This window comes from Micromonospora sp. NPDC048905, assembly GCF_040649655.1.
Lineage (GTDB): Bacteria > Actinomycetota > Actinomycetes > Mycobacteriales > Micromonosporaceae > Micromonospora.
Genome location: NZ_JBEZFV010000005.1, coordinates 110,343 through 481,011 on the forward strand (window position 1 = coordinate 110,343; position 370,669 = coordinate 481,011).

Annotated in this window: 335 protein-coding genes, 1 tRNA gene, 1 other RNA gene and 6 pseudogenes; 204 read left to right on the forward strand and 139 right to left on the reverse strand. The window is 72.1% G+C overall.

Annotated elements, in window-relative coordinates:
- Positions 1 to 76: 76 nt before the first annotated feature.
- Complete coding sequence (locus tag AB0C01_RS15010; RefSeq protein WP_357244882.1) at positions 77 to 664, reverse strand: TetR/AcrR family transcriptional regulator; 588 nt, start codon at positions 662 to 664, stop codon at positions 77 to 79.
- A 74-nt stretch (positions 665 to 738) separates the two neighbouring features.
- Here AB0C01_RS15010 and AB0C01_RS15015 point away from each other — a divergent pair, with 74 nt between their 5' ends.
- Positions 739 to 1,155 (forward strand): nuclear transport factor 2 family protein, encoded by a 417-nt coding sequence (locus AB0C01_RS15015; RefSeq protein ID WP_357244884.1) that lies wholly within the window; start codon positions 739 to 741, stop codon positions 1,153 to 1,155.
- On the forward strand, positions 1,152 to 1,355 hold the full coding sequence (locus AB0C01_RS15020) for a heavy-metal-associated domain-containing protein (RefSeq protein ID WP_357244886.1): 204 nt from the start codon (positions 1,152 to 1,154) through the stop codon (positions 1,353 to 1,355). Before AB0C01_RS15015 ends, AB0C01_RS15020 begins: the two co-directional genes overlap by 4 nt.
- Positions 1,356 to 1,384: 29 nt before the next feature.
- Here AB0C01_RS15020 and AB0C01_RS15025 read toward each other — a convergent pair whose 3' ends face one another.
- A complete protein-coding gene (locus AB0C01_RS15025; RefSeq protein ID WP_357244888.1) occupies positions 1,385 to 1,798 on the reverse strand; it encodes a hypothetical protein in 414 nt (137 codons plus the stop codon).
- Positions 1,798 to 2,256, reverse strand: a complete 459-nt coding sequence (locus tag AB0C01_RS15030) for a hypothetical protein (protein ID WP_357571390.1) — start codon at positions 2,254 to 2,256, stop codon at positions 1,798 to 1,800. The genes AB0C01_RS15025 and AB0C01_RS15030 overlap by 1 nt, the downstream gene beginning before the upstream one ends.
- Positions 2,257 to 2,323: 67 nt before the next feature.
- Here AB0C01_RS15030 and AB0C01_RS15035 point away from each other — a divergent pair, with 67 nt between their 5' ends.
- Positions 2,324 to 2,875 (forward strand): DinB family protein, encoded by a 552-nt coding sequence (locus AB0C01_RS15035; RefSeq protein WP_357244892.1) that lies wholly within the window; start codon positions 2,324 to 2,326, stop codon positions 2,873 to 2,875.
- 5 nt (positions 2,876 to 2,880) lie between these two features.
- Here the strand turns inward: AB0C01_RS15035 and AB0C01_RS15040 are convergent, their stop codons facing one another.
- Together AB0C01_RS15040 and AB0C01_RS15045 are read right to left on the reverse strand one after the other, a co-directional pair.
- On the reverse strand, positions 2,881 to 3,633 hold the full coding sequence (locus AB0C01_RS15040) for a hypothetical protein (RefSeq protein ID WP_357571391.1): 753 nt from the start codon (positions 3,631 to 3,633) through the stop codon (positions 2,881 to 2,883).
- 93 nt (positions 3,634 to 3,726) lie between these two features.
- A complete protein-coding gene (locus tag AB0C01_RS15045; RefSeq protein ID WP_357571392.1) occupies positions 3,727 to 4,467 on the reverse strand; it encodes a 3-oxoacyl-ACP reductase family protein in 741 nt (246 codons plus the stop codon).
- 229 nt (positions 4,468 to 4,696) lie between these two features.
- Between AB0C01_RS15045 and AB0C01_RS15050 the strand changes: the two genes are divergently transcribed.
- From AB0C01_RS15050 to AB0C01_RS15060, 3 genes are all read left to right on the forward strand, one after another.
- Complete coding sequence (locus AB0C01_RS15050; protein WP_357244898.1) at positions 4,697 to 5,326, forward strand: HAD-IA family hydrolase; 630 nt, start codon at positions 4,697 to 4,699, stop codon at positions 5,324 to 5,326.
- A gap of 73 nt (positions 5,327 to 5,399) precedes the next feature.
- Complete coding sequence (locus AB0C01_RS15055) at positions 5,400 to 5,879, forward strand: N-acetyltransferase (protein WP_357244900.1); 480 nt, start codon at positions 5,400 to 5,402, stop codon at positions 5,877 to 5,879.
- 105 nt (positions 5,880 to 5,984) lie between these two features.
- The gene (locus AB0C01_RS15060) at positions 5,985 to 7,127 is read left to right on the forward strand and encodes a polysaccharide pyruvyl transferase family protein (RefSeq protein ID WP_357244902.1); all 1,143 of its coding nucleotides are present in this window, start codon (positions 5,985 to 5,987) and stop codon (positions 7,125 to 7,127) included.
- Positions 7,128 to 7,135: 8 nt separating this feature from the next.
- On the opposite strand, the gene AB0C01_RS15065 is transcribed toward AB0C01_RS15060, so the two are convergent.
- Positions 7,136 to 7,342 carry a hypothetical protein gene (locus AB0C01_RS15065; RefSeq protein ID WP_357244904.1) on the reverse strand — a complete coding sequence of 69 codons (207 nt, stop codon included), beginning with the start codon at positions 7,340 to 7,342 and terminating at the stop codon, positions 7,136 to 7,138.
- Between the two features lie 83 nt (positions 7,343 to 7,425).
- Between AB0C01_RS15065 and AB0C01_RS15070 the strand changes: the two genes are divergently transcribed.
- The 3 genes from AB0C01_RS15070 (at position 7,426) to AB0C01_RS15080 (ending at position 12,299) form a co-directional block, all read left to right on the forward strand.
- Complete coding sequence (locus AB0C01_RS15070) at positions 7,426 to 7,944, forward strand: DinB family protein (protein ID WP_357571393.1); 519 nt, start codon at positions 7,426 to 7,428, stop codon at positions 7,942 to 7,944.
- A 97-nt stretch (positions 7,945 to 8,041) separates the two neighbouring features.
- The gene (locus tag AB0C01_RS15075) at positions 8,042 to 11,323 is read left to right on the forward strand and encodes a DEAD/DEAH box helicase (RefSeq protein ID WP_357244906.1); all 3,282 of its coding nucleotides are present in this window, start codon (positions 8,042 to 8,044) and stop codon (positions 11,321 to 11,323) included.
- Between the two features lie 73 nt (positions 11,324 to 11,396).
- Positions 11,397 to 12,299, forward strand: a complete 903-nt coding sequence (locus AB0C01_RS15080) for an SWIM zinc finger family protein (RefSeq protein ID WP_357571394.1) — start codon at positions 11,397 to 11,399, stop codon at positions 12,297 to 12,299.
- A 4-nt stretch (positions 12,300 to 12,303) separates the two neighbouring features.
- Here AB0C01_RS15080 and AB0C01_RS15085 read toward each other — a convergent pair whose 3' ends face one another.
- The gene (locus AB0C01_RS15085; RefSeq protein ID WP_357244910.1) at positions 12,304 to 12,561 is read right to left on the reverse strand and encodes a DUF3040 domain-containing protein; all 258 of its coding nucleotides are present in this window, start codon (positions 12,559 to 12,561) and stop codon (positions 12,304 to 12,306) included.
- 432 nt (positions 12,562 to 12,993) lie between these two features.
- Between AB0C01_RS15085 and AB0C01_RS15090 the strand changes: the two genes are divergently transcribed.
- The 5 genes from AB0C01_RS15090 to AB0C01_RS15110 are packed head-to-tail and all read left to right on the forward strand — an operon-like array spanning position 12,994 to position 19,307.
- Positions 12,994 to 15,105: a DUF1800 domain-containing protein gene (locus tag AB0C01_RS15090; RefSeq protein WP_357244912.1), complete on the forward strand. Its 2,112-nt coding sequence runs from the start codon at positions 12,994 to 12,996 to the stop codon at positions 15,103 to 15,105.
- A gap of 8 nt (positions 15,106 to 15,113) precedes the next feature.
- Positions 15,114 to 16,496 carry a DUF1501 domain-containing protein gene (locus tag AB0C01_RS15095; RefSeq protein WP_357244914.1) on the forward strand — a complete coding sequence of 461 codons (1,383 nt, stop codon included), beginning with the start codon at positions 15,114 to 15,116 and terminating at the stop codon, positions 16,494 to 16,496.
- Positions 16,493 to 17,911, forward strand: coding sequence for a ferredoxin reductase family protein (locus tag AB0C01_RS15100; RefSeq protein WP_357571395.1), 1,419 nt, complete (start codon positions 16,493 to 16,495; stop codon positions 17,909 to 17,911). Before AB0C01_RS15095 ends, AB0C01_RS15100 begins: the two co-directional genes overlap by 4 nt.
- Positions 17,912 to 17,923: 12 nt before the next feature.
- Complete coding sequence (locus tag AB0C01_RS15105; protein WP_357244918.1) at positions 17,924 to 18,535, forward strand: FMN-binding protein; 612 nt, start codon at positions 17,924 to 17,926, stop codon at positions 18,533 to 18,535.
- Between the two features lie 49 nt (positions 18,536 to 18,584).
- Entirely contained in the window at positions 18,585 to 19,307 is a 723-nt protein-coding gene (locus tag AB0C01_RS15110) for an FAD:protein FMN transferase (RefSeq protein ID WP_357571554.1), read from the forward strand.
- Positions 19,308 to 19,600: 293 nt separating this feature from the next.
- On the opposite strand, the gene AB0C01_RS15115 is transcribed toward AB0C01_RS15110, so the two are convergent.
- A complete protein-coding gene (locus AB0C01_RS15115; protein WP_357244920.1) occupies positions 19,601 to 20,272 on the reverse strand; it encodes a bifunctional DNA primase/polymerase in 672 nt (223 codons plus the stop codon).
- A 248-nt stretch (positions 20,273 to 20,520) separates the two neighbouring features.
- On the opposite strand from AB0C01_RS15115, the gene AB0C01_RS15120 reads away from it, so the two are divergent.
- The 7 genes from AB0C01_RS15120 (at position 20,521) to mctP (ending at position 27,226) form a co-directional block, all read left to right on the forward strand.
- Positions 20,521 to 21,750 (forward strand): helix-turn-helix domain-containing protein, encoded by a 1,230-nt coding sequence (locus AB0C01_RS15120; RefSeq protein WP_357244922.1) that lies wholly within the window; start codon positions 20,521 to 20,523, stop codon positions 21,748 to 21,750.
- Between the two features lie 16 nt (positions 21,751 to 21,766).
- Positions 21,767 to 22,339, forward strand: a complete 573-nt coding sequence (locus AB0C01_RS15125) for a flavoprotein (protein WP_357244924.1) — start codon at positions 21,767 to 21,769, stop codon at positions 22,337 to 22,339.
- Positions 22,340 to 22,422: 83 nt separating this feature from the next.
- The gene (locus tag AB0C01_RS15130; RefSeq protein WP_357571396.1) at positions 22,423 to 23,295 is read left to right on the forward strand and encodes a Nif3-like dinuclear metal center hexameric protein; all 873 of its coding nucleotides are present in this window, start codon (positions 22,423 to 22,425) and stop codon (positions 23,293 to 23,295) included.
- The gene (locus AB0C01_RS15135) at positions 23,285 to 24,022 is read left to right on the forward strand and encodes a C4-type zinc ribbon domain-containing protein (RefSeq protein WP_357244928.1); all 738 of its coding nucleotides are present in this window, start codon (positions 23,285 to 23,287) and stop codon (positions 24,020 to 24,022) included. Before AB0C01_RS15130 ends, AB0C01_RS15135 begins: the two co-directional genes overlap by 11 nt.
- Positions 24,023 to 24,025: 3 nt before the next feature.
- Complete coding sequence (locus AB0C01_RS15140) at positions 24,026 to 25,168, forward strand: bifunctional RNase H/acid phosphatase (protein WP_357571397.1); 1,143 nt, start codon at positions 24,026 to 24,028, stop codon at positions 25,166 to 25,168.
- 166 nt (positions 25,169 to 25,334) lie between these two features.
- A complete protein-coding gene (locus AB0C01_RS15145) occupies positions 25,335 to 25,577 on the forward strand; it encodes a DUF3311 domain-containing protein (RefSeq protein WP_238647498.1) in 243 nt (80 codons plus the stop codon).
- Positions 25,577 to 27,226, forward strand: a complete 1,650-nt coding sequence (mctP, locus tag AB0C01_RS15150) for a monocarboxylate uptake permease MctP (protein WP_357571398.1) — start codon at positions 25,577 to 25,579, stop codon at positions 27,224 to 27,226. The genes AB0C01_RS15145 and mctP overlap by 1 nt, the downstream gene beginning before the upstream one ends.
- 284 nt (positions 27,227 to 27,510) lie before the next feature.
- Here mctP and AB0C01_RS15155 read toward each other — a convergent pair whose 3' ends face one another.
- On the reverse strand, positions 27,511 to 27,969 hold the full coding sequence (locus AB0C01_RS15155) for a MarR family transcriptional regulator (protein ID WP_357571399.1): 459 nt from the start codon (positions 27,967 to 27,969) through the stop codon (positions 27,511 to 27,513).
- A 54-nt stretch (positions 27,970 to 28,023) separates the two neighbouring features.
- On the opposite strand from AB0C01_RS15155, the gene AB0C01_RS15160 reads away from it, so the two are divergent.
- Positions 28,024 to 29,256, forward strand: coding sequence for an MFS transporter (locus AB0C01_RS15160; RefSeq protein WP_357244936.1), 1,233 nt, complete (start codon positions 28,024 to 28,026; stop codon positions 29,254 to 29,256).
- 29 nt (positions 29,257 to 29,285) lie between these two features.
- Here the strand turns inward: AB0C01_RS15160 and AB0C01_RS15165 are convergent, their stop codons facing one another.
- On the reverse strand, positions 29,286 to 30,047 hold the full coding sequence (locus AB0C01_RS15165) for a sulfite exporter TauE/SafE family protein (protein ID WP_357571400.1): 762 nt from the start codon (positions 30,045 to 30,047) through the stop codon (positions 29,286 to 29,288).
- A 130-nt stretch (positions 30,048 to 30,177) separates the two neighbouring features.
- Here AB0C01_RS15165 and rnpB point away from each other — a divergent pair.
- The 4 genes from rnpB (at position 30,178) to AB0C01_RS15185 (ending at position 33,578) form a co-directional block, all read left to right on the forward strand.
- An RNA gene (gene rnpB / locus AB0C01_RS15170) (RNase P RNA component class A) lies at positions 30,178 to 30,593 on the forward strand.
- A 343-nt stretch (positions 30,594 to 30,936) separates the two neighbouring features.
- Complete coding sequence (locus AB0C01_RS15175) at positions 30,937 to 31,632, forward strand: hypothetical protein (RefSeq protein ID WP_357571401.1); 696 nt, start codon at positions 30,937 to 30,939, stop codon at positions 31,630 to 31,632.
- A gap of 387 nt (positions 31,633 to 32,019) precedes the next feature.
- Positions 32,020 to 32,553, forward strand: a complete 534-nt coding sequence (locus AB0C01_RS15180) for a hypothetical protein (RefSeq protein WP_357244942.1) — start codon at positions 32,020 to 32,022, stop codon at positions 32,551 to 32,553.
- A 68-nt stretch (positions 32,554 to 32,621) separates the two neighbouring features.
- The gene (locus AB0C01_RS15185; RefSeq protein WP_357571402.1) at positions 32,622 to 33,578 is read left to right on the forward strand and encodes a threonine/serine dehydratase; all 957 of its coding nucleotides are present in this window, start codon (positions 32,622 to 32,624) and stop codon (positions 33,576 to 33,578) included.
- 17 nt (positions 33,579 to 33,595) lie between these two features.
- Here AB0C01_RS15185 and AB0C01_RS15190 read toward each other — a convergent pair whose 3' ends face one another.
- The 6 genes from AB0C01_RS15190 to AB0C01_RS15215 form a co-directional block, all read right to left on the reverse strand.
- Complete coding sequence (locus AB0C01_RS15190; protein WP_357244946.1) at positions 33,596 to 34,030, reverse strand: hypothetical protein; 435 nt, start codon at positions 34,028 to 34,030, stop codon at positions 33,596 to 33,598.
- Positions 34,031 to 34,096: 66 nt separating this feature from the next.
- The gene (locus AB0C01_RS15195) at positions 34,097 to 34,771 is read right to left on the reverse strand and encodes a PhzF family phenazine biosynthesis protein (RefSeq protein WP_357244948.1); all 675 of its coding nucleotides are present in this window, start codon (positions 34,769 to 34,771) and stop codon (positions 34,097 to 34,099) included.
- Positions 34,772 to 34,779: 8 nt separating this feature from the next.
- Positions 34,780 to 35,274, reverse strand: coding sequence for a nuclear transport factor 2 family protein (locus AB0C01_RS15200; RefSeq protein ID WP_357571403.1), 495 nt, complete (start codon positions 35,272 to 35,274; stop codon positions 34,780 to 34,782).
- A 43-nt stretch (positions 35,275 to 35,317) separates the two neighbouring features.
- Entirely contained in the window at positions 35,318 to 35,653 is a 336-nt protein-coding gene (locus tag AB0C01_RS15205) for a glyoxalase superfamily protein (protein WP_357571404.1), read from the reverse strand.
- A 40-nt stretch (positions 35,654 to 35,693) separates the two neighbouring features.
- Positions 35,694 to 35,885, reverse strand: a complete 192-nt coding sequence (locus tag AB0C01_RS15210) for a DUF397 domain-containing protein (RefSeq protein ID WP_357571405.1) — start codon at positions 35,883 to 35,885, stop codon at positions 35,694 to 35,696.
- On the reverse strand, positions 35,872 to 36,678 hold the full coding sequence (locus AB0C01_RS15215) for a helix-turn-helix transcriptional regulator (protein WP_210927892.1): 807 nt from the start codon (positions 36,676 to 36,678) through the stop codon (positions 35,872 to 35,874). Before AB0C01_RS15215 ends, AB0C01_RS15210 begins: the two co-directional genes overlap by 14 nt.
- A 344-nt stretch (positions 36,679 to 37,022) precedes the next feature.
- On the opposite strand from AB0C01_RS15215, the gene AB0C01_RS15220 reads away from it, so the two are divergent.
- The 5 genes from AB0C01_RS15220 to AB0C01_RS15240 all read left to right on the forward strand — a co-directional run bounded on the left by AB0C01_RS15220 (position 37,023) and on the right by AB0C01_RS15240 (position 38,959).
- A complete protein-coding gene (locus AB0C01_RS15220) occupies positions 37,023 to 37,298 on the forward strand; it encodes a hypothetical protein (RefSeq protein ID WP_357571406.1) in 276 nt (91 codons plus the stop codon).
- Entirely contained in the window at positions 37,295 to 37,570 is a 276-nt protein-coding gene (locus AB0C01_RS15225; protein WP_357571407.1) for a hypothetical protein, read from the forward strand. The genes AB0C01_RS15220 and AB0C01_RS15225 overlap by 4 nt, the downstream gene beginning before the upstream one ends.
- A gap of 56 nt (positions 37,571 to 37,626) precedes the next feature.
- A complete protein-coding gene (locus tag AB0C01_RS15230; protein ID WP_357571408.1) occupies positions 37,627 to 37,983 on the forward strand; it encodes a hypothetical protein in 357 nt (118 codons plus the stop codon).
- Positions 37,980 to 38,387, forward strand: a complete 408-nt coding sequence (locus AB0C01_RS15235) for a MerR family transcriptional regulator (RefSeq protein ID WP_357571409.1) — start codon at positions 37,980 to 37,982, stop codon at positions 38,385 to 38,387. The genes AB0C01_RS15230 and AB0C01_RS15235 overlap by 4 nt, the downstream gene beginning before the upstream one ends.
- Positions 38,388 to 38,785: 398 nt before the next feature.
- On the forward strand, positions 38,786 to 38,959 hold the full coding sequence (locus AB0C01_RS15240; RefSeq protein WP_357571410.1) for a hypothetical protein: 174 nt from the start codon (positions 38,786 to 38,788) through the stop codon (positions 38,957 to 38,959).
- A 1-nt stretch (position 38,960) separates the two neighbouring features.
- On the opposite strand, the gene AB0C01_RS15245 is transcribed toward AB0C01_RS15240, so the two are convergent.
- Together AB0C01_RS15245 and AB0C01_RS15250 are read right to left on the reverse strand one after the other, a co-directional pair.
- Complete coding sequence (locus AB0C01_RS15245) at positions 38,961 to 39,881, reverse strand: expansin EXLX1 family cellulose-binding protein (RefSeq protein WP_357571411.1); 921 nt, start codon at positions 39,879 to 39,881, stop codon at positions 38,961 to 38,963.
- 193 nt (positions 39,882 to 40,074) lie between these two features.
- Positions 40,075 to 40,668, reverse strand: a complete 594-nt coding sequence (locus tag AB0C01_RS15250; RefSeq protein ID WP_357571412.1) for a TetR/AcrR family transcriptional regulator — start codon at positions 40,666 to 40,668, stop codon at positions 40,075 to 40,077.
- 120 nt (positions 40,669 to 40,788) lie between these two features.
- Here AB0C01_RS15250 and AB0C01_RS15255 point away from each other — a divergent pair, with 120 nt between their 5' ends.
- The 3 genes from AB0C01_RS15255 to AB0C01_RS15265 all read left to right on the forward strand — a co-directional run bounded on the left by AB0C01_RS15255 (position 40,789) and on the right by AB0C01_RS15265 (position 43,950).
- Complete coding sequence (locus AB0C01_RS15255; RefSeq protein ID WP_357571413.1) at positions 40,789 to 41,625, forward strand: SDR family oxidoreductase; 837 nt, start codon at positions 40,789 to 40,791, stop codon at positions 41,623 to 41,625.
- A 156-nt stretch (positions 41,626 to 41,781) separates the two neighbouring features.
- Entirely contained in the window at positions 41,782 to 43,008 is a 1,227-nt protein-coding gene (locus AB0C01_RS15260; RefSeq protein ID WP_357571414.1) for an epoxide hydrolase family protein, read from the forward strand.
- On the forward strand, positions 43,009 to 43,950 hold the full coding sequence (locus AB0C01_RS15265) for a redoxin family protein (RefSeq protein WP_357571415.1): 942 nt from the start codon (positions 43,009 to 43,011) through the stop codon (positions 43,948 to 43,950).
- Here AB0C01_RS15265 and AB0C01_RS15270 read toward each other — a convergent pair.
- Positions 43,937 to 44,821 (reverse strand): transglutaminase domain-containing protein, encoded by an 885-nt coding sequence (locus AB0C01_RS15270; protein WP_357571416.1) that lies wholly within the window; start codon positions 44,819 to 44,821, stop codon positions 43,937 to 43,939. The two genes, AB0C01_RS15265 and AB0C01_RS15270, sit on opposite strands and share 14 nt — an antisense overlap.
- A gap of 435 nt (positions 44,822 to 45,256) precedes the next feature.
- Here AB0C01_RS15270 and AB0C01_RS15275 point away from each other — a divergent pair, with 435 nt between their 5' ends.
- Positions 45,257 to 45,430: a hypothetical protein gene (locus tag AB0C01_RS15275; protein ID WP_357244982.1), complete on the forward strand. Its 174-nt coding sequence runs from the start codon at positions 45,257 to 45,259 to the stop codon at positions 45,428 to 45,430.
- A gap of 27 nt (positions 45,431 to 45,457) precedes the next feature.
- Here the strand turns inward: AB0C01_RS15275 and AB0C01_RS15280 are convergent, their stop codons facing one another.
- Both AB0C01_RS15280 and AB0C01_RS15285 read right to left on the reverse strand, forming a co-directional pair.
- Entirely contained in the window at positions 45,458 to 45,976 is a 519-nt protein-coding gene (locus AB0C01_RS15280) for a hypothetical protein (RefSeq protein WP_357244984.1), read from the reverse strand.
- 37 nt (positions 45,977 to 46,013) lie between these two features.
- Positions 46,014 to 46,658 (reverse strand): GrpB family protein, encoded by a 645-nt coding sequence (locus tag AB0C01_RS15285; RefSeq protein WP_357244986.1) that lies wholly within the window; start codon positions 46,656 to 46,658, stop codon positions 46,014 to 46,016.
- A 74-nt stretch (positions 46,659 to 46,732) separates the two neighbouring features.
- Between AB0C01_RS15285 and AB0C01_RS15290 the strand changes: the two genes are divergently transcribed.
- Both AB0C01_RS15290 and AB0C01_RS15295 read left to right on the forward strand, forming a co-directional pair.
- On the forward strand, positions 46,733 to 47,065 hold the full coding sequence (locus AB0C01_RS15290; RefSeq protein WP_357571417.1) for a helix-turn-helix transcriptional regulator: 333 nt from the start codon (positions 46,733 to 46,735) through the stop codon (positions 47,063 to 47,065).
- Positions 47,026 to 48,009, forward strand: coding sequence for a hypothetical protein (locus tag AB0C01_RS15295; RefSeq protein ID WP_357571418.1), 984 nt, complete (start codon positions 47,026 to 47,028; stop codon positions 48,007 to 48,009). The genes AB0C01_RS15290 and AB0C01_RS15295 overlap by 40 nt, the downstream gene beginning before the upstream one ends.
- Positions 48,010 to 48,012: 3 nt before the next feature.
- On the opposite strand, the gene AB0C01_RS15300 is transcribed toward AB0C01_RS15295, so the two are convergent.
- Positions 48,013 to 48,510 (reverse strand): NUDIX domain-containing protein, encoded by a 498-nt coding sequence (locus AB0C01_RS15300; RefSeq protein ID WP_357244992.1) that lies wholly within the window; start codon positions 48,508 to 48,510, stop codon positions 48,013 to 48,015.
- A gap of 176 nt (positions 48,511 to 48,686) precedes the next feature.
- Between AB0C01_RS15300 and AB0C01_RS15305 the strand changes: the two genes are divergently transcribed.
- From AB0C01_RS15305 to npdG, 4 genes are all read left to right on the forward strand, one after another.
- Positions 48,687 to 48,890 (forward strand): hypothetical protein, encoded by a 204-nt coding sequence (locus AB0C01_RS15305; protein WP_357244995.1) that lies wholly within the window; start codon positions 48,687 to 48,689, stop codon positions 48,888 to 48,890.
- An 82-nt stretch (positions 48,891 to 48,972) separates the two neighbouring features.
- Positions 48,973 to 49,857: a histone gene (locus AB0C01_RS15310; RefSeq protein ID WP_357571419.1), complete on the forward strand. Its 885-nt coding sequence runs from the start codon at positions 48,973 to 48,975 to the stop codon at positions 49,855 to 49,857.
- An 83-nt stretch (positions 49,858 to 49,940) separates the two neighbouring features.
- Positions 49,941 to 51,371, forward strand: a complete 1,431-nt coding sequence (locus AB0C01_RS15315; protein WP_357571420.1) for an RNB domain-containing ribonuclease — start codon at positions 49,941 to 49,943, stop codon at positions 51,369 to 51,371.
- Between the two features lie 87 nt (positions 51,372 to 51,458).
- Positions 51,459 to 52,157, forward strand: a complete 699-nt coding sequence (gene npdG, locus AB0C01_RS15320) for an NADPH-dependent F420 reductase (RefSeq protein WP_357245001.1) — start codon at positions 51,459 to 51,461, stop codon at positions 52,155 to 52,157.
- Positions 52,158 to 52,288: 131 nt separating this feature from the next.
- Here the strand turns inward: npdG and panB are convergent, their stop codons facing one another.
- Positions 52,289 to 53,134, reverse strand: coding sequence for a 3-methyl-2-oxobutanoate hydroxymethyltransferase (gene panB / locus AB0C01_RS15325; protein ID WP_357571421.1), 846 nt, complete (start codon positions 53,132 to 53,134; stop codon positions 52,289 to 52,291).
- Between the two features lie 188 nt (positions 53,135 to 53,322).
- Complete coding sequence (locus tag AB0C01_RS15330) at positions 53,323 to 55,080, reverse strand: NAD+ synthase (RefSeq protein ID WP_357571422.1); 1,758 nt, start codon at positions 55,078 to 55,080, stop codon at positions 53,323 to 53,325.
- 287 nt (positions 55,081 to 55,367) lie between these two features.
- On the opposite strand from AB0C01_RS15330, the gene glnA (AB0C01_RS15335) reads away from it, so the two are divergent.
- The 4 genes from glnA (AB0C01_RS15335) to AB0C01_RS15350 all read left to right on the forward strand — a co-directional run bounded on the left by glnA (AB0C01_RS15335) (position 55,368) and on the right by AB0C01_RS15350 (position 58,524).
- Positions 55,368 to 56,717: a type I glutamate--ammonia ligase gene (glnA, locus tag AB0C01_RS15335; protein WP_354974466.1), complete on the forward strand. Its 1,350-nt coding sequence runs from the start codon at positions 55,368 to 55,370 to the stop codon at positions 56,715 to 56,717.
- Positions 56,718 to 56,807: 90 nt separating this feature from the next.
- Positions 56,808 to 57,233, forward strand: a complete 426-nt coding sequence (locus tag AB0C01_RS15340) for a DUF350 domain-containing protein (RefSeq protein WP_357245007.1) — start codon at positions 56,808 to 56,810, stop codon at positions 57,231 to 57,233.
- A gap of 79 nt (positions 57,234 to 57,312) precedes the next feature.
- Positions 57,313 to 58,005, forward strand: a complete 693-nt coding sequence (locus AB0C01_RS15345) for a WYL domain-containing protein (protein ID WP_357245009.1) — start codon at positions 57,313 to 57,315, stop codon at positions 58,003 to 58,005.
- A 147-nt stretch (positions 58,006 to 58,152) separates the two neighbouring features.
- Positions 58,153 to 58,524: a VOC family protein gene (locus AB0C01_RS15350; RefSeq protein WP_357245011.1), complete on the forward strand. Its 372-nt coding sequence runs from the start codon at positions 58,153 to 58,155 to the stop codon at positions 58,522 to 58,524.
- Positions 58,525 to 58,734: 210 nt separating this feature from the next.
- On the opposite strand, the gene AB0C01_RS15355 is transcribed toward AB0C01_RS15350, so the two are convergent.
- On the reverse strand, positions 58,735 to 59,253 hold the full coding sequence (locus tag AB0C01_RS15355) for a hypothetical protein (RefSeq protein ID WP_357245013.1): 519 nt from the start codon (positions 59,251 to 59,253) through the stop codon (positions 58,735 to 58,737).
- A 184-nt stretch (positions 59,254 to 59,437) separates the two neighbouring features.
- Here AB0C01_RS15355 and AB0C01_RS15360 point away from each other — a divergent pair, with 184 nt between their 5' ends.
- Positions 59,438 to 60,319 (forward strand): virginiamycin B lyase, encoded by an 882-nt coding sequence (locus tag AB0C01_RS15360; RefSeq protein ID WP_357571423.1) that lies wholly within the window; start codon positions 59,438 to 59,440, stop codon positions 60,317 to 60,319.
- Positions 60,320 to 60,404: 85 nt separating this feature from the next.
- On the opposite strand, the gene AB0C01_RS15365 is transcribed toward AB0C01_RS15360, so the two are convergent.
- Positions 60,405 to 61,340, reverse strand: coding sequence for an LD-carboxypeptidase (locus AB0C01_RS15365; protein ID WP_357571424.1), 936 nt, complete (start codon positions 61,338 to 61,340; stop codon positions 60,405 to 60,407).
- Between the two features lie 98 nt (positions 61,341 to 61,438).
- On the opposite strand from AB0C01_RS15365, the gene AB0C01_RS15370 reads away from it, so the two are divergent.
- Both AB0C01_RS15370 and AB0C01_RS15375 read left to right on the forward strand, forming a co-directional pair.
- Entirely contained in the window at positions 61,439 to 62,206 is a 768-nt protein-coding gene (locus tag AB0C01_RS15370) for a type 1 glutamine amidotransferase (RefSeq protein WP_357571425.1), read from the forward strand.
- On the forward strand, positions 62,206 to 65,226 hold the full coding sequence (locus tag AB0C01_RS15375) for a bifunctional [glutamine synthetase] adenylyltransferase/[glutamine synthetase]-adenylyl-L-tyrosine phosphorylase (RefSeq protein WP_357571426.1): 3,021 nt from the start codon (positions 62,206 to 62,208) through the stop codon (positions 65,224 to 65,226). The genes AB0C01_RS15370 and AB0C01_RS15375 overlap by 1 nt, the downstream gene beginning before the upstream one ends.
- Positions 65,227 to 65,231: 5 nt before the next feature.
- Here the strand turns inward: AB0C01_RS15375 and AB0C01_RS15380 are convergent, their stop codons facing one another.
- Positions 65,232 to 66,899 (reverse strand): hypothetical protein, encoded by a 1,668-nt coding sequence (locus tag AB0C01_RS15380; RefSeq protein ID WP_357571427.1) that lies wholly within the window; start codon positions 66,897 to 66,899, stop codon positions 65,232 to 65,234.
- A gap of 44 nt (positions 66,900 to 66,943) precedes the next feature.
- On the opposite strand from AB0C01_RS15380, the gene mptB (AB0C01_RS15385) reads away from it, so the two are divergent.
- Both mptB (AB0C01_RS15385) and mptB (AB0C01_RS15390) read left to right on the forward strand, forming a co-directional pair.
- Entirely contained in the window at positions 66,944 to 68,344 is a 1,401-nt protein-coding gene (gene mptB, locus AB0C01_RS15385; protein ID WP_357571428.1) for a polyprenol phosphomannose-dependent alpha 1,6 mannosyltransferase MptB, read from the forward strand.
- Between the two features lie 80 nt (positions 68,345 to 68,424).
- Positions 68,425 to 69,876 carry a polyprenol phosphomannose-dependent alpha 1,6 mannosyltransferase MptB gene (gene mptB / locus AB0C01_RS15390; protein WP_357571555.1) on the forward strand — a complete coding sequence of 484 codons (1,452 nt, stop codon included), beginning with the start codon at positions 68,425 to 68,427 and terminating at the stop codon, positions 69,874 to 69,876.
- Between the two features lie 69 nt (positions 69,877 to 69,945).
- On the opposite strand, the gene AB0C01_RS15395 is transcribed toward mptB (AB0C01_RS15390), so the two are convergent.
- The 3 genes from AB0C01_RS15395 to glnA (AB0C01_RS15405) form a co-directional block, all read right to left on the reverse strand.
- Complete coding sequence (locus tag AB0C01_RS15395; RefSeq protein ID WP_357571429.1) at positions 69,946 to 70,929, reverse strand: hypothetical protein; 984 nt, start codon at positions 70,927 to 70,929, stop codon at positions 69,946 to 69,948.
- Positions 70,926 to 71,291, reverse strand: a complete 366-nt coding sequence (locus AB0C01_RS15400; protein WP_357571430.1) for a helix-turn-helix transcriptional regulator — start codon at positions 71,289 to 71,291, stop codon at positions 70,926 to 70,928. The genes AB0C01_RS15395 and AB0C01_RS15400 overlap by 4 nt, the downstream gene beginning before the upstream one ends.
- A 112-nt stretch (positions 71,292 to 71,403) precedes the next feature.
- The gene (gene glnA / locus AB0C01_RS15405; protein WP_357245031.1) at positions 71,404 to 72,828 is read right to left on the reverse strand and encodes a type I glutamate--ammonia ligase; all 1,425 of its coding nucleotides are present in this window, start codon (positions 72,826 to 72,828) and stop codon (positions 71,404 to 71,406) included.
- 262 nt (positions 72,829 to 73,090) lie between these two features.
- Between glnA (AB0C01_RS15405) and AB0C01_RS15410 the strand changes: the two genes are divergently transcribed.
- On the forward strand, positions 73,091 to 73,489 hold the full coding sequence (locus AB0C01_RS15410) for an RDD family protein (protein ID WP_357245033.1): 399 nt from the start codon (positions 73,091 to 73,093) through the stop codon (positions 73,487 to 73,489).
- 509 nt (positions 73,490 to 73,998) lie between these two features.
- On the opposite strand, the gene AB0C01_RS15415 is transcribed toward AB0C01_RS15410, so the two are convergent.
- On the reverse strand, positions 73,999 to 74,685 hold the full coding sequence (locus AB0C01_RS15415) for a DUF4191 domain-containing protein (protein ID WP_357571431.1): 687 nt from the start codon (positions 74,683 to 74,685) through the stop codon (positions 73,999 to 74,001).
- Between the two features lie 206 nt (positions 74,686 to 74,891).
- Here AB0C01_RS15415 and AB0C01_RS15420 point away from each other — a divergent pair, with 206 nt between their 5' ends.
- Together AB0C01_RS15420 and AB0C01_RS15425 are read left to right on the forward strand one after the other, a co-directional pair.
- Entirely contained in the window at positions 74,892 to 75,062 is a 171-nt protein-coding gene (locus AB0C01_RS15420) for a hypothetical protein (RefSeq protein WP_357245037.1), read from the forward strand.
- 116 nt (positions 75,063 to 75,178) lie between these two features.
- Entirely contained in the window at positions 75,179 to 78,070 is a 2,892-nt protein-coding gene (locus AB0C01_RS15425) for an AAA family ATPase (protein WP_357571432.1), read from the forward strand.
- Positions 78,071 to 78,128: 58 nt separating this feature from the next.
- Here AB0C01_RS15425 and AB0C01_RS15430 read toward each other — a convergent pair whose 3' ends face one another.
- Together AB0C01_RS15430 and lipA are read right to left on the reverse strand one after the other, a co-directional pair.
- Positions 78,129 to 79,808, reverse strand: coding sequence for a hypothetical protein (locus tag AB0C01_RS15430; RefSeq protein WP_357571433.1), 1,680 nt, complete (start codon positions 79,806 to 79,808; stop codon positions 78,129 to 78,131).
- A 53-nt stretch (positions 79,809 to 79,861) separates the two neighbouring features.
- Positions 79,862 to 80,860 (reverse strand): lipoyl synthase, encoded by a 999-nt coding sequence (gene lipA, locus AB0C01_RS15435; protein ID WP_357245043.1) that lies wholly within the window; start codon positions 80,858 to 80,860, stop codon positions 79,862 to 79,864.
- Between the two features lie 453 nt (positions 80,861 to 81,313).
- On the opposite strand from lipA, the gene aspS reads away from it, so the two are divergent.
- On the forward strand, positions 81,314 to 82,600 hold the full coding sequence (aspS, locus tag AB0C01_RS15440) for an aspartate--tRNA(Asn) ligase (RefSeq protein ID WP_357571434.1): 1,287 nt from the start codon (positions 81,314 to 81,316) through the stop codon (positions 82,598 to 82,600).
- Positions 82,601 to 82,740: 140 nt separating this feature from the next.
- Here the strand turns inward: aspS and AB0C01_RS15445 are convergent, their stop codons facing one another.
- From AB0C01_RS15445 to AB0C01_RS15460, 4 genes are read right to left on the reverse strand one after another with little or no spacing between them, the layout of a single operon-like run.
- The gene (locus AB0C01_RS15445) at positions 82,741 to 83,847 is read right to left on the reverse strand and encodes a pyridoxal-phosphate dependent enzyme (RefSeq protein WP_357571435.1); all 1,107 of its coding nucleotides are present in this window, start codon (positions 83,845 to 83,847) and stop codon (positions 82,741 to 82,743) included.
- Between the two features lie 33 nt (positions 83,848 to 83,880).
- Positions 83,881 to 84,522 carry a lipoyl(octanoyl) transferase LipB gene (gene lipB / locus AB0C01_RS15450; RefSeq protein WP_357245049.1) on the reverse strand — a complete coding sequence of 214 codons (642 nt, stop codon included), beginning with the start codon at positions 84,520 to 84,522 and terminating at the stop codon, positions 83,881 to 83,883.
- Between the two features lie 10 nt (positions 84,523 to 84,532).
- Positions 84,533 to 85,825 (reverse strand): hypothetical protein, encoded by a 1,293-nt coding sequence (locus AB0C01_RS15455; protein ID WP_357571436.1) that lies wholly within the window; start codon positions 85,823 to 85,825, stop codon positions 84,533 to 84,535.
- 46 nt (positions 85,826 to 85,871) lie between these two features.
- On the reverse strand, positions 85,872 to 87,704 hold the full coding sequence (locus AB0C01_RS15460; RefSeq protein ID WP_357571437.1) for a DUF2079 domain-containing protein: 1,833 nt from the start codon (positions 87,702 to 87,704) through the stop codon (positions 85,872 to 85,874).
- Between the two features lie 226 nt (positions 87,705 to 87,930).
- On the opposite strand from AB0C01_RS15460, the gene AB0C01_RS15465 reads away from it, so the two are divergent.
- Positions 87,931 to 89,166: a PHB depolymerase family esterase gene (locus tag AB0C01_RS15465; RefSeq protein ID WP_357571556.1), complete on the forward strand. Its 1,236-nt coding sequence runs from the start codon at positions 87,931 to 87,933 to the stop codon at positions 89,164 to 89,166.
- A 79-nt stretch (positions 89,167 to 89,245) separates the two neighbouring features.
- On the opposite strand, the gene AB0C01_RS15470 is transcribed toward AB0C01_RS15465, so the two are convergent.
- Positions 89,246 to 89,941 carry an LLM class flavin-dependent oxidoreductase gene (locus AB0C01_RS15470; protein ID WP_357571438.1) on the reverse strand — a complete coding sequence of 232 codons (696 nt, stop codon included), beginning with the start codon at positions 89,939 to 89,941 and terminating at the stop codon, positions 89,246 to 89,248.
- 73 nt (positions 89,942 to 90,014) lie between these two features.
- Positions 90,015 to 90,914 (reverse strand): TIGR01777 family oxidoreductase, encoded by a 900-nt coding sequence (locus tag AB0C01_RS15475; RefSeq protein ID WP_357571439.1) that lies wholly within the window; start codon positions 90,912 to 90,914, stop codon positions 90,015 to 90,017.
- Positions 90,915 to 91,224: 310 nt separating this feature from the next.
- Between AB0C01_RS15475 and AB0C01_RS15480 the strand changes: the two genes are divergently transcribed.
- Positions 91,225 to 92,076, forward strand: coding sequence for an NmrA family NAD(P)-binding protein (locus AB0C01_RS15480; RefSeq protein WP_357571440.1), 852 nt, complete (start codon positions 91,225 to 91,227; stop codon positions 92,074 to 92,076).
- Between the two features lie 55 nt (positions 92,077 to 92,131).
- Here AB0C01_RS15480 and AB0C01_RS15485 read toward each other — a convergent pair whose 3' ends face one another.
- Positions 92,132 to 93,130: an aldo/keto reductase gene (locus tag AB0C01_RS15485; RefSeq protein ID WP_357571441.1), complete on the reverse strand. Its 999-nt coding sequence runs from the start codon at positions 93,128 to 93,130 to the stop codon at positions 92,132 to 92,134.
- A 56-nt stretch (positions 93,131 to 93,186) separates the two neighbouring features.
- On the opposite strand from AB0C01_RS15485, the gene AB0C01_RS15490 reads away from it, so the two are divergent.
- Positions 93,187 to 93,600 carry a MerR family transcriptional regulator gene (locus AB0C01_RS15490; RefSeq protein ID WP_357571442.1) on the forward strand — a complete coding sequence of 138 codons (414 nt, stop codon included), beginning with the start codon at positions 93,187 to 93,189 and terminating at the stop codon, positions 93,598 to 93,600.
- Here AB0C01_RS15490 and AB0C01_RS15495 read toward each other — a convergent pair.
- Both AB0C01_RS15495 and AB0C01_RS15500 read right to left on the reverse strand, forming a co-directional pair.
- Positions 93,528 to 93,824, reverse strand: a complete 297-nt coding sequence (locus AB0C01_RS15495) for a hypothetical protein (protein ID WP_357571443.1) — start codon at positions 93,822 to 93,824, stop codon at positions 93,528 to 93,530. The two genes, AB0C01_RS15490 and AB0C01_RS15495, sit on opposite strands and share 73 nt — an antisense overlap.
- A gap of 57 nt (positions 93,825 to 93,881) precedes the next feature.
- Complete coding sequence (locus tag AB0C01_RS15500; protein ID WP_357245067.1) at positions 93,882 to 95,219, reverse strand: low temperature requirement protein A; 1,338 nt, start codon at positions 95,217 to 95,219, stop codon at positions 93,882 to 93,884.
- Between the two features lie 212 nt (positions 95,220 to 95,431).
- Between AB0C01_RS15500 and AB0C01_RS15505 the strand changes: the two genes are divergently transcribed.
- The gene (locus AB0C01_RS15505) at positions 95,432 to 96,367 is read left to right on the forward strand and encodes an SDR family NAD(P)-dependent oxidoreductase (protein WP_357571444.1); all 936 of its coding nucleotides are present in this window, start codon (positions 95,432 to 95,434) and stop codon (positions 96,365 to 96,367) included.
- A gap of 64 nt (positions 96,368 to 96,431) precedes the next feature.
- Here AB0C01_RS15505 and sucB read toward each other — a convergent pair whose 3' ends face one another.
- The gene (gene sucB / locus AB0C01_RS15510) at positions 96,432 to 98,261 is read right to left on the reverse strand and encodes a 2-oxoglutarate dehydrogenase, E2 component, dihydrolipoamide succinyltransferase (protein WP_357571445.1); all 1,830 of its coding nucleotides are present in this window, start codon (positions 98,259 to 98,261) and stop codon (positions 96,432 to 96,434) included.
- Between the two features lie 68 nt (positions 98,262 to 98,329).
- Entirely contained in the window at positions 98,330 to 99,760 is a 1,431-nt protein-coding gene (gene lpdA, locus AB0C01_RS15515) for a dihydrolipoyl dehydrogenase (protein ID WP_357571446.1), read from the reverse strand.
- A gap of 140 nt (positions 99,761 to 99,900) precedes the next feature.
- Here lpdA and AB0C01_RS15520 point away from each other — a divergent pair, with 140 nt between their 5' ends.
- On the forward strand, positions 99,901 to 100,227 hold the full coding sequence (locus AB0C01_RS15520) for a hypothetical protein (protein WP_357245075.1): 327 nt from the start codon (positions 99,901 to 99,903) through the stop codon (positions 100,225 to 100,227).
- A gap of 84 nt (positions 100,228 to 100,311) precedes the next feature.
- On the opposite strand, the gene AB0C01_RS15525 is transcribed toward AB0C01_RS15520, so the two are convergent.
- The gene (locus tag AB0C01_RS15525; protein ID WP_357245077.1) at positions 100,312 to 101,886 is read right to left on the reverse strand and encodes a leucyl aminopeptidase; all 1,575 of its coding nucleotides are present in this window, start codon (positions 101,884 to 101,886) and stop codon (positions 100,312 to 100,314) included.
- A gap of 162 nt (positions 101,887 to 102,048) precedes the next feature.
- On the opposite strand from AB0C01_RS15525, the gene gcvT reads away from it, so the two are divergent.
- A complete protein-coding gene (gcvT, locus tag AB0C01_RS15530) occupies positions 102,049 to 103,179 on the forward strand; it encodes a glycine cleavage system aminomethyltransferase GcvT (protein ID WP_357571447.1) in 1,131 nt (376 codons plus the stop codon).
- A gap of 141 nt (positions 103,180 to 103,320) precedes the next feature.
- On the opposite strand, the gene AB0C01_RS15535 is transcribed toward gcvT, so the two are convergent.
- The 3 genes from AB0C01_RS15535 to AB0C01_RS15545 all read right to left on the reverse strand — a co-directional run bounded on the left by AB0C01_RS15535 (position 103,321) and on the right by AB0C01_RS15545 (position 107,427).
- Complete coding sequence (locus AB0C01_RS15535) at positions 103,321 to 104,616, reverse strand: DUF2314 domain-containing protein (RefSeq protein WP_357245081.1); 1,296 nt, start codon at positions 104,614 to 104,616, stop codon at positions 103,321 to 103,323.
- Positions 104,617 to 104,681: 65 nt separating this feature from the next.
- A complete protein-coding gene (locus AB0C01_RS15540) occupies positions 104,682 to 105,455 on the reverse strand; it encodes an adenosylcobinamide-GDP ribazoletransferase (protein WP_357571448.1) in 774 nt (257 codons plus the stop codon).
- The gene (locus AB0C01_RS15545; protein ID WP_357571449.1) at positions 105,445 to 107,427 is read right to left on the reverse strand and encodes a bifunctional adenosylcobinamide kinase/adenosylcobinamide-phosphate guanylyltransferase; all 1,983 of its coding nucleotides are present in this window, start codon (positions 107,425 to 107,427) and stop codon (positions 105,445 to 105,447) included. Before AB0C01_RS15545 ends, AB0C01_RS15540 begins: the two co-directional genes overlap by 11 nt.
- A 303-nt stretch (positions 107,428 to 107,730) precedes the next feature.
- Here AB0C01_RS15545 and AB0C01_RS15550 point away from each other — a divergent pair, with 303 nt between their 5' ends.
- Both AB0C01_RS15550 and AB0C01_RS15555 read left to right on the forward strand, forming a co-directional pair.
- Positions 107,731 to 107,931: a hypothetical protein gene (locus AB0C01_RS15550; RefSeq protein ID WP_357010793.1), complete on the forward strand. Its 201-nt coding sequence runs from the start codon at positions 107,731 to 107,733 to the stop codon at positions 107,929 to 107,931.
- Positions 107,931 to 108,731: a site-2 protease family protein gene (locus tag AB0C01_RS15555; RefSeq protein WP_357245089.1), complete on the forward strand. Its 801-nt coding sequence runs from the start codon at positions 107,931 to 107,933 to the stop codon at positions 108,729 to 108,731. Before AB0C01_RS15550 ends, AB0C01_RS15555 begins: the two co-directional genes overlap by 1 nt.
- A gap of 49 nt (positions 108,732 to 108,780) precedes the next feature.
- Here the strand turns inward: AB0C01_RS15555 and AB0C01_RS15560 are convergent, their stop codons facing one another.
- From AB0C01_RS15560 to nadA, 6 genes are all read right to left on the reverse strand, one after another.
- Positions 108,781 to 109,779 (reverse strand): aldo/keto reductase family protein, encoded by a 999-nt coding sequence (locus AB0C01_RS15560; RefSeq protein ID WP_357245091.1) that lies wholly within the window; start codon positions 109,777 to 109,779, stop codon positions 108,781 to 108,783.
- A 45-nt stretch (positions 109,780 to 109,824) separates the two neighbouring features.
- On the reverse strand, positions 109,825 to 114,621 hold the full coding sequence (locus AB0C01_RS15565; RefSeq protein WP_357571450.1) for a WG repeat-containing protein: 4,797 nt from the start codon (positions 114,619 to 114,621) through the stop codon (positions 109,825 to 109,827).
- A 384-nt stretch (positions 114,622 to 115,005) separates the two neighbouring features.
- Positions 115,006 to 115,566, reverse strand: a complete 561-nt coding sequence (locus tag AB0C01_RS15570; RefSeq protein ID WP_357245094.1) for an XRE family transcriptional regulator — start codon at positions 115,564 to 115,566, stop codon at positions 115,006 to 115,008.
- 230 nt (positions 115,567 to 115,796) lie between these two features.
- Entirely contained in the window at positions 115,797 to 116,390 is a 594-nt protein-coding gene (locus tag AB0C01_RS15575) for a DUF3043 domain-containing protein (protein WP_357245096.1), read from the reverse strand.
- A gap of 113 nt (positions 116,391 to 116,503) precedes the next feature.
- Positions 116,504 to 117,859, reverse strand: coding sequence for a UDP-N-acetylglucosamine 1-carboxyvinyltransferase (gene murA / locus AB0C01_RS15580; protein ID WP_357245098.1), 1,356 nt, complete (start codon positions 117,857 to 117,859; stop codon positions 116,504 to 116,506).
- Positions 117,860 to 118,072: 213 nt separating this feature from the next.
- A complete protein-coding gene (nadA, locus tag AB0C01_RS15585; protein WP_357571451.1) occupies positions 118,073 to 119,272 on the reverse strand; it encodes a quinolinate synthase NadA in 1,200 nt (399 codons plus the stop codon).
- A 68-nt stretch (positions 119,273 to 119,340) separates the two neighbouring features.
- On the opposite strand from nadA, the gene AB0C01_RS15590 reads away from it, so the two are divergent.
- The 3 genes from AB0C01_RS15590 (at position 119,341) to AB0C01_RS15600 (ending at position 122,181) form a co-directional block, all read left to right on the forward strand.
- A complete protein-coding gene (locus AB0C01_RS15590; RefSeq protein WP_357571452.1) occupies positions 119,341 to 120,480 on the forward strand; it encodes a glycerate kinase in 1,140 nt (379 codons plus the stop codon).
- A 169-nt stretch (positions 120,481 to 120,649) separates the two neighbouring features.
- Positions 120,650 to 121,018: an iron-sulfur cluster insertion protein ErpA gene (gene erpA, locus AB0C01_RS15595; RefSeq protein ID WP_357245104.1), complete on the forward strand. Its 369-nt coding sequence runs from the start codon at positions 120,650 to 120,652 to the stop codon at positions 121,016 to 121,018.
- Positions 121,019 to 121,200: 182 nt separating this feature from the next.
- A complete protein-coding gene (locus tag AB0C01_RS15600; protein ID WP_357245106.1) occupies positions 121,201 to 122,181 on the forward strand; it encodes a carbohydrate kinase family protein in 981 nt (326 codons plus the stop codon).
- A 106-nt stretch (positions 122,182 to 122,287) separates the two neighbouring features.
- Here AB0C01_RS15600 and AB0C01_RS15605 read toward each other — a convergent pair whose 3' ends face one another.
- Both AB0C01_RS15605 and AB0C01_RS15610 read right to left on the reverse strand, forming a co-directional pair.
- Positions 122,288 to 122,521 (reverse strand): sulfurtransferase TusA family protein, encoded by a 234-nt coding sequence (locus AB0C01_RS15605; protein WP_357245108.1) that lies wholly within the window; start codon positions 122,519 to 122,521, stop codon positions 122,288 to 122,290.
- A complete protein-coding gene (locus tag AB0C01_RS15610) occupies positions 122,518 to 123,669 on the reverse strand; it encodes an aminotransferase class V-fold PLP-dependent enzyme (RefSeq protein ID WP_357571453.1) in 1,152 nt (383 codons plus the stop codon). The genes AB0C01_RS15605 and AB0C01_RS15610 overlap by 4 nt, the downstream gene beginning before the upstream one ends.
- A 291-nt stretch (positions 123,670 to 123,960) precedes the next feature.
- On the opposite strand from AB0C01_RS15610, the gene coxB reads away from it, so the two are divergent.
- Both coxB and AB0C01_RS15620 read left to right on the forward strand, forming a co-directional pair.
- A complete protein-coding gene (gene coxB, locus AB0C01_RS15615; RefSeq protein ID WP_357245111.1) occupies positions 123,961 to 124,932 on the forward strand; it encodes a cytochrome c oxidase subunit II in 972 nt (323 codons plus the stop codon).
- 9 nt (positions 124,933 to 124,941) lie between these two features.
- Positions 124,942 to 125,367 carry a cytochrome c oxidase subunit 4 gene (locus tag AB0C01_RS15620; protein WP_357245113.1) on the forward strand — a complete coding sequence of 142 codons (426 nt, stop codon included), beginning with the start codon at positions 124,942 to 124,944 and terminating at the stop codon, positions 125,365 to 125,367.
- A gap of 200 nt (positions 125,368 to 125,567) precedes the next feature.
- On the opposite strand, the gene AB0C01_RS15625 is transcribed toward AB0C01_RS15620, so the two are convergent.
- From AB0C01_RS15625 to AB0C01_RS15640, 4 genes are all read right to left on the reverse strand, one after another.
- Positions 125,568 to 125,774, reverse strand: a complete 207-nt coding sequence (locus AB0C01_RS15625; protein ID WP_357245115.1) for a hypothetical protein — start codon at positions 125,772 to 125,774, stop codon at positions 125,568 to 125,570.
- Positions 125,775 to 125,984: 210 nt separating this feature from the next.
- Positions 125,985 to 127,046, reverse strand: coding sequence for an anthranilate phosphoribosyltransferase (gene trpD / locus AB0C01_RS15630; protein WP_357571454.1), 1,062 nt, complete (start codon positions 127,044 to 127,046; stop codon positions 125,985 to 125,987).
- Positions 127,047 to 127,136: 90 nt separating this feature from the next.
- Positions 127,137 to 127,532: a hypothetical protein gene (locus tag AB0C01_RS15635; RefSeq protein ID WP_145779657.1), complete on the reverse strand. Its 396-nt coding sequence runs from the start codon at positions 127,530 to 127,532 to the stop codon at positions 127,137 to 127,139.
- A gap of 108 nt (positions 127,533 to 127,640) precedes the next feature.
- Entirely contained in the window at positions 127,641 to 128,570 is a 930-nt protein-coding gene (locus tag AB0C01_RS15640) for a cytochrome c oxidase assembly protein (RefSeq protein ID WP_357245208.1), read from the reverse strand.
- 99 nt (positions 128,571 to 128,669) lie between these two features.
- On the opposite strand from AB0C01_RS15640, the gene AB0C01_RS15645 reads away from it, so the two are divergent.
- From AB0C01_RS15645 to AB0C01_RS15665, 5 genes are all read left to right on the forward strand, one after another.
- Positions 128,670 to 129,269, forward strand: a complete 600-nt coding sequence (locus AB0C01_RS15645; RefSeq protein ID WP_357245119.1) for a heme-copper oxidase subunit III — start codon at positions 128,670 to 128,672, stop codon at positions 129,267 to 129,269.
- A gap of 70 nt (positions 129,270 to 129,339) precedes the next feature.
- Entirely contained in the window at positions 129,340 to 130,179 is an 840-nt protein-coding gene (locus AB0C01_RS15650) for a cytochrome c (protein ID WP_357245121.1), read from the forward strand.
- A gap of 64 nt (positions 130,180 to 130,243) precedes the next feature.
- A complete protein-coding gene (locus tag AB0C01_RS15655) occupies positions 130,244 to 131,332 on the forward strand; it encodes a Rieske 2Fe-2S domain-containing protein (RefSeq protein ID WP_357245123.1) in 1,089 nt (362 codons plus the stop codon).
- Positions 131,329 to 132,960 carry a cytochrome b N-terminal domain-containing protein gene (locus AB0C01_RS15660; RefSeq protein WP_357571455.1) on the forward strand — a complete coding sequence of 544 codons (1,632 nt, stop codon included), beginning with the start codon at positions 131,329 to 131,331 and terminating at the stop codon, positions 132,958 to 132,960. The genes AB0C01_RS15655 and AB0C01_RS15660 overlap by 4 nt, the downstream gene beginning before the upstream one ends.
- A gap of 192 nt (positions 132,961 to 133,152) precedes the next feature.
- Complete coding sequence (locus tag AB0C01_RS15665) at positions 133,153 to 133,839, forward strand: DUF4142 domain-containing protein (protein ID WP_357571456.1); 687 nt, start codon at positions 133,153 to 133,155, stop codon at positions 133,837 to 133,839.
- A gap of 62 nt (positions 133,840 to 133,901) precedes the next feature.
- Here AB0C01_RS15665 and AB0C01_RS15670 read toward each other — a convergent pair whose 3' ends face one another.
- From AB0C01_RS15670 to AB0C01_RS15690, 5 genes are all read right to left on the reverse strand, one after another.
- Positions 133,902 to 134,189: an Lrp/AsnC ligand binding domain-containing protein gene (locus AB0C01_RS15670; RefSeq protein WP_357571457.1), complete on the reverse strand. Its 288-nt coding sequence runs from the start codon at positions 134,187 to 134,189 to the stop codon at positions 133,902 to 133,904.
- A 96-nt stretch (positions 134,190 to 134,285) separates the two neighbouring features.
- Complete coding sequence (locus tag AB0C01_RS15675; RefSeq protein WP_357571458.1) at positions 134,286 to 135,155, reverse strand: sugar phosphate nucleotidyltransferase; 870 nt, start codon at positions 135,153 to 135,155, stop codon at positions 134,286 to 134,288.
- Positions 135,152 to 135,694 (reverse strand): NUDIX domain-containing protein, encoded by a 543-nt coding sequence (locus AB0C01_RS15680; protein WP_357245131.1) that lies wholly within the window; start codon positions 135,692 to 135,694, stop codon positions 135,152 to 135,154. The genes AB0C01_RS15675 and AB0C01_RS15680 overlap by 4 nt, the downstream gene beginning before the upstream one ends.
- 53 nt (positions 135,695 to 135,747) lie before the next feature.
- Positions 135,748 to 137,541: an HD domain-containing protein gene (locus AB0C01_RS15685; protein WP_357245210.1), complete on the reverse strand. Its 1,794-nt coding sequence runs from the start codon at positions 137,539 to 137,541 to the stop codon at positions 135,748 to 135,750.
- Positions 137,542 to 137,668: 127 nt separating this feature from the next.
- Complete coding sequence (locus tag AB0C01_RS15690; protein WP_357245133.1) at positions 137,669 to 139,423, reverse strand: DEDD exonuclease domain-containing protein; 1,755 nt, start codon at positions 139,421 to 139,423, stop codon at positions 137,669 to 137,671.
- Positions 139,424 to 139,550: 127 nt separating this feature from the next.
- Between AB0C01_RS15690 and AB0C01_RS15695 the strand changes: the two genes are divergently transcribed.
- The 4 genes from AB0C01_RS15695 (at position 139,551) to AB0C01_RS15710 (ending at position 143,929) form a co-directional block, all read left to right on the forward strand.
- On the forward strand, positions 139,551 to 141,020 hold the full coding sequence (locus tag AB0C01_RS15695; RefSeq protein WP_357245135.1) for an NYN domain-containing protein: 1,470 nt from the start codon (positions 139,551 to 139,553) through the stop codon (positions 141,018 to 141,020).
- A gap of 207 nt (positions 141,021 to 141,227) precedes the next feature.
- A complete protein-coding gene (locus AB0C01_RS15700) occupies positions 141,228 to 141,446 on the forward strand; it encodes a hypothetical protein (RefSeq protein WP_357245137.1) in 219 nt (72 codons plus the stop codon).
- A gap of 102 nt (positions 141,447 to 141,548) precedes the next feature.
- Complete coding sequence (locus AB0C01_RS15705; protein ID WP_357245139.1) at positions 141,549 to 142,808, forward strand: M48 family metallopeptidase; 1,260 nt, start codon at positions 141,549 to 141,551, stop codon at positions 142,806 to 142,808.
- Entirely contained in the window at positions 142,805 to 143,929 is a 1,125-nt protein-coding gene (locus tag AB0C01_RS15710) for a glycosyltransferase family 4 protein (protein ID WP_357571459.1), read from the forward strand. The genes AB0C01_RS15705 and AB0C01_RS15710 overlap by 4 nt, the downstream gene beginning before the upstream one ends.
- Positions 143,930 to 143,936: 7 nt before the next feature.
- Here the strand turns inward: AB0C01_RS15710 and AB0C01_RS15715 are convergent, their stop codons facing one another.
- From AB0C01_RS15715 to AB0C01_RS15745, 7 genes are all read right to left on the reverse strand, one after another.
- Positions 143,937 to 144,599, reverse strand: a complete 663-nt coding sequence (locus AB0C01_RS15715; RefSeq protein ID WP_357571460.1) for a lysophospholipid acyltransferase family protein — start codon at positions 144,597 to 144,599, stop codon at positions 143,937 to 143,939.
- 20 nt (positions 144,600 to 144,619) lie between these two features.
- Entirely contained in the window at positions 144,620 to 145,204 is a 585-nt protein-coding gene (locus tag AB0C01_RS15720; protein WP_357245145.1) for a TetR/AcrR family transcriptional regulator, read from the reverse strand.
- 299 nt (positions 145,205 to 145,503) lie between these two features.
- Complete coding sequence (locus tag AB0C01_RS15725) at positions 145,504 to 147,162, reverse strand: bifunctional diguanylate cyclase/phosphodiesterase (protein ID WP_357245213.1); 1,659 nt, start codon at positions 147,160 to 147,162, stop codon at positions 145,504 to 145,506.
- Between the two features lie 79 nt (positions 147,163 to 147,241).
- On the reverse strand, positions 147,242 to 148,051 hold the full coding sequence (locus AB0C01_RS15730; RefSeq protein ID WP_357245147.1) for an SAM-dependent methyltransferase: 810 nt from the start codon (positions 148,049 to 148,051) through the stop codon (positions 147,242 to 147,244).
- A gap of 188 nt (positions 148,052 to 148,239) precedes the next feature.
- A complete protein-coding gene (locus AB0C01_RS15735; protein ID WP_007072219.1) occupies positions 148,240 to 148,908 on the reverse strand; it encodes a response regulator transcription factor in 669 nt (222 codons plus the stop codon).
- 7 nt (positions 148,909 to 148,915) lie between these two features.
- The gene (locus tag AB0C01_RS15740; protein WP_357245149.1) at positions 148,916 to 150,604 is read right to left on the reverse strand and encodes a GAF domain-containing sensor histidine kinase; all 1,689 of its coding nucleotides are present in this window, start codon (positions 150,602 to 150,604) and stop codon (positions 148,916 to 148,918) included.
- 14 nt (positions 150,605 to 150,618) lie between these two features.
- Positions 150,619 to 152,433 (reverse strand): long-chain fatty acid--CoA ligase, encoded by a 1,815-nt coding sequence (locus tag AB0C01_RS15745; RefSeq protein WP_357571461.1) that lies wholly within the window; start codon positions 152,431 to 152,433, stop codon positions 150,619 to 150,621.
- Between the two features lie 186 nt (positions 152,434 to 152,619).
- Here AB0C01_RS15745 and AB0C01_RS15750 point away from each other — a divergent pair, with 186 nt between their 5' ends.
- From AB0C01_RS15750 to AB0C01_RS15775, 6 genes are all read left to right on the forward strand, one after another.
- Entirely contained in the window at positions 152,620 to 153,075 is a 456-nt protein-coding gene (locus tag AB0C01_RS15750; protein ID WP_357571462.1) for an SRPBCC family protein, read from the forward strand.
- Positions 153,076 to 153,106: 31 nt separating this feature from the next.
- Positions 153,107 to 153,811 carry a hypothetical protein gene (locus AB0C01_RS15755; protein WP_357571463.1) on the forward strand — a complete coding sequence of 235 codons (705 nt, stop codon included), beginning with the start codon at positions 153,107 to 153,109 and terminating at the stop codon, positions 153,809 to 153,811.
- A gap of 70 nt (positions 153,812 to 153,881) precedes the next feature.
- Positions 153,882 to 154,829, forward strand: coding sequence for an ROK family glucokinase (locus tag AB0C01_RS15760; protein WP_357245157.1), 948 nt, complete (start codon positions 153,882 to 153,884; stop codon positions 154,827 to 154,829).
- A complete protein-coding gene (locus AB0C01_RS15765) occupies positions 154,826 to 155,533 on the forward strand; it encodes an endonuclease/exonuclease/phosphatase family protein (protein WP_357571557.1) in 708 nt (235 codons plus the stop codon). The genes AB0C01_RS15760 and AB0C01_RS15765 overlap by 4 nt, the downstream gene beginning before the upstream one ends.
- A 116-nt stretch (positions 155,534 to 155,649) precedes the next feature.
- The gene (locus AB0C01_RS15770; RefSeq protein WP_357571464.1) at positions 155,650 to 157,056 is read left to right on the forward strand and encodes an NAD(P)-binding domain-containing protein; all 1,407 of its coding nucleotides are present in this window, start codon (positions 155,650 to 155,652) and stop codon (positions 157,054 to 157,056) included.
- Positions 157,057 to 157,074: 18 nt separating this feature from the next.
- Positions 157,075 to 157,902, forward strand: a complete 828-nt coding sequence (locus tag AB0C01_RS15775; protein ID WP_357245161.1) for an alpha/beta fold hydrolase — start codon at positions 157,075 to 157,077, stop codon at positions 157,900 to 157,902.
- 76 nt (positions 157,903 to 157,978) lie between these two features.
- Here AB0C01_RS15775 and AB0C01_RS15780 read toward each other — a convergent pair whose 3' ends face one another.
- From AB0C01_RS15780 to AB0C01_RS15790, 3 genes are all read right to left on the reverse strand, one after another.
- Positions 157,979 to 159,505: a trehalose-6-phosphate synthase gene (locus AB0C01_RS15780; protein ID WP_357245163.1), complete on the reverse strand. Its 1,527-nt coding sequence runs from the start codon at positions 159,503 to 159,505 to the stop codon at positions 157,979 to 157,981.
- Positions 159,506 to 159,663: 158 nt separating this feature from the next.
- Positions 159,664 to 160,515: a DUF308 domain-containing protein gene (locus AB0C01_RS15785; protein WP_357245165.1), complete on the reverse strand. Its 852-nt coding sequence runs from the start codon at positions 160,513 to 160,515 to the stop codon at positions 159,664 to 159,666.
- 225 nt (positions 160,516 to 160,740) lie between these two features.
- Positions 160,741 to 164,289, reverse strand: a complete 3,549-nt coding sequence (locus AB0C01_RS15790; RefSeq protein ID WP_357245216.1) for an adenylate/guanylate cyclase domain-containing protein — start codon at positions 164,287 to 164,289, stop codon at positions 160,741 to 160,743.
- Between the two features lie 139 nt (positions 164,290 to 164,428).
- Here AB0C01_RS15790 and AB0C01_RS15795 point away from each other — a divergent pair, with 139 nt between their 5' ends.
- Complete coding sequence (locus AB0C01_RS15795) at positions 164,429 to 164,626, forward strand: hypothetical protein (protein WP_357245167.1); 198 nt, start codon at positions 164,429 to 164,431, stop codon at positions 164,624 to 164,626.
- Positions 164,627 to 164,699: 73 nt separating this feature from the next.
- Here AB0C01_RS15795 and AB0C01_RS15800 read toward each other — a convergent pair whose 3' ends face one another.
- Positions 164,700 to 165,392, reverse strand: coding sequence for a Crp/Fnr family transcriptional regulator (locus AB0C01_RS15800; protein ID WP_007463121.1), 693 nt, complete (start codon positions 165,390 to 165,392; stop codon positions 164,700 to 164,702).
- A gap of 270 nt (positions 165,393 to 165,662) precedes the next feature.
- On the opposite strand from AB0C01_RS15800, the gene AB0C01_RS15805 reads away from it, so the two are divergent.
- The 5 genes from AB0C01_RS15805 to AB0C01_RS15825 all read left to right on the forward strand — a co-directional run bounded on the left by AB0C01_RS15805 (position 165,663) and on the right by AB0C01_RS15825 (position 169,358).
- Positions 165,663 to 166,166, forward strand: a complete 504-nt coding sequence (locus tag AB0C01_RS15805) for a polyadenylate-specific 3'-exoribonuclease AS (protein ID WP_357245169.1) — start codon at positions 165,663 to 165,665, stop codon at positions 166,164 to 166,166.
- Between the two features lie 89 nt (positions 166,167 to 166,255).
- Positions 166,256 to 166,759 carry a pyridoxamine 5'-phosphate oxidase family protein gene (locus tag AB0C01_RS15810; RefSeq protein ID WP_357250927.1) on the forward strand — a complete coding sequence of 168 codons (504 nt, stop codon included), beginning with the start codon at positions 166,256 to 166,258 and terminating at the stop codon, positions 166,757 to 166,759.
- A gap of 171 nt (positions 166,760 to 166,930) precedes the next feature.
- Positions 166,931 to 167,959 (forward strand): 6-phosphofructokinase, encoded by a 1,029-nt coding sequence (locus tag AB0C01_RS15815; RefSeq protein ID WP_357251422.1) that lies wholly within the window; start codon positions 166,931 to 166,933, stop codon positions 167,957 to 167,959.
- A gap of 117 nt (positions 167,960 to 168,076) precedes the next feature.
- Positions 168,077 to 168,895, forward strand: coding sequence for a pyrroline-5-carboxylate reductase (gene proC / locus AB0C01_RS15820; RefSeq protein ID WP_357250930.1), 819 nt, complete (start codon positions 168,077 to 168,079; stop codon positions 168,893 to 168,895).
- A gap of 112 nt (positions 168,896 to 169,007) precedes the next feature.
- Positions 169,008 to 169,358 (forward strand): DUF2203 domain-containing protein, encoded by a 351-nt coding sequence (locus AB0C01_RS15825; protein WP_357250933.1) that lies wholly within the window; start codon positions 169,008 to 169,010, stop codon positions 169,356 to 169,358.
- A 151-nt stretch (positions 169,359 to 169,509) separates the two neighbouring features.
- On the opposite strand, the gene AB0C01_RS15830 is transcribed toward AB0C01_RS15825, so the two are convergent.
- The 3 genes from AB0C01_RS15830 to AB0C01_RS15840 all read right to left on the reverse strand — a co-directional run bounded on the left by AB0C01_RS15830 (position 169,510) and on the right by AB0C01_RS15840 (position 171,860).
- Complete coding sequence (locus AB0C01_RS15830) at positions 169,510 to 170,214, reverse strand: class F sortase (RefSeq protein ID WP_357250936.1); 705 nt, start codon at positions 170,212 to 170,214, stop codon at positions 169,510 to 169,512.
- Entirely contained in the window at positions 170,184 to 171,053 is an 870-nt protein-coding gene (locus AB0C01_RS15835; protein ID WP_357250939.1) for a DUF4397 domain-containing protein, read from the reverse strand. The genes AB0C01_RS15830 and AB0C01_RS15835 overlap by 31 nt, the downstream gene beginning before the upstream one ends.
- Before the next feature lie 138 nt (positions 171,054 to 171,191).
- Positions 171,192 to 171,860 carry a methyltransferase domain-containing protein gene (locus AB0C01_RS15840; protein WP_357571465.1) on the reverse strand — a complete coding sequence of 223 codons (669 nt, stop codon included), beginning with the start codon at positions 171,858 to 171,860 and terminating at the stop codon, positions 171,192 to 171,194.
- A 119-nt stretch (positions 171,861 to 171,979) separates the two neighbouring features.
- Here AB0C01_RS15840 and AB0C01_RS15845 point away from each other — a divergent pair, with 119 nt between their 5' ends.
- Entirely contained in the window at positions 171,980 to 173,581 is a 1,602-nt protein-coding gene (locus AB0C01_RS15845; RefSeq protein ID WP_357571466.1) for a glycosyltransferase 87 family protein, read from the forward strand.
- A gap of 27 nt (positions 173,582 to 173,608) precedes the next feature.
- On the opposite strand, the gene AB0C01_RS15850 is transcribed toward AB0C01_RS15845, so the two are convergent.
- Complete coding sequence (locus AB0C01_RS15850) at positions 173,609 to 174,283, reverse strand: NADPH-dependent F420 reductase (RefSeq protein ID WP_357250945.1); 675 nt, start codon at positions 174,281 to 174,283, stop codon at positions 173,609 to 173,611.
- A gap of 375 nt (positions 174,284 to 174,658) precedes the next feature.
- Positions 174,659 to 175,147 carry a glutathione peroxidase gene (locus AB0C01_RS15855; protein WP_357250948.1) on the reverse strand — a complete coding sequence of 163 codons (489 nt, stop codon included), beginning with the start codon at positions 175,145 to 175,147 and terminating at the stop codon, positions 174,659 to 174,661.
- 168 nt (positions 175,148 to 175,315) lie between these two features.
- On the opposite strand from AB0C01_RS15855, the gene AB0C01_RS15860 reads away from it, so the two are divergent.
- The 4 genes from AB0C01_RS15860 (at position 175,316) to AB0C01_RS15875 (ending at position 180,269) form a co-directional block, all read left to right on the forward strand.
- Positions 175,316 to 176,947, forward strand: a complete 1,632-nt coding sequence (locus AB0C01_RS15860) for a glycosyl hydrolase family 18 protein (RefSeq protein ID WP_357250951.1) — start codon at positions 175,316 to 175,318, stop codon at positions 176,945 to 176,947.
- A gap of 182 nt (positions 176,948 to 177,129) precedes the next feature.
- The gene (locus AB0C01_RS15865) at positions 177,130 to 177,654 is read left to right on the forward strand and encodes a hypothetical protein (RefSeq protein WP_357250953.1); all 525 of its coding nucleotides are present in this window, start codon (positions 177,130 to 177,132) and stop codon (positions 177,652 to 177,654) included.
- A gap of 68 nt (positions 177,655 to 177,722) precedes the next feature.
- On the forward strand, positions 177,723 to 179,129 hold the full coding sequence (locus AB0C01_RS15870) for a class II 3-deoxy-7-phosphoheptulonate synthase (RefSeq protein WP_357250956.1): 1,407 nt from the start codon (positions 177,723 to 177,725) through the stop codon (positions 179,127 to 179,129).
- A 108-nt stretch (positions 179,130 to 179,237) separates the two neighbouring features.
- On the forward strand, positions 179,238 to 180,269 hold the full coding sequence (locus AB0C01_RS15875; RefSeq protein ID WP_357250959.1) for a GntG family PLP-dependent aldolase: 1,032 nt from the start codon (positions 179,238 to 179,240) through the stop codon (positions 180,267 to 180,269).
- A gap of 122 nt (positions 180,270 to 180,391) precedes the next feature.
- Here the strand turns inward: AB0C01_RS15875 and AB0C01_RS15880 are convergent, their stop codons facing one another.
- Positions 180,392 to 181,273, reverse strand: a complete 882-nt coding sequence (locus AB0C01_RS15880; protein WP_357250960.1) for a deoxyribonuclease IV — start codon at positions 181,271 to 181,273, stop codon at positions 180,392 to 180,394.
- Positions 181,273 to 183,255 carry a Stk1 family PASTA domain-containing Ser/Thr kinase gene (gene pknB / locus AB0C01_RS15885; RefSeq protein ID WP_357571467.1) on the reverse strand — a complete coding sequence of 661 codons (1,983 nt, stop codon included), beginning with the start codon at positions 183,253 to 183,255 and terminating at the stop codon, positions 181,273 to 181,275. Before pknB ends, AB0C01_RS15880 begins: the two co-directional genes overlap by 1 nt.
- 177 nt (positions 183,256 to 183,432) lie before the next feature.
- Between pknB and AB0C01_RS15890 the strand changes: the two genes are divergently transcribed.
- On the forward strand, positions 183,433 to 183,822 hold the full coding sequence (locus tag AB0C01_RS15890) for an Rv2175c family DNA-binding protein (RefSeq protein ID WP_357250966.1): 390 nt from the start codon (positions 183,433 to 183,435) through the stop codon (positions 183,820 to 183,822).
- A gap of 129 nt (positions 183,823 to 183,951) precedes the next feature.
- Here AB0C01_RS15890 and AB0C01_RS15895 read toward each other — a convergent pair whose 3' ends face one another.
- Both AB0C01_RS15895 and AB0C01_RS15900 read right to left on the reverse strand, forming a co-directional pair.
- A complete protein-coding gene (locus tag AB0C01_RS15895) occupies positions 183,952 to 185,034 on the reverse strand; it encodes a polyprenyl synthetase family protein (protein ID WP_357250969.1) in 1,083 nt (360 codons plus the stop codon).
- Between the two features lie 58 nt (positions 185,035 to 185,092).
- Entirely contained in the window at positions 185,093 to 185,512 is a 420-nt protein-coding gene (locus AB0C01_RS15900; protein ID WP_357250972.1) for a helix-turn-helix domain-containing protein, read from the reverse strand.
- 244 nt (positions 185,513 to 185,756) lie between these two features.
- On the opposite strand from AB0C01_RS15900, the gene metF reads away from it, so the two are divergent.
- Complete coding sequence (metF, locus tag AB0C01_RS15905) at positions 185,757 to 186,674, forward strand: methylenetetrahydrofolate reductase [NAD(P)H] (RefSeq protein ID WP_357250975.1); 918 nt, start codon at positions 185,757 to 185,759, stop codon at positions 186,672 to 186,674.
- Positions 186,675 to 186,718: 44 nt separating this feature from the next.
- Positions 186,719 to 187,408: a CDP-alcohol phosphatidyltransferase family protein gene (locus AB0C01_RS15910; RefSeq protein WP_357250978.1), complete on the forward strand. Its 690-nt coding sequence runs from the start codon at positions 186,719 to 186,721 to the stop codon at positions 187,406 to 187,408.
- 10 nt (positions 187,409 to 187,418) lie between these two features.
- On the opposite strand, the gene crtI is transcribed toward AB0C01_RS15910, so the two are convergent.
- Genes crtI through AB0C01_RS15940 form a run of 6 tightly spaced genes read right to left on the reverse strand, consistent with a single transcriptional unit; the run spans position 187,419 to position 192,666 of the window.
- Complete coding sequence (crtI, locus tag AB0C01_RS15915; RefSeq protein WP_357571468.1) at positions 187,419 to 188,906, reverse strand: phytoene desaturase family protein; 1,488 nt, start codon at positions 188,904 to 188,906, stop codon at positions 187,419 to 187,421.
- An 11-nt stretch (positions 188,907 to 188,917) separates the two neighbouring features.
- Positions 188,918 to 190,042: a glycosyltransferase family 2 protein gene (locus AB0C01_RS15920; protein WP_357250984.1), complete on the reverse strand. Its 1,125-nt coding sequence runs from the start codon at positions 190,040 to 190,042 to the stop codon at positions 188,918 to 188,920.
- Positions 190,039 to 190,875, reverse strand: coding sequence for a carotenoid biosynthesis protein (locus AB0C01_RS15925; RefSeq protein ID WP_357571469.1), 837 nt, complete (start codon positions 190,873 to 190,875; stop codon positions 190,039 to 190,041). The genes AB0C01_RS15920 and AB0C01_RS15925 overlap by 4 nt, the downstream gene beginning before the upstream one ends.
- A complete protein-coding gene (locus AB0C01_RS15930; protein WP_357250990.1) occupies positions 190,872 to 191,423 on the reverse strand; it encodes a GNAT family N-acetyltransferase in 552 nt (183 codons plus the stop codon). Before AB0C01_RS15930 ends, AB0C01_RS15925 begins: the two co-directional genes overlap by 4 nt.
- Positions 191,420 to 192,181: a monooxygenase gene (locus AB0C01_RS15935; protein WP_357571470.1), complete on the reverse strand. Its 762-nt coding sequence runs from the start codon at positions 192,179 to 192,181 to the stop codon at positions 191,420 to 191,422. Before AB0C01_RS15935 ends, AB0C01_RS15930 begins: the two co-directional genes overlap by 4 nt.
- Positions 192,178 to 192,666 carry a YbaK/EbsC family protein gene (locus tag AB0C01_RS15940; RefSeq protein ID WP_357250996.1) on the reverse strand — a complete coding sequence of 163 codons (489 nt, stop codon included), beginning with the start codon at positions 192,664 to 192,666 and terminating at the stop codon, positions 192,178 to 192,180. Before AB0C01_RS15940 ends, AB0C01_RS15935 begins: the two co-directional genes overlap by 4 nt.
- Before the next feature lie 444 nt (positions 192,667 to 193,110).
- Here AB0C01_RS15940 and AB0C01_RS15945 point away from each other — a divergent pair, with 444 nt between their 5' ends.
- From AB0C01_RS15945 to AB0C01_RS15985, 9 genes are all read left to right on the forward strand, one after another.
- Complete coding sequence (locus AB0C01_RS15945; RefSeq protein ID WP_007463070.1) at positions 193,111 to 193,560, forward strand: SAV_6107 family HEPN domain-containing protein; 450 nt, start codon at positions 193,111 to 193,113, stop codon at positions 193,558 to 193,560.
- A 114-nt stretch (positions 193,561 to 193,674) separates the two neighbouring features.
- Positions 193,675 to 194,400 (forward strand): hypothetical protein, encoded by a 726-nt coding sequence (locus AB0C01_RS15950; protein ID WP_357250999.1) that lies wholly within the window; start codon positions 193,675 to 193,677, stop codon positions 194,398 to 194,400.
- Complete coding sequence (locus tag AB0C01_RS15955) at positions 194,397 to 196,085, forward strand: DNA polymerase Y family protein (protein WP_357571471.1); 1,689 nt, start codon at positions 194,397 to 194,399, stop codon at positions 196,083 to 196,085. Before AB0C01_RS15950 ends, AB0C01_RS15955 begins: the two co-directional genes overlap by 4 nt.
- A 42-nt stretch (positions 196,086 to 196,127) precedes the next feature.
- On the forward strand, positions 196,128 to 199,493 hold the full coding sequence (locus AB0C01_RS15960; protein ID WP_357571472.1) for an error-prone DNA polymerase: 3,366 nt from the start codon (positions 196,128 to 196,130) through the stop codon (positions 199,491 to 199,493).
- Positions 199,494 to 199,586: 93 nt separating this feature from the next.
- Positions 199,587 to 199,763, forward strand: coding sequence for a hypothetical protein (locus AB0C01_RS15965; protein ID WP_357251008.1), 177 nt, complete (start codon positions 199,587 to 199,589; stop codon positions 199,761 to 199,763).
- An 18-nt stretch (positions 199,764 to 199,781) separates the two neighbouring features.
- The gene (locus AB0C01_RS15970) at positions 199,782 to 200,531 is read left to right on the forward strand and encodes a methyltransferase domain-containing protein (RefSeq protein WP_357251011.1); all 750 of its coding nucleotides are present in this window, start codon (positions 199,782 to 199,784) and stop codon (positions 200,529 to 200,531) included.
- Positions 200,528 to 201,694 (forward strand): nucleotide pyrophosphatase/phosphodiesterase family protein, encoded by a 1,167-nt coding sequence (locus tag AB0C01_RS15975; RefSeq protein ID WP_357571473.1) that lies wholly within the window; start codon positions 200,528 to 200,530, stop codon positions 201,692 to 201,694. Before AB0C01_RS15970 ends, AB0C01_RS15975 begins: the two co-directional genes overlap by 4 nt.
- 62 nt (positions 201,695 to 201,756) lie before the next feature.
- Positions 201,757 to 203,016, forward strand: coding sequence for a DNA polymerase IV (locus AB0C01_RS15980; RefSeq protein ID WP_357251017.1), 1,260 nt, complete (start codon positions 201,757 to 201,759; stop codon positions 203,014 to 203,016).
- A gap of 116 nt (positions 203,017 to 203,132) precedes the next feature.
- The gene (locus AB0C01_RS15985) at positions 203,133 to 203,531 is read left to right on the forward strand and encodes a DUF3040 domain-containing protein (RefSeq protein WP_088988398.1); all 399 of its coding nucleotides are present in this window, start codon (positions 203,133 to 203,135) and stop codon (positions 203,529 to 203,531) included.
- A gap of 296 nt (positions 203,532 to 203,827) precedes the next feature.
- Here the strand turns inward: AB0C01_RS15985 and AB0C01_RS15990 are convergent, their stop codons facing one another.
- Genes AB0C01_RS15990 through AB0C01_RS16000 form a run of 3 tightly spaced genes read right to left on the reverse strand, consistent with a single transcriptional unit; the run spans position 203,828 to position 208,674 of the window.
- The gene (locus tag AB0C01_RS15990; protein WP_357251020.1) at positions 203,828 to 206,305 is read right to left on the reverse strand and encodes a DUF3488 and transglutaminase-like domain-containing protein; all 2,478 of its coding nucleotides are present in this window, start codon (positions 206,303 to 206,305) and stop codon (positions 203,828 to 203,830) included.
- Positions 206,306 to 206,321: 16 nt separating this feature from the next.
- Complete coding sequence (locus AB0C01_RS15995) at positions 206,322 to 207,620, reverse strand: DUF58 domain-containing protein (protein ID WP_357251023.1); 1,299 nt, start codon at positions 207,618 to 207,620, stop codon at positions 206,322 to 206,324.
- A gap of 1 nt (position 207,621) precedes the next feature.
- Entirely contained in the window at positions 207,622 to 208,674 is a 1,053-nt protein-coding gene (locus tag AB0C01_RS16000; protein ID WP_357251025.1) for a MoxR family ATPase, read from the reverse strand.
- A 403-nt stretch (positions 208,675 to 209,077) separates the two neighbouring features.
- Here AB0C01_RS16000 and leuS point away from each other — a divergent pair, with 403 nt between their 5' ends.
- Positions 209,078 to 211,918 (forward strand): leucine--tRNA ligase, encoded by a 2,841-nt coding sequence (gene leuS / locus AB0C01_RS16005; protein WP_357571474.1) that lies wholly within the window; start codon positions 209,078 to 209,080, stop codon positions 211,916 to 211,918.
- 126 nt (positions 211,919 to 212,044) lie between these two features.
- Here the strand turns inward: leuS and AB0C01_RS16010 are convergent, their stop codons facing one another.
- Genes AB0C01_RS16010 through AB0C01_RS16025 form a run of 4 tightly spaced genes read right to left on the reverse strand, consistent with a single transcriptional unit; the run spans position 212,045 to position 215,469 of the window.
- Complete coding sequence (locus tag AB0C01_RS16010; protein WP_357571475.1) at positions 212,045 to 212,830, reverse strand: phosphotransferase; 786 nt, start codon at positions 212,828 to 212,830, stop codon at positions 212,045 to 212,047.
- 2 nt (positions 212,831 to 212,832) lie between these two features.
- Entirely contained in the window at positions 212,833 to 213,516 is a 684-nt protein-coding gene (locus AB0C01_RS16015; RefSeq protein WP_357571476.1) for a VTT domain-containing protein, read from the reverse strand.
- Positions 213,513 to 214,232, reverse strand: coding sequence for a glutamine amidotransferase (locus AB0C01_RS16020; RefSeq protein WP_357251035.1), 720 nt, complete (start codon positions 214,230 to 214,232; stop codon positions 213,513 to 213,515). The genes AB0C01_RS16015 and AB0C01_RS16020 overlap by 4 nt, the downstream gene beginning before the upstream one ends.
- On the reverse strand, positions 214,222 to 215,469 hold the full coding sequence (locus AB0C01_RS16025; RefSeq protein ID WP_357251425.1) for a MurT ligase domain-containing protein: 1,248 nt from the start codon (positions 215,467 to 215,469) through the stop codon (positions 214,222 to 214,224). The genes AB0C01_RS16020 and AB0C01_RS16025 overlap by 11 nt, the downstream gene beginning before the upstream one ends.
- 355 nt (positions 215,470 to 215,824) lie before the next feature.
- Here AB0C01_RS16025 and mraZ point away from each other — a divergent pair, with 355 nt between their 5' ends.
- From mraZ to AB0C01_RS16155, 26 genes and pseudogenes are all read left to right on the forward strand, one after another.
- Positions 215,825 to 216,256, forward strand: coding sequence for a division/cell wall cluster transcriptional repressor MraZ (gene mraZ, locus AB0C01_RS16030; protein WP_357251037.1), 432 nt, complete (start codon positions 215,825 to 215,827; stop codon positions 216,254 to 216,256).
- Between the two features lie 205 nt (positions 216,257 to 216,461).
- A pseudogene (rsmH, locus tag AB0C01_RS16035) lies at positions 216,462 to 217,571 on the forward strand (16S rRNA (cytosine(1402)-N(4))-methyltransferase RsmH).
- Positions 217,561 to 218,166 (forward strand): hypothetical protein, encoded by a 606-nt coding sequence (locus AB0C01_RS16040; protein WP_357251040.1) that lies wholly within the window; start codon positions 217,561 to 217,563, stop codon positions 218,164 to 218,166. The pseudogene rsmH and the gene AB0C01_RS16040 overlap by 11 nt, the downstream one beginning before the upstream one ends.
- 3 nt (positions 218,167 to 218,169) lie before the next feature.
- Positions 218,170 to 220,377 carry a penicillin-binding protein 2 gene (locus AB0C01_RS16045; RefSeq protein WP_357571477.1) on the forward strand — a complete coding sequence of 736 codons (2,208 nt, stop codon included), beginning with the start codon at positions 218,170 to 218,172 and terminating at the stop codon, positions 220,375 to 220,377.
- Positions 220,378 to 220,468: 91 nt separating this feature from the next.
- Positions 220,469 to 221,992, forward strand: coding sequence for a UDP-N-acetylmuramoyl-L-alanyl-D-glutamate--2,6-diaminopimelate ligase (locus tag AB0C01_RS16050; RefSeq protein WP_357571478.1), 1,524 nt, complete (start codon positions 220,469 to 220,471; stop codon positions 221,990 to 221,992).
- A complete protein-coding gene (gene murF / locus AB0C01_RS16055; RefSeq protein ID WP_357571479.1) occupies positions 221,989 to 223,386 on the forward strand; it encodes a UDP-N-acetylmuramoyl-tripeptide--D-alanyl-D-alanine ligase in 1,398 nt (465 codons plus the stop codon). Before AB0C01_RS16050 ends, murF begins: the two co-directional genes overlap by 4 nt.
- The gene (gene mraY, locus AB0C01_RS16060) at positions 223,383 to 224,507 is read left to right on the forward strand and encodes a phospho-N-acetylmuramoyl-pentapeptide-transferase (RefSeq protein WP_357571480.1); all 1,125 of its coding nucleotides are present in this window, start codon (positions 223,383 to 223,385) and stop codon (positions 224,505 to 224,507) included. Before murF ends, mraY begins: the two co-directional genes overlap by 4 nt.
- 310 nt (positions 224,508 to 224,817) lie before the next feature.
- Positions 224,818 to 226,260 carry a putative peptidoglycan glycosyltransferase FtsW gene (locus AB0C01_RS16065; RefSeq protein WP_357251428.1) on the forward strand — a complete coding sequence of 481 codons (1,443 nt, stop codon included), beginning with the start codon at positions 224,818 to 224,820 and terminating at the stop codon, positions 226,258 to 226,260.
- Positions 226,260 to 227,366 carry an undecaprenyldiphospho-muramoylpentapeptide beta-N-acetylglucosaminyltransferase gene (murG, locus tag AB0C01_RS16070; RefSeq protein WP_357251053.1) on the forward strand — a complete coding sequence of 369 codons (1,107 nt, stop codon included), beginning with the start codon at positions 226,260 to 226,262 and terminating at the stop codon, positions 227,364 to 227,366. The genes AB0C01_RS16065 and murG overlap by 1 nt, the downstream gene beginning before the upstream one ends.
- Positions 227,363 to 228,928 carry a UDP-N-acetylmuramate--L-alanine ligase gene (gene murC, locus AB0C01_RS16075; protein ID WP_357571481.1) on the forward strand — a complete coding sequence of 522 codons (1,566 nt, stop codon included), beginning with the start codon at positions 227,363 to 227,365 and terminating at the stop codon, positions 228,926 to 228,928. The genes murG and murC overlap by 4 nt, the downstream gene beginning before the upstream one ends.
- The gene (locus tag AB0C01_RS16080; RefSeq protein WP_357251059.1) at positions 228,925 to 229,743 is read left to right on the forward strand and encodes an FtsQ-type POTRA domain-containing protein; all 819 of its coding nucleotides are present in this window, start codon (positions 228,925 to 228,927) and stop codon (positions 229,741 to 229,743) included. The genes murC and AB0C01_RS16080 overlap by 4 nt, the downstream gene beginning before the upstream one ends.
- Positions 229,744 to 229,988: 245 nt before the next feature.
- Positions 229,989 to 231,104, forward strand: a complete 1,116-nt coding sequence (gene ftsZ, locus AB0C01_RS16085; protein WP_357251061.1) for a cell division protein FtsZ — start codon at positions 229,989 to 229,991, stop codon at positions 231,102 to 231,104.
- Positions 231,105 to 231,113: 9 nt separating this feature from the next.
- Entirely contained in the window at positions 231,114 to 231,857 is a 744-nt protein-coding gene (locus AB0C01_RS16090; protein WP_357251064.1) for a YggS family pyridoxal phosphate-dependent enzyme, read from the forward strand.
- 189 nt (positions 231,858 to 232,046) lie between these two features.
- Complete coding sequence (locus AB0C01_RS16095; RefSeq protein ID WP_357251067.1) at positions 232,047 to 232,739, forward strand: cell division protein SepF; 693 nt, start codon at positions 232,047 to 232,049, stop codon at positions 232,737 to 232,739.
- A 31-nt stretch (positions 232,740 to 232,770) separates the two neighbouring features.
- Positions 232,771 to 233,076, forward strand: a complete 306-nt coding sequence (locus AB0C01_RS16100; RefSeq protein WP_030334503.1) for a YggT family protein — start codon at positions 232,771 to 232,773, stop codon at positions 233,074 to 233,076.
- Between the two features lie 44 nt (positions 233,077 to 233,120).
- Positions 233,121 to 233,927, forward strand: a complete 807-nt coding sequence (locus AB0C01_RS16105; RefSeq protein WP_357251070.1) for a DivIVA domain-containing protein — start codon at positions 233,121 to 233,123, stop codon at positions 233,925 to 233,927.
- 80 nt (positions 233,928 to 234,007) lie between these two features.
- Positions 234,008 to 234,391: pseudogene (locus AB0C01_RS16110) on the forward strand (hypothetical protein); the annotation flags it as partial.
- 165 nt (positions 234,392 to 234,556) lie between these two features.
- Positions 234,557 to 234,802, forward strand: a pseudogene (locus tag AB0C01_RS16115) (hypothetical protein); the annotation flags it as partial.
- Between the two features lie 10 nt (positions 234,803 to 234,812).
- A complete protein-coding gene (locus AB0C01_RS16120; protein WP_357251073.1) occupies positions 234,813 to 235,118 on the forward strand; it encodes a DUF167 domain-containing protein in 306 nt (101 codons plus the stop codon).
- Between the two features lie 22 nt (positions 235,119 to 235,140).
- Positions 235,141 to 236,640 carry a potassium/proton antiporter gene (locus AB0C01_RS16125; protein WP_357571482.1) on the forward strand — a complete coding sequence of 500 codons (1,500 nt, stop codon included), beginning with the start codon at positions 235,141 to 235,143 and terminating at the stop codon, positions 236,638 to 236,640.
- Positions 236,641 to 236,870: 230 nt separating this feature from the next.
- Positions 236,871 to 237,290, forward strand: coding sequence for a TraR/DksA C4-type zinc finger protein (locus AB0C01_RS16130; RefSeq protein WP_357251079.1), 420 nt, complete (start codon positions 236,871 to 236,873; stop codon positions 237,288 to 237,290).
- A gap of 65 nt (positions 237,291 to 237,355) precedes the next feature.
- A complete protein-coding gene (lspA, locus tag AB0C01_RS16135) occupies positions 237,356 to 237,970 on the forward strand; it encodes a signal peptidase II (RefSeq protein WP_357251082.1) in 615 nt (204 codons plus the stop codon).
- The gene (locus AB0C01_RS16140; protein ID WP_357251084.1) at positions 237,967 to 238,911 is read left to right on the forward strand and encodes an RluA family pseudouridine synthase; all 945 of its coding nucleotides are present in this window, start codon (positions 237,967 to 237,969) and stop codon (positions 238,909 to 238,911) included. The genes lspA and AB0C01_RS16140 overlap by 4 nt, the downstream gene beginning before the upstream one ends.
- Before the next feature lie 42 nt (positions 238,912 to 238,953).
- Positions 238,954 to 239,985 carry a hypothetical protein gene (locus tag AB0C01_RS16145; RefSeq protein WP_357251086.1) on the forward strand — a complete coding sequence of 344 codons (1,032 nt, stop codon included), beginning with the start codon at positions 238,954 to 238,956 and terminating at the stop codon, positions 239,983 to 239,985.
- A 74-nt stretch (positions 239,986 to 240,059) separates the two neighbouring features.
- Positions 240,060 to 241,865 (forward strand): AAA family ATPase, encoded by a 1,806-nt coding sequence (locus AB0C01_RS16150; RefSeq protein ID WP_357571483.1) that lies wholly within the window; start codon positions 240,060 to 240,062, stop codon positions 241,863 to 241,865.
- A 269-nt stretch (positions 241,866 to 242,134) separates the two neighbouring features.
- Entirely contained in the window at positions 242,135 to 242,848 is a 714-nt protein-coding gene (locus AB0C01_RS16155; RefSeq protein WP_357571484.1) for a DUF2567 domain-containing protein, read from the forward strand.
- Here AB0C01_RS16155 and AB0C01_RS16160 read toward each other — a convergent pair.
- Positions 242,763 to 243,467: an LON peptidase substrate-binding domain-containing protein gene (locus AB0C01_RS16160; protein ID WP_357251095.1), complete on the reverse strand. Its 705-nt coding sequence runs from the start codon at positions 243,465 to 243,467 to the stop codon at positions 242,763 to 242,765. The two genes, AB0C01_RS16155 and AB0C01_RS16160, sit on opposite strands and share 86 nt — an antisense overlap.
- 92 nt (positions 243,468 to 243,559) lie before the next feature.
- Between AB0C01_RS16160 and AB0C01_RS16165 the strand changes: the two genes are divergently transcribed.
- Genes AB0C01_RS16165 through hisD form a run of 3 tightly spaced genes read left to right on the forward strand, consistent with a single transcriptional unit; the run spans position 243,560 to position 247,913 of the window.
- The gene (locus AB0C01_RS16165) at positions 243,560 to 245,470 is read left to right on the forward strand and encodes an HAD family phosphatase (protein ID WP_357571485.1); all 1,911 of its coding nucleotides are present in this window, start codon (positions 243,560 to 243,562) and stop codon (positions 245,468 to 245,470) included.
- Positions 245,467 to 246,576: an aminotransferase class I/II-fold pyridoxal phosphate-dependent enzyme gene (locus AB0C01_RS16170; protein WP_357571486.1), complete on the forward strand. Its 1,110-nt coding sequence runs from the start codon at positions 245,467 to 245,469 to the stop codon at positions 246,574 to 246,576. Before AB0C01_RS16165 ends, AB0C01_RS16170 begins: the two co-directional genes overlap by 4 nt.
- Positions 246,573 to 247,913, forward strand: coding sequence for a histidinol dehydrogenase (gene hisD, locus AB0C01_RS16175; RefSeq protein WP_357571487.1), 1,341 nt, complete (start codon positions 246,573 to 246,575; stop codon positions 247,911 to 247,913). Before AB0C01_RS16170 ends, hisD begins: the two co-directional genes overlap by 4 nt.
- Here the strand turns inward: hisD and AB0C01_RS16180 are convergent.
- Together AB0C01_RS16180 and AB0C01_RS16185 are read right to left on the reverse strand one after the other, a co-directional pair.
- Complete coding sequence (locus tag AB0C01_RS16180) at positions 247,900 to 250,845, reverse strand: trypsin-like peptidase domain-containing protein (RefSeq protein WP_357571488.1); 2,946 nt, start codon at positions 250,843 to 250,845, stop codon at positions 247,900 to 247,902. The two genes, hisD and AB0C01_RS16180, sit on opposite strands and share 14 nt — an antisense overlap.
- Before the next feature lie 2 nt (positions 250,846 to 250,847).
- Positions 250,848 to 251,252, reverse strand: coding sequence for a hypothetical protein (locus tag AB0C01_RS16185; protein ID WP_357571489.1), 405 nt, complete (start codon positions 251,250 to 251,252; stop codon positions 250,848 to 250,850).
- Positions 251,253 to 251,386: 134 nt separating this feature from the next.
- On the opposite strand from AB0C01_RS16185, the gene AB0C01_RS16190 reads away from it, so the two are divergent.
- From AB0C01_RS16190 to hisF, 9 genes are all read left to right on the forward strand, one after another.
- Complete coding sequence (locus AB0C01_RS16190) at positions 251,387 to 251,560, forward strand: hypothetical protein (RefSeq protein WP_357571490.1); 174 nt, start codon at positions 251,387 to 251,389, stop codon at positions 251,558 to 251,560.
- The gene (hisH, locus tag AB0C01_RS16195; protein ID WP_357571491.1) at positions 251,557 to 252,189 is read left to right on the forward strand and encodes an imidazole glycerol phosphate synthase subunit HisH; all 633 of its coding nucleotides are present in this window, start codon (positions 251,557 to 251,559) and stop codon (positions 252,187 to 252,189) included. Before AB0C01_RS16190 ends, hisH begins: the two co-directional genes overlap by 4 nt.
- A gap of 36 nt (positions 252,190 to 252,225) precedes the next feature.
- Positions 252,226 to 252,549, forward strand: a complete 324-nt coding sequence (locus tag AB0C01_RS16200; RefSeq protein ID WP_355032713.1) for a hypothetical protein — start codon at positions 252,226 to 252,228, stop codon at positions 252,547 to 252,549.
- A gap of 14 nt (positions 252,550 to 252,563) precedes the next feature.
- A complete protein-coding gene (gene priA / locus AB0C01_RS16205) occupies positions 252,564 to 253,289 on the forward strand; it encodes a bifunctional 1-(5-phosphoribosyl)-5-((5-phosphoribosylamino)methylideneamino)imidazole-4-carboxamide isomerase/phosphoribosylanthranilate isomerase PriA (RefSeq protein WP_357251113.1) in 726 nt (241 codons plus the stop codon).
- Positions 253,286 to 253,675, forward strand: coding sequence for a RidA family protein (locus tag AB0C01_RS16210; RefSeq protein ID WP_357571492.1), 390 nt, complete (start codon positions 253,286 to 253,288; stop codon positions 253,673 to 253,675). The genes priA and AB0C01_RS16210 overlap by 4 nt, the downstream gene beginning before the upstream one ends.
- An 80-nt stretch (positions 253,676 to 253,755) precedes the next feature.
- Entirely contained in the window at positions 253,756 to 254,202 is a 447-nt protein-coding gene (locus AB0C01_RS16215) for a MarR family transcriptional regulator (protein WP_357571493.1), read from the forward strand.
- A 5-nt stretch (positions 254,203 to 254,207) separates the two neighbouring features.
- On the forward strand, positions 254,208 to 254,639 hold the full coding sequence (locus tag AB0C01_RS16220; RefSeq protein ID WP_357251120.1) for an organic hydroperoxide resistance protein: 432 nt from the start codon (positions 254,208 to 254,210) through the stop codon (positions 254,637 to 254,639).
- A 46-nt stretch (positions 254,640 to 254,685) separates the two neighbouring features.
- A complete protein-coding gene (locus AB0C01_RS16225; RefSeq protein ID WP_357251123.1) occupies positions 254,686 to 255,684 on the forward strand; it encodes an NADP-dependent oxidoreductase in 999 nt (332 codons plus the stop codon).
- Between the two features lie 73 nt (positions 255,685 to 255,757).
- Entirely contained in the window at positions 255,758 to 256,525 is a 768-nt protein-coding gene (gene hisF, locus AB0C01_RS16230) for an imidazole glycerol phosphate synthase subunit HisF (RefSeq protein WP_357251126.1), read from the forward strand.
- A 5-nt stretch (positions 256,526 to 256,530) separates the two neighbouring features.
- Here the strand turns inward: hisF and AB0C01_RS16235 are convergent, their stop codons facing one another.
- The gene (locus AB0C01_RS16235) at positions 256,531 to 256,980 is read right to left on the reverse strand and encodes a hypothetical protein (RefSeq protein WP_357571494.1); all 450 of its coding nucleotides are present in this window, start codon (positions 256,978 to 256,980) and stop codon (positions 256,531 to 256,533) included.
- Positions 256,981 to 257,082: 102 nt separating this feature from the next.
- Positions 257,083 to 257,754, reverse strand: coding sequence for a hypothetical protein (locus AB0C01_RS16240; protein WP_357571495.1), 672 nt, complete (start codon positions 257,752 to 257,754; stop codon positions 257,083 to 257,085).
- A gap of 59 nt (positions 257,755 to 257,813) precedes the next feature.
- On the opposite strand from AB0C01_RS16240, the gene AB0C01_RS16245 reads away from it, so the two are divergent.
- Positions 257,814 to 259,271 (forward strand): PLP-dependent aminotransferase family protein, encoded by a 1,458-nt coding sequence (locus tag AB0C01_RS16245; RefSeq protein WP_357571496.1) that lies wholly within the window; start codon positions 257,814 to 257,816, stop codon positions 259,269 to 259,271.
- Positions 259,272 to 259,338: 67 nt separating this feature from the next.
- Here the strand turns inward: AB0C01_RS16245 and AB0C01_RS16250 are convergent, their stop codons facing one another.
- From AB0C01_RS16250 to AB0C01_RS16260, 3 genes are all read right to left on the reverse strand, one after another.
- Entirely contained in the window at positions 259,339 to 261,165 is a 1,827-nt protein-coding gene (locus AB0C01_RS16250) for a long-chain fatty acid--CoA ligase (RefSeq protein WP_357251137.1), read from the reverse strand.
- A 126-nt stretch (positions 261,166 to 261,291) separates the two neighbouring features.
- Positions 261,292 to 262,167 carry a terpene synthase gene (locus tag AB0C01_RS16255; RefSeq protein ID WP_357251140.1) on the reverse strand — a complete coding sequence of 292 codons (876 nt, stop codon included), beginning with the start codon at positions 262,165 to 262,167 and terminating at the stop codon, positions 261,292 to 261,294.
- 199 nt (positions 262,168 to 262,366) lie between these two features.
- Positions 262,367 to 262,996 (reverse strand): TIGR03085 family metal-binding protein, encoded by a 630-nt coding sequence (locus AB0C01_RS16260; RefSeq protein WP_357251143.1) that lies wholly within the window; start codon positions 262,994 to 262,996, stop codon positions 262,367 to 262,369.
- 173 nt (positions 262,997 to 263,169) lie between these two features.
- Here AB0C01_RS16260 and AB0C01_RS16265 point away from each other — a divergent pair, with 173 nt between their 5' ends.
- The 3 genes from AB0C01_RS16265 to AB0C01_RS16275 all read left to right on the forward strand — a co-directional run bounded on the left by AB0C01_RS16265 (position 263,170) and on the right by AB0C01_RS16275 (position 267,791).
- Positions 263,170 to 265,053, forward strand: a complete 1,884-nt coding sequence (locus AB0C01_RS16265; RefSeq protein WP_357251146.1) for an ABC transporter ATP-binding protein — start codon at positions 263,170 to 263,172, stop codon at positions 265,051 to 265,053.
- 114 nt (positions 265,054 to 265,167) lie between these two features.
- Entirely contained in the window at positions 265,168 to 266,949 is a 1,782-nt protein-coding gene (locus tag AB0C01_RS16270; RefSeq protein WP_357251149.1) for an ABC transporter ATP-binding protein, read from the forward strand.
- Between the two features lie 92 nt (positions 266,950 to 267,041).
- On the forward strand, positions 267,042 to 267,791 hold the full coding sequence (locus AB0C01_RS16275; RefSeq protein WP_357251152.1) for a DUF2470 domain-containing protein: 750 nt from the start codon (positions 267,042 to 267,044) through the stop codon (positions 267,789 to 267,791).
- Positions 267,792 to 267,794: 3 nt separating this feature from the next.
- Here the strand turns inward: AB0C01_RS16275 and AB0C01_RS16280 are convergent, their stop codons facing one another.
- From AB0C01_RS16280 to AB0C01_RS16290, 3 genes are all read right to left on the reverse strand, one after another.
- Positions 267,795 to 268,391, reverse strand: coding sequence for a TetR family transcriptional regulator (locus AB0C01_RS16280; RefSeq protein WP_357571497.1), 597 nt, complete (start codon positions 268,389 to 268,391; stop codon positions 267,795 to 267,797).
- A gap of 95 nt (positions 268,392 to 268,486) precedes the next feature.
- On the reverse strand, positions 268,487 to 269,242 hold the full coding sequence (locus AB0C01_RS16285; protein ID WP_357251158.1) for an ABC transporter permease: 756 nt from the start codon (positions 269,240 to 269,242) through the stop codon (positions 268,487 to 268,489).
- Complete coding sequence (locus AB0C01_RS16290; protein ID WP_357571498.1) at positions 269,239 to 269,994, reverse strand: ABC transporter ATP-binding protein; 756 nt, start codon at positions 269,992 to 269,994, stop codon at positions 269,239 to 269,241. The genes AB0C01_RS16285 and AB0C01_RS16290 overlap by 4 nt, the downstream gene beginning before the upstream one ends.
- Before the next feature lie 556 nt (positions 269,995 to 270,550).
- Here AB0C01_RS16290 and AB0C01_RS16295 point away from each other — a divergent pair.
- The 4 genes and pseudogenes from AB0C01_RS16295 to AB0C01_RS16310 all read left to right on the forward strand — a co-directional run.
- Positions 270,551 to 270,874 (forward strand): annotated as a pseudogene (locus AB0C01_RS16295) (phosphoribosyl-AMP cyclohydrolase); the annotation flags it as partial.
- Between the two features lie 180 nt (positions 270,875 to 271,054).
- Entirely contained in the window at positions 271,055 to 271,486 is a 432-nt protein-coding gene (hisI, locus tag AB0C01_RS16300; RefSeq protein WP_357251429.1) for a phosphoribosyl-AMP cyclohydrolase, read from the forward strand.
- 58 nt (positions 271,487 to 271,544) lie between these two features.
- Positions 271,545 to 273,098, forward strand: a complete 1,554-nt coding sequence (locus AB0C01_RS16305; RefSeq protein ID WP_357251164.1) for an anthranilate synthase component I — start codon at positions 271,545 to 271,547, stop codon at positions 273,096 to 273,098.
- A gap of 115 nt (positions 273,099 to 273,213) precedes the next feature.
- The gene (locus AB0C01_RS16310) at positions 273,214 to 273,804 is read left to right on the forward strand and encodes a Trp biosynthesis-associated membrane protein (RefSeq protein ID WP_357571499.1); all 591 of its coding nucleotides are present in this window, start codon (positions 273,214 to 273,216) and stop codon (positions 273,802 to 273,804) included.
- Positions 273,805 to 273,832: 28 nt separating this feature from the next.
- Here AB0C01_RS16310 and AB0C01_RS16315 read toward each other — a convergent pair whose 3' ends face one another.
- Entirely contained in the window at positions 273,833 to 274,102 is a 270-nt protein-coding gene (locus tag AB0C01_RS16315) for a hypothetical protein (protein ID WP_357571500.1), read from the reverse strand.
- A 487-nt stretch (positions 274,103 to 274,589) separates the two neighbouring features.
- On the opposite strand from AB0C01_RS16315, the gene trpC reads away from it, so the two are divergent.
- Genes trpC through trpA form a run of 3 tightly spaced genes read left to right on the forward strand, consistent with a single transcriptional unit; the run spans position 274,590 to position 277,471 of the window.
- Positions 274,590 to 275,393, forward strand: a complete 804-nt coding sequence (trpC, locus tag AB0C01_RS16320) for an indole-3-glycerol phosphate synthase TrpC (RefSeq protein WP_357251431.1) — start codon at positions 274,590 to 274,592, stop codon at positions 275,391 to 275,393.
- A gap of 34 nt (positions 275,394 to 275,427) precedes the next feature.
- Entirely contained in the window at positions 275,428 to 276,666 is a 1,239-nt protein-coding gene (gene trpB, locus AB0C01_RS16325; RefSeq protein WP_357251173.1) for a tryptophan synthase subunit beta, read from the forward strand.
- Position 276,667: 1 nt separating this feature from the next.
- Positions 276,668 to 277,471, forward strand: coding sequence for a tryptophan synthase subunit alpha (trpA, locus tag AB0C01_RS16330; protein ID WP_357251176.1), 804 nt, complete (start codon positions 276,668 to 276,670; stop codon positions 277,469 to 277,471).
- Positions 277,472 to 277,531: 60 nt separating this feature from the next.
- Here the strand turns inward: trpA and AB0C01_RS16335 are convergent, their stop codons facing one another.
- A complete protein-coding gene (locus AB0C01_RS16335; protein WP_357571501.1) occupies positions 277,532 to 278,122 on the reverse strand; it encodes an NUDIX hydrolase in 591 nt (196 codons plus the stop codon).
- A 101-nt stretch (positions 278,123 to 278,223) separates the two neighbouring features.
- Here AB0C01_RS16335 and lgt point away from each other — a divergent pair, with 101 nt between their 5' ends.
- Together lgt and AB0C01_RS16345 are read left to right on the forward strand one after the other, a co-directional pair.
- A complete protein-coding gene (gene lgt / locus AB0C01_RS16340) occupies positions 278,224 to 279,396 on the forward strand; it encodes a prolipoprotein diacylglyceryl transferase (RefSeq protein WP_357251181.1) in 1,173 nt (390 codons plus the stop codon).
- A 15-nt stretch (positions 279,397 to 279,411) separates the two neighbouring features.
- The gene (locus AB0C01_RS16345) at positions 279,412 to 280,599 is read left to right on the forward strand and encodes an NAD(P)/FAD-dependent oxidoreductase (RefSeq protein WP_357571502.1); all 1,188 of its coding nucleotides are present in this window, start codon (positions 279,412 to 279,414) and stop codon (positions 280,597 to 280,599) included.
- A gap of 177 nt (positions 280,600 to 280,776) precedes the next feature.
- Here the strand turns inward: AB0C01_RS16345 and AB0C01_RS16350 are convergent, their stop codons facing one another.
- Positions 280,777 to 281,622, reverse strand: a complete 846-nt coding sequence (locus tag AB0C01_RS16350; RefSeq protein ID WP_357571503.1) for a GNAT family N-acetyltransferase — start codon at positions 281,620 to 281,622, stop codon at positions 280,777 to 280,779.
- 164 nt (positions 281,623 to 281,786) lie between these two features.
- On the opposite strand from AB0C01_RS16350, the gene gltB reads away from it, so the two are divergent.
- The 4 genes from gltB (at position 281,787) to AB0C01_RS16370 (ending at position 290,133) form a co-directional block, all read left to right on the forward strand.
- Positions 281,787 to 286,472 (forward strand): glutamate synthase large subunit, encoded by a 4,686-nt coding sequence (gltB, locus tag AB0C01_RS16355; protein WP_357571558.1) that lies wholly within the window; start codon positions 281,787 to 281,789, stop codon positions 286,470 to 286,472.
- On the forward strand, positions 286,465 to 288,000 hold the full coding sequence (locus tag AB0C01_RS16360) for a glutamate synthase subunit beta (protein WP_357251189.1): 1,536 nt from the start codon (positions 286,465 to 286,467) through the stop codon (positions 287,998 to 288,000). Before gltB ends, AB0C01_RS16360 begins: the two co-directional genes overlap by 8 nt.
- Before the next feature lie 174 nt (positions 288,001 to 288,174).
- A complete protein-coding gene (locus AB0C01_RS16365) occupies positions 288,175 to 289,554 on the forward strand; it encodes an MFS transporter (protein WP_357251192.1) in 1,380 nt (459 codons plus the stop codon).
- A 69-nt stretch (positions 289,555 to 289,623) separates the two neighbouring features.
- Positions 289,624 to 290,133 carry a hypothetical protein gene (locus AB0C01_RS16370; RefSeq protein ID WP_357251195.1) on the forward strand — a complete coding sequence of 170 codons (510 nt, stop codon included), beginning with the start codon at positions 289,624 to 289,626 and terminating at the stop codon, positions 290,131 to 290,133.
- A gap of 170 nt (positions 290,134 to 290,303) precedes the next feature.
- Here AB0C01_RS16370 and AB0C01_RS16375 read toward each other — a convergent pair whose 3' ends face one another.
- Positions 290,304 to 291,839 (reverse strand): M1 family metallopeptidase, encoded by a 1,536-nt coding sequence (locus tag AB0C01_RS16375; protein WP_357251197.1) that lies wholly within the window; start codon positions 291,837 to 291,839, stop codon positions 290,304 to 290,306.
- Positions 291,840 to 292,009: 170 nt separating this feature from the next.
- On the opposite strand from AB0C01_RS16375, the gene AB0C01_RS16380 reads away from it, so the two are divergent.
- From AB0C01_RS16380 to AB0C01_RS16395, 4 genes are all read left to right on the forward strand, one after another.
- Positions 292,010 to 294,706 (forward strand): hypothetical protein, encoded by a 2,697-nt coding sequence (locus tag AB0C01_RS16380; RefSeq protein ID WP_357571504.1) that lies wholly within the window; start codon positions 292,010 to 292,012, stop codon positions 294,704 to 294,706.
- Between the two features lie 98 nt (positions 294,707 to 294,804).
- Positions 294,805 to 297,390 (forward strand): FtsK/SpoIIIE domain-containing protein, encoded by a 2,586-nt coding sequence (locus tag AB0C01_RS16385; protein WP_357571505.1) that lies wholly within the window; start codon positions 294,805 to 294,807, stop codon positions 297,388 to 297,390.
- 2 nt (positions 297,391 to 297,392) lie between these two features.
- Positions 297,393 to 298,307 carry a hypothetical protein gene (locus tag AB0C01_RS16390; protein WP_357251205.1) on the forward strand — a complete coding sequence of 305 codons (915 nt, stop codon included), beginning with the start codon at positions 297,393 to 297,395 and terminating at the stop codon, positions 298,305 to 298,307.
- Positions 298,307 to 298,744 (forward strand): hypothetical protein, encoded by a 438-nt coding sequence (locus AB0C01_RS16395; RefSeq protein WP_357571506.1) that lies wholly within the window; start codon positions 298,307 to 298,309, stop codon positions 298,742 to 298,744. The genes AB0C01_RS16390 and AB0C01_RS16395 overlap by 1 nt, the downstream gene beginning before the upstream one ends.
- 14 nt (positions 298,745 to 298,758) lie before the next feature.
- Here AB0C01_RS16395 and AB0C01_RS16400 read toward each other — a convergent pair whose 3' ends face one another.
- Genes AB0C01_RS16400 through AB0C01_RS16410 form a run of 3 tightly spaced genes read right to left on the reverse strand, consistent with a single transcriptional unit; the run spans position 298,759 to position 300,148 of the window.
- Positions 298,759 to 299,220: a hypothetical protein gene (locus AB0C01_RS16400; protein WP_357571507.1), complete on the reverse strand. Its 462-nt coding sequence runs from the start codon at positions 299,218 to 299,220 to the stop codon at positions 298,759 to 298,761.
- Complete coding sequence (locus tag AB0C01_RS16405) at positions 299,214 to 299,930, reverse strand: hypothetical protein (RefSeq protein WP_357571508.1); 717 nt, start codon at positions 299,928 to 299,930, stop codon at positions 299,214 to 299,216. Before AB0C01_RS16405 ends, AB0C01_RS16400 begins: the two co-directional genes overlap by 7 nt.
- The gene (locus AB0C01_RS16410) at positions 299,927 to 300,148 is read right to left on the reverse strand and encodes a hypothetical protein (RefSeq protein ID WP_357571509.1); all 222 of its coding nucleotides are present in this window, start codon (positions 300,146 to 300,148) and stop codon (positions 299,927 to 299,929) included. The genes AB0C01_RS16405 and AB0C01_RS16410 overlap by 4 nt, the downstream gene beginning before the upstream one ends.
- Positions 300,149 to 300,414: 266 nt before the next feature.
- Between AB0C01_RS16410 and AB0C01_RS16415 the strand changes: the two genes are divergently transcribed.
- The 9 genes and pseudogenes from AB0C01_RS16415 to AB0C01_RS16455 all read left to right on the forward strand — a co-directional run bounded on the left by AB0C01_RS16415 (position 300,415) and on the right by AB0C01_RS16455 (position 312,094).
- Positions 300,415 to 300,633: a winged helix-turn-helix domain-containing protein gene (locus AB0C01_RS16415; protein WP_252418405.1), complete on the forward strand. Its 219-nt coding sequence runs from the start codon at positions 300,415 to 300,417 to the stop codon at positions 300,631 to 300,633.
- Between the two features lie 338 nt (positions 300,634 to 300,971).
- A complete protein-coding gene (locus AB0C01_RS16420) occupies positions 300,972 to 301,235 on the forward strand; it encodes a DUF6244 family protein (RefSeq protein WP_203151784.1) in 264 nt (87 codons plus the stop codon).
- A 342-nt stretch (positions 301,236 to 301,577) separates the two neighbouring features.
- On the forward strand, positions 301,578 to 302,021 hold the full coding sequence (locus AB0C01_RS16425; RefSeq protein WP_357571510.1) for a hypothetical protein: 444 nt from the start codon (positions 301,578 to 301,580) through the stop codon (positions 302,019 to 302,021).
- Positions 302,022 to 302,026: 5 nt separating this feature from the next.
- Entirely contained in the window at positions 302,027 to 302,476 is a 450-nt protein-coding gene (locus tag AB0C01_RS16430; RefSeq protein WP_357571511.1) for a hypothetical protein, read from the forward strand.
- A gap of 250 nt (positions 302,477 to 302,726) precedes the next feature.
- Positions 302,727 to 306,218: a DEAD/DEAH box helicase family protein gene (locus AB0C01_RS16435; RefSeq protein WP_357571512.1), complete on the forward strand. Its 3,492-nt coding sequence runs from the start codon at positions 302,727 to 302,729 to the stop codon at positions 306,216 to 306,218.
- Positions 306,215 to 307,750 carry a restriction endonuclease subunit S gene (locus AB0C01_RS16440; RefSeq protein ID WP_357571513.1) on the forward strand — a complete coding sequence of 512 codons (1,536 nt, stop codon included), beginning with the start codon at positions 306,215 to 306,217 and terminating at the stop codon, positions 307,748 to 307,750. The genes AB0C01_RS16435 and AB0C01_RS16440 overlap by 4 nt, the downstream gene beginning before the upstream one ends.
- A 23-nt stretch (positions 307,751 to 307,773) precedes the next feature.
- Positions 307,774 to 309,246 carry a class I SAM-dependent DNA methyltransferase gene (locus AB0C01_RS16445; RefSeq protein ID WP_357571559.1) on the forward strand — a complete coding sequence of 491 codons (1,473 nt, stop codon included), beginning with the start codon at positions 307,774 to 307,776 and terminating at the stop codon, positions 309,244 to 309,246.
- 40 nt (positions 309,247 to 309,286) lie between these two features.
- Positions 309,287 to 311,515, forward strand: a complete 2,229-nt coding sequence (locus AB0C01_RS16450; RefSeq protein ID WP_357571514.1) for a DUF262 domain-containing protein — start codon at positions 309,287 to 309,289, stop codon at positions 311,513 to 311,515.
- A gap of 175 nt (positions 311,516 to 311,690) precedes the next feature.
- Positions 311,691 to 312,094: pseudogene (locus AB0C01_RS16455) on the forward strand (hypothetical protein).
- 9 nt (positions 312,095 to 312,103) lie between these two features.
- Here AB0C01_RS16455 and AB0C01_RS16460 read toward each other — a convergent pair.
- On the reverse strand, positions 312,104 to 312,550 hold the full coding sequence (locus AB0C01_RS16460; RefSeq protein WP_357251207.1) for a nitroreductase family deazaflavin-dependent oxidoreductase: 447 nt from the start codon (positions 312,548 to 312,550) through the stop codon (positions 312,104 to 312,106).
- 109 nt (positions 312,551 to 312,659) lie between these two features.
- On the reverse strand, positions 312,660 to 313,478 hold the full coding sequence (map, locus tag AB0C01_RS16465; RefSeq protein ID WP_357571515.1) for a type I methionyl aminopeptidase: 819 nt from the start codon (positions 313,476 to 313,478) through the stop codon (positions 312,660 to 312,662).
- Positions 313,479 to 313,578: 100 nt separating this feature from the next.
- On the opposite strand from map, the gene AB0C01_RS16470 reads away from it, so the two are divergent.
- Positions 313,579 to 313,845: a helix-turn-helix transcriptional regulator gene (locus tag AB0C01_RS16470; RefSeq protein ID WP_357251211.1), complete on the forward strand. Its 267-nt coding sequence runs from the start codon at positions 313,579 to 313,581 to the stop codon at positions 313,843 to 313,845.
- 139 nt (positions 313,846 to 313,984) lie between these two features.
- On the opposite strand, the gene AB0C01_RS16475 is transcribed toward AB0C01_RS16470, so the two are convergent.
- Positions 313,985 to 314,971 (reverse strand): SEC-C domain-containing protein, encoded by a 987-nt coding sequence (locus AB0C01_RS16475; RefSeq protein ID WP_357571516.1) that lies wholly within the window; start codon positions 314,969 to 314,971, stop codon positions 313,985 to 313,987.
- A 105-nt stretch (positions 314,972 to 315,076) separates the two neighbouring features.
- A complete protein-coding gene (locus AB0C01_RS16480) occupies positions 315,077 to 316,543 on the reverse strand; it encodes an MFS transporter (RefSeq protein ID WP_357571517.1) in 1,467 nt (488 codons plus the stop codon).
- 207 nt (positions 316,544 to 316,750) lie between these two features.
- On the opposite strand from AB0C01_RS16480, the gene AB0C01_RS16485 reads away from it, so the two are divergent.
- The gene (locus AB0C01_RS16485; RefSeq protein ID WP_357571518.1) at positions 316,751 to 317,326 is read left to right on the forward strand and encodes a helix-turn-helix domain-containing protein; all 576 of its coding nucleotides are present in this window, start codon (positions 316,751 to 316,753) and stop codon (positions 317,324 to 317,326) included.
- Between the two features lie 7 nt (positions 317,327 to 317,333).
- Here AB0C01_RS16485 and AB0C01_RS16490 read toward each other — a convergent pair whose 3' ends face one another.
- Positions 317,334 to 318,692 (reverse strand): pentapeptide repeat-containing protein, encoded by a 1,359-nt coding sequence (locus tag AB0C01_RS16490; RefSeq protein ID WP_357571519.1) that lies wholly within the window; start codon positions 318,690 to 318,692, stop codon positions 317,334 to 317,336.
- Between the two features lie 162 nt (positions 318,693 to 318,854).
- Between AB0C01_RS16490 and AB0C01_RS16495 the strand changes: the two genes are divergently transcribed.
- Together AB0C01_RS16495 and AB0C01_RS16500 are read left to right on the forward strand one after the other, a co-directional pair.
- Complete coding sequence (locus AB0C01_RS16495) at positions 318,855 to 321,062, forward strand: M48 family metalloprotease (RefSeq protein WP_357571520.1); 2,208 nt, start codon at positions 318,855 to 318,857, stop codon at positions 321,060 to 321,062.
- 12 nt (positions 321,063 to 321,074) lie between these two features.
- Complete coding sequence (locus AB0C01_RS16500) at positions 321,075 to 321,467, forward strand: hypothetical protein (RefSeq protein WP_357571521.1); 393 nt, start codon at positions 321,075 to 321,077, stop codon at positions 321,465 to 321,467.
- A gap of 25 nt (positions 321,468 to 321,492) precedes the next feature.
- Here AB0C01_RS16500 and AB0C01_RS16505 read toward each other — a convergent pair whose 3' ends face one another.
- The gene (locus AB0C01_RS16505; RefSeq protein WP_357571522.1) at positions 321,493 to 322,365 is read right to left on the reverse strand and encodes an aldo/keto reductase; all 873 of its coding nucleotides are present in this window, start codon (positions 322,363 to 322,365) and stop codon (positions 321,493 to 321,495) included.
- A gap of 173 nt (positions 322,366 to 322,538) precedes the next feature.
- On the opposite strand from AB0C01_RS16505, the gene AB0C01_RS16510 reads away from it, so the two are divergent.
- The 4 genes from AB0C01_RS16510 (at position 322,539) to AB0C01_RS16525 (ending at position 326,949) form a co-directional block, all read left to right on the forward strand.
- Positions 322,539 to 322,904: a YciI family protein gene (locus AB0C01_RS16510; protein ID WP_088949307.1), complete on the forward strand. Its 366-nt coding sequence runs from the start codon at positions 322,539 to 322,541 to the stop codon at positions 322,902 to 322,904.
- 133 nt (positions 322,905 to 323,037) lie between these two features.
- Positions 323,038 to 324,414 carry an FAD-binding oxidoreductase gene (locus tag AB0C01_RS16515; RefSeq protein WP_357251234.1) on the forward strand — a complete coding sequence of 459 codons (1,377 nt, stop codon included), beginning with the start codon at positions 323,038 to 323,040 and terminating at the stop codon, positions 324,412 to 324,414.
- A gap of 205 nt (positions 324,415 to 324,619) precedes the next feature.
- The gene (gene pyk, locus AB0C01_RS16520; RefSeq protein ID WP_357251236.1) at positions 324,620 to 326,068 is read left to right on the forward strand and encodes a pyruvate kinase; all 1,449 of its coding nucleotides are present in this window, start codon (positions 324,620 to 324,622) and stop codon (positions 326,066 to 326,068) included.
- On the forward strand, positions 326,065 to 326,949 hold the full coding sequence (locus tag AB0C01_RS16525; RefSeq protein WP_357251239.1) for an acyl-CoA thioesterase II: 885 nt from the start codon (positions 326,065 to 326,067) through the stop codon (positions 326,947 to 326,949). The genes pyk and AB0C01_RS16525 overlap by 4 nt, the downstream gene beginning before the upstream one ends.
- A 47-nt stretch (positions 326,950 to 326,996) precedes the next feature.
- Here AB0C01_RS16525 and AB0C01_RS16530 read toward each other — a convergent pair whose 3' ends face one another.
- Positions 326,997 to 327,665, reverse strand: coding sequence for a YceI family protein (locus AB0C01_RS16530; protein ID WP_357571523.1), 669 nt, complete (start codon positions 327,663 to 327,665; stop codon positions 326,997 to 326,999).
- A gap of 256 nt (positions 327,666 to 327,921) precedes the next feature.
- Here AB0C01_RS16530 and AB0C01_RS16535 point away from each other — a divergent pair, with 256 nt between their 5' ends.
- Both AB0C01_RS16535 and AB0C01_RS16540 read left to right on the forward strand, forming a co-directional pair.
- Positions 327,922 to 328,386 carry an Rrf2 family transcriptional regulator gene (locus AB0C01_RS16535; RefSeq protein ID WP_357011130.1) on the forward strand — a complete coding sequence of 155 codons (465 nt, stop codon included), beginning with the start codon at positions 327,922 to 327,924 and terminating at the stop codon, positions 328,384 to 328,386.
- Between the two features lie 323 nt (positions 328,387 to 328,709).
- The gene (locus tag AB0C01_RS16540) at positions 328,710 to 329,759 is read left to right on the forward strand and encodes a sulfite exporter TauE/SafE family protein (RefSeq protein ID WP_357571524.1); all 1,050 of its coding nucleotides are present in this window, start codon (positions 328,710 to 328,712) and stop codon (positions 329,757 to 329,759) included.
- Positions 329,760 to 330,339: 580 nt separating this feature from the next.
- Here the strand turns inward: AB0C01_RS16540 and AB0C01_RS16545 are convergent.
- Complete coding sequence (locus tag AB0C01_RS16545; RefSeq protein ID WP_357571525.1) at positions 330,340 to 331,779, reverse strand: pyridoxal-dependent decarboxylase; 1,440 nt, start codon at positions 331,777 to 331,779, stop codon at positions 330,340 to 330,342.
- 252 nt (positions 331,780 to 332,031) lie between these two features.
- Between AB0C01_RS16545 and AB0C01_RS16550 the strand changes: the two genes are divergently transcribed.
- A complete protein-coding gene (locus AB0C01_RS16550) occupies positions 332,032 to 334,332 on the forward strand; it encodes a cellulose binding domain-containing protein (RefSeq protein ID WP_357571526.1) in 2,301 nt (766 codons plus the stop codon).
- A gap of 200 nt (positions 334,333 to 334,532) precedes the next feature.
- On the opposite strand, the gene AB0C01_RS16555 is transcribed toward AB0C01_RS16550, so the two are convergent.
- Positions 334,533 to 335,543, reverse strand: coding sequence for an LLM class flavin-dependent oxidoreductase (locus AB0C01_RS16555; RefSeq protein ID WP_357571527.1), 1,011 nt, complete (start codon positions 335,541 to 335,543; stop codon positions 334,533 to 334,535).
- A 72-nt stretch (positions 335,544 to 335,615) separates the two neighbouring features.
- The gene (locus AB0C01_RS16560; protein ID WP_124815755.1) at positions 335,616 to 336,095 is read right to left on the reverse strand and encodes an Lrp/AsnC family transcriptional regulator; all 480 of its coding nucleotides are present in this window, start codon (positions 336,093 to 336,095) and stop codon (positions 335,616 to 335,618) included.
- A gap of 111 nt (positions 336,096 to 336,206) precedes the next feature.
- Here AB0C01_RS16560 and AB0C01_RS16565 point away from each other — a divergent pair, with 111 nt between their 5' ends.
- The gene (locus AB0C01_RS16565) at positions 336,207 to 337,358 is read left to right on the forward strand and encodes an aminotransferase class I/II-fold pyridoxal phosphate-dependent enzyme (protein WP_357571560.1); all 1,152 of its coding nucleotides are present in this window, start codon (positions 336,207 to 336,209) and stop codon (positions 337,356 to 337,358) included.
- On the opposite strand, the gene AB0C01_RS16570 is transcribed toward AB0C01_RS16565, so the two are convergent.
- The 3 genes from AB0C01_RS16570 to AB0C01_RS16580 form a co-directional block, all read right to left on the reverse strand.
- Positions 337,359 to 338,009 (reverse strand): NAD-dependent epimerase/dehydratase family protein, encoded by a 651-nt coding sequence (locus AB0C01_RS16570; protein ID WP_357251257.1) that lies wholly within the window; start codon positions 338,007 to 338,009, stop codon positions 337,359 to 337,361.
- 92 nt (positions 338,010 to 338,101) lie between these two features.
- Positions 338,102 to 338,911, reverse strand: a complete 810-nt coding sequence (locus AB0C01_RS16575; RefSeq protein ID WP_357251260.1) for a transcriptional regulator — start codon at positions 338,909 to 338,911, stop codon at positions 338,102 to 338,104.
- Positions 338,884 to 338,960 (reverse strand) — tRNA-Leu (locus AB0C01_RS16580). The genes AB0C01_RS16575 and AB0C01_RS16580 overlap by 28 nt, the downstream gene beginning before the upstream one ends.
- A 105-nt stretch (positions 338,961 to 339,065) precedes the next feature.
- Between AB0C01_RS16580 and AB0C01_RS16585 the strand changes: the two genes are divergently transcribed.
- The 8 genes from AB0C01_RS16585 (at position 339,066) to polA (ending at position 349,032) form a co-directional block, all read left to right on the forward strand.
- Positions 339,066 to 339,689 carry a response regulator gene (locus AB0C01_RS16585; protein WP_088991522.1) on the forward strand — a complete coding sequence of 208 codons (624 nt, stop codon included), beginning with the start codon at positions 339,066 to 339,068 and terminating at the stop codon, positions 339,687 to 339,689.
- A 50-nt stretch (positions 339,690 to 339,739) separates the two neighbouring features.
- Positions 339,740 to 340,933 (forward strand): hypothetical protein, encoded by a 1,194-nt coding sequence (locus AB0C01_RS16590; RefSeq protein WP_357571528.1) that lies wholly within the window; start codon positions 339,740 to 339,742, stop codon positions 340,931 to 340,933.
- A 209-nt stretch (positions 340,934 to 341,142) separates the two neighbouring features.
- Entirely contained in the window at positions 341,143 to 342,309 is a 1,167-nt protein-coding gene (locus tag AB0C01_RS16595; protein ID WP_357251266.1) for a branched-chain amino acid ABC transporter substrate-binding protein, read from the forward strand.
- A gap of 109 nt (positions 342,310 to 342,418) precedes the next feature.
- A complete protein-coding gene (locus tag AB0C01_RS16600; protein ID WP_357251269.1) occupies positions 342,419 to 343,369 on the forward strand; it encodes a branched-chain amino acid ABC transporter permease in 951 nt (316 codons plus the stop codon).
- On the forward strand, positions 343,366 to 344,556 hold the full coding sequence (locus AB0C01_RS16605) for a branched-chain amino acid ABC transporter permease (RefSeq protein WP_357374450.1): 1,191 nt from the start codon (positions 343,366 to 343,368) through the stop codon (positions 344,554 to 344,556). Before AB0C01_RS16600 ends, AB0C01_RS16605 begins: the two co-directional genes overlap by 4 nt.
- A 43-nt stretch (positions 344,557 to 344,599) precedes the next feature.
- A complete protein-coding gene (locus tag AB0C01_RS16610) occupies positions 344,600 to 345,466 on the forward strand; it encodes an ABC transporter ATP-binding protein (protein WP_357251444.1) in 867 nt (288 codons plus the stop codon).
- Positions 345,456 to 346,166 carry an ABC transporter ATP-binding protein gene (locus AB0C01_RS16615; RefSeq protein WP_357251275.1) on the forward strand — a complete coding sequence of 237 codons (711 nt, stop codon included), beginning with the start codon at positions 345,456 to 345,458 and terminating at the stop codon, positions 346,164 to 346,166. The genes AB0C01_RS16610 and AB0C01_RS16615 overlap by 11 nt, the downstream gene beginning before the upstream one ends.
- A 166-nt stretch (positions 346,167 to 346,332) precedes the next feature.
- Complete coding sequence (gene polA, locus AB0C01_RS16620; RefSeq protein WP_357251278.1) at positions 346,333 to 349,032, forward strand: DNA polymerase I; 2,700 nt, start codon at positions 346,333 to 346,335, stop codon at positions 349,030 to 349,032.
- A gap of 387 nt (positions 349,033 to 349,419) precedes the next feature.
- On the opposite strand, the pseudogene AB0C01_RS16625 reads toward polA, so the two are convergent.
- The 4 genes and pseudogenes from AB0C01_RS16625 to AB0C01_RS16640 form a co-directional block, all read right to left on the reverse strand.
- Positions 349,420 to 349,767: pseudogene (locus AB0C01_RS16625) on the reverse strand (DUF3140 domain-containing protein); the annotation flags it as partial.
- Positions 349,754 to 349,972 (reverse strand): DUF2945 domain-containing protein, encoded by a 219-nt coding sequence (locus AB0C01_RS16630; RefSeq protein WP_357251280.1) that lies wholly within the window; start codon positions 349,970 to 349,972, stop codon positions 349,754 to 349,756. The pseudogene AB0C01_RS16625 and the gene AB0C01_RS16630, both read right to left, overlap by 14 nt.
- Before the next feature lie 52 nt (positions 349,973 to 350,024).
- A complete protein-coding gene (locus tag AB0C01_RS16635) occupies positions 350,025 to 350,627 on the reverse strand; it encodes a Uma2 family endonuclease (RefSeq protein ID WP_357571529.1) in 603 nt (200 codons plus the stop codon).
- Between the two features lie 56 nt (positions 350,628 to 350,683).
- Positions 350,684 to 351,490, reverse strand: coding sequence for a class I SAM-dependent methyltransferase (locus AB0C01_RS16640; protein WP_357379516.1), 807 nt, complete (start codon positions 351,488 to 351,490; stop codon positions 350,684 to 350,686).
- A gap of 470 nt (positions 351,491 to 351,960) precedes the next feature.
- Between AB0C01_RS16640 and rpsA the strand changes: the two genes are divergently transcribed.
- Together rpsA and coaE are read left to right on the forward strand one after the other, a co-directional pair.
- A complete protein-coding gene (rpsA, locus tag AB0C01_RS16645) occupies positions 351,961 to 353,472 on the forward strand; it encodes a 30S ribosomal protein S1 (protein WP_357069728.1) in 1,512 nt (503 codons plus the stop codon).
- A gap of 417 nt (positions 353,473 to 353,889) precedes the next feature.
- Entirely contained in the window at positions 353,890 to 355,071 is a 1,182-nt protein-coding gene (coaE, locus tag AB0C01_RS16650; RefSeq protein WP_357571561.1) for a dephospho-CoA kinase, read from the forward strand.
- Between the two features lie 2 nt (positions 355,072 to 355,073).
- On the opposite strand, the gene AB0C01_RS16655 is transcribed toward coaE, so the two are convergent.
- Positions 355,074 to 356,852 carry a hypothetical protein gene (locus AB0C01_RS16655; RefSeq protein WP_357571530.1) on the reverse strand — a complete coding sequence of 593 codons (1,779 nt, stop codon included), beginning with the start codon at positions 356,850 to 356,852 and terminating at the stop codon, positions 355,074 to 355,076.
- A gap of 584 nt (positions 356,853 to 357,436) precedes the next feature.
- Here AB0C01_RS16655 and uvrB point away from each other — a divergent pair.
- From uvrB to AB0C01_RS16675, 4 genes are all read left to right on the forward strand, one after another.
- Positions 357,437 to 359,545, forward strand: a complete 2,109-nt coding sequence (gene uvrB / locus AB0C01_RS16660) for an excinuclease ABC subunit UvrB (protein WP_357251298.1) — start codon at positions 357,437 to 357,439, stop codon at positions 359,543 to 359,545.
- Between the two features lie 75 nt (positions 359,546 to 359,620).
- Positions 359,621 to 360,664: a helix-turn-helix domain-containing protein gene (locus AB0C01_RS16665; protein WP_357571531.1), complete on the forward strand. Its 1,044-nt coding sequence runs from the start codon at positions 359,621 to 359,623 to the stop codon at positions 360,662 to 360,664.
- A gap of 304 nt (positions 360,665 to 360,968) precedes the next feature.
- Positions 360,969 to 361,337 carry a VOC family protein gene (locus AB0C01_RS16670; RefSeq protein WP_357251303.1) on the forward strand — a complete coding sequence of 123 codons (369 nt, stop codon included), beginning with the start codon at positions 360,969 to 360,971 and terminating at the stop codon, positions 361,335 to 361,337.
- 176 nt (positions 361,338 to 361,513) lie between these two features.
- On the forward strand, positions 361,514 to 362,371 hold the full coding sequence (locus tag AB0C01_RS16675; RefSeq protein ID WP_357251306.1) for a helix-turn-helix transcriptional regulator: 858 nt from the start codon (positions 361,514 to 361,516) through the stop codon (positions 362,369 to 362,371).
- A 128-nt stretch (positions 362,372 to 362,499) separates the two neighbouring features.
- On the opposite strand, the gene AB0C01_RS16680 is transcribed toward AB0C01_RS16675, so the two are convergent.
- A complete protein-coding gene (locus AB0C01_RS16680) occupies positions 362,500 to 362,793 on the reverse strand; it encodes an antibiotic biosynthesis monooxygenase family protein (RefSeq protein ID WP_357571532.1) in 294 nt (97 codons plus the stop codon).
- Between the two features lie 83 nt (positions 362,794 to 362,876).
- Between AB0C01_RS16680 and pnuC the strand changes: the two genes are divergently transcribed.
- From pnuC to AB0C01_RS16695, 3 genes are all read left to right on the forward strand, one after another.
- Complete coding sequence (gene pnuC / locus AB0C01_RS16685) at positions 362,877 to 363,533, forward strand: nicotinamide riboside transporter PnuC (RefSeq protein ID WP_357571533.1); 657 nt, start codon at positions 362,877 to 362,879, stop codon at positions 363,531 to 363,533.
- Positions 363,530 to 364,654, forward strand: a complete 1,125-nt coding sequence (locus tag AB0C01_RS16690; RefSeq protein ID WP_357571534.1) for an AAA family ATPase — start codon at positions 363,530 to 363,532, stop codon at positions 364,652 to 364,654. Before pnuC ends, AB0C01_RS16690 begins: the two co-directional genes overlap by 4 nt.
- Before the next feature lie 315 nt (positions 364,655 to 364,969).
- Positions 364,970 to 365,968 carry a TerC family protein gene (locus tag AB0C01_RS16695; RefSeq protein ID WP_357251316.1) on the forward strand — a complete coding sequence of 333 codons (999 nt, stop codon included), beginning with the start codon at positions 364,970 to 364,972 and terminating at the stop codon, positions 365,966 to 365,968.
- A gap of 71 nt (positions 365,969 to 366,039) precedes the next feature.
- Here AB0C01_RS16695 and AB0C01_RS16700 read toward each other — a convergent pair whose 3' ends face one another.
- The gene (locus AB0C01_RS16700; protein WP_357571535.1) at positions 366,040 to 367,020 is read right to left on the reverse strand and encodes an NlpC/P60 family protein; all 981 of its coding nucleotides are present in this window, start codon (positions 367,018 to 367,020) and stop codon (positions 366,040 to 366,042) included.
- Positions 367,020 to 368,117 (reverse strand): dipeptide epimerase, encoded by a 1,098-nt coding sequence (locus AB0C01_RS16705; RefSeq protein WP_357251322.1) that lies wholly within the window; start codon positions 368,115 to 368,117, stop codon positions 367,020 to 367,022. The genes AB0C01_RS16700 and AB0C01_RS16705 overlap by 1 nt, the downstream gene beginning before the upstream one ends.
- A gap of 44 nt (positions 368,118 to 368,161) precedes the next feature.
- On the opposite strand from AB0C01_RS16705, the gene AB0C01_RS16710 reads away from it, so the two are divergent.
- Complete coding sequence (locus AB0C01_RS16710; protein WP_357251325.1) at positions 368,162 to 368,959, forward strand: tyrosine-protein phosphatase; 798 nt, start codon at positions 368,162 to 368,164, stop codon at positions 368,957 to 368,959.
- Here the strand turns inward: AB0C01_RS16710 and AB0C01_RS16715 are convergent.
- Both AB0C01_RS16715 and AB0C01_RS16720 read right to left on the reverse strand, forming a co-directional pair.
- Entirely contained in the window at positions 368,928 to 369,629 is a 702-nt protein-coding gene (locus AB0C01_RS16715; RefSeq protein ID WP_357251327.1) for a lysoplasmalogenase, read from the reverse strand. The two genes, AB0C01_RS16710 and AB0C01_RS16715, sit on opposite strands and share 32 nt — an antisense overlap.
- Positions 369,630 to 369,683: 54 nt before the next feature.
- Entirely contained in the window at positions 369,684 to 370,535 is an 852-nt protein-coding gene (locus AB0C01_RS16720; protein ID WP_357571536.1) for a serine hydrolase, read from the reverse strand.
- Positions 370,536 to 370,669 lie beyond the last annotated feature (134 nt).

Genomic DNA, 370,669 nt, shown 5'->3' on the forward strand with positions numbered 1-370,669 from the left:
TTTCTCAGCCGGGTCATGTCGCCCATCGTTGCCGATCGAGGCTCGGCCGCGGCCGCACCTCAGCGTCCGCGGATGATCACCTGCTGGGTCGCAGCAGCCTGATCAGGACGGTACGCAGCGCGTCGGCGGCCTCGGCCCGGGACATCCGGCCGGCGTCGACCTCCTCGCCCACGGCGTGGCCGATCTTGATGGTGATCGCGGCGAGCAACCCGGCCGGTAGTCCACTGTCGAATTCGCCGCTCGCCTGTCCGCGCCGGACCACCCGGTCGATCCGGTCGGCGACCGGCGCGTGCCGTTCCTCGTCGACCTGCGGGCTCACCGGCAGTGACGCGATCTGCTGGGTCAGGCCCGGATAGCGCTCGGCGATCTGGGTGCCGGCCGTGAGGACGCGGATGAGCGCGTCCGGGGCGGGTCCGCGGTCCGGCTCGGCGGCGTCCATCGCGGCGACGGCCTCGTCGGTGATCCGTCGGACGACGGCCACCATCAGGTGCTCACGGGACGGGAAGTGGGCGTAGACGGTCTGCCGGGTGACGCCGGCGGCACCGGCGATGGCGTCGAGGCTGGCGTCGGGCTGCGCGTCGAGCAGTCGGAGCGCCGCGTCGAGGATCGCACCGCTGTTGCGGCGCGCGTCCGCGCGGCGGTTGCGGTCCGCTGAACCACTCATCTCTTACACCTTGCCAAAGTTGTTGAGGGTCGATATTTTACAAGCTGTAAAGCTTCGACCGAAGGATGGGTGAGATGAAGGCTTCCGACGGCACTGACCCGAAGGAGTTCATCGCCAACTTCTTCACCTCTTTCATGCACGATCTGGTCCGTGGCGACGAGGATCCGGCGACGGTCGTGGACCGCTACCACACGCCCGACATTGTGCAGGTCGCCGACGGCCACCTGATGGACCGCGCCAAGCTCATCGCGCACACCCGCCCGGCCCGCAAGCACCAGACCGGCGCCCGGTGGGAGGTGCACGAGGCGATCGCCGACGGGGACCGGATCGCCGCCCGCTACACCCTGCACTTCCAGACCCCCAAACGGGTGGGCAGTGTGGACGTGTACTTCTTCGGGCAGTTCGCTGACGACGGGCGGATGCGGCAGGCGCACATGCTCACCCGTGCCGTTCCCGTCCGGGCCAGCGACGAGGAGCAGCTGTCGACATGACCGTCAGCAGCTATCGCGTGATCGGTATGGCCTGCGGGCACTGCGCGGGCTTCGTCACCGAGCAGATCGAACGGATTCCCGGTGTCACCGACGTGGCAGTGGACGTCGAAGGTGACACCGCCACGGTGACGAGCGACCGACCTCTCGACATCGCCGAGGTGCGTGCCGCCGTCGAGGAAGCCGGCTACGAACTGCCCTGACGCCTGCCCCCCGGGACGGACCGTGCGCGTCAGTGTGCGGGATCCGTCAGGTCCCGGGTGACGATCGCGAAGCGATGCGCGAACTCGACGGCTGCGTCGAGGTGGAGACTGGTGACGGGCGAGTCCACCAACGGTGGGGTGTCGCGGCGAACCACGAAGCGGGTCCGCACCAGCGTGTCGTCCGGGCCCTCCTCGTCGATGTCCATCAGCTCGGGCGGCGTGCCCGGGCGACCGCTGCCCGAGGCGGTCCAGCGGTACCGCAACTCCAACACGCCGTCCTCGGGGCAACTCCAGCTCAACTGGCTCACCGAAGCGCCACCGGCGGCGTTGGCCCACGCGCTCCAGCCGGTGCCGTCACTTCGCAGGCACACCCAACTGGACTCCAACGCGCCGTAGTCGTACGGGCCGCTGTCCCACAGCCCGACGAGGATCTCGTCGGGCATCAGGAGTCGCTGCCCAGGTTGAGCCGTAGGGCGTGCATCGCCACCTCCTCGAACGACGTGTCGAACACCTCGACGCTCACGTCGTCGGCGAGAACCTCGACGAGGTCTTCGTGGCAGACCACGAGGAAGTGGCGCAGCTGCCGCCAGCCCGAGGATGTCTGATCCGGGAACGGCACCGCGTTCTGTGCCTCCAACCTGCCGGGCCACGGAGAACCCTGCACCTCGTAGAACCCGTACTCCCAGTCGGGGTCGTGGAGAGGGTGACCGGGCAACGCCTCGTCGTTCGGATAGCCGAAGAGCACCTGCGTGAAACCGACGAAGGTGGCCATCGCCACGCGGTGCGGCGCCCCGGCGACGAAGACGAGACGACAGCTCCGCTCGTCCGCCAGCAGCAGCTCGGCCGACCCGGCGGGCGACGGAGAAACTCCCAGGTCCAGCAGGACCGCCTGTGGCCTCACCCACCGAATTCTATTCGGGTCCACGCGGGATGGACCGACCCCGATCGGCCCGTTAGCCTCGTCCACCATGACCAACGTGGACGAGGACGGTCACCCCGAGCCGCCGATCGCGGGCGACGAGACCGCCACCCTGTTGGGTTCCCTGGACCGCCAGCGCGCGACCCTCGCGTGGAAGACCGGTGGGCTCGACGCCGACAGCCTGCGGGCGACGCTCGGCCCGTCGTCGATCACCCTGGGTGGGCTGCTCAAGCACCTGGCCTTCGTCGAGGATCTCTACTTCTCGCTGAAGCTGGCCGGGCGCTCACCGGGAGCACCGTGGGAGACGGTCGACTGGGCCGCGAACCCCGGCTGGGAATGGCGCTCCGCCGCCGAGGACACCCCGGAGCAGCTCTACACGCTCTGGCGGGAGGCGGTGGCCCGTTCCCGTGCCACCGTCGCCGAGCTGCTGACTGACGCCGGACCGGAGCAGTTGGCCCGGGGTGAGTGGCCGGACGATCGCGTACCGAGCCTGCGCCGGGTCCTCGTCGACCTCATCGAGGAGTACGCCCGGCACGTCGGTCACGCCGACCTGATCCGGGAGTCGGTGGACGGGCTCACCGGCGAGGACCCGCCCCGCTGAGGGGTTCACGTCAAGGTCGCGTGCAGCCGATCCAGTTCGCGTTGGGTGCCGATGGCCTGGCGGTGCTCGGGGTGCTCCACGTACTGCCGAACCGTGTTCGCGAGGAACGCCGGGTCCACGTGCAGCCGCCCGACCGGCAGCGGATACGGGTGGGGCGGCTTTCCTGGCGCCGCGGCCAACCGCATCAGGGGGATGCTCGCGGCCCTGCGGGGCGGAGGAGGCGGACCACCCGGCAGTAGGCGATCCCAGGGCAGGAAGGTCCGCCTGACGAGGCCCTGTTCCGTGATGCCATCGCGGTCCAGGGTGAGCATTGGCCGGTTCAGCAGCAGGGTGAGCGCGATACCGCCCAGGACGACGGCCGCGACAGCGATGGCCAGCGCCACCGCGCCCGTGGTCCGGACGAGCTGCGCGCGATCCCCGCCAGCGATCCGTTCGGTCTGCACGAAAGCCGCCGCGATCCAGCCAAGAACCATCGACCAGGAGCCCATCCACGCGGGGCTCGCCGGCGCGACGAAGCGGTGCCGCTGCGGGTCCACCAGCCAGGTCGCGGGCCGCCGGTTGCGTCTGGTCAACAGGGCGTAGCCGACCCACGGCACCAGGAGCGTGCCGGAGAGGACAGCCATCCACGCCAGGAAGGCGACGCCACTCGGGTCGATCCGCCAGGTCACCGGCCTGAACCACAGTTCGGCGCACACCCGCAGGGCGAACGCGGCCACGGCGAAGGGCCAGACCAGCAGGCGTGCCGCGCGCAGGGGCATGGCCGGCACCGTAGGCCGTCCGGTCAAGCCGTCCAGCGGGTCGAACCTGAGGTCGGGCGGCGCCGGAGGGCGCGGCGACGCCGCCCGGGGTCCTCAGCTGGTGAAGCCGCCGTCCACGTTGACCACCGCGCCGGTCACGTACCCGGCCTCGGGGCTGGCCAGGTGCGCGACGGTGGCGGCGATGTCGGCGGGCCGAGCGTAGCGGCCGACGGCGGTGAATCCGCTGATGGCCGCCGCGTTCGGTCCGTCCGCCGGGTTGGCGTCCGTGTCCGTCGGCCCGGGGTTGACCAGGTTGACGGTGATGTCCCGTGGTCCCAGCTCGCGGGCCAGGCCCCGGGTCAGGCCGACCAGAGCGGTCTTGCTCATCGAGTAGAGCGTCAGCCCGGGGAAGACGGCCCGCTCTCCGACGTTGCTGCCGATGCTGATGATCCGTCCGCCTTCGCCCAGGTGCCGCAGCGCCGCCTGCACGGCGACGTACGGCGCCCGGATGTTCACCGCGATCGTCCGCTCCACCTCTGCCATGCCCAGTTCGTCCACGGCGCCGACGAGGAAGACCGCCGCGTTGTTCACCAGGATGTCCAGCCGACCCAGGTCGGCGACCGTCCGGTCGACCGCGTCCCGCACGGCGCTCGGGTCGGCGCCGTCGGCCTGGACGGCCAGTGCTCGCCGGCCGAGCGCCTCGATCTGCCGCACCACTGTCGCGGCCCGCTCCGCGTCCTGTCGGTAGGTGAACGCCACATCGGCCCCGTCCTGGGCCAGGCGCAGGGCGATGCCGGCCCCGATGCCGCGGGAACCACCGGTCACCAGGGCAACCTTGTCGCTGAGTGTCGTCATGCAAACGATCATGCGGCCGTGCCGACCTCCCGGTCTGGCGGCGATCGGACCCCTCGTTCCCACCTCCAGGTCCGATACCCGCGACCGCACCCACCCAGCCTCAAGATCTGCGCAGCTTCAGGGATCGTGCTGCCTCAACGGCCGACGAGACAGCAGGAGCACCGAAGTTGCGCGGATCTTGGGCTGCGGGGGAGGGTGGCCTGGGGACCGGGCGACGGGGAGGGTGATCGTGGGGCTGGGTGGCATCGGGGCGGTGCTGTTCGACATGGACGGCACCCTCGTCGACTCCGACGCCGCCGTCGAGCGGGCCTGGGAACAGTGGGCCGCCGAGTACGGGGTCGACCCGGCGGCGGCGTTGACGATCGCCCATGGCAGCCCCGCAGACCGGACCATCCGCCGCCTGCTGCCCGCGCTCGACGACACCACTGTCGCCGCGGCGGCGGCGCGGCAGCTCGCGTTGCAGTACGACGACCTGTCCGACGTGGTGGCCACCCCGGGGGCGCACGACCTGCTGACCGCGCTGGCCCGGCTGGGACTGCCCTGGGCGGTGGTGACCAGCGCCGACCGGCGGCTGGCCGAGGCTCGGCTCGGTGCCGCCGGCATCATCGCTCCCGTGCTGGTCACCGTGGAGGACGTGCGTGTCGGCAAGCCGGATCCGGAGGGTTACCGGCGGGCCGCCGCCCGGTTGGGCGTACCCGTGCCGCGGTGTCTGGTCGTCGAGGACGCCGAGGTGGGCCTGCGGGCCGGTCGGGCCGCCGGCGCGATGACCGCCGCGCTGAAAGGGCTCGATGGCGACCTGCGGCTCGACGACCTGACGCAGTTGACGCGCCACCTGGACCCGTCGCCCACCGCGCGCTGACCGGCGAACCCGGTGGCGTACCCGGGTCGGATCTGCTGCACTCTTCCCCGTCGACGACGGAGGGGAGGACTCGGTGGAGTTGACGCTGACACCGATGACGGAGCAGGACCTGGCCCGGTTGCTCGGGGAGCTGGAGCAGGCGTACGCCGAGGACCTGGTGGCGCACCGGGGGTTGACCCCGGAGGCGGCCCACGAGCGGTCGGCCACCCAGATCCGGGAGTCGTTGCCGGCGGGCGCGGCGTCCGAGAGGGCGCTGCTGCGGGTGGGCCGGGTCGACGGCATCGAGGTCGGTTGGATCTGGGTGACCCTGCCGACGACGGCCGCCCCGAGCCAGGCCTGGATCGACAACATCGAGGTGCATCCCGCGCAGCGGGGACGCGGGTACGCACGTCGGATGATCCAGCTCATCGAGGCCGAACTCGCCCAGCTCAACGTGCCCGAGCTGGGTCTGAACGTCTTCGGTACGAACACCGCGGCGATCGGGCTCTACCGGAGTCTCGGCTTCGAGGTCACGTCGCAGCAGATGGTGAAGCGGATCGCCGCGGCGGGCTGAGCCGGCGGCGCGGCCCCGGAGCGACCCCAGGCCGGTCCCCTGGGCAGGACTGTTCACCTGCCCAGCGGGAAACCGGCGCGGACCGCACCTGGGGAGGAGCGACGGATGACGCACGGTGTCGGACTGACCATCGGTGTGCTCGGCTCGTACGGTGGGCGAAACCTCGGCGACGAGGCGATCCTCACCGGCCTGCTCACCGATCTGCGTACGCAGGAACCAAACGCCCGGATCATCGTCTTCTCCCGTAACCCGGAGCACACGCGGGCCGCCCACCCGGACGTCGAGGCGGTGCCCTGGGAAGGCGTCAGCCGCACCGACTCCGCCCTCGTCCTGGCCCAACTCGACCTACTGATCCTGGGTGGCGGCGGCATCCTCTACGACCGGGAGGCCCGCCGCTATCTGCGGGTGGTCCGGGTCGCACAGGAACGCGGCCTGCCCCTGATCACGTACGCGGTGGGGGTCGGGCCGCTCAGCGACGCGGTGGACACCGGCATGGTCCGGGAGACGCTCTCCGGCGCGACCCAGGTGACGGTCCGTGACCAGGAGTCCCGGATGGTGCTGGAGGAGGCGGGTCTGCTCAATCCGATCACGGTCACCGCCGACCCGGCGTTCCTCCTGCAACCCGAGGACTTCCCGGCCCACCTGCTCGCCGAGGAGGGGGTGCCGGTCGGTAAACGGCTGGTCGGGATCAGCGTGCGGGAGCCGGGGCGGGCCGCCGAGCGGCTCGACGTGGACGGCTACCACCGGCTGCTGGCCCAGATCGGTGACTTCCTGGTGCACCGGATCGACGCGTACGTGCTGTTCGTGCCGATGGAACGGGACGACATCCGGCACGCCCACGGGGTGCTCTCCCACATGGTCGCCGCCGATCACGGTCGGATCCTGCACGGCACCTACTCGCCGCAGCAGGTGCTCGGACTGATGCGCCACTTCGACCTGGCCGTCGGCATGCGTCTGCACTTCCTGATCTTCGCGGCGATGGTCGGCACACCGTTCCTGCCCCTGCCGTACGCCGGCAAGGTCTTCGACCTGGCCCAGCGGCTCGGCGTGCCGGCGCTGCGCGGCGTGGAGCGGGAGGTCGAGGGGCCGCTGTTGGCCGAGGTCGACCGGCTGTGGGACGAGCGGGAGCAACGCGCGGAGGCCACCGCCCGACGGGTGGCCGAGGTGTGCGAGCAGGCGCGGGGCACCTCGGAGGTCACCCGCGGGGTGCTGGAGGGCCTACGCAGCCAGGCCCTCACCCGGGTCTGAGTGGGCGGTCACACGGCGGGACCCGTCCACCGGTAGCGCCACTCGCGGGCCTCTTCGTGGGCGGTCTCCAGCTCGTAGATCTGTGCCTGCGCCAGCCCACCCGAGCCGAGGTGGTGGTGGGTCAGCGGTGGACGGCCGTTGCTGTCCAGTTCGACGGTGATGGTCTGCCCGTCCGCCGTGCCGCCGACGAGAAGGATCCGCACGGATGAAGCCATGCGCCCATCCTGCCCGTCGTGCCGCCCGCCCGCAGCGGATAGCGGGGCAGCGGGGCGACCCGACCCGTGGCTAGGGTCGGCGGATGGAGCAGACGATCGATCCGACGCTCGGCCCGGTGCTCGCCCGTACCGGCGACGAGCGCGCCGTACTGGACTCGTTCCTCGACTTCCACCGGGCCGTGCTGCTGCGCAAACTACGCGGTCTCTCCGACGCCGACGCGGGCCGACGGCTGGTGCCCTCGGCGACCACGCTCGCCGGGCTGGTCAAGCATCTGACCCTGGTCGAGCGGAACTGGTTCCCGACCCTGCTGGCCCCCGAGCCGGGCGACGTCTACCTGACCTCGGAGGAGGATGCGGTGGCGAGCTTCACGCTCGGTGACCAGGACACCGTCGCCGAGCTCACCGAGGCGTACGAGCGGGCCTGCGCCCGATCGCGGGCGTTCGCCGCCCGCTTCGACCTCGACCACGTGGTGCCGCACCCACAGCTCGGCGAGGTGTCGCTGCGCTGGATTCTGGTGCACCTGATCGAGGAGACGGCCCGGCACGCGGGTCACGCCGACATCCTGCGCGAGCTGACCGACGGCGAGTGCGGCGCGCTCTGATCCTGCGGCCACCCGACGTGCCGGTCTGCCGGTGGGTGCCGACGCCAGCCCGCGGGGGCCGCCTATCCTGGGCGCGGGCGGCGACGAGGAGGAGCAGGTGCTGGTCATCCACGGGCTGTGGCTGCCCGGCGACGACTCGACCGGCGGCCTCGCCGTCTGGGCCGAGGACAGCGCCGCGCCACAGGCGCCGACCCGGTCCGGCCGGCCGCCCCGGGAACGCCCGCACCCCTTCGCCGCCGGGCACGCCGACCTGGTCGCCGTCCTCGCCGACGCCGCCGAACCGGCCCACCCCGGCACCGCGCTGCTCACCCTGCCCACCCGGGCGGGCGCGCCGGTCGACTCGCCCGAGCTGATCCGGACCGCCGTCGCACCCCCGGCCCGCGGCCGGCTCACCCTGGCCGGGTGGCGCGTCCCCGTGCTGATGTACGCCCCAGACGACGCGCTCTCGCTGCTCCGCGCCCTGGACGACCTCCCGGCGGTGCCCGGGTCAACCCTGCGCCACCTCGCCGACCTGGCCGACTTCGCCGCCGACCTGGTGACCCGCGGTCGAGTCCTCCCCGGCGTCGCCACGACGGCTGTCCCGTCGGCGAGCGGGGTGGCGGCAAACAGGACGCCGGCGGTCGTCGCGTCGCCGGGCAGGACGTCGGCGAGCGCAGCGGCGGTCAGTGGCACGGTCGCAGGGGCGTCGTCAGGCGGTTCCGTCCAGGTGCCGGCCCAGGCGGTCTGGCGTCCGCTGCTGACCGGCACCGACGCCGCCTGGGCGCGCTCGCTGGCGCTGGCCCTGCCGCCAGCCGCCCGAGCCGCCGTGGACTCCGCCACCCTTGACCCGGCCGGCATCGCGGCCTTGGCCGGTGGTTCGGGTGGGAGCGAGTTGACCGCGGCCGAGGTCGTCGCGGATGCGCTCGACGCGCTCACCGACGCCGCCGCGCGGGCCGCCCTGGCGACCACCACCCTGGCCCGGGGACTGCGCCCGGGTGGCCCGGCACCGGCCTGGTTGGCGGCGCTCGCCGGCCCGCAGCGTGACTTCACCGTCGATCCGACGGCGTTGGCCACGCTGCGCGAAGAGCTGGACGCCTGGCAGCGGGACGCCGCCGGCGGCCCGGTGCGGGCCAGTTTCCGACTGGTGGAGCCGGCCCCGGACGAGGTCACCGAACCGATCCTGGCGACCCGACCGGCGCCGAACGACATCGTGCCGGCGCCGGTCGAGTCGGTCGGTGGTGGGCGTTGGCGGCTGGAGTTCGGGTTGCAGGCCGCGGACGAGCCCGGCCTGCACGTCGACGCCGGGCAGGTCTGGCGGGCGCCGCAGACGCTCGGCGGCCTGGCCGGCCGGACGACCAGCCCGCAGGAGACGCTGCTCGCCGAGCTGGGCCGGGCCAGCCGGCTCTGGCCGGACCTGGACGCCGCACTGCGCACCGCCGCCCCCGAGGCGATGGACCTCGACGTCGAGGGGGCGCACCGGTTCCTCAGCGAGGGCGCTCCGGTGCTGCACGCGGCCGGGTTCGGGGTGCTGCTGCCGTCCTGGTGGCAGCGCTCGTCGGCGCGGCTCGGCGCCCGGCTGCGGGCCCGCAGCCGCACCGCGCCCGGCACGGTCGGTGGCATGGAGGCCGGTGTCGGGCTGGATGCCCTGGTCGACTACCGCTGGGAGATCGCCCTCGGGGACCAGCCGCTGTCCGCCGAGGAGCTGGCCGCGTTGGCGGAGATGAAGACCCCGCTGGTACGGCTGCGCGGCCGGTGGGTCGAGCTGGACCCGGGGCGGCTCGCCGCCGGTCTGCGGCTGCTCCGCTCGGCGGGCGAGCTGACCGTCGCCGACCTGCTCCGCCTCGGGCTGGCCGACGGTGAGGCCACCGGGGCGCTGCCGGTGCTGGAGGTGACCGCCGACGGGGCGCTGGGCGACCTGCTCGCCGGTGCGGTCGAGCGTCGGCTCACCCCGCTGGACCCACCACCGGGCTTCCAGGGGACGTTGCGGCCGTACCAGCAGCGTGGGCTGGCCTGGCTGGCGTTCCTGCGCTCACTCGGCCTGGGTGGCGTGCTCGCCGACGACATGGGGCTGGGCAAGACGGTGCAACTGCTCGCGCTGCTCGCCGGGGACCCACCGGAGGCCGGACCGACGTTGCTCGTCTGTCCGATGTCACTGGTCGGCAACTGGCAGCGGGAGGCGGCCCGGTTCACCCCGCAGCTGCGGGTGCACGTACACCATGGGGCGGAGCGGGCGCGGGGGGCGGAGTTCACCGCGGCCGCGCACGGCGCGGACCTGGTCGTCACCACCTACTCGGTGGCCGCCCGCGACGCCGCCGACCTGGCCGGCATCGACTGGCACCGGGTGGTGGTGGACGAGGCGCAGGCGATCAAGAACGCGTCGACCCGGCAGGCCGAGGCGGTCCGCGCGCTGCCCGCCCGGCAGCGGGTGGCGGTGACCGGTACGCCGGTGGAGAACCGGCTCGCCGACCTGTGGTCGATCATGCAGTTCGCGAATCCGGGGTTGCTGGGGCCGGCGGCGACGTTCCGCAAACAGTTCGCCGAGCCGATCGAACGGCACGGCGACGCCGAGGCCGCCGAACGGCTCCGGCGGATCACCGGGCCGTTCGTGTTGCGCCGGCTCAAGACCGACTCGTCGATCATCTCGGATCTGCCGGAGAAGCTGGAGATGGAGGTGCTCTGCAACCTCACCGCCGAGCAGGCCGCCCTGTACCGGGTGGTGGTCGACGACATGCTGGCCCGGATCGAGACAAGCGACGGCATCGAGCGACGCGGCCTGGTGCTGGCCACCATGACCCGACTCAAGCAGGTCTGCAACCACCCGGCCCAACTGCTGCGTGACGGCTCGCCCCTGGAGGGCCGCTCCGGCAAGCTGGCCCGGCTCACCGAGATCATGGAAGAGGTGCTGGCGGCGGGGGAGCGGGCACTGCTGTTCACCCAGTACGCCGAGTTCGGCGCGATGCTGCGGGGTCACCTGTCGGCGCGGTTTGGCCGGGAGGTGCTGTTCCTGCACGGCGGCCTCGGTAAGGCCGAACGGGACGCCATGGTGCAGCGCTTCCAGTCGGCGGACGGTCCGTCGCTGTTCGTCCTCTCCCTCAAGGCCGGTGGCACCGGGCTCACCCTGACCGCCGCCAACCACGTGGTGCACGTGGACCGGTGGTGGAACCCGGCGGTGGAGGACCAGGCCACCGACCGGGCGTTCCGGATCGGGCAGCGTCGACGGGTGCAGGTCCGCAAGTTCGTCTGCGCCGGCACGGTCGAGGAGAAGGTGGCCGCGATGATCGCGGACAAGCGCAGCCTCGCCGAGCGGGTGGTCGGCACCGGCGAGCAGTGGATCACCGAGCTGTCCACCGGTCAGTTGCGGGACCTGTTCACCCTGGAGGCCGGGGCGGTGGTGGAGTGAGCGAGCGGAGCGCGCGAACCATCAGGCACAGCGTGGTGCCTCACGCCGGCGCGGAGCGCAGCGGAGCGCTGGCGTGACCGACTTCGCCGACTACGGGCGCCCCCGCCGGGTCGACGGGGGACTGCGGGCACGCAGCGCCCGAGGGGCGATCGGTCGCTCCTGGTGGTCGCGGCGGTTTCTGGAGGTGCTGGAGTCGTTCGCGCTCGGCACCCGGCTGACCCGTGGTCGGTCGTACGCGCGGGCCGGCCAGGTGCTCACGCTGGACATCGCGCCCGGACGGGTCAGCGCGGTGGTGCAGGGCTCTCGGCCGCAGCCGTACCAGGCATCCATCGCGCTGAAGCCGTTTCCGTCCGCGCTCTGGTCCCGGATCGAGGCGGAGCTGGCCGGCCAGGCGTTCTTCAGCGCCCGGCTGCTCGCCGGGGACCTCCCCGACGAGTTGGAGGAGCTGTTCATCGCCGCCGGCGCGCCGCTCTTCCCGACCGGCGTGGACGAGCTGACCCAGCGGTGCAACTGCCCCGACTTCGCCGTGCCGTGCAAGCACCTCGCGGCGACGTTCTACCTGCTGGCCGAGGCGTTCGACGCGGACCCGTTCGAGCTGCTGCACTGGCGCGGTCGATCCCGTGCCGAGTTGCTCGACGAGTTGCGTGCCCGGCGGGTCGAGGCCACCGGAACGGCCCTGCCACCCGCCCTGGTCGATCCACCGTCCGAAGCGGACGACGAGGGATCGACTGTGGACGTCGTGGCACCCGTCGGTGCGGCCCGTGCGCTGGCCGGTCTGCCGGCAACTCCGCTGGCCGACGCCGCGGACCGGTTCTGGATGCCGCCGGTGCCGCTGCCCGATCGGCCACCCCGGCTGGCAACCGGCCCCGACCTGCTGCTGCGCCAGCTCGGAGCGCCAGCGCCGGCCATCGGCGGGCCGGGACTGCTCGAACGGTTGCGCCGCGCGTACCGGGCGTTCAACCCGGCCGACCGGTGAGCCGTCACGTCCACCGGCGGCGGAACCGCCACATGACCGCGGCGTTGGCCACCAGCACCACCGCGCAGATCGCGCCGGTCAACCGACCGGCGAACACGGCTATCGCCGGCAGCGATGCCCACAGCACGATGGTCAACAACATCAGGTAGCGGCCCCTGCGGGCCCGGGCCCGGTGGTCCAGCCGGTTGAAGAAGGCCGGGTCACTCTCCCGGAGCTGACGGGTGATCTGGTCGAATCTGCGCTGATCCTCTTTGCTGAGCATGGCGCTGCCTTCCCCTCACGCGTTCAGCGGTTCGGCGGCATACCCGCTGCTGCGGCGGCTCACGCTCACCCGCTGCTGCTACTTTTCCGCCACGTGAGGTCACCTCATGTCCGGCTTACCCAAACCTTAAGTTTGCCTGTGGTGGTGAACGACGCGGAACGTGTCGCGTGTGGCGGCGCGGTCCGGTCTGTGCCCGGCTGCCGCGCGTCCGCCCTGCTGGGAAGCTCCGCGCCCGCCCGGCGCCCGGCGCCCGACCGCGATGCCGCACTGAGCGCTGTCTTAAGTGCCCTCGCGAGGGTGTTCAGCCCACCTTGAAGGCACCTGAGTGCTTGGTTACCTTGCCGTAGCAACCCCCCTCAGGCAACAGTCGCCGCACCTGCCGCACCTGCCCGGTCGCAGCTTCCGGCGCTCATCAGAAATCGGGATTGGTACATGGCCGACCAGAATGTGCCACCACGCCGACCGCGGGACGACCGCGGTTGGGACGGACGCCAGCACCACAACGCGGACGGCTACGGCGACCCCAGCACGTCCGCGCCCTACGGGTACGAGTCGCCCCACCCCTACCAGGGCGGCTACCCCGCGCAGGCCGACCCGCGCGAGCAGTACGGCGACGGTTACGCCCACGCCGGACACCCCGCACCCGGCCCGCGTGGACCGCAGTGGGTCGGCCCGGAGGGTCTCGGCCGGCCGGCGCCGGCGCGACCGGCCGGTGCCGGACTGCCCGCTCTGGACGATGACGACGACTCGGGCCGCAAGGTCGGCCGGCGCAAGGCCGTGTTCGCCCTCGGCGGCACCGCTGCCGTCGTCGCCGGTGGCGCGGCGCTCGCCATGACCCCGCAGATCCGTGGCCTCTTCGGCGACGAGACGACGGCGGCGGCGAAGGCTGGCGACGCGACCGGCAGCACGGTGACCGACGGCACCGCGGCGCGGCCCAGCGGCCAGCAGCCCAGCACGGTGCGGACGTACACCGAGCAGAACGAGAGCTACATGGGCTCCCGGGCCGGCGAGGCGTTGAAGAAGAACGCGCCAACGACCGGACGGACCCTGTCCGGCCCCGCCGCCGCCGCCACGTCGACCAAGGTGACCGTCAAGACGGTGCTGGCCAAGGACCCGATCCTGCACCTGGCCCGGCGCGCCACCTTCGGACCGACGCCCGAGGTGATCGCCGACATCAAGAGCAAGGGTATCGACGCCTGGATCCGCGCCCAGTTGGAGCCGGACAAGATCGAGCCGAGCAAGGCCGAGTTGAAGCTCGCCGAGTTGCCGACCCTGAAGCTCGACCCACAGCAGTTGCGCGCCCAGCGGGACCAGCTCAACGACCAGGGCGCCCAGCCGGAGCGGGAGATGGTCGACGCCACCATCGCCCGGCAGATCTGGTCCAAGCGCCAACTGTTCGAGGTGATGGTCGACTTCTGGAACGACTTCCTGCACGTCGCCGCCGACTTCGACGGCGGCGAGGCCTACCGCAACTCGTTCGACCAGGACGTCGTGCGCAAGCACGCGCTGGGCAGCTACCCGGAGATGCTTGTCGCCGCGAACAAGCACCCCGCGCTGCTGATCTACCTGAACCAGAAGGACTCCCGCAAGGACGCGATCAACGAGAACCTCGCCCGGGAGAACCTGGAGCTCTACTCGGTCGGCGTCGACGGTGGTTACGAGGAGCAGGACGTCCGGCAGGCGGCGATGCTGCAGACCGGCCGCGGCATCGACCGCGAGGGCAAGTACGTCTTCAAGCCCGAGCAGCACTACGTCGGCAAGGTCAAGATCCTCGGCTTCACCCACGCCAACGACTCGCTGGACCCGAAGAAGGCCGACGCGGCGATCGACGCGTACATCGCCTACATCGCGCTGCACCCGTCGACGGCGAAGTACGTCGCGCAGAGCCTGGCGACCCGGTTCGTCTCGGACACCCCGCCGAAGTCCCTGGTGGACCGGCTCGCGAAGACGTACACCACGAACAACGGCCTGATCAAGCCGGTGTTGATGGCGCTGTTCTCCTCCTCGGAGTTCTGGGCCGGTGTGGGCCAGAAGGTGCGCCGGCCGATGGAGTACCTGGTCGCCACGTACCGCACCCTGGGTGTCTCACCGGAGGCGTCGCCGAAGCACAACAACGGCGACAACAAGCGCACCCCGTACGCCCGGGGCCTGCGGCAGATCCACGACAAGCTGCGCGAGCTGGGCCACTTCCCGATGGGTCAGCCCACCCCGGACGGCTACCCGGATGTCTACGTCGCCTGGACGTCGGCCGGCACCATGGTCAACGGCTGGAACGAGGCGGGCGAGATCATCGGCGGTTACCGCACCACCTTCACGTACACAGCCCCGGAGAAGTTGGTCGCCGCGCCGCCGGCCACCGCCGGGGCGTACGTGGACGCGCTCTCCCAGCGGCTGGTGGGTCAGAAGCTGAGCACGCGGGAGAAGGACCTGATCCTCAATGTGGCCGGTGTCCCGCCGACTGCCAAGGTCGACGCCACGTTCAACGGGGCCATCACCGCCGTCGCGCGGGCGATCCTCGCTTCCCCCCAGCACCACCTCCGGTGAGGCACCCGATGGAGAAGACTGTGTACAACTCTTTCCCCCTGCACCCCGAATGCCCCGACGTGCGACGGCTGGCCGACAACCCGGCCGAGGCGTTGCTGCGCGCGGAGGCGGACATCGTCGCCGCCGAGAGCGCCGCCGAGCGGGACCGCTACCGCACCCTGGAGAATCTGGAGGAGGCGCAGCAGGACGGTCGTGGCGTCACCCGCCGGACCTTCGTCGTGGGTGCCGCGGCCACCGCCACCGCCCTGGCCACCGCCCAGTTCGTCACCACGTCGGCGTCGTTCGCCGCGACCCCGACCGGCACCCTGATCCACGTCTTCCTCTACGGCGGCCTGGACGGGCTGAGCCTGGTCGCGCCGGACAACGACCCCGTGCTCGCCAAGGACCGTCCCGACCTGCTGCTCGGCAACGACTCGTTGGCCCTGGACCGCGGGTTCAAGATGACCAGCGCGTTCAAGCCGTTGGAGAAGTGGCTGGCGGCCGGTCAGCTGGGCTTCGTCCCGGGGACCTCGGACCCGCGCCTGTCGCGCAGCCACTTCCAGGCCGCGGACGCCTGCAACCTGGGTGGCCTGCCCAACGAGACCGGTGGCCGGGGCTGGCTCGACGGCCTCGTCGACCACCTGGGCAAGGGCACCGCGTTCCGCAGCGTCGGCATCGGCAGCACGCTGCCCCGTTCGCTGGTGGGCACCAACGGCGCCCTGTCGCTGAACAACGTGGGATCGCTGCGGCTCAACGGCGACCAGAAGTACCGGGCCGCCACCGAGGCGGCCATCCGGGGGCTCTTCACCGGGATCAACCACCCGGTGGAGGAGGCCGTGCAGGAGGGCATGGGTGCGCTGGCCACCGCCCAGCAGTTGGCGGCCAAGCCGTACGAGCCCGCCGAGGGCGTCAAGTACGAGGGCGTCGGCAACTCGTTCAAGCAGCTCGCCCAACTGATCAAGGGCGGCGCGAACGTCCGGGTCGCCACCGTCGGGATGGGCGGTTACGACACCCACGAGAACCAGGGCACCGCCGCGGGCGGCCAACTGCACCGCAAGTTGAACGAGCTGGCCACCGCGATGGCGGCCTTCTTCACCGACCTCGGTCCGCAGGCCGCCGACGTGACGATCATGGTGTCCAGCGAGTTCGGTCGTCGGATCCGCTCCAACACCGGCGGCACCGACCACGGGCACGGTGGGGTGGTCACGATCCTCTCCGGCAAGAAGCTGGCCGGTTCGCTGCTCGGCGACTGGAACGGTCTGGACAAGCCGGACTCCGGTGACGTGCCGGAGTACAACAACATGTTCAACGTGTACGGCGCGGTGGCCCAGGGCCGGTTCGGGCTCACCAACGCGGAGGTCGAGAAGGTCTTCCCCCGCCAGAAGTACGCCCCGATGAAGCTGTACGCGTGACGTACCCGCACACCCACGCCGCCGGCCGTCGTACCGGGACCTCGTCCCGGCACGGCGGCCGGTCGGCTGCTCCCGTACCCCCGCAGGTCCCGGACCGGCGCGGACCCGGCGGCCGGCGGCTGCTGGGCCTGCTGCTCCTGGTCGGCCTGCTCGCCAGCGTGCTGCCGTGGTGGCTGGGCACCCCCGCCGGTTCGTTGCGCAGCACCGCGTCCACCGTCACCGCGGCCGGCCGGATCAGCGGTCTGATCGCCGGCTACCTGCTGCTGGTGCAGGTGCTGATGATGAGCCGGCTGCCGGTGCTGGAGCGGTGGATCGGCGGTGAGCAGATGGCCCGCTGGCACCGCGACGTCGGCGCCACCCTGCTGGTCGCCGTGCTGGCGCACCTGTCGCTGATCATCGTCGGCTACTCGGACCTGCGGAACCAGTCGCTCCTCGCCGAGGTCGGCACGCTGCTCGGCGACTACGAGGACATGGTGTCGGCGTTCGTCGCCGCCGGCCTCATGATGCTTGTCGGGTTCAGCAGCATCCGGGGGATCCGCCGGGCGCTGCCCTACGAGATGTGGCACCTGCTGCACCTGTCCAGCTACCTCATCCTGTTGCTCGGCTTCGGCCACCAGTTCGCCCACGGCGCGCAGCTGTACAAGCCCGGTCCGGTGCGCACCGGCTGGATCGCGCTCTACGTGCTGGTGGTCGCCGCCCTGCTCTGGGGCCGGGTGCTCGCGCCGTTGGCGTTCAACCTGCGCTACCGGCTGCGGGTCGCCGACGTGGTCGCCGAGAGCCCCGACACCATCTCCATCTATCTCACCGGCGAGCGGCTCGGCCGGCTGACGATGCTCGGTGGCCAGTACTTCCGCTGGCGTTTCCTCACCCGGGGCTGCTGGTGGCAGTCGCACCCGTTCTCCGTCTCCGCCGCCGCGAACGGCCGCTGGCTGCGGCTCACCGTCAAGGTCGTCGGCACGCACACCGCGGACCTGCGCGACCTGACCCCGGGCAGCCGGGTCTGGGCGGAAGGCCCATCGGGCACCTTCACGGCCGCGCACCGGGTCCGCGAGCGGGCACTGCTGATCGCGGGCGGCAGCGGCATCACGCCGATCCGGGCGATGCTGGAGGAGCTGCCGCCGGGCGCGGCCCTGATCTACCGGGCCCGTACGCCCGCCGACGTGCTGCTCAGCCGTGAGCTGGACTGGCTGGCGCAGGAGCGGCACACCTCGGTCTGGTACGTCATCGGCTCCCGCGACGACCCCGGTCCCCGTCAGCTGATGAGCCCGGACGGGTTGCGGCAACTGGTGCCCGACGTGGCCCGGCGCGACGTCTACCTGTGCGGGCCGCCCGGCCTGGTGGAGCAGTCGGTCCGCGCGCTGCGCGGCGCCGGTGTGCCCCGACGGCAGATCCATCTGGCCACGTTCGAGTTGTAGGAAGGCATCCCCATGCGTCGCGCGTTGCTCGCGATCACCGGCCTGGCCGCCAGCACCACCGCGCTCGTGGTGTTCAAGGGCTCGCCGGGCGCCACCCAGGTCGCCCAGAACCTGCCGACCGCCCAGCCGGTCAACCCCACCCCGCAGGGTGTCGACCCGGCCGCCGAACCGCCCGCCGGCGCGACCGCCGAACCGCCCGCCGGGGCACCGACGCCGTCGGTGAAGCCCAGCGCGCCGTCGTCGGCCAAACCCACCAAGAGCACCACCCGGCCGCCCAGCACCCCCCGTGCCACCACGAAGGCTCCCTCCGCGCCGCGGACCACCACCAAGGCGCCGGAGTCGACCACGCGGCGGGTCACGGGGCCGGGCGTGGACAACGAGTACGGCTTCGTCCAGGTGCAGATCGTCGTCTCCGGCACCCGGATCGTCGAGGCCGTCTCGCTGTCGCTGCCCAGCGGCGGCGAGTCCGACATCCACAGCGACGACGTCAGCAGCAGGTACGACGGCACCGGCGGCGAGGTGGTGCAGAAGCAGAGCGCCAACGTCAACACCGTCTCCGGCGCCACCGAGACCAGCAACTCCTACAAGCAGTCCCTGCGGGGCGCGATCGAGCAGGCGTTCTGACGTGCCGGCCGCGATGATCCGACCCGGGCTGTGCCGGGTCGAGCAGATCATGGGTACGGCGATCACCCTGGACCTGGCCGACGACCTGCCCCCGGCGGCCCTGCACGAGTTGGCCGACGACGTCTTCGCCTGGATGCGCGAGGTGGACGCCCGGTTCAGCACGTACCGGCCGGACAGCGAGGTGTGCCGCTTCGACCGGGGTGAGGTGCTGCTCTCCGAGGCGTCCGCGGATCTGCGGTTCGTGCTGGAGGCCTGCGCGGACCTGTGGGGTGCCACCGACGGCTTCTTCGACGCGTACGCCACCGGGCGGCTCGACCCGTCCGGCTTCGTCAAGGGTTGGGCCGCTCAGGTCGCCTCGGATCGCCTGCTCGCGGCCGGCGCGGCGAACCACTGCGTGAACGCCGGCGGTGACGTGCGGGTGCGCGGCCTCTCCCCGGCCGGGGCGCCGTGGCGCGTCGGCATCCGGCACCCCTGGGACGCCATGGCGACCTGCCTGGTGCTCACCGGCACCGACCTGGCGGTGGCCACGTCCGGCGTCTACGAGCGTGGCCGGCACGTGCTGGACCCGCGCCGGGGCGCCCCGGCCAGCGGGTTGCGCTCGGTGACAGTGGTCGGCACGGACCTCGGTGTGGCCGACGCGTACGCCACCGCCGCCCTCGCCATGGGAACACCCGGCCTCGGCTGGCTGAACGGCCTCGACGACCACACCCACGCGGTGGTGACCGACGACGCCCGCCAGTACGGTTCCGCCGGCCTGCCGCTCACCGACTAGAAGGCCGCGCAGCCCGGCCGGGGCTCCTAGCGGACCGGGCGGTGGGTGCCGGCCGGGCGGGAGCCGGTGGGGCGTGGGCGGCCGGGACGCGAGCCGGACGGCCGGGTGCCGGCCCACCGGTGGCGTGGGTGGCTGCGGCGGGGCGGTTCGGTGCCGCCGGGATGAGGCGCCCTGTCGTTCGTGGACATCGTTCCCCCGTTCGTGGCGCGCGTTCGCGCCGTCTCCCTGTCAACGAGGACCGGCGCCCCGGCGACGCTGTCGGGCACCTGATGGAATCGCCGGCCCGGCACGTCTCACCTGCCTCGTCGGGGCAGTGGCAGGTGACCGGGGAGCAGGTCGGGGGCGAGCGTCACCCCGGCGGCGCGCAGCGCCCCGATCAACGTGTTCTGCACGAGGTACGAATCCGGCAGCTGCCAGCGGGCCTGCTCGGGGGCGACCGCCCAGCGGACCGTGCCCTCCGGCAGTCGGGTGGGCGGCGCGGGGACCCACGAGCCCGGCCCGTGCCGGACCACGTGGAAGCAGTGCTCCAACTCCGGCCGGAGCGGGTCACCGGGGCGGACCAGGAACATCCACCGCCCGGTGGGGGTGACCAGCACCGGTCCTCGTACGCCGGTGCCGGCCGGGTGGATCTGCACCGCGTCGAGCACGTGCCGGCCCAGGTGGGCGGGCACCTCCAGCACGTCGAAGGCCCGGCCGGTGGGCAGCAGCACCCCGTGTGGACGGTTCCGCCACCAGGTGGCCACCCGGGCCGGGTCGGCGCTGGCGGCCAACTCCCAGTTCTCCAGGGCGGGATGGCAACCCACGGTGGGACAGCCGGCCCGGCCGCAGACGAAACGGCTGCGGGCCAGACAGGCCCCCGGCGTGACCTCCCACCCGTGCGTGGCGTACCGCATGGCGACCCGGCGCAGCCGGACTCGTTCCAGCGGTGACAGTTCGGCGACGCGCGGTCCGACGTTCCCCCACATGTGTGCCATCTCCCCTCGTCGGGCCCGGCGGTCGCCAGGTCGCATGTCGAGCACCGTCACTGCCGTAACCCACGATCGTTGAGGTTGACGAACGGCTCGTGCAACTTGCACGAAAAGTACGAGGACTGGCTGTACGGCTGACGTACATCGTGTGCGACCAGCGAAAACCTGAAAGCGAACGGCCGTCGTCGCACCCGCGGACATCGCCCCGGCTCGATCGGTCGGCGGCGGCAGGGGAGGATGGGCAGATGGACGAGCTACCCATAGGACGGCGAGTGGCGTACTGGCGGGGACGCCGCAAGATGTCCCAGCAGGTCTTCGCCGACCGCCTGGGAAAGTCCAAGAGCTGGGTGGACAAGGTCGAACGCGGCGTCCGCCGGTTGGACAAGTTCTCCGTCCTCTACGAGATCGCCGACATCCTCCAGGTCGACGTGCAGCTCCTGCTGGGCAAGGACCCGGAGCGCCGCACCGACGCGCTGAACTGCATCGACCAGGTCGAGGTGCAGGAGATCCGGGCGGCGCTGGAACGCTACGACTCGATGAGCGCGTACTTCGACGCGGTGCCGTGTCCGCCGCCGCTTGACGACCTGCGCAAGGCCGTCAACCACGCCTGGCTGACCTACCAGTACGGCCGCTACGGCATGCTCACCCGGGCGCTGCCCAAGCTGCTGCGCGACGCGCAGGCCGCCGACGCCGCCTACGGCGGTGACCGGGCACCCGAGGCGGCCCACCTGCTCGGGCAGGTCTACCAGATCGCCTCCTCGGTGCTGCGCAAGCTCGGCGAGTGCGACCTCGCCTGGTTGGCCGCCGACCGGTCGATGGCGGTGGCCCAGCGGGCCGACGACCCTCTGCTGGCCGGCATCGCGACCACCCGGGTCTGCAACGCGCTCGTCGCGATGGGCCGGGCCCGCCCCGCGCTGGAGCTGAACGTCCAGATCGCCAACCGGCTGGCCCCGGGTGGGAGCAACGGGGTCACCCCGGCCCGCCTCTCCGTCTACGGGATGCTGCTGCTCCAGGGTGCGATGGCCGCGTCGCGCATCGGTGACACGGCGAGCGTCGACGACCTCATCAACTGCGCGCAGGAGGCCGCCACGCTGCTCGGCGGCGACCACAACCACTACTGGACGTCGTTCGGTCCGACGAACGTCGAACTGCACCGGGCCGCCGCCGCGGTGGAGCTGGGTGACGGGGGGCGGGCCGTGGAGGTGCACCAGATGCGCATCGCGGAGCCCGCCTTCAACGCGCTGCTGCCCGAACGTCGCGCCCACCACCTGCTCGACATCGCCCGCGGGTACGCCCAACTGGGCGACGTGGCGAACGCCGGCGAGATGCTGCTGCTCGGTGACCGACTCGCTCCGTCGGAGGTCCGCTGCCGGCCGATCGCCCACGAGGTGATGTCGGACATCCTTCGTCGCACACGTGGTGCGCCGCCTTCTCCGGTAGCGGAGTTGGCTGAGCACATGGGAGTAGGGGTATGAGCGCGGAGCCGGTGTGATGGCCGGTTCAGCACGCCACAGCGGGCACCGCCAGGTGCTCTACGTCATCGCCTGCGGTTCACCGCTGGCCCGGCACGTCGGTCGCCTGGTCGACCTTGCCCAGCAGGATGGTTGGGACGTCTGCGTGGTCGTCACCCCGGACGGGGCGAAGTTCGTCGACCAGGCCGCACTGGCTCGGCAGACCGGCCACCCGGTGCGGACGCACTACAAGAATCCCGGTGACCCGGACGTGTTGCCGCCCGCCGACGCCATGATCGTCTGCCCGGCCACCGTCAACACGGTCAACAAGTGGGCGGCCGGGATCACCGACACCCTGGCGCTCGGGTTGCTGGTCGAGGCGCAGGGCAAGGGCGTCCCCATCGTCGCGGTGCCGTACACCAACGCCGCGATGGCCGTCCACCCCGCGTTCCGCGCCGGGGTGGCCCGGCTGGCCGAGTGGGGCGTCACGGTGCTCTTCGGTGACCACGTGATCGCCCTGCATCCGCCCGGCACGGGGGAGCAGTACCTGCACACCTTCCCGTGGGCGATGCCGCTCGCCGCCCTGGACGCCGTCTCCGTGAGCGCTGCCTGACGCTCACCCGTACGGCCTGCCCGCGACCCGGCCTGGCCGGGTGTCACCGCTGGACCGCCCCCGCGCCGGTAAGCTGGCCCGCCGTGAGCACTAGCAGATCCGCCCCCACGGTGACCGAGGTGGTGGCCGAGCTGGAACGGCGCTATCCACCGGCCTGGGCCGAGGAGTGGGACCGGGTGGGCCTGGTGCTCGGCGAGCCGGCCGCCCCGGTCCGCCGGGTGCTCTGCGTCGTCGACGTGGTGCCCGAGACGGTCGCCGAGGCCCTCGCCGCCGACGTGGACATGATCGTCGCGCATCACCCCCTGCTGCTGCGCGGGGTCTCCTCGGTGGCTCCGACGACCTTCAAGGGCCGAATCATCCACCAGCTGATCCGGGCCGGGGTGGCGCTCTACGCGGCGCACACCAACGCCGATGTGGCCGCCCCGGGCGTCTCCGACGCCCTCGCCGCCCGATTCGGGCTGACCGGGCTGCGTCCGCTGCAGCGGCCCGCGCCCGGCTCGGCCGCCCACGGCGACGACCGGGGCTTCGGCCGGATCGGGGAGCTGCCCCAGCCGATGACTCTCGCCGAGCTGACCCGACACGCGGCCGCCGTGCTCCCCGTCACGTCCTGGGGAGTTCGCGCGGCGGGGGATCCCGGGCGTATGGTTCGTACCCTCGCCGTCAGCGGCGGGTCGGGGGACAGCTTCCTCGGCGCCGCGACCGCCGCCGGGGTGGACGCGTTCCTCACCGCCGACCTGCGGCACCACCCGGCCGGCGAGCACCTCGCCGCCGATGGTCCCGCCCTGATCGACGCCGCCCACTGGGCGACCGAACGACCGTGGCTGGACGACCTGGCCGCCCTCCTGCGGGAGGCGCTGGGCGTCGAGACGCTGGTGTCCGACCTGGACACCGACCCGTGGACCGTGCACGCCGCCGCACCCGCTGTGGACGACAAGGAGCCCGACCGTGAAGGCTGACCCTCAGGTGCAGCGCCGCCTGCTCGACCTCCAGGCGATCGACACCAACCTCGCCCAGCTCGCGCACCGCCGGCGTTCGCTGCCGGAGCGGGCCGAACTGGAGTCGCTGGCCCGGGAGTTGTCGTCGTTGGAGGATGAGCGGGTCCGCGCCCAGGTGGCGGTCGACGACCTGGACCGGGACATCGCCCGGTTGGAGAAGGACGTCGAGCAGGTCCGCGCCCGCAAGGAGAAGGACGAGAACCGGCTCGCCGCAGGCACCGGCCCGGCCCGGGAGTTGGAGGCGCTCCAGCACGAGCTGGTCTCGTTGAACCGGCGCCAGGGCGACCTGGAGGACGCCGAGCTGGAGCTGATGGAGCAGCGCGAGACCGCGCAGGGCGTCCTGGACGGCGTGGAGCAGCGGCTGGCCGAGACCCGGGACAAGCGGGCCGCGACCGAGCAGCGCCGCGACGACGCGATGGCCGAGATCGCCAAGGAGGAGGAGTTCAAGCGCGGCGCCCGTCAGCCGCTCGCCGCCGACCTCCCGGCCGACCTGGTCACCCTCTACGACAAGATCCGCGCGGACACGGGGTTGGGTGCCGCACTGCTCACCATGGGCCGCTGCGGCGGCTGCCGGCTGGACCTGTCCGGCGCCGACCTGGCCCGGATCCGCAAGGCCGCCCCGGACGACGTGGTCCGCTGCGAGGACTGCCGGCGGATCATGGTCCGCACCAACGAGTCGGGTCTGTAGGTCGTGGCCCCGCGGGTTGTCAGCATCGAGGCCGACGGCGGTTCCCGGGGCAACCCCGGCCCCGCCGGCTACGGCGCGGTGGTGCGGGACGCGGAGACCGGCGAGGTGCTCGCCGAGCGCTCCGAGTCGCTCGGCACGGCGACGAACAACGTCGCCGAGTACCAGGGACTGATCGCCGGGCTGACCGCCGCCGCCGAGCTGGGCGCCGCCGAGGTCGACGTCCGGATGGACTCCAAGCTGGTGGTCGAGCAGATGTGCGGTCGGTGGCAGATCAAGCACCCCGGCCTGCGACCCCTCGCCGCCGAGGCGGCCGTGCTGGTGGGCCGCTTCGCCGCGGTCCGGTTCGCGTGGATCCCCCGCGAGCAGAACCGGCACGCCGACGCGCTCGCCAACGCCGCCATGGACGCCGCCGCCGGCCGACCCGCGCGGACCCCGACGACGGGCCAACCTCCGGCGACGCCCGCGACGGGCAGCGACCCGGCCACCGCGCCGGCCTCGTGGGAGCCGCGGCCGTCGTTCACCGCCACCCGGCTGATCCTGGTCCGGCACGGCGAGACCGAGTACACCGAGCAGCGGCGCTACTCCGGCCGCGGCGACGTGCCACTCTCCGCGAAGGGCCGGGCCCAGGCCCTGGCCACCGGCGCCCGGGTGGCCGCGCTGGCCCCGTCCGTCGCGGCCGTGCTCAGCTCACCGTTGTCCCGGTGTACGGCCACCGCGGCGGCGATCACCGAAGCGCTCGACGGCGACGTGCCGGTCCGCACCGAGGACGACCTGATCGAGTGCGACTTCGGCCAGTGGGAGGGTCGCACCTTCACCGAGGTGCGCGAGCAGTGGCCGGGGGAGATGGACGCCTGGCTCGCCTCACCCCGGATCGCGCCGCCGGACGGGGAGTCGTTCACCCACGTCGCCGAACGCGCGCATCGCGTCGTCACCGGGCTGGTCACCGCGTACCCCGGCGAGACCGTGGTGGTCGTCTCGCACGTCTCGCCGATCAAGCTGGTGCTGCGCGACGCCCTCGCGGCCGGCGACGGGTTCCTGCATCGGCTCTTCCTGGACGCGGCCGGCATTTCGGTGCTCGACATGTGGCCCGACGGCGGCATCGCGGTCCGCACGGTCAACGACACCGCCCACCTCGCCGCAATCTGAGCCGGCGCTCCTCGCACGTTCCCGCCCGGCTGGTCGGTCACGCCGTTCGGCGCAGCCGGTCGGCCGTTCGGCGCAGCACCCTCCGGGCGGGTCAGGTGACCGCCGTCACAGAGTCGTAGCCTCCGGCCGTTACATCGAGAGCCTCGACTCCCCGGAGGTGTGTCAGATGGCTGCACCGGAACCGGAGGCGCCGACCACGGCGCCAACCAGGGCGAAGGACCACAGCCCCTGGAACTGGTTGCTCTTCATCCCCATCGTGGTGCCGCTGATCCCGGTCTTCTTCAATGGCGACTCGCCCCGGGTCTTCGGCTTTCCGCGCTTCTACTGGCTGCAACTGGCGTTCATCCTGCTTGGCGTCGGCACCACGACGCTGGTCTACCAGATGACGAAGAAGCGGGGTGGTTCCTGATGTGGCGTGACCATCTCACCGAGATCATCGTCTTCTCGTTCCTCTTCCTGCTGGTGAGCGTGATGGGCTTCGTGGCCGCCCGGTGGCGGGCGCCGAAGGACATGGCGCACCTGGACGAGTGGGGGCTGGGCGGGCGCAGCTTCGGCGGCTGGATCACCTGGTTCCTGGTCGGTGGTGACCTCTACACCGCGTACACCTTCGTGGCGGTGCCGGCTTTGATGTTCGGTGCCGGAGCGGCCGGGTTCTTCGCCGTGCCGTACACCATCGTGATCTATCCGCTGGTGTTCCTGGTGCTGGTCCGGCTCTGGTCGGTGTCGCACCGGCACGGGTTCGTCACCCCGGCCGACTTCGTCCGCAACCGGTTCGACTCGCCGGTGCTGGCCCTGCTGATCGCGATCACCGGCATCGTGGCCACCATGCCGTACATCGCGTTGCAGTTGATCGGCATCGAGGCCGTGCTCAAGACGATGGGGGTCACCGGCGACAACGCGGTGGCCCGGCACCTGCCGATCATCATCGCGTTCGCGATCCTGGCCGCGTACACCTACCAGTCGGGGCTGCGCGCGCCGGCGCTCATCGCGTTCGTCAAGGACAGCCTGATCTACATCGTCATCCTGGTGGCGGTCGTCTACCTGCCGTACAAGCTGGGTGGCTGGGGGGACATCTTCGCCGCCGCCGACGCGAAGTTCGACGCCTCACCCAGCCCGAACGACGGCATCCTGCTCAACGGCAACAACCAGCTCCAGTACGTGACGTTGGCGCTCGGCTCGGCGTTGGCGCTCTTCCTCTACCCGCACAGCATCACCGGTGTGCTGGCCAGCCGGAACCGTGACGTGATCAAGCGGAACATGTCGGCGCTGCCCGCGTACAGCCTTCTGCTCGGGCTGATCGCGCTGCTCGGTTACATGGCCATCGCGGCCGGTGTGAAGCCGCTGCCCGGCGCGAAGGAGGGCACGGTCGACAGCAACACGGTCGTGCCGCTGCTGTTCGACCAGCAGTTCCCGGACTGGTTCGCCGGTGTCGCGTACGCGGCGATCGGCATCGGCGCGCTGGTGCCCGCGGCGATCATGTCGATCGCGGCGGCGAACCTGTTCACCCGCAACATCTACAAGGAGTACCTGAAGCGGGACGCCTCCCCGGCCCAGGAGGCCAACGTCTCGAAGATCACCTCGCTGGTGGTGAAGGTCGGCGCGGTGGCCTGCATCGTCTTCCTCGACCCGCAGTTCTCCATCGACCTCCAGCTGATCGGTGGCGTGATCATCCTGCAGACGCTGCCGGCGGTGGCGCTGGGTCTCTACACCCGCTGGTTCCACCGCACCGGCCTGATCGTCGGCTGGGCGGTCGGCATGGGGCTGGGCATGTGGATGCTCTACCAGGTGGCCAGCCCGACCCGGAAGCACTTCGGTGGCTCGGCGTTCCCGCTGTCCGAGTTCGGGTTCGACACCACCAAGACGATCTACGTCGGCATCGTGGCCGTGGCGGTCAACCTGGCCGTGGCGGCACTGGTGACGCTCGCGCTGCGGGCCGCGAAGGTCGAGGAAGGGGTCGACGGCACCGAACCGGACGACTACTTCGCCGACGAGGGCGACCCTCGGGTCACCCCCGGTGCCGATCGCGACGCCGACTCGGCCCGCGAGCCGGTCGCCTGACCCCAGGCACGTACGCCCGGGCGCCGACGTGTGTCGGTGCCCGGGCGCACCTGTCCCGCGCCCTGTCCCGCGCCCGCGTCGCTCGCGTCTCCCGCGTCGCTCGCGTCTCCCGCGTCGCTCGCGCCTCCCGCGTCTCCCGCGTCGATCTTGCAGTTGTGGTGCCCAGCAGATGGTGATTCCGTCCTTTTGTCCCCCACCACAACTGCAAGATCGACGGGCCGGGGTGGGGTGGGCCGGGGTGGGGTGGGCCGGGGTGGGCCGGGGCGGGGTGGGGTTGGCGCGGTCTAGCGGCGGTTGCGGTTGATCAGGGCCTGGTTGAGGCGGCTCAGCAGACTCGCCAGGGTGGCCCGGTCCTCGGTGGTCCAGTCGGCCAGCATGTCGCCGTAGAGCCGGGTGCGGGCAGCTTGCACGACGGCCATCCGCTGGAGACCGGCCGGGGTGGGGGAGATGACCGTGCCGCGGCCGTCGGACGGGTCCGGCGTACGCGTGATGAGGCCGTCGCGCTGAAGCGCGGAGACCTGCCGGGTCACGGTGGAGCCGTCCAGGTTGAGGCGGTCGGCGAGCGCGGAGACGTTCTGTGGGCCGGCGTCGGCCAGGTGGCGCAGGATGACGTACGCCGCGCGGTCCAGCACCCGGTGCTCGGCGGTGCCGGTGGCCCGCCGGGTGGCCTCGCCGAAGCGCATCAGCAGGGCCACCTCGGTCTCGATCTGGCCGAGGGTGGTCTCGTCGTGGTCGTCGCTCATAGCTGTATGATACAGAATAAGTACCTGTACGATACAGCTAGTTGGGGAGTCGGAGTGGATCGGCGTACCGAACCGAACCGCAGTGCCATCTACGCCACCACGCTGGTGGCCTTTCTCGCCATCGCCGGCATCGCCGTCGTCGACCCGATCCTGCCGGCCATCGGCGAGGCGATCGGCGTCAGCGCCTGGCAGGTCGAGTTGCTGTTCACCGCGTACATCGCGGTCATGGCCCTCGGCATGATCCCGGCGACGCTGGCCAGCGGCCGGTTCGGCTTCAAGCCGGTGCTCATCACCGGCGTCTCCGTGGTCGGCCTCGCCGCGATCCTCGCCTCGTTCAGCGACAACATCGTGCAGCTCTCCGTGCTGCGCGGTGTCTGGGGGCTGGGTAACGCGATGTTCTTCGCCACCGCCATGGTGGTGCTCGTCAACCTGGCCGTCGACCGGGAATGGGTGGTCGGCCTCTTCGAGACCGCCCTCGGTCTCGGCTTCGCCGTCGGACCGCTGATCGGTGGCCTGCTCGGCGAGGTCAGCTGGCGGCTGCCGTTCTTCGTCTGCGGCGTCTTCATGGTCCTCGCCCTCGGCGTGGCCTCCCGCAAACTGCGCGAGCCCACCAACCGGCAGGCCCCGGTACGCGTCGGCCAGATCTTCGCCACCTACCGCCGGCCGGCGTTCATCGCCCTCTGCGTGGTGACCGCCGCGTACAACTTCGTGTTCTTCGTGGTGCTCGGCTACACGCCGCTCTTCCTCGGCCTGGACGTCATCCCGCTGGGGCTCGCCTTCACCGGCTGGGGGCTCGGCCTGGCCGCCGGCATCATGGTGATCGGCCACCGGCTGGCCCACCGCATCGGCGCGGTGCAGACCGTCGGCGTGGCCATCGCCGGGCTGCTGGTCTGCATGGTCCTCTTCGCCACCTCCCGCAGCACCGCCGAGGCGCTCGTGGTGCTGGTGCTCGCCGGACTCTGCATGGGCCTGGCCAACGCCAACCTCACCGACCTGGCTCTCGGCCTCGGCTCCAGCGACCGGCGCGTCGCCACCGGCGCGTTCAACCTGGTCCGCTGGGGTGCCGCAGCGCCAGCACCGATCATCTCCGGCAAGCTCGCCGAACACTCGCTGTCGTTGCCGTTCTGGGTCGGCTTCGGGGTCCTCGCCGTCGGCGTGCTGGTCTACCTGGCCTTCGCGCACCTGATGGCCGCCGGCTACGGCGAACGGGTGCTCTGGTCCCGCTGGAACCGCGCCGCCGCGAGCACCGAGAACGCCGCCGAGGAACCGGTGGGCGAGGCGTACTGAGCGGGCACCCGCCGCGCCCTGCGGGAGGCTCAACTCAGGGCGCGCCAGAGCAGGTACAGGCCGATCGTCGTGCCGAACACCACGATCAGCGTCTTGAGCAGCACCGGCGGCAGCCGGCGCACCAGCCGGGCGCCCGCGTACCCCCCGATCAGCGTGGCCGGCGCGACCACCGCGACGGCCGTCCAGTTCACCGGGCCGAACACGGCGAACACCACGAGCGTGGTCAACCCGACAAGCGCGGAGAGCAGATTCTTGATCGCGCTGACCCGCGCCAGGGTCGCATCCAGCACCAGGGCCAACCCGGCGACCAGCATCACCCCGAGGGCCGCCCCGAAGTACCCGCCGTACACCGCACCCAGCGCGACCATCGTCTGCACCGTGACCGTCCGCTGGCGCGGGGACAGATCCCGGGGGTGACCGACCAGCCGGCGCAGCGGGTCCTGGAAGGCCAGGACCGCGGTCGCGCCGAGGACCAAGAAGGGTACGACCAGCTCGAACGCGCGGGCCGGGGTGGCCAGCAGCAGCAGCGCGCCGAGAATCGTGCCGACGATCGTGGTGGGCAGCAGCGTGGCCAGGGCGCGGGGGCGCGGCAGGTCCATCCGGCTGCCGGCCACGCTGGCCAGGTAACCGGGGAACACCGCGATGGAGTTGCTGACATTCGCCGCGACCGGGGGCAACCCGACCGCGATCATCGCCGGAAACGTGATCAGTGAGCCACCGCCGGCCACCGCGTTGACCGTGCCAGCGGCGAGTCCGGCAGCGAGCAGCAGCGCGGCGTGGGAGAGATCCATAGCCCCACGAGGCTAGCCGCTGCCCGACCGGGAGGGCCCGCCGGACCGCCGCCCTTGAGCAGCGCGATCTTGTGCAGGCGGGGCGGCAATACCGGCAGTGCGTCCGTCGTTAGGATGAGAGCGCGACGGACGAGTCGACCGGGCGGTCGCGTCGGCGGGCTTCGGCCCGCCGCCGAGGAACGTCCGGACTCCACAGGGCAGGGTGGTTGTTAACGGCAACCCGGGGCGACCCGCGGGACAGTGCCACAGAAAACAGACCGCCGACCCCATCGGGGACGGTAAGGGTGAAACGGTGGGGTAAGAGCCCACCAGCACCCCGGGTGACCGGGGTGGCTCGGTAAACCCCACCCGGAGCAAGGCCAAGCAAGGGCCGTCACCGCAAGATGACGACCCGGCGCAGACGCTTGAGGGCTGCCCGCCCGATGTCTGCGGGTAGGCCGCTGGAGCCTGCCGGCAACGGCAGGCCGAGATGGATGGCCGCCGCCGGCGCAAACCTTTCGGGGTACGCGCCGCGCACAGAATCCGGCGTACAGGTCGACTCGTCCGTCGCCCACCAGCTCAGAGCCGTGATCAAGGCCCTGACCTGGTCGCATGTTCTGACGCTGGTTGGCGTTGACGGTCAACATTGGGCGACGTTTGACGCCCTGACGCACTGAGCGCGCCCTGATCTTGGGGCAGCACCGTCAGCTTGGGAACTCGCTGGGGTGCCGGTCCGGGCCGAAGTCAACGGACCGCGCTCCTGGTCACGGTGCCCGTGGTTGACCGCCGTTCCCCGTGGCTTCCCGGCGCGACGGGCACGTAGGGGCACGCACCAACGTACCGGCGTCACCAGCCAAGCTCAGTCAGCCCGCACCAGCGCGAGTGGCTACGCCTCTGCGAGGATCGGCAGATGCCCCTCCTCGGCTATCTCAACCGCTTCCGCCCACCGGTTGATGCATCCGTGCTTGTCGACGCGACGCCGTGGCTTACTGACCCCTTGTTCTGGCCGGCGTTCCTGCTCTCCGTGGGCGGCTCCTACACGGCTGCGGTGGCCTTCGACCTCGATCCGGCAGATGTCGAGGTCTACGCGGAGGAGATGCACCAGCACGGCATCTGGCCCGTCATCTCTCTGAACCTCGCCCAAGGCCACCGCATGCACATCCTCTTCCGCAACTACGAGGACGATTCGGGATGGGACTACCTGCTTCAGCAAGCGGGATCCGACGACGTGATCACCGCCGCGTCGCTGGAGGGCGGTTTCCACGGGCCGGCACTCTCCTGGCCCGAGCTGGTCAGGACAGCGAGTCAACCGGACCCGAAGCACAGTCAGGCGGAACGTCTCCTCCTGCTCCTTCCTGCTGTGGGCGATGCTGCCATCCCGCGCGGAGCCAAACAGATGGTAGCGGCGGCCGTCACCGCTGTAGGCGCTCAACGGCGACAGAACGAGGTTGCCGGGGAGCTGCTGGCCGGAAGCAATCGATTCTGGGGCGACAGCGATTGGACAGAGCAGAAGGGGCTGCCCGTCTGCCTCGGCCACCACGGCCCTCGTCACCTGGGAGCGCCGGCTGACCGCCTTGCCCTGCTGGCCGAGGCCTTCGGCAGCTAGACCCGAGGAATACGACGAGAAGACGGGCCGACCTCGATCCCGAGTCCGCGTTGCCGAGGCCGGCTGCGGTGCGGTGCGTCGTCAAGGCGTTCCGGGATGAGTCCTATGCCTCGTCGGGGCCGCTGGTCCTGGTCTCGACCGAGCCTGACAGCGTAACGGCCGAGGACGGAACGGCCGTCTTCCTCGTGTCCCCGGACCTCTTAGGCCCGACGGCGGCCCGATAGTGGCAGTGCGATCCGGCCGGCTTGTCTCCAAGCGGTTGCATCGTCGAGGCTCCCTGATTTCTCCAGACGCGACTCGTCCGTCACCTACCAGTTCAGCCGCCCTAATCCAGGCCGCCAGGTTTTATGGTGGCGTGCCCCGGGAGCGGGGGTGTGGACTAGGCGGATGTCCTCGTATCTGGATTTCTTCGCTGACTTCGCGGTCAGCGGCATGGTCCTCGGCGTCGGTCTCGGCTCCCGTCCGGACGACTGGCCGGGCGTACTGGGGTCCGATTTCGATGAGGGGTCGTGGAACGAGCGCCACCTGGTGCGGCAGTTCGGGATCGTCGACGCCAACTTCCATGACGGGTCGGGCGAGTGGATCTGTGATTGCGTCAACGTCAAGCCGGAGAAGTTGCATCGGTTCGACGACATGGTCCCCGAGGTGATCGGCAGCCGGTACGGGAGCTTCCCGCCCCGGGTGCCGTTCGAGGAGGTGGCCGACCGGCTCGTCAGCGCGGGCGTGGAGATCTATCACGTCCGCCGTGTGCATCTGGCTTCCCTCGAAATGTATTGGATACCGGAGGGCAAGGTCATCTTCTCGTTGATCTCCGAATACCAGCTGGAAGACCTCCCCGCGCTGCGGCTCGGGGACGTTTTCGAGGCGTACACCCAAACAGGCGTCGACCTTCGGTCGGAGCAGTTGACCCGGTACCGCTGATGGGGCTTCACGTCGATTGCTCCTGAGCCGCGGGCAGGCCCGTGCCGCCGCTGTGGCACGCTTCGGTGATGATCGAGCTCGCGGACATCGAGGCGGCTGCCGACCGGATCGCCGGCCAGGTGGTCCACACGCCCACCGTGCCCAGCCCCGGCCTGTCTGAGCTCCTCGGCGTGCCCGTCACCGCCAAGCTGGAGCTGCTGCAACGTACCGGGTCGTTCAAGGCGCGTGGCGCGGCGGCGAAGCTGCTCGTCCTGGACGACGCCGAGCGGGCGGCGGGCGTGCTGGCGGTCAGTGGCGGCAACCACGGCATCGCGGTCGCGGTGATGGCCGGCGCCCTGGGCGTGGCGGCGACCGTGGTGATGCCCCGGACAGCGCCGGCGCGTGCCGTCGAGGTAGCCCGCGCGGCCGGTGCCGACGTCCATCTGACCGACGGCATGGCCGCCGCGTTCGCGCTCATGTCCCGGCTGCGGGAGGACGGCCTGACCCTGCTGCACCCGTTCGACGACCCGGTGGTGCTCGCCGGGCAGGGCACGGTCGGACTGGAGCTCGCCGACGACGCCGGTGAGCTGACCGACGTGCTGGTCAGCGTCGGCGGCGGGGCACTGATCTCCGGGGTGGCCGCGGCGCTGCGGGCACGCCGGCCGGGGGTACGGATCTGGGGTGTGGAGACCGAGGGCGCGCAGGCGATGTCGCAGGCCCTGGCCAAGGGTGGGCCGGTCGAGGTGCCGCTGTCGTCGATCGTCACCACGCTCAGCGCGCCGACCGTCTCGCAGCTCACCTACGACCACGTGACTGCCCTGGTCAGCGACGTGCTCGTGGTCTCCGACGCCGAGGCGGTGCGGGGGACGGTGGAGTTGGCCGAGCATGCGAAGGTCTGGGCCGAGCCGGCTGCCGGATGCCTGCTGCCGGCCGCCCGCCGGGTACGGGAGCGGGTGGGTGACGATGCCCGGTTGGGCCTCGTGCTCTGTGGCGGCAACTCCACGGTCGCCGACGTGGCGTCGTGGACGGCACGCCTGGGGGCCTGAGCGCCCTCGGGTGATCCCTACGGCGTGGCTTCGTGCCCCGGCATCCCGTGGCTACGCCGTCGCTCCTTCATCTCCGCTTCGTAGATGTGCCGCCGTCCGCCGGCCAGCTTCTCCCGCGCATCCCGCTCGATCTCCTGGAACGTGGCGTAGTAGCCGTCGTCGAACTCCTCCACGATCTGGAAGGTCCAGCGGCCGGGCAGGAGGTTCCGGCCCAGTAGCTCTTTCTCCACGCGGTTGGCGACGTCGTCGTGACCCGCGTCGCGCAGCAGCTTCACCACCCGATCGAGGGTGAGGTCGGCCCCGCCCACGAGCTGGTGCGCCGAATACAGGTGGCCGCGTACCCGATGGATCGTCTCCATCGCCTTGCTGAGTTCGCCCAGCGCTTCGACTGTGGTGTCGTCCAGCCCTGCTGGGCGGGAGTGCTGTTCGTCGGTCGAATCCTTGCTATTCACGACATTCCCCTACCCGCTGGGGATCCTGCTACTCGTACCCCACTGCTCCTCGCTCCGGAATCTCATTCAGAGGGAGCGGATTTCCTCGAGGACGACTCGGCCGCCCACCTCGACGGTGTCGTCCGGGCCAGGTCGGGTCAGGATCTGCGATCCCTTGCCCTGCCTGATGTCCAACGCGCGGCGCAGTTCGGCGGTGAGCACGATCGCGGACGCCCCGGTGGCCTCATCTTCGATGATGCCGTCGCCCCGGCGGGGAAATCCCCTGGTACGTACCCGACCGGCGGTGCGGTCCTGCCACGCCCACGCGTACAGCCATCCCTCACCGGGCGGCGGAGCCGGCAGCCCGTCGACCACCTCGGCCGAGGCGTACTGCTGCATGAGCCTGTCGGGCGCCCACTGCGCGCGACCCCTGATCCAGGTGAACTCGCCGTCCTGCCAGGTTGGCACCGGACCCGCCGGCGGGTGCAGGACTGCCGGGCCGGCGTGGAGCCGACTCAGCAACCAGGACGTGCCCACCAGGGGATGCCCGGCAAACGGCAGCCGCACGCTCGGCGTGTGGATGTCGACGACCCCGCTCCCGGCGTCATCGACGAAGACGGTCTCGCTGAAACCCAACCGCGCGGCCACGGTTTGACGGTCCTGCCCAGGAGCCACGGCAGGGCCGTCGAGAACAACGCCGAGCGGGTTCCCGTACCGACCGCCGGGACCGCAGAACACCCGGAGTACGTGGAGAGCAGGCACAAGCGATGCTATCGAGGCGCGGCGCGCGGCATGATGCGCCGTTCCCCGGTGTCGGCCATCGAGTGCAACATGCCGGCGGCGAGCGGGATGAGCCGGGCAAGACCGGGTTGGTTGTTGCGCCGGGCCAGTTCGGGGCCGAGCCTGGTCATCAGCCGGGTCAGCGCCGGCAGAGGGCGGATGAAGAGCGTGATCTCGCTGATCAGGCCGTCGGCGGCCAGGCGGAGGCGCTGCGCTTCGTACAGGCGCCGGTCGCCGATCCGGGCTTCGTAGAACAGCGCCACGGTACGACCCTCGGCGACCTGATCGGTGTAGGTGATGCCCTCGATCGTGGCCAGGGCCACCTCAAGCAGGTCGCGTACCTGTTGGCGACCGTGGAAGGCGAACTGCTCGGTGATCGGCGAGACCAGTGTGACGTCCGGGCTGAGAGCGGCGACCGCCGCCGCGGCGTCACCTGCCTCGCCCGCGGCACGCCATGCGGCGACTGCATGGTACGGCTGATTCACCGATACTCCTTCCGAGTGGGCGCCGTCGATGACGGCGGGAGGCTCATCGGTGCAGTGCCCCGATGCGGAGCCGGTTGCCGTCCGGGTCGACCACCTCGAACTCACGTCCCCAGTCCTTCTGCCCGACGGCTCCCACGCCGCAGGCAGCCGCCGCAGCATCGATGTCGTCGACGTACAGGTACAACAGGGTGTCTGGCCGCGCATCCCCGGTGTGCTCCGACAGATGGATCTCCACACCGCCGCGGGCGATGCTCACGTAGAGCGGTAGGTCAGGGGCGAACCGGTGCTCCCACTGCTGCACGAAACCAAGGCGGGAGTACCACATCGCGGCGGCGTTGGCGTCCGTGGTGCGGAGGACAGGCGCAAGGCGTTCGGTCATCCAGGCAGTCTGGCACCGAGGTGCGACGAGAGGGCTCCGGTTACCGCCGCTCGGCGACCTGAGCGACGAACGCCCGCCAAGCCGCCGGGGCGAAGGTCAGTGCCGGGCCGGCAGGGTCCTTGCTGTCCCGAACGCCGATGACGCCGGGCAGGTTGTCGGCGATTTCGACGCAGTTGCCCCCGGACGATCCGCTGCGCCGGGACTTGCGCCAGGTGGCGTTAGTGAGGTCCATGATCGCTGTGCACTTCCTTCATCAGCTCGTTGGACTGTCGGCGCGGGAGCGCTTCGTTCCGTACGTTCTCCCACCTCGTCTGAAGAGTATGTAGCCCATCTTCGCTGTCGACCACGATCCCGCCCAGCTGATTTTCGAGGTGCCCGACCCATGTTCCGTCGCTGGCCCGCGCCAGCGCGAACGGTCCGGACAACCCGATGTGGAGGCCGGCTCCCGCCGGGATCACGTGCACGTGGACGTGCGGCAACTCAGCGACGGTGATGAGGTGCGCGACCTGCTCCGCCATGATGCCGGCGTGCTCGTCGCCGGCGCGACGGAGCGTGGATTCATCCAGCACGGCTACCACCTGCGGCGGCGTGTCACCGGTCAGGATCTTGTGTCGGCTCATGCGAGCGCTTACCTGCTGGTCCACCTCAGTGGCTGACATGAGGTCGTTCAGGCGCATCACCACGCGGGCGTAGTTCTCGGTCTGGAGTAGCCCCGGGATCAGTAGTGGCTCGAAGAGGCGAAGTTGTCGCGCGCCGCGCTCGGCGTCCAGCCATGGCAGGAACCACGACGGTGCGCCGAGTTTCACCACCAGTCGTCCGAACAGCCCGCCGTTACTGAAGGCGCGGTCCGCTCCCCGGATGAAGTCGATCGTCAGCGCCCGGGTGCCGCTCTCCACGGCGCTGACATGCGATGCGCTGAAGCCCGCTGCCCGGCCGAACGCCTCCTGCGTCATTCCGGACGCTCCACGGGCGCGGCGGATCTCACTCACGATGAAGTCCGCGAGGGGACTTGGCACATCAGCCATGCAACGCTCCTCAGATCGGAGATCCGCTTCCTGAGATTCCCCACCGGTCGGGCGTGTTCTGCCAGGTCAGCCCAGACGCCGGGCGCACCTGTCGAGCGTAGTCGTCTCCACAGCAGAGTGTCACCAGGCGGCGCGGCCGTAAGGACGAAGAGGTCTGGCGGTCGCGTTCGTAGCGGGGCCGCTCCCGGTGGGCGAGCACTCACGGGAGCGGCCCCTTCCCAACGACACCAGGGGGAGACCGTGTCCGACAACATGCCCGAGAAGCGCAAGCCCCCGAACCCGGATGCACCAGACGGCGTGAGCCGCGCTGTGGCGTACCCCAGGGGGTCGTGGTGATCGGGTCGATGAGGGCCGGCGATGTGGTCCTCCTGACCACGGCGGCGAGCGTGCAGTTCCTGCGCCCGATCTTCGTGCGCGTGATCCGTGAGCTGCCCGAGCGGCACACGTACGACGGTTGGGTGTGGATTGAGGGGTACGAGCTGAACGCCGCCGGTGACGCGGTGGCGCGGCGAGAGTTGTACGTGCTGCGTGCGGGCGTACGGCTCCAGGCCCAGCCCGCGGCACCGACCAAACCCGCCAGGCGCCGGCCCGTCCGCCGGGGTTCGGTGCGGGTCGGATGACCGCCCGCCCTCGCCCACACCTGCCGATGCGCCCGGCGTGGCTGTGCCGAAACTGCGCCGCGCCCTGGCCGTGTGGCCGGGCTCAACTGGATCTCGCGGCCGAGTTCTACGGTCATTCGATCGCCCTGGCGTTCTACCTGGCCGCGTCGATGCACGAGGCGATCGACGACGTACATGGTCTGGGTCTGCGTCCGAACCTGCCGGCCATGCACGCCCGGTTCCTCGGGTGGTTGTCCCTGGCCCGACGGCCTCGCCGGCCCGGTCGAGCCTGAGGTCCCGTGCGTCGGGCTTGCATCTGATACCTGGGTACAGGCTTACCGTCGACGGTATGAGTGATCGCCACGTCACGACTGACGACGCCCGGGTGCCGGAGGCGTGCACCCTCCCGACGGCGGAACGGCCGCTGCGGCTCGCCGAGTTCGATCAGTTCTGCGCCGCTGCGGTGCGGGGCCTCGACCGGCTGTCGGCGCGGCACCTGCGGTTGCGGCTGGATGGTGGTGCGCGGGCCGAGGAGATGGCGCGGGACCTGACGGCCCGGGAGTCGTCCTGCTGCTCGTTCTTCACGTTCGACCTCTCCCGGCCGGACCCCGACTCGCTCTCGCTGGACGTCCGGGTGCCGGCGGCCCACGTCGACGTGCTCGACGCCCTCGCCGAACGGGCCGTGTCCCTGCGGGATCAGAGGTGACCGGGTCGGGCCTGCGCAGCGGTCAACTGGCCGATGCGGCAGGAGTCAACCAGCAGACGCTGCGCTACTACGAGCGCCGAGGTCTGCTCGACTCGCCGCAGCGGTCGCCGGGCGGGCACCGGCTCTACCCGCCCGAGACGGTCACCCTGCTGCGGGTCATCAAGGCCGCGCAACGCCTGGGATTCACCCTCAAGGAGGTTGCCGACCTGCTCGACGCCGGCCGGCACCGGGGCCGGTCCGACACCGGCCTCCAGGCGCGGGCCAGGGAGAAGCTCATCGAGGTCGAGCAGCGGCTGGCGGACCTGACGGTCATCCGCGACACCCTGCGGGACGCCATCTCGGCCGGTTGTGACGACCTGGTCGCCTGCGCCGACAGCGCCTGCTGCCCCCTGCCCCTCCGGTGATCGGATGGATCAACTCCGGGGCGGGAAGCCGTGCTCACACTGACCAACGACTGTCCGAGCCGATTGTGCGAGGTCGCCTAGCCTCGGCTCGTGGACGACACACTCCTTCGCCGGCTCCGGGTCGAGCAGGCCCGAGCGCTGCTCGACAACGCCGACCCGCACCACGCGGTGATGCTGGCCTGCGACCTGCTGGTGGCCGGCGTCGACGGCGAGGCCGTGGTGGCGCTCGCGTCGGAGTCAGCCCGGACACTGCCGGTGCATGACGCGAACCGGCGCCTGGCGGCGGTCCTCGCCGAACTGGGGCTCGGGGAGCCAGACCTGCCAACCGCGGTGGCACTGATCGCGGCCGACACCGCCGAGCGGATCCTCGACGGGAGCATCACCGCCGAGGTGGGGACGTGGGATACGAGGGCAGCCAACTGGACGACCTGCTTCCGGCCGTCAGCGCGCTGGCCAGTCGTCTTGAGGACGACCTCCACGGACGGGCCGACGACGAGCTGCGGACCCAGCTCGCCGCGCTCGCGCGGACCATCCTCAACCGCGCCCGGACCCAGGCAGGTAAGGGCGGGTGAGTCAGCAGCGGGGGGCGTTGAGCGGGGCGGCACCGGCGAGCGCTTCGACGGTCGCCGTTGGCGCGACCGATTCGGACGGGGTCGGCGAGGGCGCGATGCTGGGGGACGGCGGGGCCGAGGGCGAACTGCTGGGCGTGGGGGCGGCGAGGGCGGCCGTACTGCGTTGGACCTGCTTCGTGACCATCCGGATGGCGGTGGCGGTCGCCTGGCGCCCGTACACGTCGGTGACCCTGATGCTGTACGGCCCGGGGCCGAGGCCGCCCTCGACGGTCCAGTAGTTGTCACTCTGGCGGGCCGCCTTGCGGAAGCCGCCGCCGGGTCCCTTCGCCTCCACCGACCGGAGCGGGTTGCCGTGGTTGCCGACCTGCACCGCGAACCAGTACCGCGAGGCGCCACCCTTCATCCGGAAGGTGAGGCCGCCGTCGAGCGGAGGGTTCACCACCGCCCGGTACGTCACCTGCGCGATGCCCTGCGCCCGATCGGCGATCTTGGCGAACGCCTCGTCGGAGAGGTCGATCTTGCCGGTACCGCACCCGCCGCACTGGTCCATGACCATGACCCGGACGCTGCCCTTCGGACCGGTCACGTCCAGGTAGCTGCCGCAGGCCGCGGACCCCGAGTACGCCGACGAGCCGAGGGCCACGTAGAGCCGGTCTGCCGGTGGACCCGGGAAGGAGCAGTTGCCGCCCGAACGGCCGGCGTCGTAGAAGCTGGCCTTCGCCTTGTGGACAGTGTTTCCCGTCGGTGGGGCGGCGCAGGCCGGGGTGGCGCCGCCGCGGACGGCGAGGGTGATGCCGAGTACGGCGGCCAGAGCGGTGACACCGGCACCGGCCAACAGGTGTCTGACCCGCCGAGTTCGCCGGGGTGTGTCGTTGGTGCCGACCGGGGTGTCGTTCTCGGGAGCCGCGTCTGGTGCCGTCACGGCGCCTGATGTTGCCGCAGCATGGCGGGGCAGCGCAAAGTCGTCGGGCGAACCGTCACTCGTCGCGCCGGCGGGGTCGCAATCCGCTCAGGGGCGGCGGGGGCGGCTCGGTCCACTCGGCTTCACGGAAGGCGGGGTCTCCTGTGGCCCGGGATGGGCTGGTTTCGAGGAAGCCGAGTGGATCAAGCGGTGGTCATGGGCGGGGGCGTAATCCGCTCAGGGCGGTGGTGACGACGAGGTCGGCGTACTCGGCGGTGAGCGGGCCGCTGCGGTGCAGCCATCGGCTGAGCAGCGGTCCCCAGATCAGGTCCACCGCCACGTCCAGGTCGATGTCCTCGGCCAGTTGTCCGGCCTGTTGGGCGCTGCGCAGGCGCTGCCGTTTCGCCTGTTTCAACGGCCCGTCCAGGCGTTCGGCGTAGGCGGCCGCCAGCTCGGGGTCGAGCGCGATCTCGGTGGCCAGGGCGCGCATCGGTTGCTCGTAGCGGGGATCGTTCATCTCCTCGACCGTGGCGCGGAGCACCAGGGTCAGGTCGGCGGACAGGTCGCCGGTGTCCGGCAACGTCGGCGGCCCGCCCTCGGTGGCCTCGCTGAGCATGAGGAAGGCGTCGAAGATGACCGCGCCCTTGGACGGCCACCAGCGGTAGATGGTCTGTTTGCCGACGCCGGCGCGCGCGGCGATGCCCTCGATGCTGACCTTCGCGTACCCGATCTCCTGGAGCAGGTCGAAGGCCGCGGTGAGGATGGCGCGTCGGGAGGTCTCTCTCCGGCGGGCCGTGTTGGGCGTCATGGGGCACCACGATATCAGCGACGAGACGAACCGTCTCGTCTTGACGGCAGGCGTGGCGCGGCCTAATCTCCTTCACAACGAGACGGACCGTCTCGTCTCGCTTGGAGAGTGGAGACCGACATGCGTACCTGGTTCATCACCGGCGCCAGCCGCGGCCTGGGCCGCGCCTTCGCCAACGCGGCGCTCGACCGTGGGGACCGGGTGGTCGCCGCCGCTCGGACCATCGCCCGGGAGGACTTCGACGAGCGGTACGGCGACCGACTGCTGACCCTGACCCTCGACGTGACCGACCGGGCGGCGGTCTTCGCCGCCGTGGCCGTCGCCGTCGAGCACTTCGGACGGCTCGACATCGTCGTCAACAACGCCGGGACCCTGTCCATGGGAATGGTCGAAGAGTTCACCGAGGCACAGGCGCGAGCCCAGTTCGAGGTCAACCTGTTCGGGGCGCTGTGGGTCAGTCAGGCGGTGCTGCCGCACCTGCGCGCCCAACGGTCCGGCCACATCGTGCAGGTGTCCAGCATCGCCGCGCTCGGCGGTTTTCCGAGCACCGGCATGTACAGCGCGAGCAAATTCGCACTGGAAGGCATGAGCGAGGCGTTGGCAATGGAGGCGGCCGCCTTCGGCATCACACTCAGCATCGTGCAGCCGGGCGGTTACTGGACCGACCTCTACACCAGTCTGAGCGCCACCACTCCGATGGAGGACTACGCGCCGCTGCGCGCCGAACTGGAACGACAGTGGGCGGAGGGGTCGATCGACAGCGAGCCCCGGCTGGCCGCCGAGGCGCTGCTGCGCCTGGTCGACAGCGACGACCCGCCGCTGCGGCTCCTGCTCGGAAGCATGGTCTACGACCTGGCGTTCGACATCGCCCGCCGACGGATGGACACCTGGGCAGGCTGGGAACAGGTCAGCCGGGCCGCCGAGCACGCCGTGCCCGCCCCCGAGCACGACAACTGAGGGACTGCTCGTATCGCCACGAGCCCGGGGCGCGGCGTTCTAGGCTCCGAGATATGGCGGCGGCGTGCCCATCTCGAATTGGCGCACAGGTCCGGGCAGTGCCCTCACCCCATGATTCCCCTCACGAGGCGCAAACCTAGACGGAGAGGAACACGCATGGCTGTCAAGACCAAGACTCGCCCCGGCACCACGGAGATTCGGCCGTTCTCGGTCGACATTCCCCAGGCGGACCTGGACGACCTGAAACGGCGCATCGGGGCGACCCGCTGGCCGGACAAGGAAACGGTGGACGACCAGTCGCAGGGCGTCCCACTCGCCACCATTCAGGCCGTCGCCCGCTATTGGGAGAACGAGTACGACTGGCGCAAGGTCGAAGCGCGAATGAACGCCGTACCGCAGTTCATGACCACCATCGACGGCGTCGACATCCACTTCATCCACGTGCGCTCGAAGCACGAGGACGCGCTGCCGCTCATCGTGACCCACGGGTGGCCCGGATCGGTGATCGAGCAGATGAAGATCATCGAACCGCTGACCGACCCCACCGCCCACGGTGGCAGTGCGTCGGACGCCTTCCACCTGGTGATCCCGTCGTTGCCGGGCCACGGTTTCTCCGGCAAGCCGACCGAGTCGGGCTGGAACCCGGAGAAGATCGCGGCCGCCTGGACCGAGCTGATGAAGCGTCTCGGCTACTCGCGGTTCGTCGCCCAGGGCGGCGACTGGGGCGCCGTCATCGTGGACCAGATGGGTAAGCAGGCGCCGCCGGAGTTGCTCGGCATCCACACCAACATGCCCGGTGCGGTCCCACCCGAGATCGACCTGTTGTTCCAGGGCGACACCACGGGCGCGAACAACGCCATGGGCTCGCTGCCGTCCGGCCTGTCCGCCGACGAGATGCGCGCTGCCGAGGAAGTCAACTACGTCTGGAAGCACGTCGCGTACGCCCTCATGATGGCGACGCGTCCGCAGACGCTGACCGGGTTGGCGGACTCCCCGGTCGGTCTGGCGTCCTTCCTGCTCGACCACGACGCGAAGAGCCTGGCCCTGATCGCACAGGTCTTCGACGGGGCCACGGCGGGCCTCACCCGCGACGACATCCTGGACAACATCTCGCTCTACTGGTTGACGAACACCGCGGTCTCCGCATCCCGGCTGTACGCGGAGAACAAGCTGTCGTTCTTCGCCGCCAAGGGCGTGACCGTCCCGGTCGCCGTGAGTGTCTTTCCCGACGAGCTGTACGAGGCGCCGCAGAGCTGGGCCGAGCAGGCGTACCCCAACCTCATCTACTTCAACAAGCTCGACGTGGGCGGGCACTTCGCGGCCTGGGAGCAGCCGAAGATCTTCTCCGAGGAGCTTCGCACCGCCTTCCGGTCGCTGCGCTAGATGGCCGTGCACCTGCCCCCGCTGAACGGGGCGGCCGAGTGGCTCAACTCCGAGCCACTCGGCCCCGCCGACCTGGGTGGGCGCGTCGTCCTGGTCAACTTCTGGACGCTGACCTGCATCAACTGGCTGCGCCAGGAGCCGTACGTGCGGGCCTGGTCGCAGGCCTACCGCGACGACGGGCTGGTCGTCGTCGGGGTGCACACCCCCGAGTTCGGATTCGAGCACGAGGTCGACTGGGTGCGGCGGGCGGTGGCGGCCCGATCGATCGACTACCCGGTCGCGGTCGACAACGACTACGCGATCTGGCGCGCCTTCGCCAACCAGTACTGGCCGGCGCTGTACTTCGTCGACGACCACGGGGTAATCCGCGACGAGCACTTCGGCGAGGGGCGCTACGAGCAGTCCGAACGGGTGCTCCAGCAACTGCTCGGCATCGAGCGCGACCCCGTACCCGTCAGGGGGCTCGGCCCGGAGGCGGAGGCCGACTGGGGCAATCTGCGCACGCCCGAGACGTACCTCGGTTTCAGTCGCGGCGAACACTTCGCGTCGCCCAACGGCCCGGCGCTCGACGAGCGCCGCGCCTACCAGGTGCCGGAGAGCCTCGGCCTCAACCAGTGGGCATTGGCGGGGGAGTGGACGATCGGGTCGGAGAACGTCGTGCTCGACCGGGCCGGCGGCGGCATCGCCTTCCGGTTCCACGCCCGCGACGCGCATCTCGTGCTGGCCCCCGGGGCGGGAGCGTCGATCCCGTTCCGGGTGCTGCTCGACGGGACGCCTCCCGGTGCGTCCCACGGCGTCGACGTCGACGAGGCCGGCAACGGCGTGCTGGAGGACGGCCGCCTCCACCAGCTCATCCGCCAGGACGGCGCGGTCCGGGAGCGGACCCTGGAGATCACGTTCGACGAGCCCGGCGTGGCGGCGTACGCCTTCACCTTCGGCTGACGCGCAGATCGACAGTTCTCACCGTGTCCGAGACCGGTGAGAAGCTGCGTATCCGAGCGCCGGGACGCAGGCGGCTGTCGGTCGCGTACCGGTCGGTGAGCGCCTTCTCCGCTGCCTCGTCGCCGCCGTCGGCCTCGAGCAGCAGGGCGGCGATCTCGTCGGTGAGCGTGAGGTCGGCGTTGGCGAGGTCGTCGGTCATCGCGCCGAAGCGGTCCCACAGCAACAGCTCGTCCTTCTGCCGGTGAGCGAGTTCCTGGATGACGTAGTCGTGGATGAACCAGGCGCCGCGGATCGGGGATTCCGGGGCCACGCCGTAGGCGTCCGGGTCGATCGTCCCGGCCCGGTACGCCGACCACACCCGCGCTGCCGAGTCGAAGAGCCCTGCCGTCGGGTCGATGTCGTAGCCGTCGAACTGCCAGTCGCCGGCCGGGTCGAGTTCCGGGTCCGCCCACACCCAACGGTGGCCGTCCCAGTACTCGACCAGTACGTGATCATAATGCCAGCCTGGGGTGAGGTAGGAGGCGAAGCCGACCCGGCTGCGGCTGGGAATGCCGTGTTGGCGAAGCACCGCCACCGCGAGCAACGTGTGGTCCCGGCAGCAGCCGGCCACCCGGTCGACGGCCGGACGCTCGGCGGTGAGTGGCAGCGGAAAGCGGGACTGGTCCGTGTCCAGGATGCGGTCCACCCAGCGGCAGTTCACCTCGTCCAGCCGGCTGTCGGGCAGCTCGACGCCGCCCGCGCGGTAGTGGACGATCACGTTGCGGGCGGTCGCCGCCACGGCGGGGATGTCGGTCGCCACGGCGTCGAGGAGCCCGCCGTGCCGACCGGGGTCGCTGTAGGGGGAGTGGCTCCGGTAGTCATCGAGGTCCATGGGACCAGTCTCCGGTCTGCCACCGTGTCAGGGTCAACGCCGCCGGATTTCGCGCATTCTACGATCGGCGGGTGCACATCACCCCTTCCAGCCCCATCGACGTGCCGCAGGTCTTTCCGGCGGTCGCCCCCTTCGCGCGGACGACCGTCCGGTTACATCCCCGCCCGGGTTCGCCGACAGCGGAGCAGAGTTCGGTAGGCGGCCCGCTGCTGTGGCCGGCCGACGAAGCCTGGCCGATGTGTGACGGACCGGAGCCCGACGACCACTACCGCGACTGTCCGGGTGAACCGGCGGCGCCGCTGGTGCCGGTGGTGCAGTTGCTGGCCGAGGACGTGCCCGAGGTGCCGTTCCTCGCCGGCACGGACATGCTTCAGGTCCTGTGGTGCCCGTTCGACCACGAGCCGTGGACGACACCACGAAAAGCGGTGGATTCCGGTGGAGGATCGTCCGGCGATGGCCGGTTGGGGATGGGACACCGACGACGATCACCCGTGGCGGACGATCCAGAACCCGAGCGGGCTCATGCTGGGCGACGTCGGCGGCATCTACCTCTTCGTCTGCACCGCCTGCCCCACCAGGCCGTTCGACTACCGCTTCGACTGTTCCTGACGACTTCCGGATGGCCAGCCGACGCGCTCACCTGCGGGTGAGCGGGACCGGTTGCCCCTGGCGTACGTCGAGGACCACCCGCTTGCCCAGCGGTTGGGCCAGATTGAGGGTCGCGGTACGCGGCGAGCCCATGAGGTCGCACACCTCGCCGCCGTTGTGGTGCTGTGCGATGACGATGACCACGACGGCGTTGGCCGACTCGACCGACTCCGCGTGGTAGTCGGCGCCACAGCGTCCGGTCGCCGGCCCGAAGGTTCCGGTGAAGCCGACGATCAACTGCGTACCGGCCCCGGTCGTGGCCGCCGATTCGATGGCGATGCCCGGCGGGGAGTTCCACGGTGGGGGTGTCGGGGTGACGGCGTCAGCGCCACCTGCGTCGATGAAGGCCTGGTCGTACCGGGCCAAGCCCTCCCGCGCCTGCTGACGCAGCTCAACGAGGCTCTCTCCGCGGGGTAGCGCAGCGTCGACCGTGGCGTTCGCGTCGGTGTCACAAGCAGCGAGCATCGCCGCCGCCACCACCCCGGCGACCCAGCGCCATCGCACCATCGAAGACCCCTTTTTGGCAGAGTGACCGCCAGGATTATCAACCGTCGGCCCGGGTCGTGGCGCCCCGCTGCTCGACCTCGGCTGCTGCCTCCGAGGCGGCGAAGATGCGCGCGTAGATCTCGTCGATGACCTCGTTCTTCGCCAGGCTGTACTCCCGGGGCCGATGGGCGGTGTCCCGCGCGAGGCGTCGTTTCGTCGCGGCGTACCGCTCCCGGTCGTGTGGGTGCGTGCGCAGCCAGTCGCGGAAGAGCCGGTGCCGGACCGGTTCCGGCGCACCCCGCGGCCACACGTGCAGGTTGACGTCCTCGGCGGAGCTGAGCAGCATCCGGTGCCCGTGCCACCAGGGCTCCCGCAGGACGAGCCGGTAGCCGAGCCGTTCCAGGGCGGGAAGGTAGCCGGCCTCCTCGGCGGTGTCCTCGATGACGAGGTCGACGTCGATGACGGGCTTGGCGGCGAGCTGCGGCACCGCCGTGGACCCGACGTGTTCCAGGCTGATGATCAGCCCGCCAAGCGCCTCGGTGAGCGACGACCGGACGGCGCGGAACCGCTGCGCCCAGGCCGGGTCGTACTCCTCGATGACGACGGACTCCCACGTCCGTGGCGGCTCGCCCACCAGGCCGGCGTCGACCTGTTCGGGGGTGCCGTGGAAGCGCTGCACGACGTCCTGCGGATACTCGGCCACGCCAACCTCCCGACGACGCAAAGTCCGCCAGGATACGACCCCTACCCTATGTAGAGTTCCGATAAAGTGGTCGGATGCGGATCACCATTCCGATCGCGAAGGTGCTCGCGGCGCTGCTCGCCGAGCCCGACGAACAGCGCTACGGGCTGGACCTGATGCGACTGACCGGCCTGCCCAGCGGCACCCTCTACCCGGTGCTGCACCGGTTGCAGGGCGCCGGCTGGCTGGCCGCCGACTGGGAGGCGATCGACCCCGTCGCGGCCGGCCGACCGGCCCGCCGCTACTACCGCCTCACCGCCGACGGCGTGGCGCAGGCCCGCCAGGCGCTCGCCGACCTGCGTGCCGCGATCCCCGACGGTCGCCGCTCGTGGGGCGGCACCGAGCCCACCGGGGCGCCGGCGTGGTGACCCGGCGCATCGCCGTGTTGCTGCTGGCGTTGGCCGCGCGCCGCTGGCCGGCCGACGTCCGCGACGACCTGCGCCGCGAGTGGGCCGCCGAGCTGCACGTCCTCGCCGAGAACGGCCGCTGGACGACGATGCTCGGCTTCGCGGCGAGCCTGGCCGTCAGCCGTGCCGGTGCCTCACTCGTCGACCGCACCCTGGCCCGCGGTCGCGTCGGTCGCAGCGCCGCCGCACTGCTGCTGTCGCCGCTCGCCTGCGTCGGGATCGTGCTCGGCAGCGGGGCCGCCATGTACCGGGCCGAGGTCTGGCTGACGGGGCCGAACTGGTTGGAGCGGGCGCAGAAACCACTCTGGGCGGCCGTCACCGTCGGGCTGGCGGTCCTGCTGGCGGTGTTCGCCGCGCGCTGGGCCCGGCACACCGCACTCGACGGCCCGCTGCGCATCGCGCTCGGCGTGGTGCTCCCGGTCGGTGCGACAGTCATCGTGCTGATGCAGCTCATCGGCCCGGAGGACCTGGCCGCCGTACCCGGTCTGCTGCTCTGGTTGGCCGGCCTGACCCTCGCGCTCTGGGCCGCGGCGAGCCTCGCCGCCCGGGGTCGCCTCCGCGCCGCCTGGTGGGTGGGCGTCCTCGGCGCACTCGTCGCCGCGGACCTTGCGGTGATCCTCGTCGTCGTCGACACGTACCCCACCGCGATCGGCGCGGGGCCGACGATCCACGCGCGGGAGCACGTCGACCCGATCTCCGCGCCGCTGTGGCTCTTCGCCTGTTGGACGGACTGGAACTTCGGCCTGCCCCGGCCCATCGACTGGGAGATCTTCCTGATCACCAACCGGGTGCTGGTGGAGCCCATGCTCTACCTGGCCTGCACGCCGTACGCGCTGGCGTACACCATCCGGGCGGCCCGGTCCGCGCCCGTCGCGCCGGTCGCCCTCGCGCCGACCCCGGTGTGAACCTCAGTCGGGTACGTCGTCCCACGTCGTACCCGGCTCCAGGTAACCGGCCAGCTGGTTCTCGCGCAGCGCGTACGCGATGACCAGCAGGGCGTGCTTGTCCAGCTCGGGCAGCCGGTCCAGCGGAAACCACCGCACGGCCAGCGACTCGTCGTCGTTGACCCGGGCGGTGCCGGCGACCAGCCGGCACAGGAACCCCAGGTTCAGGTATTCGCAGCGGTCCCCGTTCGGATACGTGTGCGGGTGTGACACGGCGCTGGACATCCGCACCGGGGCGACGTCCAGGCCCGTCTCCTCGCGTACCTCGCGGACCAGCGCGGTGGCCGGCTGCTCGCCCGGCTCGACGAAACCACTGATCACCGACCAGCGCCCGTCGTCGGCGCGCTGGCCGAGCAGCAGCTCACCGGCGTCGTTGCGGATGACGGCGCTGACGCTCGGCAGCCAGAGCAGGTCGTGACCGACGTGCTTGCGCAACCCCACGATGTAGTCCGGTGTCGCCATCCGACGATCATAGGTGTGCGCCCACAGCGGGGCTCACCTGCGCACCTTCTGGTTTTCCAGTCCCACGCGTTTCGCCGTTTCGGCCCGACGAACGCCATGCATATCTACTGTGGAGAGGGTCGGCGACTTGTGCGATCCGGTGGCGGCCTGCCGGTTCGCGGTGCACAGTGATTCCCATGAGCGACAGCGAACGTGGTGGGCAGTTCTACTGGTGCACCCGGCATCACCGGGTCGAGACGGACGCCAACGTGTGTCCGGCGAAGCACGTTCTCGGCCCGTACAACTCGGCGGCCGACGCGGAGAACGCCCTGCAGCGAGTGCAGGAGCGCAACGAGGCGTGGGATGCCGAGGACGCTCGTTGGGCCGGGGAGGACAAGTAGACGGCGCGGGACGTCCCGCGCCGAGGTATTTCGTGCTCCGCGAGGACGCACGCGAGAGCACGTCCCCAAGGAGGGAACCACGATGGCCGAAGCACAGCAGGCCACCACCCGCCCGACCGTCCGACGCACCACCGCGAAGAAGACCGCCGCGGCCGAGCGGAACACGGCGGCGAGCCGGACCACCCCCGTGCGCAAGTCCACCGCGGGTGCGGCGGCGGCGAAGGCTCCGGCCCGGAAGGCCGCCGGCGGCGCGGGGCGCGCCCCGGCGAAGAAGACCACCACGGCGGCGAAGAAGGCCCCGGCGAAGAAGGCCACGACCAAGGCCACGAGTACGGCGGCGAAGAAGGCCCCCGCGAAGAAGACCACCACCCGCGCGACAACCGTCGCGGCGAAGCGGGCACCGGCGTCAGCGAAGCGGGCACCGGCGTCAGCGACGCGGGCTTCGGCGTCGGCGACGCGCAAGACCACCGCCGCCGCGAACAAGACCACGGGCACGGCGAAGAAGACCACCAGCGCCGCGAAGAAGACGACAAGCGCCGCGAAGAAGACCACAAGCGCCGCGAAGAAGACCACCGCCTCGGCGGCGAAGAAGACCACCGCCGCGGCCAAGGCGCCGGCGCGGAAGACCGCGACCAAGGCCTCCGCCGTGAAGAAGACAGCGGCGAAGAGGACGGCGGCGACGAAGACGGCCGCCAAGAAGGCGCCCGCGAAGAAGACCGCGTCGACAGGTCCCAGCGGCGGCGCCCGCAAGGCCCCGGCGAAGAAGGCCCCGGCCGCGAAGGCGACGGGCACGTCGTCGGCCACCGCGCGCAAGGCGGCGGCTAAGAAGGCCCCGGCGAAGAAGACCGTCGCGGCCAAGGCCCCGGCCCGCAAGGTCACCGCCCGCAAGTCACCGGCCCGCCCTGCCGCCGCCCGCGCCACCGCACCCCGGAGTACGCGCAGCACCGCCCGGAAGGCGACCGGCTGAGCACCTGTCGCCCCGGCTCGCCGGGGACATATCTCGGCCGGTCACGGGAAGCGGATCACCGGCGGCGCTGTCAGGATTGACCCGTGGTCATTCGACGCGTACTCGCGCCCCGCATCGACTTCGGCGCGCTGCGCCGCGAACTCGGCCTGTCGGAGGAGTTCCCGGCCGACGCCCAACGGGAGGCCGACGAGGCGGCCGGAGCGCCGCCTCGGCCGCCCGTCGACCGCACCGACATACCGTTCGTCACGGTCGACCCGGCCACCTCGCGCGACCTGGACCAGGCGATGCACCTCGCCCGGCGGACAGGTGGCGGCTACCGGGTGCGGTACGCGATCGCCGACGTCGCCGCCCACGTCGCCCCGGGCGGCGCGCTGGAGGCGGAGACCTGGCGGCGCGGGCAGACCATCTACCTGCCCGACGGCAACGTGCCGCTGCACCCCCGCACGCTCAGCGAGGGCGCGGCCAGCCTGCTTCCCGACGACGACCGGGCCGCGGTGGTCTGGACCATCGACCTGGACGCCGACGGCGGCACCGTGGCCGTCGAGCTGGAGCGTGCCCTGGTCCGCAGCCGGGCCAAACTCGACTACACCGGGGTGCAGGCGGCGGCCGACGCCGGGCGGCTGCCCGAGCCGATCGCACTGCTGCCCGAGATCGGCGACCGGCTGACGGCCCGAGGGCTGCGCCGGGGCGCCATCAACCTGCCGCTGCCCGAGCAGGATCTGGAACCCGACGGCGACGGCTGGCGGCTGGTGCTGCGTCCGACGGTGCCGATGGAGGAGCACAACGCGCAGATCTCCCTGCTGACCGGGATGGCCGCCGCCGACATCATGCTGGCCGGCCGGGTCGGGTTGCTGCGGACGATGCCGGCGCCGAAACCGGAGGCCGTGCAGCGGCTGCGGGCCGCCGCCGCGCCGCTGGGCGTGCAGTGGCCGGACGGCGTGGCCCCGGGTCAGGTGATCGCCGGTCTGGACGCCTCCCAGCCGCGCGCCGCCGCGTTCATCGACCAGGCGGCCGAGTTGATGCGTGGGGCCGCGTACACCGCCTTCGACGGGGAGCTGCCGGAGCACCCGGAACACGGTGGCGTGGCAGCCACGTACGCCCACGTCACGGCGCCGTTGCGGCGTCTGGCCGACCGGTACGCCACCGAGGTCTGCCTGGCCCTGCACGCGGGCCTTCCGGTGCCCGACTGGGCCCGCGCCGCGCTGCCCCGGCTGCCCGAGGTGATGGCCAGCACCGACCGGGTCGCCTCGGCGGCAGCCCGGGGAGCCGTCGAGTTGGCCGAGGCGGCGGTGCTGGAGCACCGGGTGGGCGAGACCTTCGACGCGGCCGTGTTGGACGTCGACGCCCCGCCCAACGGCAAGTCCCGCCCGCGACCACCGGGCGGCACCGTCGCGCTGGACGCCCCGCCGGTGCGCGCCCGCTGCTTCGGCCAACTGCCGCTCGGCGAACGGGTCCGCGTCCGACTGGTCACCGCCGACCCGACGGCCCGCACGGTGATGTTCGAACTGGCCTGACCCCGCCGGCGCGGCGGCCCGGCTCAGCGGGGATCGTCACAGTGCTCCGGGCCGCTGCCGGCTCGGCCCGTTTGCGAGGATGAACCCATGGCATACGACGCGAGCACGCTGCCCGACGTGTCCGGGCTGACGGTCGGCATCATCGGTGGGACCGGCGACCAGGGGCGAGGGCTCGCCTACCGGTTCGCGCGGGCCGGGCAGACGGTGCTGATCGGCTCCCGCAACGCTGAGCGGGCCGCGGAGTCCGCAGCCGAGATCGCCGCCCTGCCCGGTGTGGCGGCCACCGGCAGTGTCACGGGCGCGGCCAACGACGAGGTGGCCCGCCGCAGCGACGTGGTGATCATCGCGGTGCCGTGGGATGGGCACGCCGCCACCGTCGCCGCCCTCGCCGAGCCACTCGCCGGCCGGATCGTCGTCGACTGCGTCAACCCGCTCGGCTTCGACAAGCAGGGTCCGTACGCGCTGACCGTGGCCGAGGGCAGCGCCGTGCAGCAGGCCGCCGCGTTGCTGCCCGACTCCCGGGTCTGCGCGGCGTTCAACCACGTCAGTGCCCCGCTGCTGGCCGACCCGGAGATCGACCGGATCGACCTGGACGTGCTGATCTGCACCGAGGACCGCGAGTTGGTCGACGTGGTCGGCGCGCTCGCCGCCCGGATCCCGGGGATGCGCGGCATCTACGCCGGCCGGTTGCGTAACGCCCACCAGATCGAGGCGTTCACCGCCAACCTGATCGCGATCAACAAGCGCTACAAGGCACACGCCGGCATCCGCGTCACCGACCTCTGAGTCGAGCGGCGTGATCCACTCGGCTTCCGGGAAGTCGGGGTGTCCCTCGCACTGGGACACCCCGACCTCAAGAACACGGAGTGGATCAAGCCGCGCCGGTCGCGCCGCGCGAGACCGGCCGACGGGCCGGACTAGAAGGTGTGTTCGGCCGTCGGGAACTCGCCGCCGCGAACCTCGTCGGCGAAACGCCGGGTGGCGTCGGTGAGTGCGCCGGCCAGGTCCGCGTAGCGCTTCACGAAACGCGGCGCCTTTCCGGTACGCAGCCCGGCCATGTCCTGCCAGACCAGCACCTGCGCGTCGGTGTCCGGGCCGGCGCCGATGCCCACGGTCGGGATGGGCAGCTCGTGGGTGATCCGCTTGGCCACCTCACCGGGCACCATCTCCAGCACCACCGCGAAGGCGCCCGCCTCCGCCACCGCCCGCGCGTCGGCGAGCACCTCGTCCGCCGTGTCGCCCCGACCCTGCACCCGGTAACCGCCCAGGGTGTGTTCGCTCTGCGGGGTGAAGCCGATGTGCGCCATCACCGGGATGCCGGCGCCGACGATCGCGGCGATCTGCTCGGCGCAGCGGCGGCCACCCTCCAGCTTCACCGCGTGGCAGCCACCCTCCTTCATGAACCGGACGGCGGTGCGCAGCGCCTGCGCCGGCCCCTCCTCGTACGAGCCGAACGGCAGGTCACCGACGACAAGTGCCTGCCGGGTCGAGCGCACCACGGCCCGGACCAGCGGAAGCAGGTCGTCGGCGGTGATCGGCAGGGTGGTCTCGTAGCCGAACACGTTGTTCGCGGCCGAGTCGCCGACCAGCAGCACCGGCACGCCGGCCTGGTCGAAGATCCCCGCCGTGTACTGGTCGTACGAGGTCAGCATCGGCCACCGCTCGCCGCGCTCCTTGGCGGCGAGCAGGTCACGGGTGCGGACCCGACGGGTGAGCGGCCCGCCGTACAGCGCGGTCACCTCGCTCGGAGTGGACTCCACCATCTCTGTCTCCCTTCCTCGAGGCCGCCTGCGCGGTCCCCGGGTTCCGTCGCGATCGTCGCACCGCGAGACGGGGCGACGGCAGAGTCCAGTGCGAGATATCACTGCACCGCGCGAGGTCCGCGCCGCGCGGCCCGCGCGAGGCGACGCCGGGCCGGCCGCACCGACCCGGGCACCCAGAGGAGTACGACTCAGCCGTGCTCGCGCCACCGGTTGGTGATCGGCAGACGGCGGTCCCGGCCGAACGCCTTCATGGAGATCTTCGTGCCCGGTGCCGACTGGCGTCGCTTGTACTCGGCGGTATCCACCAGCCGCAGCACCTTGTCGACCACCGCCGGGTCGTGGCCCGACTCGACCAGCCCGTCGCGGCCCAGGTCACCGTCGACGTACCCGATCAGGATGGGGTCCAGGACGTCGTAGTCGGGCAGACTGTCGCTGTCCAGTTGGCCCGGGCTCAGCTCGGCGCTCGGTGGCTTGCCGATCGAGTTCTCCGGAATCGGGGCGGTCGCACCGCGCCGATCCGCGTCCCGGTTGCGCCACTTAGCGAGCCGCCAGATCAGCGTCTTCCAGACGTCCTTGACCGGGTTGAAGCCGCCCACCGAGTCGCCGTAGAGGGTGGAGTAGCCGACCGCCAGCTCACTCTTGTTGCCGGTGGTCAGCACCAGGTGGCCCTCCTGGTTCGACAGGGCCATCAGGATCACGCCACGGACCCGGGCCTGGAGGTTCTCCACGGCCACCCCGGACAACGACAGGTTGGCCAGGAAACCGTCCACCATCGGCTGGATCGGCTCGACGCGGTAGTCCAGGCCGGTGCGCTTGGCCAGGTCGGCGGCGTCCTCCCGGGAGTGCTCGGAGGAGTGCTGACTGGGCAGCGACACACCGACCACCCGGTCCGGCCCGAGGGCGTCGACGGCCAGCGCGGCCACCACCGCCGAGTCGATGCCGCCGGAGAGTCCGAGCACCACCGACGGGAACCGGTTCTTGTTCACGTAGTCGCGCAGGCCGAGCACGAGCGCCTGCCACACCTCGGCCTCGTCGGCCACCGGCTCGATCAGCCCGCCGGTGGCGGCCGGGCCGGACGGCGTGGGCGGAATGCCGTCCAGCGTGTGGTGCGCGACCCGCATCCCGTCGGCGATGGTCTCCGTGGTCGGCGAGGAGGTGGCGGCCGGCAGGTCGACGTCGTGCACGAGCAGGTGCTCGACGAACTGCGGGGCACGGGTGAGCAGGTCACCGTCGGCGCTCACGATCATCGAGTCGCCCTCGAAGACCAGCTCGTCCTGCCCGCCGATCATGTTGACGTACGCGATGGCGGCGCCCGCCTCGGCGGCCCGGCGGCGGACCAGCGGCAGTCGGATGTCGTCCTTGTTCAGTTCGTACGGCGAGCCGTTGATGTTGACCACCAGCCCGACGCCGGCCTGCCGGGCGGCGGCGAACGGCCCGCCGGCCTGCCACAGGTCCTCACAGATGGTCAACGCGACGTCCACGCCGCCGATCCGCACCACGGTCAGCGTGTCGCCGGAGACGAAGTAGCGGTCCTCGTCGAACACCCCGTAGTTGGGCAGGTGGTGCTTGAAGTAGCGGGCGGCAACGACTCCCCGGTGCAGCAGCGCGGCGGCGTTGCGGGCGCCCCGGCCCGGCTCGGCGTCCCCGCTGACCTGCGGCGGCCCGTCGGCGTCCAGGTAGCCGACCACGACCGGCAACTCGCCGAGGCCGTCGGCGGCGAGGTCGGCGGCGAGCCGCTCGACGGCGGCCTGGGACGCGGCGACGAAGGAGCGCCGGAAGACCAGGTCCTCGACCGGGTAGCCGGTCAGCATCAGCTCCGGGAAGAGCACCAACTGGGCACCGGCATCGGCGGCCTGGCGAGTCCAGCTGCGGACCAGGTCCGCGTTGCCGGCGATGTCGCCGACGCTCGGGTTGACCTGGGACAGGGCGAGACGCAGGGTGGGCATGCCCTCATCTTGCCCCAGCCTCCGCGCGACAATCCGTACCCTCGGACGAGATTGCCGCCACCTGCCGCGACGGGCGTCCGCGAGGCCGCGACGGCAGGAGCCCGGCCGGCACGGCGGCGGACGCGGGGCGGCCCGGCCGGGGCTCGCGCTCGCCGGGCGGGACACGAGGGGACGACCGGCGGCAGTTCGCGTAACGTCTGCGTAACCAGGCCCGGGGAGACTGGGCGATCAGGTCGGGCGCAGCCCGACCAAGGCGGACAAAAAGAGCGTCGCGAGGGGTTGGGGAAGTGGACCGTCAGCAGGAGTTCGTCCTCCGTACGCTGGAAGAGCGGGACATCCGGTTCGTCCGGCTGTGGTTCACGGACGTGCTGGGCACGCTCAAGAGCGTTTCGGTGGCGCCGGCCGAGCTGGAGGCGGCCTTCGAGGAGGGCATCGGCTTCGACGGCTCGGCCATCGAGGGTTTCGCCCGGGTCTTCGAATCGGACATGGTGGCCATGCCCGACCCGACGACCTTCCAGGTGTTCCCGTTCGAGGGCGGGGTCAGCGGCGAGAGCGCCCGGATGTTCTGCGACATCCTGCTGCCCGACGGCGGTCCGTCCTGGGCCGACCCCCGGCACGTGCTGCGCCGCGCGCTGTCCAAGGCCGCCGAGAAGGGCTTCACCTTCTACACCCACCCCGAGATCGAGTTCTTCCTGCTGGAGAACGGCCCCCAGGACGGCTCGGTGCCGACCCCGGTGGACACCGGCGGCTACTTCGAGCACACCACCCACGCCGTGGCGCGCGACTTCCGCCGCCAGGGCGTGCTGGCGCTGGAACGGATCGGCATCTCGGTGGAGTTCAGCCACCACGAGGTCGCGCCCGGCCAGCAGGAGATCGACCTGCGCTACGCCGACGCGCTCACCACCGCCGACAACATCATGACCTTCCGGCACGTGGTCAAGGAGGTGGCGCTCTCCACGGGTGTGCAGGCCAGCTTCATGCCGAAGCCGTTCACCGACCAGCCGGGCAGTGGGATGCACACCCACCTGTCGCTGTTCGAGGGGGAGCGCAACGCGTTCCACGACAGCGGCGACCCGATGAAGCTGTCCAAGGTGGCGAAGTCGTTCATCGCCGGCCTCCTGGTGCACGCCCGGGAATACACGGCGGTCACCAACCAGTGGGTCAACTCGTACAAGCGGCTCTTCCCGCAGGCCCTGCCGGACCGGATCACCGAGAGCCCGGCGTACGTCTGCTGGGGTCACCTCAACCGGTCCGCGCTGGTCCGGGTTCCCGCGTACGGCAAGCCCAACTCGGCCCGGGTCGAGGTCCGCTCGTTGGACTCGGCCGCCAACCCCTACCTGGCCTTCGCGGTGCTGCTCGGCGCCGGCCTGAAGGGCATCGAGGAGGGGTACGAGCTGCCGCCGGGCGCCGAGGACGACGTCTGGTCGCTGACCAGCGCCGAACGGCGTGCCATGGGATACGAGGCGCTGCCGGAGAACCTCGCCGAGGCCATCGACGTGATGGCCGGGTCCGAGCTGGTCGCCGAGGTGCTCGGCGAGCACGTCTTCGACTTCTTCCTGCGCAACAAGCGGGCCGAGTGGGAGCAGTACCGCCGCGAGGTCACCCCGTACGAGCGGCAGCGCTACCTGGCGCTCTGATCGCCGGGGGCTGACGCGGTTGCGTACTGCCGCTATCGTCTCGATCACCGCGCCGGTACCCCTCCGGGCGGAGAGTCGGGAGGCAAGTCGGTGCTGGAGGATCTGCTCAGCGGTGCCTGGCAGAGCGTCGTGTTCGGGATCGTCGGTGTGGGGCTGATGGCGGCCGGGTTCGGCCTGGTCGACCTGCTCACCCCCGGGCGGTTGCGGGACCTGATCTGGGTCGAGCGCAACGCCAACGCGGGGCTGCTGCTGGCCGCCAACCAGCTCGGCATCGCCGGGATCGTCTTCACCGCGATCCTGACCAGCTACAGCGACTTCGGCAGGGGGCTCGCCTCCACTGTGGTGTTCGGGCTGCTCGGGTTGGCGATCATGGCGCTGGCCTTCGTGGTGCTGGACCTGCTCACCCCGGGCAAGCTCGGCGAGGTCATCTGCTCGCCGGAGCCGCACCCGGCGGCCCGGGTCAGCGCCGCCACCCACTTCGGCGCCGCGCTGATCGTCTGCGCCTGCATCGCCTGACGGCGGTCGGTCCCGGTCCGGTCGCCGGGCCGGTCGCGTGCGGGTCCGGGCGTCGTACCCCGGTCGTAGCGTGCGGGGCATGAACCGTACGGACCGGCTCTACGCCCTGGTCGAGGAGCTGCGGGCGATGTCGCCCCGGCCGCGCAGCGCGCGCTGGCTGGCGGTCCGCTTCGAGGTCAGCAGCCGGACCATCGAGCGGGACATCGGCGCTCTCCAGGAGGCCGGTGTGCCGATCTGGGCCGAGCCGGGGCGCACCGGCGGCTACGTCCTGGACCGCAGCCGCACTCTGCCGCCGGTCAACCTGACGGCGGCGGAGGCGGTGGCGATGGCCGTCGCGCTGCACCGGCTCGACGGCACGCCGTTCGCCGGGCCGGGTGCCACCGCGCTGCGCAAACTGGTGGCGGTGCTGCCGGCCGCCGACGCCGCCGAAGCGCACCGCCTCGCCGGCCGGGTGCACCTCGTCGGCGACGGACCGGCCACGCCCGTCCCGGCCATCGTCGCCGACGCGGTCACCGCGCGGCGGGTGCTGCGCATCCGGTACGCCGACCGCGCCGGCGCGGACTCGGTGCGCGACGTCGAACCGCTGGGCTACCTCGGCAACCCCCGACACTGGTACCTGCTCGCCTGGTGCCGGCTGCGCGACGAGTTGCGCTGCTTCCGTACCGACCGGATCCGGAGCGTCCAGGCGCTGCCCGACGTGGTGGTCCGGGAGTTCCGCCCGACGGATCTGGACATCCCGCACGAACGGGTCCGCGCGTTGAGCCTGGTCTGAGGCGCATCGGCGGGCGGCGCCGACGGCCCGGTCGGAAGGAACCCCGTCGGGTGATCTGGAAACACCGACAGGACGGTGTCGCGGACGACCCCGAGACTGCTCCGGACGGCGGCCGAACGACCGGCACGCACAACCTGGAGGCAGCAGATGTCAACGACGCCCATCACCTGGTTCGAGATCGGCACCGACCGGCCGGAGGAGGCGGAACGTTTCTACGGAGAGCTGTTCGGCTGGACCTTCGAGGAGCAGGGCTCGACCGACGGCGGGTCCTACCGGGTGACCGGGGCCGGCGGGGACACCGGAATCGGCGGGGCCATCCGGGCGACCGACGGGACGTCGCCGAACTACGCGGTGTTCTACGCCGAGGTCGCCGACGTGGCGGAGACCTGCCGACGGGCCGAGGCGGCCGGCGGCCGGGTGCTGGTGCCGGTGCGGACGGCCCCGAGCGGGCTCACGTTGGCCCACCTGCTCGACCCGGCCGGCAACCACCTGGGAGTGTTCACGCCCCCGCCGGCCTGACGACCGCGCGGGCCTGACGACCGCGCGGGCCTGATGCCGCGTGCGGGCCTGACGCCGCGTGCGGGGGCCGCACTGGCGTCCCGGGGGCCGGTGATCGACTCGGTTCTCGTGATTCGGGGGTGTCGGGCTGTCGTGGACACCGCGAAATCACGACGTCGAGGGGATCAGGCCTGGGGCAGGCCCGGTGTGGCCTGGGCCTGCCCCGAAGCGCTACGCGCCGGGCGTAGCGGCGGGGGCGCCGGGGCCGCCCGGGCCGTGACCGCCGGGGCCGCCGCGCCAGCCGTGGCCGCCGTGGCCACCCGGGCCGGGGAAGACGCCGGCCTCGACGGCCTTGGTGATGGCGTCGGCCTGCTCCTGGGTGAGCTTGCCGTCCTTGACCGCCTGGTCCAGCCGTTGCTTGAGCGCGGCCTGCCGCTCCTCGGCCGACGGGCGCTGCGGCCGATCGGCCTGCCGGCGCTGCTCGCGGACCTTCTCCAGCGCGGCGGTCACCTTGTCGGTGGGCACGCCCAACTCCTTCGCGAGTGCCTCGGCGAACTCGTTCTGCCGGTCGGCCTTTGCGCCGGGAGCGGCGTCGACCTTCGCTCCGGGAGCCGGGGCGGCGCTGGCGCTCGGTGCCGGCGTCGGGGTGTCCGCGGCGAAGGCGATGGTCGGGGCCGCGATCCCCACGCCGAGGACGCCAGCGGTGGCGAGGCCGGCCAGGAGATGCTGCCGACGGATGGTGCGGGACATGCTGTCCTCCAGGAGGTCGGTGACGCTCGTGTCATCACCGACAGTGAACAGCCAGCCTGGGCGCGACCCGTGGCGAACCTGTCAGCGACCTGACAATCGGGCGGGCGGGCGGCCAATTCGGTTGCGTCCTCGTCGGCGGAGCCGTCAGGGTTGGCGATTCACCGACGGAAGGACGCAGCTGGTGATGAGCGTGGAAATTCGGGAGATACCGCTCGTCGAGCCAGGCGCCGGCCCGTACGGCATCACGGCCGGCCCCGACGGCGCGCTGTGGCTGACGCTGGTCCACGGCGGCGGGATCGCCCGCCTGGGGGCCGACGGCGCGGTACGGACCTACCCGCTGGATCCGCCGGGCGGCCGTCCGTTGATCATCGCGGCCGGGCCGGACGACGCTCTCTGGTTCACCCGCTCGGGAGACGACAAGATCGGTCGGATCAGCCTCGACGGCGCGCAGCGCACGATCGCCCTGCCGACCGGCACCGGGCCGGGTGGTATCGCCGCCGGCCCCGATGGCGCGCTCTGGTACACCGGGATGACCTCCGACACGATCGGCCGGCTGGACAGCGATGGCGCGGTCACCACGTTCCCGCTGCCGGTGACCGGGGGGTTCGCCTCGATGATCACTGCCGGCGCGGACGACGCTCTCTGGTTCACTCTGCATCAGGCGAACGCGATCGGCCGGATCGACCTCGATGGCGGGGTGACACTGCATCCGTTGCCCACCCCGGACGCCGGCCCGGTCGGCATCACACTCGGTGGCGACGGTGCCATCTGGTTCGTGGAGATCGCCGCCGGTCAGCTCGGCCGGATCACCCCGGACGGCCGGATCAGCGAATTGCCGCTGCCGGACCGGGCAGCCCGTCCGCACGCGATCGTGGCCGATCCGGCCGGCGGCGTCTGGTTCACCGAGTGGGGCGCCAACCGGATCGGTCACCGAGATCCCACCGGACGAATCGACGGCTACGACCTGCCCACCCCCGGGTCCGAACCACACGGCATCACAGTCACCCCCAACGGCATCTGGGCAGCGCTGGAAACCGGCGCGCTAGCCCACCTGCCTCTCGCCTAGCTGATCAAGAGCTTTGCGTCAGAACTCCGCCCGGAACTGACGCAAACCTCTTGATCACCGGGGTGGGGTGGGGTGGGGGGCGGGGTTACTGGACCGCGGGGGCTGCCGTCAGGGTGTTGGTGTTGACGTCGAGGGTTGCTTCGGTGCCGAACGGGACTGTCAGTTGGTTGGGGCCGTGGCCGATAGGTAGGCCGCCGAGCACCGGTACGCCCAGGTCGCCCAGGCGTTCATTGAGGACGTCGACGATCGTGGTGTCCCAACCGTCGCCGCAGTCGGTGAACTGCCCGACCGCCACGCCGGCCAACCCGTCCAGCGCGCCCGCCCGCCGCAGCTGGGTGAGCATCCGGTCGACCTTGTACGGGGGTTCCTGTACGTCCTCGATCAACAGCACCGCGCCGGTCAGGTCGGGCAGGTCCGGGGTGCCGATCGACGCGGCGATCAGGCACAGGTTGCCGCCGAGCAGGGTGCCGGTGGCGTGACCCGGGACGCGTACGTCGAAGGTCTCCTCGGTGGGCAGCGCGGTGATCGACACCGGCTCGGTCGTCATCAGCGCCGCGTGCAGGGATTCGGCGGAGCGCAGCGGGGTCCGCTCGTCCCGCCAGGCCGCCCCCGGGCCGTGCACCCCGGCCAGCCGGGCACCTCGCCACAGCGCGAACTGCAACGCGGTGATGTCCGAGAACCCGGCTACCACCTTCGGGTCGCGGCGCACGGCGGCCATGTCGATGGCGTCCACGATCCGCTGGGCGCCGTACCCACCCCGGGTGCAGATCACCCCGCGCACCTGCGGGTCGGCGAACGCCGCGTTCAGGTCGGCGGCGCGCAGGTCGTCGGTGCCGGCGAGGTAGCCGTGGCGGGCGTACGCGTTCGGTGCCGGCACCGGCCGCAGCCCCCAGCTGATCAGGAGCTCCATCCCCCGGGCCACCCGCTCCGGCGAGGTCGGCCCGGACGGTGACACCAGCAGCACCGTGTCACCAGGTCGCAGCACGGGCGGTCGGACGGCGGCGGTGTCCTCGTTGATCACAATTGCAGAGCCTAACGCCGGATCCGGGACCGGCGCCCGGCGCGCACATCCCGGTGGCGGGGCGTGGCGGCACGCGGTGCACCGGCTAGCCTCGACGGGTGGCAACCGCGCTGGTGATCGAGAACGACCCGACGGACGACGCGCGCCGGCTGGGTGAGTGGCTGACCGAGGCTGGGCTGGAGCTGCAGGTGGTTCGCCCGCACGCCGGCGACGAACTCCCCGCCGACCTGGAGGGGTACGCGGCGCTTGTGGTGCTCGGCGGCGACCAACAGGCGTACCCGCTGCCGGACGGCTCGCCCGGCGCACCGTGGTTCCCCGCCGTGGAGGGCCTGCTGCGCAAGGCGGTCCGCTACCGGGTGCCCACCCTGGCGGTCTGCCTGGGCGCACAGCTGCTCGCCACCGCGCACGCCGGGCTGGTCGAGCGGAGCCCATCCGGGCCGGAGATCGGCCCCGGCGTGGTCGGTCGGCGCGACGCCGCCGAGAACGACCTGTTGTTCCGGTACGTGCCGTTGATCCCGGACGTGCTCCAGTGGCACGCCGACGAGATCACCGAGCTGCCCCGGGGCGCCACCCTGCTGGCCGCGTCCACCCGCTACCCGCACCAGGCGTTCCGGCTCGGCGACCGGGCCTGGGGGTTGCAGTTCCACATCGAGTGCGACGCCGCGATGATCGCCGACTGGGCCACCGATTCGACCCAGCTCGCCGAGCTGGGCTACGACCCGGAGCTGGTGGTCGCGGCCTGCGCCTCGGTGCTGCCCGACGTCGAGGAGGTCTGGCAGCCGTTCGCCGCCCGGTTCGCCGCGCTGGCCCTCGGCGAGTTGGACGACAGCACGATCCGGCGCGGCCTGCCGCTGCTCGGGCACTGATGAGCCGGCCGACCAGGGCACCGGGCCGGCTCGCCCGGTACGGCTTCGGCACCGCCGACGGCGACGGCGGCGCGCGCGCCGCGGACCTGCTCGGCCCGGACGGGCTGCGGCTGTGGCGGCCGGCGGAGCAGGAGCCCGCGGACGAGTCGGCCGCGGAGTTGCTCGCCGCGCTGTCCCGGGCCGCCGACCCGGACCTGGCGCTGCGGCAGCTGCACCGCATCGTGGAGGCCGAACGCCGCACGAGCGGCGGCAGCGCCGAGTCGTCGCTGCTCGCGGAGCTGCACACCGACCCGGGGCTACGGCGGCGGCTGATCGCGGTGCTCGGCGCGTCGGCGGCGCTCGGCGATCACCTGGTGGCCAACCCCGCACACTGCCTGGCACTGCGGACCGCCCCGGACGGGCTCGCGCCGATCGCCGAGGGCCGGCTGGAGGTGACCGACGGCGATAACGCGGTGGCGGCGTTGCGGACCGCGTACCGGTTGGCACTGCTGCGGATCGCGGCGGCCGACCTGACCGCCGGGCGTGGCCTGGAGCAGACCATGGCCGCGCTGTCGGCGCTGGCCGACGCGACGCTCGCCGCGGCGTACGAGATCGCCGTCGCCGAACTGGCCGAGGGCACCGAGCGGCCCCGGCTCGCGGTCGTGGCGATGGGCAAGTGCGGCGGCGGCGAACTGAACTACGTCTCCGATGTGGACGTCATCTTCGTGGCGGCCGAGGACGCCGACCTGCCGGCGGCGACCCTGGTGGCGACCCGGCTGATCCACATCTGCGGGCTCGTGGCCTGGCCGGTGGACGCCGCGCTGCGACCGGAGGGCAACCGGGGTCCGCTGGTGCGGACCCTGGCCAGCCACCTGGCCTACTACCGCCGGTGGGCGCGCACCTGGGAGTTCCAGGCGCTGCTCAAGGCCCGCCCGGCCGCCGGTGACGTGCCGGTGGCCCAGGAGTGGATCGACCAGCTCGCGCCGTTGGTGTGGCGGGCGGCCGAACGACCCGAGGCGGTCGAGGACGTCCGCGCCATGCGCCGCCGGATCATCGACCACATCCCGCCGAAGGAGCTGGAACGCGAGATCAAGCGTGGTCCGGGCGGGCTGCGCGACATCGAGTTCGCCGTCCAGTTGCTGCAACTCGTGCACGGCCGCGTCGACGAGACGCTGCGCGAACCCGGGACCATCCCGGCGTTGCGCGCGCTCGTCGCCGGCGGCTACGTCGGCCGGGCCGACGGCGAGGCGCTGCTGCGCGGCTACCGCTTCCTGCGCAGCGTCGAGCACCGGCTTCAACTCCAGGCCCTGCGGCGTACCCACACCGTGCCGAGCGAGCCCGGCGCGTTGCGGTGGCTCGCCGCCGCGCTGGGTTTCACGGCCACGACGGGGCGCAGTGCCGTGGAGAGCTTCCGGGCCGAGTGGGTCACCCACGCCACCGAGGTACGCCGACTGCACGCCAAACTGCTCTACCGGCCGCTGCTGGAGTCGGTGGCCCGGGTGCCGGCCGACGGGTTGCGACTCACCCCGGAGGCCGCCCGGCACCGGCTGGAGATCCTCGGGTTCGCCGACCCGGCCGGGGCGCTGCGCCACCTGCAGGCGCTCACCGGCGGGGTGAGTCGCACGGCGGCCATCCAACGGACACTGCTGCCGGTGCTGCTCAGCGAGTTCGCCGACGCGCCGGAGCCGGACCGGGGGCTGCTCAACTACCGCAAGGTCTCCGACAAGCTGGGCAGCACCCCCTGGTATCTGCGGCTGCTGCGCGACGGCGGCCCGGTGGCCCGGCGGCTGGCCCGGGTCCTCGCCCTGTCCCGGTACGTCGCCGATCTGCTCGCCCGGGACCCGGAGGCGCTGCGGCTGCTGGCCGAGGAGAACGAGCTGGCGCCCCGCCCGCCCGAGGTGCTCCGGGAGGGGTTCCTCGCGGCGGCGGCCCGGCACACCGACCCGGTCGAGGCCACCCGTGCGGTGCGCGCGCTGCGACGTCGGGAACTGGTCCGGGTGGCCTGCGCGGACGTGCTCTGCCGGGCCGGCGCGCTCGCGCCCACCCCGAGCCGGCCGGACGGCGTGAACCGGCCCGCCGTCGGGCTCGTCGACATCACCGAGGTCGGCACGGCGCTCGCCGACGTCACCGATGCCACGTTGGCCGCCGCGCTGCGCGCCGCCCGGGCCAGCCAGCCGGCCGCGGCGGGGCTGCGGTTCGCGGTGATCGGGATGGGACGGCTCGGCGGGTACGAGTCGAACTACCTCTCCGACGCCGACGTGCTGTTCGTCTACGACCCACCCGCCGGGGCCAACGAGAGCGACGCCAGCGCCGCGGCGCACGCGATCGCCGAGGAACTGCGCCGACTGCTCGGCGTACCCGCCCCCGACCCGCCGCTCGGCGTGGACGCCGACCTGCGCCCGGAGGGCCGGCAGGGCCCGCTGGTGCGCAGTCTCGCCGCGTACGCGGCGTACTACGCCCGCTGGTCGCGGGTGTGGGAGGCGCAGGCGCTGCTGCGCGCCCGGTTCGTCTGCGGTGACGCCGACCTGGGTGCCGAGTTCGAGACGATGATCGACCCGGTGCGGTACCCGGCCGACGGGCTGACCCGGGAGCAGGTCGTCGAGATCCGCCGGATCAAGGCGCGGGTGGAGACCGAGCGGCTGCCGCGCGGCGCGGACCCGGCCACCCACACCAAGCTGGGTCGGGGCGGGCTCGCCGACGTGGAGTGGGCGGTGCAGCTCGTCCAGCTCCGGCACGCGGGCCGGGTCCCGGCGCTGCGCGGCACGCGTACCCTCGATGCCCTCGCGGCGGCCGAACGGGCCGGCCTGATCGACCCGGCGGACGCCGCCGAGATGGCCGCCGGGTGGTCCCTGGCCGCGCAGGTCCGCAACGCGTTGATGCTGGTCCGGGGTCGGGCCGGCGATCAGCTACCCCGGCACGGGGTGGAGCTGGCCGGGGTGGCCCGGCTGCTGGGGCGCGACGATCCGGGGGAGTTCCTCGACGAGTACCTGCGCACCGGCCGCCGCTCCCGCGCCGCCGCGCAACGGGTGCTGGAGGCGTAGCGGCGTCAGCTGCCGAGCGTGTACTCGCCGGGACCGGGCACGGTGACGGTGGTCCAGTCGCCGTCGGCGGTGACCGTGGCGTCGCCGGACGCGACAAGCCACCGGCTGTGCCGGACCCGGACGGCCACCGGGCCGGCGGTCGGTGCCCGGAAGGTCACCCTGGCGCCGTCGGCGCGGGTCAGCTCGGCGGGTGCGGCGACCAGCGGCGTCGGGTCGGCCACAGCCCACACCCGCCAGTGCGGCCCGGACCAGACCGGCGTCAGGTAGGGCAACCCGCCCTCGACCAGTTCCGCCTCGGCCCGCCCCACCCAGGACAGCGGGGCGTCCGGCAGTGCCACGTACTGCACGGCGTTCTCCGCCAGCCAGGCCCGGTAGGTGCTCGGGGTCAGCGGTACGCCGGTGCCGGCCGCGCCGGGCACGGTGGTGAAGAACAGCGGGTTGCGGTCGATGTCGGCCTGCCGCAGCCAACCCCGGGCCAGCGGCACCTCACCGAGGCGGGCCGCCTCCCAGTAGTTGCGGGTCGGCGGCACCTCGACCCGGCCGGTGAGCCGCTGCCCGGCCAGGAACGCGCGCAGCGGCGCGTGGTAGCCCGGCGCGCTCGTCGGGTCGCCGATGCCCCGCAGGTCGGCGGGGACCGCCGGCGGCTGCCAGACGCAGACCGCCACCAGCAGCGCGGCCAGGCCCACACCGCCGCGCAGCCGAGCCCACCGCGACCATCCCACCGTGGCGGCACGCGCTGCGGTGGCGCCGGTCGGGGTGGCGCTGGTCGGGGTGGCGCCGGTCGGGGTGGCGCGCGCGGCCGTCCGGCGGGCCAGGCGGTCGGAGAGCCAGGCGGGCGGGCGGGCGGCGGCGGCCAGCACCGGCAACGCGAACATCGTCACCAGGCGGGTCGCGTTCAACCCCACAGGCGTGTGCACGACGGCGGCGGCGAGCACCCCGGCGGCGGAGAGCAGCGCACCGAAGCGCACCGGCCGGTACGCCACCAGCGCCGCCACCACCAGGCTGGTCACCACCGCGCGCACCGCGTCGGTGCGGCTGATGTTCATCCAGCCGCCGTCGCCGAAGAGCACCGCCGTCGCGGCCAGCGGCACCGCCGCCGCGACACCGAGCGCCAGACCGTCGGCGTACCGCCGGGTCAGCAGCAGCGCCACACCCGCCAGGCCGACGAACAGGCCGGCCACCGGACTGGTCGCCGAGGCCAGCAGCGCGGCGACCGCCGCGAGTACGAGCCGCACCCGCCCTCGTCCGGCTCGGCGAGTGAGCGCGAGCAGCGCGGCCAGCCCGAACGCCACACCCAGGGCGTACGTGACCCGACCGGAGACCAGGTTGCCGGCCAGCGTGACCACCCCGACCAGGCTGCCCAGCAGCGGTCGGGGCACCTCGGTGCGGACCAGCAGCGCGGCCAGCGCGGCAGCCGACGCCACAAGCGCGAGCGCGCCGGTCACCCGTACGCCGAGCAGCGCCATCACCGGCTGGGAGAGCAGGCTGTAGCCGAACTGCTGCACCCCGGCGTACCAGCGCAGGTCGACCGGGGTGGGGCCGTGGGCCGCGAAGAAGTCCGCGCGAGCCACCTGCGCGGCGAGGTCCGACCCCATCAGCGGCAGGGCCAGCCAGAGCGCGGCGAGCACGACTGCGGAACCGGTGGCCACCGCCACCACCCGACTGTGCCGCATGCCCACCTCCGTACCGCGACCACCGTACTGGCAGCATGTCCGGCGTGCCTCACCACCTCGCGCGTTGGACCGGACTGGCGGGATCGGCGTTGCTGGCCGTCGCCGCGTTCCTCGGCGGCGCCCTGCCCGGCTCCCCCCTGCGTACCACCCCGGTCAGCATCTGGCAGGGCCAGAACGGTCCGCTCGTCCTCGTCGCCTGGCTGGTCGGCACCTCGCTGCTCGCCTACGCCTGGTGGGCGCTGCGGGACTCCGTGCCGTCGACGCGCTGGGCGCTGACCACCGTCGGGCTCTGGCTGCTGCCGCTGCTGATCGCACCGCCGCTGGCCAGCCGCGACGTGTACGCGTACGCCTGCCAGGGCGCCAGCTACACCGCGGGCATCAACCCGTACGAGCAGGGCGTCTCCGCGCTGCCCTGCCCCTGGCTGGACACCATCTCGTACATCTGGCGGGACACGCCCGCGCCGTACGGGCCGCTGTTCGTGGTGCTCGCCGGCGCGGTGGTGAAGGCCACCGGCTCGCTGACCGGCGCGATCGTGGTGTTCCGGCTGATCGCGGTGGCCGGGGTGGCGTTGATCGCGGTCAGCCTGCCGGTGCTGGCGCGACGCGTCGGCGTCCCCGCGAGCCGGGCGATCTGGCTGGCGCTGGGCTGCCCGCTGGTCGCCGTACACCTGGTCGCCGGCGCGCACAACGACGCCCTGATGGTCGGCCTGCTGGTCGCCGGGCTGGCGGTGATCGTCTCCCGGCCGGGCCGTCCCGGCCCGCTGCTCGCCGGCGGCGCCCTGCTCGGCCTGGCCGCCGCGATCAAGGTGACCGCGCTGGTCGTGGTGCCGTTCGCGGCGCTGGCCGCGATCGTCGGCGGGTACTCGATCCGGGCCCTGCTCCGGCACGGCGGGTGGGTGGTCGGCGGCGCGGTCGCCGTCGTGGCCGGGGTGACCCTCGCGTCGGGGCTGGACTTCGGCTGGGTCGCCGGGCTGGCCAGCGGCAGTGACGTGATCGCCTGGACGTCGCCGTCCACCGCGATCGGCCAGACCGTCGGCTACCTGGCGGTGCCGTTCGGCGGGCACATCGACGCGCTGCCGGTCACCCGGGGGATCGGGGTGGGGGTGCTGGCGCTGCTGCTGGTCTGGCTCTGGTGGCGGGCCCGCACCCGGGAGCCGCTGTGGTACGCCGCGCTGGCGTTGGCCGCCACTGTGGCCCTCGCGCCGCTGTTCCACCCCTGGTACTGGGTCTGGCCCCTCGCGGTGCTCGCGGCCACCGCCCGCCGGACCGGATGGTTCACCGTCGTCGCGCTCGTCGCGTCGTTCCTGGTGCTGCCCGACGGCACCGGCCTGCCCCGGTTCACCAAGACGGTCGGGGCGCCGCTGATGACGCTGTTGGTGATCGCCCTGGTCGTCTGGTTGGTACGGTCGGCTCGGGCGGCCCGTCAGCCGGTCGCCGCCGACTGAGGGAAGGTGCGCCGGTGACCGCTCCCGGTCCGCCGCCTTCCGGCCTGCCGCGTTCGGGTCCGCCGCCGTCCGATCCGCCACTGTCCGGTCCGTCGCGTTCCGGTCCGCGGGCGGCTCGTCTGGCCCGGTACGTGGGGCTTGTCGGCGCGGTCCTGCTCGCCGTTGCCGCGTACCTCGGTGGGGCGCTGCCCACCGCCCCGCTCGGCGCGACACCGGCGTCGATCTGGCGAGCCCCGGACGGCCCGGCGACGCTCACCTGCTGGCTGGCCGGCACCGTGTTGCTGGTCGGGGCGTGGTGGTCGGTGCGCGGGGGAGCGCCGTCGACCCGGTGGGCGTACGTCACCGCCGGGCTGTGGGCGCTGCCGCTGCTTGTCGCACCGCCGCTGGGCAGCCGCGACGTCTACTCGTACGCCTGCCAGGGCTGGACGTACGCGCAGGGCGTCGACCCCTACGCGGTTCCGGTGGCGGCGGCGGGCTGCCCGTGGCTGGACGCGGTGGCACCGATCTGGCGGGACACCCCGGCACCGTACGGGCCGGTGTTCGTGCTGCTCGCGGCGCTCGCGGTGGGCCTCGGCGGCGGGCTCACCGGCACGATCGTGGCGCTGCGGGTCATCGCCGTGGCGGGGCTGCTGCTGGGTGCGCTCTGCCTGCCGGGGCTGGCGCGTGCGGCCGGTGTGCCGGTCCGGCGGGCGGCCTGGCTGGCGCTGGCCGGTCCGCTGGTCGGGGTGCACCTGGTGGCCGGGGCGCACAACGACGCGGTGATGCTGGGCCTGCTGCTGTCCGGACTTCTGCTCGCGGTCCGCCGACCAGGTCGGCCGTCGTCGTTGCTGGTGGCCGGGGTGCTGCTCGGGTTGGCGGTGACGGTGAAGGCCAGCGCCGCGGTGGTGCTGCCGTTCGCCGCGCTGGCCGCGGTGCGGGGCCGCCCCACCGTACGGTCGTTGGCGCGCGACGGTGGCTGGCTGGCCGGCGGGTCGCTCGCCGCGTTGCTGGTCAGCTCCGCGGTGTCCGGGCTCGGGTTCGGGTGGGTGGGTGGGTTGACCCACAGCGGTGACTCGGAGCAGTGGACCTCGCCGCCCACCGCCGTCGGCCTGGTGGTGGACTACGCCGGCGCGCTGGCCGGGCGGGACCCGCAGGCGGTGCCTGTCGTCCGGGCGGTGGCACTGCTGCTGCTCGCGGTCGTGCTGGCGCTCCTGTGGTGGCGGGCCTGGCGGGACCTGCGTGCCTCGGCTGATCCGGCCTTGGCCCGCCCCCGGATCACGCTGCACGGCGCCGGCCTGGCATTGGTCGCCACCGTCGTGTTGTCCCCGGTCTTCCACCCCTGGTACGCGACCTGGCCGCTGGTGCTCCTCGCGCTCACCGCCACCCGGACCACGTGGTTCCTGCTGCCGGCCGCCGCGGCGACCTTCCTCGCCCTGCCCGACGGCACCAACCTGGCCCGCTTCACCAAGGCCCCCGGAGCGGTAGCGATGACCGCCCTGTTCCTGTCCCTGGCCCTCCTCGGCACGCTGCGCCGACGCTCCCGACCGCGTTGATCATGAGGTTAGCGGTCCTGTCGATCTCCGAAAGCCCCGCCAACCTCATGATCAATGCGCGAGTGTGCGTCAGGACTGCGCGCCGGAGGTGGGGTAGTGGCGGTCGGTGCGCTTCGTGGTCAGGGTCAGGCGGGCGCGGGCGAGGATGGTCAGGAGTAACACGGCGGGACCGGCCAGCGCGACGGCGATCGTGCTCGTGGCCAGCGCCGCGAAGCTGACGTCGCCGCGTATCGGGTCGATGGCATCGCCGAGGGCGGGCACCGCCAGGAAGCCGGCGGGGGTGAGCAGCGTGACGAGCGCCCAGCCGCCGCGGGTGTCCCCGCCGATGGCCAGACCCATGGCTAGCAGCGCCCCGGCGACCAGCAGTAACCCACCGACGGCGGGCAGGAAGCTCAACGCGGTGAAGCCGTAGTAAGTGAGACCATCGCCCGGCCGCACCAGGTATTCCGTCGCCGCTACCGCCGTCACAGCGGACAGCAGCGGCGCGAGGCGGACCGCCGTCGCGGGCCGGTCGGGCAGGGCCAACGCCAGCAGGCCGAGTATGACCTGCGGCAGCAGCACGAACAGCGGCGGCCGGAATGCGTCGAGCACTGCGGCCAACGGCGGCAGCGCCAGCGTGAGCAGGAGGGCGAGGGCGATGGCCAGCCGGGCGATCCGGCGCGACGCGACCGCGGTGGCGATCGCGGCCAGCAGCCAGCCCGCCCAGGCGATGACACCGATCGAGACGAACGGGCCGACGTGGGGTACACCCCATTCGATATTCGCCGGATGCAGCTCTGTCGTACCCCAGACACCGGCGAGGACGCTCGCGGTGACCATGGACAGCAGTGCCGCGAGGCGTACCCCGGGGGTCAGGCTGGCGACACCTGCGGCCCGCAGCCGCTGACGGAGCCCGCCGCGGAGCAGGTCCGCGGCGTCCGCGGTCGAGGGCCAGCGGCGACCCGGCGCGGCCAGGTCCAGGTAGGTGCCGACGATCTCGGTGCCGCGGGAACGCCGGTAGTCAGCGGGGTACGCGCGCAGCAGTCGCAGGTAGCGGCGCTCCAGGTCGCTCATGCCAGCCCTCCGGCCACGCGCGGGGTGGTCGGCCGGGTGGCACGAGCGCGTCGGGCCAGCCGGGCGGTGGCGGCCTCGACGTTGCGCCGTAGCCGCTCGGTCTCCGCGGTCAGGGTGCTGGTGCCGGCGGGGGAGAGCCGGTAGTAGCGGCGCAGTCGGCTGTCCACCACCTCCTCCCGGTCGACCTCGACCAGGCCGGCGTCGACCAGCCGGTCGAGCGCGCCGTAGAGGGTTCCCGGGCGAAGCGTCACCCGCCCGTCGGAGAGGGTGCTGACCTCGCCGATCAGCCCGTAGCCGTGCAGCGGCTCGCCGGCGAGCGCGGTGAGGATGAGGAACGTGGGTTCCCGCAGGGGTGTGTCCATGGCCGTAATATAACGGACGCGAAGGTATTGCGGGGGGCGGCGTGTCGGGACCAAAAACGGCCGGGCCGGCCCCGCGTAGGCGGAGCCGGCCCGGCCGGTGATCGGTGACTGCTCAGCAGTCGTAGTACATGGCGAACTCGTGCGGGGTCGGGCGCAGGCGCACCGGGTCGACCTCGTTGGCGCGCTTCCAGTCCACCCAGGTGGAGATCAGGTCCGGGGTGAAGACGCCGCCGTCGAGCAGGTAGTCGTGGTCGGCCTCCAGCGAGTCGAGCACGGCCGGCAGCGAGCCCGGCACCTGCTTGACGTCGCCCCACTCCTCCGGCGGGAGGTCGTAGAGGTCCTTGTCGATCGGCGTCGGCGGCTCGATCTTGCTCTTGATGCCGTCCAGGCCGGCCATCATCATGGCCGAGAAGGCCAGGTAGACGTTGGCCGACGGGTCCGGCACGCGGAACTCGACGCGCTTGGCCTTGGCGTTGCTGCCGGTCACCGGGATGCGGGTGCAGGCGGAACGGTTGCGCTGCGAGTAGACCAGGTTGACCGGCGCCTCGTAGCCCGGCACCAGGCGGCGGTACGAGTTGACCGTCGGGTTGGTGAAGGCCAGCAGCGACGGCGCGTGGTGCAGCAGACCGCCGATGTACCAGCGGGCCATGTCGGACAGACCCGCGTAGCCGGTCTCGTCGTAGAACAGCGGCTCACCGTTGAGCCAGAGGCTCTGGTGGGTGTGCATGCCGGAACCGTTGTCGCCGAACAGCGGCTTGGGCATGAAGGTCGCGGTCTTGCCGTTGGCCCAGGCCTCGTTCTTCACGATGTACTTGAAGAGCTGGAGCTGGTCACCTGCGTGCAGCAGGGTGGAGAACCGGTAGTTGATCTCGGACTGCCCGGCGGTGCCCACCTCGTGGTGCGAGCGCTCCACGTTGAAGCCGGTGTCGACGAGCCGGCGCACGATCGAGTCACGCAGGTCGGCGTAGTGGTCGACCGGCGGCACCGGGAAGTAACCGCCCTTGTACGCGGTCTTGTAACCGAGGTTGCCGCCCTGCTCTTCGCGGCCGGTGTTCCAGGCGCCCTCGATCGAGTCGATGTAGTAGAACGACTGGTGCGCCGAGGTCTCGTGGCGGATCGAGTCGAAGATGTAGAACTCCGCCTCGGCGCCGAAGTAGGCGGTGTCGGCGATGCCGCTCGCCGCCAGGTACGCCTCGGCCTTCTTCGCGACGTTGCGCGGGTCGCGGCTGTAGGCCTCGCGGGTGAACGGGTCGTGGATGAAGAAGTTCAGCGCGAGCGTCTTCTGCGCGCGGAACGGGTCGATGAACGCGGTGGCGACGTCCGGGAGCAGGAGCATGTCCGACTCGTGGATCGCCTGGAAACCGCGGATCGACGAACCGTCGAACGCGAGGCCGTCGGTGAAAAGATCGTCGTTGACGGACTCGACCGGCAGGTTGAAGTGCTGCATCACGCCGGGCAGGTCACAGAAACGAACGTCGACGAACTTCACGTCCTCGTTCTTGAGGTATCGCAGCAGTTCCTCGGGATTGGCGAACACACATCCTCCTGGCACGTCCACGGGGTGGCTAGGCTTCTGGCGACGCTAGGGCCAGGCGGTTGCCCGGCCGTGTCTCCGTTGTTTCTGCCGTGTTACGTCCCGCGCGGAGCGTCAGTGGCGCCCCGGTCCACGCCCCCGGCCCGCCGCGAGCGCCGTCCGACTGTGCCAGTGTAATGACATTTGATGCCGTTGGCCCGAATCAGCACGCCGTGCAGGCGACACCCGGCAAGTCCCCATCCCCGCGCGGATACCCTTGACCGCTGTGACCAATCCGCACGCCCCGGCCGCGCCGGCCACCGACCCCGGCTTCACCCCACCCAGCCTCGGCAAACGTTTCGGGGCGCTGGTCATCGACTGGGTGCTCAGCCTGCTGGTGTCAAACGTCTTCGCCGATCCGTTGCGCGACAGTTGGGCGCCGGTGCTGGTGCTGGTGCTCGAGTACGGCTTCTTCCTCGGCCTGTTCGCCCAGACGCCGGGCATGTACATCACGAAGATCCGCTGCGTGAACTGGTACGACGGAGGCCGGATCGGGGTGCTCCGCGGACTGATCCGCGGCCTGCTCCTGGCCCTCGTCGTCCCCGCGCTGATCATGGACGAGCACCGTCGGGGCCTGCACGACAGATTCGCCAACGCGGTCATCGCCGACGCACCCCGAGGCTGAGCCCCAGCCCGCCGCCGCGCTCTGCCGGCGGCCCCTCGGCCTCGCCCTCGGCCCTCGGCCCTCGGCCTCGGCAGCCGGGCTCGCGCCCGGCTGCTGGCCTAGCGCCCGCCCCCGGCTGCTGGCCTCCGGCCCCCGGCCTCGCCCCGCCCAAGATCGCGCTCGATCCCGGATTTAGTGGCCTGGAACCGCTGGGACACCACTACATCCTGGATCGAGCGCGATCTTGACCGGCGACGTGGTCTGAAGCCGCGCTTCCGGCGGCCCAGGCGTCCGCATCTGAACGAAATCGCAGCAACTTCGGGGAAGTTGCTGCCTGCGGCGTGTCTGAGACAGCAACTTCGGGGATGTTGTGCGGGTGCGGGTGCGGGTGCGGGTGCGGGGCGCCGGGGTGCGCGGCGCCGGGATAGGCGGCGCCGGGGTGCGGAGGTGCGGGGCGCCGGGGTGCGGGGGCACCGACGGGTAAGAGCCGGACCCGTTCGGGTCCGGCTCTTACGCGTACACCTGGGGGGTCAGCGGCCCCGCGACTGGCGGGAGGCGCCCGGCGGCCGCATGTTCTTCGGGATCGCGCCCTTGGGCATCTGCGGACGGGCGGTGAGGGCCTTGAGCCGCTTGTCCAGCGAGTTGACGTCCTTGCCGGAGAGCGCGCGGGGCAAACGCAGCAGCGTCGTGCGGAGCTTGCGGATCGGCAGTTCGCCCTCTTCCTGCCCGATCACGTAGTCGTGCAGGGGCGCGGAGCCGATCACCTTCGACAGCCGCCGCTTCTCCTGCCCGAGCAGGCCGCGAACCCGCTGCGGGTTGCCCTCGGCCAGCAGGATCACGCCCGGCCGGCCGATCACCAGGTGGATCATGTCCATCTGGGTGGTCGAGCTGACCGCCGGGGTCACCCGCCAGTCGCCGCGCATGTTCTCCATGATCTGCGCCGCGGCGCCGGGCTGCCCCTCGGCGGCGTTCATCATCGCCTTGTTGGACCGCAGGTTGAGCACGATCAGCACCGCGAGCAGGACGAACAGGATGCCGATCGGCAGCCAGATCCAGCTCCAGAGGATGACCGCGACCACGGTGAGGGCGAGCGGGATGAGCACCGCGGCGGCGACCAACGGCGCGAACCACCGGTCCTGCTTGGCGGTGAACTTGAACACCATCCCGATCTGCTTCAGCCGTTGGCCGAACGAGACCTTCTCCTGGGGCTTTGCCATGTCGCAGAGTCTAGTGGTCGCCGCCCGCCCCGTTGATCCGCGTCCGGGTGCCGGCCGACTGAGTACCTTACGTCGCCTCGCCGCCGCCGCCTGGCCGAGTAAGGAGGGTGCCGGCGGTGAAGATCAGGCGCTGTGCCCATGCCCGGGTGGGGCCTTCGCGCGGAGAGTCATCGGCAGAGGACGACGCCACGACGAAGGAGACCGACATGTTCGGCAACGACGCGGAATTCCTGCTCTCCCTGCACCGTACGCACGCCGCCGAGCTGCGCGCCGAGGTGGACGCGGACCGGCTCGCCCGCGCGGTGTCGCGACGTTCCGGCCGCACCTGGCTGGGCCGCCGTCAGCAGACCCGCCGCCTCGGCGACGACCGCCGGTGAGCGCGCCCGCCCCGGCGGCCACGCCCACGGCACCCGACCGGCGGGACGGCCGACCGCCGGCCGTCCCGCCGATCGGTGGGGCCGGCGCGGGCGGCCGTCATGGCATGCTCGCTTCCGTGACCGTACGCGCCGCCAGCTCCGTTATCGTCGGCCGCCAGCGTGAGCTGGCGACGTTGCGGGAGGCGCTGGCTCGCGCCGGGGCGGGGGAGCCGACCACCGTGTTGGTGGGTGGCGAGGCGGGGGTGGGTAAGACCCGGCTGTTGGAGGAGTTCTCGGCCGGGACCACCGACGGCGGGGCGCGGGTGCTTGTCGGCCAGTGCCTGGAGCTGGGCGAGGCGGGTCTGCCGTTCGCCCCGTTCGCCGCCGCCCTGCGCGCGGTGCTGCGCGTCGATGGTCCCGAGGTGTTCGCCGGGTACGAGGCGGAATTCGCCCGGCTGCTGCCGGAGCTGGGCCGGGCGCCGCTGGCCGCGCCGAGCGCCGCCCCGGTCGGCGACGCCCCGCGCGGCTACCTGTTCGACCTGGTCGCCGAGCTGTTCCAGCGGCTCGCCGAGGTCCGGCCGCTGGTGCTGATGATCGAGGACCTGCACTGGGCCGACCGCTCCACCCGCGACCTGATCGGCTTCCTGGTCCGGGCGGCCCGACCGGGCCGGCTGCTGCTGGTCTGCACCTACCGCACCGACGAGTTGCAGCGCGGGCACCCGTTGCGCCCGTTCCTGGCCGAGCTGGACCGGGTCCGTGGCGTGCACCGGGTCGAGCTGGGGCGGCTGGACCGCGACGGCACCGGCGCGGTCCTCGCGGATCTGCTCGGTGTCGAGCCGTCCACCCGTGCCGTCGACGACGTCCACGGGCGCACCCAGGGCAACCCCTTCTTCATCGAGGAGTTGGCCGTGGCCGGCGATCCGCTCGGCTGCGCGGCGCTTCCCGAGACCCTGCGCGACCTGCTGTTGGCCCGGGTGGACCGGCTGCCCGAGCCGTCCCAGCGGGTGCTGCGGATCGCCGCGGCCGGCGGCACCCGGTTCGCCCACGACCTGCTCGCCGAGGTCGCCGGCCTGCCGGACACCGAGTTGGAGGACGCGCTGCGTGCCGCCGTCGCCGCCCAACTCGTGGTGGCCGACCCGGACGGCGACTACGAGTTCCGGCACGCGCTGGTCCGCGAGGCCGTGCACGACGAGTTGCTGCCCGGCGAACACGCCCGGCTGCACGCCCGCTTCGCCGCCGCGATCGAGGCGCAGCCGCACCTGGTCGCCGTCGGCCGGGCACCGGCGGAGATCGCCCACCACTGGTACGCCGCGCACCACCACCCGCGTGCCCTGGTCGCCGCGCTCTCCGCGGCCCGCGACGCCGCCGACCGGTACGCCTACGCCGAGCAGCGTCGACTGTTGGAACGGGCGCTGGAGCTGTGGGAACTGGTGCCCGATGCCGCCGACCTGCTCGGCATCGACCACCTGGGGCTGCTGGAGCAGACCCTGGACGCCGCGATCACCGCCGGGGACTTCAGCCGGGCCATCACCCTGACCCGGGCCGGGCTGGCCGAGGTGGACGCCGACGCCGCGCCGCTGCGTGCCGCCCGCCTGCTGGACCAACGGGGTCGACTGATGGCCCTGCTCGGCAAGAGCGACGGCAGCCGTGAGCTGGACGAGGCGTACCGGCTGGCGGCCGGCGGCCCGATCGGCGTGGAGCGGGTCCGGCTGCTCGCCGACATCGCCACCCACCTGGCCAAGATCGCTCCTCAGCGGGCCGCCCAGGTGGCCGCCGAGGCGGGTGCCGCCGCCGCGGCCCTCGGCGAGGAGTTGGCCCTGCTGCCGACGCGGATCGCCATGCTCTGCCACGGTGAACGGGATCTGGAGGATGGGCTGGCCGGGCTGGCCACGGTCGAGGCCGCCGCGCGTACGGCCGGGGACACACCGACGCTCGTGCTCGCCAAGGTGTTCCAGTCGGACATGCTCTGCGAACTGGGCCGCTACGCCGAGTCCGCGCAGGCGGCGGAGGCCGGTGTGGCCGAGGCGCGGCGGGTGGGGATCAGCCGCTCGACCGGGGCGTACCTGCTGTCGAACCGGGCCGAGGCGCTGATCGCGCTGGGTCGGTGGGACGAGGCCGAGGGGGTGTGCGCGGAGGCCGCCCGGATCGACCTGTCCGGCGTCACCGGGCTGCACTGGCTCCAGGTGGGCGCCGGGCTGCGGCTGGCCCGCGCCCACCCGGGGGCCGAGGAGTTGGTCGACCGGGCGTTGGCCTTCCTGGGCCGGCCCTACCTGTGGCCCAACCACCGGCTGCCCCTGCACGAGCTGGCGATCGAGGCGGCGCTGGCCGCCGACGACAAGATCGAGGCGGTACGCGCCGCTCGCGTCGCGGTGGCCGACGCGCATCTGCCGCAACTGCCCCGGGAAGGCTGGCCGGTGCTCAGCGCCGTCGCCCGTACCGCCGCCCGGGTTGGTGATCGGGACCTGGCCGCCGCCGTCAGCGCGCTCGCCGCGGACCTGCCGGTCCGGCACCCGGCGGCGCGGGCGCACGCCGCCCAGGTCACCGCGCTGCTGGCGATCGGCGACCAGGCGCTGCCGGCCTGGCGGGCGGCGGTGGACGCGTGGCGTGCCGACGGGCAGCCGTACCCGCTCGGTCGGGCGTTGTTGGCGCTGGCCGAGACGGCCGCCGCCGGCGGCGAGCGGGACGAGGTGTCGGCGGCGGTCACCGAGGCCACGGAGATCGCCCGGCGGTTGGGCGCGACACCGCTGGCCGAGGCGGCCGCGACCCTGGCGCGGCGGGTCGGCCTGCGTGGGACGGGTCAGGGTGGGGCCGGCGCCGATCTGTTGACCGCCCGGGAGCGGGAGGTGCTGCGGCTGGTCGCCGAGGGGCACAGCAACAGCCGGATCGCCGAGCAGTTGTTCATCTCCCCGAAGACGGCAAGCGTGCACGTCTCCCGGATCATCGCGAAACTCGACGTGACGAACCGGGGGGAGGCCGCCGCGCTTGCCCACCGCCTCGGCCTGCTCGCCGAGCCCGCGCCACCCCGCTGACGAGCGCGCCAGCGGTCACCGCCGGGCCGGATGACCACCGACGGGCCGCATCCGGCGGTCAGGCCGACGGCAGGTAGATCCGCCAGCCGTCGATCGTGACCAGGCCCAGGCTGCCCGGGGCGGCGCGCAACCGCTCGTCGAGCGTGTGCGCCAACGGCGAGCCGGTCGGTGCGACCCAGGCGGGCACCGCCGCTCCGTCGACCTCCCGCCGGTACGCGGGGTAGCGGTCGAAGCCGGGGCGCAGCGCGTCGTCGACGACCGCGCAGACCACCTGCTCCGCCGTGGCGAAGGTGAGCCGGTTGCAGGTCCAGTAGCCGGCGCGGACGTGTCGTACGCCGAGCTGACGCAGGGTGGTCACCAACTCGGTGTGCCGGGCCTCGGCGGCCCGGGTCGCGGGCGCGGTCCGCGCCGACTGCCAGGTGGCGTGGCCGGCGGTGCCCAGGGTGGCCACGAGCAACGCCAGCGCGACCGGGCGGGCCAGCGCCGACCCGACACCGCGACGGTCGCCCGCGGACCGTCGGAGACCGCCACGGGCCGCCGCCCAGACCGGCCACAGCAGTGCCGGCAGGGAGATGAGCAGGCAGGACAGATAGCGGGAACTCTCCACCGGCGTGAGCCCGGCGGAACTGCTCACGGTGTACGCGCCGAGTGTGCCGACCGCGGCCAGCACCAGCGCCAGCCACACGGCCGCCGCCACCCGAGCCGGGACCTCGGCGACGCCCCCGGGGCCGCCGGCGGCAGGGACCGCGGGGTCGGTCGGGATGGCGGACGCGCGGCGCAGGGTGTGCCAGGCGGTGGCGGCGGCGAGGGCCAGCAGCAGCGGCAGGGCGAGCGCCCACCACAGTTGCCAGGTGGCGCACCGCCCGGGACCGCAGAACCCCATGCCCAGCGCAGGGCCGAGCACCAGGCCGCCGTGCAGCCGGTCCGGCCATCCCGCGCTGGCGTTCGCACCGCTGGCGGCAAGCACCGCGTGCAGCGGGTTCCGGCCGGTCAGCAGGCTGTCCAGCAGCAGCGGTGCGGCGCCCACCACGGCGGCGGCCCCGAGCAGCGCCCCGGCCGCGCCCCGCAGCTCCCGACGGCAGAACCCGACGAGCACCGCGCCGAGCGCCACGACGTACGGCAGCACCAGCGGGTCGACCCAGACCATCAGGCCGGCCAGGAATCCCCACACCGCCCAGCGGGTCAGCCGCCGCCCCGGTCGCCCGGTGGCCAGATCCACCGCGAGTACGGCCAGCGCCATCCCGGCCGCGTTCATCTCCGGATAGCCACCGCCGGCGATCAGCTGGTTCTTCACCACCCGGTCGGAGCCCAGCGCCAGCAGCGCCACCACCAGCAGCCCGAACCACCGGTCCCCGGTCAGCCGCAGCGTCAACCGCCAGGCCAGCAGCAGGAACAGCACGTACAGCGCGAGCGTGGGCAGCCGCAGACCGAGCAGCGACGGCCCACCGGCCAGGGCGAACACCGGCGCGGCCAGGTACGCCTCCAGCGCGCCCATGTACTGCTGGCCGTAGAACCAGACCGGGAAGTCCTCAGCGCGGGCGATGTGCAGCGCGGCCAACCCCATGGCGGCCTCGTCGCTGTTGGTGGGCGGCGCGGCGTGACCCAGCAGCCAGAGCCGGTAACCCACCCCGACGAGTACGACCAACCCGGTCAGCCAGCCGACCAACCCGAGGCGCGAGCCGGGCCGTGGGTGCGGGGAGCCCGCGCCACGCGGCTGCTGGCGTACGCCGAGGGTCATCGCACGATCATGACATCCGGACGCCGAACGGCCGCGCGGCGCTGCCGGCGGGGTCAGCCCGCGGTGGTGGCGACCGGGGTGGCGGCGCGGGCGTCGAGCGCCTGCTTGTAGAGCCGGCCCGCCCGGTACGACGAGCGCACCAGCGGCCCGCTCATCACCCCGGCGAAGCCGATCTCCTCGGCCTCCTCGCGCAGCTCCACGAACTCCTCCGGCTTGACCCAGCGGGTCACCGGGTGGTGCCGGGGGGTGGGCCGCAGGTACTGCGTGATGGTGATCAGCTCGCAACCGGCGTCGTGCAGGTCGCGGAGCGCCTGGGTGACCTCGGCGCGCTCCTCGCCCATGCCCAGGATGAGGTTGCTCTTGGTGACCAGACCGTCGGCGCGGGCCTGGCGGATCACGTCCAGCGAACGGTCGTAGCGGAACGCCGGCCGGATGCGCTTGAAGATGCGCGGCACGGTCTCCACATTGTGGGCCAGCACCTCCGGGCGGGAGCCGAAGACCTCGGCGAGCTGCTCGGGCACGGCGTTGAAGTCCGGGATCAGCAACTCGACGCCGCAGCCGGGCTGGAGGAGGTGGATCTGTCGGACGGTCTCGGCGTACAGCCAGGCGCCGCCGTCGGGCAGGTCGTCACGGGCGACACCGGTGATGGTGGCGTAGCGCAGCCCCATCGCGACCACCGACTCGGCCACACGACGCGGCTCGTCGGCGTCGAACTCGGCCGGCTTGCCGGTGTCGATCTGGCAGAAGTCGCAGCGCCGGGTGCACTGGTCGCCACCGATGAGGAAGGTGGCCTCCCGGTCCTCCCAACACTCGTAGATGTTGGGGCAGCCGGCCTCCTGGCAGACGGTGTGCAGCCCTTCGCGCGAGACGAGCCCGCGCAGCTGGGTGTACTCCGGTCCCATCTTGGCCTTGACCTTGATCCACGGCGGTTTGCGCTCGATCGGCGTCTCGGCGTTGCGCGCCTCGATGCGCAGCAGACGCCGCCCCTCGGGGGCTGCCGTTGCGGTGCGCGCTGCCTGGCCGGTCGTCGGCGCGGAGTGCTCGATCGTCACGAAATTGAGCCTACGCTGGACGGCAGGTGTCTATGTACGCCAGGCGACCGGCGTCACGCTCCAAACGTTGTGACGCCGGACACCGGATAGTCGAAAATGAGCGTCACACACGTGGGGATCTGGTGCTACGGTCTCCGCCAACAGCGACGACGGAGCCGAGTAGCGCGCCGACCCGCCAGTGCAGAGAGCCGCCGGTGCTGAGAGGCGGTCTGGCGCCGGTGCGCGAAGACCCTCCCGAGCTGCGGGAAGAACGGTTGCGGGTCACCCGTGCCCAGTAGAGCCCGCCCGGCTGGCCCCGGTCATCAGGCGACGAACGAGGCCCCCGCTTCGGCGGGGGCGAAGGTGTGGTGGCACCGCGAGGTTCCCGCTCGCCCACACCTCCCTGGGGCTGATGCGACGCGTCGCCACCGCAGGGCGGCGACGGCGTGGCGATCGACCGAGGAGCAGCCCGCCATGCAACGAACCCTGTCCCACCACCTGACCACCCGGATCGGCACGACCGTGCGGATCGCCGGGTGGGTGCACCGACGCCGACTGTTGAAATCGGTGGCCTTCCTGATCGTGCGCGACGCCACCGGCCTGGCCCAGGTGGTCGTCACCGACCCGGCCATCCGCGCCGAGCTGGAGAAACTCCCCGAGGAGACGGTCGTCGAGGTCACCGCGACGGTGACCGCGAACGACACGGCGCCCGCCGGGGTCGAGCTGACCGACCCGGAGGTACGGCCGCTCGGGCCGCCCGCCGTGCCGCCACCGTTCGACCTGTACCGGCCGACGCTCACCGCGAGCCTGCCCACCCAACTCGACAACGCGCCGACCGCGCTGCGCCACCCCACCCGGTCGGCCGCGCTGCGGATCTCGGCGGCGGCGGTGGCCGGCTTCCGGGCCGCACTCGACGTCCACGACTTCGTGGAGATCCACACTCCGAAGGTGGTCAGCTCCTCCACCGAGAGCGGGGCGAACGTGTTCGCGCTGGACTGGTTCGGCGGTCCCGCGTACCTGGCCCAGTCGCCGCAGTTCTACAAACAACTGATGGTCGGCGTCTTCGAACGCGTCTACGAGGTGGGGCCGGTGTTCCGGGCCGAGCCGCACGACACCGTCCGGCACCTCGCGCAGTACACGTCGCTCGACGCCGAGCTGGGCTTCGTCACCGACCACCGCGACGTGATGCGGGTGCTGCGCGACACCCTGGCCGGGATGCTGGGCACCGTGGGCGAGCGGGCCGGCGCCGCCCTGGCGACGCTGGGCGTCACACCACCGGAGGTGCCCACGGAGATCCCGGCGGTGCACTTCACCGAGGCGTTGAGGATCGCCGGCGCGCCCGCCGACGAGCCGGACCTCGCGCCCGCTCACGAACGGGCGCTGGGCGAGTGGGCCCGCCGCGAACACGGCTCGGACTTCCTCTTCGTCACCGGCTACCCGATGGCGAAGCGACCGTTCTACACGCACCCGGACCCGGCGCGGCCGGCGTACTCGAACGGTTTCGACCTGCTCTTTCGTGGGTTGGAGCTGGTCACCGGCGGGCAGCGGCTGCACCGGCACGCCGACTACCTGGCGGCGTTGGCGGCCCGGGGTGAGCCGGTCGAGCCGTACGCCGGTTACCTGGACGCGTTCCGGCACGGCATGCCGCCGCACGGTGGCTTCGCCATCGGCCTGGAACGTTTCGTGGCCCGGCTGGTCGGCGCGGCCAACATCCGGGAGGTCACCGCGTTCCCGCGCGACCTGCACCGGCTGACCCCGTAGGACCCCGTGCCGGCTGCGCGCCTGATGCCGGTGAGTCATCTTGATGACTCACCGGCATCACAGCCGACACCTGTCGACAGTCGGCGAGTCGATCGCGCAGCCGGGCCGCCTGCGGGCCGTTGGCGCGCGTGCCTCGGCGGTCACAGCCCCTTGAACAGGTGGGAGGTGGTGATCAGGACGGTCCGATCGCCAGCCGGGATGACGTCGCGTCGCCGGAGGACGTCGTAGGCGGCCAACACGGTGCAACTGCTGATCTCCCAGGTGTGCCCGTGTCGGCTCGCCCGCTCGTACCAACTGGTTGCCACGTCCTCCCGCACCACCACGACGCTGCCCGCACTCCGGGTCACCGCGGCCCGGGCCTGGACGGTCGTGCTGTCCCCGGCGATCGAGTGGAGGCTTCCGGCGCTGTCGGGGAAGCGCGCGGCGATGTCCTGGCCGGCCAGTACGGCGGACAGCCTGGGGAAGGGTTCGACCAGGTGAAGGCGTGGCAGGCGGCCGCCGGTCAGGGCGGACCACTGGGCGAACCCGAGGTGGATGCCCCAGGCCAGATCGCCACGGCTCGACGGGATCACGACGTGGTCCACCCCGGCGGGTACGGCGGCCGCCATCTCCCAGGCGATGGCCTTGTAGCCCTCGATCCCGAAGCAGCTACTGCCGATGACGATGTCGGCGACGTTGGAGACGGCCAACGTGTCGGGACGGTCGGCCGCCTCCTTGACGTACCGGATGCGTTCCTCGTCGGTGTCGAAGGTGCGCAGGTCCGCTCCGAGCCTGCGCAGCGGCTCCGCGAGCGATTCGGGCAGCCAGGTGAAGCCGGCCACCACGGCCCGGAGGCCGACGGCGGCGGCGAAGGCGGCGGTGGCCAGCCCGGCGTTACCTGACGATCCGACGACGACGCGCTCGTAGCCCGACGCCTTCGCGTGGGTCACCGCCATCGCCGCGAACCGGTCCTTGTGGGATCCGGTCGGATTCGCCGCCTCGTTCTTGACGAGCACCCCGTCGAGCCAGGGCAGCGGGAACAGCGGTGTGCGCCCCTGGCCCAGATCCGGAACGACGGGGTACGGCACCAGTTGGTCCTGGCGTACCGCCTCGGCGGGGTAACGGCAGAACAGGTTCGAGCCGTGGCCGGCGGCCGCGCAGGAGGGGCACCCGAGCGGGTAGTCGCCGACCGGATGGTGGGCACCGCAACGAACGCACTCCAGGGACGTGACCGCGGTACCGGCCGGTGGTCGTACCGCGTCCGTCATGTCACGTCCCGGCAGCGTGGCTGCGCTCGTCGGTCAGGCCGCGACGAGGGTGGCGAGTCGGCGCTCGACCACCGGGAGCACGTCGGCGACGGTGATCGGGCGGCCCAGTTCGGCGGTGAGCGAGGTGACGCCGGCGTCGCGGATGCCGCACGGCACGATCCGGTCGAAGGAGGTCAGGTCGCAGTCGCAGTTGATCGAGAAGCCGTGCAGGGTGACGCCCCGGGCGACCCGGATGCCGATGGCGGCCACCTTGCGGGCCGGCCCCCGGTCGTCCTCGGGCACCCAGACGCCGCTGCGCCCCTCGACCCGGCCGGCGGTCAGCCCGAACTCGGCGCACACGTCGATGAGCAGCTCTTCGGTGCGGCGGACGTAGGCGATCACGTCCACCGGGTCGGGCAGCCGCAGGATCGGGTAGCCGACGAGCTGCCCCGGCCCGTGCCAGGTGATCTTGCCGCCGCGGTCCACGTCGACGACCGGGGTGCCGTCCGTCGGCCGGTCCCACGGCTCGGTGCGCTTGCCCGCGGTGTAGACGCTCGGGTGCTCCAGCAGCAGCACGGTGTCGCCGCGCTCGCCAGCCACCACCGACTCGTGCAGGCGTCGCTGCTCGTCCCAGGCGGCCCGGTAGTCGAGCAGGCCGGCGCGGACGGCGGTGAGGCCGGAGATCGTCGTTGTCACGGTGTCCAGCCTAATCCCGCTCCCGGCGATCGTCCCTGGTGAGCCGTCTCACGAGGAACGCGGCGCGGCGGCGACGAACGACGAGGGCGGCGGCGAGCAGCAGCGGCACGGCCAGCGTGAGGTAGGCCCAGAGCGGGGCGGCGAACGGTGACGGCTGGCGCTCTGGCCCACCGAACGCGGCCCGGGTCAGCAGGTCGCCCGGCACCATCAGGTCGGTCGAGCCGACCGGCGTGGTCACCAGCACCTCGCGACCACCGTCGGGCGACAGCGCGGCGAGAACGGCCTGCCGGTCGGTGTCCTGCTCCGTTGCGCTGACGTACCGCAGGACGGGGTCGTCGCCGCGCCAGCCGATGACCTCGCTGACCGAGGTGCCGGCCGGCAGGGCCTGGCCGACGGCGCGGCCGGTGGCCGTGTCCAGGAACTCGATCCGCCAGGTGCGCGCCGCCGCTTCCTCGGATGTGCACCGGGGCCCGGCGCAGCCGTCGAAGGCGAGCAGCGCGAGCCGCCGACCGTCGGGATGCCAGGCGGCCGGGCCGGCGAGTTTGCGCCGGTCGCCCAGGTCGACCTGCCAACGAGGGCCACCACCGGCCGGGTCGACGACAACCAGGCGCCCGTGTTCGGCGAGTTGGGCCGGCACGTCCGGCCAGCCGGTGACCGCCACCAGGTCGCCCCCGGGTGACCAGGCCGCTGCGGTGTGCGACGCGAAGGTGCCGACGTCGAGCGTCCGCTCGGTGTCCCGGAACGGGTCGACGACGAGCAGGTCGTCGGGCTTCTCCGGGTCGTTGAGCTGCTGATTGTCCGGCCCGTAGGTGATCACGTCGTCGTCGTTGTTGCGGGTGATCAGCACGTGTTGCCCGTCCGGTGCCCAGGCCATCGGGTAGACGCCGGTGCTCCTCGTGCGGCGCTGCCGGCCGGTGGTGAGATCCAGCAGCTCGCCGGAGTACGGCCGCAGGTAGTGCCGTCCATCCGGGGAGAGCAGCCCGTGCCCCTCGCCGATGGGGATCGGGATCAGCCGGTACGCGCCGTTCCGGTCGACGAGCACCCCTGTCGACTCGAAGTAGCGGGTGCGGTCGGTGAAGAACACCAGCGCGGCCGGGCCGGCCGGGCGTTGCCCCACGGTGGCCTGCCACAGCCACGGATCGTGCACCCGGGTCGGCACCACGCCGGCCGTGCTGCCGGAAGCCGTGGTGCGGCCGGTGACAGTGCCGTTCGCGGCCGTGGCGGCCGGCGCGCTGATGGCCACCAGCCCCAGCGCGACCCCGGCCGCAGCGGCGCGCCGCAGTCGCCTGCCGATCTCTCCCATCAGCCCATTAGACGCGACGCAGGCCGGACACGATGCCCCACGCGCCCTAGCGGTCAGCCTGGGGGATGCGCCAGAGCCAGACGTCGTCGACCCGCTGCGGCTCGCCGAACAGGGCGGTGCCGGTACGCAGCAGCGCCTCCTCGTCGACCTCGAACTTCGCACCGTGCACCTGGTCGGCGAGCACCACCGTCTCGATCCGCCAGTGCCGCAGGTCCGACTGCACCTCGCGGATCGTCCCGTCGGTGACGATCGGCACCAACCCGGTGCGGCCGGCCTGGTCCATCAACGCGCTCAGGGTGCGCGGCACCGGGCCGATCCGGCCGCGCCCGTCCGGTCCGCCGGGGCCGAGGAAGAAGCCGCCGGGGATCTCGAACTCGCCCTGCCGGTGCGACAACGCGTACGCCTGCCAGCGCTGACCGTCCGGGTAGATGTCCACGGTCAACGGCACCGGGGTGAGCACGCCGTCCGGTGAGACGTAGTCCCGCCAGGTGCCGGAGGTGATGAACTCCGGGATGGGCTCCCGCTCGTCGGTCAGCAGCGGGGTGGGCAGCAGCGGCACCAGGGCCGCCGCGAACCCGAGCACCCAGGCCAGCTCGGTGGGGCGGTACCGGGGTGGCGCGGCGCGCAGTTGGTCGACGGCGTACGCCAGCAGCACGCCGATCACCGGTGCGACCACGAGCGCCAGCCGGGCCGGCAGCGCGGCGTTCACGACCGGCAGTTGCCCGAGCAGGTCGAACGGCATGGGCAGGTCGGTGCGCTGTCCGTCGACCTTGGCGACCGGCCCGAAGGAGAGCACCGTGAAGATCAGCGCGACGACACCCAGCGCCCAGAGGGTGGCCCGGCGGCCGGCGTCGGCCCACCGCCAGAGCGCGACGAAGCAGACCACGGTGAGCACCAGCAACGGGATGCCGAAGAACGAGTTCTCCTCGGTCGGGTTCGGTGCCAACGAGGTGCCCAGCCCCGCCTCGCCGGCGAGCGAGCGGCGCGGGAAGGCGGCGAACGCGGCGATGTCCTCGGAGTGGATCACCGGGTCGAAGCCGGTGCCGTGGAACCGTTGCGGCCCGGCGAAGTGCAGCCACAGCGGGTAGGACAGCAGTACGCCGGCCACCACGGCGGTCACCCCGAGTCCGCGCAGGAAGGTGGGCAGCGCGGCGCGGGCCTCGGCCCGGTTGGCCGGGTGGAGCGCCCAGATGGCGACGAACACCCCGAGCGCCAGCGCCGTGAAGAAGAGCCCCTCGGCGGCGATCGAGAACGCCACCGCGACCAGCACGCCGAGGATCACCCCGTCGCGCAGCCAGTGCCCCGCTCGGCGCAGCGCGAACAGCCGCCAGATCAGCAACGGCACCAGCCAGCCGGCGGTCCAGTTCAGGTGGGCGTTGGCGTGCGAGACCATGCCGGGGGAGTAGGCGATGAACAGGCCGCCGACCCCGGCGGCCAGCCGACTGCGGACCAGGTGCCGGGAGAGCAGCCAGTACCAGGCCAGCGCGGTGGCGAGCAGGTTCAGGGTGAGGATCACCAGGAACGTGGCGGGCGGCCCGATCAGGTACGTGAGCGGGGCGAAGACCACCGCGTACACCGTGATCGAGGTGTTCACCGCCAGGTTCACGCCGTCCGGGACGTTGATCAGATACGTGAAGAGCGGGTTGTCCCCGTGGGTGACCGCGTGCCCGCCGAACGCCAGCAGCCACTCGAAGAGCGCCTGGTCACTGGAGTTGACGGTGATGGTGCGGACGTTCGGGTCCCGCCACAGCCCACTCGTCACCCAGACGGCGAGCGCGAACGCCACCAGCACGACGATCAGGTCGGCCCGGCGGTCCCGGACGACGCGCGGCGGTGACGCGGGTGCGGGCCCGGTGGCCAGCGACGGGGAGGACGGCACGCAGCGGACGTTACCAACCGGACCTGGACAGGCCGGTCAGACCTGCAAGGAGGGGACCGTTGTTGTCGCGTGGGGTTGGCGAGGACTCGCGTCGACGGTCCGGCGTACACCTCGGCGGCCGTGAATGTGTGAGCGCGCCCCATGTCATGGCGGCGACACATCGTCGTAATGTCACGGCAATTCGACCGTGACCCAGTTCACAGTCCGCCCCTTCCAGGAGGCCGCCGTGCGCCGCTCCTCGTCCATCCTCACCCGCCTGATCGGCGTGGGCGCCGGGCTCGTCCTCGCCGCAGCCGGCGCGGTCGCCATCGCCGCACCCGCCCAGGCCGCGACCCTCACCCAGGTCACCGGGTTCGGCTCCAACCCGGGCAACCTCGCCATGTACGCCTACCGGCCGGACAGCCTGCCGGCCAACTCCCCGGCCGTGGTGCTGCTGCACGGCTGCACCCAGACCGCCGCCGGTTACTTCTCCGGCTCCGGCTGGCAGAAGTACGCCGACCAGTGGAAATTCTCCCTGATCGTCGTCCAGCAGCCGTCCGGCAACAACGCCAACTCCTGCTTCAACTTCTTCGAGGCCGGCGACACCGCGCGCGGCCAGGGTGAGGCGCTGTCCATCAAGCAGATGGTCGACCACGCCAAGGCGAACTTCGGGGTGGACGGCTCCCGGGTCTTCGTCAGCGGGCTGTCCGCGGGCGGGGCGATGAGCGCGGTCATGCTCGCCACGTACCCGGACGTCTTCTCCGCCGGATCGATCATCGCCGGCATCCCGTACCGCTGCGCCACCAGCATGGTCAACGCCTTCAGCTGCATGAACCCGGGCGCGGACAAGACCCCGGCCGCCTGGGGCGACCTGGTGCGGGGGGCGTACTCCGGCTACACCGGTCCGCGGCCCCGCGTCGCCATCTGGCACGGCACCTCGGACCCGACGGTCGCCCCGCTCAACGGCACCGAGTCCCGCGACCAGTGGACGAACGTGCGCGGCATCTCGCAGACCCCGACCAGCACCTCGTCGCTGCCCGCCAACACGAGCCTCGAGGTGTACGGCAACGACGAGGTGCGGCTCTACCGGGTCACCGGCATGGGCCACGGCACTCCGGTCGACCCGGGTTCCGGGGCGGACCAGTGCGGCACCGCCGGGGCGTACTTGCTCGACACCATCTGCTCGACGTACCGCGACGCGCTCTTCTTCGGCCTGAACGGCGGCGGCACCACCCCGACCCCCACGGCGACCCCCACGGCCACCCCCACCCCCACGGCCACCCCGACGCCGACGCCGACCCCCACCACGCCCCCGACCTGCGTGACGGCCAGCAACTACGCGCACGTGGCGGCCGGTCGGGCGTACCAGTCCGGTGGCTACGCCTACGCGAACGGCTCCAACCAGCGCATGGGCCTCTACAACACCTTCTACACCAGCACCCTCAAGCAGACCGCCCCCAACCACTGGGTAATCGGCTGCTAACGCCCCCACCGCACTGTTGCTCCTGTTGATCAAGAGGTTTGCGTCATCCGGAAGCCGGGATCTGACGCAAACCTCTTGATCAACAAGGCGGGTGCGGGCTCAGGGCAGGCGGGCGGCCCGGCCGGCCGACGCCGGCGGCCACGCAGGCCAGCTGCGCCTCGATCTGGTCGGCCCGCCACCGCGCCTCGTGCTGGTGGCCGTCGGCGAGGGTACGCCCGAACCCGGTCAGCCCGACCACGTCGGCGTGTGCGCCTGCCCAGCGCAGCAGCGTCGAGTTCGCCGTACCCATCGTCAGTGGGATCCGGTCCTGCACCGGCCGGGGTACGCGCAACACCGCCTCGCGCATCGTCAGCTCCACCGAGTCGACGGTGACCGAGGCGCCGTCGAGCAGGGCACGGACCGCCTCGGCGACGGCCACGCAACGGCGGACCCGGCCGGCCACGTCTGGGCGTTCCCGGCCCACCGCGCGCCACTCCGCCGGGGTGTGACCGGCACCGACACCGAGCCGCGCCCGGCCGCCGGAGATCAGGTCGAGGGTGGCCACGTCGGCCGCGAGCAGCATCGGCTCCCGTACTCCGAGGTTCGATACGTACGAACCGAGCCCGATCGTCGAGGTGACCGGGGCGGCGGCCGCCAGCGCCACGAACGGTGACGTCACGTCGCCGGGATGGTCGGCGGCGAGCAGGGCGTCGAAGCCGGCGGTCTCGGCTCGGCGGGCCAACGCGGCCCAGCTCGCCGCGTCGGTCGGGGTGGCCTGGAGGGAGAAGGTCGCCATTGGTCCAGCATCGGTCGACGCCAGCCCACCGGCGACCCGCCGACCGCCGATTCTGCCGAGGGCCGAACCGCCCTCAGTGCGTCAGGGCTTTTTCAAGGGCTTGGGGGAGGGTGGGGTGCTGGTACGGGTAGGCCGCGCGGGCCAGGGCGCCGGGGAGGACTCGGGCGCTGGTGAGAGCCTCGTGGGCGAAGCCGCCGAGCGCCACCTTGAGCGCCAGCGCGGGGATCGGGACGATCGCCGGGCGGTGCAGTTGTCGGGCCAGCTCTCGGGTGAACTCGGCGTTGGTGACCGGGTTGGGTCCCACCACGTTGACCGGGCCGGCGATGTCGTCGTGGTCCAGGAGGAAGCGGGTCGCGTCCAGCCAGTCGGTCATCGAGATCCACGGCAGCCACTGCCGGCCACTGCCCAGCCGGCCGGCGATGCCCAGCTTGAACGGCAGTAGCTGCGGCTTGAGCAACCCGCCGTCGCGGTCCAGCGGCAGGCCGGTGCGCAGCCGGACGACGCGTACCCCGGCGTCCTCGGCCGGCCTGGTCGCGGCCTCCCACACCCGGCAGACGTCGGCCAGGAAGCCCTCGCCGGCCGGCGCGTCCTCCTCGACGGCCCGGTCGCCGGTGTTGCCGTACCACCCCACGGCCGAGGAGTTCAGCAACGCCCGGGGACGGTCGGCGGCGGGGAGCCCGGCGATGGTGGCGGCCAGGATGGTGGTGCTGTCCACCCGGCTGGTCCGGATCAACCGCCGGTAGTCGTCGTTCCAACGCTTGTCGCCGACGCCCGCGCCCGCCAGGTTGACCACCGCGTCCGCCTCGGCGACCACGGCCGGGTCGAGCTGCCCGGCGGCCGGGTCCCACCGCCGTTCCTGCGGATCGCGCGGCGACCGACGGACCAGCCGGGTGATCTGGTGCCCGTCCGCCGTGAGCCGGTCGGCCAGCCGGGTGCCGAGGAAGCCGGACGCGCCGGCCAGAAGGATGCGCATACCCCCATCTTCGTCCAGAACGCCACCGACGGATGCGTCGAGCCGGCGACGGTGGGGTGTTCCGGCAAGAAATCCGCGCCCCCACGCCGTGCCGCCTGGAAAACGCAGGTCAACGGGCTCCCGGCCACCGAAAAAAGGCTTCCACGCAGATTCGACGGTCACCGCGTTTCCGCAGGTCAGAGCGAACGTGAATGCAGTGTTCACGATTGCTTCCGGAATCGATCTGGCTGACCATGAGTCATCCGAGAGCGCCCCCGATTGGCGGGGTCGGCTCGTCGTGCCCGCCGTCGGGCGAAACTGAGGAGGAACCATGCCGATCCTGGTGACCGGAGCGACCGGGACCGTCGGCGGCAGCCTGGTCCGGCAACTGGTCAGCGCCGGGCACGACGTACGCGCGCTGACCCGCGACCCCGCGTCGCCGGCGGCCACCGCGCTGCCCAGCGGGGTGGAGGTGGTGGCGGGCGACTTCGCCAGCCCCCACACACTGGTCGCGGCGCTGCGCGACGTGACGCGGATGCACCTGGTCGCGATGGACGGGTACGGGCCGCTGACCACCGGAGCGGAGATCCTGGAGTTGGCCCGGCAGGCCGGTGTCCGCCGGGTCACCCACCTCGGCCACAACGATCCGAGCCGGGCGGACGACGACCCGATCGAGGCACCCCACCGGCCCCTGCACCGGGCCGTCGAAAATTCGGGCCTGGAGTGGACGCACGTCTTCCCGGGCGAGTTCATGGCGAACACCCGCGATTGGGCCGCCGACATCCGCACCGAGGGCGTGGTGCGGGCGCCGTTCGGGGACTGGAACAGCGCGCTGGTCCACGAGGCGGACATCGCCGCGGTCATCGTGGCCGCGCTGACCGAGGACGGCCACGCCGGCCGGGTGTACCAGCCGACCGGGCCGGAACCGGTCCGCCGCCGGGACGCGGTCCGGATGATCGGCGAGGCGATCGGCCGCCCGGTGCGCTTCGACGAACTGACCCCGGAGCAGGCCCGCGAGCACTGGAAGGACCTCTACCCGACCGAGGTGATCGAGTGGTTCCTGGAAATGGGTAGCTATGCCGAGGACAGCGGCTGGGTCGCCCCGGACGTCGAGCAGGTCACCGGACGCCCCGGGCGCACGTTCCGGCAGTGGGCCGCCGAGCACGCGGACGACTTCCGGTGACGACGCCCGGGGCGAGGGCCGTTGACGGTCAGGCTGCGCGGAACCGGCCGGAGGGTCAGGCGGCGTGGGCCGGTCGCAGGTCGGCGAGCAGTCGCTCCACCTCGGCGTACGCCTCGGCGCTCAGCGGGCCGAGCGCCAGGGTGGCCAGGTTCTCCTCGGCCTGCGCCACCGTGCGCAGGCCGGGGATCGGGACGGTACGCGGGCTGCGCGCCAGCAGCCAGCCCAGCGCGCCCTGCGCGAGGGTCCGCCCGTCGGCGGTGAGCGCCGCCCGAACCTGGTCCACCCGGGCCGCCCAGCGTGGCGTCGGCCGGCCGTCGGTGAACCACTCCAGCCACTCCGGGGCGCGCCCGCGCACGTCGTCCGCCCCGACCGCCCGGGTCGACCCGGTGAGCAGCCCCATCGCCAGCGGCCCACGGTTGAGGCTGGCCAGGTCGTGGCTGTCGCAGACCGCCAGCACCCCTGCGTTGTCGCGCAGCACCGACTCGTCGTGCTGGATGGCGGCGCAGTGCGGACCGGCGGCGGCGAACGCCTCCGCCGCGGCGGGGTTGTCGGTGCTCCAGCCGTACGCCCGGATCTTGCCCTGGTCGACCAGGCCCTCCAGGGTGTCGACCAGGTCGAGTGCGGCGGGCACCGGCAGCTCGGCGATGTGCAGTTGGTACAGGTCGACGTGATCGGTGCCGAGCCGGCGCAGCGAGTCTTCCAGGCTGCGGACCGCGAACGTCGGGCTGGCGTCGGTGCCGAGCGCCCGCCGGGTGCTCTCCTCGCTGACGTTGCCGAACTTGGTGGCGATCACCGCGCTGTCCCGCCGGCCGGTCAGCGCCCGGCCGAGGATCCGCTCACTGTGCCCGGCACCGTAGTTGCTGGCCGTGTCGAACAGGGTCACGCCGAGATCGAGCGCCCGGTGGATGGTGCGGATCGACTCGTCGTCGTCCACCTCACCCCAGCCGTACGGCTGTCGGTCGTCGCCCCAGAGCGGTCCACCGATCGCCCAACACCCCATGCCGATGGCGCTCACCTCGATGCCGCTGCGTCCCAGCGTCCGTGTCGTCGTCATGGCGATCAGCCTCCAACCTGGAGGGCACTCCAGGTCAAGCACTACGATCTGGCGACATGAGCGGTTACGCGCCCTCGGAGGCCGCCCGCCGCAGCGGCTTCAGCCTGGACACCCTGCGGTACTACGAGAAGATCGGCCTGCTCGCCGACGTGGAGCGGACGGCGGGCGGGCAGCGGGTCTTCACCGATGACGACCTCGGTTGGCTGGTGCTGTTCCGCTGCCTGCGCGACACCGGGATGCCGATCGCGCAGATGTGCCGCTACGCGTCTCTGGCCCGCGAGGGCGAGCACACCGCCGCCGAGCGACGCGAGCTGCTGGAACAGCACGCGGTACGGGTGGAGGAGCAGATGCGCCTGCTCCAGCGCCAGTACGACCACCTCCGGGAGAAGATCCGCTTCTACGAGCGGCTGCCCGAGCCGGTACCGGAGGCCGAGCACCCCGCCGCGATCGGCTCGGCCGTCAGCCGCTGACGCGCCTCGACCCGTTCCAGGACCCCCGCCACCACCTCGTGATCGGTGCTCAGGTTCGCGATGACCGGGCGCAGTTCGGGCACCTGCTCGGCCAGCAGCCGGAACGCGCCCGCGTCCTCGCCGGGGATATCGATCATCTGATTGCCGACGGCGGCGAGCCGGTCGGCCGGTGAACCGGTCGGGTGCACGTTCGTCCCATGCTGTCCCCGCGCCTCCATGCCCACGACGGCCGTCGTGCCGGGTACACCGCGACGCTGCGCCGGAGTCTATCGGCGAACCGGTCACGGCGTGGTGGGCTCGTCGGTCTCCCGGACGTCGTGCCACCGGGCACGCCAGGCGGCCTCGTGGGCCTCGTGGGTGGTGCGCTCCTGGAAGACGGCGGCCCGCAACGCGTGCCGGGAGTCCGACATCACCATCACCTCGACAGCTACCAGCGCCACGCAGATCACTGTCGCGAGGGTGAGTGCCCCCAGCGCCGGCAGGTGCTGCCCGACCGGCAGGGCCGCCGTCAGCACCACGATGACGCCGACCCGGGTCCAGGTGACGGTGTGCAGCGTCCGCAGTTGGAACAGCATGTTGACGGCGAAGTAGCAGACCAGCCCGCCGAACAGCATCGGCACGGCCGGTCCCTCGACCCGCTCGGTGATCCCGCCGGCCGGGTCGGTGATCTTGTGCAGGACCTCCTCGTTGCCGATCGAGAACAGGATCACCCCGGCGATCATCGGCAGGTAGAGGTACGCGTACGCGTCGCGGGCCATCGCCACCCGGGGGGCGCCCTCCGCCGCGTGCAGGGCGATCCGGGCGGCCGGCCCGACGAAGTCGAAGTGCGCCCACCAGAGGGCGGCCGTGATCACGATGCCCAGTGCCGCGGCCGCCACCGCCGGCCAGGTCACCGGCTTGCCGAGCAGATTGCCGCCCACTCCGGTGGAGATGATGGACTCACCCAGCGCGATGATCAGAATGAGGTCGTAGCGCTCCGTCCAGTGCTCGGCACTCGTCACCCCCCAGCCCCAGGTGCCGACGATGAAGCCGGTCGCGTACTGCACCACCACCACGGAGATCCACAACGCGTCGCGGATCAGCGCGGCCTGGTCCGGATCGGTGATCCGCGGCGGGATCAACGCGGCGGCCAGCAGCAGCACGATGCTCACCGCCAGCTCCGGGGCGAAGCGGCGCAGTTGCCGCCGCTCCTGCGGGCTGTCCCGCACCACGTGCTGGTAGAGGATCATGTGGACGGCCCGGACCACGACGTAGCTGACGGCCACCAGCATCGGGCCGCCCGCGCTCTCCTTCGGATCGCTGAACGCCTGCGGCAGCGCCAGCGCGAACGCGAACAGGGCCACCATCGCGATCACCATGAGCACCGGCACGTAGCCCTCGCCGAGCCGGACTCGCGTGGCGACCAGGCTGTGCACCACCCAGATCCACCAGAGCACGGCGAGCACCAGAGCGGCGTGCAGCAACTGTCGGCCGGAGATATTGGCGGCGGTCGCCCGGGTGATGATGAAGAACGAGAAGACGAAGACCAGGTCGAAGAAGACCTCGAACTTGTCCACCCGGGCACCGGGGGCGATCGGGACGGCAGGACCCAGTTGCCCACCCCGCCGGTAGCTGCCCACGGTCCCACTCTGGCAGCGTCCGGCCTGGTCCAAGGCCCGAACAGCAATGGCGGGGCGGTCGAGCGTTACCTCCGGCCCGGGGCGGGAAAACGCCTGGACCGGCCTTCATTCGGTCCGGAGCGCCGTCGGTCGGCGCGGAGGCCGAATCATGGTCGCCAGCGGCCCCGGCAGACGGGCCGGCCGGTCCGACCCACCCTGGACAAGGATGGATCATGACGACGAATAACCCGATCACCACGTCATTCGCCCATACCTCCACGGCCATGGACGTGATCCGGGGCGTGGACCTCGTCGGGCGGCGGGCCATCGTCACCGGCGGATCGTCCGGCATCGGCGTGGAGACCGCCCGTGCCCTGGCCAGTGCCGGCGCGGAGGTCACCCTGGCCGTCCGCAACCCCGACGCCGGCCAGCAGGCCGCCGACGACATCACCGGCACCACCGGCAACGACCGGGTCATGGTCGCGCCGCTCGACCTCGCCGACCAGGGGTCCGTCGCCGACTTCGTCGCCAACTGGGACGGACCGCTGCACATCCTGGTCAACAACGCCGGCATCATGGCCGCGCCCCTGAGCCGGACTCCGCAGGGCTGGGAGATGCAGTTCGCCACCAACCACCTCGGGCACTTCGCGCTCGCCACCGGGCTGCGCCCGTCGCTCGCGGCCGCCGACGGGGCCCGGATCGTCTCGGTCAGCTCCGCCGCCCACCTGCGCTCACCCGTGGTCTTCGAGGACATCCAGTACGACAGGCGGGAGTACGAGCCGTGGCAGGCGTACGGGCAGTCGAAGACGGCAAACGTGCTCTTCGCCGTGGAGGCGAGCCGCCGCTGGGGCGACGACGACATCATGGCGAACTCGCTGATGCCCGGCGCGATCCGGACCAACCTCCAGCGCTACGTGAGCGAGGAGGAGCTGAACCGGCTGCGCGCCGGGAACGCGGCGGCCTGGAAGACCGTCGAGCAGGGTGCCGCCACCTCGGTGCTGGTCGCCGCGTCACCGCTGCTCGACGGTGTGGGTGGGCGCTACTTCGAGGACTGCCAGGAAGCCGCCCCGGCCACGCCGGGCGGTCGGACGGGCGTCGCGGAGTACGCGTTGGATCCGGAGGCCGCCGAGCGGCTCTGGAAGGTCTCGACCGATCTGCTCAAGAGCTGAGGACCGCAGACGGAAGGGCGCCCCGGTCGATGACCGGGGCGCCCTTCTCGGCGTTGTCGCTAAATCAGGACAGGCCCAGCTCCGCCTCGAAGTTGCCGGCCTCCAGCCGCTCCTTGATCGCGCTCAGGAAGCGGGCCGCGTCGGCGCCGTCGATCAGCCGGTGGTCGTAGGACATGGCCAGGTAGACCATCGACCGGACCGCGACGACCTCGCCCAGATCCGGGTCGTTGACCACGACCGGCCGCTTGACCACGGCACCCGTGCCGAGCATCGCCGACTGCGGCTTCGGCACGATCGGGGTGTCGAAGAGCGCGCCCCGGCTGCCCGTGTTGGTAAGCGTGAAGGTCGCCCCGGCGATCTCGTCCGGGCTGATCTTGTTGGTCCGGGTCCGCTCGGCCAGATCCGCGACCCGCTTGGCGATGCCACCGAGGTTGAGGTCACCGGCGTTGTGGATGACCGGCACCACCAGGCCCCGCTCGGTGTCCACCGCGACGCCGAGGTGCTCCGCGGCCGGGTAGGTGATCGTGCCGCCGTCCAGGTCGAGCTGGGCGTTGACGATCGGGTACGTCTGCAGCGCCTCGACGGCGGCGAGGGCGAAGAACGGCAGGAAGGACAGCTTCACGCCGTGCCGCTGCACGAACGAGTCCTTCGCCTGCGCCCGCAACTTGGCGACCCGGGTGACGTCCACCTCGACCACCGTGGTGAGCTGCGCCATCTCGTGCAGCGACTCCTGCATCCGCTTGGCGATGGCCTTACGGATGCGGGGAAGCTTCTCGGTGCTGCCCCGCTTGCCGCTCGGCTGCGGCTTCGCGGCCGGCTTGGCCGGGGCGGCCGACGGTGCGGCGGCCGGCTGCGCGGCGGCGGGAGCGGCCTTGGCGGCCTTCGCCTTCTCGGCCGCCTCGAGGACGTCCTGCTTGCGGATCCGGCCACCCACGCCGGTGCCGTTGAGCGAGGACAGGTCGACACCGTGCTCGCCGGCGAGCTTGCGCACCAGCGGCGTGACGTAGCCGGCTGCCTCTTCGCCACCACCCTGCGCGGGGGCGGACGGGCGCGGCGGCGTCGAGGTCGGCGCGGCCGGCTGCGCAGCCTGCTCGGTCTTCGCCGGCTGTGCCGAGCTCTCGGTCTCGGCCGCCGGCTCGTTGTACGACATGCCCGGCGTCGGCTCCTCGACCTTCGGCTCCGGCTTCGGCTCGGCCTTCGGCGCCGGCGCGACCTCCGCCTTCGGCTCGGGCTTCGGCTCGGACTTCGCCGGCGCGGGGGCGGCGCCGGAAACGCCGATGATCGCCAGGTCGGCGCCGACCGCGGCGGTCTCGTCCTCGGCGACCTTGATCTCCAGCACGGTGCCGGCGACCGGCGACGGGATCTCGGTGTCCACCTTGTCGGTGGAGACCTCGAGCAGCGGCTCGTCGACCTCGATGGTCTCGCCGACCTGCTTGAGCCAGCGCGTGACCGTACCCTCGGTGACGCTCTCACCCAGGGCCGGCATCTTCACCGCGGTGCCCTCGCCCGACGAGGCGGCGGCCGGAGCCGGGGCCTCGTCCTGGGCCACCTCGTCGGCGGTGCCCTCGGCGGCGGCCGTCGGCTCGGTGACCGGCTCGACCGACTCGGCCGGGGCCTGCTCCTGCGGGGCGGCCTCGCCACCGCCGGTCGACTCGCCCTCACCGGCGATGACCGCCAGCTCGCTGCCGACCTCGGCGGTCTCGTCCTCGCCGACCACGATCCGGCTCAGCACGCCCGCAGCGGGCGACGGGATCTCGGTGTCGACCTTGTCGGTCGAGACCTCGAGCAGGGGCTCGTCGACCTCGACGGTGTCGCCCTCCTGCTTGAGCCAGCGCGTGACGGTGCCCTCGGTGACGCTCTCGCCGAGCCGGGGCATGGTGACCGATACCGGCATGTTCTCCAGACTCCTTCATTCCCCTGGGGGGATCTTCGCCCGTCGCCGGACGCCGCGGTTGTGGGTGATCAGGCGTGCGCGTGCAGCGGCTTGCCGGCGAGGGCCAGGTGCGCCTCGCCCAGGGCCTCGTTCTGGGTCGGGTGGGCGTGCACGAGCTGGGCGACCTCCGCCGGGTAGGCCTCCCAGTTGTAGATGAGCTGCGCCTCACCGATCAGCTCACCGACCCGCGCGCCGATCATGTGCACGCCGACCACCGGGCCGTCCTCGACCCGGACCAGCTTCACGAATCCGGTGGTCTTGAGGATCTGGCTCTTGCCGTTGCCACCGAGGTTGTAGTTGTACGTCTTGACCTTGTCGGCGCCGTACTGCTCCTTGGCCTTCGCCTCGGTGAGGCCCACCGACGCCAGCTCCGGGTCGCAGTAGGTGACCCGCGGGATACCGACCTCGTCGATCACGGCGGGGGTCTGCCCGGCGATCTCCTCGGCGACGAAGATGCCCTGCTGGAAGCCGCGGTGCGCGAGCTGGAGGCCGGGCACGATGTCACCGACCGCGTAGACGTTCGGCACGCTGGTGCGCAGCCGCTCGTCGGTCAGCACGTAGCCGCGGTCCATCTTGACGCCCTGCTCCTCGTACCCGAGGTTGGCGGTGTTCGGGCCGCGACCGACCGCGACCAGCAGCAGCTCGGCCTCGACGGTCTCGCCACCCTGGATGGTCAGCTTGACGCCGTTCTCGGTCTTCTCGACCTTCTCGAACGGCTTGCCGACCTTGAAGTTGATCTTCCGCTTGCGGAACGCCCGCTCCAGCGCCTTCGACGACTCCTCGTCCTCGGCGGCGACCAGCCGGGGCAGCGCCTCGACGATCGTCACGTCCACGCCGAAGGACTTCCACACGCTGGCGAACTCGACGCCGATCACGCCGCCGCCGAGCACGATCACCGACGACGGCACCCGGTCCATCGTGAGGGCGTGGTCGCTGGTGACGATCCGCTCGCCGTCGACCTCCAGGCCGGGCAGGCTCTTCGCGTACGAGCCGGAGGCCAGGACGATGTTGCGGCCGGTGTAGCGCTTGCCGTCCACCTCGACCACGTTCTTGCCGACCAGCTTGCCGTGGCCCTCGATGATGGTGATCGCCTTGTTGCTCTTCAGCATGCCCTGCAGGCCCTTGTAGAGCCGGGCGATCACGCCGTCCTTGTACGAGTTGACCCCGGCCATGTCGATGCCGATCAGCTCGGCCTTCACGCCGAACTGCTCCGACTCGCGGGCCTGGTCGGCGATCTCGGCCGCGTGCAGCAACGCCTTGGTCGGGATGCAGCCGTTGTGCAGGCAGGTGCCTCCGAGCTTGCCCTTCTCGACCAGCGCGACCTTCAGGCCCAGCTGGACGGCGCGCAGCGCGGTCGCGTAGCCGCCGCTGCCAGCTCCGAGAATGACAATGTCGAAGGTCGCTTCGTTCGGCTCGCTCACGTCCAACTCCCAGGTCGCGTCGCTGCAATGGGGGGTCACGGGGGTGTAACACAGACACACCCCACCTCGGTCATCTTGTCACCACCGGGCACAGGGTGCGTACCGAGGTGCCCAACGACACGTCATCGACACGTACCCTTGGCACCGTTGTCGATGACGCACGGTGGGGGAGAGATCCGTTGGGCTTGTTCCGGCGCCGCAAAAAGGCGGCTGTGCCGAGCCATGACCGTGCGGCGAGTCGCGGCGACCTGGACCATTTGGAGAACTTCATCCGGAGTCGGCGCGGCGTCGAGGCGTTCATCGAGCCGCGGACGACGGTGACCGAGACCACGGTCATCCTGATCGCCGACGACGGGGAGTGGACCCGGCGCCGCATCGACGGCCCGGACGGCGCGCGGCGCTTCGCGTACCGGATGGGCATCCCGGTGTACGACGTCCGGCTGATGGGCTACCCGCAGCGGATGCGCGACTTCAACGAGCGGCGTAAGCGCCGCCCCGAGCGGTAACGAGCGGCGTACCCGCCGCCCTGAGTTGTCCTGAACGCGACCGGGGCGCCCTCCGGGAGGAGGACGCCCCGGGTCGGCGGATCATCAGCCGTTGGCGGCGACGTCCTCGACGAGCTGCACCAGCGTGCGGACCGGGACGCCGGTGCCGCCCTTGGTCCAGTAGCCGGTCGCCTCACCGGAGTGGTAGCTCGGTCCGGCGATGTCGATGTGCGCCCAGGCCACGTCGTCGGCCACGAACTCGCGCAGGAACACCCCGCCCTGCAACATGTGACCGGCCCGGTCCATCCCGGCGTTGACCTGCGAGATGTCCGCCACGTCGGACTCCATGCCCTTGCGTACGTCGTCGGGCAGCGGCATCGGCCAGGCCGGCTCGCCGACCGCGTCGCCGGCCACCTGGACCCGCTCGCACAGCTCCGGAGTGCCCATCACGCCCGCCACCCGCTTGCCCAGCGCGACGACCTGGCCGCCGGTCAGGGTGGAGGTCTCGAACAGGTAGTCGGTGCCGTCCGCGCAGGCGCGGGCCATGGCGTCGCCCAGGACCATCCGACCCTCGGCGTCGGTGTTGAGCACCTCGACCCGCTTGCCGTTGAACATGGTGATCACGTCACCCGGCCGGTAACTGGTGCCCGAGGGCATGTTCTCCGCCATCGGCAGGTAGGCGCTGACCGCCACCGCCGGCTTCAGCGCGGCGATCGCCAGCATGGCCGCGCCCACCGCGGCCGCGCCGCCCATGTCGGACTTCATCTCCCACATGCCCTGCGCCGGCTTGATCGAGATGCCGCCGGTGTCGAAGGTGATCCCCTTGCCGACCAGGGCGACCCGCTTGCCGTTGCCGCCGTCCTGCGGCGTGTAGGTGAGCTTCACCAGCCGCGGCGGGGCCTCCGAGCCCTGACCGACCGCGACGATGCCGCCGTAGCCGCCGGCCGCCAGCTCCGCCTCGTCCAGCACCTCGACGCCGAGGCCCGCGTCCCGGGCGGCGTCGGCGACCGCGTCGGCGAACGACGGCGGACGCAGCTCGTTCGGGGCGGTGTTGACCCAGTCCCGGGTGAGCCGGACCGCACCCGCCACCACCTGTGCCCGGGTGACCTCTGCCTGCGCGCCCGCGTCGCCCGCGTCCGGCACCGCGATGAGCACCTCGGTCACCGGCTCGCGCCGGGTCGGCTGCGGCCGGGTCTTGTAACCGGCGAACCGGTAGCCACCGAGCAGCGCGCCCTCGGCGACCGCGCGCAGCTCAGCCGACGCGTCCGTGTCGTCCGGCAGCGGCATCGCCAGCGCGACCCTGGGCGCTCCCGCCAGGGCCCGGATCGCCGAACCGGCGGCCCGGCGCAGCGTCTCCGGGGCCGGGGCGGCACCCGACGGCTCCGGGCCGAGCCCCACCGCGGCGACCAGTGGGGCGGTCACGGTGCCCAGCGTGGCCAGCTTGATGACCTCACCCGGCCCACCGGTCGCGCCGAGCAGCGCCAGCGTCTCGGTCAGCTTTCCGTCGAACGCGGCGGCGATGCTCTCCGCGCCGCTGGCGAGCAGCAGGGTGCCGGCGAGGCCGCTGGTGGCGCCCTGCTCTCCGGTCTGGCTGTGCACGCCGATCACGATCGCGTCGACGGCGAGCTCGGCCGGGTCGGTGTCGACCAGGCTCAGGTTGGTCGTGCGGGGTGATGTCACTGAAGCTACTCCGGGCGGGCCGGGCCGGTCGCGACGTCGCGTACCAGCGGTGAAGGTCTCCGGCGGAACGTACCCGCCGAACGTCATGGCTGTCCCGCCGACAGCGCCAGCGGGCTCCCGCCGATGCTAACCAGCGACGTTGCCCCCGGTAAGTTGCCACCCATGACCGACGTGACCTTCGACGCCGCCGCGACCCGGCTGCGCCGTTCCCCGCTGCACGAGCGGCACATCGCCGCCGGCGCCAAGTTCGCCCCCTTCGGGGGCTGGGAGATGCCGCTGGAGTACGCCGGCGGCGGGGTGCTCAAGGAGCACACCGCGGTGCGTACCGGGGTCGGGGTCTTCGACGTGTCGCACCTCGGCAAGGCCCGGGTGAGCGGCCCCGGCGCGGCCGACTTCGTCAACTCCTGCCTCAGCAACGACCTGGGCCGGATCGGTCCCGGCCGGGCGCAGTACACGCTCTGCTGCGACGACGCCACCGGCGGCGTCGTCGACGACATCATCGCCTACCTGTACGCCGACGACCACGTCTTCCTCATCCCCAACGCCGCGAACACCGCCGAGGTGGTGCGCCGGTTGCGCGCCGCCGCGCCCGCGCAGGTCACCGTCACCGACGAGCACGAGGGGTACGCCGTGCTGGCCGTGCAGGGTCCCCGCTCGGCCGAGCTGCTGGCCGCCCTCGACCTGCCCACCGAACACGGCTACATGAGCTTCTCCGCGGCGAGCCTGGCCGGGGTGGAGCTGACCGTCTGCCGCACCGGCTACACCGGCGAGCTGGGGTACGAGCTGGTGGTGCCGGCGGAGCACGCGGTGACCGTCTGGGATGCGCTGTTCGCCGCAGGCGAGGCGTTCGAGTTGCGGGCCTGCGGGCTGGCCGCCCGGGACACGTTGCGTACCGAGATGGGGTACCCGCTGCACGGGCAGGACCTCTCGCTGGACATCACCCCGGTGCAGGCCCGCTCGGGCTGGGCCGTCGGTTGGGACAAGCCGGCCTTCTGGGGCCGCGACGCGCTGCTCGCCGAGAAGGCCACCGGCCCCCGGCGTACGCTGCGCGGCCTGGTCGCCGTCGACCGGGCCATTCCGCGCCCGGGGATGACCCTGCACGTGGGCGACAAGCAGGTGGGCGAGGTGACCAGCGGCACCTTCTCGCCGACCCGCAAGCAGGGCATCGCGCTGGCCCTGCTGGACACGGACGCGAACCTGTCCGAAGGCGACGAGGTCGAGATCGACATCCGAGGTCGCCGAGCCCCCCTGAAGCTGACAAAACCCCCCTTCGTAAACCCCTCAGTCAAGTAACCCCACCCCTCCCGGCCCCCACCCCCACTGCCCCCGGCCCGTTGATCAAGAGGTTTGCGTCATCCGCGCCGACGAATCTGACGCAAACCTCTTGATCAACATGGGTGGGTCGGACCGGGTCGGACCGGGTGGGGTGGGGGGTTAGGGGGCGGGGGTTGGGGGTTCGCCGGAGTCCAGGACTGCCTGGGTCCAGCCGCCCTCGATGACGCCTGTCGCATCCAGGATGGCCCAGTCGACAACGTCGGTGGCCTCCACCACGACCGGGGCGCCGATCCGCACGCTGGGGTCGGTGCTGGCATCGCTGGCGCTCACGCCGACGATCCGTTCCGGGGTCTCCCACGAGGTCACGCCCGCCCAGACGTACTCCGGACCGTCGTCGCCGGGCAGGCCGTACTTGACCACCAACTGCGACTCGGCGGGCAGCTGACCGGCCACGAACCGGGCCCGCGCCTCGCCCAGCGCCGCCCGCGCGGTGGCGACCGCCCGGCTCATCGCGTCACCGGAGCGGGCGTAGCGCACGTCCGGCTGGATCCCGGAGAACAGGGTGGCGCAGGCGGCGGCGAAGTAGCGCCCGTCCGGACCCGGGTGCCCGGCCGGCGGGCGCAGGCTCAGGAACGAGTCGGCCTCCGGGTCGGTCGCCGGGTCCAGCTCCAGGCGCAGCAGCACCGGGGCCGTCGCGCCGTGCTGCTCCGGATTGCCGTACGCCACCGCGATGTCGTGCCCGGTGACGGTGGCCAGCACCGGCAGCTGCACGAACGCCGGGACCTCCTCGCCGGTGAGCCCGTCGGTCCAGTCCCGCAGCAACCGACGGGCCGCCCCGGTCATCACCGCACCCCAGGCGCGGGTGAGGTGGTCGGGCACCCCCTGGGTCTGCAACTCCAGCAGCCCGAAGCGGCGCAGTCCCTTGGTGGTGAACCACAGCCCTTCGCTGTCCGAGGAGTAGGGCACCAGCACCCAGTCGACGAGTCGGATGCGGCCCTGCTCGTCGGGGAGGGAGCGCAGCGCGGTCGCCGGGTCGAGGAACTGCAGTCCGAAGACGTCCACCACGTCGCTGTCGACGGATTCCGCCACCGCGGCCGCGACCGCGCGGGCCGCCCACTCGTGCGCGGGCGGCCAACCGGGCCGGTACTCGGCCTGCACGACCACCAGGTGGGTCGCCGCGGCCAGCCGGGCCAACTGCTCCTCGGTGGCGCCGAACGCGGTGAGCAGATCCGGCGGCAGCTCGGGGAAGTCGGCGATCGGCCGGGTGTCGACGCTCATCAGCGGGCTGTCCAGCATCTGCCGGGCCAGCCCGTGCACCGGCTCGGCCAGCCGGCCGCTCAGCGCCGCCACCGCGGTCTTCGCGCTGACCTTCGGCAGCCCCGCCATCGGCACCAGGTAGGTCGCGCTGAGCGACTCCGGCACCGGTACGGGCAGGAAGTCGTCCGTGATGAGCATTGGGTTCCCCCGGTGGCCGTGCCGGTGCTGTCGAGCCGAACGCTACCCGGCCCGCCGCGCCCGGTTCAGGCGGACATCACCAGACCCAGGTAGACCAGCGTGGTGACCACCTCGACGGTCGCGCCGAGCACGTCGCCGGTGATCCCGCCGAGCCGGCGTACCACGTGGGTCAGCAGCGTGAGCGCGACGGCGAGTGCGGCGGCGACGGCCAGCGGCCCCTGCCACGGGCGGCCCGGCACCGCGGGCACCGCCAGCAGCACGACGGTGACCGCGCCGACCGCCAGTGCCACCGGGCCGACCGTGCCCGCCACCAGCGCGCCGAGCCCGTCCGGTCGGGCCGCCGGCACTCCCCGCCGGCACGCCAGCGTGACGCCGAACCGCCCGGCGGCGGTCGCCGCGACCACGGCCGCGAGACACGCCGGCCCGGACCGTCCCACCAGGTCGGCCAGCACGGCAGCCTGCACCAGGAGTACGACCACCAGGGCGACGACTCCGAACGGGCCGACGTCCGGCTTCTTCATGATCTCCAGTGCGGCCGCCCCCCGCCGGTACGAGCCGAGCGCGTCCACGGTGTCGGCCAGCCCGTCCAGGTGCAGCCCGCGGGTGAGCAACGCGCCCACGCCGACCGTCACACCCGCGGCCACCAGTGGCGGAGCGAACGCGCCGGTCAGCAGCAGCGCACCCGCCAGCAGGGCGCCGAGCAGCGCGCCGACAGCCGGGGCGAGTGCCATCGCGGTGCCGGCGACCGGGCGGTCGATCCGCCCGGCCCGCACCGGCAGCGTGCTGAACGTGGTGAGCGCCAGCCGGGTTCCCGCGAGGAGCCGCGACTCAGCCGGCACGCCAACCCGACGCCGGCTGCTCGTCCGCCCCGGTGCTTGCCGGGCCTGGACCGGCCGGCTCCGGCTCGGCGAAGTCGGACTCGTCGAGGGTCTCGTCGAGGTGGTCCGGCGCGTCGGCGTCCGGGTCGTCGTCGCCGCCGAGCGACGGGTGGACCGGCAGAGCGGCGGCCAGGGCGAGCACCGAGCGCAGCAGCGGGAGCGCGACAAGGGCGTTCGCGCCCTCGCCGAGATCCATCCGCAGGTCGAGCAGGGGAGTGAGGCCGAGCACGTCGGCGGCGAGCCGCACCGCCGGGTGACCGCCGTGGTCGGCGAGCAGGCACCAGTGCCGGGCCTGTCCGGCCAGGTCGCGGCTGACCATGCCGGCGGCCAGCCCGACCGGCCCGTCGAGCAGCACCGGGACCCGGCGGGCGGTGGCGCCGAGCAGCACACCGCTGGCCACGGCCACGTCGCCGCCGCCCAGCTCGGCCAGGATGTCCTTGGCCCCACGCGACGAGCGGCGGGTGCGGTGCAGCGCGTCGCGGACCGCCGCGCAGCGGACCATCCACGCCGCGTCGTCGATCTCGCCGGAGTCGGTGATGACCCGGCCCAGCACGGCAGGCGGCTCCGCGCCCGCGGTCGCCGCGAGCACCGCCGCGGCCGCCGCCTCGGTGCCGGCTCCGCACGCCCCCAGCACCAGCAGCTGTACGCCGGCGTCGGCGGCCTGCTCGGCGAGCCGCCAGCCGTAGCGCAGCGCGGATTCCACCTGATCGAGCGAGAGCGCCGGCTGGTCCTCCATCGGGGCGGCGGCGGGAGTGTCCACCACCTGAAGGCTGGCCCCACTCTCGGCGGCGAGTCGCGCCAACGCGCCCCGGCCGGCGCGGGCCTGCGCGGCCCGCCGCGCCGACTCACCGGCGACGGTGCCGGCCGACGCCCCGCCGGCGTGGTCGCCGTGCAGCAGCAACACCCGTACCGACCCCCAGGCCTGGGGGGTGACGGTGCCCTGGGTGGCGGCGGCGAAACCGACCACCCGGTCCAGCACGCCCAGCCCGGCGCCCGGTACGTCCAGCGTGGCCAGTCGGTCCACCGCCTGCGGGCCCGCGTACTCGTCGGGCATCGGCAGCTCCATGCCCGGCTGGATGACCAGCCCGGTGGCCACCATCGGCAGCGCCATGGTCGGGGCCGCCCAGGGGTTGCCGGGCTCCTGGTTCGGCACGACCGGCGGCTTGTGGGTCAGCACGTCGGGCAGCTGCACCTCGGGGGTGGGTTCGGCGTCGGCCAGGCTGCCCGGGATGGCCGGTGCGGTCGCGCTGTCCGCAGCGGCCGGGACGGCGGTGCTGTCGGTGGTGGCCGGGACGGCGGTGCCGCCGAGGGTGGCCGGGACGGCGGTGCTCCCGAGGGTGGCCGGGACGCTCGCGCTGGCGGGGGCCGCAGGGGCGGTCGCGCTGGCGGCCGGCTTCAGCCAGACCGGCTGGCCGGCGACCACGAGCACCACCGCGTCGCAGGCGTCGGCGACCGCGCGGTTGGCCGCGCCCAACGCGTCGGTGAACGCCCGACCCAGCGGGGTGGTCGGCACCAGCGACAGCCCCACCTCCGGGCTCACCAGCACCACCCGGGCCGAGCAGGTGCGGATCGCCTCGGCCAGCTCGGCGATCGTCGCCACGTCGTCGGCAGGCTGGTAATCCGGGTCGAGCAGCACCGTCACCCAGCCGCCCAGGTCGTCGACGAGCAGCGTCTCGTTGGGCTCGGCGGAGGCGAGCACGTCAGCCAGCCGGCGCGGGTCCTCGGTGGTCTCCTCGGTGGTCCAACTGCCCGGCCGTCGGGCGCGGTGCGCCGCCAGCCGGGTCGCCCACTCGGTGTCCTCCGGGTCGCCCTCGGGCGCGGTGGCGACGTAACGGACCACCGGCGCGTCGGTGACCAGGGACTCGGCGAACTCGGACTTGCCAGATCGGATACCGCCGAGCACCAGGACCGTGTTCCACCCGTCTACGGACATGCCCGTACCTTAGTTCGCCTCGTCCGAGTCCGGGCACGTCGCCCCAGCCCTAGCGAAGATCGAAAACCCGCCCCGACTCCCGTCCCGCCTCCAGCCGCGCCGATCTTGCAGTTTCTGTCGCCGTGATGCGTGGAATGCCTCCTATGTCGCGGCAGAAACGCAAGATCGCGGAGGGTCGCGGTGGTTCCACGCCGCTGCCGGGATGATCTGGCCCGGGGCGAGCGAGCGGCCGTCACGCGCTGGGCCGACTACGCTTGCGAGGGTTCGTCCCACGGGGACATCAGCGGCGAGGGGAGACGCGGCATGGCGTGGAGCTGGCGGTACGAGGGCACGGACGGCCAGACGGTCGAGGGACCGGCGGAGTCGTTCAGCAGCCAGGCCGACGCCGAATCCTGGATCGGTCAGACCTGGCGGGAGCTCGCGGCGTCCGGCGTCACCTCGGTCGCACTCGTGGAGGACGACCGGGTGGACTACCGGATGAGCCTGCTGCCCACGGCCGAGTGATGGCCTACGACCGGCCGGGCGCCGACGGGCTGGTGCTCGGCGTGCCCAAGGCGGCGTTCCGGCCCAGCCCGGTCTTCCTCGGCCTGGTCGCCCTCTTCGCGGTCAGCGGGGTGCTGGCCTGGAACGAGTACGGCAACGCCCGATTCAACGTGTTCCTGTTCGTGGTGTCCGGCTGGCTGGTCTCGCTGTGCCTGCACGAGTACGCCCACGCGGTGGTCGCCTACCGGGCCGGCGACCGGGACATCGCCCACCGGGGCTACCTGACGCTCAACCCGTTGAAGTACACCCACCCGCTGCTGTCGATCGTGCTGCCGGTGGTGGTGCTGCTGCTCGGCGGCATCGGTCTGCCCGGCGGCGCCGTCTGGGTGGACCGGCACTCCATCCCGGGTCGACTGCGGCACACCCTGGTCAGCCTCGCCGGCCCGGCGACAAACGTGGTGTTCGCGCTGGTGTTGGTGGCGGTGCTGCGGATCGGCACCGAGTCGGCGGGCGGCCCGGTGGAGTTCTGGGCCGGCGTGGCCCTGCTCGCCTTCCTGCAACTCACCGCGAGCGTGCTCAACCTGCTGCCGGTGCCGGGCCTGGACGGCGGCAACATGATCCAGCCGTGGCTCAACCCGCAGTGGCGCAAGATGTACGACCTGTTCGCCCCGTACGGTTTCCTGCTGCTCTTCGCGCTGCTGTGGAACCCGCGCATCGGCGGCTGGTTCTTCGACGCGGTCTTCGCGATCGGCGACGCCCTGGGCCTGCCGTCCTGGCTCTACGCCACCGGCCTCGACCTGATCCGCTTCTGGCAGGGCTGACCCGGTCCGGCCGGCGCGAACCTCTCGCGCCGGCCGGACCGCAGCGGCGTCAGGGACGCTGTGCGGGGGACTCGGTCTTCGCCGGGTCCCGTTCGGTGACCGGCTCGACGATCTCGTCGATGGCCTTGAGTAGCCCGGCGTCGAGCTTCACCCCGGCCGCCTTGACGTTGTCGTGCACCTGCTCGGGGCGGGACGCGCCGATGATCGCCGACGAGACGTTCGGGTTCTGCAGGACCCACGCCACGGCGAGCTGGGCCATGCTGAGCCCGGCCTGCTCCGCGAGGGGCTTGAGCTGCTGGACCCGGGTGAGCACGTCGTCGTTCATGAACCGGGAGATGAAGTTCGCACCCGACTTCTCGTCGGTGGCCCGGGAACCGGCCGGCGGCGGCTGCCCCGGCAGGTACTTGCCGGAGAGCACGCCCTGGGCCATCGGCGACCAGACGATCTGGCCGATGCCCAGCTCCTCGCTGGCCGGCACGACCTCGGTCTCGATGACCCGCCACAGCATCGAATACTGAGGCTGGTTGGAGACCAGCGGGATGTGCAGCTCACGGGCGAGCGGGTGGGCGGCGCGCAGCTGCTCGGCGGTCCACTCGGAGACGCCGATGTAGTGCGCCTTGCCGGAGTGCACGACGTCGGCGAACGCCTCCATCGTCTCTTCCAGCGGGGTGCTGTAGTCGTACCGGTGGGCCTGGTAGAGGTCGACGTAGTCGGTGCGCAGCCGGCGCAGCGAGCCGTTGATCGACTCCATGATGTGCTTGCGGGACAGGCCCCGGTCGTTGCGGCCCGGCCCGGTCGGCCAGTAGACCTTGGTGAAGATCTCTAGGCCCTCGCGACGCTCGTTCTGCAACGCCCGGCCGAGCACGTCCTCGGCCCGGGTGCCGGCGTACACGTCGGCGGTGTCGAAGGTGGTGATCCCCGCGTCGAGGGCGGCCCGGACGCAGGCGTTCGCCGCGTCCTCCTCGACCTGTGAACCGTGGGTGATCCAGTTGCCGTACGAGATTTCACTGACCAGCAGGCCTGAACGGCCCAGGTGTCGGAATTCCATGTACCCGACCCTAGCCCCGGTGGATCACCATCGTCGAACGGCCGCTCAGAGCACCGGGTTGGCATCGGTCAGCAACCGATCGATCTCCGCCAACACCTCGTCGCGATCGCGGTGCACCAGGTCGATCAGTGGCTCGCCGCGCCGGTCCAGCGCACCCCACCGGCCGCCGCTGCCGACCAGGAACGCCACCGGGTGGATGACCAGCATCGGGTGCGTCGGCGGGACCAGCACCGCGCCGGTGCGATCCACCACCCCGCGCCGGCCCGCCACGTCCACCACGGCGAGCCCTTCGTCGGTGAAACCGTCGACCCGCTGGCCGTCGGCCAACTCGGTGACGAACCCGTGGTAGCGGGTGGGCACGACGATCCGGCCGGTCCGGTCGACCGCCCCCCACCCCTCGCGCCGCACCGCGGCCAACCCGCGGCGGAACTGCCGTACCTCGGCGAAGTTGGGCGCGACCTGCACCGCGCCGGTCGCGTCGATGGCCGTCCAACCGCCCTCGCCGACCACCCAGGCCAGGCCGTCGCTGAAGGGGTGCGCCGTCCGGTAGGACGGCGGGATCACCGTCGTACCGAGCAGGTTGATCAACGACCACCGGTCGGTGTCCGGCCGACGAACCCAGGCCAGGCCGTCGTGGAACGGCTGCGCCTCGGCGTAGCGGGCGGGGATGACCAGGTCGCCGTCCTGGCCGGTGTAACCCCACAGCGGCCCGTCCCGCTCCGGCACCGGGGGTCGGTCCCGGTCGAGCACCTCGTCCCGACCCCGGCGGTACGGCCCGAAGCCGTCGGCCGTGGCTCGGACGGCCACCGCGTCGAGGGCCACCCGGACCCGGTCCAGCAGTTCGGCGTCGCCGGCGCCACGCAGGTCGAGCGCCTGCTCGAAGTGCTGGCAGGCCTCCATGAGCCGTCCCTGGTCGTAACACGACCGTCCGGAGTGCTCGTGTAGTGCGGCCCGCAACCGGTCGGGTAGCTCGACCGAGTTGGCCTGGGCGAAGAGTTGGTCAGCCTCGGCGAAGTTGCCCCGCCAGCGCAGGACGTGGGCCAGCCGGGCCTGGGCCAACGAGGTCCGGCGCAGCTCGCCGGTCGCCTCGGCGTAGGTGAGGGCGAGCCGGCCGTCGGCCAGCGCGTCGTCGAGGTCGCCGAGGATCCGCGAGGCCACCGCCCGCAGGCTGAGCAGCCGGGCGCGGGCGCGGTTGTCGATGGCCGAGCCCAGCTTCTCGGTCAGCCGCCGCCGGATGGCCCGCAGGTGGTCCGGCTCGGTCAGCTCCTCGCGCAGGGTGACCGGGTCCAACCGCCAGCGGTACGCCGCGAGGACCTGCTCCGGATCACCCGGGTCGGCCAACGAGGGGCGGTTCGTCGCCGGTGCGGCGTCGCCGGGTGGTGCGGAGACCGGCGCGTCCTCCCCGCGCGGGCCGATCCTCGGGCCGGGAACGTTGGCCGCGGGTCCTGCGTGAGTCGGCGGTGTCGGCGCGGGCGGTGCGGAGATGGGCGGCGCGTAGGTCGGCTCTGCGGGCACGGGCGGCGAGGAGACGGGTGGTGCGGAGGCCGGCCCGGTGGGCGCGGGCGGCGCGTGGGCCGGCGGTGTCGGCGCGGGCGGCGCGGAGATGGGCGGTGCGGGGGTGGGTGCTGTCGACGTGGGTGGCGGGGTCGTCGGCGGTACGGAGACGGCTGGCGCGTAGGAGGGCTGTGTCGGCGCGGGCGGTGCGGAGACGGGTGACGCGTAGGCCGACTCTGTCGACGCGGGCGGCGCGGACACGGGCGGCGCGGAGATGGGCGGCGCGGACACGGGCGCGGGGACGGCGGGCGGTGCGGACACGGGCGCGGGGGTGGCGGGTGGTGCGGAAACGGGCGTTGGCACCGACGCCGGTGGTGCGGACACCGGTTCTGCGGAGACTGGTGGCGCGGAGACCGGTGCTGCGGCGAAGGGCGGCGTAGGTGCCGGGGGTGCGGAGACGGGCGTCAGGGTCGACGGCGTGTGGTCGGCCGAGACCGGTGCTCCCGAGACCGGTGCATCGTTGTCATCAGACATCGCGGACGGGGCCGGTGGGGCCAAATCGTCCGGCCGGTCGTGGGTTCGCGAGCCGTCCGTCGAGGCGGTGGCGTGCGGATCGGCCTCGGCTTCGGACGGCCAGACGTACGCCTCGGCGTCGACAGTGGTGTCGTGCGCGACGGGATCGGTGCCCTCGACCAGTTGAGCGGTGACCATCGGCTGGTCGGCCTCGGCGATGACCTCTGCCTGCTGGTGCGACGTCGCGGTGGCAGGTGCGCCGGACACGGGTCGGTCGTCGTGCGCCGTGGTGGGTCCGCCAGCCGTCTGTGCATCGTCCTGCGGCTCGTCGGCCCGGGCGTCGACTGTCGGGCGTGCGGGTGGCGTGGACACGGGCTCGGGAGCGTCAGCCGGTGCCGACCCGCCTCCGTGCTCGTCACTCGGCTCGTGGGTGACGTCGGTGGGTGGTGCCGACGGGTCGTGGTCCATCGGCTTGTGGTCCAGCGGGTCCCGATCCACCGGGTCGTGGTCCACCGTGGTCGGTGTCGTGGACAGGTCGGGCTCGCTCACCGTCGACTCGTCGTCGGCCGGCGCGGACGACTGCCGGTCCGGCGCGGGCTCGCGCGGATCCGGGTCGGCGGGCTGAGCGGGGCTGAACCACGCGTCCGGCCCGCGAACGCCCGCGACCTCGTCCGCGCCTCGAACGGGGGCGAGCGGCCCTTCCGAGGGTGGCGGCGGTACGTAGCGGCGTGGCGTGCCAGGGGCGAGCGGGAGTGCCGCCGCGTCGGCGTCCGACACCGGGGGCTCCGGTGCGGCAGGCGTCGGAGCGGGCGGGGTCGCCGCCGGGTGCGGGACCTGCCAGGTGGGCGGCGGCGCGACCGGCGGGCGTGCGTCCGCCGAAGGGGCCATCCGATCCGCCGAGTCCGGGCGCTGCCCCGAGGTGGGCCGGTCCGTGGGGTGCGGCCGGTCCGTGGGGTGCGGCCGATCCGCCGAGTCTGGGCGCTGCCCCAAGGCCGGTCGGTCGGGAGAGTGTGGCGTCGGGCGGCGGTCGGTCGGGGTGGTGCTGCCCGACGGGTCGCCGAACTGGCGGCGCTCCGGGGTGGGCTCGCCAGCTCGCCGCTGGTCCGTCGGGCGGGCGGTGGTGTCCGGGCCGGGGTAACGCGGCGGCGCGGTGGGGTGTGCCCCGACAGTCGGTGCCGGTTCGCCAGGTGTCCGGCGCTCCGGCGGAGGTGGCACCTCCGAACGCTCGTCGGGGGCGGGCGGGTCCACGGGCGCGGGCAGGTACTCCAGCCGAAGGCGTGCGGCTGGTGGACCCGAGACGGGTACGTCGGGGGCGGGGGAGATCGGAGCGGCCGGGACCTGTCGGTCCCGGTTGGGCGCGGCGGGGGAGACCGGTGACGGCGGCGGGGGGACGGGAGTGGCACGGCGAGCCGTCGACGGGGCCGTGGCGGCCGGGCGGGCCTGTCGCTCGTCGTAGCGGGACGGGGTGACCGCCTGTCGCTCGGGCCGAGCGTCCGGCCGCGACGGGGTGACCGGCTCGGCGCCGCGGTGTGGGTCCGCGCTGCGGTGCGGGTCGGTGCGCTGGCCCGGCTCCCGCGTGCGGTCCGGGCGCACGGGACCCGGCGGCGGCCAGGGCAGGCTGCCGTCCGGACGTGGGCCGGGCTGCGCACGAGACTCCCGGTACGCATTGCCGTCCGGCCGCTCCTCGCGGTACGCCTGGTCGCGAGGTCCGTCCTCGCGGTACGCGCCCGGTCGGGCCTCCTCGCGGGGACGCCGGTCCGGGTACGCCTCGGCGCGTGCCGCGGTCTCGCGGGGCTGCTGCCGGCGCGGGTCGCTGTCGGGCCGACGCCGATCGTCGTCGCGCCGGGGATGGTCGGGCAGGTCCGGCTCGGGCCGGTGCCGTCGTCCTCCGTTGGGCGACGGCGCTGCGCCGGCTCCCTCGTCCGCGCGGTAGCGCCGTTCCGGGCGGCGGCCGTCGTCGCCGGTCCGGTCCGGGTAACCGTCGGCACGGTGTCGCGTGTGGCCGTCCACGGGTGCCCACTGGTCGGCTCCGTCGGCGGTCCGGTTGTCGCCGGTCCGGCCGTCGGCCGTCCGGCCGTCGTGGTCCCGGGTGGCGCGGCCGGCGTACCCGTCGACGGGGTGGCGGTCGTAGCCGGCGGCCGGTCGCTCGTGTGTGCCGCGTCGACGCGGCACGTCGTCCGGCTCCGGCATCCAACCGGAATCGGAGCGGGGCGCGGGGGAGACCGGTGGCGTGCCGGGGTAGCCACGGTCCCGCTCGGTGGGCTCCGGGCGCTGGCGTCGCCCGTCGTACCGGTCGGGGGAGGGCTGGTCCCGGTGCCAGGCGGCCTCCCGCGCCGGACCTCGCTCGTCGCCGGGCCGGCGGTCGGACCAGGCGGTACGCCGGTCCGACTCGGCGGAGCGGCGATCGTCGCGCCGGGGCGGTTCGGGTAGTGGCCGGCGGTACGGCTCATGGTCGTAGGTGCGGGGGTCGGCGCTGTCGTTCCGGCCGTAGCTGGACGCGTCGACCGAGCGTGCGTCGCCCCGGGCTCGGCCGTAGCTCGGTGTCTCGCCCGGCTCGTCGTCGGCCCAGGATCGGCCGTGGACCGCCGGCTCCTCCGGCGGTTCGTCGGCCCAGGATCGGCCGAGGTACGTGCCGTCCGGACGGGTGGGTGCGAGCGGCGGCACCTCGGCCCGGCCGGTCACCGTCGCCCGGCCGCGCGGTGGCGGTTGGTGGGTCACCCCGATGTCGCCGGGATAGCGCTGGCCGGGGTACTGGGGGTGCCACTCGGTGGTCGGTTCGACCACCCAGGCCGGCTCGTTCGGGTCGGACCACCGGTCGGCGTAGCGGCCGCTCATCGGCCGCGCCCGTCGCCACACCCGGCCACTCGGCCGATTCTCGCCGGAGGTGAGCCGTCCGCAGCCGTCACGGACTGGTCGCCGGGCGTCCGGTCGCCGCCTGCCACGCCCCGGTGGCCGGCTCGCGTCCGCTCGCTCACGGCGTTGTCACCTCGTTGCAAATTGTCGTGCTGGGGCCTCGCGTGCCGGTCAGGTCGCCCGCGCCGGCAGGCCGTGGCTGCGGATGGAGGGTAACGGCGTGGGCTCGCTCACCGCCACTGTGGTGCCGCAAACAGGGCAAACGTTATCCGTACTGTTTCCGGCATTTAGTCCCATAACCGGACCTGGTCTCCGACCCTACCGCATTCGACGGCCGCCGGGCTCGGGCTGATCGTCGTCCTTCGGTCAGGGATGTTCGAGGATGAGGACGGCGAACGTGCCGGAGGCGAGCGCCTCGTAACGGTGCGGGGCGTCGCCGGGAAACGCCGCGTAGTCACCGGGTCCGAGCTCGATCGGGGTCGTCTCGGGGCCGACCCGCAACCGGCCGGCGGCGACCACCACGTGTTCGATGCTGCGCGGGGTGTGTCCGTCCGCGGTTCGGGCCGCTCCCGGCTCCAACTCGATCAGGTAGAGGTCCCGGCGCAGGTGCGCCGCCCCGGCGCTGAGCAGCGTGCCGGCGAAGTCGGCCTGCTCGGAGCGGACCCGGGGGCCGTCCCCGGCCCGGATCACCCGGACGGCGTCGTCGGCGGGTTCCACCAGTCGGCTGAACGGCACGCCGAGCGCCACGCCCAGCGCCCAGAGTGTCTCCACGCTCGGGTTGCCAGTGCCCGACTCCAACTGGGAGAGGGTGGATTTGGCCACTCCCGCCCGGCGGGCGAGCTCGGTCAGCGAGATGCCCACGCGTTCCCGCTCCCGGCGCAGGGCGGCGGCGATGGTGGCCAACGGGGCGGCCGGTTCCGGAGGCATGTGTCCGCTCCTCGGTTCGGCGTTCGTTGCGGCGAACAGCAGCCTGTCCAGCAGGGTGAACCCTGCGTACGGTACAACGAACAGCGCCCGCTCGGATGCCGCACGGGCGTGCTTGCCCCCGACCCGCCCACAAACGTCAGTCGACCAGCGCAGCTACGGCGAAACCGCTGCCGTCGGGGGTGCCGGGGACAGCGGTTTCGCCGATGGTGGGGCGGGGGTGGAAGTCGGGCTCAGACCTTGTCGCCGAGCTTCACCTGCGGGGCCGGGGCGCGCATCCGTCGGAAGGTGATGGACCGCATGACCGCGTAGAGGTAGAGCGAGCCCATCCGCTGGCCGGTCTTCGGGAAGCGCTCCCGGACCAACTTGCCGATCTTGCGGCAGATCAGCACCGAGTCGATGATCAATCCCAGGGCCAGCACGCCCCAGAGCACGTTGGAGATCAACCGGACCAGCGCCGGCATCTGCCCGTTCGATCCGATCAGCACGATGAACGCACCGCCGAAGAACCAGGTGCCGACGGTACGCCGTGAGTCGACCACGTTGCGGGCCAGCAGCCGCTCCGGGCCGCGGTCGCGGGGGCCGCCCTCGCGGCGGAACTCCGACGCGGCCTCGGCGCGCAGTTGGCGGCGACGTTCCCGCTCCTCCTCCTTGGTGAGGGGGCGGCTGGGACCGGCCGGGCGGCGACCGACGGTCGGCCGCTTGGGCGTCTCCCGACCCTTGGCCGGGGTGTAACCCCGGGACCGCTCGGCGGTCTCCTCGGGGGTCACCGAGGAGACGGCCTCGTCGACGAGGTCGGTGGACTTGCGGCGAAAGAGCGACGGCACGCGGCAAGGGTAGCCAACGGTCCGCGCCCGGTGCACATCGCGGTACAACGGCCGACGGCTCCAGGTCGCAGCGCGACCTGGAGCCGTCGTGGTCGAACGTCGGGGTGAGCGGGTTACGGACGCTCGGCGTGCGCGCCCAGGTCGGCGAGCTTCGCCTCGAAGTCCTCGTAGCCCCGGTTGATCAGGTCGACGCCGTACACCCGGGAGGTGCCCTCGGCGGCGAGTGCCGCGATCAGGTGGCTGAACCCGGCCCGTAGGTCCGGGATGACCAGGTCGGCGGCGTGCAGCTTGCTCGGCCCGGCGATCACCGCGGAGTGCTTGAAGTTGCGCCGGCCGAAGCGGCACGGGGTGCCACCGAGGCAGTCCCGGTAGACCTGGATGTTGGCGCCCATCGAGTTCAGTGCCTCGGTGTAGCCCAGCCGCTGCTCGTAGACCGTCTCGTGGACGATCGACAGCCCGCGGGCCTGGGTCAGCGCCACGACCAGCGGCTGCTGCCAGTCGGTCATGAAGCCGGGGTGCACGTCGGTCTCCAGCGCCACCGCGTTCAGCTCGCCACCGGGGTGCCAGAAGCGGATGCCGCCCTCCTGGCCCGGGTCGCCCAGCTTCGGCGCACGGGCGTCGGTGACCTCGTACTCGCCGCCGACCGAGCGGAAGATGTTCAGGAAGGTCATCATGTCGGCCTGCTGCGCGCCGAGCACCTCGACGTGACCACGGGTGGCCAGGGCGGCGGCCGCCCAGCTCGCCGCCTCGATCCGGTCCGGGATCGGCCGGTGGGTGTAACCGTGCAGCTTCGGCACACCCTGGATCTCGATCACCCGGTCGGTGTGGACCTTGATGATCGCGCCCATCTTCTGCAGGATGCAGATCAGGTCGATGATCTCCGGCTCCACCGCGGCGTTACGCAGCTCGGTGACGCCCTCGGCCATGACCGCGGTCAGCAGCACCTGCTCGGTGGCGCCGACGCTCGGGTACGGCAGGGCGAACTTCGTGCCGTGCAGCCCGTTCGGTGCGGACAGGTGCAGACCCTCCGGCCGCTTCTCGACCGTGGCACCGAACTCGCGCAGCGCCTGGAGGTGGAAGTCGATCGGGCGCGGGCCGATGTGGCAGCCGCCCAGGTCCGGGATGAACGCGTGCCCGAGCCGGTGCAGCAGCGGGCCGCAGAACAGGATCGGGATCCGGCTGGAACCGGCGTGCACGTTGATCTGGTCGGTGCTGGCGCTCTCCACGTTCGCCGGATCGAAGACGAGCTCGCCGTCCTCGGTGCCGTCGGTGACCTTGACGCCGTGCAGACCGAGCAGACCTCGGACCACCTCGACGTCGCGGATCTTCGGCACGTCGAACAGCCGGCTCGGGGTGTCGCCGAGTAGCGCGGCGACCATCGCCTTCGAGACCAGGTTCTTCGCGCCGCGCACGCGGATCCGCCCTTCGAGCGGAGTGCCTCCGTGAACGACCAGGACGTCGTCGGTCAACGCAACCTCCAGCGCGTCGGTGCTGCAGTGTTATTGGTGGGGCGCCTGAGCTTTCTCGCTACCCCGGATGCGGCCATGTCGAAACGGCCCGCTTGTGTCGTCGCTCCGGGCAGCATAGCCCTCGGTGACGAAAAAGGACTCGGTCACATCGGCGTGTGTGGCATTAATCGGTGATCCGGCACTTTTGCGTACCAAGAACGCTACTGACCGTGATCAGGGCGCCGTGGGTGGTGGGGTGTCCGCGCCGGGCAGGGCGAGCATCTGGTCCAGTGCCACCCGGGCGTGGTACGCGGTGTCGGGGTCCACCGTGATCTGGTTGGCGACCCGGCCCGCGACCAGCTCCTCCAGGGCCCAGACCAGGTGCGGCAGATCGATCCGGTTCATCGTCGAGCAGTAGCAGACGGCCTTGTCCAGGAACATGATCTGCTTGTCCGGGTGCGCCAGCGCGAGCCGGCGGACCAGGTTCAGCTCGGTGCCGAGCGCCCATGCCGAACCGGCCGGAGCCGCCTCGATGGTCTTGATGATGTATTCGGTCGAGCCCACGTAGTCGGAGGCGGTGACCACCTCGTGCCGGCACTCCGGGTGGACCAGGACGTTGACCCCGGGCACCCGCTCGCGGACGTCGTTGACGCTGTCGAGGGTGAACCGGCCGTGCACCGAGCAGTGCCCCCGCCAGAGGATCATCTTGGCGTCGCGCAGCTGCTCCGGGGTGAGCCCGCCACCGGGCTTGTGCGGGTCGTAGAGCACGCAGTCGTCGAGCGACAGGCCCATCTCCAGCACCGCCGTGTTGCGGCCCAGGTGCTGATCGGGCAGGAAGAGCACCTTCGACCCCTGCTCGAACGCCCAGTCCAGGGCGCGCTTGGCGTTGGACGAGGTGCAGACCACGCCGCCGTTGCGGCCGACGAAGCCCTTGATGTCGGCCGACGAGTTCATGTACGTCACCGGCACGGTCTCACCGGCGATCCCCAGGTCGGAGAGTGTGTCCCAGGCGGCCTCGACCTGATTCAGCACCGCCATGTCCGCCATCGAGCAGCCGGCCGCGAGGTCGGGCAGGATCACCCGCTGGGCGTCGGTGGTGAGGATGTCGGCGCTCTCGGCCATGAAGTGCACGCCGCAGAACACGATGTACTCCGCGTCCGGACGGGCCGCGGCCTCCCGGGCCAGCTTGAACGAGTCGCCTGTCACGTCGGCGAACTGGATCACCTCGTCGCGCTGGTAGTGGTGCCCCAGCACGAAGACCTTGCTGCCCAGCTTCGCCTTCGCGGCCGTGGCGCGGGCCACCAGATCCGGGTCACTGGGCGCCGGAAGGTCGCCCGGACACTCGACGCCGCGCTCGGTGTCGGGGTCGCTGCCCCGGCCGAGCAGCAGCAGAGCCGTCGCGGTGTTGGAGGGTTCCAGCCAGGTCGAAGTCACGTAGCCCATGGTCCCACAGCACGAGCGCGCCGCAGCTCCGCTCGGTGTGGGCTGCCACACTGCTCGGCATGCGCGTGCTGCTCTGCCCGGACAAGTTCGCCGGCACCCTGTCCGCACCGGAGGTGGCCGCCGCGGTGGCCGACGGCTGGCGCACCGTCACCGACCGCGACGAGCTGCTGATCCGGCCGCTCGCCGACGGTGGGCCCGGCTTCGTGGAGGTGCTCGCCGGAGCCCTCGGTGGCCGGCGGGTGCCGGTGGCGACCGTCGACCCGCTGGGCCGGCCGGCCGCCGGTGAGATCCTCCTCACCACCGACGGCGCGACCGCCTATCTGGAGAGCGCGCAGGCGTGTGGGCTGCACCTGCTCAGCGCCGCCGAACGGGACCCGAAGACCACCACCTCGTACGGGCTGGGCCTGCTGGTGGCCGCCGCGGTGGAGAGCGGCGCGCGGACCGTGGTGATCGGGCTGGGCGGCTCCGCCACCAACGACGCGGGAGCCGGAATGCTCACCGCGCTGGGCCTGACCCCGCTGGACCCGGGCGGCGCGGCGCTGCCGTACGGCGGGGCGGCGTTGGCCCTGGTCGACGCCCTCGACGGCGTACCCCGGCTGCGGGGCGTTCGGCTGGTCGCGGCCACCGACGTGGACAACCCCCTGCTCGGCCTGCACGGGGCGAGCAACGTGTTCGGCCCGCAGAAGGGCGCCGACCGCGCGGACGTGCTGCTGCTCGACGCCGCGCTGGAGCGCTTCGCGGAGGTGCTGGAGCGGGATCTGCCCGGCTGCCCGGCGGGGCTCGGCACGGTGCCCGGAGGTGGGGCCGCCGGTGGCATCGGCGCCGCCATCCTCGCCCTCGGCGGCGGCTGCGAGTCGGGAATCGGCCTGGTCACCCAGGCCACCCGACTGGACGCCGCGCTGGACAGCGTCGACCTGGTGATCACCGGTGAGGGGTCGTTCGACCACCAGTCGCTGCGCGGCAAGGTCGTCGCCGGGGTGGCCGGCGCCGCCCGCGACCGGGGAGTCCCCTGCGTGGTGGTGGCCGGGCAGGTGAGCACCGGCCGGCGGGAGGCCGCCTCGGCCGGGGTGACCGACGCGTACAGCCTGGTCGAGCAGTTCGGCGGTGAGGAGCGCGGAGGGCTCGACGCCGCCCTGAGCCGGCCCGCGGCGGGGCTGCACGAGCTGGGCGCCCGGCTGGCCCGGCAGTGGAGCCGCTGAGGCCGCCGACCGCCCACCACCGGGGCCGACCTGCGGCGGCGATCACGCCACGCGGGTGGGTCCGGCCGAGGCGGCGTAGGATCGGAAGCGGACCACAACCGGGAATGACTGGACGGCGCACGGCGTTGGCCAGTGCGTCCGGACCCACACCGCGCAGGGAGACTTCCACGTGACCACGCCAGCGCAGACCGAGTCGACCGAGGCCAAGGCCCCTACTTCCGTCGTCCTCACCGACGTCGCAGCGCAGAAGGTCAAGGCCCTGATCGAGCAGGAGGGCCGCGACGACCTGCGGCTCCGCGTCGCCGTGCAGCCGGGCGGCTGCTCCGGCCTGCGGTACCAGCTCTTCTTCGACGAGCGTTCGCTCGACGGTGATGTCGTCACCGACTTCGACGGTGTCGGGGTCGTCGTCGACCGGATGAGCGCCCCGTACCTGTCCGGCGCGACGATCGACTTCGCCGACCGGATCGACGCCCAGGGCTTCACCATCGACAACCCCAACGCGGGCAACTCGTGCGCCTGCGGTGACTCGTTCAACTGAGTCACACCACACAGCAGCACTGGCGGGGCCGTCCTTCGGGGCGGCCCCGCCGCGTGCTGGCCGGGAGCGGTCCCGGAGCTGGTGACGACCGGTCACCGATGTCCGACCGACGGGACGCGGACGCCGCCGGATGGCCGGGCCGGTAGGCTGACCGCGCCCTGCTCCCGACCCCGAGGGTTGACATGAAGATCGCCGTGACCGGCTCGATCGCCACCGATCACCTGATGAGCTTCCCCGGTCGCTTCGCCGACCAGCTGATCGCCGATCAGCTGCACAAGGTGTCGCTCTCCTTCCTGGTGGACGATCTGGTGCTCCGTCGCGGCGGAGTGGCCGCGAACATCTCCTTCGGCATGGGCCAGCTGGGCCTGCGCCCGGTGCTGCTCGGCGCGGTGGGCGCGGACTTCGCCGATTACCGCTCCTGGCTGGAGCGCCACGGCGTCGACTGCGACTCCGTGCACGTCAGCGAGGTGGCGCACACCTCCCGCTTCGTCTGCACCACCGACACCGACATGTGCCAGATCGCGTCGTTCTACGCAGGTGCGATGAGCGAGGCCCGCAACATCGAGCTCGCTCCGGTCGCCGACCGGGTCGGCGGACTGGACCTGGTGCTGGTCGGTGCCAACGACCCCGAGGCGATGCTGCGGCACTCGGCCGAGTGCCGCACCCGCGGGTACGCGTTCGCCGCCGACCCGTCGCAGCAGCTCGCCCGGATGCCCGGCGAGGACGTCGTGGCGCTCATCGAAGGCGCCGACTACCTGATGACCAACGACTACGAGAAGTCGCTGTTGCAGAGCAAGGCGAAGCTGAGCGACGACCAACTGCTGGACCTGGTCAAGGTCCGGGTCACCACGCTGGGCAAGCACGGTGTGGAGATCGCCGGGCGGGGCATCGACCCGATCCACGTACCGATCGCGCGGGAGATCCGGGCGGTCGACCCGACCGGGGTGGGCGACGGCTTCCGGGCCGGGTTCTTCACCGCGCTGTCCTGGGGGGTCGGGCTGGAGCGGGCCGCCCAGGTCGGCTCGCTGCTGGCCACGCTCGTCCTGGAGACCGTCGGGACCCAGGAGTACGACGTCCGCCGCGACCTGTTCGTCAAGCGCCTGGCCGAGTCCTACGGCGACGAGGCAGCAGAAGAGGTCCGCCCCCACCTGCTCCCGGCCTGACCCAACCCCCCACCCTCGCCGATCTTGCACTTTGTGTCGCCGGATCGCGACTTCTGCGCCCTTTGTCGGGGCAGAAAGTGCAAGATCGCGGGGGCGGACGGGTGCGTCAGTGGAGGCGGCGGACGTCGTAGGCCGGGCCTTCGGGGCCGTTGACGGCTCCCAGATACTCGTGGCCGCGCATCCGGCACCAGGCGGGAATGTCGACCGCCGCCGCCGGGTCGTCCGCGAGCACCCGGACCACCGTGCGCACCGGCACCTGCGGCAACCGTCGGGCCGCCGCGATCACGGGCAGCGGGCACCGCTGTCCCCGACAGTCGATCACCTCGTCCGGCATCGTCACAGCCCCACCACCCCCGCCTCGGCGCGCAACTCGGCGACGATCCCGGGCAACTCGCCGAGGAACCGTTCGACGTCCGCGTCGGTCGTCTCCCGATGCAGGCTGACGCGCACGTTGCCGTGCGAGAGCACCCCCATCGCCTCCAGCACGTGCGACGGCCGCAACGTGGACGACGTGCACGACGAACCGGACGACACGGCGAAGCCCCGCCGGTCCAGCGCGTGCAGCAGCGCCTCACCGTCGACGTAGAGGCACGAGAAGGTGACCAGGTGGGGGAGTCGGAGCACCGGGTCGCCGACCACCTCCACGTCGGGCACCTCCACCGCCACCCGCGCCCGGATCCGATCCACGAGCGCGGCCAGCCGGGTCGCCTCGGCCGCCGCGTCCGCCGCCGCCGCGCGCAGGCTCGCCGCCGCCGCCACCACCGCCGGCAGGTTCACCACCCCGGGGGTACGACCACCCTCCCGCTCGTCGGCCGGCCAGGGTGACTCCCAGCGGGTGCCCTTGCGCACCGCCAACAGCCCCACCCCGGGAGGGCCGCCCCACTTGTGGGCGCTCGCGCTGAGCACCGACCAGCCGGCCGGCAGGGGCACCCGGCCGACCGACTGCGCGGCGTCCACGTAGAGCGGCACCCCCACCTCGGCGCAGGCGGCAGCCGCCTCGGTGACCGGTTGCACGGTCCCCACCTCGTGACTGGCAGTGATCAGCGCGGCCAGCGCGACTCCGGGCGCGCGAACGGCGGCCGACCACGCTGCCAGGTCCAACCGGCCCAACCGGTCGACCGGCACGCCGGTCGCGGTCCCGCCCGCCGCCACGTGTCGCTCCGCCGCGTGCAACACCGCCGAATGCTCGATCGCGGAGTGCACGAGCGTCGACCCGACCCGGTGCCGGGCCGCCAGGCCGCCGAGCACCGCGCCGTGGGCCGCGGTCGTACCGCTGGGGGTGAAGGACACCTCGTCCGGGCGGACGCCGAGCGTCAGCGCGGTGGCCTCGCGGGCGGCGTCGAGCAGTTGTCGTGCCCGGCGGGCCTGGGCGTAGAGCTTGCCCGGGTCGGCCCAGCCGTCGTCGAAGGCCGCCAGCAGCGCCTGCCGCGCGACCGGATGCATCGGCGCGGCGGTCGCCGCGTCCAGGTAGACCGGGGATGCGCTCACAGATCCGCCTCTTGTTCGCGACTGCGGGGCTCGCAACCCCGGCTCACTCCTCGCGCTCACAGATCCGCCGTTTGTTCGCGACTGCGGGGCTCGCAAACCCGGCTCACTCCTCGCGCTCACAGATCGACACGGTATCGCGGCGGTATGCCCATCATCCCCCCAATGGGGGGTGGACAGTGACCCCACCACGGCCGAGCCCGTCATGGTCGAGTAATCTGCGACCGTCGGTGACGCCTTTGCCGCCGGTGCTGAGGAAAGACGCACCGCGGCGCGCTAGGGAGGCAGGACCAGGTGGTCGCAAGGAGTTCGGAGGTACGGCCGTCGGCCGTACGGCACAGCGCTTCGCCAGGGGTCGGTGGACGCCGGGGGCGTGGTGCTGGTCGGTTGGCCGGGCTCGGTCTCAGTGGCGTGGCGCTGCTGATCCTGCTCACGGGCTGTGATGTGGGCCAGGCGTTTGACGGCTTCGGTTGGCCGCAGGGCGGCATCTCGCCGGAGTCCAAGCGGATGTACGACCTGTGGATCGCCTCCTGCATCGCCGCGCTCGCGGTCGGCGTCTTCGTGTGGGGCCTGATCTTCTGGTGCGTCGTGCGCTACCGCAAGCGTGGCAACGCGCTGCCGGTGCAGACCCGCTACAACCTGCCGATGGAGTTCCTCTACACCATCGCGCCGATCCTGATCGTCTCCGTGCTCTTCTACTACACGGCGATCGTGCAGACCGACGTCGACAAGTTGTCGAAGAACCCGGACGTCACGGTCGAGGTCGTCGCCTTCAAGTGGAACTGGCAGTTCAACTACCGCGACGGCCAGGGCACGGAAGCTCGCACCACCGCGTCGACGCTCGGCACCAGCGAGGTCATCCCGGTGCTGGTGCTTCCGACCGGCCGGTCCATCCGCTTCGAGGAGACCAGCCGCGACGTCATCCACTCGTTCTGGGTGCCGGAGTTGCTGTTCAAGCGGGACGTCATGCCGGGCAAGATCCGCAACGTGTTCGAGGTGTCCAGCCTGGACGCCGAGGGCGCCTACGTCGGACGCTGCGCCGAACTGTGCGGCAGCTACCACGCGTTCATGAACTTCGAACTGCGGGTGGTCTCGCCGGAGAAGTACGACCAGTTCCTGGCTGCCAAGCAGAGCGGCAAGTCGACCCAGGACGCGCTGACCCAGATCGGTGAGCAGCCGTACGCGGAGACCACGCAGCCGTTCGACACCCGGCGGACGCAGGACAACTTCAACCCGGACAAAGTTCCGGCCCGCACGGGAAGCTGAGGCAGCCGCATGAAGACCGAGTGGCGTATCTTCCTGATCATCGCCGGGTTCCTCTTCGGTGCCACCATCCTCTACGGCGCCTGGACCAACGGTGCGTCCGGTGGCATCGAGTGGGTGGGCACCGTGGCCCTGCTGCTGTCGTTCCTGCTCTGCTCGATGTGCGGCGGCTTCTTCTGGTTCGTCTCCCGCCGCATCGACCTGCGGCCCGAGGACCGTCCGGACGCCGAGATCGCCGACGGCGCCGGTGAGGTCGGCTTCTTCAGCCCGGGCAGCTACTGGCCGTTCGGTCTGGCGCTGGCCGCCGCGATCGCCGCGCTCGGCATGGTGTTCTGGCAGTTCTGGCTGATCGGTGCCGGTCTGTTGGCGGTCATCTTCTCCGCCTGCGGGCTGCTGTTCGAGTACTACAGCGGCACCCGGCGCACCGCCGAGCACTGATCCACCCGGTCGTCGTCGCGACCGACCCGTACGCCACGAAGGCCCGCCTCCCACTGGGAGCGCGGGCCTTCGTCGTGGGGGCGCTCGTCATGGCGCCTTGGTCGTGGCGCGCGCCGGTGCCCAGGTGCGTGCGGTCTGGGTGCTGCGGCGCGGGTGCGGGGCGGTGCCGGTGGTGTGGTGCCGGTGCTGGGTGGTGAGTGTCAGGCGGCGTGGCGGTGGGTGGGCTGGTGGCGTCGGCGCTCAGCCAGCCGGGTGACCGGAAAGGTGAACGTGGCGATCACCACGGCGACGCCGCAGCCGGTGCAGATCAGCTCGGGACAGTCGGTGTCGTGGCCGTCGACGCAGGGCGGCATCTCGAACGGCGTCACGTCCTGGCAGACATCGCAGTAGAGCTCGCGGTGCGACACGGGTGTCTCCTTCTCACTCCAGGTGAACCACCCCCGGATGCGACAACGACGCACAACGGAAGCGGAGAAGTACTCGCCTGTAGTTTTCCACCCGGGTCCGACAAATCTCCGCCGGGTGCCGCCCGGGAGGCCAACGCAGGCTCGCCGCTGCCGCATGATCAACTCGAAATCATTGCGGTCGGGGTGTCCAGGGCTGCCGGACAGCACCGATCAGACGGGCGCCGGCCCGAGGGCGGCGGCGGTCTTGATCCAGCGGTCCAGGGTCGCGGCGGCCGCGCCGGAGTCGATCGAATCGGCCGCGCGGCTCATGCCCCCGCGAAGCGCCTCGGTCAGGTCGCCGTCGAGCGGACCCTGGGTGGCCAGCGCCGCGGCGGCGTTGACCAGCACCGCGTCCCGGACCGGACCCGTCTCACCGGCCAGCAGGCGACGGGCCACACCGGCGTTGTACGCGGCGTCACCGCCCCGCAGGTCCTGCAGGGTGGACCGGGGTACCCCCAGGTCCGTCGCGTCCAGCACGGCCTCGCGTACGGCGCCGTCCTGGGCCACCCAGACGCGGGTCGGTGCGGCCGTCGTGAACTCGTCCAGGCCGTCCTCGCCGCGCATCACGATCACCGAGTCGCCGCGGGCGGCGAAGACACTCGCCATCACCGGGGCCATCCGGGCGTCGAAGCAGCCGACCGCGCCGGCACGGGGGCGGGCCGGGTTGGTCAGCGGGCCGAGGAAGTTGAAGAAGGTGGGCACTCCCACCTCACGGCGGACCGGGCCGGCATGCCGCATGCCGGGGTGGTGTCGGGCCGCGAAGCAGAACCCGATGCCCGCCTCCTCGACGCAGCGGGCCACCTGTTCGGGGCCGAGATCCAGCGGGATGCCGAGGAACTCCAGCAGGTCGGCCGTGCCGCAGAGGGAGGAGGCGGCCCGGTTGCCGTGCTTCACCACGCGTACGCCCGTGCCCGCGACCACGAGCGCGGTCATCGTGGAGATGTTGACCGTGTGGGCGAGGTCACCGCCGGTGCCGACGACGTCGAGCGCGGTGCGGCGCACCTCCTCGGGAAGCACCACCGGCACGGCGCGACCCAACATCGCCTCGACGAGACCGGCCAGCTCAGCCGGGGTCTCACCCTTGGCCCGCAGCGCGATCGCGAAGCCCGCGATCCGCGCCGCGCTCGCCGAACCGGTCATGATCTCGTCCATCGCCCACGCGGTGTCGGCGGTGGACAGCTCCTCGCCGTGCAGCAGCGAGCTGAGCAGGTGCGGCCAGGTCCGATCGCCCATGGCGGGCCTCCCGAGCGTGCGAAGTGCGGGTGGGCTGGAACGGGCGCCGGCGGATCCGGCGCCGCGACGGTGCCGGACAGCTGGGAGACGTCAGGCGGGTGCGTGCGTCCGCAGCAGCTCGGCCACCGTACCGCCGGTGGTCACCGGGTCGAGCGGGTGCACGAGCGTGGCGTCGACCTCGGCGTACGCGGCGAGCCATCGGTCGGCGGCGCGGGCGATCACCAGGCAGGTCGGAGGAGCGTCGTCCCGGTCGTCCTTGATCTGGCGGGCGATGCCGATGCCGCCACCCGGGCTCGCCTCACCGTCGAGCAGCAGCAGGTCGATCTCGTAGTCGTCGACCAGCCGGATGGTCTCGGCGTAGGTCGACGCGTCGACGAACTCGATCTGCAGACCGGGCGCGGGCCGGGTGCCGACGGCCATCCGCATCCGATCACGGACCTGCGGGTCGTCGCTGTAGAGCAGGACGGTGCAAAGACGATCGCTCATGCCGGCACTCCGCTTCCAACCTCGTAGCTGCCCGCCGATCGTACCGGTCGACGTGACGTAGCCGACATCCCGCCCGGCGGCACCCGTCGGGCGTACCGTCCGGGCAGCTCAGGCGGGCGCGGCGTCGGCGGCGCGCTCGCGGGCCTCCTGGCGGTCCAGCTCGCGGTCGACCCGGCGGGCCTCCCGTTCGGACTGCTTGACCCACTGCACCACCAGCACCGCGAGCATGGTCACACTGACGAACTCACCACCGGCCCAGAGGATGCCGCCGGCGACCACCTGGTCCGCCTTGGGGTCGGACCAGCTCAGGTTGAGCGACGGGTACCAGTCGCCGCCGAAGAGCGTGGTGCTCTGCATGATGGTGAGGCCGAGCACCGTGTGGAACGGCACCGACAGCAGCATCAGGAGCGCACGCGCCGGGTACGGCCAGCGGCCGGGCAGCGGGTCGAGGCCGAGCAGCGGCCAGAAGAACACGCAGCCGGTCATGATGAAGTGCGCGTGCACCAGCTCGTGCGCCCAGGCGTGTTCGAGGGTGAAGCGGTACAGATCACTGAAGTACAACACGAACGGGTTGACCACGAAGATGGCGAACGCCACCAGCGGGAAGCTGTAGACCCGGGCGACGCGGCTGTGCACGATCGCCAGCAGGCGCTTGCGCGGCCCGACCGGCAGGGTGCGCAGGGCCAGGGTCATCGGCGCACCCAGCGCCAGGAAGATCGGCGCCACCATGGACAGCACCATGTGCTGGATCATGTGCACGGACAGCAGCGCGGTGTCGTAGGCGTGCAGCCCGCTGACCGTGACCAGCGCGATGCCGCCCAGCCCGGGGCCGAGGAAGAACACGGTACGGGCGACCGGCCAGCGGTCGCCCCGCAGGCGCAGCCGGTACACCCCGTAGAGGTACAGGCCGGCGGCGAGCACCAGGCCGAGGGCCAGCCAGCTGTCCAGCCGGGTCTCGGTCAGCACCGCGCCGACGGTGAACGGCGGCGGGGCCGAGGTGGCGGCTAAGATCGAATCGACGTGCAGCACGCTTTTCAGGCTAGGCCAGGCGAACCGGACCCCGTCGGTCGGGCCACGGAAGGCGCAGGTTTGCCACCCCGCTGATGGGCGGCCCCGGTCAGGGGCAATAATGACGGCGTGACTGCGGCCCCAGCCATTGACAAGAGCCGGATCCACTCTCTGACCCGACCGAACATGGTCAGCGTCGGGACGATCGTGTGGCTCTCCAGTGAACTCATGTTCTTCGCGGCGTTGTTCGCGATGTACTTCTCGATCCGCGCGGCTGCGCCGGAGCAGTGGGAGAAGCACACCGAGGCGCTGAACATCCCGTACGCGACCACCTTCACGGTGATCCTGGTGCTGTCCTCCGTGACCTGCCAGCTCGGCGTCTTCGCGGCGGAGAAGGGCGACGTGCACGCGCTGCGGCGCTGGTTCACCGTCACCTTCGTGATGGGCCTGATCTTCGTGCTCGGCCAGCTGAACGAGTACCGGCACCTGGTCGAGGACGGCATCAAGATCAACGGAGACGGGTACGGGTCGGTGTTCTACCTGACCACCGGCTTCCACGGCCTGCACGTGACCGGCGGTCTGATCGCCTTCATCATCTTCATGGTCCGTACGACCATGGGCCGGTTCACTCCGGCGCAGGCGACCTCGGCGATCGTCGTGTCGTACTACTGGCACTTCGTCGACGTCGTGTGGATCGGCCTGTACGGCATGATCTACTGGCTTCAGTGATCTTGCGCGTCACGATCCGTGCTGCTGCTCCGTCCCCTGAGACAGGTCCAACCGGTTAAGGACACCGCTCATGACTTCTGACAACGACCGCCGACGCGGTCTGCTCGCGCGGTTGCGTGAGCGGCCCGCCGCGCGCAGCAGGGGCCGCCGCCGGCTGGGCGCCGCGGTCCGGCTGATCGCCGCGCTGATGCTCGCCGGCGGCGCCTACACCGTCTTCGCTCCCGGTGCCCAGGCGCAGGACAATCCGCAGCTGACCGGCGCCGCCGCCGAGGGCAAGGCGCTGTTCGACGTGAGCTGTGTGACCTGTCACGGCCGTAACGCCCAGGGCGTGGAGGGCCGCGGTCCGAGCCTGATCGGCGTCGGCGCGGCCTCGGTCGAGTTCCAGGTCAGCTCCGGGCGGATGCCGCTGGCCCGCCAGGAGGCCCAGGCGCACCGCAAGCCCCCGGTCTTCACTCCGGACCAGGTCACCCAGCTCGGCCAGTACATCCAGGAACTCGGCGGCGGTCCGGTCGTGCCGGGCACCGAGGAGAACCTCCACGAGAACGGCAACGTCGCCGCCGGTGGCGAACTGTTCCGGATCAACTGCTCCCAGTGCCACGCCTTCGGCGGCGGCGGCGGTGCGCTCTCCTCGGGCAAGTTCGCCCCGAGCCTGCACCCGGCGACCGACCGGCAGATCTACGCGGCGATGCTGAGCGGCCCGCAGAACATGCCGGTGTTCGGTGACAACCAGATCACTCCGGAGCAGAAGGCGAACATCATCGCCTACATCCAGGAGACGCTGAAGCACGACCAGGACCCGGGCGGCTTCAACCTCGGGCGGTACGGCCCCTCCACCGAGGGTCTGGCGATCTTCCTGATCGGCATCGTGGCGCTCGTCTTCGCCAGCCTGTGGATTGCGGGCAAGTCGTGACCGAGCGGATCATCCGATTCAGTGCTGTGGCGCCGCTCGGCGCCACCCGTAGCGAGGTGACGGCATGAGCACCCACACCGAGCACCAGGCCCCGCAGGGCCAGGAGCCGCTCGACGTGAACGACCCCAAGCTGACCCGTTTCGACGTCGTTCGCGAGGGCGCGCGTCGGGACGACATCGAGATCGTCCACTACGAGCCGCAGGTGCTGCCGGGCACCAAGGCGGAACGTCGGCTGACCCGCGTGGTCGCCGGGTTCTTCCTGATCACCGGCCTGGCCGCGACCGCGTTCCTGGCCATCTACATCTGGTGGCCGTGGCAGTACGAGGCGGGCCGTGGCGGCGACAAGTGGTACACGCCGCTGCTGGGCGCCACCCTCGGCATCGCCCTGCTCGCCGTCGGCTTCGGCATCCTGACCTGGGGCAAGAAGTTGCTGCCCAAGGAGGTCTCGATCCAGGACCGGCACGAGGGGCAGGTGGACTCCGAAGGCCGCACCATCACCGGCCAGACCATGCTCTACATGGCCGACGAGTTGGGTGTGAAGCGTCGTCCACTGCTCGGCATCTCGTTGCTGGCCGGCCTCGCGCCGGTCGCCGCGGTCGCGGCGGCGCCGCTGGTCGGTGGTCTGATCTCCCAGCCGCACAAGAAGAACCAGATGTTCACCACCGGGTTCGCCTCGGCCGACGGCGGCGAGCCGATCCGCCTGGTGCGCGAGGACGGCCGGCCGGTGCGCCCGGCAGACGTCAGCGTCGGTGGCCAGGTGACGGTCTTCCCCGGCATCGAGCACGGGGTGAGCAACACCCACGCCGACTCCCCGACGCTGCTGATCCACCTCCGGGACTCCGACGCGCAGGAGTCGCGTCAGGCCAACGAGAGGATCGGCCACGGCGACTACATGTGGGGCAACTACGCGGCCTTCTCCAAGATCTGCACGCACGCCGGCTGCCCGGCCAGCCTCTACGAGCAGCAGACCAACCGGCTGCTCTGCCCGTGCCACCAGTCCCAGTTCCTGATCACCAACAACGCCAAGCCGGTCTTCGGCCCTGCCAGCCGGCGGCTGCCGCAGCTGCCGATCGAGGTGGATTCCGAGGGCTTCTTCGTGGCGAAGTCCGACTACACTGAGACCGTCGGGCCTGATTTCTGGGAGCGGCCATGAAGCGTCGAAAGTTTGACCTGGCGGCGACGCCGGGCAAGGCTGCCGTGGGAGTGGACGACCGCTTCCAGGTGGCCACCCCGCTGCGCAAGCTGCTGAACAAGGTCTTCCCGGACCACTGGTCCTTCCTGCTCGGCGAGATCGCGCTGTTCTCGTTCATCGTGCTGCTGCTGACCGGTGTGTTCCTCACCTTCTTCTACGAGCCGGCGATGACCGAGGTGGTCTACAACGGCAGCTACGCGCCGTTGCAGGGCACGCCGATGTCCGCCGCGTACGCCTCGAGCCTGGACCTGTCGTTCGACGTCCGCGGTGGTCTGGTGATGCGGCAGATGCACCACTGGGCGGCGCTGCTGTTCATGGCCGCGATCGTCGTGCACATGCTGCGGGTCTTCTTCACCGGCGCCTTCCGCAAGCCGCGCGAGACCAACTGGATCATCGGTTCGCTGCTGTTCTGGGTCGGCTTCCTGGCCGGCTTCACCGGCTACTCGCTGCCGGACGACGGCCTGTCCGGCACCGGTCTGCGGATCGCCTCGGCGATCATGCTCTCCATCCCGGTGATCGGCACCTGGGTCACCTCGTCGATCTTCGGTGGCGAGTTCCCGGGCACGATCATCATCAGCCGGTTCTTCATCGCCCACGTGCTGCTCATCCCGGGTCTGCTGCTGGCGCTGATCAGCGTCCACCTCGGCCTGGTCTTCAAGCAGAAGCACACCCAGTGGCCCGGCCCCGGCCGGACCAACAACAACGTGGTCGGCGAGCGGATGTTCCCGCGGTACGCGCTGAAGCAGGGCGGCTTCTTCATGGTCGTCTTCGGCGTCATCGCGCTGATGGGCGGTCTGTTCCAGATCAACCCGATCTGGTTGTTCGGCCCGTACGAGGCGTGGGTGGTCTCCGCCGCCAGCCAGCCCGACTGGTACGTCATGTTCCTCGACGGCTCGACCCGACTCATGCCGGCCTGGGAGATCAACATCCCGCTCGGCGACGGGTACGTGATTCCGCCGCTGTTCTGGCCGACTGTCGTGCTGCCCGGCATCCTGGTGGGCCTGTCGACGATGTACCCGTTCCTGGAAGCTCGACAGCTCAAGGACCGCAAGAACCACAACCTGCTCCAGCGCCCCCGGGACGCTCCGGCGCGGACCGCGGTCGGCGCCATGGCCGTCTCGTTCTACGTCGTGCTGACGCTCTCCGGCGGCAACGACGTGATCGCCGACAAGTTCCAGATCAGCTTGAACGCGATGACCTGGGCCGGCCGGATCGGTCTGCTGGTGGTTCCGCCGCTGGCGTACTACGTGACGTACCGGCTCTGCCTGGGCCTGCAGCAGCACGACCGGGAGGTGCTGGCGCACGGCGTGGAGACCGGCATCATCCGGCGCATGCCGGACGGTCGGTTCGTCGAGGTGCACCAGCCGCTCAGCGCGTCGAACGGGCACGCGGACGGTCACGGCGAGCTGGAGTACGTCGGCTGGGTCGTGCCGAAGAAGATGAACCGGCTCGGGGCACTCGGCCCGGCCATCCGGGGCTTCTTCTACCCGATCGAGAAGCCGGTCGAGGCGCCGGTCTCGCCGGGGCACCCGCCGGTCGAGCCCCGACCGGAACGCGAGGAGATCACCAGCGGCGACAGCCGCCGCTGACCGCCCAGACGCACCGTCACGGGGCGCCCGCCGGATTCCGGCGGGCGCCCCGTCGTATCCGTACCCCCCGCCCATCCGACCAGGAGTCGGACGGCCCTGATCGGACCGGTCGACCCCGCGCGACGGGCGATCGCAGGAATAACCCCGGTGAGCCGGGTATCCGTGCGGTCCAACGTCTCAAGGGGGGGAAGCATGTTGGGTATCAAACGCCTCGGCCTGTTGGCCGCGCTGGTACTTGTCGGTGTCGCGCCGGCTGCGGCCGCGCAGGCCGCGGCACAGCCGTCGACGCAGGACACCCAGTACCTGCAGGCGGTACACCAGGTCAACCTGTTCGAGATCACCGCCGGTGACCTGGCCCAGCAGAAGGGTCAGGACCAGGGGGTCAAGGACCTGGGCGCGATGCTGAAGACCGACCACACCCAGCTGGACCAGACGGTGCAGCAGACCGCGTCCCAGCTCGGGGTGGAACTGCCGAACGAGCCCAGTGCCGATCAGCAGGCGGTCATCGACAAGCTGAACAACGCCAGCGGGGCGGAGTTCGACCGGCTCTGGGTGACAAGTGAGCTGGCCGGCCACGTCCAGGCCATCCAGGCCACCCAGACGGAGATCTCGCAGGGCTCCGAGCAGTCGGTGGTCCAGTTGGCCCAGACGGCCCTGCCGACGCTGCAGGCGCACTATGACGAGCTGGTGCAGCTCGCCAACAAGCTGGGCATCCCGGTTCCGCAGACCAGCGCCAGCGGTACACCCAGCCCGGGTGGCACTGGCACCGAGTCCCCGGCTCCGGGTGGCACCGGCACCGAGTCCCCGGCTCCGGGTGGCGGCAGCACCGAGGCCCCGGCTCCGGGCACCACCGAAACGCCGGCTCCCAGCGTGAGCTGACGTAGCGACAGCAGACGGCCGGTCCACCCCTGCGGGTGGACCGGCCGCCGTGTGTGCGGTGGTCAGTCGGCGCTGGAGAGGCCGATCGCGAACGCCTCCTCCAGGTCGTGCTGGGAGTACGCCCGGAACGCGATGTGCGACTTGGTGTTGAGCACGCCCGGCACCTTGGAGATGCTGCCCGCGATGACCTGGGCGATCTGGTCGAACTCGCGGACCCGGACGATGGCGATGAGGTCGACGTGCCCGGCCACCGAGTAGACCTCGCTGACACCGGAGAGGCTGGCCAGGGTCTCCGCCACCTCGGGGATCGCGTCGGTGGCACAGTCGATCAGCACGATGGCGGTGATCACGGGACATTTCTCCGTTCGTCGGCGTCGTCGCCCATGCTAGATGCTCCCCGGCGGCTCGGAGACCGGGTGTGCCCGCCGGCCCGCGCCGGACTCGGCTCAGGCGTGAGCGGTGGCGGCCACGGTCAGGTCGTTCCCGGCCCGGATCGCGTCCTGAAGCCGTTCGCCGTCGCGAACGGTCGCGCCCGGCCACACCACGCTGCGGAACACGTCACCGTCCACCCGTGCGCCCGCGCCGACCACCGACTCCACGCAGCCACCGGTCACCGTGGCGGACCTGTCGACGAGGGTGCCGCCATTCGCGGCGTGCAGGTTGGCGGCCAGGTAGTCGGCGGGGGTGCCCGTGTCGTAGAAGGTGCCCGGGTAGGGCACCACCTCCAGCGCGCCCGCCGCCTCCGCCGGGCGCCAGAGGGCGCGGACCAGGTCGGAGAAGACGACAGGCAGATCGCGGACGAGCCGCCAGGGCAGCAGCGAGAAGCCGGTGAAGTTGTGCCCGGCGAAGGTGCCCGGCGCCGCCGGGTCCGCGGCGGGCTGACCGAGCAGGCGTACGGTGTGCCCGTCCCACCCGTCGAGCAGGGCGGCCACGTCCGGGCCCGGCGCGGCGGCCGGGTCGGCGAGGTACGCGTCGGCGTTGCCGACCAGCACCGGCCGCCCGCCGATCCAGTCCCGCAGGTTGGCCACGCCACCCGCGGTGCCCAGTGGCTCGCCCGGCTCGACGGACAGGTGGGCGCGGTCGCCGACGTGCGCGACCACCTGGTCACCGAGATAGCAGGCGTTCACCGCGACCCGGGCGGGGCCGACCAGGCCGAGCCCCGCGACCCGGGCCAACGCCCGATCCAGCAGCGGGACGTTGCCCACCGGGCAGAGCGCCTTGGGCACCCGTTCGGTGAGCGGACGCAACCGGGTGCCCGCACCGGCGGCGAGCACCAGCGCGCACAGCTCCGCCGGCACGGACGCCGTCCCGGTCACGGCAGGTCGTCGGGGATCGGGGGCGGGAACTGCCCGGCCAGCGGCCCGATGTCGTAGTAGGCGAGCAGCCGGGCCGTCGGCCAGGTCAGCTTGGGCAGGTCGTCCAGCGGGTGCCACGCGGCCTCGAAGACCTCCGCGCCGTCGACCGCCAGCTCGGTGCCGGACGCCGGCACCTCCGCCTCGAAGACCACGTCCACCCAGCCCTTGGCGTGCACGATCGCGTTCGGCACCGCCGGACGGAGCCGGGACGGGGGGAGTCGGACGCCGGACTCCTCGAACAGCTCGCGCGCCGCGCCCACCACCGGGGCCTCGCCGCGGTCCAGAAGGCCGGCGGGCAGTGACCAGCCCTTGCCGGGCGGCTGGCGCAGCATGAGCAGCCGTCCTGCGCCCGGTGCCTCGGAATCGCGGACCAGGGTGACCGCACCGACGATGTACTTCGGCATCGCCAGCTTGACCAGGCGCCGGCGCACCGGCAGCGGCAGCCGGTAGAAAGCCTGGTAGAAGATGGCCCGACCGGTGGCGCGGGAACGGGGGATCATGACTCCAGGCTAGTGGTCACGAATGTTCCTCGGACGCGCTGGGCCGGTCCCGGTCACTGTCGATGGTCGACCAGGTCGATGAGCTGGCGTACCACGGTGTCCGGTTCGATCACCCGGTCGAAGACCGCGACCAGCAGGGTCTCCAGGTCGGGATAGCCCAACTCCTCCGAGAGGCGCAACAGCGGCAGGTCGCTGGCGAGACCCCGGTTGTGCTGACGCAGGGTGAGCCCGATGGTCGCCCGACCCAGACGGACCTTGTCGCTGATCGTGATGCCCGGCTCGGTGTGCTCGGCGAACCACCTGTTGATCTGCATCTGGGCGTGTGGCGACTTGACGAAGCTCAACCACTCCCGCCGGGGGCCACGCGAGGCGACCCCGGCCTCGAACCCGTTGTCGCCGTCGTTCTCGGTGAAGATCTCCACCACGTCGCCCTCGTCCAGCTCCGAACTCAGCGGGGCCAGCCGACCGTTGATCCGCGCCGCGAGACAGTGGTCGCCCCGCTCGTTGCCCAGTTCGTACGCGAGGTCGACCGGGGTGGCGCCGCCCGGCAGCACGACCTGCCGACCCTCGGCGAAGACCTGGATCTGGCCCTCGGCGAGGTCGCAGCGCAACGACTCGAGGAACTGCGCCGGGTCGGCCGCGTCCGGCTCCCAGTCGAGCACCCGGCGCAGCCAGTCCAACTGCTCGGCGCGGGCCGCGGCGCTGCTGCTCCCCGAGCGGGGGAAGCGGAAGTCGGCGGCGATGCCGTACTCGGCGGAGCGGTGCATCTCCTGGTTGCGGATCAACACCTCCACCGTACGGTCCTGGGGGCCGCGGACGCTGGTGTGCAGCGAACGGTAGAGGTTGTTCTTCGGCGAGGCGATGAAGTCCTTGAAACGCCCGGGGATGGGTCGCCAGGTGCCGTGGATCGCGCCCAGCGCGGCGTAGCAGTCGGTGGCCGGGCCGTCGACCACCACCACGATGCGGGGCAGGTCGAACGGGGCGGTGTGGCCGCCGGCGATGGTGTCCTTCCAGATCGAGTAGAGGTGCCGGGGGCGCGGGCTCACCTCGGCGTCGACCCGGCTGCGCTTCAGCGCCACCTTGGTCCGGGTGACCACGGCGTCGAGGTAGGCGTCCCAGCCCGGCCGGTCGTGCACGTGCCGGGCCAGCCGGGCGTGCTCGTCCGGCTCCAGGTGCAGCAGCACCACGTCGTCCAGCTCGCGCTTGAGGGTCTGGATGCCCAGCCGGTCACAGAGCGGGACCAGCACCTCCTGGGTCTTGCGGGCGATGCGCTCCCGCGACGACGCCGAGCGCACCCCGAGGGTGCGCATGTTGTGCAGCCGGTCCGCCAGCTTGATGATCAACACGCGGACGTCCTTGGCGGCCGCCACGATCATCTTGCGGATCGTCTCCGCCTCGGCGGCCTTGCCGTAGAACGCCTTGTCGAACTTGGTCACCCCGTCGACCAGGTGGGCCACCTCGCCGCCGAAGTCCTCGGAAAGCGCCTGGAGGGTGTAGCGGGTGTCCTCCACGGTGTCGTGCAGCAGCGCCGCGACCAGAGTGGTGGTGTCCATCCCCAGCTCCGCGCAGATCTGCGCCACCGCGAGAGGATGGGTGATGTACGGCTCACCGCTCTTGCGGAACTGCCCGCGGTGCATGTTTTCCGCGATCGTGTACGCACGTCGCAGCACCGCGGGATCGGTGCCGGCGTGGATGCCCCGGTGGGTGCGCACCAGTTGGGTGACCGGGTCGGAGTCGGTGGTCGGCCAGCTGAGCAACGACCGCAGCCGGCGGGCGAGCGGCAGCTCACCCGGCTGTGTCGGCAGGGCGCCCCCCAGGGCGGCGCCGTGTCCGGCGTCGACGTCCACGAGGGACACCTCCTCACCCCGGCTCCGCGACGCCGGAACCCGGCGGCGGGAGCAGGCCCACGAATCGGGCAGGACTGCACTCCTCTAACAGCCTAAGCGAGTCGACGTAGTCCGATCGGTCAGTTGGTCATGAGCGTTCGGTCGAGAGTTGGTGAGACGCGCCGTTCTCGGCCTTCGCCAGCAGGTCACGGAAGCGCCCCGCGCCGCCCACCGGGGACGACCAACCGGAGGACATCTCGACCAGTCGGGTCTCCGGTCGTTCCAACCAGGACAGGATCCGCTCGGACTCCTCGGCGGTCGCCGCCGGCACCGGGCCGTGCCCGCCGGCCACCGTTTCGGCGGTGGCCCGGATGGTGGCCAGCGTGGGTCGCGGGTGCGCGCCGGGCGGGGACACCCCCGCGCCGGCCAGCCGGCCGTGCCGCACCAGCGCCAACTCCCAGCCGCCCCGGGCGGCCGGCCGGGCCGCGGCCAGCTCGACGATCCCGGTCAGCGCGGCCAGCCGCTGCATCCGCACGGTGGCCCGCAGCACCGCCGTCAGCCGGGACCGCACCACCGCGGCCTCCTCGTAACGCTGGTCGGCCGAGAGCACGTCGATCCGGGCGAGCAGTGCGTCCACCACCGGCTGCGGGTCACTTGTCGTGGCGGTGCGGAAGGGCCGGGCCGCTCTGTCGTCGTACTCCTCGGGGGTGATCTTGTGCTCGCAGGGCGCCGGGCAGCGACCCAGCTCGGCCAGCGCGCAGGCCGGCGTGACGGTGCGCAGCGAGAGCCGGTGCGTGCACTGGCGCAGCGGCACGGCGTCGTGGAAACCGGCGGCGGCCAGCTCCGCGGCCCGCCGGGAGGTGAACGGGCCGAGGTACGCGGTGTCGGTGGGGGAGAGGTCGCGGACGATCGAGAGCCGGGGATAGGGACCGTCGGTCAGCTTGAGCCAGACCATCCGCTCCGGGTATTTCGACCGTCGGTTGTACGGCGGGGCGTGCGCGGCGATCAACCGCAGCTCGCGGACCTCCGCCTCCAGCGAGTGCGCGCACTCCACCGCCTCGACCCGCTCGGCCGCCGCCAGCATCTCGGAGATCCGGGCGCGCTTCTCCCCGGCGGTGAAGTAGCTGCGCACCCGGGTGGCGATGTCGACGGAGGTGCCCACGTAGAGCGGGCGGTCGTCGGCGGCCCGGAAGATGTAGACCCCCGGGACCTTGGGCAGCCCCTCGGCCAGGTGCCGTTTGCGGCGTTGGGTCGGGGTGACCGCGCGGGCGAACTCGATGGCGTCGCCGACCGTGTCCACCCGGTGCCCGCCGAGCCGACCGATCAGCCCGTGCAGCACGTCGACCGTCGCCTTCGCGTCGTCGAGGGCCCGGTGGGTGGGCTGGGTGGCGGTGCGGAAGTAGGCGGCCAGGGTGCCCAGCTTGCGGTTGGGCACCTCGTCGCGGGTCAGCACCCGGCGGGCCAGCGCCGCCGTGTCCAGGACCCGGGGGTTGGGCCAGCGGTAGCCGTGCTTGGCGCAGGCCGCCTTGAGGAAGCCCACGTCGTAGGGGGCGTTGTGGGCCACCAGCACCGCGTCGGCGATGAACTCCAGGAAGCTGGGCAGCACCTGCTCGATCGGCGGCGCCGGCACCAGCATCGCCTGGGTGATGCCGGTCAGCACGGTGATGAACGGCGGGATCGGCTGCCCCGGGTTGACCAGGGTGGCCAACACCCCCAACTGTTCGCCACCGCGCACCCGGACCGCCCCGATCTCGGTGATGCCGCCGCCGTCCGGCGCGCCGCCGGTGGTCTCCAGGTCGACCACCACGAAGGTGGTCGCGTAGAGCGGCAACGCCGGGTCCACCCCGCCCACCGTCGGGTCGAGACCGGCCAGTGACTCCTGGACGTACTCCGCCTGTGCCATCGGCGGCACGCTAGCGCGTCGGTCCGACACTCGCGTCGCAGCCGTCCCACCAGTCACCATGGGGCTAGGATGAGAGATCGGCTCACTCACCGGGCGGTGGGCCCGGCCGCGGTGGGAGACTTGCCACATGCCCCTCACCGAGCCGTCCGACGACCACCTCCCGCAGGAGGATCTGGTCGCGCTCGACGGGGCCGCCAGCAACCCGGACGACAACGTAGTCAGCGCGACATCCGACGCATCCGACCCGACCACGGCGGGCGACGGCGCGGCTGGTGAGCCGGAGCCGACGCTGCCCGAGCCGACGCTGCCCGAGCCGGTCCGGCAGCGGATCGTGACGCTGACCGCCACGGTCCTGCCCACCCTGCCCGCCGACGAGGTGCCGGTGCCGTTGCGTCGGGTGGCCAAGTTCGCCCCGAACCGGCGTGCCCGGCTCGGCGCGCCGGCCATCGCCGCCCAGCTCACCGCCGACCCGCTGTTCCGGCAGCGGGTCACCGCCCGGGTCCTGGCCGACGCCGGCGACCTCGGGGCCGCCGTCGTCGAGGGCACCGCGCCCGCCGCCGCCGACCCGGTCGAGGTCGCCGCGCTGGCCTACCTGGCCCGGCCGCGCGGCTGGCGGGAGCTGATCGACGCCAGCGGTGCCGCCGTGCGTGCCGAGGCGGACAGCGCGGTCGTCGCCGAGCTGGTCCGCGAGGCCGAGCAGCGGGCCACCCGCGCCGAACACGACCGGGCGGTGGCCCGGGTCGAGGCGGAGAAGCTGCGCGACGAGCTGGCCCGCGTCCGCGAGGAGCTGGGTCAGCTCCGTGAGGAGTCCCGGCAGGTCGCCCGCACCCTCCGGGAGACCCAGGCCCGTGAACGCAAGGCCACCGAACTGCTGGCCACCGAGCGCGGCCGGGCCGCGCGCGCCAGCGCCGACGTCGACGCCGAGCTGCGCCGCGCCCGCGCCCGACTGGCGGAGGCGGAGGCCGCCGCCGGGGTGGCCCGGGCCAGCGCCAAGGAAGCCCGCTCGGTCGACGACGCCCGGCTCTGGCTGCTGCTGGAGACCATCGGCCAGGCCGCCGTCGGGCTGCGCCGCGAGCTGGCGCTCGACCCGGTCGACAAACTCCCCGCCGACTTCGTCGCCGACGCGTTCGCCGAGCAGCCGGGCACCGCTCCGGCCAGCCCCGCCGCACGTGCCCGCGACACCGACGACCCGGCGCGGCTCGACCAACTGCTCGCTCTGCCCCGGGCACACCTCGTGGTGGACGGCTACAACGTCACCAAGCGCGGCTTCGGCGAGATGTCGCTGGAGCAGCAGCGCAAACGCCTGATCACCGGGCTGGGCGGGATCGCCGCGCAGACCGGCGACGAGGTCACCGTGGTCTTCGACGGCGCCGAGCGGATGCACGGGCTGCCGCCCGCGCCGCGCGGCGTCCGGGTGCTGTTCTCCCGCAAGGGCGAGACCGCCGACGAGCTGATCCGGCGACTGGTCCGCGCCGAGCCGGCGGGGCGGCCGGTGGTGGTGGTCTCGTCCGACCGTGAGGTCGCCGACGGGGTACGCCGGCACGGCGCCTACCCGCTGGGTGCCGACTCGCTGCTGCGGCGGCTCGCCCGCTCCTGACCGCCGTCGACTCGAGTTCCATGATGTCGGGGTGTCCGACCGCGTGGGATGGCCCGTTTTCGTTGAACTGGAGTGGATCTCGCCCCCAAACGGACGGTCGGACGCGGTTTCTGTCGTACCCGGTGGTTAGCGTCGATGTGACCGACGGTGCTCGGTCGGCGACGGCAGGGTGCGCCGACCGTGCGTCGCGAGCGATCAGGAGGCGTGATGCTCATCGACTGCGACGGGTGCGCGAAGCGGGACGCCGGCTGCTCCGGCTGCCCGCTCACCGCCCTGTTCGACGAGACGTCCCCGGCCGCCGGGCTGGTCGCCGCCGAGGTGGAGGCGATCGAGGTGCTCGCCCGCGCCGGTTTCGACGTGGAGGTGTTGGCCGCGCCCACGCGTACCGCGGCGGCTCGCCGCCGTGCTGTCCGCCGGATCGCCTGAGCGCGACACCGTGCCCGGAAGCGGGCTTCTCGCGGACCATAGGATGAGCGGTCACGGCGGGAGGAGCGGCGCGATGAGCGGGGTACGACGGGCGGTGACGCGGTGACCCCGCGCGGGTGGGCGCTGCTGACCCTGGCCGGGCTGACCATCGCGCTTGTCGTGATCGCCGCGCTGCTCATCCCGTGGCACCGACCGCCGGCCCCGCGGGCCGACCAGCTCGCCGCGCTGCGTGACCTGCCGGCCGAGCAGGTGGCCAAGGGGCGGGAGTTCCGAGCCGCGCTGCGCCCGGGCGGTTACACCGCGCTCGCCGTGGGGCTGCTCGTCGCTCTCGCGCTCGGGCTGACCCCGCTGGGCAGTCGCCTGGTCGAGCTGGTGGGCCGGCCGTTCGGGGGGCACTGGGTCGCGCAGGCGGTGCTCGGTGGGCTGGCCGTGATGCTCGTCGCCGACCTGGTGACGCTGCCGTTCGCCGCCTGGCGCCAGAGCGTACTCACCCGCTACGGGTTGAGCACCAACGGCTGGAGTGGCTGGGCGGTCGACCTGCTGAAGTCGTACGCGGTCAGCGCGGTGATCGGCGCGGTGGCGCTCGTCGGCTTCTACGCGGTGATCCGGTTCGCGCCGCGCTGGTGGTGGGCGTTCGGCGCGGCGGGTGCGGCTCTGCTGGTGGTGCTGCTGTCGTTCGTGCTGCCGGTGCTGGTGGAGCCGGTGTTCAACAAGTTCACGCCGATGGAGCAGGGTCCGCTGCGTACCGAGCTGATGAGCATGGCCGCCCGCGACGGGGTGCCGGTGCGCGACGTGCTGGTCGCCGACGCGTCCCGGCGCACCAAGGCGGTCAACGCGTACGTCTCCGGTCTCGGGCCGACCCGTCGGGTGGTCGTCTACGACACGCTGCTGCGCGAGGCGACCCCGGCCGAGGTGACCGCCGTGGTCGCGCACGAGCTTGGGCACGCGAAGGACTCCGACGTGACGGTGGGCACGCTGACCGGGGCGCTGGGCGCCGCGGCGGCCGTGGTGGCGCTCTATCTGCTCGGCTCGTGGGGGCCACTGTTGCGGCTGGCCGGCGTCGACTCGGTCGCCCAGCCACGCGCGTTTCCGTTACTGCTGGCACTCGTCACGGTGGCCGGCCTGGTCGCCGCGCCGGTGCAGGCGCTGATGTCGCGACGGGTGGAGGCGCGGGCCGACGCACACGCGCTCGCGCTGACCCGTGACCCGCAGGCGTTCGAGTCGATGCAGCGCCGGCTCGGCTCGGTCAACCTCGGCGACCCCGATCCGCCACGCTGGGAATACCTCTACTCGGCCTCGCATCCGTCCACCGTCGAGCGGATGGCCGCCGCGCGCGCGTACGCCCGGGAGGCCGGCCGATGAGCCGCACACTGTTGATCACCAACGATTTCCCGCCCCGTCCGGGCGGCATCCAGTCCTTCGTGCACAACCTCGCGGTGCGGCAACCGGCCGGTTCGGTGGTCGTTTACGCGTCGAGCTGGCGGGGGGCCGAGAAGTTCGACGCCGACCAGCCGTTCGAGGTGATCCGGGAACGCACCCGGGTGCTGCTGCCCACCCCGTTGATCGCCCGCAGGGCGGCGCGGTTGGCGCGCGCGTACGACTGCGACACGGTGTGGTTCGGTGCGGCGGCCCCCTTGGGGTTGCTCGCCGCCGGCCTGCGTCGGCGTGCCGGCGTACGCCGGGTGGTGGCGCAGACCCACGGCCACGAGATTGGTTGGGCGGCGTTGCCGGCCGCCCGGCCGGCGCTGCGGCGCATCGGTCGGGGTGTGGATGTCACCACCTATCTCGGCGAGTACACCCGCAGCCGGCTGGCCCGCGTGCTGGACGGGGTGACCGAGCTGCGCCGGCTCGCCCCGGGGGTCGACGTGGACACCTACCACCCGACCGTGGACGGCGAGCAGGTCCGGGCCCGGCTCGGGTTGACCGACCGTCCGGTGGTGGTCTGTGTGTCCCGGCTGGTGCCGCGCAAGGGTCAGGACATGCTGATCCGGGCGCTCCCGGAGATCCGCCGCCGGGTGCCCGAAGCGGCTCTGCTGATCGTCGGCGGTGGTCCGTACCGGGCGACCCTGGAGAAGCTGGCCCGACAGACCGGTGTGGAGCGGGACGTGGTGTTCACCGGCTCGGTGCCGTCGGCCGAGTTGCCGGCGCACTACGCGGCCGGCGACGTCTACGCGATGCCGTGTCGCACCCGCAACCGGGGGCTCGACGTGGAGGGGCTGGGCATCGTCTACCTGGAGGCGTCCGCGACCGGCCTGCCGGTGGTGGCCGGTGACTCCGGGGGCGCACCGGACGCGGTCCGTGAGGGGGAGACCGGTTACGTCGTACGCGGGCGCGACGTGGCCCAGCTCGCCGACCGGGTGGCCCGTTTGCTCGCCGATCGGGACCTGGCCCGCCAGCTGGGCGCTGCCGGCCGGGCCTGGGTGGAGCGGGAGTGGCGCTGGGAGGCACAGGCGGAACGGATGGCGGCGCTGCTCGCCGGTTGATCGCCGTTCAGCTCTCCCGGGCCGGCGCGTAGTGCGGCACGTACTCCTGGCCGGTGAGTTTCTGGATCTCCGCCATCACCTCGTCGGTGACCGTCCGGACGTCCCGCGGCGCGTGGATCCGGTCGACGACCGGGATCGGCGGGCCGAACCGCAGGGTGACCGGATGTCGACGGGGCAGCCGTGCGTCGACCGGCAGCACCTCGGCGGTGCCGAGCACGCCGACCGGAATGATCGGCACTCCGGCGTCGCGGGCCAGCCGGGTCATCCCGACGCGGCCCCGGTAGAGCCGTCCGTCCGGGGAGCGGGTGCCCTCCGGGTAGATCGCGACCAGGCCACCGGCGCGCAGCACCGGTACGGCGGCGTCGAGAGCCCGCAGGGCGGCCCGGCCTCCGGCGCGTTCGACCGGGATGGCGCCCATCCCGGCGACGATCCGCCGGTTGAGCCAGCCGCCCGGACCGCGGCCGTTGAAGTACTCGACCTTCGCCCAGAAGGTGACGTGCCGGGGCGTCGAGGTGACAAGGAACCACTCGTCGGCGACGGACAGGTGGTTGCCGGCGAGGATGGCGCCGCCGTGTCCGGGCAGATGCTCAAGCCCCTCCACGTGGGGCCGCCAGCCCATCCGGAGCGCGGCGCCGACGGTCAGCTTGGCGACGTCGTACAGCAGGGGCACGTGTCCTCCGGGGTCGAGCTTCAGGCTCGCGCCGGGCCGAGGTGGGCCTCCAGCGCGGCGTGCAGCAGGGTGTCGTCGTCGGTGACGCCGGTGGCCAGGGGCAGGCTGCCCCAGGCCCAGAGCTGGGCGATGCCGTGCAGGTTGGCCCAGAGCGCGCCGGCGAGCACCGGCGCGGGGGCGTCGGTGGGCCGGCGCACCTGCGCCACCAGGTCGGCCAGCGCGGTGAACAGCGGCAGGCTCGTCTCGCGCAGCCGCAGCCGGCCGCTGTCCAGCAGGTCGTGGCGGAACATCAGCTCGAACATGCCGCGGTGGGCAGCCGCGAAGTCCAGGTACGTCCGGGCCAGCGCGGCCAGTCGGGTACGCGGGTCCGGGTCGACATCGCGCATCGTCTGCTCGACGCGGGCGGTGAGGTCGGCGAAGCCCTCCCGGGCGATGGCGGAGAGCAGGTCGACGTGGGTGGGGAAATAGCGGCGCGGCGCGCCGTGCGAGACGCCGGCACGGCGCGCGATCTCCCGCAGTGACACCGCCGCCTGACCCTCGTGCAGCACCAGGTCCACCCCGGCGGCCACCAGCCGACCGCGCAGGCCTGCCTCGTCCGCGTCCATAGACATTGTCTACCAGTAGCGGTAGACGCTGTCTATCTCGGTCGGCGTGGTGCTGCGCTCGTTCACCTCGTCGGTGGGCCTGTTGGACTGTCGTCGGGCGTGTCATGACCTGCCGAGTGCCGCAGGTCAACGTGATGCCTGTGAGTCATCAAGATGACTCACAGGCATCACGCTCGATGGAGATACCGGGACGGGCTCAGCCTCGCGCCGTCGAGAGTCGCCGCCCGTGCCAGGCATGCCCCGACTTCATGAAAGACGAGTGGATCATGCTCGCGCCCGGGCTGGGCCGCGCCCGGGGTTCAGCGGATGCGGGCCAGGATCCGGTCGGCGGGGGCCGGACGCCCGAAATGCCAGCCCTGGCCGGCGTCGCAGCCGATCGCCCGTAGCCGCTCGGCCTGCCCGGCGGTCTCCACACCCTCGGCGGTGACCGTCAGGTCCAACGCGTGCGCGAGCGAGACCAGCGAGGCGAGGATCCGCTCGTCGGTGCGGCCGACCGAGGGCGACCGCAGGCCGGCGACGAACTCCCCGGCGACCTTCAACTCGGTCACCGGCAGATCCCGGAGGTACGCCAGGTTGCTGTAGCCGGTGCCGAAGTCGTCGATGGCGATCCGTACACCGAGGTCGGCCAGCACCCGCAGGGCGCGGACCGGCTCCTCGGCGGTGCTCATCATCGTGCTCTCGGTGATCTCCAGTTGGAGCCGCTCCGGCGGCAGGCCGGTCTGCCGCAGGAGCGCGCGAACCTCCTGCACCAACCCGGGCCGGTGTACCTGCCGTACCGCCAGGTTGACGCTGATGAAGGGTGCGGCGACGGTACCGCCCGCCCACGCCTCCGCCTCGCGGCAGGCCTCGGCCAGCACCCAGCCGCCCAACTGGATGATCAGGCCGGTCTCCTCGGCCAACCCGATGAAGCTGTCCGGACGCAGCACCCCCAGCTCCGGGTGACGCCAGCGGACCAGCGCCTCGACGCCGACCAGGCTGCCGTCGCGCAGTGAGGTCAGTGGCTGGTAGTCCAGGTAGAACTCGCCGCGCTCCAGCGCGGCGGGGATCGCCGCGGAAAGCGCGTACCGGGCCAGTTCGCGTTGGTTGCGCTCGGCGTCGTAGAGCGCCCAGCGCGCCCCGCCGGCGGACTTCGCCCAATGCAGGGTGCTGTCCGCGGCCCGCATCAGGTCGCTGGGGTTGGCCCCGGCCACCTGACGCTCGACGATGCCGATGCTCGCCGAGATCTGCAGCTCGTGCCCGTCGACGAGCGCCGGTGTCCGGACCGCGGCCAGCGCGCTCTCGGCCAACGCCACCATGTCGTCGGTGCCGCCGGTGTGTTGCACCAGGATGACGAACTCGTCCCCGCCGAGCCGGGCCACCAGATGCTCACCCATGGCCCGACACAGCCGTTCGGCCACCGTGACCAGCAGCCGGTCACCGACCTGGTGCCCCAGGGTGTCGTTGACGACCTTGAAGCGGTCCAGGTCCAGGAAGCACACCCCGACCCGCTGCGCGCCCCGGCCGGGCTCGTTGAGCGCCGCGGTGAGCCGCTCGGTGAACAGCGTCCGGTTGGGCAGACCGGTGAGCGGGTCGTGGGTGGCCTGATGCCGGAACCGGGCCTCGCTGGCGCGCAGCGCCCGCTCGGCCTGCGTCCGGGCCCGCATGGCGGCCCGGCGGATCGACTCCTGCTCGTCGAGAGTGCGGTCGCGCAGCGCGCGGGCGTAACCGGTCGCCACGGCCGCCAGCAGCCGGGCCATCCGGTCCTCGACCTCCTCGGCCACCAACCCCAGGTCGCGCACCAACCGAAGTTGGATGACCTCGACGGTACGACCAAGCCCCTCCGCGGAGGCGATGTGCGCGGCGACCAACTCGGCACCGACCCGGTACCCGGCGCGCAGGTCGAACGGCTCCGTGAGCAACGCGCCGGCCAGTTGTGCGGTGAGCCGGTCCAGCATGGTTTCCAGCTGGGCCTGGGTCATCGGCAGGTAGCTGGTGCCGGAGACCGCCTTCGCCCAGGCGCGGGCGAAGGTGCCCGGACGGGTGGCCGCCTCGGGCGTCTCAGTCACCGAGTCGCCCGACGCCGCCCATGAAGACCGCGCGCTCGGCGTCCTCCGCGCTCTCCGGGGTGTCCGGTCGCCACTGGGGCACCCACACCACGCCGGGGTCGAGCAGCTCGAACCCGTCGAAGAGTGCGGTCAGCTCAGCTCGATTACGGATCCACAGCGGATTGTCGGTGCGTCGGTAGACCCGTTCCGCCTCGGCGCGCTCGTCGTCGCTGCGACCGTCGTCGCTGGCCTGCGACAGCACCAGATAGCTGCCGGGGGCCAAGGCGTCACGCAGCGTCCGCAGCAGCTCCGCCGGTCGGTCGTCGTCGGAGACGAAGTGCAGGACGGCCACGACCATCACGGCCACCGGTTGGCTCAGGTCGAGCAGCTTGCGGACCTCCGGGTGGGCCAGGATCGCCTCCGGGTGCCGCAGGTCCTCCTGCACCACCACCGTCCGGTCGTTGCCGGCGAGGATCTCGCGGCTGTGCGCCACCGCCACCGGGTCGACGTCCACATAGACCACCCGGGACCGCGGGTCGAGCCGCTGGGCGATCTCGTGCACGTTGCCGACGGTCGGGATGCCCGAGCCGATGTCCAGGAACTGCCGGATTCCGGCCTCGGCGAGATGGTGCACGGCCCGGCGCAGGAACGCCCGGTTGGCCTGGGCCATCAGCGGCGCCTCCGGCACCGCCGCGACCATCGCCTGCGCCGCGGCGCGGTCCGCGGCGAAGTTGTGCGAGCCACCGAGGTAGTAGTCGTACATCCGCGCGACACTCGGGCGCTCGATGTCGATGGTGTCGGGTGCCCAGTCCGGCCGCTGCATGCGATTCACCCCTCGAGTCCGCGACGCGGGCGTCGTCGCCCGCGCGGGTATTGTGCACCCGCCACGCACGCCAGACCATAGCGTGCGGGAGGTTACCCGCCGACGTCGGTCGATACGCGACGGCCCGCGCTGGCCGAAGCCGGCGCGGACCGTCGGTCGTGCGGTCCCGCTGAAGGAGCGGGGGCGGGTCAGAACTTCGGCGCGTCCGGTGCTTCGAGCAGGCCGAGCCGCAGCGCGGTCATCAGCGCCTGGGCCCGGTTGGCCGCGCCGAGCTTCTCGTAGAGCTTCGAGATGTGCGTCTTGGCCGTGGACTCGCTGACGAACAGCTGCTTGGCGATGCCGGCCACGCTCATCCCGTCGGCGAGCAGCCGCAGCACCTGCCCCTCCCGGGGAGACAACTGCGGGCCGGACGGCGCGAGCCGGCGCTTCATCGCCTCGGCCAGGTCGGCGGCGGTGAACGCGCTGGGGGAGGAGGCGGCGTGCCGCGCGGCGGCCACCACCTCGTCGGCCGGGGCGGTCTTCGGCACGAAGGCACTCGCACCGGCCTCCAGAGCACCGAAGAGCTGGTCGTCGCCGGCGTACATGGTCAGCACCACGATGCCCATCGACGCGCTGGACTTGCGCAGCGCGCGGGTGGCCTCCAGGCCGCTGCCGTCGGGCAGCCGCAGATCCATGATCACCACGTCCGGCTGCAGGGCACCGGCCTGGCGTACGCCCTCCGCCGCCGTGGCGGCCTCACCGACGACCTCGAACTGCCGGTCGCGCTCGAAGGCGTGGCGCAGGCCCTTGCGAATCAGGTCATGATCGTCAACAAGGAGGACCTTGGTGCGGGTGGCCGGTGTCGGACTTGTGGTCATCCTCGGGTTACTCCCCTTCTGGTGCTGCGCTGTCGCGCACGTTATCTCGGCGGGACGAGGTGCCAACAACCACGGCCACGGTAGTGCCGCTGGGTTGCCGCGGCCTGATCTCCAACCGGCCCCGGATACGTTCCGCCCTCTCGGCCATGATCGCAAGACCGTACCGTCCGTCGGGGCGCTGGTCAGCCATCCCCTGACCGTCATCCGACACTTCTATTTGGGCGTACGGGGGGTCGACCTCGCACGTGACCCACAAATTCGAGGCGCCGGCGTGCTTGCGCGCGTTGGTCACCGCCTCCTGGGCGATGCGCAGCAACTCGGCCTCGGTGGCGGCCGGCAGCCGGGCGGTGGACTCGTCCAGCGAGAGGTGCACCCGCAGTCCGCCGGACGCGCCCACGGTGCGCGCGTACTCGGCGATGGCGGCGGCCAGCCCGCCCTGCCGGTCCACCTCACTGCGCAGCTCGAAGAGGCTCAGCCGCAGCTCCTGGATCACCCGGGTCACCTCGGTGCGCAGCGTACGCAGGGCCTCGGCGGTCTCGTCGGCGTCGTCGAAGACGGTGGCCATGGCGTTGTCGATGCCGTAGCCGACCATCACCAACTCCTGCGCCACCCCGTCGTGGATCTCCCGGGCCAGCCGCTGCCGTTCCTCGTTGGTGGCCAGCGAGCGCACCTCGTCGAAGAGCAGCGCCGCCTCCAGCCGCAGCGCGGCCGGGCGGGTCAGCGCGGTCACCCGGGACACCACCGGAGGTGGGTACGCGTGCGCGGCGTCCGCCTCCAGCACCACCAGCCCGACCGTGCGGACCCCGGCGACCAGCGGAACGATCAGCGCGGACACGTCGCCGCCACGGTGTGAGCGGGACTGCGAGCGCGCGGCCGTCGTGGCCTGCTGGCTGGCCCAGGCGTCGGCGATGGCCGAGTCGGCGTCCAGCGTCGTCTCCCAGTCCACCCGGTCGACGCCGGCCTGGGCGAGCACCACGAGCCGGCCGCCGCCACTGGCCGAGAGCACCGCGCCCCGGTCGGCCTGGGCCACCGTGCGCAACTCCTCCAGCAGGTGCTCGGAGATGCCGCCCGGGTCCAGGGTGGCGCCGGGCAACTGCCGGGCCACCGTCCGCAGCTGGGTCAGCAGCCTGGTCGCCTCGGCGTACGGCTGGGGTTTGCCCTCGTTACGGACGGCCATCACCCGGTGCAGGGTGCCGGCGGCGTAGAGCCCCAGCGCCGCCAGGATGAGCCACTGCGCGCAGACCGCGAGGTAGCCCGGCTGGCCGAGCTGGAGCTCTCCGCCGACAGTGGTGAGCGCACCGCTGACCAGCAGGGTGGCTGCGGTGACCGCGAGCAGGGCGGTGCCCTCGGAGAAGTGGCGGCGCAGCGCGGTGACGGTCACCGGGACCGCCAGGTAGGGCAGCACCGCCGAGGCGCCGAGCCCGGCGACCGTGCCGATCGACGCCACCGCGGCCACCTGGCTCGCGGCCAGGCCCAGCACCACCACCTCGGCCACCCGGCTCAGCGGCGCGATCAGCCGGTGCTGCGGGGCCAGCAGGGACGGGAGCCCGGCCACCGCCAGGAGCGCGATCCACCACAGCTGGCTGAGGTCGCGGGTGGCGAAGATGGTCAGGACGGCGATCAGCGCCAGCATCACCAGGCGGGCGGCCGCGGCGAGGGGATGCGGGTGCGGTGCGGTGGCTGTGGATGCGGGCACGTGACGGATGGTAGTCAGCCTCGGTAGATCTCGGCGATGTCCGCCGCGTACGTCGTGTGGACGACCTGGCGCTTGACCTTGAGCGACGGGGTCAGCTCGCCGGTCGCCTCGGTGAAGTCGCGGGGCAGGACCCGGAACATCTTGATCGCCTCGGCCTTGGACACGGCCTGGTTGGCGGTGTCGATGGCGGTCTGGATCTCCCGGAGCAGGGCCTCGTGCTCGCGGAGCTGCTCGACGGGGGTGTCGGCGGGCATCCCGACGCCTTCCAGCCAGGCCGGGAGCGCCTCCTCGTCGACGGTGACAAGCGCCGCGATGAACGGCTTGCGGTCACCGACGACGACGCACTGGCTGATCAACGGGTGTGCCCGGACCAGGTCCTCCAGCACCGCCGGGGCGACGTTCTTGCCGCTGGCGGTGACGATCAGCTCCTTCTTGCGCCCGGTGATGCTCAGGTAGCCGTCGGCGTCGAGCTGGCCCAGGTCGCCGGTGCGGAACCAGCCGTCGGTGCTGAGCGTCTCGGCGGTCGCCGTCTCGTTGCGCCAGTAACCCTGGAAGACCAGCGCACCGGAGATCAGGATCTCGCCGTCGTCCTCGATCCGTACGGTCACGCCGGGCAGTGGGCGGCCGACGGTGCCGATCCGGGCGCCGGTCGGCAGGTTCGCCGCGGCGGCGGGCGAGGTCTCGGTCAGGCCGTAGCCCTCCAGGACCGTCACGCCGATGCCGCGGAAGAAGTGACCGAGCCGGGCGCCGAGCGGCGCGCCGCCGGAGATGGCGTCGCGGCAGCGCCCACCGAGCGCGGCGCGCAGCTTGCCGTAGACCAGCCGGTCGAAGACCACGTGCTGGGCGCGCAACGCCAGACCCGGTCCGCCCGGGGTCTCCAGCGCCTCGCTGTACGAGATGGCGACCTGCTCGGCGCGGGCGAAGATGCCGCCCTTGCCGTCGGCCTCGGCCTTCTGCTTGGCCGCGTTGTAGACCTTCTCGAACACCCGGGGTACGGAGAGCACGAAGGTCGGCCGGAACGCCTGCAACTCGGCGACCAGGTTCTTGGTGTCGGCGCAGTGGGCCATGGTGGCCCGCGCCTGCACGACGCCGATCTGGATCAGCCGGGCGAAGGCGTGCGCCAGCGGGAGGAAGAGCAGGGTGGACGCGCCGGCGTGGAACAGGTTCGGCAGCACCGGCACGGCGTTGGCGATGTCGGCGTACATGTTGCGGTGGGTGAGCACGCAGCCCTTGGGGCGGCCGGTGGTGCCGCTGGTGTAGATGATCGTGGCCAGGTCGTCGGCGCCGACCGCCTTGCGTCGCCGTTCGACCTCGGCCAGCTCGACCGTGGCGCCGGTGCTGACCAGTTGGTCGACCCCGCCGAGGTCGATCTGCCAGACGTGGTCCAACTCGGGCAGCCGGTGTCGGACGCCGGCGATCAGGGCGGCGTGCGCGTCGGTCTCCACCACGACGGCGACCGCGTTGGAATCCTCGATGATCCACGCGGCCTGTTCGGCGCTGGACGTCTCGTAGATCGGCACGGTGACCGCTCCGACGGTCCAGATGGCGTAGTCCAGCAGCGTCCACTCGTACCGGGTGCGGCTCATCAGCCCGACGCGGACGCCTGGTTCGATGCCGGCGGCGATCAAGCCACGGGCCACCGCGGCCACCTCGTCGCGGAACTGCCGGCAGGTCACCTCGGCCCAGACGGTGACGGCGCCCTCGGCGCCGGGGGTGGGGCGGGCGAACTGGACGGCGTCGGGCGCGACCTCGGCGTTGTCCCAGACCGGATCGGTGAGGTTGGCCGCGTCGCCAACGGTGACGATCGGCGGGACGGAGAACTCGCGCACCTGCACTCCTTCGTGCTCGCACTGGCCGGGCCGGCACCGCCGACGGGCGGTGGCTGTGTCGAAACCTACCCGGTGAGCACGGGCACACCGCTAACGCCCGGCGCTGTCCTGGCGCCCTGCGGGCCGCTGGCGGCGCGGCGGGGGCGGCGCGGCGTGCGCCCGCGGCCCGCCGGGTAGCCTCCCCCCATGGCGGACTCCTCCACCCAGTCGATCATCATCGGCGCCGCACCGGATCGGGTGACGGCGGTCATCTGCGACTTCGCGGCATACCCGGAGTGGACCGACGCGGTCCGCCGCGCCGAGGTCGTCGAGGCGTACGAGGACGGCTACGCCAGCCAGGTGCGCTTCACCATCGACGCCGGGGTGATGGCCGACGAGTACGTGCTCGCCTACGAGTACGCCGAGGACCTCTCCCGGATCGAGTGGCACCTGGTCGCTCCCTCGAAGATGCAGAAGTCCCAGCGCGGTTCGTACGACCTGGTGGGTAACCCGGACGGCAGCACGACGGTGACCTACACGCTGGAGGTCGACCTGTCGGTGGGGATGCTCGGGATGTTTCGGCGCAAGGCCGAGAAGGTGATCATGGATACCGCGTTGAAGCAGCTCAAGCGCCGGGTAGAAGCACCCGGTGCGGCGCACTGACGGGGTCGTTGGCACGGTGGAGGAGCCGAGGGTGGGCGGAACAGATCCGGGTTCGGCCCGGGAAGAGGCGGAGCGGTTGGTAGCCACCCTGCTCGCGGGGGCGCGACTGGCCTCCGCCGGCTCGGCGGGCGGCGCGTTCGGCTCGCTGGGCGGGATGTTGTCCGGTGTCCTCGGTCACAGTAACGACGCGGGGGGACGTCCCGGTACCGGCGGTGCTTTCGCCACCGGATCGGCCGAATGCTGCGTCTGCCCGGTCTGTCGGGGCATCGCCGCGTTACGAGACCCGAGTCCGGAATTCGCCGAACGGCTCGCGACCGGCGCCGGAGACCTGGCAGCGGGCGTCGCCAGCCTGCTCCGCGCGTTCTCCCCGGCGCAGCCGTCCCCGACGAGTCCCTCCGGTGGGACCTCCGAACCCTCCTTCGCGCCACCACCGGCACCCGCCGCGAGCACCGACGATGTGCTCCCCGAGCCAGCCCTCGGCGACCCGTCCAGCGCGACCGGCGACGAACACGTGTGGCGCGATGCCACCCGCAGCGGGCATGATTCTCAGCCGGCGCCGGAGCGGGATGTCTGGTCGGTCGCCACCCGGACGGCGGACCCACTCGCCCCGGCCGCCGTACCACCCGTCGACGACGCCGGGCCGGCGACCGTACCGGCACCGACCACTCATCCCGCGGTGCCCGCTTCGCGGGTGCCGGACGACACCGGTGCGCAGGCACCGGGCGACGGCGCCTGAGCGCGGGACATCCCGACCCGGACCGGCATGCCGCCGGGACCGGGCCGGACAGTAGAGGGGAGCGGCAGCGGTGACGCTGACCATCGGAGTCGACGTCGGTGGCACGAAGGTGGCTGGCGGTGTCGTGGACGACACCGGCACGGTGCTCGTGCAGACCCGACGGGACACCCCCGCCGATGACGTCGGCAAGACCCGCGACGTCATCATCGAGCTGGTCGGCGAGCTGGCGGCCGGGCGGACGATCGAGGCCGTCGGTATCGGCGCGGCCGGTTGGATCGACGCCAGCCGCTCGACTGTGCTCTTCGCTCCGAACCTGGCCTGGCGGGACGAACCGCTGCGGGAGTACGTCAGCGAGGCCGTCGGCCTACCCGTGATCGTGGAGAACGACGGAAACGTCGCCGCCTGGGCCGAGTTCCGCTACGGCGCGGCCCGCGACGCCGACGATTCCATGATCATGTTCACCATCGGCACCGGTGTGGGCGGCGGCATCGTCCTCGGCGGTGACCTCATGCGCGGCGCGCACGGCATCGCCGCGGAGCTGGGCCACATGCTGGCCGTGCCGGACGGGCACCAGTGCGGCTGCGGCCGGCTCGGCTGCATCGAGCAGTACGCCAGTGGCAGCGCCCTGGTGCGATTCGCCCGGGCCGGCGCCCGGCAGGAGCCCACCCGGGCCACCGCGCTGCTCGACCTGGCCGGCGGTGAGGTCGAGGCGATCACCGGCCCGATGGTGACCGCCGCCGCGCAGGGCGGTGACCCCGTCTCCGCCGAGGCGTTCGCGCAGATCGGTCGATGGCTGGGCACCAGCCTCGCCGACATGGCGCAGATCCTCGACCCGCAGACCCTGGTGGTCGGCGGCGGTGTGATCGACGCAGGTGACCTGCTGCTCGGCCCCACCCGCCGCTCGTACCTCGACGCGCTCGCCCAGCGCGGTCGCCTGCCGGTGGCCGAGGTGCTCCCGGCGGAGCTGGGCAACAGCGCCGGGGTGATCGGCGCCGCCGACCTGGCCCGCCGGATCTGAGGCGGTCCGGGATGGGTGTGCCGCTGCGCGTGGTGTCGTACAACATCCACAGCCAGCGCGACGACACCGCCGCGCTGGCGGCGGTCGTCCGGGCGGCGCGCCCGGACGTGGTGATCGTGCAGGAGGGGCCGCGCCGGTTCCGGTGGCGGCAGAAGTCCGCCACGCTGGCCGAGTCGTTCGGCCTGGTGGTGGTCGCCGGTGGGCTGCCCGCGCTGGGCAACCTGCTGCTGACCAGCCTGCGGGTACAGGTGCGGGGCACCCGGTGCCAACGCTTCCCGCTCACCCCCGGTCGGCACCTGCGCGGCGCCGTGTACGCCGACTGCCGGGTTGCCGACGCCCAGTTCACCCTGGCCGGGTCGCACCTGTCCACCGACCCGGCCGAGCGGCCCTCCCAGGCCGCCGAGTTCAAGCGTGGCCTGGACGCGGCGACCAGCCCGGTGCTGGCCGGGGCGGACCTCAACGAGGGTCCGGACGGACCCGCCTGGGCCACCGTGTCGCGTGGGCTGACCGACGCCGCGGTGGCAGCCGACCGGGCCGAGCGGCTCACCTACTCCTGCGCCGACCCGCGCCGCCGCATCGACGCGCTCTTCGTCGACCCGCGGATCACCGTTGTCGACTACGACGTGGTGGACACCCCGCAGACGCGTCGGGCCAGTGACCACTTCCCGGTCCTGGTCGACCTGCTGCTGCCCACCACCGGCTGACCGCCCGACCCGGTCCGAGCGTCGACGCGTCCGTTCCAGGACTGGACATCCGGCTCGGTTGTGGAGAGGATTTCGCGGCGACCGGCACGCCTGCCGTACCAAAAGGAGATGTCCCGGTGTCCACCTCCACCGACCACGGCCGGCCCGACCCGGAGGCGACCTCGTCCGCGCACAGCGGCGACGGTCGCCCGGTCTCCGACCGGGGCGACACGGTCTGCGTCATCGGGGCCGGGGCCAGCGGCCTGACGGCGATCAAGAACCTGCGCGAGCACGGGTTCGGCGTGGACTGCTACGAACGGGAGACGGGCGTCGGCGGCGCCTGGAACTGGCGGCACGACCGCAGCCCGGTGTACGCCAGCACCCACCTGATCTCGTCGAAGCCGTTCACCCAGTTCCCGGACTTCCCGATGCCGGACTCCTGGCCGGACTACCCGCACCACAGTCAGCTGCTGTCGTACTTCGAGCGCTACGCCGACCACTTCGACCTGCGCTCGCACATCTGGTTCGGCACCGAGGTGGTCCGGGTCGAGCCCGCCGAGGGTGAGCGGTGGGACGTGACCACCCGCTCCACCGGCGGGTACGGCCCGGAGCGCACCTCCCGGTACGCCGCCGTGGTGATCGCCAACGGCCACAACTGGTCGCCGAAGCTGCCCCGCTACGAAGGGCTGGAGGAGTTCCGCGGCGAGATCATGCACGCCTCGTCCTACAAGGACCCGGCGCAGCTGCGCGGCAAGCGGGTGCTGGTGGTCGGCGCCGGCAACACCGGCTGCGACATCGCCGTCGAGGCCGCCCAACAGGCGTCGCGGTGCTGGCACTCCACCCGGCGCGGCTACTGGTACGCCCCGAAGTACGTGCTCGGCCGCCCCGCCGACCAGGTGAACGACAGCCTGTTGGCGCTGCGCGTGCCGCTGCGGGTGCGGCAGTGGCTCTACCACTGGACGATGCGGTTGACCGTCGGCGACCTGACCCGCTTCGGCCTGCCCAAGCCCGACCACCGGGTGTACGAGACGCACCCGATCGCGAACAGCCAGCTCGTCTACTACGTGGGCCACGGCGGGATCGGCCCGGTGCCGGACGTCGCCCGGTTCCGCCCGTACGCCGTGGAGCTGTCCGACGGCCGCGAGATCGACCCCGAGGTGGTCGTCTTCGCCACCGGTTACCTGCCGCGCTTCGAGTTCCTCGACGCGTCGGTGTTCGGTGACAGCGCCGGGGCGGGCCGACCCACGCTGTGGCTCAACGCGTTCACCCCGGGGCACCCGACGCTGGCGGTCGCCGGCCTGGTGCAGCCGGACTCCGGACTGTTCACCCTGTCGCACTGGCAGACGGTGCTCTTCGCCCGGCTGCTCCAGGCCCGCCGGGATCGGCCGGAACGGGCCACGGCGTTCGCGCAGCGGGTGCGGGACCGGGCGGGGGAGCGGTACTCCGGGCCGGTCAAGGAGAGCAGCCGGCACTGGTTCGAGGTCGGTCACGCCGACTACCTGCGCGCCATCCAACGCGCCCTGGTCGAGTTGGAGGGCAAGTGAGCCGCCCGGTAGCCGCGAATGGAAGGCAGACCAGTGACTGAACTGCGGATCATGCGGGGTCGGGAGTGGTCGCGTCCGGTCCGACCGGCCCGGCGGGAGGTGCTCAGCGCCGTCCCCGCAGCGGAGGAGGGGCGACCCCCGCTGCTCTTCGTCCCCGGGTTCGGGCACGGCGCGTGGGCGTTCGCCGAGCACTGGCTGGGTCACGCGGCGTCGCGGGGCTTCCCGGCGTACGCGGTGAGCCTGCGTGGGCACGGTGCCAGCGAGCCCGCGCCGGAGGCGACACTGCGCGCGTACGCGCACGACGTGGTCCAGGTGGCCGCGAGCCTGCCGCGGCAGGCGGTGCTGGTGGGGCACGGCGCCGGGGCCCTGGTGGTGGCGCACGCGTTGGCCCGCTATCCGGCGCGGGCCGCGGTGCTGGTGGCGCCGGTCTTCGGCGGCTGGGGAGTGCTGGGCGCGGCGCTGCGCCGTAACCCGGGGGGCACGTTGCCCGCGGTGTTCGGTGGGCCGTTGCGGCTCAACCGTGGGCAGTTGTTCAGCCGCGAGTTGCCCGACGAGGAGGCCCGGCGGTACGTCGGGCGACTCGGCCGGGCGGGCCGGCGGGCGCAGTGGGCTCTGCTGGGCGAGCCGGAGGCCGAGCCGGCGGTGGGCGCACCGCCGGTGCTGGTGCTGGGCAGCCCGGATGACCGGGTGGTGCCGGCGTCGACGTTGACCGGGGTGGCCCGTCGGTACGATTCGGCCCCGCTGCTCTTTCCCGGAATGGGCCACGACCTGATGCTGGACGCGCGGTGGGCGGAGCCGATCGACGCGATCCTGGACTGGCTGGAGAAGGAGCCCACGGCGCGCTGAGCACCCGGACGCTCGCCGCCTTGGGGCGTCGCCGGTCCGGGCGGGGTGGGTCGTGCTCGGCGACGCCCCCGACTGGTCAGCCGCTGGTCTGTCGGGTGGTCGAGGCGGCGGTGGGGGTGGCGGGTCGTGGCACCCGAGCACCGTCGGTGGAGGTGGCGGCGTCCGGGTTGGCGTCGCTGGGAGAGGTGTCGTTGCTGGTCAGGCGACTGACCAGGGCACCGTGCTCGTCCAGCGCGTGCAGGTAGGAGCGCGCCCAGGCCCGGATGTCGTGCTCCTCCAGGTGCGCACGCATGGCCCGCATCCGTTGCGTGGTGTCGGCCGGTGCGGCCCGCAACGCCGCACAGAGGCCCTGCTTGAGCCCCTCCAGGTCGTGCGGGTTGACCAGGTACGCCTGGGAGAGTTCGGCGGCGGTGCCGGCGAACTCGCTGAGCAGCAGGGCGCCCGTGTCGTCCACCCGGGCGGCCACGTACTCCTTGGCGACGAGGTTCATCCCGTCGCGCAGCGGGGTCACCGCCATCACGTCGGCGACCCGGTAGAGCGCGGCCAACTCGGCCCGGTCGAAGGGCTGGGTGAGGTAGTGGATCGCCGGCTCGCCGACGCGGCCGAACTCGCCGTTGATCCGGCCCACCTCGCGCTCGATCCGCTCACGCAGGATCTGGTACTGGCCGACGCGCTCGCGGCTCGGCATCGCGACCTGCACCAACACCGTGTCGCGGACCTTGACGTCGCCGCTGGCGAGCAGCTCGCTGTACGCCTTGAGGCGCTGCTCGATGCCCTTGGTGTAGTCCATCCGGTCGACGCTGAGGATGACCTGCCGGGGGTCGCCGAGGTCCTGGCGTAGGCGGCGGGCTCGGGCGGCCACGTCCGGGCGGGCGGCGAGCGCGCCCATCTCGGCGGTGTCGATGGAGACCGGGAACGCGCCGATGCGGACGACCCGGTCGTCGATGCCGATCCGCCGGTCGGTGGCCGGCAGGTCCAGCACCCTCGTCACCAGTTGGGCGAAGTTGTGCGCCGCCTGCACCCGCTGGAAGCCGACCAGGTCGGCGCCGAGCATCCCGCGCAGCAACTCGGCCCGGCGCGGCAACTGCATGAAAAGCTCCGGCGGTGGGAACGGCACGTGCAGGAAGAAGCCGATGCGTAGGTCCGGACGGAGCGCGCGCAGCAGACCGGGAACCAGTTGCAGGTGGTAGTCCTGCACCCAGACCACGCCGCCCTGCTCGGTCACCTCGGCGGTCGCCTCGGCGAAGCGTTTGTTGACCCGCTGGTACGCCTCCCACCACCGCCGGTGGTGCTGCGGCTGCTCGACGGCGTCGTGGTAGAGCGGCCAGAGGGTGGCGTTGGCGAACCCCTCGTAGTGGTCGCGCAGGTCTTCGGGGCTGAGCGCGACGGTGTGCATCCGGACGCCGTCGACGTCCGGTAGGGCGGGGGGAGGCCCGGTGCCGCCGGCCCAACCGACCCAGGTCGCCGGGGTGTGTCGCAGCAGGGGGTGCAGCGCGCTGACCAGCCCACCCGGGCTGCGCCGCCACTCGCAGGCCCCGTCGGGCGCCTGACTGTCGTCGATGGGGAGGCGGTTGGCCACCACCACGAGAGAACTCTGTCGCATCTCGGGCATTCCGATCAGCAGAGGACTGACCGCCACGAGCAAGGAAAAACCGGTCAGTCAGCGGGGGAAGTGACGTACAGCGGTATTCCTACTGACAGTAAGTTACACCACTGTTACGCGCTCGGCGGGTCGGCGCCGTCCCGGGATGCGGGCCAGGATCAGACGACGGCGCCGTTGTCCGGGTCGTCGTCGTCCTCGTCGCCAGGGCGCAGCCGCCAGATCAGCGTGACGAAACCGGCAAGGATGCCGGTGAACCCGAACAGGGTGACCGCCGAGCGGTCCACCGGAATCAGCGACGGGAAGAGGAAGAGCACGAACCCGACGACCACGCCGAGCACACCGACCACCGCGTACTTGCTGACCCGGGGCAGCGGCGGCGGCGGGGGCGGGTGGTAACCCTCGTCGTCCTCGTCGTCGGGCAGGTCGGCCCCGAAGGTGTCCAGCCCGTCCAGCAGCGACGGCTCGTCCGGCCGGGTGCCGCGACCCACGGAGATCCCGGAGATGTCGGTGGCGTAGGGAAGCCGACGGGTGTCGGTGGCGGTCGGACCGGGCTCGTCGGTCCCCGAGCGGGCCAGCGGGCCGGCGGTCGGCTCGTCGCGCGCCTCCCGCTCGTCCACGTCCTCCGAGGCCGGCCACGGGCGGTCGCCGACGGCGGAGGAGGTGTGGAAGCCGGCCACGATCCGCGCCCACTCGGCATCGATGTCCGGTTCGTCGCGTGCGGGCGGCTGCTCCGGGCTGCTCTCGTCGGCGAGCTGGGTCAGATAGTCCCGGGCGGTGGTCAGGTGTGAGCGGTCGACGTAGAGCCGGTCGACCGGTCGGGCCGGGACGGTGGTGGTGCGGGTGACCGGGTTGAGGTCGGCCGAGGGCTGCAGGTAGGCGGCGATCCCGCCGGCGGCCAGCACGTCGAGCAGGTGCTCGCCGACGCGCGGATCGACGTCGCCGACGACGGCGTACTCGTTCGCGTCGAGCCCGTTGTCCCGCCGTCCCCGGCGGGCACCACCCGCTGACACCCGGACATCCCCCTTAAGCGCCTCGCGGCGCGACCCTCGACGCCCGTCCGCACGCCGTGCTCTGAATCGTGACACGTCCGGGCACCGTTCCGGGAGTGCGTTGTGTCGCGTCTTCCAAAGTCACGACTGCCGCCGCAGGTCGCGACCGGGGTTCTATGTCCGTTCTTGCGCGACCAGCGCCATCTCGGTGATCGTCGGCATTCGGGGACCGGATGGGCCTCCCGCTCAGCAGGCCACCGCGGGCCCGGTCGGGCTGATCGGCCGGCCCGCGAGCGCCAGTAGGCCGGGGGCGTCGTTGCGCAGCGCGAAGGTGCGTACCTCCGCGCGGGTCGCCCGCGCGCCGGTCCGGTCGCCGGCGCGGGTCAGCTCCGCCGCCGCGAGCGCGAGCGCCAACACCTGGTCGCTGACGTCCGGGATCCGCCCGTAGGTCTCGGCGGCGGCCAGGTGCAGCTCGGCGGAGCGCCGGTGGTCGCCGTCCGCGGCGGCCAGGGCCGCCGTGACGGTCCGCAACGCCGCCTCGGACCAGGGCGTGCGGTGCCCGACCCGGCCCAGCATCGTGCGGACCCGCACCGCCGCGCTCCGACCACTCAGGGCGGCGGCGTACGCGGCCGCGGCGATCCACTCCCCGCTGGCCAGCGCCGGCACCGCCGACCAGCTCGCGTCCAGCTCCTCGATCAGCTCCGCCGCCTCGGCGTCGCGCCCCTGCAATCCCCGGCACAACGCGGCCATGCTCAACATCGTCCAGAGCAGCCGGTGGAACCCGCTGCGCCGCGCGGTGTCCAACGCGTCGGTCAGGTCGGCCGGGTCGTCGTCGTCGCGCAGCACCAGCAGACAGCAGCGCAACCCGCGTACCTGCATGTCCCAGCTCCCGGTGGGCGTGTCCACGAACGCCTCCGCCGCTGCCAGGAGCCGGCCGAAGTCGCCGTCGAACCAGGCGCGCATCGCCTCCGCCGAGTAACTGGTGGTCAGGGTCTGACCGCTGGCGGTCCGCGCCGGCGCGGCCGAGAGCAGGGCATTGGACCGCAGCCAGTCGCCCTCCTCCCGGATCGCCCAGGCGAGGTTCTGGGTGGCCCGGGGCAGCGCCAGCAGTTGACCGGCCCGGGCGAACTCGACGATCGCGTGCAGCTCGTCCAGGCCGACCCGGTCCCCGGACTGGTAACGGGCGGTGGCCGCGGTGATCCGGGCGTTGGTGCGGGTCTCGGTCAGGCCCAACTGCTCGGCGATCTCCGCCGCCGTGTCCGCCGCTGACACGGCCGGGTCCCGCTCGTAGTTGAGCATGTGCAGCCGGCCCATCTCGGCGTACGCGTCCGCCTTCTGCGGGGTGTCCGGTAGGGGTTCGAACAGCTGCACCGCGCGGTCCAGGCAGGCCAACGCGTCGCCGCGGTCGGCCCGCAGCCAGGCGGCCTGACCGAGCAGCGTCCACGCCCGCGCGGCGCAGGCGTTGTCGCCGTGCGACAGCAGTTGGTCGGCGAGCGTGTGCACCTGCTCGGGCCCGCCGCCGGAGAGGAACGCGTTGCCGTCGCGGTAGAACGAGATCTCCGTGCTCAGCAGCTCCAACTGGAGCCGGCCCACGGGGTCGCTGTCGTCGGCCAGGCCGAGTGCCCGGCCCGCGTGGCTGGCCGCCGCGTCCAACCCGTGCAGCGCGTACGCCCGCCGGGCGGCCCGGTGCAGTGCCTGCCGCGCCGGCCCGGCGTAGCGCCGCACCTGCATGCCCAGCGAGCGGGCGATCTCGTGCGCCGCCCAACGGTGGTGGGCGAGCACCTCGGCCAGGTCGGTGTCGCGGGAGTGCGACAGCGCGTCGAGCCAGTCGGCGGCGCGCTCGTGCCGGGCCACCCGCTCGGTGCGCGGCAACCGCTGGTAGCAGACGTCGCGGACCAGCACGTGGCGGAACCGGAACTCCGCCTGCCCGGCCATCGTCGACGCGGCCTGCTCGTGCACGAAGTCGCGTTGTTCGAGTCGGCGCAGCGACCGCTCGACCGACTCGACCTGTTGCCCGAGCGCGGTGGCGACCGCGCCGGGCCAGAACTGCACCCCGACCACCGACGCGGCCAGCAGCACCGCGCGGTCCTTGGCGTCCAGCAGGTCCACCCGGTTGGCGATCACCGCGTGCACGCTCTCCGGCATGGCCAGCTCAAGCTGCTTGTCCAGCGACCACCCCCGCCCCGACTGGCGCAGCGCCCCCTGCTCGATCAGCATCCGGACGTACTCGTGCGCGTAGAGCGGGTTGCCGCCGGCCACCTCGATCAGCGGGGACAGCATGTCGGCGGAGAACGCCGCCTGGCCGAACAGGTGCGCGTACAGGGCGGCGATGCCGGTGTCGCGCAGTGGCGGCAGGGTGATCGTCACCGAGCCGGTGATCGTCCCGGCCCAGCTCGGGTCCCGATCGACAAGCTCCGGGCGGGCGGTGCAGAGCAGCAGCAGCGGCACGTCGCGGGCCGCCGCCCCGAGCAGCTCCACGAAACGCAGCATCGCGTCGTCGGCCCAGTGCAGGTCCTCGAAGACCAGCACGGTGGGCCGCTGGGCTGCCAGCGCCAGCAGGAAGCGACGCCACGCCGACTCCGCCTCCTCGGCCGGCAACGGCGTGCCGGGCAGACCGACCAGCGGGCGCAGCGCGTCCACCACCCGGTCCCGTTCGCCCGGGCCGATCAACTCGCCCACGGCGGCGGCGAGCCGTTGTGCGGCGCTCGTCGCCGGGTCGGTGTCGAGGATGCCGGCCTCGGACTTCACGATGTCGGCGAGCGCGGCGAAGGTGACGTTCTCCCCGAACGGCGGGCAGCGCCCGGTACGCCAGGTCAGCGGCTCGTCGACCAGCCGGCCGGTGTGCCGGTAGAGCTCCCGCAACAGCCGGCTCTTGCCGATGCCGGCCCGGCCGAAGATGGTGACCACCTGCGGTCGCCGGTCACGCAGCGACCGGTGCAGGGCGTTGACGAGCATCCCCAGCTCGTGTTCCCGATCGACCAGCGGTGTGGTGTCCGGCTCCCGGTCGGTGGGTTGGCGACGCAGCGGGGACAGGGCGAGCCACACCTCGGTCGGCGACGACCGGCCGCGCAGGGTGACCGGGGGCTGCTCCTCGTAGCGGATCGCGTCCTTGGTGAGCGCGTGGGTGCTGCCGCAGACCAACACCCCGCCGGGTGGCGCGACCGACTGCATCCGGGAGGCCGTGTTCACCACGTCGCCGGCCACGATGGCCTGTCCGCCGTCGCGCGCGGCGGCCACGTCGACGAGCGCCTCGCCGGTGGCCACCCCGACCCGGAACCGCAACTCGGCGCTGCCGGTCGGCGCGAACCGGGTGAGCACCCGTTGCAGTTCCAGACCGGCCCGTACGCAGCGCAGCGCGTCGGTCTCGGTGGCGATCGGGGCACCGAAGAGCGCCATCACCGCGTCCCCGATGTATTTCTCCACCACCCCGCCGTACTGGCCGACCACGCGGCGGGCGGCGGAGAAGAACCCGGTCTGCATGCCACGGACCTGCTCCGGGTCGGTGCGCTCGACGTACGGCGTGAAGTCGATCAGGTCCACGAAGAGCACGCTCACCCGGCGGCGGTCCTCCTGCGGGGTGACCGCGGCCGGTCGGTCCGCGCCCGGTCGGGGCGACCCGCAGGACGTGCAGAAGGTGACGTCCGCGGCGAGTGGGCGCAGGCAGTGCGGACACACGGCGCCCAACTCGGCGCCGCAGCCACCGCAGAAGCGGTCCCCGTCGGCGGCCGTGCGTCCACAGCGTCCACACTGCGCGGCGATGACATCCCCCCAGGAGACGAGCGGGTCGACGCCGATGGCGTCCCCTGACCGGAATTATCGCCCCCTGCGGCCGATGTCAGGTACCGGCCTGTTGGCTTGTGGACAGTCACCGACGGTGCCGACCGACTAGATTCAGGCGGCCAGATATCGAGCAGGGACCAAGGGGGACAGGTCAATGGTGTACGTCAAGTTGGAGAGCGACTGGACCGACGGCAACGGGGTCAGCCACTCCGCGGGCGACTCGGTGGACGTCGACGCCGCCACGCTCGCCACGCTGCAGGCCGAGGGCATCGTCAGCGAGCCGGTGCACGGCCCGGGTGGCGACGGCAAGGGCCCGGACAAGTGGGCCGGGCCGGGCAGCTCCGGGGTGTGACCCCACACCGATGACGCCGAAACGGCCGGGTCGCCCACTGGCGACCCGGCCGTTTCGTGTTGTTCGTGCGGTGTCAGCGGTCGTTCATGCCGGCGCGGCGGCGCAGCGCGGCCACGTCGGTCACCACGATCCGACGCCCCTCCGTACGCAGCCAGCCGCGGCTGGCGAACGAACCGATCGCCTGGTTGACGCTCTGCCGGGAGCCACCTGCCATCTCGGCCAGTTGACTCTGGTTGAGCTCGATCGTGATCATCGGTGCCTGGCTCTCGCCGGCCAACCGCACAAGCGTCTTGGCGACCCGACCTGGCAGGTCGAGGAAGACGTGGTCGGCGTTCTGCTCGGTCAGCCGGCGGATCAGCCCGCCCAGCGAGCGCATCACCGCGTCCAGGATGCGCGGGTTGGAGTGCACCAGCTCCATGAACGCGCCCCGCGAGAGGGCGAGCGCCGCGCAGTCCTCGATGGCCTCGGCCGAGGCGGACCGGGTGGACGCGTCGAGCAGGGAGACCTCGCCGAGCACGTCCGGTGGACGGATCACCGACAGCACGGCCCGCTCACCCGTGGGTGCGGTGCGGAAGACGGCCACCGCGCCGCGGCGCAACACGATGAGCGACTCGCCCGGGTCGTTCTCCACGAAGAGCAACTGGCCCTTGCGGTAGGTACGCGGAACGGCGGCGGCGATGACACGCTGCCGCACCTCGGGCTCCAGACCAGCGAACATCTCGACACCCGTGAGCGCGTCACCCGGCTCCGGCAGGCGCATCTCCACGGCCCAACCCCTCCCCGGTCATGGACCACACACTCGCTCACCGGGTGAACCTGATGGCCCTGACAAGGTGAACTGACACCGATTCGGCATCCGGTAGCGGTACACATCAGATCATGACGGTCCGGTCGCTTGCTGTACACCCCTCGAAGCACTTCCGTGACCGTCGCGAGCTGCGGCGTACCGTCATGGAAGTGCCGCTCAGGCCCGTCACCAGCGGTGCGGCGGCCCCCGCCGGGCGGGGCCGGGCGGCCGTGGGCGAGGATGGCCGGAATGGTCTACCGCTATTTCTACGACTGCGAGTTCATCGAGGACGGCACCACCGTCGACCTCGTCTCGATCGGTGTCGTCGACGAGTACGGCCGCGAGTTCTACGCGGTCTCCACGGAGTTCGACGACTCCCGTGCCGTGCCCTGGGTCCGGCGCAACGTACTGGACAAACTGCCGTCCCCGGCGGACCGGGCCTGGCGGTCGCGCGAGCGCATCCGCGACGACCTGTTCGACTTCCTGGTCGAGCCCATCCGGGACCGGCCGGGGGAGCAGTTGGAGCTGTGGGCCTGGTTCGCCGCGTACGACCATGTGGTGCTCGCCCAGCTCTGGGGTGCGATGCCGGCGCTGCCCCGGGAGATCCCCCGGTACACCAAGGAGCTGCGGCAGCTCTGGGACGACCGTGGTCGGCCCACGCTGCCGGACGCGGACGCGGCCCGGCACGACGCTCTGGTCGACGCTCGGCACAACCTGGCCCGCTGGCGGGCGATGACCTCTGGCGGGCGATGACGATCCGCCGAGCGGCGGTCGTACCGTCGTAGGTTTGACCGGTTCTGTCCCGGGCATCGGTTCGACCAGCCGATCCGAGGGAGAGTGCCATGAGCAACCAGCCGACCAGCGCCGCCGAGGCTCGGGTCCGGGTCACCGAGCTGGCCCGGGCGGCGCGGATCTGCATGCTCACCACGACCGCTCTGGACGGGCGGCAGGTGAGCCGGCCGATGGGGCTCCAGGAGGCCGAGTTCGACGGCGAGCTGTGGTTCTTCGCCTCCGCCGAGTCCGCCAAGGTCCGCCAGCTCCGGGTCAACCCGGAGGTCAACGTCGCCTTCTCCGACCAGAAGCACAACGCCTGGGTGTCGATCTCCGGCACCGCCACCGAGGGGTTCGACCGGGAGCGCGCCGAGCGGCTGTGGAACCCGCTGCTCAAGGCGTGGTTTCCCGATGGGCTGGACACCCCGGGACTCACCTTGATCAAGGTGCACGCCAGCTCCGCCGAGTACTGGGACCCAGCGAACAGCGCCGTGGTCAACCTGCTCGGCTTCGCGAAGGCCGCCGTCACCGGGCGGCCTCCGAAGGCCGGGGAGAACCACGAGGTGACGTTCTGAGCAGCGCTCGTCGGCCCGCCGCCCCGGGGCGCGCTGTCGTCGTACCGGCGGGCCGACTACAGTGCGCAGTGACGGCCCGCCCCGGGCCGGCAACGGCGCCGATGGTCTGATCTGACACATATCCTGGGGCAATTCGGGCTTTACCTGATGCTCCAGGAGGATGAGCGGATCATGCGTATCGGCGTGCTCACCGGCGGCGGCGACTGCCCCGGTCTCAACGCGGTCATCCGGGCGGTGGTCCGCAAGGGCGTCGCCACCTACGGTCACGAGTTCGTGGGCTTCCGGGACGGCTGGAAGGGCCCGCTGGAGGGTCTGTCCCGGCCCCTCGGCATCGCGGACGTCCGCGGCATCCTGCCCCGCGGCGGCACCATCCTCGGCTCGTCCCGGACCAACCCGTTCAAGATCGAGAACGGCGTCGAGCGGATCAAGGACAACCTCGCCGCCCAGGGTGTCGACGCGCTGATCGCGATCGGCGGCGAGGACACCCTCGGCGTGGCCACCAAGCTCTACGAGCTGGGCGTGCACGTGGTCGGCGTGCCGAAGACGATCGACAACGACCTCGGCGCCACCGACTACACCTTCGGCTTCGACACCGCGGTCAACATCGCGATGGAGGCCATCGACCGGCTGCACACCACCGCGGAGAGCCACCACCGCACCCTGGTCGTCGAGGTCATGGGCCGGCACGCCGGCTGGATCGCCCTGCACGCCGGCCTGGCCGGCGGCGCCAACGTGATCCTGCTGCCCGAGCGGCAGTTCGACGTCGACCAGGTGGCCGGCTACGTCGAGAAGCGCTTCCAGCACCAGTACGCCCCCATCGTCGTGGTCGCCGAGGGCGCCCAGCCGCTGGACGGCCAGATGGTCCTCGCCAACCAGGAGCTGGACTCGTTCGGCCACGTCCGCCTCGGCGGCATCGGCCAGTGGCTCGCCGAGCAGCTGGAGGCCAAGACCGGCAAGGAGGCCCGCACCGTGGTGCTGGGTCACATCCAGCGCGGTGGCACCCCGACCGCCTTCGACCGGGTGCTCGCCACCCGCCTGGGTCTGCAGGCCATCGACGCGGTCAACGACGGCGACTGGGGCAAGATGGTCGCGATGCAGAGCACCGATATCGTCCGGGTGCCCCTCGCCGAGGCCACCCGCGAGCTGAAGACCGTGCCGCTGGAGCGGTACGTCGAGGCCGAGGTCTTCTTCGGCAGCTGATCGACGGTTGACGGCACGGCGGGCCCGCGGGTCCGCCGTGCCGCGACCAGACGTTCGACGGCGTACCGGGCTCGCGGCCCGCTGCGCCGCAGCGCGACGCGAGGGGGTACGGCCGACATGTCCGCCGGGGTGCACACGGTCGCGGTCATTGGCGCGGGCAAGATCGGTGAGCTGATGCTCTCCGGGCTGCTGCGCTCGGGATGGCCGGTGGACCGGCTGCTGGCCACCGCCCGCCGGCCGGCCCGCGCCGAGGAGTTGACCGCCCGCTACGGCGTACGGGTCGTCGACAACCTGACCGCGGTGGACGAGGCGGCGGTGCTCGCGGTCTCCGTGAAACCGCAGGACGCCGCCGCGCTGCTCGACGAGATCGGCCCCAAGGTGCCGGCCGACAAGCTCGTCATCTCGCTCTGCGCCGGCCTGCCCACCAGCTTCTTCAACCGCCGGCTGCCCGACGGCACCCCGGTGGTCCGGGTGATGACCAACACCCCCGCGCTCGTCGACGAGGCGATGACGGCGATCTCGGCGGGCGCGCACGCCACCGGGGCGCACCTGGCGTTGGCCGAGGAGATGTTCAAGCCCCTCGGCCAGACGATCCGGGTGCCCGAGTCACAGCAGGACGCCGTCACGGCGCTGTCCGGCTCCGGGCCGGCCTACTTCTACCTGCTCGTCGAGGCCATGATCGACGCGGGAATCCTGCTCGGGCTGCCCCGGCAGGTGGCGCACGAACTCATCGTGCAGACCGCCATCGGCTCCGCGGTGATGTTGCGGGACTCCGGGGAACACCCGGTCAAGCTGCGCGAGGCGGTCACCTCGCCGGCCGGCACCACCATCTCCGCGATCCGCGAGTTGGAGAAGCACGGCGTACGGGCGGCGCTGCTCGCCGCGCTGGAGGCCGCCCGGGACCGTGCCCGGGAGCTGGCCGCCCAGGCCGACTGACCGTCGCGCGCCGCTGTCCGGTTGGTCCGTCTCCGCCCGTGGAGCGCTCACCGTTCTGCGCCGGTGGCCCTCGGGGTGCGTCATGGGGCCGTGTGTGCCGCATACTGGCCCGGTGTTCACACTTGCCCAGGCCCGGCACCTGGTGGCCACCCTGCAGCCGCGCGTCGACGAGTTGATCCGGGTCCGGGCCGACCTGGCTGAGCTGCAAGTCGACCTGGCCGACCACGGCGTGAGCGCGCTCGGCGGGCTGGCCGAGGTCAAGGGGCTGGAAGCTCGACTGCACGCAGTCGTCGACGAGCTGCACCAGCACGACATCCAGGTCAAGGGCATCGCCCCGGTCCTGCTTGACTTTCCCGGCGAACGCGCCGGCCGCGCCGTGCTCTGGTGCTGGCTGGAGGGCGACTCCGACGTGCGCTGGTACCACCGCGCCGAGTGCGGCTTCGCCGGCCGCCGCCCGCTCTGACCCGGCCGTCACGCTGGGTCGAGCGCTTGATCCACTCGGGGTTCTGAAAGTCGCGGCATCAGGGCGCGCCGGACACCGCGACTTCCGGGAAACCGAGTTGATCAAGCCGCACGGCGGGCGTCGGGGCGTGCGCGGGCGTCAGGCCGTGTGGTCAGCCTGCGGCGGAGTCCGGCAGTACCGGGCTGGCGGCCTCGGTCACCGCGAACACCACGACGTTGTCGCGGTAGTGCCCGCTCCGCCGGTCGAAGTCACCCCCGCAGGTGACCAGCCGCAGCTCCGCGCCGGGCGTCGGCCCGTAGACCGCCTCCGTCGGGAAGTGGTCCTTGCGGGTCCGCAGCGAGCCGGTCACCCGGAACGGCAGCCGCTGCCCGCCGCGCCACACCTCGACGCGGTCACCGGGGCGCAGCTCACCGAGCCGGGCGAACACCGCCGGTCCGCTCCGCGAGTCCAGGTGCCCGGCGAGCACTGCCGGCCCGGTGTCGCCCGGGGCCGGGCCGCCGCCGTACCAGCCGGCGGTGCCGAAGTCACTCGGCGGGATCAGCGCACCGGCCTGGTCCAGGCCGAGCACGGTGAGGGTGGAGTCGACACCGATGCGCGGTACGCGTACCCGCGTGGGTGGACCGTGTGGCGCGGGCGCGGCGGCCGTCGGTGGGCACTCGTCGGTGCAGCCGGGGTGCCAGGTCGCCGCCGGGGGCGGCGGGTCGGCGTCGGCCAGCCCGATGCCGGCGCCGGCGGTCAGGCAGACCGCCGCGCCGGCCGCGACCAGCGCGGCCGGCAGTATCCGGCGGTCACGATGCCGCCGGATCGACGGATCGGCCCGGGTGGTCACCAGGTGGTGCGCCGCCGCCGGCGCCACAGCAGCAGGGTCACCGCGACGGCCGCCGCGGCCAACCCGCCGGCCACCAGGGGGTACGCGCCGAGCCCGTTGCTGGCGGTGCCGCCGGCGCCGGTGTCCACCCCGCCGGCGGGAACGACGGTGCCGCCCTCGGCGTCGCGGCGCAGCTCGGCGGTGAGCCCGCCCTGCTTCGCGTCGAGCACCAGCAGCGAGTAGACCGCGCCGCCGGTGAGCCGCACCTCGGCGTTGGTGCTCGGCCCGTCGGCACCCGCCAGCCGCAGCCGCCAACTGCCCGGCTCGACCTGCTCATACTCGGTCGTGGAGGCGAACTGCACGTCGTTGGCGATCACCGGGCCGTCCGCGGCGGCGACGTCCAGCACCGGGGTACGCACGGAAGCCTGCACGACACGCACCTTGGCGCGGCCCTGCGTGGGCGCGCTGAGGTCGTCGTTGAGCACCCGCAGGCCCAGGTCCGCGTGTCGGCCGACACCGGCCACGGTGTACGCGTCACCGCTGGTGACCGCGACTTCGGTGGTGAGCACCGCGGGTTCGGTGGCGGGAGCGCCGGCCTCCCGCATCGCCACCGCGTACCGGCCGGGCGCCAGCTCGAAGTAGTCGGAGACCACGCCGTAGCCGACCCCGGGGAAGACCCGCGGTTTCGCGGCGCCCGGCGCGGCCAGGTAGACGTCGACGGCCGGGGTGTCCGGGGAGAGGTGGGCGAGCCGGACGTAGCCGACGGTGTCCGCACCGGTCGCGGCGCTGGCCGGCATCGGCGTGCCGGCTGCGGCGAGGGCGGTGCTGAGCAGAAGAGCGCCGGAGCCGGCCAGCAGCCGGCGGGGGGCGGTACGGAGCGTGAGCATCTCGCCTCCGGGAGCACGTTTGGTGAGCGGGCGGCAACCCAGAGAACAGGGTCCCGTGTGCGGGACTGCAACGCAAGTTGCCGCATCGATGTTTTCTGTCGCCGTCCCGACCCTCGCGTGGGCTCGGGCGGCCTGTCGCTACCGCTCCCGGACGGCGAGGAGGCCGAACAGGTCGGGAACCCCCGGGCCCGCCTCGGCGACCCGGAGCAGCCGGAGACCGGCCGCCACTGTCGCGTTGACCAGGTCGGCGAGAGGGATGTGCCAGGCGCCGACGCGTACCCGAACGCCATTGGTGTTCCAACTGTCGAAGGTGCGCGACCGGTCCGCGTACCGCGCGTCGACGACGACCCTGGGGTGCTGGCCCCGGTCGGCGAACGCGCCCACGAAGCACGGGTGCACGCCTACGTGTGCGAAGCGTCCGCCGGGGCGCAGAACCCGGGCGACCTCTCGCAACACGGCCGGGTAGTCGGGCAAGTCGGTGCTGGACAGCACACACATCGCGGCCGGCAGCGACGCGTCGGCGTACGGCAGGGCTGTCGCATCGCCCCGGGTTACCGGCAACCGCCCGCGCGCGTGCCGCAACTGCCCGCCGGACAGGTCCACGCCCACCGGCGTCCACCCCAGACCCGCCGGCACCGACGCGTGCGCGCCGGTGCCACAGCAGATGTCCAGGCAGAGGCCATCGCCCGCGCCGAGGAGGTCCGCCACGATGGCGTGTACGCGCCGGAGATAGTCGCCGCCGCCGGAGATGAAGTCCTCGTACCAGTCCGCGTGGGCGTCGTACGCCGGTGTGCTCGTCGTTCCCATCGGTCGATGCTAGGAAGCGGAGCCGTTCGTGCCGTGCCCGTTCTGCCGAGGGCAGAGACTGCCGGCGTCTGCCACCGCGGGGGCCGATGCGGGCGGCCGCGCTCGCCTATTCTCGGGCGATGCGGGATCGCCGGGTGGCGCTGGTGTGGACGGCCTTCGCCGTCGTCGCGTCGGTGTCCTGCGTGCTCGTCCTGCGGCGCGAAGACCGCCTCTCCGACCTGCACATCTACTACGGCGCACTGTCCGATCTGCACGCTGGTCGTCCGCTGTACGAGTTCCGGGCGGCCAATGGCGGGCCGTTCACGTATCCGCCGTTCGCCGCGCTCGTGCTGGGTCCGATCACCGCCGTGAGTGAGGGCGTACTCCAGGGGATCTGGCTGGTCGCGACGTGCGCGGCGGTCGTCGCCATCGCCGGGGCGGTGGGTGTCGCGCTGACCGCCCGGCGGTCCCGGCGGCCGCTGGTGGTGGCGGTGGCCGCCACGGTGCTGATGCTCTCCGCGCCGGTGCAGAGCAATCTGCGCTTCGGTCAGGTAAGCGTCTTCATCGTGTTGATGGCCCTGCTCGACGGGATGGGCGTCGGCCCGCCCCGGCTGCGCGGGATGCTGGTGGGGGTCGCCGCGGCGATCAAGCTGACCCCGCTGCTGTTCGTGGTCTACTTCCTCGCCACCGGCCGCTATCGCGACGCCGGCCGCGCGGTGGCGAGTTTCCTGGCCGGTGCGGGTCTCGCCGCGGTGGTGCTGCCCGCCGAGAGTTGGACGTACTGGACCGAGGCCGTCCGGCAGACCTCGCGGATCGGCAACCTCGCCTCGCTGGGCAATCAGTCCCTGCACGGGATGTTGCTGCGCGTCGGTGTGGACGAGACGACGTTGCCCCTGCTCTGGGGCGCTCTGGTGGCGCTCGTGTGTGCGGCGGCGTTGCTGCGGGCGCGACAGTTGGCGGTGCGGGGCCGTCCGGGGCACGCGGCCGTGCTCGTCGGCTGCGCCACCGTCGCCGCGTCCCCGGTGTCCTGGACCCACCACCAGGTCTGGCCGGTGCTCGCCGCGATGCTGCTGATCGGCGCGTCCGGTGTCACCCAGCGGGCCGCCGGCGTGGGGTTGCTCGCCGCCATGGTCGTCTCGTTGGGTGCGGTCCTCAGCCCGGTGTCGACACGGCCGGGTGTGCAGTTCCTCTTCGAGAACGCTCGCGCGATCGGCGTGAGCCTGCTGTGTCTGGTCGGCTTCGGCGGTGTCGCGGTCGCCGCCAGCCGGACGGCTCGGCGGCCGGCCGGCGGGCGGGGCTGGGTGCGGGTGGGCGTCACGGCGACGGTGGCGCTCGCGTTCTTCGCCGTGCAGCCGCTGCCCGCCGGGGCGGACCCCACCTTCAAGGCGTACGCCCTCGACGACGTGGTCAACCCGCGCTACTTCTTCGTCTGCCGTGGCCCGGTCGAGTGCGCCGCCTACGGCACCGACGCGCCGGTCACCTTCGGCACCCGCGCCGAGAAGACCAAGGTCCGGGTCAACGGCGTGGTCTCTGCGCAGGTGACCCGCCTGGAATACTATTCCGCGCCCGGTGGGGCGCCCCGGGCCATCCCGCTGCTGGACGCGTACCCGGGCAGTCGCACGTTCTCGTTCCGCTCGGCGAACATGGCCCAGGGGCGGCTCGTCGCGTACGCCTCGGGCGGCCAGCCGATCGCCAGCTACGACGAGGAACTCGCCGCCGCCCTCCGGACGGCCACCCGGTAGGCGGTCGCGGGAGGGCGGCGGGTCAGCTCAGCGGGTCGCGGCGGCCAGGGCGGCGCGCAGCTTGTCGGCGTCACCAGGTGCCGGGTGCTCCCAGTCGGTCGGGCTGGCGGAGTAGAGCGTGCCGTACGCCGGGGTGTCCGGCTGGTAGCGCCACCCCTCGGCCAGCGGGCCGACGTCCACCGCGTCGTAGCCGATCCGGTCGAGGAAGGCGGTCACCTCGGCCTTCGCGGCGGCGTCGTCGCCGGCGATGGCGAGGGCGCTGCGATCGGCGGCACCGGACGGGCGGGGGAGCGCGGCCAGGCCCTTGTAGTAGATGTTGTTGAAGACCTTGACCACCCGGGAGTCCGGCAGGTGCCGCTGGAGCAACTCGCTGCTGGTGGTCTCGCCCGAGTCCAGCTCGGGGAAGGTCCCGTCGCGCTGCGGGTAGTAGTTGTTGGTGTCGATGACGACCTTGCCGGCCAGCGGCTCGACGGGCACCGCGCGGTACGCCTTCAGCGGCACGGTGACCACCACCAGGTCGCCGACCTGCGCCGCGTCCTGTGCCGTGCCGGCGCTGGCGTGCTCGCCCAACTCCTCGACCAGGTCCTTCAGCGTCTCCGGGCCGCGTGAGTTGCTCAGCACCACGTCGTAGCCGGCGTCCACCGCCAGCCGGGCCACGGTGCCGCCGATGTTGCCACTGCCGATCAGTCCCACAGTTGTCATGTTGGTTCCCAACTCCGTCCACCCACGACGCATTCCCGACCAGTCCGGTGGGTTATTTTCGATGCCCGCTGGCGGGTAGCCGCGCGGCCTTCGTCGTTCCGGTGGGTGCCTGGTCGCGCCGCGAGCCGCCCCGCACAACGTACTGCTCGCGCTTGTCGCCGACCGGCTTCCCGCAGACATGCCACCCGACGGTGACGGGCGGTCCGTGCGGCCGGGCGCGGTGATCGCCGGTCGTCCTGCGGCGCGGACAACCCGGCAACATCGCGCTGGATCCTGGATGTAGAGGCATCCGCACTCACGGAGGCCACTAGATCCAGGATCGAGCGTGATCAAGGCGGTGCCGGGCGAGCCGGGGCGCGCCCGGGCGCTTGGGCCTCAGGCGGGGAGGGCCTTGTCGATTGCCGCCTGGAGGTCGGTGTCCTCGGGGGTGACCGTGGGGGCGAAGCGGGCGGCGACCGTGCCGTCCGGGGCCACCAGGAACTTCTCGAAGTTCCACCGGACGTCCCCGGTGTGCCCGTCGGCGTCCGGGGTGTCCACCAGCGCGGCGTAGAGCGGGTGTCGGTTGGGGCCGTTGACGTCGACCTTCTCGGTCAGCGGGAAGGTCACCCCATAGTTGACCTGGCAGAAGTCGCTGATCTCGGCGGCGCTGCCCGGCTCCTGCCCGGCGAACTGGTTGCACGGGACACCGAGCACCACCAGACCGCGCTCGGCGTAGGTGTCGGCGAGTGTCTGCAGGCCGGCGTACTGCGGGGTGAGGCCGCAGCGGGAGGCCACGTTGACGACCAGCAGCGCCTTGCCGCGGTAGCGGGCCAGGTCGGCGGGCCCACCGTTGAGGGCGTCGATCGGAATGTCGAAGACGGTCATGGCCCGAGGCTACGCGCCGACCGGGCGGTGGCCCGGAGGCGGGCGGAGCGGGTGCAATCCACACATCAAGGGAAATCGAAACATGCACATCTTGACGAAGTGATGACGCCGTGAGTACCGTCTCACCATCTCTTTTGGAAAGTTTCCTAACAGTTCGGGAGACGCCTTATGAAAAGATCGCTCCGCCGGGCCCTCTGGGCCGGTGCCGTGGTCGCCGTGACTGTCGCCGCGGTGCCGATGACCACCGCGTTCGGCGCCGGCAGTGTCACCACCACGTTCACCAGAGCACAGGACTGGGGGACCGGTCACGAGGCGAGGGTGACGGTCACCAACGGGTCGAGTGCCACCGTCACCACCTGGCGCATCGAGTTCGACCTGCCGTCGGGCACCACCATCAGCAGCGCCTGGGACGCCGACGTGACCAGCAGCGGCAACCACTACGTCGCGGTCAAGAAGAGCTGGGCCGGTGGCCTCGCCCCGGGTGCCTCCTTCAGTTGGGGTTACAACGGCACCGGCGCGTACAAGGCGCCGCTGAACTGCACCGTCAACGGCGCACCCTGCGGCGGCGGCACCCCGACCAGCCCGCCGACCACGAGCGCGCCGACCACCGCCCCGCCCACCACGGCGCCGCCCACCACCGCGCCGCCCACCACGGCACCCCCGACCACCAACCCGCCGAACCCCGGTGGCAAGAAGGTCGTCGGCTACTTCGCCGAATGGGGCGTCTACGGGCGCAACTACCACGTCAAGAACATCCAGACCAGCGGCTCCGCCGCCAAGCTGACCCACATCCTGTACGCCTTCGGCAACACCACCGGCGGCCGCTGCTCCATCGGGGACAGCTACGCCGACTACGAGAAGGCGTACACGGCGGCGGAGAGCGTGGACGGCGTCGCCGACACCTGGGACCAGCCGTTGCGCGGCAGCTTCAACCAGCTGCGCAAGCTCAAGCAGCTGAACCCGCACCTCAAGGTGATCTGGTCGTTCGGTGGCTGGACCTGGTCCGGCGGCTTCACCCAGGCCGCGCAGAACCCGGCCGCGTTCGCGGAGAGCTGCCACAACCTGGTCGAGGACCCGCGCTGGGCGGACGTCTTCGACGGCATCGACGTCGACTGGGAGTACCCGAACGCCTGCGGTCTGACCTGTGACACCAGCGGCCCGAACGCGTTCAAGAACGTGATCGGCGCGCTGCGGTCGAAGTTCGGGTCCAGCGCCCTGGTCACCGCCGCCATCACCGCGGACGGCAGCAACGGCGGCAAGATCGACGCCACCGACTACGCCGGGGCCATCGGCAACCTCAACTGGCTGATGCCGATGACCTACGACTACTTCGGCGCGTTCGCCGCCCAGGGTCCGACGGCGCCGCACTCGCCGCTCACCTCGTACACCGGCATCCCGCAGCAGGGCTTCAACTCCGACGCGGCGATCCAGAAGCTCAAGAGCAAGGGTGTCCCGGCCAGCAAGCTGCTGCTCGGGATCGGCTTCTACGGCCGCGGCTGGACCGGTGTCACCCAGGCCACTCCGGGTGGCAGCGCCACCGGCGCGGCGCCGGGCACCTACGAGGCGGGCATCGAGGACTACAAGGTCCTCAAGAACACCTGCCCGGCCACCGGCACGGTCGCCGGCACCGCGTACGCCAAGTGCGGCAGCAACTGGTGGAGCTACGACACCCCGTCGACCATCAACGGCAAGATGACGTACGCGAACAACCAGGGCCTCGGTGGCGCGTTCTTCTGGGAGCTCTCCGGTGACACGAGCAACGGCGAGCTCATCGGCGCCATCAAGGGCGGCCTCGGCTGAGCCGAAGGTCGACGCACCACCCACACGGCGGGGAGGGGCCCGCACCGCTCCTCCCCGCCCGTGAGACGACGGCCCGGTCGACGCCCAGCGTCGGCCGGGCCGCCGTTCGTTGGGTCGGACCAGCTCGATGTGGCAGACTCGCGGCTCGGCAGGTCTCGATCGCACCGTCGACGGAGGTGGTCATGCGCCCGATCCGCCGCAGGCTGGCGCCAACCGCCGCCGGGCTGATGCTGCTGCCGGTCGTCCTGGTCGGCTGCGGGATCGGCGACGACGACGCCAAGGAGAAGCCACCGGCCAAAACCGCGCGTGCCCCCGCCGAGGAGGCCGCCGCCCGCTCCCGGGAGCGCGTGCAGGCGTACCTCGACGCGATGACCGCGAAGGACGTCGCCGCCGGCCGGAGCCAGCTCTGCGCCGTCCTGCACGACGGCTTCGACCTGGCCGCCACCGGTCCCAACGGCGACTTCGCCGATCACTTCCAGGTGCCCGAGGCGGCCATCACCGCCATCCGGTCCGGGCCGCTGGGGCAGGAGGTGAGCGTGTCGGTCTCGGTCACCTCCGGCAAGCGCACCGTCGCCCGGCCGCTGGTGTTCACCGTCACCCGCCAGGGCAGCGACTGGTGCATCGCCGGAGAGGCGCCGGGTGAGCCGGACGCTTCGTCGCCGAAGGCGTCGCCTCCACCCCGCCCTGGGTCGAGTCCGGCGGGTTGATCTCCCATCTGCCGGAACCGTCCCCCTCGCCGCCCGGTCACCCCGACCGTCGCCGTACGCTTTCTGTCATGCGCCATGAGTGGCATCAGCTGAGCCATCCCGCGGTGGGCAGCCCGGGCCTGCAGACCAGCCGACCGACAGTCGACTCCGCCGAGGACGCCGCGCTCGGCCTGGATCGATGGCGGGAGCTGCCCCGCGAGCAGGTCCCGCCGTGGTCCGACCCGGCGGCCGTGGCCGCGGTCTGCAAGGTCCTCGACACCGTGCCGTCGGTCGTCGCGCCCTACGAGGTGGACCAGCTCCGGCAGAAGCTCGCCCTGGTCTGCGAGGGCAAGGCGTTCCTGCTCCAGGGCGGTGACTGCGCCGAGACGTTCGTGGACAACACCGAGAGTCACCTGCTGGCCAACGCCCGCACCCTGCTCCAGATGGCGATCGTGCTCACCTACGGCGCGTCGCTGCCGGTGGTCAAGGTCGCCCGGGTCGCCGGTCAGTACACGAAGCCGCGCTCGCTGCCCACCGACGCGCGCGGCCTGCCCGCGTACCGCGGCGACATGATCAACTCGCTGGAGGCCGACCCGGCCGCCCGGATCGCCGACCCGCAGCGCATGATCCGCGCGTACGCCAACTCGGCGGCGGCGATGAACATGCTCCGGGCGTACCTCGCCGGCGGGCTCGCCGACCTGCACGCCGTACACGACTGGAACAAGGGCTTCGTGAAGAGCTCCCCGGCCGGGGAGCGTTACGAGGCGATCGCCCGGGAGATCGACCGGGCGCTGGCCTTCATCCGGGCCTGCGGCATGACCGACGACGAGGCGCTGCGCACCGTCACGCTCTACTGCTCCCACGAGGCCCTGGCCCTGGAGTACGACCGGGCGCTCACCCGGGTCTCCGACAGTCGGGCGTACGGGCTCTCCGGGCACTTCCTCTGGATCGGCGAGCGCACCCGGCAGATCAGCGGCGCGCACATCGACTTCATCTCCCGGATCGCCAACCCGATCGGCGTCAAGCTCGGCCCGACCACCTCCCCGGACGAGGCGATCGAGCTGTGCGAGAAGCTCAACCCGGACAACATCCCCGGCCGGCTCACCCTGATCAGCCGGATGGGCAACCACCGGGTGCGCGACGCCCTGCCGCCGATCGTCGCCAAGGTCACCGCCGCCGGCGCCAAGGTGGTCTGGCAGTGCGACCCGATGCACGGCAACACGCACGAGTCGTCCAACGGCTACAAGACCCGGCACTTCGACCGCATCGTCGACGAGGTGCTCGGCTACTTCGAGGTGCACCGGGGGCTGGACACCCACCCCGGTGGCCTGCACGTGGAGTTGACCGGCGAGGACGTCACCGAGTGCCTGGGCGGCGCCCAGGGCATCGAGGACCTCGACCTGCCCGACCGGTACGAGACCGCCTGCGACCCCCGCCTGAACACCCAGCAGTCGTTGGAGTTGGCGTTCCTCGTAGCGGAGATGCTCCGTGGCTGACGCGAGAAGTGAGCTTGCGAGCCCCGCAGTCGGCAGCCGAAGGGACAACAGTGGCTGACGCGAGGAGTGAGCTTGCGAGCCCCGCAGTCGGCAGCCGAAGGGAAGATCATGGCTGATCTGTTCGTGGACCTGCGTTCCGACACGGTGACCCGACCTACGGCCGGGATGCGGGAGGCGATGGCCACCGCCGAGGTCGGTGACGACGTCTACGGCGAGGATCCGACGGTCAACGCGCTGGAGGCCGAGGTCGCGGCGCTGTTCGGGCACGAGGCGGCGCTGTTCGCTCCGAGCGGGTCGATGGCCAACCAGATCGCCCTGCAACTGCTGGTGTCACCCGGCGACGAGTTGCTCTGCGACGCCGACGCGCACGTGGTGACGTACGAGATCGGCGCCGCTGCCGCGTACGGCGGTATCTCCTCGCGGACCTGGCCCGCGGTCGGCGCGGACATCGAGCCGGAGAGGGTGGCCGCGATGATCCGGCCGGACGGCTACTTCGCCGTCCCCACCCGCGCGATCGCCGTCGAGCAGACCCACAACCGTGGCGGTGGCGGGGTGATCCCGCTGGCCACCCTGCGGGACCTGCGCGGGGTCGCCGACGACGCGGGCGTCGCGTTGCACTGTGACGGCGCCCGGATCTGGCACGCGCACGTCGCCGACGGGGTGCCCCTGATCGAGTACGGCCGGCTGTTCGACACGCTGTCGGTGTGTCTCTCCAAGGGCCTCGGCGCTCCGGTCGGCTCGCTGGTGGTGGGCAGTGCGGAGAAGATCGAGCGGGCCCGGATGATCCGTAAGCGGATGGGCGGCGGCATGCGTCAGGCCGGCATCCTCGCCGCCGCCGGCCGGTACGCGCTCGCGCACCACATCGACCGGCTGGCCGATGACCACGCGAGGGCGGCCCGGCTCGCCGAGGCCGTCGCGCCGTTCGGTGTGCTGGCCACCACGGTCCGCACCAACCTGGTCGCGCTGGACCTGACGAAGCACGCACTGGACGCGCGTGCCCTGGCCGCCGCCGCGCGTGCCGAGGGCGTACTCGTGTCGGTGCTCGGCCCCCGTACCGCCCGCCTGGTCACCCACCTCGGCCTCGACGACGCGGACATCGACCGCGCGGTAGCGGCCCTGCCCCGCATCCTCACCGCCTGAGCCCGCTCCTGGTGATCAAGAGGTTTGCGTCAGATTCCGGCTTCCGGATGACGCAAACCTCTTGATCAAGCCGGCGGAGGGCGGGGCGGCGGGGCGGCGGGGGCGGGCTTGGTGGGGCTTGGTCAGGTTGGCGGGGCCGGGCGGAGTCGGGTGAGGGTTTCGATGTCGGCCTCGTGGCCCTCATGTTTGTCGCCGCTCGGGGTCTCCACCACGATCGGGACGCCTGCGGTCGCCGGGTGGGTCATCAGCTCGGCGAAGGCGGGCTCGCCGATGGTGCCCTTACCGATGTTCTCGTGCCGGTCCCGGGTAGAGCCGCACAGATCCTTCGAGTCGTTGGCGTGGACCAGCCGCAGCCGGTCCGCGCCGACCGTGGCCACCAGGGTGTCCAGCGTCGCCGTCATGCCGCCCTCGGCAGCCAGGTCGTGGCCGGCGGCCCAGGCGTGGCAGGTGTCGAAGCAGACTCCGAGCATGGGGTGCCGGTCCACCGCGTCCAGGTAGGGTCCGAGCTGCTCCACCCGGGAGGCCAGGGACCGGCCGCCGCCGGCGCTCGGCTCGACGAGCAGCATCGGCCCACCGGCGTCGGCGGACCAGTCGAGAAGCGGCAGCAACTCCCGGCGGACCTGTCGCATCGCCGCCTCGGCGTGCCCCTCGTCCACCGAACTGCCCGCGTGGAAGACCACCGCCCGTGCGCCGATCGCGACGCCCCGACGCAGGGCGTGGGCCAGGGTCTGCGCCGACTTCTCGACCGTCGCCGGGGTGGGCGAGCCGAGGTTGACCAGCAGCGAGGCGTGGATGAACGCCGGAATGCCCCGCTCGGCGCAGCCGTCACGGAACAGGGCGTCCTGCACGGGGTCACCGCTGGGCAGCGCCCAGCCCCGTGAGTTGGAGACGTAGACCTGCACCACCTGGGCGCCGGTCGCGTCGACGTACGGCAGGGCGGCCTTGGCCAGCCCACCGGAGGTCGGCGTGTGCGCGCCCACCGGACGCGAGGTGACCGCCGGCATCAGAAGCACGTGAGGGTGACCGGGGTGCCCGGCGGCACCTGCGAATTCTCGCCCGGAATCTGGATCCGGACCACGGCGTTGGGGTTGACCGCGACCGTCACCGGGAAACCCTGGCTCTCCAACGCCTGCTTGGCCTGCTGACACGGCAGGTCGACCACCCGGGGCACGACGATCGCCGCCGGGCCCTTGCTGACGTCCAGCTTGACCTGGGTGCCCTTCTCCACGCCGGCACCATCGGCGGGGCTCTGGCCGAGGATCTCGTCCCTGGGCTTGTCGGAGTCCTTGTAGGTCTCCACCAGCACCAGGTTGAGCCGGGCCAGGGTGGCGCGAGCCTCGTTGAGGTTCTTGCCGACCAGGTTCGGCACCGTCACCGGTGCCCTGCCCCGGCTCAGGATGACGGTGATCTTCGCGCCGGGTTTGACCTCGGCGCCCACCTTGGGGGAGGTGTCCAGCACGACCCCGGCCGGCAGGTTGTCGTCGTAGCGGGAGGCACCCTTGGCCACCACCAGCTTCACGTTGACCAGGTCCGCCTCGGCGAGCTCGAACTCCTTGCCGATCACGTCCGGCACGGGGAAGCGTTCCGGGCCGAGGGAGAGGGTCAGGGTGATCGCGTCACCCTTGACGATCTTGGTGGAGGACGCCGGTTTCTGCTCCAGCACGCTGTCCTTCGGGGCCTGCTCGTCGAAGCGTGGCTCACCGTACTTCAGGGTGAGCCCGGCACGCTCGGCCTGCGTCTGTGCCTCGGCCTTGCTCAGGCTCACCAGCTGCGGGGCGTCCGTGTAACGGCCGACGCCGAACCACCAACCCCCGATCGCGGCCACCAGGCCGAGCGTCACCACCACGGCCGCGACGGCCAGCCGGCCGCGCGGGCTGGCCAGCAGCGTGCTGCGCAGCGCGGTGAGCCGGGATCCCAGCCCCGCTTCGGGCTCCGGGGCGGCCCGTCGCCGACCCGGCCCCTGGGCGGCGCCCTCGGGCAACCGCGCCCAGGACGGGCGGTCGGAAGGGCGGACCGTCGCGACCACCATTGTCGGCTGGGAGAGCGGCTCGCCGCTCACCGGGCGGAGCACGGCGGTGTGGCTGTTGGCGTCGCCCAGGCGATCCCGGGCGACCTGCACCTCGGCCAGCAGCGCGCCGGCGTCGGCGGGCCGCGCGTTGGGATCGCGCCGAGTGGCCCGCTGCACCAGGTCGTCGAGGACCGGCGGCAGGCCGGGCACCAGCGTCGAGGGTGCCGGTACGTCCCGGTCGACGTGCTGCCAGGCGACGTCCACCGGGCGATCCCCGTCGTACGGCACGCGGCCGGTGAGCATCTCGAACAGCACGATGCCGGCCGAGTAGACGTCGGTACGGGGATCGGCGCGGCCCTCGGTGACCAGCTCCGGGGCGACGTACGCCACGGTGGCCATCAACTGGTTGCCCTGCTCCTCGTCGGCGCTCGCCTCGACCGCCCGGGCCAGCCCGAAGTCGGCCACCTTGACCACGCTGTCGACCAGGTTGGCCACACCACCGGTGGGGGCCTCGGCCACCAGCACGTTCTCCGGCTTGACGTCGCGGTGCACCAGGCCGGACCGGTGCGCGGCGGCGATCGCGGCGAGCATCTGCTCGGCGATGGCCAGCGCCTCGTCCGGGTTGAGCCGGCGTCGCTCGGCCAGCACGTCGCGCAGCGTACGGCCGCGGACGTACTCCATCACCAGGTACGGCAGACCGGCGTGCGTGCCCTGGTCGTAGACCGCCACCACGTTCGGGTGGGTCAGCCGGGCGATGGTCTTCGCCTCGTCGGTGAACCGGGCCACGAAGTTGGCGATCCGGGCCCTGGCCTCGGGGGCCTGGGTCGGATGGATGATTTTGACAGCGACGGTGCGCTCAAGGCGCTCGTCGGTGGCGGTGTACACGGTCGCCATGCCACCACGGGCCACGCGACCGCGAATGCGGTAGCGCCCGTCGATCAGCGAGCCCAGCAACGTGTCGGCGACCTGAGTGTCCATCGGCAGGGAGTCTATGTGTCCAGGGGGTGAAGGTTGAACAGGATGCTACAGCCGGACGTCGAACGGGTCCGTCCCGCTGCGCTCACCGCTGCCTTATCCGCGGGCCAGCGGCGCCACGAGAGCGGTCGTCCGGGGTGCCGGTGGCCCGTTGCGACGGTGGCGTGGCAGGGTGGTCGGGTGACCGAACCCGTACCCGACCAGGCCGTGCCCAGCCTGGAGCTCGCCGGACCCGCCGACCCGGCCGGCTGGCTGACCCTGCCCGACGTCGCCGAGCGCCTCGACGTGTCGATCAGCAAGGTGCACCAGATGATCCGTGACCGGGAGTTGCTGGCGGTCCGCCGCGACGGCATCCGCCGCATCCCGGCGGACCTGGTCGCCAACGAGACCGCGCTCAAGCACCTGCCCGGCGTGCTCAACCTGCTCACCGACAACGGCTACGACGACGAGGCCGCCCTGCGCTGGCTGTACGAGCCGGACGACACCCTCCCCGGCAACACGCCGGCCGCAGCCCTCTCCGGCGACCAGGCCCGCGAAGTAAAACGCCGAGCCCAAGCCCTAGGCTTCTAGCCCCCCCACCCCACCCGGCCGCCCCCGGCTGTTTCTGCGCGTCGATCATGAGGTTATTGCCCCGCCGAGGCGAGTGGCGATGACTCCATGATCAATGCGCAGAAACGGGCCAGGGGCCGGGACGCGGGGTTAGTCGGCTCGGCGGGTTGCGGCTATGGCCAGGTCTACCAGGGCCTGGCGGGCCTCGGTGTCCAGGTCGACGGCGGTCAGGGCCGCCAGCGCGGCGTCGGTCAGCGTGACGATCCGCTGCTCGGTGCGGGCCAACGCCCCGCTCGCGGTGATCAGCTCGCGGAGCCGAGCCACTCCCCGCTCGTCCAGCTCAGGGTCGCCGAGTTGGCCCAGCAGCAGCTCACGCCCGGCGTCGTCGGTGGCCTCCACGGCCGCCGCCACCAGGTAGGTGCGCTTGCCCTCGCGCAGGTCGTCCCCGGCCGGCTTGCCGGTCAGCGCCGGATCACCGAAGACACCCAGCACGTCGTCGCGGAGCTGGAACGCCTCACCCAGCGGCAGCCCGTACGCCGAGTAGCACGCCCGTACGTCTGCCGTCGCGTCGGCCAGCGCGGCGCCGAGCAGCAGCGGACGCTCGACGGTGTACTTCGCCGACTTGTACCGGGCGACCTTGCTGGCCCGTTCCACCGAGGTGTCGCCGGTGACCTGCGTCAGCACGTCGAGGTACTGCCCGACGGTGACCTCGGTGCGCATCTCGTCGAAGACCGGTCGGGCCCGCGCCAACGACCACAGGTCCAGCCCCGCGGAGTGCAGCAGCTCGTCGGACCAGACCAGGCACAGGTCGCCGAGCAGGATGGCGGCGGCGTCGCCGAAGCCGTCCGGGTCACCGCCCCAGCCGGCCTCCCGGTGCCGTGCGGCGAACCGCCGGTGCACCGCGAGCTCGCCGCGTCGGGTGTCGGAGCGGTCCATCAGGTCGTCGTGGATCAGGGCACTGGCCTGGACGAACTCCAGCGCGGCCAGGGCGGTGAGCACCTCGTCGCCGTCGAGGCCGCCCGCGCCCCGAAACCCCCAGTACGCGAATGCCGGGCGGAGCCGTTTGCCGCCGCCGAGCACGAAAGCCTCGATCGCCTCGGCCACCGGGGCCAGGGCGTCATCCACGGCGGCGAGTCGCACGCGTTGGCCGGTCAGGAACTCGCTGAGGGCTTTGTCGACGCGCTGCCGTAGGCCGGCACGGTCGACGGGAGAGACGGGGGCAGCGTGGGTCACGTACCGACGCTAGCCGGTCGCTCCGGTCCGCGCCCCGGTGCCACGCGTAGGGCCGGTGTCAAAGCCTCTTGCCGGACCGCCGTCTGGCCTCCGCCTCGGCTCGACCGAGGACTGTGCCACCGGCCCTGGTCCCGTCGGTGCGACCGGGACCGGTGCGCCCCGCCGGTCGCGTGCCGGCCGCCGCGGTGCGGCCCGGTCCGGGGGCGCGCGTGGCGCCGGCCCGGCGGGTGCCCGCGGCGGCCTCGGTGAGGGTCACCAGCGGCACGTCCAGGACGACGGCGAGCCAGCCGAGCCAGAACCCACCGGGAACACGACGCTGTCGTTCCCACCGGGACACCTCGTGCCGGCTCAACGTCGGCACCCCGGCGGCGGCGCACAACTCGGCGGCGGCCCGCTGCTGGCTCCAGCCACGGGCCAGCCGGCACCGGGCCAGCAGCGGGCCGAGCTGCGCCGGGCGCGGCGATCGGGGCGCGGTCATGGGTCCTCCTGGCGGGCGTCGGTGCGGGTGACGACCCGCCCCGACCGGACGGGACCTGCGTCACCGCGTGTGGCTGACCCCCGCGCGGGACCCGGGCGCCGCCCCCGCCGCCCCTCCCACGCCACCCATTCCTACCTCCGGGGTACGACGCCCTCCGGTCGTCGGACCCGGCGGACGGTGCGGTAGGGGACCGCCAAGTGGAAAGCGTCTGGGTCGTGGTGGCGTCGCCCGCTAGAGTCGGGTCGTGGCGCTCGGTCTTCCCTCGGTACTCCCCAATCCGCAGCCGGCGATCGGGGAGCTCATTCGTGAGCGCCAACCGACCTTCTCGTTCGAGTTCTTCCCGCCCAAGACGGAGGCGGGGGAGACGCTGCTCTGGCAGGCCATCCGCGAGCTGGAGTCGCTGCGCCCGTCATTCGTGTCGATCACCTACGGTGCGGGCGGTTCGACCCGGGACACCACCGTGTCGGTGACCGAACGGATCGCCACCGACACCACCCTGCTGCCGATGGCCCACCTGACCGCGGTCAACCACTCCGTCGCCGAGCTGCGACACGTGATCGGCCGGCTCGCCGGGGTGGGGGTGCGCAACGTGCTGGCGGTGCGCGGTGACCCGCCGGGCGACCCCGGCGGGGAGTGGGTCCGCCACGCCGAGGGCGTCGACTACGCCGAGGACCTGGTCCGCCTGGTCCGCGACGCCGGTGACTTCAGCGTGGGCGTGGCGGCCTTCCCGTACAAGCACCCCCGCTCACCCGACGTGGCCAGCGACACCGCGCACTTCGTCCGCAAGTGCCGGGCCGGCGCCGAGTTCGCGATCACGCAGATGTTCTTCGACGCCGACGACTACCTACGGCTGCGCGACCGGGTGGCCGCCGCCGGCTGCGACACCCCGATCCTGGCCGGGGTGATGCCGGTGACCCAGATCGGCACCATCGAGCGGTCCGTGCAGCTGTCCGGCGCGCCCTTCCCGCCGGCGCTGGCGGCCCGCTTCGAGCGGGTCGCCGACGACCCGGAGGCCGTTCGCCAGCTCGGTGTCGAGCAGGCCAGCGAGATGAGCCGCCGACTGCTGGACGAGGGTGTGCCGGGCATCCACTTCATCACCCTCAACCGGTCCACCGCGACTCGTGAGGTCTGGCAGAACCTGAAGGTCGGCGCGCGGGTGTGAATGTCCCACCTGCGACACCTGATGCCCGGCACGACGGTTGATCCGTGGTGGGCACACAGCTGAACTGGGACCAGTACGCCACGGCATGGGCGCGGTTGCACGGCGGGTTCGACCCGCGGGTCGCGGCGCCGGTGGTGCGCGCCTGGCTGCGGTTCGCCTACCACGTGGGGTACGTGCTGGGGCGGCTGCGGGTCAGCCCCACCGCGGTCACCGTGGCCGGGGTGGTGCTCTGTTTCTGCGTACCGTTGCTGGTCACCCGGCCGGGAGACGGGCCGTTCCTCGGTGCGTTGTTCGTGCTGCTCGCCGCCGTGGCGGACAGCGTGGACGGTGCGGTGGCGGTCGCCACCGGCCGCACCACCCGGCTCGGCTACGTCTACGACTCGGTCGCCGACCGGCTCGGTGAGGTGGCCTGGCTGCTGGCGTTCTGGCTGGTCGGCGCGCCGGGAGCGCTCGTCGTCGCGGGTGGCGCGCTGTCCTGGCTGCACGAGTACGTGCGGGCCCGGGCGGTCGCCGCCGGCATGCGTGACATCGGCGCGGTCACCGTCGGGGAACGCCCCACCCGGGTCTCGGTGGCGCTGGCCGGCCTGGTGGTCGCCGGGCTGGCCGGCCTGATCGAGGCGGACCTGGCCGCCGGCACCATCACCATGGCGACCGCGGTGTGGGTGCTGCTGGCCGGTTTCGGCCTCGGGCAACTGCTCTCCAGCATCCGGCGCGCCCTGCTCGACGCCGGCTGAGCGGCTGGCCCTACCAGGCGGGGCCGATCTCGTCGGCGACGATCTGCGCGGAGAGGGTCACCATCGGCAACCCGCCGCCCGGGTGGGTGGAGCCACCCACCAGCCACAGCCCGTTCGCCGGGCCGCGGTTGGCGGGGCGGAGCAACCCGCCGGCGGTGCCGTAGATCGAACCGCCCGGCGCGCCGGTCGCCGTGCCCAGGTCGGCGGGGGTGCGGATCTCACGGAACAGCAGCCGGTCGCGCACGTCCACGCCGCGCCGGGCCAGCACCTCCAGGATCCGGTCGGCGTACGCGTCGGCCAGCCCCGGGCGTCGCCAGTCGACCGCGCCCGCCGCGCTGCCGTGGCGGGGGGCGTTGACCAGCACGAACCACGCCTCGTGCCCGCCCGGACGGACCATCGGGTCGTCGGCCACGGTGACGAACACCGTCGGGTCGACCGCCGGCCGGGCCCGTACGCCGCGCCCGGGGTTCCCGAAGACGGCGTCGAACTCCGCGTCGTAGTCGTCCGGGAAGAAGACGGTGTGGTGGGCCAGCCCGGTGCTGCCGGAGACACCGAGCAGCAGCACGAAGCCGGCGAGGCTGCGGTCGGTCAGCCCGGCCAGCCGACGCGGGTGCGGCAGCAGGTCACGGTAGACGGTCAGCGCGTCCACGTTGGCCACCACCACGTCGGCGGGCACCGGCGCGGTGACGCCGGCGAGGCGTACCCCGTGCACCCGGCCGCCGGTGGCGTCGATCCGGGTGACCGTGGTGTCGGTCTGCACGACCACGCCGAGGTCCAGGCAGCGGGTCAGCAGCGCGTCGGCGAGGGTGCCCAGCCCACCGCGCAGGTACCAGCCACCGAAGGCCAGCTCGGCGTAGGGGACCGCGACCAGCGCCGCCGGCGCCCGGCGCGGGTCGGCGCCGGTGTAGGTGGCGTACCGGTCCAGCATCATCCGCAGCCGCGGGTCGGACAGGTGCCCGCGGCCCAACCCGCGCAGGGTGCGGCCCGGGGCGATGGCGGCCAGGTCGCCGAGCCGCCAGGCCAACGACGCGAGATCGCGGGGGGAGTCGACGGTACGGCGCAGGATGTCGCGTTCGGAGGCCCGCCACACCCGTTCGGCGCGGTGCCACAGCCGTTGCCAGTCGGCCGCCGCCCGGTCACCGAGGGCGGCCCCGATCCGGGTGGTGAACTCCGCCGGGTCGGCGCACGAGTCCAGGGTCGGGCCGCCGCCGGGAAAGACGTGCCGGACGATCGGGTCCAACGGGACCAGGTCGAGATATTCGTCGAGCTTCGCCCCGGTCGCCTCGAACAGGTCGTGGAAGACCTGGGGCAGGGTGAGCAGGCTCGGCCCGGTGTCGAAGTGGAACGGACCGGCCGGGGTGTCGTGCGCGTACCGGCCGAGCTTGCCACCGACCGTGTCGGCGGCCTCGAAGACGGTCACCTGGTGCCCGGTGGCGGCCAGCCGGGCGGCGGTGGCGAGGCCACCCACCCCGGCGCCGACGACCACGATCCGCGCCATGCCACGCCCTCCTAGCTGACCGGGCGGCCCCGCCAGGTCAGGCGGCGTCGCTTTCGCAGATGGTACGACCGTAGGGTCAACCAACCGAGGACCACGACCGACACGGGGTGTGCGAGCGCGTCGGGCCACCACCGGCCTCCGGTCGCCCGGGCGGTGAGCACCCGTCCGGCCACCCCCAGCAGGTATGCGATGAGCGCAACCATCGACACCCGCGGAGCTGTCGAGGCGAACCCCAGCGCGATCAGCGGCGGGGCGGTGTAGAGCAGCAGCAGCGCCGCCACCACGGCCGCCGCCGCGCCCGGGTGCCCGAACGACGCCCAGAGCGACTTCGCGTACCCGTCGCGCAGTTGCGGCCAGTCGTCGTACATCCGGCAGGTGGCCAGCCGGGAGCCGTCGGCCAGGGCGATCCGCCCACCGGCGCGTTTGACCGCCCGGGCCAGCTCGACGTCCTCCAGGATCTTGTCGGCGACCGCGGCGTGCCCGCCGGCGGCGGTGTAGCCGGCCCGGTCCAGCACCAGGAACTGGCCGCCCGCCGCGGCCAGCGACGGCCGCCGCGAGCGTTCCATCGCGCGCAGCGGCAGGAACGTCAACCACAACCACTGCAACAGCGGCTGCACCAGCCGGTCGGCCGCCGTCGCCGCCACGATCCGGGGGTACGGCGACAGCAGCGTCACGCGGGCGTCGCGTAGCTCGGTGACGGCCGCCGCCACCGCGTGCGGGGCGAGCACCACGTCGGCGTCGACGAAGACCAGCGCGGTGGCGTCCGGGTCGGCCCGGGTGGCCAACTGCCAGCAGGCGTGCGGCTTGCCCAGCCAGCCCGGCGGCGGGGCGACCCCGGTGAGGAGCGTGACCCGGGGATCGTCGCCGACCACCGCGCGGACCACGTCGGCGGTGCCGTCGGTGGACCCGTCGTCGAGGACCACGACGCGCAGCCCCGGTACACCGCGTTGGGCGAGCAGGGCGCGCAGGCAGGGCGTGACCCGGGCGGCCTCGTCGCGCAGCGGCAGCAGCACGGCGACCGGCTCGTCGAGGGCGTCGGGTCGGTCGGCAGGCCGGCGCAGCCAGCGGGTGGCGTTGAGCCAGGTGTGCCCGGTCAGCGCGGCGACGGCGATGAGCAGGGCGAGCAGGACGGTCATCGGGTCGCGTCGACGCCGGGGCGGTGTGGCTGGTGGGCCTTCCGACCGGAGTCACCGCCCCGGCGGGCACGCAGGAGGGTCACCGCCAGGGGTATGGCGGTCACCGACATGCCGGCCGCCCCCCAGAGCGCCGACGCGGGCAGGTCGAGGAAGACCGCGTGGGCCAGGATGCTGGAGAAGTACGTCCACAGGTAGAGCGCGGCCATCGGGTCGTCGCGCCGGTCGGTGTGCTCGGCGGCCGATCCGGCCAGCGGACGCAGGGCGCTCATCATCAGCACCGCGAAGAGCAACCAGCCCAGGTAGTTGCTGACCGGAATGCCGGCCAGGCCGGGCAACGCGGGGGTGGCGTCCCGCCAGACCCAGTAGCCCTCGGCCACCATCTGCGGGTCGAGGAAGAGGTCCCAGGCGGCCAGCCCCACGGTGGCCAGCGCGATCCGCCGTACCCACCGAGCAGCCACCGACCTGCCGCCGCCGGTCAGCCGGACCGCCGCCAGCCAGGCCGGCCAGGCCATCCAGGTCCAGGCCAGCGGAATGATCAGCGGCACTCCGGCCAGCTTGGGACCCAGTTCCCCGGAGTAGTCGTAGCTGCCGAACGGCACACCGGTGGCCACCCCGACCGCCTCGATCGCGAACCCACCGCCGGTGGCCACCGCCACCAGCGCCGCCGCGACCCGCGGACCCCGGCTGAGCAGCGCGTGGCCCACCGAGAGCAGCCACCCGAGTACGACGGTGGCCACGGTGAGCCCGGCCCGGGTGGCGCCGGTGGTGAGCGGGTAGCAGATCTGGGCGAGCACCAGGACGGCGAGCAGTGTCCAGGAGATCCGCCGGGTCATGACGCCGGTGGCTCGAGCGGCAGATCCCGACCGAGCACGCCGAACGGTCGCTCGTCGCCGGGGAAGTGGAAGTTGCGCAGCACGTCGACGAAACCGAAGCGCCGGTACAACCGCCAGGCCCGCGAGGTCTGCTCGTCGGCCTCCGGGGTGGACAGCAGCGTGGTGTCGCCCTCGGCCATGCCGAGCAGCGCGCGCAGTTGGCCGGTGCCCAGGCCGTGGCCCTGCGCCGGTGGCCGGACGTGCAACTCGACCACCTCGAAGCAGTGGGTGAGCCAGCGCGTGCGGGTCGGGGTGTCCAGCGCCCGGTACACCTGGTCGTGCCACCACTGACCGGAGGCGCCCAGGTAGCCGTAGCCGAAACCGGCGAGGTGCCCCTCGCTGGTCAGGCTGGCGACCGCCCGGAAACCCGGCCGGCGGACGTGGGTGGCGATGTAGCCGCGTCGGGCCTCGAGCAGGTCGGTGCGGTATCCCATCGCCTCGCCGTAGACGGCCACCACGTCGTCCAGCCGCCGGACGAGATCGTCCGGCGTCCAGCGCACCAACCTCATGCCCGTCCACCCTTCACCGTTTCCGGGCCACCGTCGGCGACCCACCCGAGCACCGACCGGTCGCCGACCACGTCGCGCACCTCGAACCGGGCGAACAACTCCTCGGCGTACCAGCCCTCGGTGGGGGTTCGCATGATCGCCGCCCGGTGCTCCGGGTGACGGTACGCGAACGCCACCAGGTCTGTCGGGTCGCGCCACACGCTCACCGTGCCCTGCCAACCCAGCGGTGCCTCCCCGACCCCGAACCGGGCCAGCAACCCGGGCGCGTCGCGCAGGGCGGCGGCCACCGGCGGGATCGCCCGCCAGAAGGTGGCCGCCCGGCGTACCCGCAACCGGGCCCGGGTCAGCGCCAGCACCGGGCCGGTGACCCGGCCGCCCGCGGGCTCGCCGAACGGTCGTTGACCGGACCACTCGCCCCGGCTGCTCAGCGGACGCAGGTCGACCCGGGCCTGGGCGCGGGCGATGCGGGCCCAGGCGCGGCCGACCGGCGAGTCGTCGAAGTCGGCCGCCGAGGCGGGGGAGTCCCAGACGGTCAGCGCCGCCCACCGGGTCAGGTCGGCGTCGCCGGGTCCGAAGCCGGTGCCGGTCCCGGTGCCCAGCAGCTTGCCGAACCGGACGCCCGGGTGGGTCCGCAGCCGGCGCGGGTCCACCGCCATCCGGATCAGCGCCCGGGGCAGCGCACCGGGGGAGGTCCGCCAGACGTGCAGGGTGACCAACTCCGGTACGGCGCTGCCGGGCTCACCGGTTGGCTCGCTCACGCCACCTCGGCCGGGGTGCCGGCGGTGACCCGCAGCAGTTCGGCGTAGGTGGTCGGAAAGACCGCCTGCGGTACGCCACCCGCGGCCCAGATCTCGGGGTACGTCGCCAGCGCCGTGTCCACCAGGGTGCGCAGCGGGTGCGGGTGCCCGAGCGGGGCGACCCCGCCGATCGGCTGCCCGGTGTGCGTCCGGACGAACTCCGGGGTGGCCCGGCGCAGCCGGGTGACCCCGATCGACGCGGCCAGGCCGGCGGTGTCCACCCGGTGCGCGCCGGAGGTGAGCACGAGCAGCGGCGCGTCGTCCGCGTCGAAGATCAACGAGTTGGCGATCTGGCCGACCTCGACGTCGAGCGCCTCGGCGGCGGCCGCCGCGGTGTGCACCGCCTCGGGCAGCAGGCGGATCGTGCTGGGCTCACCGGCGCCGTCGAGCGTGCCGGCGGCGGTGAGCGCGTCCTGCACCGCCCGTACGTTCGGGTGTGGCTGCATCCCGCCATTCTTCCCGGTCCGCTGGCGCCCGGTTCAGTCGGCCGGCACGGGCGGCGCGTCACACGTTGCATTTTCGTCGGAGGGGAGGTGTACTGTCAGCAGCAGTTAGAACGAGTGTTCGATTGCCTCGAACGCCCGTTCCAACCAGCCGGAGCGCGGCGTTTCGCGGCGCCAGCTCCGGCCGGTGTGGCTCCGCGGGCCGCACCTGGGTTTCCGGGCAGTCGCGAGCCTGGTCCCGACAGGCAGGAGCGTCGCTCGCCGCCCACGACCCCCGGGCGGCGGGCGACGCACCCGCCGGTACGCCGGCCGGGTGTGGTGTGGGGAAGCGTCCACACCCGGCCGGCCACACCCGGTGCGTCTTCCTCCGCACCACCCGACCTCGGCGTCTCGTCGGTGGCATCAGCCGCCGGAGCGACGTCTCGGCCACGTGGAGGAGAGACACCCATGCCGACCAACCCGGCTCAGGCACCGACGGTGCCGGCGCACGTGCTGCCGCACCGCACCCCCGCCCAACTCCTCACGTTGGCGCGGCGCGGGCTGGTCGAGGCCGGCCAGACCCGACCCGACGGCCTGCGCTACGCGGCTGCCCACCTGGCGGCGCTGCGGGCGGCGGCTGCCCTGCTCGCCGCCCGCGCCCGGCCCGCGCCCAGTCGACGCAACCGGATCACCAGTGTCTGGGTCCTCCTCTGCGCCGTCGCTCCGGAGCTCGACGAGTGGTCCCGATTCTTCGCCGCCGGCGCCAGCAAGCGCGCCGCCGCCGAGGCCGGCATCCCCCGGGTGGTCAGCGCCCGGGAAGCCGACGACCTGCTCCGCGCCGCCGAACAGTTCGTCACGGTGGTGGAGACCGCGCTCGGCGTGGCCCACCAACCGGCCCTGGACGGCCTCGCGGCATGAGCCCGCCGTGCCACCGACCGCCCCGCGGGGGGAGCCGGGCGGGCGGTGGCACGGCGTGCCGGTCCTGAATGTGATCCACAGCAGCAGCAGCAGCAACGACGGGGGGTTGGTCCAATGGCGGGCCGCATGGTGGTCGGTTCCGCCGCACTGGCCGATCTGGTGCGCCCGGCGAGCGCACCCGACCCGGTCGGTGGCCATCGGGTGCTGCCGGTGGCACCCGAGCTGACCGGTCTGCTGCCCAACCGAGGCCTGCGCCGGGGGAGCACCATCGCGGTCGCCGCCGGCCAGCCCCAGCGCAGCGGCGGCACCTCGCTGATGCTGGCCCTGCTCGCTGAGGCGTCCCGGGCCGGCTCGTGGTGCGCCGTGGTCGGTGTGCCGACGTTCGGTGCGGGTGCGGCCGCTGAGCTGGGCATCGCCCTGGACCGGCTGGCCCTGGTGCCGAATCCCGGCCCAGAGTGGGCCACCGTGGTCGCCGCGCTGATCGACGGGGTGGACGTCGTGGTCACCACCGTGCCGGCCACGGTCTCCGCCTCGGTCGCCACCCGGCTGGCCGCCCGGGCCCGGCAGCGCGGCAGCGTGCTCGTCCCGTACGGCCGGTGGGACGGCGCGGACGTGACACTGCGGGTGGTCCGTGGAGTGTGGGAAGGGCTCGGTCAGGGCCGGGGGCGGCTGCGCCGCCGGGAGGTCACCGTCTCGGCGCGCGGGCGCGGGGCGGCCGCCCGACCCAAGGAGATCAAGGTCTGGCTCCCGGGTGACGAGCTGACCCGGGTCATTCCCCGCACGGTGCCGTCGACCGTGGGCCGACCGGCCGCGCCGCTTGCCCTGGTCGGTCGGGGGTGACCGGTTCTCCACCACGCACCCTGCTGCTGTGGTGCCCGGACTGGCCGGTGCTCGCCGCCGAGATCGTCGACGGGGTGCCGGCGACCAGCCCGGTGGCCGTGCTGCACGCCAACCGGGTGGTCGCCTGCTCCGAGCGGGCCCGCGCCGAGGGGGTACGCCGAGGTCTGCGTAAGCGGGAGGCGCAGGGTCGCTGCCCGCAACTCACCGTCGTGGAATACGACCCAGGCCGGGACGCCCGGGCGTTCGAGCCGGTGGTCGCCGCGGTGGAGGAGTTGGTCGCCGGCGTGGAGGTGGTCCGTCCGGGCGCCTGCGCGGTGGCCGCCCGGGGGCCGGGCCGCTACCTCGGCGGTGAGGAGGCGGCCGCTGAGCGGATCATCGAGCATGTCGCCCAGTCGTGCCTGGTGGAGAGTCAGGTAGGCATCGCCGACGGGGTGTTCGCGGCCGGGTTGGCCGCCCGCGCCGGCCGGGTGGTGGCACCGGGCGGGACACCGGAGTTCCTGGCCGGGTTGCCGGTCGAGGCGCTCGGCCGGTCGGCATTGGCCGACCTGCTGCGCCGGCTGGGGGTGCGTACCCTCGGCGACTTCGCCGCGTTGCCGGCCGGCGACGTGGTGGCCCGGTTCGGGTTCGACGGAGCGTTGGCCCACCGGCTCGCGGCCGGGCGCGACCACCGACCGCTCGCCGTCCGGCAGCCACCGGCCGACCTGACGGTGACCGCCGGGTACGACGAACCGATCGACCGGGTCGACGCGGCGGCGTTCGCGGCCCGGGCGTTGGCCGAACAGTTGCACGAGGGGCTGGCCGGGCGCGGGCTGGCCTGCACCCGGCTCGGCATCGAGGCGGTCACCGAACACGGTCAGGAGCTGCACCGGGTGTGGCGGCACGATGGCCTGCTCACGGCCGCGGCCATCGCCGACCGGGTGCGCTGGCAACTCGACGGTTGGCTCTCCGGCAGCAACGGCCGTACCGGCGCACGACCGGCCCGGCCGACGGCCGGCATCATCCGCTTGCGGCTGGTCCCGGACGGGGTGATCGCCCAGGCCGGCCTACAGGTCGGCCTGTGGGGGGAGGCCGGTGAGGAGCGGGACCGGGCACACCGGGCGTTGAGCCGCGTGCAGGGCATCCTCGGCCCGGAGGCGGTGGTCACCGCTGTGCTCGGCGGTGGTCGCTCCCCGGCCGACCAGGTGCGACTGGTGCCGTGGGGCGACGAACGTCTCCCCACCCGTCCCGGCCCGGCGCCGCTGCCCGGCGAGGCGGTCGCGCGTTCTGGTTCGGTGCCGCTGGCCGGTGAGTCGAGCGCCGGCGGCGCTGCCCGGGCCGGCGGTGCCGGTCGGCCTGCTGCCCGCGGCACGGGCGGGGTGCCGCCGTGGCCCGGACGACTCCCGGCGCCGGCGCCGGCGGTGGTGCTGCCCAGCCCACTCGCCGCGACCGTGCACGACGCCGCCGGCGAGCCGGTGGTGATCAGCGCGCGGCTGGCGGTGAGCGCCCCACCGGCTCGGTTGGTGGTCGGCACCGGTCAGCCGGCGGAGATCGTGGGCTGGGCCGGCCCGTGGCCGGTGGACGAGCGGTGGTGGGCCCCGGCCGAGGCCCGTCGTCGGGCCCGGTTCCAGGTCAGCCTGGCCGACGGCGCCGCCCTGCTGCTGGCCGTCGAGGCCGGGCAGTGGCTGGTGGAGGCGATCTATGACTGAGCACACGTCCCCTGGCCGTGATCGGTGCGAGGTGGCGGCCAGGTGAGCTTCCACAACCCGAAGATGCCCTGGTCGGAGTTGGAGCGGGTGCTCTCCGGGCGGGCCGGCGGCGGGCGGTCGCGTGAGGAGCGGCACCTGCACGTGGTGGACCCGCTCGCCGTGGACGCCGACGGGGGAGACTCCCCGGCCTGGAGTCGCCACCGCGAGCGGTACCAGCCGCCGGAGCTGACCCGCCCCGACGGCGTGGTGCCCTACGCGGAGCTGCACGCGCACACCAACTTCAGCTTCCTCGACGGTGCCAGTCACCCGGAGGAGCTGGCCGAGGAGGCGGCCCGGCTGGGGCTCACCGCGCTCGCCGTCACCGACCACGACGGCTTCTACGGGGTGGTCCGCTTCGCCGAGGCGGCTCGGACGCTGGGCCTGCCGACCATCTTCGGCGCGGAGCTGTCCCTCGGGCTGCCCGGCCCGCAGAACGGCGAACCCGACCCGCACGGCGCGCACCTGCTGGTGCTCGCGCACGGCCACGAGGGGTACGCCCGGCTGGCCACCACCATCGCCCGCGCCCAGCTGCGCGGCGGGGAGAAGGGCCGCCCGGTCTACGGGGAGCTGGAGCAGGTCGCCGAGGAACTGCGTGACCACGTGCTGGTGTTGACCGGCTGTCGCAAGGGGCACGTGCCGGGTGCGCTGCTCACCGAGGGCGTGGACGCGGCGGCGCGCGAGTTGGACCGGCTGACCGCGCTCTTCGGCGCGGAGACGGTCGCGGTGGAGCTGACCGACCACGGTCATCCCGTCGACGCCGACCGCAACGACGCGCTCGCCGAGCTGGCCGCCGCGGCCGGGCTGCCGACGGTGGCCAGCAACAACGTGCACTACGCCAGCCCCGGCCGGCGTCGGCTGGCCACCACCGTCGCCGCCGTCCGGGCCCGCCGCAGCCTGGACGAGATCGACGGTTGGCTGCCCGCCGCGGCCACCGCCCACCTGCGCAGCGGCGCGGAGATGGCGGCCCGGTTCGCCGCGTACCCGGGTGCGGTGGCGCGGGCCGCCGAGTTCGGCGCCGAGTTGGCCTTCGACCTGCAACTGGTCGCGCCGCAGTTGCCGGCGTACCCGGTGCCGCCGGGGCACACCGAGATGAGCTGGCTGCGCAAGCTGACCGCGGACGGCGCGCACGAGCGCTACGGGCCGCCGCAGGCGCACCCGGCGGCGTACGCGCAACTCGACCACGAACTCAACATGATCGAGGAGCTGGGCTTCCCCGGCTACTTCCTGGTGGTCTACGACATCGTCTCGTTCTGCCGTGAGCAGGACATCTACTGCCAGGGCCGGGGGTCGGCGGCCAACTCGGCGGTCTGCTACGCGCTGCGGATCACCAATGTGGACGCGGTCCGGCACCGGCTGCTCTTCGAGCGGTTCCTCGCCCCGGAGCGGGACGGCCCACCGGACATCGACGTGGACATCGAGTCCGACCGCCGGGAGGAGGTGATCCAGCACGTCTACACCCGCTACGGCCGGGAACACGCCGCCCAGGTCGCCAACGTCATCTCCTACCGACCCCGGTCGGCGGTGCGGGACGTGGCCAAGGCGTTCGGCTTCTCGCCCGGTCAGCAGGACGCCTGGAGCAAGCAGATCGACAGGTGGGGCTCGGTCGCCACGGTCGACGTCGAGAACATCCCCGAGCAGGTGGTGGAGTACGCCAACGAGTTGCAGACGTTCCCCCGGCACCTGGGCATCCACTCCGGCGGCATGGTGATCTGCGACCGGCCGGTGATCGAGGTCTGCCCGGTGGAGTGGGGGCGGATGCCCGGGCGCAGCGTGCTCCAGTGGGACAAGGACGACTGCGCGGCGGTGGGCCTGGTCAAGTTCGACCTGCTCGGGCTCGGCATGCTCTCCGCCCTGCACTACGGCTACGACATGATCGGCGAGAGCCTCGACCTGGGTGACATGACCCTGGACGACCCGGAGGTCTACGACATGCTCTGCCGGGCCGACTCGGTCGGGGTGTTCCAGGTGGAGAGTCGTGCCCAGATGGCCACCCTGCCCCGGCTCAAGCCCCGCGAGTTCTACGACCTGGTGGTCGAGGTGGCGCTGATCCGCCCCGGCCCGATCCAGGGCGGTTCGGTGCACCCGTTCATCCGGCGCAAGAACGGCCAGGAGCCGGTGACGTTCGCGCACCCGCTGATGCGCAACGCCCTGGAGAAGACCCTGGGTGTGCCGCTGTTCCAGGAGCAGTTGATGCAGCTCGCGATCGACCTGGCCGGCTTCGACGCGGCCGAGGCCGACCAGTTGCGCCGGGCGATGGGCGCCAAACGGTCGGTCGAGCGGATGACCCGCATCGCCGACCGGCTCTACGCCGGGATGGCCGAGCGGGGCATCACCGGCGAGCTGGCCGACGACGTGTACCGCAAGCTCACCGCGTTCGCCAGCTACGGCTTCCCGGAGAGCCACGCGATGAGCTTCGCCTACCTGGTCTACGCCAGCTCGTGGCTCAAGCGCTACCACCCGGCGCCGTTCCTGGCGGCGCTGCTCAACGCTCAGCCGATGGGTTTCTACTCCCCGCAGACCCTTGTCGACGACGCGCGCCGGCACGGCGTGGAGGTACGCCGGCCGGACATCAACGCCAGCGGGGCGGTGGCGGTGCTGGAATCCACCCCGGACACCCGGTGGGGCAGCGGGCCGGGGGAGCCACCGCACGCGTGGGGGCTGGGCGGCCCGGCCGTCCGGCTCGGCCTGTCCAGCGTGCGTACCCTCGGCGCCGACGTGGCCGAGCGGATCGCGGCGGACCGGGACGCCGGTGGGGCGTACCGGGACATGTCGGATCTGGCCCGGCGGGTCGGTCTCACCGCCGCGCAACTGGAGGCGCTGGCCACCGCGGACGCCTTCGCCTGTTTCGGGCTGACCCGGCGGGAGGCGCTCTGGGCCGCCGGCGCGGCGGCCCAGGACCGGCCGGGCCGGCTGCCCGGCACGGTGACCGGCGCGGCGGCCCCCACGCTGCCCGGGATGGAGGCGGTGGACCGGCTGGTCGCCGACGTGTGGGCCACCGGGCTGTCCCCGGAGAGCCATCCGGCCCGCTTCATCCGGGGTCAGCTCGACGTGCTCGGCGCGGTGCCGATCGCCCGGCTGGGCCGGGTGGAGCCGGGGCAACGGATCCGGGTCGGCGGCATCGTCACCCACCGGCAACGTCCGGCGACCGCGGGCGGGGTCACCTTCCTCAACCTGGAGGACGAGACGGGGATGCTCAACGTCACCTGCTCGCCGGGGTTGTGGCAGCGCTACCGGCGGGTGGCCCGGACCAGCGCCGCGCTCGTGGTTCGGGGGCGGTTGCAGCGGCACGAGGGGGTGACCAACCTGGTCGCCGACCGACTGGACGCCATCGAGCCGCCGGTCAGCCCCGCCTCCCGTGACTTCCGCTGAGAGAGTGACCCACATTACGGTTTCCTGGGTCGTTGGGCGGGAGACTCGTCCCGAGCGGGCAGAGCCGCCCGTGATCCGTGAGGGAGAACGACAATGACGGGAAATCACGCGTACACCGGTGGAATCGCCAACGCCCGGCGGACCCGGCTGGGCACCGGCTGGGTGCCATCGCACCTCGCCGACCCCCGCGAGTACGAGGTGACAAACGGTCCGGTGGCCAACGAGCGCCGGTCCCGGGCCGAGGACGAGGCCGAGGGCACCGACTCCTGACCCACTAGGCTCGACCGGGTGGAGCAGACCCGAGGCCGGTTCGCCGAGCCGCCGCTGACACCCCGTACCGCCGTGATCTGGTCGGTGCTCCGTGCCGAGTTGGACCGGCGCGGAGACGCCGAGCTGACCGTGCTCGACGTGGGCGGTGGCACCGGCGGTTTCGCCGTTCCGCTGGCCCGCGCCGGGCACCGGGTCACCGTGGTCGACGCCAGCCCCGACTCCCTCGCGGCGCTCACCCGTCGGGCCGCCGAGGCCGGGGTGGCCGACCGGATCGCCGCCGTGCAGGGCGACGGTGACGCCCTCGCCGGGCTGGTCGAGCCGGCCGGCGTCGACCTGGTGCTCTGCCACGCCGTGCTGGAGGTGGTCGACGACCCGACGCCGGTGGTCGCCGCGCTGGCCACCGCGCTGCGTCCCGGCGGCGCGGCCAGTGTCCTGGTCGCCGGCCGGGCCGCCGCCGTGCTGGGCCGGGCGATGAACGGGCACCTGGACGTCGCGACCGCCCTGGCCACCGATCCCGCCGGCACGGCCGGGCCGCGCGACACGCTGCGGCGGCGCTACGACGCCCCCGGTGCCGCCGCGCTGCTCGGCGCCGCCGGGCTGGTGGTCGAGGAGATCCACGGGGTACGAGTGCTGGCCGACCTGCTGCCGGCCGCGGTCGCCGACGGGCAGTCCGCCGCCCTGGTCGAGCTGGAACGCGCGCTGGCCGCCCAACCGCCGTACCGGGACCTGGCCGCCCAACTGCACCTGTTCGCCCGCCGACCGGCATGAGCGACCCGCCACCCGGGCCGCCGCTGGCGGTCCTCGGGCCGCACCACGGCGGTGGCCGTCTCGCGGACGTGCTGCCCAGCGCGCTCGCCGTGCTGGGCGTGCCCGGCTCGGCCGACCCGCTCGGGCTGGCCCCCACGCTGGCCGGGGTGCGCCGGATCGCCGTGCTGCTGGTCGACGGGCTCGGCTGGTACCAGGTACCGACCGCCGCCCCGTACGCGCCGACGCTCGCCGGGCTCGCCGCGACCACGGCCCGGCCGCTCATCGCGGGTTTCCCGTCCACCACCCCGACCAGCCTGGTGTCGCTGGGCACCGGTGCGCCGCCCGGCGCACACGGGGTGCTCGGCTTCACCGTGCGGGTGCCGGGCACGGACCGCGTGCTCACCCACACCGACTGGGCCGGCGATCCGTCGCCGCTGAGCTGGCAGCCGGTGACCACCCAGTTGGAGCGCGCCCGCGCCGCCGGTGTGACGACGACTGTGGTGAGTCGGCCCGAGTTCGGCGGCAGCGGGTTGACCCTGGCGGCCAACCGGGGCGGCGACTTCCGGGGCGCCGCCGGTGGGGACGCGGTGGCCACCGCCATGCTGGCCGCGCTGTCCGCCGGCGCCGGGCCGACGCTGGTCTCCGGCTACCACGCCGACCTGGACCGGCACGGCCACCTCAGCGGCGTCGACTCGGCACCCTGGCGGGCCGCCGCCACCGAGGTGGACGCGCTGGTCGCCCGACTGGTCGACGGCCTCCCGCCGGACGCGGCGCTGCTGGTGACCGCCGACCACGGCCAACTCGACATTCCCGCCGAGCACCGCTTCGACCTGGACGCCGACCCCCGCCTGCGCGACGGGGTCCGGGTGGTCGCCGGTGAGGCCCGGGTGCGGTACCTGCACGTCGCGCCGGGCGCGCTCGACGACGTGGTGGCCACCTGGTCGACCGTGCTCGGCGACGCCGCGCGGGTACGCACCCGCGACGAGGTGGTGGCCACCGGCTGGTTCGGGCCGGTGCCCGAGGACCACCTCGGGCGCATCGGTGACGTGGTGGTGATCTGCAACGACACCTACGCGGTCATGGCCAGCCGCACCGAGCGGCCGATGGCGTCGAAGCTGGTGGCGTACCACGGGTCGGACACCGCCGTCGAGCTGACCGTGCCGCTGCTGGTCGTGCGCGGCTGACCGGCGCACGGTCCGGCCCGCCGGCGGCTGGTGGTGTCGTACCTTCGGGTTAACCTGCCCGGATGGGCCGCAGTCAGTCGTTGCCCCGGGGTGGGGATCCGCGCTTCGGGCCGGATGCCGACGACTCCGGCAGCCCGATCCTGCACGTCGACATGGACGCCTTCTTCGCCGCCGTCGAGGTGCGCCGCCGACCGGAGCTGCGCGGCCGGCCGGTCGTCGTCGGCGGGGTGGGGCCGCGCGGCGTGGTCAGCTCGGCCAGCTACGAGGCCCGCCGTTACGGCGTCCGCAGCGCGATGCCGACCAGCCAGGCTCGGGCGCGCTGCCCGCACGCGGTCTACCTGCCACCGGAGTTCAGCGCCTACACGGCCGCCTCCCGGGCGGTGATGCAGATCTTCCGGGACATCACCCCGCTGGTCGAGCCGCTCTCCCTCGACGAGGCGTTCCTCGACGTGAACGGCGCCCGTCGGCTCTTCGGCTCCCCGGCCGCCATCGCCCGACTGATCCGCCAACGGGTCGCCGACGAGCAGGCGCTCACCTGTTCGGTCGGGGTGGCGCCGAGCAAGTTCGTGGCGAAACTCGGTTCCACCCGAGCCAAGCCGGACGGCCTGCTGGTGGTGCCCTCGGGGCAGGTGCTCGACTTCCTGCACCCGCTGCCGGTGGACGCGCTCTGGGGAGTGGGGGAGCGGGCCGCCGAGTCGCTGCGCAGGCTCGGCCTGGCCACCGTCGGCGACCTCGCCGAGGCCCCGTTGGGCCTGCTCCGCAAGGCGGTCGGCGCGGCGTCGGCGGCCCACCTGCACGAGCTGGCCTGGGGACGGGACCCACGCCGGGTCAGCCCCGAGCACGTCGACAAGTCGATCGGCGCCGAGGTGACCTTCGACGTCGACGTGGCCGACCCTTTGGAGATCCGCCGCGCGTTGCTCGCGCTCAGCGCCAAGGTCGGCGTCCGGTTGCGTGGCTCCGGGCAGGTCGGGCGCACCGTCGCACTCAAGGTGCGGCTGGCCGACTTCCGGACCGTCAGCCGCTCCCGCACCCTCGACGTGGCCACCGACACCGCCCGCGAGATGTTCGACACGGTCTGGGCGCTCTACACCGCACTGGACCCGGGCGAGCGGATCCGGCTCGTCGGTGTCCGGGTGGAGGGGCTCGCCCCGGCGCAGGGCGCGCACCGACAGCTCACCCTCGGCGCGCCCGAGCGCGGTTGGCGGGAGGCGGAAGCTGCCGCCGACGCCGCCGCTGCCCGATTCGGGCGGTCCGTCATAGGTCCGGCCAGTCTGATGGGCGACCGCGACGCTCAACGAAAGGAAAATCCACCCCACCCGTAGGTCGTCCCGCTTTCCGACGCGCGACCCCCCTCGTAGACTTGCGGGTAAGCAGTCGGATGGCTGCCACGGTCTGTCGGCCCGAGTGGGCCCGACCAACGTGACCGGGGAGGAGTGCCGTGCCGCTCTCGGAGCACGAGCAGCGGCTGTTCGAGCAGATCGAGCGGTCGCTTGCCGAGGACCCCAAATTCGCCTCGGCCGTGCGCGCCAGCGATCCGCGCTTCCATGCGCGGCGTCGCCTGCTCGTCGCCGCCGGCGTCATCATCGCTGGCCTGGCTCTACTGGTCTACGGGGCGGTGATCAAGACTCCACCGCTGGCGGTGGCGGGCTTTGTCGTCATGCTGGCCTCGGCCGCGTTCGCGGTGCAGTCGCACCGGCGAGCACAGTCACCCGACCTGCACGTGGTGGGCGGCACGACAAGTCGTCGTCGTCCCCGCGGTGGCCGGTCCGGTCGCCGGTCGTCGCTCCTGGACCGCATGGAGGACAGGTGGCGGCAGCGCCCGGAGGGGCACCGCTGAGTCAGTCCCGCCTCTGAGGCGGGCCGAACGCCGCGACGAGCGGGTCGCCGGGCGCAGCTCCCGGCGACCTGCGTCGTAGCTGCGCGCCCCTATCCCATTCGTGCTGCCCGCAGCGCCCTGCTCATGCGTCGACCCCGCACGTCCTGATCATGCGCTTGGCCTTGATCAAGCGAGTCGACGGCACCCGGAGTCGGCGGGGCAGGCCTGATGTGGCGGGACGGGCTGTCGGGCGGGGTGGCGGTCGGTGGACCGCCACCCCGGCCCTGGACGGGACGGGCGTCGCTCAGCTCGGCAGGTCAGCGGGCCGCTCGGTCCGCCAACAGCCGTCGAGGGTTCCAGCGCAGCAGCCGGTACCGGGCTCGCCCGGTCAGCGCCACCATCCGGCCGGATGTGTCCGCCATGGTGGTCCGCCACCGCAGCAGCACCGACGGCGGCAACACGGCGGCGACCAGGCGGGTGCGTCGGTCGGCCCGTGCGGCGAGCGCCCCACGGACCGCGCGTAGCGCCGGCAGCAACCGCTCACCGGTCAGCGGGTCCCGTGCGTAACGGGCCCGCTCCTCCGCCTGGCCGAGCAGCCGCGCCGACCCGGTCGCGGCGGTGTCGTCGCCGAGGGTGTCTCGGACCAGCCGGTCGGCGGTGGCCCGGGGCGTCTCGGTCAGGTCGACCGGGACCCGGAAGTCCACCATCGTGTCGAGCAGTTCCGCCCAGGCGGCGTGTGCGTCCGCGCGGGCACGGTCGGCGTCCACGCCGACCACCACCACCCGCGACCCCGGCTCGACACCGTCGCCGACGGCTGCCGTGGCGGCCATCGCGGCGCTCGCCGGCTGGCCACCCCGTCGACGGCGCAGCATCAGCCGGCGCAGCGCGGGAATGGCGAGCAGCGCCAGCAGGGCCAGCAGGCCCGCCGTCCACCACGGCCAGACCGGTGGCTGCTCGGCCGGCGTGGTGCCGCCCAGGGACAGCCCGTCGTCGACGTCCCGGTCGGCGTTGTCCGGCCCGGCCGGACCGGCCGACTCCTCCGGGCCCGCCGGGGCGTCCGTGACGCCGGTGCCCGGGGTGGACGGCTCCGGCGCGTCAGTGTCCGGCGCCCAGGCCGAGCGGGTGGACCCCGGCACCCCGTACGTCGGGGTGGCGTCGAACGGCACCCAGCCGACCCCGTTGAAGAAGACCTCGGTCCAGGCGTGCAGGTTGAGGTTGGTCAACGTGAACGTGTCACCGTCGCGCTTGCTGCCGTTGGTGAACCCGAACGCCACCCGGGCCGGAATGCCCGCCGAACGGACCAGCCAGGCCATCGCGGCGGCGTACTGCTGGCAGTAGCCGACCTTGTTGGTGAGGAAGTTGACGATGTCCTGCCCGCTGCTGCCGCTCTCGGTGCTCAGCCGGTAGCTGAACCCGTTGTCCGCCGAGAAGTGCTGGTAGATCGCCAACACCTTGTCGTAGTCGGTGCGCTTACCCTGGGTCAGGCCGTTGACCAGTTCCTCCACCTCGGGCACCGGCCCGGGGGTGGCGGTCATCTGCCGACGTACCGGGTGGTCGGTCGGCAGCGATTGGACGGCCCGCAGCGTCGCCGGCGTGTACGTCGAGCGGACGTAGTCGAAGGAGTACTTCCGGCCCCGGGAGTTCTCCCGGTTGGAGAAGACGACCTGCTGGGTGGGGTCGTAGAGCCAGTTGCCGCTGAGGTCGTCGGTGCGCACCGGCTCGGCGTACACCGGCATGAGCGACATGCTCAGGCTCTTGGTGACCTCGACGGTGGCCCGGTAGCTGGTCTGCTGCACGCCGGGGCGCGCCCGCTCGGCCGGGTTGGGCAGGTCCCGGTTGGCCGGCCGGCCGCTCGGGCTGCGCGCCTGGAAACCGTTCGGACGCAGCTCGTCGGCCACCGCGTAGCGCAGGTAGAACGGGTCGCGTTCCGAGGTGGTGACCTTGACCAGGTCGGCCACCTGGGACTGGTTGAGCTGACCGGCGAGCGAGGCGAAGAGGTCGATCCGACCCGAGGTGCCGCCCGAACCGGACCCGTTGCCGTTGCCGTTGCCCGGACCTCGACTGAGGGAGTCGAGGAGCCCGCCGCTCATGCCGGGCACCGCCAACGGCAGCGCCACCGCCAGCACCACCCCGACCACCGCGAGCCGACGGCCAGCCGACGCCAGCGGCGAGGCCTCCCACACGTTGACGTCTCGGCCGTCGCCGGTGAACCGACGCCCGAACCGGCGTACCCGGTCGACGTTGTCGGTGACCAGCAGCCAGAGGTAACCGGCGGCGCCCACCACGAACGGCGTCGCGGGGACGCTGTCCACGTAGACGGCGACCGGCACCGAGTAGATCGCGAGCATCGGCAACCCCGCCAGCGCGGGCCGGCGCAGCCCCACCGCCAGGACATCCACCAGTACGGCGACCGCGCCGACGCCGAGCACGGCGATGAACAGCAGCGGGTCGGTGTCCGGGACCTCGACCCCGTACGTGCGCATGTCCTGCAGGGAGGCGTTGAGCAGGTCGGCGAAGTGCGCGAACGTGCTCGGCGTGGGCACGACGGCGAGCAGTTCCTGGTCGCTGGGGAACATCCAGGTCAGCGCGAGGGCCAACCCGGCAAGCATGCCCAGCACCTGACCCCACAGTGGTGCCCGGACCAGCCTGGTCAGCGCGGCGGCCCCGGCCACCACGGCGACCGCGATGATCGACTCGACGAGCCACGTCCAGCTCTGGAAGATGGCCGACAGCGGCGCGGCGGCCAGCAGCGTGGCCGTGGCCGCCACCAGGCCGATGTGGCGACTGGCGATCATGAGGGGACCCTTCCGTTCATCGCACGCCGCCGGCGACCGTCTCCGCCAGCGCGGCGCGCAGGGCGAAGCCCTGGGAGCCCCGACCGGTCTGCGGCCACAGCGTCGGCAGTCGGGCACCGTGGTCGACGCCGACGACCCGCCAGCCACTCTGCAACATGGCGAGGACGGCGGCGGCGTGCGCGTGCTCCGCCTCCGCCCGGGCCTTTTCCGGCAGGCTGAGCCAGGTGGAGCTGTTGAGCAGGAAGCCGATGCAGGTGGCGCCGTTGCCCCGCAGCCCGGCCAGCAGCTCGGCCTCGGCCACGCTCACCGTGCCGAACAGCCCGATGATCAACCCGCCGTCGGCGCGCTGACGGACCCGCTGCACGAGACCTGTCACCTCGGCGCGCTGATCGAGGCGCACCTCCGCGAGGTGGTCGAGCAGCGCCCCGTCACCGCCGGCCTCCGACGCGTCCACGTCGACGCCCGAGCCGGTGACCAGGCGCAGCTTGTAGCCGGCCTGGCGCAGGTGGACGGCGATGCTCGCGGCGGCGGAGACGGACCACTCGAAACTGGCCGTCGGCCCCTCGCCGCGGTGACCGTACGCCCGGGTGTCCAGCACGACGGTGGCTCGGCTCTCCCACGGCTGCTCCTCGCGGCGCACCATGAGCTCGCCGGTACGCGCGGTGGACTTCCAGTGCACCCGACGCAGGTCGTCGCCGCGCCGGTACTCCCGGGTCGCCGCGTCGTCCTCGCCGTGCACCGCCACCGACCGGGCGCGGCTGTCGCCGCTGCCCGCGTACTCCCCGGGGAGCCGGACCGACGGCAGGGGAGTGACCTGCGGGATGACCGTCAGGTGGTCGGTGCTGGGGAAGGACCGGGTGAGTTCGCAGAGGCCGAACGGGTCGGTTATCCGGACCACCAGCGGACCCACGTCGTACCGGCCCCGCACATCGGCCCGCACGGTGTACGCCACCGAACTCGCCTGGTGCGCGCCGAGCCGCTCCAACACCACCCGGGGTCGGCTGCCCAGGGCGTAGGGCAACCGGTCCTCCAGCAGGAGGGTGCCGGTCGGTAGCCGGGAGAGGTTCTGCAGACGCAGCACCACGCGGGAGTTGGCACCGACCGGAACCCGGTGCGGGTCCAGGGACCTGTTGCAGGCCAGCTTGTAACGGCTGCGCCCGACGTAGGCCGCGGCCAGCAACGGCAGGACGGCCAGCAGCACCGCCACCCGCAGCAGGTCCCTCTCGCCGAGGATGCCGGACGAGATCGCCGCCGCGGCCGCGGCGGCGAGGAAGGAGCGCCCGCGGGTGGTCAGCCCGCGCAGCCCGGCACGCACGTCATGGCCTCCGCGGCTCGTAGGGCGCGCGGCCGTTGCCGGAAGCGGGCCGGGTGTCGTACGGGTTGCGCTGCCGGTCGTGCGGCAGCGGCAGGCGGTGCACCAGCTCGGAGACGATCGCGTCGGTGGTGCGCCGGGCGAGCTGCGCGTCGGCGGTCGGGATGATCCGGTGCGCGAGCACCGGCACCGCCAGGGCCTGCAGGTCGTCGGGGAGCACGTAGTCGCGGCCCTCCAGGGCGGCGACCGCCCGGGCGGTGCGCAGCAACTGCAGGGTGGCCCGGGGGGAGGCGCCGAGCCGCAGGTCGGGGGCCTCGCGGGTGGCGGTGACCAGGTCGATCGCGTACTGCTTGACCGCGTCCGCGACGTGCACCTGCCGGACGGTGGCGATGAGCTGCCGGACGATTGCCGCGTCGGAGACCGCTCGCAGCTCGTTCAGCGGGTCGGTGGCACCGTGGCCGTCGAGCATGGCCAGCTCGGCGTTGGAGTCCGGGTAACCCATCGCGATGCGGGCGGTGAACCGGTCGCGCTGCGCCTCGGGCAGCGGGTAGGTCCCCTCCATCTCGATCGGGTTCTGGGTGGCGATGACCATGAACGGGGTCTGGAGCTGGTACGTCACCCCGTCGACGGTGACCTGCCGCTCCTCCATGCACTCCAGCAGCGCCGACTGGGTCTTCGGCGAGGCCCGGTTGATCTCGTCGCCGACCACCAGGTTGGCGAAGACGGCACCCGGGCGGAACTCGAAGTCGTGCGTCTCCTGGTTGTAGACACTGACCCCGGTGACGTCGCTGGGCAGCAGGTCGGGGGTGAACTGGATCCGTCGTACCGTGCAGTCGATGGACCGAGCGAGGGCCTTGGCCAGCTTGGTCTTGCCGACACCGGGAACGTCTTCGATCAGGAGGTGACCCTCGGCGAGCAGGACGGCCAGGGCGAGCCGCACGGTGGCGGTCTTACCCTCGATGACCTGCTCGATGTTGGCCACGATGGCCTCGCTGGCGGCGCGGAACTCGTCGTGCGGCAGTAGGCCGCCCACCTCGTCCCAGGTCTGTTGTGTCACGGGCCTCCTCCTCGTCGCCGTCACGGCAGCTCTCTAGAGAGCACCTGGACCCGCCGTTGGGTTCGCGACGTCGAGCCTCGTTTGCCGCAGGATTCTCACTAGCCTCTCAGGCTAACCATGTTTGTCGTTATCGCCGACCCCCGCAGGTAGTCCGTCGGTTACGCCCCGATATTCGCCGCCTCGGGGGACCCGGCCCGGCGTACCCCTGCGGCCGGCGGGGCGGGCGGCCGGCGCGGTACACTGCGGAACATGGCCGGAGTCTTCCTGCTTCTTACCGGGCCGTGCTGATGCGCTGAACGCAGCGACAGCACGGCGGCCCCTCCTGTGCGAGGGGCATTTTTGTGCCCGCCGCCGGCCCGGCCCGGCGACGCCGAGACGAAGCGAAGCGAAGCGAGGAGAGACGATGAGTGAGGCAGCCGCACCGGCGGGCGACATTCCCCCGTTCCGGTACACCGCAGCCCTGGCCGACGAGATCGAGGTCCGTTGGCAGGACACCTGGGCGCGCGAGGGCACCTTCCACGCACCGAACCCGACCGGCCCGCTGGCCGACCCGACCCACCCCCGCGCCGGCGCGGAGAAGCTGTACGTGCTGGACATGTTCCCGTACCCCTCCGGAGCCGGCCTGCACGTCGGCCACCCGCTGGGCTACATCGGCACCGACTGCTACGCCCGCTACCAGCGGATGGCCGGTCGCAACGTGCTGCACGCGATGGGCTTCGACGCGTTCGGCCTGCCCGCCGAGCAGTACGCGGTGCAGACCGGCACCCACCCCCGGACCACCACCGTGGCGAACATCGAGCGGTACAAGGCGCAGCTGCGCCGGCTGGGGCTGGCGCACGACGAGCGCCGTTCGGTGGCCACCATCGACACCGACTTCTACCGCTGGACCCAGTGGATCTTCCTGCAGATCTTCAACTCCTGGTACGACCGCGACGCCGGCAGGGCCCGTCCGATCGCCGAGCTGATCGCCGAGTTCGAGGGCGGTAACCGGCCCACCCCGGACGGCCGCGCGTGGGCCGAGCTGAGCGTCGCCGAGCGCCGTCAGGTCGTCGACGACCACCGCCTGGCGTACGTCTCGCACGCTCCGGTCAACTGGTGCCCCGGGCTGGGCACCGTGCTGGCCAACGAGGAGGTCACCGCCGACGGGCGCTCCGACCGGGGCAACTTCCCGGTCTTCAAGCGCAACCTGAAGCAGTGGAAGATGCGGATCACCGCGTACGGTGACCGACTGCTGGACGACCTGGACACCCTGGACTGGCCCGAGCCGATCAAGCTGATGCAGCGCAACTGGATCGGCCGCTCCACCGGCGCCCACATCGACTTCGCCACCGAGCAGGCGCCGGTGCGGGTGTTCACGACCCGGCCGGACACCGTCTTCGGTGCCACCTACATGGTGCTGGCGCCCGAGCACGAGCTGGTCGACACGCTGGTGCCGGCCGCCTGGCCGGACGGCACGAGGGACGCCTGGACCGGTGGGCACGCCAGCCCCCGGGTGGCCGTCGAGGCGTACCGCAAGGCGGCGGCGGCCAAGACCGACGTCGAGCGGCAGTCCGACACCAAGGAGAAGACCGGCGTCTTCATCGGCGCGTACGCCACCAACCCGGTCACCGGCGGGCAGATCCCGATCTTCATCGCCGACTACGTGCTGGCCGGCTACGGCACCGGCGCGATCATGGCGGTGCCGGCCCAGGACGAGCGGGACTGGGCGTTCGCCGAGGTCTTCGAGCTGCCCATCGTGCGCACCGTGCAGCCGGCGGAGGGCTTCGACGGCAAGGCGTACACCGGGGACGGCCCGGCGATCAACAGCGCCGCGCACGACCGCGGCCTGGACCTGAACGGCCTGGGGGTCGCCGACGCCAAGGCGGCGACCATCGCCTGGCTGGAGGCGAACGGGCACGGCACCGGCGCGGTGACCTACCGGCTGCGCGACTGGCTGTTCTCCCGCCAGCGGTACTGGGGTGAGCCGTTCCCGATCGTCTACGACGAGACCGGCGCGGCCATCGCCCTGCCGGAGGAGATGCTGCCGGTCGAGTTGCCGGAGGTGGACGACTTCTCCCCGAAGACGTTCGACGCCGACGACGCCAACAGCGACCCGGAGACCCCGCTGTCGCGGCGGCGCGACTGGGTCGAGGTCGAGTTGGACCTGGGTGACGGGCCGAAGCGCTACACCCGCGAGACCAACGTGATGCCGCAGTGGGCCGGCTCCTGCTGGTACGAGCTGCGCTACCTGGACCCGACGAACAGCGGGCGGTTCGTCGACGCGGAGAACGAGCGCTACTGGATGGGCCCGCAACGCGAGGGTGACTGCGGAGGCACCGACCTGTACGTCGGTGGCGCCGAGCACGCTGTGCTGCACCTGCTGTACGCGCGGTTCTGGCACAAGGTGCTGTTCGACCTGGGGCACGTGTCGTCGTTCGAGCCGTTCCGCAAGCTGTTCAACCAGGGCATGATCCAGGCGTACGCGTACACCGACTCGCGCGGCAGCTACGTGCAGGCCGAGGAGGTCATGGAGCGCGACGGCGCCTACTACCTGGGCGACCTGACGGTCAACCGCGAGTACGGCAAGATGGGCAAGTCGCTGAAGAACGTGGTGACCCCCGACGACATGTGCGCCGCCTACGGCGCGGACACCTTCCGGGTGTACGAGATGTCGATGGGTCCGCTGGAGGTGTCCCGCCCCTGGGAGACCAGGGCGGTGGTCGGCTCGTACCGGTTCCTGCAGCGGGTCTGGCGGGCCGTCGTCGACGAGGAGACCGGCGAGCCGCGGATCACCGAGGACCCGGCCGACGAGGCGACCCGCCGGCTGCTGCACACGGTGATCGACGGGGTCCGCGGCGACATGGACGGCATCCGGTTCAACACCGCGATCGCCAAGCTGATCCAGTTGACCAACGGGCTGACCGGCCTGTCGGCCACGCCGCGTGAGGTGGCCGAGCCGCTGGTGCTGATGGTGGCGCCGTTCGCCCCGCACGTGGCCGAGGAGTTGTGGCGCAAGCTGGGCCACGACACCTCGCTGACGTACGCGGACTTCCCGACCGCCGACCCGGCGCTGCTGGTGGCCGACACGGTGACCTATCCGGTGCAGGTCAACGGCAAGGTCCGTGGCCGCATCGAGGTCCCCGCCGACGCCGCCGAGGAGACCGTCCGCGCGGCGGCCCTGGACGCGGTGGCCGCGACCCTGGCCGGCAAGGAGCCCCGCAAGGTCATCGTGGTCAAGGGCCGAATGGTCTCGGTAGTCGCCTGACCGGGGACCGGCGCTTGCCCTGACCGGCGTCGATCATGGAGTTGTGGTGCCTGGTATGCCCCTTGGCAGGGGTTTGATCCCCCACCACAACTCCATGATCGACCTGGGTGGTGGGCGGGCGGCCGGTCAGGCTTTCAGCGCGGCCGTAACGACCTCGCGGTGGGTGTGCAGCCAGTCCTGCCAGCGGCGTATCCCGTCGACCGTTCCCTCGTCGCGCAGCCGGCGCATGCCCGGCTCGTCGCGGTCGGCGCCGGCGTCGATGCCTCGCCAGGTGCTCTCGATCTGGTCGAGCATCACGCCCACCAGCTCACCTCGCGCCAGCCTGCCCGGTGCGGTCTCGTTGGACGCCGCGTCGTAGGCGTCGCAGAGGATTCGGCAGCGCCTGCCCAGCTCGACGGGGTCGGCGCCGTCGCCCAACGCGGCCCAGTGCCAACCGGCGAACGCGACGTCCTCGATCCGCCGGCCCGGGGCGGCCAGGTCCCAGTCGACGAAGACCACTGGGAGCGGCCCGGCGGGGAAGTCGCGGTACACCGTGTTCTTCGGCGACAGGTCGCGGTGACACACCGTCTCGGCGTCGCCGGCCAGCTCGGTGCCCGCGCACGCGTCGTGCAACCGTCGGATCAGCTCGGCCAGCCGCACCAGCGCCGGGTCGCTGAAGAACGCCGGATCCTCCTGGTTCCGCCACGGCACCCGCCCCGCGACGTAGCTGAGCATCTGCCGGCCGTGGTCGTCGACGCCCAGGTGGCGAGGCGCGAGGTCCGCGCCCACCTCGGCCAGGTGGCGCAGCAACGCACCGACGAAGTCCAGGTTGACGGGCGGGGTACGTCGTACCGTGTCGCCGATCCGGACCACGTCGGTGACGAACCCGCCGGACAGGGGCTCTTCGGCCGGATCAGCGGTCGGCTCGGGCACGGTCAGACCGGCATTCGTCGACGTCGGCGCTCAGCGCGCCACCACTGGTGGATGAGCACCACGCCGGCGATCAGGCCGAGGCTGGCCGGGGCGGCGGCGTACCAGTTGATGTGGCCCGGGGAGCTGACCGCGGCACCGATCGCCGCGTAGCCGAAGGCGGTCGGCGCGGAGGCGATGACGCTCCCGGCCAGGAACGGCAGCACCCGGGCGCCGGTCGTGCCGTAGCCGTAGCTGACCAGCCCGAAGCCGGCGATGGGTAGCAGCCGGACGGTGACCACACCGACCACGCTCTGCCGGGCGAACCAGCCGTCGAGGCGGGCCAGGCGACCACGGACCCGTTCGGCGACGAACTCCCGGCCGAGCAGCCGGCCGACCCCGAACCCGATCGCCGCGGCCACCAGCGCGGCGCCCAGGGCGTACGCGGCGCCCTCCAGCGGGCCGAAGATCGCGCCCGCGGCGAGCGTGACGAAGGTCCGGGGGACCAGGGCGACCAGCAGCAGCGCGCCGCCGAGGATGGCCGCCACCGGGGCGAGGTCACCCAGCCGGTCCGCCAGCCGGGGTAGCTGCGCCGGATCCGGCCGGGGCACCAGGAGCAGCAGGAGCCCGCAACCGCCGATCAGCAGGACGAGCAGGGCGAACCGGGCGGCCGACGGCTGCCGGAGCAGCCGCCGGACGGCTCGGATCATGCCCGGGCGGGGGCCACTGCGGAGCGGCGCTCGTTGCGGAGCCGGTCCGACCAGGTGTCGTCCAGAGGGGGAAGCTGGTGTGCGCCGGTGGCCCAGCGCAGCAGCAGGTCGGCCAGGGCCGGGTTGCGGGCCAGTGCCGGGCCGTGCGAATACGTGCCCAGCAGCTTGCCGCGCCACGCGCCCTCGGTGGCGCCGTCGTTGCCGACCCCGACGCTGACGCGGGCCAGCGGGGCGACCTCCGGACCGAGGTGGGTGCGACCGCCGTGGTTCTCGAAACCGGTGAGCGGGGGCAGACCCAGCCGGGGGTCGATCTCACCGGCCAGCTCGCCGACGGCCCGGCTCTCGCCCCGGTCGGACTGCAGGTCGAGCAGCTCCAGCCCCCGACACTGCACACCCTTGGCGAAGAAGGAGGTGCCGAGCAGTTGGTAGCCGGCGCAGACGCCGAACACCACCGACCCCTGGGCGACCGCCCGGTGCAGGCCGCCGTCGGCGATCAGCCGCTGGGCGCCCAACGCCTGCGGGCCGTCCTCGCCGCCGCCGACCAGGTAGATGTCGGCGGTCGCGGGCAGCCGCTGGTCGGAGCGGACCTCCAGCACCTCGACCGGCATGCCGCGTTGGCGGGCCCGGCGGGCGAGGATCAGGGCGTTGCCCCGGTCGCCGTAGGTGGACAGCAGGTCGGGATAGATCCAGACGATGCGCAGGCTCTCAGATGACACGGTCCAACTCCGCTCGGATGTCCTGGAACGCGGTGTAGTTCGCGATGACCTCCAGCCGCCCGGGCGGGACCGACCGGAGCGCGTCGTCGAACGTGCGGACGTGCTGGAACGGGACGTCGTTGACGTCCAGTCGAACCGCCAGGTCGTATGCCCGGTCGCCGGTGATCAATACCTGCCGGCCACGCAGCGGGGCGAAGTCGACGTCGTAGAGCCAGGAGGTGTCCAGACCGTCGGGGTCGCGCGCGTTGATGGAGAGCAGGGTCGGCGCGTCGTCGGCCATGTCGAACGCCTCCAGCCAACTGGCCGGGTTCTTGGCCAGCAGCAGCCGGATGTTGCGCCCGTCCTTGTCGACCTGCGCGTAGCGGCCGGCCACCGAGGTGACGATGCCGAGGCGGGACACCGCGTCGACCGGGCGTACGCCGAACTCGGCGGCCACCGCCAGCGCGGTCGCCGCGTTGCCGAGGTTGACCTTGCCGGGCAGCTGGAGGGAAACCTTGTGCCAGGCTCCGGTGGGGTCGAGCACGCCCTCGTCCTCGACGACCCAGTTCGGCTCCGGTCGGCGCAACGGGCAGCCGGTGCACCACCACTGCTCACCGGAGCGCTGGATGGTGGAGCCGCACTCCGGGCAGACCCAGGAGTCGTCGTGCCAGCGCTGGCCGGCGCTGAACCAGGTCACCGGCGGCGGGTTGATGCCCCGGGCGGGGTCCCCCGGCGGGGTGGCCGCCCAGACCACGAGCGGGTCGTCGGCGTTGGCCACCACCCGGACGTTCGTGTGCCGGACCAGCGCCGCACGCCAGAGCTGCGCCATCATGGCGACCTCCTTGGCGCGGTCGAGCTGGTCGCGGGAGAGGTTGAGCAGCGCGACCACGTGCGGCTCGGTCGCCTCCAGCACCTGGGCGAGGTAGTGCTCGTCCACCTCCAGCACCGCGTACGGGGTGCTGCCCGCCTTGGCCAGTGCCGAGGTGTGCCCGCTGGGCATGTTGGCACCGAACGAGTTGGTGGCGACCCGGCCGAGCACGCCGACCGCCGCGGAGGTCAGTCGGGTGGTGGTGGTCTTGCCGTTGGTGCCGGAGACGAGCGCGATCGCACGCCCGGCCGACAGGTGGGCCAGCAGGTCCGGGTCGATCTTCAGGCCGATCCACCCGCCGATCACCGAACCGTCGCCACGGCCGGCCGCCCGGGAGAGCGCCGCGGCGGTCCGTGACACGGAGCTGGCCACCTTGGCCCGTAGGGGCATTTTCGCGTCCGTCACGCGAGCGAGGTTACCGGACCGTCCGCCCCGCCAGATCGCCGCCGACGGTGAACCGTTCGGCCGTGGCAGCGGCGCGGGCGGCCGGGAGGACCTCCACCGGACGGAGTCGATCTATGTCGGAAAGCGGACCACGCCGGCTGGCCACTGCGGCCCTCCACTCCGCTCCACCCCTCGTGACGTGCAGTTTTGCCACCGGATCGGACACGCCGCGCGGGCCAATCTGGTTGCAGGTGGAGGGAAGTGGAGTAGAGTGGGGGCCAATGGTGAGGCCGGGAGGGCTCACCGGCCCGGGGGGTCAGCGGCGCCGCGAACGCCGCTCAGGGGCGAGGGGGTAGGGCCGGTGTTTCTCGGCACCCACACTCCACGCCTGGACGAAAAGGGCCGGTTGATCCTTCCGGCCAAGTTTCGGGATGAGCTGGCGGGGGGTGTCGTGGTAACCAAAGGGCAGGAGCGCTGCCTCTACGTCTTCCCGACCCCTGAGTTCCAGCGGATCGCGGACCAGTTGCGCGCGCAGCCGATGACGCACAAGGCGTCCCGGGCCTACAGCCGGGTCTTCTTCGCCAGCGCGCACGACGAGGTTCCGGACAAGCAGGGTCGGGTAACCATTCCGGCCCACCTGCGGGCGTACGCCGCGCTGGACCGCGACCTGGTCGTGATCGGCGCGAGCACGCGGGTGGAGATCTGGGACAAGGCAGCCTGGGAGACCTACCTCGCCGACAGCGAGGACGACTTCGCCGACATCTCGGAGGGGGTGCTGCCCGGCGGTCTGTAGGGCGGAACGGCGCCCGACGTACTGCGAGATCTCCAGCCGCTTTCGAGTTCCTGGCACCCCTTCCCCGGTGCCAGGCGCACGATCCAGTCATCGGGCGACGGTCCGGTGTCCGGCGGGAGCGGATGGGGATCTGGCGGTACGACGGCAGCGCCGTCCGACGACAGGCGCACGAGGAGAACGGACGTTTCAACCAGTGGGGGTCAACATGGGGGAGTTGCGCGGCACGCACGTGCCGGTGCTGCTCGAGCGGTGTCTTGAGCTGCTGGCCCCCGCGCTGGGTCGAGGCGGCCGGACGGTCCACGTCGACGCGACGCTCGGTCTGGCCGGGCACGCGGAGGCGGTGCTCGAGGCACACCCGGAGACGGTCCTGATCGGGCTCGACCGGGACACCGAGGCGCTCGCTCACGCGCGGGTCCGGCTGGCCCGGTTCGCCGATCGGGTGCATCTGGAGCACGCCGTCTACGACGAGTTGCCCGAGGTACTGGACCGGCTGGGCTATCCGGGCATCGACGGCATCCTGTTCGACCTGGGTGTGTCGTCGTTGCAGTTGGACGCGCCCGACCGCGGGTTCGCGTACGCCCAGGACGCGCCACTGGACATGCGGATGGACCAGACCCGGGGGGTGACCGCCGAGGAGGTGGTCAACACCTACGCGCATCCGGACCTGGCCCGGGTGCTGCGGGTCTACGGCGAGGAGAAGTTTGCCGGCCGGATCGCCTCGGCGATCCTGCGGGAGCGGGAACGCGGCCGGATCACCTCGTCCGCGCGGTTGGCGGAGCTGGTCCGGGAGTCCATTCCGGCGCCAGCCCGACGAACGGGCGGTCATCCGGCAAAGAGAACGTTTCAGGCTTTACGGATCGAGGTAAACAGAGAGTTGGCGGCGCTGGAGTCAGCGTTGCCATCAGCACTCGACGCACTGACCGTGGGCGGTCGCATGGTGGTCCTGTCCTACCACTCCCTGGAGGACAGGCTCACCAAGGTGGCGCTCGCGGACCGGGTCCGCAGTAAGGGCCCGGTCGACCTCCCGGTCGAGCTTCCCGGGTCGGGTCCGACGTTCCGGCTGCTCAGCCGGGGCGCCGAACTGCCCGGGGAGGCGGAGGTCGCCGTGAACCCGCGGGCCGCCTCGGTGCGGCTGCGGGCCGCGGAACGACTCGATCCGAACGCGACAGAGCTTGGGCGGACCGACCGCGAACGGTCTCGCCGACGGGTGAAGGGAATGCACCAACCGGGCCCGGGGTCCGCCTGATCCGTGGGGGGTCAGGGGCACCGGGACGGCAGAGGGACGGACGTTGAGGGGGAGGGACATGAACATTGACAAGCGCGGCCGCCGGGACGTCACCGGCGACGGGCAGCGCGCACCGCGGTCGGGGGGCCGGACCGCGGCGGAGCGGGCTCCGCGCCTCGGAAACGGTACGCCACGCATCGATCGAGTGAACCAGCAGGGGGAGACTCGCGCCCGGGGGGCGCGCGAGTTCCCGACCCAGGGCGCCGCCGCGCTGCGGCCGGTCGAGAAGGCCGCCAGCGCCTCCAGCGCCCGGCCGCCGCGGCTGCGGGTCGCACCGCCGTCGCCGATCTCGGTGCCGCGTGCGCCGTTCGCGGCGCTGATCGTGGTGCTGGTGGTCGGCGGGGTGCTGGGCATCCTGGCGGTCAACACCAAAATCAACGAGAACGCGTTCCGGCTGGAGCGGTTGCAGCAGCAGCAGGCTCGACTGGACCTGGAGAAGCAGCAGTTGGACAAGCGGATCGCCGAGTACGAGGCGCCGGGCAACCTGACCGCCGAGGCGCGGCGGCTGGGCCTGGTGGACGCTGGCGAGCCGGGCTACATCCGGCTGCCGGACGGTAAGACCATCGGTGTGCCGCAGCCGGCGACCGGTAAGCCGTCGGTGACCAGCCAGGGTGCGGGAGGCTGACCCGTGCCACGAAGGTCGGACGAGCCGCGCCGGGACCCCACAGGGTCCCGGCGCGGTTCTTCGCGTGACGCCAGCCCCACCGACTCCGAGCCGCGCACCGGCGAGCCCGGCATCGGGGGCATCTCCGGCGCCCGCGCGTACACGCCACGGGGTCGGACCGTCCGCGACGAGCGCGGCACGCCGCCGCGCGCGGTGGGCGCCGAGCAACGGCGTACCCCGCGCAGCACCCGATCCGGCGACCCGTTCCGGCCCGCGTTGCAGGTGCTCGACGGTGGTCGGGCCGCCGCCCGGGCCGGTCGCCGCGACGCCCCGGCCGCCGGACGGGGTGGCGTGGTGCGCACCGTCGCGCCGCGTACCCCCCGAGGACCGGGCGTCGACGAGCCGCCGCCACGCCGACGGACCACGCCGCGCGCGCCACGCCGCGCCGACCGCCCGACGGCCCGGCGGCCGTCCCGCAAGCCACCGCGCCCGCCGAAGCTGGCCGACTCGCGGCTGCGGCTGCGGCTGGGCACCGCCCTGGCCCTGACGTTGTTCGCGAGTATCGGGATCCGGCTGATCTTCCTCCAGGCGGTCGACGCCCCGGCGTATGCCGGGGGCGGCGTCATCGACCGCACCCGCACCGTGGAACTGCCGGCGGCGCGGGGCGCGATCTACGACCGCACCGGCGCCCCGCTGGTGCGCAGCGTCGAGGCACGGTACGTGTTCGCCGATCCCACCGAGGTGAAGGACCAGGCCGGCACCGCCCAGGCGCTCGCACCGCTGCTCGCCATCCCGGCGTCGAAGCTCACCGGGCTGCTCAAGCCCCGCAAGTTGGAGAACGGCAACGACTCCCGGTTCGTGTACCTGGCCCGGGGGGTGGAGATCTCCACCGCCAAGCAGGTGCAGGCGCTGGAGCTGCCGGGGATCGGGGTGCACCGCGACGAGCGTCGCGAGGTGCCCGGGGGTGACCTGGCGGCCAACCTGATCGGCTTCACCAGTCAGGACATGGTCGGGTTGGAGGGGCTGGAGGCCCGCTACAACGACGTGCTCGCGGGTCAGGACGGCAAGCGGAGGTACGAGGCCGGCCGCCGTGATCTCGACGCGGCGATCCCGGGCGGTTACAGCCTGACCACGCCCGCCAAGCCGGGCAGCTCGCTGTGCCTCACCATCGATCGGGACCTGCAGTTCCGGACGCAGCAGATCCTCAGCGAGGGCATGGCCCAGGTGCGGGGCGGCACCGGCGCGGCCGTGATCATCGAGATTCCCTCCGGGGAGGTGCTGGCCCAGGCCAGCAATCCCACCTACAGCGCGGCGAAGCCGTTGCCGAGCGACCCGGTCGCCCGGGAGGACGCGGCGACCAGCTTCGTCTTCGACCCCGGCTCGGTGCACAAGGCGATCACCTACGGCGCGGCCCTGCAGGAGGGGGTGATCACCCCGGACACCACGCTGCCCATCCCCAACAACATCAAGATGGGTGACACCTGGTTCTCCGACACGCATCCGGCCAACGGCAAACGGATGAGCATCCCTGGGATGCTCGCCTACTCGTCGAACGTCGGCACCATCACGATCGCCGAGAAGCTCGGCCGGGACCGGTTGATCGACTACCAGAAGCGGTTCGGGCTGGGCAAGCCGACCGGCGAGGGAATGCCGGGGGAGGCCGGCGGGCGACTGCTGCCGGCCGACGAGTGGAGCGAATCGTCGCACGGGTCGGTGCCGATCGGGCACAGCGTCGACGCCACGCCGCTGCAGATGGCCGCCGCGTACGCCGCCATCGCCAACAACGGCACGTACGTGCAGCCGCACCTCATCAAGGAAACGATCAGCCCGGACGGCAAGCGCACCCCCGCGCCCGCCCCGGTGACCCGGTCGGTGCTCAGCCCGCAGAACGCGGCGGCCCTGCGCACCATGCTGGAGGCGGTCACCACTGTCGACCACGCCACCGGCGTCAACGCCGCGGTCCCCGACTACCGGGTCGCCGGCAAGACCGGGACCGGCTCGCGGGTGGTCAACGGCAAGATCGAGACCGACAAGGTGTCCTCCTTCATCGGCATGGCCCCCGCCGAGAATCCCCGCTACGTGATCGCCGTCTTCGTGTACTCGCCCGACGGTGGGGGCGCGGCGATCGCCAATCCGGCGTTCCGCGACATGATGCAGTTCACGCTGCGTCACTACCGGGTGCCGCCGTCCACCGGCGGTTCGGCACCCAAGTTCGTGGTCTATCCGCGCTGAGCAGCGATGGCGGGACATCATCGGTGAGTGCCGACGAACCACCGGGGCGGCTGTACGGCCGGAACCGGACGACCGGGTAGGGTCTGACGCCGTGCCTGGCAATCCACGTCCACGTACCGTGACCGGAGTCCGGCTCGGTGCTCTCGCCGTCCGGCTCGCCGTCGACCTTCCGGCGGACGCCGCCACGGTGAACGTCACCGGGGCCACCCACGCCAGCCAGGAGGTTCGCCCCGGCGACCTGTACGCGGCGTTGCCCGGCGCCCGCCGGCACGGCGCGGAGTTCGCCGCCGCCGCCGCCGAGGCTGGCGCGGTGGCCCTGTTGACCGACCCGGCCGGCGCCGAGCTGGCGGCGGCCAGCGGCCTGCCCGCCCTCGTGGTGCCCGACCCCCGCGCCGTCCTCGGCGAGCTGGCCTCGGCGGTCTACGGCGACCCGACCGCCGCGCTCACCGTGGTCGGCGTGACCGGCACCGCCGGCAAGACCTCCACCGCGTACCTGGTCGAGTCGGGGTTGCGGGCCGCCGGGCACACCACCGGGTTGATCGGCACCGTGGAGACCCGGCTCGGTGACCTGGTGATCGACAGTGTGCGCACCACCCCCGAGGCGACCGATCTGCACGCCATGCTGGCCACCGCCCGCGAGCGTGGGGTCACCGCCGTGGTCATGGAGGTCTCCAGCCACGCGCTCGCCATGGGCCGGGTGGGCGGGGTCCGCTTCGCCGTCGGGGGGTACACCAACTTCGGCTCCGACCACCTCGACTTCCACGCCGACAGCGACGACTACTTCGCCGCGAAGGCCCAGCTCTTCGACGGGCGCTGCGCGGTCGAGGTGCTCAACCAGGACGACCCGGCGTTGCAGCCGTTGCACAAGCCGGCGACCGTCACCTACTCGGCGGCCGGTGACCGGGGCGCGACCTGGTGGGCCGACGGTGTGGACGGCGAGGGATACGCCCAGCGCTTCACCGCGCACGGCCCGGACGGGGTGGTCCTGTCCGCCGGGGTGGCGCTGCCCGGCCGGCACAACGTGGCGAACGCGTTGCTGGCCATCGCCGCGCTGGTCGGCGTCGGGGTGGACCCGGCGACCGCGGCGGCAGGGGTGGCAGCCTGCGGTGGCGTGCCCGGCCGGTTGGAGCTGGTCGACAGCGCCGGACCGGTGCGCGGGGTGGTCGACTACGCGCACAAGTCGGACGCGATCGTGGCCGCGCTCGCCGCGCTGCGCGAGCTGAGCGTCGGCCGGTTGATCTGTGTGCTCGGCGCCGGCGGAGACCGGGACCGCGGCAAGCGACCGGTGATGGGCGCGGCCGCCGCCGAGGGCGCCGACGTGGTGCTGGTGACCGACGACAACCCGCGGACCGAGGACCCGGCGGAGATCCGCGCCGAGGTGCTCGCCGGGGCGTACCGGGCCGGCACGGCCGCCCGGATCATCGAGGTGTCCGGTCGGCGTGCCGCGATCGACGAGGCGGTCCGGTTGGCCGAGCCGGGCGACGTGATCGCGCTACTCGGCAAGGGGCACGAGCGGGGCCAGGAGGTGGCGGGCGAGGTGTTTCCGTTCGACGACAGCGTCGAGTTGGCCGACGCGTTGCGGGCCCGCTTCGGAGACCTGGCGGGTCGGCGATGATCGCGCTGAGCCTGGCCGAGGTCGCCGCGGCGGTCGACGGGCGGCTGGTGGGCGCCGACCCGGCCGCCACCGTCACCGGTTCGGTGGAGTTCGACTCGCGCAAGCTGGGGCCCGGTTCGCTCTTCGTGGCCTTCCCGGGAGAGAAGGTCGACGGGCACGACTACGCGGTGACGGCGGTCCAGGCCGGGGCGGTGGCGGTGCTCGGCAGCCGCGAGGTGCCCGGGGTGCCGATGGTGCTCGTCGACGACGCTTTGACCGCGATGGGCCGGCTGGCCCGCGCCGCGGTGGACCGGCTGCCCGGGTTGACCGTGATCGGCGTGACCGGCTCCTCCGGCAAGACCACCACGAAGGACCTGATCGGGCAGCTCACCACCCGGCTCGGGGCCACGGTGGCGCCGCCCGGGTCGTTCAACAACGAGCTGGGGCACCCGTACACCGCGTTGCAGGCCGGGCCGGACACCCGCTACCTGGTGATGGAGAAGGGCGCGCGCGGGATCGGGCACGTCCGTTACCTGTGTGAGCTGGTGCCGCCCCGGATCTCCGTGGTGCTCAACGTCGGCACGTCGCACATCGGCGAGTTCGGCTCGCAGGAGGCCATCGCGCAGGCCAAGGGCGAGCTGGTCGAGGCCCTGCCGCCGGACGGGCTGGCCGTGCTGAACGCCGACGACCCGCGGGTGGACGCCATGGCGAGCCGGACGCGGGCCCGGGTGGTCCGCTACGGCGAGGCGGCCGACGCCGACGTACGCGCCGAGGACGTCACGCTCGACGAGCGGGGGCACCCGTCGTACACCCTGGTCACCCCGGAGGGGCGCGTGCCGGTGCGGCTCGGGCTGGCCGGCCGGCACCAGGTCGGCAACACCCTCGCCGCGGCGGCGGTGGCCCGGGAGCTGGGCATGCCGCTGGCGGACCTGGCGCCGGCCCTCGCCGAGTTGGGGCTGGTGTCGACCCGCCGGATGGACGTCTTCGACCGCCCCGACGGGGTGACTGTCATCGACGACTCGTACAACGCCAACCCGGCCTCGATGGCGGTGGCGGTGCGGGCGCTCGCCAGCATCGGCCAGGGTCGGCGTACCGTCGCGGTGCTTGGTTACATGGCCGAGCTGGGTCCGTTCGAGTACGACGGCCACGCCGAGATCGGCCGCCTCGCGGCTGACCTGGGTGTCGACCGGCTGCTCGTGGTGGGCGAGCCGGCCGCGCCGATCCACGAAGGCGCGACAGCGGTAGCGAACTGGGGAGGAGAGTCGGTGTTGCTCACCGATCAGGCGGCGGCCGTCGAGGTGCTGCGGAGCGAACTACGACCGGGTGACGTCGTCCTGGTCAAGGGCTCCCGGTACCGGACCTGGGAGGTGGCCGACGCCCTGCGCGCCGACGCCGGTGCGGAGTCCACCCGATGAGGGCGGTCATCGTCGCCGTCGGGGTGGCCTTCATCGTGTCGCTGTTCTGCACCCCCCTCGCGATCAAGGTGTTCACCCGGCTCAAGGCCGGTCAGCCGATCCGGTCCGACGGCCCGGCCATGCACCAGGGCAAGAAGGGCACGCCCACGATGGGTGGCGTGGTCTTCATCCTGGCCACGGTCATCGCGTACGTGGCCGGGCACCTGGCGCTGACCACCCTGCCGGACAAGCAGATCGCGCAGGTGGAGCCGACCATCACCGCGCTGGTGCTGCTGGGGCTGATGGTCTTCTCCGGCGCGGTCGGTTTCCTCGACGACTTCCTCAAGGTGCGCAAGCGCAACAGCGCCGGTCTGAACAAGCGCGGCAAGCTGCTCGGTCAGATCCTGGTGGGCGCGCTCTTCGGCGTGGTCGCGTTGTGGTTCCCGAGCACGATGACCGACGGTTCGGGCAAGGCGACAAACACCGAGACGGTGGGCAGCACCACGCTGAGCTTCATCCGGGACATCGACGCCCTGGAACTCAGCAAGGTCGGCGCGGTGATCATCTTCATCTTCGTGGTGATGGCCACGACGAACGGCGTGAACCTCACCGACGGTCTGGACGGTCTCGCCACCGGGGCCTCGGTCATGGTGCTGGCCGCGTACGCGTTGATCGCGTTCTGGCAGTACCGGCACTGGTGCGCCGACCCGAACTACACGCAGCCGTACTGCTACGAGGTCCGCGACCCGTTGGAGATCGCGCTGATAGCCGGGGCGGCGGCCGGGGCCTGTGTGGGCTTCCTCTGGTGGAACACGTCCCCGGCGCGGATCTTCATGGGCGACACCGGGGCGTTGGGGCTGGGCGGTCTGATCGCCGGCATGGCGATGTCGACCCGCACCATCCTGCTGCTGCCGATCATCGGTGGGCTCTTCGTGATCATCACGATGTCCGTGGTGATCCAGATCATCTCTTTCAAGACCACGGGTAAACGGGTGTTCCGGATGTCACCGCTACAGCACCACTTCGAACTGGCCGGCTGGAGTGAGGTCAACATCGTGGTGCGCTTCTGGATCATCGCCGGCATCGGCGTGGCCATCGCCCTGGGCCTGTTCTACAGCGAGTTCCTCGCCAACATGACCTGATCTCCACCCCGTTCGAGCGGGTCACCGTCCGAGTAGTCGATCGTGCGTAGCCGAGGCGGCGGGGTGTGCGGCATGCGCGGGTGCCGCCCCCCGGATCCGACACGCCCGGTGTGTCGTTGTGGGCCGCTCGGGCGCGCCCAGCGGTGATGATGTCGGGGTGGGGGAGGATTCAGGCACCGACGACAGGACAGCCGGCCGCCCGCGGCGGTCACCCGGCGCGGCGCGAACCGCGGAGGCCGTCGCGCAGCCGGACGACACGCGCGGCCCGGAACCGCCCGCGACACCGCGCACGGCGCAGCCGGCGCAGCCCGTGCCGCTGCGCGGGCTGGACGCGGCCGGCGGGCTCGCCGCGCTGCGCGGCCTGCTGGACCGGCCGCTGGCCTCCTACTACCTGCTGTTGTCCAGCGCCGGCCTGCTGCTGCTGATCGGGCTGACCATGGTCTTCTCGGCGACCAGCGTGAAGGACTACGCCCAGGACGGCAACGCCTCAGCCTCGGTGACCAAGCAGGCGATCTTCGCGGTGATCGGCATCGGGGTGTTCTGGGCCTGCCAGCGCCTGCCCGCCAGCACCTACCGGTCGCTGGGCCGGCCGCTGCTGTTCACCGCGATCGGGCTGCTGCTGGTGCTCAACCTGCTGCTCGCCTATGCGCGCCTGACCCAACAGGACTCCGCTCGGATCGGCCCGATCGAGGCGCGGCTGCTCTGGCTGTTCATCGGCGGGATCCAGGTGCAACCCTCCGAGCTGGCCAAGATCGCGTTGGTGCTCTGGGGGGCGCACGTGATCGCCCGCAAGGGCGCCGCGCTGGGCTGGTGGCGGGAGTTGGCCACCCCGCTCTTCCCGGTGATGGGCCTGCTCTTCGTGCTGGTCGGCTACAACGACGTGGGCACCATGCTCTGCCTGCTGGCCCTGGTGGTCGGTCTGCTCTGGGCCGCCGGTGTACGGATGCGCGTCTTCGGCGCCCTGACCGTGGTCGGTCTGCTCGGTGTCGGCCTGCTCATCGCGGTGGCCTCACTGGGCGCCGGCTCCGGCGAGAAGGGCGCGGACAACTACCGCCTGGCGCGACTGACGCTCTTCCTCAACCCACCGCCGCCGGACAAGTGCGGAGACCCGTGTTACCAGGTCTACCAGGGTCGGCTGGCCATCGAGCACGGCGGCTGGTTCGGTGTCGGGCTGGGCAAGGGCAGTCTGAAGTGGGACTGGCTGCCCGAGGCACACAACGACTTCATCTTCGCGATCATCGCCGAGGAACTGGGCGTGATCGGGTGCGTCGTCATCCTCAGCCTGTTCGCGGTCCTCGCGTACACCGGGTTGCGGATCGCCCGGCGGGTCGACGATCCGTTCCGCCGGCTCGCCGCCGCCGCCGTGACCACCTGGCTGGTCAGCCAGGCGGTGATCAACATCGGTGGGGTGGTCGGGCTGCTGCCGATCACCGGCCTGCCGCTGCCGTTCATCTCTGACGGCGGAAGCGCCCTGGTGGTGACGTTGGCCGGCATCGGCATGCTGGCCTCCTTCGCCCGCGCCGAACCCGATGCGGCCAGAGCCCTGCATGCCCGTCCGCCGGCCCGGTGGGTCCGACTACTCTGGGCCCCGTTGCCGCCGCTTCCCGGCCGGCGTCGCCGACCGGCGACGCCGCCCGCTGGCCGAGGGTCCGTGCCCCGGTCCCGCGAGCGGCGCCATGACGACCAGGCCGCACCGCGCGGGGTCCGACAGGACCGCACCCGCGGCGGTACGGCGAGCGAGAGGAGACGCTGATGGGTCCGCTGCGTTCGGTGGTGCTCGCGGGAGGTGGCACCGGGGGGCACATCTACCCGCTGCTCGCCTTCGCCGACTGCCTGCGCCGACACGACCCGGGCGTCCGGATCACCTGCCTCGGCACACCCAAGGGCATGGAGAACGACCTGATTCCGCCGCAGGGCTACGACCTGCGGCAGATCCCGGCGTACCAACTGCCCCGGTCGGTCAACATGAACCTGGTCCGTACCCCGGGCCGGATGTGGACCGCGGCCCGCGCCGCGGGCAAGGTGATCGACGAGGTCAAGGCCGACGTGGTCGTCGGCTTCGGCGGGTACGTCTCGGTGCCGGCCTACCTCGCCGCCTGGCGCAGGGAACTGCCCATGGTGATCCACGAGGTGAACGTGCCACCGGGCGTGGCCAACCGCCTGGGCATGAAGTTCACCAAGAACATCGCCGTCGGCTTCCCGCACCAGCCGAGCCAGGCCGAGTCGCTGCGCGACGCCACGATCGTGGGGGTGCCGCTGCGCCGCACCATCGCCGGGCTGGACCGGTACGCGCTGCGCAACGCCGCCCGCGCCCACTTCGGGCTCCGCCCGGACCTGCCGGTGCTCTTCGTCTCCGGCGGCTCGTCGGGCGCCCGCTCGATCAACCTGGCGGTCTCCGGGGCGGCCAAGGAGTTGGCCCGCAACGGCGTGCAGGTGCTGCACGTGATGGGCGCGCGCAACGAGCCGGTGCCGATCCCCACCGATCTGCCGGTGCCGTACGTGACGTTGCCCTACCTGTCCGAGATGGAGCTGGGCTACGCCGCCGCCGACCTGATGCTGGCCCGGGGCGGGGCGATGACCGTCGCCGAGGTGGCCGCGATCGGGCAGCCCACGATCTACGTGCCGTACCCGCACAGCAACCAGGAGCAGCGGCGCAACGCGTTGCCCGTGGTGGAGGCCGGCGGTGGGCTGCTCGTCGACGACGCGGAGCTCACCCCGGACTGGCTGGAGCGCACCGTCATCCCGCTCATCCGCGACCCGCAGCGGCTGGCCGCGATGGGCGCGGCCGCGGCGGCGTACGGGCGGCGGGACGGTGACGAGGCACTGCGCTCCTTCGTCCTCGCGGCGGTGGCCCGATGACCGCGCAGTTCACCCCGGCCGGCACGCTCACCGCGGAGGACCTGGGGGCCGTCCACCTGATCGGGGTGGGTGGGGTCGGCATGCTCGGCGTGGCCCGGCTGCTGCTCACCCGGGGCATCCGGGTCTCCGGCAGCGACCTGCGGGAGTGGCCCTCGCTGGAGGGGCTGCGGGCGCTCGGCGGCACCATCCACCTCAGCCACGAGGCCAGCAACCTCGACGGTGTGGACACCGTCGTCTACTCGTCGGCCATTCCGCAGGACCACCTGGAGCTGGTCGAGGCGCGTCGGCGCGGCCTGCGGGTGCTGCACCGCTCGGAGGCCCTCGCCGCGGCGATGACCGGACGTCGGGCGGTGGCGGTGGCCGGCACACACGGCAAGACCACCACCACCTCGATGGTGACCATGGTGCTCCAGCAGGCGGGTGTGGACCCGTCCTTCGTGATCGGCGGGGAGATCTCCGAGGTCGGCTCGGGCGCCCACCACGGCACCGGCGAGCACTTCGTGGTCGAGGCCGACGAGAGTGACCGCTCGTTCCTCATCTACCGCCCGTACGTCTCGATCATCACCAACGTCGAGGCCGACCACCTGAACACCTACGGCGACTACGCGACGCTGGAGGCGGCGTTCGTGGAGTTCGCCCGCCTGACCGACCCGGACGGGTTCATCATCACCTGCGCCGACGACCCGGGCGGCCGGCGGCTGGCCGAGAGCCTGCGCGCCGAGGGGCGGCGGGTGTTCACCTACGGCGAGGCCGCCGACGCCGACCTGCGGTTGACCGAGATCGTCTCCTCCGCGCGCGGGGTGCGCTACCTGGCCGCGATCGACGGCCGGTCGCTCGGCGAGTTCCGCCTGCCGGTACCGGGGCGGCACATGGGTCTGAACAGCGCCGCCGCGGTGCTGGCCGCGTACCTGCTGGAGTTGCCGCTGGAGGCGGCCGAGGCCGCGCTCGCGGTCTTCCCCGGCGTGCGGCGGCGCTTCGAGCGCAAGGGTGTCGCGGACGGCGTGCTGGTCTACGACGAGTACGCCTACCACCCGACCTCGATGACGCTCGCCATGCAGACGCTGCGCGAGGTGGCCGGGGACGGCCGGTTGATCGTCGTCTTTCAGCCGTACCGGCTGTACCGCACCCGCGACAACCAGGCGGAGATCGCCGACGCGCTGGCCATCGCCGACGAGGTGGTGCTGCTGGAGGTCTTCGGGCCGGGCGAGCTGCGGCAGCCCGGCGAGGGTTCGGCGGCGCTGATCGCGGCCGTGGACCTGCCCGCCGACCGCAAGGTCTTCGTGGAGTCGTGGGAGCAGGCCCCGGTCGAGGTGGCCCGTCGCGCGCGTACCGGGGACGTGGTGGTCACCATGGGCGCCCCGCCGATCTCGCTGATGGGTGACGAGTTGCTGGTGGCCCTGGGTGAGCGTACGGCCGGCCCGGCGCCGACCGCGACCGTCGACCCGGCGGCCACGTCCCCGGCGATCGCTGACGCGGTGCCGGGTGGGACCACTGCCGGCGGCGACGGAGCGGCTCTCGGTGGCACCGCCGCGCCCGGCGGCGCGGCGCCCCTGGCCGGATGAGTCCCGGCCCGGCCCGGGGGCGGACCAGCGCCGCCGACGGTGGCGCCCCGCGTCGTGGTCCGGCGCGGCGGTGGCAGTTGGTCCGGGCGGGGCGCGACGCGGTACCGCCCTCGACGCGCCGGTTCATGGCTCGTGCCCGGCAGCGTCGGATGCGCGCGGCGCTGCCGTGGGCGGTGACGGCCGGGGTGCTCGCGCTGGCCGGGCTGGTCGCCTGGACGGTGCTCGGCACCGGGCTGTTCGGGGTCCGGGAGGTGCGGGTGGAGGGCGCCGGCCTGGTCACCCCGGTGCAGGTGCACGAGGCGGTCGGGGTGCCGGACGGGGTGCCGCTGGCCCGGGTGGACCTGGCCGCCGCCGCCCGCCGGGTCGGTGCGCTGCCGGCGGTGGAGCGGGCCAGGGTCTCCCGGGACTGGCCCGGCGCGCTCGTGGTGCGGGTGACCGAGCGGACTCCGGTGGCGGCGGTGCCGCAGGGGGCGGCGTTCGCCCTGATCGACCGGAGTGGGGTGGCGTTCCGGACGGTGGACCGGCGTCCGGCCGATCTGCCGCAGGTGACGGTGGGCCGTCCGGCCGCCGACGACCCGGGCACCCGGGCCGCGCTGGAGGTCCTCTCCGCCCTGACCCCGCAGCTCCGCGCGGAGTTGGTGGACCTGCGGGTGGAGGGGTTGGCGCGGATCAGCCTGCGGTTGCGGGGGGACCGGACGGTGGTCTGGGGCGACGCGACCCGGGGCACGGACAAGGCGACGGTGGCCACCGCCCTGCTGGACGAGGACGCCGCCCGGATCGACGTGAGCGCTCCCGATGTGGTGACCTTTCGCTGACCGGTGAGCGCCCGCGGAGGTGACCCGTCGCGCTCGGCTCGGCGACACGCCGGTCGGGTCCTTGGCTCCTGGCGCGGTGGCGCTTACGTTGCCCGGAAGAGGAACAGTGGTTGACATAACTGTAAGCCTCTAGTAGAGGGTGAGGGTTCACCTCTGAGCCTCGCTGGTGACAGCTGTCGTCGGCCGCTGGTCTGGCCACGCCGTAACCGGTCGGCCGAAGCCAATCTCGAAGGAAAGGACCGGAGATGACACCTCCGCACAACTACCTGGCGGTCATCAAGGTCGTCGGCATCGGGGGCGGCGGGGTCAACGCCGTCAACCGGATGATCGAGGTTGGGCTCAAGGGCGTCGAGTTCATCGCGATCAACACGGATGCCCAGGCACTGCTGATGAGTGACGCCGACGTCAAGCTCGACGTGGGCCGGGAGTTGACCCGCGGCCTGGGCGCCGGCGCCAACCCCGACGTCGGCAAGAACGCCGCCGAGGACCACCGCGACGAGATCGAGGAGGTGCTCAAGGGCGCCGACATGGTCTTCGTGACCTGCGGTGAGGGCGGTGGCACCGGCACCGGCGGCGCGCCCGTGGTGGCCAACATCGCCCGCAAGCTCGGCGCGCTGACCATCGGCGTGGTGACCCGGCCGTTCTCCTTCGAGGGCAAGCGCCGCCAGGTGCAGGCCGAGACGGGAATAGACGAGCTGCGTAACCAGTGCGACACGCTGATCGTGATCCCGAACGACCGGCTGCTGGCCCTGGGTGACCGCAACATCAGCATGATGGACGCGTTCCGGACGGCGGACCAGGTGCTGCTCTCCGGTGTGCAGGGCATCACCGACCTGATCACCACCCCGGGTCTGATCAACCTGGACTTCGCCGACGTCAAGAGCGTGATGAGCGGCGCCGGCAGCGCGTTGATGGGCATCGGCAGCGCCCGTGGGGAGAACCGCGCGGTCGAGGCGGCCGAGGCGGCCATCTCCAGCCCACTGCTGGAGCAGAGCATGGACGGTGCGCGGGGCGTGCTGCTCTCCATCGCCGGTGGTTCCGACCTGGGTCTGTTCGAGATCAACGACGCGGCCCAGCTGGTCACCGACGCGGCCCACCCGGACGCCAACATCATCTTCGGCGCGGTCATCGACGACGCGCTCGGCGACGAGGTGCGGGTGACTGTCATCGCGGCGGGCTTCGACGGCGGCACTCCCGCGTACAAGGCGGCCGAGCCGACCCGCAAGACCAACACCAACCAGCCGGCGCCGCAGAGCACCCCGGTGCCGGCGCCGGTCAGCAACCCGACACCGGCCCAGTCGCCGCGGCGCGTGCTCTTCGACGACGTCGACGTCCCCGACTTCCTCAAGAACGGGTCCTGAGCACCGCCGATGACCGACAGCTCAGCCACGGTACGACCGGACCGGCACGCCGAACTGGCGGCCGGCCTGGCCCACATCAGGTCCCGCATCGCCGACGCCTGCGCGCAGGCCGGTCGGGACCGTGCCGAGGTCACGATGATCGCCGTGACGAAGACCTACCCGGCCAGCGACGTGGTGGCGCTGGCCGGGCTCGGGGTGACCGACGTGGGGGAGAACCGCGACCAGGAGGCGGCCGCCAAGGCCGCCGAGGTGGCCGCGGCCGGGGTACGTCCCCGCTGGCACTTCATCGGTCAGCTGCAACGCAACAAGGCCCGCTCGGTGGTCCGCTACGCCGACGCGGTGCACTCCGTCGACAGTGTCCGGCTGGCCCGGGCGTTGGCCACCGCGACCGCCGACCGGCAGACGCCGCTCGACGCCCTGATCCAGGTGAGCATCGACGGCGACGCGGCCCGGGGCGGGGCCCTGCCCGACTCGGCGGATCCTGGCTCCGGACTGGAGCCGGTGGCCGAGGCGATCGCCGACGCCCCAGGGCTGCGTCTGGTCGGGCTGATGGCGGTCGCTCCGCTGGGGTGGGAGCCGGAACGGGCGTTCGCCCGGCTCGCGGAGGTTACCGACGCGTTTCGGGCTGTCCATCCGGGAGCCACCGCGCTGTCCGCGGGAATGAGCGGAGATTTCGAAATCGCGATCCGATACGGCGCGACACATGTCCGCGTCGGTAGCGCGTTGCTCGGAATGCGTCCCACGCTGCGGTAGCCTGACCGCGAGACAAGCAAATTACATCAGTGTTGTTTCAGGGGCGGCGTCTCCTGTCGGGGGTCGTGCGCGCGACGCGAATCGCGCGCTGGGGGGATTGCGGTTCCGGTCCGATGGGCATGGTTGTCCACTCGCGACGGGCGACATGGCACGGGGGCGCGTGCCGCACGGCGGACGGAAGGGCGCGGGATGGGTGCACTGCGCAAGGCGGGGGTCTGGCTCGGTCTGGTCGAAGAAGACGACGAGCGGGCCTACGACGACGGTGGCTACGACAAGGGTGGCTACCGTGACTCGCGGTACCGGCAGAGCCGGTACGCCGAGGAGTTCGCCGACGAGGACGAGGACGACACCGAGGAGCCGCCGGCTCCCCGGCCGCGCGCCACTGAGCGGGGTCGACTCTCCGAGCGGACGAGCGGGCGGTTGAGTGAGTCCGAGCGTGGTGACGGCGAGCGCGCGGAACGGGCCGAGCGGTCCAGCGTGCGGTCGATCACCCGGTCGTCGGCGGGCGAGACGTCCGGCGCGCTGACGTACCACACCCGGGACAATCTGGCCCTCGCGCCGCAGGTCACGTCGCGGGAGCGGGCGCTGCCCGAGGAGGAGCAGCGGTACCAGATCACCACGCTGCACCCGACCACCTACCGGGAGGCGCGCACCATCGGTGAGCACTTCCGCGACGGCGTTCCGGTGATCATCAATCTCACCGAAATGGATGAGGCGGATGCCCGCCGTCTGGTTGACTTTGCGGCCGGGCTGGCGTTCGGCCTGCGCGGTACGATCGAGCGCGTGACCAATCGGGTGTTCCTGCTCTCACCGGCTAACGTCCAGGTCACCGCTGAGGACAAGGCCAAGATCGCTGAGGGCGGCTTTTTCAGTTTGAGTTGACCCCCGCCCGACCCGAGGGACGTCGCTGACCGTGTTGTCGATCTTACTGCAAGTGTTGTACCTGATCCTTTATGTCTTCCTGCTTCTTCTTCTGTCCCGGTTCGTGTTGAGCGCCGTCCTGCAGTACGGCCGGCGCTGGCAACCGGGCCGCGGCGCATCGGCAGGATTGGAATCCGTGTGGAGCGTCACTGATCCCCCTCTCAACGCGTTGAGGCGTGTGATCCCTCCGCTGCGAATTGGTACCGTGAGCATCGACCTGGCCTCCCTTGTGCTCCTGGTTATCCTGTTCGTGCTGATGGAGTTCGTGTTAGGGCCGTCGATCAGGGCATCTGCCTGATGACCGACGCGCTTTCGCGGCCGCAACTGACCCGAGGAGTTTCGATGCCGCTGACCCCGGCCGACGTCCACAACGTCGCCTTCAAAAAGCCGCCGATCGGCAAGCGGGGGTATGACGAGGAGGAGGTCGACGCCTTCCTGGACGAGGTCGAGCGCGAGCTCGCCCGTCTCATCGAGGAAAACAACGAGCTGCGCGCCCAGGTGGAGCGCGGCGGCCGTGGCGGTGCCCCCGCAGGCCCCGGCGGCGACGCCCGACTGGCGGCGGAGCTCAACGACGTCAAGGCCCAACTGGACCGGGTGCAGCGCGACAAGTCGGCGGCCGAGCAGGCTGCCCGCGCGATGCAGGCCGAGCTGGAGCAGGTCCGCGCGACCGGCGGCCCGGCCGGCGGCGTCACCGGTGACGGTGAGCAGCAGGCCCTGCGCGTGCTGATGATGGCCCAGCGCACCGCCGACGACCACGTGTCCGACGCGCGCCGCGAAGCCGACCAGCTGCTGTCCGAGGCCCGTGGCAAGGCCGAGGAGGTGACCCGCGAGGCTCGCGCGAAGGCCGACGCCCTGGAGCGGGACGCCCGCCAGCGGCACCAGGAGGCCATGGGCGGCCTGGACGCCAAGCGCACGGCCCTGCAGAAGCACATCGAGGAGCTCAAGCAGTTCGAGCGCGAGTACCGCACCCGGCTCAAGGCGTACCTGGAGAGCCAGCTGCGTGACCTCGACGGTCGTGGCCAGGGCCTGGAGGCCGAGATGACCCGCTCCGAGGCAGGCCGGGTCGCCGGCGGCAACGGGCTGGCCGCTGCGGGTCTCGCCGGTTCGTACGGCAGCGGGCGTTCCGGCGCCCTCGAAGCCGGACGCTGAGCGCCGGCCGGCGATCGTTCTCCGCCAATGGTGACGGTCGCCGGCCCTGTCTGGACGGTACGACGCGGCGGGGGTGAGCCGTGATAGTCGCAAGTCTCCTGCTCATCCTCGTCGCGGTGGTGCTCCTGGTGCTCGGCCTGGCCGGTGGCTCCAGCATCATGTTGATCATCTCTATCGCGGCCAGTCTGCTGGCCGCCGTGGCGTTGGTGGTGGGTGCCCGTCAGGCAGCCGCCAACCGCGCCACGGCGGATCCCGGTCGGACCGGCCGGCGGCAACCCGACGCACCCCGTACGGCCAGCCAGGCCACGCCGGGTGTCGCGTACGGGCCGCCGCTGGTCGGCCCGGAAGTGCCGGTCCAGCATGTGCCCACGACGGTTGGTACCGGCGGCACCGGGTGGCGGCAACCACCCGCGCCGCCGGTCGACCACGAGGCACCCGCCGACGCGCCGCTCGACGACGTGCCCCCGTTCGACGGGCGGGTCGACGACGCGCCGGGCTTCGACCCGCGGGCCGACGACGCGCCCCCGTTCGGAGCGTGGCCCCCGTTCGGGCCGCCGGCCGACCACACGTCCTCGCCGGTCCGCCCGGTCAGCCCGGCGACGTCGACCGACGACGATCTCCGCCATGGCGCCCCGACCACCGACGAGCCCGGCGAGCAACTGATCACCCCCGCCGAGGCGGCCCGGGTGGCGCGGCTTGCCGACGACGTCGAGGTGGTGGACGGCCACCCCCGCTACCACCTCGCCAGTTGCCCGCATCTCGTCGGCCGGGTGCCCGAGACGCTGCCGGTCGCCGAGGCCGCCGAGCTCGGTTTCACCCCGTGCGCCGACTGCGCGCCAGCCACCGCCCTGCTCGCCGACGCCCGGCCGATCTGAAGCGGCCCCGGTGCCCGCGCAGGACACGCTCACCGTGGCGGTACGCGTGAAACCCGGCGCCTCGTCCGCCCGGGTGGGCGGCTGCTTCGACGGCCCGCACGGTCCCGCCCTCGTGATCGCGGTGCACGAGCCGGCCGTCGACGGTCGGGCAACCGAGGCGGCTCGCCGGGCACTGGCCGCTGCTCTGGGTGTCCGGCGGTCCGAGGTCGCCCTGCGCGCCGGCGCGGCCAGTCGGGACAAGCTCTTCCTCGTCGATCGGCCCAGCCCGGACCTGTCCGAGGTGCTGTGCCGACTGCGCGACGGATCCGCCGAGTGAGGAACGTCCAGGCCGGGCAGCCGTGACGCCCGGGTTTGATATCGCGCTGCTGCTGGGAGCGGCCGTGCTGCTGGTCGCCGTCGGCGCGGTGCGACTCTCCACCCGGCTGGGTGTGCCAAGCCTGCTGGTCTACCTGGCGCTGGGCGTGGCGATCGGTGAGAGTGGTCTGGGCATCCGCTTCGACGACGTCGAGTTGACCCGTACCCTCGGCTTCTGCGCACTGATCGTGATCATCGCGGAGGGCGGTCTGACCGCCCGGTGGTCCACGCTGCGACCGGTGCTCGGGCTGGCGTCCGCGCTCTCCACGGTCGGCGTGATCGTGAGCATCGTGGTGGTCGGCGTCGCCGTGCACCTGCTGCTGGGGCTGGACTGGCGTTTGGCGCTGCTCTACGGCGCGGTGCTGTCGTCCACCGACGCGGCGGCCGTCTTCGCCACCCTGCGCCGGCTGCGGTTGCCGCCCCGCCTGGTGGCGACGCTGGAGGCCGAGTCGGGCATGAACGACGCCCCGGTGGTGCTGCTGGTGGTGCTGCTGTCGCGCCAGGGCTGGTCGCACCCGTGGTGGTACGAGGTCCTGCTGGTCTGTTACGAGCTGGGCGCCGGCGCGGCGGTGGGCGTGGGCGCGGGCATCGCCGGCACCTGGGCGCTGCGGCGGGCCGCGCTGCCCTCGGCCGGGCTCTACCCGATCGCCGCGGTGGGCATCACCGTGCTGGCGTACGCGGCGGGGGCGGTGCTGCACGCCTCGGGGTTCCTCGCCGTCTACGTGGCCGGGGTGCTGCTGGGCAATGCCCGGCTGTCCCACCGGCAGGCGATCCTCGGCTTCGCGGACGGGCTGGCGTGGCTCGCCCAGATCGGGTTGTTCGTGCTGCTCGGGTTGCTGGCCTCGCCGGGCCGGCTGGACGCGGCGGTGGTGCCGGCGGTGGTCGCGGGGCTGGCCCTGGTGCTGCTGGCCCGCCCGCTGTCGGTGGCCGTCTCGGCGCTGCCGTTCCGGGTCGGCCTCCGCGAACAGGCGTTCCTGTCCTGGGCCGGGCTGCGCGGGGCGGTGCCGATCGTGCTGGCGACCATCCCGCTCTCCGAACGGGTGCCCGGGGCAGAGCGCCTCTTCGACGTGGTCTTCGTCCTGGTGGTGATCTTCACGCTGGTGCAGACCGGCACGCTGGGGCCGTTCGCCCGCCGGTTGCGGGTGACCGCGCCGGCGGAGGCCACCGAGATCCACCTGGAGACCGCGCCGCTGGAGCGGATGCGGGCGGACCTACTCCAGTTGGAGGTGCCGCCGGGCTCGCGGTTGGCGGGCGTGCACGTCGACGAGTTGCGGCTTCCGTTGGGCGCGTCGGTCACGCTGGTGCTGCGCGACGGGGTGGGTTTCGTGCCCACTCCGGGCACCCGGCTGAAGACCGGCGACAGTTTGCTGATCGTGGCGACGGCCGGGGTGCGCGACGCCGCCGAACGGCGGTTGCGGGCGGTCAGTCGGCGCGGTCGGCTGGCCCGATGGTTTGGCGAGTACGGGGATGAGGCGGTCGGTTGACCTGCTAGCGTTCCCTTTGCCCCAGTTAGGCAGGGCTAGGGGTAGTTAAGCGGGGCGACGGTGCGGCACATTGTCGGACGCCTGTACGCACCGTATTCTTGCCAACCTCCGGAGTGCGCGGCGATCGTCGCCGTGCGCCCCTTTTCGTACATCTAGGGGACGTCGTCATGATTGGCGCCCCCTGACCAGGTGCCGCGGACAACGCGGCTCCCCGGCCGAGGGAGCGACCCATGGCGAAGCCAGCCGACACCAGGACCGCCGGGCGCAAGCCGGTGGTCAAGGCCACCCGCAGCACCGCGGAGACCGAGAAGATCCGGGCGGCGCTGGCGGCGCGGCGGGACGAGCTTCGCGCCGAGTACGATCAGACGCTGAGTGAGATCACCGAGCTGCAGCGCGATCGGCTGACCGACTCGGCCGGGGACGACCAGGCCGACACGGGCACCAAGACGCTCGAGCGGGAGCAGGAGATCTCTCTCGCCAACAGCATTCTGGAACGGATCACACAGGTCGAGCGCGCTCTGGAGCGTCTCGACGAGGGTGGTTACGGCTGGTGCGAGCGGTGCGGCAACCCGATCCCGGTCGAGCGCCTCGCCGCCTTCCCGTCGGCCACCCAGTGTGTGACGTGCAAGCAGCTGGAGGAGCGGCGCTGAGGTCCGCTCCCCGGCGGCGATGAGACGGTGAGCGATCACCGCCGAGACACCTCGATGGGGAGCGCATGACCGCAGCACCGTCCGCCGAACCCGGCCGTACCGGCCCGGATGCCGGCATACGCCGGCCCCGGGCCGTCGCGATTCTCGCCGGAGTCGCCCTGGTGGCCCTGCTGGCCGACCTGGTCACCAAGCACCTCGCGCTGGCCGCGTTGACCGACCGGGAGCCGGTCCGGCTGCTCGGCGGGGCCGTTTACCTGAGTCTGACCCGCAACAGCGGTGCCGCCTGGAGCATCGGCGCGGACCACACCTGGATCTTCCCGCTGATCACCATCGGCGTGGTCGGCTGGATCGTCTGGATGGCGCTGCGTCTGCGTTCGCTGCCGTGGGCGATCTGCCTCGGCCTGGTGCTGGGCGGCGCGCTGGGCAACCTCGTCGATCGGATCTTCCGGGCCCCCGCGCCCTTCCACGGGCACGTGGTCGACATGATCAGCCTGTTCGACCCGTACGGCCAGGTCTGGCCGGTGTTCAACCTGGCGGACAGCTCGCTGGTCTGCGGCGTGCTGCTGGCCATGCTGTTGGAGTTGACCGGCCGCCAGCGGGACGGCCGGCGGGCCGGACGCGACGGCGCCCCGGTCGAGACGGACGCCACCCAGGGCGCGGACCAGCGGGAGCGGGCATGACCTCCGCGTTCGCCGCGGGCGGCGACCACCGTTCCCTCCCGGTCCCGGACGGCCTGGACGGCATGCGCCTGGACCAGGCGGTGTCCCGGCTGTTCGGGCTCTCCCGCACCGCCGCCGCGGCCCTGGTCGATGCCGGGGACGCGCTCGTCGACGGCACCTCCCGCGCCAACTCGCACAAGGTCAAGGCCGGCTCGTGGCTGGACGTCACGCTGCCCGCCCCGGTCGCCCCGCCGACCGTGGTGCCGCAGGCGGTGCCCGGCCTGCGGGTGGTCTACGCCGACGACGACATCGTGGTGGTCGACAAGCCGGTGGGGGTGGCCGCGCACCCCAGCCCCGGGTGGACCGGCCCGACCGTGATCGGCGCCCTCGCCGCGATCGGGCACCGCATCTCCACGAGCGGTGCCGCCGAGCGGCAGGGCGTGGTGCACCGGCTCGACGTGGGCACCACCGGGATCATGGTGGTGGCAAAGAGCGAACAGGCCTACACGGCGTTGAAGCGGGCCTTCAAGTACCGCGAGGTGGACAAGGGCTACCACGCGGTGGTGCAGGGTCACCTGGACCCGCTGCGCGGCACGGTCGACGCGCCGATCGACAGGCACCCCACCCACGACTACCGCTGGGCGGTGGTCTCCGGCGGTAAGCCGAGCATCACCCACTACGACACCCTGGAGGCGTTCCCGGCGGCCAGCCTGGTCGACGTCCGCCTGGAGACGGGTCGGACCCACCAGATCCGGGTGCACTTCTCCACCATGCGGCACCCGTGCGTGGGTGACCTGACCTACGGTGCCGACCCCACCCTCTCGGCCCGTCTCGGCCTGGCCCGACAGTGGCTGCACGCCCGCGAACTGAGCTTCCTGCACCCCCGAACGGGGGACGAGGTCCGGTTCGTCAGCGACTACCCTGACGACCTGGACCGCGCGCTCCAGATCCTGCGTGACTGAGCGGCGACCGCCCGACACCGACCCGACGAGGGGATCCCGCCCGTGCGCGCCGGCAACCTGCTGCGGCAGCTGGACCAACGGTTGCTGCCGCAGCTGACCCGGGCCGTGGCCCGGCTGGGCGACCGGCCGAGCCGGTCCGGGGTGCTCACCTGGGCGGCCGCGCTGTCCGCGGTGGCGGTGCTGGGCACCGCGCTCTGGGCCGCCGACGAGACTCCGCTCGGCGACCGGACGGTGGGCGAGGTGACCCGGGTGGGCGTCTCCGACGGCGACTCCGTGCCCGGCTACCTGCGGTCCGCCGCCGCCGACCTGGCCGCGCTCACCCAGTCCGCCCCGGCCGCCGAGGACGGGACCTACGCGCTCGTCACACTCGTCGCGTACCTGCCGCCGCAGCGTCTGGCGACGGTGCTCGGCGACGTCGGAGTCTCGACGGTCTTCGGGCGGGTCCCGCTGCCGGGGCGGCAGACCGAGATCGTCAGGATCCCCGCGATGCGGGTGCCGGACGACGTGGTCGCCGGAATGGGTCAGGTGGCGGCCCGCAAGGAGACCGAAGCCGCCGACTACCGGGCCCGGGCCGCCGCGGTCGACGGCGACGGCGACGGCGAGCGGGAGTTGCGGGCGCGCTACGCCAGCGGCGCCGAGGTGGCGACCGCCGAGGCGGCCGCGTACCGCTCCGGCTGCTCCTGCGTCTATGCGGCGGTGGTACGAGCGGCGCCGGGGGTGTTGCGCGGCATGGCGGCCCGGCCGGACGTGCGGGCGGTCGACCCCGCCCCGGAGGTGTACCGGCTGGACCGCACGGTCTTCACGCCGCCCCTGCCCGAGCAGGATGACGTGGTGCGCCCGCCGGCCGACACCGGGCCGAGCCCCGAGCCGACGCCGGCGCAACCGTCGGAGCCGACACCTGGCACCCCGGAGCCCGTGGCGTCGGTGGGCGAATCGTCGGAACCCGCACCGGTCGTGACGATTCCGTTACCAACGCCGTCCTCGGCGGAACCCACCGAGCCGCCCCCGCCGAGCATCACCACCTCGCCGGACGTCACCACCGCCGTCGAACCGCCGACGCCCACGTCGTCGTGATCTGCGTCGGCTGGTGTGCGTTCTGAGGTGTGGTCCGAATAGGGTTTGCTTCGTAGCCTGTCAGACGGAGATCGATGGTGCTGGGAGGGCGGGCCGTGGAGGGCAGTGAGACCGGCTGGGGCCGGCCGGCCGAACCAGCGCCGCGGTGGCGCGCGTTGTTGGACCGCGCCCGGTTGGGCGGTCGTGGCGCGGAGCAGACCGAGCCGGAGCGGCGGGCCGACGAGGCGCCGCCGGACCCGCTGCCACGGCGTGCGGCCCCGAACGGGTACGCCGGGCGGGCACCGGCCGTCGGACAACCGGCGGAGTCGCCGTACGGCACGGACCCCGCCTACCGGGCCGAGGCGACCTACCGCGTCGACCCCGCCTATCGGGCCGAGCCGGCGTACCGGGCGGATCCCGCCTACGGGGCCGAGCCGGACTACCGCTCGGAGCCGGCGTACCGGAGCGAGCCGACCTATCGCGCCGAGCCTGACTATCGCGCCGAGCCTGACTATCGCGCCGAGCCTGGCTACCGCGCGGAGCCTGGCTACCGCGCGGAGCCGGAATTCCGCGCCGAGCCGACCTATCGGGCCGAGCCGGATTACCGGGGCGAGCCGGGCTACCGGGCCGAGCCGGGTTATCGCCCCGAGCCGGGCTACCGGGCGGAGCCGGATTACCGGGCGGAGCCGGGCTACCGCCCCGAGCCGGACTACCGCGCCGAGCCGGGTTATCGCCCCGAGCCGGACTACCGGGCCGAGCCGACGTACCGGACCGAGCCGGGCTACCAGGCGGAACCGGCGTACCGGGCCGAGCCCGAGTCGCCGCCTCCCGCGCCCGACCCCGCCCAGTCCCGCTACGCGCTGCTGGACAACGGCTATCGGCAGGGTGACCCGCCGGCGGAGTCGCGGTACGCGCTGTTGGAGACCGGCTACCAGCCGGAGACCGGTTACCCGGTGGCCGCGCCGCCATCCGCACCTGTCACGCCCCCGCCTGCCCCGCCGGTCGTGCCGCCGCCCAGCCCGTCGGTCGGCTCGGCGGTCGCCGAACGCGCCTACCCGGCTCGGGTCGAGTGGCGTCCGCAGGGTGCCGACCCGGAGCAGGAGCGGGCCAACGGGGTGCTCCGCCGCGACCTGGGCACGCCCCGGGTGTTCGCCTTCGCCAACCCCAAGGGCGGGGTGCACAAGACCACCGCCACCGTGCTCGCCGCCGCCACCGTCGGCAGCGTGCGCGGGCAGGGCGTACTGGCCTGGGACGACAACGAGTTGCGCGGCACCCTCGGACTGCGCGCCGGCAGCGCCCGGCACGCCCGCACGATCCGGCACCTGGTGGCCGACCTGGCCCAGATCGAGATCCTGGAGGGCTCGACCCTGCTGGGTCGGCTCGACGACTACCTGCGGCACGCCTCCGACAGCTCGTACGACGTGCTGGCCGGCGAGGAGAGCCCGCGCTTCGCCCAGCGACTCGACCAGTTCACCGTCCGGCGGGTGTTGGAGCTGCTGCGGCGTACCCACGACGTGGTGTGCGTGGACACCGGCAACAACGTGGAGAGCCCCAACTGGCGCACGGTGATGCAGGCCGCGGATCAGCTGGTGGTGACCACGGTGCCCCGCGAGGACGCGGCGTTCAGCGCGGACTGGATGCTCGACCTGCTGCACGAGGAGGGCATGGGCGAGCTGGCGGACAACGCGATCACGCTCATCTCCTGCCCGACCCCGGGTCGCTCGCCACTTCAGGACGACCTGGAGCGGCACTTCGCCACCCGTACCCGGGGGGTTGCGGTGGTGCCGTACGACCCGGCGTTGGAGACCGGGTCGTCGATCGAGTACCACCAGCTCCAGCCGGAGACCCGCCAGGCGTGGCTGCGCGCCGCGGCGATGATGGTGGAGCCGTTCGCCCGGTGAGCTGGTCTGCCGCCACCGGGGCTCCGGCCCGACACCGGGCCTGAGAGGATCATCGGGTGAGCCCGGACAACCCCGACCGTGAGCGGCCCGCCGACGAGCCCGACCGACCCACGCCGCCCCGAGCGTCGGGCCCGACACCGTCGGTCGGTGAGTCGCCGTCAGCGGGCGAGCCGCCGCCGGTCGCCGAGCCACCGTCAGCGGACGAGCCGAGGTCAGCGGGCGAACCACCGTCGGTCACCGAGCCACCGTCAGCGGGCGAGTCGCCGCTGGTGGGTGAGCAGTCGGCCGGCGCTGGCCCTTGGGGGGCGTACCAGAGCTCTCTGGAGCTCAGCTTCGACGAGCCGCGCCGCCCGCTGCGCGCCGCCGTGACGGTGCTGGGCACCGTGTTCGCGCTGGCCGTGCTGGGTGTGCCGTTCGGGCTGCTCTGGGCCGTGCTCGCGCCGGACACGCCGGTGGTCAAGACCGTCGAGGGGGCGATCTACGCCGATCCGCAACCGGAGCAGCCGATCGCCGCGGACGGGTGGTTCAGTCTGCTGGGGCTCGGCTTCGGGCTGCTGGTCGCGCTCGCCCTGTGGTTCGTGCTGCGGCGTCGGCGCGGTCCGGTGGGGCTGCTCGCCGCGGTGCTCGGCGCGTTGGTCGCCGCACCGGTGGCCTGGCAGGTGGGTCGGCGCGTCGGCCTGGCCACCTTCGACCGGCTGCTGGCCACCGCCCCGGCCGGGCAGGCCTTCACCAAACCCGCGGACCTGCGGGCCGGTGGGGTCGACTGGCTGCTCGGCGTGCTGCCGGTGCCGCACGGCAACCTGCTGCTGCCGGCGTTCGGTGCCGCGATCATGTACACCCTGCTGGCCGGCTGGTCGCGGTGGCCGGGGCTGCGCCCGGAGCCCGAGCCGGCCGATCTCAGTTGGGTGTCGGCGGGGACGCCAGCTCCGACAGCGGCACCGGCACCGCCCGCACCTGACGAAGCAGAGCCGCCTCGCGGTTGAGCAGCCGCAGCTCGGCGCGGAGCCGGGCGGCGGTGTCGTCGATGGCCAGCAGGCGCTGCCGGTCGTCGACGGTGAGCGCCGCGGTCGCCGCCACCAGGTGGGAGAGCACCGTGGGGTCCTCCGGCAGTTGCTCGGAGATCTCCTCCGGGTCGGAGCGGATCAGGCCGAGGTACTGCCGGAACACCGCGATCACCCGGGCGGCCAGCAGCTCGGCCACCTCGTCCGGCCCGGCCGGGTCGGGCAACCACTCCACGTCGGCGGTCAGGTAGGGCGCGGCGCTGTCGTCGACCTCGGCGATCCGGAAGCGACGCCGGCCGACCGTGACGATGTCGAAGCCCCCGTCGGCCAGCTCGGTCACCTGGCGCAGTTCGGCGGTGCAGCCCACCTCGTGCAGGGTGACGGCGCCGGCGCTCGGCGTGGCGTGGGCGCCGGGACCGGCGGGCGCGACCTCCCACCCGGCCTGGATGGCCACCACGCCGAACTCACGTGGCGCACCCTCGGGCAGGTCGACCAGGTGTCGCACCAGCGCCCGGTAGCGCTCCTCGAAGATGTGCAGCGGCAGCACCAAGCCGGGAAAGAGCACTGTTGCGAGCGGAAACACCGGCAGCCGTGCGGTCACATCGTCGAGCCTAGCGGTTCTCTCCCGGCGTCGGCGTGGCCCGGCTCACGGTGCCGTACAGGACGGGAGCGCCCAGAGATATCATTCCCGATATGTTGCTGGCCCAAAGCCTTGCGGTGCCCGGGGAGACACAGGCGCTCCTACTCGACATGGATGGCGTGCTCATCGACTCACTCGCGCTGGACTTCGGAGTGGTCGAGCGGTTGCTGCGCCGACATGTCGCGGCGTCTGTACCGCTTGAGACGATCAGGCGATACTTCCCCCACTCGCTGCCAGACTTCTGGGCACACATCGCCGCCTCCGTCGGCGTGGAGCTGACTGAACGGGAGATCGCCGATCTGGTCAGCAGCCACGAGGTGGAACGGCTTTCGGCGGCTCCGGACGTGCACGCCGGAGTCCTCGAACTCCTGCGCGATGCCAGGTTGGCGGGCCTGCGGCTGGCGGTGGTGTCCAACAACCCCAAGCGCGATGTCGAGCGGATGCTGGCGTCGGCGAAGCTGCTCGATCTGGTCGATGCCGTCGTCGGCAACGACGCGCCCGGAATGGCGAGTAAGCCGGCGCCGGACCCGTACCTAGCCGCTGCGGCCGAAATCGGCGTTGCCCCAGGTAGGTGCGTGGCCATCGAGGACTCCGTGCTCGGCCTCCAATCGGCCCGAGATGCCGGTTGCTACACCATCGGCGTGGCAACCGGGGCCAGCAGCCTGGACGAACTATCGGGCTCGGGGCTCGCAGACCGCTGCCACAGTGACCTACGCCCGAATACTGTCTCGCTGGGTCGGGAGGGTATTACATGTAAGTCGCTCGGCACCCCGAATGACTTCGTCAGCCACATGGTTGAGCACATCGCCTGGCGGCTCGGTTGCTCCATCGAACTGCACTGGAACAACGACGACTGGGGCGCGCTCGGGACGGCTCTGGGAACTGAGATCGCCCGAATGCCGCGGCTGGTCGACAGCGCGGCGGCGCTGGGCATGATCGATGACGGTAGTGCCGAGGTTCAGCTCCGGGTTGACTCGAAAGGTGGCGCGTCGTTCCGGTCGTCACCGCAGGTCGACCTGGACTGGTTCCTTTCGGTCCGCTGCGAGCAGCTCCCGCAGGGCGGGCCGCTGGTCGATCTATTGGATGCTCTGGGTCGCGCTGCCGGACTGCGGATCACCGTCACTGTCGCTAGCTTCGAGGACCCGCACCACACCTGGGAGGGCGTCTACCGGGCGGTCGGCATCGCGCTTGACCGAATGTGCAACCCAACGGTCGAGGAAAGCCCGTTGGTGGTGAGCACCAGCCCGGTTCCCGAGTACAGCGGTGAGCGCGCCGTCGAGAGGGGATGGCGGGTGGAGTCGCTGTCGACTGGCTCGGTCCGGCTGAGCCGTGCGACCGCCGAGAGTGTGGTGGCGGTTGACGTGTCGATGGGCAACCCGGGTGCTGACGTGTTCATTGAGGTCGCCGACTCGGTCCGGGTCACCGGCTTCGCCGGACTGGTGAACGCCTTTGCGCGTGAAGCCGGCCTTCGGGTTTCGGTCCGTTTTGAGGCAACCCGGCTCAGTTCCAGCCATGTGGTCACCGAGGACGTCGGCCTGGCACTGGGCCGAGCGTTGCGGTACCTCGCGATCGAGCGGATCAGCGAGGTCGGGATCTATGGTGCCGGTTCCAACGTACGCGCTCTGGCCGACCTGGATCAGCCGGTACGCGTCGGCATCAGCATGGAGGGCCGGAAGTTCTGGAAGTACGTGCCGCTCGACCAGACCTATCCTGAGTTCCGGCGGGCCTTCCTGATCGGCCACGACCTGTGCGGTGACCTGTTCAGCGAGGACTTGGACGATTTCGTCGACGGGTTCGCGGGCGGTTTGCAGGCCAGCGTCATGCTGCACATCCGCTCCGACGTCGGCGCCGAGAAGGGCTGGCCGCTGGTCTTCGCCGCGATGGGTGAGGCTACCCAGGAGTTGTTGTCGGTGAACCCGTACCGTAAGGCACTGGCACCCGGGGTTAAGGCGACGCTCGCGTGAAGCCCCAGGTGCCGGAAAGTGCACTGACGTTCCCCTCCGCCTTACTTGAGGCTAACCCTTACGTGCCCGACTGGGCCGGGCAGGATCGTCGTGGGCTGATGCGACTGGACCGCAACGAGGCACCCGGGCCGCTGTCGCCCACGGTGGCGGAGGCGGTGTGCGCGTACGTCCGGGATGCGGGTGTCCACAGCTACCCGGAGTATCCACAGTTGGCGTCCGCTCTGGGTGGGTACTGCGGTGTTCCGTCCAACTGGATCCTGCCAACCAACGGATCGGATCAGGGCATCGACATCTGCATCCGGGCCTTCCTGCGGCCCGGGGCATCGATGGTGGTGGCACGCCCCGAGTTCGTCATCTTCGGCCACGCCGCAGGGTTAGCCGGCGGGTCGGTCGTCGGCGTTCCGTACCCGAACGACCTCCGCTATCCCTACGAGGAGTTCCGGGCCGTTGTCGCCGCCCGGAAGCCCGACCTCATCGTGTTCGTCAACCCGAACAACCCGACGGGTACGCCGGTCGATGTCGAGTTCATCGCGGAGATCGCCCGGTCAGCTCCCGGCGTTCCAGTCCTGGTGGACGAGGCTTATTACGAGTTCACTGATGCCACTGTTGTTCCGTTGATCCCGGAGCTGCCCAACCTGATCGTGTTGCGGACCTTCTCCAAGGCGTTCGCCATGGCGGGCCTGCGGCTCGGATATGTCGTCGCGGTGCCGGAGGTGGTCGAGCAGCTGGTCAAGCTCCGAAATCCGTTCGACGTTAACTCCCTCGCCGTGGTCGCCGGCCTGGCGCAACTGGCACGCCTGCGGGAGATGCGCAGCATGGTCGACGAAATGATGGGCGACACGAAGCCCGAAGTGGTGGGCTTCTTCCGGGACCAAGGGGTGGTTGTCCATCCAGGGGCGGCGAACTTCTTGTTGGTCCGGCCCAGGTGCCCCGAGGAGACGGTGGCTGCTCTGCGTGCGGCCGGCATTCTCGTTCGCACGATGACCCATCCGCTCCTGGCAGGAATGTTCCGGATGAACCTCGGCACGCACCAGGAGATGACCAAGCTGATGAATGTCTATCGCGGTGTACTGAACACAGGGCTGGGCCCGGAGACGGAGCGATGAAGGTGCGAGTCAACCGATACGAGCTGAACGAGCTCTCTGCGTCGGCCCGCCGTGTCCTGATGCAGCGGGTTCGCGCTGACTACGCCTCCATCGAGGGCACCGTTCGTGACATCGTCGATGACGTCCGTCGGCGCGGTGACACGGCACTGGTTGAGCACACCGCCCGCTTGGACGGGGTGACCCTGGCTCCCGAGCAGTTGCGTGTCACCGAGGCGGAGTTCGAGGCAGCCGAGTCCAAGGTTGATCCCGAGGTGCGGGCTGCTCTGGAGAAGGCGATCGCCAACATCCGGCACCACCACCAAGCGCAGCTTCCCCAAGCGACCTGGATGCAGGAGGTGCGGCCTGGGGTGCTCGTCGGCGAGCGCTGGACACCTATCACGTCCGTGGGTCTGTATGTCCCTCGAGGCAAGGGCTCGTTCCCCTCGGTGATGACCATGCTATGCGCGCCCGCGGTGATCGCCGAGGTGCCGGACATCGCTGTCTGCACCCCGCCGGGCGCGGACGGCAGCGTTGACGACGCCTCACTGGTCGCCGCGGCACTCTGCGGGGTGCGCACCATCTACAAGATGGGTGGCGCACAGGCGATCGCCGCCTTCGCGTACGGCACAGAGACGGTTCAGCGGGTCGAGAAGATCGTTGGTCCCGGCAACCAGTACGTCTCCGCCGCCAAACGGGTCGTCTACGGTGACGTCGACCCCGGTCTGCCGGCTGGCCCGAGTGAGTCGGTGGTCCTCTGCGACGGGGCGGCCAACCCGGCGATTGCGGCTCGTGAGCTGCTGGTCGAGGCCGAGCATGGCCCGGACTCGGCCGCGTTGCTGGTGACCCACTCCCGCTCTCTGGCCGATGCGGTCGAGGAGCTACTGCCGTCGCTCCTCCGCTCCCTGCCGCAGAAGCGTCGGGAGTTCTGCGAGACGGTGCTGAGCAACTTTGGCGGCATCGTGCTCACCGCCGACGAGGCCGAGTCGGTGCGGTTCGTCAACGAGTACGCCCCGGAGCACCTCAGGGTCCTCATGACGGACCCGTTCGACAAGCTGGCCAAGCTGACGAACGCTGGGGAGATCCTGCTCGGAGAGAACACCTCCATCCCGTTCGGTAATTTCGCCATGGGCGTCAACGCGATCCTGCCGACGGGCGGAACGGCACGCAGCCAGTCCTGCGTCGGAACGCTGGACTTTTTGAAGCGCTCCTCCTTTGCCTACGTGTCGGACGAGGGGGTGCTGGAGGTAGGACCGACGGCGGTCACCCTGGCTACCTACGAAGGCTTCCCCGCCCACGCCGCTGCGGCGACGTATGTGGTGGAGAGCGCGTTAGCGCGTCGGGATGCTATGGGAAGTTGAGCGGGACCTGGGCCGTTGTGCTTTGATCCTCGATCAGTCGGCCAAGGTGGGCCAGCTCGGCCGTCAGCTTGTGCCTGGCGGCCGAGCGGCGCGCCTTCGCCAGCAGCCGGTTGGCGGAGGCGTACTGCCCGGACGAGCGCAGCGCCAGCGCGAAAGCCCGGGAACACTGCACCGCGCTGTGGCGCAGCTGGCGGGCCTCGTAGATCGAGCTCGCCTGCCGGTAGGCGTCGAGGTCTATGTCGCCCTGCGCGCGGCGTGCCTCTGCGAGCCCCAGGGTGGCGTGCCCGACCTCGGTCTCACTCCCGGTGCTCCGGAACCGAAGAATGGCGTCGTCGTAGAGCCGGACGGCGTCGCTCAGGTGACCGGTCGCGCGTTGGGTCTCCGCTAGCCCGAGCAGTGCCCAACCCTCGCTGCGCACGTCCCCGACCTGGCCGCAGCGCTCAAGCCCGTCAAGGTGGTGTCGTGCAGCGGTGTCGTACTCACCGATGAGCCGAGCCACCTCGCCCAGGCCCCACAGCGCGTAAGCGTGGCGTTCCTCGTTCTCCCGCGACACGGCCCGTTCCAGTGAACGCTGATAGGCCAACCGAGCGGCAGGCCATTCCTCAATGAGGCGGTGCACCTCGCCGATACCGAACTCGGCCTCGATGAGGCCGGTCTGGTGCAGGCAAATGCGGAACGCGTCTTCCGCCTCCCGGTATCGCCGCTCCGCTGCCGGGTAGTTAGCGCGCAGGCGTTCCAGTTTCGCTCGGCCCAAGCTCGCCCAGCCGGCTTCCTGGGCGGCGACCGCAGGTTCCTCGGTGCGCCCGGCGCGGGCCGCCCGGGCGGCCGCACCGTACTCTCGGTCTGCCTCCACGTAGCGGCTGGCCATCCGAAACACATCGGCCCGCCGATTGTGCATCGCGGCGGCGGTCAGGTTGCCCTCCTGTGCGCGCAACGCGTTTGCCCAGTGTTTCGCCGCCTGCTCGTAATTGCCCCGGATGCTTTCAAAGCTGGCCATCACGGCATGCAACTTTGGTAACCAACTGGCTGCCGTCGGAGATTCCGCTATTACGCGGTCGACGGCAGCCCCCAGCGCCCCTGCGCCGCCACGGGCTATAATCTCGTCGCGCTCAGCGAACAGTAGGCGGACCGCCTCCTCGTGCTCCCGGGCATCCATCAGTAGCCGGGCTGCGGCGAGCGAGAAACCACTGGCCTGCAACTCCGCGGCCGCGCGCATCCGAGCCTGCGTGACGAGCTCCTGATCGGTGGTCGCAAGTACCGCGCGTGTCACGTTGGAATGGATCTGAAACACGCCGTCGACAGCCATCACTAGCGGCGGGCTGTGGGTGAGCGTGTCTAGCGTCGCCGCGAACGACTCGATGGCTGCAGTCCGTTCGATCACATCGCGCGTCACCGGAGCGGCGATTACGGCCAGCGCCAGCAGGATCCGTTGAGCACCCTCGGGGATCTCGGCCATGTAGCGGTTCAGCCAATATCGGTGCAGTTCGGCTGGCTCACCGGCCTCAAGCCGGCCGCGCTCTGCCGACTTCTGCCAGCCCGGTGTGCGAACGAACTGCTCGACGCAGGTGATGTCGGAGGCCAGATCCGTCAGCCAGGCGGCGGTTGCCGGCGACACCTCGATCCCGTGCAGGCCGAGGTATGGAGAGACCTCGTCTGCGGCCAGGCCGGCCACTTCGGTGACGGGGACATTCAACGATGGTGAGGGCCGGTCCCACGAAGTTAGAACGACGAGTGATTCCCCTGCTCCGGTGGCCCAAAGCAGTTCGGCGAGCAGGTCGATGACCGCCTGGGCGTTCGCGCGCTGGGGAACGTGGCAGTTGTCGATAACGATGACGTGACGGCCGTGCCGTACGGCGGACACGACTGCTCGTCGCGCGGGCGAGATGTCGCGTGCGAACGAGTCGTCAATGCACGCGTCGATGGGTTCGAGAACGCCCTGATGTTCAAGCAGGTGCAGGGCGAGCCTGATCACTAGGTGCTCCGGCGAGCGGTTCGCCGGCGGCTCGAAGTCGTACCAAAAAACGGAATCGACGACGTCGCGTTGTAGCAGGTCACGGACCAGTTCGACGGCGAGGACCGATTTACCGCTTCCAGGGGGCCCGTGCAGCAGCATCCCGCCGCCCACGCCGTTCATCAATCCGTCGTGGACCTCCCGCACCAGTTGGCGCCTGCTGAGATGACACTCGGGCAGACTCAGCGGCGCCGGAGCGGTACCCAGGCGGGAGAGTTCGGGGTGGGTTGAGACGAGGTGGGTCACCGCCTGCCGGCGCCAAGCCGCCGCGAGCTTGTCGAGGTCGATGCCGAGTGCTTCGGCTGGTAGAGCCGAACGGTCGAGCAGCGCGGCGTCGGCGGTCAGCCGCTCGTCCTCGCGGAACCCGACCACCGAGCCGACTACGGTGTGGCTTCGCAGGTCAATGACCGGCCCCCCGCTCTGCCCCTGGCTGCGGACCGAGAAGGCGACCCGGAAGCGACGCCGGTCGGGAACGGCACGAAGGAACTCGCCGCTGAGCGATCCGAGCCCGGCCTCGCCGCCACCCACGACCGTGAACCCGTACACCCGGAGCGGTGCACAGTCGATGTCCTCCGCAGTCAGTCGACCCGGCGTGCTGAGTGGCAGGTATCCGGACGGCTCCAAGTCGAGCTTCAGTAGAGCCCAGTCGGCTAGCCGGTCGTGACAGCCCGACGGACAGTATGCGCGGGTGGTGACCGTTCTTCGATCGTCTGCAGTGGCGACGAGGATTTCCAAGGGGAAACTCTCGCCGTCGGCCAAGAAGTGCGATTTGACCGAATGGAAGGCGGTGATCAGATGACCGGCGGGAGAGATGAAGAATCCGGTGAAGACGCCGCCGTCGAGTTCGGGATCTCGCAACCGCACTACCGAGGACCGTGCCTGAACGGCGAGGAAAGTGCTCAGCGCTGAGGCATAGTCCATGGTCAGGCGGTAGCGACGGGAGGGACCGCCCCACAGAGACTGTCGAGATGCCGCCGGGTCACGAGTACCGCGGCCGTCGCCAGTGGGTCGACGACCATGTCGTTGGTCCCGGCCTTCGACAGAGTGCCCGCGATCAGTGCGATGAGAGCCAGTTCACTGAGCTGTTTGGTGCGATCGCTCAGTCGGGCGTAGCGGACCTGCTCGCAGAGAAGACGCTGGAGTTGGTTGCGGTGGCTGTGAAGCCACTGAGCGAAGAACTCCTGTATTTTGGCGGGGGAGGGAAGGTGTCCACCGGACAGGATGAGATCGGGGTCCTCCTCGCCTGCCAGGTAGCCGGCGTACCAGCGGCGGAGCGCCTCGTCCGGGTCGGCGAGTAGCGCGTCTACCTCGATCTCAGGGCTGGACACTGGACCTCCTCACGATGTCGAGCGTGGCGCCTTGGACCCGATGGTATATCCGATGCCCCGTAACCTTTCCCCCAGAGGGACGCGCCCGCGGCCTGCGCGGCGGCTGCCCCCGACCGATCCACTATCGTTGACGCGTGAATCGCTTCTTGCCGACGTTGCTGCTGATCCTGGCCGGGGTGCTGGTCGGTGGCACCTGGTCGCTTCACCGCCAGGGTGCGCCGAAGGTGGCGGTGCTGGTCACCGGGGTGCTCGCGGTGCTCGCCACGGTCGCCGGGGTGCTGCGGCTGCTGCCGGGGGGCGACGCGTGAGCGCCGTGGTGGTGCTCGACTACGGCTCGGGCAACCTGCGCTCGGCGGAGCGGGCGTTGGTCGCCGCCGGCGCGGACGTCCGGGTGACCGACGATCTGGCCGCCGCGGCCGCCGCCGATGGTCTGGTGGTGCCGGGGGTGGGGGCGTACGCGGCGTGCATGGCCGGGATCGAGGCGCTCGGCGCCGGCCCGGTGATTGCCGAGCGGGTCGCCGCCGGCCGTCCGGTGCTCGGCATCTGTGTGGGTATGCAGGTGCTCTTCGAGCACGGCGACGAGCACGGCGTGGTGACCAAGGGACTCGGGTTGCTGCCCGGCGGGGTGACCCGGCTGGCCGCCACCAGGCTGCCGCACATGGGCTGGAACACGGTCCGGGCGCCTGCGGAGTCGGTGCTGTTCGCCGGACTGACCGAGCAGAGCAGGTTCTACTTCGTCCACTCGTACGCGATGGGCGACCCGGCGGTGTTGGCCGCTGCCGGCGCCGTGGTGACCACCGCCCACCACGACACGGACTTCGTCGCCGCGGTGGAGCGGGGTCCGCTCTCGGCGGCCCAGTTCCATCCGGAGAAGTCCGCCGACACCGGTGCCGCGCTGCTGCGCAACTGGCTCGCCACGCTGCCCACCGGTGGCTGAGCGTCGGTGTCCGACGCCCGACTCGGGGGCGTCGCGGTGAGCCGGGAACGGGCCCGCCGGCGGGCAGAGCGGGAGGCGGAGCAGGCCCGGGAGCGGGCGGTACGGCAGCGTCGGGTGGCGCGCCGGCAGCGCCGTCGCGCGGTGGTCCGCCGGTTGACCCCTCGGCTGCGCCGGGGCCGCTCCGGGCGGCTGGCCCGGCACACCCGGGGTGAGCGGGCCGCCATCGTGCTGCTCACCGGTGCGGCGCTGATTCTGATCTGGTCGTTCGTCGACAACCTGGCGTTGCGGATCGCGCTGATCGTGTTGTTGCTGCTCGTACTGCCGGCGATCGTCGTGATCGCCCTGGACCGTCGTACCTGATCGAGGAGAAGACGTTGAGCCTCACCCTGTTACCCGCTGTGGATGTCGCCGACGGCCGGGCCGTCCGGCTCGTGCAGGGCGCCGTCGGAAGCGAGAGCATCTATGGCGAGCCGTTGGACGCGGCGCTGGCCTGGCAGCAGGACGGCGCGGAGTGGATCCACCTGGTCGACCTGGACGCGGCCTTCGGCCGGGGCACGAACGCGCACCTGCTCGCCGAGGTGGTGCGGCAGTTGGACGTGAAGGTGGAGCTCTCCGGCGGCATCCGGGACGACGAGTCGTTGCGGGCGGCGCTGGGCACCGGGGCGGCCCGGGTGAACATCGGCACCGCGGCGCTGGAGGACCCGGTGTGGTGTGACCGGGTGGTGGGGGAGTACGGCGACCGGGTCGCCATCGGGTTGGACGTGCGGGGTCACACCCTCTCCGCGCGGGGCTGGACGCGTGACGGCGGTGACCTGTACGAGGTGCTGGAGCGCCTGGACAAGGCCGGCGCGAGTCGGTACGTGGTCACCGACATCACCAAGGACGGCACCATGCGCGGTCCGAACCTGGACCTGTTGCGTGAGGTGTGTGCCCGCACCGACCGGCCGGTGATCGCTTCCGGCGGGGTGTCCACGCTTGACGACCTGCGGGCGTTGGCGAGCCTGGAGGCGATCGGGGTGGAGGGCGTGATCGCCGGTAAGGCGCTCTACGCGGGTGCCTTCACGGTGGCCGAGGCGCTGCGGACCCTGGCCGAGGTGTGACGTTCACCCGGCTCTCCTCGGGCGGCCCGTGGGAGCAGCACTACGGCTACTCGCGGGTGGTCCGGGCCGGCGATCGGGCCTTCACGGCCGGCTGCACGGCGACGGTGGACGGTCGGGTGGTGCACGTCGGTGACGCCGCCGCGCAGACCGCGCAGGCGCTGCGGATCGGGCTGGACGCGCTCGCCGAGGTGGGTGCGGAGCCGGGCGACGTGGTCCGGACCAGGATGTACGTGACCGACCGGCTGCACGCCGACGAGGTGGGCCGGGCGCACAACGCGGTCTTCGGCGCGGTGCGGCCGGCGGCGACGCTTGTGGTGGTGGCCGGTCTGTTGGACCCGGAGCACCTGGTCGAGGTGGAGTTGGAGGCGTACCTCGGCGATCGCTGAGGTACGCGCCCGACCGGCCTAGTGGCTGACCCGTGGCCCGATAGGTTGTGCACAACTTAATTGTGGGCTACGTTTCATCGGTGACCGATGACCTGGTGTTGCGCCGGCAGGTGTGCTTCGCGCTCTACGCCGCGTCGCGCGCCCTGACCGACGTCTACCGGCCGATCCTCGACGAGGTCGGGCTGACCTACCCGCAGTACCTGGTGCTGCTGGTGCTCTGGGAGCGCCCCGACGACGCCCCCGCGGTGTCCGAGCTGGGCGCCGAGCTGCAACTGGACTCCGGCACGCTCTCTCCGCTGCTCAAGCGACTGGAGGGGGCGGGGCTGGTGGTGCGACGGCGGTCGGCTCGCGACGAGCGGCGGGTCGAGGTCGTCCTCACCGAGCAGGGGCGGGCGCTGCGCGAGCAGCTCTGCGAGGTCCCGCTGCGCATCGCGCAGGCCACCGGGCTGGGCCTCGGCGAGCTGGTCGCGTTGCGCGACACCCTCACCCGGGTCACCGAGACCATCCACCGACAGAAGGAGCAGTGACTCTCATGCAGGTTCTCTACACCGCGTCCGCGACCGCCAGCGGCGATGGCCGCGACGGCCACGTCGAGACCTCCGACGGCACTCTCGCGCTCGACCTGGCCGTGCCGAAGGAGATGGGTGGCGCCGGTGGGGCCGCCAACCCCGAGCAGCTCTTCGCCGCCGGCTACGCGGCCTGCTTCCACAGCGCCCTGCGCCTGGTGGGCCGCCGCGCCAAGGCCGACGTGAGCGACTCCGTCGTCGCCGCCGAGGTCGGCATCGGCCCGAACGGCAGTGGCGGGTTCGGGCTCACCGTACGGCTCGTCGTCGACCTGCCCGCCGTCTCCCGCGAGACCGCCGAGCAGATCGTCGAGCAGGCCCACCAGGTCTGCCCGTACTCCAACGCCACCCGCGGCAACATCGACGTCGCGCTGACCGTCCGGGAGACCCTGGCCGCGTGAGCTCGCGACCCAGGCCCCCATCCGCGGACGAGAGGACGACCACCCCGTGACCGGCAATCGTGAGATCCACCTGGCCAGCCGCCCGCAGGGCTGGCCCACCGAGGACACCTTCCGGCTCGTCGAGACCGACGTCCCGACGCCCGGACCGGGCCAGATCGTGGTCCGCAACCAGTTCCTGTCCGTCGACCCGTACATGCGGGGACGGATGAACGACGTCAAGTCGTACGTGCCGCCGTTCGCCCTCGACGCCCCGCTCGACGGTGCGGCGATCGGCGAGGTGGTGGCCAGCGAGTCGGCCGACGTCGCCGTCGGCACCACGGTCCTGCACGGGCTGGGCTGGCGGGAGTACGCGCTGCTCGACGCCAGCGCCGCCCGGCCGGTCGACCCGAGCCTGGCGCCGGTCAGCGCGTACCTCAGCGTGCTCGGCATGCCCGGGCTGACCGCGTACGCCGGTCTGCTGGAGGTCGCCGCGATGAAGCCCGGCGAGACGGTCTTCGTCTCCGCCGCGGCCGGCTCGGTCGGCAGCCTGGTGGGCCAGATCGCCAAGCTCAAGGGCGCGGGCCGGGTCATCGGCAGCGCCGGCTCGGCCGCGAAGGTCGAGCGGCTGCGGGCCCTGGGCTTCGACGCCGCCTTCGACTACCACGACGGGCCGGTCCGTGAGTCGTTGCGGGCGGCCGCCCCGGACGGCGTCGACGTCTACTTCGACAACGTCGGCGGCGACCACCTGGAGGCGGCGATCTCGGCCATGAACCTGCACGGCCGGGCCGCGATCTGCGGCATGATCTCGCAGTACAACGCCACCGAACCGCCGGCCGCGCCGCGCAACCTGGCGCTGGTCATCGGCAAGCGGCTCACCCTGCGCGGCTTCCTGGTCAACGACCACAACAACGTGCGGGCGGAGTTCGTCCGTGACGTCGCCGGCTGGCTGCGCGAGGGCACGCTGTCCTACGACGAGACGGTCGTCGACGGCATCGAGAACGCCCCGGCGGCGTTCCTCGGCCTGCTGCGCGGCGAGAACCTGGGCAAGATGCTCGTTCGTGTCTGATCGGCACGGGGTGCGCGGCGGTCGGCCCGGTCGGGTCGGCCGCCGCGCCTCGCGCGGAGGATAGGGTGGCGGCATGACGGTGGCGGTACGGGTGATCCCCTGTCTCGACGTGGACGCCGGGCGGGTGGTCAAGGGCGTCAACTTCCTCGACCTGCGCGACGCCGGTGACCCGGTGGAGTTGGCCGCCGCGTACGACCGGGCCGGTGCGGACGAGCTGACCTTCCTCGACGTCACCGCGTCCTCCAGCGACCGGGGCACCATGCTCGACGTGGTGCGCCGCACCGCCGAGTCGGTCTTCATCCCGCTGACCGTCGGGGGTGGGGTCCGGCAGGTCGCCGACGTCGACACGCTGCTGCGCGCGGGCGCGGACAAGGTCGGTGTGAACACCGCCGCCATCGCCCGGCCGGAGTTGATCGCCGAGATCGCCGACCGGTTCGGCCGGCAGGTGCTCGTGCTCTCCCTCGACGTGCGCCGGGCGCCGACCGACGTCACCCCCAGCGGGTTCGAGGTCACCACGCACGGCGGCCGGCGGGGCACGGGCATCGACGCGGTGTGGTGGGCGCAGCGGGGGGCCGAGCTGGGCGCGGGGGAGATCCTGCTCAACTCGATGGACGCCGACGGCACCAAGGCCGGGTTCGACCTGGAGCTGATCGCCGCGGTACGGGCGATCGTGGACGTGCCGGTGGTGGCCAGCGGGGGTGCCGGCGAGGTGGCCCACTTTCCGCCCGCGATCGGCGCGGGCGCGGACGCGGTGCTCGCCGCCAGTGTCTTCCACTTCGGCGAGCTGACCGTGGCCGAGGTCAAGGACGCGCTGCGGGACAGCGGTCACCCGGTGCGCTGAGCCGGTCAGTGCCCCTCGGGTGACCGGCGCGGCGTGGGGATCGAGCGGACGGCGTACTCCTGGACGGCCGCGGCGTGGTCGGCCTCGTCCAGGCTCCAGTCGGCGCTGCCGGGCGCGTGTCGGCGGGTCAGCACGCCCTGCACGGTGTCCACCATGGTCGCCACGCCGGCGCGCGGGCGGCTGCGCCAGAGCTGCTCACCCTCGGCGGTGATCCGGAACCAGCCGTCGACGACACTTACCAACCCGGCCCCGACCAGCCGCTGGACGGCGGCCTCCACCTCGTGCCGCTGCGGAATCGCGTGGTTGAGGTGGTCGGCGGTGGAGAGCACATCGGTGAGGCGGACACCCTCCGGCCGGCGACTCGTCGCCGACCGACGGTGCCGGCCGGCTCCGCTCGCGATCACCAGCGACACGAAGATCCAGGCGTCCGTCCAGCGCCAACCGTTCTCCCCCATGCAGAGATGATGACGGCGCGCGTCGCGGAAGGGAACACCCACCCTCCCATCCGGTACGTGGCACCACCACCACGTACCGGTTCGCGGACGGTCGGTGAGGATTCAGCCGGCGGGGGTGGCCGGCGCGGCGTTACCGGGCGGGGGCGCGGCGCTGTCCGGCGCGGTGCCCTCCGGCACGGCGAACAGCGGGATGAAGAACTGGGCCAACGGCCCGATGGCCAGCGCGTACGCGACGGTGCCCACACCGACCGTGCCGCCGAGGAGCCAGCCGAGCGCCAGCACGGTGACCTCGATGACGGTGCGCACCAGCCGGACCGAGCGGCCGGGCCGGCGGGCCACGTACCCGGTCATCAGGCCGTCGCGGGGGCCGGGCCCCAGCCGGGCGCCGAGGTAGAGGGCGGTGGCGGCGCCGTTGGCGACGATCCCGGTGATCAGCATCGCGATCCGGACGCCGAGCGGGCCACCCGCGGGCAGCAGGGCCAGGGTGGCGTCGACGACCAGGCCGATCACCACGACGTTGCTGACCGTGCCGAGGCCGGGCCGCTGCCGCAGGGGGATCCAGAGCAGCAGCACCAGCGCGCCGACGGCGATGGTGACGGTGCCGAAGGAGAGGCCGGTCAGTTTGGACAGCCCCTGGTGGAACACGTCCCAGGGGTCGAGGCCCAGGTGGGAGCGGATCATCAGGGCCATGCTGGCGCCGTAGAGGGCGAGCCCGAGGTAGAGCTGGACCAGCCGCCGGACCGGCCGCTGCCGCAGATTGCCAATCAGTGCCATGCATGCCACTGTAGGTGCCAATCCTCGTCGAGGAAGAAGCCAATATTCGAGGAGTGGTCATGACTGGGCAGGTGCGCGGTGTCCAATTGGCCCGTCTGCTCGGTCAGTGGCATGCCCTGCCGGGCCGACGGCGCAGCCCCGACTACGCGGCTCTGGCCGGCGCGGTGCGCGGCCTGCTCGCCGACGGCCGGTTGCCGCTGGGCGTCCGGCTCCCGGCCGAACGGGAGCTGGCCGAGGCGCTGCGGATCAGCCGGACCACGGTCACCGCCGCCTACCGGCAACTGCGGGAGACCGGGCACCTGGCCAGCCGCCGCGGCGCCGGCAGTTGGACGATGCTGCCCGGCAACCACCGGGTCGCCAGCACCGGCCTGTGGACCCCGCTCGACGACCGGGACATGCTCGACCTCGGCGTCGCCGCGCTGGCCGCCCCGCCGCAACTCCTCACGGCCGCCCGGGCGGCCACCGAGGACCTGCCCCGATACCTGGGCGGGGCCGGTTACCACCCGACCGGCATCATCGAGCTGCGCGAGGCGGTGGCCGGCGCGTACACGGCTCGGGGTCTGCCGACGTCGGCCGACCAGATCATGGTCACCAGCGGCACCCAGCACGCCCTGGACCTGGTGTTGCGACTCGCGCTGGCCCCCGGCGGCAACGTCCTGGTCGAGTCCCCGACCTATCCCAACGCCCTCGCCGCGCTGGCCGGGCGACGCGCCCGGATCACCACCCACGGCCTGGCCACCGACGGCGGTGGTTGGGAGCCCGACCTGCTGCTGGGCAGTCTCCGGCAGACCCGGCCCATGCTGGCCTACCTGATCCCGGAGTTCCAGAATCCGACGGGGCACCTGATGCCCGCCGGACTTCGTGAGCGGGTGGTGGCCGCCGCCCACGCGGTCGGCACCGATCTGATCGTCGACGAGTCCTTCGTGGACCTCGCGCTGGACGGCACCGAGGTGCCGCCCCCGGTCGCCGTCTACGACCGGCACAGTCGGGTGATCAGCATCGGGGGGATGAGCAAGTCCTACTGGGGTGGCCTGCGGATCGGTTGGGTGCGCGCCTCCGCGCCCCAGGTGCAGCGGCTGGCCGCCGTCCGGGTCGGGGTGGACATGGCCAGTCCGGTGCTGGACCAACTGGTCGCGGTGCACCTGCTCGCCGACGCCGACTCGATCGTCGCCGACCGCCGCGTCCAGTTGACCGGCCAGCGCGACGCCCTGCTCGGCGCGTTGGCGCACCGGCTGCCGGACTGGCGGGTCACCGTGCCACGGGGTGGCGTGACGCTCTGGGCCGAGCTGGACGGCCCGGTCTCCAGCGCGCTGGCGCGGGCCGCCGAGGAGGTCGGCGTGCGGCTGGCGCCCGGCCCCCGGTTCGGCCTGGACGGCACGCTGGAACGCTTCCTGCGGCTGCCGTTCACCCTGCCCGCCGCTGACCTGGTGGAGGCCGTCGGGCGGATCGCCGCGGTCCGCTACGACCTGGACCGGACCGGACCGCAGCGGTGGCGGGAGCCGGCCGTCATCGCCTGAGCGCCTCGCTGCCACGAACGCCGGTGGCCCCGCACCCGAGCGTGGGTGCGGGGCCACCGGCGACGCGTCACAGCTCGGCGAGGGTGCCGGCGTACATCTTGTCGATCTCGCCCGCGAAGTTGCTCTCCACGCTACGCCGCTTGATCTTCAACGACGGGGTGATCTCGCCGTCCTCGATCGTCAGGTCGCGCGGCAGGATGGCCACCTTCTTGATCGTCTCCCAGCGGTTGAGCTTGGCGTTGAGCTGGGCGACGTACTCCTCGACCATCGTCTGGGCCTCGGCCGACGTGACGATCTCGGTGTAGCTGCGCCCTTCGAGCGGGCCGCCGGCGACCCAGCCGCGGATCGCATCCGGGTCCAGGGTGACAAGCATCGTGCAGAAGTTGCGCGCCTGACCGACGACGACCGCCTGCGAGGTGTACGGGCAGATGGCCTTGAACATCCCCTCGATGTGCGAGGGCGCGATGTACTTGCCGCCCGAGGTCTTGACCAGTTCCTTCTTGCGGTCGGTGATCCGTAGGTAGCCCTGCTCGTCGAGCATGCCGATGTCACCGGTACGGAAGAAGCCGTCCTCGGTGAACGCGGCGGCGGTCTCCTCCGGCAGGTTGTGGTAGCCGCGCATCACCGGCCGACCCCGCACCAGGATCTCCCCGTCGGTCTCGATCCGGCACTCCAGGTCGCCCATCGCCCGGCCCACGGTGCCGATCCGCAGACCCGTCGGCGTGTTGACGAAGCTGCCGGCGCTGGTCTCGGTCAGCCCGTAGCCCTCGGAGATCGGCAGGTTCGCCGCGGCGAAGAAGGTCGCGATCTCCGGGCTGAGCGGAGCGGCGCCGGACACCAGCACCCGTATCCGGCCGCCCAGACGGGCCTGGAGCTTGCTGAACACCAGCTTGTCGGCGATCCCGTAGCGCAGCTTCAGCCCACCCGGCACCGGCTTGCCGGCCTGCTCCAGGGTCACTTTCTCCTTGCCGACGCCGACGGCCCAGGCGAAGATCTTCGCCTTCGCGCCGCCGGCGCCCTGCGCGGTGGTCACGGCCTTGTTGTAGACCTTCTCGAACACGCGGGGAGCGCCGCACATCAGCGTCGGACGGATCACCGAGAGCAGATCGACGAGCCGGTCCACCCGCCCGTCGACGTAGGTGGGCAGGCCGACGTGGATGGCGCCGCAGAGCAGGGTCTTGCCGAACGAGTGGGCGAGCGGCAGCCACAGGTACTGCAGGTCGTCGTCGCGTATCAGCTCGCCCGCGGTCTGCGCCACGGCTTGCCAGCACCAGCCGCCGTGCAGCAGCTCGACGCCCTTTGGTTGGCCGGTGGTGCCGGAGGTGTAGATCAGCGTGGCCAGGTGGTCCGGGCCGATGCCGGCCACCAACATGTCGATCAGCTCCGGCTCGGCGGCCAGCGCCTGGGTGCCGCGCTCCTCCAGGTCGGCGAGCGTCAACTGCGCGATCGGGGCGTTCGGATCGACGGCGCCGTCGAGGAGCACCACGTGGGTGAGCGCGGGCAGGGTCGCCCCGGCGATCTTCGCCGCCTGGGCCGGGTTCTCCGCGAACAGCACCTTCGACCCGGAGTCGGCGACGATGTACGTCGCGTCGGCCGGCTCGGTGGTCGGGTAGACGGTGGTGGTCGCGCCGCCGGCACACATGATGCCGAGGTCGGCGATCACCCATTCCAGCCGGGTGTTGGCGAGGATCGCGACCGGGTCCTCCTGGCCGACGCCCAGGCCGTGCAGACCGGCGGCGACCGCCTTGGCGCGCTGGCCGACCTGCGCCCAGGTCAACCAGACCGGCCCCGAGTCGTCGGCGTTCGGGGACGCGAACGCGTGCCGGTCGGGGGTGGCCGCCACGCGCTTGAGAAACATGTCCGGGATGGAACGGTACGGTACATCGAGAGCCATCGCTGTAGCCGCCTTCGGGGGTGGTGACGTGACGGTCGTCACGCCATGATGGTTACCGAAGAGTATTGCCTGGCGCGGTGCGGCGGCTAGTCCGGGTGATCGTCCGGCCGAACTGGTACGGGCGAATCAGGCGTACCGGTCGGCGACGACTGACCAGTCGTAGGTGGCGCGGACCCAGTTTCGCCGTGCCGCGAGCGCGTGGCGCATGCCGTCGTCCCCGTCGGCCAGCAGCGCCTTCTCGACATCCAGGTACGCGGCCAGCCCCTGGTTGAACTGGTCCGCCGCGGCCCGCAGCGCGCTCGCCTCATCCGCGCCGCTGGCGCGGGCGAGCACCGTCACCAGGTTGTGCGCGTCCGGGTCGACCTGACTCTCCTTGCCGTAGGAGAAGAGGTCGTTGCACCAGCACACCAGGTCGACCGCCAGCAGATCCAGGGTGACCAGCGCCGGATGGGCGTGCTGGGCCGACCCGAGTGGCTGGGCCGCCGCCAGGTCGGTGAGTGTGAGGCACGGGCGTACGCCACCGATGTGCCGCCGCAGTTGGACGTACTCCGCCGCCTCGGGTACCCGCCGACGCTCCCGGTTGGCAGCCTCCCAGAGCAACGCCAGCAGGTACTCCCGCATCTGGCTGACGAACCGCAACAGCAGGGCCGGATTGTCGTGCAGCCGGGTGCGGCGGCACAGGTCGTGCAGCGCGTCACCGAGCGGCCCGACGGCGGGCGGTACGACGTCCGGGTCTCCGCAGCGGTCCAGCACGTCGATCAGGGTGCTGATCGCCGGCCCCAGCCGGGCCGGGTCGGCGCCGAGGCCGTCCTCGTCGCAGGCGTCATCCATCACGAAGAGCCAGCTGATCAGGTCGGTGAGCAGGCGCAACCCGTCCACCGACCCGTCCGGGCAGGCTCGGCCGGACAGGCCGGCGGCGTCGGCCCGTTGCAGCCGACGCACGCGCTGGCCGGAATCGACCAGCCCGAACGTGCGCGCCCACTCGACGCTCTCGCTCCCCACCTGCTCGGCGGCCGCGTGGCGCCCCGCACGAAATGGAGGCTCCCGCAGCGCCGAAATCGCAAAATTCCGCACAGTGCGCCCCCACTTCGTACCGCCCGGCGCGGAGCGGCGCGGTGAAGAGTACGGGAGGGGACATCAGCGTGTTTCGCTGGGTGTGCGCAACGCCACACTTGACTTGTGACCGCTTCAGCTCAGGGAGTCACATGCCCAGCTTGGCGGCGCGTAGCCGACGCGCGGCGTCCGTCGGCCCGTCCAGTTGGACCTTCGCCACCCGCTGCCGGCCGGACAGGAACAGGACCAGTTCGGCGGGGGCGCCGACCAACCGCAGCGGCTCCCCACCCCGGCCGACGGAGATCTCGCCGTGGCCGGGCGCCTGCACGTACAGGTCCGCCGGGAAGCGGCGCAGGGCCAGCCGGGCCAGCGGGGCGGCACGTTTCCACAGGGCGCTCTGCAGGCCGGCGGGCAGGTCGCGCCGTTGCCATCCGGAGCTGGCCCGCCGCACGTCCTCGTGATGGATGAAGAACTCCATCGTGTTGGCCAACTCGTCGGTCAGGGGGTTGCTGACCGGGCTCCACAGCGGCGGCCGTCGTACCTGCGCCACCAGCTCCGGGTAGGGCCGCGCGGCGAGTCGGCGACGCACCCGTTCGGCGTAGCCGCGCAGCGGCGGCAGCATGATCCCACCGGCGGCGTCCGGGCGGCGTTCCCGTAGCACCAGGTGCGCGGCGAGGTCACGGGTCGCCCACCCCTCGTTGATCGTCGGGGCGTCCGGCCCGAGGGCCAGCAGGAGATCGGCCAGCGCCTCGCGCTCGGCTCGGGCGTACCGCGGCATGCGCCGATCGTAGGCCCGGTGGCTCGTCGGCGCGCGACACCGGCCGCCGGCCCGTCGCCGGCCGCTCGTCGTCACCCGGTACGTGACGGTCGACATATCCGGTCCGGGTCGGCGGCGCTGGCCCGGACCGGTAAGGATGAGGGAGATAATTGCGGCTTACGGCGGGGGAAAGCGTGGCGAGCAAGACAAGTCGGGATGTGCTCAGCCGAGGGCTGGGCGTCCTGCGGCAGGCGATCCGCGAGCAGCCAAGGATCTTCACGGTCGCGGTCGTCGGCAGCGTGCTGTTCGGCGGGATGATCATCGTCAGCGCGCGGGTCGTCGGGACGGTCATCGGTGAGGTGGCGCTTCCGGCCATCGAACGCGGCGAGGTGGGCGCCGGCACCCTGGCGCTGGCCGCGGCCGCGTTGTTCGGGATCAGTGTGCTGCGCGTGGCGGGCATCTTCGGCCGCCGGCTCGGCGCCGGCTACATGCAGTACCGCCTCCAGGCCTCCTACCGCCGCCGGGTCACCCGTCGCTACCTGGAGCTGCCGCTGTCCTGGCACCACCGCAACTCCACCGGCACCCTGCTGTCCAACGCCAACTCGGACGTGGAGGCGGCCTGGTACCCGATCGCGCCGCTGCCGTTCGCCGTCGGCACGTTGGTGATGCTCGTCGGCGCGATCGTGTCGCTCTTCGCCACCGACTGGGCGCTGGCCCTGGTCGGGCTCGCGGTCTTCCCCGCGCTGTTCGCCCTCAACGTCGTCTACTCCCGCCGGATGGCACCCCGCCAGGCCCGGGCGCAGCGGCTGCGCGCCGAGGTCAGCGGGATCGCCCACGAGAGCTTCGACGGCGCCCTGGTGGTCAAGACGATGGGCCGCGAGGCCCAGGAGACCGCCCGGTTCGCGGGCCGCGCCGGTGAGCTGCGCGACTCGCTGATCGCGGTCGGCCGGCTGCGCGGCATCTTCGACCCGCTGCTGGAGACGCTGCCCAGCCTCGGCACCCTCGCCGTCCTGGTGGTCGGGGCGTTCCGGCTGCGCCAGGGCGCCATCAGCGTCACCGAGCTGGTCAGCGTCGCCTTCCTCTTCACCGTGCTGGCCTTCCCGGTCCGGGCCATCGGGTGGGTCCTGGCCGAGCTGCCGCGCAGCGTCGCCGGCTGGGACCGGGTGCGCCGGGTGCTCGACGCCACCGGCGAGATGCCGTACGGCCAGCGCGTGCTCGACCCGGCCAGCTCCGGCCCGGCCACCCTCACCTTCAGCGACGTGCACTTCTCCTACCCGCCGGCCGAGGCGCACGAGGTCGGCGCACAGGTCCTCGGTGAGGTCGGCTTCACGGTGCCGGCCGGTCGGACGGTGGCCCTGGTCGGGCCCACCGGCGCCGGCAAGTCCACGATCGCCTCGCTGGCGGTACGCCTCGTCGACCCGGACTCCGGCACCGTCGCCCTGGACGGGGTGGACGTGCGCGAGCTGACCGCCGCCTCGCTGGCCGGCACGGTGGCGCTGGTCGCCCAGGTGCCGTTCGTCTTCGACGACTCGGTACGCGCCAACATCGCCCTCGACCGGCCGGGCATCGACGACGAGGCAGTCTGGGCGGCGCTGCGGCTGGCCGAGGCGGACGGGTTCGTCGCCGCGCTGCCCGACGGTCTGGACACCATGGTCGGCGAGCGGGGCACATCGCTCTCCGGCGGGCAGCGGCAGCGGCTCACCCTGGCCCGCGCGCTGGCCGGCCGGCCGCGCCTGCTGGTGCTCGACGACGCGACGAGCGCGGTCGACCCGCGGGTGGAGGCGGCCATCCTGGCCGGGCTGCGATCGTCGACCGCCGAGCCGGGGGTGCCGGTCGCGTCGATCCTCGTGGTGGCGTACCGCCGGGCGACCATCGCGCTCGCCGACGAGGTCATCTACGTGGAGCAGGGACGCGTGCTCGCCCGGGGCACGCACAGCGAGTTGCTGGCCACCGTGCCCGGCTACGTCGACCTGGTCACCGCCTACGAGCAGGCGGAGGTCGAGCGCGCGCAGGAGAGCGCGTACGGCGACGAGGTCGTGCCGCTGCCCTCGGGCCTGGAGATCGAGGTGGACCGGTGAGCGCGAGGAGTGCAGCGAAGCGGAGCCCCGCAGTCGCGAACGAAAGGCGGGTCCGGTGAGCGCGAGGAGTGCAGCGAAGCGGAGCCCCGCAGTCGCGAACGAAAGGCGGGTCCGGTGAGCGTAAAGACGTCTGAGACCGCTGAGAAGCAGGAGACGACCTGGCAGACCCTGCGCCGGGGTCTGGCGCTCTCTCCGGAGCTGCGGACCGGCCTGGCCGGCACCCTGGCCCTGGCGTTGGTCTACATGGTCGGTCGGGTGGCCGTGCCGGTCGCCGTGCAGCAGGGCATCGACCGCGGCCTCGTCGGTGGTCTGGACCTCGACGTGGTGTGGACGGTGGTGGCGGTCACCGCCGCGATCCTGGCGGTCACGACGGTCTGCGGTTATCTGATGATGCGCCGGCTGTTCACGGTCAGCGAGACGGCGCTGGCCAACGTCCGGACGCGGGCGTTCCGGCACGTGCACGACCTGTCGATGTTGCACCAGCAGTCGGAGCGGCGGGGCTCGTTGGTCTCGCGGGTCACCAGCGACGTCGACCAGATCACCCAGTTCCTCCAGTGGGGCGGGGTGATCCTGCTGGTCAACCTCGGTCAGCTGGTGGTCACCACCGCCGTGATGCTCGCGTACTCCTGGCAGTTGACCCTTGTGGTGCTGGCCGCGTTCCTGCCGGCGGTGTTCATCATCCGGCAGTTGCAGCAGCGGCTGGGCTCGGCGTACGCGACGGTGCGTCAGCGCACCGGCACGCTGCTCGGCACGATCGGCGAGAGCGTGGTGGGCGCGCCGGTGATCCGGGCGTACGGGATCGCGGGCCGCACCGAGCGGCGGTTGGACGAGGCGATCGACGCGCAGCGTCTGGCGCAGCAGCGGGCGATCCGGATCAGCATCGTGGGCAGCTCGGTCGGCGAGCTGGCGGCGGGGCTCGCGCTGGCGGGTGTGGTGGTGCTCGGGGTGACGCTGGGGGTGGACGGCACGCTGTCGATCGGCCAGTTGACCGCGTTCCTGTTCCTGGTGACGCTCTTCATCCAGCCGGTGCAGATCGCCACCGAGGTGCTCAACGAGGCGCAGAACGCGATCGCCGGCTGGCGTCGGGTGCTGGATGTGCTGGACGTCGCCCCCGACGTGGCCGACCCGGGGGAGCAGGGGCGCAAGCTGCCGGCCGGGCCGCTGGACATCCGGTTCGCCGGTGTGCGGTTCGCCTATCCGGGTGGCCCGCCGGTGCTGCACGACATCGACCTGGAGATCCCGGCGAAGAGCCGGGTGGCGGTGGTCGGCGAGACCGGCAGCGGCAAGACGACCTTCGCCAAGTTGCTGACCCGTCTGATGGACCCGTCGGCCGGGGCGGTGCTGCTGTCCGGGGTGCCGTTGGCGGAGGTGCGGTTCGACTCGCTGCGCTCCCGGGTGGTGATGGTGCCGCAGGACGGGTTCCTCTTCGACGCGACGGTGGGGGACAACGTCCGGTTCGCCCGGCCGGAGCTGACCGACGAGGAGCTGAGCGCGGCCTTCACCGAGCTGGGCCTGTCGGACTGGCTGGAGGGTCTCCCGGCGGGTCTGGACACACCGGTCGGGGAGCGCGGCGAGGCGCTCAGCGTCGGTGAGCGGCAGTTGGTCGCGTTGGCCCGCGCGTACGTGGCCGATCCGGACCTGTTGGTGCTGGACGAGGCGACGAGCGCGGTGGACCCGGCGACCGAGGTGCGTCTGCAACGCACCCTGGACGCGGTCACCCGGGGCCGGACGACCCTCGCGATCGCGCACCGGCTCTCCACGGCGCAGGCCGCCGACGAGGTCATCGTGGTGGACCGGGGGCGGGTGGTGCAGCGCGGCCCGCACGACGAGTTGGTCCGCGACGCCGACTCGGTATATGGCCTGCTCTATGCCTCGTGGTTGGAGCAGACCCGGTGAGCTGTCCCGGCTACGCGAGGGTGGTGGACGCCGACGGCCGGGTGCTCTAGGCTCCGGGTTAGGTAAGCCTAACCTTCGAAGGAGGTCGCGCCATGCGGCCCAAGCCCGCCGAGATCGTCCGTACCCTCGTCGCCGGCCGCCTGCCCGGTCTCGTCCATCTCGCGCACCGGCCGGGCCCGCACCACGCCCGGCACGTGACCGACCCGGACGGGCGGGTGCTGCTGCTGGTGCCGGTGGCCAGCCACCTGGCCGCCGCGCTCCAGCCGGTCGCCGGGGCCAGCGACATCGCGGTGGTGCTCGACGTGCTCGACCTGCCGCCCGCCGCCGGTGCGCCGGGTCTGGGTCGCGCCTGGGTCTCCGGCTGGGCGGGCGAGTTGCACGGCGACGAGGCTCGCCGGGCGGCGCTCGACTTCGCAGCGGTGGAGCCGACCGGCGACCTGCTCGACCTGGGCACCCGGTTCCGGCTGTTCCGCTTCGAGGTGGTCGAGGTCCGCTGGGAGCGCGCCGGCGCCGTGCGCCGGATCGACCCGGGGGAGTACGCCGAGGCCGAGCCGGACCCGGTGCACCCGGTCGAGGCGCGTCTGCTCGCCGACCTCGCCGAGCGCCACGGCGCCCAGGTGACCGCGTACCTGCGCCGGCAGCTCGGGTTGACCGAGCAGACCCTCGACGGGCCGCCCCGGGTGGTGCGCATCGACCGCTACGGGCTGGTGGTCGCCCTCGGCCACCCCGGCGCCCGACGTCGGATCCGGTTGGCCTTTCCCGGCCCGGTGGCCGACCCGGCCGACCTGCCGCGACTGCTCCCACCGCTGCGCCTGCCCGCCAGCGCTCAGCCGCCGCGCTGACGGTCAGGTCGGCAGGGGGCCGGTGAGGTAGCGCTGGATCGTCGGGCCGATCGCGGCGACGAGGGTCTCCGGGTCCGCCGAGGCGACCGGCTCCAGGCGCACCACGTACCGCATCATGGCCAGGCCGATCATCTGGGTGGCCACCAGGGAGCCGCGCAGCGGTAGCTCGGCCGGATCCACGTCGAGGTTCTCCAGCACCCGGCGCAGCACCTGGGTGGTGACGAACTCGCGCAGCAGTCGGGCGGTCCACTCGTTGCTCACCGCGGAGCGCAGCAGTGCCTGCGCGGCGCTGCCGGTCGGGGAGTCCCAGACGCCGAGGAAGATGCGCACCATCCGCTCACCGGCGCCGTCCCGGTCACCGGCGAGCACCTTCGGCACCAGCTGACCGGGATCGACCGGAAAATCCATCGCGGTCCGGAAGAGCTGGTCCTTGCTGCCGAAGTAGTGGTGCACCAGCGCCGGGTCGACCTCCGCCGCGCCGGCGATGGCCCGGATCGAGGCGGCGTCGAAGCCCCGTTCGGCGAACGCCGTCCGCGCCGCGTCGAGAATCGCCTCCCGGGTGCCCGGTTTGCCGGGTCGCCGGCCGGTTCGCCGCGTCATCGCCGCCCTTCGTTCGTCCGCCTGGCCCGTCGTGGGCCGGCCCTGCCCGCGCCGGGGTCGGCCGCCGCGCCGGCCGCCGCCCCCGGCGCCGGCCGTCAGCCGCTGCGTCGGCGCAGGGTGGCCGCCGCGAGCACCAGCGCCAGCACCACCGCACCGAGCACCACCGCCACGTCCCGCCACATCGTGCCGGTCGGCTCGGCGTGGGCGCCGACCTCCTGCAACGCCTCGATGGCGTACGAGAGGGGGAAGGCGTCACTGAGTGCCTGGAGCCAGCCGGCCATCTGGTCACGGGCCACGAACAGCCCGCAGAGCAGCAGTTGGGGGACCACCACGACTGGCAGGAACTGTACTGCCTGGAACTCGGTCCGCGCGAAGGCGCTGCACAGCAGCCCGAGGGCGACACCGAGCACGGCGTCGACGACGGCGATCCCGATCACCAGTCCGATGCTGCCGGCGGTCTCCAGGTCGAAGACCCAGTACGCGACGGCGGCGGCGACGGCCGCCTGCACGGCGGCGGCCAGCCCGAACGCGATGCCGTACCCGAAGAGCAGGTCGAGCTTGCCCAGCGGTGTGGTGAGCAGACGTTCCAGGGTGCCGGAGGTGCGTTCGCGGAGCATGGCGATGCTGGTCACCAGGAACATGATCACGAAGGGGAAGATGCCCAGCATCACCAACGCGACCCGGTCGAACGTCGTCGGCTGGCCGGGTGGGGTCGGCTGGTCGGCGTACATGAAGTAGACCAGGGTGAGCAGGACGGCCGGCACCACCACGAGCAGCGCGATCGTCCGTCGATCGTGCCGGAGCTGACGCAGGATGCGGCCGGTGGTGGCCGCCAGGATCCGGGGGTTCATGACTGCTCCTGTGCGGCGTTCGGAACGGTGGTGGTGGGACCCGCCTCGCCGGCCCGGATCAGGCGCAGGAACGCCTCGTCGAGATCGTCCACACCGGCGGCGGCGCGGATGGCGGCCGGGCTGTCGTCGGCGATCAACCGTCCCTGGCGGATCAGCAGCAACCGGTCGCAGCGGGCCGCCTCGTCCATCACGTGACTGGACACCAGCAGGGTGGTGCCCGCGGCGGCCATCGCGTGGAACCGGGCCCACAGGTCGGCCCGCAGCACCGGATCCTGACCGACTGTCGGCTCGTCGAGAATGACCAGCTCCGGCTCCCCGACCAGGGCGCAGGCCAGCGAGGCCCGGCTGCGTTGACCGCCGGAGAGGGTGGCGACCAGTTGACCGGCGGCCTCGGCCAGGCCGACATCGCTGATCGCCCGGTCGGCCTCGACCCGTCCGCGCCCGTAGAGGGCCGCGAAGTAGCGGGCGTTCTCCCGGACGGTCAGGTCGGCGTAGACGCTCGGCGCCTGGGTCAGGTAACCCACCCGGTGCCGCAGCGCCGGGGTGCCCGCCGGTTGGCCCAGCACGGTGACCGTGCCGCCGCTGACCACCTGCACCCCGACCACGGCGCGCATGAACGTGGTCTTGCCACTGCCGCTGGGGCCGAGCAGCCCGGTGACGGCCCCACGGGGGACCTGGCAGCTGATGCGGTCCAGCACCCGCCGCCCGCCCCGGTCGACGACCAGGTCGCGGACGCCTATCGCGTCGTCCATCACGTGCCTCCCAAGAAACTCATCATCTGTTGAACTCAACGCTAGATGAAATACTGCCTTCGGTGCAACGGCGGGACCGGCGATCGGCCAGCTACCGTGCATCGAGCATGAGAACGGGCAGTAGGCTTCGGACCGGACAGCGAGTCCGCCAACGGGCATTGCGCGCTGATCGGACGTACGGCACGATGGCGCCGTGGGTCACGCTCCGTTACCGAATAGCGGTTTTTTCGAGGACTGGGCCGCGCGGTTGCGGCAGACCGTCGAGCGGCCGGTCGTCGGCATCCTGCTGCGCGGCAGCCACGCCCGCCGAGCGGCCACCGCGCACAGCGACGTCGACCTCGACGTGCTGGTCGGCGGCGCGCCGTACGCGGCGCGGCAGGCGTACCTGGCCGAATCCGCAGGTCGGGTCACCCACGTCTCGGTCGCCGCCCGCGACGTCCGCTCCTGGGTGCACCGGCTCGGCGAACCGGCCGACTGGGCGTTCGGGCTGCCGGTCACCGCGCCGGCGCGGCTGCTCTGGGCCGACCCGCACTGGCGGCCCCGGATCGACCTGCCGGTGCTCTGCCAGCCCGCCGAACCACCCCGACTCGAGGAGCTGATCGCCACGCTCGGTAAGGCAGCGGCCGCCCGGTCCGCCCACGACCGCCTCGGGGTCCGGCTCGCCGTCGCCGACCTGGCCCGACTCTGCCCGTCGGTGCTGCGCCCCGCGAACCCGTCGGTGCGGGTCCACTCCCGCCGGGCGGCCTTCGCGGCGGCCCTGGACCTGCCGGTGGCCCCACCGGGCTACCGGGCGGACATGCTGCTCTGCCTCGGGCTCCGACCGGGCGCCACCGGCCAACTGTGGGCCGCCGCCGTCCGGCTCGTCGCCGGCACCCTGCCGTTGATCCGACCGTACGCCGAGGAGATCGCCGAGGCGGCCGGGGCGGACCTGGCCGCCGCCCTGCTCGACGGCCGGCTGGACCGTTACGTGGCCCAGTTGGCCCGGCCGGACGGACCCGCGCCGCAGCCCTGCCGGGAGCGGTCACCGGTGCCCGCGCCACGTGCGGGACACTTGGACACTGTGTCCGTACCTGACTCGCCGGCGACCGGCGTCCCCAGCGCTCCGAGCGACCCGGTGGCCTCCGGGTCGGCCCGCCCGTCCCGACTCGACGCGGCCATCGCCGCCCGACTGCGCCGTACCGCCGACGGTCTGGTCGCCGCGGTGGTCCGCGCGCACGACTCCGGCGAGGTGCTGATGGTCGCCTGGATGGACGACGAGGCACTGCACCGCACCCTCACCACCGGTCGGGCCACCTACTGGTCGCGCAGCCGACGCGAATACTGGGTCAAGGGGGCCACCTCCGGGCACCACCAGTACGTCCGATCGGTCGCGCTGGACTGCGACGGAGACGCGCTGCTGGTCAGCGTGGACCAGGTCGGCGCGGCCTGCCACACCGGCCAGCGGACCTGCTTCTTCACCGAGTTGCCCGTCACCTCCCCGGAGGCACGGTGAGCGCGCGCGGCGCAGCCCGGCGCAGTCCCGCAGCCGCGAACGAAAGGCAGACCCAGCCATGACCGACGGCACCGTCAGCCCCGACCTGGGCACATTCACGGAGCTGGCCGCCGACTGGCGGGTGGTGCCGGTGACCCGGCGGCTCCTGGCCGACGCGGAGACGCCGGTCGGGGTCTACCGGAAGCTGGCCGGTGGACCGGGCACGTTCCTGCTGGAGTCGGCCGAGCAGGGCGTCGGCTCGGCCGGCCTGGCCTGGTCGCGGTACTCGTTCATCGGCGTCCGCAGCAGCGCCACCCTCGTCGAGCGCGACGGCGTGGCGACCTGGCTCGGCACGCCGCCGGCGGGGCTGCCCACCGGCGGTGACCCGGTGCGGGTGCTGCGGGAGACGGTGGCGGCGCTCGCCGGCCCGGTCGGGGACCCGTCCGACGGTCTGCCGCCGCTGACCGGGGGCATGGTCGGCTACCTCGGGTACGACCTGGTCCGCCGCTTCGAGCGGCTGCCCGAGCTGACCGAGGACGACCTCGGCGTGCCGGAGTTGGGCATGATGCTCGCCACCGACCTGGTGGTGCTCGACCACTACGACGGCTCGGCGATCCTGGTCGCCAACGCGGTGCTGCCGCCGCTGGACGCCCCGGACCGCGCCCCGCAGGTCGCCGCCGCGTACCACCACGCGGTGGGCCGACTCGACGCGATGACCACGGCGCTGTCCCGGCCCATCCCGCCGATGATCTCCACCGTCGAGCGTCCGACGGCCGGGGAGGTGCTCTGCCGTACGCCCGACGGCGGCTACCCGAAGGCGGTGGAGGCCGCCAAGGAGGCGATCCGGGCCGGTGAGTGCTTCCAGATCGTGCTCTCCCAGCGCTTCGAGCGCTCGACGCACGCCGACCCGCTGGACGTCTACCGGGTGCTGCGCACCAGCAACCCCAGCCCGTACATGTACCTGCTGCGCTTCGACGGGTTCGACATCGTCGGCTCGTCCCCGGAGGCGCACCTGAAGGTCACCGGCGGCGCGGACGGGCGGCGTCGGGCGTTGCTGCACCCGATCGCCGGCACCCGGCCGCGCGGTGGCACCCCGGCCGCCGACGCCGTGCTCGCCGCTGAACTGCTCGCCGACCCCAAGGAACGCGCCGAGCACGTGATGCTCGTCGACCTCGGCCGCAACGACCTGGGCCGGGTGTGTCAGCCCGGCAGCGTGGAGGTGCCCGAGTTCGCCACCATCGAGCGGTACAGCCACGTCATGCACATCGTCTCCACCGTCACCGGCACGCTGCGTGATGACCAGAGCGCGTTCGACGCGCTCGCCGCGACCTTCCCGGCCGGGACCCTCTCCGGTGCGCCGAAGGTGCGGGCCATGGAGATCATCGAGGAGTTGGAGCCGGTCCGCCGGGGCCTCTACGGCGGCACGGTGGGCTACTTCGGCTTCGGTGGCGACCTGGACATGGCGATCGCCATCCGGACCGCGCTCATCCGTGACGGCCGCGCCTACGTGCAGGCCGGGGCCGGGGTGGTGGCCGACTCGGACCCGGCCGCCGAGGACCAGGAGACGCGGAACAAGGCCGCCGCCGTACTGGCGGCGATCGCCGCCGCCGAAACATTGCGGCCAGCCCGGTGAGCGCGAGGAGTGCAGCGCAGCGGAGCCCCGCAGTCGCGAACGAAAAGCCGGCACCGGTGAGCGCGAGGAGTGCAGCGCAGCGGAGCCCCGCAGTCGCGAACGAAAGGCCAGCCCGATGAGGGATGGTGAGCGGTCCGTCGGGGGCCGGCGTGAGTTGACGTACGCCGTACTTCTCTGTCTGGTCGGCGCGGCCCTGGCGCTGTGGGCCGCGACGCGGACCTGGTCGGTCGAGCTGACCGTGCGCCCGGCGCCGCTGCCGCCGGTCCGCGACACGCACAGCGGTGCCGGGCTGCTGCCCTGGCTGCCGGCGTTGGCCCTGGTGACGTTGGCCGGCGGTGGCGCGCTGCTGGCTACCCGGGGTCGGCTGCGGCAGGTGCTCGGTGCGCTGCTCGGTGTGCTCGCTCTGGCCGTGGCGGCCGGCGGTGGGTACGGGCTGGGTGTGGACGTCGACGGCTCGGTGAGCCGGCAGTGGCCGGTGCTCTGCCTGCTCGGCGGCCTGCTGGCCGCTGCGGGCGGTTTCTGGACGGCGGTGCGCGGTGGCGGCTGGCCCGCGATGGGTGCCCGCTACGAGCGGCCGGCCCGCACCGCCCCGCAGGCCGTGCCCGCGCCGACCGGCGCATCGGAGTCGCCCGCGCCGATGGCCGGGCGACGGACCACCGAGGCGTGGGACGCGCTGGATCGGGGTGAGGACCCGACGGCCGAGTGAGGGCGACGGCAGCTACGACAGGTGGGTGTCAGCCGACCGGTTGACGTTCCCGCCGCGGTCGCTGGCTGGCGGCGCGGGCGGCGGTCAGTTCGGCCACCAGGCGGTTCAGTTCGGCGCGCTGGTCGGCGCGGGCCCGGTCGGCGCAGACCGCCTCCCAGGCGTTGCCACGCGCCGTGCGCATCCGCCCCTCGCCCACCACGGCCCGTTCCACGGTGTGCACCACACCGACGGCGAGCGATGCCACCGTCCGCGAGATGGTCGTCAGGCCGATTGTCGCTTGCGGCTCGGACATGCTCATGGTCACCTCGCACGAGGAGTTGCGACGGTCGGGGCAGGCGCGTCATCGAGTCTGCCCGAGGACGATGCTGGCCGGCTGACGTTTCGCCGTCGTGACCGCCGGGTCAACTGTCCCGCCTCGGCCGTGACCAGGGGCCGTCCGTTCGGCCTTGAGATTGCTCACAACATCGACCGACGCCGTTGTCGTCGGGCGCGGGCGGGGAACTGGTGGCATGATCGATGCATCGGCACGGTCTGACCGCGGCCGCCAGGCTCCATACCGCGTTGCGATTGTCGATACGGGAGGTGGCGCTGCGTGACATACCGTTCACGGCAAGTCGGCCATTATGCCGCAGCCCTTTTCGTGAGCAGCGCCATACCCCCGGCATTCGGCGTCGGTCGGCTGCCCCTAGCATCGGCCCATGACGCCCGGAGAGGGGAGTCCGTTGGTGACTGCTGAGCATGCGCACGCGGAGGGGGACGAGGCCGGTCAGGCAGCGTCCGTAAGCGTGCTCGACGAGATTCTGGCTGGCGTGCGTGAGGACGTCGCCCGACGCCAGGAGCAGGTTCCGCTGGAGCGGATCCGTGAACTGGCAGCGGCGGCGCCGCCGCCGCTGGACGCGTACGCGGCGTTGCGTAAGCCCGGCGTCGCCGTGATCGCCGAGGTGAAGCGCTCGTCGCCGTCCAAGGGGCGGCTGGCCGAGATCGCCGATCCGGCCGACCTGGCGGTCGACTACGCCGCCGGTGGGGCGCGGGCGATCAGTGTGCTGACCGAGGGGCGCTGGTTCGGTGGCTCACTCGACGACCTGGCCGCCGTTCGGGCCGCGGTCAGCGTGCCCGTGCTGCGCAAGGACTTCGTGGTCTCCAGCTACCAGATCCACGAGGCGCGCGCGCACGGCGCCGACCTGGTGCTGCTGATCGTCGCCGCGCTCGAGCAGAACGTGCTGATGGGCCTGCTGGAGCGGATCGAGTCGCTGGGCATGACCGCTCTGGTCGAGGTGCACGACGAGGAAGAGGCCGACCGCGCGCTGGAGGCGGGCGCTCAGGTGATCGGGGTCAACGCCCGTGACCTGCGTACCCTGGAGGTCGACAGGTCGGTGTTCGAGCGGATCGCACCCGGCCTGCCCAGCAGCGTCGTCAAGATCGCCGAGTCCGGCGTTCGTGGTCCGCACGACCTGATCCGGTACGCCTCCGCGGGTGCTGACGCGGTCCTCGTGGGCGAGGGCCTGGTCACGCAGAAGAGTCCTCGCGAGGCGGTCGCCGAGCTGGTCAACGCGGGTAATCACCCGGCAACGCCCCGGCCGGTGCGCTGACCTCGCACCGGACGCCCCACCGAGAGGATTTCCGATGAGCGCCGACGCGCTGGCCCCGGTGGCCGGCCCGCAGCCCGACTCCGCCGGCCACTTCGGCCGCTTCGGCGGTCGGTTCGTTCCCGAGGCCCTGGTGGCCGCGCTCGACGAGCTCGACGGGGCGTGGCGCACGGCCATGGCGGACGAGTCCTTCCGGGCCGAGTTCGGAGCGCTGCTGCGCGACTACGCGGGCACGCCGTCGCTGCTCTACGAGGCCCGGCGGTTCTCCGCGAAGGTCGGGGCGCGGGTGTTGCTCAAGCGTGAGGACCTCAACCACACGGGCGCGCACAAGGTTCGCAACGTGCTCGGCCAGGCGCTGCTCACCAAGCGGATGGGCAAGACCCGGGTGATCGCCGAGACCGGCGCCGGCCAGCACGGCGTGGCCACCGCGACGGCCGCCGCCCTGTTCGACCTGGAGTGCGTGGTCTACATGGGCCAGGTCGACACCGAGCGGCAGGCGCTCAACGTGGCCCGGATGCGGATGCTCGGCGCCACCGTCGTGCCGGTCACCAACGGCTCGCGCACCCTCAAGGACGCGATGAACGAGGCGATGCGCGACTGGGTGGCGAACGTCGACGAGACGCACTACCTGATCGGCACCGCCGCCGGTCCGCACCCGTTCCCGGCGATGGTCCGCGACTTCGTCCGGGGCATCGGTGACGAGGCCCGTCAGCAGTGCCTCGACCTGACCGGCGCGCTGCCGGACGCGGTCACCGCCTGCGTCGGCGGCGGCTCCAACGCGCTGGGCATCTTCCACGCGTTCGTCGGCGACGACGACGTGCGGCTGTACGGGTTCGAGGCCGGCGGCGACGGCGTGGCCACCGGCCGGCACGCGGCCAGCATCACGGGTGGGTCGGCCGGTGTCCTGCACGGCACCCGCACCTACGTGTTGCAGGACGCCGACGGGCAGACGCTGGAGTCGCACTCGATCTCCGCCGGTCTGGACTACCCGGGCGTCGGGCCCGAGCACGCCTGGCTGCACGACACCGGCCGGGCGAGTTACCTCCCGGTCACCGACGTCGAGGCGATGGCCGCCTTCGAGCTGCTGTGCCGCACGGAGGGGATCATCCCGGCGATCGAGAGCGCCCACGCGCTCGCCGGCACCGTCGCGCTGGGTCCGAAGCTCGCCGCCGAGCTGGGTCGGGAGCCCACCATCGTGGTCAACCTCTCCGGTCGGGGCGACAAGGACGTGCACACCGCCGGCGACTACTTCGGCATCCTCGACAAGGAGCGGTGAGATGAGCCGGATCGGGGTGGCCTTCGACAAGGCCCGCGCCGACGGACGGGCCCTGCTGATCGGCTGCATGCCGGCCGGGTTCCCGAGCGTCGACGGCAGCATCGCCGCGATGACCGCAATGGTCGAGGCCGGTGTCGACGTCATCGAGGTGGAGATTCCCTACTCCGACCCGGTGATGGACGGGCCGGTGATCCAGAAGGCCAGCGACATCGCGCTGGCCGGCGGCGTCCGCACCAGGGACACCCTGCGCATCATCGAGGCGGTGGCGGCCACCGGCGCTCCGGTGGTCACCATGACCTACTGGAACCCGGTCGAACGGTACGGCGTGGACGTGTTCGCCCGTGACCTCGCCGCCGCCGGTGGCACCGGTCTGATCACTCCCGACCTCATTCCCGACGAGGCGGCCGAGTGGCTGGCCGCCTCGGACGCACATGGACTGGACCGCACGTTCCTGGTCTCCCCGTCGTCCACCGACGCGCGGCTGGCGATGACCGTGCAGCACTGCCGCGGTTTCGTCTACGCGACAGCGGTCATGGGTGTCACCGGCGCCCGGGCGCGTACCTCGGACGCCGCGCCGACGCTTGTCTCCCGGGTCCGGGAGGTCACCGACCTGCCGGTGGGTGTCGGTCTCGGCGTGGGCACGGGTGCGCAGGCCGGCACCGTCGCCGGTTACGCCGACGGGGTGATCGTCGGCAGTGCGCTGATCAGGTGTCTGCTCGACGCGCCCACCGAGGCGGAGGGGCTGGCTTCCCTGCGTGCCCTCAGTGCCGAACTCGCCGAGGGCGTCCGCAACCCCACCCGCTGACCCCACCCGCGGCGAGGGATTCGCGTCCCTGCGGCGGGCCTCGGGTCGCTGACGGATTCGTCAGTGGCGCCGGGACGGGTCCGCGGCCTCGCCGCGTTGCTCGGGTGGCTGCCCCACTCCCGACCGCCCGTCCGGGCTGGTCGCCGTTCGGTCCTGCTCGGCTGGGCGAGCGGCTGGCGGCGAGGTCTCGGTGGGGCCGGGCAGCGGCGGGACGTCGCGGAGCATGCCGGAGCGGCCGGCGGTCGCGTCGGCGACGGCGGCCCGGGTGAGCGGGGTGACCGCCTCGGGCAGCGCGTCGGGGGAGTGCCAGGACAACCGACAACCCGGCAGGGGGTCGGCGGGCGGGTGGCCGTCGGTGGCGCACGCCCGAAAGACGTGCACGAGTACGTCGGGCAGCGGCCCGACGCGCCCGGGCGACGTCTGCCCGGTGGGGCCGCTCAGGTGGTAGACGCCGACCAGGTCGACCAGCTCGATCTCCCAGCCGGTCTCCGCGCGGATGTCCCGTAGGGCGGCCCGCACCGGGCTCTCGGCCGGACGCAGCCGCCCACCGGGCAACGCGTAGCGGCGCTCTCCCCGGCCCTGCTGGCAGAGCAGCACCTGGCCGGTGTCGTCGGTGACGACCGCGGCGACCGCCCAGGTGAGCGCGCTCATGGACAAAGAGCGTACGGGGGCGCAAACCAGAAGTCACCGAGATGCGCGCTCCCGTGCCCGGGGTGCCGCTACGGGGGTGTGCAGCGGTAGCGTGTGCACCCGTGACCCTCGCCTCGCTGTCCCCCCAGGCGGCCCTGCCCAGTCCCAGCACCGCGGTCTGGCAACTCGGGCCGGTGCCGATCCGGGCGTACGCGCTCTGCATCATCGCCGGCATCGTGCTGGCCTGCTGGGTGACGGAGCGCCGGCTGCGGCAGCGCGGCGTCGCGCCCGGCGCGGTGCTCGACATCGCCGTCTGGGCGGTGCCGGCCGGCATCATCGGCGCCCGGATCTACCACGTCGTCACCTCACCGGAGAAATACTTCGGCACCGGTGGGGACCCGATGAAGGCCTTCGCCATCTGGGAGGGCGGTCTCGGCATCTGGGGCGCCGTCGCCGGTGGGGCGGTCGGTGCGTACATCGCCGCCCGGCAGCTCGGCATCCCGTTCGGCGTGGTGGCCGACGCGGTGGCACCCGGGCTGGCGCTGGCCCAGGCGGTCGGCCGGGTCGGCAACTGGTTCAACAACGAGCTGTTCGGTGGCCGCACCACGCTGCCGTGGGGCCTGCAGATCCACCGGATGGATCCGGACAACCCGGGGCACGCGCTGCGGGACGACGCCGGGCAGCCGATCCTCGAACCGGGCCTCTACCAGCCGACCTTCCTCTACGAGGCGCTGTGGAACCTCGGCGTCGTCGCCCTGGTCCTTCTCCTGGACCGCCGGCTGAAGCTGGGCCGTGGTCGCGCGTTCGCCCTCTACGTGATGGGCTACACCGTCGGCCGGTTCTGGATCGAGATGATGCGCACCGACGAGGCCAACCAGATTCTGGGCGTACGACTGAACGTCTGGACCGCCGGCCTGGTCTTCCTCGGCGCGTTGATCTACTTCGTCCGGGTGCGCGGCCCGCGGGACTACCTGATCCCGCTCGGCGCGGTGGCGACGCCGACCCCGCCTCCCACCTCCGACCTGTCCCAGATCGACCTCTCGGAGCGGGAGACCCCCGCGCGGGCCACCGCCCCGGAGGGCTACCGGGTGGTCAGCGAGGAGCAGTACGCCGCCTGGCAGGACACCGGCGTCATCCCAGCGGAGCCGGCCACCGACCAGGGCGCCGAGCCGCTCGATGACGCGTCGTCGGTCGACGGCCCGTCGACCGACGACGAGCCGGTGGACGACCCGTCGGGTGTGCGTACCGACCGGGCCGACGCCGCAGGCGTGCGGCCCGCCGACCGGGACAGCTGAGCGGGGGCGGCACCGATGCGAAGCGCGGTGGTGGTCGGCGCGGGGGTCGGTGGCCTCGCGGTGGCCGGTGCGCTGGCCCGTTCGGGCTGGCAGGTCACCGTGCTGGAACGCGCCGAACGGATTCGCCCCGAGCCGACCGCCGTGGTGCTCTGGCCCAACGGCGTCCGCGCGTTGCAGGCCCTCGGCCTCGGCGCGGGTCTGACCGCCATCGCCACCCCGCTGTCCGACGGCGGGGTCCGTCGCCCGGACGGGCACTGGCTCGTGCAGCCCCGGCCCATCCCGGCCGACCGGATGCCGGTGGTGGTGCACCGCGAAGACCTGCACGACGCGCTGATCGCGGGCCTCGGTGAGCGGGTCGAGCTGCGTACCGGCGTGACCGTGCGCCACGTCCGCGTCGAGCCGGGCGAGCGACCGGGGGTCAGCGACGGGCGGCAGACCATCGAGGCCGACCTGGTGGTCGCCGCCGACGGCACCGACAGCGGCATCCGCCGCCAACTCGCGCCCGAGTCCCGGGTGGTCAGCTCCGGCTGCGCCGCGTGGCGGGCCGTCATTCCCTGGTACCAGGCGCCGCGGCTGCCCGACGACCAACCGCTGGTCGGTGAGATCCTCGGTGCCGGTTACCGGTTCGTGGCCGCGTCGTTGGGTGAGCGCGGCTCCTCGGGTGGGTCCACCCGGGGCGGGATCTACTGGGTGGCCACTGCCGCCGGCGCTCCTCGCCCGGAACCCCCGGAGACCCAGCTCGCCCTGCTGCGCCGCTGGTACGCGGGCTGGCCCGCCCCGATCGGCGCGCTGCTCGACGCCACCGACCCGGCCGACCTGGTCCAGCAGGAGGTCCGCGAGCTGCGTCCGCTGCCCCGTGCGTACGGCTTCCCCGTTGGGCCGGGCGGGGTGGTGCTGCTCGGCGACGCGGCGCACGCCATGCCGCCGCACCTCGGGCAGGGCGCCTGCCTCGCGTTCGAGGACGCCGTCACGCTCGCCTCGCTGCTGCGCGAGGCTCGACTGCCCGACGCGGTGCAGGCGTACGACCGGATTCGTCGCCCCCGGGCCACGACCGTGGTCCGGCAGACCCGGCGGATGTCGGCGGTGCTCCAGGCCCGGGGCCGGTTGGCGTTGCGCGCCCGCGACGCCGCACTCGGCACGATCAACACGCGGCTGCTCTCCAGCGCCGCCGCCTCGGCCGCCCAGTGGCGTCCCCCGGCCTGACCCACCCCACCCCACCCCACCCCACCCCACACCCGCACACCCGCGCCGATCTTGCACTTTCTGTCGCCGATACGCGTTAGATATCCGTTTTTGTCGCGGCAGAAAGTGCAAGATCGCGCGGCGGGGCGGGGCGCGTCGGGGCGGGGCGCGTCGCGGCGGGGCGGGCGGCGTGAGCGGTCAGGCGATGAGCGCGGCGGGTTCGGCGATGCAGGCGGTGCCGATGCGGCGGAACCCCACCCGCAGGTAGACCCGGGCGATGTCGTCGCTGCCCGCGGAGAGAAAGATCAGGTCGGTGCCGGCCGCGTGCAGCTCCCGGGCGAGGGTGGCGGTGAGTGCGGCGCCCAGCCCGCGCCGCCGGGCGGCCGGCAACGTGGCCACGCCGGCGATCTCCGCGACGTCGCCCACGCGCATGGCCATGCCGCTGGCCAGCGCCCCGTCGGTCGCCGTCCCGGCGAGCGCGGAGATCCGTCGGCCGTCGGCGATCCGGGTCCGCTCCTCGTCGAGCGCGGCCAACTCCAGTTCGGTGACCGCGGCGTCCCGCTCGGCCGGACCGGCCGCACCGGGCGCGGTGCCGGCGGCGGCGAACGACACCGCTGCCACCGCGCGTCGGGCCGCGACGTCGGCGGCGAAGCCGGGGGAGTCGGCCGCCAGCACCCGCACCGCCGCGTCGGACAGGGTCGCCGGGTCGGGCAGCGCGGCCGGGTCGAGGACCATCAGCGGCGCCTCCAGCACGTGCAGCCCCGCCGAGCGGGCCACCGCCAGCAGCTCGGGAGTCGTCTCGTGCACCCACTCGAAGGCTTCCGGCAGACCCAGCTCGCGCTGCCGCCCGCGGACCGAGGTCACGTCGGCGAGCGACGGCGGCTCGCCGGCGCCGATCCGGGGGCGTGCGTAGAACGGCCAGCCGGCACCTTCGCGCACGAACAGCACCAGCCCGCCATGATCCTCCGCGGCGGCGACGTCGCGGGGCACCGCGTCGTAGAAGCGTTCCAACCGGTCGAAGACGTCCTTGTGTAGCGGATCCACCGCGCGAGACTACACGTCCCAGCCTGTGGACGGTGTGATCAATCTCAGGTGGCTGTGCGAGCCGGGCCCTAACGTAGACTCAATAGACCCACGGGCCGACGTCGTCCCCTGCATGATCAACCTGAGTGACGACAGGAGGCCCGGTGGCTCAGCCGTACGCGGAAATGACACAGCCGCACCCGCACAGCCCGCAGGCGTCCCCGATGCCCGGCACCCGCCCGTCCGCCCAGGGCCTCTACGACCCGGTGCAGGAGCACGACGCCTGCGGGGTGGCCTTCGTGGCAGACCTGCACGGTCGCCGTTCCCACGCGGTCGTCGCCAACGGGCTCGGCGCGCTCTGCCGTCTGGACCACAGGGGTGCCCGGGGCGCGGAGCCCAACACCGGCGACGGCGCGGGCATCATGATCCAGGTGCCGGACACGTTCCTGCGCGCGGCGGCCGACGTGGCGCTACCCCCGGCGGGCGAGTACGCCACCGGGCTGGTCTTCCTCCCCGACGACGACGCCGGCGAGGCGCGTGCCCGGCAGGTGGTCGAGAAGTACGCGCTGGTCGAGGGTGCCGAGGTGCTCGGCTGGCGGGAGGTGCCGATCGCCCCGGAAGGGCTCGGCGAGAGCGCCCTGGCGGCGATGCCCCGGGTCCGGCAGGTCTTCGTGGCCGCGCGCCGGCTCACCGGCTCACCGGCCGGCCCGGCCGGTGACGCGCTGAGCGGCATCGAGCTGGACCGGGTGGCGTTCTGCCTGCGCAAGCAGGCCGAACGGGAGACCGCTGAGCGGGGCGTGCCGGCGTACTTCCCGTCGCTGTCCAGCCGGACGATGGTCTACAAGGGAATGCTCACCCCCGACCAGTTGCCGGCGTTCTACCCGGACCTGCGCGACGAGCGGGTGGACAGCGCCATCGCGCTCGTGCACTCCCGCTTCTCCACCAACACGTTCCCGTCCTGGCCGCTGGCGCACCCGTACCGGTTCATCGCCCACAACGGTGAGATCAACACCATCCGGGGCAACCGCAACTGGATGCAGGCCCGCGAGGCGCTCCTGCGCTCGCCGAACGTGCCGGGCAACATCCGGCGGGTCTTCCCGGTCTGCACCCCCGCCGCCTCCGACTCGGCGAACTTCGACGAGGTCCTGGAGTTGCTGCACCTGGCCGGGCGGAGTCTGCCGCACGCGGTGCTCATGATGATCCCCGAGGCCTGGGAGAACGACCCGGGCATGGAGCCGGCCAAGCGTGCCTTCTACCGCTTCCACGCCAGCCTCATGGAGCCGTGGGACGGGCCGGCCTCGGTGGCCTTCACCGACGGCGAGATCGTCGGCGCGGTGCTGGACCGCAACGGCTTGCGCCCGGGGCGCTGGTGGCAGACCGACGACGGGCTCGTGGTGCTCGGCTCCGAGGCGGGCGTGCTCGACCTCGACCCGGCGCACGTGGTCGCGAAGGGGCGGCTCCAGCCAGGCCGGATGTTCCTGGTCGACACCGTGGCCGGCCGGATCGTGCACGACGAGGAGATCAAGTCCGAGTTGGCCGCCGCCCAGCCGTACGGCGAGTGGCTGCACGCCGGGCTGATCGAGTTGGGCGACCTGCCTCCCCGCGCGCACACCGTCTACACCCACGACTCGGTGCGCCGCCGGCAGCAGACCTTCGGCTACACCGAGGAGGAGCTGAAGATCCTGCTCGCGCCGATGGCCCGTACCGGCGCCGAGCCGCTCGGCTCGATGGGCACGGACACCCCGATCTCGCCGTTGTCCACCCGGCCGCGGCTGCTCTACGACTACTTCCATCAGCTCTTCGCCCAGGTCACCAACCCGCCGCTGGACGCCATCCGCGAGGAGTTGGTGACCAGCCTGGCGTCGACGATCGGGCCGGAGGGCAACCTGCTCGACCCGGGCGCGGCGAGCTGTCGGCAGATCGTGCTGCCGCACCCGGTGATCGACAACGACGAGCTGGCCAAGATCCTCTCCATCGACGAGGACGGCGACCTGCCCGGCTTCAAGGCGGTCCGGGTGTCCGGCCTGTACCGCATCCGGGAGGGCGCCGTCGGGATCAAGGCACGGCTGACCGAGATCTGCCGGCACGTCTCCGAGGCCATCGAGGACGGCGTCCGCATCCTGGTGCTCTCCGACCGGGACTCCAACGCCGACCTGGCGCCGATCCCGTCGTTGCTGCTCACCGCCGCCGTGCACCAGCACCTGGTGCGGGAGCAGACCCGCACCCAGGCGGCGCTGATCGTGGAGTCCGGCGACTGCCGGGAGGTGCACCACGCGGCGGTCCTGATCGGCTACGGCGCGGCGGCGGTCAACCCGTACCTGGCGTTCGAGTCCGTCGAGGACATGATCGCCACCGGCGCGCTCGTCGGGGTGGAACCAGCCGCCGCGGTGCGCAACTACGCCAAGGCGCTCGGCAAGGGCGTTTTGAAGATCATGTCGAAGATGGGCATCTCGACGGTCTCGTCCTACTGCGGCGCGCAGGTCTTCGAGGCGGTCGGCCTGGAAACCCGGCTGGTCGAGCGCTATTTCCGGGGCACCCCCAGCCGGATCGGCGGGGTCGGCCTGGCGGGCGTACACACCGAGGTCGCGGCACGGCACGCGCTGGCCTGGCCCCCGGCCGGCACCGCGGCCTCCGCCCGACTGGAGGTCGGCGGCGAGTACCAGTGGCGCCGCGAGGGTGAGCTGCACCTGTTCAACCCGGAGACGGTCTTCCTGTTGCAGCACGCCACCCGCAGCCGGCAGTACGACGTCTTCCGGCAGTACACCGCGAAGGTCGACGCGCTCGCCGCGCAGGCCGGCTCGTTGCGGGGGTTGTTCACCCTGCGTACCGGGCTGCGCCCGGCGGTGCCGATCGAGGAGGTCGAGCCGGCCACCGAGATCGTCAAGCGCTTCGCCACCGGCGCCATGTCGTACGGGTCGATCTCGGCGGAGGCGCACGAGACGCTCGCCATCGCGATGAACCGCCTCGGCGGAAAGTCCAACACCGGTGAGGGCGGCGAGGACGTCGACCGACTGCACGACCCGAGGCGCCGCTCGGCGGTCAAGCAGATCGCCAGCGGCCGGTTCGGGGTGACCAGCGAATACCTGGTCAACGCGGACGACCTCCAGATCAAGATGGCCCAGGGCGCCAAGCCCGGTGAGGGCGGTCAGCTGCCCGGCAACAAGGTCTGGCCGTGGATCGCCCGCACCCGGCACGCCACGCCCGGCGTGGGTCTGATCTCCCCGCCGCCGCACCACGACATCTACTCCATCGAGGACCTCGCCCAGCTGGTGCACGACCTCAAGTGCGTCAACCCGGCGGCTCGGGTGCACGTCAAGCTGGTCAGCGAGTTCGGTGTCGGCACCGTCGCGGCCGGCGTGGCGAAGCTCAAGGCGGACGTCATCCTGATCTCCGGCCACGACGGCGGCACGGGCGCCTCCCCGATGAACTCGCTCAAGCACGCCGGCACCCCCTGGGAGTTGGGGTTGGCCGAGGCGCAGCAGACGTTGCTGCTCAACAAGCTGCGGGACCGGGTCACCGTGCAGGTCGACGGCCAGCTCAAGACCGGCCGGGACGTGCTGGTCGCGGCGCTGCTCGGCGCGGAGGAGTTCGGCTTCGCGACCGCGCCGCTGATCGTCGAGGGCTGCGTGATGATGCGGGTGTGTCACCTGGACACCTGCCCGGTCGGCATCGCCACCCAGAACCCGGTGCTGCGGGAGCGGTTCACCGGCAAGCCGGAGTTCGTGGAGAACTTCTTCCTCTTCCTCGCCGAGGAGGTCCGGGGTTACCTGGCCGAGCTGGGTTTCCGGTCGATCGAGGAGGCGATCGGGCAGTCCGAGGTGCTCGACGTGGCCCCGGCGCTGACGCACTGGAAGGCGCACGGGTTGGACCTGGCGCCCGTCCTGCACCTGCCGGAGCTGCCCGCCGGTGCGGCCCGACGCGGGGTCCGCGCGCAGGACCGCGGCCTGGAGCAGGCGCTCGACAACGAGCTGATCGCGCTGGCCCGTCCGGCTCTGACGGACGGGGCGCCGGTGCGGGTCGAGGTGGCGGTGCGCAACGAGCACCGCAGCGTCGGCGCGATGCTCGGCGGCGAGGTGACCCGTCGTTTCGGCGGCGCCGGCCTTCCCGAGGACACCATCGAGTTCGTGCTGCACGGCACGGCTGGGCAGTCGTTCGGCGCGTTCCTGCCGCGCGGGGTGACCCTGCGCCTGCACGGCGACGCCAACGACTACGTGGGCAAGGGCCTCTCCGGGGGCCGGCTCGTCGTCCGTCCGGACGCCGCCGCGCCGTTCCTCGACCCGGACGCCGCGCCGGGGCAGCGGGCCGAGGATCAGATCATCGCCGGCAACACCATCCTGTACGGGGCCACGGCGGGCGAGGTCTTCCTTCGTGGCCGGGTGGGGGAGCGGTTCGCGGTCCGTAACTCCGGCGCGATCGCCGTGGTCGAGGGTGTCGGCGACCACGGCTGCGAGTACATGACCGGCGGCACGGTGGTGGTGCTCGGCGCGACCGGCCGGAACTTCGCGGCCGGCATGTCCGGCGGCACGGCGTACGTGCTCCACCTGGATCGTTCGCGGGTCAACGGGGAGATGGTCGACCTGGCGCCGCTGGGCGAGCAGGAGCAGTCACTGCTGCACGAGCTGGTCCAGCGGCATGTGGCCGAGACCGGCTCGTCGGTCGCCGAGGAGTTGCTCAAGCGCTGGCCGGAGGCGGTGGCCGAGTTCACCGCGGTGGTACCCCGCGACTACCGCCGGGTGCTGGAGATCATGAAGGCCGCCGAAGCCGCCGGCCGCGACGTCGACGACGCGGTGATGAGCGCGCTCAGCGTGCCGTCCGCCGCGCCGGTGCCGCCCGCCCCGCGGGTGGCGGCCCAGGAGGTGGCACGTGCCTGACCCGAACGGTTTCCTGCGCTACGACCGGCGTCTGCCGGCCCGCCGCCCGGTGCCGGTGCGGATCAGCGACTGGCGCGAGGTGTACCCGCCGGCCGGCGAGGAGCTGGTCCGTGAGCAGGCCACCCGCTGCATGGACTGCGGCATCCCGTTCTGCCACGACGGATGCCCACTGGGCAACCGCATCCCGGACTGGAACGACCTGGTCCGCACCGGCAACTGGGACGCCGCGGTGGAGTCGCTGCACGCCACCAACAACTTCCCGGAGTTCACCGGCCGGCTCTGCCCGGCGCCCTGCGAGGCGGCCTGCGTGCTCGGCATCTCCGGCGGGCAGCCGGTGACCATCAAGCAGGTCGAGGTGGAGATCGCCGACGCCGCCGCGGCGCGCGGGTTCGTCCCTCGGCCGGTGCCGGCGCCGTCCGGTCGGTCGGTCGCCGTCGTCGGTTCCGGGCCGGCCGGCCTGGCCGCCGCCCAGCAGCTGGCCCGCGCGGGTCACGCGGTGACCGTGTACGAGCGGGACGACGCGATCGGGGGCCTGCTGCGGTACGGCATTCCCGACTTCAAGTTGGAGAAGCGGCACATCGACGCCCGGCTGGCCCAGCTCGCCGCCGAGGGGGTGCGCTTCCGCACCGGGGTGAACGTCGGGGTGGACGTCACCGCCGAGCAGCTGCGCGCCGAGCATGACGCGGTGCTGCTGGCCGCTGGTGCGTTGCAGGGGCGGGACACGCCGGAGACTCCGGGACGGGCGCTGCGGGGCGTACACCAGGCCATGGCGCATCTCGTCGCGGCGAATCGCGCGGTCGCCACCGCGGCCACCGGCGAGCCGGGCGTCCCGGCCACCGGCGAGGGCCGGCCGGCGCGTGCGCTGCTGCCGGACGGCACCCCGATCGACGCGGCCGGCAAGCACGTGGTGATCATCGGTGGCGGTGACACCGCGGCCGACTGTCTGGGCGTGGCGCACCGGCAGGGCGCCGCTGGCGTGCACCAGCTCGACCTGTACCCGCAGCCGCCGCAGGGGCGCGACGAGGCACGGGACCCGTGGCCGACCTGGCCGTGGGTGCTGCGCAGCTACCCGGCGCACGAGGAGGGTGGCGAGCGGGTCTTCGCCGTCGCGGTGCAGGAGTTCGTGGACGACGGCACCGGCCAGGTGCGAGCGGTGCGGATCGCCGAGGTGACCGTGGAGAAGCGCGACGGCCGGCGGGTCGTCACCGTGGTGCCGGGCTCCGAGCGGGAGCTGCCGGCCGACCTGGTGCTGCTGGCGATCGGCTTCGAGGGCACCGAGCAGCAGCCGTTGCTGGCCCAGTTCGGCGTGACCCGCAATCCCCGGGGCGCCGTCGACGCCCGCGACGACTGGCAGACCGACTCCGACGGGGTGTTCGTGGCCGGTGACATGCACCGGGGCGCGTCGCTGATCGTCTGGGCCATCGCCGAGGGGCGGGCGGCGGCCGCCGCCATCCACGGCTATCTGGGCGGTGTCGGTACGCTGCCGGCCCCGGTGGGTCCGGCCGCGCAGGCTCTCGCCGTTCGCTGAGGTGCGGGCGTCCGGTCGGTGGGGCGGTTCTGCCGCCGCACCGGCCGGGCATTCCCGCTGGTGAAGCCACTCACAAAGGTGGGCAAAGAGGTTTAGGCCGGCAAGACTTGCCGGCTGCCGAACCGCACTGCGATCGGCATGAATGATCATGCTGCCGATCGCTGGAGGTCCGTCGTGGCCAGAGGTGCCACCTTCGCCGCGCTGCGCCACCGCAACTACCGGATCTGGGCGCTCGCCGGTTTTGTCTCCGTCATCGGCACCTGGATGCAGGTCCTCGGCGTCAACTGGTACGTCCTGAAGGAAACCGGCTCCGCGACGTCCATGGGCTTCGCCGTGCTGCTCCAGGCGGCGCCCACGCTGCTGCTCAGCGTCTGGGGCGGTGTGCTGGCCGACCGCCTGCCCGCCCGTCCGCTGCTGATCGCCGCCCAGGTGGCCCACGCGACGCTCGCCGCCGGACTGGCGGCGGTCGCCCTGACCGGGGTCGGCGGCCTGCCGCTGATCTTCGCGATCTCCCTGGGCACCGGTGCCGTGTCCGCGATCGAGGGCCCGGTGATGGGGCGGTGGGCCGCCACCCTCGTCGACCGGGAGACGCTCGGCAACGCCCTGGCGCTCGGGTCCCTCACCAACTCCGCCGGGCGCATCCTCGGCATGAGCCTCGGGGCCGTCGTGGTGGCCGCCGTCGGACCCGCCCTGCTGTTCGGCATCAACGCGGCGAGCTTCGCCGCCGTGGTGGTGGCGCTGTTCGCGGTACGTCCGGGAACCCCACCGACGCTGACGGCGACCGGCCGAACCCACGACGGCGTCCGCGCCGGCTTCGCGTACCTGCGCGGGCAGCCGGTGCTGCTGCTCGCGCTCGCCCTGGCGTTCGTACTCGGCAGCCTGGGCCGCAACTACCAGGTGACGATGGCCGCGATGAGCGACGGGCCACTGCACGCCGGTGCGTCCGGCTACGGTGTCCTGTCGACCGTGTTCGCGGTCGGGACCGTGCTGGGCGCGCTCGTCGCGGCCCGCCGAGGTTCCCTGGGCTACCGGACCCTGGTCGCCGCGGGTCTGTTCGCCAGCGGGCTGGAGATCGTCGCCGGCCTGGCACCGGGGACCTGGAGCTTCGCCGCGATGATCCTGCCGATCGCCGCCGCCGCGGTGGTCATCGACACCACCGTCGGCACCCGCGCCCAACTCGACACCGACGGCGCGATGCGGGGCCGGGTGCTCGCCGCGCTGGCGGTCACCGGCTCGGTCTCGGCCGCGGTCGGTGCTCCGCTGCTCGGCTGGCTCGCCGAACATGCCGGGCCGCGCCAGACGCTCGTGCTCGCCGGGTCCACCGCGGCGATCGCAACGGTGGCGGCGGCTGTCGCCCTGGACCGCCAGCACGCCCGCGCGGCCCTCGCGCTGGTCGCGCCACGGCCTCGTCATCCGGTACGGCGAGTGGCGTTCCGGGCCGCCCGCATCGTCCGACCCGCCGGGGCGGTGTGTGTCATCGCGCCCGCCGGCGTGGGGCTGGGCGCGTCCCGGCTCGGGGAGTTGGCCACGGCCGGACCGGCGGCGCGTCGCTGAGACAGCGGTCACCCCCGGTGGCCCGCGCACGGGACAGGACGACACGAAGATCATCGTTACGCTGCGATCATGGACATCGAGGAGCGGCTGCGACGGACCCGTCGGTGGCTGTGGATCGTGCTGATCGGGCTCTTCCTGAGCGGTGCCACCGCATTTCCGCTGGAGATCGAGGTGCGCTGGCTGCTGCGCGTACTGGACCCGCTCTCCGACCAGCTTCCCGCCCTGGTCGACTGGATCGAGCGGGTGCACACCGGGCTGGTGACGGCCGACGAGGACTACCCGTTCCTGCTCTACGGCACCGACTGGCTGGCGTTCGCCCACCTGGTGCTGGCGGTGGCGTTCTGGGGGCCGCTGCGTGACCCGGTGCGCAACGTCTGGGTCGTGCAGGTCGGCATGATCGCCTGCGCGGGCATCGTTCCACTGGCGGTGATCTGCGGCCCGATCCGGGACATCCCCTGGTTCTGGACGCTCATCGACCTGTCCTTCGCGGTCGGCGCGTTCCCGCCGCTCTGGTTCGCCTACCGGCACATCCGCGCCATCGAGGCGAGCACCGCCGGTGCGGTGACGCCGACGTCCTGAGCCGCGGGCTCCCCGCCCGTCGTCTTGCGCCGCCGTCACCCCTGCTGCTGCCGGCGCCGGCTCGGGGCGCGGTACTGGTGGCGGCCGCCTCTACCCGGCAGGACCACCGTGGACCGACGGAAGGGCCGCCGCGTCAGCGACGGCCCTTCCGGTCGGTGCCTGGTCTGCCTCTAGTGCGACAGCAGGTCGTGGGACTCGCTGATCTTGGCCCAGGACTTCGGTGCGGTCGGCGCGGCGGTGGCCTTTCGTGCGGTGGTGGCCACGTCGGGTCGGCCGGCGGTGAACAGCCAGGTGGTGAACAGGTCGTCCAGGTCCAGCCCGGAGATCTGTTCGGCGAGTGCCTGGAACTGCTCGATGGTGCCGTTGCCGTACCGGTGCTCGGCGGTCCAGGCCGGCAGGATCTCGAAGAACGCGTCGTCGCCGACGGCCAGCCGCAGCTGGTGCAGGGTCATCGCGCCCCGGTCGTAGACGGCGTTGTCGAAGATCCGGGCCGCGCCCGGGTCACCGGGCAGCACCTGCCAGAACTCGTCGTCGGCCGGGTAACTGGCGTAGGCGAAGTCGAACACCTCCTGCGCGGTGCCCTCGCCCTGCTCCTCGGACCAGAGCCACTCGGCGTACGAGGCGAATCCCTCGTTGAGCCAGATGTTGCGCCAGTCGGCCACCGAGACCGAGTCACCGAACCACTGGTGCGCGAGCTCGTGCGTCACCACGTACGTGTTGGCGCCGCGCCGCCAGAAGCCCGGCCCGTACACCGGTCGGGTCTGGGTCTCCAGCGCGAAGCCGATGCCGTCCACCGGACCGGCCACGCCGCCCTGCGCCTCGAACGGGTACGGGCCGAAGATCCCGCTCTCCCAGTCGACGATCTCGGCGGTCCGCTCGATGCTGGCCCGTGCGGCCGGACCGAGCGCACCCAGCGAGGTGCTGTACGCGTTGACCACCGGCTGACCGCCGGGGGTGGTGTCGGTGACGATGTCGTACTGCCCGATGGCCAGGAAGGCCAGGTAGGGGGCGGTGGGGGAGGTGGTCCGCCAGATCCAGCGGGTGCGGTTGCCGGCCTCGGCGGCCGGCGGCCGCGGCTGCACGCCGTTGCTGATCACCTCGACGCCGGTGGGCACCGACACGGAGATGTCGAAGGTGGCCTTGTCCAGGGGGTGGTCGTTGCTCGGGAACCACCACCACGCCGACTCGGGCTCGTTGACCGCCATCGCCCCGTCGTCGGTCCGGGTCCACCCGGTGTAGCCGCCGACCAGGGTCTCCGACGGGACGCCGGCGTAGCGCACCACGATGGTGAGCTGCTGGCCCCGGGTCACCGTGCGGGTCGGGGTGACCACCAGCTCGTGGGCGCCCGCCGTGCTGGTGCTCGCCGCCCACCCGTTGACCCGCACCGACTCGACGTCGAGCAGGAAGTCCAGGTTGAACGCCGAGAGGTCCTGCGTCGCCGTGGCGAGGATCGTGGTGGTGCCACTGAGCTGGTCGGACGCCGGGTCGTAGCGCAGCCGGACGTCGTAGTGCTCGACGTCGTAGCCACCGTTGCCGTAGTCGGGAAAGTAGCTGTCGCCCAGGCCGGGTGCGCCGGGTTGCGGCGCGGCGGTGACGACGGGTCGGCCCCAACCGGTCGGGGCGGCCTGGGCGGGGGTGCCGGCGAGCATGGTGCCGGCGGTGGTGAGGGTCAGGGCGGCGGTGGCCGCCGTGAACATTCGTCGCACGGGGTGGACTCCCTCCATCGGGTGTTCGCCACGCCAACCTAATAGACAACCGTGAGCGTCGCCGGCCTGCCGCGCCCGACCTGCCGTCGCCGTCCCCGGTGGACGGTCGGCCACCGGTCACTGGCGTGCCTTGCGCCGCAAGGTCACACTGTGTGGATCGGAGGTGACGCGTGCCGCGGTCCGAGGTGCCCAAGCGGGAGTTGATCGGCCAGCGACAGTCGCCCGGAGGTCGGGACCGGCTGCCGGCCGGTGGGCTGGAATTCTTCGCGCTGCTCGCACGGCTGCTGCGGCGACCCCGCCGCGGTGACCGGAGACTGCCACTGCTCTGGCTGGTCCGTTCCGACACCTCGGATCTGATGGTGCCGCTGCGCCGATTCCTCGGTCAGGGGCCCCGGCGGCGGGTGCCGCACGCCGTGCTGGACGCCGACGCGCCGCCGGGCGCCGGGGACGTGCCGGCGCTGCTGCGCGAACTGCACCGACAGCTCTCCCTGGAGGCGTTCGGCGCCGCCCGGCTGCGCTTCCGGCACTACCCGCTCGCGGACTGGCTGATGCACCAGAGCCTCAGCTTCGGCGTCGACGCCGACGACAGCAGGGCGGCCCTGGTACGCCGGCTGCGGGATCGCCGGGGCACGCGTACCCCCGAGGCGCTGCCCTCCGGTGGTGACGCGGTCAGCATCGTCTCGCAGGTGCTGCTCTGGCTGGTCCGCCGCGCCGTGCCGAGCGTGGTCTTCCGGGCCGCCGTCTCCGGCCGGGTGCCGGTCATCGGGCGGCACTACAACTGGTTCATGCGCCAGCAGTACCTGGCGCCCCGGCAGTCGGTCACGTTCCTCGGCTTCGCCGAACGCCTCACCGCCGGGTGGCGCGACGGCGAGCAACCCGACCAGGTCAACAAACTGCTGCTGCACGCGTTCCTGGAGGACCTGCGGCAGGCGTACCGGCGTCGGCCGTGGCGTCCGTCGGACTGGCGGCGCACCGCGTACCCGGCGCTGCTGCTCGACCACGTCGCCCCCGGCAACGTCGGCGGCGAACTGGTCCGCCTGATCGGCGACGTCCGCACCGAAACGGGCCGCAACGACCCGCTGCTCATCGTCGTGTCCGGCGGGCAACCACCGCCGGAACTGCCCGAGCCGCACCCGCTGACCGAGGCCGACGAGGCGTACGACGAGTGGGCTGAGGCGCTGCCGGAGATGCGGCGGCTGCGCCGCCCGGCCGCCTGGCTGGTGGCGTTGCGCCCCGACGACTCCGACACCGGCCCGCCGTCGCGTGGCGGCATGCGACCGTTCTCCGCGCCCGACCCGCCCTGGTGGTCGCGGCGCTTCCTGCCGGCGGCGCTGTGCCTGGTGCTGGTGGCGGCGCTCGGTGTGTGGGCGGGCAGCCGGTGGGCGCCGGGGTGTCACCCGTCGCTGACCGGCGGTCGGGTCTCGGTCGAGGTGGTCGCCAGCGGCGAGTGTGTCGGCTACAGCGACAGCGCCGCGCAGGTGTTCAACGACGACCCCGGTCAGGAGGGTCTGCGAAAGATCCAGCGGCGCATCTTCGCGCAGAACCGCGCCGCCGAGGAGGTCTGGCAGCGCAGCGACCGACGCCGGCCCTTCCTGACCCTGGTCTACCTGGGCACGCTCACCGGCAACCGGACCCGCGCCGACGAGGAGTCGTACGTCTCCGAACGGGAGGAACTGGAGGGGATGGCGACCGCCCAGTACGCGTTGCTGAAGGAGTCGGCCGGCGCCGACGGTGCCGCGCTGCTGCGGATCGTCGTGGCCAACGGCGGCCGGCAGATGATCTACGCCGACCGGGCCGTGTCGATGCTGGCCGAGCTGGCCTCGGACGACCCCACGGTGGTCGGGGTGGTCGGCCTGGTGGAGAGCCGGACGAGCACCGCCCGAGCGCTGCGCGAGCTGAACAAGGTCGGGCTGCCGGTGCTGGCACCCACGCTCTCCGCCGACCGGATGGACGCCAACTCCCGCCTCTACCTGCAGATCTCCGCGTCCAACACCGATCAGGTGGAGATGGTCGACGCCTACGCCCAGCAGGTGCTCAAGGTCGACGAGGCGCACGTCTACTACACGACGTTGGAGGGCAGCACGCTCACCGAGGACCTCTACGTGGGCACCCTCGTCGACGGGCTGCGGCAGCGGTTCGGCGCCCGGATGACCCGGCTCGACGAGTGGCGCACCGGTGAGCGGCTGGTCGACGAGTGCGGCTACCCCGGGCTGCTCTTCTACGCGGGTCGCTGGTCGGAGTTCGACGGTTTCCTGCGGGCGCTGCGCGAGTGCGGCGGCAACCCGCCCCGGCACCTCGTCGCCGACGACTCGGTCAACCGCTACATGGCCAACCCGGGGCTGCGCGCCGCGGCCCCCGGCAACCTGCCGGTCACGTACGTCTCCAAGGCATCCCTGGCCACCTGCGCCGCGCTGCGGGTCGCCGAGGAGCGCCGCGACGACGCCCGAGCCAGTTTCCTGTCCTGGATCCAGGCCGACGACCTGCTGGATCCGCCGCGCTGCCGGCCGGACTCCGGGCACCAGGTCGGCGAGCGGGTCAGCCTCGCCTACGACGCGGCGATGATGATGATCCGGGCGGTGGAGAGCCTCGCCGCCCGGCTGCACCACGCCGACCCGCGACAACGGTGGGAGCCGACGTCGGTCAACCCGGTCGCCGTGCACGCGGAGGTGCTCCGGCAGAACGCTGGCCAGGGCTACCGGGGGGTGGCCGGGCTGATCCGGTTCACGCCCGAGTCGGGCGAGCCGGTCGACAAACGGCTGGCCCTGCTCCGGGTCGAGCAGGTGCCGCAGGTGGCGACCGCGCCGGTGGAGGTGTTCCGCTGCGGGCTGGCCGACGCGCCCGACCCCGTGCCGTGCGGCCCTGCCTGACGGGTCCGGCGGGACACGTCCTCGCAGGACTGTCCGGGTGCCACCGCCGTCCGTTAGGGTTCCTGGGACCAGACGGCCGTCGGCGTTGGGGGCAGAGGGTGGGCAGGCTCGCGTCGGCGTACGGGCAGGCGATCAACTCCCACCGGGCGGCCCGAGCGCACCTCGACGCCGCCCGGAACGCGCTCGGCACCGCACCGGCTACCGTCGCCCCGGCCGGCGTCGACGCGCTGGTCGCCCGCCTCGCCCGCCTCGGCGGCGCCCTGGCCACCCCCGCACCGGGCGTCACCCCGCTGATGGACGAACCGACCGCGGTACGGATCGGCGAGGCGTCCACCTCGGACGGCGGGTTTCCGGTGCTGGTCCCGCTGGGCGGCGGCCACCATTTGGCCCTGGACACCGACGCCCGGGACCCGCGGGTCGCCGGGCTGCTGCGGGCGCTGGTGCTACGGCTGGTCGCTACCGCGCCGCCCGGTCAGGTCCGCGTCGCCGGGATCGACACCGCCGCGCTCGGCGCGACCTTCGGCCCGCTGCGACCACTGCTCGACGCCGGGGTGCTCGACCCGCCGGCCACCGCCGAGGCCGAGGTGGCCGCGCTGCTGGACGCCGCCGAGCGGCACGCCCGCGCCGCGCAGCACGCCCAGTCCGCCGCCCGGCACCTGCTGGTGGTGGTGGCCACCGCCGCGCCGCCGCCGCGCGAGCTGGCCCGGCTCGCCGCGCTCACCCACGCCGGCCCGGCCGCCGCCGTGTGCGTGCTGCTCGCCGGCCACCCGTCCCGGCTGCCCGGCGAGACCCCGACGCCGCTGGGCGGCACCACCGCGGTCCGGCTCGACCAGGGGTACGCCTACGTCGGCGACCCGCCCGGCACCCCGTTCAGCGCCGACGGCTCCGGTCTCGCCGCTCCCGTACTGCTCGACGGTGACCCGCCCTCCGCGTCGGTACGCGCGCTCGCCGAACACCTGGCCGCCGCCGCCCGCCGCTCCGACGCGTTGCCCTTCACCGACCTGCTGCCCGAGCGGCGCTGGGTCGAGTCCGCAGGCAACGGCCTGCGCACGGTGATCGGCCGGGCCGGCGGCACCGCGCTGACGTTGGCCTTCGACGACGCCACCCCGCACTGGCTGGTCGGTGGTCGCACCGGCGCCGGCAAGACCGTCTTCCTGCTCGACGTCCTCTACGGACTGGCGGCCCGCTACTCCCCGGCCGAGTTGCAGCTCTACCTGCTCGACTTCAAGGAGGGCGTGAGCTTCACCGAGTTCGTGCCCACCAGCCGAGACCCGTCCTGGCTGCCGCACGCCCGTGCCGTCGGCATCGAATCCGACCGCGAGTACGGTCTCGCCGTCCTGCGCGAGCTGCGCCGGGAGGCGCAACGGCGGGCCACCGCGCTGAAGCGGCACGGCGTCACCAAACTCGCCGACCTGCCCCGGGACAATCCGCTGCCGCGCATCGTGGCGGTCATCGACGAGTTCCACGTGTTGCTCGCCGGCAACGACACGCTGGCCCGGGACTCCGTGGACCTGCTGGAGGAGTTGGCCCGCAAGGGCCGCTCGTACGGCATCCACCTGGTGCTCGCCAGCCAGAGCATGACCGGCATCGAGGCCCTCTACGGGCGGGCCGAGGCGATCTTCGGGCAGTTCGCGTTGCGGGTGGCGCTACCCGGCGGTGGCGGCGTGCTCGACCAGCTCAACACCGCAGCCGCGGCCCTGCCGATCGGCTCTGCCGTCATCAACACCGCCGCCGGGGCGGTCGGCGCCGACACGGTGCTGCGTTTCCCCGACGCGCACGCCGCGGCGGCGGACCTGGCCGCGCTGCGCCACGACCTGTGGCAGGCCCGGCCGGCGGGCTCGCGGGCACCTGCGGTCTTCCGGGGGTACGAGGCCGCGCGGGTCGAGGACGACCCCACGTTCGCCGGGTTGCGTCCCGGTGGCCGGCGTCCGATGGCCCTGGTCGGCCGGACCGTCGACGTGCACGGCACCACCGCGCTGTTCCTGATGGACGCCACCCCCGGCCGGCACCTCGCCGTGGTGGGCACCGCACCGGCCGGCGCGGACGTGCTGCGCGCCGCGACACTCAGCCTGGCCCGCCAGCACAACCCCGGCGACGTCCGGTTCCAGCTGGCCTCCCTGGTCAGCTCCGCCGCCGGTGTCGCCGACGACACCGAGACGCTGCTGCGGTCCGCCGGGCACCCGGTGCAGCGCCTCGACGCGGCCGGGCTGCGCGACCGGATCGCCGCGCTGGCCGCCGAGCCCGCCGGTCGGGAGTACCTGGTGGTGTTCGGGATGGACGCCGCCGCGCCGGTCCTCGGGGCCACCGACCCGGGCACGTTCCGCTCCGGCCTGGACGACCTGCGCACAGTCCTGCGCCAGGGACCCGGGCAGGGTGTGCACCTGCTCGGTTGGTGGCGGGGGCTGCGTCGGCTCGCCGACGACCTCGGCGGCACCCAGAACCGCGACGACGTCGCCTGCCTGGTGGCGCTCAACGTGCCCGGGAGCGAGCTGGCCCTGCACCTCGGGACCCACGACCTGGCCTACACACCCCGCGCCGACCGGGCGCTGCTGATCGACCGGCACGACCAGCGCACCCGGCTGATCGTCCCGTTCGCCGGCGAGGGGGACGAGCCGGACTTCGCCGGCCGGGCGGACGAGCCGGACTTCGCCGGCCGGGCGGACGAGCCGGACGGGGAGCGGTGACCGTGTCCTTCGAGGAGTACGCGGCGCTGGCCCGACAGCTCGCCGAGCAGCACCGAGCCGGGGAGCAGCACGCCGCCGCCGAGTCCGCGCGCCGCCGTGACCTGCACGCCGCCGTCGACTACCTGCACCAGCGGCTGACCGCCCAGGGGCAGCGCCTCGACCAACTCGGCCAGGCGATCGGCGTCGACCAGCCGGCCGCCGGACCCGCCCCGGGTCGTCCGAGCGAGACCGCCGCCTGGCCCGGCCCGCCGCCCAGCTCCGGCCCCGCCGCCGGCTCCGTCCCCGGCCCCGCTGCGGGGTTCGGTCCTGGCTCGGCCGTCGGGTCCGACCCGTTAACCGCGGCCGGAACCGGGGACGGGGCATCCGACGGCGCAGCCGGCGCGCCGGGGCGGGCGGGTGTTGGGGCGTACCCCCAGGTGCCGGCGGGGGAGGCGCGGCTGGCGTTGCCGACGGCGGCGAGCCCGACGGGCGCCGGGGTGCCGGCGCAGCGGGCGGCGGCGGTCGACCCGGTGGTGGAGCTGGAGTTGGCCCGGCGGATGGCCGACGAGGCCGACCGGCACGGGCAGCAGGCGGAGTTGTTGGCCCAGCGGCCGGCGCTGCTGCCGACGTGGTCGCCGCTGGCGCGGGCGGTCGCCGTCTACGTCGGGTGCGCGGCCGTCGCCGGGGTGGTCATGCTGGCCCTGGTGCTGGCCTCCGGGGTCGGGATGGTCGACGGGTTCACCCTCGGTGCGTGGACCTGCGCGGGGTTGCCGGCGGTGGCGTTCTTCGGCGGGTACCTGGTGCTGGGCCGTTGGGGGCGGCCCGCCATGGTCGCCGGCACCCCGCCGCGCTATCTGCCGCTCGGGTTCCTGATCTGTTTCCTGCTGGTGCCGATGGCCTACTGCGCCTACCTGCTGCTGGTCCGCGGCCTGCGCTGATGACCGCTGAGCTTGCCTCTGGACTGCGCTTCGCCGCGCAGCCGGTGGTCAGCGTGTTCGTGCCGGGCGTCCCGGCCGAGGTGCCGGAGTTCGCCGACGGCGACGTCGTGCCGATCGAGGTGCTGACGTACTCCCTCGAGCGCGACGATCCGTACGCCTGCGTCACCGAGTACGACCTGGTCTTCGACGAGCTGCCCCCGCTCCTGCACCCCTACCTGGCCCACTGCCTGCGGGTCGCCTGCGCCGCCGGCGACACCGTGGTCTGGCTCGGCTTCGAGGGCTCGTTCGACTTCGACCAGCTCCTCATCGAGACGCTCGCGCCCCAGGTGTACGGCGTGTGCGCGCCCGGCGGTGAGCCCGTGGTGGCCAAGGATCTGAGCGTCCTCAGGACGCCGGAGTGGCGTGCGGTCATCGCGTCGCACGGGAGCCTGCTGTAGGGGCGCGGCCCTGGTCAGGTCTCTGCCCCGCCTACCTGCTGGCGATCCGCGCCCTGCGCGGAGTCGTCCGCTGCGTGTGCGGCGGCCACCAGGACGTCGTCGAGTTCGCGGTCGGTGAGACCCTCGTCTTCGAGCAGGCCGAGCAGCAGCACCGTCCGCGCGACGATCGCCGCGGCGTCGTGCGGCACCGGCGGACGCTCACCGAGCGCCGCCCACACCAGCGCCTCGGCCAACACCGGGTCGACGTCGCGCCCGGTCGCGTCGTAGCGTTCCCGGGCGGACGCCACGAACCGGATCACCGGCGAGCGATCCTGCCCCGCGACGAACCGCCGCCGGACCGCCACCAACAGCGCACCGGCGAGCAGGTCCGCGTACCGCCGCCAGTCCGACTCGGCAAACCGGCTTAGCCGGCGATCGTGGCCGCGCAGCCGCCCACTCAGCAGGCCGCGTAGCGCCGCGTGCGGGTCGGTCACCATCGTTGCTCCCTGATCATCGCGAGTGCTCTCCGGTGTGGGCGTGGCCTGGTCAGTCGATGCCGCCTGGTCACCAGCGCGCTCGCCGCCCGGCAGCCGCGGGCGATCACGTCGGCGCTGCCGGTGCCGCCTGCCCTGCCGGTGTCGCCTGCTCTGCCGTGGTCGGCGTCGGCGTCGGTGTCGTGGCTGGTTGGCGGGGGCGGCGCGGGTGATGCCGCCGGCTCCCCGGTCGGTGTCGTCACCGGGCGCTCGGGAGGTGCCGCCGGCTCTCCGGTCAGTGCCGCCACCGAACGCTCGATCCGGCAAGTGCCGACCGCGAGCCGGGCAACGACAAGGTCCAACCGGGTGATCGCCGCCGCGAGGTGCCGGGCCGCGACCACGTCCGCCACGTCCCGGGTACGCCGCAGCCGATCCTCGGTCGCGCCCAACCGCCAGCGGACGCGGGCGGCCAGCGCGGCAGCGCGCGCAGCGTCGATCCGAGCGGCGTGCAGACCGGCGAGCAGGTCCCCGACCGAGCCTCCCGGGGACTCCCGATCGGCGGCCAAGCCGGCGTAGACCAGGCTCAGCGCCCGCCAGCACTCCGTGACCGCGTCCTGCCAGGGCAGCCACCGGCCGGGCGGCCCCGCTCCGTGTAACTGCGCGCCGGCCCGATCGGCAGCGGAGATCGTCGCCAGCCAGGCGGCACGCAGGTCGTCCAGAATGTCAGTGCTCATTCGCGCGCCTCGGCACTGGACTTGACCAGCAGGGCGAAGCGCACGTCGGTACAGGGGTAGTCGACACCGCACTCGCAGAGCCAGCGACGCACCACCCGGGGCGGGTGGGCGAAGAGGACATCGTCGGCGTCCTCGACGTCCTGATCGGACACGAGGCGGTGGGGTTTCTCGGCTGGGGCTGGCGGGTCGGTGGGGGATTCGTCGGGTCGATCGGGCATCAAGGGCTCCCGTCGGGTCGTCTCCTAGCGGTTCACGGCTTCTGCGTCGGGGCGGCGTGCGGGCACGCCCCGGGACGCCCGGCCGAACGGGGGGACCGACCGACCGGGCGCTTCCTGCGCGGTGGGAACGAACCAGCTCCTCGGGTGCTGACCAGGGAACTCGCTCAGTTCGGAGCCTAGGATAACAAGCTATCGCAGTCAAGCTATCACTTGCGATAACAAGGTGAAGAGTGGTCGAATGGCGGTGCTGACCAGGGAGTACCGCCATGCCACCAAGCCCCAAGTGGGTTGAGCTTGCCGAGCACATCCGCAAGCAGATCGCCTCGGGCGAGTTGTCACCCGGCGACAAGCTGCCCTCAACCACGCAGCTCTGCCAGATTCACGGCGTTTCCGCGATCGTCGTGCGCAATGCGATGCTCACCCTGAAGGCCGAAGGGCTCGTGGTCGGTGTGCCCGGCGTGGGCGTGTACGTCGCGGAGCGTTGAGTAGGTAGGGCCGATCTCCGCGCATACGGCTTGATCTCAAAGAAGGGCTGCTCCCGTAGTGACCAACGCCGTTGCGTTCGGCTGAGGGGCCGTTCGTCAAGCGGCGGGTCGGACTGCTCCTCTCCGCGATCTTGCAGTTGCACTGCCCTGACTTAGAGTGCATTCCACCCATCTCGATGACCGAACTGCAAGATCGTCCCGGCGCCGCGTTCGTAAAGTAGCCAATCTGGTGCCGGGAGCGATCACGCGGTCGCGCTGAGTGCGCGGATCTCGTACGCTCCCATGTGGTCTCCGCCGGTGCGGTGGTGGAGGCGATGGTCCATCACGGGGAGGTGCGCGTGAGCGCAGCACAGATCATCGCGAGGTTGGCGGCGGCGTCGCAGAAGCTGGACGAGGCGAAGGCCAAGACCGCGGCGGCAGCACAGGACGCCGCTGAGGCGCGGGCACTCGTCGCCGGTGCGCTGGAAGGTGTAGCCGCTGGTCCACTGGTCGGCATGATCGATTCGTACCGTCAGGCGCTGGCGCAGGCGGCTCAGGGTGGCGACCCGGCCAAGCAGCATGTGCAGGAGACGATCGCGAAAGTTCGAGCGCTGGGAAACTGACCACGGGTGGTGGCAGCGCAATCCACCAACCACCCGCAGCGGTGAATCCGATCGTTCGTCCTCATGTGCCTCGGCAGCCTCAGAACCCTCCGAACCGAGGAGAGGGTGCTCGTGCTCGCCGAGACGCTGATGCGCGAGACATTGAACAACCCGCCAGGCGGCGGGAACGGGTGAGCGCGGAAGCAGTCGGTTTCTGGGCTTCGGCTGGTGGGGCCGCTTGGGCAACAGTCGCCGAGTTCATGCCAGTACTGCCGAAGGCGGTCGCCGGGACGCTCTTGGCTACGGCGGCCACAGTCAGCGCCGGCAAGTCATGGTTAAAGAGGCGCCGAGAGAGGGATCAGAGTGAAGATCAATAGCTCCACCGAAGCCGCGATGCGAGCCGTGATCCATGCCGCCGTGAAGCGCGATTTTGCGAAGCTCGATGAGCGCTTGCGGATCCTCAAAGACGACGACACGGCGGCCGCAACCGTCGAGCTTGCCCTTGCCCTTGTCGGCTTCCTGATGGTCGACATCCATAAGGGTCGGCCGAGCGACGATCAGATTTCGGCGGTGGCTGAGCAAGTCGCCGAAGCAGAATCCTGGGCGCAACCAACCCAACGCGAGTTGGCGGACTTCTTGATGAGGCTGATGAGGGGTGAGCCATTCACGGTGGCAGTCCCCAGTGAGAACGTCATCATCCTGGCATTCGTCGTCGCCGCGAACCTGCTGTCCTCGTGTCGCCGGGACGATGAGAAGTGGTGGGACTATCTCGATCGGGTGGAGGCACTGATGGAGGCGGCGGGGTGACGGGCATGCCTGGTCCGGTCACTCGGAACGGCGGCGAGCTGGACGGCTTCTGCATCGGCTATCTGCCGCCGGATGTCGGCGACCTGGTTTCGGACTTCGCCTCCGAGTGGGAGGACATCACTTTCGCCACGCGCGTCTGGGAGCGCCAGGTTGAGGACGGCCACCGAGTCGACTTGCGGGTACACATGCTCCGAGGCGACCGGCTGGGCACCCTCGCCGAGCTTCGCGACGTCCTGGCGGAATATCACGAGCGCGATAACGCTGACTGGGCACTGACCGACTTCCAGCACGGCGAAGATCCGGGCCTCCTCGGTGCAGCCGAGGCGTTCTGGCTTGCCGCGCCTGGTGTGGGCGTCAACGTGCTGGTCGATCCGGAGCGGTTCTCCGTGGACAACTTGCGGGCGATAACGCAGCGAATTACAGCAGCGGCAGATTCGCCGGCCCGCCGGATTTAGGCGACTCGTTCGTCGGCTGAGCTGCGCAACTACTGGACAGGAACGAGCGCTGAAGGGCGATAGGCCCGCTCAAGCAGGCCCGTAAGGAAGGCTCGGATGCCCGATGGAGGCGTCTCACGCGACCCACCCAGCTGCACCTGATCAGGGTTGCTGCTGTCGGAAAGCTGTCACCGCGCGTGGTGCGGGCTGTGCAAAGCGGTGATCGTCCCTATCCTGACGTGTTCACCGCAGGCTAGCCATGTGGAGTGTCGTGGATCCTCGACAGGTACGACGTCTGGCAGAGCAGTCCGCCAACTTCGGGTTCCTCAAGGAACACCCGCTACTGGTCTGGTACGGCGCAGGCGCCGAGCTGCTCGTCTATGTCGACGCCCAGGCCGCGATGTTCAAGATCCGCGCGTTCGGCGACGAGATGGCCAAGGATCTCGTCCGGCGCACCGGCGCGAGGCCACAGAAGAACGACTTCTACCACCGGGTTCAGGCCCTGTATGGCGACGGCACGCTCGTGGCGGAGACGTACCACGCGTTCGACCGTCTCCGGGATCAGGGCAACAAGGCCGTACACGATCACCTGGGTGAGGTGCGTGCGGCGCTGGACATGCTCCGGACCTGCTTCGAGCTGGGGGTCTGGTTCCATCGGGCTCTGACCGGCGACCGGACTCCGCTCGGCTTCGTGCCCCCATCCCCGCCGCCTCAGCAGGTGTCGCAGAGTATCGCTGACGGGCTCCAGGCGGAGATCCAGCGCTACAAGGACGAATTGGCGCAGACCAAGCTCCTGCTGGAAGGCAAGGCGTCGCTGGCGCAGGCCCAGGCGGATGCGATGGTCGCCGCGGATCGCGCCGTTCGCGATGCCGACGCCCGCCGCGAACAGGCTGCTGTGCTGGTGGCGAGTCTCAAGCCGGCGGCCGAGGCGGAGCAGGCGGCGCTGGACAGCAAGGCGACGACCAAGGTCTCCGCCGCCCGGCGCGAGGAGTTCATCGCCCGCGCCCGTCGTGCCTCGCACGAACCGCTCAACGAGATGCAGACCCGGGTCGAGATCGACCGGCAGTTGGGCGCGGCCGGCTGGATCGTCCAGGACGAGAGCCAGATCAACCTGTACGCGGGCACCGGCGTCGCCGTCCGCGAGGTGACGCTGGCGGCGGGCCGGGCCGACTACCTGCTCTACGTCAACCAGCGGCTGGTCGGCGTGATCGAAGCCAAGCGGGAGGGGACCGCGCCGCGCGGTGTCGAGGCGCAGCTCGACCGCTACCTCAACGGGCTCACCGCTGAGCAGAAGCTCGCCGCGTGGCACCGGGACGATCCGCTGCCCTTCGGCTACGTCGCCACGGGCACCGAGACCGCCTTCGTCAACCGGCTCGACCCGTTCCCCCGTACCCGTGAGGTCTTTGCCTTTCACCGGCCGGAGACGTTCGCGCGGTGGATGCGGGAGGCCGACGACGACCCGGCGGCACCGACGTTGCGTGCCCGGCTGCGGCGGATGCCCGCGCTGGACCGGCTCGGCCTGCGGCCCGCCCAGGTGGACGCGATCGACGGGCTGGAACGCTCCCTCGCCGAGGATCATCCGCGTTCGCTGATCCAGATGGCCACCGGTGCCGGCAAGACGTTCACGGCGGTCACCAGTAGCTACCGGCTGTTGAAGCACGCCCGCGCCGCGCGGATCCTGTTCCTGGTCGACCGCAACAACCTCGGCAAGCAGACCCTGCGGGAGTACGCGGGCTACCAGACCCCGGACGACGGGCGGAAGTTCACCGAGCTGTACAACGTCGACCGGCTCTCCGGCGCGGGAATGCTCGACTCCTCGAATGTGGTCATCTCCACCATCCAGCGGCTGTACGGGGCGCTGCGCGGCGACGAGCTGCCGGACGTGGATCTCGACGACCGGGCGTACGACGACTACGAGTTGGACGAGCCGGCCGATGTCACCTACAACCGGCAGCTTCCGCCCGAGACGTTCGACCTGATCGTGGTCGACGAGTGCCACCGGTCGATCTACGGCAAGTGGCGGGGCGTCATCGAGTACTTCGACGCGTTCGTGGTCGGGCTCACCGCCACGCCGGTCAAGCAGACGCTGGGCTTCTTTCAGCAGAACCTGGTCTCGGAGTACACCTACGAGCAGGCCGTCGCCGACGGGGTGAACGTCAGCTTCGACGTGTACCGGATCAAGACGGAGATCACCGAGAAGGGCGCCGACATCGAGGCCGGCACCGTCGTGCCGCTGCGCGACCGTCGCACCCGGGCCGAGCGATACCAGGAGCTGGAAGACGACTTCACGTACGGCGGCAACCAGGTCGGCCGGTCGGTGATCTCCAAGGGGCAGCTCAAGCTGGTGCTGGAGACGTTCCGGGAGAAGCTCTTCACCGAGATCTTCCCCGGCCGCTCGACCGTGCCCAAGACGCTGATCTTCGCGCGGGACGACAACCACGCCGAGGAGATCGTGCAGATGGTCCGGCTCGTCTTCGGGCGGGGCAACGACTTCGCCGCGAAGATCACCTACGCCTCCCGCAAGGGAGGTGACAACCCGGACACCCTCATCCAGGCGTTCCGCAACAGCCCGGAGCTTCGCATCGCGGTGACCGTCGACATGATCGCCACCGGCACCGACGTACGGCCTCTGGAGTGTGTGTTCTTCCTCCGGCCGGTGCGCAGTGCCACCTACTTCGAGCAGATGAAAGGTCGCGGCGCCCGTACCATCGACGCTGCCGAGTTCCAGGCCGTCACGCCCGACGCGGAGGTGAAGGACCGGTTCGTCATCGTGGATGCGGTGGGCGTCACCGAAGCGGACCTGGACGAGGCCGTGCCGCTGCAACGGCACACCGAACGACAGATCTCGCTGCGCGATCTGCTGAAGAAGGCCGGCACGCTGACCGCCGACCCGGACGAGGTGGCCACGCTCGCCGCCCGACTCGCCCGCCTGGACCAGCAGTTGACCGACGACGAGCGCGCCGAACTGGCCGACCTCGCCGACCAGCCGCTGACCGGCATCGTGCGGGGCCTGGTCGACGCTGTCGCCCCCGAACAGCTCAACCCGGCCAAGGAAGCTGGTACGGAGGCCGTCCGCGACCTGCTGGCCGGCGCGCTACGTCCGCTCGCGGCTAACCCGGCACTGCGCGAACGCATCCTGGAAATCCGGAGGGCGCACGACATCACCATCGACGAGGTGAACGCCGACAAGCTGATCTCGGCGGCCGGTGTGCCGCTCGAGGAGCGTGCCCAGATCACCGTGAAGAGCTGGCACGACTATCTGGAAGAGCACCGCGACGAGATCACCGCCTTGCAGGTCTTCTTCGAGGGGCGGGGACGGGTCGGGTACGACCAGCTCAAAGAGTTGGCGGCGCGGATTGCGCGACCCCCGCAGGCGTGGACGCCGGAGTCGCTGTGGAAGTCGTACGTGCTCCTCGGTCGCACCGCGGAGGCGCCCGGCACCCGAAGCACGACGGATCTTGTCAGCCTCATCCGGTATGAGTTGGGGCTCGATCAGGAGCTGCGTCCCTACCGGAGCCTCGTCGAGGAGCGCTTCCGTGGGTGGCTGCTCCGGCAGGAGCAGGCGGGCGCTACGTTCACTGCCGATCAGGCATGGTGGCTGGAAAGGATCAAGAACGTGATAGCGGTCAGCGTGGAGATCACCCCGGACGACCTGGAGGGCGCGCCGTTCAGTGAGCGGGGCGGGATCGACGGGTACGCGGGCGCGTTCGGGAAGCGAGCCGAGCCGCTGCTCGATGAGCTGAACCAGGAGCTGTCTGCGTGACCAAACTGCCGGCAGGCTGGACGTTAGCGCCTTTGGGTGACCTGGTCACCATCAATCCTCGCCGCTTCGACCGCGAGCCAGGCGACGATGACATGGTTTCAGTTGTTCCGATGGCTGCGGTCGAGGCTGAATCTGGTCGAATGGATCCGTCGCAGACGTCGCGGTACGGCGATGTCAAGAAGCGCACACTCACTCCGTTTCAGGAAGGTGATGTGCTGTTCGCAAAAGTCACTCCTTGTATGGAGAATGGCAAGATCGCCGTGGCCCGTGGCACTGTTGGAGGCCGGGCCTTTGGCAGCACGGAACTATTCGCGCTGCGCAGTAACGGTGCGATTGATCCTAGCTATCTGTGTAATTTTCTGCTGCAACCTGGCATCAGGCGCGAGGCGCAGTCCGTTATGACAGGAGCGGTGGGTCTTCGTCGCGTTCCTCGTGCTTATCTAGAGGAGTTGCTGATACCGCTGCCGCCGCTTGCCGAACAGTGCCGCATTGTTGCTGCTCTTGACGATCATTTGTCCCAACTGGCCGCTGGCGTAGCTTTGCTGGAAGCGGCCACCATCCGACTCCATCGGTTCAAGAAGTCCTGTCTGTCGGATGCTGCCAGTGGTCTTTTGTCTGATAAGGCAGGGGATTTGCGAGATGCGCAACGGGTTCGGCGAGACATCCTCAACGGTCGGCAGTCTTTGGTGCAGGTTGGTGGTAGGGGCCGTCCGGATCCCCTTCCTCCGCTGGTGGAGTCTGAGCTCCCCTTCCCTGAGCATTGGGCCGTGATGTCTCTTGAGCAGGTCACACATCCAGCCCGAACGATTTCCTACGGGATCCTAAAGCCTGGGCCGCACGTCTCCGACGGCATCCCCTACATTCGCGTAATCAACATGCGGGGTGATCGCCTGGCGCTAGATGATCTGCATCGGACCAGCTCTCATATCGACGCGCAGTACGCTCGATCTCGGCTTGCCTCGGGAGACGTGTTGGTCTCCATTCGGGGAACATACGGCAGGATTGTGCGAGTGCCACCTGTGCTGGTAGGTGCGAATATAACTCAAGATACGGCTCGCTTGGCATTCCTCGATCAAGTTGACCCTGATTTCGCTTGCATATATCTGAGGAGCGCGTTCTTTCAGAGACATCTTCGGCGGGTAGCTAGAGGCGTCGCGGTTAAGGGCGTTAATATCGGTGATCTCCGAGAGGCTCCATTTCCGGTGCCGCCCTTCGATGAGCAGCGGGAGATCGTTACGCGCATGCTTGAGCTTAATTCGCAGCAGGAGACAATGTTGGCGGCTGTAAGCCTCGCGAGCGCAGAAGCCAAGGTGTTGCGTAGGAAAGTATTAATGGAGGCGTTTTCTGGCCGCATCGTGCGCCAGGATCCAAACGACGAACCTGTCTCGGATCTGCTCGCCCGAATACGAGCTGAACGGGCAGCCGCTGCTCCCCGACAAAAGGCGCGCTCGATCCGTACTCGAAACGAGCTGGCAGCTCCGCCGACCAGGGTGACCGGCGACAACTACCACCAGGAGGCACTACCGCTGTGAGCACTGTGGATTCGCGCCGGTTGGTGCAGAAGCTGTGGAACTACTGCGACGTGCTGCGCGACGACGGCGTCTCGACCATCGACTACGTCGAGCAGTTGACGTTCCTGCTCTTCCTCAAGATGGCCGACGAGCGCGCCAATCGGTCAATCCGGCCCGAGCAGATCGTTCCCGACGAGCTGAGCTGGCAGACGCTGCTCGACGCCGAGGGCGACGCCCTGGAGGTGCAGTACCGCCACATCCTTACTGGTCTGGCCCGGGAGGGTGGCACCTTGGGCACGATCTTCCGCAAAGCGCAGAACAAGATCCAGGACCCGGCAAAGCTCAAGCGGCTGATCGTCGACCTGATCGACAAGGAGAAGTGGTCGCAGGCAGGCGTCGACGTCAAGGGTGACGCCTACGAGGAACTGCTCGCCAAAGGCGCCGAAGACGCGAAGTCCGGTGCCGGCCAGTACTTCACCCCACGTGCGCTGACCGCCGCGATGGTTGACTGCATGCAACCAACCCCCGACGACACGATCACCGATCCGGCCTGTGGGACCGGCGGCTTCCTGCTCGCCGCGTTCGATTTCATTCAGCGGCATCACGGCAGTGCCCTCACGCCGGATCAGCGTCGCCGCCTCGCCAACGGCGCGATTACCGGCACCGAACTGGTCGACGGCACCGCTCGACTAGCCGCGATGAACATGCTGCTGCACGGCATCGGCACGCCCAGCGGCGACTCTTTGATCGCGATCAGGGATGCGCTCGGCAAGGAGCCGGACCGCCGCTACAGCCTGGTTCTCGCAAACCCGCCGTTCGGCCGCAGCTCCTCGATCCGCATGATCGGTGAAGACGGCCGCTCCACCCGCGAGGAACGGGAGATCGAGCGGAACGACTTCTGGGCTACCACCGCGAACAAGCAGCTCAACTTCGTCCAGCACATCGCCTCGCTATTGGAGATCGACGGCCGGGCCGCCGTCGTCCTGCCGGACAACGTGCTCTTCGAAGGCGGCGCGGGCGAGACGATCCGCCGCCGGCTACTCAAGCAGTACGACCTGCACACGATGCTCCGCCTACCCACCGGCATCTTCTACGCCGGTGGGGTGAAGGCCAACGTGCTCTTCTTCGAGCGCAAGCGCGCCCGCGAGGAGCCGTGGACCCAGAAACTCTGGGTGTACGACTTCCGCACCAACCAGCACTTCACGCTGAAGCAGAACCCGCTGCGCCACGAACATCTCCAAGACTTCGTCGACTGCTACCTGCCGGGCAAGGACCGCGCCGAGCGGGTCGAGACCGAGCGGTTCAGGGCGTTCCCCTACGAGGACCTGATCGCCCGCGACAAGGTGAACCTCGACATCACCTGGCTCAAGGACGCCTCCCTGGAGGACGCCGACGCGCTGCTGCCGCCGGAAGTGATCGCTCAGGAGATCGTCGAGGACCTGGAGGCGGCGCTGCGCGAATTCGCCGCCATCGCGGAAGCCCTGACGGCGTCGAAGGTGCAGCCGAATCCCAGCTAACTTGTCCGCTCTCTAGCGCTGGTGCGATGAAGGTGGTGACGTGACCGACTCTCCCATCCGTGGTGACGGCTTCACGATCAAGGAGCTGTTCAGCCTCCTGAAATTCCGGCTAGATCCATATCAGCGCGAGTACAGCTGGGGCCGGAAAGACGTCAAAGCGCTGGTCGACGACCTGACTGACCACTTCGCTGAAGACTGGATGCCTGGCCATGAACGGCGCGCGGTGCGCCGCTATCGGCCGTACTTCCTCGGGCCCTTTGTCTACTACCAGGACGACGAGGTGGCGTCGCTTGTCGACGGACAGCAACGGATAACCACACTGCACCTGCTGCTGTTGCATCTGCGCCGGCTCGCGGTGGAGGCAGAGCGGCCCGAGTATCGGGGCGACGTCGGTGCCCTGGAGCCGCTCATTGCTGACAGCTCATTCGGAGAGCGAGCCTACGCGATTCGCTCCGATGAGCGGACCCCTGTCCTTGATGCGATCTTCGAAGATAAACCGTTCTCGTTGCCCGCCGACGCGAGCCCGTCGGTCAAGAACCTTCATGAACGCAGCCAGGAGCTTGACGAGCTGCTGCCGGAATCCGTCCGCGACGAAGCCCTACCGCTTTTCATTCATTGGCTGCTCAACCGGGTCTGCCTTGTCGGCATCAACGCCAACAATCGCCGGCAGGGCTGGGAGATATTTGAGACAATGAACGACCGGGGGGTACAGCTCGGTCCCGCTGATCTTCTGAAGAGCTTCCTGTTGCGACGCGCCAGCAACGGCCACAACCTGGCCCGGTTGGGGGAGGCGTGGGGTGGCATCCTGGCCAGGGTCGACAATCACGCCCCGCAGGCAGCGGCAAAGTTTCTTCAAGCATTGCTCATCGGCCGGTACGCACAGAGCGCCGACGAGGTCGCCGACATCACGGTATCGTTCCACGGCTGGGTGCAGGAGAATGATTCGCGTCGAATGAACCTGAATTATGCGCCGGATTTCGCGCGCTTCATCGAACACGATCTGGCGCGCCTCTCCGGGCGGTACGCCTCGCTGCACGCGGCGACGAGCGTCCTGGAGCCCAGTCTCGAACCGCTGTTTCATAATGCCAAAAACGAGATCGACCAGATGCCGTTCCTGCTGGCCGCGATCGACCCTGACGACACCGACGCCCAGTTCCGAGAGAAGGCGTTCCTGGTTGCCGCCTACCTCGACCTGGTGTTCGTCCGGATGGCCGTGAACAACCGGATCGGAAAGCCGGATGATCTGGACACCCACGTCCTGCCGGTGATTCTCGATCTTCGCGCCTGTCCGGACATCGATGCTGTGGCGAAGGTGCTGGGGCGGCGCATAGCTGAGCTGGATGTCGACTTCACCGGGGTCAAGCGGTACGGGCTGCGAGCGGACAACCGGTCTCAGGTCAGGTACCTGCTCGCACGACTGACGGCCTTCGTGGAGACTGAGTGTGGCCGACCGAACGAGATCGCCCGGTATCTCGACAAGGATGAGCCGTTCGAGATCGAACATATTTGGGCGAACAAGTTCGAACGTCACCAGCCCGAGGTTAAGACCGAGTCGGTCTTCAGGGTGCAGCGCAATCGGATCGGCGCGCTGCTGCTGCTCAGGAAGTCTCATAACGCCAGCTATCAGGACGCCCCGTATGAGCAGAAAATCGAATGGTACCGCGGCCAGAATCACCTCGCGGCGTCGCTGCACAAAGCTACCCAGGAACGTAACCGACCCTTCACGGAGGGAGTGATCAAGAAATATCGGCTGGAGAAGATCTTCCATCCGGTGGCCAGGTTCGACATGTCAGCCATCGAGCTGCGACAGCAGCTCTACGAGCGCTTATGCGAGATCGTTTGGGACCCGAAGCGGCTCGGTTTCAACCTGCCGCCCACTGTCGCGCGGCACGTGATCGAGCAGAGCGACGTTCCTGTCGCTGTCCCTGCTCAGCGCGTGTCTGCCGCCGTAGCCAGACGTACCCGGGCTCACTTCGGTGGCGTTACCGTCGCAAGACTTGTCACTGTCGGGGCGCTCAGCGTTGGTGAGGAGTTGGTTCTCACCTACAAGCGCGATCGTTACCTCGCGCATATGAATGAAGCCGGTCAAATCGAGTTGGAGAGCGGGGAAGCGTTCGAGTCACCCTCCCCGGCCGGGTCGACTGCCACCGGTAAGCCGACAATCAACGGCTGGAGCGCATGGAAGGTGCGGCGGGGCGACAGCCTGACGCCGCTGCATGATGTGCGGGCGGATGCGTTGTCGCGTGGCCTGCTTGAGGTGGCGACGTAGGGTGCTCGCTCAGTCCGATCATGACCGTGACGGCGGAGGGGCAGGCCCGTGCCAGGGTCCAAAGCGCTAAAGTCGAGCAGGAATGGTCGCCTGGGCGACGCGCCGCCCTGCGTGACCGGTCCCGCCGGGCGGCAGCTGAGATGCTCGACGGCTCCGGCAGCCAGGCTCCGGCGGCATGACGAGTCCCGACGCGCCCTCGGTCCGGCTGATACTGGATCGGTCCGCGCTGCTCGCCTACGTGGCGGGATCCATGGACGTTGCCGAGCCGATCCACGAGGTCGCTCAGGACGGCGTTCGATTCGGTGTGCCGGCGGCAGGGGCGGCCGAGGTGCTGGCGGTGGCGGACGATCCGGGCGATCGAGCGGCGCTGCACCGACTGCTCGACGTCCCGCCTGGGCGGTGCTGCCCACCTGGGGTGAGGATTGGCAGGAGTTGGCGTACTGGCGCGTCGTCACCGGTCGAGTTGACCTGGCCGCTGCCGTGATGGCTGTGCTGGAGCACGACGCCGCGGTGCTGACCAGCGAGGTCAAGGCGTACGGCGACGGCGGTGACCTTCCGGTCATCCGCTTCCCTGGCTAGAGCGCCCGGTTAGGGCGCCCGCTCGATCACGACGACGGGGATCTCGCGGTCGGTGCCCTTCTGGTAGCGGGCGTACGTCGGGAAGACCTTCGTCATGACGGGCCAGAGCCGAGCCCGCTCCTCGCCCGTCGCCGTCCGCGCCCGCCCGGTAAATCGTTCCGCGCCGACCTGCACTTCGACCGTCGGGTCGGCGCTCAGGTTCAGATACCAGGCCGGGTGCGTGCTGGCGCCTCCGTTGGACGCCACCAGCAGGTGGTTGTCGCCGTCGCGGCCGTACATCAATGCGGTGCGGCGCAGTTTGCCCGTGCGGCGTCCGCGCGTGGTGAGCAGCAGCGACGGTACGCCGTAGAAGGTGTCGCCGTCCGCGCCGTCGGTCTGCACGTAGCGCCGGATGTGCTCGGCGACCCACCCGACCGGGCTGTCCTCGATCGTCTCGTGCTGCTCCGGTGCCGTCACGGCATCGTCTCCTTCGTCGGGCCGGCTCGGAGGTGGGCCGGCTGGGAGGTGCGCCGGCCGGTTCGGAGGTGGGGCCGGTTCGGAGGCGGGCTGGTCGGAGGTGCGCCGCTCAGGACGTCGCGGTGGACTGTCCACTGCGGTCGGCCGGCCGGGTGCCCTGCCCGGGGCGGGTGGTCAGCACCTGGGGGCCGGCCTCGGTGATCGCGACGGTGTGCTCGGAGTGGGCCGTGCGTGAGCCGTCCGCGGACCGGATCGTCCACCCGTCCTCGTCAAACTTGATCTTGTCGGTGCCGCGGCAGAACCACGGCTCGATCGCGATCGTCAGACCGGGCTTGAGCGTCATGCCCCGGCCGGGGCGGCCCTTGTTGGCGACGTGCGGGGCCTCGTGCATGGTACGGCCGATGCCGTGTCCGCCGAACTCGTTGTTGACCTGGTAGCCGTAGCGGTGGGCGACCTCGCCGATGGCGGCGGAGACGTCACCGAGTTGGTTGCCCGGCTGTGCGGCGTCGATCGCGGCGGCAAGCGCGACCTCGGTGGCCTCGATCAGCTTGAGGTCCGCCGGGCTGGGGGTGCCGACGATGACGGACAGCGCGGAGTCGGCGACCCAGCCGTCGATCCCGACCGCCATGTCGATGCTCAGCAGGTCACCGTCGCGCAGCACGTAGTCGTGCGGCAGGCCGTGCAGCACGGCGTCGTTGACCGAGAGGCACAGGACGTTGCGGAACGGGCCGCGGCCGAACGACGGCGCGTAGTCCCAGTAGCACGACTCGGCGCCCCGCTCCTTGATCCGACGGCGGGCGTGGCGCTCGAGGTCCATCAGGTTGACCCCGACGGCGGCGACCTCCCGCAGCTCCGCCAGCAACTCGCCGACGAACCGGCCGGTCACGGCCATCCGTTGGATTTCCTCGGGGGACTTAAGCTCGATCACGACCAACCCTCCCTGTCCGTAGCGGTATATTTATACCACGCCTCGGCGCGTCCGCCCGGATGGCGTTGCTGGTCCGCGACGGCAGATCTATCCTGCTCACATGGTTCGCCCACCGCTCACCCCCGCGCAGATCGCCGCGGGTCAACGTCTCGGTGCGGCGCTTCGGGTCGCGCGAGGTGGCCGTCCCCTCGTCGAGGTGGCCCTGGCGGCCGGCATCTCGCCGGAGACGCTCCGCAAGATCGAGGTGGGTCGGCTCCCGGCGCCCGCGTTCGGCACGGTGGTCTGCCTCAGTGAGGTCCTCGGCGTCCAGCTCAGCGACCTGGCCGAGGTGTGGCTGGCCGACCTGCGCCTCCGCGAAGCGTCCTGAGGGCCGGCCGCGCGAGCACGACACCCACCGGCCCGCCGCGCGAGCGGCAAGCGCACCGTCAGCCGCGCGGGCGGCGAGCACACCGTCAGCCGCGCGAGCGGCACGCGCACCGTCAGCCGCGCGGGCGGCGAGCACACCGTCAGCCGCGCGAGCGCGGCAGGCAGCACTTCTTGTACTTGGTGCCCGATCCGCACCAGCACGCGTCGTTGCGGCCGGGCGGCCAGGCCCGTAGGTCGGGGCCGGTGAGCGAGTCGGCGTACTCGTCCTGGTTTTCCTCGTCGGTGGGGTCGCTGCCCTCGCTGTCGGCGAAGGCCGCCAGGTCGGCGACCGTGCCGACGGCCACACCCAGGTCCGCGCCGCCCATCGCGGACGCGTCGACGAGGGCGCGTTCGATCTGGGCGCGGTGCTCGTCCCACGTGGCGGGGTAGCTGTCGGCGAGGGTGGGCCAGCGCAACAGCAGCGCGGTGAACTCGGTCTGCGGCCAGAACAGCAGCGTCGCCGGGCCGTCGTCGAGGGCGTCGAGCGCGTGGTCGCTCGCGGCGCGCAGGCGGTCGGCGAGGTTGTCGTACTCGTCGTGCGGTAGGCCCTGTTCTTCGCGCAGGTCGTGTCGCTGCTGGGCCAGGCCGTAGATCATGGCGGCGGCCTCGTCCTGGGCGTCCTCGGATGCGTGCTGCTGGGTCCGGGTCCGTTCCAGGATGGCGTCCAGCGCCCCGGTGAGCCATTCCAGCGCCGTGTCGCTGTGGCCGGACTCGGCCAGCTCGTCGATCAGATACATGGAGTCGGGGTCGGTTTCCAGCAGCGGACGCAGGGCGGTCAGTTCGGCCATGCCCTCGTCGGTACGCCCGAGGCGCAGCAGCAGGCCGCCGCGCACCCCGCGCGCGTACGCGTTGTCGTCCGGCTGTTCGGCGACGGCGCGGGTGGCCAGCGCCAGCGCGTCGGCCAGGTCGCCGGCCTGCTCCAGGATGTCCACGGCGACCAGCAGGGCGTACCCGGTGTCGTCCGGGTCCGCGACGCGCCCCTCGTCGACGGCGCCCACCAGTTCGGCGACGAGCGCGGCCGGGTCCGGGCTCTCGAAGCCCAGGTTGCCGATCTCGTTGATGCGGTCGGCGGTCAGCAACTCGGACATGGGCGCATCCTGAAAGACGACGGGCGGTGGGTGGGGGAGCGGCCAGCGTACTCCGGAACATGGCGCGGCCCGGGCGGCGAACCGCCCGGGCCGTGTCACGAACGGTCAGCGGGTCGCGGGCATGGTGGCGAACTCGCCGGCTAGCTCCGACTCGACGATCGTCGCGGTGGACGGCCGGCGACCGGCCGACGCCCGCCGGGCGGACGGGACGGCGAGGGCCGCGAGCGCGGCGGCCAGGGCGATGGCCGTGAGGACGAGAAACCCGGTCGTGAAGCCGGCCTCCCGGGGCAGGCCGTTGGCCTGCGGGTGCGCGGTGATCACGCCGCTGACCACGGCGGCGCCGATCGCGCCTCCGATGGTGCGGATGTTGGCGTTCATACCGGTCGCCACGCCGGTCTGGCTGGCCGGCACACTGCCGACGATCAGGTTGGCCATCGACGCGAAGGCCAGACCGATGCCGAGGCCGACCAGGCCGCCGGCGATGGCGACCTCCCAGCGGGTGTCGTGCGCGGCGGCGAGCATCGCCGAGGCGGCCACGTTGAACGCGGCACCGGTGGCGAGCTGCGCCTTGGCGCTGAAGACGGACTGGAGTCGGCCGGCGACGAGGCCGGCGACGAACATCGCGACGAGCATCGGCAGCATGAGCAGACCGGCCTGGCTGATGCTCGCCCCGAAGCCGTAACCGGCGGCGGTGGGGGTCTGCACGAACTGCGGCAGGAACGCGTAGACGGAGAACATCGACGCGCCGTAGAGCAGGGCGACCAGGTTGGTGGTCCAGACTCCGGGCAGGCGCATCATCCGCATGTCGATCAGCGGGTTCTTCGAGCGCAGTTCGGCGACCAGCCAGCCGACCAGCAGCACCACGGCGAGCGCCAGCAGACCGAGCACCCGGGTGGAGGTCCAGCCCCAGGTCGCGCCCTGGCTGATCGGCAGCAGCAGCGCCACCAGCCAGCCGGAGAGCAGCAGGGTGGCGCGCCAGTCGATGCGCCCGGGGGTCCGGACCGGCGACTCGGGGACGAACAGGTGTGCGGCCACGGCGGTCAGCCCGACCACGACCATCGGGATCCAGAACAGCCAGCGGTAGTCCAGCGTGGTGACGATCGGGCCGGCCAGCACGATGCCCAGGCCACCGCCGACGGCGACGATCGCCGAGATGGAGGCCACGGCCGTGGAGACCCGGGCGGCCGGAAACTCGTCGCGGATGATCCCGAACGACAGCGGGAAGACCGCTCCGCCGATGCCCTGCACGACCCGGGCGAGGATGAGCACGCCGATGTTCGGCGCGATGGCGGCCAGGAGGCAGCCGAGCGCGAGCGCGGCGAGCGAGACGACGAGCATCCGCTCCTTGCCGACCATGTCGCCGACCCGTCCGAGGATCGGCGTGAAGATCGACGCGGAGAGCAGGTAGGCGGTCAGGACCCAGGTCACGGTGTTCTGGGAGGTGTGCAGATCCTGCTGGATGGTCGGTAGCACCGGGGTGATCAGCGACTGGAGCATCGCGAAGAACCCGGCACCGGCCGCGAGCACGGTGAAGGTGAGCCGGCGCGAGCTGCGCCGGGAGGTTGCTGCCACGAGAGAGAACTCCCTGAGTACGTACTGAGCCCGTCATCTGCGACGGGCAGGGCTGTCGGGTCCGGGCGATCGGGTGGCCAGGCGGCGATCGGGCGGACCCCGAGGTAAGCTAACCGGAGGCAGGCCTCCGGGGTTTCCGGAGGGGTGCCTCCACTAAGTTAGCGGAGGGTTGCCTCCGGATGCAACCAGGGTGAGGTGACGCACGTCATGACCAGCGCGGGGCAGGCGCCCGAGGTCTTCGCCCAGCGGCCCAAGCGGGCCGATGCGCGGCGTAACTACGACGCCCTGATCGCGGCGGCGCGCGAGGCGTTCGCCGAGCACGGCGCTGCTGCCTCCCTGGAGGACGTGGCCCGGCGGGCCGGGGTGGGCATCGGCACGCTCTACCGCAACTTCCCCAGCCGACGGCACCTCTTCGAGGCCGTCTACGTCGAGGAGGTCCGGGCGCTGAGCCGCTCGGCCGAGGACCTCGGCGAGCTGCCCCCGTGGGACGCGCTCGTCGCCTGGCTGCACCGGTTCGTCGCGTACGTCGCCACCAAGCGGGCGCTCGCCGAGCAGCTGCTGCACGACTCGGAGATCTTCACCAGCTGCCGGACGGAGATCTACGCCGCCGGCGAGCCGCTGATGCGCCGCGCCCAGGATGCCGGCGTGGTCCGTGCCGACGTCGGCTTCGACGACGTGGTGCGCCTGATCAGCGGCCTCACCATGGCCCAGTTCCCGTCACCCGAGCAGCGCGACCGGGTGCTCGGTGTGGCCCTGGACGGGCTGCGCGCCACCGTGCGCTGACCCGGCGTCAGCGGTCGACCAGCAGCAGCCACTCGTCGTCGAGGCGTTCCACCACCGTGCCCGTCGGCCAGCGGTGACCCGGGTCGACAACCGCCCTGGCCTGATCGACCTGCGGGGGCCGGCTGAACTCCGCGTCGCGGAAGCTGGTCATGCGGTGGAACCGGGACCGGCCGAAGTTCGCGGCGTCGGTGAAGCGGGCCCGGTCGAACAACGCCTCCGCGCCGAACACCGTCCAGCGGAACAACGCCATGCCCCGGAAGCGGACGGAGTGGAAGGTGGCCGACCGGCCGAACTCGGTGTGCTCCATCGACAGGGCAGCGTCGAAGACGGCCTCCTGAAAGGTGGCGGCGTCCTCGAAACGGGTCGCGTCGAAGCTGGTCGGCTGACCGAAGACCGTCCGGCGGAATGAGGTCAGGTCGGCGAAGGTGGACCGCCGACAGGACAGGCCACCGGTGAAGGCGGCCCCGTCGAAGCTGGCCACACCGCCGACGCGAGCGCCGTCCAGCAGGACCTCACCATCGGCCGCGAGCCCGTCGAAGGCCACGTCGCCGAAGGTCGCCGCCCCGAGCAGGAGACGCCCCCGGGCCGTCGCGCCCGCGAAGGTGGTCGTGCCGGTGAACGTCGCCGCCGTGAAGGTCGCGTCGACGAGCGTGCAGCCAGTGGCGTCGAAGTCGACGAGCGCGGCGCCGGTCAGGTCCAGCACCACCTCCGGCCAGTGGGCCGCGTCGTCCGCGCGCAGGTGCCGGGTGAGCACGCTCTGCGCGGTGCGCCGGACCTCCGTCTCGCGCGGCTCGCCGTCCGGCGCCGGCATCCGCAGGTACGCGCAGAGCACCGCCGTGATCGTCGGGCGCTGCCCCGGGTTGTCCTGACCGAGGCGCTCCAGCGCGTGCAGGCCGCCGAGGCGTACCGCCGCGCTGTCGTTGCCGAGCAGCTCGACGGCCCGGGTGTAGAGCTCGGTCAGCCGGCGCTCGGCCGCGTCGTGTTCGGCCGCACCGGAGTGCCGGTCCTGCTGGCGTTGCGCCGCCTCGGCCACCGACTCGGCGTGCGCCTGCACCCGGTCCCGGTGTGCCTGGTCGCGGGCGGCGACGCTCTCCTGGTGCCGTTGCGCGCGTTCGGCGATCCACTGGCGACGGGCGGCCAGCAGCAGGGCCAACCCTCCGCCGGTGCCGGCGACCACGGTCAGGCCGGTGCGGATCGCGTCGATGCGCAGCGTGGCGCGGGTGTCCGGCTGGCTGGCCCGGTCGGCCTCGGCGAGCAGCAGGTCGAGCACCAGCCAGCCCAGGGCGGCGGCGACCAGCAGACCGACCAGCACGAGCCACCACGGCATCACCCGTAACTGGCGCTCGGGAGGTTCGTCGGCGACCACGGCCACAGCATGCCATTCGCGCTCACCACCCGGGGGTGCGCGACGGTGAATGTCGGGTGGGCGACGTTCCTGGGAAAGGGGGTGCCGCACATCAGAGGTGCTCGATAGCCTGCTGCCGCTGTCCAGTTGGGACAGACGTGACGTCCCAGAGGAGCAGCGCGCATGACCGAGCCGCACAGCGTGCCCCCGGAGGGCACCCCGCCGACCGTGCCGCAGCTCGACGTCCGGGCGGCCGAGCCACCGACCGCCGCCGCCCCACCACCCACCGGCGGGTTCGCCGACCGGCCGCCCGGCTATCCGAGTGCGCTGGTCTGGCTGCGTGCCGGGATCCTGCGGGACTGGCGGGGCGTGCTCGGCGCGTTCGTCGCCACCTGGTTCTACCTACCGCTCGCGCTGCTCCTGGCGTTCTGGAGCGGCCTCACCTTCGCCGTCACCGGGCTCTTCGTCGGCGGGTTGGGCGCCGATGACCAGGTGCCCCAGGTGCTGCGCGACGCCCCGCTGATCGGCTCCCTGCTGGAGGCGTTCCTGACCCGCTCCGGCGGGGTGCTCGGCGGCGTGACCGGCTTCGTCGCCGGGTTCCTGATCGGCTTCCTCGCCGTGCTCGTGGCGCCCTGGCTGGGTGCCGAAGACGGGGCGTTCACGGTGGTCACCGGTCTGGTCGGCACGGTGGCCGCGGCGGCGCTGATCGGGGTGCTCTACACCCTCTACCGGGTGCTGCTGGAACCGCGTCTGCTGGTGGTCTCCGGCGCCCGCCAGCCCAGCCGCCGGGAGTACGCGCGGCTGAGCCCCGTGCTGGGCGAGTGCGCCCGGCGGCTCGGCCTGCACAGCGTGCCCCGGCTGCTGATGGAGGACGACCCGGTCCTGAGCAACGCCCGCACGTACGCGCGGCACGTGGTGATCACCACCGCGGTGCTGACCGAGCCGGACGAGGAGGTCGCCGCGCTGTTCAGCCACGAGTTGGTGCACTGGCGCACCGGCGACGAGATCACCAGCGCCTTCGTCCGCGGTGTCGGCCTGCCGCTGACCCTCGCACACGCCCTGCCGACCTGGCTGATGCGGACGTTCCCGCACCCGGGCACCAACTTCGTGGTCTTCCTGTTCTTCTGGCCGGTGCTGCTCACCATGCGCTACGTGGTGCTGCCGCTGCACGCCCGCGACGTGCGGGCGGCCGAGTACCGGGCCGACCTCGGCACCGTGCTCACCGGGCACGTCGACGGGATGCGGCGCGTCCTGGAGCGGCGACTGTCCTTCGAGACCGGCCGCAGCGGCTGGGACGAGGCGGTCTGCGCCACCCACCCCCCGCACGAGCTGCGGCTCGACGCGCTGGAGCGGGCGTCGGCGCCCGCGGTGGCCGCCGCCGCGGACGAACCCGTCACCGTCGAGCGGCTGTTCGGCCACTCCGGCCCGGTGGGCACCCGCCGCACCTGGCTGCTGGTCGGCGCCCTCGTGCTGGCGGCCTGCGTCGGCACCGGCGGGCTCGGCGTGGTGCAGTGGGCGTTCTTCCGGCCGCAGGCGACTGTCGACGGATACTTCGCCGCACTCGCCGACCGGGACAGCGACGCCGCGCTCGGCTTCCGGAGCGACGGAAGTGGCGTCACCGACCGCAAGCTGCTCGCCCAACTGGTGCGCGACAAGGGTTATCGACCACCGACCGACGTTGAGATCACCAAGATGGACCGGGACGGCGACAGCGCCACCGCCACCGTGGCGTACCGGTTGGCCGGGGAGCGGCGCACCACCGAGGTCGCCCTGCGCCGCGACGACGAGGCCACCCTCGGGTTCTTCCACGGTTGGCAGGTGAGCGGTGGGCTGACCTCGCTCGACACCCCGATCGCCGGCCCCGGGGTGCAGCTCAACGGGGTGGCGCTGCCGGGCGCCGCCGAGGGTCCCGCACTGGTGCTGCTGCCCGGTGAGTACACCGCGACCGGCCCGGCCACCGCGCTCAGTGAGACGCCGAGCGAGATCGTGGCGGTCGCCCCGGGGCAGAGCACGGCGGCCCTCCAACTGGCCCCGGTGCTCAAGCCGACGGCCGGCGAGGCCGTCGAGGCCCAGGTACGCGCCTGGTTGGACGAGTGCGCCACGCAGACGGTCGCCGCGCCGCCGGGCTGCCCGTTCCGCTACTACGGCGGGTCCGCGCAGAAGGTCACCTGGAAGATCCTGGAGTACCCGAAGATCGCCGTCGAACTGACCGGCCCGGCCAGCGCACAGGTCCTCACCCCGAGCGAGAGCCAGGGCCGGGTGCAGGCCAGCGGCACCACCACCTCGTACCTCGGCACCAACACCCCGTTCACGGACGAGGACGAGTTCACCGTGGCGGGCGTCGCCACCGCCGACGGGGACACCATCGCCTTCCGCCCCGCCACCAACTGACCGGGAGAGACCGTGACCGACAGCGACACCGCCGCGCGACAACCCGTCCGGTTGACCATCAGCCCGCGGCACCGGCAGCCACCGCCGGTCGCCCTGCTCGACTGGATCCAGCGCAACCCGCAGTACCGGCCGGTGATCCGCCAGGCCGGCGGCGGCGGGGGACGGCCGGGCTTCACCGACGCGGTGATCATCGCGGTGCTGGCGCAGGGGCTGCTCCCAGGCCTGTTCAACCTGTTGCAGTCCTGGGTCGACCAGCAGCGCACCGAGGCCAGCGTCCGGATCCAGGCCGGCGACACCGAGGTGGAACTACAGGTGAGTGGACGCACCGATTCGGCTCACCTGCTGGCCCAGGCGACCGAGGCGCTGCGGGCCGCCCGGGAGCCCGGCCCGGACGCCGCCGACTGACACCGGCGGCGTCCGCACCGGCGGGTCAGCTCGCCTTGGCCAACGACTCGAACTCGTCGTCGGTGAGCCGTACGTCGGCCGCGCCCACGTTCTCCTCGAGGTGCGCCACCGAGGACGTACCGGGGATCGGCAGCATCACCGGCGAGCGGCGCAGCAGCCAGGCCAGCGCGAGCTGCGCGGGCGACGCGCCGTGGGCGGTGGAGATGGCGTCCAGCGGGCCGCCCGGGCGGGCCAGCTCACCGGTGGCGATCGGGAACCACGGGATGAACGCGAGGTCGTTGCGCTCGCAGTACTCCAGCACGTCCTCGGCGCTGCGGTTGGCGAGGTTGTACAGGTTCTGCACGGAGGCGATCGTGGTGATCGCGCGTGCTTGCTCGATCTGCGCCACGCTCACCTCGGACAGCCCGATGTGTCGGATCTTGCCCTCCTGCTGCAACAGCGCCAACTCGCCCAGTTGATCGGCGAGCGGTACCTTCGGGTCAATCCGGTGCAACTGGTAGAGCGGGATCGAGTCCAGGCCGAGGTGGCGCAGGCTCAGCTCACACTGCTGGCGCAGATACTCCGGGCGGCCCACCGGACGCCAGTCGCCCGGGCCGGAGCGCGTCAGCCCGGCCTTGGTCGCGATGACCAGGTCGTCGGCGTACGGGTGCAGAGCCTCGCGGATCAGCAGCTCCGAGACGAACGGCCCGTACGAGTCGGCGGTGTCGATGAACGTCACGCCCAGCTCGACGGCCCGGCGCAGGACCCGGACCGCCTCCGCCGGGTCCTTCGGGTCGCCCCAGACACCGGGGCCGGTGATCTGCATCGCCCCGTAACCGAGCCGGTTGACGGTGACGTCTCCGCCGATCCGGTACGTGCCGGACGCCTTCGCGGGCTGCTCACTGATGTTTGTCGCCATGGGTAGATCATCCCCCGCACGTCGACAGGCATGCCGCCCGTTGGCCGACTGTGTGCGTGGACACGCCGTGTGCGGGTCGAGGGGGATTGCCGGCAAGCGCCCGGTACGACCGGGATGTCCGTGCGACGCTGGCGGGGCCCGTGCCGTTCGGCGCGGCGGCGGAGGGAGCACCCATGGCGGGAGTGCCGCAGGTCAACTTCGCGCTCGACACGTACGAGTGCATCGTGATCTATCCCGGCGCGGCCGGACGGGTCCTGCCCGCCGAGACCGTGCAGCGGTTGCAGGCCGAGCACGCCGAGCACATGCAGGCGCTCCAGCGAAGCGGCATCATCCTGGTAGCCGGTTCGGTGGACGGGCCGGCCCGCGAGCCGGAGCCACCGATCGGCTTCGGTCTGGCCCGCACCGGCAGCGTCGACGACGTCCGCAGCGTGCTGGAGGCCGACCCGGCGGTGCAGGCCGGGCTCTACCGGGTGGACGTGCTGACCTTCCTCTGCCCGGCCGGTTCACTGGAGTTTCCGCTGGTCAAGACGGAAAGCTGACTGGTCGGTCAATCGGTGGCTGTCGTGATGGCGACGGCGCTCGACGGCCTGCCGGTGTTACGGTCGCGCCCAGCGAGGGCCGCCGCCGGGGCGCACCCGGAAGCCATGGGTCGGCCCCGGTCGAGGAGTCGCCATGATCTCCGCCGCCACCCCCGATGTCGCGAGGGCCACCACCCGGCTGCGCGCCCTGTTCGGCGACCGCCTGTACGAGCCGGGTGATCCCGCGTACGCCACCACCACGACGCTCTGGAACGGCGCGGTCCAGCGCACACCCGTGCTGGTGGCGCACTGCCAGGACGCCGACGAGGTGGCCCACGCGGTCCGCATCGCCGCCCGCTGTCACCTGCCCCTGTCGGTCCGCTCCGGCGGGCACGACTGGGCCGGCCGGGCCCTGCGCGACGGCGGCCTGGTGCTCGACCTGACCGGTCTGCGCGCCGTCCAGGTCGACCCGGACGCGGCCACGGTGACCATCGGCGGTGGTGCCACGACGGCCGAGCTGCTCGCCGCCGCCCGCCCGTACGACCTGGTGGTGCCCACCGGCGTCGTCCGCGACGTGGGCATGGCCGGGCTCACCCTCGCCGGCGGGTACGGTCCGCTCTGTGGTCGGTTCGGTCTGACCCTGGACAATCTGCTCGGCGCGGAGGTGGTCCTCGCCGACGGTCGCCGGGTCACCGCCGACCCCCGGCACGACGCCGAGCTGTACTGGGCGCTGCGCGGCGGCGGTGGGAACGTCGGCGTGGTCACCGAGCTGCGTTTCCGCGCGCATCGACTGCCCGGCGTGCTGGCCGGCATGATCATGTTTCCGCTGGCCGAGGCGCCGGCCGTGCTGCGCGGTTACGGCGCGCTCGTCGCCGAGGCCCCGGACGAGCTGACCGTGATGACCGGCTTCCTGCCCGGCCCGGCCGGCGAACCGGTGATCTTCGTCTGCCCGTTCTACAGCGGCCCGGACCTGGACGCCGGGCTGCCGTGGATGGATCGGCTGCGCGCTCTGGGCACCCCACTCGTCGACCAGATCGCCCCGATGCCGTACGCGGAAGCGCTGCGGATGTTCGACGGCGGCATGGTCGACGGCAACCACTACCTGTTGCGGACCCGCTGGCTGCCCGCACTCACCGACAGCGCGGCGGACGTGCTCGTCGACGCGGCCCGGCAGGTCAGCTCCCCGTTCTCGGCGCTGGCCGTGCACCACTTCCACGGCGCGGCCACCCGGGTCCGGCTCGCCGACACGGCGTTCGGCCTGCGCGGCGACCACCTGCTGACCGAGATCATCGCGGTCTGGCCGCCCGGCGAGCAGGCCGGGCCGCACCGCGAGTGGGCCGAGCGCACCTCGGCGGCGCTCGCCCCGCACGCCCTGCCCGGTGGATATCCCAACCTGCTCGCCCCGGAGGAGACCGACCGGGTCCGGCTCGCCTACGGCGCGAACTGGGCGCGGCTGCGCCGGGCCAAGCGCCGCTACGACCCGCGTGAGCTGCTCACCGCGGTGCCCACCCTGCCCCCGTCGGGGCACTGATGACGGGCCGTCGCCGGGAGCACCCCCACAGCGCATGGCACCGGAGGCGTACGATTCCCCGCGCGCGGTCGCCGTTGCCCGTCGCCACAACGTTCCCGGTGCGGTTCCGCCCGCCGGTCCGACGCGCGCCGCGCGTCGTTGGACACCTGTTCCGCTGCCTGCAATGGGTCGGCCCCGCGTCCGACCTGAAGGAGAGACTAGCCTGATGGGCGTGACACGCCGTGTGAAGATCGTCTGCACCCTTGGTCCCGCCACCTCGTCCCCGGAGCGCATCCGGGGTCTCGTCGAGGCCGGCATGAACGTGGCGAGGCTCAACTTCAGCCACGGCAGTCACGCCGACCACGAGGCGGTCTATCGACTGGTCCGGGAGGCGTCCGAGGCGGCAGGTAAGCCGGTTGCCGTCCTCGCCGACCTCCAGGGCCCCAAGATCCGGCTCGGTCGGTTCGCCGACGGCCCGCACGAGTGGCGTACCGGCGACTCGGTCGTGATCACCGGTGACGACATCCTCGGCACCAAGGAGCGGGTCTCCTGCACCTACACCAAGCTGCCGCACGAGGTGAAGCCCGGTGACCGCCTGCTGATCGACGACGGCCGCGTCGCCGTCGAGGTCACCGACGTCACCGGCAACGACATCCGCTGCCTGGTCACCGAGGGCGGCCCGGTCTCCAACAACAAGGGCGTCTCGCTGCCCAACGTGGCGGTCAGCGTGCCCGCCATGTCGGACAAGGACGCCGAGGACCTGCGCTTCTCCCTGGGCCTGGGCGTCGACCTGGTCGCGCTGTCCTTCGTCCGCTCGGCCGAGGACATCAAGCTCGTCCACAACATCATGGCCGAGGAGGGCGTGTACCGCCCGGTGCTGGCCAAGGTCGAGAAGCCGGAGGCGGTGGAGCACCTCGAGGCCATCGTGCTGGCCTTCGACGGCGTGATGGTCGCCCGCGGTGACCTCGGCGTCGAGATGCCGTTGGACCAGGTCCCCCTGGTGCAGAAGCGTGCCGTGCAGCTGTGCCGGGAGAACGCCAAGCCGGTCATCGTGGCCACCCAGATGCTCGACTCCATGATCGAGAATTCCCGCCCCACCCGGGCGGAGGCCTCCGACGTCGCCAACGCGGTGCTCGACGGCGCGGACGCGGTCATGCTCTCCGGCGAGACCAGCGTCGGCAAGTACCCGGTGCTGACCGTCAGCACCATGGCCAAGATCGTGACGACCACCGAGGCCGGCTCGATCGGCGTGCCCCGGCTGCAGCACGACCCGCGTACCCACGGTGGCGCGCTCACCGTCGCCGCCTCGTCGATCGCCCGCGCGATCAACGCCAAGGCCCTGGTCGCCTTCTCGCAGACCGGTGACACCGTCCGACGGCTGTCCCGCCTGCACTGCGACCTGCCGCTGCTGGCGTTCACGCCGGTCCCCGAGGTGCGCGACCAGCTCGCCCTCACCTGGGGCGTGGAGACGTTCCTGATGCCGTTCGTGCAGCACACCGACGACATGTTCCGCCAGGTCGACCAGGCGCTGCTCGGCCTCGACCGGGCCAACCCCGGCGACTACGTGGTCATCGTGGCGGGCAGCCCGCCCGGCACCCCCGGCTCGACCAACACGCTGCGCGTACACCAGCTCGGCTCGCTGGTCGACGCGGCGTCGGCGCGGGCGCTGCAGTGAGCGACGGTCGGGTCGCGGTCGGCCAGGCGGCGGTCGACCAGCTGCTGGAAGTGCTGGACCTCGACCCGACCGGCGACATGGCCTTCCGGGGGATGAGCCCCCCGGTCGGCCCACAACGGGTGTACGGCGGCCAGGTCGCCGGTCAGGCCCTGGTCGCCGCCGGCCGCACCGTCGACCCGGAGCGGTTCGTGCACTCGCTGCACGGCTACTTCGTCCGCCCCGGCGACCCGGCCGAGCCGATCGCGTACCAGGTGGAGAACATCCGCGACGGCCGGTCCTTCTCGGTCCGCCGCGCGGTCGCCCTGCAGCACGACAAGCCGATCTTCTTCATGTCGGCGTCGTTCCAGCGGGCCGAGGAGGGCCTGGACCACCAGGTCACGGCCCCCCTGGACGTGCCGCCGCCGCAGGACGTGCCGACGATGTCCGACCGACTCTCCCGCTACCCGGAGCGGCTGGGCATGTGGGGTCAGATCCCGCGACCGATCGACGTGCGCTATGTCGGCGAGCCCGGTTGGGTCCGTCCCGGCGACCGGCCGGCCGACCCGCACCAGCGCGTCTGGATGCGCATCGACGGCAAACTGCCCGACGACCCGCTGCTGCACGCCTGCGCGCTCACCTACGCCTCGGACCTCACCCTGCTGGACTCGGTGCTCTCCGCACACGGTGAGGTGTGGGGGCCGGGCGGGCTGGTCGGCGCGAGCCTGGACCACGCGCTCTGGTTCCACCGGCCGTTCCGCGCCGACGAGTGGTTCCTCTACGACTGTCTGAGTCCGTCGGCGTCCGGCGCGCGGGGGCTGGCCACCGGGCGGATGTTCACCACGGACGGCCAGCAGATCGCCAGTGCCGTCCAGGAGGGCCTGCTGCGCCGCGTGGGCGCCTGACACCGTCGGTGGCGTCCCCGGCAGACCCCGGGCGGCGCTGACGCCCGTCAGGCCTGGTGGATGGCCTCGCCGGCGATCTCGATCTGCACCGTCTTGCCGACCAGGACCCCGCCGCTCTCCAGCAGGACGTTCCAGAGCAGGCCGTAGTCCTCGCGGTTGATCTCAGCCGTCGCGCTGAACCCGAAGATGTTCTGCCCGTACGGATCCTGACGGGCACCGCCGAAATTCACCTCCAGGTCGACAGCCCGGGTGATTCCTTTCACGGTCAACTCACCGGTCAGCACGAATCGCCCGGGGGTGCCCTCGGACAGCGGCGGGACAATCGGACTCCGCCCCCGTCCGCCGAGCCGGTGGCTACGCAGGCGGGCCCATTGGAAGATGGGATCCTCCTGGCCCTGCCATTTGATACCGGTGCTTCGATATTCGAGGGTGGGATAGCGCTCCACGTCGAGGAAGTCGGCACTCTTCAGATGTGTGTCCCGGTCGACACTTCCGGTGGTGATGCTGGCCGACATGATGGTCGACGTCACCGAGGAGAGCAGCGGGTCCTCCGCCACGAAGATCTGTGCGGTGGCCTCGGCGAACTCGCCGCGCACCGGGCTCACCATCATGTGCCGGGACAGGAAACCGATCCGCTTGTGCGCCTGATCGAGAAGATAGGTGCCAGCGACCGGGATGGTCATGCCATCCCAGGTGCGTGTGGCGATATCGGTCATCGTGTTGCCTTCCCCCCGATGTTTATCAATGTGCTGCCCGGCGCCGCTGCAACGGTCTGGCGGTCGCGCCCCCGCCCAGCATAAGGACGCGCCAGACCGGCATTCCGGCCCCCACCTCACGGTGGATCATGGCGCACTTTGACCGGTCCTCGTCGACTGCCGGAACCGGCGTGAATTGCGCGGGTCCCATCGATGCCTATCCGTTCGGCCGAGGGTCGCCCGCCCGGCCGGTTGACCGGGGGCTAACCTTGCCGACATGCGCCTCTCCGCCCGGGTCGACTACGCCCTCCGCGCGGCCGCCGAGCTTGCCGCGACGGCCAGTGGTCCTGGGCGCGGCCGGCCCGTCACGGCCGACCAGATCGCCCGTGCCCAGGAGATCCCGCCGAAGTTCCTGGAGAGCATCCTGCTGCAACTGCGCCGGGGCGGCATCGTGCACGCCCAGCGCGGCCCGGAGGGCGGCTACTGGCTGGCCCGCCCGGCCGAGGAGATCTCGCTCGCCGAGGTGATCCGGGTGATCGACGGCCCGCTCGCCCACGTCCGCGGGCAGCGTCCCGAGCAACTCGGCTACCACGGCCCGGCCCGCGCGCTCCAAGAGGTCTGGATCGCTCTCCGGGCCAGCGAACGGGAGATCCTGGAGTTGGTCAGCGTCGCCGACGTGGCCGCAGGCACCCTGCCCCCGCGGATCACCGAACTGGTCGCCGACCCGCGCGCCTGGATCTGACCACCGCCCCACCGTCCTGGTCTGGTTCGCCGGGCCGCCGTCCTGGCCTGGTTCGCCGGCGTCGCGCTGGCCGGGTTCGCTGGCCCGCCGTCCTGGCCTGGTTCGCCGGCGTCGCGCTGGTCGCCCGCGCTGCGCCGCGTCTCCGGCCGTTGCCGCGTCACGCCGCCGTGTGGCGCGGCGGTGTCTGCCGCGGCGCGGCTCGCATCGACCGTGGTGCGTCGGACGGCGGCGTCCCATCCACCGATCAGAGGCTTGACCGAGGCCGCCCCGTGCCGCATTGTCGACCAAGTCGATAGGAGATACCGAAAAGTCAGGGGGCGCTCGTGCGCAAGCTGCTGGTTCTCGCTCTGGTCGGGCTCGTCGCGCAGCTGATCGACGGCTCGCTCGGCATGGCGTACGGGCTGACCTCGTCCACTCTGCTGCTGGTCGCCGGGGTCGCCCCGGCCGCCGCCTCGGCCTCGGTGCACCTGGCCGAGATCGGCACCACGCTCGCCGCCGGGTTCGCGCACTGGCGCTTCGGCAACGTCGACTGGCGGGTGGTCACCCGCATCGCCCTGCCCGGCGCCATCGGTGCCTTCGCAGGTGCCACCCTCCTCAGCTCGATCTCCACCAAGGCGGCCGCGCCGTGGATGGCGGGCATCCTCTTCACGCTCGGCGCGTACCTGCTGGTCCGCTTCGCCCGACCGCTACGCACCGACCGCGTCGGCAGCCGGCTACGCGGACGTTTCCTCGGACCCCTGGGCCTGGTCGCCGGCTTCGTCGATGCGACCGGCGGCGGTGGGTGGGGTCCGGTGGCCACCCCGGCGCTGCTCGTCTCCGGGCGGATGGAGCCCCGCAAGGTGATCGGCTCGGTGGACACCGCCGAGTTCGTCGTGGCCGGTGCGGCAAGCGTCGGCTTCCTGATCGGGCTGGGCTCCGAGGGGTTTCTGCTCCCGACCGTCGCCGCGTTGCTGATCGGCGGGCTCATCGCCGCCCCGCTGGCCGCCTGGCTGGTGCGCATCGTGCCCGCCCAACTGCTCGGTGCGGCGGTCGGCGGCGTGATCGTGCTGACCAACGCCCGCACGCTGATTCGCTCCGCCGAACTCGACGGCCCGGTCCGCCCTGTCACGTACGCCCTGTTGGCCGCCGGCTGGCTGGCCGCCCTGGTGCTGGCCGTGCGCGCCCTTCGCCGCACTCGCCGGGCTCGCGCCGAAGCCGCCGAGGCCGCAGGCGCTTCCCCCGCCGTGGCCGTGCCCGCCGTGGCCGTGCCCGCCGTGGCCGTGCCCGCCGCGGCCGTGCCCGCCGCGAGCGCGCCCGCCGAGGTGCCCGTCGTTGCTTCCGCCGGCGCGGTCGCGGCCGATCTCGCCGCCACGGGTACGCCCACCACTCGCTGAACCCATCTGGGGGCAGCGGGATGAAGCGACGCCCGGTCAGACGTCGCGATCGACACGGTCGAGCCACCAAGGTCACGCTCGATCGTGGATGTAGTGGCTTCCCCGCGCTTCGTGGCCACTACATCCATGATCGAGCATGACCTTGACGGTCGAGGACGTCTCGACACCCGCTCCCGGCCCCTTGAACGGGCACTCGCCAGAAAGATCCGCGCAACAACGGGGATGTTGCTGCCGCGCGCGCGTCGGAGGCAGCAACATCAGGGAAGTTGCGTAGATCTTGGTGCGGGGTGCGGGGTGCGGGGTGCGGGGTGCGGGGTGCGGGGTGCGGGGTGCGCGCGGGGTGCGGGGCGCGGGATGAAGCGACGCCCGGTCAGACGTCGCGATCGCCACGGTCGAGCCACCAAGATCACGCTCGATCGTGGATGTAGTGGCCACGAGGCGTCGGGAGGCCACTACATCCATGATCGAGCACGACCTTGACAGCCGAGGACGTCTCGACACCCCCTCTCGGCCCCTCGAACAGGTGCTCGCCAGCAAGGGCGCGGGGTGCAGGGGTCACGCGACGACGACCCCACAGAACCTAGGGGGTGGGCAGGCTGTCGGCCGCCTCGGCGAGCAGTGTCCAGGCCTCGTCCACGTGCGCCTCGGTGCTCTGCGGCGAGCCGACCGCCAGTCGCAGCGTGTAGCGGCCGGCGATGCGGGTGTGCGTCAGGTACACGCGTCCGGTGGCGTTCACCGCGGCCAGTAGCGCGGCGTTGACGTCGTCGTCGGCGCGCAGCCGGAAGCAGACCAGCGCGAAGGGGTGTGCTGTCGTCAGTTCGAACCGGTCGTCGGCGCGCACCCGTTGGGCGAACCGCTCGGCCAACGCCACCCCGGAGCGGATGTGTGCCCGCAGCCCCTCGGCGCCGTACCAGCGCACCACGAACCACAGCTTCAGGGCGCGGAACCGTCGGCCCAGCGGCACCTGCCAGTCCCGGTAGTCGATCACCGCGCCGGATTCGGTTGCCGCGTTACGCAGATACTCCGGCAGCACGGTCAGCGCGTCGATCAACTCGGCGCGGTCGGCCACCCAGAACGCGTTGCAGTCGAATCCGGTGAGCAGCCACTTGTGCGGGTCGAAGCAGTACGAATCGGCGTACTCCACGCCGGCGTGGGACCACCGCAGTTCGGGGCAGACGGCGGCGGAGCCGGCGTACGCGGCGTCCACGTGCAGCCAGATTCCGTACTCGGCGCAGATGGCTCCGATCTCGGGCAGCGGGTCGATCGCGGTGGTGGAGGTGGTGCCGATGGTCGCCACCACGATGGCGGGTACGTCTCCGACGGCCAGGTCGGCCTCGATCGCCGCGCGGAGCGCGTCCGGCAGCAGTGCCTGGCTGTCCGGGTCCACCGCGATCGGACGGACGCCGTCGCTGCCCAGCCCGGCGATCCGCGCGGCCTTCTCGATGGAGGAGTGACCGTGCACGGAGGTGTAGGCGCGGTAGCGCCTGTCGAGGCCGGTGTCGCGCCAGCGGCCAGCGCTGGCCCGGTGCAGCGCGGCCAGGGTGGCCACCAGGGTCGCCGAGGACGCCGAGTCCTGGATGACCCCACCGCCGGTGTCGGTGGAGCGGAACCGCTGCGGCAGGTCCAGCAGTTGGGCCAGCCAGTCCATCAGCACCGTCTCCAGTTCGGTGCAGGCGGGGCTGGTGGCCCAGAGCATGCCCTGGACGCCGAGCCCGGAGCTGACCAGGTCACCGAGCACGCTCGGGCCGGAGGTGTTGGCGGGGAAGTAGCCGAAGAAGCCGGGGTGCTGCCAGTGGGTCAGTCCGGGTAGGACGATCGAATCCAGGTCGGCGAGGACCGCCTCGACCGGTTCGCCGCCGACGGTGGGTGGTGCGGTCGGCAGAGCGGCGGCCACCGTGCCGGGGGGATCGGCGGGGGTGACCGGTCGTTGCGCGAGCGTCGTCCAGTAGTCGGCGATCCAGTCGACGACGGCGTGGCCGGCGCGACGGAACTCGGCGGGGTCCATGTGGGGAGCACTCATCCGAAGGAGTTGATCAGGCATCGATCGTCGGGGCAAGGGGAGGCCGGTGCGGCATCGAACAACGCTCATCGATGTTGCGGTTCGGAAAGCGCTTGCCCTACGATGCGCGGTGAGTCGGATCCGCGAGTTCCAGGGCGTTTCACCCCCGATCAGATCGCCGTCCGCCGCCGTAGCGGCGAGACGGGTCCACTGTGCGTGCCGGGCAGGGCCGGTGGGCCGCCGCGATCACCCGCGGATCCTCGGAGGCAGTCCATGCACCCGTCCAGACATCGGCTGATCCTGCTCGCCGGCACGACGGCCGCCGCCGTCGTGGCCGGCACCCTCGGCACGGTGGTCGCCTCGGCCGCCGCTGTCGGCTGCCGGGTCGACTACCAGATCACCAACCAGTGGCAGGGCGGCTTCGGCGCCAACGTCACCGTCACCAACCTCGGCGACCCGGTCGACGGGTGGGCTCTCACCTGGTCGTACCCCGCCGGGCAACAGGTCGCCCAGGCGTGGAGCGCCGCCGTCACCCAGTCCGGCGCCCAGGTCACCGCCCGTAACGTCGACTACAACGCCGCCATCGCCACCAACGGCAGCGCCGGGTTCGGCTTCAACGGTTCGTGGACCGGCAGCAATCCGGTGCCGACCACCTTCGCGCTCAACGGCGCCACCTGCACCGGCACCCCGGCCACCGACGGACCGACCACCCCACCGCCGACGACCCCACCGCCGACGACTCCGCCCCCGACCACGCCACCCCCGACCACGCCACCCCCGACCACGCCACCCCCGACGACTCCGCCTCCGACCACACCTCCGGCCGGGGCGAAACAGATGGAGAACCTGGACCGAGGGTTGGTCAGCGTCCGCTCCGGCAGCGGCAACCTGGTGTCCTGGCGGCTGCTCGGCACCGAGACCTCCGGGGTGGCGTTCAACCTCTACCGGGGATCAATCAGGGTCAATGCCAGCCCGATCACCGGCGCCACCACCTACCTCGACAGCGGCGCGGCGGCCGGCTCGGCGTACACCGTGCGGGCCGTGGTCGGCGGCGCCGAACAGGCGGCGTCGGCACCGGCGCTGCAGTTCGGCAACGGCTACCTGGACGTGCCGTTGCAGGTCCCGGCCGGTGGCACCACCCCCAGCGGGGAGAGCTACACCTACAGCGCCAACGACGCCTCGGTCGGGGACCTCAACGGCGACGGCAGCTACGAGATCGTGCTCAAGTGGGACCCGTCGAACGCCAAGGACAACTCGCAGTCCGGCTACACCGGGAACGTCTACGTCGACGCGTACACCCTGACCGGCACCCGGCTGTGGCGGATCGACCTGGGCCGCAACATCCGGGCCGGCGCCCACTACACCCAATTCCAGGTGTACGACTACGACGGCGACGGCCGCGCCGAGGTGGCCATGAAGACCGCCGACGGCACCCGCTCCGGCACCGGCCAGCTCATCGGTTCGTCGTCGGCGGACCACCGCAACTCCGGCGGCTACGTGCTGGCCGGTCCGGAGTACCTGACCATGTTCAATGGTCAGACCGGCGCGGTGCTCTCCACCGTCAGCTACGACCCGCCGCGCGGCACGGTGTCGTCCTGGGGCGACTCGTACGGCAACCGGGTGGACCGGTTCCTCGCCGGCACCGCGTACCTGGACGGGCAGCGCCCCTCGCTGATCATGGCCCGGGGTTACTACACCCGCGCGGTGATCGCGGCGTGGGACTTCCGCAACGGCACGCTGACCAGGCGCTGGACGTTCGACTCGAACTCCTCCGGCAACGGCGCCGCTGCCGGCCAGGGCAACCACCAGCTCTCGGTGGCCGACGTCGACGCCGACGGCCGCCAGGAGATCGTCTACGGCGCCGCCACCATCGACGACAACGGTCGGTTGCTCTACTCGACGGGCAACGGGCACGGCGACGCGATGCACGTCGGTGACCTCGACCCGGGCCGCGCCGGCCTGGAGGTGTTCAAGGTCGACGAGGACGCCAGCAAGCCCAGCTCCTGGTTCGCCGACGCCCGTACCGGTCAGATCCTGTGGTCCACGCCGGCCTCCGGCGACAACGGCCGGGGTGTCTCGGCGGACATCTGGGCCGGCAGCCCCGGCGCGGAGTCGTGGTCGTCGGCGGTCGGCGGGCTGGCCAACACCAGAGGTCAGAACATCGGGCGCAAGCCGTCGTCGGCGAACTTCCTCGCCTGGTGGGACGGCGACCCGATCCGCGAGCTGCTGGACGGCACGAAGATCGACAAGTACGGCACCGGCGGCGAGACCCGGCTGCTCACCGGCGACCAGGTGGCGTCCAACAACGGCACCAAGTCCACTCCGGCGCTCTCCGGCGACATCCTGGGTGACTGGCGGGAGGAGGTGATCTGGCGAACCAGCGACAGTCGGGCCCTGCGCATCTACAGCACACCCACGCCGACCAGCACCCGGATCCACACCCTGATGCACGATCCGCAGTACCGGGTGGCGATCGCGTGGCAGAACACGGCCTACAACCAGCCGCCACACCCGGGGTTCTTCATCGGCGACGGAATGGCCAGCCCACCCACCCCGAATATCTACCTACGTTGATCTGACCCCTGGCGGACCCGAGCGGGGTCGCCTAGGGTGGCAGGCACCGGGCCGCAGCCGCGGAATCCGCTCAGCTCCGGCCCGGTGCGCCACACCGCGGCATTCCCGACCCGTCCCGACCGGGTATGCCGTACCACCACCGGCACCAACATTAGGCAGCATCGGGGTCGGCAGGGTGACGCTGACGTGAAGATCGTGTTTCATGCCCCCCGGTGCAGACCGCCCGCCACCTGCTCGGCGATCAACTCGTACGACCGCACCCGGTCGGCGACGTCGTACACCAGCGTGGTCAGCATCAGCTCGTCCGCGCCGGTGCGTTCCACCAGTTCGGTGAGCTGCCGGCGCACCGTCTCCGGCGAGCCCATCGCCTGACCGTCGCGGCGTTGCAGGACGAACTCCCGCTCGATCTCGGAGTACGGGTACGCCGCCGCCTCGTCGGGCGTCGACAGCGGTTCCGGCCGGCCGGAGCGCAACTTCAGAAACGACAACGCGCTCGGCCCCGCCAGCCACTCGGCCCGCTCGTCGGTCTCCGCGCACACCGCGTTGACCGCCACCATCGCGTACGGCTTGTCCAGCCACTGCGACGGTCGGAAGTTCTGCCGGTACAGGGCCAGCGCCGGCAGGGTGTTCGCCGAGCTGAAGTGGTGCGCGAAGGAGAACGGCAGACCGAGCAGGCCGGCGAGCTGGGCGCTGAAACCGCTGGAGCCCAACAGCCACACGGCCGGCTGCTCACCGTGGCCCGGGGTGGCGATGATCTGCCCCGGCTTCTCCCCGCTGAAGTAGTTCATCAGGTCGGCCAGCTCGCGTGGGAAACCCTCCGCGGACAGGCCCTCCATGGTGCGCCGCAGCGCCAGCGCGGTCACCTGGTCGGTGCCCGGCGCCCGCCCGATGCCCAGGTCGATCCGGCCGGGGTGCAGCGCCTCCAGGGTGCCGAACTGCTCCGCCACCACCAACGGCGCGTGGTTGGGCAGCATCACCCCACCCGAGCCGAGGCGGATCGTCGACGTGTTCGCCGCCAGGTGCGCCAGCAGCACGGCGGGCGCGGAGCTGGCGATCGCCGGCATGTTGTGGTGCTCGGCCACCCAGAACCGGTGGTAGCCCAACTCCTCGGTGCGGCGGGCCAACTCCGTGGTGGCCTCCAGGGCCGCGCCGACGGTGGTGCTCTTGGCGACCGGGGCAAGATCAAGAACAGACAACGGTACGGTGATCACACGCTCAGCCAACCCGTCTCGGGCCGGCTTTGTTCCGGCAAACGGGTTTTCGTCGGCCAGCTCACCCGCTGCTCAGCCCATCCCGCGCGCCTGTTCGAAGATCAGACTGGTCTGGGTGTGCTGCACCACCGGATCGACCGCGAGGTGGTCCAGCACGAAGTCGCGCAGCGCGTCACCGGACGCCGCCCGCACGTGCAGCACGTAGTCCTCCGCACCGGCCACGTGGAACACCGAGACCACTCCGGGCAGCCGCACCGACCGGGCCCGGAAGGCATCCACCGCCGCCCGCTCGTGCGCGGTCAGCCGTACCGACACCAGCGCCTGCAACGGCAGCCCGAGCGCGGCCGGGTCCACCTCGGCGTGGAAGCCGCGGATCGCGCCCCGCTCGCGCAGCGCCCGGGTACGGGTCAGACACGTCGACGGCGCCACCCCCACCCGCTCGGCGAGGGCGTTGTTCGGCAGCCGGCCGTCCGCCGCCAGCTCGGTCAGGATCGCGCGGTCCACCTCGTCCAGGGCCGGATACGGCCGCACATCGTTCGGCTCAGGAGACATCCGGCCATCCTCACCCGAATCCTCCGTCGAAACCAATGCCCTGGACAGAATCATCTGCCGAACCATTGCTTCCCAAGCAGGAGATGTTCGACGCTACCCGGCATGACAGCGATGGACACCCGGGCCGTACACGCCGGTCGTGACGACCTCCGCGCCCTCGGCGTGCACGTGCCGCCCATCGACCTGTCCACCACCAACCCACTGCCCTCGGTCGACGACGGCGGCGCCGCGTACGAACAACTCGCCACCGGCGGCACCCTCCCCAGCGCCGGCGGCGCCGTCTACCAGCGGCTCTGGAACCCCACCGTCGCCCGCTTCGAAACCGCCCTCGCCGAGCTGGAAGGCACCGCGCAGGCCGTCGCCTTCGCCAGCGGCATGGCGGCCCTCACCGCCACCCTGCTCGCCGCCGCCCGCGACGACCGCCGGCACGTCGTCGCCGTCCGGCCCCTCTACGGCGGAACGGACCACGTCCTCGCCACCGGCCTGCTCGGCACCACCGTCACCTGGGCCCGCCCCGACGAGGTCGCCGCCGCCATCCGCCCCGACACCGCGCTGGTCATCGCCGAGACGCCCGCCAACCCCACCCTCGACCTGGTCGACATCGCCGCGCTCGCCGCCGCGGCCGGCGACGTCCCGCTGCTCGTCGACAACACCGTCGCCACCCCCGTCCTGCAACAACCCGCCCGGCACGGCGCCACCCTCGTCCTGCACAGCGCCACCAAGAGCATCGGTGGACACGGCGACGTCCTCGCCGGCATCGTCGCCTGCGACGCCGACTGGGCCGCGCGACTACGTCAGGTCCGCGCGGTCACCGGCGCGATCCTGCACCCGCTCGGCGGCTACCTGCTGCACCGCGGCCTGCAGACCCTGCCGCTGCGCGTGCGCGCCCAGCAGGCCAGCGCCGAGAAGCTCGCCGGCTGGCTCGCCGGCCACCCCTCCGTACACCGGGTGCACCACCCCTCGGCGCACGACCCGGCGGCGCTGGTCGGTCGCCAGATGGCCGGACCCGGCAGCCTGCTCGCCTTCGAGGTACGCGGCGGCGCACCCGCCGCGGCCGCCGTCGCCGGCGCCTGCCACCTCATCACGCACGCGGTGTCCCTCGGCGGCGTCGACACCCTCATCCAGCACCCCGCCTCGCTCACCCACCGCCCGGTGGACGGCGACGCGAAACCCGCGGCCGGCCTCCTGCGTCTCTCCGTCGGCCTGGAAGACGCCGAAGACCTCCGCGCCGACCTCGCCCAGGCCCTCGAAACGATCGCCTGATCAGCGCAGTTCGCGGTTACCCAGCACGCGCGTTGGCGAGCCCTCCCGGGCCACCCGCAGCATCGCCCGACCGATCCCGTCCGTGGTGGTGACCTGGTTGGGGAAAAGTCGGCGCAGCACCGGGACCAGCGGACTGGTCGCCGCATAGAGCACCCGGTACCAGCGCGTCCTCGACACCGCCCCGTACGTCGGCTGGATGAACCCCGGCCGGGCCGCGTACCCGTTGGGCAGCAGATCGATCACCGCGTTCTCGGTACGACCCTTGACCCGCGCCCACATCACCCGACCTCGCTCCGACGAATCGGTCCCCACACCCGAAACGTAGACGAACGTGGCCCGCGGGCTCACCTCCGCCAACAGCCGCGCCGCCGCGAGTGGGTAGTCGTAGCTGACCCGCGTGTACGCCGCCTCGTCCAGGCCCAGCGAGGACACCCCCAGGCAGTAGAAACAGGCATCCACGCCGGTCAACTCGGCGCGCAGCGGGTCCAACTCGCCGACGTCGGCGACCGTCAGCTCCCGCAGCTTCGGATCCTGCCGGCCGGTCGGCCGCCGGCCGATCGTCACCACCTCCCGCACGTCGTCGGCGAGCAGGCACTCCCGCAGCACTCCCTGGCCCACCATGCCGGTCGCGCCGAAGATGACCACCCGCATCAGTTCCCACCCCTGTCGTCGAACCCGCCACCGGCCATCCGCCCGCGCGTCTGCCAGGCTTCCACGATCGGGGTGATCCGCGCAGGTAGCGGTCAGTACTTCGGGCCGACGTGCCGGTCCAGGGCGGCGACCGCGCCGCGCCGCGCCACCGACAGCGAGTTGGGTCGGTTCATCCGCCAGGCGATGCCCAGCAGGTCGAGGCTCCACTGGCACAGCGCCATGATGTCGGCCGACTCGTTGACGAACATGTAGCGCGGGTAGACGTAGGACTTGCCGCGCACGGTCACCCGGTTGGCGAACCGGCAGCCGTCGGAGTGGAACAACCCACGCAGGAAGTCACCCGGATGCGTCGCGACGATGTCCCGTTGCCAATCGGCGAGAATGATTCGACGTTCGTGTTTCTTGCCGGGACCATGCTGCGGAAGCAGGCATGGCCAGTGCTTGCCGGAGCTCTGCACGCTGACGCAACCAGGCTGTTGGACGCGCTGGACCTTCGCCGCGAGCACCTGCCGCATGCTGACGTCGCACGCCTCGATCAAGCCCGGCCAACTGCTGCTACAAGCGATGCGCAGCACCGGTACCCGTGCGGAGGTGACGAGATGCCCGTCGCCCAGGTAGAGACCGAGCAGGTAGAGGTATGCAGACGGATCTGTCTGATTCTTGACCTCCGGCCGGCAGCGAAAGCAACGAAGCTCGCTGCTGGACCTTCTCGGCTCGACCTGGTGCTTGCACCAGCCCCTGACCGTCGGGTACGGAAGTCTCAGACGTCTGGCAACCTCGGCGACCGTACTGCCGGCGAGGTGCTGCTGCCGCGCACGAATGCGTAGTTCAGGTGGATGCACATGACGATTTTTGAACAGCCGTACGACACCTTTGGTGCCCCCGGTGGGATTCGAACCCACACTGTCGGAGGTTTGAGCTCCGCTTCTCTGCCGGTTGGAATACGGGGACGCTTGGCCGAATGCTCTGGTGGCCTCCCATAGGTTACCTACTACGCTGAGGGCGGCGACACCCGGTCGGGTTGGTGTCGGCTCATGACTGGTGGGGGTAGGGCTGGTGGCTGAGATGCCGACGGATGCCGAGCGCAGGCGCGTGTTGATCGCCGAGGACGAGGCGCTGATCCGGCTGGACCTCGCCGAGATGCTCGTCGAAGAGGGTTACGAGGTGGTGGGGGAGGCCGGGGACGGTGAGACAGCCGTCCGCCTTGCCGAGGAGCTGAAGCCGGATCTGGTCATCCTCGACATCAAGATGCCGATCATGGATGGGCTTGCCGCCGCCGAGCGGATCGCCGGCGCCCGGATCGCCCCGGTGATCATCCTGACCGCGTTCAGCCAGCGTGACCTGGTCGAGCGGGCGCGGGCGGCGGGCGCGATGGCGTACCTCGTGAAGCCCTTCCAGAAGAGCGACCTGGTCCCGGCGGTGGAGATCGCGCTGTCGCGCTACTCCGAGGTCGCGGCCCTGGAGGCGGAGGTCGCGAGCCTGACCGACCGCCTGGAGATCCGCAAGGCGGTGGAGCGCGCCAAGGGCGCGTTGATGACCACGTACGGGATGACCGAGCCGCAGGCGTTCAAGTGGATCCAGCGCACGGCGATGGACCACCGGATGACCATGAAGGAGGTCGCCGAGCGGATCCTCGCGGAGACCGCCGGCGGCGAGGTGTCGCAGCAGCCGACCGTCTGATCGTTGTCAGGGGCTCGGCCGCGCGCGATCGGATCGATAGCATCACCTGCGTGTCGGTCCGGCGTGCGATCGCGATGTTCGTGGTTGCCGTCGCGCTGCTCGCCGGCTGCCGGGCCACCGAGGACGAGCGCCCACCCGAACCGGTCCGCCCACGGTGGGAGAAGGCGGATCTGCCGGTGCCCCCGGGTTCCCCCGGTCGGCTCATCGTGCGCGATGTGACCGCCTGCGCTGGTCAGTGGTACGCGGTCGGCGCGGTGGGTGCCGCGGACGGCGGAACCCGGCCGGCGGCCTGGCGCAGCGCGGACGGCCGAGGTTGGGTGCCGCTGCCGTCGCGACCGATCAGTTACTACGGCGAGCGCGCGATCCTCTATGCCGTCGGCTGTCACGAGGGCCGGATCGCCGTCGTCGGGGCCCGCTCGGGTGGTGCGCACGGCAATCCACGGGTGCGGACGTGGCGGCAGGACGCCGACGGCGGTCTGACCGAGGTGCCGGCGGAGTTCGAGCTGTACGGCGGACCGGACGCGGTCAGCGTCAGCCGCATCGCGGGCGGCGCCGGCGGGTGGCTGATCGCGGGTGCCCGGACGGGCGGCGCGGCGGTGTGGCGTTCCCCGGACGCGGCCGGCTTCGCGTTGGTCGACGACGCCCCCGGGTTGGCAAGTGATTCGAGGCTGACGACGATCGCCACGGATGCGCTCGCGGTACCCGACGGTTGGTTGGTCGGTGGCGCCGGCCGGCCGGCGGACCGGGCCGACCGTGATCCGTTCGTCTGGTCGGGGGAGGGCCGGACGTGGACGCGGCTGGCGTTGCCAGCGACGAACGCGGACGAGATCGTGCAGCGTCTCGTCCGGGTCGGTGCCGTCGTGCACGCCCTGGGAGTGCGGGGCAGCGGGTTCCAGGCGTGGGCGTTCGTGCCCGGCGCCGGGTCGCCGGGGACGGCGACGGGTGCGGGCGAGTGGCGGGCGGTCGCCGGATTCGGGGCGACGGGAACCGGGGCGGTGGCGGGGGTGGAGGCGGCCGCCGGCGGTGGTGACGTGTTGCTGGCGATGACGGTGGCGGCCGACGGACATCGGCTGTGGCGGTCGGCCGCGGATGGCGCGTCGTGGGTGCCGGTGGCGCTGCCGGTGGAGGTCTCCGCTGGTGGGGACACATCGGGGGCGGTTGCGACGCAGGACGGTCGGATGGTGGTCACCGTCGATGACGGGGTGGCGGCGAAGGTGTGGTTCGCGCCTTCCGGGCACGTCTGACGGGTTGTCGACATCCGCCGATGTGACATCTAAACGCGAGGTTCCCCCTCTCTGGTAACGGTTGAGTCAATGCCGCCTACGACACCTTACGGTGAGTAGTGCTTGTGGGATAACGTCCCGCCCCAGACCGGGTGAACGGTCCGGTCCGTTGTCGCCTTGGCGTTCTGCCAGGTGCCGGCGGGCTTCTGGACGGAGGAGGGGTTCCAGCCTTGAGGCAAAACTTCGTGCGCGTCCTCGGCAGCGTCGCCATCTTGGCGCTTGTTGCCGGCGGCGCCAGCGCATGTAAGAAGGACGAGGGCACGTCGGAAGGTTCCGCCAACAAGGCGTGCGACCTCAAGATCGGTTTCTTCGGCGCGCTCTCCGGCGCCGACGCCGGCCTGGTCACCCCGATGAAGCAGGGTGCCGACCTGGCCGTGGAGAAGTACAACGCGGAGAACGCGGACTGCAAGGTCACCGTTCAGGCGTTCGACTCGCAGGGCAAGGCCGACCTGGCCGGTGGCCTCGCGACCAGCGCGGCGGCCGACACGAAGATCGTGGCGATGGTCGGACCGGCGTTCTCCGGTGAGAGCGAGGTCGCGCTGCCGATCTTCGACACCGCGGGTCTCGCCGTCATCAGCCCGTCGGCCACGCGGCCGAGCCTCTCGGAGAAGGGCTGGAAGGTCTTCCACCGCGGTGTGGGTAACGACTTCTCCCAGGGTCCGGCGATCGCCAGCTACATCAAGAACGTGCTGAAGGCCCAGAAGGCCTTCGTCATCGACGACCAGTCGGCGTACGGCGCGGGTCTGGCTGACGAGGCCAAGAAGGGCCTCGGTTCGCTGATCATCGGCACCGACAAGGTCGTCGACAACGCGCAGGAGTTCGGTGCGCAGATCTCCAAGGTGAAGACCAGCGGCGCGACGGTGCTGTTCTACGCGGGTTACACCGAGGAGGCGGCGCCGTTCCTGAAGCAGCTGCGGGCTGCGGGCTGGACCGGCACGTTCATCGGCGGCGACGGCATCAACGACGCCAACATGCTGTCGGTGACCGGGCAGAAGGACGTCGAGGGCACCATCGCGACCTGCCCGTGTGGCCCCGCCACCGCGGCCAAGGGCACCTTCGTGACCGACTTCAAGGCCAAGTACAACGTGGACCCGGGTGTGTACGCGGACGTGTCGTTCGACCTGGCCAACATCTACCTCGAGGCGATCAAGGGCGGCAAGACCACCCGCGCCGACATCCAGGCCTTCCTCTCCACCTACAACAAGGCCGGTTCCGCCTCTGGCGTGACCTACAAGTGGGAGCCGACCGGCGAGCTGGACCCGGCGCAGGTCAAGGTGTGGGCCTTCAAGGCGAAGGCCGGTGCGTGGGCTCCTGACGTGGAGGTCCCGAAGGCCTGATCCCGTTGGGGGTCACAGGTTGAGGGCGTGACGAACAGAGCTGTTTCGAGGCGGCCGGGGTGTGTAACCCCGGCCGCGTCGACTCAGCGCAACACCCTTCGGAGCATCGGTGGACTTTGCAGAACTCGTCCGGGGCTTCCCGGAACTGACCACAACCGGGTTGGTGCAAGGAGCGATCTACGCGCTCATCGCCCTTGGCTACACCCTCGTCTACGGCGTACTTCGCCTGATCAACTTCGCGCACTCCGAGGTCTTCATGATCGGCACGTTCGGTGCCATCTGGACCTGGGCGGCCTTCGGGCTTGATAGCAACAGCGGCGCTCCGTCGGTGGGTAAGGCGCTGCTCCTCATCGCACTCGCGATCGTGGCGGCGGCGTTGCTGTCCGGCAGCGTCGCACTACTGATCGAGGTTACCGCATACCGTCCGCTACGGCGGCGCAACGCGCCACCACTGGCCTTCCTGATCACGGCCATCGGCGCGTCGTACGCGCTGATGGAGTTGATGGGCACGCTGACCCAGCGCCGCCAGGTCGGCTCGCCGGCTCTGCTGCCCTCCGACACGCTGTTCAGCATCGGTGGCTGGAGCGTCACGCCGGTGCAGATGCTGACGCTGAGCGTGGCCATCCTGATGATGGTCGGGCTGGACTGGTTCGTTAACCGCACCCGTTTCGGCAAGGGCATCCGCGCGGTCGCGCAGGACGCGAACACCGCCGCGCTGATGGGTGTCAACAAGAGCCGCGTGATCGCACTGGTCTTCGTGCTGGGTGGTCTGATGGCCGGTGTGGCCGCTGTCTTCAGTGACATGAAGAGCGGAAACACCCGGTACAACATCGGCTTCCTGCTCGGCCTCAAGGCGTTCTCCGCCGCGGTGCTGGGCGGTATCGGCAACCTGCGGGGCGCGGCGATCGGCGGCATTCTGCTGGGTCTGGTCGAGAACTACGGGTCGGCGCTGTTCGGCTCGCAGTGGCGGGATCTCATCGCGTTCGTGGTGTTGATCGTCCTGCTCATGTTCCGGCCGACCGGTCTGCTGGGCGAGTCGTTGGGGAGGGCGCGGGCATGACCGCTCTGCGAGAGCGTTGGCACTCCGCATCGAGTGCCTTCGGTCGGCGGGTCGACGGCCTGCCGAAGTCCGCCCGGATCACCGGGTTGCTGGCCTTCGTCGCCTTCCTCTACGTCCTGCCGAACAAGTGGTTCTACGAGTACCTGAACATTCCGGGTCTGTGGATCCCGCTGTACACGACGCGCAACGACATGGCGGCGGTGCTGTTCTACTGCGCGTGGATCGTGCTGCTGTCGCTCGGTCTCAACGTGGTGGTCGGGTACGCGGGCCTGCTGGACCTGGGCTTCTTCGGCTTCTTCGCCGTCGGCGCGTACACGGTGGCGTTGTTGACGTCGCCGGAGAGCAAGCTGATCACCGAGTACAACTGGCTGGAGAGCCCGTGGCCCTGGCTGGTCACGGTGCCGATCGCGGTCTCCCTGGCGTTCCTGTCCGGTGTGCTGCTGGGCGCTCCGACGCTGCGGCTGCGTGGTGACTACCTGGCGATCGTGACGCTCGGTTTCGCGGAGATGATCCGGATCATCGCCAAGAACCAGGACTGGATCTTCAACGGTGACCGGGGAATCCCGCAGGTGGCTCACCCGCCGGGCAAGAACCCGGACGGTACCGCCATCTTCCAGTTCGAGTTCAAGCCGTACTACTGGCTGCTGCTCACCGTGATCATCGGTGTCGTCTTCCTGATCCGTAACCTGGCCAACAGCCGGGTGGGTCGGGCCTGGGTCGCGATCCGTGAGGACGAGGACGCGGCCGAGCTGATGGGCGTGCCGACCTTCCGGTTCAAGCTGTGGGCGTTCGCCATCGGCGCGGCGGTCGGCGGGTTGTCCGGCACGCTGTGGGCCGGCCAGGCCAACTTCGTCAACTCCTCGACGTTCTCGTTGGAGAACTCGATTCTGGTGTTGGCGGCGGTGCTGCTCGGTGGCGCGGGCAGCATCGGCGGTGCGATCCTCGGTGGCTTCCTGGTCATCTACATTCCGGAGTGGCTGCGGTCGGTGGGTGATGTCTTCGGCCTGCCGGAGACGGCTACCGTCTTCGGTAACGACTTCGACGTGAGCCCGACGTCGTTGCGCTACTTCATCTTCGGGATCCTGCTGATCATCGTGATGATCTTCCGACCGCAGGGTCTCTGGCCGAACCGGCGGCGCGCCGCCGAGCTCAAGGACCGGCAGAAGGAGGTGGCTGTCGTTGAGTGAGCCACGGATGGGTAGCGAGCGCGACGCCACCAGCGAGCGGGACATGGCGATCGATGCCCGGACGACGGTGGGTACCCCGCCGGAGACCTCGTCCACACCGGACGAGGTGGTCAGCGAGCCGACCCCGACCAATGGTCGTAAGCCGCTGCTGGAGGTCGACCACGTCACGCTGCGGTTCGGCGGCGTGGTGGCCCTCAACGACGTCAACTTCACCCTCTACGAGGGGGAGATCCTCGGGCTGATCGGCCCGAACGGCGCGGGCAAGACCACCTGCTTCAACGCGATGACGGGCGTCTACGCCCCGACGACCGGGCAGATCCGGTTCCGGGGCGAGAAGGTCAGCGGCCGTAAGCGGTTCCAGATCACCAAGATGGGCATCGCACGTACCTTCCAGAACATCCGGCTCTTCCCGGAGATGACGGCACTGGAAAACGTGCAGGTCGGCGCGGACGCCAACCACAAGACCAGCGTCCCGAGCGCCCTGCTGCGGTTGCCGCGGCACTGGCGGGAGGAGCGACAGGGCAAGGCGAAGGCCCGCGAGCTGCTGGAGTTCGTCGGCATCCAGGGCCGCGCCGGCGACCTGGCCCGCAACCTGTCGTACGGGGACCAGCGTCGACTGGAGATCGCTCGGGCCCTGGCCACCGATCCCACCCTGCTCTGCCTCGACGAGCCGGCCGCCGGCTTCAACCCCGCCGAGAAGGTGGCCCTGCTGCAGCTGATCCGCAAGATCCGCGACTCGGGCGTCACCGTCCTGCTGATCGAGCACGACATGCGCCTGGTCATGGGCGTGGTGGACCGGTTGGTGGTGCTGGAGTTCGGGCAGAAGATCGCCGAGGGGTCGCCGGCCGAGGTGCGCGACGATCCCAAGGTGATCGCGGCCTACCTGGGAGGTGTCGAGGATGCTGCTTGAGATCGACAACCTGAAGCTGCTCTACGGTCGGATCGAGGCGCTGCACGGCATCAGCCTGCACGTGGACCAGGGCGAGATCGTGGCGCTCATCGGCGCGAACGGCGCCGGCAAGACCACGACCATGAAGGCGATCTCGGGGCTGCACGCCATCTCCGGCGGCAGCATCAAGTTCGAGGGCAACGATGTCAGCCGGCTCCGCGCCGACCTCCGGGTGATCCGGGGCATCGGGCAGTCACCGGAGGGACGTGGTGTGTTCCCCGGCATGACCGTGCTGGAGAACCTGGAGATGGGGGCCTACACCCGTCGGGACAAGGCCGAGATCACCAAGGACCTGTCCATGGTCTTCGACCTGTTCCCCCGGCTGCACGAGCGCCGGAAGCAGGCCGGTGGCACGCTCTCCGGCGGTGAGCAGCAGATGCTGGCGGTGGGTCGGGCACTGATGACCCGTCCGAAGCTGCTGCTGCTGGACGAGCCGTCGATGGGGCTGGCGCCCAAGTTGATCCAGCAGATCTTCGAGATCATCACGCGGATCAACGAGCAGGGCACCACCATCCTGCTGGTCGAGCAGAACGCCCAGCAGGCGCTCTCCCGGGCCCACCGGGGGTACGTGCTGGAGACTGGCCGGATCGTCAAGGAGGGCACCGGCGAGCAGCTCCTGCACGACCCGGCGGTCAAGGAGGCGTACCTCGGCGTCGCCTGAGTGACCTGTGTGGTGGCCGGTCATCCCGTGCGGGGTGGCCGGCCGTCGCCGTCGCGGCGGGCGTCCGTTCTGACGTCGGCGTCGCGCGGCGGGCTGTGCGTTTTGTCGTCGGCGCGCGTGGTGCCGCCGGCCAGGGTTGTCGGTAGGACGGGCTAGAGTCGCTGCCGTGACAGCTACGACACCGCGCCTGCTTCTCGTCGACGGACATTCCATGGCATACCGGGCGTTCTTCGCCCTGCCTGTGGAGAACTTCTCCACCACGACGGGTCAGCCGACCAACGCGGTGTACGGCTTCACCTCGATGCTGATCAACGTGCTGCGCGACGAGCAGCCCACCCACATCGTCGTGGCCTTCGACGTCTCCCGCCGCTCCTTCCGCACCGACAAGTACGCGGAGTACAAGGCCGGCCGCAGCGAGACCCCGACCGACTTCAAGGGCCAGGTCAGCCTGGTCAAGGAGGTCCTGGCGGCGCTCCAGATCCCGGTGGTGGAGAAGGAGGGCTTCGAGGCCGACGACGTCATCGCCACCCTGGCCTGCCAGGCGCGTGACCAGGGCATGACGGTGCTGATCAGCAGCGGCGACCGCGACGCGTTCCAGCTGGTCGACGACCAGATCACCGTCCTCTACCCGCGTAAGGGCGTCTCCGACCTGGCCCGGATGGACCCGGCGGCGATCGAGGCGAAGTACGGCGTTCCGCCACAGCAGTACCGGGACCTCGCCGCGCTGGTCGGCGAGACCAGCGACAACCTGCCCGGCATCCCGGGTGTCGGCCCGAAGACCGCCGCCAAGTGGATCACCACGTACGGCGGCGTGGAGGGCGTCATCGCCCGCGCCGACGAGATCAAGGGCAAGGCCGGCGACAGCCTGCGGGAGCGGCTCGCCGACGTGATCCGCAACTACGAGATCAACTGCCTGGTCTCCGACCTGGAGCTGCCACTGCGCCCGGAGGACGCCAGGTGGACCGGTTGGGACCGGGAGGCGGTGCACCAGGTCTTCGACACGCTGGAGTTCCGCATCCTGCGCGACCGTCTCTACCAGTACCTGGAGTCGGTCGAGCCGGAGGCCGAGTCCGGCTTCGACCTCACCGGCGAGGTGCTCACCGAGCCCGGCGCGCTGGCCGGCTGGCTCAGCACGCACGTCCCGGCCGGCACCCCGGTCGGGTTGGCGGTCAAGCTCGACACCGGCCCCAACCGTCGACACACCGCCTCGATCACCGGTCTCGCGCTGGCCACCGCCGGCGGCGCGGCGGCCTGGGTCGACCCCACCGGGCTCGACGCCACCGACGAGGGCGCCCTGGCCGCCTGGTTGGCCGACGCGCAACGACCCAAGGTGCTGCACGACAGCAAGCCGGCCGTGTTGGCCAGCGCCGCACACGGCTGGCAGCTCGCCGGCATCGTCCGCGACACCCAGATCGCCGCGTACCTGGCCCGCCCCGACCAGCGTTCCTACGACCTCACCGACCTGGCGCTGCGCTACCTGCACCGCGAGCTGCGGGTGGACGTCCCGGAGTCCGGTCAGCTCACCCTCGACGGGCTCGGCGACGAAGGCGTCGTCGAGCAGAACCTGATGCTCCAGGCCCGCGCGACCCTCGACCTGGCCGACGCGATCGACGCCGAGTTGTCCCGCGACGGCGAGCAGTCGGCCCGGCTGATGGCCGGGGTGGAGCTGCCGCTGATGCGGGTCCTGGCCACCATGGAGAGCACCGGCATCGCCGCCGACAACGACTATCTCCACGAGTTGGAGGCGCACTTCGCCGGTGAGGTCAAGACCGCCGCGCAGGGTGCGTACGAGGCGGTGGGTCGGGAGTTCAACCTCGGCTCACCCAAGCAGTTGCAGGAGATCCTCTTCACCGAGCTGGGCCTGCCGAAGACCAAGAAGATCAAGACGGGCTACACCACCGACGCCGACGCCCTGCAGTGGCTCTACGCGCAGCAGCCGCACCCGGTGCTGGCCCACCTGCTGCGCCACCGGGACGTGGCGAAGCTCAAGTCGACAGTCGACGGCCTGCTCAAGTCGGTCTCCGACGACGGCCGGATCCACACCACCTTCAACCAGACGGTCGCGGCCACGGGTCGGCTCTCCTCCACCGAGCCCAACCTGCAGAACATCCCCATCCGCACCGAGGAGGGCCGGCGCATCCGTCGGGCCTTCGTGGTGGGTGAGGGGTACGAGTGCCTGCTCACCGCCGACTACAGCCAGATCGAGATGCGCATCATGGCGCACCTCAGCTCGGACGACGCGTTGATCGAGGCGTTCAACTCCGGCGCCGACTTCCACGCCGCCACCGCCTCGTCGGTCTTCGGGGTGCCGCTCGACGAGGTCACCCCCGACCAGCGCCGCAAGATCAAGGCCATGAACTACGGCCTGGCGTACGGGTTGAGCGCCTTCGGCCTGTCCCAGCAACTCGGGATCAACACCGAGGAAGCACGTGGGCTGATGGAAAACTACTTCGCCGGCTTCGGCGGGGTGCGCGACTACCTGCACCAGGTGGTCGCCCGGGCCCGCCAGGACGGCTACACCTCCACCATCCTCGGTCGCCGCCGCTACCTCCCCGACCTGGTCAGCGACAACCGGCAGCGCCGGGACATCGCCGAGCGGATGGCGCTCAACGCCCCGATCCAGGGCTCCGCGGCCGACATCATCAAGGTGGCGATGCTGCACGTCGACACCGCGCTCGGCGAGGCCGGGCTGCGCTCGCGGATGCTGTTGCAGGTGCACGACGAGTTGGTCTTCGAGGTCGCCCCCGGCGAGCGGGAGGCGTTGGAGGCACTGGTCCGGCACGAGATGGGCGGGGCGTACCCGCTGTCGGTGCCGTTGGAGGTGTCGGTCGGCGAGGGCCGCGACTGGAACAGCGCTGATCACTGACCTTGTGTGTTGGTTGCGGTGTGGGGGTTCCGGGGCAGCCCGACCCACTCCGGGCGGTCAGGCTTGATCCCTGCGTGGGTCGGGCTGCCCCGGAACCCCTGACCGGGTCATCCTGGTCGCGGCCATTGGCATGGTGGGCGCTGGCCAGATCAAGCGAGCCCACCCGTGCCGCCCACCCGTGCTGCCCATCCGTTTCCGCTCGCCTGTGTCCGCCCGTGCCGCCACCCTCGCCGGGGCACCGGCTGTCGGCGCTGGCGCGGTGCGCCTCGTAGCAAGATCTGCGCAACTTCGGGGAAAGTGCTGGGTCGAGGGGTTCTGAGGCAGCAACTTCGCCGAAGTTGCGGATCTCGCCGCGGAGTGCCGTGGTGGGGACGGGCCCACGGGCTACTTCATCGGGTCGTGGCCCCAGTTCATCAGAGACCAGCGCCATTTGGTGTCGCGGACGTTGCCGGAGGGGCGCTGCGCCATGTGTCGGCGTACGTAGCCGACCACCTTGCGCATGTGCTTGTAGTCACCCTCGGACAGGTCGCCCCGTTTGCGGCGGAGCAGGTTGATGATCTTCCGGCCGGATTCGTGTCCGACGGACTCGCCGCCACCGGCGCGACCGCCCTTGTGCCAGCCCACCTGCTTCGACTCGTCGGTCTCCAGCCACGTGGACAGCTCCCGGGGCTTCATGTTCACCGCCTCGGTGAACTCCCGATAGGTGTCCCGGCCCTGGTCGTCAGCTCTGCTCATGACGCAGCGCCTCGGGTCGGTGGGCCACGTCGCGGCCCGTGCCGTCACTGCGGACCCGGTACTGCGGGTCGTCGGGGGCCGCGTTCACCGCCCGCCCACTGATCCGCGTCCGCTCGGTGATCGTGTCCTGCACCACGCCGTACGCGCGGCTGCCGTGGGCCGACCAGGAAACCTGGTCGCCTCTGCGGAATCGCTGCTCGGCCATGCTCCTCGGCTACCCGACACCGGCGCGGCGAAACGGCCGTTCCGGCGACGCGCTACGGGGTGATCTCGGCGATCGGCAGCTTGATGTCGAACGGCTCGGCCAGCTCGATCACGTCGGCGCCGTCGGCGACCAGCTCGTACTGCCGCTCACCGCCGGGACCCACCCGGTCGCCGATCCGGTACGCGTAGACGTGCACCGGGTCCTGCTCGATGCGCCAGTAGAAGGGAATGCCGGCGGCGGCGTACTCGCCGGGCTTCGCGAATCGGTCGATCCGTCGCGTCCCCGGCGAGACGATCTCCACGGCGAGGACCACGTCCGCCGGACGCAGCAGCGACCGGCCGGACGGCACCTCGGCCCGGCACAGCAGGACGTCCGGTTGTCGGCTGGCGTTGAAACTGAGCCCGACTCCGACGGCCTGAGCGATGCGGAGGTCAGCTGGCACACGCGAGTGCAGCCACATGCGCAGGAGGAACGAGATGTCTTGATGGCCCAGGGTGGGGGAGGGTGTCACCTGGATTACTCCGTCGACGAGTTCGACGCGGGGGGCATCGTCCGGCAGGGTGAGCAGGTCCTCCAGCGTGTAGTCGGCACGCTGCTGCCGCATCGGGTCCGGACACCAGGGGCCAGGTGATGTCGGGATGGGCTCGGCGCTCATGGGACGAGCCTACCGGTGGTCGATGCGACGCAGGGCGGACTGCGGGTGCGACGCGCTCACTCCGCGGGCTTCTCGGTGACGAAGATGGCGGTGCCGGGGAAGAGTCGACCGCGCAGCGGGCTCCACTGCCCCCAGAGGCCCTCGTGCCCCTCGGGCCATTCCGGCTCCACCAGGTCCAGCAGGCGGAAGCCGGCACCGACCAGCTCCCGGATCCGGTCGCCGAGGGTGCGGTGCTGCTCGACGTACGTGGCGACGCCGGACTCGTCCTGCTCGACGTAGGGGGAGCGGTCGAAGTACGAGTGCACGGCGGTCAGTCCGCCCTCGCCAGGGTCGTCGAGGAAGATCCACCGCATCGGGTGGGTCACCGAGAACACCCACCGCCCGCCGGGGCGCAGCACCCGGTGCACCTCGGCGTGCAGGGCCGCCGAGTCGTCCACGAACGGGATGGCGCCGAAGGCGGTGCAGGCGAGGTCGAACGACCGGTCGGCGAACGGCAGGGCGAGTGCGTCGGCCTGCACCAGCGGTACGCGTACCCCGGTGCGGTCGGCGGCCTCGGCCGCGTGCCGCAACATGCCGGCGGACAGGTCGAAGGCGACCGGCCGGGCACCCTGGGTGGCCAGCCAGCGGGCGGCGGCGGCCGCACCGCAGCCGACCTCCAGCACCCGTCGGCCGGGCAGGTCCCCGAGCAGCCGGGCGTCGGCCTCGCGCAGGCCCTCCGGGCACCAGACGAAGTCCACGTCGCCGAGGAACGCGCCGTGCTCAGCCTGGTAGTCGTCGGCGTCGGTGTCCCACCAGCCGCGGTTGGCGCGCCGGGCCTCGGCGTCACCCACCCGGCGCCGGGTGACCCGGCTGTCGTCATCCACGCGCTCACGCTAGGCCCCACCCACCCGTTGGGCGCGGCGGCGCGTCCAAGATCTGCGCTACTCCTCACGTGGGTGCCCTTGATCGACTCGGTTTCCGTGTGCTCGAGGTGTCCGGGCCGTTGGGACGTCCCGGAGGTCGAGTCGATCAAGCGCGGGCCGAGGCGACTCCTGAGGCTGCTGTGACGCACGAGACAGCAGGGGTCTTTTCCGGGCGATTGTTCGTCTTTCGCAGGTCACCGCGCGGAGAGAAGCCGGGAGGGCTTGCACGCTGTGGTAATGCGCACGGTAGGCTAGACGATGCGCTCGCGGATCGCGTTGCCTCGGCAGGGAGCAGGTGCGCGGTCGTCGGAGCCACATCATGATCTCACTAGGCGATCGTTCGGTGTGCCCGGCGGCGGATCCGCTGGCGCGAACAGGTCACTGCGACACCAGCCTGCTGTGACAACCCACCGACCGGAGCAACCGCCCACATGACGAGCAGCATCGAGGCCCCCTCGAGCGCCACCCGGGTCACCCACGACGATCTCGGTTCCGAGGAGGCATTCCTCGCCGCGATCGACGAGACCATCAAGTACTTCAATGACGGCGACATTGTCGAAGGCACCGTCGTCAAGGTCGATCGGGACGAGGTCCTGCTCGACATCGGCTACAAGACCGAGGGTGTCATCCCCTCTCGGGAGTTGTCGATCAAGCACGACGTGGACCCCGCCGAAGTTGTGACGGTTGGCGACCACATCGAGGCCCTGGTCCTCCAGAAGGAGGACAAGGAGGGTCGTCTGATCCTCTCCAAGAAGCGGGCACAGTACGAGCGGGCCTGGGGCACGATCGAGAAGATCAAGGACGAGGACGGCGTCGTCCGCGGTTCGGTCATCGAGGTGGTCAAGGGCGGCCTCATCCTCGACATCGGGCTGCGGGGCTTCCTGCCCGCGTCCCTGGTCGAGATGCGTCGTGTGCGCGACCTGCAGCCGTACGTCGGGCGTGAGCTCGAGGCCAAGATCATCGAGCTGGACAAGAACCGCAACAACGTGGTCCTGTCCCGCCGGGCCTGGCTGGAGCAGACGCAGTCCGAGGTGCGCACCGAGTTCCTCAACAAGCTGCAGAAGGGCCAGGTCCGCAAGGGCGTCGTGTCCTCGATCGTCAACTTCGGCGCCTTCGTCGACCTTGGCGGCGTCGACGGTCTGGTGCACGTCTCCGAGCTGTCCTGGAAGCACATCGACCACCCGTCCGAGGTTGTCGAGGTGGGCCAGGAGGTCGAGGTCGAGGTCCTGGACGTCGACCTGGACCGCGAGCGCGTCTCGCTGTCGCTGAAGGCGACCCAGGAGGACCCGTGGCGGCAGTTCGCCCGCACCCACGCGATCCAGCAGATCGTGCCGGGTAAGGTCACCAAGCTGGTGCCGTTCGGTGCGTTCGTCCGGGTGGACGACGGCATCGAGGGCCTGGTCCACATCTCCGAGCTGGCCGAGCGCCACGTGGAGATCCCGGAGCAGGTCGTCCAGGTCGGCTCCGAGGTCATGGTCAAGGTCATCGACATCGACCTGGAGCGCCGCCGGATCTCGCTGTCGCTCAAGCAGGCCAACGAGGGCTTCGTCGAGGGCGAGGAGCACTTCGACCCGACCCTCTACGGCATGGCCGCGACGTACGACACCGAGGGCAACTACATCTACCCGGAGGGCTTCGACCCGGAGACGGGCGAGTGGCTCGAGGGGTACGACAAGCAGCGCGAGACCTGGGAGAACCAGTACGCCGAGGCTCGTCAGCGCTGGGAGGCCCACACCAAGCAGGTGCAGACCTCTCGGGCCGCCGACGCCGAGGCTGCCGCCAACCCGACTCCGGTCGTTCCGGCCGCTGGCGGCACCGGTGGCGGTGGCACCACCTCTTCGTCCAGCCCGGCCCCGAGCCGGCAGGCCGAGGAGCCGGCCGGCACGCTGGCCACCGACGAGGCGCTCGCCGCACTGCGGGAGAAGCTCGCCGGCGGTAAGTGAGCCGCTGAACGACTGAACGACGACGGGCCCCGCCCCTCACGATCCACGGATCGTCGGGGGCGGGGCCTTCGCCGTTCCCAGGCGACCACCGGACCTCGTCGCCCGGGTCGTCGCGGTGCCGGACGATGATGTGGATCTCCCCGACGAGCAGGGCTCGCAAGATCGTGCTCGATCCTGGATACAGGGGCCTCGAACAACCAGGACACCACTACAACCTGGATCGAGCACGATCTTGCGCGGGGCGCGGGGCGCGGGGCGCGGGGCGCGGGGCGCGGGGCGCGCGGCGCGGGGCGCGGGGCGCGGGGCGCGGGGCGGAGGCCGCGTCGGTCGCGGGGCGTCGGGGCGGAGGCCGCGTCGGTCGCGGGCACGATCGTGGCGGGTTTGGCGGCAGGGCTGGTGATCCGGTTGACTGGTCGGGTGCTGAGGGTGGGGTTGACCGGCGGAATCGGGTCGGGCAAGAGCGCGGTGGCGGCGCGACTCGTCGAGCGGGGAGCGGTGCTCATCGACGCCGACCGGGTGGCCCGAGAGGTCGTCGCACCGGGCAGCGAGGGGCTGGCCGAGATCGTCGCCACCTTCACCGACGCGGTGCTCGACGCCGACGGCGCGCTGGACCGTGCCGCACTGGGCGCGGTGGTGTTCGCCGACGAGACCGCCCGCCGGCGGTTGGAGTCGATCACCCACCCCCGGGTTCGGGCCCGTACCGCCGAACTGGCCGCCGCGGCACCTCCCGACGCGATCGTCGTCAACGACGTGCCGCTCCTGGTCGAGGTGGGTCTCGCGCCCACGTACCACCTGGTGGTCGTGGTGCAGACGGCCGTGTCGACCCGACTGGAACGGCTGGTGCGCGACCGGGGGATGAGTCACGCGGAGGCCGAGCGGCGGATCGCCGCCCAGACCGACGACGCCCGTCGCCGGGCGGCGGCCGACGTCGTGCTCGGCAACGACGGAAGCCTGGCGGCGTTGCACGACGCCGTCGACACGCTCTGGCGGCAACGGCTGCGGCCCTACGAAGACAACCTGCGTCAACGGCGGGTGGTCCCGCCGGGCGAAGACGAACCGGTGGGGACCGACGCGAGCTGGCCGGAGCAGTACGCGCGGCTGGCCGCCCGGATTCGGCACACCCTGGGCTCGGACGCCCTCCGGATCGACCACATCGGCTCGACTGCGGTGCCCGGCCTCGCCGCCCAGGACGTCATCGACGTGCAGGTGGCCGTCTCCAGCCTCGCCGACGCCGACGGGGCGCTGGCCGACCGGCTGGCGAACGCCGGGTTCCCGCGGGTGCCGGGGCAGTGGTGGGACGACCCGCGCCCGGCCGGCAGCGGTCGGTGGGAGAAGCGGCTGCACGGTAGCGCGGACCCGGCTCGTCCCGTTCGCCTGCACGTGCGGCTGGACGGGTCGCCAGGCTGGCGGTACGCGTTGCTGATGCGCGACCACCTGCGGGCCGACCCGGATCAGCGCGCCGCGTACCTGCAACTCAAGCGGGACCTGGTCGATGCGGCGCCCGCCGCCGGCGACTCCGGCACGGCCCGGGACCCGTGGTTCGACGAGGAGTACCTGCGGGCCGACCAGTGGGCCGCGCAGACCGGCTGGCGGCCCTGAGCTCAGCGGGCGCCGGCCCGAGGTTTCGCAGCGGGTCGGGGCACCGGGGCCAGTCGGGGCACCGCGGCCGGTTGGAGATCCAGTTGGGCCCACGCGTTGCCGCTGGTGTGCAGCTCCAGCCGCCGAAGCGACCCGTCACGGTCGACCCAGTAGCGCAGCCGTGCGCCGGCCGGACCCACCTCGACGACGTCCACGGTCCGGCCGGCGGTGACGTCCTCGCGTATCCGCACGGCCGCACCGCGTGGCCCGACCGACCCGGCGGCCACCGCCGCGTCGACGAGCCGGCCCACGTCCTCCCCGACGGATCGGGAGACCCGCCACGATCCGGCCGGGGGTGCCAGGGGTGGTCGGCCCGGTGCCTCCGCCGTGCCGCCACCACCGGCCGCCGCCGGCAGGTCCGCCCGGGCCAGCCCGGCGGCGTCGCGTCGCAGCAGGGTCCGACGATCCGGTACGCCCAGGTCGGCAACCGAGAGGTACGCGGTCCGCGTGGTCCAGCTCAACCAGCCCGCGCCGCGCAGGTTCGTGTCCGTGCCCGTCGGCGCGGTGAGCGTGACCGCCGCACCGCCCTGGGCGCGTAGCCGGGCCGGCAGCCGGTCCAGTCGACGCTGTTCGGCGTCGGTCAGCGCGCGGGGCAGACCCGGCCGGCCGCCGAGGGCGTCCACCGGGCGGAGGGTCGGCCGGTCCGCCCGGTGCAGAGTCACCGTGACCGGGCCGACGCCGGGCAACCGGGTGACGAGCTTGTGCAGCCGAGCGTCCTGGTCGAGCCAGTACCGGGTCTGCCCGTCCGCCTCGGTGCTCGCCGACCCGCTGCCCGTCGGCCCGGTGCCCGGGACCTGTGCCGCGGTGCTGCCTGCCGCGGTGCTGCCTGCGGCGGTGCTGCTTGCCGCGGTGCTGCCTGCGGCGGTGCTGCCCGCCGTGGTGCTGCCTGCGGCTGGTGTCCTGGCGAGCAGCGGCGCTTGGAGGAGGTCCACCGGGCCGCCCGCCATGGTGTCCCGGGCGATCCACCGGGCTGCGCTACCCGGAGCCGCCGGGTCCGCGTCCGGGCGGTCGGCCGCGAGGCCGAGGAGCAGGTCGAGCACCGGCACCAGGCTCGCCCCGGGCGTCAGGCGGTGCAGCCGCCACCGATCCGCCGGAGGCACCAGCGGGGGTGCGGCGGGGGTGGGCACCGCGGCCGGGTCGGGCCGGATCACCAGCACCGACCCGGCCCTCTGCAACAGCCCGCGCTCGGCACCCGCTCCGGGTCCGCCCACGTCCAGGTAGAGCAGGGACCGCGACCAGTCCACCCAGCCCACCAGTTCGATCCGGGTCGCGTCGACGCCCGCGGTGACGCGGACCCCGGCGCGCAGATCCCGCAGGTTGGTGACCCGCAGAGCGGCCAGCCGCTCGCCCTCGATGAGGGTCAGCGGTCGGGCCGGCTCGGGTGGGTCGGGCGCCCAGCTCAACAAGCCGAGTACCAACGCCGTCGCGGACGTCACCGCCGTCAGACCGAGCAGCAACAGCACGGTACGGCGTCGGTGGCTGGCCGCACCCGGACCGGCGGTGTCGGTCGCGTCGGCGGCTGAGTCGGTGGTGTCGTCGGGCCGGGTGGTCGTCGGGGTCCGGTCGGAGTCTCGGCCGGTGGCGCTTCGGCGGTCGGTGGTGGGTCGGGTCGTGGGTCGGGTCGTGGGTCGGGCCGTGGTGGGTCGGGTCGTGGTGGGTCGGGCGGTGGGTCGGTCAATGTCGGTCGGCCGCTCGGTGACGGGTGGGCTGGCCGTGGCCCCGTTGCCGGTAGCCCCGCTCACGGGCGACCTGCTCCCGGTTGACCCGCCCGCGAGCGGTCCGCCCGCGAGCGCCCCGCTCGTGGCCGACCCGCTCGTGGCCGACCCGCTCGTGGCCGACCCGCTCTTGGTGGACCGGGGGGCAGCGGTGGCGTCAGCCGAGTCGGTGCGGTGGCGCCCGGTGCCGAGCCGTCCGGCGGCCGACGTGCTGGGCTTCCCCGCCGCGGAGGCGTTCCGCCGGCCGGTGCCGTCCGGTCGGGGGGCGGCCGTGGGGGTGGTGTCGGGCGGCGGGGTCGCAGAGGTGTCCACGGATGTGAAACGGGCGGAGTGGCACCGGGGTGACGAGCAGGGGCGCTCGCGGCGGCCGGTCTGCGCCTCGAGCGCGACCACACGGGTGCGCACGCCGGACGAGCCGGGTGCTGCGACCGCAGTGCCGGGGGCGGCCGGCCGTGATGACGGCTTGGCCACCGGCCCGGTCGGCCGCCGCGAGCGGCCTACATGGAGAGGGTAGTCCCGGTGACATGGGCCACACAATGGGAATATTGAAGCTGATCACGTACCTGCCGTGACGGCCAAACCTGTCGGACCTCCGGCGTACCGTTGATGGCATGGCGCTCGACATTCCCCGGCTGGACAGCCGCTTCCAGGTCGTCAGTGACTTCCAGCCGGCCGGCGACCAACCGGCAGCCATCGACGACCTTGAGCGTCGGGTTCGGCGCGGCGACCGTAACACCGTGCTGCTCGGCGCGACCGGCACCGGCAAGAGCGCCACCACGGCGTGGTTGATCGAGCGGTTGCAGCGCCCGACCCTGGTGCTCGCCCCGAACAAGACGCTCTGCGCGCAGCTGGCCAAGGAGTTCAGCGAGCTGCTGCCGCACAACGCCGTCGAATACTTCGTCTCGTACTACGACTATTACCAGCCCGAGGCATACATCCCCCAGACCGACACCTACATCGAGAAGGACTCCTCGATCAACGAGGAGGTGGAGCGGCTGCGGCACTCGGCGACGATGTCGCTGCTCACCCGCCGCGACGTGATCGTGGTGGCGACCGTCTCGGCGATCTACGGCCTGGGCACCCCGGAGGAATACCTGAACCGGGCGGTGAAGGTGCAGATCGGGCAGGAGCTCGACCGCGACCAGTTGCTGCGGCGGCTGGTCGACATCCAGTACACCCGCAACGACATGGCCTTCCAGCGGGGCACCTTCCGGGTCCGCGGCGACACGCTGGAGATCATCCCGGCGTACGAGGAGCTGGCGATCCGGATCGAGCTGTTCGGTGACGAGGTGGAGAAGCTCTACTACCTCAACCCGTTGACCGGTGACGTGGTCCGCGAGGTCGACCAGCTGGTGATCTTCCCGGCCACCCACTACGCGGCCGGCCCGGAGCGGATGGAACGGGCGATCCGTGACATCGAGGTGGAGTTGGCCGAGCGGCTCGCCGAGCTGGAGCGGCAGGGCAAGCTGCTGGAGGCGCAGCGGCTGCGGATGCGCACCACCTACGACATCGAGATGATGCGGCAGGTGGGCTTCTGCTCCGGCATCGAGAACTACTCGATGCACATGGACGGGCGGCTGCCCGGCAGCCCGCCGCACGCCCTGCTGGACTACTTCCCCGACGACTTCCTCACGGTGGTCGACGAGTCGCACGTGACCATCCCGCAGATCGGCGGCATGTACGAGGGCGACGCGTCCCGCAAGCGGATGCTCATCGACCACGGCTTCCGGCTGCCCAGCGCGGCTGACAACCGGCCGCTGCGCTTCGACGAGTTCCTGGAGCGGGTCGGCCAGATGGTCTACCTCTCCGCGACCCCGGGCACCTGGGAGATGGAGCAGGCGCAGGGCGAGTTCGTCGAACAGGTGATCCGACCCACCGGCCTGGTCGACCCGGAGGTCGTGATCAAGCCGACCAAGGGTCAGATCGACGACCTGATGCACGAGATCAAACTGCGGACCGATCGCGACGAGCGGGTCCTGGTCACCACCCTGACCAAGAAGATGGCCGAGGACCTGTCCGACTACCTCCTGGAGAACGGCATCCGGGTGCGCTACCTGCACTCGGAGGTCGACACGTTGCGCCGGGTGGAGCTGCTGCGCGAGCTGCGCAAGGGCGACTACGACGTGCTGGTCGGCATCAACCTGCTCCGCGAAGGTCTGGACCTGCCCGAGGTGTCGCTGGTGGCGATCCTCGACGCCGACAAGGAGGGCTTCCTGCGCAGTGGTCGGTCGCTGATCCAGACCATCGGGCGGGCCGCCCGTAACGTCTCCGGTCAGGTCCACATGTACGCCGACAAGATCACCCCGTCGATGGCGGCGGCGATCGACGAGACCGACCGGCGTCGGGCCAAGCAGATCGCGCACAACGAGGCGCACGGGATCAGCCCGGAGCCGTTGCGTAAGAAGATCCACGACATCCTGGACGACATCTACCGCGAGGCGGAGGACACCGAAAACTCGCGGGTCGGCGGCGCGGTGCGTCAGCTGTCCCGGGGCAAGGCGCCGGTCAAGGAGACCCGCAGCCGGAGCCGGGGCGCCGCCACGACCACGTCACGGGAGGGGATGGCCCGAGCCGACCTCGCCGAGCTCATCCAGGAACTCAACGACCAGATGCTGGCCGCCGCCCGCGAGCTGCAGTTCGAGCTGGCGGCCCGGATCCGCGACGAGGTCTCCGACCTGAAGAAGGAGCTGCGCGGCATGGACGCCGCCGGCGTGAAGTGACGACCAGCGGCTGAGCGTGAGCGGCGCCCCACCGAGGGGCGCGGCCCGCCAGGGTGAGCGAAGGATGGGTCGGGGATGACCACGGCGGCACCGGTCGGGGAGGTGGTGCTCGGGCTGCCCGAGGTCAGCCTGCGCCCGTTCGTCGACCGGTACGTCGGCTACCGGGAACGGGCCGACGTTCCACTGGTCCGCCGGGAGTCGGCGGGCGTCTTCGTGGTGCTGATCCTGGGTTGGGGCGCTCCGCTGGACGTGCGCGACCCGCGCAGCGCGGAGCGTGGTGCCAGCAGGGTCGACTCGTTCGTGGCCGGCACCTTCGACGGCTGGTGCACCACGCGGACGGTGGGCGTGGGGGAGGGCGTCGAGCTGTTGCTCGCCCCACTGACCGCCCGCCGGCTCCTCGGTCTGCCGCTGAGCGAGCTGACCAATCGTGCCGTGGGCGTCGGGCAGCTCCCGGGCCGGTGGCTGCATCGGCTGCGGAGCCAGCTCGCCGAGACGGCGTCTTGGCCGGAGCGGTTCGCCCTGCTCGACAGGGTGCTCGCCGGCCGCCTGGCGGCGTCGCCGCCCGTGGACGCCCGTCTCGACTGGGCGTGGCGGTGGCTCGTGGCCAGCGGTGGCCAGGAGCGCGTCGGTGTGCTCGCCGACGAGCTGGGCTGGAGCCGACGGCATCTCGCCTCCCGGTTCCGGCAGGAGATCGGGCTGCCACCCAAGATGGTCGCCCGGTTGCTGCGCTTCCAGCAGGCGTGCACGGCGCTGGGCGACGTGGGGCCAACCCCCGTGATCGAGCCGGGTGCCGGCCCGCCGACCGGCGCTGGCCAGTCCGCGGCCGACGCGGACCCGTCCAGCTTGGGACCGTCCAGCCCGGGGCCGTCCAGCCCGGGGCCGTCCAGCCCGGGGCCGTCCAGCCCGGGGCCGTCCAGCCCGGGGCCGTCCAGCCCGGGGCCGTCCAGCCCGGACCCGTCCAGCGCGGCCTCATTCAGCAGCGGGCCGGCCATCGACTGGGCCGCGGTGGCGGCGCGATGCGGTTACTACGACCAGTCCCACCTGATCCGGGACTTTCACCAGTTCGCGGGGGACACTCCGGCCGCGTTGCTCGCCGCCCGGTCGACACCGTCCGGCTGACGCACCGACCAGCGGTGGCCTGACTGTCGATCCACTCGGGTTCCTGAAAGTCGCGGTATCCGACTGGCGCGGATAGCCCGACGTCGGGAAAGTCGAGGGGATCATGCGGGTCTGCGCCGCTCTGTCGCCGGAGCGGGCCGATGTGGGAGAGGGCGGCCTGCGGACTGGCGCGGCCAGGGCGCGGCACGCCGTAGCGGACCTCGCGCCCCACCTGATCGTGCTCGATCCCGAAACAGGCCTGGACCGACCCGCCGAGGTCACATTCGTCCAATCCGGCTCCCGCCGCCGGCGGCACACTGTGGACATGCGAACCGTCTACCCGGTCTTCCGTTATCCCGATCCCCGCGCCGCGATCGACTGGCTCTGCTCCGCCTTTGGTTTCCAGGTGCACGCCGTACACGACGCACCGGACGGTTCGGTCGCCCACGCCGAACTCGTCTTCGACAGCGGCATGGTCATGTTGGGCGCTCGGGCCGATGCGACGTCCAGGCCGGCCGGAGACGACTGGTTGGTGTACGTGGCCGTGCCGGACGTCGACGCCCACTGTGCACAGGCCCGCGCGGCCGGGGCGGAGATCACCCAGGAACCGTTCGACACCGACTACGGCTCCCGTGACTACGCCGCCCGTGACCTGGCCGGCAACGTCTGGGCCTTCGGCACCTACCGACCCTGAGCAGGACCGGTGCCGGCCCTGAGCAGGACCGGTGCCGGCCCGGAGTTCGGCTGGAACGGCCCTGAGCCCGGCCGGCCCGGCTCCCCGACCGCGCCGAATGACCTGATTGCGGTGAGCGAGCAAACTATTGCACTGGGTGATCGTCCTGCGTACGCTCCCTCGATGGGGAGGCCGGGATGCCGCTGCCAACGAGTCCTGTCATTCGACGTGCACGTCTCGGCGCTGAGTTGCGCCAACTTCGTCGGCGCGAGGCGCTGACCCTGGAGCAGGTCTGCGACCGGCTCGGCTGGGCCTCGACGTCGAAGCTGTCCCGCATCGAGCTGGGTCAGAGCCGGCCGGACCTCGCGGATGTGCTCGATCTGCTGGACATCTACAAGGTGCCCACTCCGGCCCGGGACGCGCTGATCGTGATCGCTCGCGATGCGGCGACCAGCCGGGGTTGGTGGAAGACGCTGGGCGAGATGAGCGAACGGCAGCGCACCTACGCCGAGTTGGAGGCGGGCGCTGCCGACATCGTCGAGTACCAGCCGACGGTTGTGCCGGGGCTGCTCCAGACGCCCGCGTACGCCCGGGTGTTGGTGGAGGCCGGCGCGCAGTTCACGCCGGAGATCGATGTGGAGGCCGAGGTGCGCGCCCGTGCGCTGCGGCAGGAGGTGCTGCGGCGCGCCTATCCGCCGCGCTACACGGCGGTGCTCGCCGCGGCCGTCTGCGACCCGGGCGACCTGCCGGTGGCGGTGTGGCGTGAGCAGCTGCGGCACCTGGTCACCGTGACCGGGCTGTCCCATGTCACGGTGCGACTGCTGCCACGTGGAGCGGCCGGCGGTGGGCTGCACCCGCTCACGCCGTACTCCTGCTATGCCTTTCCCGACCCGGCGGACCCGCGGACGGTGATGATCGAGGCGTTGACCACCGACGTCCGGTTGGCCACCGTGCCGGACGTCGGCCGCTACGAGCGGATGACCGAGGCGTTGCTGGCGGCCGCGCTGTCACCGGAGGAGACGGTCACCGCGCTGGCCCGGCGCGCCGGCGAGTAGCGCGCGGGGAGGCACGCCGCGCGGCCACCGTGCCCGGCGCCCCCGAGACCGTCGGGACCGGCGGCCGACGCGTGCGCGGAGCACGTTAACCGCGGGGTACGACAGAGTCGCTCGGGCCGGTGGTCGGATCAGGCCGGTACGTCGAGGAAGTGCTCGACCACGGGAGGCCCGGCGAAGTGCGGCCCGATCAGCGCCCGCCACTGCGCGAACCGCTCGGTGGCTCGGAAGTTCTTCTCGTGCGCCTCGACCGAGTCCCATTCGACGAGCAGCACGAAGCGCGTCGGGGACTCGATGCCCCGGGTCATCCGGACGGACCGGCAGCCGGTTGCCCCGGCGAGCACGGGGTGACCCTCGGCGTACGCGGCGGCGAACGCGTCCTCGTGTCCGGGCAGTACGTCGATCAACGCGACCTCAAGCACCATGCCGGAAAGCCTCCCACGACGGTCGGTGGCGGTGGTGTCGCGGGGTCTGTTCCGACGTCGGCGACAGACCCTAGGGTGGCCTCGTGATCATTGACTGGCTCACCGGCACCGCGTTTCGGGTGGCCGGTACGGGCACCACCTGGGCGGAACTGCTGGGGTTCGCGACAGGTGTGCTGAACGTGTGGCTGGTGGCCCGGCAGAAGATCGCCAACTGGCCGATCGGCATCGCCAACGTGCTGCTGCTCCTGCTGGTGTTCTGGACCGTCGGGCTGTACGCCGACGCGGGTCTCCAGGTCGTCTACGTCGCGCTCGGCTGCTTCGGCTGGTGGCAGTGGCTCTACGGTGGCGAGCGGCGCAGCCGGCTCACGGTGAGCCGGACGGGGCGGCGGGAGTGGCTGGCGTTGGCCGTAGCCGGGGTGCTGCTCACCGGCGCGCTCTGGGTACTGCTGGACCGCGCCACGGACTCGACGGTGCCGTTGGCGGACGCGCTGACCACGGCGTTGTCCCTGCTGGCGACGTACGGGCAGACGCGCAAGCGGGTGGAGAGTTGGTGGCTGTGGATCGCCGCCGACCTGATCTACATCCCGTTGTACGCGTACAAGGGGCTGCACCTGACCGCCGTGCTGTACCTGGTCTTCCTGTCCCTGTGCGTACTCGGGCTGCGGGCCTGGCGGGCCGACCTGCGTCGGGCCGGTCGGCCGACGGCGGTCCCGCCCGGTCCGGCCCCGGCCACCGCGTGAGCGCCGAGGGACCGGGCCGTCCACCGGTGCCCCGCCTGCCGTCGCGCTCCGGCGTCGCCGAGTTCGGGCACGGGATGGTGGTGGGCAAGTTCTACCCGCCGCACGCCGGGCACCACGCGCTGATCGTGGCCGCCGCCGACCGCTGCGCCGAGGTCACCGTCGTCGTGGCACCCTCGCGCCGGGAGTCCATTCCGCTTCCGCTGCGCCTCGACTGGCTGCGGGAGGTGCACGCGGACACGCCGTGGGTGCGGTTCGTCGGCCGGTACGACGACCACCCGGTGGACTACGCCGATCCGGCCGTCTGGGACGCGCACTGCGCGGTGTTCCGCGAGGCGGTCGGGCCGGGGCCGGTGGACGCGGTGTTCTCCTCCGAGGCGTACGGCACCGAGCTGGCGCGCCGCTTCGGCGCCGTACCCGTGGCGGTGGATCCGGACCGGCGGACCGTGCCGGTGTCCGGGACGGCCGTGCGCGCGGACCCGGCGGGTTCCTGGCGGTGGCTGAGCCCGCCGGTGCGGGCGTGGTTCGTCCGGCGGGTGGTGGTGGTCGGGGCCGAGTCGACCGGGACCACGACGATGGCGGCGGCGCTCGCCGAGCACTACGGCACGTCCTGGGTGCCGGAGTACGGCCGGGAGTTGACCGCTGCCAAGCTGGCCCGGTTGCGGGAGCGGGTGCCGGAGGCGACCGTGTTCGACGTCACCTGGGACTCCGACGACTTCCGCGCCGTGGTCCGCGAGCAGCAGGCCGCCGAGGACGCGGCGGCCCGGACGAGCGGGCCACTGCTGGTCTGCGACACCGACGCGCGGGCGACGGCGGTGTGGGAGGAGCGCTACCTGGGCAGCGCGTCGGAGGAGGTGCGGGCGGCGGCCCGTCGGCCGGCGCTGTATCTGCTGACGGATCACCGGGGGGTGCCGTTCACCGATGACGGGCTGCGCGACGGTGAGCACCTGCGGGCCTGGATGACCGAGCGGTTCCGGACCGAGTTGGCGGGGTGCGGGGTGCCGGTGGTGGAGCTGACCGGGTCGCACGCCGAGCGGCTGGCCCGGGCGGTGCGGGCCTGCGACGACCTGCTCGCCGCCGGGTGGTCCCTCAGCGACCCGATTGCCGCACCCCACCTGCACTAGCCTCCTAGGAAGCCATACGCGGCGTGGCCCTCGATCGGGTGGTCGGCGACACCGGGTGCCCGGGGTGTGATCACGGGGCGTGGTGGGCAACAATGGTCACCGAGGAGGGGAGTATTCCCCCGCAACGGAGTCGTCAGCACGGTCGACCTGTCGGAACCACGGCGGACCGACCCGGCCCCGTAGGTCGCCACCGCTGTTGCAGGGTGGCGGCGGAAGAGACCTCCGACAGTCACCAGAGTGAGCGACAGCGGCACACCAGCCCCGCAGGGGGCGTACGGTGTGCCCGACGCCGCGTGTCTGCCGGAGGAATGAACGTTGGACGTGTCCGGATTGGTGTGGGCGGGGACGCTTGTCGTACTGACTGCGGTCCTGCTCGTCGACCTGTTGATCATTGGTCGGCGCCCGCACGAGCCGAGTGTGCGGGAGTCGAGCCTCTGGGTCGCCTTCTACGTCGGGCTTGCCCTGCTCTTCGGGGCGGGCGTCTGGTTGACCGCCGGCGCCAGCCCGGCCGGGCAGTTCTACACCGGCTGGCTCACCGAGTACAGCCTCTCGGTGGACAACCTCTTCGTCTTCGTGATCATCATGGCCCGCTTCGGGGTGCCCCGGCAGTACCAGCAGAAGGTGCTGCTCGTCGGCATAGTGCTGGCCCTGGTGATGCGCGGCGGGTTCATCGCCGCCGGTGCGGCGCTGATCTCGCAGTTCTCCTGGGTCTTCTACATCTTCGGCGCGTTCCTGATCTACACCGCGATCAACCTGGCCCGGCAGGGCGAGCCGGACGAGGACGAGTTCTCCGAGAACGTGCTGATCCGGTGGAGCCGCAAGGCGCTGCCGATCTCCAAGGAGTACGACGGCGCGAAGCTCACCACCCACGCGACCGGCAAGCGGTTGTTCACCCCGATGCTGATCGTGATGATCGCGATCGGCACCACGGACCTGATCTTCGCGCTGGACTCGATCCCGGCGATCTTCGGCATCACCCAGGAGCCGTACCTGGTCTTCACCGCGAACGTCTTCGCGCTGATGGGCCTTCGTCAGCTCTACTTCCTGCTCGGTGGCCTGCTCGACCGGCTGATCTACCTGAGCTACGGTCTGGCCGTCGTGCTCGGCTTCATCGGGGTCAAGCTGGTGCTGGAGGCGTTGGCCGACAACAACCTGCCGTTCATCAACGGTGGCGAGCACGTCGGCTGGGCGCCGCACATCCCGATCTGGCTGTCGTTGCTGGTCATCCTCGGCACCCTGGGCATCGCCACCGCCGCCAGCCTGATCAAGTCCTCCCGGGACCGGCGCCGCGAGTTAGCCGACGCCCGGCACTGATCTGTCGCCGGCCGGGTGCGGCGATCGCACCCGGCCAGCACCAGGTTGACCAACGTCCCTGGACAGCACCCCTAGACCCGGTGCGCGCCCACCAGCGTGGCGGTCCGGTCGGCCGGCAGCGGCTCCTCGATGACCCGCCGCCGCCGGTAGCAGGCGTGCAACATCCGCCGCTCGCCGCTGTCGCTGGGCGGGGCGGTGACGATGCCGATGTGGTGGATCGCGCGGCCCGGCCGTGCGAAGAAGTAGAGATCGCCGGGGCGTTCCGCCCCCAGGGCCAGCGGGGTGGTGGCGACGGCCTGGTCGTCGGCGTCGCGCGGTAGCAGCACCCCGAACCGCCGCCAGGCCAGGTGCACCAGACCCGAGCAGTCGATGCCGTGCGCGGAGAGACCACCCCAGATGTAGGACACGTCCAGCAGCCGCTGCGCCACCGCGAGCGCCTGCTCGGCGTTCGGCGACGCCGCCGAGGCCGGGACCAGGTGGCTGTCGGGCAGCCAGAGCGGCGCGGCCTGCCCCGGAGCGTGCACCGGGCGCCAGTCGTCGCGGGCGGGGCCGGCCGGCACCAGACGGGTGCCGACGACGACACCGGACAACACCACCGGTCCGGCCGGGGCGGCGTGCAGCGCGGTGACCGTGGCGTCCACCACCAGCGGTCGGTCGCCGCCGGTGGCCGGGTCGACGGCGGCCAGTTGGTCGGCGGGGAGCCAGCCCGGGTAGCCGCGCGGGTCCAGCTTGGCGGCAGGCTGCTCGACGGCGACGACTCGCGCCCAGCCGTCCGGTCGTAGCTCGCTGACGAGAACCCGCTCGCCGAGCAGCAGCTGGCTCAGCACACAGTCGCCGACCTGCTGCTCGGTGCTGAGACCGGAGACCCAGGCCGGGATGTCGGCGCCGGCGGTCAGCGCGGGGCGGTCGACCGGGCGGACCGCCTCGGGCGAGGTCCACAGTGTTGCCACCGCGACTCGGACGACGGCCTCGCGGCCCGGTTGCAGCTCCACGTCAACCCCCAGATCGAGTCGGCTGTCCAGGGGAACCTTATGAAAGAAACCAACGCTCATCAAGCACCGGCCTGCACCTTTGCTTCAGCCAGACCGGAAATGCCCAGGCCAGGGGCGTTCGGAAGCACCACGGTGGCCCCGTCGTAGCGTATGCCGCCCCGCACCGGGGACCAGGCCAGCCACCAGGCGGCGTCCAGGTCGGCGACCGCGGTCGTGCCGTACGCGGCGACCAGGCTCGCCGCCGCCCCGATGCCGACCTGACTCTCCATCATCGAACCGACCACCGTGCCGAGCCCGTGGGCGCTGGCCAGGTCGAGGAGGGTGCGTGCCGGTTGCAGCCCGCCACATTTGGCCAGCTTGACGTTGACCAGGTCGGCGGCCCGGCGGCGGATCACCTCCACCAGGTCACGGACCCCGAAGACCGCCTCGTCGGCGAGGATCGGCACGGACACCCGGTCGCTGACCCAGGCCAGCCCGTCCAGGTCCCAGCGGGCCACCGGCTGCTCGACCAACTCCACGTCGAGCCCGGCGTCCTCGATGCCACGAATCACCCGTACCGCCTCCCGGGGTGTCCAGCCCTGGTTGGCGTCGAGCCGGATCCGAACCCCGGGGCCGACTGCCGCGCGGACGGCGCGTACCCGGTCCAGGTCGGTGCTCGCATCCGTGCCGACCTTCAACTTGAGCACGCCGAACCCGTCGGCCTGCCGCTGCCGCGCCGCCGCCGCCAGATCCACCGCGTCGCCCACCGCCAGGGTGACGTCCGTCGGCACCCGCAGCGTGGTCCCCCCGAGCAACCGCACCAGGGGTACGCCCAGCCGCCGGGCGGCCAGATCGTGCAGGGCGACGTCCACCGCCGCCTTCGCCGCCTCGTTGCCCGCGACGGCACGCTGCACCTCGGCGCAACGGGTCACCAGGTCGTCCGGGTCACGACCGATCAACCGCGGACCGAGCATTTCGCGGACGCACGCCCCTGCGCCGGCGACCGACGCGCCGGTAACCTGCCAGACCTGGGGCGCCTCGCCGAAGCCGGAGCGACCGTCGGTGTCGACGAGTTCGACGACGAGCGTGTCCACAGTGGTGGTACGCCGCAGCGCGGTGATGAACGGGGTGTGCAAGGGGGCGGAAACCCGGTGGGTGCGTACCTCCGAGATCGTCATGTGAGGCACCTTATACGCAGGCACGCGACCGAATGGGGGACCGGATGACCGGGCAGAGCTGGGGGCTGGTGGGCGCTCCGAACGCGCGTGAGTTGGGCGGGTTGGTCGGCGCCGACGGCCGGCGGGTCCGGGTGGGGCAGCTGATCCGGACCCCGGCGTTGGGTCGGCTGACGGACGATGACCTGCCGGTGCTCGCGAAACTGGGTCCGGCGTGCGTGCTGGATCTGCGCGCCCCCGCGGAGATCGAGGTCGCACCGGCGGATCGGCTGGCCGGTGAGCCACGGGTGGTGTGCCTGCCGGTGCACGACCCGGAGCACCCGGTCTTCACGTACGTCTCGGCGGTGCTGCTGGGCCACGACCTGGACTCGTACGCGGAGTTGGCCCGGCAGGGCACGGCGGGGGCGATGGCGGCCATCTACCGGTGGTTCGTCACCGGCGAGTCGGCTCGGGTCGGCTTCGCCGAGGCCGTCCGGCTGGCCGCGCAGCCGGAGAACCTGCCGTTGGTCTACCACTGCTCCGCCGGCAAGGACCGCACGGGTTGGCTCACCGTCATCCTGTTGACGGCGCTCGGGGTGGACGAGGCGACGGTCCGCGCCGACTACCTGCGCAACAACGAACTCACCGAGAGCCTGCGCGTGGTGATCGTCGAGGCGATGCGGCGGCGGCAGCCGGAGCTGGACGTCGACGCGGTGCTGCCGGTGCTGGAGGTGCGCGCCGAGTACCTCGACGCCGGCTACGACGAGGTGCGCAGGGTGCACGGCTCGTTCGACGCGTACCTGCGGGACGGGCTGGGGCTCACCGACTCCGACCTCACGGCGTTGCGGGCGCAACTGCTGGAGTGACAGGCACTCTCGGGGGTGTGCCGACGCGGGCGGCCAGGCCGAGGACGATCAGCGCCTGGCCGGCGGCGTAGGTGGCCATGACCAGCACGGGTGCGCCGGGTGGCTGGGCCACCTCGGCCACCCCGGCGGCGATCAACAGGTCGGAGCCGAGGAACAGCGCGGCGCCGAGACCGACCCGCCAGCCCTGGGTGGCGGCGGTGGTGGCCATCGTGGCCAGCGCGAGCGCGTAGCCGGCCACCGGCACGGCGAGCCCGACGTCGGTCAGCCCCGCCCACATCCACCAGAGCGCGGCGACGGTCAGCACGGCGTACCCCAGGGGGACCGCGACCAGCGGCGCACGGCGCAGCGCGGACGCGGCGCCGTACCGGGTGAAGGCCGCGACGTAGCAGAGGTGCGTGCCGAGGAAGCAGGCCATGCCGGCGAGGAACCAGCCGGTGCCCTCGATCATCAGCGCGACGTCGCCGCCGGTGGCGAAGGCCAGCGCGACGAGCACCAGCCGGTCCGGTCGGGCTCCGCGTTCGGCGCTGGCCCGCCAGAGGTACGCGGCCAGCAGCGGCATCAGCAGCGGTTTGGTGAGCAGGAAGGCCACGCCTCCGCCGGTGGCGTTGGCCAGCAGGTTCGCCGCCGTCACGACGAGGAAGGCGAGCAGGACGGTGCGACTGCGGGGCATCGACGGCTCCGGGGTGGGGGTGCGAGCAGCGTAGCCGGACGGACGGATCCAGGGTCAGAGCTGGTTGCGTGCGGCCCAGACCTGCGCGGAGATCTGCGCGATCAGCAGGCAGGCGTCGGCCCCGGTCTCGTCGTCGCCGTCGGTCGGGTCGGTGGTCGTGCAGACGGCGATCAGGTACGGCGGCGCGTCGGCGGGCAGCACCACGCCGGCGGCGTGGCGCACACCGCGTACCCAACCGCTCTTGTGCGCGATGCGGGTGCCCTCGGGCAGGCCGGCGGCCAGGTCCTCCCGGTGTTCCTGGGCGAGCAGGACGTCCAGCATGGCCGAGCAGGCCGCTGGTGAGGCGAGCCGACCCGGGGCGTTGGCCCCGGTGGCCAGCGCGCCGAGCAGGGCGGCCAGGTCGGCGGCGGTGACCGTGTTGGTGATGCCGGCCGCGCGGGCGGCGAAGTCCTCGATGCCCCGACCCGTGACGCTGGCGCGGGCGCGGGTCAGCGCCCACACCTCGGCCACGGCGGGCAGCCCGACGTGCCCGATGACCAGGTTGGTGGCCAGATTGCTGGAGCGCACGATCATCCGCTCGGCCAGCCAGCGCAGCGGGGCCGTGCCGCCCACCCGGTCCCAGACCGCGTCGTCGTTGTCGTAGTGCTGCGCGCAGGAGAACCGGGGCGCGCCGGACTGGGCGGAGTCGAACTCGTTCACCACGGGGACCGGGGCGTCCAGGTCCAGGGTGCCCGCATCGGCGGCCCGGTGCAGCGCGGCGAGCACCGCCACCTTCATGGTGCTCGCCGCATAGTGGGCGGCGTCCGGGTGGCGGGTCCAGGTCGGCGACGCGTCGAGCCGTCCCACGTACGCCGAGACGGTGCCGGGCACCCGGTCCAGGTGGGCGTCGAGATCCTCCCAGGTCATGCCGGTGACCGTAGCCGATCAGCCCTGGGCGGGCTCACGTACCCGTCGGGGGAGAACAGCCGGGCGCGCCAGGCCAACGACGCGAGATCGCGGGGGGAGTCGACGGTACGGCGCAGGATGTCGCGTTCGGAGGC

What these genes read in the sequence shown, in the direction of transcription:
- AB0C01_RS15010 (WP_357244882.1), bottom strand. Translation starts at nt 664, where the DNA reads ATGAGTGGTTCAGCGGACCGCAACCGCCGCGCGGACGCGCGCCGCAAC.
- AB0C01_RS15015 (WP_357244884.1), top strand. Translation starts at nt 739, where the DNA reads ATGAAGGCTTCCGACGGCACTGACCCGAAGGAGTTCATCGCCAACTTC.
- AB0C01_RS15020 (WP_357244886.1), top strand. Translation starts at nt 1,152, where the DNA reads ATGACCGTCAGCAGCTATCGCGTGATCGGTATGGCCTGCGGGCACTGC.
- AB0C01_RS15025 (WP_357244888.1), bottom strand. Translation starts at nt 1,798, where the DNA reads ATGCCCGACGAGATCCTCGTCGGGCTGTGGGACAGCGGCCCGTACGAC.
- AB0C01_RS15035 (WP_357244892.1), top strand. Translation starts at nt 2,324, where the DNA reads ATGACCAACGTGGACGAGGACGGTCACCCCGAGCCGCCGATCGCGGGC.
- AB0C01_RS15040 (WP_357571391.1), bottom strand. Translation starts at nt 3,633, where the DNA reads ATGCCCCTGCGCGCGGCACGCCTGCTGGTCTGGCCCTTCGCCGTGGCC.
- AB0C01_RS15045 (WP_357571392.1), bottom strand. Translation starts at nt 4,467, where the DNA reads ATGACGACACTCAGCGACAAGGTTGCCCTGGTGACCGGTGGTTCCCGC.
- AB0C01_RS15060 (WP_357244902.1), top strand. Translation starts at nt 5,985, where the DNA reads ATGACGCACGGTGTCGGACTGACCATCGGTGTGCTCGGCTCGTACGGT.
- AB0C01_RS15065 (WP_357244904.1), bottom strand. Translation starts at nt 7,342, where the DNA reads ATGGCTTCATCCGTGCGGATCCTTCTCGTCGGCGGCACGGCGGACGGG.
- AB0C01_RS15070 (WP_357571393.1), top strand. Translation starts at nt 7,426, where the DNA reads ATGGAGCAGACGATCGATCCGACGCTCGGCCCGGTGCTCGCCCGTACC.
- AB0C01_RS15085 (WP_357244910.1), bottom strand. Translation starts at nt 12,561, where the DNA reads ATGCTCAGCAAAGAGGATCAGCGCAGATTCGACCAGATCACCCGTCAG.
- AB0C01_RS15090 (WP_357244912.1), top strand. Translation starts at nt 12,994, where the DNA reads ATGGCCGACCAGAATGTGCCACCACGCCGACCGCGGGACGACCGCGGT.
- AB0C01_RS15095 (WP_357244914.1), top strand. Translation starts at nt 15,114, where the DNA reads ATGGAGAAGACTGTGTACAACTCTTTCCCCCTGCACCCCGAATGCCCC.
- AB0C01_RS15105 (WP_357244918.1), top strand. Translation starts at nt 17,924, where the DNA reads ATGCGTCGCGCGTTGCTCGCGATCACCGGCCTGGCCGCCAGCACCACC.
- AB0C01_RS15110 (WP_357571554.1), top strand. Translation starts at nt 18,585, where the DNA reads ATGGGTACGGCGATCACCCTGGACCTGGCCGACGACCTGCCCCCGGCG.
- AB0C01_RS15115 (WP_357244920.1), bottom strand. Translation starts at nt 20,272, where the DNA reads ATGTGGGGGAACGTCGGACCGCGCGTCGCCGAACTGTCACCGCTGGAA.
- AB0C01_RS15120 (WP_357244922.1), top strand. Translation starts at nt 20,521, where the DNA reads ATGGACGAGCTACCCATAGGACGGCGAGTGGCGTACTGGCGGGGACGC.
- AB0C01_RS15125 (WP_357244924.1), top strand. Translation starts at nt 21,767, where the DNA reads ATGGCCGGTTCAGCACGCCACAGCGGGCACCGCCAGGTGCTCTACGTC.
- AB0C01_RS15145 (WP_238647498.1), top strand. Translation starts at nt 25,335, where the DNA reads ATGGCTGCACCGGAACCGGAGGCGCCGACCACGGCGCCAACCAGGGCG.
- mctP (WP_357571398.1), top strand. Translation starts at nt 25,577, where the DNA reads ATGTGGCGTGACCATCTCACCGAGATCATCGTCTTCTCGTTCCTCTTC.
- AB0C01_RS15155 (WP_357571399.1), bottom strand. Translation starts at nt 27,969, where the DNA reads ATGAGCGACGACCACGACGAGACCACCCTCGGCCAGATCGAGACCGAG.
- AB0C01_RS15165 (WP_357571400.1), bottom strand. Translation starts at nt 30,047, where the DNA reads ATGGATCTCTCCCACGCCGCGCTGCTGCTCGCTGCCGGACTCGCCGCT.
- AB0C01_RS15175 (WP_357571401.1), top strand. Translation starts at nt 30,937, where the DNA reads ATGCCCCTCCTCGGCTATCTCAACCGCTTCCGCCCACCGGTTGATGCA.
- AB0C01_RS15180 (WP_357244942.1), top strand. Translation starts at nt 32,020, where the DNA reads ATGTCCTCGTATCTGGATTTCTTCGCTGACTTCGCGGTCAGCGGCATG.
- AB0C01_RS15185 (WP_357571402.1), top strand. Translation starts at nt 32,622, where the DNA reads ATGATCGAGCTCGCGGACATCGAGGCGGCTGCCGACCGGATCGCCGGC.
- AB0C01_RS15205 (WP_357571404.1), bottom strand. Translation starts at nt 35,653, where the DNA reads ATGACCGAACGCCTTGCGCCTGTCCTCCGCACCACGGACGCCAACGCC.
- AB0C01_RS15210 (WP_357571405.1), bottom strand. Translation starts at nt 35,885, where the DNA reads ATGGACCTCACTAACGCCACCTGGCGCAAGTCCCGGCGCAGCGGATCG.
- AB0C01_RS15215 (WP_210927892.1), bottom strand. Translation starts at nt 36,678, where the DNA reads ATGGCTGATGTGCCAAGTCCCCTCGCGGACTTCATCGTGAGTGAGATC.
- AB0C01_RS15220 (WP_357571406.1), top strand. Translation starts at nt 37,023, where the DNA reads ATGAGGGCCGGCGATGTGGTCCTCCTGACCACGGCGGCGAGCGTGCAG.
- AB0C01_RS15225 (WP_357571407.1), top strand. Translation starts at nt 37,295, where the DNA reads ATGACCGCCCGCCCTCGCCCACACCTGCCGATGCGCCCGGCGTGGCTG.
- AB0C01_RS15230 (WP_357571408.1), top strand. Translation starts at nt 37,627, where the DNA reads ATGAGTGATCGCCACGTCACGACTGACGACGCCCGGGTGCCGGAGGCG.
- AB0C01_RS15250 (WP_357571412.1), bottom strand. Translation starts at nt 40,668, where the DNA reads ATGACGCCCAACACGGCCCGCCGGAGAGAGACCTCCCGACGCGCCATC.
- AB0C01_RS15255 (WP_357571413.1), top strand. Translation starts at nt 40,789, where the DNA reads ATGCGTACCTGGTTCATCACCGGCGCCAGCCGCGGCCTGGGCCGCGCC.
- AB0C01_RS15260 (WP_357571414.1), top strand. Translation starts at nt 41,782, where the DNA reads ATGGCTGTCAAGACCAAGACTCGCCCCGGCACCACGGAGATTCGGCCG.
- AB0C01_RS15265 (WP_357571415.1), top strand. Translation starts at nt 43,009, where the DNA reads ATGGCCGTGCACCTGCCCCCGCTGAACGGGGCGGCCGAGTGGCTCAAC.
- AB0C01_RS15270 (WP_357571416.1), bottom strand. Translation starts at nt 44,821, where the DNA reads ATGGACCTCGATGACTACCGGAGCCACTCCCCCTACAGCGACCCCGGT.
- AB0C01_RS15280 (WP_357244984.1), bottom strand. Translation starts at nt 45,976, where the DNA reads ATGGTGCGATGGCGCTGGGTCGCCGGGGTGGTGGCGGCGGCGATGCTC.
- AB0C01_RS15290 (WP_357571417.1), top strand. Translation starts at nt 46,733, where the DNA reads ATGCGGATCACCATTCCGATCGCGAAGGTGCTCGCGGCGCTGCTCGCC.
- AB0C01_RS15300 (WP_357244992.1), bottom strand. Translation starts at nt 48,510, where the DNA reads ATGGCGACACCGGACTACATCGTGGGGTTGCGCAAGCACGTCGGTCAC.
- AB0C01_RS15305 (WP_357244995.1), top strand. Translation starts at nt 48,687, where the DNA reads ATGAGCGACAGCGAACGTGGTGGGCAGTTCTACTGGTGCACCCGGCAT.
- AB0C01_RS15310 (WP_357571419.1), top strand. Translation starts at nt 48,973, where the DNA reads ATGGCCGAAGCACAGCAGGCCACCACCCGCCCGACCGTCCGACGCACC.
- npdG (WP_357245001.1), top strand. Translation starts at nt 51,459, where the DNA reads ATGGCATACGACGCGAGCACGCTGCCCGACGTGTCCGGGCTGACGGTC.
- panB (WP_357571421.1), bottom strand. Translation starts at nt 53,134, where the DNA reads ATGGTGGAGTCCACTCCGAGCGAGGTGACCGCGCTGTACGGCGGGCCG.
- AB0C01_RS15330 (WP_357571422.1), bottom strand. Translation starts at nt 55,080, where the DNA reads ATGCCCACCCTGCGTCTCGCCCTGTCCCAGGTCAACCCGAGCGTCGGC.
- AB0C01_RS15345 (WP_357245009.1), top strand. Translation starts at nt 57,313, where the DNA reads ATGAACCGTACGGACCGGCTCTACGCCCTGGTCGAGGAGCTGCGGGCG.
- AB0C01_RS15350 (WP_357245011.1), top strand. Translation starts at nt 58,153, where the DNA reads ATGTCAACGACGCCCATCACCTGGTTCGAGATCGGCACCGACCGGCCG.
- AB0C01_RS15355 (WP_357245013.1), bottom strand. Translation starts at nt 59,253, where the DNA reads ATGTCCCGCACCATCCGTCGGCAGCATCTCCTGGCCGGCCTCGCCACC.
- AB0C01_RS15360 (WP_357571423.1), top strand. Translation starts at nt 59,438, where the DNA reads ATGAGCGTGGAAATTCGGGAGATACCGCTCGTCGAGCCAGGCGCCGGC.
- AB0C01_RS15375 (WP_357571426.1), top strand. Translation starts at nt 62,206, where the DNA reads ATGAGCCGGCCGACCAGGGCACCGGGCCGGCTCGCCCGGTACGGCTTC.
- AB0C01_RS15380 (WP_357571427.1), bottom strand. Translation starts at nt 66,899, where the DNA reads ATGCGGCACAGTCGGGTGGTGGCGGTGGCCACCGGTTCCGCAGTCGTG.
- AB0C01_RS15395 (WP_357571429.1), bottom strand. Translation starts at nt 70,929, where the DNA reads ATGAGCGACCTGGAGCGCCGCTACCTGCGACTGCTGCGCGCGTACCCC.
- AB0C01_RS15400 (WP_357571430.1), bottom strand. Translation starts at nt 71,291, where the DNA reads ATGGACACACCCCTGCGGGAACCCACGTTCCTCATCCTCACCGCGCTC.
- AB0C01_RS15415 (WP_357571431.1), bottom strand. Translation starts at nt 74,685, where the DNA reads ATGGCAAAGCCCCAGGAGAAGGTCTCGTTCGGCCAACGGCTGAAGCAG.
- AB0C01_RS15420 (WP_357245037.1), top strand. Translation starts at nt 74,892, where the DNA reads ATGTTCGGCAACGACGCGGAATTCCTGCTCTCCCTGCACCGTACGCAC.
- AB0C01_RS15430 (WP_357571433.1), bottom strand. Translation starts at nt 79,808, where the DNA reads ATGACCCTCGGCGTACGCCAGCAGCCGCGTGGCGCGGGCTCCCCGCAC.
- aspS (WP_357571434.1), top strand. Translation starts at nt 81,314, where the DNA reads ATGCAACGAACCCTGTCCCACCACCTGACCACCCGGATCGGCACGACC.
- AB0C01_RS15445 (WP_357571435.1), bottom strand. Translation starts at nt 83,847, where the DNA reads ATGACGGACGCGGTACGACCACCGGCCGGTACCGCGGTCACGTCCCTG.
- AB0C01_RS15455 (WP_357571436.1), bottom strand. Translation starts at nt 85,825, where the DNA reads ATGGGAGAGATCGGCAGGCGACTGCGGCGCGCCGCTGCGGCCGGGGTC.
- AB0C01_RS15470 (WP_357571438.1), bottom strand. Translation starts at nt 89,941, where the DNA reads ATGGCGACCTTCTCCCTCCAGGCCACCCCGACCGACGCGGCGAGCTGG.
- AB0C01_RS15475 (WP_357571439.1), bottom strand. Translation starts at nt 90,914, where the DNA reads ATGCGCATCCTTCTGGCCGGCGCGTCCGGCTTCCTCGGCACCCGGCTG.
- AB0C01_RS15480 (WP_357571440.1), top strand. Translation starts at nt 91,225, where the DNA reads ATGCCGATCCTGGTGACCGGAGCGACCGGGACCGTCGGCGGCAGCCTG.
- AB0C01_RS15485 (WP_357571441.1), bottom strand. Translation starts at nt 93,130, where the DNA reads ATGACGACGACACGGACGCTGGGACGCAGCGGCATCGAGGTGAGCGCC.
- AB0C01_RS15490 (WP_357571442.1), top strand. Translation starts at nt 93,187, where the DNA reads ATGAGCGGTTACGCGCCCTCGGAGGCCGCCCGCCGCAGCGGCTTCAGC.
- AB0C01_RS15505 (WP_357571444.1), top strand. Translation starts at nt 95,432, where the DNA reads ATGACGACGAATAACCCGATCACCACGTCATTCGCCCATACCTCCACG.
- sucB (WP_357571445.1), bottom strand. Translation starts at nt 98,261, where the DNA reads ATGCCGGTATCGGTCACCATGCCCCGGCTCGGCGAGAGCGTCACCGAG.
- gcvT (WP_357571447.1), top strand. Translation starts at nt 102,049, where the DNA reads ATGACCGACGTGACCTTCGACGCCGCCGCGACCCGGCTGCGCCGTTCC.
- AB0C01_RS15535 (WP_357245081.1), bottom strand. Translation starts at nt 104,616, where the DNA reads ATGCTCATCACGGACGACTTCCTGCCCGTACCGGTGCCGGAGTCGCTC.
- AB0C01_RS15545 (WP_357571449.1), bottom strand. Translation starts at nt 107,427, where the DNA reads ATGTCCGTAGACGGGTGGAACACGGTCCTGGTGCTCGGCGGTATCCGA.
- AB0C01_RS15550 (WP_357010793.1), top strand. Translation starts at nt 107,731, where the DNA reads ATGGCGTGGAGCTGGCGGTACGAGGGCACGGACGGCCAGACGGTCGAG.
- AB0C01_RS15555 (WP_357245089.1), top strand. Translation starts at nt 107,931, where the DNA reads ATGGCCTACGACCGGCCGGGCGCCGACGGGCTGGTGCTCGGCGTGCCC.
- AB0C01_RS15560 (WP_357245091.1), bottom strand. Translation starts at nt 109,779, where the DNA reads ATGGAATTCCGACACCTGGGCCGTTCAGGCCTGCTGGTCAGTGAAATC.
- AB0C01_RS15565 (WP_357571450.1), bottom strand. Translation starts at nt 114,621, where the DNA reads ATGAGCGGCCGCTACGCCGACCGGTGGTCCGACCCGAACGAGCCGGCC.
- AB0C01_RS15570 (WP_357245094.1), bottom strand. Translation starts at nt 115,566, where the DNA reads ATGCCTCCGGAACCGGCCGCCCCGTTGGCCACCATCGCCGCCGCCCTG.
- AB0C01_RS15590 (WP_357571452.1), top strand. Translation starts at nt 119,341, where the DNA reads ATGCGCGTGCTGCTCTGCCCGGACAAGTTCGCCGGCACCCTGTCCGCA.
- AB0C01_RS15600 (WP_357245106.1), top strand. Translation starts at nt 121,201, where the DNA reads ATGAAGATCGCCGTGACCGGCTCGATCGCCACCGATCACCTGATGAGC.
- AB0C01_RS15620 (WP_357245113.1), top strand. Translation starts at nt 124,942, where the DNA reads ATGAAGACCGAGTGGCGTATCTTCCTGATCATCGCCGGGTTCCTCTTC.
- trpD (WP_357571454.1), bottom strand. Translation starts at nt 127,046, where the DNA reads ATGGGCGATCGGACCTGGCCGCACCTGCTCAGCTCGCTGCTGCACGGC.
- AB0C01_RS15635 (WP_145779657.1), bottom strand. Translation starts at nt 127,532, where the DNA reads ATGAGCGATCGTCTTTGCACCGTCCTGCTCTACAGCGACGACCCGCAG.
- AB0C01_RS15650 (WP_357245121.1), top strand. Translation starts at nt 129,340, where the DNA reads ATGACTTCTGACAACGACCGCCGACGCGGTCTGCTCGCGCGGTTGCGT.
- AB0C01_RS15655 (WP_357245123.1), top strand. Translation starts at nt 130,244, where the DNA reads ATGAGCACCCACACCGAGCACCAGGCCCCGCAGGGCCAGGAGCCGCTC.
- AB0C01_RS15660 (WP_357571455.1), top strand. Translation starts at nt 131,329, where the DNA reads ATGAAGCGTCGAAAGTTTGACCTGGCGGCGACGCCGGGCAAGGCTGCC.
- AB0C01_RS15665 (WP_357571456.1), top strand. Translation starts at nt 133,153, where the DNA reads ATGTTGGGTATCAAACGCCTCGGCCTGTTGGCCGCGCTGGTACTTGTC.
- AB0C01_RS15680 (WP_357245131.1), bottom strand. Translation starts at nt 135,694, where the DNA reads ATGATCCCCCGTTCCCGCGCCACCGGTCGGGCCATCTTCTACCAGGCT.
- AB0C01_RS15690 (WP_357245133.1), bottom strand. Translation starts at nt 139,423, where the DNA reads ATGGCACAGGCGGAGTACGTCCAGGAGTCACTGGCCGGTCTCGACCCG.
- AB0C01_RS15695 (WP_357245135.1), top strand. Translation starts at nt 139,551, where the DNA reads ATGCCCCTCACCGAGCCGTCCGACGACCACCTCCCGCAGGAGGATCTG.
- AB0C01_RS15700 (WP_357245137.1), top strand. Translation starts at nt 141,228, where the DNA reads ATGCTCATCGACTGCGACGGGTGCGCGAAGCGGGACGCCGGCTGCTCC.
- AB0C01_RS15710 (WP_357571459.1), top strand. Translation starts at nt 142,805, where the DNA reads ATGAGCCGCACACTGTTGATCACCAACGATTTCCCGCCCCGTCCGGGC.
- AB0C01_RS15720 (WP_357245145.1), bottom strand. Translation starts at nt 145,204, where the DNA reads ATGGACGCGGACGAGGCAGGCCTGCGCGGTCGGCTGGTGGCCGCCGGG.
- AB0C01_RS15725 (WP_357245213.1), bottom strand. Translation starts at nt 147,162, where the DNA reads ATGACCCAGGCCCAGCTGGAAACCATGCTGGACCGGCTCACCGCACAA.
- AB0C01_RS15730 (WP_357245147.1), bottom strand. Translation starts at nt 148,051, where the DNA reads ATGCAGCGGCCGGACTGGGCACCCGACACCATCGACATCGAGCGCCCG.
- AB0C01_RS15735 (WP_007072219.1), bottom strand. Translation starts at nt 148,908, where the DNA reads ATGACCACAAGTCCGACACCGGCCACCCGCACCAAGGTCCTCCTTGTT.
- AB0C01_RS15750 (WP_357571462.1), top strand. Translation starts at nt 152,620, where the DNA reads ATGGCGGACTCCTCCACCCAGTCGATCATCATCGGCGCCGCACCGGAT.
- AB0C01_RS15775 (WP_357245161.1), top strand. Translation starts at nt 157,075, where the DNA reads ATGGAAGGCAGACCAGTGACTGAACTGCGGATCATGCGGGGTCGGGAG.
- AB0C01_RS15780 (WP_357245163.1), bottom strand. Translation starts at nt 159,505, where the DNA reads ATGCGACAGAGTTCTCTCGTGGTGGTGGCCAACCGCCTCCCCATCGAC.
- AB0C01_RS15795 (WP_357245167.1), top strand. Translation starts at nt 164,429, where the DNA reads ATGGTGTACGTCAAGTTGGAGAGCGACTGGACCGACGGCAACGGGGTC.
- AB0C01_RS15805 (WP_357245169.1), top strand. Translation starts at nt 165,663, where the DNA reads ATGGTCTACCGCTATTTCTACGACTGCGAGTTCATCGAGGACGGCACC.
- AB0C01_RS15810 (WP_357250927.1), top strand. Translation starts at nt 166,256, where the DNA reads ATGAGCAACCAGCCGACCAGCGCCGCCGAGGCTCGGGTCCGGGTCACC.
- AB0C01_RS15815 (WP_357251422.1), top strand. Translation starts at nt 166,931, where the DNA reads ATGCGTATCGGCGTGCTCACCGGCGGCGGCGACTGCCCCGGTCTCAAC.
- proC (WP_357250930.1), top strand. Translation starts at nt 168,077, where the DNA reads ATGTCCGCCGGGGTGCACACGGTCGCGGTCATTGGCGCGGGCAAGATC.
- AB0C01_RS15835 (WP_357250939.1), bottom strand. Translation starts at nt 171,053, where the DNA reads ATGCTCACGCTCCGTACCGCCCCCCGCCGGCTGCTGGCCGGCTCCGGC.
- AB0C01_RS15840 (WP_357571465.1), bottom strand. Translation starts at nt 171,860, where the DNA reads ATGGGAACGACGAGCACACCGGCGTACGACGCCCACGCGGACTGGTAC.
- AB0C01_RS15845 (WP_357571466.1), top strand. Translation starts at nt 171,980, where the DNA reads ATGCGGGATCGCCGGGTGGCGCTGGTGTGGACGGCCTTCGCCGTCGTC.
- AB0C01_RS15850 (WP_357250945.1), bottom strand. Translation starts at nt 174,283, where the DNA reads ATGACAACTGTGGGACTGATCGGCAGTGGCAACATCGGCGGCACCGTG.
- AB0C01_RS15855 (WP_357250948.1), bottom strand. Translation starts at nt 175,147, where the DNA reads ATGACCGTCTTCGACATTCCGATCGACGCCCTCAACGGTGGGCCCGCC.
- AB0C01_RS15860 (WP_357250951.1), top strand. Translation starts at nt 175,316, where the DNA reads ATGAAAAGATCGCTCCGCCGGGCCCTCTGGGCCGGTGCCGTGGTCGCC.
- AB0C01_RS15865 (WP_357250953.1), top strand. Translation starts at nt 177,130, where the DNA reads ATGCGCCCGATCCGCCGCAGGCTGGCGCCAACCGCCGCCGGGCTGATG.
- AB0C01_RS15870 (WP_357250956.1), top strand. Translation starts at nt 177,723, where the DNA reads ATGCGCCATGAGTGGCATCAGCTGAGCCATCCCGCGGTGGGCAGCCCG.
- AB0C01_RS15875 (WP_357250959.1), top strand. Translation starts at nt 179,238, where the DNA reads ATGGCTGATCTGTTCGTGGACCTGCGTTCCGACACGGTGACCCGACCT.
- AB0C01_RS15880 (WP_357250960.1), bottom strand. Translation starts at nt 181,273, where the DNA reads ATGCCGGCGGTCACCTCGCGTCCGGTGGGCGCGCACACGCCGACCTCC.
- pknB (WP_357571467.1), bottom strand. Translation starts at nt 183,255, where the DNA reads ATGGACACTCAGGTCGCCGACACGTTGCTGGGCTCGCTGATCGACGGG.
- AB0C01_RS15900 (WP_357250972.1), bottom strand. Translation starts at nt 185,512, where the DNA reads ATGACCGCGCCCCGATCGCCGCGCCCGGCGCAGCTCGGCCCGCTGCTG.
- crtI (WP_357571468.1), bottom strand. Translation starts at nt 188,906, where the DNA reads ATGGCGCGGATCGTGGTCGTCGGCGCCGGGGTGGGTGGCCTCGCCACC.
- AB0C01_RS15920 (WP_357250984.1), bottom strand. Translation starts at nt 190,042, where the DNA reads ATGACCGTCCTGCTCGCCCTGCTCATCGCCGTCGCCGCGCTGACCGGG.
- AB0C01_RS15925 (WP_357571469.1), bottom strand. Translation starts at nt 190,875, where the DNA reads ATGACCCGGCGGATCTCCTGGACACTGCTCGCCGTCCTGGTGCTCGCC.
- AB0C01_RS15930 (WP_357250990.1), bottom strand. Translation starts at nt 191,423, where the DNA reads ATGAGGTTGGTGCGCTGGACGCCGGACGATCTCGTCCGGCGGCTGGAC.
- AB0C01_RS15940 (WP_357250996.1), bottom strand. Translation starts at nt 192,666, where the DNA reads ATGCAGCCACACCCGAACGTACGGGCGGTGCAGGACGCGCTCACCGCC.
- AB0C01_RS15945 (WP_007463070.1), top strand. Translation starts at nt 193,111, where the DNA reads ATGCCGACCAACCCGGCTCAGGCACCGACGGTGCCGGCGCACGTGCTG.
- AB0C01_RS15950 (WP_357250999.1), top strand. Translation starts at nt 193,675, where the DNA reads ATGGCGGGCCGCATGGTGGTCGGTTCCGCCGCACTGGCCGATCTGGTG.
- AB0C01_RS15965 (WP_357251008.1), top strand. Translation starts at nt 199,587, where the DNA reads ATGACGGGAAATCACGCGTACACCGGTGGAATCGCCAACGCCCGGCGG.
- AB0C01_RS15975 (WP_357571473.1), top strand. Translation starts at nt 200,528, where the DNA reads ATGAGCGACCCGCCACCCGGGCCGCCGCTGGCGGTCCTCGGGCCGCAC.
- AB0C01_RS15980 (WP_357251017.1), top strand. Translation starts at nt 201,757, where the DNA reads ATGGGCCGCAGTCAGTCGTTGCCCCGGGGTGGGGATCCGCGCTTCGGG.
- AB0C01_RS15990 (WP_357251020.1), bottom strand. Translation starts at nt 206,305, where the DNA reads ATGATCGCCAGTCGCCACATCGGCCTGGTGGCGGCCACGGCCACGCTG.
- leuS (WP_357571474.1), top strand. Translation starts at nt 209,078, where the DNA reads ATGAGTGAGGCAGCCGCACCGGCGGGCGACATTCCCCCGTTCCGGTAC.
- AB0C01_RS16015 (WP_357571476.1), bottom strand. Translation starts at nt 213,516, where the DNA reads ATGATCCGAGCCGTCCGGCGGCTGCTCCGGCAGCCGTCGGCCGCCCGG.
- AB0C01_RS16025 (WP_357251425.1), bottom strand. Translation starts at nt 215,469, where the DNA reads ATGCCCCTACGGGCCAAGGTGGCCAGCTCCGTGTCACGGACCGCCGCG.
- AB0C01_RS16040 (WP_357251040.1), top strand. Translation starts at nt 217,561, where the DNA reads ATGAACATTGACAAGCGCGGCCGCCGGGACGTCACCGGCGACGGGCAG.
- murF (WP_357571479.1), top strand. Translation starts at nt 221,989, where the DNA reads ATGATCGCGCTGAGCCTGGCCGAGGTCGCCGCGGCGGTCGACGGGCGG.
- mraY (WP_357571480.1), top strand. Translation starts at nt 223,383, where the DNA reads ATGAGGGCGGTCATCGTCGCCGTCGGGGTGGCCTTCATCGTGTCGCTG.
- murG (WP_357251053.1), top strand. Translation starts at nt 226,260, where the DNA reads ATGGGTCCGCTGCGTTCGGTGGTGCTCGCGGGAGGTGGCACCGGGGGG.
- murC (WP_357571481.1), top strand. Translation starts at nt 227,363, where the DNA reads ATGACCGCGCAGTTCACCCCGGCCGGCACGCTCACCGCGGAGGACCTG.
- AB0C01_RS16080 (WP_357251059.1), top strand. Translation starts at nt 228,925, where the DNA reads ATGAGTCCCGGCCCGGCCCGGGGGCGGACCAGCGCCGCCGACGGTGGC.
- ftsZ (WP_357251061.1), top strand. Translation starts at nt 229,989, where the DNA reads ATGACACCTCCGCACAACTACCTGGCGGTCATCAAGGTCGTCGGCATC.
- AB0C01_RS16090 (WP_357251064.1), top strand. Translation starts at nt 231,114, where the DNA reads ATGACCGACAGCTCAGCCACGGTACGACCGGACCGGCACGCCGAACTG.
- AB0C01_RS16095 (WP_357251067.1), top strand. Translation starts at nt 232,047, where the DNA reads ATGGGTGCACTGCGCAAGGCGGGGGTCTGGCTCGGTCTGGTCGAAGAA.
- AB0C01_RS16105 (WP_357251070.1), top strand. Translation starts at nt 233,121, where the DNA reads ATGCCGCTGACCCCGGCCGACGTCCACAACGTCGCCTTCAAAAAGCCG.
- AB0C01_RS16130 (WP_357251079.1), top strand. Translation starts at nt 236,871, where the DNA reads ATGGCGAAGCCAGCCGACACCAGGACCGCCGGGCGCAAGCCGGTGGTC.
- lspA (WP_357251082.1), top strand. Translation starts at nt 237,356, where the DNA reads ATGACCGCAGCACCGTCCGCCGAACCCGGCCGTACCGGCCCGGATGCC.
- AB0C01_RS16140 (WP_357251084.1), top strand. Translation starts at nt 237,967, where the DNA reads ATGACCTCCGCGTTCGCCGCGGGCGGCGACCACCGTTCCCTCCCGGTC.
- AB0C01_RS16150 (WP_357571483.1), top strand. Translation starts at nt 240,060, where the DNA reads ATGGTGCTGGGAGGGCGGGCCGTGGAGGGCAGTGAGACCGGCTGGGGC.
- AB0C01_RS16165 (WP_357571485.1), top strand. Translation starts at nt 243,560, where the DNA reads ATGTTGCTGGCCCAAAGCCTTGCGGTGCCCGGGGAGACACAGGCGCTC.
- hisD (WP_357571487.1), top strand. Translation starts at nt 246,573, where the DNA reads ATGAAGGTGCGAGTCAACCGATACGAGCTGAACGAGCTCTCTGCGTCG.
- AB0C01_RS16180 (WP_357571488.1), bottom strand. Translation starts at nt 250,845, where the DNA reads ATGGACTATGCCTCAGCGCTGAGCACTTTCCTCGCCGTTCAGGCACGG.
- AB0C01_RS16220 (WP_357251120.1), top strand. Translation starts at nt 254,208, where the DNA reads ATGCAGGTTCTCTACACCGCGTCCGCGACCGCCAGCGGCGATGGCCGC.
- hisF (WP_357251126.1), top strand. Translation starts at nt 255,758, where the DNA reads ATGACGGTGGCGGTACGGGTGATCCCCTGTCTCGACGTGGACGCCGGG.
- AB0C01_RS16235 (WP_357571494.1), bottom strand. Translation starts at nt 256,980, where the DNA reads ATGGGGGAGAACGGTTGGCGCTGGACGGACGCCTGGATCTTCGTGTCG.
- AB0C01_RS16240 (WP_357571495.1), bottom strand. Translation starts at nt 257,754, where the DNA reads ATGGCACTGATTGGCAATCTGCGGCAGCGGCCGGTCCGGCGGCTGGTC.
- AB0C01_RS16245 (WP_357571496.1), top strand. Translation starts at nt 257,814, where the DNA reads ATGACTGGGCAGGTGCGCGGTGTCCAATTGGCCCGTCTGCTCGGTCAG.
- AB0C01_RS16250 (WP_357251137.1), bottom strand. Translation starts at nt 261,165, where the DNA reads ATGGCTCTCGATGTACCGTACCGTTCCATCCCGGACATGTTTCTCAAG.
- AB0C01_RS16260 (WP_357251143.1), bottom strand. Translation starts at nt 262,996, where the DNA reads ATGCCGCGGTACGCCCGAGCCGAGCGCGAGGCGCTGGCCGATCTCCTG.
- AB0C01_RS16275 (WP_357251152.1), top strand. Translation starts at nt 267,042, where the DNA reads ATGCGGCCCAAGCCCGCCGAGATCGTCCGTACCCTCGTCGCCGGCCGC.
- AB0C01_RS16280 (WP_357571497.1), bottom strand. Translation starts at nt 268,391, where the DNA reads ATGACGCGGCGAACCGGCCGGCGACCCGGCAAACCGGGCACCCGGGAG.
- AB0C01_RS16285 (WP_357251158.1), bottom strand. Translation starts at nt 269,242, where the DNA reads ATGAACCCCCGGATCCTGGCGGCCACCACCGGCCGCATCCTGCGTCAG.
- AB0C01_RS16290 (WP_357571498.1), bottom strand. Translation starts at nt 269,994, where the DNA reads ATGGACGACGCGATAGGCGTCCGCGACCTGGTCGTCGACCGGGGCGGG.
- AB0C01_RS16305 (WP_357251164.1), top strand. Translation starts at nt 271,545, where the DNA reads ATGACCGACGGCACCGTCAGCCCCGACCTGGGCACATTCACGGAGCTG.
- AB0C01_RS16310 (WP_357571499.1), top strand. Translation starts at nt 273,214, where the DNA reads ATGAGGGATGGTGAGCGGTCCGTCGGGGGCCGGCGTGAGTTGACGTAC.
- AB0C01_RS16315 (WP_357571500.1), bottom strand. Translation starts at nt 274,102, where the DNA reads ATGAGCATGTCCGAGCCGCAAGCGACAATCGGCCTGACGACCATCTCG.
- trpB (WP_357251173.1), top strand. Translation starts at nt 275,428, where the DNA reads ATGAGCGCCGACGCGCTGGCCCCGGTGGCCGGCCCGCAGCCCGACTCC.
- trpA (WP_357251176.1), top strand. Translation starts at nt 276,668, where the DNA reads ATGAGCCGGATCGGGGTGGCCTTCGACAAGGCCCGCGCCGACGGACGG.
- AB0C01_RS16335 (WP_357571501.1), bottom strand. Translation starts at nt 278,122, where the DNA reads ATGAGCGCGCTCACCTGGGCGGTCGCCGCGGTCGTCACCGACGACACC.
- AB0C01_RS16345 (WP_357571502.1), top strand. Translation starts at nt 279,412, where the DNA reads ATGCGAAGCGCGGTGGTGGTCGGCGCGGGGGTCGGTGGCCTCGCGGTG.
- gltB (WP_357571558.1), top strand. Translation starts at nt 281,787, where the DNA reads ATGACACAGCCGCACCCGCACAGCCCGCAGGCGTCCCCGATGCCCGGC.
- AB0C01_RS16370 (WP_357251195.1), top strand. Translation starts at nt 289,624, where the DNA reads ATGGACATCGAGGAGCGGCTGCGACGGACCCGTCGGTGGCTGTGGATC.
- AB0C01_RS16395 (WP_357571506.1), top strand. Translation starts at nt 298,307, where the DNA reads ATGACCGCTGAGCTTGCCTCTGGACTGCGCTTCGCCGCGCAGCCGGTG.
- AB0C01_RS16400 (WP_357571507.1), bottom strand. Translation starts at nt 299,220, where the DNA reads ATGGTGACCGACCCGCACGCGGCGCTACGCGGCCTGCTGAGTGGGCGG.
- AB0C01_RS16405 (WP_357571508.1), bottom strand. Translation starts at nt 299,930, where the DNA reads ATGAGCACTGACATTCTGGACGACCTGCGTGCCGCCTGGCTGGCGACG.
- AB0C01_RS16410 (WP_357571509.1), bottom strand. Translation starts at nt 300,148, where the DNA reads ATGCCCGATCGACCCGACGAATCCCCCACCGACCCGCCAGCCCCAGCC.
- AB0C01_RS16415 (WP_252418405.1), top strand. Translation starts at nt 300,415, where the DNA reads ATGCCACCAAGCCCCAAGTGGGTTGAGCTTGCCGAGCACATCCGCAAG.
- AB0C01_RS16430 (WP_357571511.1), top strand. Translation starts at nt 302,027, where the DNA reads ATGCCTGGTCCGGTCACTCGGAACGGCGGCGAGCTGGACGGCTTCTGC.
- AB0C01_RS16470 (WP_357251211.1), top strand. Translation starts at nt 313,579, where the DNA reads ATGGTTCGCCCACCGCTCACCCCCGCGCAGATCGCCGCGGGTCAACGT.
- AB0C01_RS16475 (WP_357571516.1), bottom strand. Translation starts at nt 314,971, where the DNA reads ATGTCCGAGTTGCTGACCGCCGACCGCATCAACGAGATCGGCAACCTG.
- AB0C01_RS16485 (WP_357571518.1), top strand. Translation starts at nt 316,751, where the DNA reads ATGACCAGCGCGGGGCAGGCGCCCGAGGTCTTCGCCCAGCGGCCCAAG.
- AB0C01_RS16495 (WP_357571520.1), top strand. Translation starts at nt 318,855, where the DNA reads ATGACCGAGCCGCACAGCGTGCCCCCGGAGGGCACCCCGCCGACCGTG.
- AB0C01_RS16505 (WP_357571522.1), bottom strand. Translation starts at nt 322,365, where the DNA reads ATGGCGACAAACATCAGTGAGCAGCCCGCGAAGGCGTCCGGCACGTAC.
- AB0C01_RS16510 (WP_088949307.1), top strand. Translation starts at nt 322,539, where the DNA reads ATGGCGGGAGTGCCGCAGGTCAACTTCGCGCTCGACACGTACGAGTGC.
- AB0C01_RS16515 (WP_357251234.1), top strand. Translation starts at nt 323,038, where the DNA reads ATGATCTCCGCCGCCACCCCCGATGTCGCGAGGGCCACCACCCGGCTG.
- pyk (WP_357251236.1), top strand. Translation starts at nt 324,620, where the DNA reads ATGGGCGTGACACGCCGTGTGAAGATCGTCTGCACCCTTGGTCCCGCC.
- AB0C01_RS16530 (WP_357571523.1), bottom strand. Translation starts at nt 327,665, where the DNA reads ATGACCGATATCGCCACACGCACCTGGGATGGCATGACCATCCCGGTC.
- AB0C01_RS16535 (WP_357011130.1), top strand. Translation starts at nt 327,922, where the DNA reads ATGCGCCTCTCCGCCCGGGTCGACTACGCCCTCCGCGCGGCCGCCGAG.
- AB0C01_RS16545 (WP_357571525.1), bottom strand. Translation starts at nt 331,779, where the DNA reads ATGAGTGCTCCCCACATGGACCCCGCCGAGTTCCGTCGCGCCGGCCAC.
- AB0C01_RS16550 (WP_357571526.1), top strand. Translation starts at nt 332,032, where the DNA reads ATGCACCCGTCCAGACATCGGCTGATCCTGCTCGCCGGCACGACGGCC.
- AB0C01_RS16560 (WP_124815755.1), bottom strand. Translation starts at nt 336,095, where the DNA reads ATGTCTCCTGAGCCGAACGATGTGCGGCCGTATCCGGCCCTGGACGAG.
- AB0C01_RS16565 (WP_357571560.1), top strand. Translation starts at nt 336,207, where the DNA reads ATGGACACCCGGGCCGTACACGCCGGTCGTGACGACCTCCGCGCCCTC.
- AB0C01_RS16570 (WP_357251257.1), bottom strand. Translation starts at nt 338,009, where the DNA reads ATGCGGGTGGTCATCTTCGGCGCGACCGGCATGGTGGGCCAGGGAGTG.
- AB0C01_RS16605 (WP_357374450.1), top strand. Translation starts at nt 343,366, where the DNA reads ATGACCGCTCTGCGAGAGCGTTGGCACTCCGCATCGAGTGCCTTCGGT.
- AB0C01_RS16610 (WP_357251444.1), top strand. Translation starts at nt 344,600, where the DNA reads ATGGCGATCGATGCCCGGACGACGGTGGGTACCCCGCCGGAGACCTCG.
- AB0C01_RS16615 (WP_357251275.1), top strand. Translation starts at nt 345,456, where the DNA reads ATGCTGCTTGAGATCGACAACCTGAAGCTGCTCTACGGTCGGATCGAG.
- AB0C01_RS16630 (WP_357251280.1), bottom strand. Translation starts at nt 349,972, where the DNA reads ATGGCCGAGCAGCGATTCCGCAGAGGCGACCAGGTTTCCTGGTCGGCC.
- AB0C01_RS16635 (WP_357571529.1), bottom strand. Translation starts at nt 350,627, where the DNA reads ATGAGCGCCGAGCCCATCCCGACATCACCTGGCCCCTGGTGTCCGGAC.
- rpsA (WP_357069728.1), top strand. Translation starts at nt 351,961, where the DNA reads ATGACGAGCAGCATCGAGGCCCCCTCGAGCGCCACCCGGGTCACCCAC.
- uvrB (WP_357251298.1), top strand. Translation starts at nt 357,437, where the DNA reads ATGGCGCTCGACATTCCCCGGCTGGACAGCCGCTTCCAGGTCGTCAGT.
- AB0C01_RS16665 (WP_357571531.1), top strand. Translation starts at nt 359,621, where the DNA reads ATGACCACGGCGGCACCGGTCGGGGAGGTGGTGCTCGGGCTGCCCGAG.
- AB0C01_RS16670 (WP_357251303.1), top strand. Translation starts at nt 360,969, where the DNA reads ATGCGAACCGTCTACCCGGTCTTCCGTTATCCCGATCCCCGCGCCGCG.
- AB0C01_RS16675 (WP_357251306.1), top strand. Translation starts at nt 361,514, where the DNA reads ATGCCGCTGCCAACGAGTCCTGTCATTCGACGTGCACGTCTCGGCGCT.
- AB0C01_RS16680 (WP_357571532.1), bottom strand. Translation starts at nt 362,793, where the DNA reads ATGGTGCTTGAGGTCGCGTTGATCGACGTACTGCCCGGACACGAGGAC.
- AB0C01_RS16700 (WP_357571535.1), bottom strand. Translation starts at nt 367,020, where the DNA reads ATGAGCGTTGGTTTCTTTCATAAGGTTCCCCTGGACAGCCGACTCGAT.
- AB0C01_RS16705 (WP_357251322.1), bottom strand. Translation starts at nt 368,117, where the DNA reads ATGACGATCTCGGAGGTACGCACCCACCGGGTTTCCGCCCCCTTGCAC.
- AB0C01_RS16710 (WP_357251325.1), top strand. Translation starts at nt 368,162, where the DNA reads ATGACCGGGCAGAGCTGGGGGCTGGTGGGCGCTCCGAACGCGCGTGAG.
- AB0C01_RS16715 (WP_357251327.1), bottom strand. Translation starts at nt 369,629, where the DNA reads ATGCCCCGCAGTCGCACCGTCCTGCTCGCCTTCCTCGTCGTGACGGCG.
- AB0C01_RS16720 (WP_357571536.1), bottom strand. Translation starts at nt 370,535, where the DNA reads ATGACCTGGGAGGATCTCGACGCCCACCTGGACCGGGTGCCCGGCACC.